Here is a 417,833-nt window from a genome sequence, read left to right as displayed (position 1 = left end):
CCAGCGCTTTGCCTGCGGCTTCCTTCAGATTCCACCTCGCGGTGGACACCCTTGCCGTCCGGCTAGTGGTTCCCCTTGCCGGGCCCACAGGGGACTTGCACCCCCAAGTCATCCGGCCAGCACCACCTAGACCGGAACAGCGCCCGTCAAGGCGCTACGCGCCATGCCTGGCGCACCAACTAAAAAGCCCGGGACGTTGCCCGGGCCTCTCATGGCAGTACAGCAAAAAAGGCACCCATTATCGGGTGCTTTTTTGTTACGGCCGCTCTATTTCGGCGCTCTCTCTCAGGAACTGCTGATACGCCTGGTACTCACGCTGCCCCTCAAGCGATGCCAGGAAACCGCGAAGCTGGCGGAATTCACCCCCATCACGGTTAACCTCACCCTCGTTAACCGCATCGAGAGCCACGATGGACGCGCTGCCATCGGACACCACCGAGCCGTAGACATTGTCACCATCGCCAGGGCGCTGAAGTGAAAACACCTGGGACATAACAGCACCACCGAGCGCCGGGTTGCTTCTGGACTGCTCCTCATAGGATTGCCACTCGCCGACCCCCAACTCTTCGATGTCCTTGCCGGATTTAAGGTCAGCGATGATTGAGTCAGCACGCTCGTTGAGTGCTTCGCGAGTCTTCTGGCGGGTCAATGCCGCCCGGATCTCGTCGGCCACCTCTTCAAGCGGCTGCTGTTGTGCCTCTTGGTACTCACCTACCCGCGCCACAACGGACATATTATCGCCCACGTCAATCAGCTCGGTGTTAAACCCTTCGGTCAACACATCCTCGGAAAACAATTGGCGGATCAGTCCCGCGTGGTCAAAAGGCGCTTCACCGCCATCTCGGGTGATGCCACTCTTTTCCCGTACTTCAAGACCCAGCTCCTCTGCCGGACCGGCCAGATTGTCAGCCGCATAGGCCAGGTCAGCAAGCTCTGAGCGAACTTCAGCAAAACGCTCAGTGGCCTCACGCTGGGCAAGCTCACGGCGGAGTTGGTCTTCCAGTTCCGCCAATGGAGGCGCTTCGGTTTTCTGCACGTCCTCAAGCTTGATGAGATGAACACCGAAGCTGGTGGACACCGGCTCGGAGACTTCCCCTTCTTCAAGCGCAAACAGAGCGTCTTCAAAGGCTGGGTCATAGACACCGCGATCCGCGAAGCCCAGATCGCCCCCCTGCTCTGCGGAAACCGTATCCACGGAGAATTCTTCAGCGAGGGCTGCAAACGACTCACCGGCTGCCAGACGCTCCTGAATCGTCGCCATGGTCTCGTCAGCGTTTTCTCCATCCTCAATCAGGATGTGTGAGGCACGGCGCTCTTCCCTCGCCAGCTCGGAGGCACGCTGCTCGTAATAATCACGGAGCTGGTCGTCACTGATCTCAATGGTTTCGGCAAGTGCGGCCAGTGACAGAACAATGTAACTGGCATCCACGCTCTCAGGCAGCTTGAAGGCGCCCTGGTTCTCATCGTAGTACGCTTCCACATCGGCTTCGGTCACTTCCACTTGATCGCTTACAGCGTCTGCAGAGAGCGTTGTCACGCGGAAGTCGCGGGTCTGGTTCTGAATGCGCAGCAACTGGGCGACGTTTTCATCCGTCACAACGCCGCTTTGAGAAATACCGGCACGAATCTGGTTAACCACATACTGCTTTCGCATGGTCTCGCGGAACTCGGCAACGCCCATTCCCATATTCCTGACTGCCGACACAAACCGATCACGGTTAAAGGTACCGTCTACCTGAAACTGCGGCATCTGGGTGATCAGGGAATCAATATCGGCATCGGAGAGCTCCAGCCCCTGATCTTCGGCGTTCAGGGTCATCACTTTTTGCTGGATCAGGGCATCGAGAACATCCTGGCGCACCTGATCTTCATCCAGCAACGACGGATCTGGATTCTCCATCTCTGACAGGCGACGTTGACTCTCGATCTGTACAACCCGGAGAAATTCCCTCTCGGTGATGTCTTCCCCATTGACCGTGGCCACTTCAGGCTCGCCGGAAAAACCACCGACAATCGCGTCCATTCCCCAGATAGAAAGTGAAACAATCAGAAGGCCAATAATGATTTTGGCAATGGTGCCCTGGGCATTTTCCCGAATATCTTGAAGCATGTCTCTCCCGGATCCCTGATCAAAGTCTGTGAGGGTCTCTTAACGTAAAAAGGCGCATTCTTTCAGGAATGCGCCTTGAATTCATCCGGAGCAGGCTGGCAGCGGTATCGCCACCGGGCCAACCGCTCCGACAATGACCGGGAACCCCGGACATTGCCAGATGAAAGAGTCCGTTACTTAACGGAGTCTTTCAGGGCCTTACCTGCCTTGAACCCAGGCACTTTGGAGGCCGGGATCTTGATCTCGGCACCCGTCTGCGGGTTACGGCCGGTACGAGCGGCACGCTCTTTAACAGAGAAAGTACCAAAACCAATCAGGGTTACCTGATCGCCTTTTTTAAGGGCACCGGTGATAGAGGTGGTCATGGCATCCAGAGCACGGCCAGCAGCGGCTTTGGAGATATCTGCGGATTCTGCAATTGCATCGATCAGTTCGGACTTGTTCACACTAAACCCCTTCGATTTCAGGTTGAAGATGTTATAGGTTGGTTTGTTGTTTCCTGGACGTTCCCGACTATCGCATAAGCGGTCAGAGAATTCCATTCTTCACTATTTTTATTCCTTTCGGTTACTAACCGGTGTTCGGAATAGGCACTAACTGCGCGGGAGCCCTTGATATTGGCTGCTTCACGGCGAAACAGTTATACCAATGGGCTCTCTCGCATGTCAACAATACAACGCGTGTTTAATGTGTATTTATGCGCTCTGCAGCGTCGCCGTCTTCGTCACGGGGCTTACCTGCCCCTGTTTCTGAGGACGAATCTTCGGTGCGCGGTTCCGGCGGATAGGCCAGTGCAATATCGAGCACCTCGTCAATCCATTTGACCGGTCGAATTTCCAGTGACTCCTTGATATTGTCCGGTATCTCTTTGAGATCACGAGCATTTTCATCAGGGATAATGACGGTCTTTATACCACCTCTATGGGCCGCCAGGAGCTTCTCCTTTAGCCCTCCGATGGGCAGAACCCGACCGCGAAGGGTGATCTCACCAGTCATCGCCACATCGGCCCGAACCGGAATCTGGGTCAATGAAGAAACCAGTGCCGTGCACATGCCGATACCGGCGCTCGGTCCATCTTTTGGCGTCGCACCCTCGGGAACGTGGACGTGCAGATCGTGCTTTTCATGGAAATCGTCACTGATACCCAATCCCAGCGCACGACTTCTGACCACTGTCAGGGCAGCCTGTATTGACTCCTGCATCACATCGCCCAGGGAGCCGGTCTTGACCACCCGCCCCTTGCCTTTGGTCAGCGCGCATTCGAGAGTCAGCAGCTCACCACCAACCTGGGTCCAGGCAAGGCCCGTCACCTGTCCGACCTGATTCTTCTCCTCGGCCAGGCCATACTTGAACTTCTTGACGCCAGAGAAGTCTTCAAGCATCTCCTGCGAGAGCGTCACAGAGGCCTTGTCACCGCTTTCAACATGATCGCGCACAACTTTACGGCAGATCTTGGCAATCTCACGCTCAAGGCCACGTACACCGGCCTCACGGGTATAGTAGCGAATCAGGTCACGAAGCGTTTGCTCCGGCATGTCCAATTCGTTTTTGCGCAGGCCATTGGCCTTTACCTGCTTGGGCAACAGATATTTCAGCGCAATATTAACCTTCTCGTCCTCGGTGTACCCCGGGATGCGGATAATTTCCATGCGGTCCAGCAGCGCCGGCGGAATATCCATGGAGTTCGACGTACACACGAACATCACGTCGGAGAGATCGTAGTCGACCTCCAGGTAATGGTCGTTGAAGGTGTGGTTCTGTTCCGGGTCGAGCACTTCCAGCAACGCTGACGCCGGATCGCCACGATGGTCCATGCCCATTTTGTCGATTTCATCGAACAGAAACAGCGGGTTCTTCACCCCCACCTTGGACAGCTTCTGCAGCAACTTGCCCGGCAAAGCCCCGATATAGGTTTTGCGATGGCCACGAATCTCCGCCTCATCACGGACGCCACCCAGCGCCATACGCGTGTACTTGCGATTTGTTGCGCGGGCGATCGATTGGCCAAGAGACGTCTTACCAACACCGGGAGGACCTACCAGACAGAGAACCGGACCCTTCACTTTCTTTACGCGGCTCTGAACAGCCAAATACTCCAAAATCCGCTTCTTGACTTCGTCCAGGCCGTAGTGGTCTTCATCCAGAATGTCGCGGGCCTTCTCGATGTCGTGGCGAACCCGGCTGCGCTTTTTCCAGGGAATGGCAAGCATCCAGTCGATGTAACCACGCACAACCGTTGCCTCCGCAGACATCGGTGACATCATTTTGAGTTTGTTCAGTTCCGCTTCGGTTTTCTTGCGAGCTTCTTCGGGCAGGCCGGCTTCTTCCAGCTTCTGCTCAAGCTCTTCAAAATCGTTGTTGCCCTCACCAAGGCTGCCCATCTCCTTCTGGATGGCTTTCATCTGCTCGTTGAGATAGTACTCCCGCTGACTGCGCTCCATCTGTTTCTTGACGCGGCCGCGGATGCGTTTTTCGACTTCGATCAGATCAATTTCGCCGTCCAGCTTGCCCAGCAGCAAGTCAACGCGCTGACGTATCTCGAGGGCTTCGAGGAGTTCCTGCTTCTCGGGAATCTTCAGTTCCAGATGAGCCGCCATGGTATCTGCGAGGCGCTCAAGCTCATTGATGCCGGTCAGCGCATTGGAGACTTCCGAGGGCACCTTCCTGGAGAGTTTGACGTACTTCTCGAACTCGTCCATCAGGGTTTTGACCAGTACATCCTCTTCCTTGGCCGGCAGCGAGTCCTCATCCATCAGCATGGCCGTACCGACAAGATACTCGTCATCAGCGATGCCGGTAATGGTTGCACGGGCGCTGCCCTCCACCAGGACCTTGACAGTGCCATCCGGCAATCTGAGCATTTGCAATACCGTGGCTACAGTACCCATGGCAAACACATCATCCGGGCCTGGTTCGTCCGTTGACGCATCTCTCTGGGCCACCAGCAGGATTTCCTTGTTGCCCTCCATGGCCGCTTCCAGTGCCTGTATGGACTTTTCTCGGCCCACAAACAGCGGCACCACCATGTGCGGGAACACCACCACATCTCTCAGCGGCAACAGCGGGTATTCTTGCACGGACTCTTCAGGTATCAGGGTCATAGAAAATCCTCTGACGATGTTTGATTCAGCATATCACCCTTCATTGGGGCGACAGCAAAAATTGCAACTTTTTACGCTCTCAGACATTGCTTCCCGGACCGGTGCGGGCATAAAAAAAGGGCGTTTCCGCCCTTTTTTAAACGCCGACTGACCGGAGCATCAATCCTCCGGCACCGCCTTGGCGTGGTCGCTGCTTGCATAAATCTTGAAAGGCTCGGATTGGCCACTGATGACGCTCTCGTCAATCACCACCTTGGAGACGTCATGCTCAGACGGTATCTGATACATGGTGTCCAGCAATGTCGCCTCCATGATGGAACGAAGACCACGGGCGCCGGTTTTCCGCTCCATCGCTTTGCGAGCGACAGCCCGCAGTGCGTCTTCTCGAAAGTCCAGTTCCACGCCTTCCATGTCAAACAGCTTCTGATACTGTTTGGTCAGAGCGTTCTTGGGCTCAGTCAATATCTGTACAAGCGCCTCTTCATCCAGTTCCGTCAGAGTCGCCACTACCGGCAGACGACCGACGAACTCCGGAATCAAGCCATACTTAACCAGGTCTTCGGTTTCGACATCCTTAATGATATCGCCCGCGTTCTTGGTGTCGTCCGGACTCTTCACCAGCGCAGAGAAGCCAATGCTGCTGCGCTCTGAGCGTTCCTGAATCACCTTATCCAGGCCAGCAAAGGCGCCGCCGCAGATAAACAGCATATTACCGGTGTCCACCTGCAGGAATTCCTGCTGCGGGTGTTTGCGGCCACCCTGCGGAGGAACGGACGCCACAGTGCCTTCAATCAGCTTGAGCAGCGCCTGCTGAACGCCTTCACCGGACACATCCCGGGTGATGGACGGGTTGTCAGACTTGCGGGAAATCTTGTCAATTTCGTCGATGTACACAATGCCTCGCTGGGCCTTGTCGACATCGTAATCGCATTTCTGCAGAAGCTTCTGGATGATGTTCTCGACGTCCTCACCGACGTAGCCGGCTTCGGTCAATGTGGTCGCATCGGCAATGGTGAAGGGAACATTCAGCATCCGAGCCAGCGTTTCGGCAAGCAGGGTCTTACCACTACCGGTCGGGCCGATCAGCAGGATATTACTCTTGCCAAGTTCCACTTCGGCCTTGCCCTCACCGTAGCGAAGGCGCTTGTAGTGGTTATAGACCGCCACGGATAGCACCACCTTGGCCCGGTCCTGGCCGATCACGTATTCGTTCAGCGTGTCGCGGATTTCAGCGGGTGTCGGAAGACGATCACTGGCCTCTTCCTGCGCATTTTCCTGGATTTCCTCCCGGATAATATCGTTGCACAGATCGACGCACTCGTCGCAGATGAACACCGAGGGCCCTGCAATGAGCTTACGGACTTCATGCTGGCTCTTTCCACAAAACGAGCAGTACAGCAACTTGCCGTTATCGTCGCCCCTGCCGTTTCTTTCATCTGCCATTGAAATACCTCTGAGCTTGGTTTGCTGGCGTACTCACCTCAATACGCCAGCAGGGAATGTTGCGATTACCTTCAGTATTATTTATTCGGTACACGCTTATCAAGTATAGAATCAATCAGCCCGTAGTCCTTCGCCTGCTGAGGATCCATGAAATTATCACGGTCCGTGTCCTTGGCGATGGTGTCCAGCTCCTGGCCGGTGTGATGGGCCAGGATGGAGTTCAGGGTGTGGCGAATCTTCAGGATCTCACGCGTGTGGATCTCGATATCCGTTGCCTGACCCTGGTAACCGCCTAACGGCTGATGAATCATAACCCGCGAATTCGGCAGGCAGGCACGCTTGCCCTCTGCACCGCCCGCCAGCAGAAACGCGCCCATGCTGGCAGCTTGCCCCACACACAGCGTGGCCACATCAGGCTTGATAAACTGCATGGTGTCGTAGATAGACATACCCGCAGTAACGGAGCCACCGGGGCTGTTGATGTACAGATGAATGTCCTTGTCCGGGTTCTCGGACTCCAGGAACAGCAACTGAGCCACAATCAGGTTGGCCATATGGTCTTCAACCGGCCCCACCAGGAAGATTACCCGCTCCTTTAACAGACGGGAGAAGATGTCAAAAGAACGTTCGCCTCGTGCGGTCTGCTCGATAACGATTGGTACCAGGCCGGAATTGGTAACCATTGCGGGACCATCAATTGGTGTCTGCGTCATGATGCGCGTGAACTCCTTCTGGACAATGAAGTGGCGTTTTTTCGCCACCGCTTATAAATCAGCTACGCCTCGTTTTTCTTATTGCTACGAATCAGCGTTATTGCTGTATTGGCTATTACTGTGCCAGCACCGGGCCAAGATGAAAACAGCCGGACATACCGGCTGCTCTACTCCCCAGGCATGCGGGGCCAATCTGCAATGGCCCTGCCGTCTTTAACGCTGCTGCTGACCGGCCTGGATAGCCTCTTCGTACTTGAGCTTCTTCTCCTTGACCTTAGCCTGGTCAAGAATCAGATCAACGACCGCATCTTCGAGAACAGACGACTCGATCTGCTGCTTCTGCTCCGGGCTGCTGTTGAAATGCGCCACAACCTCTTCAGGCTGTTCATACGTTGACGCAATTTCCTGGATCTTTTCATCCACTTTAGCAGGATCTGCCTTCAGGTCATTCTGCTTGACCACTTCCTGGAACAGAAGGCCTGTTTTCACACGACGACGGGCCTGCTCTTCGAAGATTTCCTTGGGCAACTGCTGGAAGTCTACCTGGCCGCCGAACCGCTGTACTGCATCCTGGCGCAAGCGATCGATTTCCTGATCCACCAGAGCCGTGGGCACTTCAAGCTCGGTGCTTTCAAGAAGCCCCTCAACCACGTCATTCTTGACCTTGTTGGAGACCGCCTGCTTGAGCTCACGCTCCATGTTCTTCTGCACTTCTTCACGGAACGTGGCTTCGTCTTCGGCGTCGATACCAAATTTCTTGAAGAATTCAGCATCCAGCTCCGGCAGCTGCGGCTCCTGAACGTCGTGAATCTTGATGTCGAATTTGGCCGGCTTGCCCGCCAGATCTTCGTTCTGGTAGTCCTCAGGGAAGGTCACTTCGATCTCAAGCTCTTCACCGGCTTTACCGCCAACAATGCCTTTCTCGAAACCGGGGATCATCTGGCCCGAACCGAGGGTCAGTTTGTGGTTTTCGGCAGCACCGCCTTCGAACTCTTCACCATCAACAGTGCCCTTGAAATCGATCAGTACAACATCCTTGTTCTTGGACTTGCGTTTGACCGACTTCATGGTGGCCTGCTGGCGACGCAGGTTGTCAATCATGGTGTCGACGTCTTTATCGGCGATCTCGGCCTTTGGCTTTTCCACGGAGATCTTGCTGAAATCACCCAGTTCCACTTCCGGCAATACTTCGAAAATGGCCACGAACTCGAGGTCCTTGCCCTCTTCCATGGTTTTCGGCTCGAACTTCGGCCAACCTGCCGGGTTGATGTCCTGCTCCTGCAACGCCTTGATGTAGTTGTCGCGCATTACCTCGCCGACAATCTCCTGCCGGACGCTGTCACCAAAACGACGCTTCACCACACGCATGGGCACCTTGCCCGGGCGGAAACCGTTCATTTTTACCGTGCGAGCGGTTTCCTGCAGGCGTTTCTGAACCGCCTGGTCGATTTCCTGGGCGGGCACACCGATTGTCATCCGACGTTCGATGTTGGAGGTCGTTTCAACAGACACTTGCATGGAAGATCCTCAAATTACAGGTTCGGTATGTGAATGAAAGTAAAAGCTAAATTCGATTTCAGGACAAATCCCCTGAAAAGGACGAAAATTTAAAAGCGGGTAGTTTATCACGGTTTGCCGTGCCGAGAGAATCCACCTGTTACAGGCAACTTCCGGGAATATGGGCGCCCCGCTCTTTTATCTGAAACGAGAGTTGGGGATTAAAACCAAAAAAGAAAGGGGGCTGTATACATCAATGTGACAGGAATCACTCTCCAGCCACTTCTGTAACCCATAAAAAAACCCCCTCAGAGTTTCTGAGAGGGTTTCTGATTTGGTACCTCGGGAGGGACTTGAACCCCCACGCCTTGCGGCAACAGGACCTAAACCTATCGTGTCTACCAATTCCACCACCGAGGCAAAAAAATCGGAATTCTGTCCCTAAATGAGCCATAGATCACTGCAAGCAGGAAAGTGGGGTGGACGAAGGGGTTCGAACCCTCGACCGCAGGAGTCACAATCCTGAGCTCTACCAACTGAGCTACGTCCACCACATCCAGACTACCGCCGGGCAGAGACCCCAACAGGCACTTCAGGTAAACTTTGCTGATTCGGTGTCTCCGGGACGGATCAAACCGTCTGCGGTATGGCGCGCCCGGCAGGACTCGAACCTGCGACCACCGGCTTAGAAGGCCGATGCTCTATCCAGCTGAGCTACGAGCGCATAAACCGTTCGCCCACCTGACTGTTCAATATCCTGGACTGACCAGAAAGTGGTCGGGGTAGAGAGATTCGAACTCCCGACATCCTGCTCCCAAAGCAGGCGCGCTACCAGACTGCGCTATACCCCGTCTCAACTGAACAACAGATACCTCAGCAAAGTTGGCGCGCATATTACCGGCGCCGAACCGGTCCGTCAACACGCATTTCGGGTTTTCGCCCTTCGATTGGCGACGGAGCCTAAGCATGAGACAATGCTGCGCCTTTATTCTCGCACAACCGACAAGACAAAGACATGAGCGCCAAACTGATCAACGGAAAAGACATCGCCGCCACTGTGCGACAACAGGTTGCGGCAGGAACTGAAGCCCGCAAGCAACAGGGGCTTCGCGCCCCCGGGCTGGCTGTGGTACTGGTGGGCAATGACCCGGCCTCGCACGTCTACGTAGGCAACAAGCGCAGAGCCTGTGACGAGGCGGGCATCATGTCGCTCTCCTACGACCTCCCGGAAGACACGTCACAGGAAGCCCTGGAGGCCCTGGTTGACGAACTCAACGAGAACCCCGACGTAGACGGCATCCTGGTACAGCTCCCCCTGCCTGACCATATGGACGCGGATCCCATTCTGGTAAAGATTCGCCCCGACAAGGACGTGGACGGTTTCCACCCCTACAACATCGGCCGCCTGATGCAGCGCAAACCGGCCCTGAGACCCTGCACGCCTGCAGGCGTCATTACCCTACTGGACAGCGTAGACACCCCTTACAAGGGCCAGCACGCCGTTATCGTGGGCGCATCCAACATCGTCGGCCGCCCCATGACCATGGAACTGTTACTCAAAGGCGCCACAGTAACGATATGCCACCGGTTTACCGACGATCTTGAGAAGTTTGTGCGGGAAGCGGACATCCTGATTGCCGCGGTCGGAAAGCCGGGACTGATCAAGGGCGAGTGGGTCAAGCCCGGAGCAACCGTGATTGATGTGGGCATCAACCGGATGGACGACGGTAAGCTGCGTGGCGATGTGGATTTCGCTGCGGCTTCGGAGCGGGCTGCGTACATCACCCCAGTGCCTGGCGGCGTAGGCCCCATGACGATTGCGACGCTGCTACAGAACACGCTCTATGCAGCGAACGAGTTACACAAGGATTAATCCGGCCCCACAAAAAAACCCCGCATTCGCGGGGTTTTTTGTTCGCCGGCCCTGATTACTGACCGTACTTCTCTTTCGCCTTCAGACGATAGGCGTGCAGAAGCGGCTCGGTATAGCCATTCGGCTGCTCGCGGCCCTTGAGAACCAGATCCATGGCAGCCTGGAAGGCAATACTGCCCTCGAATTCCGGCGCCATGTCACGGTAGGACGGGTCGTTCGCGTTCTGGCGATCAACCACTGCCGCCATGCGTTTCATGGTTTCGTTGATCTGCTCTTCGGTGCAGATACCGTGGTAGAGCCAGTTGGTCAGCAACTGCGAAGCGATACGCAAGGTAGCGCGGTCTTCCATCAGGCCCACATCGTTGATATCGGGAACCTTGGAGCAGCCGACACCGCTGTCGATCCAACGCACCACGTAACCGAGAATACCCTGGGCGTTGTTGTCCAGCTCCTGCTGGACCTCTTCCGCCGACAGGGATTCCGGATCATCCATAACCGGCACGGTCAGGATGTCATCCAGGTTGGCACGGGTGCGGCTTTCCAGCTCTTTCTGGATATCCGCTACGCTCACCTGATGGTAGTGGGTAGCGTGCAGCGTAGCCGCCGTTGGTGACGGAACCCATGCGGTATTGGCACCGGCTTTCGGGTGACCGATCTTCGCTTCCAGCATACCCGCCATCAGGTCCGGCATGGCCCACATACCTTTACCGATCTGGGCAACACCACGGAAACCGGTTTCCAGGCCGATATCCACGTTCCACTGTTCGTAGGCCTGAATCCAGGCAGCCTGCTTCATCGGCCCCTTGCGGATAAATGGCCCCAATTCCATGGAGGTATGGATCTCATCGCCCGTGCGATCCAGGAAGCCGGTATTGATGAAGACGGCACGCTCTCTGGCGGCATGGATGCAGGACTTGAGATTAACGGTGGTACGCCGCTCCTCATCCATGATGCCAACTTTCAGGGTGAACGCCGGCAGACCAAGCGCATCCTCAACGCGACCGAAAAACTCATTGGTAAACGCCACTTCTTCAGGCCCGTGCATCTTCGGCTTAACAATGTAAACCGAACCGGTGGTGCTGTTCTGCAGCTTGCCAGTGCCCTTGAGGTCGTGGATCGCAATCAGCGAGGTCATCAGGCCATCCATCAGCCCCTCAGGCACTTCACTGCCGTCTTTCAGCAGGATGGCCGGGTTGGTCATCAGGTGACCCACGTTGCGTACGAACATCAAGCTGCGGCCTTTCAGCACCAGCTCTCCGCCTTCCGGCTTGGTGTAGGCGCGATCACCATGCATCTTGCGGGTGGTTTGCTGGCCGCCTTTCTCGAAGGTTTCTTCCAGGTCGCCCTTCATCAGGCCCAACCAGTTGCGATAGGCCAGCGCCTTGTCATCAGCATCCACGGCAGCGACAGAATCCTCACAGTCCATGATGGTGGTCAGAGCCGACTCCATCAGCACATCTTTTACATGTGCCCCGTCATCCTTTCCGATCGGGTGGCTGGCATCGACCTGAATTTCGAAGTGCATGCCATTCTTGACCAACAGCACGCCAGTAGGTGCATCGGCGGCGCCGGTGTAACCCACAAAGCCGGATTCATCTTTCAGGCCAGTAGCCTCACCGTTCTGCAACTTGACCACCAGCTTGCCACCCTCAACCAGATACTGGGCTGCGTCTTTATGGCTGCCAGAAGCAAGCGGAGCGGAACTGTCCAGAAGGTTACGCGCAAATTCAATGACCTTGGCGCCACGAACCGGGTTGTAGCCACGGCCTTTTTCGGCGCCGTTTTCCTCGGAGATCGCATCGGTGCCGTACAGTGCGTCGTAAAGACTACCCCAACGGGCGTTGGCAGCATTCAGCGCAAAACGGGCGTTCATCACCGGAACCACAAGCTGCGGACCAGCCATGGTGGCCACTTCCGGATCCACGTTTGAGGTGGAGATCTTGAAGTCGCCGGGCTCATCAACCAGGTAGCCGATATCCTTCAGGAACGACTTGTACTCGGCCATGTCGAGCTTCTGGCCCTTGTGGTCACGATTCCAGGTGTCCATTTTCTCCTGGATGTCATCGCGCTTGGTGAGCAGCTCTTTATTACGGGGAGCCAATTCGTGAACAATCTTGTCGAACTCGGCCCAGAATTTGTCAGCGTCGACACCCGTACCCGGAATTGCTTCGTTATTAACGAAATCGAACAGGTTCTTTGCGACCTGAAGGTCGCCGACTTGTACGCGTTCTGTCATCGTTGTTTGCCTCAGTGGGTTACTGTATTCCCTGCCCTTTTACGGATTTACCTGCCAGGGCCGTTATAATTCGAGGGCGGTATTGTACGGGAATTTCCCTACAAGGTCATTCCCGCGCCAACAACACGACCTTTGGTTGACATCATCCTCTGCGCCAACTGGTGCCTTCGCGACTGTCATCCAGAATAATGCCTTTATCTGCCAACTCATCCCTTATACGGTCCGCCTCGGCGAAATCTTTCTGCTTACGCGCATCGGCACGGGCCTGGATCATCGCCTCGATGTCGTCGGCACTGAGTTCGCCCCCGGTGTCGGCCTGAAAGAAAGCTTCCGGGTCCTGCTGCAACAGCCCCAGAACACCACCGAGCCTTACAAGCACCGCAGCTTGCTCGTTAGCCTTTTCGTCGCACCCTTCCCTGCGGTGCAGGTTGATTTCATTAGCGACTGCATGAAGAACCGCAGTGGCTCCTGCAGTGTTGAAGTCGTCATCCATGGCCTCGGCAAAGCGCTGGTCGTGTTCTGTTTCCGCCACGTTCTTGGCGGGCACCAGACCACGCAGGGCATGGTAGAGCCGGGTGAGCGTGCGCCCAGCTTCCGCGAGATTGTCTTCCGAGTAATCCACCTGACTGCGGTAATGACTGGACACCAGGAAGTAACGCACCACCTCCGGCGCATACTTCTCAAAGATCTCACGAATGGTGAAGAAATTGCCCAGGGATTTCGACATTTTTTCTTTGTTCACCCGAATAGCGCCGGCGTGCATCCAGGTGTTCACAAAGGTATGGCCATTGGCACACTCGGACTGAGCAATTTCGTTCTCATGGTGCGGGAACAACAAATCAGGCCCACCGCCGTGCATATCAAAGGTCTCGCCGAGGCAGCGGTTAGACATGGCAGAGCATTCGATATGCCAACCCGGCCGACCGTCACCCCAAGGTGAAGGCCAACTTACCTCACCCTCTTTAGCGGCCTTCCAAAGCACAAAATCCGCCGGGCTGCGCTTGGCTTCCTGGACATCCACCCTTGCGCCAGCCACGAGATCCTCAAGCTTTTTCTTGCTGAGCTTGCCGTAATCGGAGTACGACTCGACGGAGAAGTAGACGTCGCCGTTGTCAGCGGCATAGGCATGACCGCCTGAAACAAGCTTGTGGATCATGGCCACGATTTCGTTAATGTATTCGGTAGCGCACGGCTCTTCTGTCGGCGACAGGACACCCAGCTTAGCTTCATCCTCGTGCATGGCCTTGATCATGCGCTTGGTGAGGTCGCTATAGACTTCGCCATTCTCGTCCGCGCGGCGCAGGATCTTGTCGTCGATGTCGGTGATGTTGCGAACGTAGTGGACATCGTAGCCGCTGTGACGCAAGTACCGCGTGATCACATCAAACGCCACCAACACCCGCGCATGCCCCAGATGACAGTAGTCATACACCGTCATGCCACAGACGTACATGCGAACCTTTCCTGGCTCTATCGGTTTGAACTCTTCCTTTTGCTGACTCAGGGTGTTGTAGATTCTAATCACGCTACGCTCGTTAAAAGATTGAATGAATGTACCACCGAACTCGACGGACCAGGCGGGCAGGGCCTTCCGGGACCGCGGCCCTAACTTACTTGCCCTTCCCCCACGAATCCCGGAGGGTCACTGTACGGTTAAACACCGGACGGCCTGCTGCCTCAGTCAGTTCCTGATCGCAGAAGAAATACCCCTCACGCTCGAACTGATACGGTAAATCAGTACGGGGCTGGGCCAAGCTTTTCTCTACCCTGGCACCTTTGAGGACAACCAGAGATTCCGGATTGATCGAGTCCACAAAGTCGGTTTCTTTATCACTGTCCGGCGATTCATGGTTAAACAACCGGTCGTACTGATTAATATCCGTTTCAACGCTGTCCGTCGCTGATACCCAGTGAACCACACCGTTCGGTTTATAGCCGTCAGGGTTCACGCCCAGCGTGTTGGGATCGTACTCACACTTCAATTCAACAACCTCACCGCTGTTGTCACGGATAACCTCACGACAGGTCATCACGTAACCACCGCGCAGGCGCACCGCCTGATCCGGAGCAAGGCGTTTCCATTTGCGGGGCGGCTCTTGTGCGAAGTCTTCGCGATCGATGTACAGAACCTGGCTCCAGGTGACTTCCCGCTCGCCCATGTCCGGGTTCTGGGGGTGAACCGGCAACACCAGGGTTTCGGTCTTGTCTTCCGGGTAATTGGTCAGTGTCACCTTCAGCGGGCGCATTACGCACATCGCGCGGGGCGAACGGGTGTTCAGGTCTTCGCGAATGGCGTGCTCCAGCATTCCCATATCCACGGTGCCGCCGGCCTTGTTGACACCGATCATGTCGCAGAAGGTACGGATGGACTCCGGGGTATAACCACGGCGGCGCATGCCGGAGATGGTGGGCATGCGCGGGTCATTCCAGCTATCCACAAAGCCTTCGTCCACCAAACGCTTGAGCTTGCGCTTGCTGGTGATGGTGTAATTGAGATTCAGCCGGGCAAACTCGATCTGCCTTGGCTGGCAGGGAGCTGAGATGTTGTCCAGCACCCAATCATAGAGCGGGCGATGATCCTCGAATTCCAGGGTGCACAGGGAGTGCGTAATCCCCTCCATGGCGTCGGAAATCGGGTGGGTGAAGTCGTACATCGGATAGATGCACCATTTATCGCCAGTCTGGTGATGGTCGGCGTAGCGAATCCGGTACAAAATCGGGTCCCGCAGATTGATGTTCGGGGAGGCCATATCGATTTTGGCGCGCAGCACCAGCTCACCGTTCTGATACTTACCGGCGCGCATATCGCGGAACAGCTGAAGGTTTTCTTCTACCGGACGGTCACGATAGGGGCTGTTCTGGCCCGGCTCTTTAAGCGTGCCCCGGTACTCAGCCATCTGATCCGCAGTCAGCGCACACACATAGGCTTTGCCCTTTTCGATCAACTCAACGGCGAAGTCGTAAATGGCGTCAAAATAGTCCGAAGCGTAGCGAACCTCCCCGCTCCATTCACAACCCAGCCAATGAACATCCTGCTTGATGGAGTCAATGTACTCCTGGGATTCCTTTTCCGGATTAGTATCATCAAACCGCAACGTGCATTCGCCGCCAAAGGTTTCAGCAATGCCGAAATTCAGGCAAATGGATTTGGCGTGGCCGATGTGCAGGTAACCGTTCGGCTCAGGCGGAAAACGGGTCACAACCTTACCCGCGTGCTCGCCTTTGGCAACGGCGTCTTCGATCATGCTCTGGATGAAGTTATGGGCTTTCTTGGACTCGGCGCTCATACAATCTCAATCGTAGGGTGTGTATCTGAAACCGCGTATTATACTCACAAATCATTGCCTAACTCATGCACGCGTACAAACTCTTCAGTACAATATCAGCCACGTTGCTTTTAATACCTACTTGAACAGGAAACCCTGATGATTCTGCTGAAAACCTCCCACGGTGACATCACTCTGGAACTGGATTACGACAAGGCCCCCGAGACCGCCAAAAACTTCGAACAGTACGTTCGCGACGGCTTCTACGACGGGCTGATTTTCCACCGTGTCATCAGCAACTTCATGGTTCAGGGTGGCGGCTTTGAACCGGGTATGACCCCGCGAAAGACCCGCGAGCCCATTCAAAACGAAGCCAACAACGGCCTCAGCAATATGCAGGGCACCGTTGCCATGGCCCGTACCATGGACCCGCACTCCGCCACGGCGCAGTTCTTCATCAACGTCGAGAACAACGGCTTCCTTGATCACACTGCGGAAAACGCCGAAGGCTGGGGCTACTGCGTTTTCGGTAAGGTTGTGGAAGGCATGGAAACAGTAAACGCAATTCGCGCCGTGCGTACCACCATGCGCTCAGGCCATCAGGATGTGCCAGCTGAGGACGTGGTGATCGAGAAAGCCGAGATCACAGGGGATGGAGGCGCAGCGTGACCACGCTGTTCATCTCAGATTTACACCTGGAAGAGTCCCGCCCGGACATCACCAATGCGTTTCTGGGGTTTCTTGAAGAGAAGGTCCGCGGTGTGGAGCAACTCTACATTCTCGGCGACTTTTTCGAAGCCTGGATTGGCGATGACGAGCGAACGCCCCTGCAGGAGCAGATTGCGTCGGCATTGCGCGCGGTCAGTGACTCGGGCACCAGGTTGTTCCTGATGCACGGAAACCGGGACTTTCTGATTGGCAAGGATTACTGCAACCGAGTCGGCGCCACCCTACTGGATGACCCGACGGTGGTGGACCTTTATGGCACGCCCACCCTGCTGATGCATGGTGACAGCCTGTGTACCGCGGATGTGGAGTATCAGAAGTTCCGCGCCAACATGCGCAACCCGCAATGGCAGCAGATGATTCTCCAACGCCCCCTGGCCGAACGTCAGCAGATGGCCCGTCAGTTACGGGAAATCAGCATGGCCAAGAACCAGGGCAAGGAAGAGTTCATTATGGATGTCACCCAGGATGAGGTGGTGAAGGAAATGGAAGCGCACGGGGTGCAGCGCCTGATCCACGGCCACACCCACCGTCCGGCGGTTCACGAGCTGGAGGCAGGCGGTAAGCCGGCAAAGCGGATTGTACTCGGAGACTGGGACGAAAACGTCTGGTGGCTGGAGGTGGAACCGGAAAAGGAACCCGTTCTAACCAAGCAACCACTATAAAAAGAGCCGGGCATCGCCCGGCTCTTTTCGTTCAGTGTTGCAGGATCTGCTTCAGGAACTTTTGGGTTCTGGGTTCCTGCGGGTTGGTGAAGAAATCGTGGGGCGGCGCCTCTTCAACGATTTCACCGCCGTCCATGAAAATCACCCGGTCGGCCACCGTCTTGGCGAAGCCCATTTCATGGGTGACGCACAACATGGTCATGCCGCTACCGGCCAGTTCAATCATGACGTCCAGCACCTCCTTGATCATCTCAGGGTCCAGCGCGGACGTCGGCTCGTCAAACAGCATGATTTTCGGCTTCATACACAGCGCCCTGGCGATAGCCACCCGCTGTTGCTGGCCGCCCGAAAGCTGGCCTGGAAACTTATTGGCCTGGTCCGGAATTTTCACCCGTTCCAGGTATTCCATCGCCGTGGCCTCGGCTTCCTTACGCGGCGTTTTCCGCACCCAGATAGGTGACAGGCAGCAGTTCTCGAGCACCGTCAAATGCGGGAACAGGTTGAAATGCTGAAACACCATGCCAACCTCGCGCCGGACGCTGTCGATCTGGCGCACATCGTCCGTCAGTTCCACGTCGTCGACAATGATCTTGCCCTGCTGATGCTCTTCCAATCGGTTGATGCAGCGAATGAACGTGGATTTACCCGAACCGGAAGGGCCACATATAACGATCCGCTCACCATGGCGGACTGTCAGGTTGAGGTCCTGCAACACGTGGAAATCGCCGTACCACTTGTGCATGCCCTCCACCCGAATAATGTCGGACTTGCCAACGTCTGAGGACGGTGACGATTGTGTTTCAGGAGTTTGCGTTTGTTCTGTCATTGGTTTACCCATCAGGTTCTGTGACCGGTATCAAGTTTGCGCTCAAGGTTCTGGCTGTATCGGGAGATGCCGAAGCAAAACACCCAGAAACAGAACGCCACAAAGACATACCCCTCCACGGCCACGTTCTGCCAGGCGGGATCCGTAACCGTCGATTGAACGGTGCCGAGAATATCGAACAGCCCGATAATCAGCACCAGCGTTGTGTCCTTGAACAACGAGATAAACGTGTTAACGATGCCGGGAATTACGAGCTTGAGCGCCTGGGGCAGGATGATCAGCCCCATTTTCTTCCAGTACCCGAGGCCCAGGGCACTGGCGGCTTCGTACTGTCCACGGGGAATGGCCTGCAGACCGCCACGAATGACCTCTGCCATATACGCGGACTGCCAGAGCGTGATGCCGATGAGCGCGCGCGCCAGCTTCTCGAAGTTCATGCCTTCCGGTAGGAACAACGGCAGCATCACCGAGGCCATGAACAGTACCGTGATTAACGGGACTGCTCGCCACACCTCGATGAAAACCACACAAAGCCCACGAATGATTGGCATCTCGGAGCGACGTCCCAGTGCCAGCAAGGTGCCAATCGGCAACGAGGCAATGATGCCGATATACGCCAGAATCAGCGTCAACATCAGCCCACCCCACTTCGAGCTCTGGACCTCCTCCAGGCCAAATACGCCACCCGGAACCAGGAAGTAGCCGACAATCGGCAGCCCGGTCAGCCCGAACAACCCCAGCCATTTACGACCCGGAAAGCGCTCAATGAACTGGGGCGCGAAAGACAGTGCCAGCAGGCCGAACATGATGTCCACGCGCCACTGGAGTTCCTCGGGGTAGAACCCGTAGATAAAGAAATTAAGCCGCTGATTGATAAACAGCCAGCAAGCCCCCGCTCCGGTACAGTCACTCGCGTCACTGCCCTGGAAGTTCGCATCCAGCAATACCCAATTGAGCAAGGGACCCACGCTGGTCACGATCAGATAGCCCACCAACAGGGTCAGAATCGTGTTGTGCCAGCTTGAAAACAGGTTCTCCCGTGCCCACCGGACCGGACCAATGCGCCGCTTTGGCGCCTTCATGGTTGACTCAGCCATCATCGCTCCTTAATCGCTACAGCCCGGTTGTAGATGTTCATAAACAGCGAGATCAACAGGCTGATGGTGAGATAGACGGCCATGGTAATGGCCACAACTTCCACGGCCTGACCAGTCTGGTTCAGCGTGGTTCCCATAAACACCGCGACCAGATCGGGGTAACCGATGGCCGTGGCAAGCGAGGAGTTCTTCACTAAGTTCAGGTACTGGCTCGTCAGCGGCGGAATAATGACCCGCATCGCCTGGGGAATAACCACCAACCTGAGCGTGAGGCCATTTGGGAGACCCAGTGCCTTCGATGCCTCAGTCTGCCCCTTGCTGACCGACAGGATGCCGGACCGCACGATTTCCGCGATGAAACTGGCAGTGTACAGGGACAAGGCAATCCATAGCGCCGCCAGTTCCGGAATGATGGAAATGCCACCTCCGAAATTGAATCCCTTAAGCGCTGGCAAATCCCACTCCAGGGGCTGACCGGCAAGGAGGTACGACATTACCGGAACCAGAACAAGAACTCCCACGCCCACCTTGAACGTCGGGAAAATCGCTCCGGTCGCCAGTTGGCGCCTCTTGGCCCATATACGAATGCCGATGACGGCTGCAATGGCCGCGAAAACGCCTCCCCACACCAGGCCAAAGCCATCCTGAGTCACCGGTTCCGGCACATACAGGCCACGGTTGTTGAGAAAAAAGGCGCCGCCGACGTCCACACTTTGTCGCGGTGAAGGCAGGCTACTGAGCACCGCGAAGTACCAGAAGAAAATCTGCAGCAGCAGGGGGATGTTGCGGATCACTTCGATATACGCCAGAGAGACTTTGGCAACCAGCCAGTTGCTTGAAAGCCTGGCGACACCGATGATGAAACCGAGGATGGTGGCGGTCACCACACCCATTGCCGACACCAGAAGAGTATTGGTGAGGCCGACCCAAAAGGTTCGACCGTACGACATGGTGGCGTCGTAGGGGACCAGGCTCATGATGATGCCGAATCCGGCAGATTCATCAAGAAACCCGAAACCGGTGCTTATGCCACGGCTCTCCATATTGGAAAGCGTATTGTCGATAAGAACCCAGCCACCCCAGAAGACAAGGGCAATGGCTACTACCTGGAAAAAAATAGCGCGAACCCGCGGGTCGTACCAGGGCTTTGGCCCCGCGGGTTTGGAATCAAAGGTTTGTTTTTTCATGCATGTTCCCGGAAAGCTAGCCCGCGACGAAACGAATCACAGATGTCAGCGAGCGGCTCCACCGGGAGCGCGCCCACTGGGTGCTTTCAGGTATTAACGTACCGGAGGCGCGTACATAACGCCGCCTTCGGTCCACAGGGCGTTGATTCCCCGCTCCAGACCAAGCGGAGTATCCGGGCCTACGTTACGATCGTACATCTCGCCGTAGTTACCGACCTGCTTGATGGTCTTGGCCCCAAAATCAGCCGGCAGGCCGAGCTTGGCTCCCATATCGCCGTCGGTGCCCAACAGACGCTGGATGTTCGGGTTGTCGGACTTCAGCATGTCATCAACGTTGGCGCTGGTAACGCCCAGCTCTTCAGCGTTGATCTGTACAGACAACACCCACTTCACGATGTTGAACCACTGGTCATCGCCCTGGCGCACGACCGGCCCAAGGGGCTCCTTGGAGATGGTGTTGGGAAGGATCTTGGCGGAATCGGGATCGGACAGTTTGGAGCGAAGTGCCGCAAGCTGCGAACGGTCTGAGGTCAGCACATCACACCGACCGGACGAAAAGCCCTGGACCGTCTGCTCAGAGGTGTCGAATACAATCGGTTTGTATTCCATGCCCTTGGCGCGGAAGTAGTCCGACAGGTTGAGCTCAGTGGTTGTACCGGCCTGGATACAGACAGTCGCACCGTCCAGTTGGGTGGCATCGTCCACGCCAATGCCCTTGTTCACCAGAAAGCCCTGACCGTCGTAGTAGTTAACACCGGCGAAGTTGAGACCCAGCGATGCATCGCGGGTAAGTGTCCAGGTGGTATTACGGGACAGCATGTCAATTTCACCCGACTGGAGTGCGGTGAAACGCTCTTTCGCGGTCAAAGGCGTGAACTCGACCGCCTTGGCATCCCCAAAAATCGCAGCGGCTACGGCACGGCAGGTGTCGACGTCTATACCGGTCCAGTTACCTTTGTCGTCTGGCTGTGAAAAGCCCGGAAGACCACTTGTTACACCGCACTGCAAATGTCCTTTTTCCTTGACGCTTTCAAGCGTCGTAGCCGCACTGGCAACCGAAGCGGTAAAAACTCCACACAGCATGGCTGTGCCGACGGCAATCGACTTGGCGTTCTTCATTATCGTATCTCCAAAATTCCGTTGGTTAGACCTGCACCGAATTATTAGCAATTTATGAGCCTGATATACCAACGTGTTGATTTATAGTATTTGTTTTGCATCCAAGCAGTGTCGAATACTACCCTCAACCGCTACTGGCCACAACCTTGTGCAGCGAACGCCTCAGATCAGTGCTCGCTGACAGACCATAGGGCAGGCAATTTCTCAACCACTCCCCAATAAAGTAGAAGGCGTTCGCGAATTGAACCAGTTTTCACAAATTATTTTGGTGCGACCAAAGTATGATCCGGCTCCCGATAGCTTTCCAAACGACTGAGCCAGCCCGTCAGCCAGCGCTCTCGTTCGATCGAAGCGTCGGCATTCACGGCCCGCCGGGTCAATACTTCAGCGGCAGCGCTTCGGAACCGGTCAAGGGTGGGCCGGTCATCCCCTTTCATGGCAAGAAGCACCTGTAACAACCCCCAACCTTCACCGTTGTATTGCTCTGTGGCGGACAACCCCTCGCCCTTGAAGTTCACATAGTCAATGACGGCATAAACCCCACCGGACGTGGCGACCAGCTCGTCAAGATGCCGCTTTACACGTAATCGTTGGGCGTCAGGAGCTGCCTGTATGACTCGAAACAGGGAGCTACTGGCCCGCTGGACAATAAAGCCGGCCTGGAGATCCCGGGTTGCCAGCAGAAACTCTCTCAGTTCGGCAACACGGGCAGAATCTGCCACCTCGAGAAAAGTGGCCCTATCGGGCCATGGCGCGTCAAATGGATCCAGCCGTGCAAGCCAGCGGGGCAACGGTGCGTCCCGCTTCGCCATGTACCGAATCAGTGCGGGAAAGCTTTCTACGAACCGCCCCTCCACTGCCGACGGATACCAGATAAAATGCCCGATACCGAGCGACGGAAAGGCTTCCCCTTTGTTCCAGTGCACAAGGCAGACTTTCTTCGCAGAACATTCATTTCGAAAAATCTGCTGCCCCACCCAGTCGAGTTCAGCTTCATTTAGCGTAATCGTAGGTACGCTTAGGTCCTGCACACCTGTTGATTCTGCTCCCGCAGGCGTGGGATCCATTTCATCGGAGCACCCTGACAGGGTAAAAATGATCAGCCATCCGATTACCAGTGATTCATAAACGTTGCGCGACATTGCCAGCCTCCAGCCGGTAGCGATAACCTGTTTGTTTGGCGCCCGGCCTTTCACGCCAATGCTGACGACCTCAATCGCCGCTCGATACCGGACCACACTATGACATTTTTCTCTGGGCTCATGGCCAGACATTTCCGCCAGACACTGGTTTTGGCTTTCTGCTGGCTGGTTGTTGTCAGGGCGAGCTATGTGTTGCAAAGCGGGGTCGTTCCCAATCCTCTGGCGATGATTGCCGGCGATCTGGCCGGTGCGTTTGTTCTCGCAGTTTTGCTATGCATCACCAGAGGCATTTCCAGGGTTATTCTGGTCGTGGTCCTGGGATGCGCAACGTTTGTTGCCGGCATGCACCTCACCGTTCACGGAACCCTGTTCCAGCTGTCACTGATCGGCAAGGGCGTTGATCCGACCTTTGTAACCGGCAGCCTGATCAACGTTCACGCGCTTTGGCTTCCCGTCTACCTTTCCCTTGCCGGGTTTCTTCATTGGCGGCACCGTCGGCTCGACCCCGAAGCAGTGCCGACAGGCAGGACCGGGCAGGTGTTGGTTGCGGTCCTCGTAGCCGCGATCTATGGCGTGTCGTTCCAGAGCCTTACAACGCCCGCAAACAATGTTGTCGCCAGCTTCTTCGCCCAGATACCAGGGGCGATCATCGGGCCACTCGCCCCGACACTGTCCACGGAAGACGAGGACCTCAACGGGTCTGAAAAGGCCCTGAAAACCCTGCAGACGGCAAGCTTTTTTCGTCACCAGGTTGCCGCGCCCATCGTGAAGAACCACCCGAATGTGCTGCTGGTCATGATTGAGGGCATGTCAGGCGGCTATTTCCCAAGCCTGAGCCGCTATCACGGTCTTGACCCAACCGTTACCCTGGCCAGCCTTGAAGAAAACCTGCGCCGTCATGGATTTCGTCTCTACCGGAATTCGCTGAGCATGGAACGTCAGACAGATCGCGGCACCTTTGCCATCCTGTGTGGCGCATACCCGGACTTCCGCCGGCAATCACGGAAAATGGTTGATGTGGCTGAGGGGCGCGTTGTGGTGGACTGCATGCCCAAACACCTGAAAGAACATGGCTACCGTACGGCCTACTGGCAGGCCGCGCCGCTGGATTATATGCAAAAGGGCGAGTTCATGCCGCAGGCCGGATTTATCGATGTCACCGGCGCAAAGATCTTCAACGGCCCCGGAGAAGAAGTGGAAGGTTGGGGGCCACCGGATCCGATCTATTTCAACAACGTTGCACAGCGGCTAAGACAGCTTGACGCCAAACCTGGCCCCTGGATGGTCACCTTGTTGAACGTGGGCACCCATCACCCGTTCAAAATCGGAAAAGAGGCGGAACAGCAACCACCGGACGATGAATTGAATGCCGAGGACATTACACCAGAGCCGCAGGAGGCTCGGAAAAAGGCCATGAAAACCATGGAAGATGCCTTGAATCAGTTTCTTGACGACCTGGCGTCCGACGGCATTCTTGACGACACTCTCGTCATTATCACGTCCGATGAGTCCGGCGGCTTCATTCGCAAAGATCATGAATCCATGCCCCTGAACAGCAACGTTGGCGTGCTGGCGATACGTCCTCCGGACAGCGATACGCTCGAGGACTATGCCAATCGCGACCAGATCGTGGCGCAAATCGATATTCCGCCCACCATCCTCGACGCAACGGGGCTCGGGACAAAGGCTGGCGACATGATTGGCCGGAGCCTGCTGGTCAAGCAACCAAAACAGCAACGCGACCTGCTGTTGGCGGACACCTACACGGGGCTCAAGTACTTCCTCAGGGAGTCTGGGCAACTCCTGAGCTGCAGCGAACTGATGACTGACTGCACCACCTGGCGCTTTAATCCGGAGCGACTGTTTGGCACGCTTGAAGCGACGAATGCAGAACCTTTTCTGACATTCGATGAACGCACGGCATTGTTCAACAGGGCAGCCCTCATGGAGCCTGCAGAGGACCCCTGAGCTTGAAACTTCGACATGGGAACGGCTACCTGAATGAAGATTCTTGCACTGCACACCCTGGCATTCCTGCACGTTCATCGCCGGGCGCTGTTGGTCTTTTACCTGTTTTTCACCGGCCTCGTTCTGGCCGCCATTGCACCGCTCTTTTCCAGCGCCCTGGCTGCGCTTCGGCCGATAACCGGTCACGCCGCCATCAGCACTGGTGGGCTGGTGCAGTTTGTGGTGTCCCCTGGCGGCTTACTATGGATTAGCGCAACGGCGACCCTGACCGCTCTCCTGGTCATCCTGCAACAGGCGGGCATGACCTGGATTGCCGCCTCCGGCGGAGGCCGCGAATACCGGATAGCCATTGCCACGCTGTGGGCTCTTGCGCAACGTTTCAAACAACTACTCACCCTCACCCTGCTGCAATTAGGCGGCCATGCACTGATCGCTGTGCCGTTCCTGCTGGCCATAGTGGTGAGTTACCAGTGGCTGATCTCACCCCACGACATCTACTACCTGAAGCTGGAACGGCCACCCGAAGTCTGGTGGTTCCTGGGCATCGCTGGTGTTGCAGCGCTGGGAATCGCCGTGTGTAACGGCTGGCTTTACCTGCGCTGGGTACTCTCTGTTCCGCTGGTTCTGCTGGATGGCCATGGCGCCAGGCTAGCGCTCAGGCTGAGCAACCACCACGTTCACGGCCAGCGTTTACCCGCCACCGGGGCCTTGCTCGCTGGCCTGGCAGGACTGGCGATACTCCCGATCCTGGTCACTCTGGCGTTTCAGGGCATTGGCAGCTATCTGTTGCCCAGGTTACCGGAACAGATGGACCTGCTCATGCCCGTCACTCTGACTTTTGTGGCGCTTTATATCCTCTTCACCATAACGCTGGCCTTCGCAGGTATCGCCGCTTACAGCATGCTCATTTACAGCGTTTACCGCCAAGCCACCGGCCATCGCTCGTACATGTCCTCAAAAGGTTTGCCGAAACAGGCAGGCCCTCTGGCCTGGACCGCTGAAGCGCTGGTCGTCGTGCTGGCCATGGGCCAGGCCTGGTTGGTACTCCAATCGTTCGAACAACAGGACAAAGTTTCCATAACGGCCCACCGGGGCAGCGCACTCAAAGCACCGGAAAACACCTTGAGTGCCATTCAACAGGCCATCGAAGACGGAGCAGACTACATTGAAGTTGACGTTCGGATGACAGCCGACGGCGTGCCAGTACTCTGGCACGATGCGGATATGAGGCGGGTATTCGGGCTGGATGGCAAAATCTCCGACATTACTCTGCAAGAGGCTCGCGAGCAGGATGCGGGGGCCTGGTTCGCCCCCCAATTCAGTAATGAACGCATAGCTACACTGGAAGAAGTGATCGAAAAGACCCGTGGTAGAGCCTATCTTTACGTTGATATAAAACCTGACCCGGACACCCCCGCGCTGACCAGAGAAGTGGTCAGTCTGCTGAACAGGATGGAGGCCACTGAAGGCGCCGTGATTGCGACGGCTGAATGGTCCGTGCTGGCCGAAGCACGGGAACTGGCACCCGAACTGAAAACCACACTGCTGGCCCAGTTCATTGTCGGCCCGCTTTGGGAACAGAGTTTCGACATTCTGGGCCTGCGGCAAAACAGGGTTACTCCCACCACCGTTGCGCGAGCCCACCGGTCCGGCAAGGAACTGCATGTATGGACTGTAAACAGTCCGGATGCCATGTCCCGCTTTATAGACATGGGGGTCGACAATATCATTACCGACCGACCGGATGTGCTGGCAGAGCTCCTTGAGCGCCGCAATAAACTGACCGACGCCGAAGTGCTGGTGGTCAAACTTCGCAACTGGCTTTTGTAACAGCTGATTACCTACGGGAACTGGTCTAATCTTGAACTTGACGTCACCACCCACTGCAAGGAGCGAGCCGACATGAACTGCCCAAGCCTATGCTCCTGCCGCTGGTTCCGGGCACTCTGTCTGATATGGGCAATAATTTTGTTGTGTTCCGCCGTGCTTGCCCACGCCGAGCAGCACAATAACGGAGGCGGTGAAAAGACTGAAGACGAAGGCACCGAAACGGCGATCGAAGAAAAAAAAGAAGAGCCCGAAGAGGCAAGACCCGCCGTCCAGCCCGAACTGGAAGCAGAAGCCGAGGCACCACCGCAGATCCAGCTTCCCGACACCGAAACTGCGGATATCCGTCAACAGATACAGGCCCTGAGGACTTCTCTGGACCAACGACTGGTTGCAGTGGAGTCTACCCGCAACCGGCTCACCTACGCAGAATCTCTCCTCAACCGGTTGAAGGACGAATACGAGAGTTTTGAACTCCGATTGGAAAAAGCCGGCCTCAACCTGACCGGTGACTACGCGAATCTCCTCAAGCAGCGGCTTGAACGTCTGAAGCGCCAAGGCATTGCCAACGACTTGATTCTGGATATCGAAGACCAGTTATCGACTGCTCGTGAGGAACAGTTGCGACTGGAGGAGTTCGAAGCCATCATCGACCCGGGCGACGATGCCCGCGACCAGCTAAGAAGCCAGAGGGCCAGTCTGATCCGCCAGTTGCACAAGGCGGTCACCGAACACATCCAGGTGCTGAACGAGTATTACAGTACGGTTTCGGCCCTGAAAGATCGCGTAGAAGCGTATCAGATTCTGTTGCAGCAGCGCCTGTTCTGGCTGCCCAGTGCGCCGGTCGTGGGAGCGGAAACCCTCACGGAACTGTTGAACGCAGCAGCTCGGTTTGCCGGTCATTTGCGGGTCGACCCGCTCAGCGACGCCGTTGGTAAATCGGTTAAGGAGCGCGGCGGCCGTATAGCGGTTCTGATCACCCTTCTGGCATTACTGCTGGTCAAGCGACGAGCCATCAAACATAACCTGGACTCCAACGGCCAGTACGTTGGTAACGTCGGCCAGGATCGTATCGACTTTACGCTGTATGCGTTTGCCAACAGTGTCTTGCTGGCGTTGCCCGGCGTACTGGTGCTTGCAGTCGGAGCGCTTTTGCTGATGGAAGGCAACAACTTTTATTCCGCCCTGTCCAAGGGCCTGGCCACGGCAGCCCTTGTCACACTCCTGTTGGCGTTTATCAAGAACGTTGCCCGCCGCGGCGGGTTGGGAGACGCCCATTTCCACTGGCACATCGACTCGCTGAGAGCCATTCGTCAGGAACTTCCGTTTCTTCTGGCGGTGATTATTCCTATCACCATTATTTTGCCGACCACCGCCACACCGGATGGCTCCGAATTTGAGGGCAGTCTTGGGCGCCTGCTTTTCACCACTGCGTCCATAGCCCTGTCCGTGTTCGCGCAGCGCATTATGCGTGCGGTCCGGGCCGACCGGCCGCAGAACAGGTTCCTCTTCGCCCTGCATATACTGGCGGTTGCAACGCCGCTGTTACTTGTGGTGGCCTCACTAATGGGATATCACTATACCGCCCTGGAACTGGAACGGAATCTGTTCATCAGCATCTGCTGGATAGCCTTTAACGCCATGCTGTTCTACGTCGGTCTCCGGGCACTTTCGGTAAGGGAGCGTCGCCTGACTCTTGAGCGGCTGCGGGAACACCGCGAGGCAGAACGCAAAGTCGCCGACAATAAGGAAGCGGCGGAATCCTCGGGCGAAGGGGTGCCACAAACTCTGGACATGCCGGAGATGGACCTCAAGGACATCAGCCAGCAAAGTACCGCTCTTTTGCGCATCCTGGTTTCAGCACTGGTTATTTCCGGCCTATGGCTACTCTGGGCCGGCCTGATTCCGGCGTTGGAGATGTTCGACAACATAACACTCTGGACCATCGTCACCGACCTTAAAGGTGGCGATCCATTGCCCATTACCCTTGGAGACCTGTTACTGGCGCTTCTGGTCGGTATCGGTACCGTACTCGCGGTCAAGAACCTGCCCGGCACTCTGGAAGTCATGGTGCTCAGCCGGATGAAGCTTGAGCCTGGAACTGGCTACGCCATTACCACCCTGACCACCTATACCCTGGTGTTGATCGGCGTGGTGGTTTTCCTCGGGGTGATCGGCGTGCAATGGTCCAAGCTGCAATGGCTGGTGGCCGCACTTGGGGTGGGCCTGGGGTTTGGTCTGCAGGAGATTGTCGCCAACTTTGTATCCGGCATCATTCTGCTGTTCGAGCGCCCGATCCGCGTCGGAGATACTGTTACCATCGGAAGCATCACGGGTACGGTGTCACGTATTCGCATTCGCGCAACCACACTGGTTGACTGGGATCGCAAGGAACAGATCATCCCCAACAAAACCTTCGTAACCCAGGATCTGACCAACTGGACCCTCTCTGACTCGATTACCCGCGTCATACTGCACGTCGGCGTTGCTTATGGATCCGATGTGGACCAGGTACAGGAGCTGCTTACAAAGGTGGCGCAGAACAATGAGAGTGTCGTGGAGGACCCGGCGCCAGCGGTCTTCTGTGTCGGTCTCGGTGACAGCCGCATTGATTTCGAGCTACGAGTGTTCGTTAAGGACCCCCTGGATATTATGCCGCTGTCCCACGAGATTCACGCCGAGACCACTCGTGCCCTGCATGAAGCAGGCATTGAGATACCCTACCCTCAGCACGATGTTCATGTGAAGACAATCGCGGGCACGTGAATCCGGGGCTAAAGCTGGCCGGAATTGTCGGGCCTTCTTCCGGCCAGCCGATAAAGAGTCGCCAGAAGACCCCGAAGCAACGCAATTGCGGGCCACAACAGCCAACTGAGCAGGTACATGGCCGGTACAAGAATGATCAACCAGCCTACGATCTGAATAGCCTCCGGAGGTACCCCAAGCACGCCTGCCACTTCGGCAAAAAAATCGTTGATCAGACTGGGATGGGTGACTACCAGATATCCGGCCCCAAGGATAACCGGCCATTTCGCATAACGGGCACTGCGGAGAATCAGTCGCCCACTACCGGTAATACGGGCGGCCAGAGCCGCAGAACGGGTTGAAAGCCTGGCTCCCTGGGTGGCTTTGACAGCCGTACGACCGGCACGAAGTACTTTCAGCGCACTGGCGAATACCAGCACATCCACCGAGGCCCAGCCGATATCGCTGGCAGAAATCTCCTCCCCGGTGCGGTAACTCGCTTCCAGTTTCCGCACACCGCTGGTAAAAAACTGGGTAATGCCTTCGGTCACCCGCTCAGTCTGGATCCACTGGGTCTGACCACTGTCATCCACCAAAAATTGCCCAAGAAAATCATGACCTTCGTTGTGTATAAAGTTCACCGCATACCAGCCACGTTCTTCCGGGGAGAGAGGATCAGCTTTCTCCAGTTGAGCCGGCTCCCTGCCTCGCAACTCAGAAATGTATGCCTTGGCACGCGCATACTGACGGGCAGCCTTGTTCATCCATTCAATGGAGCTGATGGGCTGGCGAAGGAAGTAGTGAATTGGCGGCAGGGCGTTTTCCCCATAGGTGCGCAACACCTCCTGGAATTCCGGCTCGGACGCATAAAGCGGAAAAACGGCGCGGGCCATGTCAGTGTGTGCCATCAATGCTGCCTGGGCCTTGAGGAGCAGAAGAGGATCGCCCCCCAGGTCCAGAATGGCGGCCTGGACGTCAACAGGCTCGTCCCCGATATCATCAAAACCGGGCAATGCCTCCCGGGCCTGGATCGAAATCAGTTTCTGCTCAATGGGTACCGGATCGGAGGCGACACTGGCGATTGCGGCAACCAGCAGCGCGATACCCAGAATCACCATGGCCTTCTTCAAACGTCCACCTCTGGCTCAATGCGTTGATCCTATACTGCCTGAGAATACGTTGATTACCATAACGCCGGCAACGATGAGGCCGATGCCGAGGATGGCGGGAAGGTCCAGCGTCTGCCCGAAGAACAGGTAACCCGCCAGCGCAATCAGGGCCACGCCAGCACCGGCCCATACCGCATAGGCCACTCCCACTGGCAAGGTTTTCAGGGTCAACGCCAGGAAGTAGAACGCCAGGATGTAGGACACCACCACAACCAGCGACGGCCCCAGGCGGGTGAAGCCCTCAGAGCTTTTTAAAAAGGAGGTTCCGATGACCTCCGCAACGATAGCCACCGACAAATATACCCACTGAATCATTCTACAGTTCACCTTTCTGACGGGCGCAAAATGCAAAAACCCCGAAGCTCTCACTTCGGGGTTTTGCGGACATTGGGATCAACCCTGGCGACGCAGAGAATTTACTGCTCCACGAAGGCCCTCTCGATCACATAGTGGCCAAGGTTACCATGGCGTGCTTCCTTGAACCCCATGTTATTAAGGATGGAGCAGGTGTCCTTCAGCATGCTGGGGCTGCCACACACCATGAAACGGTCATTCTCCAGGTCAAACTCCGGAAGGTCCAGATCCTTCGTCAGCTTGCCGTTTTCCATAGCGTCGGTCAGCCGCCCGGTGTTACGGAAATCCTCACGGGTGACCGTGGGATAGTAAAGCAGCTTGCCATCCACCATTTCACCGAAGAATTCGTTATTCGGCAGTTCCTCAATCTCGGACTGGTACGCCAGCTCGGACTTGTAGCGAACGCCATGGGTCACGATGACTTTATCAAAAGCCTCATAAACTTCCGGGTCCTTGATGATGCTGATAAACGGTGCCAGGCCGGTGCCCGTGCTGATCAGCCAGAGATTCTTACCCGGCAGCAGGTTGTCCATAATCAGGGTACCGGTGGGCTTGCGACTGACCATAATCTCGTCGCCAACCTCAATTTTTTGCAGACGTGATGTCAGCGGGCCGTCCTGAACCTTGATTGAGAAGAACTCCAGCTCTTCTTCATAGTTGGCACTGGCAATGCTGTAGGCACGCATCAGAGGCTTGCCGTCGGTTTCCAGGCCAATCATTGTGAAGTGGCCATTCTTGAACCGGAAGCCCGGATCACGGGTGGTGGTGAAGCTGAAGAGTGTGTCGTTCCAGTGACGAACACTTGTTACACGCTCTTTATTCAGGTTGCTCATGGTATCGCCCGTTCGTTAGCCGTTAGCAAATAAGTAAAAATCATTGTGTAAATAGTAACCCAGGGGTAACCTATCGACAAAATGGGATATTTTCATAACCTTATTCGGAATTATCGATTATGAAGTTTAGCTTCCGCCAACTTGAGGTCTTCCTGGCTGCGGCGCACTTCCAGAACATCACCCGTGCGGCGGATTCCCTGGCAATGTCTCAGTCCGCCGCCAGTAGCGCCCTGAAAGAACTGGAGAGCCAGTTCGATATCCAGCTCTTTGATCGGGTCGGGAAACGACTGCAACTCAACGAGCTCGGCCGTCTCTATCGGCCAAAGGTCGAGGCTTTGCTGGCCCAGGCCGGGGAGCTGGAACAGGCGTTCAGCAAGCATACCGAAGTCGGCGCCCTGAAAGTCGGGGCCACCCTCACTATTGGTAACTATCTGGCTGTCGGCGTCATGGCCCAATACATGAATACCCCTACCCACCCGATAGTCGCGCTCGAAGTGGCCAACACCCGCACCATTGCCCAGCGCGTCAAGGATTTTGAACTCGACATCGGGCTGATTGAAGGCGAACTGCAATCCTCTGAGCTGGAGGTTATACCCTGGCGAGGCGACGAGCTGGTGATCTTCTGTTCCCCGGACCACCCCTTTGCCCGGAAGGAAAGGCTTTCGGATGCAGACCTTCGCTCGGCAACCTGGGTGATGCGTGAGCAGGGTTCCGGCACACGACAGACCTTCGAACGCGGTATGCACGGCCTGCTTCCAGACCTGGACATACTGCTGGAACTCGAGCATACCGAGGCGATCAAACGAGCGGTGGAGGCCAACCTTGGGATCGGCTGCCTGTCACGGGTGTGCCTTGCTGATGCATTCAGGCGGGGCAGCCTTGTTCCGTTGAAGGTTCCGGAGGAACGGCAGTTCGACCGAACCTTCTATTTTATCCTGCACAAACAGAAATATCGAAGCGCCGGCATCGACCGCTGGATCGACCTGTGCGAGCAACTTCAGGATCCACCACTTCCGGAGGAGCGTGGCTTGTTGTACGACAGGACATCCTCCTGATCCCGCTTTACAGTCAGACTGGCCCGCTGTGAAACCGGAACTCGGTGTCCGGTGTCTCAATCAGTTGTTGCTCCAGCGCGAGGAAGGTCGCAACCCGATCCTCCACCCGGTTCCCTGCGGCCTGCTCGGCTAATGTCAGGTAGTCACGGTAGTGTCGGGCTTCGGACTTCAGCAGCCCGGTGTAGAAATCTGACAGTGTCGCATCCAGATGCGGCGCCAGAGCTGCGAACCGCTCGCAGGAACGGGCCTCGATAATGGCACCCACGATCAGCACGTCCACCAGCCGACCGGGATCTTCTGTGCGTACTTCCTGCCGTAACCCGGCTGCATATCGAGCCGGGCTCAGGTGACCATAACTCACTCCCCGCTTTTTCATGATAGCCAGCACCTGCTCGAAATGGCGCAACTCTTCCCGCGCAAGACGCGACATCCTGTTGAGCAGATCCGTGTTATCCACGTAGCGATACATCAAACTCAGGGCCGTGGAAGCTGCTTTTTTCTCACAGTGAGCATGGTCAATCAGCATCAGGTCCTGATTGGCCAGGGCGTTTTCAATCCATCGCTGTGGCGTTCTGCAGGGCAGGAAATCGTGAATCTGGTCCAGGGAATCGGTCATTGTTTACAGCAGGTCGGGTTCTCGGGCACGGCAGTATACCGCAACAAACCACAATATCCGACCACAGTCCAACTTAACTTTATAAGGGGTTTCCTATAGAATGCAGCGCCAACTTAGCGCCTTTTCGCCATAAAACTCCCGCCAGGCAACGACGCCCACGGCGCGGGACATTCCAACTGATGAGGGTCCATATCGTGTTAGAAGCCTATCGTGAACACGTTGCAGAACGCGAGGCTCTGGGCATTCCCCCGAAGCCTCTGAACGCTGAGCAAACCGCCGCTCTGGTCGATCTCCTTAAGAACCCGCCAGCGGGCGAAGAAGAGACGCTGGTCTATCTGCTTGAGAACCGCGTTCCGCCCGGTGTAGACGAAGCCGCTTATGTCAAAGCCGCTTTCCTGACCGCCATTGTTAAGGGTGAAGCAACGTCCCCTCTGCTGGACAAGCCGAAGGCCGTTGATCTGCTGGGCATGATGCAGGGCGGTTATAACATCGCGACCCTGGTCGACCTGCTGGACGATTCTGAACTGGCCGAACAGGCCGGTGAAAACCTCAAGCGTACCCTGCTGATGTTCGATGCCTTCAACGACGTGAAGGAAAAGATGGACGCTGGCAACGCCGTTGCCAAGGACGTCATTGAATCCTGGGCCAACGCCGAGTGGTTCACCAACAAGAAGAAGGTACCGGAAAGCACCAAAATGGTGGTATTCAAGGTGACCGGTGAAACCAACACCGACGATCTCTCTCCGGCCCCGGATGCCTGGTCCCGCCCGGATATCCCGCTGCACGCCCGCGCTGCCTACAAAATGGAGCGTGATGGCCTGAAGCCGGAAGAACCTGGCGTTACCGGCCCGATGAGCCAGATCGACGAGATCAAGTCCAAAGGCCTGCCCGTTGCCTTCGTTGGTGACGTAGTCGGTACCGGCTCCTCACGTAAGTCTGCCACCAACTCCGTGCTTTGGTTCTTTGGTGACGACGTTCCGGGTGTACCGAACAAGCGCGCCGGCGGCGTGTGCATCGGTAACAAGGTTGCTCCGATCTTCTTCAACACCATGGAAGACGCTGGCGCCCTGGTTTTCGAAGCACCGGTTGACGACCTGAACATGGGCGACGTTATCGACATCCGTCCCTACGAAGGCAAGATCCTGAACGAGGCGGGTGAAACCATCTCGGAATTCGGCTTCAAGTCAGAGGTTATTCTGGACGAAGTTCAGGCCGGTGGACGTATTCCGCTGATCATCGGCCGTGGCCTGACCGCCAAGGCGCGCGCAGCACTGGGTATGGGCGCAACGGACATCTTCCGTCTGCCGAATGATCCGGAAGAAGGCACCAAGGGCTTCACCCTGGGCCAGAAGATGGTCGGCAAGGCCTGCGGCCTGGAAGAAGACAAAGGCGTTCGCCCCGGTACCTACTGCGAACCGCACATGACTACCGTGGGCTCCCAGGATACCACTGGTCCGATGACCCGTGATGAACTGAAAGACCTGGCCTGTCTGGGCTTCCAGGCCGACCTGGTGATGCAGTCGTTCTGTCACACCGCTGCCTATCCGAAGCCGGTTGACGTTGAAATGCAGCACACCATGCCGGACTTCATCCGTACCCGCGGCGGCGTATCCCTACGCCCGGGCGATGGTATCATTCACTCCTGGTTGAACCGCATGCTGTTGCCGGACACTGTCGGTACCGGCGGCGACTCTCACACCCGCTTCCCGATGGGCATCTCCTTCCCGGCCGGTTCCGGTCTGGTGGCGTTTGCCGCAGCGACGGGCGTTATGCCCCTGGATATGCCGGAATCCGTTCTGGTTCGCTTCAAGGGCGAAATGCAGCCGGGCATCACGCTGCGCGATCTGGTACATGCGATCCCGCTGTACGGCATCAAGCAAGGCATGTTGACCGTTGAGAAGAAAGGCAAGATCAACGAGTTCTCCGGTCGCATCCTGGAAATCGAAGGTCTTGAGCACCTGACCGTTGAACAGGCGTTCGAGCTGTCTGACGCTTCCGCTGAGCGCTCCGCAGCCGGTTGTACGATCAACCTCTCTGAAGAGTCCGTGGCTGAGTACCTGCGTTCCAACATCACCATGCTGCGCTGGATGATCGCCGAAGGTTATGGCGACCCGCGTACCCTGGAGCGTCGCGCCCAGCAGATGGAAGAGTGGATTGCCGATCCCAAGCTGATGCGTGCCGACAAGGACGCAGAGTACTCTCATGTTGTGGAAATCGATCTGGCTGACATCAAAGAGCCGATCGTATGCTGCCCGAACGACCCGGACGACGCCAAGTTCCTGTCCGAAGTCGCCGGCGACAAGGTCGACGAAGTGTTCATCGGCTCCTGCATGACCAACATCGGCCACTTCCGCGCTGCTGGTAAGCTGCTGGAGATGAACAAGGAGCCGCTGAAGACCCGTCTGTGGATGTCTCCGCCTACCAAGATGGACCAGGCGCAGCTGATGGAAGAAGGCTACTTCAACACCTACGGCACCGCCGGTGTTCGCACCGAAATGCCGGGCTGCTCCCTGTGCATGGGCAACCAGGCACGCGTAAACGCCAAGTCTACAGTGCTGTCCACATCCACCCGTAACTTCCCGAACCGTCTGGGCGATGGTGCCAATGTGTACCTGACTTCTGCGGAACTGGCAGCGGTTGGTGCGGTACTGGGCAAACTCCCGTCTCCGGCGGAGTACATGGAGTACGCCAAGGACCTGAACAGCATGTCGAAAGAGATCTACAAGTATCTCAACTTCGACCAGATGGAGAACTACACCAAGAAGGCGTCTGAAGCGAACGTTGCTTAAGACCTGACCTTTACGGTTTAGCTCCATGAAAACGCCAGCCTCCGGGCTGGCGTTTTTTTTGGTCTTACATAAGTAGCCTGCTTGAGACGGGGGCTGGGCCCGTCGCGGGGTACCTTTTCCTCTGGGAAAAGAACTCGCTGCGCTCAGACACCTTTTTCCCGGCAGAAAAGGTACCCCACACCGTGCCCGAGCTGATGACTCGGATATTTCAGGAAGGGAGAAGCATAAAAAAGGGGCTCCCGAAAGAGCCCCTTTTCTAACTCGGAACGTTGAAAACGCGCCTTGTTACCTGGTGATGGCCTGGTATTCACCGGCATCTTCAGTGACAGAGCTCACCACCATAATGGCAATGAAAGCAGCAATGAAGCCAGGAATGATCTCGTACACGCCAGGACCACCCATGAACTCACCGTTCCAGCCCAGAGAGATCCAGATCATGACGGTGACAGCACCCACAACCATACCCGCAATGGCGCCAGCACCGTTCGTGCGGGACCACATCAGCGACAGGATAATCAGTGGACCAAATGCTGCACCAAAGCCTGCCCATGCGTTACTGACCAGTGCCAGAACCTGAGAATTCGGGTCGGATGCAATAACCGCCGCAACCAAGCCAACTAGCACGACACACACTCGACCTACACCCACACATTCCTTGTCGGTCGCTTCTTTACGCAGGAACAGGCGGTAGAAATCCTCAGTCAATGAAGAAGACGACACCAGCAGCTGGCTGGAAATAGTACTCATGACGGCAGCAAGCAGCGCTGCGTAGAGGAAGCCTGTGATCAGCGGATGGAACAGCAGGTCCGAGAGAAGGATAAAGATCGTTTCCGGATCCTGGATGTCCATACCGTTGCGGATCGCATAGGCACGACCGAACACGCCCAGCGAAACCGCACCAATCAAAGAGATAAGCATCCAGGACATGCCGATATTGCGGGCAGTCGGCACCTCTTCAAGCGTACGGATCGCCATGAAGCGCACGATGATGTGGGGCTGACCAAAGTAGCCCAGGCCCCAGGTAACCGCAGACAGCCAACCAATAAGCGTCAAGCCTTCTGTCCACGACAATAGCGTGGGGTCGACTTCGTTCAAGGTTTGTGACGCCTGGGCGAAACCACCGCCGCCCTCGCCAAAGAGCACAACCGCCGGCATAATGACCAGTGCCAGCATCATGATGCAGCCCTGCACGAAGTCCGTCATGCTTACTGCCAGGAACCCGCCAACCACGGTGTAGGCCAGTACCACACCCAGCGTGATGACAATACCAACGGCATAGTCACTCAAGCCACCAAAGTTAAAGATGCCGGAGAACGCACTTTCAAACAGCTTGCCGCCGGCAACCAGGCCGGATGCAGTGTAGACCGCGAAGAAGATGACGATGACGATGGCTGATACGGTACGCAGGGAAAGCGCCTGTGTCGGGAACCGGTTTGCCAGGAAGGACGGAATGGTGATCGCATTGCCGTAGTGAACCGTCTGTTCACGAAGACGCGGCGCTACCAGGGTCCAGTTAAAGAACGCGCCCACAAGCAGGCCGATACCGATCCAGGCCGAACCCAGGCCCGATGCAAACAGCGCCCCGGGCAACCCGAGAAGCAACCAGCCACTCATATCCGAAGCACCGGCAGACAGGGCCGCCACCTTTGGACTGAGGGCTCGCCCACCCAACATGTAATCTTCGGATGAAGACGTAGCTCTGCGCATGGCATAAACGCCGATGGCGATCATGAGCGCAAAGTAAGCAAATAGACTGATCCAAACACCAATAGCCATGAAACTCCTCCAGTTCAATTGGACGGAATCAACTCCGACCGTTTAGCGCGCTTACCATGGTGAACCCGGTAGTCGCACCCTTTGTTTTTTTAACTCCCTAAACTACTCACGTAATCAAGGCGCTACGGCTTACAACGCCAGCCTCCCCATCTTAATACTTACCTCCTATCGTTCAGGTTTTCGTTCCGCACTGCCTTGTAAGCAAAGCGCCCTATCAAACCTTTTCAATACCAAGCGACAACAGTGACGCGTTTCCACCCACCGCCGTGGTGTTGATCGTGCGGGTTCTCTCCGTGGCAAACCGTAGCAGGTAATGCGGTCCGCCAGCTTTCGGACCGGTACCGGAAAGTCCCCGCCCCCCGAAAGGCTGAACACCAACAACCGCGCCAATCTGGTTTCGGTTAACGTAGGTATTGCCCACTTTTACCCGCCGCTCAATATAGGCCGCTGTGGACTCACTTCTGCTGTGAATACCCAGGGTAAGCCCATAACCCGCCGCATTAATTTCATCAATCACATCATCCAGCTTCTCTGCAGTGTAGCGAACAATGTGAAGAACGGGGCCGAAGTGCTCGTCTTTCAACTCGTTGATACTTGAAATAGCGTAGGCGGACGGTGGAACAAAGTATCCCCCCCGGCAGTCCTCCGGTAATGGTGTCTGAGATACCAACCTGGCCCGTTTGCCCAGGTCGGTCAGGTGGGCTTTCAGAGCATCCCGCGCTGCTTGGTCAATCACCGGTCCCACATCGGTACTGTGACGCTCAGGGTTACCGACCGACAGTTCCTGCATGGCGCCCGCCAGCAGGCTTTCTGTGCGATCAGCGACCTCTTTCTGGATATAGAGCACACGCAGTGCCGAACAACGCTGCCCGGCACTGGCGAAAGCGGACTGGATAACATCCATGACCACCTGTTCCGGCAGTGCACTGCTGTCCACAATCATGGCATTCTGTCCGCCGGTCTCGGCGATGAGGGGCACAATCGCCCCTTCACGCTGCGCCAGAGTACGATTGAGCGTGTGCGCTACCTGTGTAGAGCCGGTGAAGGCGACGCCGGCAATTCTGGGGTCCGGGGTCAGTTTGCCGCCGATTGTTGCGCCATCACCGGGTAAAAATTGAATCACGTCGGGCGGGAAGCCCGCTTCCAGCATCAGCTCAAAAGCCCGTTGAGCAACCAGGCTTGTCTGTTCCGCAGGCTTGGCGATAACAGCATTCCCTGCCACCAACGCCGCCATCACCTGGCCGGTAAAAATAGCCAGGGGGAAGTTCCAGGGGCTGATACAGAGGAAAACGCCCCGCCCTTCCATGTATAGCTCATTGCTCTCTCCCGTGGGGCCAGGCAGAGCCATGGCCTTGCCAAAGCGGGATCGGCCTTGAAGGGCATAATAGCGACAGAAGTCGACGGCTTCGCGCACCTCGTCGATACCATCCTGCATGGTTTTCCCGGCTTCACGGCAGCAGATCGCCATGAGCTCCTGCATATTCACTTCCATCAGATCGGCGTATCGCTCGAGACAGCCGGCACGGTCCTCCACCGGGCGCTCCCGCCAGGAGACGAAGCCTTCCGTTGCAACGGCCATTGCTTCTTCCGCCATGGCCTCGGTCGCCCAGAACACCTGACCAACGTGCTGGGCACTGTCGTAGGGCGCGTGGATATCATTCCGCGCGCCATCCCGGCGCTTTTCACCACCAATGACGGGTGCAGCTTCCCAGCAGGTCGTTGCCCATTGCCCAAGATGATTCAGCAACGGGTCCAGATGGGCAGCTACATGGATATTTATTCCCTTGGAGTTGCGCCGCTCGTCGCCAAAGATGTCGATGGGCAGTGGAATACGGTCGTTGGGCAACGAGTCGTATCCCTGCAATTCCTGAACCGGATTCTGCACCAGGGCTTCAATGGGCGTCGCCGCATCCACCAATCGGTGAACAAACGAGGAGTTTGCGCCATTCTCCAGGAGCCGTCGTACCAGATACGGCAACAGATCCTTGTGTGCACCCACAGGGGCGTAGATACGAACCGGAAGATTGTTGTCCTCAAGGATGCTGTTGTATAGGGCGTCCCCCATACCGTGCAGGCGCTGGAACTCGATCTTGCGCCCTTTGTTCCTGGCCATGGTCAGAACCGAGGAAACCGTATGGGCGTTGTGGCTCGCAAGCTGCGGGTACAATGCTCCTTCAGTGTAGTCACTCAGCAAATAACGCAGACACGCCAGGTAGGACGTGTCGGTGGCTTCTTTGCGCGTGAATACAGGGTAGCCCTCCAGGCCCAACTGCTGGCAGATTTTGATCTCGGTGTCCCAGTAGGCCCCTTTGACCAGGCGAATGGGGACCTCGTCACCCTGTTGTTTCGCCAGCTTGGTCAACCAGCACAACACCGGCAAAGCACGCTTGGAATAGGCCTGGATAACCATGCCAAAACCACCCCACCCCTTTGCAACCGGTGACGTAAACAACTTCTCAAACAGCTTTAGCGAGATTTCCAGCCGATCCATTTCCTCGGCATCGATGGTAATGGACACCTTCTTTTCCCGCGCAAACGTCAGCAGGTCAATGATCGTTGCGTAGAGTTCTGCCAGAACCCGCTCTTCCTGGGACGCCTCGTATCGAGGATGCAGGGCTGACAGCTTGATGGAAATCGAAGGCGCCGGCGTCCGGCTGTCCGGGTAGGTGTCGTTCCCCACGGACTCAATGGCATCCATGTAGTCCTTCAGGTAACGGTCGGCATCGTCCTTGGTCATGGCCGCTTCGCCGAGCATGTCGAAGGAGTAGGTGTAGCCCAAATCCCGGTATTCGCGGGCGTTCCTTAATGCTTCGTCGATATCCCGACCCAGCACGAACTGTTTGCCCATAATGGCCATGGCCTGGTACATCGCGCTGCGGATGACCGGCTCGCCGCTACGCTTGATAAGACGCTTCCAGATACTGGACGGGGAACCATCCAGCCGTTTGTCCATCTTGACCACGCGACCGGTCAGGAGCAGCCCCCAAGTGGAGGCGTTAACCAGTGTCGACTCGCTGCGGCCCACGTGTTTCTTCCAGTCAGCGTCCGACAGCTTGTCCTGAATCAACGCATCGGCGGTGTATTTGTCGGGGATACGCATCAACGCCTCGGCCAGACACATCAGCAGGATGCCTTCTTCTGTATCAAGGCTGTATTCCTGCAGCAGTGCGTCAACCATATGGACCGAGTCATCCTGCTCGCGGACCTTTCTGATCAGGCTCGTTGCCGTTTCAGCGACGTCTCGATGCTCAGAAGCGTTGCTTTGGGCAAGGGGAATCAGTTCGTTGAGGTAACGTGTTTCGTCGACGGCGTAGTTGGCAGTAATCGCTTGCCAGAAGAACGACTTTGGTTGTTCCTGAAATGCAGGCTCGAGCACCTTGCTTGCATTGAACATCTGAGCGCCTCGCCGACGGTTCCCGTCAATGGCCGGGCCCCTCGAACTTTTTATGGTTGGGTCAAACAACGCGTACATACCGTACTGCGCTGTGACGTGATCAGCTACCCTGTTAAGTTAGTATTACTACGGACTGCAAGCTTACAAAATCCTACGATTCTTTTGTAAATTCGTCCGAAAATGAGGCTTTTTTAACACATCAGGCGACTTTTTCACCAAAACGCAATCTGGACGGAGTCGTACCCTTGTGTTTTCTGAGCGCGTTGGTAAGGGCACTTTGGGAGGAAAATCCAGTTCGGTAACTGACTTCGGAGACCGAAAGGGAGGTCATGGTCAGGAATTGCGCGGCCTGGTCAAGCCGGGTCTGGAGCAGGAACTGGTGGGGGGTAATACCCGTCACGTCACGGAACATTTCGTGGAAGCGGCTGACACTCAGGCAGGCCACACCGGCAAGGTCGCTTACCGTTATCTTGCGCTGAATATTCTCCATGATGTAACGGCGGATCGTGTCTGGGCTGATGGCATGGCGGTTCTGGCGAACCTCCCTGCCTTCGTTCAGGCGTTCTGCCATGCAGTGCAAGATGCTTGCCCCCATGTGCCGCTGCATATCCTGATTATCCGGCGAGCGATCGAACTCTCCCGCCACGAACTGAACCAGCCCTTGCAGCTTATTGTCCAGAACCAATGTCCGCGGCCGCTCAAACAGGGGCGCGAGCGTTTCATACTCACTGTGGCCTGGACTATTGATGGCCGGCATGTAGGGATCAAGATTGATAACCAGAACGTGGTTCTGCAGGTCGCCACAGTAATCATGGCGCGCTTCGGTGGGGACCAGGCAGGCCCGCCAGGTGTCCAGGTGCGAACCTGTTCCGTCCACACTCAGGTCAGCCTCTCCACGAACACCGACAACAATCTGGTGATGCTCGTGACGATGGTGGTGTGAAGCGGTGGGAAGCTTGAGCAAACGTGCGTCCAACATGCCCGCGATCCGAAGATTTCCTGAGAATGTAGCTCAATTAAAGCAGATCATCGGCAAACTTGCACGACTACGCCCGACTCACCAGATTTCGAAGCAGGCCCGCGACCTCGTCGCTGACCGTCTCAATCGGCTGGGAGGCGTCCACAATGTGATAACGGCCCGGCGCGTTGGCGGCGCGAGCGAGATAGGTCTCGCGTATTCGCTCGAAAAACGCGACCGCTTCCTGTTCGAACCTGTCCAGGTCACCCCGGTGGCGGGCACGGGTCATACCGGTTTCCACCGGTGCGTCCAGCAGGACAACGTGATCCGGGCGCACCGTGCCCTGCACCAGGTTTTCCAGCAGTGCTATGCGCTCGGCGGGCACGCCACGCCCTCCCCCCTGGTAGGCAAAGGTGGCGTCGGTGAACCGATCACACAGCACCCAGCGACCAGCCTCCAATTCAGGAAGAATACGCGTATGAAGGTGTTGTGCCCTGGCGGCGAACATCAGCAGTAGCTCGGTGGTTTCGTTCACCGGCTCATCACGCGGCGCCAGCAACAGCTCGCGAATGGACTCCGCCATCGGGGTGCCGCCAGGTTCCCGGGTCACAACGCAGTCAACACCAAGCGCGTCCAGTGTACTCGCGGCGTTCGCCAGTTGAGTGGACTTCCCAACCCCTTCCGTACCTTCAAAGGTGATGAACTGCCCTCTGCGGGTCATTGGCCACCCTCTTCCGCTGTTGTATCCGGAGACGGAGCTGGAGAGGAACGATAGTCTGAACGGCGGTTGAGCTGAAATGCCCTCACGGCCTTCTGGTGTTCTGCCAGGGTTTTCGAGAACTTGTGGGTGCCATCGCCGCGCGCCACAAAGTACAGTGTGTCGCCTTCAGCCGGATTCAGGGCGGCATGAATCGCTTCCCGGCCTGGCAACGCGATGGGCGTGGGCGGCAGCCCGTCGATCCGATAGGTATTGTAGTCGGTGTGGGTTCGCAGATCCTTGCGGGTGATTCGCCCCTGATAGTTCTCCCCCATCCCATAGATGACCGTAGGGTCGGTCTGCAACCTCATACCTTTCTCCAGGCGCCGGACAAAGACACCGGCGACTTGTTCTCGCTCATGAACCGCACCGGTCTCGCGCTCAACAATCGACGCCATAATCAGAGCTTCATAGGGGGAATCGTAAGGCAGGTTTTCCGCCCTCGCCTGCCACTCCGTCGCAAGCACCTCTTCCATTCGTTCAAAGGCCCTGCGCAGCAGGTCAAGGTCGGTTTCACTGCTGGTAAACAGGTAGGTATCCGGGAAAAAGCGGCCTTCAGGATGTGCCCCGCTGGCTCCGATCTCCTCCATAATCCGCTCGTCGGTCCAGTCGGCGGTCACCTGCCCAAGACGCTCACTGCTGGCTAGTGCGGCACGCATGTCACGGAAGGTCCAGCCTTCGATAAACTGAATCTGCCAGTGCTTGGTGTCACCGGAGACCATCGCATTGATCATGTCGAGACTGGTCATGCCATTGGTGAACTCATATTCGCCGGCCTTGAGCAACGCCTGCTCCGGGTACAGACGCCCATGAATCTTCAGCCACAGACTGTCGCCCACAAAACCTTCTGCTTCGAGTTTACGCGCAACCTGGCCGTAACCGCTCCCGGAGGGCACGCTGAACAGAACCGGCTCATCCAACGCCACCGGTTGCTCAAGGGTCTGAAGCCCCTGCCACAACCAGAGGCCGCCCCCGGCGAGCGCCAGGACGGAGAGACACAACACACAGATGAGTAACTTCTTGAACAAGCTTTTATTCCAAAGTTTTCAGAGGGTCGCAGATTGTCTCAAGCCCATCATCAACTGGCAAATCAACGCTGCCCAATCTGCGAACCGCGACGATACCGACAACGCTGTTGACGAGATACAGTCCACGCAGCCCGGGCGACGACAGCAACGCAGGTGGGATGATCTGCTCCCGGATGGTATGGCCGGATGCGCGCAAACACTCAAGGGCGTACTGCCGCATGACACCTGCCACCGCAAGGCTCTCAACCGGAGGGGTTACCCACTCGCCCTCCATTCTGACAACGAGGTTGGTTCGCGTCCCCTCAAGCAACTGTCCGTCGGCGTTCGCCATGATCAGTTCGAATTCCTCGCCACTGAATTCACGGCTTGCCATCACCTGCTCCAGCCGGTTCAGGGTCTTGATACCTGCGAGCCTCGGATTCACGGTGAGAGGAAACTGCGACAACGCTGCGACCACTCCTCCCGGCGGAGGGAGCATGGGCATAGGAGAAGAGGTGACAATCAGGCTTGGCTCACACTCGACAGGCCACCGATAACCTCGCCCGCCACCCCCTCGAGTGAGGACGAGCTTTAGCACCCAGTCGTCGTCGCCGTATTGGGAGGCCAAATCGCTACCCGAGCGGCCAATTTCAGCATCCAGGTCACTGCGCTCAACCGGAATGCCCAGGCGACCGGCATCGACCACCATACGATCCAGATGGTGTGAGCGCAGCAGGGCTTGCCGGCCACGCATGCGGATGGTTTCAAACAACCCATCACCGTAGGCCAACCCACGGTCTGTCGCGGAAACACCGTTGCCGTCGGGACGAATAACGTTCAACACAACCCGATCAACCCTCGTAACGACGGAAAATCAGGGTGCCGTTTGTACCACCAAAACCAAAAGAGTTGGATAACGCAACCCGGACATCTGCCTTGCGGCTCTTGCCGGCTACAAAATCCAGGTCACAACCATCATCGGGATCGTCAAGGTTGATCGTCGGTGGCAGCACGCCCTCCCGAATCGCCAATACCGAGAAAATGGCCTCAACGGCCCCGGCAGCGCCAAGCAGATGCCCGGTCATGGACTTGGTACTGCTGACAGCCAACGTATAAGCGTGGTCGGCAAATACCGACTTCACTGCAGACACCTCTGCCAAGTCTCCCACGAGCGTGGAAGTGCCATGGGCATTGATATAGTCGATGTCGTTGGCACCGAGCCCGGCGTCACGAATCGCATTCGTCATGGAGCGCGCGGCACCCTCTCCGCTTTCAGGGGGCGCGGTTATATGGAACGCATCGTCGCTCATACCGAAACCGATGACTTCGCCATGAATGGTGGCTCCACGGCGTTTCGCATGCTCGAGATCCTCCAGCACGAGCACGCCGGCGCCGTCGCTGAGCACAAAGCCATCCCGACCACGATCCCACGGCCGGCTGGCTTTTTCCGGTTCGTCATTGCGGGTGGACAACGCACGCGCTGCTGAAAAAGCGGCAATAGAGCTTCGGGTGGTGGCCATCTCCGAACCACCGGCCAACATCACATCGGCATCTCCGTAGGCAATGGTGCGCGCCGCATAGCCAATGTTATGGGTGCCGGTCGTACAGGCTGTCACGATCGCGATGTTTGGGCCCTTGTAGCCAAAGCGGATAGCCACGTTTCCTGAAATCATGTTGATTACGGAGGCTGGCACGAAGAAGGGAGACACCTTTCGCGGCCCGGACTTCTCCATCGTGATCACGTTCTTCTCGATGTATTCAAGGCCACCGATGCCTGAGCCGATGGCAACCCCAACCCTTTCACGATCGAGATCCGTGTATTCATCAAGGCCACTGGCGTCCACAGCCTGCTGCGCCGCTATCAGGCCGTAATGAATGAAGGCATCCAGTTTTCTGGCGTCCTTCGTGGACAGGTAAGGTTCCATATCCAGATTCTTGATGCCACCGCCGATCCGTGTGTTGTATCCGGTGGTGTCAAAGCGGTCGATCCCGGCAATGCCGCTGCGACCGGAACGAATACCGTCCCAGGACGAATCCACATCGTTACCCAGCGGCGAGAGCATTCCCATGCCTGTGATTACAACACGTCGTTTAGCCATACCCCTTCACCCGAGTTCCTTGCTGATCATGAACTGTCATTCCTGCCAATAAAAAAGCCGTCCGATGTCTAATCACATGGACGGCTTTTGCCTGGCGCATAAAGCGTGCAGAGTATCAGGTGTGCGCGACGATGTAGTCGATCGCGTCCTGGACACTCGCCAGCTTTTCTGCTTCCTCATCGGGAATTTCGGTCTCAAACTCTTCCTCGAGTGCCATGACCAGCTCAACGGTGTCCAGTGAGTCAGCGCCAAGGTCCTCTACAAAAGAAGATGTGTTCTGAACCTCGGACTCTTTAACGCCCAACTGCTCACAAACGATCTTCTTCACGCGCTCTTCAACTGTACTCATAATGTCCTCACTTTTGTGTCAACCAAGCAACTTAAGTGCTGCCAGTTTAGTTTAAACCATACCTGCAAACAAGCAGGGGTTCCATTCAAACATGTTGTGCGACAAGGGTTTGCGCACACGCCCCCCTCGGGGACTATCCCATGTACATACCACCGTTCACGTGGATCGTTTCACCCGTCACGTAACCAGCGGCTTCCGACGCCAGGAAGGCAACCACCGCAGCCACTTCTTCCGGCTCACCCAGACGACCGGCAGGTATGACTTCCATCATAGCCTCACGTTGCTTGTCGTCCAGTTTTCGGGTCATATCCGTATCGATAAATCCAGGCGCTACACAATTGGCGGTAATGCCCCGGTTCGACATTTCTTTCGCCAGGCTGCGGGTAAAACCCTCAACTCCGGCCTTGGCAGCGCAATAGTTGGCCTGTCCGGGGTTACCCATCCCAGCCACAACCGAACTGATATTGATCACCCGACCCCATCGCGCCTTGGCCATTCCCCGCAATACGGCCTTGCTGGTCCGGTAGACGCTGGACAAGTTGGTTTCCACCACCGACGCCCAGTCATCGTCCTTCAGCCGCATCAGCAGATTATCACGAGTAATCCCGGCATTGTTGACCAGGATCGCCGGCGCACCAGCTTTCTCGTTGATTTCCTTCAGGCCAGCCTCGATGCTGTCCGGGTCGGCAACATTCATTACGATACCGAAACCCTTCGCGCCTGCTGCTTTCAGGTCGGCGGAAATCGACTCGGCGCCATTCTCACTGGTTGCAGTACCAACCACCATGGCGCCCTGATCTGCCAACGCCTTTGCAATGGCCTTTCCGATCCCGCGAGTTGCACCCGTTACCAGCGCTGTTTTGCCTTCAAGAGACATGTGTTGCTCCTATTTATTACTGTCCAAATGCCTCTGACGCCTTTGCCAGCGCATCCGGCTCGTCAATGCCGTAAACCGACAATTCACGGTCAATGCGCTTCGCCAGCCCTGCAAGGACTTTACCGGCGCCGCACTCTACAGCGATCCGCACATCATTTGCCACCAGTTTACGAACTGTATCGGTCCACAACACCGGAGAGTATAGCTGCTTGACCAGATTAGCCTTGAGGGACTCACTGTCCTGGGCGACGGAAGCGGTAACATTCTGTATGACCGGGATGACAGCATCGTTAAACGTTACTTCGTCCAACGCGGTTGCGAGTTCCTCTGCGGCTCCCTTCATCAGGGCACAGTGGGAAGGTACACTCACCGGCAATGGCATGGCCTTGCGGGCGCCCCGGGCCTTGCAGGCTTCGATGGCGCGTTCAACCGCCTCAGCCGCACCAGCAATCACCACTTGCCCTGGGGCGTTGAAGTTGACGGCTGCCACCACATCACCATTCGCCGCCTCGGCACAGGCTGCGGTTACATCGTCGTCTTCGAGACCAAGAATGGCTGCCATCTTGCCTTCGCCGGCTGGCACAGCAGCCTGCATGAGCTCGCCACGCAGTCGCACCAGTTTAATGGCGTCAAAAAAGTTCAGGCTTTCCGCAGCAACCAGTGCGCTGTACTCACCCAGGCTGTGCCCGGCGACAAAGTCAGGCGCCTGACCTCCGGCTACAAACCACTGCCGCCAGAGTGCGACACTCGCCGCCAACAGCGCTGGCTGGGTAACCGTGGTCTGATTAAGCTCTTCCGCAGGGCCATGCTGGCACAGATGCCAGAGATCATAGCCCAGCACATCGGAGGCTTCGGAAAACGTTTTTTCTATGATCGGCCAGTTCTCGGCAGCTGCTCCCAGCATGCCGACAGACTGCGATCCTTGTCCGGGAAAAATAAAGGCTGATTTCATAGTGGGAATCTTACCGTCAATGAAGGGTTACGGGAGATTAGCCAATAGTACAACCTGGGGGGCGATCCGGCCAATCTAGCAAAAATGGGGAGAGACTTTAGTCTCAGGGAGAGGCCAAGGCCTGAGCGACTAGATCATCAGATCGTCAAGACGTTCGTTGATACGGCTGGGCACTTCCAGTTCAACTTCACGAACCGCCTGACGTATGGCAGCCAGCATGGCGCGCTCGTTGGCATTGCCATGGCTCTTTATCACCACACCCTGAAGCCCCAGGAGACTGGCGCCGTTGTGTCTTGACGGGTCCATAAGCCGAAGCAGCCGTCCAATGATCGGTCGCGCCAAAACGCCGACACACTTGCCGTAAAAGGTTCGCGTGAAGGCTTGCTCAAGCAGCTCAATCAGCAGACCGGCAACGCCCTCACCCGTCTTCAGGGCAATGTTCCCGACAAAACCGTCGCACACCACCACATCCGCCACGTCGCGGAACAGATCACTGCCCTCAATGTATCCGATATAGTTGATGGTATCGCACTGAGCCAGCATATGAGAGGCAAGCCGCACTTGCTCATTTCCCTTGATTTCCTCTTCGCCAACGTTAAGCAGAGCGACTCGAGGTTCCGGCTGACTGCAGATCGCCGATGCCATCAGTGAGCCCATAAGTGCGTACTGATAGAGGTTTTCCGCGGTGGAGTCCACGTTGGCGCCCAGATCGAGCACGTGGCAACGCCCCCGAAGCGACGGAATCAGTTTGGCGATGGCAGGGCGCTCAATACCCGGGTACATGCGGATAACAGAACGGCCGAACGCCATGAGCGCGCCGGTATTGCCAGCACTGACACAACCTTGAGCAACACCGTCGCGGACAAGCCCCAGCGCCACGGCCATGGACGAATTGCGTTTGTGGCGAAGCGCATGGGAGGGCCGCTCATTCATCCGCACGACATCGGCAGCTTCGACGATACGAATCCGCGAGTGCCCAGGATGCAACAAAGCCTCGAGCTCGCTCCGGATTCCCACCAGAACAAGACTCAAGGCTTCGTTTTCTTTCACCGCGGCCAGTGCAGCGGAGGCCACAACCTCGGCTCCGCGATCACCACTCATGGCGTCAATTGCGATGGTGACCGGTTTCACCGTTCCTCCATCTCGCACTGGCGGGTGGATTTGCTCGCGACGTTTTACTCGTCGCCAGCCTCAATTACCTGCTTGCCACGGTAAAAACCGTCCGGAGACACATGGTGGCGACGATGCACTTCACCGGTTGTCGTGTCAGTGGACAGAGCTGCCGTGCTCAGAGCATCGTGTGAACGGCGCATACCGCGCTTTGAGCGGGTTTTTCGATTTTTCTGTACAGCCATGATTATGCTCCTGACCTGATAAACGTGTGTTCGTTAAATTCGCGACGGTTTCCAGAGAAAACGACGCCTGATTAATGTTTCTTTGTCTTGAGATCCGCCAGCACGCTGAACGGGTTGTCTTCAGACTTCCTGACCGGCTCGTCCACGGACTCATCCTGTTCAAAGGCTTCCAGCTCTTTTCGGGCCGGACATTCGTCACGCTCGTGGAGCGGAAACGGAGGCAGAACCAGTAGCAGCTCATCCTCAACCAAGGACCACAAATCCGCGCTGAAATCGTCCGTCAGAAACGGTTCAAGTTCTTTTGGCAACTGTTGGGCCTGCTCGTCGCTGGTCACCAACCCCAGCGTAAAGCGGGAGACCAGTGTCTTTTGCATGGGCCCGATGCAGCGCTGACACTCCAAGGTAACCGGTGCTTCCAGTTCACCTGTCACCATGCGCCGGCGCTCGCCGTCCATGGAGAATGACAGGCTTACCCGGCACACTGCGCCATCCTCAAATCCAAATACAGAATCACCAAAACGAGACAATGCCTGCAGAGGAATTTCTCCCTCCAACACTATTTCTTGCTCTGCCAACCGGTAAGGATCGACAGTTTTGGGCAGCTCGGTGCTTGAGGCTTTTGACATAGGCGCGCAATTTTAGGGACCTGGCCGCCCGCTGTCAAAGACTTCATGCGCTTTTGGGCAGGGGTTACGCTGCTGATAGGTGTATTCTACGATATTAACGGTGCAACCGGGACCACTCGGTCAACTCCAAGCGCTGATAAAAGGAACCCCAATGAAACAACACCCGCTTCTGCTTGCCTCATCCTCACCTTATCGGCGACAACTGATGGAAAAGCTAAGACTGCCGTTCCATACCGCATCGCCGAACGTGGATGAATCGCAGCGTATGAATGAGAGTGCAGAGCAACTGGTCGTGCGGCTTGCGCTTAAAAAAGCGGAAGCCCTTTGTGGTGACTACCCGGAGCACTGGATCATCGGCTCTGACCAGATCGCATGCCTGGAGGACGGCACCATACTGAACAAACCGGGAACTCATGAGCGCGCAGCGCAACAGCTGGAACGCAGCAGTGGTCAGCGCGTCTCATTCCTGACCGGTCTGGTGCTGGTGGACTCAAGTACCGGGCAGCGACAGAGCCACTGCGAACACTTTCACGCCCACTTCCGCCAGCTCGACGCGGACGAAATCAACAACTACCTGCACACCGAGCAACCTTACGACTGTGCCGGCAGCTTTAAAATGGAAGGCCTGGGCATTGCCTTATTCAGCCGCCTCGACGGGCGCGATCCTAACAGCCTGATCGGCCTGCCATTGATCGCGCTCACCGACATGCTTCGAAACTGGGGGCTCAACCCGCTGCATCCGCTGCCCGCCTCTCACCGAAGCTCCAACCGCGATTCAGCGAAGTAGCGGGCAATACCACTGCCCACGGAAACGCCGAACTGGTCAACGATATTCTGGAACGGCGATTCACGGCGGCTATAGTCCACAAGATCCTCCTGGCCGATGACCTGCCGCGCCACATGGGAGGAGCTGCCAAGGCCATCGATCAGACCAAGCTCGAGTGCTTGCTCGCCGCTCCAGACCAGTCCTGAGAACAGTTGCTCGTCATCCGCAAGCCGATCACCCCGCCCCTTACGCACACTTTCGATAAACTGGCTGTGGGTGGTCTTCAAAACGTCTTGCCAGAACTGCACCTCTTTCTCTTCCTCCGGCGAGAAGGGGTCCAGGAAAGCCTTGTTCTCCCCTGCCGTGTACAGACGGCGGTCGACCCCCAGCTTGTCCATAATCCCGGTAAAACCGAAACCGCCAGCCACCACACCGATGGAACCCACCAGGCTCGCCTTATCGGCGTAAATTTCATCAGCAGCCGCAGCAATATAGTAGGCGCCAGAGGCACCAATATCGGAAATCACCGCGTACACCTTCTTCTCCGGATATTCGTCCCTCAACCTGACGATTTCGTCATAGACGTATCCAGACTGGACCGGACTGCCACCCGGACTATTGATCCGCAAAATCACACCCACTGAGTTTTCCGCCTCGAACGCTTCGCGCAGGGAACCCACGATGTTGTCGGCACTGGCGAGCTCATCCGCCGCAATCGTGCCCTCAATCTCTACGAGCGCCGTATGCTTTCCCTTGGCAGCGGATTCCAGCGCACCGCTTAACGGAAACTGGATCATCAACAGCAAGGCAAAGAGATACCCGAACGTCAGCAGCTTGAAAAATATCCCCCAGCGGCGGCTTTTTCTCTGCTCTGACTGCAGCGACATCACCAGCTTCTCGATCAGCTTCCAATCACGAGCTGACTCCGGTGGCATCGCCGGCTTGCGGCGACTTCCCGCGGATCTGCTCGCCCCGTTTTCTGGGTTTTCTGGTTCGCTCCCCCAGCCGGGATGCCTGTCTGATTCCCAATCGCTCATTGCTACTTCCTGTTGCTGTTACGGTTCAGAGGCCAAGTACGTCGCGCAGGTCTTTGACCGAATCGACGATCGCGTGTGGCGCATAGTGCCCCAGTACATCCCGTTTATGCACACCCCATTCCACACCAATAGACGGCATACCGATACGCTGAGCCATCTCCAGATCGTAACGGGTATCACCGATCATAACCGCTTCCGCCGGTTCAATGCCGTAGAAGCGGATGATATCTCCGAGCATCGCCGGATCGGGCTTGGAGCGGGTTTCATCCGCGCAACGGGTGATATCGAAATGCGGGCCAAGGCCGCTGGACACCAGCGCCCCCTCCAGGCCACGGCGGCTCTTGCCGGTGGCCACCGAACAGCCGCGCCCGCCCGTGCGCAGATCTGCCAATACGTCCGCCATGCCCGCGAATACATTCTGGGGCGTGGTCACCTTGGCGAAAAAGTAACGGGCATAACCCTCACGGATGGTAGTCATTTCCTCCCGCGTTATACCGGGATACAGCTTTTCCAGAGCTTCAATCATGCCCAAACCAATGATATCGCGATAGGCCTCGCGCTCCAGTTCCGGATACCCCAATTCGGTGGCCGCCTGGTGAAGGCTGTCTGCAATATGATCAACGGAATCCACCAGCGTTCCGTCCCAGTCAAAAATCACGACCTTTACGTCCATTGATACTACCTTGGTGCGGTTGTCCTGTTTGCCTGCCACAGAACAACGGATTATTCGGATGCCTTCCGGCGTGCAGCCAGTTTGGCCATAAGCTCGCTGAAGGCCTCGTCGTACACAGCCTCAAGATGAACAGGCTCTCCTGTAGAGGGCAGCGTGAAGTCCAGGGCACGGGCGTGGAGCATTAAACGCTGACCGCCGGCGGAACGAAACGCCCGCAGGCTTACATCATCCATATACTTGTCATCCCCGGCAATCGGATGACCGGCCCAGGCACTGTGAACGCGAATCTGATGGGTACGACCGGTTACAGGTGAAGCCTCAACCAGCGTATACCCTGAATAGGTCGCCAGCACCCGAAATCGGGTGAGAGAGTCCTTTCCCGCCTCATCCACACGAACACGGCGCTCACCGGAACCCAGTTCAAACCGCAACAGCGGCTGGCTGACCTTCTTGACAGACCCAGGCCAGTCACCCGCCACCAGGGCATGGTAACGCTTGCGAATTCGCTTGTGACGCAATTCGTCCTGCAAATAACGCAATGCGGAACGCTTTTTCGCGACCATCACCAACCCCGAGGTATCCCGGTCAAGCCGATGTACGAGTTCCAGAAACCGGGCTTCCGGCCGCGCCGCCCGCAAGACTTCGATCAACCCGAAATCCAAACCACTGCCGCCGTGTACCGCTATACCGGATGGTTTGTTGACCACCAGCATCTGATCATTCTCAAACACCACTGCGTCCTGCATGACACCCTGAACACGGGACCCCGGAACAACCTGTACCGGCTTTTCCTTGCGGGTGACCGGTGGAATGCGCACCTCATCCCCCGTGTTCAAACGGGTGTCGGGCTTAACCCTTCCCTTGTTCACGCGCACCTCACCCTTGCGGATAATGCGATAAATGATGCTGCGCGGCACGTCTCGGATCTGCGCCATCAAGTAGTTGTCCACGCGCTGGCCGTGATTATCCTCATCAACAACCACCTTTCGCACACCCTGCCTGATCTCACCGCCTCTGGAGCCGGGCACAGGGCTACTCTTGCCATCACCGACAGACCGTGGTGAGGAAGGGGAACGTTTTTGCCTGGTCGATCTGGACATGGATACCTTACCGCTGGAAACCCTGCGGGATTGAAGGAGCCGGCGAATACTGTTATATTCCGGCGTGCTCTGCCGTTTGTCTACGGCCTGGCCAGTATGCCAGAAGCCGGAGCGGCAGGAGTATACCGACACTATTTGAGAGTTTGAACGCCGGAAGCCCAATCATTACCGGGCTCGGCGATTGAAATCCTCCCGGATCGAAACGGAAGACGCTGATTACAGCGACTGCCCGAAAGCCGGGGGAACAAGAAACCGTACGGAAAACCGTCGGGCGACATCGCGAAGAATCATTACCAGCACGCAGGGCCGGGCCGTCCAGCATACGAATACGACGTGAGACCCAGGCACCCGCGTGAACCAGAAAACGGATAACATGCGCCAACAGACTCTGACCCTAAGCGACTCTTTCCTGCCCTCAGGCAGGCGAGCCGTCGGCGGTGGCCTCGGAACCCCGGGAAAACTCCCCGCAGGGATCTGATTCGTCTGGCCGTCGGATTGTCCCTGTTACAAGGGGCCCGCGGCACGCAAGTTCTGCTTCGCCGATGCCATTCCCCAGGTTTTCTGTCCAAACCAAACGACAGGAACCATTTCTTTCCATGAAAAGAATGCTAATCAATGCGACTCATCCCGAAGAGTTGCGCGTAGCCCTGGTTGACGGCCAGCGTCTGTTTGACCTCGACATCGAGTCCAGCTCCCGCGAGCAGAAAAAAGCCAATATCTACAAGGGTCGCATAACCCGTGTAGAGCCCAGCCTGGAAGCCGCTTTTGTGGACTTCGGCGCGGAACGCCACGGATTCCTTCCTCTCAAAGAAATCTCCAAGGAATATTTCAAGAAATCCCCCGGCCAGATCGAAGGCAAGATCAACATCAAGGATGTGGTTGCTGAAGGCCAGGAAGTCATCATTCAGGTGGATAAGGAAGAACGTGGCAACAAGGGTGCAGCCCTCACCACCTTCATCTCCCTGGCCGGTCGCTATCTCGTGCTGATGCCGAACAACCCCCGGGCTGGTGGCATCTCCCGCCGCATTGAGGGTGAGGAGCGGGCGCAGCTGAAAGAGGCCATGAACGACGTACAGGTGCCCAAATCCATGGGCATTATTGTGCGCACCGCCGGCATCGGCCGCACCACCGAAGAGCTGCAATGGGATCTGGACTACCTCGTCCAGTTCTGGGAAGCCATTTCCCAGGCCGCCGGAGAGCGCAAAGCGCCGTTCCTGATCCACCAGGAAAGCAACGTCATTATCCGCGCTGTACGCGACTATCTTCGCCAGGACATTGGTGAGGTGCTGATTGACGCCGGAACGGTTTACGAAGACGTCTTGAACTTCGTTCGTGCCGTCATGCCCTCGTTCGAAAACAAGATCAAGCTGTACAAGGACGAAATCCCCCTGTTCAGCCGCTACCAGATCGAAGGCCAGATCGAGACCGCCTTCCAGCGTGAAGTGAAGCTGCCCTCCGGTGGCTCCATCGTAATTGATCCCACCGAAGCACTGGTATCTATCGACATCAACTCCTCCCGTGCCACCAAAGGCCACGACATTGAGGAAACCGCGCTCCAGACTAACCTGGAAGCGGCGGAAGAGATTGCCCGCCAACTGCGCCTCAGGGACATGGGCGGCTTGATCGTGATCGACTTCATCGACATGACCCCGGCCAAGCACCAGCGCGAAGTCGAGCAGAAGATGCGCGAAGCACTGGAAATCGACCGTGCCCGGGTCCAGGTGGGCAAGATTTCCCGCTTTGGCCTGCTCGAGATGTCGCGCCAGCGTTTGCGCCCATCCCTTGGCGAAACCCGCAGCGAAGTCTGTCCCCGCTGTGAAGGCCAGGGCACCATTCGGGGCATCGAGTCTCTTGCCCTGAGCATCATGCGCCTGATCTACGAGGAATCTTCCAAGGAAAAGACCGGTCAGGTTCGCGCCGTGGTGCCTGTCGCCGTCGCCACTTTCCTGCTGAACGAGAAGCGCAAACAGTTGGCCGATATCGAGGCGCGGCAGGAAGTGGAAGTGGTGGTCGTACCCGCCCCTCACATGGAAACACCACACTTCGAAATCCTGCGCATGCGTGACGATGAGACCGGCGTGGAGCATGTATCGAGCTATCAGGTGGCTCAGGAGTACAGTGAAAGGGAAGAAGAAATCTTCGAAGCCCCCGCTGCCCAGCCTCCGGTTCGCGAACAGGCTGCGGTGAAAGCCATTCGACCGGTTGCGCCCGCACCGGCTCCGGAAAAGGCAGCACAAGAGACTCCGGCCGAACAGAGTGGTGGCCTGTTCAGCAAACTTGGCCGCAAGATTGCGGATTTCTTCAGCGGCGAGGAGGTCATCGGTGAACCACCGGTAAAACGGGAGCAGCCCGCCGGCTCCAACCGTGACGACCGCCGCACCCAGGACCGCCAGGACCGTCGCAAATCCAGGGTAGCCCGTGACGACAACCGTTCCGGCAATCGTAGCGGTGCTGATCGCCGTCAGGCCGGCGCTAATCGCGGCGACAGCAGCCGCAGCGATGACAACCGGGGACGTAACCGAGGTGCAAACCGCAATCGCGGAGACGACCAGGGCCGTAGTGGCCAAGGCCAGCAGGGAGGTACCGACAAGACAGCCGATAGCCGCAGGGATGGCAACCGCAAAGACGGCCAACCCCAGGGCCAGGGGCGCGGACAGGGGCGCAACAAGTCTCAGGCCAAGGACCAGAAGGACCAGAAGGAACAACAGGACACCGGCACCCAGAAAAGTGCTGCCGCCGAAAAGTCCGGCTCCGACGAAAAACGTCGTAAACCAAGACGTAATCGTAATCGCGACGGCTCCCCCGCTGAGAACCCGGCGTCCACACCGGCAGATCGGAAGTCCGCCCGCAGCGAAAAGCATCAGAAGGATACTCAGCCAGAAGAGCAGACCGATAAGCAACCTGCAACTCAACCAGCAGGAAAACCGGACGTAGCGGCGGCCAATACGGCAGAGCCGAAGCCGGCGGAAAGCGTGGCTGAAAAACCTGTCGAAGCGAAGTCAGCGGAAAGCGCGACGGAAACACCGATGGAAAAATCGGCGGAGAAAGCCGCTGAACCAGCGGCCGATAACGCGGAGCCCAGGGAAGCGCCTGAAAAGCAGCCGCGGCCGGCAACTTCTGGCACCGCGAAGACCGATCAGCCAGACACCGCTGGCAATGAAGCGGCGAACTCTGAAGCCAACACCAGTGTTGAGGAAAAGCCGAAACGCCCTGCCCGACCACGCCGGTCGCCCAGAAAGCCAGCTGAAAAGAAGGCCGAAACCGCCCAAGCAGATGCGACGGTCGACAAGGCTGAAAACGCGGCTCCTGAAAGCGAAGGCTCAAAGCCCGTAGCTGAAGCCGAGGCTGAGGCACCCAAGCAGAAAGCGGAAACCAAGCCACAACCAACAGAAGCCGACACCAAACCCAAGGCCAACAGTACTGCTGACGCTGAGCTGCCTACGCCCAAAGCCGAGAAAGCGGAACAACCCGAAACCGCTACCCCGGCTAGCGAGCCGGTAGCAGCGGGTAAGGCTGAAGAAGCGCAGGAAGCCATCAGCAAACCAGCTGCGGAACCGAAGGCTGAGACCTCCCCAGCAGAGGGCAAGCAAAAGCTCGACGAAAAGGCAATTGAGCCCGCTGCCGAGCAAGAAAAGCCGAGTGAGCAGGTGGATGTACCGGTTACACCGGGCCGCGCCTATAATGACCCGAGGGAAGTCCGCAAGCGTCAGCGGGCAGCCGAGGAGGCCAAAAAGGCCGGGAGTAACTGACGAATGCTATCAGATTCGGACATCGAAGCGCTGGAAGACATCCTTTTCGCCGAACCCTGGGGTGACGAAGCCCTGGATTTCTTCGGTTTGCACGGGGTTGTCTGCGCCAGCGTGGTGGGCCCGGCATCCTTGAGCACTGAGGACATCTTCAGACTGGCCACGGGCGCTGAACAGGCGTCCAGCGGCCAGGTTCCGGATGTGTTCCGACAAGCCGTTGAACAGCTCGGCAGGGATATGGCACACGCACTGGACATGGGCCAGCCCCTTGAGTTGCCGGAACCTGAAGATGGCGACCCGATGAATGCGCTGGAGAACTGGTGTGCCGGGTTCGTGGACACCTTCCTTGAGAATGAGGAAGCCTGGCTGAAGGCCGGCGAGGAAGAAACCGCGGACCTGCTGGTGCCGATGCTCACGCTGTCCGGGCTGTTCGAGGATGAAGACTTCCAGAATGTCCGCAACAGCGAGAAACTGTCCCGGCAAATGGCGGACGCGATCCCCGACTCGCTGACCGACCTGTACCTGCTGTTCCACGCACCGGATTAAACCGCTGCAGGAACCCCGGCCGGTTGTTTGAAATGATGCCAGACAGGCTCAAGTCCGTCTGGCATTTTCATAATGACCCCAAGCTCACACCAGGGTGCACCCGGAAAATGGAAATCGCTGCCCTGAGAGGCAAGCAGGTTTTCCCGGCGACACAACTCTGCCAAAAAGCCCAGATCGCCACTGGACTGCCCCGACGTTGAGACTTCAATACTCCGGCCACCCGCCTGACGGAAGTCAGCAACGAGTGCTCGCAGTTTTGTCGCCGTAAGTTTGTACTTCCTTGGATGGGCCAGCACGGCCACACCTCCAGCCTCGGTAATCCACCGGACAACCTCCGGCAATTCAGGCCAGAAACCCTTTACATCCCCCGCCTTGCCGGCACCAAGGTAGCGCTTGAACGCCTGCGCGATATCCTTTACCACCCCCTCTTCCACCAGCACCCTGGCAAAATGAGGGCGGCCAGGCACATCCCCGCCCGCTCTGTCGGTTGCCTTCTCAAGCAGGTTTTCAATTTTCAGCTTCGAAAGCTTGTCGGTAATGGTGCGGGCCCGGGACCAACGATTCGTATTCTGCCGCTCCAATGCCTGCTTCAGACAGTCGTCGTCAATGTCAAAATCAAGCCCGACTATGTGTATGGTGTTGCTTTTCCAGAGGCAGGACAACTCGGTGCCAGAAATCAGAGTAACGCCCGTTTCCCTTGCAGCCTCGGATGCTTCTTCAAGTCCGGCAATGGTGTCGTGATCTGTCACGGCGAGGTGAGTGACGCCTCTCGCGTGTGCGCGTGCGACCAATTCCCTTGGCGGCAACGCGCCGTCGGACGCCGTCGTGTGGCAATGCAGATCAATGCAGAAGTCAGCTTCTTGAGTTATAGTCACATCATTTCCGAATTCAGAGTAAATACCATTCATGCCAGTGTACCAGCCAGCTATTACACTGTGTCAGTAAATATCCGGAGGTTATCATGTACTACGCCATCATCAGCGAGGATGTCGAAGGCAGCTTGCCACTCAGAGCCGCGTCCCGTCCTGCCCACATTGAACGACTGAAACAGCTCAAAGACGAGGGTCGCCTTCTTGTCGCAGGCCCCCACCCGGCCCTGGATACACCGGAACCCGGTGATGCGGGATTCACCGGCAGTCTGGTTGTGGCCGAGTTCGATTCACTGGCATCGGCCCAGGACTGGGCCGATGCTGACCCCTATGTGGATGCTGGCGTGTACCAGAAAGTCACCGTCAAACCCTTCAAGGCAGTGCTGCCTTGAAGCCACGCGGTGGTTTGCGCCTGGCACCATGAGTTTTTTGTAATGAACTCCACCTTGTATGGCCCGGCATCTATGACAAAATTGCGCCTTAAATCGCTGTTCCAGGGAATAAAACCAGTGACGCCATTACGTCTGATTACCTGCATTATCGTTTTGATGGTGGCTGCAACGTCAGCATACGCCAGAACCGTTTATGTCGATGATACGCTCTACGCTCCGATCCGAAGTGGCGAAGGAACGCAATACCGCATCCTTCACTCTGGGGTCCGAAGCGGGACCTCACTTGAGCTGCTGGAAACATCGGAATCAGGGTACAGCCGGGTACGCACACCGGACGGAATCGAAGGCTGGATGGTGTCACGCTATCTCACCGACACCCCTATTGCACGCCAACGTCTGGAAGCCACCAACCGGCAACTGGAACAGGCCCGCAATGAACTAAGCAATCTCAGAACGCAGCTTGAGGAAGTCACCGCTGAGCGGAACGAACTCAGGAGCTCGGAAGAGTCCCTGGAGGCTCGCTCAGGAAGGCTCAGTGAAGAGCTTCGTAATATCAAGGAAGTCGCCTCGGACTCCATTAACCTGAACCGGCGGAATAGTGAGCTTCGCGAAGAAAACCAGAAGCTGCGCAACGACCTGGAAGTGCTCACCGCTGAGAAGGAACGCCTGGAAGCCAAGAAGGAATCCGATTTCATGCTATTGGGTGCAGCCCTTGTGCTGCTCGGCGTGATTCTGGCCCTTGTTATCCCGCTTCTCAAGCCTTCAAGGAAAACGGACAACTGGGCGTAAAATACCTCCCCACACCGGGGGGGGGGCCGGACAGGGTTTTCCGCTAAAAAACTATATGTAGTGTCTTTTTTAGGGCTTAACTACTAAATATAAGAGTTTCTCAAATTTTTATTCCCATGAATTCTTTGACGCTTCCACCCTCAACATTTATAACTAACAAAACAACAACCGCGAGGTGCCGGGATGTCTGAAACCATGAAGGACTATTCAGAAAAACGCGATTTCCACCGCATGACGATGAATTCGGAAATCGAACTCACAGACAGCAACGGCGTCGCGATTCCTGGCATTTGCCGGGATCTCAGCGGCACTGGCATGCAACTCTATACGGAAAAGGCGTTCGCCGAAGGGGATGAAATCCACACCCTTCTTCCCTCCACCAGCGAGCAGTTTCCGCCATTCGAAACGGTTTGCCGAGTGCTGCGCTGTGTTCCGGACGGGGATGGATTTCTGCTGGGCATGGAGATTGTAAAGGTAAAACGCTGACCGGAACGGTCAGGCGGAATGTAGCCCGGCAGTGCTCTGAGAGACTACCGGGCAAGCGGCTGCATCAGTCAGTCTTCAATGGCTTTTCGGAAACCACGATACCGTTGTTATCTGCATAGATGTAATGGCCAGGATGAAAGGTCACACCGCCGAACGTGATCGGTACGTCCAGGTCACCCACTCCACGCTTCTCGGTTTTACGTGGATGCGTTCCCAGCGCCTGCACCCCCAAAGCCGTCGTTCCAATGACATCCACATCGCGAATGCAGCCATAGATCACCAGGCCTGCCCAGCCATTATCCGCTGCTTTCTCGGCCAGCATGTCACCCAGCAGAGCAGCCCGCTTTGATCCTCCTCCATCGACAACCATCACACGACCGTTACCCGGCAGGGCAACCTGTTCCTTAACGATGGAATTATCCTCAAAGCATTTCACCGTCACGATCTCGCCCCCGAAGGCGTCCACGCCACCAAAGTTGCGGAAACCCGGCTCTACCACCAGGATTTCGGGGTAATCGTCACACAGATCAGGGGTTACGATAGGCACGCGTACGCTCCTTTTGTCGAAATGGTCAGTCGATTTTCTCGTCAGCAAGGAAGAACCAGGTATCCAGTACCGAGTCGGGGTTCAGCGACACCGAATCAATGCCCTGATCCATCAGCCACTTGGCCAGATCCGGATGATCCGATGGCCCCTGGCCGCAGATACCAATGTATTTATTGGCCTTTTTGCAGGCCTGGATGGCGCTGGCCAATAACGCCTTGACGGCGTCGTTCCGCTCGTCGAACAGGTGGGCGATGATGCCGGAGTCTCTATCCAGGCCCAGGGTTAGCTGAGTCAGGTCATTAGAACCAATCGAGAAGCCATCAAAGTGCTCCAGGAACTGTTCGGCCAACAGGGCGTTCGCGGGGAGCTCGCACATCATGATCACACGCAATCCGTTATCACCACGCTTGAGACCATTCTCCGCCAACAGATTCACTACCTGCTCAGCTTCCCCCACAGTGCGGACAAACGGCACCATGATCTCAACGTTGGTCAGCCCCATTTCATTTCGGACTTTCTTCAGAGCCCGGCATTCAAGCTCAAAACAGTCGCGGAAGGTTTCGGAGATATACCGGGAAGCACCGCGGAAGCCAAGCATCGGGTTTTCTTCGTCAGGCTCGTATAGGGTACCGCCGATCAGGTTGGCGTATTCATTGGACTTGAAGTCGGACAACCGCACAATCACCTTCTTGGGCGCAAAGGCGGCAGCAAGGGTGGATATTCCTTCCACCAGTTTGTCGACATAAAAATCCACTGGCGAGCTGTATCCGGAAATCCGCTTCTCCACCGTCTGGCGGATATCCCTCGGCAAGCCGTCAAAGTTCAGCAGCGCCTTCGGGTGAACGCCAATCATGCGGTTGATAATGAACTCGAGCCTCGCCAGGCCGACACCTTCATTGGGCAAGGCCTGAAAGTCGAAGGCCCGGTCCGGGTTACCCACGTTCATCATGATTTTGAACGGAATGGCGGGCATGGAGTCGACCGTGTTTTCTTTAAGCTCGAAATCCAGGCTGCCCTCGTAGATCATTCCGGTGTCGCCTTCGGCGCAGGACACCGTCACTTCCTGCCCGTCTTTCAGTATTTCCGTAGCATCACCACAACCCACCACGGCTGGAATACCGAGCTCCCGCGCAATAATCGCCGCGTGGCAGGTGCGCCCACCTCGATCAGTGACAATGGCGGACGCCCGCTTCATCACCGGTTCCCAGTCCGGGTCGGTCATGTCCGTAACGAGAACGTCGCCCGCCTGAACGCGGTCCATCTCCTTGATACTGGTGATAATCTTGACCGGGCCACTGCCAATCTTGTGGCCGATACTGCGGCCTTCCACCAGAATGGTGCCGGTTTCGTTGAGCAGGTAGCGTTCCATGACATTGGCGGAGGCACGGCTCTTAACGGTTTCCGGACGGGCCTGCACAATGTAGATACGGCCATCGTCACCGTCTTTCGCCCACTCGATGTCCATCGGGCGCTGGTAATGCTTTTCGATGATCATGGCCTGCTTGGCCAATTCTTCCACTTCCGCGTCGGTGATACAGAACCGATTACGATCGTCCTGTTCAACCTTGACCGTTTCCACAAACTGCTCTGCGGCAGGGTCAGTGTGATAAACCATCTTGATGGCCTTGCTGCCCAGGTTGCGGCGCAGAACGGCAGGTTTACCCGCCGTGAGGGTGGGCTTGTGAACGTAAAATTCATCGGGGTTCACAGCACCCTGCACCACCGTTTCGCCCAGACCATAGGAGCCGGTGATAAACACGACGTCCCGGAAACCGGATTCCGTGTCCAGGGTAAACATAACCCCACTGGCAGCGGTTTCACTGCGCACCATCTTTTGAATACCCGCAGATAACGCGACCTGTTTATGATCAAAACCGTGATGGACGCGATAGGAAATGGCGCGGTCATTGAAGAGAGAGGCGAAGACCTCCTTTACTGACGTCCGTACCTGCTCCAGACCCACAACGTTCAGGAACGTCTCCTGCTGACCAGCGAAGGACGCATCCGGAAGATCTTCCGCAGTTGCTGAAGAACGCACCGCCACCGCGAGGTTGTCGTTGCCATCGCGTAGCTTTGCATAGGCGTCTGCAAGCGGCTTTTCCAGCGCGTCCGGAAATGGCGTATCGAGAATCCACTGGCGAATTTCGGAGCCGACTCGCGCCAGCTCGTTCACATCATTGATGTCCAGGGCGTCCAGGGCGTTGTCGATCTTCTCACGAAGACCGTCCTTGGCCAGGAATTCTCGGTAGGCGTGGGCAGTTGTGGCAAAGCCACCGGGAACGGTAACACCTGCGTTGGCAAGATTACTGATCATTTCACCGAGGGAGGCGTTCTTTCCCCCGACCCGGTCAACGTCTGACATTCCCAGGTGATCAAACCAGATAATGTAATCTTCCAAAGCGTGTCTCCCTTGATTCATTGTAGCAAAGAGCCAAACCGGACAGGTGGAGCTGATTCCAACCCTGCAATTACTGCATTCTCCACTGCGGGCCCTCGAACTTGGCGTGTATGATACTGTAACCTGTGGAAATTACCTAGGGTAGCCGCCAAATACGGAGCCGGACCGCACACCATGAAACGAACCGCATTCTTTATATCCGATGGCACCGGCCTGACCGCCGAAGCCTTGGGGCACAGCCTTCTGGCACAGTTTGAAAAAATCGAATTCGAACGCATTACGGTGCCATATATTGATGACGCTGACAAAGCCCGGGAGATGGTCAAGCGTATCAATAAAGCGGAGGAGATCGATGGCATGCGGCCGCTGGTTTTCGACACCATCGTTAATAGCGATATCCGTCATGTGATCGCCGGCGCGAACGGTTTCATGGTCGATATCTTTGGTACTTTTCTGAACCCACTGGAACAGGAGCTGCAGTCATCGTCCTCCTATACCGTTGGCAAGTCACACGCCATCAACAACGGGGGCAGTTACGAGCGGCGCATCCATGCCGTCAATTTCGCGCTGGATAACGATGACGGCGCCCGCACCCGTCATTACGACGAGGCGGACCTGATTCTCGTCGGTGCCTCCCGCAGCGGCAAGACACCTACCTGCCTGTATCTGGCCTTGCAATATGGTGTGAAGGCGGCCAACTACCCCATCACCGAGGAAGACCTGGACGACCAGCAGATGCCTGCAGCTCTGCGCCCTCACAAGGAAAAAATCTTTGGGCTGACCATCGAGCCGGAACGGCTGGCCACCATTCGTAACGAACGCAGACCGAACTCACGTTATTCGTCTATGAAGCAGTGCATGCATGAAATTGAGGAAATTGAGCTGATGTATCGCCGGGAACGAATCCCTTACCTCAACACGACCGCGTATTCCGTGGAGGAAATCTCCACACGCATTATGGTGAGTACCGGACTCAAGCGAAACCGATAGAGCAGATAGTAAAAAGGCCGGCGCCCTCTCCCATAAAGAGCGCCGGCCTTCCGTTTTGAGGTGCTTTCAGGCGCTTTATAGCTCCTGGATTTCCAGCCCCAGTTTTTCAGCGGTATCACGATTTTCGAAGCTGGTGACAACCGCGACACTGGCACTGTCCGGCTTCAGCCACTCGCGGGCGACCCGCTTCATATCATCCAGAGTCACCGCCAGCACTCGCTCCCGGAAACGCGCACGTTGCTCCGGTGTGCGCCCGAACAGGCGGTTGTGGAAGGCATGGCGGGCTGCACCGGCCGGCGACCGGGGGCGATCCAGTTGCCCGATCACGCCGAGAATAGACTCTTCCAGTTCCTGAGGATCGTGCTGCTCCGTCTGAAGCCAGTCCAGGGCGTTGTCAAAATCCTCCAGCGTGTCGCCCAACCGGGGATCGCGGTAGGAAAAGAAACGGAACGTGCCGTTCACGCTGTCCTGGCCGGCACCACCACCATAGGCGCCGCCCTTTTCACGAATGGCCCGGTGCAGGTAGCCGTTGCGCAGGAAACCGCCCAACACTGTCAGTGCCGCTGCGTCCGGGTGGTCGATAGCAACCGTGCTGAAGGCTTTGGCACAGAAATTCACCTGGGTTGACGTTAGCCACGCCTGGCGCGTTTGGTAACTCACGGGTTCAAGCTTCCAAGCTGCGCCCTCTCCCGCTCCAGAGTCACCCCAAACAGCCTTCAGTTCCGTCAACATTGGATCCAGTTGCTCTTCCTCACCGATCAGCAGGAATTGACGGGACTGGTTCCGAATACGTTCGTGCAGTGCTGCAAGCCGTTCACATAAGCTGTCGAGCTCAACAGGATCGCTCAGGGACTTGTCGAGCGACTTAACGCCACGGATAGCTTCCAGACCACCAAGACGGAACGACAGCCACGCACCCGCACTGATTCCCTGCGATGCCGCCCCCATGGCCAGTGCATGGCCACTGCCTGTAACCGCCTGTTCGCGGCGGGAACGAATCTGGGCAATCAGCTCGCGCACCCGCTCCTTCTCATCAAACCGGGCGCCATTAAAGACGTCATTCAGCAGGCGAGTCAACGCCTCGCGATTTCGAGCCAGCGCCTTGCCATTAAAGACGATATAACCCTCAAGATCCTGGACATCGTCAATTTGTCCCTTGGCGGAGAAAGACGCACTGATACCACCGGATTCCGCCGAGATACGGTCCTGCATCTGCAGGTAATCCAGTTCGCCGCACCCCACTTCCGGAATCAGGGTGGTGTAGTACGGCAGTAGCAACAGCTCTTCCTCGGTCAGGTTCGGTACCGGTAGGATCACCTGCTCGTACACCAGACCATTGGTGCCACGGGCATAAATGGTCGCAGGCATGTCTCCGGCAAACCGTGCCTCGGGTTCCGGAAGCTGCAGGGGAACATCGGTCAGGTCAACCTTCGGCAGGATGGAATCGTCGTCCTTCCGTGTCTGTCGCTCTTCCAGGGCTTGGGCGCGCTCGATAATCTGGCGAACCTCTTCGTCAGTTAACGAAGCCTTGCGACGGGCAAGGGCATCGCGAATGGTCGCCTGACGACGGCTTTCCAGCTTGTCATCCGGGCGCAGCGTCAGGGTGACGCGGTGCGGATTTTCCAGCAGCTTGCGGCGGATCAGGCCGGGCACATACTGGGGATCACGGATTTTTTCCCGCATATCCGCCAGCACCGGCTCCAGATCAAGGAGCTCAACCGGATCGCCGCCATGGACCATCGGCGAAATCGCGGTCATGATCAGTTGCAGGCCATACGGGAAGCTGTCGCCGGCAATCTCGCGCTGGTGCAACTCCAACTGGTGCAGAATGGCTTCAAGGCGCTCCTGGCTGACGCCCTCTTCCACCACCTTGGTCAACGTCTGTTCCAGCAGCGCTTCAAGGTCGCCCTGCTTGTCCGGGTCACTGCCCTCAATGCCACACACAAAGGTCATTTCACGGTTGGAGTCCTCAAGGCCGCACATGGGGGATGGCGACTGCCCGATGTCGGTCGTTTCCAGCGCCCGCATCAAGGGCGACGCACTGTTTTCCAGTAACACGCTGGCCAACAACTGACCTTCAAGATTCTCCTGCAGGTCAAAGCTGTGGCCCAGCAGCCAGCCCATCACGATGTGAGTCTTCTGGCCGGTATCCTCACCTTCACTGACGGCGTAGCTCTGATCCACCCGGACCGGTGAGAACATCCGCTTCTCATCCCGCACCGGCAACTCTACGTCCAGCTGATCAAATCGCTTCAGGGCCAGCTCTTCAAAGCGTTCATGATGTTCGTGGGCCGGAATATCCCCATAGGTTGCAAAGATCGCATTGCTGGGATGGTAGTGATGGCGGTAGAAGCGCAGCAAATCGTCGTAGCTCAGGTCCACAATATGGTCCGGCTCACCGCCGCTGTTGTAGTGATAGGTGGTGGTCGGGAACAGGTGGCTGGAAAGGTTCTGCCACAACTGTGAGGTGGGTGCGCTCATGGCGCCCTTCATTTCGTTGTAAACCACACCGCGGTAGACCAGGTCGGTGGACGGATCGTCTGGCGTATCGAATTCGAGGCGGTGACCTTCCTGCGCGAAATCCAGCGGATCCAGGGATGAGAAGAACACCGAGTCCAGGTAAACCGTCAACAGATTGTCGAAATCCTTGCGGTTCATACTGGCGAAGGGGTATGCCGTCCAGTCACTGCTGGTAAAGGCATTCATAAAGGTATTCAGGGACCGGCGAATCATCATGAAAAACGGATCGCGCACCGGAAAACGCTCGCTGCCACACAACGCCGTATGCTCCAGGATATGAGCAACACCGGTGGAGTCCATAGGGAAGGTTCGCAGGGCCACAAAAAACACGTTCTCGTCGTTGTCTGCCGCCAGGTGCAAGTGGCGGGCACCGGTTTTTCGGTGACGGTATTCCTCAACCGTTACATTCAGCGTACTGATCCGGTGACTGCGAAGCTTTTCAAAGGCCGGATGGACGGTGTTTTCGATCACTGCAGCCATTCAAACTGTCCTGTCTTTAACTAAATGGGGATTGTAGGGTAACACGTACTTTCTATTATCATGCACTAACCCGAAGCCACAAGGCAGCATCCGACTCCATGACCAATGACCCCCATGGCATCCCGACACCCGACACCGCGCCCAAGGCGGCCAGATCCGCCCACCAGCCCGCCGGCAATCGCCGCGCCATCCACGCTCCGGAAGTGGCCGCCTATTGGGCCGAACGTCGACGCTACCTGGAACGCATACGCCGCGTTCCGGAAATAAGGCAGCGTTACTGGCGCGCCATCGGCATGTATATGATTCGCCGGGTGCTCTGGTCCTTCGGTTTCTTTCCGGTTTTCATCGCTTTCTGGGTGCCGTTTGTACTTTCCAGCTTCAACCCGGTGGTCATGGCATCCGACCTGATCCCCTTACTTGAAGGGTTCGTTGACGCCAACCCGGAAATTCAGGCCAATACCCTGAGCACGCTGGTGATCGCCTGGGCATCGATCGGATTCTTTTTTTTGGTGTTCGATTTTGTGTTGACGCCGTTCAAATCCCCTTACGACTACGAAGCAGACGTCTACATGCGCTCCTGGGAACAGCTCAACCATGACCAGCTTCCGGACAAAGTGTGATTTGTCCTGCATTCTCGTGAACTTCCGTGACTTTGTGTTACATAACATTGCCCCGACTGGGTAAGATGAGGCGGTGTCAGTCCTGAATCCCGCTGAACAACGACAATGAGACGGGCGGGACACTGGCAGTCACACGAATGCAGAATTGAGAGGTTGTCCATGGTCGATTTCAGGCCCCTCCTGTTTGTCAACGCTCTGGCACTGATGCTTCTGGTGACCGCAGGCTTTGCGTCTGTCGGCGATGACCTCTCCGAGGGGACGGAACCGCTAGCAGGAGAACCGGAAACGAAAGAGACCGTTACCCGCGTTTCCAGCGACAACCCAGCGGACGCACGGCGCTCGGACGAACTGTACCTACGGAATACCAGGGAAGACGACCTCGAACTGCCTTTGGAGACCGATGCCCTGGCGGCATCCGGAGAACCATCAGGCGAAGGCTCCGGGACCACCTCCGCTACCAGCCGTGTTAACGCAGAACCTTTTTCCATTCCCGATCTGCCGGAAGACCCCACGATGCTGGCGATGGCGGAACCTGTGTCTCCCATACCGGAAACCAAGACTCGAAGCGATTCTCCGGAGCCTCCTACCACCGGGCGGCTGATACTGCGCTCCAATGTCGTCGGCGATAACGTCACCATTAATGGCAAGGACCATGGCGCCACACGGCTGGACCTGGAGCTGAACCCGGGCAAATATGACGTCACCATCAGCAAGGAAGGCTACAAGCCCTGGCAACAGACCGTGGCAATCGCCGCCGGCAATGAAAAAACCCTGATGGGCAAGCTGGAGGCCTATACGAGGGTGAAGTTCCGGAACGGCACCTGGGTTGGCGGTGTTAAAACCGGCGATGGCACTTATGAAGACGCCGAAGGCCTCAGGTATGAGGGGCATTTCGTGGACGGCAAATTTGATGGCAAGGGCACACTCACCATGGCCAATGGCGACATTCTCACCGGACAATGGTCAGGGGGCAGGCTCAACGGGCATGGCTCGCTAACCACATCGGACGGCATGCTCTACGTCGGCGGCTTTAAGGATGACGAATTCCATGGTGAAGGCACTCTTACCTACCCCGACGGGCGCCACTACGAAGGGGAATTCTCCAATGGCGAGTTCCATGGGAGCGGTAACGAAGTCTTCGCCGATGGAAAAAAATACGAAGGTCAGTATATTGAAGGCTCCTTTCACGGCAAGGGGCTGCTGCTGAACCCCAATGGCAGTTCGATTGAAGCGACCTTCCGGTATGGCGAACCCTACGGACAGGTACGCCTGACAACGGCGGCCGGGGAGGTCTTTACCGCCCGTACCAAGGAGCCCGGTGTTTGTTATCGGGAGAAAAGCTACCGGGCCACCCAATGCCCGACACTTGAAGGCTGGTAAACGCCCGCCCGATAATGAACACACATGCTGTAAAGGTTGAGGTTGTGACATGGCGATCAAGAATGCACTCCTGGTAGACGACTCTAAAGTGGCTCGATTTGCCCTGAGCAAACTGCTGGAAGGCCGGGACATGGAAGTGAACATGGCTGGCTCGGCGGAGGAGGCATTGGACTTTTTGAGCTCCCACCAGCGTCCCGATGTGATATTTATGGATCACCTTATGCCGGGCATGAACGGTGTGGAGGCCACCAAGGCCATTAAGGGCAACCCGGACACCGCAGCCATCCCCATCATCATGTGCACCTCCAAGAAATCATCGTCGTTCATGGAAGAAGCCCGCAACTTTGGTGTATACAACGTTCTGACCAAACCACCACACACCGAAGGGCTTAGCCTCGTTCTCGAGCAGCTCAGCAGTGATGTAACCGAAGGCAACCTGCCCGAACCGCCGGAACTGGATGCTGAGTCAAATGAATTGGACGACGACATCCTGGATCTTCCCTCAGATGCTTCCCTGGAAATGTCACCAGAACCCGACGATGGGCTAAAGGCAGGTAACAACGGCGACCCTCAGGTTGTGCCCCTGACCAGCGACCTGATCGAACAGATCGCCCGCTCTGCGGTAAAAACCCACATTAACAACCGCTTGCACGAATTGCTCAGCTCTCTGTTCGACGAGCAATTCGACCATCTAAAGCGCGTGTTGGACGAGTCCGGCAAAAAACAGGAAGCCGCGATTGAGGAACGCCTGAACGCGGTGACAGAGATGATCGAAGAGCGCACTCGCAACCTGCGTGACGACGTCGCCGCGGAAGTCAACCTGAACCTGGGCCGGGAACTGGCGGATCTGCGTAAAGACCTTTCTCGCAATACCGGCTTCACCAGTAACCACATGGCGGAGCTCAAGGATCACATTACCAGCGTACAAACCATCGATACCGAGTTCTGGCAGACCCTCCAGTCTGAGGCTATCCAACAGGCCCATGAAATCTCCCGGGAAACCGCTGAAGATATCGCCCAGCGCACCATTGACCTGTTCGTGGCCCAACAGCGCTCCGCCACCTCCCGCATTTACACTGTCGGCCTGGCCGCCAGCCTTGGCATTTTTGCGGTGGGCATAGCCTGGCTATCAGGACTGTTCGGCTAACTCGCCGTTGATGCGACGCCAGTCCTCGGGCACATCCACGTCCGACCCGGCGCCGGGCATGGCCAACCGGGTCGCGCCATGTCTTGCTAGCACGGCCGCTGCTCCCCTATCCCCTTCGAGGGCCATGATTTCGGGCCATAAACGTCGGGGAATGTAAGCCGGCGCCCCCGGTTTTCCCTGTAGGTCGGCAGCGACGGGCTGGGTCGGGGTCATTCGTGCCACTTTGGCGAGCGCAAGCATCGCATTCGACGGGATTAGTGGTTGGTCCAACAGCACCACAAACACACCTTTCACTCGCGGCCCAAGGCTTGCCACACCGGTTTTCAGCGAGGCAGACATCCCTTCCTGCCAATCCCGGGCAACCACCCAGGCCGATGGTTGGCTCCGGCAACGATAGCGAACCAGGGGATACCAGCCACCAGCGACCACCGTGACAGGTCCGCCAAGCAGCTTGGCCTGAACGATGGCGTGGCCCAACAGCGTGTCTGAACCCACCGGCAACAGGGCCTTTGCACAGCCCATTCGGCGCGAAGCGCCCGCAGCCAGAACCAACACAGCAAACGCATTATGGTTATCCGAGTTGCCCTGCCCCACTCACCTGCTCCTTGTTTTAGCCCTGCACCACACGCAAGACTGCTAGCGTTAGCGAATTTTTGCTAGAATCCGCCCATCTATCAACCTCATCTTGCCGGACACCTCCGATGAATCACCTTTTCGTAGACAATCTGACGGTTATCGATTTCGCCTACCTGGATGCTTCCAGAGGACTCGTCGGTGAAAGCTGGATTGTAGATGTGGTGCTCGGTGGTGAGCTGGATGATCAAGGTATGGTGTTTGATTTCAGCAACGTCAAACGCACCATCAAACGAGTCATCGACGAGCGCGTGGACCACCGACTGGTGATCCCAAGAGCCTACAAAGGGCTTGAGTGGAATGAGGATGAGCCAGACAGCTTCACCTGGCGTCTGACCGATGGCACCCAGATTCTTCACCGGTCCCCGGACGAAGCGGTGGTGTGGCTATCGTCTGATCGTGTAGTGCCTTCTGCCGTTGCCCGGCTGTTGGAGCAGGAATTACGGGCAGTGTTGCCGGCAAACGTGACGAATGTGGACATTGCGTTACGTGAAGATGTGATTGAAGGGGCCTACTACCATTATGTCCACGGCCTGAAAAAACACATGGGCAATTGCCAACGGATTGCGCACGGGCATCGCTCGCCTATCCGGATTGACCGTAATGAGCACAGAGACCGGGACCTTGAGAACCAATGGGCCAAGCGGTGGCAGGATATCTATGTGGGCTCCGAGGAGGATGTAACCCAACGCCGGGTCGCCGAGGATGGCACGGCGTACGTCACCTTTGAATACGAGGCCAATCAGGGTGAATTTGCGCTGACATTGCCGGAAAGCCGGGTTTATATGCTGGATTCGGATACCACAGTGGAGCTTATCGCGGCGCACATTGCCGGGCAGTTGAAATCCGAGTTTCCGGAGGACGCCATTCGTGTCAAGGCCTATGAAGGCGTCGGAAAAGGAGCAATTGCGTCCCGCTGACATATTATTCAGACACAAAAAAACCGCCCGAAGGCGGTTTTTTTGATGGCTCACCGGTGGACTAAACCGGTTGAGCCGTATTGGCGTCCCCTAGGGGGTTCGAACCCCTGTTGCCGCCGTGAAAGGGCGGAGTCCTAGGCCACTAGACGAAGGGGACTAGAAATTGGTGGAGCCAAGCGGGATCGAACCGCTGACCTCAACACTGCCAGTGTTGCGCTCTCCCAGCTGAGCTATGGCCCCTCAACGGCTGCGTATATTAAGGATCGACCCTTGGGGCGTCAACCTTTTTTCCAACGTTTTTTCAGTTTCTTGAACATCCCTGTGCTGGCCGTTTACTAATTCAACAGATTGGTTATTCCGCCAGCAATGCCGCGTATTCTTTTTCCACTCGCTTGGTTTCCTTCTTTGAGAATCCACCCATCACCTCAAGAGCATGGCGCAGACGTGACCGGGTCATGTCCGGGCCAAGGATGGCCATGGAGTCCATGACTGACCAGGAGTTAGGGTTACCAGCGATAGCGACGAAGATGGAGAACATGAAATCGCCCATTTTCAGTTCCATGGCCTTGGCCAGGGCCTTGATGTCGGCAAAGATATTCTCTTTGCTCCAATGACGCTGGGCTTCCAGTTTCCACAGGGTGAACTGGAGCACCCGTTTGACCTGACCTTCATCGAGCTTGTTGTGGTCAAAATCTTCCGGCTTGAGATTGAGCATCCCAGAGAACATGAAGGAAGCCATCGGCGCCACGTCGCTGAAGATTTCCGCCCTGCCCTTGATGTGGGGCACCAGGTCACGCAGGGCCTGTTCATTGAACCACCAGTTGCGCATGCGCTCGACGAACTGCTCTTCGCTGAGCTCGTCACGAATCCATTGGCCATTAAGCCAGCGCAGCTTTTCCACGTCGAAAACCGGGCCGCCCAGGGAAACGCGCTGGATGTCGAAGTTCTCGACCATTTCATCCAGGGTGAACTTCTCCCGCTCATCCGGCATGGACCAGCCCATACGGCCCAGGTAGTTGGTGACCGCTTCCGGCAGGAACCCCATGCGTTCGTAAAAGTTAATGCTGGTGGGGTTCTTGCGCTTGGACAGCTTGCTCTTATCCGGGTTGCGCAGCAGCGGCAGGTGACACAGTACCGGCATGTCCCAGCCAAAGTATTCATACAGCAATTTGTGCTTGGGCGCGGAGTTGATCCACTCTTCCCCACGCAACACGTGGGTGATTTCCATCAGATGATCATCAACCACATTGGCCAGGTGGTAGGTGGGCATGCCGTCGGATTTCAGCAGGATTTGACTGTCCACCTGGGACCAGTCGATTTCGATGGTACCGCGCAGCATATCGTCGATTTCACAAACGCCGTCTTCCGGTACTTTCATCCGGATAACATAGGGGTCACCAGCATCCAGGCGACGCTTGACCTCTTCCTCCGTTAGCTCCAGATCGCCCTTGATACCTGGATTCAGGCCCTGAGCCTTACGCTCTTCGCGAATGGCATCCAGTTCTTCCGGTGTGCGGAAGCAATAAAACGCATGGCCCTGGGTGACCAGGTCCAGCGCGTATTGACGATACGAGTCCTTCCGCTCTGATTGCCTGTAGGGGCCATGGGGGCCACCTACATCAGGGCCTTCGTCCCACTCCAACCCAAGCCAACGCAAGGCATTCAGAATGTCCTGTTCGGACTCCTGCGTACTGCGAACCTGATCCGTGTCTTCAATCCGCAGGATGAACTGGCCACCGTGCTGACGGGCAAAGCACAGGTTAAACAGCGCCACAAAGGCGGTGCCAACGTGGGGATCACCGGTGGGAGACGGTGCGATTCGGGTACGTACGGTCATGAAAACATCCTGATGGTGTAGCCTGAAAAAGGCTATGCATTAAAAGCCACGCATTATACCGGCCACAGCCGGATTTCGCATGGTCAGGCGATCGCCCTCTTCATTCATCGCCTTTATTGTTATATTATAACGTATCATTAATTTTACAGAGTCTTGGTAACATGATTATTAGCCGTTTTACTGGCGTCATCGCATTGGGCGCAGCCACACTCCTGGCATCCGCCAGCACCCTGGCAGGCGCCCAGGTTGTCACCTCCCTCAAGCCCATCGAACTGCTGGTGAGAGCCATAGCCGCTGACGATGTGGAAATCACCACGCTGGTCCAGCCTGGCGCCAGCCCGCACAACTACTCAATGAAACCCTCACAACGCAGAGCACTGGAAGCTGCTGACGCCATTTTTTGGGTGGGGCCGGAGATGGAAACCTTCCTGACACGGCTGCTCGGCGGAAACGAGTTCCGGGATCGCACCTATTCACTCATGCACGGCGAAAACGTGCCGGAAGTGCAGTCGGGCAGCGATCACGGTGACCATGACGAACATGGGCATCACAACCACCATGACGGCCATGAGGAATCGGGCGCTCACGACAATCATCACGACCACGGCTCCGGAGAGGATCCGCACATTTGGCTGGATCCGGCCCTGGCGGTTGAGATGGGCCGGGATATTCACCGGGTACTCGCAACCCTGGAAGGTGCAGACATCCATGTACTTGACGACAATCTGGCGCGTTTCGAGCAGGCTATGGCCAAGGCCGAAGCAGCGATCGATCAACGCCTGACGCCCGTTCGCGACATCGACCTTTTCACCTACCACAACGCATTCACCCGCTTCGTGGGACACTACAACCTGAACCTGGAAGGGATTCTGACGCTGAACCCGGAACTGTCTCCAGGTGCCGGCCACATCGCAGAAGTCCAGGAAAAACTGCGCAACGCCAATCAACCCTGCCTGCTGACCGAGCCTCAGTTCAACCGTCAATGGTGGCGCTCAATCACCGAAGGCCTGGACATTACGTTCAGTACCTGGGACCCACTCGCCACCGATATTGAAACCGATCAAGACGGCTACATTGCCTTTCAACAGAGCCTTGCAGACGCTGTGCTCAAGTGCTTACCAGAGGATGCCCAGTAGCAGGGGAATAGTCACCATGGCCAGCAAGGTCTGGCCACTGATGATGCCCGCCATCAAGGGCGCGTCACCACCAAGCTGGCGCGCCAGGATGTATGAAGAGGTGGCTGTTGGCAGCGCAGCCAGCAGTATGGCCACCTGAACCATCATCCCTTCCAGGCCCAGTAGCAGGGCCAACCCTGCCGTAAGCAGCGGAAAACCTACCAGCTTTACCACCGAGGACACCAGGAATGGCATGGAGGCGCCGCGCAACGCCTTTAGCTGCAGGCCAGCACCTACAGTCATCAGACCCAGCGGCAACGCCAGGTCACTTAATGGCTCGAGAATACCGGCCACCAGTGGATGGAAGCCAATCTGGAAATAACTCCAGAACATCCCAACCACCGACCCAATAATCAGTGGATTGGAGACGACAGCCTTGAACACAGGCTTCAGTTTTACCGTACTCTGTCCGGCACCCCGTCCCGCACTCCACCCCGCAACCACAGAGAACATCAGGATGCAAAGCAGGTTCAGCAACGGTACTTTCACTGCCACGGCAATGGCAATCAACGACAGCCCGTCATCCCCAAGCAACATACCTGCTGTTGCCAGGGCAACGTAGGAATTGAAACGGATACCGCCCTGAAATACCGAGGAGAATACCGGCCCCGGCCAACGCCAGATCCATTGCAGCGCAATGAGCAACACCGTCATCGCCGCAAGCATGGCAACGATCAAGATGAGGATATCGCCGTAGGCTGACGCTGGCACCTGAGCCTGGCCCAGCTTGAAGATCAACATCGCCGGGAAAAGTACGTAATAGGTAAACCGCTCGGCCTGGGGCCAGAAGTCGCCCCCGGGGAAATGCCAGCGCCGGAAAAAATAACCCAACAGGATCAACACAAACACCGGCAACAGAGCCTGAATCATGACCGGCATTACACAGTTCTCCTGAATACTCCATGGACAAGGTATGAAAGAGTATCAAAGATAGCCGTCTATCGCCTTGCTCGGAAGGCAACTACCGACGCCAGAGTTTGCTCAACACTCGTCGGGTCACTGAGGTCGGCGCGGATTTGGCGATGGGCCACAATGCCCGAAACTGCATGGAAATTGGTCGATGCAGGCGCGGCTGCTCGACCTGAGCCCATACCTGCGCTGCAACAACGTCCGGAGTCAGGTTTACGCCCAGGCGTTCAAATAAACGGGATCCCTGCTCGTTCTGCTGCACCATGCCGGTATTCACGAACGGAGGCATCAGATCACACACGCGAATATCGTGTGGTTCCCACTCAATATCCAGGGCCTCGGTCATCGCACGTACCGCGTGTTTGCTGGCGGAGTAGGACGCGAAATCGGGAATCCCATAGGCGGCAGATGCTGAACTCATATTCACCACCTGGGCGCCTGGCGTTGCCTTCAGATAGGGAAACGCGGCGTGCAAAACCGTCATCAGCCCAATCACGTTAACCTCAACCACGGCCCGATGCGCAGCCAAGCTGATCTCCTGGAACGGCCCAACCTTCAGAATGCCAGCATTATTGTGAAGCAGCCTTAACTGGCCTTCCGTACGACTGGCAAACTCTGCGAGCCCCTGCCTGACCGAGGTCTCGTCCGCCACGTCCATGACGTGGGTACTGCACTGCTCATCCCCCAACTCACTCCTAAGCGATATCAGGGCCGTCTCATCCCGGTCCGCAGCACCGACAAACCATCCCCTGGAGGCAAAAAGACGGGCGGTCTCCCGGCCAATACCGGCGCCAGCGCCAGTGATAAAAATGCAGTCGTTCATGGGGCAACCCTGTCCTTGTTATTGATCAAATGTGGATGATCTCAGGAAGTTGATGACAACGATTGGCCAACAGGGCCATCTTCAGCATGCTCACGATAAAGTGCTCCACCCAGTGCCACAAAGTAGCACTCAAACGCATCGTTGATTCGCTGGCGTTGATGGCCTTCCGGATAAAGGCCTGCCCTGGCCTCGTCGGAGTATACTGTGCCCCTGACCAGAAAGCTGTTCTGAGGCTGGCTGTCTTCAACAAACGCTTCAAATGCCCGAGCACAGAGTTCTTCAGGCCTCGCGTAATAAAGCACCTTCATCTGCGTATCCGCCCGCTTCGAGCACTGAAACAACGGGCCGGGGCTGGAGCCATCCTCATTCAGCAAAATGGCCTGAAAACAGGCCCCCAATCGTTTGTTGAGGGGATGCTCCTTCTGGTCAGCGCTCTCCAGCCAACCAGTGGACGCAAAGCCGCCACTCGCCAGGCCGCGGAACGCCTTATGCCCCATGTAATGATCGAAAGCGTGAAACCATTCATGGGCCAGGCTCCCGGCGCCGGCATTCTTTGCCAGCGCCAATTGTCGGGTTGCTGGGACGTAGTGCGCTGCAACACCCGGCCGGCCACCGATCCCGTACTGCAACCCCAGTGATCCACGCAACGAAATCAGATGTTCCGGGCCCTGGAGGATAACCATAAGATCGCACAAAGCCTCATAGAACCTGCCCGCCGCCCGGTCCCGTTCAGGCGGTGTAACCCAGCGACCCACTTCAATGCTGCGGAATTCGAACCGGCGCCTAACGTCGACAAAGGATACCGGGCTTTGTCCTGTCATGACGGCTCCACGTGTTTGGTTGAAATTTGAAAGGTCGAATTTAGCATGCTCTCAACCCGATACTGATTATTTATACAGTATTCTGGCGCGCATTAATCGCCGCGTCAACGACTCGTGAACCCAGCCAAGGCATCCGTGTTTACACTACCTTTCGCACATCCCCTGACGTCAAAAGGTGCGTTTTCCTGATAAACTATGGCCCCTCGGATCACTTGTGAACGGTATAGCTGAGCAGTCAATGAACATGAACGCGCCCCAGGAAGCCCCCACTCTGAAGCCCTCCCGCCGCTTCTGCGTGGCTCCGATGATGGATTGGACCACCAGCCACTATCGTTATCTGGCGCGCCAGCTCAGCCGCCACACCCTGCTCTACACCGAAATGGTCACGACCGGCGCACTGATCCACGGCGATACCGCTCGATTTCTGAGACACGACCCGACGGAATACCCGCTGGCGCTGCAGCTGGGCGGCAGCAATCCGCAGGAACTGGCTCATTGCGCCAATCTGGCTGAACAGTACGGGTTTGATGAAGTCAACCTGAACGTGGGCTGCCCCAGCGACCGGGTACAGAACAACATGATCGGCGCCTGCCTGATGGCACACCCCGATAAAGTGGCCGAGGGCGTGCAAGCGATGATCGCCGCCACCAGTCTGCCAGTAACCGTCAAACACCGTATCGGGATCGACGGCCGCGAATCCTGGGACGATCTTTGTGAGTTCATCGAGAAGGTCTCCGAGGCCGGATGTCGTACCTTTATCGTGCATGCCCGCATTGCGGTTCTCGAAGGCCTGAGCCCGAAAGAGAACCGGGACATACCACCGCTGAAATACGACTGGGTCTATCGCCTTAAGGCTCGCTACCCACATCTTGAGATCATCATTAACGGTGGTATCAAGACCTTTGCCGAATGCCGGGAGCACCTGAAGCACACAGACGGCGTAATGCTCGGGCGCGAGGCCTACCACAACCCCTGGCTGCTGGCTGGCGTGGATACCGAGTTTTTCGGGCAGCCCATGCCGATTTCCTCGCGGCACGACGCGTTACGTACCGTATTACCATTCATTCAGAGTGAACTGGACCGTGGCGTTTATCTGAGCCATATCTCCCGCCACCTGATGGGTCTGTTCCACGGCCAGCCCGGGGGCCGCCAGTTCCGGCGCTATATCAGTGAGAACGCCCACAAGCCCGGGTCCGGCATTGAAGTCATCGAACGGGCAATGGCGAAAGTTCCCGAGCCTGCCGATGCCACGATAGTGTCTGCCTGAACACCCTGATACCTTTTACTGTCTTGTTCCTGTCAGGGCAGCCCGTTATTGTAGGCGTATGACCCAAAGCGCCCGCCAAACGGGCGATCAATAACAAATCGATCAGGACGACAGGACGAATGACCAGCAAGCTCGAACAACTGAAAGCCATGACCACGGTGGTGGCCGATACCGGCGATCTGGACGCCATTGCCCAGTGGCAACCGGAAGACGCCACCACCAACCCATCGCTTCTCCTCAAGGCCGCGGCATCCGAGGCCTACCGCCCGATGCTGGACGAAGCCGTGGCAGCCGCTCGCAAACAGGGTGGCTCCGATGCAGAGCAACTGACCTACGCGACTGACATGCTGGCCGTACTGGCAGGCAAGCAGATTCTCGGTCGCATACCAGGCGTGGTTTCAACCGAAGTGGATGCCCGGCTGTCCTTCGATACCAGTGCCACCCTCACCCGCGCACGTCGCCTGGTCGAGCTGTACGACCACCTCGGCATGGATACCAGCCGGGTACTGATCAAGATCGCGTCCACCTGGGAAGGCATTCGCGCCGCCGAGCAGCTGGAGAAAGAGGGCATACACTGTAACCTCACCCTGCTGTTCTCCTTCATCCAGGCCGCCGCCTGTGCTGATGCCGGCGCCTTCCTGATCTCGCCGTTCGTGGGCCGTATCCTCGACTGGCACCTGGCCGCGACGGGCCGTGATGCCTTCCCGGCGGCAGAGGATCCCGGTGTCCAGTCGGTTACCCGCATCTACAATTACTACAAGGCCAACGGCTACAAGACGGTGGTGATGGGCGCCAGTTTCCGCAACACTGGCGAAATTGAAATGCTGGCCGGTTGTGACCGCCTGACCATCAGTCCGGCCCTGCTTCAGGAACTGGAGAACGATCCCGGCTCGCTGACACGCCAGCTGTCCGCTGAGGGAGCTAAGAGCTCGGACCGGCCGGGCGACATTGATGAGCGCCTGTTCCGCTGGGAGTCCAACGAAGATGCCATGGCCACGGAAAAACTCGCCGATGGCATACGTCGCTTTACCAACGACCAGATAGAACTTGAGAACCGCGTCCGCCGCCTGTCCCAGGCCGCCTGACGCCAGCAATCCCATGGAGGAGAGCCCTGACACCATGATTGAGCGCCTGAAGAGCCTGTTTGGCTCGCCCGAAGATGAACCGACGCAGCCTGACAGCCACCAGCTAGCGGTGGCCGCCACTGCCCTGATGGTGCAGTTGGCCCGGGTCGACAACAATCAGGACGACGAGGAGCTCAAGACCATTATCAGCTTCGCTGTCGAAGCCCATCAGGTAACCCGTGAGGAGGCGGAAGAGATCCTTCAGGATGCGCTCAGCCAAGCGGATGACGCCACTTCTCTTTACGAATTTACCGGCATGATCAATGAACAGCTGGACCAGTCGGAGAAACAGCGGCTACTCGAGAGCATTTGGCGGGTGGCCTTCGCCGACGGACGCATCGACAAATACGAAGAACACCTTATTCGCCGCATGGCGGATCTGCTGCATCTCAATCACAGGGAATTCATGCAGGCCCGTCATCGCGCTGAAGGCACTGACTGAGCCTCAAGGAGCAAGTATGTTAGCCATTCTCCACCCGGATACCGCTCTGGACAGTGAAGCTTATCGACAAACCATGCATTTTCTGGAGAACCTGCCAGGGGTATCGGTCAGGGTGCATGAAGTCCAGGGGGCCAAGCAGCGCCTGACAGAGGTGTACCTGTTGGGTGACACCAAATCCCTGGACAAGGACGAGATTGAGGCCCTGCCTGCCGTGGAGCGTGCCATACGCATCTCCGACGACTATCGGATTCTGGGGCGGCACAAGGACGATAGGCGCCAGAGTGGCTTCACCTACAACGACGTAACCTTCGACCAGTCCAACCTGAACATTTTTGCAGGCCTGTGCGCCGTTGACGTGCCAGAGCATGTGGAGCAGATGATGCAGGCCCTTGAGGACAACGGCCAGGTTTGCACCCGCATGGGTGCCTACAAACCCCGGACCAACCCGTACTCCTTCCAGGGCCACGGCAAGGGCTGCCTGCCTTGGGTATTTGAAAAAGCCGGCAAACATGGCATCAAGGTGATTGCCATGGAGATCACCCACGAGAGCCACATTGAAGAGATCGACCGCTGCCTTGAGCAACTGGGCCGCCCCACCGGGGTTATGCTGCAGGTGGGCACGCGCAACACGCAGAACTTTGAGTTGCTCAAAGCCATTGGCCGTCAGAGTACTTACCCTGTGCTGCTTAAGCGTGGCTTCGGTATCACCCTGAATGAATCCCTGAACGCAGCCGAATACCTGGCCAGCGAAGGCAACGCCAATGTGATTTTCTGCCTGCGCGGCATGAAGACCGAAGCCGGGCAACCCCACCGCAACATGGTGGACTTCGCCCATGTCCCGGCGGTAAAGCGCCTTACCCGCATGCCGGTATGCGTTGACCCATCCCACTCAGTCGGCAGCCGCGAACGCGCACCCGACGGCGTCCTGGATGTCATGCACGCAACCGCACAGGGCGTGATAGCGGGCGCCAACATGGTACTGGTGGACTTCCATCCGAAGCCGGAGAAAGCCTTGGTGGATGGCCCTCAGGCCCTGCTGATGCGGGAACTACCAGCGTATCTGGAAGATATTCAGCTGTGCCACGACACCTGGAAGCAACGCCAGCAAATCTATAACCGTCTGAAGGAATCTTCCCCAGAATGATCGTGTATGGACACAGGGGCGCAAAGGGGGAAGCCCCCGAAAATACCCTGGCCGGTTTTACCCACGCATACCGCCACGGGGTTCGGCACTTTGAGCTTGACCTGGTGTTGTCAAAAGACGGTACGCCAATGGTCATTCACGACTTAACCGTTGACCGCACCACCGGACAGGAAGGCAATGTTGCAAATTACACGGCATCCGAGCTGACAGACATGGACGCCCGGCGCAACACCACAGCCTGGCCGCGGAAAGCAGGTATTCCCACTCTGGAGGCGTTACTCAACGAATTTCCGGATTTCGAGCATCTGCAACTGGAGGTGAAGAAAGACAACCGTCACCGACTGAACATTCTGTGTAATCGCCTGACAGAAATCATTCAACGTCGCGATCTTTACAACCGAGTGGTCATTACCTCCTCCGACAGCTGGTTCCTGCAGGAAGCCCGCCGTCGTGACCGCAAGGTGCGGATTGGGCTGGTAACGGACCGGAAGTTTCCGAGACCGGTCAATACCGCAGCCCGTTTGCACTGCGATTTTCTCTGTATCGGTTGGCGTATCTGCACCAGATCCATCGTTGACGATGCCCACAGGCGCGGCATGCACGTGTCTACCTGGACAGTAAACCGCATTCATGACATGGTTCAGCTTGAAGCCAAGGGCGTCGATAGCATCATCACCGACTACCCTACAAGCACACGGATGTTCTTCGACAATCGAGCCAAAGCAGCCCTGCACCTTCCCACGCCCCAGGAGAGCGCGGAAAGCACGGACAGCACTCGGCCGGCAATCAGCAGCTAGAAAATCCGATTGAGACCGTTGAGCGCCGCTACCCGATAAGCCTCAGCCATGGTCGGGTAGTTAAAGGTCGTATTGATGAAATAGTTCAGGGAGTTGGCCTCGCCTTCCTGATTCATTATGGCCTGGCCGATGTGAACGATTTCTGCGGCCTGGTCGCCAAAACAGTGAATCCCCAGTAGTTGGCGGGATTCGCGGTGAAACAGAATCTTGAGCATGCCCACCGGGTCCCCGGTGATCTGGGCCCGCGCCAGGTCCTTGAAGAACGCCTGCCCCACCTCGTAGGGAACCTTGGCTTCGGTAAGTTCCCGCTCGGTTTTACCCACCGAGCTGATCTCCGGCAGGGTATAGATACCCGTCGGCACATCCGATACCAACCGGAAATAGTCGTCCTTCACGATGTCGGAGGATGCCGAGCGGCCCTGGTCATAGGCGGCGCTGGCGAGGCTTGGCCAGCCAATCACATCACCGGCTGCGTAGACATTCTCCACCTCGGTTCGATAATGATCGTCAACCGCCAACTGACCACGACCGTTCGGAGTCAGACCGATGTTTTCCAGGCCCAGTTTTTCGGTATTGCCGCTACGACCATTGCACCAGAGGAACGCATCTGCCCGGATTTTCTTGCCGGACTTCAGTGACAGTACGACCCCGTGGTCATCACCATCGACCGATTCATACTCTTCGTTATGTCGAACCAGCACACCGTTATTGCGCAGGTGATAACTCAGGGCGTCCGAAATCTCGTCATCCAGGAACGTGAGCAAGCGAGTTCCGGGGTTGATCAGGTCCACTTTCACACCCAGACCGGCGAAAATCGAGGCGTATTCGGAACCAATCACGCCCGCGCCATAAATGATCAGGGTGCGGGGCGTGTGGGACAGATTCAGAATGGTATCCGAGTTGTAGATACGGTGGTGACGGAAGTCCACATCCGGCGGTAGATACGGACGAGAGCCGGTTGCAATGATCGCCTGCTTGAAATGCAGGATTTCATGGGATTTATTACCTCGTATCTCAAGCCGGTTGTTATCGATAAAACTGGCACGGCCGTTAATCAGATCAACGCGATTCCGTGCATAGAACTGGGTTCTCAACTTGACCTGCTTGCCGATCACCTTCTGCGCATTCTGCAAAACGCGGGGAAAAGAAAACCAGCGCGGCTCGCCGATATCCCGGAACATCTGGTTGGTGTTAAAGGTGATGATCTGCTTGACCGAGTGACGCAACGCTTTGGAAGGAATGGTGCCCCAGTGAGTGCAGTTACCGCCAACCGTGGGTTTATCTTCGATGATTGCGACACGCTTGCCGTGTTTCGTCGCATTCATCGCTGCACCTTCTCCCGAAGGGCCCGCGCCGATAACGACGACGTCGTAATGATGTTCTGCCATTCTGCAGTGACTCCTTATCTACGTCGTGAGGGAGCCTCTGAAAAGACCCTGCAGGCACACTGACAGGGCGCAGGCGCTTTTCAGAAGCTCCCGGAATTTTTATAGGTTGGTGGACGCCGGATCAGCGGTCGTCTGAACGGGAGGCGTCATACGTCAGCGCCTCGGCGGACTTGCCGTCGTTGGCAAGGCGTTCGTTTTCTTCTTCACATTTCTGGGTGTTGCCACCACAGATATCGCAGGACTTACTGATACCCATGGCACCAATGCCACCGCAGGTGCCACTGATCGGCTTGCGGCCGAAGATTACCCCGACGGACATCGCTGCAACCAGCAGTACGACGATCATCAGGACCAGCAGAAAAATACCCATACGGACTCTCCGTCAGTGTGTCAGGAACGAGGAAAACGCAGGCGTGTAGTCCGTTTCAAACCCGTTGTCACCCCGCACAATAAAATACGCGGCTATGTTCTCACGCGTGGCAAGCGCCTTTGCCCGATCATGCCCCATCACATTAAAGGCCGTGGCGAGGGCATCTGCCGTCATGCAGTCATCCGAAATGACCGTTACCGATGCCAATGTATGGCTGATCGGTCGGCCGTCCTCCGGATCTATTGTATGCGAAAACCGTCGGCCATCCGATTCGTAGTAGTTACGATAGTCACCCGAGGTTGCCATTGCATGTCGGTCAAGGGCAACCACACGGTTGATTTCACGCATCTCCGAAACCGGCTGCTCAATGGCCAGGCGCCATGCTTCACCATCCGGCTTATGCCCATGAGCCTGAACTTCGCCACCTATTTCGACAAGATACGCGGAGATACCTTTATCTTTCAGGTAACGAGCCACCGCGTCCACACCGTAGCCCTTGGCAATGGCTGACAGATCGATGTATTGATTGGGGCTCGCTCTCAGTGCCGGAGGATCAGCCTGGAGGTCCAGTTTACCATAACCGGTGGCTGCCATCCTGGCCGCGAGCTCTTCGTCGCTGGGGATCGTCTCCGGACGGGCATCCGGCCCAAAGCCCCACAGATTGACCACCGGGCCGATGGTGACATCGAAAGCGCCACCGGTGAGTTCAGAAACCTGATCAGCTGTTGTAAGCACTTCGTACAGCGGCGTTGAAATCTTCACCCACTCAGACTGATCGTCCAGACGGTTAAAGCGCGAAAGCTCGGAATCTGCACGCCATGTGGACATCGACGCGTCCACGCCTTCCAGAACCTTTTCAATGCCTTGCGCCAGATTCTCCAGCCGCTCCGGATTGTCCGTCAATACGACGTTGATATGATAACGCGTACCAAACACCGGCCCGGCGATCTCCCAGACCTTTTCCTCTTCCTCAAACGAACAACCCGCCAGCGCGGCGAGGGCCAGCACCAGTATGGCGCCGGCCGCAACCACCCTGACGGGTCGGAACATGCTGAATGTCATGTGAGCTAATTACCCCCCGAAGTCATCCAGCATGATGTTTTCGTCCTCAACACCCAGATCCTTAAGCATCTTGATGCACGAGGCGTTCATGATTGGGGGCCCACACATATAGTACTCACAGTCCTCCGGAGCCGGATGCTCCTTCAGGTACTTTTCATAGAGCACGTTATGGATGAATCCGGTCTCGCCTTCCCAATTATCGGTTGGCTGCGGGTCTGACAGAGCCACATGCCACTCGAAGTTGTCGTTTTCTTCCGACAGCTGATCGAAATCCTCTACGTAGAACATCTCGCGGACGCTTCGTGCGCCGTACCAGAAGCTGATCTTACGCTTGGACTCCAGACGCTTGAGCTGGTCGAAGATATGAGAGCGCATGGGCGCCATACCGGCACCGCCGCCAATGAACACCATCTCCGCTTCGGTTTTCTTGGCGAAGAACTCGCCGAATGGTCCCATAACCGTCACCTTGTCACCAGCCTTCAGGTTGAAGACGTAGGACGACATGATGCCAGGGTTATGGTCGGTTCCGGGAGGCGGCGTGGCAATACGGATATTGAACTTGAGAACGCCCTTCTCTTCCGGGTAATTGGCCATGGAGTAGGCGCGGATGGTCTCCTCCTTGTTAATGGCCTTGTAACGCCAGATATCGTGCTTGTCCCAATCCTCATGGAACTCCTCCTCAATTTTGAAATCCTTGAACGGGATTTCGTAGGGAGGGCACTCAAGCTGCACGTAACCACCGGCACGGAAATCGACTTCTTCGCCTTCGGGAAGCTTCAATACCAGTTCCTTGATGAACGTCGCCACGTTGTGGTTGGAGACAACCTCACATTCCCACTTCTTGACGCCAAAGAACTCCTCTGGCACTTCCACCTTCATGTCCTGCTTCACCGGAACCTGACAGGACAGGCGCCAACCTTCCTTTTCCTCGCGATTGGTGAAGTGAGTCTTTTCGGTGGGCAACATGGCACCGCCACCCTCCAGGACCTTGCACTTGCACTGGGCACAAGTACCGCCGCCGCCACAGGCAGAGGACAGGAAGATGCCACTTCCGGCCAGGGTTCCGAGCAACTTGCCGCCGGCTTCCGTTGTCAGCGTATGCTCTGGGTCGTCGTTGACTTCAATGGTCACATCACCGGTGCTTACGAGTCTGGACCGTGCCGCGAGAATGACCGCGACAAGGGCCAGCACGATAACGGTGAACATGACCACGCCGAGAATAATTTCTGTATTCATGGTCTCGCCTTTTCGTTAAACCGAATCACCGGGTTGATTACAGTGAAATACCTGAGAACGACATAAAGCCGAGGGACATCAAACCAACAGTAATGAAGGTGATACCCAGGCCACGCAGCCCTTCGGGAACATCGCTGTACTTAAGCTTTTCGCGGATACCGGCCAATGCGAGTATGGCCAACGCCCAGCCGACACCGGCACCAAATCCGTAAACCACACTTTCACTGAAGGTGTAGTCCCGCTCGACCATGAACAGCGATGCACCCAGGATGGCGCAGTTCACGGTAATCAGCGGCAGAAACACGCCAAGGGCGGCATACAAAGCCGGCATGTACTTATCCAGAACCATCTCCATGATCTGGATAAGCGCCGCAATGACACCAATGTACGTAATAAGGCCCAAAAAGCTCAGGTCAACATTTGGCAGACCCGCCCAGCCCAGCGCACCTTCCCTGAGGATGGTGTTGTAGAGCAGGTTGTTCACCGGCACCGTGATCGTCAGTACCACGACAACGGCGATACCGAGGCCAGCGGCCGCTTCAATCTTCTTGGAGATTGCCAGAAAGGTACACATCCCCAGGAAGAAGGCCAACGCCATATTTTCAACAAAGATGGCCTTCAGGATCAGACTGATATAATGCTCCATCAGAAGGCCTCCTTAACGGTGTGGCGGGACATTTTGAAGTCCGCTTCTTCTACCTGCTCAGGCTTCCAGGTACGCAGACCCCAGATCGCCAGGCCGATGATAAAGAACGCACTCGGCGGCAGCAGCAACAGGCCGTTGGGAATGTACCAACCACCCTCGTTGACGACCGGCATCAGAGACACGCCGAACAGCGATCCCGCGCCGAGCAGCTCCCGGAAGAACGCCACGAAGATAAGCAGAACGGAATAGCCCATGCCGTTACCAACGCCATCCAGGAAGCTCAGCCAGGGGCCGTTCTTCATGGCGAAACCTTCAGCACGGCCCATGACGATACAGTTGGTGATGATCAGACCAACGAATACCGACAGCTGCTTACTGATTTCGTAGGCATACGCCTTGAGCACCTGATCAACAACGATAACCAGGGAGGCGATAATGGTCATTTGCACGATGATCCGGATACTGCCGGGAATCTGCGTGCGAACCAGCGACACGGCCAGGTTAGAGAAGGCCGTTACCGCGATAACCGCCATGCACATAACCAGAGTTACGTTCATGCTGGTGGTCACCGCCAGTGCCGAGCAGATACCGAGGATCTGCAGGGCAATGGGGTTGTTACTGAATATCGGCTCGAAGAGAACCTGTTTGGCTGAAGCGTCTGCCATGATCAGACCTCCCCTTCACGAAGTTTTTTCAGGTACGGTGCGAAGCCCCGGTCACCCATCCAGTAGTTGACCAGCTGCTCAACACCGCGGCTTGTCAGGGTCGCACCGGACAGGGCATCCACCTTGTGCTCCTTGTCGGATGCACCAGCGCCCACGCCACCCTTGACCAGGCGAATCTGCGGCTCTTTCAACTCATCGCCGTACACTTCCTTACCGACCCATTGGCTTTTCCAGCGAGGGTTATCAACCTCGCCACCAAGCCCCGGAGTTTCAGCGTGGTCATAGAAGCCGAGGCCCTCAATGGTGTTGGCATCGCCCTCGAGCGATACAAACCCGTAAAGGGTGGACCACAGACCATAGCCATGAATCGGAAGCACTACCCTGACCAACTCACCGTTTTCACTCAGCGTGTAGATCTTGGCAACGTTCGGGCGACGCTTGATGCCGGCCTTGTCTTCCGATGCAGGAATATCGATAGACATGGACGGATCAGAAGCGGCCTTGTACATGTCGTACTTCATCGGCTCTTTCACACCAACGGCCCCGGGATCAACGTAATCACCGGAATCGAGGTCAACCAACCGAACGTCGAAGCGGGAGAAGGTTTCCTCAATCTCTTCCGCCGTTGCGCCCTCTTCCAGCATGCCGGCCGCCGCCAGGATGTTGGAACGAATGTCCAGATTCTGGTTCTGGACCTGCGCCGGTCGAAGCATTACCGCCGCTGTCGACACCACGACAGAGAACGCAACGCTCAGCACCAGTGCAACCATCAGCGTTCTGGAGACAGTTTCTTTAGCTTTAGCCACGGGCAAGCCTCCGTTTGATGTTGGCCTGAACCACATAGTGGTCCATCAGCGGTGCAAAGAGGTTGGCAAACAGGATTGCCAGCATGATGCCTTCCGGGAACGCCGGGTTGATCACGCGAATCAGTACGGTCATCACGCCAACCAGGATACCGAAGCACCAGCGGCCCGTGTTGGTCATCGCCGCCGACACCGGATCGGTCGCCATGAACATCATGCCAAAAGCAAAGCCACCCATAACCAGGTGCCAGTGTGCCGGCACGTCAAACATTGGGTTGGTATCCGAGCCAATCACGTTCAGCAGCAGCGACATGGCAATCATGCCGATCAACACCCCACCGACGATACGATAGGACGCGATTTTCATCCCCAGCAGGATAATGCCGCCGATCAACACGGCCAGCGTTGAGGTCTCACCCATGGAACCCTGGATCGAACCCATAAAGGCTGACATCCAGCCAATCTGGGTTTCCAGCGCTTCCAGGCCACCGCTTGCAGCCCAACTCAGCGCCGTTGCGCCACTGAAACCGTCGACGGCCGTCCAGACCGTGTCACCGGAAATCTGGGCCGGATAGGCAAAGTACAGGAACGCACGACCGGTGAGGGCCGGGTTCAGGAAGTTCTTGCCGGTGCCGCCAAACACTTCCTTGCCAATGACCACACCGAAGGTGATACCAAGGGCAACCTGCCACAGCGGAATGGTCGGAGGACAAATCAACGCGAACAACACGGAAGTCACGAAGAAGCCTTCGTTCACTTCGTGACGACGCACCGTGGCAAACAGCACTTCCCAGAAACCGCCCACCACGAAGGTGACGAAGTAAATGGGTACGAAGTACGCCATGCCGTAGACAAAGTTGTCCCAGATACTAGCGGCATTATTGCCAGCCAGGGCTGTGATAAAGGCAGTACGGAGGCCGCCGTCCCCCATCAGCGCGTCTGGATTCTCAGCCAGGAAGCTGTTGGCCTGGAAGCCAATGTTCCACATACCGAAGAACATCGCCGGGAAGGTACACAGCCATACCGTAATCATGATGCGCTTAAGATCAATACCATCACGCACATGAGAGGTCGTGGATGTCACGCTAGCCGGTGAATAGAAAATCGTATCCACCGCTTCGTAAAGCGCATACCAGCGCTCGTACTTGCCACCTTTTTCGAAATGATGCTCGATACCATCGAGAAACTGTCGGATTGCCATCGTTTTAGCCCTCGATCTCGATTCTGGTCAGGTTCTCACGGAGAATCGGACCATACTCGTATTTACCCGGGCACACGAAGGTACACAGCGCCAGATCTTCTTCATCCAGCTCCAACGCACCCAGTTTTTGTGCCATTTCAGTGTCGCCCACGATCAAAGACCGCAACAACTGGGTCGGCAGGATGTCCAGCGGCATGACCTTTTCGTACACACCCACTGGCACCATCGCCCGCTCACTGCCGTTGGTCGTGGTCGTCATATCGAACCGCTTTCCGCCGACCAGTTTGGACAGATAGATGTTCATGACCGAGAACTTGTTGGCTCCCGGTGACAGCCAGCCCATAAACTCTCGTTTGTTGCCCTCTTCCAGAACCGAGATCTGGTTGGCAAAGCGACCCAGGTAGTTACATGGCCCGTCGCCACGACGACCACCGAACACAGAACCGGAAATTTTGCGAACCTCGCAGTCCGTGGCGACTTCACCATCCAGAAGGTCATCCAGGTTCGCGCCGACACGAGTGCGAATCAGCCGCGGCTTGAGGGCCTTCGGACCACCGACGGCAACAATACGGCTCACCGACAGCTCTCCTGTCTCGAACAGCTTTGCGATGTCAATGACGTCCTGGTAGCCGATGCTCCAAACCACTTTGTCCCCGGCAATGGGATCGAGATAGTGGATATGAGTACCCACGTTACCTGCCGGATGAACACCCTCAAATTGCTGAACTTCCACGCTGTCGTCAGACGGAACCGGCACATCAGAGCCAGGCTTGCCCGTCACAAACACCTTACCGGTGGTCAGCTTGGAGAGAATCTTCAGTCCCTGCTCGAAGGCCGCACCGTTTTCACCAATGATCACAGTGGGGTCCGCTGCCAGCGGGTTAGTGTCCATGACGGACACGAAGATGGAATGCGGTGCCGTATCAATGGCAGGCACCTTGCTGTAGGGGCGAGTCTTGAACGTTGTCCATAACCCGGATTCCACCAGATTGTCGACAACCTGCTGGCGCTCCAGTGCGGCAATGTCGGAAGCGCTGTAGCGGGCGAAGGTTTCAGCGTCATCGCCTTCAACTTCAATGACAACCGACTGAAACACACGGCGCTCGCCGCGGTTGATTTCCTTGACCACACCGGCTGCCGGTGAAGTATAACGAACGCCTTCGGTCTTCTTGTCCGTAAACAGCAGCGTGCCGCGCTTTACACGGTCACCTTCTTTCACAGCCATCGTTGGCTTCATGCCTACGTAGTCAAAACCGATCAACGCCACATGGCGAACGGGTTTGCCGTCTGTAATGGTCTGTTCAGGAGCGCCGCTGATGGGAAGATCCAGGCCTTTTTTGATCTTGATCATTAGCCTCATCCAATCATCAGAAACTATTCGATGGATTTGTAACGCCCGACGCGTGCCGCCCAGTTGTGCCAATCCGGCCTGAACCGAATGATGGCGCCAGGGCAACGGATCCACCGGCGTAAATCACAGCCAGGCATCCGGTTAAGGAAAAGCGATGGGAAGCGGGTGTCAGACGTACCCAAAATCGCGCCAATTATAGAGATTAAGGAATACTATTTCCACCAGAAACCCTACGGAGTTTGTGCCTTAACGTAATCAGAGAGTGGTTTACATGAGCCCAAAAAGAAACCCCGGTCGCGAAAACGACCGGGGTTTCTTAACCGCCTCGGAGCACTTTTGGGCCCGTCAACCTCTAACCCGCTTCGGGAAGATCGGATAGGTAACACCCGCCATCTGATTAACCACGCGAATCACCTGGGCGCTATAGCCGGCCTCATTGTCATACCAAACGTAGAGGATCAGGCGCTTGCCGTTAGCAATGGTGGCTTGCGCATCTACAATGCCGGCGTGGCGGGAGCCGACGAAATCGGTGGAAACAACCTCCGGCGAATTGACGAAGTCGATCTGCTTCTGCAACTCGGAGTGCAGCGCCATATCGCGAAGGTATTCGTTAACGCCTTCCACCGTTACCTCTTTTTCCAGGTTAAGGTTGAGGATTGCCATGGACACGTTCGGAGTGGGAACGCGGATGGCATTACCGGAAAGCTTGCCCTTCAATTCCGGAAGCGCCTTGGCGACTGCCTTTGCGGCGCCTGTTTCAGTGATAACCATGTTTAACGGAGCACTGCGACCACGACGACTACCTTTGTGATAGTTGTCGATCAGGTTCTGGTCGTTGGTGTAGGAGTGAACCGTCTCGACATGACCGTCCTCGACACCGTACTCATCGTAAATGGCCTTGAGCACCGGCGTGATGGCGTTGGTGGTACAGGAAGCAGCAGACAGAATCCGATCTTCACTGGTGATCCAGTCGTTATTAATGCCGTGCACAATATTCTTGATGTCACCTTTACCCGGCGCTGTCAGCAGAACCCGGCTGACCCCCTTGGATTTCAGGTGCAGACCAAGCCCGGCCTCGTCGCGCCAGATACCTGTGTTGTCAATAATAATCGCATTGTTAATGCCGTATTGGGTGTAATCCACCTGATCAGGGCCCGGCGAGTAGATCACCTTGATAAAGTTGCCATTGGCGATCAGCGCAGAGTTTTTTTCGTCCACAGTGATCGTACCGTTGAAGGGGCCGTGAACCGAATCGCGGCGCAGCAGGCTGGCACGCTTTTCGAGGTCATTGTTTGCCCCACCCTGACGAACCACGATGGCACGCAGACGCAGGTTGTTACCGCCACCGGCCTTCTCGATCATGATCCGGGCCAGCAGCCGGCCGATCCGCCCGAAACCGTACAGCACCACGTCCTTGGTATCGTTTTCGGCATCTTCCTGGGACTGGGTCTGATATTGGCCGATAATCGGGCCAATCTCGCGCTTGAGAAAGTCATCAAGAGACCCGCCCTCTTCCTTGAATTTCACCGCGAGTTTGCCAATATCGACGTGCCCGCGCCCCAGCTCCATCTTGTCCATCGCCTGCAGAATAGGCAGGGTGTTGTGAACAGACAGCTCGCTGTCTTCAACCTGACGCACAAAGCGGTGTGCGCGAATGATGTCAATGACCGACTGGTTGATGATGGACCGGCCATACACGGACGTGACCACATTGTTTTTACGGTAGAGGCGGCCGATCAGCGGAATCATGGCTTCCGCAGTGGATTCTCTTTCCGTCCAGTTAGACAGGTGCTGATTGATCTGTTCGTGACTCACGCTTGAACCTCTGCAGTTGGAACCTGAAAATTGGGGCAGTATTATCCAACGTTATTTCTCAGACAGCAAATACACTCCGTTAATCCTTTCGTAACTGTCGATCGGCTGTCATGACAGCGAGACATCGGGCCGGTAGAATACGCGCCTCACCGCTCCCAGGCCCCACACTGTATTCAGGAGAAAGAACCAGCCCATGACGCACGCCGCCGCCCATCCCGACAGACATTCCGCCCTGGTCGCGCCGGTCGCTCCTGTCAAGGCTGCGGATCATCGCATCTGGGGGCAACTGCATGGCAGCAGTGACGCCCTGGCCATCTGCGAGAGCGCCAGGGCCCACCAGGGTCTGACACTGGTAATAACCCGCAGCACCGAGGAATCCATCCGCCTCGAGCAGTCCATGCGATTCTACCTGGGCCTGCCCACCGATGAAGATCAGCCGGCCATCACAACGGATGGTCTCGAGCTGCTGTCGCTGCCGGATTGGGAAACCCTGCCCTACGACCTGTTTTCGCCACACCAGGACATTACCTCCCGTCGAATCCGGGCCCTGCACCGGTTGCCAACGACAAACCACGGCGTCCTGGTGGTGCCGGCCCGCACCCTGATGCACCGGTTGCCGCCGGTCAGTTACCTGCAGGGCAACACCCTGCTTCTTGAGGTTGGCCAGTCACTGGATATCGACAACTGGCGCATGCAGCTGGAATCAGCCGGATACCGGCACGCCGATAATGTCTATGAACACGGCGAGTACGCGGTGCGCGGGGCTATCCTGGACATCTTCCCCATGGGCGCCACCCGCCCCTACCGCATCGACCTGTTCGATGACGAAATTGAAACACTGCGAACCTTTGACCCGGAAACCCAGCGCTCAATCGACCGGATTGAACGCATTGAGCTGTTGCCCGCCAACGAGTTTCCCTGGCATAAAGAAGCCCGATCAGGGTTCCGCAACCGGTGGTTTGAGCAATTTCCCCATGTCGATAAAGACGCCCCGATCTACCAGGACGTCACCCACAGCATTACACCGCCGGGGATCGAGTACTACCTGCCCCTGTTCTTCGAACAGACAGCAACGCTGTTTGACTACCTGCCTGGCGAAACCCTGGTATTCACAGCGTCCGGGCTCAACGAAGCGGCCAGCGCCTTCGACGCCGACACCCGTGCACGCTACGAGGACCGTCGCCACGACCGGATGCGCCCTATCCTGCCGCCAGCGGAACTTTTCCTCCAGAAGGACGAGCTTTTCGGCCTGCTCAAAGGGTTTCCCCGGGTAACAATGACCACGGAAGCCACTGAGTCCACCGGCGGCAGCAATTGCCAGACCGACATTATGCCGGATGTCGCGATGGATGGTCGTGCCGCGGACCCGGCCGGCCGGCTCAAGCGTTTTATCAGTGAGTTCCACGGTCGGGTCCTGATCTGTGCGGAGTCCTCTGGCCGACGTGAGGCGCTGATTGAGAACCTGGCCGACCATGGCCTCAAGCTGTCGACTCTGGAAAACTGGCAGGCCTTTGTCAGCGACCCGTCCGCCACCCTCGGCATCACCGTCGCACCCATGGAATATGGGTTGCTATTGCCTGACCATCACCTTGCTCTGATCACAGAAACAGCCCTCTTCGGTGAACGGGTGCTGCAGCGTCGACGCCGGGAGAAGCCAACCGAGGCTGACGACGCCGGCTACCGGGACCTGTCCGAGCTGCGCATCGGCGCACCGGTGGTTCACATCGATCATGGCGTTGGCCGCTATCAGGGCCTGGAAACCATTACGGTTGAAGGCGAAGCCAGCGAATTCCTGATGCTGGAATACGCTGGCGGCTCGAAACTCTATGTACCGGTCTCCAGCCTGCATCTGATTTCCCGCTACACCGGTTCGGATACAGATCACGCGCCTCTACACAAGCTGGGCACGGACCGCTGGAGCAACGCCAAACAGAAGGCTCTGGAAAAAATCCGCGATACCGCTGCGGAATTACTGGATGTCTATGCTCGCCGGGAAGCCCGCAAGGGCTTTGCCTTTGAAGACCCCAAGGAGGCCTACCGCGCCTTTGCCGCCGGTTTTCCCTTTGAGGAAACCCCGGACCAGCAGGCCGCCATTGAGGCCGTGTTCGAGGATATGGTGAGCGAAAAACCCATGGACCGCCTGGTCTGTGGCGATGTTGGCTTCGGCAAAACAGAAGTCGCCATGCGCGCCGCCTTCATGGCGACATACTCCGGCAAGCAGGTCGCTGTGCTCGTACCTACCACCCTGCTGGCACAGCAGCATTACGAATCCTTCCGCGACCGCTTCTCGGATACCGCCGTTCATGTCGAACTGCTCAGCCGTTTCCGCAGCGGCGGGCAAACCACCAAGGCGATGGCCGCCATCGAAGCCGGCAAAGCCGATATCGTTATCGGCACCCACAAGCTGCTCCAGGGTGACATCAAGTTCAAGAACCTGGGGCTGGTGATCATCGATGAAGAACACCGGTTCGGTGTCCAGCAGAAGGAACGCCTGAAAGCCCTGCGTGCCGAGGTGGACATGCTGAACCTGACCGCCACGCCGATCCCCCGCACCCTCAACATGGCCATGGGGCACCTGCGGGATCTGTCGATTATCGCCACGCCCCCCGCGCGACGCCTGTCGGTAAAAACCTTTGTGCGGCAGCGGGACGAGGCGATGGTCAAGGAAGCGATCCTGCGGGAGGTACTGCGTGGCGGTCAGGTGTACTTCCTACACAACGATGTAGCCACCATTGAGAAAACCGCCGAGGACCTGCGCCAACTGATTCCGGAAGCACGTGTGGGCGTTGCCCATGGCCAGATGCGCGAGCGCGAGCTGGAACAGATCATGTCAGACTTCTATCACAAGCGCTTCAACGTGCTGGTGTGCACCACCATTATTGAAACCGGCATCGACATTCCCAGCGCCAACACCATTATCATTGAACGCGCGGACAAGTTCGGACTCGCGCAGCTGCATCAGCTCCGTGGCCGTGTCGGGCGCTCTCACCATCAGGCCTACGCCTATCTGCTGACACCACCACCCCGATCCATCACCACAGACGCGAAGAAGCGCCTTGAAGCCATCTCGGAAGCACAGGATCTGGGTGCCGGCTTCATGCTGGCCACTCATGATCTCGAAATTCGTGGCGCCGGGGAGTTATTGGGGGAAGAGCAGAGCGGCCAGATCGAAAGCATTGGGTTTACGCTTTACATGCAGTTACTGGACGAAGCCGTGGAGGCTATACGCGAAGGCAGAACCCCCAACGCTGAGTTGCCGCTGAGCCACGGCACGGAAATGAATCTTCGCATACCGGCACTGATTCCCGAGGATTACCTACCCGATGTCCACAACCGGCTCATGCTCTACAAGCGTATCGCCAGCGTGAACGACAAAGACGGATTAAAAGAACTTCAGGTTGAAATGATTGATCGCTTCGGACTATTACCGGAACCGGCAAAAAACCTGATCCGACAGTCCGAACTCCGGATCCACGCAGAAGCCCTGGGAATCGTGAAAGTGGACGCCGGAAAGGAATGGGCCAGGCTGGAATTCGGCAGTTCTACGCCGGTGGACCCGCTGGTTCTGGTTAAAAAAGTGCAATCCTCTCCAGACCAGTATCGGCTGGAAGGCGCCAACAGTTTCCGTTTCCGGCTGAAGGATGCCTCAACCAGTGGTAAACTCGACGGCATTTCCGACATGCTGGGGCAGCTGGCCTCCTGACACAGCCGGTTCAGCGCCCCCTGATGATCAACAGGAACATTGGAGCAATGCCCTTGCGAACGCCCGGTAAACCGTTGTACGGAACATCCGCCCTATTTCTGGCGGCCCTGCTGGCCCTGTCACCCTGGGTGTCAGCCCAGGAATCATCCGGGCCCGCCGCAGGAGCAACATCTGAAGAGCAGAGGCGCGATAACGCTGCGTCGCAGGCCCAGCCTCCTCGTGAAGACTACTACCGGGCTGAGTTCGTGATCCTCGAAAGGATCGTCGACCCGGCCGATGTCAACGAGAAAATGGCCAGCCGAATTCCTGAACCGTCCACGCCGGACATCAACGAAATACTTCGTGCTGTGGACCGCAACGGAACCGTGGAAACCACCCGACAGTTGGTCCCGCGAAACGAACTTCACCTGCAAACAGCCGCCAACCGGTTGGAGAACAGCGGTCGCTTCCGGATACTCCTGGCCACAGGGTGGTACCAGTCTTTCCCTCCCGATTTTGAGGGAGAACCCCTGAGGATCGCCATCGGTGATTGGCTGGCCGATGCCGGGCACCGCGAGGTGGAGGGCCATATCACAATTGATCGACAACGCTATCTCCATGTGGATGTTCACCTCAACCATTGGCAGCCTCTGTCATTACAACAGGCCACGCTGAGCCAGGGTTCAGACGCAGCGGACACTGCAAGCAGTAGCAATCAGCCGATGGACGACGGCGCAGGGCAGGAAGCTCCGGACGAGGACCAGTCAGCCCCCGGAAAGGACACGGCCGCGGACTCGCTGGCTTCAATGGCAACGGGAGGTGACATGGCAGGAGCAGATCAGATGCAGGTTACCAGCGCCAGCCAGCCAAAGGCGGAACTGGTAACCTGGATAAGGGAAACACGCCGCATGCGCAGCGAGGAGGTCCATTTCCTCGACTCCCCCACCATTGGCGTGCTGGTGTTCTTCAAGAAGATTGAGGAGTAAGGGCGCCCAGGCCGCTGATGGAAAGTTCGAGGATCCGCTTGACGCCGGACATGCCCTGGTCGATGGCGGCCTCGATCTCTTCCATTGTAATGATGTGGTCGGACTTACCCGCCGCGCGATTGACCACCAGCGCCAGGCAGACATAATTCATCTTCAGTTCCGCCGCCAGCGCCGCTTCCGGCATTCCCGTCATCCCCACAAGGTCGCAGCCATCCCGCTCAAGGCGACGTACTTCCGCCGCGGTCTCCAGCCTGGGCCCTTGTGTTGCACCGTAAACACCGAAGTCCGAAAACGGACACCCCGCAGTACGGGCCGCATCGATCAGCAACGCCCGGGCCAGCTCTGAATATGGGAAAGTGAAGTCAATGTGCGTGGTTTCCTCCAAGTCGCCCTCGAAGAATGTACTCGCCCTGCCCCAGGTGTAGTCAATGATCTGATCGGGAATCACGATATGGGCAGGCCCCATATCGGCATGAATCCCACCGACGGCATTAACACCAACCACCGTACGCACCCCCGCCTGATGGAGCGCATGGAGATTGGCGCGGTAGTTCACCTGATGCGGAGGAATACGGTGAGTGTTCCCGTGACGTGACAGGAACACCACCGGCTGCTCCCCCAGCAGTCCGTCCACCAGAACCGACGACGGCTCGCCCCAGGGTGTATCAACAACCCGCTCACCGGTGATCTGCAGCCCTGACAACGTCGTGAGCCCGGTTCCCCCGATAATCCCCACGGGGGCGATTTGGTTATTCGCGTCCATGATCAGTCCCCGTCCGCCTGGTTGCTGTCACCACGTGTTTCCGAGGAGTGTTCGCTCCCCGAGACCGGAGCACGCCCCTGTTCAACCTCTTCGTCAACGGCTTCATCTGACGAATCCGAATCACCGCGACCTTTTGTCTGTTTGCCGTTCGCCGCGACACGCACACCATCAGGCAGATGAAGCGTGCGGGTCGGGAAGGCAACCTCAGCACCATGGCTTTCAATGATCTCGCTGATCCTCAACAACACGTCCTGCTTGACCTCATGAAACCTCACCCATTCAATCGTCTTGGTGAAGGTGTACACCATGATATCCAGCGACGAGTCGTTAAAGGCCAGGAAGTTCACGATCAGGGTCTGATCCTGATCAATGTCCTCGTGGTTCTCCAGCATGGATCGGATGTCCGCCACGACCTCAGCCATGCCGCTGACATCAACGTAGCGGATACCGATGGTTTCAGAGATACGGCGGTTGTGCATTCGCGAGGGGTTTTCAACTGCGATGGTCGTAAAGGCGGCATTCGGTACATAGAGCGGGCGTTTGTCAAAGGTACGAAGTGTGGTCAGCCGCCAGCCGATGTGTTCAACCACGCCCTCAATGTTCCTGTCCGGAGAGCGAACCCAGTCACCCACCTTGAATGGCCGGTCCAGGTGGATAATGAACCCGCCAAAAAAATTGGCCAGCAAATCCTTGGCGGCAAAACCCACAGCGATACCACCAACACCACCAAAAGCCAGTACCCCCGATATGCTGTAGCCAAGGGATTGCATGGCAATCAGTACCGCAGTGATGATAACAACGGTTCGGGAAAGCTTACTCACTGCATTGACCGTGGTGTAATCCATCGGCTTTTTCATTTTCAGGGGCGAGGCGAGAATTTGCTCCCCCTGTTTGATCAGCCGAAGCAGCGTCCACACCAGCAGAAAGACGAAGCCGATCTGCAAGATGGTTTTATTGACCGAGAAGATTTCGGCTTCCGAGTAGTGGTGAGCGACCTCCGCCGCCCAATACACGCCCTGCAGCCAGACAAATGCCACCACCGGCTTCCTCGCGGCGTGAAGCAAGGCGTCATCCCAGAGGTTGTCGGTTTTCTGAAAACGCCGCTCAACAGCGCCGACGATGAAACTTGCAATGTAGGCAACCACCGCGGTGCCGGCCACCAGGGCGAAAACCACGAGGCCCACTCGCCAGTTCTCTGATAGCAGATTCCAGTCCTGAATCCAGGTATTGAGTATGGAAGGTGCTTCTTCGATCATCGTTTCCCTCGGTTTATTAACAACCGCCGGCCCTATCGTATCGTGACGGGTATGCCCGGCCAGACACGGTCGTAAAGCTCAGCAACGTCGGTATTCCTCATGCGTATACAACCATGGGAGCGCGGAACACCCATGGGTTCGGTATCCGGTGTGCCGTGAATGTATATGAACCGACGGAAACTATCGACCCCAGCGCCACGATTTTTCCCGGACTCAAGCCCGCATAACCAGATGATCCTGGACAGAATCCAGTCACGCTCGGGAAACTGACGCGCCAGTCTTTCGGAATAGACCTCTCCGGTGGGGCGGCGGGCAATGAATACCGAATTCAATGGAAGGCCACCACCCACCATCGCGCGCACGTAATGCCTCCCTCTGGGTGTGCATCCAGTGCTCTGGCCTTCACCGGGACCTTTCAGGGCTGTCGAAACGGGATAGGATAGAGGCGTTGACGAGTCGCCCGGAAACAATGTCAGCGTTTGCGCACTGAGACTGATCTCGATTCCGGGAACAGGCGAGAAAACAGGATTACTTGGCATGCTGTGTCAGGCTCCCGGCGAACAAACGAACCGGAAGCCTAACCGAGAGCGAGCGACTCAGGCAACCGAGGTTTTATGGGCCGGCGGTACCAGCATGGCGTCATCGGCCTGCATGCCCGCCGCCAGGAAGGGTACGAGTCGCGCAGCAATCTCCTGGACCGTGGTTTCCACGCCAAGCTTGTTCTGCAGAATATCCCGCAGGGCATCACTGCTCGACATGGTAAACGCTGTGGCGCCAAGCATGAACTGGATGCGCCAGTAACGGTCCACCGCCGATAATTGTGGCGTCGCCTCCTTGAGCAGGCGCATAAAGCGACTGAACGGTTGGCTGTATTCCTGCTCAAGAAATTTCCGAAGATGACCTTGGGACTGCGTATAGGCCAGCCCTAGCAGGCGCATGAATATGGAAATGCCTTTCTCATTGCGTTGCGGCATGCGTACTGCGCTTTCAGTCAGCGCCCAGAGGGTCTGATTAAGCGTCGGCGGCTCGCCAGCGCACCTCGCCTCCAGATCGTCGAAGGCGTCTTCCAGCGTGGCGGAGAATGGAGTCAGGAAGCGGGCGAATACCGCGTGTATCAGAGCGTTTTTAGAACCAAAGTGGTAATTGACAGCAGCGAGATTTACTTTAGCCTTACTGGTGATCATGCGAAGGGAGGTTTCGGAGAACCCTCTCTCGGCGAAGAGCTCTTCCGCTGCATCAAGAATCCGGTCGACCGTATCAGACTGAGCCATTTTATTATCAGTGCCTCTGAGCAAACGTCTGTTTTAAACATACGTTTGACCGGACGCTATGTCAAGTTCTGTCCTCCGGCTCTACAGCTACCGAAGACCAACCCTGGTCAATGGCCTGCTGGTGGCCCTCGAAGAAAGCCTGCTGCGCTCTGGTGTAAGCTTTCTCGGCCTCCAGAAGATAGATCAGATAGAGGCGGATATGTTCCCGCCGGGTCAGATTTCGAGCCAATACCCGCCGCTCCGACAACGCCAGCAATTCACTGAAGCGGGTTGCCTTGAGCGTAGAGTTGAATTCGGCCATCCGCGCACACTGCCACACCAGCCCCTCTTTCCCTTCCAGATGTTCGACATGCTTGCGCGCATCCCGAAGCAGCCTCTTACGGCGGATGACGAGGTCCAGATAGGAGGACCGTGACGTGTAAAGACGGCGAATACCCGGCACCCCCAATAGCAGGATAATCACAAAGGCACCGAAGCCACCACCAGCAATCCACGCTGGGACAAAGCCGGTCAGACCGCTGAGAAAAACCACCGCGGCGAGCAACGCGCCAAACAGCCAGATGTCACGATTGCGCCGGGCCGCTGCAACGGTGTAATTGTCAGGCCAGTCAGGCAACGCCAACAGGTCGAAATCCAGCAACACCACGCGGTCACACTGACGCAACATCAACCGGAGCTTGCGTTGACGCGACTCTGCCAGGGTTTTTTCGATATTCTGGGAATCCTCGCCTGTCGACGATTCCGCGACGGACTGATCACTCGCTGGGATATCGTCGGTCTCAAGTCGATCGACAGAAGACGTCGCCCCCCGCTCGGGTCGGTTGTCAGGAAGTTCAGTGCCAGTGGCAGCATCGGCCGACCACCCCCCATCCCCCGCTTCCGGGGGCGGGTCAGCAGGCCGCCCTCTGCGTAGCAAGGGCTCTCCCCCCCGCACGGTATCGCTGGTTTTCTGGCGTACGCTTTCGTTCTCTGCCATGGTTGATCGTCCGTCAAAAATCACCGGGCCGGTAGCTGTCGTCTGCATCTGCCCTCAATAGCCTATCGGCCACCAGCACGCATCCTTGAGTCTTGGCATTATAACCTGGACGCTCATGATGGCTTGGCACCGGCTCGTAGGATCGCTATCCTTGCCTCCACTGAGTGTGGCCCTATACGGCTGCAGACACTAGCCGAGGTTGAAACATGTTTACAGGCATTGTTCAGGGTGTTGCCATCGTTGACGAAATTTCCGCCGTGCCCGGTCTGAGCAGCTTTAGCATTCGCTTTCCGGAGGATCAGGCTCACAACGTGACTATTGGCGCATCAGTGTCCATCGACGGCACTTGCCTGACGGTGACGCGGCAGGATGGCCAGAATCTTTATTTCGATGCCATGCAGGAAACGCTGCGCCTGACCACCCTGGGAAAATTGAAGCCAGGGGATCGCATCAATTTCGAACGTGCAGCCCGGATAGGCGACGAAATTGGCGGGCACCTTCTCTCCGGTCATGTGCACACCACGGCCGATATCGTCGCGATCGACCGCCCCGAGAACAATTGCACCATTGAATTCGAGGTGCCGCAGGCATGGGCGCGCTATATCTTTCCCAAAGGCTACATTGCCATCAACGGGGCCAGCCTGACCATTGGCGACGTCACAGAAAATCGCTTCAACGTTCACCTGATTCCCGAGACTCTGCGTGCAACCACCTTTGCCGATTTGACTGTTGGCGACCGGGTTAACATCGAGATCGACAGTCAGACCCAGACCATCGTCGACACGCTGGCACGCATGGGTTACGACCGGCCACCCTCCTGAACAGAGGCTTCGAACACTACAAACTTCGGGTCTGCATCGAGTTGTCGCACCTGGCCAAAGTAGTGATGGAGACTGCGGTGGTAACCCAGGTGCCGATTCCCCACCAACAACATGCATCCGCCGGGGGACAAGTGCCGGGCCACCTGACTGAAGAGTCGAAGGGCAACATGGTCACCGACGACTCCACCTTCGTGAAATGGCGGGTTTAACAGCACCAGATCATAACGGCCGGCCGCCTCCGTGATACCATCACTGTGGTAAAAACTCGCGACAGCGTCCGGGAAAGCCGTCAGGACATTGTGACGTGCGCTGGCAACCGCCTGACTGGAAACGTCCGCGAACGCAATCTCAAGCGCCGGATTACGGGCCAGGGCCGTCAGCCCGAGCACACCGTTTCCGCAAGCCAGATCCATTACCCGTGTTCCTGGGGGGAGATCCGCAATCTTCCGCTCAATGACCGGCAGCAGCAGCCGTGAACCGATATCCAGCTTCCCTCTGGAGAACACCGCTGGCATACCCGATAGCTCGTACCGGGACGACAACCTGTATCCCCGCCAGAAATCCGGCCAGTCCAGCAACGTATTCTCACCCCGGACGGCAACCACCACCCTCGCTTTTTTGCGCGCGGGGCAGACTTCCCGGGTGTTGACCAGTTCCCCGAACACATCAGCACTGTGTGACGGCAGATGCTTGATCATGCCACCGGCAATCAGCTTGCCTTCGGGTGCCAGAACGCTGTTGACCCACCGCAACAGGCACGCCAGGTAGTCCAGTTGCCGGGGAATCCTCATAACGACAAGATCGAAGCGCCCTTCCGGCAGTTCCAGCCAGCTCTTTGGTGCCGGAATAGACAGATCGGCCGGAGCATTAATAACCAGGGACTCAGAGAGGAGACAGCTATCCGCAAAGGAAACAGGGGAGAAAGGCGCCAGACCGAGGGTCAAAGCCCCAAACTGGTCGTCAATGACCAACACCCGTGGGTGGCTCTGCGGCGTGCAACGCTCCAGAACCTGTTCCAGCAACTGCTCGTCAGCGGCGTCCCAGGCCCGCAGGGTGCGGCCTCCACCGGGGCGCTTCAGAGGCAAGCGCCCACCACTGAATGTTAGAACCTCACTTGTCATTTTAGGCATCCGCATCGTCGTTAAGAAAACTGCGGACATTCTAGGCTGATTACTCTAGAAATTAACCCTACTCTGACAGAACGATTTCAGGTTGCACCGTTTGTTGTGGTAGCAAACCTTCTTGCCCCTCACCCCAGGGGCTTTTTTATGCCCTGAGAAAACCTCTATTTTGGCGTCGCATTGATGCTTTCGATAAACGCAGGCGACAGAACGTCGATAACAGGGCGCTGGCCGCCGCTGAATTCAGGGGCAGGCTGTGCTGGCTCCGACGCCAGTATGCCCGGCTGTTCGGACCAGTGCAGGATGTCCAGCTTACCATCGTGGCGCTCCACCAGCGCCGTGCAGTGCTCTACCCAATCACCGTCGTTACAGTAGAGTCCTTCCTGACTGCGCAGAAAGCCGGCGGAGTGGATGTGACCACAGATAAAACCATCGTAGTGCCCGCGCTCTGCCGCCGTCAGAGCAGCCAGCTCGAAACGTCGAATGAACGACCGCGCCTTGCCGATACGGCTTTTGACCCAGGCCGCCAGAGACCAGTATGGCTTACGGCGCAAGCGCCGCCAGGCATTGAACCAGCGGTTCAGGCGCAGCAGAAGGCCGTGAGCCCTATCACCTACCAGCAGCATCAAGGGGCTGCAGCGCACCACCTGATCAAACTGGTCGCCATGGCAGACCACGAATCGGCGACCGTCCGCCGTAATGTGGATGGCCTTCTGCTTCAACTCGATACCTGCCAGCGTCTGGCCGCAGAAGTGCCGCAGAAACTCATCGTGATTACCGGGCACATACACCACCCGCGTGCCGGCAGCGGCAATGGCCATAAACCGCCTCACGACCGCCTGGTGGCTTTCCGGGAAGTGCACCCGCCGTTGCATGGCGATCAGATCAACGATATCCCCAACCAGGTAGAGGGTCTCACAGCTGACGTTGTCCAGAAAATCCAGAAGATAGTCCGCCTGGCAATCGGCGGACCCCAGGTGAACATCGGAAATGAAAACGCTCCTGTACTGATGCATCGGTTTCCCCCACCGGCCTGTTCAAGGATTATTCCTACCTTGTCCGATGGCAATGACGACCGTATGACAGCCAGACGACAGTTCAGTGACGGCGGGCGCACCACACCGTGAAGCGTCGATCACCGGCGATTGCCCTGACCGGCCCGACATGACGACGGATCAGCGCCTCATAGGGAAGAAACGCGTTCGCCACCAGGCGCAACTCACCGCCAGGCTCCAGGTGCTTTGCCACGCCCATCAGGAACTGCTCAGTCATGGACGTATCGGTGCGAATACCGGTATGGAATGGCGGATTGGTAACAACTGTGGCGTAGCGGCCGTCGACGCCGGACAACCCGTCGGAGGCGTGGATCACGCCATCGACGCCCGCCTCCTGATAGGTCGCGCGAGCGCAAGCAACGGCCTGAAATTGCACGTCTACGCCGTCGACTGGAAAAACATCCTGCCCCGTGACTCGTTGGTGCAACTGCAACCAGGTGCCGATAACACCTGCGCCGCAGGCAAAATCCAGCACGGGTCCTTTCTCCAGTGGTGAGTCAGCGAGGGTTTGCAACAGCATGGAGGTACCATCATCCAGCTCACCGTCACTGAATATACCGGGCAAGCCGGCCACCCTGAAGCCAATTCCCTCGCATTCAACCGGATGCCACTGAAGCCAACGTTGAAGGTCAAACGCTGGGCGCCTGGGCAGGCTATCGGCTTGCCAGACCTGGCAGTGACGGGCACTGTCTGCTTTCGATGCTTGAGGTGCAAGCCCCTTCAGCTGTTTCACGGCGCCCGCAATACCTTCTTTCTTTTCGCCCACCAGAACCAGTCGAGCCCCCTCGGCCGCCAGCCAAAGCGCCAACTCAAGCCTTACCGACAACTCAGCTCTGGCCTTGGGGAGAAACACCACCAGGGTATCGGCCGCGCCCGGCGACAACTCCGGAGCGTCATAACCAAAGGCCGCCATCCAGTCGTTGACGGCCAGCAACTGTTGGTAATTGCCAAAATGTTCGGAAATCGTCAGTCCCCGATCCGGCAACAGGGGAAGTAACGCGGGATCAACCACGCCAATAATGGCCAGGCGACCACGCAACAGGTTCTGGTTTTTAAGCAAGGCTTCGTGGAAATTAGGCAGTGCAGACATTGATCAGCGTATCCCGGCGTTCATATCAGGCGGGATACTCTAACCGGAATTGAGCCCTGAGTCTTGGCCCGGGCGATCAGAAACCGGTAGATTCCAGCTCCGGCCTCCTACTTGTAGCGGGCAACCGTATTGGCTCGCAAAGCGTCTTCTGGCGACATGCCCCAATCTTCCACTGATTCCTGCTGCGGCGTCGTCTCACTGTTGCGGCGACGAGCCTGGCTGGACTGCGTCGTTTTACGCTGACTCATGACACTGAGCGCTTTTTGAACGATCTCTCGCATGGTTAACCTCCTGATATGTTACCGACTCAGTGTAACAATCAATCAGGAGGTTAACTGTGATGACGCGCCGGGTCAGAAAGTGACGACTGTCACGAATAATTGACACAATTTGACATTTTTCATGTCAGTTTTTATGGCGCCCCGCCCGGACCGGCCTCAACACCAGCTCATCAATACTGTTTTGTTTGACGGCCTCGTGATCGGCCTCGGAGCTGATGGACAACCCCATATCCCGAAGGATGCCGTCGGCCACATCGTAGACAAAGCCGTGCACGGTCAACGCCTGCCCACGACGCCAAGCCTCCTGCACAATGTTGTTTTGACAGACGTGGCCAACCTGCTCCACCACGTTCAATTCGCACAGGCGGTCCACGCGGTCCTGATCGGTCGCCAGGCCATCGAGGATGCCCTGGTGTTTGTCGCGAACGTCCTGGACGTGCCGAAGCCAGTTCGAAATCACGCCAAAGCCCTCGTTGTTCAGGGCCGCCTTAACCCCCCCGCAGCCATAATGGCCGACGACAAGAATGTGCTTGACCTTGAGCACGTCAATGGCGAACTGAAGCACCGACAGGCAGTTAAAGTCTGTATGCACCACCACATTGGCCACGTTTCGGTGCACAAACAGCTCACCGGGCATCAGGTCAACGATCTGGTTGGCCGGAACCCGACTGTCCGCGCAGCCAATCCAGAGGTACTCCGGCGCCTGCTGGTTGGACAAGCGGTTAAAAAACTGAGGGTCCTGGCTCTTGATGCCATCAGCCCAGGCCTTGTTTTTGTCCAGCAAATGATCAAGCTGCCCCATCAAACCTCCTCCTAATGATCAACATTGCCCAGAATTGAACGGCAATCCGCAACATAAATCAATCATCAACTGGTCTGAGTCAGGTGGGTATCGTGATGTTCATGCATAGTGGTCTGAGCCAGGTCCAGCAGCTCCCGCAACGCAACAGAAAACATCGCATACTCTGGTTCACGTACCCCTTTGAGTTCCGTCAGCATGGATTTCCAACGGCTGATCATGGTGCTGTGCCGCGCCATCCAGTTGTCTACAGCGATGCTGACATCTCCAGGTTTCGTAGCCAGCTTGAGCACACCAGTGGTCAGAGCCCTCTGTTGCCAATCCAGGTCCTCACGGAAACTTTCCCTCGCCAGGGCCTGCCAGTGAGACGCAGGCACCAGGGCTGCAATGGCTTTGGCAAACCAGTTCAGATCCAGCTTGTCACCGAGATCATAGTAGAGGTTGGCGACGGTTTTCAGAGGCATTCCTGTTGCTTCGCGGGCCTCAATGATACCGAGAGAGGAATACAGGTAGCTGGTCCCGGAAGCCACCGACGCCAGATCTTCCGGCAAACCTGACTCAATGAGTTCGTCATGGCGCTTCTTCCAATCAGCACAGGCCTGTTCACCGAGGTAATCCGGCAGGTCGGATGTGATCTTCCAGACGCTGTCGGCGAAACGCTCCATATGGCTCTGAATACCGAGTTCCGCCCGGCGGTTGCGCAACAACCAGCGAACAGCGCGGCGAATCAGTCGCATCAGGTCGCCCATCAGATCCATTTGAATTTTGGCCGGGATAAAGTAATCCATGTACTCCACCTTGTCCCACCAGGTGTCCAGCCGGAAGACATCACGAGCGATGATCCAGGCCAGCGCAATCGATGCCGCATCGGCACCAGTTGACTGCTTCAACCGCTCCACAAAGGTGATCCCCATGTGGTTGACCATGTCGTTGGCAATCTGCGTCGCAATGATCTCACGGCGCAATTGATGCTCCCCCAGCTCTTTGGAAAACTTGCGGGTCAGGTCCTGAGGAAACACTTTGTACATTTCCCCAGCCAACAAGGGCTCATCCGGCAGGCTGCTGTCGATCAGGGTTTGCTTCAGGTCACCCTTGACGTAGGAAATCAGCACGGACAGTTCGGGACGGGTTAACCCTTTTTTGTCCAGCTTGCGCTCGGACAGGGTTTCGTCGTCAGGCAGGAATTCCAGGCTGCGATTCAGCTTACCCTCGCTTTCCATGGTGTTCATCAGCCGGCGGTATTCTTCGAGCCGGGTGATGGCCCCCACACTGGCAATACTGATGGCCTGGGTCTGCCGATAATTGTTCTTGAGCACCAGGGAGGCCACATCATCCGTCATTTCCTCCAGCATGATGTTGCGCTGCTTATCAGTCAGATCCCCCATCGCAACCGCTTGGTTCAGGAGGATTTTCATGTTCACTTCGTGGTCGGAGCAATCCACACCGCCGGAGTTGTCGATGAAGTCGGTATTGAGCCGACCGCCGCGTAACGCAAACTCGATACGCCCGAACTGCGTCAGGCCCAGGTTCCCACCCTCGCCCACAATCTTGCAGCGAAGCTCTGAACCGTTAATACGAACCGCATCGTTGGCCTTGTCCCCAACATCCCCGTGGGACTCGCCCTGCCCCTTGATGTAGGTCCCGATGCCACCCACCCAAAGCAGGTCGGCCTGGGCCTTCAGGATGTGGGTAATCAACATGTTGGGCGGCACCCGGTCGGATTTGATACCCAACAATTTTTTCATTTCCGGGCTGACCGGAATGGACTTGGCGCTGCGATTGAAGATGCCACCGCCTTTGGAAATCAGGCTGGTGTCGTAATCAGTCCAGGATGAGCGTGGTAATTCAAACAAACGCTTGCGCTCTTTGTAACTTTTTGCCGCGTCCGGCGCCGGGTCGATAAAAATGTGCACATGGTTGAAGGCGGCGACCAACTTTGTCTTTTCCGAGGAAAGCAGGCCGTTACCGAATACGTCTCCCGCCATATCGCCGATACCGATGGCGGTGAACTCGTCCAGCGCCGGGTTGATACCCAGTTCGCGGAAATGGCGCTCCACGGACACCCAGGCACCACGGGCAGTTATACCCATTTTCTTGTGGTCATACCCGTTGCTTCCGCCGGAGGCAAAGGCATCACCCATCCAGAAGCCGTACTCCGCCGCCAGACCATTGGCAATGTCCGAGAAGGTCGCTGTCCCCTTGTCCGCAGCCACGACAAGGTAATGGTCATCCTCGTCGTGACGGATCACCGAGGCCGGAGGCTGAATACCTGCGTCCACCAGGTTGTCGGTAATGTCCAGCAGGCCACGGATGAAGGTCTTATAGGCTTCGATGCCCTCCGCCTGGAAGGCCTCGCGATCCGACATATCCGGAAGGCGCTTGGCCACGAAACCGCCCTTGGCACCGACTGGCACGATGACCGCGTTCTTGACCTGCTGGGCTTTGACCAGCCCGAGAATCTCGGTGCGATAATCCTCGAAACGATCGGACCAGCGCAAGCCACCGCGGGCCACCTTGCCACCGCGTAGATGCACACCCTCAACCCGAGGTGAGTAGACGAAAATCTCGAACATGGGCATGGGCAGCGGCATATCCGGAATGCGGGAAGGGTCAAATTTCACACTGATATACGGCTTTGTATGACCTTCACCGTCGGGCTGATAATAGTTGGTTCGCAGGGTAGCCTGCATCAGCTCCAGGAACAGGCGCAGGACCCTGTCCTCACTCAGGTTTTCTACCTCATCGAGCCAGGCATTGAACTCGATCTCAAGCTTCTGCTGCGCGGCCGCACTTTTGCCCACGCTCTGATAACGCTCCGGATTAAAGCGCACTTCAAAGAATTCCAGCAACAACCTTGTCAGGTCCACATGGTTGACCAGGGTATTGGAGATAAAGGTCTGGCTGTTGGAAAAGCGGATCTGACGCATGTAGCGGGCGTAGGTCCGCAGCAGGGCAATCTCCCGCCAGCTCATGTAGGAGGACAGCAGCAGCCGGTTGAAAGCGTCATTCTCGGCATCGCCGTACCACACGCGACGGAACAGGTCCTCGAAAATGGGACGGATACGGTGAATATCCACCACTTTCCCGCTGTGAGCCTGCAGGGTGAAGTCGTGTATCCATACCGTCGTCCCTTTCCGGTCGCTGACTTCGAAGGGATGCTCGCCGATCACCCGGAACCCGAGATTGTCGAAAATCGGCATGACATCGGACAATGGCAACGGCTCATCCGGATAGAAGAGTTTAAAGTGGAGCGTACTTTCGTCCTCTTCCAGAGCCCGATAGAAGCTCATGGTGAGATGTTTTTCCTCGGCCGCGCCGGATATATGCTCGAGATCAATGGCAGCCCGCCGGGGCGAAAACATTTCCTTGTAACTGGCAGGGAAACCGCCGGAGTAAACGCGGAACATCTCGTTGCCCTGCTCTTCGCCATAGGCCTCGGTCAGCGCCTCCAGCAGGCCATCACGCCAGGACTGGGCCAGCCCGATCACCTTGTCGCGAATCTCCGAAATCGGCAGTTGCCGGTTTTCCACCTGGGGCACCCGTATGGTGAACTGAACCCGCGCCAGAACCGACTCGGAAAAATGCGTTACGAACTCGATATCTTCGGCACCCAGAGTCTCCAGCAACTCCTGCTCCACCTTCAGGCGCAACTCGGTGTTGTAAATATCCCTGGGGAAGAACGCCAGGCAGGTCACGAACTGGCCATACACGTCTTCCCGCATGAACAGTTCGATACGACGACGTTCCTGGATGTAGAGAATGCTCTTGGCGACGGACAGCAGTTCTCCGGGCTCTATCTGAAACAGTTCATCCCGGGGGTACACCGTGAGGATCTGATCCAGCTCCTTGCCCGCGTAATCATCACGCAGGAACCCCGACCGCCGCATGACCATCTGAAACTTGCGGCGCAGCAGGGGAATCTCATCCGGGCGTTCGTTATAGACCCGTGAGGTATACAGCCCCAGGAAACGACGCTCGCCAACCACTTCGCCCTTGCTGTTGAACTTCTTGACGGCGATGTAGTCCGGATAGGCCGGACGGTGGACCCGCGAACGTTGGGCGGACTTCGCGAAAATGAAGATATCGTCGGTGCGGGTCATTTCATGCCGGGTGCGCTGTGGCAGTTCATTGAGCCGAACGCGATCCGGGCGCTCATTATTCACCCGCAGGATACCCAGTTCGGAGTTCTCCACACGGCGGACCACCAGCCCACTCTTGTCCTTGGCGAAATCGTATTCGTCGTAGCCGAGAAAGGTGAAGTGGTCTTTGACCAGCCACGCCAGGAACGCCTTCGCCTCCTCCTTTTCCTCTTCGTCGATACCGGCCGTGGTATTATCCAGCTCCCGGCTGATTTCGTTGACTTTTTCAGTCACAATCGGAAAGTCACTGACCGCTATGCGAACTTCGTGAAGAATGGTTTGCAGCACCTCTTCAAGCGACCTCAGGTCTTCCGGGCTGCTGTGCCGGTCAATCTCCAGCACAATGAACGCCTCGTAGCTGGCATTGGCGGACTTCTTCTTCGGAGGATGCAGTTTTTTCAGTTTGCCCTGAGTGTCCCTCTCCACCTGAAGTATGGAGTGCTGAATGGAGTGGGTACCGATTTCCCGCTGGTTAATGGCAATTCGCAGGGAATCGATCAAGAACGGCATGTTTGGATGAAGAATGAAAATGACGGTGTGGGTGGACTGCCAGCCATCGCTTTCGAGGTCCGGATTGAACACGGACACAGGGGTTTCCTCGGCGGACCGTTTCTGAAGAAACTGCCAAGCCGCGAGGATAGCCCCATAGGTATCTGAAAATCGTCGACTTATAAGTTCTTCAAGAGGAATGTGAGCATAATGCTGCTTCGCGAATTCACTGATCTTTTTCGCTTCGGTTTTCGCTATTTTTTCAGCGAAAGCTTCGTCCAGCTGCTGGAAAAACTGTTCCTTGCTGGCGATCGTCAGCGCATTCATAGTCGACCTCTGAGAGTGTGAAATAAACGTAATCGGTGTACCGTCACATAAGCATAGTCAAAGCCTTGATTTTTGCCCCACAGATGCGAAAACTGCGGCATCTACTTACGCGAACCGTCTCTGCAGTAGGAGTGGACACCCCCCATGGCACTACAGCATACGTTTGGAGAGCTCAGGTCTCAGTTAGCAAAAAGGATCATTGGCCAGGAAAAACTGGTGGACCGTTTGCTGATTGCCTTGTTGGCTGATGGCCACCTGCTGGTAGAGGGCGCTCCCGGCCTGGCCAAAACCACCGCCATCAAGGCTCTCGCCGACCACCTCGAAGGCGACTTCCACCGTATCCAGTTCACCCCGGATCTGCTGCCATCCGATGTGACCGGCAGTGAGATTTACCGAGCTGAAACCGGACAGTTCGAGTTTCAGCATGGCCCGATCTTCCATAACCTCGTGCTGGCGGATGAAATTAACCGGGCGCCGGCCAAGGTACAGTCAGCGTTACTCGAAGCCATGGGCGAACGCCAGGTCAGTGTCGGTATGCGCACCTTCCCGCTGGATCGCCTGTTCATGGTAATGGCCACCCAGAACCCCATCGAACAGGAAGGCACCTACCCCCTGCCTGAAGCCCAGCTCGACCGATTCCTGATGCATGTAGTGATTGACTATCCGTCAGCTGTGGCTGAAAAAGAGATTCTCCACCTGGCTCGCAACGATTACCGCCGTGGGCAGGTGGCCGCTGAAGTCCGCCTGACGGCCGAACAGGTTTTCGAGGCCCGGCATGCGGTTTCCGATATCTACATGTCAGAGCCCGTCGAGCAATACCTGCTGGCACTGGTGCTTGCCACCCGTGACCCGGTGTCACTCGACCCGGAACTGGCCCGCTGGACGGCCTTTGGTGCCAGCCCACGCGGCACCATCGCACTGGATCGCTGCGCCAGGGCCATGGCCTGGCTGGAAGGACGGGACTACGTCAGCCCGGACGATGTTCGTAACATTGCCTTCGACGTCCTTCGCCATCGTATTTTGCTGACGTTCGAAGCCGAAGCCGAAGGCCTGACCGCAGATGCCATTATCCAGCGCCTGATAGACCGAGTTCCGGTAACAGCCTGACAACGTGACCATGACGCCCGAAGAGCCAGCGACCCATATTCCCCTTTCCGGTCTCATTCGCCTGCAGGCAGATGCCCGCGCCTTGAAGTTGCCGGCTGCGCGCCCGGTAAGATCCCGGCAGGCCGGCTTACAACGCTCTCCCCGTCGCGGGCGGGGCATGGCCTTTGCTGAAGTACGCCAGTATCAGCCTGGGGACGATATCCGCAGCATCGACTGGCGGGTGACTGCCCGACGGCAATCGCCACACACAAAGCTCTACGAGGAAGAGCGCGAGCGCCCTGTGCTCCTGCTTTGCGACCTGGGACCTTCCCTGTTTTTCGCCAGCACCGGCGCTTACAAACAGGTTCGCGGGGCCCAGATTGCCGGCATCCTGGCTTGGCTTGCCCTCTGGTCTGGCGACCAGGTTGGGGGAATTGTTTTCAATGGCAACGAACTCACCGTACAGCGCCCGGCGCGGCGCAAGAAGTCAGTACTGCAATTTCTCGATACCGTGGCAAGACAGCAAAGAAGCACGCGCGACTCGAATGCCACCGCAGCCCCTGGCGCGGAAAACGCCACCCTGGATACGGCCCTGCGAGAAGCGCGTCGGGTGGCCCACACCGGTAGCCGCATTTTCGTCGTCAGTGACTTCCTGACCATTACCACGGAAACGTCGCGGCTACTCGGTTCGCTGGCACGTCACAACACGGTCAGTGCACTGAGAGTCGTTGACCCATTGGAACTGAAGTTACCTGAAAGCGGCCGTTTCGCCATTGCCGGCGAGGACGGACCGGTGTGGTTTGATAGCAGCAACCCCCGCTTCCAGAGAGCCTATGCGGACAAGGTTCGCCAGCATACAGAGGCCCTTGCGGAGTGTTTTCGCACGGCGGGGGTACAGCCCGCCAGCGTCATGACCGGCGATCAGCCAGCGTTGGCGTTGCAGGCACTGCTTGGCCCCCGAGGTCAAATCGGATGACAGGAACCGCAAAAAACCCATGACGGAACAGGACCCACTGAGCCAGCTCAGAGACATTCACCTGCCCCAATCCGGAGGCTTCTGGCCACCGGCGCCCGGCTGGTGGCTGTTAATGGCCATTGCGATTGCCCTGGGCATTCTGGCGTTCGTGCTGATCCAACGAAAACGGCGCAAAAACCGTTGGCTGAAAACCGCCAACACTGAATTGAACAGACTGGAGCAGGCAGCAACACCCAACAGCCAATGGTTCGGTGCGGTGAACGCTTTACTGAAACAAGCAGCGCGTATCCGTTACCCCGAACGCCTCCCGGAATCCCTGTCCGGCGAACCCTGGGTTCGCTTTCTTCTGGAAACCAGCCCGAAGGATCGCATAGCCTCACGCCCGGTGGTGGAAGCCATGGTGAACAGCAGTTGGCAACCGATACCCGAGTGCCATACCAGCGATGCTGTCGCGTTTGCCCGTGTTTGGCTGGGAGGCCAAAAATGCTGAGCCTTGCATTGCCATGGGCCCTGTTGCTGGCTCTGGTTCCCCTGATTATCCGTTTACGCAAGCGCAGTGCTCAGGCTGTGGAGGCACCGGTTTTCCCGGTCGGGCATTGGTTGTCGGACCTGCCGGGCGTCAGCCGTAGCGGTAGCCACGCCCCCCTTTGGCAGCAATTGGCACTGTTATTGATCTGGCTGTTGTTGGTCGTGGCCCTGGCACGCCCCCAACACGTCGGCGAACAGGTACAGTTGCCAGTCAGCGGCCGTGACCTGCTTCTGGCAGTGGATATTTCCCCGTCAATGGACGAACAGGACATGGTCATACAGGGCCGCAGTATCAACCGACTACAGGCGGTGAAACGCGTGCTGGATGACTTTATCCAACGCCGCGAAGGTGACCGCCTGGGGCTGCTGTTGTTCGGTACAGAGCCCTATATCCAGGCGCCGCTGACCTTTGACCTCGCCACCGTTCGCACGCTGCTGCACGAGGCAGGTATCGGCATGGCCGGGCGGGCCACGGCGATCGGCGACGCCCTTGGCCTGGCGGTCAAGCGCCTTCGTGATCGTCCCCAGGAACAACGCGTGGTGATCCTGCTCACCGATGGCGCCAACACCGCTGGTGAGATCGCGCCAGACAAGGCGGCGGAGATAGCAAAAGCCGCCGGCGTACGCATCTACACCATTGGAATCGGCGCCGAAACCATGGTCCAGCGTGGGCTGCTCGGCTCCCGCCGGGTCAACCCATCCCGCGACCTCGATGAGGGTTTGCTGACGCGAATTGCCCAGCAGACGGGCGGTGAGTACTTTCGGGCCCGCAGCCTGCCTGAGCTGGAACTGATCTATGAAAGTATCAACCAGCTTGAACCCATCGAACTGGAAGGCAAGCACTATCGTCCGGTGACTGAACTGTACGTCTGGCCTGCCGGGATTGCAGTCTTGATCTGGCTGCTACTTCAGGGCGCCAGAGTCGCCAGCAACCGGCTTGAAACCAGAAACAACGCACGGGGAGGAAACCATGGCTGATTTTCACTTCCTGCGCCCACTTTGGCTGCTGTTACTTCTTGTCGCCCTTTTACTGCCGCTGGTATTTAAACGTGTCCGCCAGAGCGACAGTGGCTGGAGCCGCGTGATACCGCCGCAACTGCTGCGCCCACTGATCAGTCAGTCTGGTGTCGCTGGCGGTCAAAAACGCTCGCCCGTGTTGCCGGTCGTTGCCGCCATCGTGGTGCTTGCCGTTGCCCTTGCCGGCCCGTCGTGGCGCAAGGCGCCCACGCCATTGCAACAACAGAACGACAGCCTCGTCATCGTGCTGGACCTGTCGCTGTCAATGCTTGCCACCGATGTAACACCCGACCGCCTGACCGTCGCCAAGCGCAAGATACGCGATATTCTGAAGGCACGGGAGGGCAGCCTGACGGCCCTGGTGGTCTACGCCGCAGACGCGCATGCAGTCACACCGCTGACGGACGACCGCAATACCATCGAGGGCATGCTGGAGGTACTCGAACCGGTGATCATGCCCGCTGCAGGAAACCGAACCGATCTTGGCATACAACGTGGCCTTGACCTGCTGGAACAGGGCGCCCCGGGAACAGGACGACTGTTACTGATTGCAGACAATGTGGACGAACGTTACCTTCCCCGCATCAACGATACCCTCACGGGCAGCCGGTTCGCGCTCAGCACCCTGACCGTTGGTACTTCAGAGGGGGGGCCAATACCGCTGGCACGCCAGGGATTCATTCGCGACGGCGGCGACATCGTAATTTCCCGTGCAGATCCCAAAGGCATGACGGAACTGGCGGAAAGTAACGGTGGAGACAGTCATAGCCTGACCATTACGGACGAGGACATCCGCACCCTGGAACTGCGCCCTATCGACTCGGACAACTGGGAAGACAGCGAGCGCGGCCTGACAGTCAACCGCTGGCAGGATGATGGCTACTGGCTATTGTGGCTGGCTGCGCCACTGGCCTTGCTCGGCTGGCGTCGCGGCGCCATGGTTGCGGTACTGGTAACGCTTTTGCCGCTCACGCCACGCCCCGCAACGGCCATGGACTGGGAGGCTCTTTGGTCCCGGGAGGATCAGCGCGCGCCTGCGTTGATCGAAGAAAGCCCGGAACGGGCTGCCCGAATTCTCGACGACCCGCAATGGCGTGGCAGCGCACTGTATCGCTCGGGGGAGTATGAGTCCGCAGCGGGCGCGTTCGCCAGCGAAGACACACCCGGGGCAAGCTACAACCGCGGCAACGCCCTGGCCCGTGCAGGCAAGTTGGAAGAAGCCCTCGAGGCCTACGAGAACGTGCTGGCGAAGCAACCCGAGCACGAAGATGCCTTGTTCAACCGGGACCTGGTGAAACAGCTGCTGGAGCAGCAACAGAACCAATCCAGCGGAGACGGCAGCGAATCGTCAGACCAGGAGGGCGATCAACAGCAACAGGGTAACCAGCAGAACTCACAGAATGGGTCGGATACCCGGAATCAGGATGGTGACCCGTCGGATCAGGCGGGGCAGAACCAGCCTGACAACCAACAGAATGGACAGCAGGACAACGAGCCACAGGATAGTCAGCAGAACGGCCAAAGCGATGAACAGGAAAAGCAGGCGGAGGGTGAACAACAACGCCAGCGTGATGCCGACTCTGCTGAGAGCAACGGACAGGCATCCAGGGCACCGGCGGAGCTGGATACGTCTCCACTGACCCAGGGGCAGGAACAATGGCTCCGGCGCGTGCCCGATAATCCGGGCGGCCTGTTGAGGCGCAAATTCCTGCAACAATACCAGGAACGAGAAACACCATCTGACGAGGGCGATACACCATGGTAAGCCGGCTGACCGGTCCGTTTATTCTGATACTGCTGCTTATCACCATGGCGGGGCCGGCCATGGCAGCCAACGATCTGACCGTTGAACCCGACAGAACCCGCCTTTACGAGGGCGAAGTGCTTACCCTGAGCGTCAAGGGCAGTACCAAAATCGATATCAATCTCGGAAACCTGTTCGATTTCGACTTGTCGAGCCTGCCAAAACCGGACATCGAAAAGGTAGAAGACGACTTCGAGATTCTCACCCGCAACCAGCAATACTCCATCCGCACCGTCAATAATGAGATGGTGGGGGAGATCACATGGACTTACCAGCTCGCGCCCCAAAAGACCGGTAAGTTGACCATTCCGCCCCTTAGCTTCCGCGACTCCCGTTCAACCCCCGTCACCATCGAGGTTATCAGCGGCACCCCACCCAATCAGGAGGGCGACGCCCAGAGAGACAGCTTTATCGAGTTGGCCGCAGACAAGGACGAAGTGTACGTTCAGGAACAGCTGGTGCTCTCCATCAAGCTGTTTTTCACCGGCAACCTCATTCGCGGTGAGCTCTCCGAACCGGAGCACCCGAATGCCATTGTAGAATCGCTGGGCAAGCAGAATGAGTACACTCGCTACCGGGACGGTGTTCGCTATCGTGTGGTTGAGCGCCGCTACGCACTGTTTCCCCAGAAAGAGGGACAACTCAGCCTGCAGCCCATCCGTTTTGAGGGCCAGGCCCGCAATGAACAGGGCCAATTGAAGTTTCTCCGCGACAGCGCCAACCTGTTTGATATCACCGTCAAAGGTGTGCCAGCTGGATTCAGTGGAGACACCTGGTTGCCCGCCCGCAAGCTGGAGCTGGATCAGTCAGGACTGCCACGGAACCAGAATCTGACAGCGGGCCAGAACCTTACCAGGAGCCTCACCATGAGGGCGGAGGGTCTGCCTGCCGAATCCCTGCCTCCGTTCCCGGAACAGACGCCCGATAGCATACGGGCCTACCCGGAAAAGCCCGAGCGCACAACCACACCTGGCACAGAAGGGCTGACCTCGACACTGACCCAGACCACCGCACTGGTGCCGGTGCAGCCTGGACAGTTAACACTGCCCGAAATCCGGATCCCCTGGTGGGATACTGAAAGCGACAGCGAAAAAGTAGCGGTTATTCCTGCTCATACGATGGTCGTTGAGGGAATTCCTGGCCAGATCGACTCGGGGCCCAACAACCCGGAAGGCGCCTCGGAAGCGGTTACGGAGACCAACAATGACCCGGCATCAGGTGAGCCTGACGGGGAGTCCGGTGCCGTATTCTGGCCATTGGCCACTCTAGCCGTTCTGGTGGGATGGCTGCTCACACTGACGGCCTGGTGGTACAGCAGGCGCCGCACCAATGCTGGCAAGGTCGTGGCGAGTCAGGGAGATAACCGGGAAAAAGTGCTATTCCGCGACCTGTGCGAGGCAGCGCAGGCGGGATCACCCAAGACGACCGATCTGCTTGTGCGCTGGATGTCTCAACGGCATCCGGAGCGCACCTTCCAAAGCCTAACGGACGTGAATCGGTTTCTGGGCGACACGGAGCTGGCCGCCGAGATCGAACAGCTTCAACAGCGTTTATTCGGTACACCCGGTGAATCGGCCACGTCAGAGCCCTGGCAAGGAGAACGACTTGTCGCTGCGCTGATCCGCGTGCGCGGGGCCGCCAGTGAATCAGCCCCCGGGGATCAGCTGCCGCCGCTCTACCCGCAGGGCCTGAGCACCAGCCGGTGAAAGATTACGGCGCCAGTTGGGTATCAATCACCAGGGTGACAGGCTCGTTTTCGCCCTCACCCACTGGCACCGGCTGATCCACCTCGCCCTGCCAGTCACCTGCTTGTGGCCTGGCGTTGCCAGAGCGCGACAGTCGCGCTTGCAGGCGCACTTCGCCCGCCTCCGACAGTTTTGCACCCGCGGACATATTGAAGCGGTCGTCCAACCGGATCTCCATCGGCAACTGGCCCGCACTCAGCCGTGCCACCGCCAGCGGTGGACCGCCCTGAACGTCCGCCCGACGTGCCAGAACAAACAGGATGGTGTCGTCAGGAATCTCACCCCGGAATGCTTCCTCTATTTCCACCCGGACGGTCACGCCAGCCGCGGATACCTCTAACGGTTGCTCCTGTGGCACCTGCCGACCCAGGCGCTGATAGGCCTGCTCAATGCCCTGGCGGATGGACGCAATCTGGGGGTGATTGGGCGCCACCGAGACGATGCGCTCCCAATACCGGATCGCCTCCTCAAAGTTCTGCTGGCTGAATGCATGGATACCGAGCAAGCCAAGGGAATTGACCTCGTCGGGATTGAGCGACCTGGCCTTTTCAATGGCGTTCGACACTCCTCGGTTGAGGTCACCCTCACTCAGGAAAAACGCAGCCTGGGCTGATAATCCCCAGGCGACGGCTTTGCCGTTCTCATCATCCTCAATACTCTCTGCCAGCCGTTCGAAGGCCCAAGCCGCATCCTCATACTGCTCAATGCGCATATAGCTACGCCCCAGCATGGCCCAGCCCTCCGTGTTCTCCGGATTGGCCTCCAGCCGCTCGCGAAGCTGGGTGGTCAGTTCCTGCATCTGGCCCAGGCGATCGCCGTCGGCTGCCATCATCTCCTGCATGGCACGGAACTGCTCGACGTCGTCCATGGCGCCCCACTGTCCGTACAGAAATACCGCAGCGGCGGGAATAACGGCGAGGCAGGCAATCGCAATAACTACGGCACTTTTCCCACCCCTGGCCCGGTCCGGTGAATCAATGACGCCACGTTCGGCATCCGGGACATCATCAAGCATGCTGCCAGCCAGTTCTTCCCGGAGTTGTTGATAGCTTTCCTCGTCCAGCGCGCCGGCATCGAACTCACGATCCAGTTCCGCCATTCGGCTTCGATATGCCAGCAGGTTCTGGTTGCGCAGGTCCATCTCTGCCCGCCGGCTGGAACGATGCAGGAACAACGGCGCCACCACAAACGCCAGGGCAAGTACAATTAATACAGCGGCCGTCAGCCAGAAGGTCTGTGTCATAGAACAGTCATTAATCCGGTTGAGAAAGAGTGTTGTTTGAAGTCAGGTGCGGCTGGAGTCATCGCCATCAAGCATCCGGGATGCCCGCGCACGCTCTTCGTCAGTTAGGGGCGACTCGTCCTGACCGGCCCTGCGGGAGCGGATCACAATCCCCGCCACCACCATCAGCCCCCCCAGAACCACAATGGCCGGCGTTGCCCACAGCAGGATGGTGCGGCTATCCACTTCGGGCTTGTAGCGCACGAACTCACCAAAGCGGTCGACCAGCGCTCCAACAATTTCCTCGTTGCTGGCGCCGTCAGACATCATCCGGTACACCTCGTCGCGCATGTCCTTGGAAATCGGCGCATTGGAATCGGCAATGTTCTGATTCTGGCATTTCGGGCAACGCAACTCCGAAATCAGGGTCTGGAACCTCTGCTCCTGCGCCTGTGTATCGAACCCGTATACGTCCCGGGCGTCCGCTGCGGACATCGGCGCAATCGTAACCAGCAACAGCCATGCAAACACCGAACGCCACATCAGTTTTTCTCCCTGAACCGGTCGACGATGGGCTTGATGTCCTGCTCCCATACTTTTTCGTTGATCACGCCAACGTGGCGGTAACGCACAATTCCTTCGGCATCAATGACATAAGTTTCCGGTGCGCCATAGACCCCCAGGTCAAACCCGAGGCTGCCACGGGGATCGTAGACCGACACCTGATACGGATCGCCCAACCTGTCCAGCCAGACCAGGGCATCATCCCGGTTGTCCTTATAGTTAAGGCCAACGATGCGAACACCTTTCTCTTCCGCCAGCCAGACCAGATCACCATGCTCATCTCGGCATGCCGGGCACCAGGTACCCCAGACGTTCAGCAGAGACATCTGACCTTCAAAAACCTCACGGGTCAGTTCGCGGCTCTCGTCGTGGAGATCCGTCAACAAAAACTCGGGCACCGGTTTTCCGATCAGCGCCGACTCCAGTTTGTTGGGGTCCTTGCCGATACCGGCGAACAGGACCACGCCGAGTACCACGGCGAGGATCAACGGCGTGAACAGAAGGAGCCGCTTCATGACGCCACTCCTGCCGCGTCTGCGCCGCGATCACCACCTGCATTCGGTGCCTTGGCCTTGCCGTTTTCCGCAACCTTGTCGCGAATGCGATAGCGACGATCTGAAATGGCCAGGAAGCCACCGGCAGCCATAAACAGCGATCCGAGCCACAACCAGCGAACCAACGGCTTGTATTGAAGCCGGATCGCCCAGGCGTCGTCAGACACCCGCTCACCTATGGCGACAAAAATATCCCGGAACAGGCCGCCGTCAATACCGGCCTCGGTCATGGTGTTGCGCTGAACCATGTACTGGCGCTTCTCGGGATAAAGCGTGGATACTAGGCCACCATCCGAATCGTAAACCTCAAAACGCCCGTATTCCGCGGTGAAATTCTGTCCCCGTCGGTTGCCAATCTCCGCAAATGCCACCTGATAATCCCCCACCATCGCGGTGTCGCCGGGCGACATACGAACATCCCGCTCGATACCGTAATTGGAAGCAACCGTCGCACCGGCCATCGTGATGGCCAGTCCCAGGTGCCCGAACACCATGCCGTAGTAACTGCGGGATTGGCGCTTCAGGCCGTGCAGACGGCCCTTCCGTGACCCGGACTTTTCCCAGAGATCCCAAAAGGTCGCCACCGTAATCCACATTGCTGAGAACAGCCCCCCAAACGCCCAAGGCTCGAACGTGCCGTACCCGACCAGCACAGCCGAAGTGCCAACGATACTGACTGCCAACGGCCACAACAGTTTGCGGCCCAGCCAGCCGCCGTCGGTTTTCTTCCAGCGGGAGAATATACCTGCCCCCAAAAGCAAGCCTGCGGCAATTCCAAGAGGGCTGAAGGTCAGGTTGAAGAAGGGCTCACCAATGGACAGCCGCCCCATGTCCAGATAGTCCAGAACCAACGGATAAAGGGTACCCACCAACACCAACAGGGTTGCTGCAACCAGCAACACATTGTTCATCAGCAGAAAGATTTCACGGGACAGGCTGCCGTAACGGGAGCGCACATGCACCACCGGCGCCCTGAACGCATACAGGGTCAGGCTCGAAACAATAGTGATCGCCAGCAGCGCCAGCAGAAATGTACCCCGGTCAGGGTCAGAGGCGAAGGCGTGGACAGAGGTCAGCACCCCGGAGCGCACCAGGAAGGTTCCCAGCAGGCTCAGGGCGAAGGTCACAATGGCCAACAGCACGGTCCAACTCTTGAAGACGCCGCGTTTCTCAGTGACGGCCAGACTGTGCATCAATGCCGTTCCTGACAACCAGGGCAGCAGCGAGGCGTTCTCGACCGGGTCCCAGAACCACCAGCCGCCCCAACCCAGTTCGTAATAGGCCCACCAGCTACCCAGAGCAATACCCAGGGAAAGGAAAGCCCAGGCCACGGTAGTCCAGGGGCGGGACCAACGAGCCCATGCCGCATCCAGTTTGCCATTGATCAGCGCGGCAATGGCAAAGGCAAAAGCCACGGAAAAGCCCACATACCCCATGTACAGCATAGGCGGGTGCACAATCAGCCCGAAATCCTGCAACAGCGGGTTCAGGTCGGCGCCATCGGCCGGCACATTAGGGAGCGTACGATCGAAAGGATTGGAGGTCACGATAGTAAACAACAGGAAACCCACCGTGACCATACCAAGTATCGACAAGACCTGGGACACCATCACCGACGGCAGGCGACGGCTAAACACGGCGACGGCCAGTGTCCAGCCAACGAGCATCAGCACCCAAAGCAACAGAGAGCCTTCATGCCCGCCCCAAACCGCACTGAACTTGTAGTACCAGGGCAGCATGCTATTGCTGTTGTTGGCGACATAGGCCACAGAAAAGTCATCGGTCACAAACGCGTGGGTCAGAAGACCAAAGGCCATGGCAACGAAGACAAACAGGCCCGCTGACAGCGGCCGGGCGAAGGCCAGCAGCTGATCACGCCCCGTCACCGAGCCCACCAGGGGGACCACGGAAAGGAGCACTGCCAGCAACAGCGCGAGTATCAGTGTGATCTGTCCGAGTTCCGGAAACATCAGAATTCTCCAACTCTCTTAAACGTGGGCCAGCAACGCTAGTAACCGGCGCTGGATTCACCGGTTGCCCCAGGCATGGCAGCTCGCTTGCCGGCGGCCTTTTCCAGGGCTTCGTTCACTTCCGGTGGCATATAGTTCTCATCGTGCTTTGCCAGCACCTGGTCCGCGACAAAACGACCATTTCCGTCCATGCGCCCCATGGCGACAACGCCCTGCCCTTCCGCAAACAGGTCCGGCAGGATGCCGGTGTACTCCACCAACACCGACGAGGTAAAGTCTGTCACCTTGAACTCCACTTTCAGGCTTTCCGGATCACGTTGCACTGACCCTTCTTCCACCATGCCACCGGCACGGATGCGGACGTCCACTGGCGCTTCACCAGCGGCAATTTGGCTTGGGTCGTAAAACAGGTTGATGTTCTGCCGCAGCGCGTAGGTCGTCAGGGCCACAGCCACCGACACCCCGACAAGGAGAAAAAGGACAATGGTGAGCCGTTTTTTTCGGATCGGGTGCATGTTTGATATACCAGTCAGTCTTGTGAAGATTCAATTCGGGTAAAGCTGGCCGTCGGGCGCTCGTCGGCCGACGGCATGGGGGCGGCGCGGCGTTGCTGTTGAGCGATCACGACCCGCCGCTGACGCAGCGACCACCAGATCACGACACCCATCAGCAGGAAAAACATCGCATAGCAGGCCCACACATACGGGCCGTGGCCGCCCATCGCCAGAAAAGCGCCAAATGAGTCGAATGCCATTGCGTCAGTTCCCCCGTGCCTGAACCAGTTCTTTTACCCAGCGTGTGCGCCCTTCACGCGCCAGTATGTGGGTCTGCATACGCAGACAGGCGAGCCAGCCAAATATCAGATAAAGCCCCAATACCGAGAGCAACAGGGGCACCCACATTTCCGCGGGCATACTGGGCTTTTCCGTGAGCTTGAACGTCGCGGGCTGGTGCAGGGTATTCCACCACTCCACGGAATACTTGATGATTGGTATATTGACCACCCCTACCAGTACCAGCACGGCAACGGCGCGTGCCGAGGATTTCTCATCGGAGATGGCCGCTCCCAGCGCCATCACCCCAAAATAAAGAAACAGCAGGATCAACATCGAAGTAAGCCGGGCATCCCAGATCCACCAGGTTCCCCAGGTGGGTTTACCCCACACCGCCCCGGTAAACAGGGCCAGGAAGGTCAGCACCGCACCAACCGGTGCCACAGCCGTGACGAAGACATCGGCCAGTTTCATACGCCAAACCAGCGTAACCAGCGCCGCAACGGCCATCATGATGTACACCGACTGGGCCAGAAACGCAGACGGTACGTGAATGAAAATAATGCGGTAGCTGTTACCCTGCAGGTAATCCTGTGGCGCAAACACCAACCCCCAGACAATACCGGTCATCAACAGGGCTGCCCCCGCCACGAGCAGCCAGGGCATCAGCGTTGAGGCAATGCCGAAGAACCATTTTGGCGACCCCAGCTTGTGAAAGATTTGCCACATCAGGTTGTTACCTTTTTATCTTTAACTGTTGGACAGACTGATCCTCAGGGCCGCCGCCGATGCGAACGGCGCCAGTGTCAGCGCCAACACCAGAAATGCCCCCATCAACGCGAGCTGTCCACCCACCGACGCGCTCTCAGACGCAGCCATTACCGTGCCTGTGCCAAAAATCAGCACCGGAATGTACAGCGGAATGATCAGCAGGGACAAGAGCACGCCTGCCGATCTCAATCCGAGGGTCAAGGCCGCACCAATGGAACCGATCAAGCTGAGGACCGGTGTGCCGATCAGCAGCGTTAGACACAGAATGGCGACAGAGTTCCCCTCAAGGTGCACCATCACCCCCAGAACAGGCGCCAGCATCACCAATGGCAGGCCAGTGAGCACCCAATGGGCCAATGACTTCGCCAGTACCAGCAAAAACAGCGGCTGGGGTTGCAGTACCAGTTGTTCAAGCGTGCCGTCATCGAAATCATGACGGTAAAGATGATCCAGCGACAATAACACGGACAGCAAGGCCGCAACCCACAGGATACCGCTACCCGCCTCTCTCAGGAATGCGACTTCGGGGCTAACTCCAAGGGGAAAAAGCGTTACGACCATGACAAAAAACAGTAACGGATTGAGCAGATCCTGGGGCTGACGAAAGGCGGTTTTCAGATCCCGCAAGAATACGGCTTTCATGGCCGACAACGCACTTACCGACTCCTCCGGCGTACGAACAGGAAGCTTGGCTTCAGAGGCCATGGTCATGACGTCCCCCCAGGGTAACTCGGTGCATCGAGGGCAGATTAAAATCGTGGTGCGTGGTCACCACAATCGCACCACCACTTGCGACACGCTCCACCAGCAATCGCTCCAGGGCAGCCACACCGTGGATATCAATGGCAGTGAATATCTCATCCAGAATCCACAGGGGTTCATCCGCAACCAGCAACCTGGCGAGCGCCACCCGACGCTGCTGCCCGGCGGACAGATTACGACTGGGTACATTCTGAAAGCCACCCAGGCCAGTGCCTTCCAATGCCTGCCAGAGCACCTTATCGGTAACATAGCGACGCCCGGCCATCAGGGTGCGGAGATTTTCCATGGGGGTGAGCAACGGTTTGATACCCGGGCGATGGCCAAGGTAGAGCATATTGCGGAGGAATTCCTCCCGGTAGGCATGACGAGGCCTGCCGCGCCAGAGCAAGTCACCACTGTAACTGTCGTTCAATCCGGCAAGAATTCTAAGCAACGTGGTCTTGCCAGAGCCGTTAGGCCCCTCGACACGGGTCAGAGTACCGGGCAGTATGGAGACAGAGAGGTCCCGGAACAGTATCCGGTCATCACGCTCACACTGCAGATTGACAGCCTGTAGTAACGGCTCAGACATCGGGGCCCCAGAGCTGGTGTACACATTACTGACCCGGTGGGTTCAGACGTTCGGAAAGGCAATACTTACCGGCGGGGCGTATTATAGCGAAAGCGCCTCTGGAATACTCTTGTCTGACATCAAATCAGTGGCAATGAAATTACCAAACGGTAACCCTACACCACCGCCTAAAACCGAGTCACCGGCGCCGATCCTTCAGCGGCCAGCCGGAGGACAACCTTCGGCAGCGCTGGATGCGGCCTCCGCCCGTGTGCAGCTTGACCAGCTCAAGCTTGCCAATCGCGAGGCAACACTGGCTCGGGTGGCAGAAGTGATCAACCGACAGTCCTCTGCCGGCGCGCAATTGTTGCTGGAGATTCGTGGCCAGTCGCTGACCGTTCATGCGGCCATTGGAGACACGTCCCTTGAAACCGGTGACTGGGTCAAAGTCATGCGTGCGGGTAATGAACTGCAACTGATGGGTAAGCTGGCCCAGACGCCGGAAACCACTATCTCCCGGGCGCTGGCGCAGCGCCTGCCCTGGCAACAGTCCATTGATGCCGGCCTTGCCAGAATTCTGACAACGCTCACCGGCGGTACGAGACCCGACAGCGTTGTGCCCACTGGGGCACCCATCAACAATCCACCACTGCCACTTCCCCAACCGGTGAGGCAGGCTATTGAACAACTGGTATCACGGCTGCCCTCCAGCCAGTCACTGACGCCAGGCGCCGGAACTCAACCCGGTACGGCCAGCCAGTTACGACAGTGGGTCGAGGAAAGCGGGCTGTTCGCCGAATCGCGGCTGGCGAGGGCACCTCAGGCCGCCCTACCCGATCTCAAGCTGGCTATCGGCCGGGTCATTACCACCTTGCTCGCACAACAGGGGAACGGCCCCGACGCCTTCAACCGCTTTACACCGCTGGCAAGTCCGGAACTGGTGCAGGCACCGCTTCAGTTTCCCAATACGATTCCACCTCCGCCACCACAGGGGGCTGCGGAGCCAACGGTTGGTCAAATGCTCAGGCTGCTGGCTGGCATGCTCAATCGTATTACCGTGAATCAGTTACACAGCCAGATACTCTCCACGCGGACCACCGCAGAGGCGCCAACGCCGGTATCGACCATGCTACTGGAGCTCCCCTGGCTGAACCCCAACAACGAACCACGAATCGCCCAGTTGCGAATCGAACAGGACCCGGCAGACAGCGGCCAGAAAACCTCCGGCAATCCCCAGGCAACGGAGTGGCGCCTGTCTCTGGCCATGGACCTGGACGAAGCCGGGCCTTTGCATTTTGATGTATCACTGCGGCAGGATCAGGTGTCTGCACAGGTGTGGGCGGAGAAACAGTCTACGCTGCGTCAGGTGCGGGAAGATCTGCCGCAATTACGAAAGGGCCTTTCGGATATCGGCCTGGATGTGGTGGACCTGGAGTGCCGGCGGGGGACACCAAGGGGTGCCAACACCCGTCTTGAGCACCGGCTGGTGGACACGCGGGTATGAGCAAAGATCACCGGAAAACCGATTCACCGGCGGCGGTGGCACTGAAATACGATGGCGAGCGAGCCCCGGTCATTGCGGCGAGCGGCACCCACGAACTGGCAGAGGAAATCATCCGCATTGCCCGTGAGCATAATGTGCCGCTGTACGAAAATCCGGAGCTGGCCAGCATACTGGCGCGACTGGAGTTGAACGATGAAATCCCGGAGACACTCTACCGGGTGGTGGCTGAAATTCTTGCCTTTGCCTTCAACCTTCAGGGCCGTACGCCAGAGGACGCCGGACGGCCCAGTGAAGATTAGGCGGATGGGCCCTTAGGTCAGGCCGCCTGGCGCTTACGGAGCGCTGATACCAGTTCGGCTTCCGGCCGCGAAATGCCGCAGGTGTTCATCAGGTCGTCGATATCCGCCCCCAGGTCCACTAACCTTGAGGCCTCATCGTAGGAAATCCTCAACGGATCGTTCTGACGCATTTCGTCAAGCATACCGCGCAGTTCATGAAGCTGGCGCTCGCACGTGACCACTCGCTGCCCAACCCCCATACTGCCACTGGCTGTTGCGTGGAGCTCGCGGCCAAGGGTTTCGCAGCGCTCTTTCATTTGCTCCCGAAGTTTTCGGTTTTCACGGCGTAGCATCAGACCCTGTGCGAACAGTAAGCACAGGGCAGCGGCTGTCAGGAGCCACGGGGCCAGGGAAGAGATTTCTGCAAACATGATGGACGTCCTCGGTTCGTTGAAACCACGGGGCGTCCATCCAGCCTGCTGTCCGGCCAAAGCCGGCGTTACAGTGAGGAGATTTCAGCCCATTCGTGGTCTGACAACATCTTGTCGAACTCGACCAATATGATCAGTTCGCCGTTCTTGTTACACACACCCTGGATGAACTTGGCGCTTTCCTCGTTCCCCACATTGGGCGCGGTCTCGATTTCACTGGCTTTCAGGTACACCACCTCGGCAACCGAATCCACCAGGATACCCATCACCTGGTTGGACGACTCCATTACCACAATGCGTGTCGCGTCAGTGACTTCCGCATCCGCCAGGCCAAAACGACGGCGGGTGTCGATAACGGTGACCACATTGCCCCGCAGGTTGATGATGCCCAGAACGTAATCCGGGGCACCTGGAACCGGCGCAATCTCGGTGTATCGCAACACTTCCTGGATCTGCATGACATCAATGCCATAGGTTTCGTCATCCAGCCTGAAGGTCACGTACTGCAGTACCTGATCATCCTGGGCCTGATTTTGCTGTCCGCTCGGGGATGCCATTGCCTTGTATCTCCTGTTCGGCTGCCCGGCGGGCAGCCTGATCGTCAAAAATTCATCATCAGTGCCCAATACTATAGTTCAGGGCACAAACCGTGCCAGCAGAGCACGGTTTCATTCGGTAACTGGAAATTGCTAGCTCAGGTCGAGGTGGTGTTCCCGCTCAGCCCGGACCAACAAGTCCGCCATGGTTTTTACATCAACCAATGCGCACATGTGATCGATGACCGTGCCCGCCAGCCAAGGCCGCTTGCTGCGGGCCGTGCGCCAACGTACTTCCTCCGGCTTCAGGGTAAACGACTGCGCAACATCGTCACAGGCCACCCCCCACTCACTGCTGTCCAGCCGGATCACGAAGCGATAGTTGTCCCGTGCGTCTGCCGGTGCCCGGCCCGCCATGATCCACTCCGCCGTGTCCACCACTCTGAGGTTACAGTCCCGGTCCGGGCGCATGCCCATGTACCAGCGGGGGCTACCGGGGATCGGCTTCACCGGCTCTTCTATTCGGTGAATGGCACCAAGCAGGATCAACGGCACCGCCAGTTGCAACCCCGCCACCGTGAAGATCAGGCATTCGAACGGTTTGTCCGACCATTCCGGCCGCCCCGGGGGTTCCACCTCAGGGGGCGACGGAACATCGACGGCCTGCTTGTGCTCAACCGGGGGTGGCTCCACCTCCGGTGCTTTTTCAGCCACCGGGGCCGGTGTTACCGGCTTTCGCAACTCAGCCTTGGCCTCCGCGATCGGGCGGGCCACAACGGACGCGGGCTTCGGCGCGATACGAGTGCGTTCACGAGCCACCGGTTTTGGCGGTTCCGGTTCCTCACGCAGGGCACTATCCGTCGCCGTATGCAGCAGTTCGTCCAGATAGCTGGCGATGGCAGAGCCAGGGTCCGCCACCTGTGTCATTTTTTTGTCAGCCATGCCGACGCTCCGCCACCGAGCGTGTTATTTCCTGTAGATCGCTCAGCAGGCGGGCATATCCCCGGACACCATGGGTTCCAGCATCCATGGACGACGGGGTAGTCCCAGCCTGGCTGGCATCGCGGAACTTGGTGTCCACTGGGATGGCAAAACGCCAGAGCGTATCGCTGTGGGTCTTTCGCAACTGGTTAAGACTCTTCACCGATGCTTGCGTACGCCGGTCAAACAGCGTCGGTACGATGGTGTAGGAAAGCTGATTCTTCTGGGAGCGCATGATCATGGTGAGCGTATGCAACATCCGTTCAAGGCCCTTGATGGCCAGGAATTCGGTTTGTACCGGAATAATGAGGTGCTGGGCAGCGGCAAGCGCGTTCACCATCAGCACGCCCAGCGAGGGCGTATTGTCCAGCAGGACGTAGTCGAAATCGTCCCACAACTGGGTCAGGGCCCGGGATACAATCAGCCCCATGCCCTCAACACCGACCATTCTCCGCTCAAGGGTTGCCAGCGCTGTGCTGGCCGGCAACAGGGATAGCCCCGGACAACTGGTTTCGGTAATCAACTGGGCCGGCAGACCATCCGGTACTTTGCCCTGGTGCTGGAACAGGTCGAACACACTGTGGGCGATGGTATCCGGGTCGTACCCAAACCAACTGGTCAATGAACCATGGGGGTCCAGGTCGACCACCAGCACACGCTTGCCACTCTCGGCCAGCAGGCCACCCAAGGTGACAACCGACGTGGTTTTCCCCACACCGCCCTTTTGATTGGCTACTGCCCAGATGCGCACGCTATGCACTCCATATCCATTACCACATTCATCGCCAACCTCGTCACCACACGAATTCTCCAGAAATACCTGTTCCGGAAACATCGCACGCATACCGTGTTATCGGCCACGATCCGTTCAACTTGAAAACAATCCGGCAAGAGCTTGCCGGGGTCTAAAGATGTACAGACGTTAATACAGATATTGTGCCAACTCGCCTATAGGCACCTTCCGCCATGACTCTGCAACGTGATGATCGGAAAGGTGTTATCGCATCGCGCCACGTATACTGGCGTCGCGGGAGATCAGCAGGACCACGCGTCGATTGCGGCGACGGCCTTCCTCGGTGTCGTTGCGGGCCACCGGTTGGTGCTCACCGTAACCCACGGCGGCCAGCCGTTCGGCTTCAACACCCTCCATCGACAACATGCGTACCACCGCCGCTGATCGCGCAGCGGACAGTTCCCAGTTGGAGGGGAAGGCACCGGTGTTTATCGGGCGGTTATCTGTGAAGCCCTCCACCCGGATGGCGTTATCCCGGTTGCGGAGTACACCGGCGATTTTCTCCACCACGTCGAAGGCATCGTAATGGGGCTCGGCATCGCCGCTGCTGAAAAGCAGGCTGTTGCGGAGACTCAGCTCCAACCACTCGTCGCTGGTTTCCAGGGTAACCACCCCCTGATTGATCAGTTCGTCAAACTCCAGAGCCAACTGGTCCGCCATGGCACGCAGCGCCTCGGTGCGCCCTTCTGCATTCATGGAGGGGTTTTGCGGAGCTTCGGTCACCGGCGGGTTAATCACATCCTCGGCGGCCTGCGGCGTCGAGCGCCGGGGCTGGTCGCCCACTTCGATAGGCTGGAAGGAGCGCTGGGGGGCATTGAAGACGCCTGTCAGAGTTTCAGACAATACCTTGTACTTGCCCTCGTTCACCGACGACACGGAATACATCACGACGAAGAACGCGAACAACAGGGTGATAAAGTCGGCGTAGGAGATCAGCCAGCGTTCCTTGTTGTGAAGGTCGTCGTCCTGCTGCCTGCGTCGTCTCATCAGCTTACCCCTGGCTCCGGTGCCGACACTACAGGAAGCCCCGTAGGCGCAGTTCAATGGATTTGGGGTTCTCGCCATCGGCAATGGCGATGATGCCGTCGATCATCATGTCTTCATAACGGGTGCGTTCCCGCAAAATGCCGCGCAACTTATTGGCAACCGGGAAGAACAGCAGGTTGGCAAGAGCCACTCCGTAGATGGTAGCCACGAATGCAGTGGCGATACCGCTGCCGAGTGACTGGGGGTCTTCGAGGTTGGTCATCACCTGAATCAGCCCCATCACCGCGCCAATGATGCCAATGGTGGGCGAATAACCACCCATGGCCTCGAACACCCGGGCGGATTCCAGATCCCGCTGTTCGCGGGATTCCAGGTCTACCTCCATGATGCTGCGGATGGTTTCTGTCTCAGCGCCGTCCACCAGCAATTGCAGCCCCTTACGTGCAAAGCGTTCAGATTCTTTCTCAGCCAACCCTTCCAGCCCCAGCAAACCCTGCTTACGGGCCTTGACGCTCCAGTCAATGACCTTGCCGATTCCATCTTCCAGGCTGATGTAGGGTGGAAAGAACACCCAGCGCACCTGGGAAAAGGCCCGCTTTAACAGCGGCCACGAGGTCTGGAGGATGGTGGCTGCGAGCGTACCACCAATGACGATCAGCGCAGCCGGGCCATTGAACAGCGAGCTGATGGCGCCGCCTTCCAACAGGTTTCCACCGAGAATCGCCACAAAGGCCAGAATGACGCCGAGCAGGCTGAGAATATCCATCAGCTCACCCCATCTGCCAGGCGGGGGCCAATGTCATCAAGTGCCAGAATTTCGTCGGACAACCCCGCCTTGGCCACGGCCATGGGCATGCCGTAGATCACCGACGTTTTTTCGTCCTGGGACCAGATATCGGAGCCCGACTGTTTCATCAGTCGACAGCCTTCCTTGCCATCCGAACCCATGCCCGTGAGGATTAACCCCAGGGTCTTGCCGGGAAAACTCCTGGCCAGCGAGCCGAACGTCACATCCACACAGGGCTTGTAGTTAAGCCGGTCATCTCCTGGAAGAATCCTGACTCTGCCCTGCCCTCCCCGATTTTCAATCATCATCTGTTTGCCGCCTGGGGCAAGCAGCGCGACGCCCGGCTTCAGCATTTCGCCGTCTTCGGCCTGGCGCACCTCAATCCGACATAACTTGTTCAGCCGTTCGGCAAACGCCGGGGTAAAACTGGCTGGCATATGCTGAACGAGAACCACAGGCGCGGGGAACCCGGCCGGTAACGCCATCAGTACACGTTGCAAGGCCACCGGGCCGCCGGTCGACGTGCCGATGGCGACCACACTGTAGTGCTTCGCCGGCCCACGACGAATCGAACGACGGGCCGGTGTTTCAGGCTCAGGGGCGCTGCTGCGAGAAGGCCTGTCCGGTGCCGCCGGCCTTTCGGGTGCGCTGCGCCTTGCAGGTGCGGGGCCACGGTAAGAAGGCGTCGGGGGCGCAGCAGGAGGCGGCGCCGACAGTTTCGCACCAGGACGACTGCCAGCGACATCCAGTACACGCTCAATGAGTATTTTCTGAAGTTGGCTGGAATCCCGGGCGATTTCCTCAAAATTCTTGGGCAGGAAATCAACGGCACCCGCCTCAAGGGCATCCAGGGTCACCCGGGCACCCTCGTAAGTCAGGGATGAGAACATCAACACCGGCGCCGGGTGTCGCTTCATGATCTCACGGACGGCGCTGATACCGTCCATAACGGGCATTTCATAGTCCATGGTAATGACGTCTGGCCTCAGCTTTTCAGCCAGCTCGACACCTTCACGCCCGTTGGTGGCGACTCCCACCACCTTGATCTGACCGGAAGCGGTCAGGATTTCCGTCAGTCGCTTGCGGAAAAAACCTGAATCATCAACGACCAGGACAGAAACCGTCATCCATTTCTCCTAAACCTGGGCCTGCCGCAATGTTATTTGCCGTAGTTCTGCAGCAGGCTTGGAACATCAATTATGAGTGCAATACGGCCGTCGCCAGTGATGGTTGCACCCGCCATACCCGGCGTTCCCTGCAGGGCCCGGCCCAGGGGCTTGATCACCACCTCTTCCTGCCCGATCAGTTGATCCACCACAAAGCCGACGCGCCGTGTTCCCATCGCCACAATAACCACATGAGCGTTCTCTGGTTCCGGCTGCCCAGCGGCGCCTTTGACCAGCCATCGCTTGATGTGGAATAGCGGGAAGACTTTGTCTCGAACCACAATGCATTCGCGGCCATCCACTATGTTCTTCTTGCTGAGGTCCAGATGGAAAATCTCGACCACGTTCACCAGTGGCAGCGCGAAGGACTGGTCGCCAAGCATGATCATCAAGGTAGGCATGATGGCCAGAGTCAGCGGCACCTTGATGACGATGCGAGATCCTTTGCCCAGCTCCGACTCCACACTCAGTTGCCCATTGAGCTGACTGATCTTGGTTTTCACCACGTCCATGCCGACACCACGACCGGAGACATCGGATATCTGGTCCTTGGTGGAGAATCCGGCGGAGAAAATCAGGTTGTAGCACTCGCTGTTGGTCAGTCGATCGGCAGCATCCTGTTCGTAAATGCCCTTTTCCACCGCTTTTCGGCGCAGCACATCCGGATCCATGCCGGCACCGTCGTCTTCGATGGACAATAGAATGTGGTCCCCGTCCTGCTCGGCAGACAGAGTTACACGGCCCTGGCGAGGCTTGCCCGCCTTTTCACGAACATCAGGCGCCTCTATACCGTGATCAACCGAGTTGCGCACAAGATGGACCAGAGGATCGGACAGCGCCTCCACCAGGTTTTTGTCCAGGTCGGTCTCTTCTCCGTGCATCTCAAGGTTGATTTCTTTCTTCAGGCTGCGGGCCAGGTCGCGAACCACCCGAGGGAAGCGGCCAAACACTTTCTTGATGGGCTGCATCCGCGTTGCCATCACCGCGGACTGGAGATCGGTGGTCACCACGTCCAGGTTGGAGACGGCCTTGTGCATATGCTCGTCTTCACTCTGGGCGCCCAGACGCTGCAACCGGTTACGCACCAGCACCAGTTCACCCACCATGTTCATGATGTCGTCCAGGCGCTTGGTGTCCACCCGTACCGAGGTTTCGGCCACAGGCGCGTTGGCGTCCCGCGCAGGCATCGCAGGTGCTGCACTTGCCTTGCCGTTTTCCGGAGGCACTTTTTCAGGTTTACCCGCCGGCTGGGCGGGCTTGTCAGCCTTGACACTGGCGGGCGTGGCCGCTGGCTGCTTCGCATCAGGCGCCGGGGCTGATCTGGCAGTTTCCGCCGTAGGGCTACCCCCCTTGCCGTGCAGGTCATCCAGCAACTTTTCGAACTCGTCATCCGAAATCAGGTCGTCGCCACCCTTGCTGTCACTTATCTCATCGCTGGAACCTTTGCCAACGGAAGCATTCTGGGCGTCAGGGGCTGCCTTGCTGGATTCAGGCGGACCTGAAAACTGACCCTTGCCATGCAATTGGTCCAGCAGAGCCTCGAATTCATCATCGGAGATGTCGTCTCCGCTGCCTCCGTCACCGCCGGAAGATTCATTGCTGTCGCCACTGGAAACCGGGGCGCTGTCTTTGTCCTCTTCCAGGGCATCCAGCAATCGCTCAAATTCGTCGTCGGTAATATCACCGCCATCGTCTCCATAACTGGCGTCGCCCACCTCGTTCTGTTCATCAGCAGCAGTGGCGTTAACTTCAGAGACGCTCCCTGCCGGTTGCGCCAACGCGTCCAGAGCGGCGATCAGTTCCTGGGGAGCAGGAGTCAGTTCTTCGTGATGGCGTACCTGTTCAAACATGGCATTGACGTGATCCAGGGCTTCCAGCACCACGTCCATCAATTCGGAATCCACCTTGCGCTTGTGGTTGCGCAGGATATCAAAGACATTTTCCGCGGAGTGGCAGCAATTCACCAGGGCATCGAGTTGCAGAAACCCAGCGCCGCCCTTTACGGTGTGGAAACCACGAAAGATGGCGTTGAGCAGATCGCTGTCGTCCGGGTTTTGTTCCAGGTCGACCAGTTGCTCCGACAGCTTTTCGAGTATCTCGCCTGCCTCAACAAGGAAGTCCTGCAGGATCTCTTCATCGGCATCAAGCGCCATGCGTTACCCTCTCTTACTCAGAAACCGAGACTGGACAGAAGATCATCAACATCGTCCTGTCCCGATACTACGTCTTCGCGTTCTTCGGCCTTGATCTGTGGACCAACACCCTGTTCCGCCGATATCTTTTCCCGTTCTTCCAGCTCGTGCACGGTGCCGGTCATCTGGTCCACATGGCTCGCCATCACTACCAGGCTCAACAGATGCTCTTCCACCTCTTTAACCAGAGTGGTGACCTTTTGGATCACCTGCCCAGTGAGGTCCTGGAAATCCTGGGCCAGGAGAATTTCCGACAGATTGTCGTACATCGCCCCGGCATCGGTATTCAGCGTCACGAAAAACGTGTCGATACGGGCATAGAGCTCACGAAATTCAGCCGGCGCCATCTCACGGCGGCGCAATTTCTGCCACTGGTCCCTCAGCTCCGCGGCCTCGTCGCGGAGGGCACTGGCCTTGGGCATAGCCTCCTCAACCAGGTCCATGGTCCGGTTGGCCGCCTTACCGGTCATCTGAACCACGTACTCCAGACGATCCGACGCATCGGTCATCTTCGAAAGGGCTTCGGACTGTTCAGCATTACGGGGGTCAATCTGGAAGTTGCGGATCGCCTCATGGAGGCTGCGAGTCAATCGCCCTACTTCCCGATACAGGCTCTGGTCCCTCACCTCGCTCAGCTCATTGATCAGGGTCATCGCGCGGCCGTATTCCCCAGCGTTGACCTGTTCGACCAACTCGGCCGCCTGGCTGCGGAGCTTCTCCGTAACCTCAGGGTCAAGCCCCTGTGGGTCTTTATTGCTATTGCTCATGGGAGCCGTCCGACTTCTGATTACTGGATGCGTTCGAAGATCTTCTCAATCTTCTCCTTGAGTACGGCTGCCGTGAAGGGCTTAACCACATAGCCGTTCACGCCGGCCTGCGCAGCGGCGACGATCTGGTCCCGCTTCGCCTCGGCGGTCACCATAAGCACAGGCAGGGTCTTCAGGTTATCGTCGGCACGGACTTCCTTCAGCAGATCGAGCCCGGACATCCCTGGCATATTCCAATCGGTTACCAGAAAATCGTACTTTCCGCTCTTGAGCATCGGCAGTGCGGTATTGCCATCGTCCGCTTCGTCAGTATTGGTAAAACCAAGATCACGAAGCAGGTTCTTAATGATCCGTCGCATTGTGGAGAAGTCATCCACAATCAGGATTTTCATATTCTTGTCCAATGGGACCTCCAGTTAAAAACGCCCGGAATTCGTTTTGGCTCCCGGCTCACAGTCTAGCAGGCCAGGTAGTTTAACCGCTTATTGTGTGGCCTTTGGGCCGGTTGTAAAGCGCCGGTTACCAAAAGGCTACAGTAAAGAATGCCTGGTAACGCCGTTCAACGGGGCGACGGCCTGTTCAGTGCCGCCAACCAGAGAGACGTCCCCGCAGACGGAGCGCGGCCTGGCTATGAATCTGGCTGACCCGACTTTCACTAACACCCAGCACGGCACCGATTTCCTTCAGATTCAGCTCTTCCTGGTAATAAAGGCTGAGCACCAGCTTTTCTCGCTCGGGCAGATCACTAATCGCAGTGGCCAGGTTCTTGCGGAAGTTGTCAGACGCCAGGCCGTCCAGTGGGTTATCGCTGCCCTCTGTTTCTTCTATCGGCAGCTCGCCGGATTCATTGAGCTCATCCAGACTAAAAAGTCGACCACTGTTGGCATCGCTCAGAGAGGAATAGTATTCGTCGAGGTCCAGCCCGAGCTCTTCGGCTACTTCCGAGTCTTGGGCCTCCCGGCCCAGGCGATCCTCGACAGCCTTGATGGCTTTGGCAATGCGGCGGGAATTCCTGTGGACGGATCGGGGGACCCAGTCACCCTTGCGAATTTCATCCACCATGGCTCCGCGGATCCGGATGCCGGCGTAAGTCTCAAATGTAGCCCCCTTGTCGGAACTGTATCGCTGTGCAGCTTCCAACAAGCCGATCATGCCTGCCTGCATAAGATCATCCAGTTGGACAGATGCCGGCAGCCGCGCCATGAGGTGAAGCGCTATTTTTTTGACCAGCGGGGCCTGCTCCTCAACGAGCTGGGAAGGTCCGCGTGTACCCGTCCGGTTGTAGATTCCAAGTTCTTTCGCCAATGTCATGTATCCGGCTATTCAGTGACAGGATCAAAATCAGACTTCGACGAGCCGCTCCACAAAGAACTCCAGATGCCCCCGGGGCGACGATGGCAGCGGCCAGCTATCCACTTTCTCCGCAAGGCTCTTGATCGCCAACGATGCTTTTGCCCGTGGGTAGGCGTCCAACACGGCACGCTGCCGCTGTACTGCCTTTTTTACGGCCTCATCATACGGGACGATACCCACATATTGTAGCGCCACATCAAGAAAGCGCTCGGTAACCCGGGTCAGTTTTTCAAACAGGTGGCGACCTTCCTGCTCATTCCTGACCTGGTTGGCCAGTATACGAAAGCGGTTGGTGCCGTAATCCCGGTTCATGAGCTTTATAAGAGCGTAGGCGTCGGTAATAGACGTAGGTTCATCACAGACGACCAGCAATAGTTCCTGTGAGGCTCGGAGGAAACTTACCACCGATTCGGAAATACCCGCAGCGGTATCAACAATCAGCACATCGATCTGGTCACCCAGTTCACTGAAAGCGTTGATCAGGCCAGCATGCTCCAGCGTGGAAAGCTGAGTCATACGCTGAGTCCCCGAGGAGGCAGGCACGATTTTAATGCCACCGGGTCCATTGACCAGCACATCCCGCAAGTCACAATCCCCGGCTATCACATCCTGTATGTTGCGGTTGGCGGTAATACCCAGAAGCACGTCGATGTTGGCAAGACCAAGATCAGCGTCTAGCAGTACCACCCGACGCCCCATTTGCGCGAGGGCGATGCCAAGGTTTACTGATACGTTGCTCTTGCCAACGCCCCCTTTCCCGCCGGAAACGGCAATAACCTGTACCGGATGTGGTTTGCTCATACTGACTCTGATCTCTTGCCGCGTTTAACCGCAGGCTGTGTTGTTATTAAACAGCGACTGCCTGTTGCTGCTGGAGTTTCTTCAGCCTCTCCACGGCTAAACGCACCAGCGGGATGGACTCAGCGTGGTGCAGGTCTTCCGGGATTTTCTGCCCGTCGGTGTAATACGCCACCGGCAATCCCGTTTCCATGACGAATCCCAGCGATTCACCCAGGGTCAATGCTTCATCGATTTTGGTCATCACACAACCCGTAAGATTTGCCATCTTATAGCAATGCCAGACGGATTTCATGATGCGCGGCTGACTGGTTGCCGAAACCACCAGGTGGGTTCGAATCCGATGATGACTGCGAGCCAACTCCATGAGTTGTTCCTCGTAGCCCTTGTCGGTGCTGGTCAGCCCAGCAGTGTCAATCAGCACCAAATGCCGGTCCGACAGCTCGTCCAGTATGTCATCCAGGGAATGGGTTTCGTCCACAACCCGAACCGGAACGTTCAGTATGCGCCCGAACACGAATAATTGCTCGTGTGCCGCAACCCGATAGCGATCGGTTGTGACCAGTGCCAGAGAGTCGGGACCGTGGCGCAGAACGTAGTGTGCTGCCAACTTGCCGATGGTCGTCGTCTTGCCGGACCCGGTTGGTCCCACCAGGGCATAGACACCACCTTCTTCCGACCACTCGGTGCGCGTCGTCTTTACACCGGCGGCCAGCATTTTCAGAGACTGTTTCCAACCGTCTTCAAGCCGGCCTGCCCGGTGACGCCGGGACAGAGAATTGGCAAGTTCCAGTCCGAGACCGAATTCCTGCAACTTTTCAGACAACCTCTGCTGTACTGCGTTCACCGCTGTTTGTTCGGGTTCACCGCCGTTGCGGGCACTGACCAGGTCACGAAGAGAACTGATTTCCGCGCGCATTTGCGCAAGCTCGCCGGAATAGGCAGCACGTGCGGTCGACGGCTCTTCAACCACAGTATCGTCGTTGGCGAGTGTTTCCTCAGAAAGACCAGCGTCGCCAAACTCACCACCCACACTCGCGCTACCAAACGCCGCACGCTTTTCACGCACTTCACGAATGCGATCGCGGGAGCGGCCGAGTTCGTCCTCCAGGCGGCGATGCTGTTCCGCCTGCAACTCGGCTAGCCGTGAGCCATTCGTGGCTTCCCGTGCGGCATCTCCGAGACGCTGACGCGCCATGTTTTCGTCGTAATCGAGCGCTGTCACAATTTCGACGCCGCCATCAACACGACGATTGGAAAGGATCACGGCATCGGGCCCCATCTGATCCCGCACCTGACGCAGTGCCTCTGCCATGCTTTGGGCAAAAAACCGCTTTACTTTCATAATGATGCCTCCTTCGGGTCAACGCTTCCCAGCGCCTTCCGCCTTTCCAGCCGCGGCCTTTACTGACCGACGGATGCGACAATAGTGATCTGTTTGTTATCCGGAATTTCCTGATACGACAGTACATGCAGGCGCTCGACTCCGTAGCTGGCAAACTTCGCCAGTACCGGGCGCAAGGGCCCGGAAACCAGGAGGATCGCCGGCTTGCCCAGCATCTCCTGGCGCTGGACGCTGTCCTGGAGCGAACGCTGGAGCTTCTCAACCATATTTGGCTCCAGCACCAGCCCGATGTCTTCCTGACCGCCGGATTGTTGACTCTGCTGCATAGACTTTAGCAATAACTGTTCCAAGTCCGGATCCAGAGTAATCACCGGGATCTCCGCGTCGTTGCCACAGATACTCTGGACAATCATCCGGCGCAGTGACTGGCGAGCAACCGTGGTCAGCAGTTTCGGGTCCTGGCTCTTCGGATGGACGTTCACAATGGCCTCCGCAATAGAGCGCATGTCACGGATCGGCACTTCCTCTTTCAGCAGGTTCTGTAGCACCTTCAGCAGCAGGCTGATGGAAATGGTGGTGGGTACCAGTTCTTCCGCCAGCTTTGGTGACACTTTTTCGAGCTGGTCCTGCCATTTCTGGGCTTCCTCATGGCCAAGCAGTTCGTGGGCGTGTCTCTGAAGGATCTGGTTGAGATGTGTCGCCACCACGGTACTGGCGTCCACGACGGTATAACCAAGGGTCTGTGCCTGGTCTTTCTTGTCAGGCTCGATCCAGCTGGCGTCCAGGCCAAAGGCCGGATCTTTGCCCTCTATCCCCTCGATCTTGCCGAATACCTGACCCGGATCAATAGCCAGTTCACGGTCCGGATGGATTTCGGCCTCAGCAATGGTGACGCCCATCAGGGTGATGCGATAAACGTTGGGCATCAGGTCGAGGTTGTCGCGGATATGGACCGAAGGCATCAGGAAGCCGAGGTCCTGTGAAAGCTTTTTGCGAACCCCTTTGATACGGCTAAGCAGCTGACCACCCTGGGATTTATCCACCAGGGGAATCAGGCGATAGCCTACCTCCAGGCCGACGATATCCACGGTGGCCACGTCGTCCCAGCCCAGTTCCCGGGTTTCTCCCGGCGGCGGCAGCTGGGCACTCTGTTCACCACCCTCACCGCCAGGCGGCAAGTCGCGTCCTGCGCCGGCAGGACGAGCACCACCGCCCCTGACCGGGAACACACCATCCTCCTCGACGGTCTGGCGTTCCTGTTGCCATATGTACCAGGCAATACCACCCGCGATCGCGCCCAGACCGAGGAATGCTACGTGCGGCATGCCAGGAATCAGGCCCAGAATGATGAGGATAACGGCCGCGATACCCAGCGCCTTGGGGGCGTTGAACATTTGTTGCAGTATCTGCCCGCCCATGTCCTGGCTGGACGTTACCCGGGTAACCATGATCGCTGCAGACGTCGACAGCAGCAGTGACGGGATCTGAGCCACCAGGCCGTCACCAATGGTCAGCAGCGCATAGTTCTGCGTAGCCGTACCAAAATCGAGGCCGTGCTGGAGCATACCGATGGCAATGCCACCGATCAGGTTGATGGCCAGGATCAACAGACCGGCGATGGCGTCGCCCTTGACGAACTTACTGGCGCCGTCCATCGAACCGTAGAAGTCTGCTTCCTGGGCAATTTCAGAGCGACGGTGCTTGGCCTCTTCCTGGTTGATAAGACCGGCATTGAGATCGGCATCGATGGCCATCTGCTTACCCGGCATGGCATCCAGGGTAAAACGCGCGCTGACTTCCGACACCCGGCCAGCACCTTTGGTGACCACCAGGAAGTTGATGATCATGAGGATGGCGAAGACCACCAGGCCAACCGCGTAGTTGCCGCCGATAAGGACCGCCCCGAACGACTCGATCACCTTACCGGCCGCATCACCGCCCTCATGGCCGTTGAGCAGAACAATCCTCGTGGATGCGACGTTGAGCGCGAGCCTCAGCAGCGTCGCCACCAGCAGAACCGTGGGGAAGGAAGCAAACTCCATCGGCCGTAAGGCGTAGACACACACCAGCAGGATTACGATTGACAGAGTGATGTTGAAGGTGAAGAACACATCCAGCATGAACGCCGGCATGGGCAGAATCATCATGCCCAGCAATCCCATCAACATCACGGGAATGCCGATATTACCCCGCGTCAGGGATTTGACATTATTAAGGACTAGCGCTCGGTCCATGCCGGGAAACTCTCCGATTAGCGGTTAACCGCAGGGGTGTGCGGGTCGTTTTTTTGACGCAGACGCATCGTTTGACTGGGTATTCGCAAGATCCGTACCACCCCTTACGGCTTTTCTTCTCACCGCGCCTGACGGACTCGGCAAGATACGGTATCCTTGCGCCATTTGCTGGCGTCTTTACTACGCCCAATCACATCATCGACCCAGACGCAAAGGTGAGCCCATGCCAATTCACGAGGTCAAGCACCCCCTTATCCGCCATAAACTCGGCCTGATGCGCCGCTCAGACATCAGCACCAAGAATTTCCGGGAGCTGGCTCAGGAAGTCGGTGCTCTGTTGACGTACGAGGCCACCAAAGATTTTTCACTACAAAAGAAAACCATTGAAGGCTGGGCCGGCCCGGTGGAGATTGAACAGATCCAGGGCAAGAAAATCACCATCGTGCCAATCCTTCGGGCCGGCCTGGGTATGCTGGACGGCGTACTCACCCTGATTCCCGGTGCCCGGGTCAGCGTTGTCGGCCAGGTGCGCAACGAAGAAACCCTGGAAGCCAGCACCTATCTTGAAAAGCTTGTAGGCGAACTGGATGAGCGCATGGCCATGATCGTCGACCCCATGCTCGCCACCGGTGGTTCCATGATCTCCACCATCGACGTGTTGAAGAAAGCCGGTAGTACCGAAATTCGTGCACTCGTCCTGGTTGCTGCACCAGAGGGCGTGGAAAAAGTGTTGGAGAAACATCCAGATGTGTCGATCTACACCGCATCAATCGATGACAGGCTGAACGAGAAAGGTTACATCCTCCCTGGGCTTGGCGACGCCGGCGACAAAATCTTCGGCACCAAGCAGAAGGACGTCTAACCATGCAGGACCATAGCACCGACCCGGTCTGGAAACAGGCCATCGCCGGCTCACAAATGCTGCTGGTGGCTTTTGGCGCATTGGTACTGATGCCCCTGATTACCGGCCTTGATCCCAACGTTGCGCTGTTCACCGCCGGTATTGGCACGCTGATTTTCCACATCGTCACCGGCGGCCAGATTCCCATTTTCCTGGCCTCATCCTTCGCCTTTATCGCTCCGATCATTGCCGCCAAGGGGCGCTTCGGCCTTGAGGAAACACTCGGTGGCCTGATGGCCGCGGGCATCCTTTATATCATCCTGAGTGGCGCTGTACGCCTGCGCGGTACCGGTTTCATCACCCGTCTGTTGCCCCCGGTAGTTATCGGTCCGGTGATCATGGTGATCGGCCTTGGCCTGGCACCGGTTGCCGTCCACATGGCCTCCGGCCGCACCGGTGACGGCGCGCAACAACTGGTGCCCTACGACACCGCCATCTGGATTGCGATGATCTCCCTGGCCGTGACCGTAATCATGGCAGTCTGGTCCAGCGGCATCTTCCGCCTGATCCCGATCATGTTCGGCATTATTGTCGGATACATACTGTCAGCCTTTGCCGGTATCGTGGATCTGTCCCCCATCACCAACGCGCCCTGGTTCGCCATCCCCAATTTTGTGGCGCCGGAGTTCAGCTGGGCAGCCATCCTGTTCATGATTCCTGTGGCCATCGCACCAGCCATTGAGCACATTGGCGACATCCTCGCCATCGGTACCGTTACACGCAAAAACTACCTTGAGAAACCCGGCCTGCACCGCACCCTGCTGGGCGACGGCCTTGCCACCAGCGCTGCCTCAGCCCTTGGTGGCCCGCCCAACACCACCTACTCCGAAGTCACTGGCGCAGTGGTGCTGACCAAGAATTTTAATCCAAAAGTCATGATCTGGGCGGCGTGCATTGCCATCGTGCTGGCGTTCATCGGCAAATTCGGCGCAGCGCTCCAAACCATCCCAGCGCCGGTCATGGGCGGTATCCTGTGCCTGTTGTTCGGCTCTATTGCCGTTGTCGGCCTGAATACCCTGATCCGTCACCAGGTCGACCTGTCACAGGCACGCAACCTGGTGATCGTTGCTATCACCCTGGTCTTCGGGATCGGCGGCATGGCGATTGGTAATCTGGAAGGTATTGCCCTTTGCGCGGTGGTTGCCATAGCCCTGAACCTGATCCTGCCAGGCAAGGGCGAAGCCTGGGGCGCAAGAATTCATGAGAAAGACACCCACTGACCATCGGCCAATGAAGGCGGCTGACAGCTCCGGCATCAGCTTTACTGCCCTCTATACCGGTGCCGTATGGCACCGGTACGGCCTCTCCGACGAAGCGCTTGCGACGGAGCAGGGGCGCTGGCTGTATCACCTGATGACGCCCTTCGAGGTGGGCAGCAAAACGCTCATTGGCGGCAACATCCGCACCTTCCTGCTGCAACGCCACCTGATCATCGATCACCTGATCGAACGGGCCCTCGAACGTGGCGTCACCCAGGTTCTGGAAATTGCCTGCGGCATGTCTCCAAGGGGCATTCGCTTGCGGGAAAAGCACCCACACCTCCATATGGTGGAAGCCGATCTCCCCGACATGGCCACCCAAAAAACCGCAAGACTCCTGACCTCCGGCCGCCTGGGCGATCACCATCAGGTAATGCCCATCGATATCCTGGCGGAATCCGGTGAACAGACGCTGGAAGCGGTTTTCGCGAGAGCGTTCGACAGCAAAGAACCGGTGGTTGTCGTCACCGAAGGACTGACCAGTTATTTTTCCTTGCCCGTTATTTCCGAATTCTGGAAACGCCTGGCGGCACTGCTGCAACAGCGCCCGGGTTCAGTCTACCTGTCTGAAAGCTACCTGATGCCGAACCAGCCGCTGTTACGCGGTGCCCTGAAATGCCTCGGCGGACTGCTAAGCACGGTTACCCGCAGTGATGTCAGCTTCCACTTCCTGGACGATCAGCAAGCTGCTGAGCACTTCCGGGGCTGCGGCTTTCCCTCGGTTGCCGTCCATAACCCTGTTGAGTTCTATGGCCGACTTCCGATTCCTGAGAGCCGTCACGATCCAATGGTTCGGGTTATTGAGGCCCGGATCTAGACCTCTTGTAGCCTGTTAGTTCTATGGTGACGGGTATGGAGAAGGGCCTCCCAAAAAACGCCCGTGAATACGTCCCTGTAGGGCTCGGTCGCGCCATCCATGGCGCTCCACGTTTTTGGGAGTCCCTTCCCCACACCCTCTCGATCAACGGCGTTATCGCAAGCAGGCAAGGTCGAATAATAGGAAACCCGAGAAAGGTTTTGACGATTTTGGCGATATCTATGATGAAAGAAGTGGCTCTGCGGGTGGGCTGCCCAAAACTGTACGGAGCCATGGATGGCGGAGTCCAAGCGTCACATGGATGTGCCGAAGGAGCGTGTTTTGGGCAGCCCGCCCGCAGAACCACCTCCCCCAAACCAACAGGCTAGGTACCAACAGGCCAGCACCCAACTCAAACGTCGCGCCGCAAATCCGAAGGAATCGGAAACTTCGGCATCTGAGGCTTCTCGCCCCGTCCCTTGCGGAACTGGCGGAGCTGGAACACATAGGCAAGCACCTGAGCGATCGCCATGTACAGGCCATCCGGGATTTCACCACCGATGTCAGTGTTGTGGTAAACCGCCCGCGCCAAAGGTGGCGTGCGGAGAATCTCCACCTTGTTCTCGCGGGCAATTTCCATAATCTTGAAGGCCGTTTCGTCCGACCCCTTCGCCACCACAATCGGCGCCGCCATCTTCTTTTGATCGTACTTCAACGCCACCGCATAATGCGTCGGGTTAGTGATCACCACATCCGCGCCCGGTACATCTTGCATCATCCGACGCTGAGCCATCTCACGCTGCAACTGACGGATCTTGCCCTTCACTTCCGGCTTGCCTTCCGAGTCCTTGTATTCGTCTTTCACCTCCTGCTTGGTCATGCGCAGTTTTTTCTGGTGATCAAAGATCTGGAACGGCACGTCGATCGCGGCAATGACAATGGTGGCGCAGGCAAGGATGAAAAAGCTCCAGGCCATGGTCCACACAACATGCTCCATGGCCGATCTCGCAGGCTCTTCTGCGATGCTAAGCAGATCATCAGTTCGGAGGTTCAATATCAGGATTGCTACGGCCATTACCAGGCCTACTTTCAGGATGGCTTTGACCAGTTCAATCAGCGAACGCATGGAGAACATGCGCTTGAGACCTTTGAGGGGGTCCATCCGATTGAGCTTGGGAGCGATGGCTTTGCCGCTGACCAGCAGGCCACCAATCCCGATTGAGCCTGCGACTGCAGCGACGAGCAAGAGAATCATCAAGGGCGCCAGAGACAGGGCAGCCTCTTTGGCGGAGGCCATCAACTGAACGCTCATATGCCGGGTGTCGAAGATGGCGGAACGCTCCAACACAAAGCTGTCCCGCATGATACTTTCCAGGGAGGCACCCATCGACGCGCCAAACATCAGCAGGCCGCCAGCACCAGCCAACAGAACAGCCATGGTCGCCAGCTCCTTGGAACGCGCAGTCTGGCCGTCCTCCCTGGCTTTCTCAAGCCTTCGGGGGGTGGCCTCTTCGGTTTTTTCCTGGCTGTTGTCGTTTTCTTCGGCCATGGTTTCCCGTCGTTACTAAGGCTGCCCTTGCAGGTTCCGCATGAACTCAAACGTCTCCCGGGTGTACTGCTCGAAATGTGGCAGAAAATTGGCGTGCAGTACCCATATGGCAAACAATCCAAAAATCAGGCCAATCGGAAAGCCCAGGGCAAAAATGTTCATCTGGGGAGCAGCGCGAGTCATGACACCGAAGGAAATATTCACGATAAACACGGCGGTGACAGCAGGTAGGGCCAGCAAGACAGCGGACACAAATATCCAGCTTATGCGATGGGCGAGCTGCCACACACCAGCCTGTCCCAGACCTTCCAGGCCAATGGGCATAGTACGGAAGCTCTCAATAAACACTTCGAACGCCACCAAGTGCCCGTTCATGGCCAGATACAGCAAAGTAATGGTGATGGTGTAGATCTGCGCCAATACCGGCACACTCACGCCGTTGGCCGGATCGACCATGGAGGCAAAACCAAGGCCCATTTGCATGGCGATCATCTGGCCGGCAACCACAAACAGCTGGAACAGGGCCGTCAGGGCAAATCCCATCCCTACACCAATGAGGATCTGCTGCAAGGTGATCACAACCCCGTCAGCACTGAATGCGTCCACCTGAGGCACCGGCGGGATCATGGGTACTACCAGGATGGTGATAATAAGAGCGAGCCCCAGGCGAACCCGTGCCGGGACAAGCTGGGTGCCGATAAAGGGAATGACCATCATGAAACTGGCCAGCCGGAACAGCGGCCACAGGTGCTGACCTACCCACTGGTTGATCAGGTCGGCAGATATTTCCGTGGGCATGCGCGGTCAGCCGATCAAATAAGGAATATTGGTGATCAGTCGGTTCGCATGATCAAGAAGCTGGGTCAACATCCACGGGCCAGCTACGATGATGGTGATCAGGGTGACCAGCAAGCGAGGCAGAAAACTCAAAGTCTGTTCGTTGATTTGCGTGGCCGCCTGGAAAGTACTGACCACAAGACCGATCACCAGGCCGGGCCCAATAATCAGACTCGCTAACAGTACGATCATCCACAGAGCTTCACGCAGAATATCGATAACGGTTTCGGGTGTCATGGCGTTGCTTTCCCTATATCCCGTAACTTGCAGCCAGGGTACCCATGATCAGGGCCCAGCCGTCCACCAGCACAAAGAGCATGATTTTAAACGGTAGCGAAATAATGATTGGCGACAGCATCATCATACCCATGGCCATGAGAACGCTGGCAACCACCATGTCGATGATGAGAAACGGAATAAACAGGATGAAACCGATCTGGAACGCGGTTTTGAGCTCACTGGTCACAAACGCCGGTAAGAGTACCCAGAAGGAGACATCCTCAGCAGTCTCGTATTGTTCGTCCGCGATGCGCATAAACAATCCCAGGTCACTCTCCCGTGTCTGCGCCAGCATAAAATTCCGGAACGGCTGACTGGCCTGCTCCACCGCCTCCAAAGAGCTGAGCTCTTCCTGCATATAGGGCTGAAGCGCCACTTCGTTCACCTCTTCCAGTACCGGCTTCATGATGAAGATGGTCAGGAACAGGGTCAGACCAAGAAGAATCTGGTTGGAAGGCGTGGACTGCAAACCAAGAGCCTGACGCAGAATCGCAAACACCACGATGATGCGGGTGAACGATGTCATCATCATCAACATGGCAGGCAGGAAGGTCAGCGCCGTCATCAGCGCCAGGATCTGCAGGGAAACGGAGTATTCCTGAACGCCCTCTTCCTCGCCCGGGGTTACGGTGAAGGCCGGAATACCGGGGATATCCGCCAGTGCAGCGGGAGCCCAGGCCGTAAGCGTAAAAAGGGTCAGCAAAGCCAGAATGCGCCCGGACACATGCACTCCCATGTCAGGAACCTTCCTTCGATGAAGAACCGGAACCCCAGGATTTTCCGATCATTCCCTGGAGTTTACGGGCGAAATCACTGGGCACAGGCTCACCGGCACTGACTACCGGTTCATCAAACACATGCAACGTTCGAATGGCCGATGGCGTAACACCAATCAGAATCTGTTTGCCGCCGACCTCAATCAGGGAAATCCGCTCACGCGTTCCCATGGGCATCACCGAGACCACCTTGATGGCCCGGGTATTGCCGCCCGTCATGCCGCTCATGCGCCTTACAATCCAGGCGCAACCAAAGATAATGGCGATCACCGCCAGCAGGCCTACTCCCAGCGTCAGCATGGTGACCAGAGTATCCGGTGCGGTGGCGGCTTCCCGAGACGGCCCTTCCTGTTCCTGGGCGAACGTCAGGACGGGCATAACCGGCGTCAATAAAACGCCGGCAAGGCCATAGTGGACAGCTGACCGATGCATCCGCGCCATACTATTTCTGCAACCGCTTGATGCGTTCGCCGGGGCTGATGACATCCGTCAGGCGGATACCGAACTTTTCGTTCACCATGACCACTTCACCGTGGGCAATCAGGGTGCCATTGACCAGCACGTCCAGCGGTTCACCCGCCAACCGGTCCAGTTCGATGACCGAGCCCTGATTCAGCTGCAACAGGTTGCGAATCGGAATCTGGGTGTTACCCACTTCCATGGAAATGGTCACGGGAATATCGAGGATGACATCCAGATCCGGTGCGGGGCCAGTGCCCTGGCTGAAGTTCGATCCCTCCGGAAACTCTTCCATGGGTGCCGCACGGACATTATCTTTGACGTCATCGCTGCCGTCATCGTCGTCGGTTTCTCCAGCCTCTGCCATGGCCGCAGCCCACTCGTCCTCGCGGCCATCTTCGTCGGCATCCCCCGACTCTTCCATGGCGGATTCCCACTCCGCGGCGAGCTTCTCGTCTTCGCTGAGTTCCTGCTCGTCTTTCTTATCGTCGTCAGCCATTGCGTCCCACCTTCAGTTGTTTTTTCACTTTGGGCACCGTCGCCCGGTCATGAATCCTTAGCGCCAGCTTGCCATCACGGGTTCCCATCGTGGCTTTGTAGACCGGAATACCATTGGCAGTCAGGGTCAGTAACTCGGGGATTTCCACGGGGATGATGTCGCCTTCCTTCAGTTTGGCAATGTCGCGAAGAGAAATGCGCCGGCGGCAAACCGTGGTATTAATGGGAACATTCACGTCCTTGATGTCTTCCTGAAGCGCACTGACCCAGCGTTCATCCACGTCGTCAATGTCGCTCTGGACGCCGGCGTCCAGTACATCCCTTATGGGTTCAATCATGGAGTACGGCAGCGCCATATGCAGCTCGCCACCACCGCCATCAAGCTCAATGTGGAAGGTGCTCACAACCACCACCTCACTGGGGCTGACGATGTTGGCCATGGCCGGGTTGACTTCGGAACTGAGGTACTCGAAATCCACCTTTAACACCGCATGCCAGGCTTCCCGCATGTCATGAAACACCTGGTCAAGCACCATCTGTACGATACGGGTTTCCGTCGGGGTAAATTCGCGGCCCTCGATTTTGGCGTGTCGGCCTTCCCCACCGAAGAAGTTGTCCACCAACTTAAAGACCAGCTTGGCGTCCAAAACAAACAGCGAGGTACCCCGAAGCGGGCGGACCTTGCAGAGGTTGAGGCTGGTGGGCACGTAAAGGGTATGGATGTACTCGCCGAACTTCATGATCTGAACACCACCGGTGGACACATCAGCGTTGCGGCGCAAAAGATTGAACAGGCTGATCCGGGTGTAGCGGGCGAAACGCTCGTTGATCATTTCGAGTGTGGGCATCCGGCCACGGACAATGCGGTCCTGGCTGGCAAGGTCGTAGGACTTGATACCGGCTTCGTCGGTTTCATCATAGGTATCAATGTCGCCGTCGTCCACACCATGGAGGAGCGCGTCAATTTCGTCCTGTGACAGTAAATCCTGCATACGTTTCTCTGCCTGTGATGTCCGCCCTAGCCGGGCACTGTTGCACTCTCTATTAAGTCTCTATACATCTCTAATGCATTTCTAACGCATTCTCTACTGCACGACAAAGTTCCTGAACAGCACGGCCAGCAAGGGCGGCTCCCCTTCCTGCTCAAGCGCACTGTTGACGGTTGTCAGCATATCATTGGCCAGCGACTTCCGGCCTTCCGGCGTCTGTAACGCATTAAAGTCCCGGCCACCGAGTACGCCAATCAGTTGGCTGCGAAGCAGCGGCATGTGCTGGTTGGCTGCAGCCAGTGCTGCCGGGTCCTGAGCCTCGAAAGCGAGGTACACCTGAGCGTAGCGCTGCCGCCCTTCGGCCTGTACTGTCGTGACCAGGGCCTTTTCCAGCACCGTGTAGGTGCTGGGCACAAACACTTCATCCTGCTCCGCGCTGTCTTCCTGTTCTGCATCGCCCATGCCTGGGATGCCGCCGCCCAAGAACCACATCGTACCTAATACCGACAATCCGACCGCCAGAACAAGCACCACGATCAGCATCAGAATCAGCTTGAGCTTACCTTTTTTTGCCGGCGCCTCAGGGGGCGCATTGTTTTCAGCCATAACGTAGATCTGCCAGAAATCCGTCAACCGGAACGGTTATAAAGAGGTTTAAGCAAAGGACGGGCCAGATAGCCCAATCCTCCCTATCGGAACAGCAGTTTAGCGTTGCTGGGGAGGATGGGCAAAGGGAGAGTCATGGCAATCATCAGGTGACCGGCCACCAAGGTCAGGCAAAGATATCAACTTCGCCTTTCCAGGTCAGATCAAGGGATTCAGGCGGCAGATCCTGATCGTCCAAACCGACATCGGCGAGTGCCGGTCCGTCACCCCTGTTGCCCTCCCTGGCATCATCCTCACCGGCTTGCTGTTGCGATGAATCACTGACGTCAAACTGGTCCAGTGAGAGCCCCTGCTCACTCAGCATGTCCCTGAGGCGGTGGCTATGCTGTTCAAGCTGGTCTCGCACGGCCGGGTTGGCGGAATGGACGGTAATGTGTGCCTGTTCCTGCTGAACCTGAACCCTGACTTCCATAGGCCCCATATCAGGCGGAGTGAGATGTATTTCAGCGACCGACATATTCCTCGCCGTCAGCCAGGTCAGTTTGCCAACGAGCTTGTCGCCCCATTCCGCATGATTGACCGGCACATCAATAGAGGTGGCGTATCCCCGTAAGGCAGTGGCCTCGGCGGGCAGCTTTGCGGTGTTGGGGTTGGCCATCTGCTGATTAGCCAGCTCCACTGCAGACTGGAAGCGTATAGCCCCTTGCAGCGACGGTGTTTCCTGTGGACGGGATCCCTCGCCCCCCACGCCCGACAGCAAAGCCTCAGTCAATGCCAGCCCCTGAGAGGCACTTGCTCCCGCTCCCTGACCCGTCGACAAGCTGTGTTTGCCTGCGGTATTCCCGGGCAAACCGGCAATCATTCCGGCAAAGGCCTGCACTCCCGGCATCGCGCCGTTGCCCGTGCCTGGGTTAGCGATTGCCGCGGACGTCGTATTGCCTCCTGCCGGCATCAGCAGGGCCTGCAAATCGGAGAACGTCAGGGGAACGACCTCCTCCGGAAGCTCCTGAACCGTTAACAGTGGAGAGAGCGCTTCCGGGGCCTGACCAGATTCCTCTCCGTCGGCGGATGGGTTCGATGGCGCACCTTTATCCTGGGGATCCACGTTACCTTGGGCATCCACGTTGCGAGCCTGTGTATCGGCTGACGATTCCTCAAGGTCACCAGAACCCGCGCTTTCAGGGTTATTCAGACCGGCTTTTTCGCTGCGGGCATCGTCTTCGACGCGCGCCTGGTCACGCTTTTCAGCCTGTTTCCGGTCGATCCGCTGCTGCTCCGCCCGGGAGACCGAGTCAAACGGACTCTCGCCGTTTTTCTCCCGGCTGCCTGAGACGCTTTTCGAACCGCTATCGGCCTGTGGGCCCTGTGAAGAAGCCTGGGGAAGAACCATTTGAGACATGGCAACCTCTTGCCGCTTTTACTGAATGACGGTGGTATCTGAACACTGCAGACCCCTTTTCAGTACGCTTATTCTGCTTTTCAACGTACCTGTACGATGTCAAAGCAAAAGCGATGCCATTCATTCGCGTCACGCAATAAAACGTCTTAGCGTGCCCTCAACCTGTCGGAATTCATTCTCGATATCGTCGAGCATTGCTCCGGCCTGTGACAATTGGTTGTCACGGCCCGCCTTTTCCGCCTCGAAACAAAGTTCGCCCAGTCGGGGAGCTCCAATATTGATGCAACTGCCTTTAAAGCTGTGAGCGGATTTTGCGAACGCGTCGGCGTCCGATTTTTCGAGTGCCGCCCGCAAATGTGCAATACGGTCAGTGGAATCATGGAGGTAGGTGTTGATCAGAATGTCGAACTCATTCTCCATAACTTCCTGCAGCTCGGCCAACGCTTCTTCATCAAGGTGTGGTTTGTCCGTCATGACCAACCCCCTGGTTGTTGGGTGGTACTGCCCTCACGGCCAGCAACCTCAGAAAAATACCAATCATATACAATTTCAGCCTTGGTGCCATGTTCCCGATAGTTCAGGGAACGCCCAATCTTCTGTATCAACAGCAACCCTCGGCCTGAATAACGGCGTTCATCGCCGGCCTCCGGAGGTGCCCTGCTGAAATCAAAGCCACTGCCGCTGTCTTCGCAGACAATGGCCAACCGCCCGCCCTTACCTGTCATGGTATGGGTCAACGTAAAGCGTATAAAGTGACCCGCCACATCAGCCAGCCTTCGCTCACGTTCGGCGTAGTATTGTCCGAATCCATCGGGTGTCGCCTTCCAGTCGGAGCACAGGCCAAGTACACCGTGCTCCAGTGCGTTGCTGTACAGCTCAGCCAAGAGCGTATATATCTCACCACTCTTCCGGCGTAACCCCGGCACCTCCATGCAGATGTGCAGCAGCAAAGGCAGGGGGCTGAACTGGCCCAGGGTTCGATCCTGAACCTCGTAGACACAGCGCCACTCCGCCGGCCCCTCCAGCGCCGACTGAGGCAGTCGATCGGAGATACCGGCCAGCTCTGCGTCTTCCGCCATTCGCAGGGTGATCAACGTCAGGTCGTCCTGTTCGGGCTGATTTCCCGTGAAGGTACGAACACCGGCCATAATGGTTTCAAAGGGTGAGCCCTGCCGGCTCATCTCATCGAGCGAGCGGATAAGGCGTTGTTCTCCATACATCTCACCCTGCCGGTTCTCAGCCTCCATCACGCCGTCTGTCATCATCAGCAAGGTATCACCCGGTTCGGTATGGAACACTTCCATCCCCGCGTCAAAACGTGCATTACCGAGTACGCCCAAGGGCAGGTGCCGCGAAACAACGGTTTCACGCATGCCGTCCTTTCTCAGTAGCACTCCGTCAGGGAGCCCTCCATTCCAGATCTGCAACTGGTTCAGGTGGAAATCCGCCTGGATCATGGCCGCACAACAGAACATGCCGGTGGGTAGTATCCGACCCAGCTTCTGGTTGATCTCCCTGAGTACATCGCTACCACTAAACCCCTTGCTGGTCATGCCATAGAATATTTCCGCCACAGGCATGGCCCCGATGGCGGCAGGCAGACCATGACCGGTGAAATCCCCAATCAGTATTTGCATGCCGCCAGCCGGGCGCGGACAGGCAAACAGCACGTCGCCGTTGAAAATTGACATCGGCGACGCGTGGAAGCGGATATTGGGCGCATCCAGGCAGCCGGTATGGGCAACGTTGTCAAACACTCGCTTGGCAATCTCCTGCTCTTCCAGTAGCTTGCTATTGCGTTCCCGGATCAGATCCCGGTGATGGCTGAGGGTACGGTGCATCAGCCGCATGCGATTGAAAGCGTTGATCTTGGCTTCAATGATGATGCGATTGTAGGGTTTGGTCAGAAAATCGTCACCGCCAGCCTCCAGACAACGAGCCAACGCGCCGGCGTCCGACAGTGATGTGAGGAAAATCAGGGGGACCAACTGCTCTCCCGCCAGCACCTTGATCTGGCGGGCGGCCTCCATCCCGTCCATGACCGGCATCAGTGCATCCAGCAGAACGATGTCTGGCGCAGACTTGCGGAAAATATTGACCGCTTCCAGTCCGTTTTCGGCGTCTTCAACCTTGTGGCCAAGGCGACGTAACAGGGTTTTGAGAATCAGGCGATCACTGTCGCTGTCATCGGCAATGAGAATCCGGAGTGGCCGGTTTTCTGGGAGTGGATCGTCCACATCGGGCCTCCGTGACGTCTTCCTCAGGTGATTCAGCGAATCGCGAACAATTGTTCAAAATTGGAAATTGACAAAATACGACGCACATCGCTGTTGCAGTTATCGATGCGTATCCGTGCACGATCCCCCCCCGCGTAGTCACGCAGCAACAGCAGCATGCCAAGGGCGGAACTGTCGAGGTAGGTGGTGTCCGAGAGATCGACGATAAAGCTGTCCACGTTTTCGTCGCCGTGCTCGTACGCATCGCGAAACGCCTGATGGGTGCTGAAATCGAAACGCCCTTCAATTTTTATAGTCAGGGTCTGGCCATCGTCACTGCGATGCGTATGAATCGGCATTCCGGAACCTCCATGGTATGCGTGCCGTATAACGGGAAATGACAGGCGTGCCCAAGACACCCTGAAGTAAAGGATAGCTCACGACACCGAATTTGCACCCGCGGTTTGCTTTCCCATGACATTCTCAACGCCGCCTCGCCAGTATCCGCCCGGCGGCTTCGTCCATCTGTTTCTGCTCACTGAGGTCCTGCTCACGCTGTTCGTGCCGGCGGCAGGTTTCTATGTACTTCTCCATGCCCCGGCGCCGCTCCCAGGCATTCTGCCATTCTTCCCGGCACACCTGAAGCCGTTCCTCCGCCTGCGTCAGCAGTTTCTGTTGCTGTACGATAACCTGATCCAGTTGGGCGATAAACGCCTGCCAACCCTGAAGCCGGGCAACGGAGACCACACCGTGCTGGCTGCGGCGGATCTGTTCCCGGTATTCCTGCTGATACTGCTCAAGGTTTTCGATCTGCTGGCGCTGGGCTTCATGATGCTGCTGGGCCTCCGCCATTTTTTCCAGCGCGGCCTTTTCTTTCCGTTCCTCAAGTGAAAGCACAACCGCAAGGCGTTGTGACCGCAACATCACCTACCACCTCCGTCGGCCACAGGCGGGATCTTGGAGCGATCAGGCGAGCGTCTTTCTGGCACCACCGCCAACAACTGCTGGATGCTGTCCGCCAGAGGAGCGCTTTCACTCAAACCCTGTTGCAGGAACTGACCCATGTTACCGATATGGGTGATCGCAAAATCAGTCTCCGGGTCCGAGCCCTTTACGTAGGCCCCGACACTGATCAGGTCTCTGGCCTGTTGATAACGGGAGTAAACCTGCTTGAAGCGCTGGGCACGGGAAAAATGATCAGACTCGGTCACCTGCGGCATCACTCGGCTGATGGATGCCTCAACGTCAATGGCGGGGTAGTGTCCTTCTTCGGCTAATCGTCGTGACAGCACAATATGGCCATCCAGAATCGCCCGCGCAGCATCCGCAATAGGATCCTGCTGGTCATCGCCCTCCGTTAATACGGTATAGAACGCAGTAATGGAGCCACCACCGGGCCTGCCATTGCCGGTACGCTCCACCAGTTGCGGCAATTTGGCAAAGACCGAGGGCGGGTAGCCTTTGGTGGCCGGTGGTTCACCCACGGCCAGGGCAATTTCCCTCTGAGCCTGGGCGTAACGGGTGAGGGAATCCATCAACAACAATACCCGTTTGCCCTGGTCACGGAAATACTCTGCTATACGGGTGGTCAGCATGGCAGCGCGCAGGCGCATCAGCGGTGAATCATCTGCGGGAGATGCAACGACGACAGAACGGGCGAGCCCCTCGTCGCCGAGGATATCCTCAATGAACTCCTTCACCTCACGGCCCCGCTCGCCGATCAAGCCAACCACCGTGATATCCGCGTTGGTGAAGCGGGTCATCATGCCCAGCAACACACTTTTGCCGACGCCGCTGCCGGCAAACAATCCCAGACGCTGGCCCTGACCAACGGTCATCAGTGAATTGATGGCCCGGATACCCACATCCATGGACTGGCGCACCGGCGCACGGTCCAGCGGGTTGATGATATCGCCACTGAGAGACACCCGGGCTTCCGCCTGCAGCGGCCCCTTGCCATCCAGCGGCTCACCGTTGCCGTTCACCACCCGCCCCAGCAGTTCCGGCCCAACAGGCACCCGGCTGGCCGCCGACAACGGCACCACCCTGGCGCCAGGACGCAGCCCCTCTATGGCTGTGAGCGGCATAAGATAGACACGGTCATCTTCGAAGCCCACCACTTCCGCTTCCACAGTGCCTGCGCCCTGCCCGGTAATAACGCAGCGATCACCGACCACCATGGGACAGCCTACACACTCCAGGGTCAGGCCTACCATGCGGGTCAGCCGCCCAGACAGTTCCGGCTGGGGGTCTTCGGTAAAATAATCCTGCAGTCGTGCCAGGCGTTCAGCCAGGTGTGCCGTCATCGCCTTCATCCTCGTCGGAGTCAAGCACATCGTGCCGGAAGTCGGTAAGGTCGCCCATCATGGCGCCCAGTTCTTCTCCTTCGCCGGCGACTTCGGTATCCAGCTGTCGGTCCAGCATGCCCTGAACGGCCTTCTGGAAGCGTTTTTCCACTGTGAAGTCGACCAGGCTGTGGCGGGTTTCCAGCTTGCAGCCTCCCCTGAGAACAGAGGCATCCTCAACAATGGATGTCGCCGCCTCGAACCTGTCGGCAACCTCGCTGACCCATTGATAGTCATCCGGGTGAATATGTAGGCGCACGTTTTCCGTCGTGGATGGCAGCGCAGCCATCGCCTTCCGGACCACATCGGTAATGTGGGAAGAGTTCAGTGACAGCTCCCTGAATACCACTGAGCGCGCCAGAACCGTGGTCAAGTTGACCAACGCGGTTTCCACCTCGTCTTCATGACGCTTGACAGGTTCCAGTAATTCGCCAAGCAAATGCTCCAGCCGGTCCAGTTTGGCATCCACCTCCTTGCGGGTGTCCATCAGGCCTTTCTCGGCACCCTGCTCGCGGCCCTCCGCAAGCCCTGCTTCCAAACCTTCCCGGTGCCCCTGCTCACGACCTTCACGCAGCCCCGCCTGATACCCTGCGTCACGGCCTTCTGCATGACCGTCTTCACGGGCCGCCTGGCGGATTTCCTCTATATCAGCGGCGGTCAGCGGCTTGACCTCGCGGTCTTCCACCTGCGCCACTTCATTGCCACGCGCATCCAATAACGGAAGCTCCCAACGTTCGTAGGCCGTCAGGTTTTCCTTGGGAATGCGATCGAGGTTGCGACGGGGATCTTTCATCACATCATTTCTTCGCCAGCACCGCCAAGGGTGATCTCGCCGGCTTCAGCCATACGGCGGGCAATGGTAATGATGTCCTTCTGGGCGGACTCCACCTCACTGACCCGCACCGGCCCCTTGGCCTCCAGGTCATCTTGCAGAAGTTCTGCGGCCCGCTTGGACATGTTCTTGAAGATCTTCTCCTGAACGGCGTCATCGGCGCCCTTCAGCGCAACAACCAATACCTCGGATGACACTTCCCGCAGCAACGCCTGGATACCGCGGTCGTCAATGTCCTTGAGGTTATCGAAGACAAACATCAAATCCTCGATTGTCGAGGCCAGGTCCGGGTCCATGTCCTTGATGGAATCCATCAGGCCGCCTTCAACGCTGCGGTCCATGAAGTTCATGATGTCAGCAGCCCGCTTGACCCCGCCGATGCGGCTGGTCTGGGCCGCTGAGCCGCCGGAGAACTGCTTCTCGAGGATATCGTTGAGTTCCTGGAGTGCCTGCGGCTGAATACTTTCCAGCGAAGCCACCCGCATCATTACATCCAGGCGCACCTTGTCGTCCAGCGTGCCGAGGATCTCCGCGGCCTGATCCGGATCAAGGTAGGAAATAACGATGGCCTGAATCTGGGGATGCTCGTAGCGGATAATATCGCCCACCGCACGGGGCTCCATCCACTTCAGGGTATCCAGGCCGGTGGTGTTGCCACCAATAAGGATACGGTCGATCAGGCTGGAGGCCTTGTCGTCCCCCAGAGCCTGGGTGAGCATGGTACGAATGTAATCATCGTTGCCAACCCCCAGACCGGTCTGACCGCCAACGGCCTCGACAAACTGGTTCAGGACATAGGTAACGTCGTCCTTGCTGACATCTTTCATCTGGGCCATGGCCACGCCAACCCGCTGGACCTCTTTCGGCCCCATATGCTTGAGCACCTCGGCGGCGTCGTTTTCGCCCAGTGACATCAACAGGATCGCAGCCTGCTCCACCCGCGGAATCTTGCGCTGGGGCTTCTGCGGCGACTCAGGCTGGCGGTTGTTCTCATCAGTCATCGACATTCACCCACTGGCGCATCACCTGGGAGACCCGCGCGGGGTCTTCCGCAATCAGGCCTTTCAGTGCATTCAATTGCCTATCATAGCTGTCTGTCGCGCCTGGCAAAAGCAGATCGTCCTGTGAATGCATGGCCTCCCGCAGGGCGTCTCCGCCCTCAATTCCATCAAGCCCGTCATAGCCGTCATTACCGGACTCACCCCTGCGTTCGCTGCGGCCGCCGCCAGACAGGCTTTTCAGGGTCGGTCGCAACAGACCCAGAACCAGAACCAGAATGACCAGGCCTGCAAGCACCTGCTTCATCAGATCCCAGAACCACGGCTGCTCCCAGAATGCCGGTGCTTCAAATTCAATCTGCTCTTCGGCGGCAAACGCGGTATTCATAACCGTAACACTGTCACCCCGGGCAGCCGAATACCCCACGGCATCACGCACCAGCATGGTCAGGCGTTGCAATTCCTGTTCGGGCCAGGGTTCATAGCTGACTTCGCCGGTCTGGGGATCCACCACTTTCATGTCATCAACCGCCAGGGCCACCGACAGACGTTTTATGCGGCCAAGCTCCTGACGGATATAGCTGACAGTCCGGTCCATTTCATAGTTTCGGGTCGACTCTTCACGCACATTCACTGGCGGTGCCTGGACGTTACCCTCGTCGTCGGCCGTCGCCTGCTCAGGAACAGTCGCCTGAGCTGGTGGCTGGTTGGACAGGGCGCCGGGAATACCGCTGGCGCCGCCACCGGCCCGCCGCTCGGACATCTGGCGCTCGCTGCGCACGGCCTGCTGTTCAGGATTGAACAGCTCTTCAGCCTGCTCCACCGAGGAGAAATCGAGATCCGCCGTTACCTCCGCGCGGAAACGACCATCGCCCACCACCGGCCTGACCATCGAGGCAACCCGGCGGGCCAGGCGATCCTCAACGCGGGAGGTGTAGTCGTACTGGTCTTCAATCTGCTGGCTGTCGCCGCCGTCCTCACGACCGGTGAGCAGGTTTCCACTCTGGTCGACCACGGTCACATTGTCCTTGCTCATTTCCGGTATGCTGCCGGCAACCAGGTTAACAATCGAGGCAATCTGCTCCTGCTCCAGCCGACGGCCCGCAATCACTTCTAGGAACACCGACGCTGTCGGCGTGCGTGCATCGCGGACAAACACCGAGCGCTCCGGAATCGCCAGATGAACCCGAGCGGCACGAACCGTGCGCATGCTGCCAATCGTTCGTGCCAGCTCGCCTTCCAGGCCCCGACGAAAACTGATGGTTTCCATAAATTGGGAGGTTCCAAGGCCCCGGTCCTGGTCTAGCAGTTCGTAGCCCATGGTCTGTTCGTCGGTAACGCCTTCCGCCGCCAGTTTCAGGCGAGCGTTGTAAACGTCTTCGGAGGGCACCAACAATGCCCCCGTGCGCGGGTCCATACGGTAGTCGATGCTGTTGGCGTCAAGAATGGTCGTGACGTCCTGCGGGTTATAGCCGGACATATTACCCACCACTGGCTGGTAATTGGGCTCCTGCGCCCATAAAACCACGGCAACGCCAAGAGCAACGCTGGCGGCAAGCCCCACCATCAAGCCCACCTGCCGCAGCATGTTCAACCGGTTGAAGCCGAAAATCAGGTCACTACGGCTCTCGCCAGTATCGTCGCCCCGCGCTGTAGGCATGTTCGAGGATGAGGTTTCAGCAGGTACGCTGGCCATGGGTCCGCTCCGCTATCAAACCGGCATATTCATGATGTCTTCATAGGCCTTCACCACCCGGTTACGAACCTGGGTCAATGCCTCGAAGGAGATGGATGCTTTTTCAGACGCAATCATGACGCGGGAGATATCCATATTGGGATCGCCCATTTCATACGCGGTCTTCATAGCACCTGACGTCTGCTGGAGTTCGTTCACCGAACCCACTGCCTGGCTGAGCATGTCGCTGAATTTGGGAGTGTCCGAGGTTTCCTGGACCTTGGAAGGTCCGTCCATCCGTCCGCGGATGTTGTTGTCCTGTTCAACCCGCTGATTCTCCATCATCTGCGAGCGCATGTTGCGGATTTCTGAAAGGACACTGTTGATGTCAGCACGCTGAACCATGATTCACTCTCCCGGCCCGCCGTATAAATGGGCAAGCCATTGACCTGGACATATCTGAAAGGGTCAAAGCAAACTACAGGCCAATATATATTATTTCTTAATTTTCATAATGTTAATGAACAGACGGAGAGAAAAGCGAAAGGCAGTGACGGTCTTTTGACGAGGGCACAAAAAACGGCACCCTTGGGTGCCGAACGAAGGAGCCTGTTGGCTGTGGTCAGGCGGCTGCCAGTTCTGCATCCAGGTCGATGCCGGCATCGCGCATCTGCGCCAGTTTGTATCTGAGCGTGCGCGGGCTGATACCCAACTGTTCCGCCGCCCGGTTGCGTCGACCACGCTCTTTTTTCAACGTTTGGATGATAATCCGGAATTCACGCTGTCGGACTTCATCACCCAATGACGTGGAAGAGAGCGCTCCGAGACCTGACAGGCTTTCCACGGCATCGGCATCCTGAGCGTCCCGACCAGGTGGTTCAGCCGCGGATTCGGATAAGGCCGGGTGTGGCGAGGCCGGAGATATGGTGCCGGCGGGGCCGCTTTCCATACGCCCGGTAATGCCGAGTTCCAGGCAAAGGTCAACAGCATGGATGACGTTTGCCTGATGCAACACCAGAGCCCGCTGTATCGCGTTGTCCAACTCGCGAACGTTGCCCGGCCATCGATGGGCCATCAACGCATCCCTGGCGTCGGGTCCGAAGGTTACGCCGGTCAGCTTCATCTTGCGGCAATGGTTTTTTAGCAGGGTATTGGCCAGCGGCATGATATCCAACGGGCGGTCGCGCAGGGGCTGCCAGTGCATGGGGAAGACTGTCAGCCGGTAGTACAGATCTTCACGGAATTTACTTTCCCGCACGTAATCGGATAAGTCTCGGTTGGTGGTGGCGATAACCCGCACATCCAGGGCAATGGTCTTGCGACCACCGACCCGCTCAACCTCACGCTCCTGCAACACTCGCAACAGCTTGGATTGCAGGCCGAGATCCATTTCCGAAATCTCATCCAGCAGGATGGTGCCACCGTTGGCCTGCTCGAACTTACCCGGGGAGGATGCAACTGCACCGGTAAAGGCGCCCTTCTCGTGACCGAACAGGATGGCCTCCAGCATATTCTCGGGAATGGCCGCACAGTTGATCGCCACGAACGCCTGGTCGGACCTGGGAGACTGCTGGTGAATATAGCGCGCCAGCACTTCTTTACCGGTTCCACTTTCGCCGGAAATCATCACCGTTGAGTCACTAGCCGCCACCTTACCCGCCAGTTGGAACATCCGCTTGCTGATTGGATCTTCCGCAACAGGTTGATCGACATTTTTCTGGCGTCCGCCGCCGACCACTCTGGTCACCGCATCCACAAGCACAGAGGATTCGAACGGCTTGACCAGGTAATCGATAGCACCGGACTGCATCGCGGACACGGCGTGGCTGATCTGGCCATAGGCGGTGATCAGCATAGTTGGCAGGCCGGGATACCGTCTTTGCACTTCATGCAGCAAATCATGGCCGGACATTCCAGGCATGTTCACATCACTGACAACCATATCCACCGGTGACTCGGCAAGTTGTGCCAGGGCCTGCTCCGCATTAGCCGCTTCACGCACGCGAAACTTTGCCAGCTCAAGGGTGGTAACCAGTGCTTCTCGAAGGTCCTGGTCATCCTCAACAATCAGAATTTGGGCTTTGGCCATGGTAGCCTCCGATCAGTCAGTTTTTGGTGGCTGCTGCCGACGGTCACCTGTCGACAACGAACGCACCAATGGCAGGGAAATAATGGCGACAGCGCCTCCGGTGACAGGTGCATCAATCGCAAACCGACCCTGGTGCGCTTTCACCACCGCCTGGACCACGGCAAGGCCCAACCCGGTGCCATGAGATTTGGTGGTATAGAATGCTTCCAGCAATTGACCTGCCTCCTCCCTGGTAAACCCGGGGCCGTTATCGCTCACGCGCACCACAAGCTCGTCTTCGACGGACACAACGGCAACCTCAATCTCTGTTGCCCCTGCCTCCACACTGTTATTCACAAGGTTGGTACAGGCGCCAACCAAAGCATCGCGATTGCACATCAGCGCCGCGCTGCTCACGTGGTTACTCAACTCCACCGACACACCGGCAGGAAGTTTCAATCCTTCCAGCGCGGAAGCCAGCGCCTGGACCAGGGTGTCGACCGACAACTCCTCTGCTAACCGCGTCTCACCTCGGGCGAAAATAAGCATGTCACGCACCTGTTGCTCCAGGTGCGTCAAACGGGACATCAACCGGGAGGCACAACGCTGACGCATTTCCTCGTCGAGGTCTTCCTGGCTGAGGTGTCCACCATAGAGAATCGCAGCTGAGAGCGGTGTACGAATTTGATGAGCCAGGGAGGCCACCATCTTGCCCATGGCGGAAAGACGCTGGGCATGGGCGAGCTGGGCTTGTAGGTGGCGGGTTTCTGTAAGGTCCGTCAGCAGAATCAACTGTCCAGGCTGGTTTTCCATGGTACGAATTTCGATACTGACGCGACGACCATCCTTAAGCGACACTTCATGGCCATCATCACGTCGGGGCGCGAAACAGCGACGAATGACATCCACCCACCGCTCTCCATCAAGGGGCTCCCCCAGTAGCATGATCGCTGCCGGATTGGTCTGCGTCACCACACCCTGGCTGTCAAGTACCACAACCCCTGCCGGGAGCGCGTGCAGCAACGTCGACAGCCGGTCCGCCAGCTCCTCTTTCTGCTCCAGCTCCGCCTGACGCTGCTGCGACTCCGCCGACAACTCACCGGACAGCTGGTTCACGCGGGACTCGAGCGTGCGGTAGGAGTCAGTTATCTGCCGCGACATCTGATTAAAGAGCTCGAGCGCCGTACCCACGGCTTCATCATTCTGGTCGGGAAACAGCGCCGTCACCTTGTCATTGACATCGGCCGCCGCATTGGCCGAAGACTCCTTACTGGTTGAGGATGCCTTTGCCGACGACAAACCAACAAATTGCAACTGACTCATACACTCGCCCTCTGACCGGGCCTTGAACCCGGCCCGTACCAATCGGATGGATCGTTTGGACGAAATTAAGCCAGCGTCGTGCCAACTTTAATTTTTGTTTATTTTTCAACAAGAAAGATATAACAGAAAATGGAAAATGACGAGTTTCCGTCACCCAGAAACAACGATGGCGCCGAAGGTTACAAACCTTTGACGCCATCAGAAACCTAATTTTGGGAGGGGTCGATCAGCTTTCCTCGGACTCCTCATCCCGAAGTCCATACTTCCGAACCTTCTCTACCAGTGTCGTCCGACGAATCCGAAGCTTCTCAGCCGCCCGAGCCACCACGCCCCCGGCTTCATCCAGCGCTTGCTGAATCAACTGCTTCTCGAGGTTGGACAGGTAATCCTTCAAATCGATGCCGTTTACCGGCAGCAGAGCTGGCGCATCCAGCCCCACTAGCCCAAGGATACTGGATGGCATTCCGGAGTCTTCCACTGGCCGGTTCTCATCGTAATCGTCCACGTAGCGAAACTTCTTGGGCAACTCCTGAACCCCGATCACACCGTAAGGGTGCATAATCGCCAACCGCTCCACCAGATTCGCCAGTTCGCGGACGTTCCCCGGCCAGTTGTGACGGCAAAGGCTCATGATCGCCGCCGAGTTCAGCCTGACAGAGCCGCGCTTTTCCTTTTCCATGCGCGAAATCAACTCGTTGATCAGCAGCGGAATGTCTTCCACCCGATCACGTAAAGCAGGCATCTCGATGGGGAAAACATTCAGACGGTAATAGAGATCTTCACGGAAATCGCCCGTTTCAATCATGTCTTCGAGGTGCTTATGGGTTGCCGCAATGACCCTGACATTGGCTGACTGAGTTCGATTGCTGCCAACACGCTCATAGGTTCGTTCCTGCAGAACACGCAGAATCTTGACTTGCATGTTCAACGGCATGTCCCCGATCTCGTCCAGAAACAGGGTGCCACCCTCGGCCATTTCAAACCGACCGATCCGTGAGGTGATCGCACCGGTAAACGCGCCCTTCTCGTGCCCGAACAATTCACTCTCCAGCAGTTCTGCCGGAATGGCACCACAGTTGACCGGTACGAAGGGCTTGCCGCGACGGGGGGAATGATAATGGAGATTTCGCGCCACCACCTCTTTACCGGTCCCCGACTCCCCCGTAATCAGTACACTTACATCCTTGTCGGCCACCTGCTCCATCAGTTGGCGCACCGATTGTACCGTTCGACTCGTGCCGACAAGGCTGCGGAAAAGCTGAAGACCACGTTGCTGGCCCCGTTCACGAGAACGTGCAAACTGATCCCGGTAGATCTGGGCACGGTAGAGAGAGTCCACAAATTTGGTATAGTTGAGCGGCCATTCCATGCGGGCGATCACCCGGCTGATCTCGTCGTCGGACAGGCCGGCCAGATCGGGGTCACCAACCAACAGCAGGGGCACGCCCTTCGCAGCCGCACACACCTTGGAAATAGCGGTGGCCACGCCGTCATCCTCGCCGTTGACGACGGCAACGGAAATGGATTCCATATCGTCGGCGTCACCGCCGCTCAGCAGTGAATGAGCATCGGCCCCAACCACAATGCCCTCCTCGCCGATAAACTCAAGGATGGTGGAAATATCACGCCGTTTCGCATCGTCCTCGCTGAGCACCAGCACCTTATTATTCTTCGACATCCAAACGAATCTCTTGCGGGGATTTGTGCGGTATTTAAGACTGTAAGTGCGCTCGAGTCAATTTTATGACGCTATTTCGGGCGATTTAACGAGACGTTTTGATAGGCTTTTGCAGCGCTGCGGTTCTGATTCACCCCTTTGAGCGCTTTCTGAGCTTCCGCCTTGGCTTCATTTGCCGAAATATTGGCACGATCACAGAATGTCTGCAGAGCTGCCAACCGCTCCCTGACCGGCTCAGGGCTCAGCTCACCGGCCTCAAGGGCCGCCATCACCGGCTCGATCGTTGGTTTGACCAGGTCATTCAGACGGGACAGCTCGTCCCAGTTCTTCTCCGCAAGCGCGGTCTTCAGGTGTTCAACCAGGGTATCCACTGCCTCAAGCTGTTCCGGTACCGACATAGTTGCCTCTCCTTGAAAACGGGCCGATAGCGCCCCGTGCCTCAACCGGCCCGGGGCTGCCGGTCATCAGCGGCGGGCTGCTCTGCGAGCCGCCGAGGCAGAGAACTGATTGCCACGGAAGCCAGGCTCGAAGTCATAGGCTGGGAAGTCGTTATCCAGACCATCAATGTAGTAGCGCTGAGCGCTCAGATCGTAAGTCATCTCCATGGTAGTCCAGAATACCGGCTCACTGTAATAGCTGATATTGTGAGCTTCAGACACTCGCCAGAGCTGATCGTTGCCGTCGTACTCCTCCGTCGCAAGAATCTGCCAGCTATCTTCGTCGACGTAGAACACCCGACGGGAATAGATATGGCTGATACCAGTCCGCAGCTTCGCTTCGACAACCCATACCCGATGCAGCTCATATCGGGCCAACTCCTGGTTGATGTGCTGGGGCCGAATGACATCATCCGGCTGGACATCAGCGCCGTGAAGTTTGTAGGCATTGTAGGGGACGAAGATTTCCCGCTTGCCTTTTAACTCCCAGTCATACTGGTTCGGGGCGCCGTTGTACATGTCTTTCTGGTCCACTGAGCGCAGCGATGACGAGTTCGGAAGATCGGTTTCATAGGCCAGGTTCGGTGACCGGCGCAGTCGCCTTGAGCCGGCATCGTATCGCCAAGCCAGCCGGGGCGAGCGAATCTGGTCCAGGGTCTCATGAACCAGAGTGATGGTGCCCGCGAGACTGGATGGCGCGATAGTGTCTGTTTTCAGATAGAAAATCTTGTTATCAATATCGGCGAGATTTGTGCCACGGCGGCTGTAGGCGAAGAAATAATCGTACTGGTTAACAACCTGGTTATAGGAACCATTCACCTGGGGCGTCGCTGAAGAGCTACGGAACGAAAGCTCCTCGCCGCGATAGCGCAGGATGTGATTCCAGATCACCTCGAGGCCATTCTTCGGAATCGGGAAGGGGCTGGTCATAATGGTGTTACGTACACCGTTACCGTTGGCCAGAAGTTCCGCGCCGCGGGCATTTTCCCGGGACTTTTCGTACACATCTTCCGGGAAAGCCGCGCTTCGACGGGTCTGATACACCGGCATCACAAAGCCCGGGCCGTACTGCTCAAGCATGCGAACGTGTCCGTCGGTAAGCTTGTCACGGTACAGATCCACATTGTCGCCGGTGATAACAAACAAGGGCTCGTCGTCGGGGAACGGGTTAATTTCCACCTCTCCCTGCTCCCAATCAGCGGGCGGTTTGGTGAGTCCGCCCGTCCAAGCCGGAATGCTACCAGACGTATTGCCCTCTCGTTCGGCTCCAACCGGCGTCAGATCGCTGCCCAACCGCTCAACTTCGGATTCACTGACCTTTGCCAATGCAATTCCCGACAACCCAAACAATGCCACTGCACAACCTGCGATCCATTCCCATTGATTCCGCATTCCCTTCTACCTCCAAGGTAACCGATCAACCCATGTGTCATCCACGGTTTGGCATGTCCACGCAGGAAACAACAGGCGATCATATGTTATTCAATCGGGGCGCCTTTTTGCCAAATTCAAACAACCGTTTCAAGTGAATCTTTGTAGTTTCTTGTCAAAACCGCCAAACCAACGGGGGAGGAGAAATTCACAATGAAAAATGTTATAGTTGGCGATTAATTCATCGCACAGCAGTGGAACTGCCCTCAGGTACTACCATGGCGTCACAGTGGCACTCATTGGTTTCCCAGAAAATATTCCTGGCTCGCAACCTGTTGGGGCAACTGGAAAACAGCAACAGCGTTCCAGCGAAAGAAGCGCTGTTACAAGGCACCATTGAGCTGGGACTCAGAGCTCGAAAACTGGTGTTGGTAATGATCGCCAGGATGTATCAGCACCAACATAGCCAGCCTGATAGCCTTGAGGCACTGGGTGAGCTGATCGGAACCCACAGCCCGGAAATAGCCGAACTGAATCAGTTGGCCAGTGACGGGCGAAGTTGGTGGAATCACCTCGAACAACTTGAGCGGCATCAGGGCAATCCGCCGATGGCGCGAAAAACGGTCAGCAGTGAAAACGTGATTGCCGTTGCAGCTGACACCGGCCCGGATCGCTCAAAACAGGCCCTGGAAACCACTCTGGGCGCGATGAAACACTTTATCGATATCCTCGAGGATCGGCACAGCGAGTGGTAAAGAACCTCGTCGTTGTCGAAGCCAACGGGAATGAACTGAAAGGCTAGCTTAATGTCACCATCGTTTTTCGAAATCGTACAACTGAGCAACGGAGACTATGCGCTTCGTCGTATCGACGACGACAGTGCGCCGCTGGTGCAGATATCATTTTCGACGGAAGCCAGGGAGATGATGGAAGACCGGGACATGAACGTTGCCAAGGCTATGATTGCAGCCGGCATTGAAGCGGTCGGTAACGTTGCCCATGATATTGACTGGGAAGACGAAGAGCCGGACGCCCAGGACATCCGGCCCTCCTACACACTTCACTGACGATCAACGCTGGCGCAGCACCACACCATGGCTGTTACCCCGGGCCGAAGCTTGTTCCAGTGACGCGAGCGCTTCACGTCCGAGTTTGTGGGTCCACAAGACTACTGCGTGACAGGTGCCAGCGCTCAGCGCCCGCTCGGCAAGCTCCCCGGCCGGATAGTCTGGAGTGGACCTCAACACCAACAATTCGCCCGCAACGATGCCGCGCATGGTCTGCCACTTACTGACAAGGCTTTGGGGCGGATCAATCCAGGCTAACCAACGCTTTTCCTGATTCAACTGCGTGAGCATAGGCAGCAATAGCTGGAAGTTTTCAACCTGCCCTTCGGGCAGAATGATCTCTGTGACATTGCCTGCCGGTTTGGCTGGGCGGCTCCTGACAGCAGGCGCCCTGACAGTATCACGGCCGCTTATACCGGCAACCTCTGAAGCGACAAACCTGCCGCCTCCGTGAGCATAGGCCAGATTCTGATTAAAGCTGAGTTGTTCCATGATAAGCCTCACCTGCCGTTAAGCTGCGCCCGTGGTGTTCAACACCCAACGAAACACAGCCGGAATATGTCCTGACACCCTGGGGTATCAGTGAAGATCCGAGCGCCGTATGACACCGACCCCGAGCCCCTCAATGAAGAGTTCCTGTTCAGTCAGATCCACTTCTATGGGTTCGAATTCCTCGTTCTCGGCGATCAAGTACACTTTCGAGCCTTCCTTGCGGAACCGTTTGACCGTGACTTCCTCACCTACCCTCGCCACAACCACCTGGCCGTTGTGCACGTCGTGGGTGCGGTGCACCGCCAACAGGTCGCCGTCAAGGATGCCAATGTCCTTCATGCTCATGCCGCGTACCCTGAGCAAATAATCCGCCGAGGGCGAGAAAAATTCAGGCTGCAGGGTGCAATGGTCTTCGATATGCTCCTGGGCCAGTATGGGGCTACCGGCCGCCACCTGACCGATCACCGGCAAACCAAGATCAGCCTCTACATCGGGAAGACGTATTCCCCGGCTGGCTCCCGGCACCATCTCGATCGCGCCTTTTCGGGCCAGCGCCCGCAGATGTTCTTCTGCGGCATTGGCAGAACGGAATCCAAGTTCTGCGGCAATTTCCGCTCGGGTCGGCGGATACCCGGTCTCGTCAAGGTAGCGACGAATAATATCCAGTACCTGTGTCTGCCGTGCTGTCAGCTTCATTTAGGTTGCCCCGGTTAGTCCTGTTTTTATATACAGTGATTTGACTATATACAGTGTTTTATCCAGTGTAAACCCTGTAAACGCAATTTTCCTTAAGCTGGAGTGGGTGGCCGTCCACCGCGCCCTGGCGCAGGACTGTGTTAAAGTGATCACAACCAAATTAGGGGGCGCCTGAATGAGCAACAGATGTAGATTACCGGACATCCTCAAAACGGATGACGGCAAGGAACGCAGAGTTGGCGTTGAAATTGAGTTGTCCGGCCTCGGTTACGAAGATCTCGTATCCCTGTCCGCGAAACTGCTGGGAGGCACCGGAAAGTCTGTTGCGCGCTATGTTTCCGAAGTTGAAACAGAACTCGGCGACTTCACTATCGAACTGGACTCAGACCCGATAAAAGACCTTGATCTGGCAGACGAGCGTCTTCCCGAGTCCTTCAGGGAACTTGGCGGTCAGGCCATGAGTGTGATCGACGCTGCCGCCGAGAAGATCGTGCCCCTGGAGATAGTCAGCCCTCCGCTGGCTTTCAGCAACCTGGAACGCATAGAAACACTTTGCGATGAGCTGCGCAGAGCGGGTGCACTGGGCAGCCGGGAGGCGCTCTATTACGCCTTTGGTTTGCAATTGAACCCGGAGCTACCGGACCTCAGTGCCACAACGCTGGTTCGCTACCTACAGGCCTTCGCTGCTCTCTATGAATGGCTGAAGGCTCGCCACCAGATTGATTTCAGCCGTAAGCTGACCAGCTACATTGAGCCCTGGAGCAGCACCTACATTGACCTTCTGATTTCCGAGGATTATGCGCCGGACATGGAGCAATTGATGCGGGACTACCTGCATTACAACCCTACCCGGAACAAGGCTCTGGACCTTCTCCCGCTGTTCGCACACCTGAACAGCGATTTACTGGCAGAATACGTTGAGGATGAACGCATCAAAAGCCGACCAACACTGCATTACCGGCTGCCCGACTGCGACATTGACAACCCTGGCTGGCATTTTTCCACGGTGTGGAACGACTGGATTGTGCTGGAACAACTGGTAGCCAACGTTGACGATCTATCGATACTGGTTGCGGAGTTTCGCAACAGTCGCAAACTGAGTCTCCATAACCTGACCCACAGCTGGATAGACACGTCTGAACAGTGGCTTCGGTCCGGAAACTATGTCTGAAAGTCCGGTAGAAAAGCCAGAACATCCGGGCCTTACGATTGGCATCAGCGGCCCGGCACGCCGCAGTCTCGCCCACCGGCTAATCACCTTTGCACTGCGCTTCCATGGCGCGCGTACCCATTTTATCCGCCCGGGGTCAAAGGTCGACGTCTCGCTGCTCGATGGCCTGGTGCTCTCCGGTGGCACCCACGTGCATCCTTCACGGTACGGTCAGACACCCCAGGTGACCGCTCGGTATGACCTGCGCCGTGACGAAACCGATGTCCGCCTGCTGTCCCGTGCTGAAGAGCTGAACATCCCGGTACTGGGTATCTGCCGTGGTGCACAGTTCATCAATATTTTCCGCGGCGGGTCTCTATGCCAGAACGTGACGCCCCTGCGAGTAAACACCCGCCATCGCCCGTTACTGTTACCGCTGCAGACTGTACGGGTCGTCAGTGACAGCCGCCTGGGACAGGTGATGCGCAGCCCGGTCATTGGCGCGAACCGCATCCACAGCCAGAGCATCAAAAAACTGGGCACGGATCTACGCGTTGTCGCCGTGGACAACGACTCGTTTGTGCAAGCGATCGAGAATACACGTGGGCAATGGTTGATGGGCATCCAGTGGCACCCGGAATATCTGCTTTATCACGGCGGCCATCGGCGGATTTTCAGCCATTTCGTACAGGCTGCGGAGGACAGGAAACTGGTTCGGCTGGATGAACCTGTCGAAGCCGGGGAAGACGATGGGTATGTGGCTCAAAACGGCAGGTAACGCTGCAACACGGCCTTGATCTCACGAATTTCCCGAGCGTCGTCGGGCAGCGCCGTCAAATAACGGGCCGCCCACTCTTTCAGTTGCTCGCGGGTGGTCACATAATGGGGGTCGCTCCCGGTCAGCCTGAACAGGATATCGCGCTCCCGGGGCGTCAACCTGACCTGATTCTCGTGCAATAACATGGAGATCCAACTATGTTCCACAACGTCCATCGATACCTGCTGGCCTCCACGGCCCTGATCGTGTTTCCCCTGGGCGCATCAGCAGCAGAAGTCAGCCTGAGCGGTCAGGCCTCAGTCAAGTATACGCCAGACAGCGCACGGCTGCAGTTCACCGCCCGCGCCGAACACAAGCTTCCCGAGACGGCCACTGAGGAAGTCAACGAGCAAATGGAGAAGTGGCGGGAGAGCATCGAAGACTTCCGCGACCGGCTCAAATCCTACAGCGACGCCTCGTTGAACCTTTACAGCCGTTCGATTCCATCGCCAGAGCGTCACGACGAACCACGACGAGTGGCCGTTGCCTCGCAAACAGTCAGCTTCACCATCGACGACCTCTCGCTGCTCAACCCGATTCTTGCGCAGGCGCAATCGCTGGGTATGGACTACAACGTCGGCCCCCACCAGTTTTTTCATTCCGATGAAGTCGGTTTGCGTAAACAGGCCCTGGCGGGCGCCATTGCGGATGCAAAATCACGCTGCGAATTTGTTGCCCGAGAATTGGACAAACAGTGCGGCGAGGTAATGACCATTAACGTCGATGGTGGTCATCAACCCCCGATGCCAATGATGGCAGAAATGCGAGGCGCCTCGGACGCTGTCTCAGCGGTCGGTTCCCGTGAACTGGAGGCCCGGGTAAGCGCGACCTTTGAGCTGGAGTAACCCCCCCCCCCCCCCCCCGCTTAAAAATCTCGGGTGTAGAAAATATCCAGGGAGGCTGCCAGGCCACTGGCAGCCTCAAGATAGAAATACCGACCGATGTCGTAGCGCAACGCTACGGTGGTAATCGGCTGGAAGATCCCGACCCCATAGCGAATGCTCAACTCGTCCGTCAGATAGCCGCTTGCCACCACAGCCGATTCATCGCCGGAACCCTCCGCTTCAAGCGTCAGGTTACGAATCCCGAATTCCTCGCCAATGCCCTGGGTTACCTTATTGGCTTGGGTTAGCCCCAGAGAGATGGCCGCCCGACTCATCTGGCCCTCGTCACCCCGACTTTGGGGGGCACGGCCCAGAATCACATAAGAAAGCGCATCGGTCTGGGGCATCTCGGGCTCAGAGAAGACTTCCGTCTGAGGCGAACTGACCGGGCCACTGAGCCGGATGCCTGCCACGACATTATCCACGGTCCGCACCGCCTCAATGTCCAGATACGGTTCTGACAGGGGGCCCACAAACACCAGCCTCGCGCGACGCAGATCAAGTTCCTGCCCATAGGCTTCGTAGCGTCCTTCAACCAGTTGCAGGGCGCCCCTGGTATCCAGATTGTTGCCGATACGCAGCGTACCCTCAAGGTTGCCTGTCAGACCAAAGCCGCTGAAACTCACTTCATCTTCACCCACCACCACGGTGACGTCCATATTCAGGGCGCGTAGGCCACCCTCCTCTTCTTCTGCGCCGACGACGACCTCATCCTCGGATACGGAAACCGCCTGGGCGGGCAGCTCGCGGATTTCGATCGTCCCCCGGGGTACGTTCAGGTTACCGGAAATCGACAGGTTCCCACCTTCATAGGCAATAGTGATATCCGGTACCAACTCCACTTGGGCGTACGGCTCATAGCTAAAGGGCAACCGGTCACCGGTCAGCCGAACCTCCACCGAGGGTTCCTCCTCCCAGGCCAACGCCCCTTCTATGTTGCCGGTTCCACGTTCGTTACTACGCCAGCGCCCGGACAAATCCGCACTATAACCCCTCAGTTCAAGGCTAATCACCAGATCCTCTAGTGGAATCGGTAACCGTGGGTCGGCAATGTGGCCGCCTGAAAGTGCTAGCTCGCCATTCACCGCTGGCTTCATTAGTGGCCCAGACAACCTCCCATCGCCGTTGAGCTCCCCTTCAACAACTTCCAACCCGGCAAATATACCGGCCATGGCAATATCCAGCCCTTCGATGCTGAATTGCCCATCGACTTCACGGGCATCGCTATTCGGGTCAACCGACATGCCGACAGAGAGGTTACCAATATCGGGGCCCTCTAACTGCAGGTCCAAGTCCGCCACGTTCGGCTTCAAGCTCAGGCGGGTGGTGAACGTGTTGTAGCTCAGGCTCTCCCATTCGTCCCTCACCAACACTTCAAACTCGCCGGAACCGGCGTCGATGGATACTTGGCCGTCTGGCCCGTCTTCCGTCATGACCATTTGCAGGTCAGCGTTCAATGTTGCGTCCCAACGCAGGGCTGCCGGCAACAGGGGGGCTAGCGCCGTGGTCGGAAAATTTTCAATGCGGTAGGCGATGTCTTGAGTCGGTAGCAGAGTCTGGTTCTCGGCACAGACAGAGGCCTGCTGCCATTGCCAGCAGTGCTGCCCCAGCGTGAGCCTACCGGCTTCGGTATACTCAAGGGCTGCGGGCTCTGACAGGGTCCACTGCTGACTATGCGCTGGCACACTGATCTGCCCCTGCTCAAGCGCGCCTGCCCAGGCGTTCCAGCTTTCCGAGGCGTCCCCGGCCAGCAACAGCGACAATTCCGCCTCTTTGTGGCGGGCGTTGAGCCTGAGTCGGTGATCATCCCGGGTTCCCGTCAGCGCCAGCGACAATTCTTCCAATAACTGTTCGCCATAACGCGCTTCCGTTCCCCGAAGATCCGCCTGGATGTTGAATCCTTCGCGCAGCGTGGCGGTCAGGTCCAGGCTGGCAAGGCTCAACTGGTCCTGCCATGCCAGGTCGGTGCCGGTTAATGCTACCTTGCCCTGGGGTTGATCCACGGTGCCAGAAACCGATGCAGTACCATTGACCGAACCCGCCAGCCCCGGCAGGAAGGTTTCCGGCGCCGGTAGGTTCAACTCCAGGTTGCCGTCAAGCTGTTGCCCCCAGCGGCCCTGGCCTGTCACTCGGTTGTCCCCGACCTCAAGCTCCAGGTCCGACAATGTCCATTCGCCGGCGTCACTGTTCAGCGCGCCCCGTATCAGCGCCTCATTGGCCTGCCAATTTCCGGAAACGTCCCATTGGGCCTGTAGCGTGGGCGCCCCCTGTTCCTGAAGACGACCGCTGGTATCCACGTCGCCACTGAGGCTCGCCTCAAGGGCGGGGAACCAAAAGCCAGGGTTAAAGCTGTCCAGCGTCAGGCTTGCATCCCAGGACAACTGATCAGCGAACGCCACGTCCGCACGGCCGCCAAGGAAACCCGCGCCGGTATTGACTCGCAGGTTGGTCAGCGTGACGGACTCCAGGTCACTTTCAAGATCCCCCGCCATATCAGCGTCACCCATGGGGCCGCTGACACTGGCGTCAATGCTCGCCTGATAGGCGCCTCCCTGGTATCGAACGTCGCCATTGAATTGGCGCAAGGTGACCGGCGGCTGTTCAAAATCCGGAATCAGGCTGTACCAGGGAAAAGCGTCGAGACTTACCTTGGCATCTGCCTGAAGCGCTTGCTCCCAGCTTACGTTACCGGTGACCAGGAGACGGCCCGTCTCGACCTCCGTGGTACCGGGACCGGTCAGCGCGAGTTCCAACCCATTGAGGCCCTCGGTGGTCACCAATCCCTTCAGTGACACGGGGATATCACCTGTGGATCCGGGCAGCACGGTGCGGGAGTCCGAGCGGAAACCGTTCTCAAGGCTGCCCTTCAGGGCAACCACGGTGTCTGTCAGCACCAGGGTTTTCGGTAACCCCTCCGCCGGGACGAACCGGCTGGAACGGACGGTCAGTTCCGCCGGCAGGGCGCTGTCCAGCGGCGCCACCCGGCCAGCCAGCGTGGCATCAAGATAACCGCTGCTCTGGCCCTTTATTCTCAGGTCAGCAGCGCTCCCGGTCAGATTGAGTGCGAATTGCCAACCTGCGCCATACGGGGGAGGAAGCACCAGGCCAACCTCCAGATCCAGCGGCCAGTCGCCCCGGGTCTGGACTCTGCCGGAGGCATTGAGGTTAATATCATCCCGGACAAAGGCCAGGTTCTGCAGGTGCCAGTCCGAACCGGAACCCTGAGCCTTGACCCGGAGTCGGTCCCAGACCTTGGCATCGTTTAGCGTAAACGGGCCAAGATTCACGTCCCGAACCACCAACCCCAATGGAAGATCAACGCTGGGTAGACTGATATCGCCGCTGTCTTGTTTGGGTTCACCGGATGACTGCAGCGTCAGATCAATGCTCTCTGCCAGAAGCCGCTCAAGGCAGAGTTGCTTGTTGAACAGGCAGGTGGGCGACCAGTCAACAACCGGCGACGCTACCTCTAGCCCAACACCGTAGCCTTGCCATGTCAGGGAGGCTGCCTGCCACTGCCCCAGTAACGAGCCATGCCCCTGCTCGACCTCAAGGCCGGGAACCTGGTCAATCACCCAGGCGGTGCCGGTTTCCGAGCGCAACGCCAGCACCAACAGCCCCACGATCAACAGCGGTAGCAGGACGATAACGGCCAGTGCCACCAACAACCCGTTTCTCAGGCGTTTTGACCGTTTTGGCGTTGGAGTTTTCGCTTCGTCATTCATAACTCCGGCCCCATGGAAAAGTGAATGCGCCATTCACCGCCAAACTCAGGATCCAGGCCTTTGGCGACGTCCAGGCGCAGCGGCCCGACCGGGCTGATCCAGCGAATGCCCAGGCCGGCACCCGTCGCCAGAGGGTCCGACAGGTCATCCATGGCGTTGCCTTCGTCAACAAACGCCGCGACCCGCCAGTTTTCGGCAAACTCGTACTGATACTCGACACTGCCCACCATCAGGTAACGACCACCAATGGCCACATCCTCGCTGTTCCGGGGTGACAGCGTCTCATAGCCATACCCCCGCACCGTCTGATCGCCACCGGCAAAAAATCGTAATGACGGCGGCACATCCGAGAAGCGATTGGTGGCCACGCCACCAAACTGGAACCGGGACAGGAAGCGGTGGTTGTCCGCCAGGGTGTAGAGCCCCTTTACCAGAACATTGGCATGGAGAATATCCACGTCGGAGATGACGGCACGGTGGGAGCCGGTTACATCGAACTGAATACGGTATCCCCGGGACGGATCCAACGGGGAGTCAGCCTGTAGTTTCGAATACCCCAGTCCGGGCAGCAACAGGCTGCTCTGCTCGGGGTCGTCGTTGCCGATGCGAAAACGCTCACCTTCCCAGCGGATCGAGGCAACCTGCAACCAGCCGTTATCGAGCTGGTGTTTCCACTGCTGGCCAAAGGTAAGCAGCTCCGACTCCACGTCCTCAATATCCTCCCGCTGATAACCGGCGGAGAGGCGAATGGAGTCTGTCATGGGAGGATCAAGGGGCAGTTCGTACCAGGCGCCCACGTTTTGTCGCGGCACCGAAAGCTCAGTCTGCGCGCCTCGGCGATGGCCCATGGGGTTGATCCAGTGCTCCCGCCAGTTGCCACTGAAACGCGGCCCCACATCCGTGGAGAAGCCAACACCGGTGGCGACGGAGCGTGGAGGACGAGTGGTCAGGTCTACCGATAGGGGTATCACGCCCTCCTCGGCTTTACCAGGCGAAGCGTCGATGTCGACACCGGAAAAGTAGCCGCTGTTGGAGAGATCGCCGCTTAGCCTCGCCACCTTGTCGGCGTGATAAATCTCACCGGGCTCAAAGCGCACGAACTGTTCAAGCAACTGTTCCTCGAAGCCATGCCCTTCCTTGAAACTCACCTCCCCCAGGCGATATCTCACGCCACTGCGAAAGACCAGGGAGATATCTGCAGTGCGCTGTTCCGGGTTGACTTCCAGCCGGCGGGTGGTGAACTCGCCATCAAAATACCCCAATCGCGAGGCTCGGTTCTGGATGGTCTGGCGCAAAGTGCTGTACTGGCCGTGATTCAGCACATCCCCCTCTGCGGGCTTTTCTGGCAGAGTTCCCACGAAATCGGGGTCCCGACTGGCTGGGCCTTCGATGGACACCTGTCGGGAACGAACGCGAATGGGTTCACCGGGCTGCACAGTCAATACCAGGCGAGCGGGTGTTTCGCCATCGCCGGGCTGCTCAACCACTTCCCACTGAATCATCGGGCTGTAGTAGCCCAGCGCACGGAGTGCCTCTTCGACTTGCGCTTCGGCGGTGCTGGCGTATCGCCTCAGGCTTCCAGCGCTACGCCCCTCGACCTCACCCAGAAAGGCTTCCGCATTATTCTGAAGCTGTGGATAGTCGCCCTCCACGTTCACCTCCACCTGTTGCGCCCAGACCAATCCCGGCGTTGCCAGTATCGCCAGGCAAACCATCCCGACAGTGCGGAGAAACAGGAGTCTAATGTGGGAACACATCAAGCAGCGTTACTTCAGTAAAAGTGGGTGAAAAGGCGCGTTAACCGTATATGAGTGTACCGGGTAGCGGTCCGTTTAATCCATGGCAATTGACCATCTTGTCTGTCTGTCATGCGCTCCATGCGAATGGCGAGGATGCCCGATTCCGCCGCCCCATCGTCGCCGGCAGAGCTGAAATAAGCTAACCTGTGTGAAAGCGTCGAAAAATCAGGCAGGTGCAAGAAGTCCTCGCGGTCGAAGCGGCGAGAAAGCATAGAGCCTGATCGCAGCGGCTGCAGACTCCAAACTCGAAGTCCTGGATTGATGAATGCTAAAGATAAACCGAGAAAACCTGAAAACCAGCCACCAACTCATCTGGTTCATCATAGACTTCCTGATGCTCGGCCTGCTCATTATCAACCTGGCCTTCATCATCTTTGATTCCATCTACAACCTCACCAGCGTCCAGAATCTGCTGGCCGAAAACGCCCCGGTTATCAAAGAACTCTACCACCCCATCCACGAAAACTTCCTGTTCTACGACCTCATCTTCGTCAGCATATTCCTGACCGAATTCGTCGTGCGCTGGGGCTACGCCATCAAGGCGAAAGTCTATGACCGCTGGTACTTCTATCCGTTCATCCACTGGTACGACATCATCGGCTGCATCCCCGTTGGCAGCTTCCGCTTCCTGCGGATACTGCGGGTTATCTCCATCATCTATCGCCTCCACCAGTACAAGGTGATTGATGTTACCCAGACCCGAGCCTTCCAGTTCTTCAACTTTTACTACGAAGCCTTCATGGAAGAACTCTCAGACCGCATCGTGATCAAAGTGCTCACCGGTGCTCAAGACGAGATTCGTCGCGGATCACCACTGTTTGAACGCATCCAGAACGACATCCTCTACCCGAGACGGGAAATGCTGTCCGACTGGGTATCACAACGAGTCGCTGAAGCAGCGCGGGAAGGTTACATCCCGAATCGCGGCGCCCTGAGAAGCTACCTGGAAACCCGTGTCGACAACGCACTCAAGCAGAACCTTGAGTTGTCGCGACTGAAATACCTGCCCGTTGTCGGGCCCACCATCCAGGAAACCCTGGAAGAAGCCGTGGGAGACATTGTCGCCAACGTGATTCACCAGATTCTTGAAGACCTCGCCTCTGCTTCCAATCACGCGTTCATAGAAGACATTGTGAACGTGTTCCTGCCATCCCCCGAGAGCGAAGACGGTAGCGACGAACACAACGAAGCCCTGATCAACCTGATTGTCGAAGTGCTGGATGCGGTCAAGAGCCAGGTCAGGGTCAAACACTGGCGTAGCGAACTGACCTGAACCTTACCAGCCAACAACACCGAGGATTCCATGGACCCAATGTACTATCGACCAGCTGCGGAACTTGTTAGCGACCTCAAAAACGGGAAGCTAACCAGTGTTGATGTCACTCAAGCATTCGTGGACAGGATTCGACAGTGTAATGGCGACATAAACGCGGTTGTAACACTGGACGAAACAAGCGCTCTCGGGAAAGCCAGGGAGGCTGACGAGGCTCTGGCGCGTGGCGATTCCGTTGGATCACTTCACGGCCTGCCACTCACCCTGAAGGATACCTGGGAGGTTGCCGGCATGGCCTGTACAGCCGGCGCACCCGCATTGAAAGACCATATTCCGACCAAACACGCCGATGTGGTCCAGCGCCTGGAAGACGCAGGCGCGATTATCCTGGGAAAAACCAACATCCCCATCTATGCCACCGACCTCCAGAGTTACAACAAGCTCTTCGGTGTCACCAACAACCCCCACAACCTGGCCCACACCCCCGGTGGCTCATCCGGGGGCGCGGCCGCAGCACTCGCGGCAGGCATGACCCCTCTTGAGGTTGGCAGCGACCTGGCTGGCTCCATCCGTACACCGGCGCATTTCTGCGGCGTTTTCGGGCACAAGCCTTCCCGCGCCCTGGTCTCCTTCCGTGGTCACATTCCAGGACCACCGGGCACAGAGTCACGGCCGGACCTGGCCGAAGGCGGACCATTGGCGCGCTCAGCAAAGGATCTGGAACTGCTATTGGGCGTGATAGCCGGTCCCGGTGAACGGGAACGCAACAGCTGGCAACTGGCCATGGCACCGGCCACCATCCATTCTCTGGAACAGGCCCGTGTGGGCCTTTGGCTGAAAGACCCGTTGTGCCCCATCGACGACGAATTACTGAACGGCTACCAACAACTCGGGCGGACACTGGAAAGCAAGGGAGCGCTGGTGGCCGAAACCAGACATCAATTGCTCAATCTGGAGCATATCCTGCCTGCCTACTTTAACCTGCTGGGTAGCCTGCTCAGCACATCCATGAAGCCGGCCCAACGCCGGCAAATGATGTGGATTTCCAGGCTTGAACGCTGGCTTCACCTGTTTGGCCCGGTCACGGCTTTCATCGGAGAATACGGCCGCGGTGTGAACCAGCCGGTACACCAGTGGATGGCCTTGAGCGAAACGCGGGAAAAGATGCGGGCCGAAATCACCACTCTGTTTGACGAATTCGATGTGCTGTTAACGCCGATCACTCCAACCACGGCCATTCGCCACGATCACAGCAATCCGGTGTTCAAGCGGCAGATCACCGTTGCAGGTCAGCCCAGGGCGTATATGGACCAGTTCTGCTGGATTGCCCTGGCTACCCTGCTCGGGCTGCCCGCCACCTCCGTACCAATTGGAAAAACGGCAGATGGGTTGCCGTTCAATGTGCAGGTCATCGGTGCGCCAGGGATGGACCTGACGACGATCCGATTTGCGGAGCTGCTGGAAGCCAGCGGACTTGCCGGCTTCCAGCAGCCGCCAGACCTCAGCCATTGACCAGGAAATGCACCCAGATACTGGCCCCGTAACCCAATGCAATCGCGGGTGTCCATTTCAGGTGACTGAGGAACGTGTACTGCCCCCTGGCCTGCCCCATCAGTGCGACGCCTGCAGCAGAGCCTATGGACAGGAGGCTACCACCAACACCGGCCGTTAGCGTAACCAGCAACCACTGATAGTCCGGCATGGCCGGATTCATCGTCAGCACCGCAAACATCACCGGAATGTTGTCGACCAGCGCAGAGATCACGCCGATCATGACATTGGCAACGGTGGGCCCCAGATCGCCGTACAGAGTGGCCGATATCATGCCAAGATAACCAATGAAGCCCAGGCCGCCGACCGCCATAATCACCCCGTAGAAGAAGAACAGAGTGTCCCACTCCGACCGGGCGATATGGGAGAACACGTCAAAAGCGCGACGCCCCTGGGTGCGGTCACCCGAACTATCGCCAGGCGGGGATTCAGAGCCCTCATTCCAGTGATACTCCTCGTGGCGTTTGAGATAAAACCCAAAGATCTTCAGGTAACCGAGCCCCGTCATCATGCCGAACACCGGGGGAATGTGCAGGAATTGGTGAAGACTGATGGCGGTGGCAATGGTCAGCAGGAATAGAGCACAGATTACCAGCCCGCCCGGTCGAATAACGTTCCCGAATGACTCCGGTGATGACGGCTGGCCCTTTGGCAGAGCCAGATGCATCAGCGCCGCCGGTACCAGGAAGTTGACGATGGAAGGCAGCAACAACTGGAAGAAGTCCTGGAACGGGAGTATGCCTTTCTGCCAGACCATCAGTGTGGTGATGTCTCCAAACGGGCTGAACGCCCCACCAGCGTTGGCGCCCACCACAATATTGATACAGGACAGCGACACGAATCTGGCGCTGTCGCGACCCACAGACATCACCACCGCACACATGATCAGTGCCGTAGTCAGGTTGTCCGCGACCGGTGACAGGGAGAATGCCAGGATTCCTGTGATCCAGAACAGACGCCGGTAGCCAAACCCCTTGCCAAGCAGCCATATCCGTAACTGATCGAAGACACCCCGTTCCAGCATGGCGTTGATGTAGGTCATCGCCACCAGGAGGAAGAAGAACAGCTCCGCGTATTCCAGAAAGTTATGCCGTATGGCCTCTTCGACTTCGCCATTGGCACCCGTCACGCGGTAGGCCAGGGCCACGAGTATCCAGATCAAACCTGCCGCAATCAACATGGGCTTGGATTTCGCCAGGTGAATCCGTTCTTCCAGCATGACCAACAGGTAAGCGATGACAAAAATCGCTACTGCAATGTAGCCCACTGGGTGGGCTATAAGATCCACGGCCCGGTCGGCGTTTGCCCACACCAGTCCGGGCGCCAACGACAGCACAGCCGCTAACGACAGCAAGATCGACTTCATTCGAGGGGGTGCTCCCAACTGCGATGGAATGCCCGGGACGAGCGTCCCGGGGGATTTGGTTATTCGATTTCGATCAGGCTCTCACCAGGCGCTACCCGGTCGCCTTTCGAGATATTCACCGCCTTGACGATACCAGACTTGGTGGCTTTAACCTCGGTTTCCATTTTCATGGCTTCAATGATCAGCACCGCGTCACCGGCGGATACCTCATCACCCTCGCTCACCAGCACATCCACAATATTGCCCGGCATTGTGGTTGTCACCTGGCCTTCTCCGGTAGCTCTGGCGCGACCGCCCTTGCGGGTAGTTTCAGAGGCTTCGCCCTGGGATTCCAACTGAATTTCCTCGGGCACGCCGTCCACTGTCATGTAGAACCGGCGTTCGGTCTCGCTCACCGGATTGGCACCGGTTACATGGATATCGTAACTTTCACCGTGCACCGTGATCCGGAACTCAGTGGACACATTGCCCCCGGTTTTACCGTTGGCGATGGGTTCCAGGGCTTCCGGCTGCAAGGTGCCGTCGCGGCGTTGTTCCAGGTACGTGCGGGCCTGGTCGGGGAACATGGCGTAGGTCAGTACGTCTTCCTCGCTCTCCGCGAGATCACCCAACTCCTTGCGCAGTTCGGAAAACTCCCTGGGAATCAGGTTGGCCGGGCGCTCTTCAATCAACTCTTCCTCGCCCACAGCACGGCGTTGCAGCTGTGCGTCCACCTCTGCAGGCGCCTTGCCATACCAGCCCTGCATGTACTTCTTCACTTCATTGGTAATGGTGTCGTAACGCTTGCCGCCCAAAACATTGATCACTGCCTGGGTGCCAACGATCTGCGAGGTGGGCGTTACCAACGGAGGGTATCCCAGGTCTTTACGCACCCGGGGAATTTCCTCGAATACGTCCTGAATCCGGTCGAGGGCGCCCTGTTCTTTGAGTTGGTTGGCCAGGTTGGACATCATGCCACCAGGAACCTGAGACAGGAGTACCGAGGTATCCACCCCGTTGTAGTCACTCTCGAACTGATGGTATTTCTTGCGAACCTCGCGGAAATGCCGGGTGGCTTTGTCCAGCAACTCGAGGTTAAGGCCAGTTTCGCAGCCGGCATCGTGCAACGCCGCCACCAACGATTCGGTCGGCGGATGGCTGGTACCACCCGCGAACGCCGACAGCGCGGTATCGATATGATCCACGCCAGCCTCCAACGCCGCCCACTGGCACATGGGCGCCATGCCCGAGGTGGCATGGGAGTGCAGGAATACCGGCAGTTTGAGGTTCTTCTTCAGGCCGCTGACCAGCTCGGCGGTCACCGCCGGCGTCAGCAGGCCCGCCATATCCTTGATGGCGATGCTGTCAGCGCCCATGTCTGCCATGGTCTCGGCCTGGGCCAGGAAGGTTTTCACATCGTGCACCGGGCTGACTGTATAGCACAACGTACCCTGGGCATGTTTGCCGGCCTTCTTCACCGCTTTAATACTGGTTTCCAGATTACGAACGTCGTTCAACGCATCAAAAATCCGGAACACGTCGATGCCGTTTTCCGCGGCCTTTTCAACAAACGCCTCCACCACATCGTCGCCATAATGGCGGTACCCGAGCAGATTCTGGCCGCGCAACAGCATTTGCAAGCGGGTGTTGGGCAGAGCCTTACGCAGGGTACGCAGGCGCTCCCACGGATCTTCCTTCAGAAACCGCACACAGGCATCAAACGTGGCGCCGCCCCAGCATTCCAGTGACCAGTAGCCGGCCTGGTCCAGCCATTCACAGGCCGGCAGCATGTCTTCGGTGCGCATACGCGTTGCGATCAGGGACTGATGGGCATCCCGCAGGATGACGTCGGTGATGTGAATTTTTCTCTTACTCATGGTGCTCTCCAATATTCGTGTTACAGGCCAGCCTGGGCTGCGATGGCGGCGGCAACGGCCGTGGCAATGGATTCCGGTCGGGACTTGTCGCTGTACTCCAGCAACTGCGGATTACGCTCCACAAAACCGGTATTAAACGTGCCGGCCTGGAAATCCGGGTGGTTCAGGATCTGCTGGTAGTACGGAATCGTGGTGTGTACCCCGTAGATAGCCATGTCGCTGAGCGCTCTGCGGGACCGGGCCACCAGTTCCGGCCATTCCCGCGCCCACACAATCAGTTTCGCGCACATGGAATCGTAGTAAGGGGGAATCTCGTAGCCGGTGTACATGGCGGCATCCGTGCGAACACCTGGCCCGCCGGCGGAATAGTAGCGACTGATACGCCCGAAACTTGGCAGGAAACCATTTTTTGGGTCTTCCGCGTTAATACGAAATTGGGCAGCAAAGCCACGATAACTGATGTCGGCCTGGGAAAACTCCAGCGGCTCGCCTGACGCGATGCGAATCTGCGCTTTGATGATATCGATGCCGGTGATTTCCTCGGTGATGGTGTGCTCCACCTGCACGCGCGTGTTCATCTCCATGAAATAAAAGCTGTCGTCGTGATCCAGCAGGAACTCCACCGTACCGGCATTCACGTAACCGCATTGACGGGTAACCTGAATAGCCAGTTCACCAATGGTTTCCCGCTGTTCCTCGCTCAACTGGGGAGACGGTGCCACCTCAATCAGCTTCTGGTTACGGCGCTGGATGGAACAGTCACGCTCGTATAGATGCACCACATTGCCGTGGTGGTCGGCCAATACCTGTACTTCGATATGACGGGGCTCAATGATGCATTTCTCCAGGAAAACCTCGGCACTGCCAAAGGCTTTGGTGGCCTCCGAAATCACCCGCTCGTAGTTCTGTCGCAACTCTTTCTCATTATCGCAGCGACGAATGCCCCGGCCACCGCCACCAGATGTGGCCTTGAGCATAACCGGGTAACCAACCTCCGCCGCCTGGCGTACGGCATCTTCGACGTCATCCAGGTTGCCTTCGGAGCCCGGTGTAACAGGCACCCCTGCGGCAATGGCGGTCTGGCGGGCCCGGGTCTTGTCGCCCATGGCACTGATCGCGTCGGAAGACGGGCCGACAAAGGTTACCCCCCTCTGCTGACAGACGGCTGCCAGCTCGGCATTCTCGGAGAGAAAACCGTAACCCGGGTGCAGAGCATCACAGCCGGTCTCGACCGCCAGGTTCACGAGATGATGGGGATTCAGGTAACCGCTGAGCGGGTCCTTACTGATCTGATAAGACTCATCCGCTTTCTTGACATGCAGGGAGTACTGGTCGGCCTCTGAATAAACAGCGACAGACCGAATGCCCAACTCCTTGCAGGCCCGCGCAATGCGAACGGCGATTTCGCCGCGATTGGCGATGAGCACTTTTTTAATGGCCATGGAAGCTTCCTTTAAGTACTGGTCATTAACGGAAGAAAGCTGCAACCCGCAACGGCGGGCTGCAGCGTTGCGACGTTTTATCCAGGGCTTTTCCGGACCGCGTGAACGATATCGGAGAAAGACCCCGGGCCTGGGTCAGGGTTCACTCGAATACCAAGGCGCCGGCTGAGATCATCAGCGGACAGCAGCCCGCAAATGACCTGCTCTTCTGCCCCAACAGCGGCAGCGTCCATTACCAAAAGATAGTCCGAATGAAGGCCCTTGAAAATGGTGATCAATTCATCAATTTTCAGGTCCTGGAGTTTACCGATCTCTATCGTTGGCATGCTCCAGACCGGCCGCATGACGTCCCGCGCAACAATGTCGGCGACGGTACTTCCGCGCTGGTTGGCAAGGCTCATGGGCCAGGAACCGATAAGGTCCTTCAGGGTCAGTATCCCGACCACCTCATCATTTCGATTGATAACCACACAAAAGGTTTCTCCGGAAACATCCAGCGTCTTTTTGACCTCCTGGATCTCCCGCGATGACCGGGCTATCACCGGGGCCTGCCTGGTGAAGTCCTTCAACAGTTCCGACGCAGCGGCGTCATTGGTGAGAGTGTCCTCTTCTTCCTGTAAAACAAGCCGATATCGGGCTCCGGCAGACAGGGACGCTTGAACGCTTGGTTGATTGCCCATGGCAATTCTCCTGGCTAAAGACCATTTCTTCAGGCACGGGGGACCCACGCAGGGGTAGCAGCGCCTGAATCTGTTCGAATGTCTATAGCTGGGAGGGAGGTGCCTGTGACTGGCCTGGGTAACTGAGAATTCTTCTGGGGGGGCCATCAAAGGCCAACTGGTGACGGGCGCGGGACGTCAACGCCAACGGTGGGTAAACGAATGTGGGCGACAGCGACGACACATCGCCGGGTGAAGAGGCTCCTTCTGAGGATTCGGAACTGCCTTGCCAATCGCTCAGCGCGACAGCGGTGGCAACGTGGTCATCCTGGGTGGGAACCGCAACGGTAACCGATGTCCAGACAACAAATATCAGTGCCAGCAACGCAACGAGGTTGCCAGACAGACTGAATGTGTGTTCGGAACGACGGGGCATCATTTCACCGTGTTAGTAGTTGCCTAACTATGCAGAGGCGACGGCTAATGATAACCCCAGGGGATGGTGGCAATGCAAGCTTTCGTGGCCAATACGGGAAAAGCTTGTCCTGAAACGAATAAGGGCCGGTCAAAGACCGGCCCTTATCGATATGGTAGCGGGGGCAGGATTCGAACCTACGACCTTCGGGTTATGAGCCCGACGAGCTACCAGACTGCTCCACCCCGCATCAAACTGGTGGTTAACCGGGTAAGGCCCCGATCACCGAGGTGCGCATAGTACGGGGCGTTGTGGCATCTGTCAAAGGGAAAATTTAAATTTTTCGCCAACTTACCGCTCGAGTATGGCAGTTACCCCCTGTCCGCCTGCGGCGCAGATGGAGATCAGGCCACGGCCGCTGCCCTTCTGTTCCAGCAACTTCGCCAAAGTGGCCACGATACGCCCACCGGTCGCCGCGAACGGATGGCCTGTTGCAAGGCTGCTGCCCTTCACGTTCAGCTTGTCGCGATCAATGCTTCCCAGCGGCTTGTCGAGGCCAAGGCGCTCCTTGCAAAAACCGGGATCCTCCCATGCCTTGAGGGTGGACAGTACCTGCGCGGCAAAAGCTTCGTGGATTTCGTAGAAATCGAAGTCCTGCAGGCTTAGCCCGGCCTTCTCCAGCATCCGGGGTACCGCATAGGTTGGCGCCATCAGCAGGCCCTCTTTCTTGTCGACAAAGTCAACGGCCGCCACCTCAGAAAACGTCAGGTAGGCCTTTACCTCCATGTTGTTGGCCTTTGCCCAGTCTTCACTGGCCAGCAGCACACAGGAGGCACCATCCGTCAGCGCAGTGCTGTTGGCGGCGGTCATGGTGCCCTTCTCACGATCAAACACCGGCTTGAGTGTCGCCAGTTTTTCGAGGGCCGTGTCCGGGCGCAGTATATTGTCTTTCTCCAGGCCGGCCAGAGGGGTCATCAGGTCCTTGAAGAACCCTTCATCATACGCGGACGCCAGTTTCTGATGGCTTTCATAGGCCAGCTTGTCCTGCTCGTCGCGGGGAATGGACCACTCGTGGGCGGTGATCTGGCAGTGCCCCCCCATGGACAACCCCGTTCTGGGTTCACCGTTTTGCGGAATTTCCGGCTTCAGATGGCTCGGACGGAAACGACTGAGCACTTTCAGGCGCTCACCAGCCGTCTTGGCCCGATTCAGGTCCAGGAGAATTTCCCGCAGCCCCTCGCTTACACCGATCGGCGCATCCGAGGTGGTATCGGTGCCGCCTGCGATGCCGCACTCGATCTGCCCCAACGCAATCTTGTTGGCCACCAGAATGGCCGCTTCCAGACCGGTGCCGCAGGCCTGCTGGATATCGTAGGCGGGCGTTTCCGGCGCCAGGCCGCTGCTCAGCGCGGATTCCCGGGTCAGGTTAAAGTCCCTGGAGTGTTTGATAACCGCACCAGCAACGACCTCTCCAAGACGCTGCCCCTGCAGTCCGAAGCGATCAACCAGCCCCCGCAGGGCACTGGTCAGCAATTCCTGGTTGCTGACCTTGCTGTACGCGGTATTGGAGCGGGCAAAAGGAACCCGGTTGCCACCAATAATGGCAACCCGGCGGATATCGCTTTTAGCGGCCGTGGTCTTCTTTGCCGTCGACGTTTTCTTTTGGGTGCTTTTCGGTGCCTGTGCCATGATGATGTCCTGTTTAAACGAGTGTATCCGTTGCGTTGCAGTCTAGCGCCAACCGGGCCCGGCTCATTGGCATCCCTGACAACCGTAACAGGGCATTGAGTCAATTCAAAAGCGGCCGGATTCTTTAACCTGTACGCCGATATTCGTTTCGCAAAAGGAAAATGCCATGTCTGATCGCTATCTCAAGTTCGTCAATACTCCGTTTGGCAAGACCGCCGCCCAGTCCCTGGGGCTGCCCGCCCCGGTTCCCCTGAAACGCTGGAAGCGCGCGGACCAGCCGTTTATTGAGGGCGACGTGCTGATCGGCGCTGCCAACAGCAGCAAAGCTATCTCGACGATTGGAAAGGTGCTGGGCGCCAGCGCCGCAAAACTCTTTCATGCCAGCGCCATGGATACTCTGAACGATTCTGCCAAAAGCGGCAACAAGGCCGAAGCCTTGCCCCTGAACGCGGACATTGATCGCAAATTCTCCGCCCTGGTGTTTGATGCCACGGGTATGAAAGACACCACCGATCTGAAAGCGGTTTACGAGTTCTTTCACCCCACCATCCGCAAGCTGGCGGGCAACGGCAGAGTACTGGTGATAGGCCAGGACCCGGGCACCTGCCGCCAACCCGCCAAGGCCGCCGCTCACCAGGCTCTGGAAGGCTTCGTGCGCAGTGTCGGCAAGGAAGTCGGCAAGAAAGGGGCTACCGCGAACCTGCTTTGGATGGCCCCCGGCGCCGAACAGCAACTGGAGTCCAGCATCCGGTTCTTTTTATCGCCCCGATCGGCCTATGTCTCTGGCCAGGTAACCCGCATCAGTAAGGGAGCGACCGCTCACGCCAGCAACCCTGTCGCGCCGCTGGCCGGAAAGATTGCACTGGTAACCGGTGCGTCCCGCGGCATTGGCGCGTCTATTGCCGAAACCCTGTCGCGGGATGGCGCCACGGTCATTGGCCTGGATATCCCACCGGCCCTTGAGGACCTGCAGAAAGTTATGGCCCCCATCAAGGGTAAGGCGATGGCGTGTGATATTACGGATGAGAAAGCGCCAAAACAGATTGCAGACTTTGTGAAGGAACATTTCGAAGGCATTGATCTGGTCATCCACAACGCCGGCATCACCCGTGACAAAACCCTGGGCAACATGCCCGAGCATTTCTGGGATATGACCATTGCCGTGAACCTGACCGCCGAGGAACTGATCGACGAAGAGCTGATGCACCAGGAGCTGCTGCGTGAAAACGGACGCATTGTCTGCATTTCCTCCATCAGCGGCATTGCTGGCAACTTTGGCCAGACCAATTACTCCACCGCCAAGTGCGGCGTGATCGGCTATGTGGAGGCGATGGCAAAGCAGGTGAAGAACGGTGTGACCATCAACGCCATAGCGCCCGGGTTCATCGAAACCCAGATGACGGCCGCCATGCCGATTACCATACGCGAGGCTGGCCGGCGTATGAACAGCTTGTCCCAGGGCGGCTTGCCAGTCGACGTGGCCGAAGCTATTGCGTGGTACTGCAATCCTGCATCGAACGGGGTGAACGGGAACGTTGTTCGGGTTTGCGGACAGTCGCTGATTGGGAAGTAACAGGGAAAATGGTGGGTGGTACTGGGATCGAACCAGTGACCCTCGCCTTGTAAGGGCGATGCTCTCCCAGCTGAGCTAACCACCCGGGATCTGGAAAAAAATGGCGGAGCGGACGGGACTCGAACCCGCGACCCCCGGCGTGACAGGCCGGTATTCTAACCAGCTGAACTACCGCTCCGCATCAATCCCGGCCTGGACGGCCTTAGGGACCTGAAACCGGGCGGGGTGGCCCGGTGATGCTGAAAAGTGGTGGGCGGTACTGGGATCGAACCAGTGACCCTCGCCTTGTAAGGGCGATGCTCTCCCAGCTGAGCTAACCGCCCACTTTCACAGCACACTGGTGAGTCAGCGTTGCTGTCTCAACCAAGTGAGACGCGCATTTTAAGCATTTGTCTGGCGGTGTCAAATTTTTTCCAGAGTTTTTATCAAAAAACCCGCAACTTGTTAAAAAGCGTATACTTTTCAATCAGACCTGTTTGTCACCCCCGGTTTTCTTTGCCGTCTTCACAGCCTTCAGCCGTGTGGCTTTCTGCCCTGCCTGCTTCGCCTTGTGATCGAGTGACAGTTCACTGACACGCGACTTACGATCCGCCGGCAATGCCCGTTCCGCCAGCGAGCAATTGAGGTGATCAAGGCGTTTTCTGAGGCCGGCTATCCGATGGCCTGCGCTCTCCAGTGCCTCGGGAAGCAATTCCCCGGAAAGCCGGCGAAACGTTTGTTGTAATGAATCTTTCAGCGACATGATCCGGCCACCCTCTGAATACGGATACCCCACAGTCTAGTAACCGAAACCGGAAACAACAATTCACTGTGCGCCAGATCCGCAACGTCAGAATATCCACCAACCGCCACCGGATTCCGCCTCTTCCCGGCGCTCGCGCTCCTGCTCCAACGCCGCGTACTCGCGCTCCAGCTCTTGCAATCGACGATCGCTTTCAAGAGGTACCGCAGGACCACCGCCAAAGGGCCAATACCAAGGCGTTTCGTCGTACTTACCCTGCTCTCTCAAACGCTCAATTTCAGCCGCTCGCTCCTCTTCCAGAAGAACCAGATTGCGCTCGTAGTCTGCGTCCTCGTTCACCTCCACAATGGAGGTCGCAGCATGATTGGGAGCGAGCAAATCGCTATTCAGAAAACGCGTGGAAACAATTTCTTTGGCCTGCATGGCGTAGTCACGGGTCACCAGCTGCAAGTCGTCAGACCTCAGGGGGTGGTCCTCGGCGAGTTCCGGATGGTTACTCTCAGGCTCTTGCAACTCGTTGTAGCGCAGGTAATACACACTTCCGGGTTCGACCTTGAGCGTGGCGTCTGCAATCAGGCTCAGGCTGAACGAGTTCAGCCCCTCAAGCCCCAGCAACGGCCGTCGGATGGCAATGTGCCGCTCCCCAGGGGCAACTTCAAGCCAGGTAAAACTGTCGTTTCGAATATTGAAATAGTGGTGGTCGTCTATGTAAACGCTTGGCGCCTCGATCTCGTCCGCAGCCCACTGGGAATGGGTGCGGTAGAAATAGAGAACCGCATTGCTGCGATCCCACTCATCATTGCCGATATGAACGAAATCGTGCCCGGATACCGGGTGCAAAAACGAGCCAACGCTTTTACCGATGGACTGGTACACCGTGCAGCCGGCACCAGAAACCAACAGCAAAGCCACAAATACGGCCGCCAGTGGCCGGGGAAAACCGGGAAAAAGAAATCGGGTTGTCATTGTTGTGCACTCTTCATCCTTTCGCGAGTTGTCCCGATCATAACAACTGCAATCTCGCGGAACTGAGAGCTACCGCAAGGGATGAATACAAACTGTTACAAAGCACAGCAGGCCCTGCCTGCCCTGCTGTGCCTGCTTACCCGTTCGCAGCCGCCTTCTATTGGCCGGACATCCGCGAGCGCAGATCATTGACCTCTTCCGACAGGCGAACCAGCCTTGAGGTTAATTGCGCCCGCGAAGAGTCAATCGAAGACACGGTTTCCCTCAGCCCCGCCAGATCTTTGCGAACGGCATCCAGCTGGCTGCCGCTGGACAGGTTATTGGTGGCCTTTTCCAGCGCTGCAATACGGCTTTCCAGGCCATCAATGGTGAGGTTTTGCTCTCGCTCGAAACGCAACAGCTGGCGCTCTACCAGCTTGTCCACTCCGGCCAGGGATTCATCCAGCTTCGTCAATTGTGAGGTATTCTCCTGGCCAGTTTCGCGAACGGCGGTAAGCTGCCGCTCAAAGTCCGATTGAACCTTGTCCAGCCTGGAGGACACCGTTGCCTCCAGCTCCTTGACCGAGGCAGACAATGCTTCCCGCTGGCTGTTGCCGCTATCCACATCTGACCTCAAAGATTCCAACCTCGCCTGGTGGTCGTCGAGACGCTTGCGGTTGCGGTCATTAGCCACCCCCCACAGCTTGGCGATTTCACTGTCAGCCGTGCTCAGGCGCTCCTTGTGGGACGCCAGCGTTTCTTCAATGGATTGCCCTTTCTCCTGCAGGTTCTCGCCGGTCTCGGAAAGTTCCCCCTCAAACCGGGCCAGCGCCAGTTTGCTTTGGCGCGCCCAGTAATCCGCTTCTTCCAGCTGACCTTCCAGTGCCTGTATACGCTGCTCTTGCTGATACCAGCCAGCGCCCGCCGCTCCGGCAACAATCAACAGCGCGATCAACAACACTGCACTGCGGCCCGAACCACCACCGCCAGATGTTTTCCGGCGTTTTCCAGCAGGTTTGCCCGGGCCGCCATTACCGGCCGACTCTGGCACGGGTGCTTGGCGTTTTTTGCGCTCTTCCACTTTATTGCCGGGCACGCCGGTACGTACTTCATCATCATCTGGACGGATTGGTTCCATAACAGCTCCGGTATATGGACGGTAACGTTAATAAAGCACGATAATACCCGTACCTTGCGACTCAGCAAAATGACGGCCAGGAGAGCTGACAGTATGCGCTCCTTGGCCATCGACTGTTTGCATGGCCACGGGGCCTTACATACAATGTCCGGCTTTCTCACATATCAGGACTGTTGCATATGCAGCCGCTTGTAGGACTCATCATGGGCTCGAAGTCTGACTGGCCCACCATGGAACACGCCGCCGAGATGCTGGACAAGCTGGGCGTGCCTTACGAGACGAAGGTTGTCTCTGCCCACCGTACGCCGGATTTGCTGTTTGATTATGCCAAGACTGCCTCTGATCGGGGCCTGAAGGTGATCATTGCAGGCGCGGGCGGTGCTGCTCACCTGCCTGGCATGGTCGCGTCACAAACGTCACTGCCGGTCCTTGGTGTTCCCGTCCAGTCCAAAGCACTCAACGGTCTTGATTCGCTGCTGTCCATCGTACAAATGCCCGGCGGCATTGCGGTTGGCACCCTGGCAATTGGTAAAGCCGGTGCCACTAACGCTGGCCTGCTGGCGGCTCAGATTATCGGTACATTCAAGGACGATGTCCGTATAGCGGTCGATGAGTTTCGCGCTACACAGACACAGACAATCCTGGATAATCCTGATCCCAGCGATCAATAATCAGGAATCGGACTTTGGTGTACGAGCGGGTGGGGGATGCTTTCCAAAACACGCTCCTTGCGGCACATCCATGTGGCGCTTGGGCTCCGCCATCCATGGCTCCGCACAGTTTTGGAAAGCATCCCCCACCCACTCCCCGAACTAATGCAGATGCCTACTAATTAAAGGCAGGAGACAACGAATGAGAATTGGTGTTTTAGGGGCCGGTCAGCTTGGCCGGATGTTGGCTCTGGCTGGCTACCCGTTGGCCAAGACGTTTGTTTTCTATGATATGTCAGGTAATCCCAGTGCCGGGCTGGGTGAAGTGATTATTGATCGAGACGGTCAATACCTGGACGACCTCATTTCCCGGGTAGATCGGGTCACCTATGAGTTCGAACACTTGCCGGTGGACGTAGCAGAGCGAATTGCCAAAGAAAAGCCGGTTCACCCCTGCCCCCGAGCGCTGCAGGTTTGCCAGAATCGAGAAGCTGAAAAGACGCTCTTTGGCGAGCTTGGCATTCCCACACCAGAATGGAGAATTGCAGACACCGCAGAGTCATTGCAGGCCGCTGCCGAAGAACTCGGTTGCCCGGTGGTTGCCAAATCCAACACCGAAGGTTATGACGGCAAGGGACAGGCAGTTCTTCGTTCACCGGAAGACGCAGCAGAGGCCTGGAAATCCATTGGTCATCCGCGTCTGATCGTCGAGAAATTCGTCGAGTTTCGCCGCGAAGTCTCCATTATTGCCGTGCGTGCCGAGGATGGCGAACTGGCCTTCTATCCGATGGCGGAAAACGCTCATCACGAAGGCATCCTGCGTTATTCCATTGCTCCGGCACCAAAGCTGGAAAAACATGTCCAGGAAGACGCAGAACGTTACATCAAGGCGCTGCTGAACGAACTGAATTACGTCGGCGTACTAACGCTTGAACTCTTTGAAACCGCCGAAGGTCTGGTCGCCAACGAAATGGCACCGCGGGTCCACAACTCTGGGCACTGGACCATCGAGGGTGCCATGACCAGCCAGTTCGAGAACCACATCCGCGCCGTGAGCGGCCACCCCTTGGGAAGCACCGACGCTCGCGGTGTCAGCTGCATGATCAACATTATTGCCGAGCATGGCGACATTGAACGAATCCTTGAACTGCCTTACGCTCATGTACACCTCTACAATAAAGGCGAGCGCCCGGGCCGGAAACTTGGCCATGTGACCGTTCTGGCGGACAGCTACGAAGAATTGGTCTGGCGGGTAAAGAACTGCGCCCAGTTTTTACCCGGTTGTCCAGAGTTTAAAAGCACCCTGTCTGAGCAGTAGGCAGGGTGCACACAAGGGGTTGATATAACTCAAAGCGCCCCTATATTTAATAATGGCTTACATACACATAAACAGAGAGAATCAGGGAGAACGACCTCATGGCATTTGAACTTCCCGCACTGCCCTATGAAAAGAACGCACTGGAACCACACATCTCTCAGGAGACTCTTGAGTACCATTACGGCAAGCACCACAACACTTACGTAACCAAGCTCAACGGTCTGGTCGAAGGCACCGACAACGCCAACAAATCGCTCGAAGACATTATCAAGAGCGCCAGCGGCCCACTGTTCAACAACGCTGCCCAGGTCTGGAACCACACCTTTTACTGGCATTGCCTGAGCCCGAACGGTGGTGGTGAGCCTACGGGAGCGGCCAAGGACGCGATCGAAAAAGCCTTTGGTTCTTTCGAAGACTTCAAGAAAGAATTTAACGACAAGGCCGCCAACAACTTCGGTTCAGGCTGGACCTGGCTGGTGAAGAAGGCCGACGGCAGCGTTGCCATTGTTAATACCAGCAATGCCGAAACGCCGCTGACAACCGCCGACAAGCCGGTACTGACGGTCGACGTCTGGGAACACGCGTACTACATCGACTATCGCAATTCCCGTCCGAATTATCTGGAAGCGTTCTGGAAACTGGTTAACTGGGATTTCGTCAACGAAAACCTGGCGTAACAGCGCTTCGGATACCTTGCAGGCCACAACCTGCACGCAAAAACGCCCGCACTTCGCGGGCGTTTTCGTATCTGTGATACAAACGATCTTACAAATTGATACACCCGTAGCCTGAATTATCTGGAAGAATTGCCGATACTGGGTACAGAAGGTAAAAACTGAACCATACTTGAAAAAGAATATGTCAGCCGAGAGCCCCTTTGCCCCAGGTGAGCGATACCGGGTCTCATTCAGTTGGAACGAATCAAACAGGCCTCCATGCAAAATTCTTATGAGGTAGAACATCGCCTGGGGTACCGGGTGCTGCGATGGGTACTCGCCGTGGCGTTAATTAGTGGGGTCATCGTCAGCACCGTGCAGGTCATCCTTGATGCCGGACGGGTATCGCAGTCTCTCGATGATCAGGCGCGGCAAACCATGGCACTGGTCAAGGACGCATCAACCCAGGCCGTTTTCAGTATCGATGCTGACCTTGCCCAACAGGTGGTCGACGGCCTGTTTGCTCAGGAAGCCATGCGTGTCGCACGCATTACCCACCCCGACGGCGAACCTCTCGGCAGCCGTGACCGCCCTTTGAAAGAAAGCGCCTCCCGCCGGATTACGGACCCGATTTTTGAATCTGAACGTTACTATCGCAAAGAGCTTTCCCGGGACACTGGCACCGGCAATGTTTACGGTTACCTTGAGCTAAAGTACGACACCGGTCCGGCTGCCCGAACCTGGCTTGAGCGCGCTTCCATCACCTTCGCCTCCGGCATCGCGATTGCCGTCATTCTCGGAATGGTGCTATTTGTGGTTTTCCATCTACTGCTGACGCGCCCACTGCTACGAATTGTACGCTCTGTTAAACAGGTCAACCCGGATCACCCCGATGACAATCTGATCCACCTGCCTCACGGCCATCAGAAAGATGAATTGGGCCTTTGGGTCAACGCCACCAACAACCTCCTGGTTGCGATTGGCGACAGCCAGACCCGCCACCGGGAAGCAGAAGATCGTGTTACCCGGCTCTCAAGGTACGATCAGCTAACCGGCCTGCCCAGCCGAGACACCTTCATGGAGTTGCTCCAGGCCGATATTGCAGACGCCAGTGATGACAACTTGGTCCTGTCACTGATCTGTTGTGGCATCGATGACTTCAAGTCCATCAACGAGCAGTGCGGTTTCCGCACCGGCGACATGATCCTGCAAACCGTGGCCGATCGCCTTACGCAGAAGCTCGGCGGTACGCGCTTTACCATCGCCCGACTGGGCAGCGACCAGTTTGTTGTGGTGGAGAAGGGATTGAGAGACGGATTTCAGGCCGCCGACACTGCCGACCGTATACTGGCCTCTCTAAGCAGCCCGATGATCTTCGATGAGCAGACCATCACCATGACCGCCACCCTCGGCATCGCCCTGTTTCCAGGAGACGCGAGTCAAGCCGACAGGTTGCTGCAAAACGCCGAACAAACCATGGCCCTGGCCAAGGAAGGCGGACACAATTATTTCCAGTTCTACGTTGCCAGCGTTGACCAGGAAATTCGTGAACGCAAACAGCTTGAGAAAGATCTCTCCATCGCGCTCCACAATAAGCAGTTCCACTTGGTTTACCAACCACAGATCAACCTGGAAACCCACCGGATTATCGGGGCGGAAGCGCTGATTCGCTGGGAACATCCAGAGAAGGGCCTTGTGCCACCGGATCACTTCATACCGGTAGCCGAGATGAACGGCAGTATCGTGGAAATCGGCCAGTGGGTTCTGGATCAGGCCTGCTGGCAGGCGGCGCGCTGGGCCAGCGACGGCATGCCCCTGCGCATTGCGATCAACCTTTCAGCGGTACAATTACGTCAGAACCACATCGTGGACGAGATTCTGGATACCCTGAAACGCCACAACATCCCCGCCGGACGTCTTGAACTGGAAGTGACCGAAACCAGTTTCATGACTAATCTGGAAGACGCCGTGAAGAAGCTGAAACGCCTGCATAAAGCGGGCATCAGCATAGCGGTGGATGATTTCGGTACCGGTTACTCTTCCCTGACCTACCTCAAGCGCATGCCGGTCCAGCATCTGAAAATCGACAAGCAGTTCATTCATGACCTGCTTGTCAACGAGGAAGACACCCGCATTGCCAACACCATCATCGACCTTGGCAAGAGCCTGAATCTGACGGTGGTGGCTGAAGGCGTTGAGACCGCGGAACAGGAATACTACCTCGCGCAGCGTGGCTGCAAACTGGCCCAGGGCTACTACTTCAGCAAGCCGCTCAAACCCCACGATTTCGAGGTATTTGTTGCTGGCTTTCACAACAAAATTGTCGAAAATAATGTCTGACCACTGAGTCACCCCACCAGGAACGCAAGGAGCCGCCCATGGGAACCACACTGATCGGCCTGATTGTTATTGCAGTCGTTGTTGTCTACATCGTGTTTATCTACAACCGCCTGGTATCACTGAGAAACCAGTTCAAAAACGGATTTGCCCAGATTGATGTTCAACTCCAGCGCCGCCATGACCTGATTCCCAACCTGGTGGAATCGGCCAAGGCCTACCTTTCCCACGAGCGCAACACCCTTACCGAAGTGATGGAAGCCCGGAATAACGCGGTCAGCGCTCAGAAGGACGCTGCGGGCGACCCAGCAGATGGAGGCAAAATCCAGCGCCTGGGAAGCGCCGAGAACATGCTCTCTAAAGCGCTCGCCAACTTTTACGCCGTGGCGGAAAACTACCCAGAGCTTAAAGCCAACGAAACCATCCAGCAGTTGATGGAAGAGCTTTCCAGCACAGAGAACCGGGTTTCCTTTGCCCGCCAGGCCTACAACGATGGCGTCATGGGCTACAACATCTTCCGTGAACAGTTCCCCAACAACATCGTGGCCGGACTGTTCGCTTTCAAACCTTCCTCCCAGCTGGAGCTGGAATCTCCTGAGGCCCGTCAGGCGCCGAAAGTCGCCTTCTGAGGCCCGTTGCCATGGCACATCCCGGTTTTTTCCAGCGCCAGGCCAGCGCCCGTCGCAACACGGGCTTGCTGGTGGCTCTGTTTCTGGCCGCGGTCGTGATCATCACGCTCCTGGTTTGTCTGGTGGGTTATCTGGTAACCCGCAGCGAATACACCGGGCTGGCGTTTGCCGACTGGCTACTGAGCCGCCATGGGCTGTATACAGCGATAGCGGTCGTTGCCCTGATCGGTATTGGCTCTCTGATCCGCTGGGCGGACCTGTCGGGCGGTGGCGAGCGTGTTGCAAAAATGGTCGGCGCCCGTGCGATTGACCCCGCCACCAGGGACACCGACGAGCGTAGGCTTCGCAATATCGTGGAAGAAATGTCCATCGCCAGCGGCATCAGTGTGCCCGAGCTTTACGTGATGGACCACGAGACCGGCATCAACGCCTTTGTGGCCGGCTATACGCCCGGCGAGGCGGTCATGGTGGTGACCCATGGGGCCCTGACACAACTCACCCGTGATGAGCTCCAGGGCGTCGTTGGTCACGAGTTCAGCCATGTTCTCAACGGCGATATGCGTCTGAACGTCCGTTTGATCGCCATCCTGGCCGGCATCCTGATGATCGGACAGATCGGTGCCTTCCTGCTCAGGGCATCCTTCCACCGCTCCCATGTATCCAGCCACTCATCCCGTGACCGTCGGGGCCAGGCTGTTTTCGGGCTGGTAGGTTTGGCGCTGCTGGTAATCGGCTATGTGGGCGTATTCTTCGGAAGACTGATTCAGTCCGCGGTATCACGGCAACGGGAAATGCTGGCGGATGCCTCCTCGGTACAATTCACCCGTAACCCCGAAGGCATTGCCGGCGCGCTGTTCAAGATTGGCCTCAAAGGGGGCTATCTGGACACCACCAGCCATGCCAGTGACATGAACCACATGTGTTTTGGCGAAAGCGCACGCATGAAATTTGCAGCATTGCTGGCGTCCCACCCTCCGGTTCAGGAGCGTATCGAAGCCATCCAGCCGGGTATGTTTGCCCGCCTTCGCAGCAGGCTTAGAGACAGCGAACCGGGAAGTGCCCTTCGATCCATGGGCTCGCACCAAACCTCCGAAACCAGTGCAGATACGGCCCATGGAGCGGTTTCCGGCTTCAGCGCAGCCAGCCCTCGCGCCTCCACATCGCCCCTGAACACCCGGCCATCGGCAGATATCTCAACGACGGTAGGCACCGTCAACAAACGCAGCGAAGACTACGCCGTGGACCTTCTCAACCGACTGCCATCAACATTTCGCAACCTGCTTTACACCCGGGCCGGCGCCATTCAGCTGTGCTATGCGCTACTGATCTACCAGCTTCCTGAGTCATCGCAACAGAAACGGCTGGCGCTGGTCACCGCCAACGCCCTCTTTGCGCCTAACGCCGACCTGTTGAACAAACTGCTGCCCGCCCTCATCTCACTGGGCGAGGCAGTACGATTCCCGGCACTGGAACTGGCCATGCCGGCCCTGAGAAAGCTCGATCCGGATGAGCGCAACCAGTTAATGTCGTGTACGGAGGTGTTGATCAGGGCAGACAACCGTCTGAGCCTCTACGAACTCGCCATGCATTCCTTTCTTCGCCGCCACCTTGCGGGAGACTCAGCTCGCGTGGTTCCGGTACGCCACCGCAGCTACCGCACAGTAACCGGCCAACTGCAAGTGTTGTTCAGCCTGATGGCTCGGGCCGGTGCTCGACAGGGCATCGACAGCGAGGATCTGTACGCTGAGGCGATGGCAGGTTTTACCGCCGGGCGGGAGAAATCAGAGCTTCTGGAGACGGTATCCATCAAGCACCTGCGCAATGCGCTTTTGGTGCTGAACACCCTGTCGCCACTGCTAAAGCCCGCCATTCTCGATGCCTGCGGTCATTGCGTGGTTGCAGATGGTAGGATCAAGACCACTGAATACGAGTTGATCCGCCTGGTGGCGGATCAACTGGACTGCCCGATGCCGCCACTGGCGGCCTGAGATCAGCCCCTTGATTGATCAGTTAGACTGGGGCCGGAACAGGGAGTCTTTCGTGGGCGGTCTTTCCGGGTCCGGTAGCCCCAGCTTCTTGCGCACACCGAGATTGATCTCCCACAGGCTCTGGAACTTCTCATCCGTGGCGGCTACAGCATCGGCCTTGCCAAGCATGATCGTCGGGCGCAGGAATACCAGCAGGTTGCGTTTCACCCGGCGCTCGGATTCGGAGGAAAACAGACGCCCCAACACCGGGATGTCGCCCAGCAGGGGAACCTTACTCTTATTCACCTGCAAATCATCGGTCGTCAAACCACCCAGAACGATGGTTTCGCCATCATCTGCCAGGACCGTGGTCTTGATTTCACGCTTGTTGGTAATGATATCGGAGGCGGACTCCACGCTGTCACCAATATTCTCGGTGGTCTGCTCCACCACCAACCGTACAAGACCATCGGCGCTGATAGTGGGTGTCACCTTCAGGGTGAGACCGATATCGCGACGCTCAATCGTGGTAAATGGGTTGGTTGTACCGTCACCTGTGACAGTGGACTGACCGGTACGGAAAGGTACGTTCTGGCCAACGATGATTTCGGATTCCTGGTTATCCAGGGTAATGATACTGGGAGTAGACAGCAGATTTGCCGCCGCCGAGGTCGACAGAGCCTGCAGCAGCACGCCCCAGGAAACGCCGTTTTCATTCCGCTGGCCTGCGCCAATGGTAATACCGCCGGTGGCCGGTGCAATCACCGAATCAGAAAGGATCGCACCCAATACGTCGCCCAGGCTTCGGCCGACGTTGTTGAAGTTGGTGCCGGCTATTGGCGTAGACTCGCCGGATTCATCACCCAGTGCCAACTGGACGCCCAGATCCTGCCCCAGCTCGTCGCTGATTTCGACGATGGCCGCCTCAATCATTACCTGGGCACGGCGAACATCCAGGGCCTTAACGATCATTTCAGCTTCCTGCATCATCGACGGTTCACCGCGTACCACAAGCGCGTTCAGCCCCTCGTCGGCGAAAACGGAAAAGTTGGTGTTACGTCCGCTTCCGGCACTGCCGCCAGCACCACCAGCCCCCCCGGAAGATTCCTTGGCCACCTCACCCATCACGCCCTTGAGAATCTCAGTAAGATTCTCCGCGTCCGCGTGGCTCAGGCGAATGACCTTGGTCGTACCGCCGGTGGCTGAGGGCTGGTCCAGCTTCCTGATCAGCTCCCTCATCTTGTCACGGAAGGTTTCATCACCCCTGAGAATAAGCCGGTTGCTGCGCTCATCGGCCGTTACGCTGTACTTGCGGGCAGCGTTATCGCCACCACCCTGGCCCAATTCCGCCGGAGCCAGTTCCTGCAGCAACTCGACCATATCGCCCACCCAGGCCTCTTCGAGCTGGATCACCTCCACCTCGTATTTGGACGGACTGTCGAGCTCTCTCACAATCTGTTCGATGCGCTGGATATTGGAAGAGTGGTCGCTGACGATCAGGGCGTTGGCGGCCGCCACCCCCGCCAGGTGGCCATACTTGGCCACGAGCGGGCGCAGGATGGGTACCAGTTCGAGGGCATTGGCGTTATCGATCTGAATAACACGGGTAATCAGCTGCTCTGAGGGTACCTCCGTAAACCGCTCCAGCGACTCAGCGGATTGTTTGGCGTCCACCTGCTGAACCACCTTGATCACTTCCTCGCCGGGAATGGCGGTGAAACCATGCACCTGCAACACGGCCAGGAACAGGTCGTAAATCTCGTCCTTGTTCATGGGGGCGCTGGACAGGACGGTCACCTTTCCCTTTACCCGTGGATCCACAACAAAGCTGTAGCCGGTGATATCGGCCACCTGGGTCACAAAGGCGCGAATGTCGGCGTCCTTCAGGTTCAGTCGCCAGGTCTCCGTTTCCTGCCCGTAAGCAACAGACATCAGGGGCATCAGCAGGACCAGAACAAAGGCCCGGAATAATTTGGATCTGTGGTTAAGCATCTGGCGTTATTGTCCTGTATCGTTAAATCCGTTCATCGCCACTGTTCAGGTATGGCATAGCTCACGGTCAGAATGGATCCGTCCCGTTCAATTTCTATTTCCAATTGCGGCTCAGACCGCCAATTCTCAAAAAGCATCATATCCTGCTCAAGATCCCCCAGCCGCTGACCATTGACGGCAGTGATGACGTCACCGGCCCTGAGGTTGACAGCATTGAGCATGGCATTGGAACCATCGTACACATAACCGGACGTACCTCCCTCCCCGGTCGGGCTCAGCCCGTATGGTGCAAGCGCCGCAACTCCCTGGGAATCAAGCTGTTCCCGTGCTTCACTCAGGAACTGCTCCGGCGAAGACGCCGGTTCCGCCAAATCTTCTTCCACGCCCTCAACCAGGCCAGTGGAAAGCTGTTCTTCAAACGTCAGGGTTTCGTATTGCCCATTCCTGCGAATCAGCACCCGGCCTGGTTCCACTTCCGCCAGTTCGGCGTTACCGGGCAAGACCTCACCCACACGATAGTGCTCAGTTACTCCATTGCTTCCCGCAACTATAGCACCGGAGTCCTCCGGGCGCTCTGCCACCAGCACACCTTCAAGCCTGAGGTTGAGCCTGGTTTCCGGTGCCGACCGGCGTACCACTTCTGCGACACGGGTTTGTTCTTCCGCCCTGCCAAACACCTGATGGGCCGCCAGTGGCTGTAATCGGCCGCCACCTGAAGCGCTCGCGCGGCTGTCAGAGGCGGGTGCCATGGCCACCGGGCGGTCATCCCAGGCGATGAGCCAGGTTGTCTGCGCCAGTACCAGGGCAACATAAACCACGAGGCCCGCCAGTAACAAATTGGCCAGCAACCGGGGCAGTCGCCGGCTACCGATAACAGCCGCCATTGCTGTCACAGAGCACCTCCCGGAATCAAGGGCTGCTTGACCCTGAAGACGACATCACTGGGGTTAGCAGAATCTGGCCAGGGTTGGTCGGCCAGGTCGATCATGCGCTTATAGACTCGCAACTCCATCATACCGTTCCAGCGAATCTCGGCATCCGCCGCGGGGACATCGCCGCCCTGCTCCGAGATGACCAGCGCAACGCCATCGGCCGTACTGTCCATCGTCGCCAGCATGGGCGGGAAATCTGCCTGGCCAATATTATTCCCCATGGGCCAGGTAACCTGGCCTCCTGCCCAGCGGCCAACGCCGTCGGCCTGGGTCACGCGGTTGTCCTGCCACGACAACACCAATCGATCAATGGTGACGTCACCTTCGATGACGGCTCCACCGCTGCGTCGGATCAGGTCCTCAAATTCAGCGACTGCCAGATGGCCACTGGCGTTGAGGGTGCCTGCCCCCTGCCATCCGAGACTAACATTGCCATCCACGGAAGACTGTGACGACGACACTGAAAAATCGACGGGTAACGATAATCCAGAAACGGACGGCATGCCCAGCCGCCACTCAAGCCTCACAGGATAACCGGCGACCACCACGCCGGCAGCGCCTGACCAGACCCTGCCAGACACCTGACTGACCTGGACTTCCGGCGGAAGCGCAACATAGGCAGACGCCTGATGCCAAAGCCATCCGGCCGGTACGAGAACCACCAGCGCCACCAGATAAACCAGCACACCGGCCAAGGTCAGTAGGAACACTTTGCCGGGTCTGAGAAAGGCTTTTGCTGGGGTTTCGCTCATACAGTGTCACAAAGATAAATGGCCGGTTGCCGAGTCTAGCAAAGCCATTTCGCAAGTTCATGACAAAAAAACAAAAAACCCCGCATCGGTGTGAACCAATGCGGGGTTTTCCGGGTTTATGGGGCCATTTCTCAACAACTGAGAATTGGTCCGGGTCCGGTCGGCATTACATCATGCCGCCCATGCCTCCCATTCCGCCCATGCCACCCATGTCCGGCATACCGCCGCCGGCGCCTTCTTCTTCCGGCTCGTCCGCAATCATCGCCTCAGTGGTGATGATCAGGGAAGCCACGGAAGCGGCTGCCTGCAGCGCGGAACGGGTCACTTTGGCCGGGTCAAGGATACCCATTTCCAGCATGTCACCGAACGCTTCGGTAGAGGCGTTATAGCCATAGGCACCTTCGCCTTCCATGATCTTGTTCACAACAACGGAGGCTTCACCACCGGCGTTGGTCACGATCTGGCGCAGCGGAGCTTCCATGGCACGGCGCAGGATGTTAACGCCCGCCTTTTGCTCTTCGTTGATGGCGTCAACCTTGTCCAGGGCCGCGATGGCGCGAATCAGGGTGACACCGCCGCCCGGCACAATGCCCTCTTCAACCGCAGCGCGGGTGGAGTGCAGAGCGTCTTCAACGCGGGCCTTCTTCTCTTTCATTTCCACTTCAGAACCGGCGCCAACCTTGATGACGGCTACACCGCCAGCCAGCTTGGCCACGCGCTCCTGGAGCTTTTCCTTGTCGTAGTCGGAAGAGCTGTCTTCAATCTGCTTACGGATCTGCTCAACGCGGGCTTCGATATCACCCTGAGCACCAGCACCGCCAATAATGGTGGTGTTTTCCTTGGTGACGTTGACACGCTTGGCAGTACCCAGGTCATCAATGGTGGTGTTTTCCAGAGACAGGCCGACTTCTTCGGAAATAACAGTGCCGCCAGTCAGAATAGCGATGTCCTGCAGCATTTCCTTGCGGCGGTCACCGAAGCCGGGTGCTTTTACAGCATTTACTTTCACAATGCCGCGCATATTGTTCACGACCAGGGTCGCCAACGCTTCACCTTCGATGTCTTCAGCAATAATCTGCAAAGGCTTACCAGCCTTGGCCACAGATTCCAGAACGGGCAGAAGCTCACGGATGTTGGAGATCTTCTTGTCAACCAGCAGGATGTACGGGTCATCCAGTTCGGTGGACATGTTTTCCTGGTTGTTGATGAAGTACGGAGACAGGAAGCCACGGTCAAACTGCATGCCTTCCACTACGTCCAGCTCGTCTTCCAGGCCACGGCCTTCCTCAACGGTGATTACGCCTTCCTTACCCACTTTCTCCATCGCGTCTGCGATGAGCTGGCCGATGGTCTCGTCGCCGTTGGCGGAGATCGTGCCTACCTGGGCAATGTTGCGGCTGTCGTCACAGGGCTTGGACAGGTCACGGATGGCCTGTACTGCTGCGATTGTCGCCTTGTCGATGCCACGTTTGAGGTCCATCGGGTTCATGCCGGCAGTAACGGCCTTGATGCCCTCACGAACAATGGCCTGTGCCAGAACGGTCGCAGTGGTGGTGCCGTCACCGGCGGTATCGTTGGCCTGGGAAGCAACTTCCTTGACCATCTGGGCACCCATGTTCTCGAACTTGTCTTTCAGCTCGATTTCCTTGGCGACGGATACGCCGTCCTTGGTAACGGTCGGTGCGCCAAAGGACTTGTCCAGAACCACGTTACGGCCTTTCGGGCCCAAGGTTACCTTAACTGCGTCCGCCAGGATGTTGACACCCTGAACCATGCGTTTACGGGCGCTGTCACCGAATCTAACGTCTTTTGCTGCCATGTCATCTATTCCTGTTCGTTAAACCCAATTCAATCGTTCAATCGGATTGCTGCGTAACCGAGCGCTTACTCGAGAACGCCGAAAATGTCGTTTTCGCTCATGATGAGCAGGTCTTCACCGTCAACCTTAACGGTGTTACCGGCGTACTGGCCAAAGACCACGGTGTCACCCACCTTTACCGCCAGCGCACGGGTTTCGCCATTGTCGAGAATACGGCCATTTCCTACGGCGATAACTTCGCCCTGGGACGGCTTCTCTTTGGCATTACCCGGCAGCACGATGCCACCAGCTGTTTTCTCTTCTTCTTCCTTACGGCGCACGACAACACGATCGTGTAGCGGACGAATGTTCATTGCTCGATATCTCCAATGTCAGGTTAGGTTTGGCAATGATGGTTGCGTTAAAAGCCGGAGCCTTTAACCAACTGTTTTACAGCGGTTATTAGCCCGCAGCGAACTTGTGAATCCTATGTGGGGGTGGCCGATGCGTTTTCAACACTTCGCCGAAAAAATTTTTCAGTTTTTTTTCGGTCGATCATCCTTCTGATCACTACCCGCTCGGCCATCGGTGTTCCGGTTCAGGCGATCGTAGTCCCGCTCGGTTTCGTCGCGGTATTCCCCTTCAATAATGTCATCGTTCCTGTCGAAAGGATTTTGACGCCCGAACGGCCCTTCGCTCCCCCCAAAGGGTCCCTGCCCCTGGAAAGGCCTCTGCTGGCCTGCGGTAAATGTGAAACCGCCGGATTGGCCGGCCACCACCATCCGTTTCAGGGCCTGGGCAGCGAACCAGTGGCGGGTACCCGGAATCAGACAAAGGAAACCGACGGTGTCAGTGACGAACCCCGGTGTCAGTAGCAGGGCACCGCCTACGGCCAGGATCAGGCCTTCCGCCACTTCCTTGGCCGGCAGCTCCCCACTATTGAGGCGCTGATTGGCCTTCAGCAGGATTGCCAACCCCTGTTGCCGCAGCAGGGCGGCACCAATGATGGCCGTCAAGAGAACGAGGCCTATGGTGTTCAGGGCGCCAATCATGGTGCCGACTTTGATCAGAATCGTCATTTCGACGATGGGCATAACAATGAATAGAAACAGAAAAATGCCCAAATGAGCCTCCCGGAGTGAACAGTAGTCTGGTTGCTGCGACCGTAAAAACCTCTGATATACTCGCCGCTTCCGCTAATGATTTACTTTAGGGCAAAACATGAAACTTCAAGATTCCGTGATTGCGATTACCGGTGGCGGCCAGGGATTGGGCCGAGCCATGGCTGAGTACCTGGCCGCAAAAGGCGCGCGCCTGGCGCTGATTGACCTGATGCCAGAGAAACTGGAGGAAGCCGCAGTTGCCTGTAAAAAAGCCGGTGGAGACGCCAGGATCTATGTTTGCAACGTTGCCAAGGAAGAAGATGTCGAGAGGACGTTTGAGGCCATCGTGTCCGATTTCGGCCAGCTTAACGGGTTGATTAATAACGCCGGTATTTTGCGTGATGGGCTGATGGTGAAGGTGAAGGACGGCCAGGTGGAGAAGCGGATGGAGCTGTCTCAGTGGCAGTCGGTGATCGATGTGAACCTGACCGGGGTTTTCCTGTGTGGCCGCGAGGCGTCAACACAGATGATCAGGAACGGCGATCAGGGTGTGATCATTAACATTGCGTCGATTTCCCGCGCTGGAAATATGGGCCAGAGTAACTATTCCGCTGCCAAGGCCGGTGTTTCCGCCCTGGTGCCGGTTTGGGCCAAGGAGCTTGCTCGCTATGGTATTCGGTGCATGGGGATTGCGCCTGGCTTTATCGAGACTGAGATGACGGCCTCGATGAAACCGGAAGCCCTTGAGAAGATGACGGCGGGTATTCCGCTGAAGCGTATGGGTAAGCCAGAGGAGATTGCGTCTGCGGCGGCGTTTATTTTTGAGAATGATTATATGTCGGGGCGGATGATTGAGGTTGATGGGGCTTTGCGGCTCTAGGGTTTGAGCTTTGCCTCCCCCCTGTTCCCTAGCCTGAGGGGGTTGGGGGCTGGCTAGGGGGTGGTGCTGAATTTTTCTTTGAAAAAGAACTCGCTTTGCTCGGACATCTTTTTCTGGCAGAAAAATTCAGCACCACCCCCTGCCCGACTTAACTCCGATGTGTATCCACACAAAAAATCTACGGACGCCAGCCGAACTGCTTCATTGATATTCGTCCATCTACCACAACGACTCCTTCCTCCCGCAAGCTTTGGGCTTGCGTTTCAAACGCCTCGCTGCCGATGGGAAACGCAATTTGTCCGTTGCTTCTGATCACTCGATACCAAGGGATGGAGTGCCCCTCTGGAAGCTTCCCCAAAGCTTTACCGATATACCTGGCCTGCCGGCCCAGGCCGGCCATATCTGCGATCTGGCCGTAGCTGGCTACTTGGCCAGCAGGGATAGCGGCGACAACCTGCCAGATTTTCTGGTCTTTGGTGGGTTCGGTCATGACGACTCAGCAGCTTCGTTTCGCGGTGCCAGGGCGTCCAGACGCTCGCCTTTGCGCATCAGGTATATGGCCAGCAGTATGGCGGGAACCCCCATTATGCCGGCGACCAGGAAAAATTCCGCGTAACCGAATCCGGCAACGACGATGCCGGAGAAGCCACCGATGAATTTTCCGGGCAGTGTCATCAGGGAGCTGAACAGGGCGTATTGGGTGGCGGTGAAGGCCGCGCTGGTCATGCTGGACAGCCAGGCAATGAGGGCAACGTTCGCGATACCGCCACTGAGGTTGTCGGCGCTGACCACCAGCGCCAATGTGACAATATTGGGCGGATATTGCGCCAGCACTACGAATAGCAGGTTGGTGGCTGCGGTCATGATGGCGCCGGCCAGCAGGATGCGACGCACGCCGTACCTTACTACGAGAACGCCGCCCACCAGCGAACCGGCGATGGTCATGAAGAAGCCGAAGATTTTGGTGACGTCGGCCACCTGGGTTTTGGAGAAGCCCATGAAATCCAGGTAGAAAGGGTTGGCCATTACCCCCATGGCGATGTCGGAGATGCGATACACTGCGACCATCACCAGGATCATGATGGCGAGCTCTTTATAGCGTCGGAAGAAATCCAGGAAAGGCCCTGCAATTGCGGCGTAGAACCATCCGATGAACCGAGCCAGGCGAGGGTTTAGGTGGGTTCGTTTGCTCGCTTCGTGCTCAATTTTGTCGGCGATGTCCTGTGCGGCTGCATAATGATTGACGCTGGGCTCCCGCACGATGAGCACCGTCGCCATGCCTACGCCAACAAGTAGCGCCATGACTTCGTAAGACACCTGCCAGGACCAGAATTCCGCAAGATACAAGGCCCCGGCCCCGGCGACCAGCAAAGCCAGCCGGTAGCCGAAGATATAGGTAGCCGCCAGCGCGGCCTGCAGGCGCTCTTCTGCGATTTCGATCCGGTAGGCATCAATCGCCACGTCCTGGGTGGCCGACGAAAAAGCCACCAGTAAACCGCAGAATGCCATCATTTCCGGTGCCACTGTGGCGTCCACGTGGGCCATAAGGTACAGGCCCGTTGCGATGCCCGCCTGGGCCAATAATATCCAACTCCGGCGCTTGCCCAGCAGCCTGTCGAGAAGCGGCAATTTCAACCGGTCCACCACCGGTGCCCAGAACACCTTGATGGAATAGGTTATGCCCAACCAACTGAAAAAACCGATGGTGGCCGTTTCCACTCCTACGTCCGCCAACCTTGCGTTCAGCGTGGAAAACACCAGCAGAAATGGCAGGCCGGCTGAAAAACCGAGAAACAACAGCGCGACAACCTGCCAGCGCGTGTAGGTGTGGAGGGTTTCCTTGAGCAGTGCCAGGGTGTTGCCGGATAAGATGGTATTGCTCCCGGTTCAGTCGCGGAAATTGTTGAACTGCAATGGGATATCCAGTTCCGCTTCCTTCAGCAGGGCGATGGCTGTCTGCAGGTCGTCACGCTTTTTCCCTTTTACCCGAACCTTGTCACCTTCAATGCTGGCCTGTACTTTGAGCTTGCCGTCCTTGATCATTTTGACGATTTTCTTGGCCATGTCGGTTTCGATCCCCTGCTTCAATTGCAGGTGCTGTTTGACCAGCTTGCCGGCTTTGCTCTCGCCGTCTTCAGACAGCGCCCGGGAATCGATATTGCGCTTGGCGAAGGCCATTCGCAGCATGTCCATTAACTGCTCCAACTGGAATTCCTGCTCAGCACTGACGGTGATGCCTTTGTCGTCCAGTTCGATGTCCGCGTCCACGTTCTTGAAGTCCCAGCGATTGCCCAGCTCGCGCTTGGCCTGGTCCACGGCGTTGGTCACTTCGTGCATGTCGATTTCAGAAACAATGTCAAAAGAGGGCATGATGTGTTCTCACTTTTTACAATTATCCACGTCAGGGCACGCACAAAACGCTATACTGGTGCCCTTCTGATTGCGCAAGGTGCCAAAGCATACCAAGACCGGGCCGGCACCGCATCTGACAATGGACTGGTGAGTAGTAGATAACAATGCCGAATCTTGATCTTCCCATCCTCGTAGTAGACGATGCCAAATTCAGCAGCATGGTCGTGGGCCGAACCCTCCGTAATGCAGGATACCGCGACGTACGAATCGCCAACAATGCCCCTGCCGCGCTTGAATTTATCGACCAGCGCCCGGTCAGTGTGTTGATTGCCGACTGGCTGATGCCGGAGATGGACGGGCTGGAACTGACCGATCAGGTTCGCCAGCAGGATGAGCAGAACAACCACTATACCTACGTGATCCTGCTCACCGCCCGGGAGAGTGTGGAGGCGCTGTCAGAAGCATTCGACCGGGGCGTCGACGACTTCATCTATAAGTCGGACATGACCAAACAGCTGATTCCACGGATTTTCGCAGCCGACCGCATGGCGGATCGCCAGAACACCCTCCTGCGTGCTAATTCCCTGTTGATCGAGAACAACCGCGAACTGGAAAGCAGCAACATCATTGACCTTGAAACAGGTCTCTGCAATAACCGCTATGCCCGGAACAAGCTGGGTAAATGCCTGCGGCAGGCAGAGTCCCGTGGTGGCGCCTCTTCCTATGTGCTGTGTGGCATCCGTAACTGGCAGGAACTCAAGCGCAAGCATGCGCCCTCGGTGATGAGTGATTTGGCCGTTGGCATCGCCCGACGCCTGAGCAATCTGATCCGGCCCATGGATTCCCTGTGCCGCGTGGGCGACAACCAGTACGCAATCATTGCCCACTTCCCAAACAGCGACCATTGCTCCACAACAGCCTTTCGCCGCGTATTTGACGGCATCAACCATAAAGCCCTGAAGACCACTGCCGGTTATATTTCCGTTGAAGCGGGGATGGTGCTTTGCAGTGCGGATGCCCAAAACGGCACCCCCTCGGTCCAGGAGATGGAGCGTGCGGCGGTTCAGGGCCTGGTGGATGCGTATGAGACCCGGCGGTTTACCGAGACGAGACCGGAGCTGGAGAAAACCTGACGTGGAGTGTCGGATTACGCTACGTAACACTGCGACACACATCACAAACAGACTTCCATCAGCGAAAGCCCTATTCTGCAATTGTGGATTTAAGCAGTATCCCCCATGGCGGAGGAGCCGTGTAGTACCTCCGCCGCCAAATGGGGAAAGTCCACAGAAGTAACGAATTTTTCAGGCACTTTCGTTCTTTCCTTGTTTTTAAGCCAGCTTCTTAGCTGGCTTTTTTCTTTTCAGCTTCCGTTATACTGATGGCAACAATAACCCCAAGACGTTGCCGTAACCATGAAAACCCTCGGAACCGCCTCCGTAGCAGCCCTCAGACAATACGTTCGCGCCGCTGATGCACAGGGCCTGGATACCTCTGCACTGTTCACCAAAGCAGGGCTTGATTCATCGGTTCTTCAAACCGACGACGAGCGCATAAACGGCGAACAGTTCCAGGCGTTCATACGGCTTGTTTGCGAGGAAAGCCGCAACCCCATCCTCGGCCTGGAAACAGGCGACTTCGTACAACCGGGGTCCTACAGTGTTCTTGGATATATCACCATGAGCTCCGCCACGTTGGGTGAGGCCGTGGCACGCATTGCCCCGTTCGAGAAACTGGTCGGCGACATGGGCACCACGCAGATTGCAGGTAGCGGCGATCACATCAAACTGATCTGGTCCTGCAACTACACCGACCCGGTCGCCCGCCCCCATATGGTGGACAACGTCTTCGCCTCCTGGATCAACTACGCCCGCTGGTTGGCTGACAACAACACCGCCTCACCGGTGGAAGTCCACCTGGAACACCCTTCACCCGGCCCCGACCTGGAAAGCGCCTACACTGAACGCTGGGGCTGCCCGGTCCGTTTTCGTTCCGTAGAAGACGCCATTGTTCTGCACAAGGACCTACTGAGCATCCCCTTACGCCAGCCTGACCCCCTATTGCGCAAAACCCTGGAAGCCCACGCCCTCAGCCAACTGGCCACCCTGGACACCGACACAGCCCTCACCAACCGGGTAAAACACAGCATCCGCAAGCAATTGATGCACGGCATCACGCGCCAGGACATGGTCGCGGACCATCTGGGCATGACCAGCCGAACGTTGCAGCGAAAACTTAGCCAGGAAGGTGTTTCGTATCAGCAGTTGCTGGACGAAGTGAGACAGGCAATGGCCGAGGATTTTCTGACCAACAGCGACTTGGGGATTCCCGAAATTGCGCTCAGACTGGGATACAGCGAAACAACGTCATTTCACAGAAAGTTCAAAGCAGAAACGGGGAAGACGCCCGGAGAGTTCCGGGCGTCACGGGAGGCCAGTTAAAGCTTGCGGCCCTTGCCAGCCGCAATCCGCAACCGAAGCGCATTCAGCTTGATAAAGCCTTCTGCATCCTTCTGATCGTAGGCGCCCTGGTCTTCCTCAAAGGTCGCAATCTTCTCATCAAACAGAGAATCGTCCGACTTGCGGCCAACCACATCCACATTGCCTTTGTAGAGCTTCAGGCGCACGGTACCGTTTACATAGGTCTGGGTCTGGTCGATCAACGCCTGCAGGGCTTCCCGCTCCGGCGACCACCAGTAACCGTTGTAAATCACCTCCGCGTAACGCGGCATGATGCTGTCCTTCAGGTGCGCCACTTCGCGGTCCAGGGTGATGGACTCAATCGCACGGTGGGCGCGCAGCATGATGGTGCCGCCCGGGGTTTCGTAACAACCGCGAGACTTCATGCCCACATATCGATTCTCAACAATGTCGAGGCGGCCAATACCGTTCTCGCCCGCTACCCTGTTCAGGTGCTCGAGCACCTCGTGAGGCTTCATGGCCTGGCCATCAATCGCAACGATATCGCCTTTCTGATAAGTCACTTCGATGTAGGAAGGCGTGTCAGGAGCCGCTTCCGGAGACACACTCCAACGCCACATATCTTCCTCGGCTTCCGCCCAGGGATCTTCCAGGTTGATGCCTTCGTAAGAGATATGCAGCAAGTTGGCGTCCATGGAGTACGGGCTCTTGCCCTTCTTCTTTTCCACCGGAATGTTGCGCTCATCGCAGTAGGCCAACAACTTCTCACGGGAATTCAGATCCCACTCTCGCCAGGGTGCAATCACCTTCACACCCGGCTTCAGCGCATAAGCGCCCAGCTCAAAACGGACCTGATCGTTGCCCTTGCCGGTAGCACCGTGGGAAATGGCATCCGCGCCGGTCTCGTTGGCAATCTCGATCAAACGACGAGAAATCAGCGGACGTGCGATGGAGGTACCCAGCAGATACTCCCCTTCGTAGATAGTGTTGGCGCGGAACATCGGGAACACGTAGTCACGAACGAATTCCTCGCGCAGGTCCTCGATGTAGATTTCCTTTACGCCCAGCGCTTTCGCTTTCTCGCGCGCCGGTTCCACTTCCTCGCCCTGGCCGATGTCAGCGGTGAACGTCACCACCTCACACTCATAGGTATCCTGCAACCAGCGAACGATTACCGAGGTATCCAGGCCACCGGAATAGGCCAGAACCACCTTTTTAATATCAGACATGCCCTTGCTCCAGACTGAACAGAATGGATGTATCAAAAATAAGGGGCGTATTGTACGGGACAGCGGGGGGAATGGCTATTGGGTGGGGCGGGCAAGGTCGTTCTGCGAAGCACTGCGAGCTTCGCCATAGAAAATTCTGTTGAGCTCTCCGTCCGCGTTCATTGTCGCAATGGCGGCCTTAAACTTAAGGGCCACGTCCGGCAAGCTTGAAACCCGGGACATATAGAGCGCGCCCACTTGTTCGGGAACATGCACCGTGTACCTCAACATACTCGGGCTCAGCCCCTCCTCTGACAAGGTTTGCCGGAGGTTGTGTTCGCTGGCCAGTATGGCAGAAATTCTTCCCATCGAAAGCAGCTCAACCGCCTGGCGGATCGCGTTCACCGGCACTTTTGCAACGTTCGTGTCTCGCTCAAACGCATCGCCAAGATACGTGCCCCGAATATAGGCCACTTTCATGCCTTTCAAATCCGCAAGCGTGAGTGGGTAGGCCGTATCCGCCATCGCGGCCAGCAATATATTGACACGTGTGATTGTGGCCACATTGATGGCTTCGTTGTCCAGTTCGGGACTCTGAAACAAGATGGTGAAATTCGCATGGCCTGAGCGAAGTTCAACAATCGCACGACGCAGAGGTCTTAGCTGGGGTGAGACTGGCACTCCGGAGATTTCGGAAAGCCGGTGGGCGACTTCAAAGAGGCCGCCTCTGAACTTTCCATCATCGTCTTCGTAGGCCCAGGGCCAAACATCCGGTAAGGAAAAGATAACTGCTTCGCCAGGCGACAGAGAGTGCCCACTCTCAGCCGCAGATGCCGCTGACAAGGGCATCGATGACACAGCAATCAGCAACCATCCTATGATTCTCAATAGAAGATCTCGTGTTCACACCGCCTTTTGCTGCAGAGAGGTCGCTTCTTCGCGAATACCGTCCCAGCCGTCTTTAATCGAACGCAGTAGGTCAGCTACTTCATCGAGCTTGGCTATGTTGTTTTGGGCGTTGGCCTCAAATAACGTGCGCTCCATGTAATCATAGATTGATTCCAGGCGCGCCGCCAGATCACCACCCTTCTCGAAATCCAGGAAGCCACGGAGACCACCGATGATTTCAATCGCTTTGGAAATCAGCCGGCCTTTGCCCTCAAAATCCTTCACCTGCATTCTGGCCTTGGCCATGTTAATGCGTTCCAGGGCTCCGTTATAGAGCAACTGGATCAGCTTGTGTGGGTCCGCGTCGGTGATGCTGGTTTGGGTGTTTACGCGCTGATATGCCTGTAAACCGTTCATAGTTTGCCTCTTGCTTCAGGTTTCGGTCTTACCGGATCAGTTATCACGGTTGTTCTGAGGAGCGAGCGCAGCGAGCTGCTGGCTTACATACTCCCGAGTACTGTTGAGCTGGGAGATCAGAGAATCAGCAGCGCTGAATTGGGACACCAAACGCTCGCGATAAGAAGCGATACGCTCATTCAGCTTTACCTGCTCAGCCTGAATTCGCTCAAGCTCCTTATTCAAACCTTCAGTCCGGGATTCTAGCGCACCATCCGCACCAACAATGTTGGTTACCAGCTCAACAGTCCGCTCTGCGATACCCTCAATAAACTGTATGTTACCCCGACTACCGATCTGGTCGCCGGTAATTTTCACCTGGAGGCCGGAAGCATTTCCGTTCCCACTACCAAGGAACAAAATCTGTCCGTCACCTTCGGCGACACGACCATCAATGGTCCCTTCTATATCCACCCCAGCGGTTCCCGTAGCTACCGCCAAACCGAGGGCAGCACCATTTTCAACTGAAGTGACATTTACGTTCGATTCACTACCGTACTTGCTGGAGGTAAATGTAAGCTGCCCGCTTCCGTTCAGTGACACCTGAACAGAACCACCCGCCGCACTCAGAGCAGAGCTTGCGTTGATCTGGCTCTGAACCTGATCCACCAAATCTTGCGCGGTCGCATAAGTACCGGCAGCTAGCTTCAATGACACGCTGGTCTCTTCGTCAACCAACAACGTGAGTTCATCATTTGTGTCATCGATGGTGACATTGTCCGCCAGCGCCGCGTTGCCCGAAACTGAACCCCTGGTGGCCGCCTGGGTAACGTTAATGCCGTACGTGCCGGGCTCTGTGCTAATCCCGCTTCGAACAAACTCAACCTGAGCGTCTGAAGCCCGCCCCTGTTCAGCAAAAAGGGCGGTCACATCATCTGGATTGTTCTTAAGCTGCTCTTCAAGCTTGGTACGATCAAGCTCCAGATTGCCGGTTTCAAAATTTGTGGTAATGCCAGCATCGGCCAAACTACGGACTGAAGCGTTTTCAAGACCAGGTACAACCCGGGTGAGGACATTCCGGAGCTGATTCTGGATGCCACGAACGGTACTGTCGCCAGTTAACAATGCGCCCTGGCCAGTCTCGGCATTGAACCCTGAAAGTCCCTTGATCACCGACTGCAGGCCATTGAATTTATCAACAAAACCTTGCACCCGGTCGGCAACGGCCCCGAAATCCTGCTCGACCTTGACGCTTGAAGTCACGCCTTCGGTCTTCAGCTCGAAGCTCAGACCATCAATGACATTTTCAATGTTGTTGGTCGCGCGGGTAATCTGAATGCCATTGACTTGTACCACCGCATCCTTCGCCGCGATGGTCTCCGTCAAATTATTGGTTGTTCCGTCGAATACAAATTGTGACAGTCCAACGGCATCGGTATTATTGCCATCATCGTCGGTTGCGATAATCGACACTGCATTAGCGATACCGGTTTCCTCAGCAGACATCACCAGGCGAAAGCCGGAGCCGGTGTCGATAACACCTGCCGTTACACCTATGCTGGCATCGTTAATCTCATTGGCCAGACCTTGAAGGGTGTTGTTGGTTCCATCAATGGTCAGAACTTTGGATTCGTCACCAACTTGCAACGTAAGAGACCCCGTACCAATTCCAGTGGTGTCTTTATCTGCAAAGGTGCCGGAAGCCAGCGACTGTGCCTGGGCGAGGCTATCTACCTGGACCGTGTAAGAGCCACGGCTGGCCTTACTATCATCCAGTGTTACTGCAACGTCTTCATTGGAAGAACTTGCGGAGAACGCCGTCATGTTATCGGGAGCGCTCAGCTGCCGCATTGGCAACCGTAATTCAGTGATAGCACTGCGCAATGTGCCGTAGGCGGACAAGAGCGCTTCGGTACGCTGAGTCTTAAATTCCAGCCGGCTTTCCGTGGGCTTGCGCTCGGCAGACACGAGCTGATCGACGAGGTCTGAACTCAGAACTCCTGACCCAATACCTAGCGATGATATAGCCATAACATTGCCTCCTCAGGAAGGCGCTCTCTTCATTTAAGAGCTTAACGGCCGAAAGCGGCAAAACTTTGCCTCAAACTTGGCCATTTTTGTAACAGAGTGTGCGTCCAACTTAACGCAAAACACCTCCGAACCATCAGGTAAGGCGGTGCCGAATACACGCTTTCAACTCTAGCGCTTAAGCCTGGGCTTTTACACTTCGATGTTGAGGAGCGTCAGCGGTTCATCCTGCTGCAATTTTTCTGCCAACCTCAAAGCTAGTTCATCGGGAATCTGCCGAATCACTTCCTGGGTCTGCTGATCCACCACGCGGACAATCGTTGCACCGCGCTCGTTATCAACTTCAAACTGCAGATCTCTCTGCACGTTCTGTACGAAGTCATTCAGTTGCGACACCGCAGCATCCAGCTCCCCTCTTGGGCTCTCGCTCCGGTTTTGAAGCCTTTCAGCTTTGGAAACCTCCTGAGCCTGAGAAACAGCGAGACTGTCAGTACCCTTTCCTTTTGATGGAGCAGCTAGGTCGGAGTCATTCCTGGCCTCGGCCTGAGATGACGAAATTGCCCGTGCAGGCGCTTGCTCACTGATTCGAACCTGCTTCAGATCCGGGCCATTCAGGTTAACGTCATTCATAGCTCACCTCACTATCCTTAAACGGCGTAAAACCGGAGCCCGAAGGCTCCGGATGTTACCGCTCCCCCTTTACTGCAGGAGGGACAGAACCTGCTGAGGGCGGGCGTTAGCCTGTGCCAGAACTGAAATACCAGCCTGCTGCAATACCTGAGACTTGGACAGCTTGGCAGTTTCTGCCGCGAAGTCCGCGTCCAAAATCCGACCACGAGCAGCCGAAAGATTTTCAGAAGTAGTCTGAATGTTTGAGATGGTAGACTCGAAGCGGTTCTGCACAGCACCTAGTTGGGCGCGATTGTCGTTGATGGTGTTCAGTGCTGCATCGACTCGACTAATTGCGGAACTTGCGCCATCAACCGTCTCAATCGTCAAACCTTCCAGGCTGCCACTCGCCGCAATGTTGGATTGGCTTGTAGAGTCAAAACCGAGATCAGCGACTGTGCCAGCAAGCGTAACACTATCGTTTGATGAAAGAGTGACATTGCCGCGGAATGTGTCCGTTGCATTAATCGCTGTTGCACCCGCGTCAACTGTATCGCTGGTAGTTGAAAAAACTGTTTCCATAGATGTTGCAGCAGCACCATCGAACGACGCAGTTTCATTGATTTCAATGTTCCGCCCATCCTGTGCCTGCAGCACCAACTGGTCACCTTCTTTCCGAGCGGTAACGCCTGTTTTATCTGAGGAAGCATTGATTGAAGCAATGGCATCATTCAGAGAAATGTTAGCATCTGCGGTATTCGACCCATTGGCGAACGTTTGAGACAAAACAGTTTCACCGTTGATCTGCAGCGCGTAAGAGCCCGCAGCGTCAAATGTAGTACCTGCGGAAAAGTTCAGGAAATCATCAACCCCTGCCACTCCGGCATTGTTACCGAAAGTAATCGTGTTGTCAGCTTGGGCAGAAACGCCAGTTTGGCCAGAGGCAGCATTAATTGCGGCAGCCTTTGCAGTAGCGCTGTCGCCGCCACGATATGAGTCACCAGCAATTGCAAATGCTGTTGAGGAATCGATGGAAACATCGTTGATTGAAATGTCTGATGCGGCGTTAGCAGTTACTGCCCCAGTTAAGCTCCGGGTAGCAGCAAAAGCATCTGCACCATCACTGATTGTTCTGGTTGCGTTAGTTGCACCAGTGGTGTCCCCCGTTACCGTCTCAGCCCTAGCACCAGAATCATTAACAGACGCGCCGAGCTGGCTAGTTTTTACTCCCGCAACGGAGACACTAATAGTCTGATTTGCGTTGGCACCAACCTGGAAATTCTGAGCTGAGAATGTACCGTCAAGAAGGTTCAAACCGTTAAATTGGGTGGTTGAAGCAACACGATCTACTTCGTTGAGCAACTGGCTGACTTCCTGCTGCAAAGCCTCACGATCTGACGCAGAGTTGGTGGCATTCGAAGATTGAACTGCCAGCTCACGAATACGCTGAAGAATATTACTGGTCTCCTCAAGCGCACCCTCGGCGGTCTGGGCCAATGAAATACCGTCGTTGGCGTTTCGGGCAGCCTGATTCAGGCCGTTGATCTGACTTGTAAAGCGCTCGGAGATTGCCAGGCCAGCCGCATCGTCCTTCGCAGAATTGATCCGCAGACCAGAGGAGAGGCGTTCAAGAGCCTGATCGTTCAGTTTTTGGGAATTGCTCAGCTGGTTTTGAGCAGACAGTGATGCAACGTTGGTGTTAATTCCGAGAGCCATAATGCTTCCCCTTTTCGACTAATGTCGTTTCTTTGTGAAAAAGGTCCGGCGCCTAATCGTTTGTTGGCAGCACCGCCCTGTTGCAATGCTTAACGGCACCTCGATTCCTTCCTTGAGAAAAAACCAAAAAAACTTTGTAAAAGATTGTAAGAGCGGCAATGACTTTCCGTTATGGCCGCCATTTTCATGGCAAAAAGCTACCAAAGCATATTTACAGTAATGACTATATAGCAATAATTATCAGCACCTTAACGGAACTTTCAGAAAACTGGCACAGTGTTCGCTTTAATCCCTCCAAACGGTAATCAAACGATATTTTGCCGACCACGCGTTCAAGCATCATGGCGTCTGGCCACCGGCACCTGGGAGCAGGGAGAAAAGAAATGCCACAAGTAATCAATACCAACGTAGCTTCACTGAACGCCCAACGTAACTTGAACACCTCACAGCGTTCGGCTGACACCACACTTCAAAGACTGTCTTCTGGTCTACGGATCAATTCTGCGAAAGACGATGCGGCTGGCCTGGCAATCTCCGAGCGCTTTACAAGTCAGATCAAAGGGCTCAATCAGGCGATCCGAAACGCCAACGACGGTATTTCCCTGTCCCAGGTCGCAGAAGGTGCTTTGGGTGAAGCCGCCAACGCACTGCAACGAATTCGTGAGCTTGCGGTTCAGTCTGCCAACGCCACGAACTCTGGCTCGGACAGGAAGGCACTCCAAGCGGAGGTGTCTCAGCTGATTGAAGAGATTGACCGTATTGCCTCGGAAACCGAGTTCAACGGATTGCGCATTCTGGATGGCAGCTATACCACTCAGCAGTTCCAGGTAGGCGCTAACGCTAACCAGACGATAGGCGTATCCATTGATGGCACCAAGGCCAACCAGATTGGTTCAGTTGTCGATGTGGCCGGTCAGATCGCTCGCACCGGCGCAGAGACACTGGGTACGGCCACAGGCGGAACTAATGGTGCCGCCCAAACCGGTATTACTGACTTCAGCGGCGTGAGCAGCGCAGCCACGGGAACATCTGTCATCATTAACGGAACAGTGGTAGCCGATTCAACCCGCTTTGCGGGCACCCTTGCAGGACAGGAGGCTGACAGCGCCTACGCAAAGGCAGCTTCCATTAACGGCAGCGCTCTTGATGGTGTGAGCGCTCTTGCCGAAACGGAAAAGAGTTTCGCAGGCATTGGCACTGGCAACAACTCTCTCGCGACCTTCACCGACCCAGCAGCGGAGGGCGACACGGCTACTTACAGCCTCGACATCAATGGCGTAAAAGTTCTCGAGACCACGTTGGACACAGGCGATTCAATCTCTCTTGCAGATGCTGAAGCGGCCATCAATGAATTCAGCAGCAAGACTGGTATACGCGCAGAGATCGACACATCTGGCGAGTTGGTACTTCGCGCTGACGATGGCAGGAACATCGACATTGACGAAACCATGTCGATTACCGAGGGGGATGCGGCAAACAATGAAGCCGCAGGCGCTGCCTCAAGCATTACCTCAATATTCCAGGATGGTTTCACTCAGACACCTGACACTGACGCAACTGCATCCAACGATTTTCTCTATCGTGGCGAGGTCACGCTACAGTCCTTGGATAACGTCACCATCAGTGGCGGTGGCGACATCATCGGCTTCAACCAGGCACTGCTAAATGTCGATGACACACAAAATGTGGCCACAGTGGATATCTCAACCATCTCGGGTGCAAACAAAGCCTTGCTCGCCATGGATTCCGCGCTGCAATCTATTAACAGCGTGCGAGCGGATTTGGGTGCCATCCAGAATCGCTTCGAGACCACGATCGCAAACCTTGGCACAACTGCCGAAAACCTGACCGCAGCGCGCTCCAGAATCCAGGACGCCGATTTCGCGGCAGAGTCTGCAAATCTCGCCCGCACCCAGGTGCTCCAGCAGGCTGGCTTGTCGGTATTGGCCCAGGCCAACGCAAGGCCGCAGCAGGTTCTTCAGTTGCTGCAGGGTTAATCGGGTTTCGTAACAGATTCAAAGAGGTAGCCCCATGCAAGCACAACACAACATCCATGCCACAGACGCACAAAAAGCCCACATTGCGCGGCTACTGTTGCAGGCAAACCTGGCTTATGCGGAGTCCAACAGCCCGACATCGCTGGTTCAGCGTTTCAAGGCGCGGCAGGAATGCCGTGACTACCTGAATGAGGTTCTGGCACAGGAACCCGGCAACGCAGGCGCGCTGGGCTTGCTGGGGCGCGTGGAAATGGATGACGGCGCGCTTGATAAGGCACACACCCTGTTCACCGATAGCCTGAGCCATGACCCGGCACAGTCCCAACAATTCACCAACCTGGGCTACTGGGCAATCAAGTCCGAGCGCCCGGCCCTGGCGGAGCAGTATTTCATTCAAGCGCTGGAGATAGACCGGCAATCTGCCGCCGCCTTTGGCGGGGTTGCCCATGCCAAGCGGCTGCAGGGTCAGTTCGATGTGGCTTACCTGCACTACCGCAAACTGCTGGAGACGGGCCTGGAATGGCCGTCTATCTACAGCGGCATGCTGACCTGCGCCGAGCACCTGGATGTAAACCGGGCCGATACCAAACTGGCCCGCGATGCCATTCTCCTGCTACGTCATGACGGCCTGCCCCACCAGGAAATCGGCCGGTTCGTAGGCGCCATCATCCGCCAGCAGTACGATCTGGAAAACCCGAATGCCCAGGTCGATCTGGGCGCCGCCAGCGAAGACGAACTGCTGATCCTGGCACTGGAAAAAACCCTGATGCCGGACCCCGCCGTGGAAGAGCTGGTCACGTTGCTGCGCCGGGCGGTCATCGCTGAAGTCGCGCAGACCGTTGAACTGCGGGACGAACTCCAGCCACTGGCGCTGGCTCTGGCGGTTTACGCTGATCGCACCGGTTACGCCCTGACTGCGGAAGACGACGAAGAGCGGCTGGCCTCTGCCATCAATGACAGCATCTGCGCGCAACTTGCCATGGGCGAGCAACAGGACGGTATGATCGGTTCGCTGATCGTCAGTGCCATGTACGGTGCTCTGTTCCATCAGAAGTATGCAGTGCAGCTTGGCCGCTGGAACCTGGTGGACTGGCCAGTTGCCATGCAGGGGATGATCGCCGCCAGCTACTACAACCGCGCCTCGGAAGAGGCCATCAAACAGAGTTTCGACGAGAAATCAGCCGAGCTTTGCCTGGAGAAAACCGACGTTCCCCAGGCCTGGCCCAACTGGTCGAAACTCGCCTACCGTTCCGAGACCAGCCTGAAAACCATGATGGCGACAGAGCTAGGCATGAATACCGAACAACTGCCGGAAACGCTCCGGATCATGGTGTGTGGCGCACAGTCCGGCCAGCGCGCCATGGAACTGGCGCACTACCTGAAAGACGTGGAAGTAATCGCCGTGGACGAATCCCTGGCCAACGTCGCCAAGGCAACGCGACTCTCGGGCGAGATGGGCATCAGCAACATCGTGTTCTGGCCCTGGTCCATCGCGCAGCAATTTGTCGCCGACGAGCACAAGGTGCACTGGATCGAAATCGGGCGCCTGCCCTCGACCCACATGACTGACGTGTCTCTGGCGGCCCTGGTCAGTTCAGCGACCGGCAACGGTGCTGTCGTCCATATGAACACCGCTGTCAACGAACAGACCGACGGCGACAAACAGATCCGACGCCTGATCGCCCAACACGGCCTGCAGCCCACACGTACCGCCCTGCGCCAGCTCCGGCGCATGGTACTGACGAACCAACGGGATCCCGTATGGCAGTCCTTGATCGCCGAAAACGACTTCTACGGACTGGGCGGCTGCCGCGACCGTTGGTTCAGTGAACAGGACACCGGGCAGTTGAAAGAACTGATGGCACTGCTCAGCAACGAAGTGGACTGGAAATTGGTGAAAGCCCGGGATACCGACGGCCACAGCCTGGCCACCAAGCCTGTGCAGCAACAAATCCAGGCAGAGGCGCTGGGTAGCGAAGTGCAGAGTTTGATGGGCCAAGGGTTATCGGTGTACTTTCAGCGCCGCCGTTAGACGTAAGGAATCAGGGACTCACCGTAAAGGTGAAGCTCCTCCAGAACGTGCCGCCGATCCGGCGTGAGCTCCGGATCGGCGGCCAGGCGTTGCAGTTCATGCCCAAACGCCTCCAGAGATCGCCAACCTTTCTTCGGGTTCATCAAGCGCTGGCTGCGGAATTCTTCCCAGCGCTCCATTTCTTCACCGATCAGCGTATTGGGGTAATTCCTGGCTCGATAACGGAATAGCATTTCGTCCAGGCGACTATCCTCAAACCGTACTTCCTGCTCGCCCAGTGTTTCCACCGGCTGTTGCAATAGCCAGTTGAGCTTCTCGCGGTCGGTTTTGCCAATAAAGCCACCGGCATAGAGCTGTTCGTCCGGGTCCGTCAGATCTCCTTCATGGGGCTGATCGAAAGCCTGGGCAATTCGGGCTGACAGATCCGGCGCCTTGCGCAAAATGGCCAGGTGCTCCCGCAGCTTGTCACCGTCCAGTTCCAGCTCGGCCAGCCGCTCTTCGGACAGGGATTTCAGCATAGTGGCCGGGGCCAGTACCGGGCACTTGTTCAGCTGCACGCCTTTGAGTGGAAAACGGCTCATGCCCTCCCCTAACTCTGCCTGGGAAGTAAATACCCGCTCACGGATCTGCGCAGGCGTGGCGTGGATCAGCTCGCTGGGGTCTTCGCGCAGGTCGTACGCGATCACCAGGTTTTTGTTGGTGGGGTGATCCGCAACGGGAGCCACCATTGCGCAGCAGCCACGGGTGGCCGGGTACTTGGCGGAAATATGGAACACCGGTTTCATGCTGGCGGTATCCAGCATGGCGCGGGCAGAGTGCTTGTCCTTGTTTTGCAGTACAAATTCAAACAGCTTGGGCTGCTTCTCCTTGATCAGCTTCGCCACCGCGATGGTGGCCTCCACATCAGACAGGGCATCGTGAGCGGCTTCATGGGCGATGCCGTTGGCGACCGTGAGCTCTTCCAGCTTGAAACTGGGGCTACCGTCTTCCTTCTTTGGCCAGTGGATGCCCTCAGGCCTCAGCGCGTAGGTCAGGCGCACCATATCGATGATATCCCAGCGCGAATTGCCGTTCTGCCATTCCCGGGCATAGGGATCGCGAAGATTGCGGTACAGGGTGTGGCGAGATACTTCGTCATCGAAACGCAGGCTGTTGTAGCCCACAGCGCAAGTGCCAGGCTGGCTGAAAGCCTCATTGATCTGAGCGATAAACTCCGCCTCGGGAAAGCCGTTTTCCAGCGCCTTTTGCGGAGTAATACCGGTTATCAGGCAGGCCTCCGGCGACGGTACGTAGTCGTCCGCAGGCGCGCAGTAGATGATCAGAGGGTCCTCGATGATGTTCAGGTCCGCATCGGTACGCACACCGGCAAACTGGGACGGACGATCGTGTATGGGGTCGACACCAAAGGTTTCGTAGTCGTGCCAGTAGAAAGAGCGGATCACCGAGAGAACTCCTGCATTACGTGAATCGATTGAATGCAGGGTAGTGTAATCAAAACATCCCGGTACCGCGATCCACGTAATGCGTGCGCTCCCGCTGAACGCCGTTTTGCAGGGTCTGCATGTCCAGCGTCATGCTGGTGGGCAGGTTCAGGAACACGCCTTCCGGCCCCTGGATAGCGCCTGCACCGCCCAGGTTCTGCCAGTCCACGGATTCGCGCTGGAACGCCAGGAACAGATCCTCCGTAAAGCCAACCGTGTCATCGCCATTGTCCACGCCAATATCCATGGACAACAGATTGGTCAGTGGCACACATTGGCTGCAGGTTCCGTCCTCACCCGCCAGGCCTATCTGGGTTGCCCGGTAGTTCGTGGCCACTCCGGCGTCATCGAAGAGCATGGCGTCCACCGGGTTGCCGTCGGCATCGTTGATTTTCAGGTTCAGGTTGCCGCTGAAGCTGGCAATCTCGCCAGACAGCGTGCCCCGCGCCTGGTTCAGGCCAAAGCGGAAACCGGAGAGTTGCCCCTCCCGTTCAGCCAGTTCGAGGTAGGGCTCAACACCTTCAAACGGGACCACGTCGTCCACGTTGTAGGTATTGCCGTCAATCTGGACACGGGTGTCGTCGCGCACATAATGGCCGAGCGCGAAATTCTTGATGTCGAGATCGGCGCCGGAATCATCCCCGCCCATCACCACACCGTCGGCGTTCAACCGGGTTTCTGCATCCACTCCCAGTGTCACGCGGGTAAACCGGTGGTTCACTCCATCCACATGATCCACCGTCATCATTGCCTGCCCTTGCACCTGGCTCATTTCCCGATCGGAAATAGGCTCCAACTCTGCCAGGGCAACAGGCGACATACCCAGGCAAATGGTGAGAGGAACAGCATACCAACAAGCATCCTGTCTCATAGTGTTGTGTCTCTGAATCAATTCTTATTATGACCGCAGAAGCACTATATCCCAGGCAACCGGGCCAATAGAGTGAGATAGTTCACAGGGCATAGAATTCGGATCAGGCACTGCTATACTGAGGCGAAATAATAAACGGAGCCCCCATGACCACTCGCGTTCTCATCTGCGATGACTCCTCACTTGCCCGAAAACAGATGGCCCGCGCTCTACCCAAAAACTGGAACGCTGAAGTTACCTTCGCATTCGATGGCCGCAACGCCCTGGAAAAGCTCCGTGCCGGTGCCGGCGAATTGATGTTTCTGGACCTCAACATGCCGGAGATGGATGGCTACCAGGTGTTGGACGCCATTCTGAAAGAGGATCTCCCGGTGTTGACGATCGTCGTTTCCGGCGATATTCAACCGGAAGCTCGCGCTCGAGTCCGCAAACTCGGCGCCATCGAATTTATAAAAAAACCCACGGACACCGACCTGGTTTCACAGCTACTTCGGGACTATGGTTTTCTGCGCGCTGAAGATCTGGCGAAAAACCAAGAGCACGCCACCACCGACATCCCTGCAGCAGACACCCCGATTAGCCTGAACGACTATCTCCAGGAAATCGCCAATGTTGCCATGGGCCGCTCGTCCGATCTGCTGGCAAGATTGCTGCGCGTTTTTGTCAAACAGCCCATACCCAGGGTGGAAATGATTGCCCGCTCGGAACTCAGCATGGCGATCTCCGCTGCTCAGGCCGACAGCAGTTACTCCGCCGTCTGCCAGGGATTCACCGGCGCGGGCATTGCGGGCGAAGCTCTTCTCTTGTTTGCCGACGCCAGCTTCAATGACATGGCCGAACTGCTCCATTACGACGACCTGGATACCGGGAGCATCCAGGTGGAAGTGCTGATGGATATGTCCAGCATCCTGTTTGGCGCCTTCCTTAAGGGCATTGGCGACCAGTTAGACCTCAAGCTCGGCCTTGGTCATCCCACCGTCCTGGGCCAACATCGACAGATCGGAGATCTTCTGGAACACCACAGCACACGCCAGGAAAAGCTGCTGTGTATTGAGATCAGTTATGAACTGGAAGACCGGGACATCCGTTGCGACGTGCTGGTACTGCTGACGGAAGACTCAGTCCCTTTCCTGGAACAACGACTACAGTACCTGGTGGATTAACCATGGCCATGAAAGAGATACAAGCAAGCACCTTCCATTGGCTGGTGGACATGCTGGAATCGGTGGAAGTCGGCCTGGTGGTGCTGGACCTGGATTTCCGGGTGCAGGCCTGGAACGGCTTTATGGAACATCACAGCGGCATCACCGCCAGCAAGGTTCGCGAGCAGGTTCTGTTTGACGTGTTCCCGGACATCCCCAAAGCCTGGCTAACCCGCAAGGTGGACTCGGTCGCCATGCTCAACACCCGGGCATTCACCTCCTGGGAACAGCGGCCCTACCTGTTCCGCTTTCGCAATACACGGCCGATCACCGGCACCGAAGACTTCATGTTCCAGAACCTGACCATCAGCCCTCTCTCAGGGCCGGATGGGCAGGTCGAGAAAATCTGCCTGATGATCTACGACGTCACCGACATCGCCACCAGCAAGCGGGCACTGGAAACCGCCAACGAGCAACTGGCCAAGCTGAGCATGACTGACCGCCTGACCGGCCTGCTCAACCGAGGAACCTGGGAAAACCTGCTCGACGCCGAATACGAACGCTACCGCCGTTACGGCCACAACACCTGCCTGATCATGTTCGACATAGACCACTTCAAAGCTGTGAACGACACATACGGACACCTGGCCGGGGATGAAGTCATCAAGTACACCGCCAAAGTCATGAAAGAAAGCCTTCGGCAATCAGACAGTCCCGGTCGCTACGGCGGCGAAGAATTCGGCATCATCCTGCCGGAAACCGATGTTGAAGGTGCCAGGGTGATTTGCGAGCGCATAAGAGAAGCCATCCAGAATAGCATAGTTCAAACCACCGTGGCGCCAATCCAGTACACCGTCAGCATTGGTATCGCCCCCTTAACAGATGGGCCGGAGAATCATATGCAATGGTTACAGCAGGCAGATGAGGCATTGTATGCGGCAAAGGAAGGAGGGAGGAATCGCGTGATGGTATTTGATGAGAGGGGCTAAGGCAGCTGCCCGCTTACCTCGCCCCCTTAAGCCCCCTCTCCCCTCGCGGGAAAGGGAGCGGAGAACTTAATCCTGCTGCCAGCTCTGCACAGTTTCCTTGCCATGCTTCTGGCGCCACTCGTTCAATACCTTGTGGTTGCCACCACGTGTCTTGACCACTTCACCCGTGTTCGGGTTCTTGTAGGTCTTCATCGGGCGCTTGGGACGGCTGCCGGTGGACGTGTCAGCTTTGGCTCCGGAAATGGACGGATCAATGGCGCCCAGAATCTGGAGAACATCTTTCGGCGACTTGTCATACTTTTTCATCAGGTCACGAACCTTGTTTTCAAACTCAAGCTCGCTTTTCAGTGCCTGATCCTGCTCCAATTTCGCCAGTTCTTCAGAGAGCTTTTCCATAAGCTGTTTTTTCTGGTAGTAATCGTTAATCTTTGCCATGGATATAAACCCCTATTAGTTTTATTACAATTGATATGACCGAAAAGTCAAAATCGATAATAAGCTATAAATGGAAACTTGGCAAAGTAATTCATTTACAAAACAGTAATCCATAAAAAAACCAGCCCGAAAGCTGGTTTTATTTAAATAGAGAGCACAATCATAACCGCAAATCGGCCTCACCCAATGGCAATACACCTTTCAGATCAAACAACACTCCATTATCTTTCATGTATTCGCGCAGATCATGGGAAGAACGCCCGACATATTCCCGGTGCGGAACCGCCAGAAGAACCGCATCGTACTGTGATTTTTCCGGGTTCTGGCTCAATGTAATGCCGTACTCATGCTCAGCTTCTTCATTGTTTGCCCAGCAATCTGTCACGTCTACCCGACAACCAAACTCGGATAGCTCTTTAACGACATCAATGACGCGGGTATTACGTAAATCCGGGCAATTCTCTTTAAATGTAAAGCCCATGATCAACACGCGAGCGTTCGCGACGGTATGCCCTGCCTTAATCATGGCCTTCACCAATTCAGACGCTGCATACGGGCCCATATTATCGTTCACGCGGCGTCCAGACAGGATAATTTCCGGATGATAACCAATCGCCTGGGCCTTGTGGGTCAGGTAGTACGGGTCCACACCAATGCAGTGTCCGCCAACCAGCCCCGGTTTAAACGGAAGGAAGTTCCACTTGGTCGATGCGGCGGCGATTACTTCGTGAGTATCAATTTTAAGCTTGGAAAAAATCATTGATAACTCATTCATCAACGCAATGTTCAAATCGCGCTGGGTGTTCTCAATCACCTTGGCCGCTTCGGCCACCTTGATGGAACTGGCCTTATGAGTGCCGGCGGTAATAATACCCGCATAAAGCGCATCCACTTCATCAGCGATGGCTGGAGTAGAGCCTGAAGTCACCTTTTTGATTGTGGTAATACGATGCTCTTTATCACCGGGGTTAATTCGCTCCGGGCTGTAACCGGCGTGAAAGTCCCGATTGAAGACAAGGCCGGATACTTTTTCCAGAATGGGGACACAGACTTCTTCCGTAGCACCCGGGTAAACCGTAGACTCATAAATAACAATATCGCCGCGTTTGAGCACGCTACCAACGCTCTCACTGGCTTTAACCAAAGGCGTTAAATCCGGGGATTTGAATTCATCGATAGGTGTCGGCACTGTTACAATGAAAATCTGGCAATCGCGGATGCCGTCCAAGGAATCCGAAAACGACAATCCTTTGGAAGCGGCCAACTCTTCGCGAGACACCTCACGTGTAAAATCCACGCCGTCTTTTAGCTCAGCAATTCGCTTCACATTAATATCAAAACCAACAACCTCGCGCTTTTCCCCAAACGCTGCGGCCAAAGGCAGGCCAACATATCCAAGGCCGACGACGGCGATCTTTTTCATGATTCCAACAATCCTTTAATAGCAAATAACTGGTTTACGCCAAACCAGGGATCATTATCCCCGTTAGTCCAGCGGAATGAAATTGGCTTTTCAGTGATTCTTTAGCTCGCATATCCCCATGCACAATCCGGATTTCCGAAGGTGGTGATTCTATACCACTCACAAACCGTACCAAATCCGACTGGCCTGCATGAGCCGAGTAGCCACCCACCTGATGAACCCGGGCGTGGATCTCATAACGCGCACCATCCAGTTCCACCCAGCCACCTCGTGGCCCATAGGTGAGAATATCCCGGCCCGGAGTGCCCTTGGCCTGGTAGCCAACAAACAACACGTCATTGCGCTTGTCCGCCAGCATGGCCTTCAGGTAATTCACCACCCTGCCCCCGGCACACATACCTGAGCCAGCCAGTACCACACAGGGGCGATGGGATTTAGCCAGGTAGTCGACGGCATTGAGGTGGTCTTCATGGCCGTTGATCACCGTGAGTTGTTCGAACGACAACGGGTGCCGACCCTGGCTGACCAATTCGGTGGCTTCGGCGTAACATCATCACTACCGAACTCATGGATCAGGCTTTCAATCTCGTACAGCAACTCCTGCGTTCGCCCAATGCTAAACGCGGGCACCAGCACCGTGCCACCATCTTCAAGGGCATGCTCCAGCACTGCCTTCAGCCGATAGCGACGCTCTTCCCGGCTCTCATGATCCTTGTCACCGTAGGTACTCTCAATCACCACCCGGTCCCGGGTAAAACCAATCTTCAGGGCATCCTCGAGAATTTCCGGCAACATAATGGCCGTAGGTTCCGAACAGATAATCGGCCCCTCAAATCCGGCGGCAAGAAGATAGGGAATGCGACCGACATGGTCGATGTGTACGTGGGTGACCACCAACGCACGAATGTGGTCGACGGGAAAATCAATGGACAGATTCGAGGCACTGGCGCCGTTACTCGAATCTTCGCCCTGGAACAGGCCACAATCAATCAGAATGCCAGAATCGCCAACAAGCAGTTCATGGCAGGATCCTGTTACGCCGGTCACAGCTCCGTGGTGTTTTATCTCGATCATCAAACACGTCCTTGTTGTTCATAATCCGCTTTTGTCAGTATATTCCCAATCCGATCAAAACCCCCAGACAAAAGGGATTAAACCGATTGCGGTCGACCCTACGAGCAGGCTCAACGGAAAGCCCAAACGCACATAATCCATGAACTGATATCGGCCAGGACCATAAACCATCAGATTGGTCTGGTATCCCAGCGGCGTAATAAACGAGGCAGACGCGGCGAACATCACGGCCACCGCAAACGGCAGGAAATCAACGCCCAATTGCTCAGACACCGCCAGCGCGATGGGAAACATCAGCACTGCCGCCGCGTTATTGGTGATGGCTTCGGTAAACGCCGCCGTAAGGATATAAACCAACGCCAGCGCCAGCCAGGGCGTCAGGGGGCCGAACAGGCCAAGCAGGCTGGTGGCCACCCATTCGGCTCCGCCGGTTTCCGTCATCGCATTGCCCAGCGCAAAGGAGGCCGCAATCACCACCAGTACCGGCAAATCCACACTGCGGCGGGCGCGGCTTGCCGTAATGCAGCCCGTCACAATCATCGCGCCCGCGGCCAGGAACGCCGCCTCGATGATCTGCAACAATCCGGTGGCACTGGCCACAACCATCAGCAACAGAATTCCGAGGGCGCGAGGCGCTTTGTGGAAATCCGGTGGAGTGGAATCATTCAGGGCACTAACCAACAGGAAGTCCCGCCGGAAACGATACTGCTCCACAAACTGGTGGCTGGCTTCCAGCAACAGGGTGTCGCCCATCCGGAAGGTGATATCGCCCAGTTTGCCCGGCACCCGATTACCCTCACGGGAAATCGAAAGAATCGCGGCGTTAAAACGAGTACGGAAACGGCTCTCCCGCACTGTCTTCCCCAGTCCCGTGAACTCCTGCCCCAACACCACCTCCACCAAACAGCGCTGATGATTGGCCAAGTCCAGTTTCTGGATACTGGCATGGGCAGGCTTCAGACCTTGAATCCGTCGAAGCTCACTGGCGCACTCCGGCGCCCCTACGAAATACAACTTATCCTCTGGTTGCAGCATCCGGTCCGGTTCTACCGCCGTAATCAGCCGGCCTCCCCGGTCAATCTCCGTCAGGTAGCCATAGTTGAGCGCCCGTAAACCAGCCTGTGCCACGGTTTTGCCCACCAATGGGCCATTGCCGTCCACTTCCACCTCTACACCGTATTCCCGAACCTGCTCCAGCTCCTCCCGCATGCCACCCCGATCCGGCAGTATCCGGGAGGCCACCAACACCAGGTAGCAACCGCCCACCAACAACAGAGGCACACCAACCCACGCCAACTCAAACAACCCCAGATTTATCCCCAGGCGCGCTTGCAACATACCGTCCACCACCAGATTGGTACTGGTACCAATCAACGTGCAAGTACCGCCCAGAATCGCGGCATAGCTCAAGGGTAAGAGAAGGCGGGAGGATGGAATACCCAAGCGCTGGGCCCAGTCCTGGATGGCGGGGATAAACATGGCTACAACAGCGGTGTTGTTCATAAATCCGCTAAGAATGCCCGTGGGCGCCAACATTCGCAGCTGGGCAGTTTTTTCGGTCTTGGGATGCCCCAGAAGTAAACGGGCAATCCATTGCACAGCCCCAGTTTCCTTCAGGCCGGCAGCCACCACGTACAACGTGGCAATGGTAATCACCCCAGGGTTGGCAAACCCGGCCAACGCATCAACCGGCCCAAGAATGCCGGTAATCAGAAGAAACGCCAGGGCCGCCATCAACACCAGGTCGGCCGATACCCGTGTAATCACCAGAGCTGCAAGAACCGAGAACAGGGTCAGCAGGGTAACAATGGCTTCCCACGCCATAGGCCCTTATGCTCCGGTAGCTTGCGACGGCGTGAAAATCAGTTGTCGATCAAGCAGGTAGCTGATCAGCCGGTTTACACAATCCTCCACCGACATCTGCGATGTATCCAGGCGCACCTCTGGCCGCTCCGGTGCTTCATAGGGGGAGTCAATGCCCGTAAAGTTCTTGATCTTGCCTGCCCGGGCCTTCTCATAAAGGCCTTTTGGGTCCCTCTCTTCACAGGTCTGGAGAGGTGTATCCATAAAGACTTCGATGAACTCACCCGCCGGGAACAGGTTACGTACCAAACGTCTGTCCGTGGTGAACGGGGAAATAAACGCACTGAGCACGATCACTCCGGCGTCCGTAAACAGTTTACTGACCTCGCCAATACGGCGGATGTTCTCAACACGACCCTCATCGGAAAATCCGAGGTCCTTGTTCAGGCCGTGGCGCACATTGTCGCCATCCAACAGGAAGGTGTGATAGCCACGCTCAAACAGCGCTACATCCAGTGCGTTCGCGATCGTAGACTTGCCGGAACCACTCAGCCCGGTAAACCATAGCAGGCAGGGGCTCTGGCTCTTGATAGAGGCCCGATCCGCCCGGGTGACTTTCTGGTGGTGCCAGACGATATTTTCAGACATGAGACAGCAACCTTGCTTTTAACGCCACTTATTGGTGGCTCGCCAGCTATTGAGGAACGATGCAGCCAGGAATCGATTCATTCCAAGAGATCGGAAGTTTGCCGTTCCAGCTTGTCAGCAAAGTCCTTCAAGAAATCCGTATTATCGTAGGCTGTAGTCAAAGCATCAAACAACGTTTGGGCGTTTTCGATGTATTCATGAATCATCTGATTTCGCAACTGCCTTAAAGCAAGCCAATGTTCAGATGACTCCAGCCAACCGTATTTCTCTGCTTTTTCCAGGTTAATCAGCAGTGCCCGTTCTGGCTCGCCCAAAGCTTTCAACAATACAGGTAGCAATTTATCGCCGAGCGTATCCTGCAATCGACAAAATCGGCTCGTGAAAGCCTCTATCCGCATCGCCAATTCGGGATTCGCATCTAGCTTTTCGACAGCTGCTAAAACCAATGGAACGCCAAAAGTCTGGTCAGCTGCATATTCCAGATGCTTTATTTCCTTATCAACCACTCGAGTTAAAAATCTTAACCGCTCTTTTACCTCTGGCGCCAATTTCACAAAGCCACCCCCTGCGACTGAGCGATATGGTGGATGGGAGCTCTCGGCATATTCGGTGCGTCCAGAAGTACGTCTACTTTCCTTTCCCCCAGTTGCCTGATGATTTTAGCCTGCAGTCTTGCAACATCCCAAGCGGGATGCTCAATGACGATATCCACCTTTACAAGCAGGTCAATATCTCCACCTCTGGCAGTGTCATCAGTGCGTGAACCAAATAAGGAAACACGGGCTTCAGACCCGAAAATCGCTTCCACTGAGGCTTTAATGATCTGAATCTCTTTGAGAGCTAATCTCATGTCGCACTTACCCTACTACGGAGAGTGATGATTTGCCCTTTGGCAGCCAAGCTTAATACTTCAAGCATAAGCTTTCGAGGCTCTGTTAGCCATTTCAGTTGTCCCCCACCTCCGGGCGAGCCCCACACCCATCAGGCTACGGCTCTTGTAAGATTACGGCTTCGCCTAATCCGACCTACACGGATAAACGGCGAACCTTCTCACCCTGGCTCTCTGTTGTCGCCACCAAGCTTGACTGTCCGTTGCACCAAACCAGATCTTCCAGGTTGCCATTGGGCGCATACCCCGTTTTCGCATTCTTCAGCACATCAATAACGGCTCCGCAATCGAAGGTCTGGCTGGCGCGCTGCAATTGACTGAGAAAGTCTTCAACCTGATCCCAAGGCAAGGAGACTTCCCGCGCCATCATGATCCGCGGGTGCGACGTACCCTGTGGGTCATCACCAATCAGCAGCTCCTCATAGAGCTTCTCTCCCGGACGAAGGCCGGTAAACGTTACCTCAATATCGCCGCCAGGGTGACTGTCCGTTTTCTCGTCCAGGCCCATCAAGTGAATCATCTTCCGGGCCAGGTCGGCAATTTTCACCGGCTCGCCCATATCCAGCACAAACACCTCGCCGCCCAGGCCAATGCTACCAGCCTGCAACACCAACTGGCCGGCTTCCGGAATGGTCATGAAATAACGGATGATATCCGGGTGGGTTACCGTAATGGGCCCACCATCGCGAATCTGGTCCCGGAAAAGGGGCACCACCGAGCCGGAAGACCCCAGCACGTTGCCGAACCGCACCATGGAAAACACCGTCTTCTGCTGCCGCTGCGCCAATGCCTGCAACACCAGCTCCGCCAACCGCTTGCTGGCGCCCATCACATTGGTGGGGCGAACGGCCTTATCCGTGGAAATCAACACAAACCGTTCAACACCGGCAGCGATTGCGGCTTCGGCGGCATGCCAGGTGCCGAACACATTGTTCTGCACACCCTCAATCACATTATGTTCCACCAGCGGCACATGCTTATAGGCGGCGGCATGGTATACCGTCTGTACACCAAACGCCCGCATGGCAGATTCGCAGCGGCGCCGGTGGCTCACGTTACCGAGCAGCGGATGCAGCTCCACCTCAAGGCCCTCGACCTGATTGATGGAACTTAGCTCCCGCTCAATGGCGTAAAGGGAAAATTCGGATTGCTCAAACAGCACCAGCGTACGAGGGCGATGCCGGATAATCTGGCGACATAGCTCAGAGCCAATCGAACCACCCGCGCCGGTCACCATCACGGACTTCTGATACAGGCTTTTGGCGACAACGGCCGAATCCGGCCGCACAGGATCCCGCCCCAGCAGGTCCTCGATTTCCAGATCCCGGATATCGTTGATCCGCGCCTGGCCTGCTACCAACTCCGACATTGAAGGAACGGTCTGGACCGGAATCGAGAGTGGCTCCAACTGTTTTAGCAGCTTCTTGCGATCGATCTGTGTGTCTTCATCCAGCGCCAGCAATATCCGCTGCACCCGATGCCTGGGCATGTGCTTGGCGATGTGATGAATGCTGACCACCGGCAAACCATTGACCATGGATTTGTGGTTGGCCCGGTCAAACGTGACGAAAACGACCGGCCGGTATTCCGTGCCCTGCTCCAGGGCAGACGCCAGCTGCATGCCGGTTTCGCCTGAACCAACGATGGCAACCGCTTCCTTGGCCATCTGCTTGGGGTGGTTAACGATCATCCGTACACCCAACCTTGACCCGCTGACAAAGATAAAAGCCAGTGCCCCATAGATAATAGGCACGGAGCGGGGAACAAATACCTGAAGAAGATAACCAAGAACAATGAGCGACAAGGCCGACAGAGCAACACCATAGATAATGGTAATAAACGCCCTATCCCCCAGATAACGAATCACCGCCCTGTACAGGCCAAGGCGGATAAAAACAGCAATGGTAAAGACCACGGTGATGGCCGCCACCACCAACTGATCACGATTAGGCACCCACAGTTGCTGCTCAAGCCGTAAAGCGTATGCCGCCCATATGGCAAAGAATAAAACGACCATATCCGAGGCAACGGATATGATTCGTTTCTGTATTCGTGGCAGGTTTAAAAATGTATTGATCACGATCAGCCCTTTATGCGATCACCAGCACCCTTCCCAAGTACCGTGTAAACAATATAACGAAAGTAATTTTTCAAGCTCAGAGCCTCTAACATCCTAGCATCCGTTTCAGCCAATAAACGTGGCGTGGACATGTCGATATCGTTAATCTGAGCCAGTCCGGTGATACCTGGACGGGCCTGAAGCACACCTCTGGACTTCCTCTCTTCAATCAACTCTTCCTGGTTGAACAGACACGGCCGCGGCCCCACAAGACTCATCTCCCCTTTTAACACGTTCCAGAGCTGAGGAAGTTCATCCAGTTTGGTGCGGCGCAGGAAACGCCCAAAGCGAGTGATGGACGCCGTATTCGCCAGATGGCTGGCTACCGAGGCCGTCTCCACTTTCATGGTGCGAAATTTCACCAGCGTAAACGGCTGCCTACCCCGACCTACCCGCTCCTGGCGGAATAAGGGGGAGCCAGTATCAAACAGCCCCAGCACATAAAGCATCACCAGTACCGGAAGCCCGAAAACCAGCCCAGCCAATGAAAACACCACATCCAAAAAACGAATCACATTACCCATCCAGGTCTTTTTTGAAACAGCGCCTCAGCCCTTCGTCCACCGATACCGGCGGCTCCCAATCCAACATACGCCGGGTTTTGGAAATATCCACTTGTAGCGACCCCAACAATCGCTGCGCCATGGCTTTCTTGCCCAAAACGGCGGCTCCAAACTGCAACAACGCGGCGGGTACTGGCAACAATCGTGCGGGCTTGCCCATAGCGATGCCCACACGCCGCAACAGCTCCGACGTGGAAAGATCTTCCCCGTCGCCGGCCAGAAACACCTGATTCGCAGCGGAGGGGTGATCAATGCAGGTGATGATTAGGTCTACCAGATTATCCAGCGCGACCAGAGAACGTTTGTTGTGGATAGCCCCCAATGGCAAAGGCAGGCCTTTCGCAACCAGCCTCGCCATAATGGCGAAGTTACCTTTCACACCGGGGCCGTAGACCAACGGCGGGCGGATAATTACCACTTCCATGCCCGTTTCTTGGGCGATCTGCTGAAGGCCCTGTTCGGCTTCCAATTTTGAGGTTCCGTAAGGGTCTTCTGGAGCCGGAGTATCACTAGCAGTAAAACACTTGCCCGATACAGTCTGTTCCCCATTAACTTTTATTGAGCTGATAAATACAAAGCGCCGAATGCCGGCCACGGCCGCCTGGCGAGCAAGGTTGAGCGTGCCACCTACATTCACACGCCGAAACTCGGTAAGCGGATCCGCAGCCGAATCATCCATAATATGTGCGCGAGCGGCGGCATGAACTACGACTCGTTGGCCCTGTAGTGCCTCAGACCAATCTGTATCACCATCAATCTCACCTACCGCAATAAACGCGAATGGACTATCCCCGCGCTTCGCGCGAGCAGCCCCCCAAATCTCAAAACCTGGCTCAGCGGCCAACCGCGTTATTAATGGGCCGCCGACAAAACCAGTCGCGCCCGTGACCAATATCCGTTCAGACATCCTCTAACAACTCTTTGTAAATCGCCAAGTGCTGTTCCACAATACGATCTATAGAAAAGGCTCTCTCTGCCAGTTCTCGACCGGCCTTGCCCATGCGTAACCGGCGCTCAGGTGTTTCAATAAGCGCCTGAATGGCATCAGCCAGTGCCGGCGCGTTTTTCACTGGCACCAGAACGCCGGTCACATCTGGCTCTATAGCATCGCGGCAACCAGGGTGATTTGTTGTTATTACTGCTCGACCGCAAGCGGCCGCTTCAACAAGAGTTTTCGGTAGCCCTTCTCCATAATAGGAAGGTAAACATACGACATTAGCTGCTGCGTACTGCTTAGCGATATCAGAGCGGTAGCCAAGCAGTTCGACAACACCTTCGGCATGCCAGGTGTCCAGTTCCCCCGGCCCTACGCTGGTGGGGTTTCCCGGGTCCGGCGCACCAATGAGGCGCATCGCCACTTCAATACCCCGAGACCTTAACAGCCGGGCTGCTTCAACGAACTCATACACGCCCTTGTCCAACAATAACCGGGCGGCCATCACAACCACCGGAGTGCCTTCAGGTTCTGGTAAAAACGAATAATCGGCGAGACTCACACCGGAGCCACGAATCATGCGCACCTGATCTTTGCGTAGTGCGTTCATCGCCAATAATCCATCACGATCATCCGGGTTCTGAAAAATCACGGCAAGGCGTCGCTGGCTGAATGCCAATCGATAAAGCCCCGAAACCAATATACGGCGAGCACGAGCACCCACTGACTGCGCAACAAAAATGGTTCCCAAACCGGAAATGGCGGCAACTACGGCAGGCTCCCCTGCCAGACGGGCGGCAATGCCGCCGTACAAGACCGGTTTGATAGTAATCAGATGCACCAAGTCCGGCTTTAATTCCCGAAATAACCGATACAAACTGATAATAGACCCCACCTCTGCAAGCGGGTTTTGACCGCTCCTGGCAATGGCAACGGTGTGGTGTGCCAGGCCCAGGTGCCGAATTTCCCTGACGGCGCCCCCGTCCGCAGATGCAACATGCACGTCATATCCTGCCTCGCGTGCGGCGAGAGCGATCGGCAACCGATGCGACAAAAAGAATTCGGGGGCATTTACAACAAAAAGAAGTTTTTTCACGAATGATTGACTTCCAGCCACGCTTGAAACATCAACACACTCCAAAGATGATACTGCCAGTTCTGTTTACCACTCAGGTGTTCCGCCCACATAGTACGGATCGGTGCCGGATGGAAATAGCCTTCCCGACTCAGGCGGTTTTCATCCAGCAGTGCTTCAACCCACTCTCTGAGCGGTCCGCGCAGCCAGGCATCCAACGGAATACCAAACCCCATTTTCGGCCTCTCAATCAATCCCCTGGGTACGTGCTTATACAAAACCTGCCGCAGCAGCCATTTCCCCTGCCCTTCACGGATTTTGAGATCCAATGGCATACGCCAGGCGAGTTCGACCACGCGGTGGTCCAGCATCGGCACCCGAGTTTCCAGACCGTTGGCCATGGCGGCACGGTCTACCTTAGTGAGGATGTCGTCGGCCATGTAGGTTTGCGCATCCATCGCCATCATGGCGTGCTCAAGGCTGTCGGTTTTCGGCCAAGCGGCCGGATCTGTGATCAGCGTTTGCGGTTCCGCACCGCCAATCACCAAGCTGGCGGGGTCGGTCCAGTGGCTGGTGAGTTGGCGATAAAAGTCATGACCACCTGACAGCGCCAGTACATCCGCCAGCTTGCGCGCCTTCTCTCCGGGAATCGAAAGCTGCAAGCGTTTGGGCAACACCGGCCTTGCCCAGTCGAACAATCTGTCCCAGGTGGTTGGAGGTAGCCCGCGCAATAGTCCGACCGCAGCGCGCCGGGCAAACAGCGGCAAGCGCTGCACCGGGCCCCAGACTTTTCGGGCCGCCATATAACGGTTATATCCACTGAACAATTCATCGCCGCCATCTCCGCTCAGTGCCACGGTGACCTGCTGCCGAGCCATCTGGCTGACCAGGAATGTCGGGATCTGCGAGCTGTCACTGAACGGCTCGCAATAGATATCCGGCAACTTTGGAATCACCACCTGGGCTTCGTGCGGGCATACATAAAGTTCCGTGTGGTCCGTGCCGAGATGCCCGGCAACGGCTTTCGCATGGGTGGCTTCGTTATAACCGGCCTGCTCGAACCCGATGGTAAAGGTACGAACCGGACGTGCGGACTGCGCCTGCATCAAGGCCACAATCGAACTGCTGTCGATACCGCCGCTGAGAAAAGCACCCAGGGGCACATCCGCCAGCATCTGGTCGGAAATGCTAGCTGAAAGCTGGTGCTCCAATTGGTTGACAGCATCTTCAGGCGTGCCGCTGAAAGGGTCCGCCAGGCCTTGCTCGACAACGTCATTCACACGCCAGAAGGCTCTCGGCTCAGCCGTTTTAGCATTCCGCGCTGCGCTCCCGAGCGCAATATGGACATAATGCCCGGGCATGAGCTTCTGGATGCCCTTGTAAATACTGTACGGGGCGGGAATATAGCAATGGCGCAACAACAAGGTCAGCGCATCGCGATCCACCTCCGCTTCAAACGCCGGGTGAGCCTTGAGTGCCTTCAACTCGGAGCCAAACATCAGAACGTCGTTACACCACCCCCAGTACAGAGGCTTTTCGCCCATGCGGTCCCTTGCGAGCGTCAAGACCTGCTCTTGCTGATCCCAGAGGGCGATAGCGAACATGCCGACCGTTGCTTTCAGGGTTGCCTCAATGCCCCAAGCCGAAAAACAGGCTAACAGGGTCTCGGTATCCGAATGGCCGCGCCAGGCAGGCGCTTTTTGCTCGGCTTCTAACCGGGCCCGCAACGTTAAATGATTGTAGATTTCGCCGTTGAAGGCGATAACGTACCGCTCACACTCCGACACCATGGGCTGGTGGCCAGCGGGAGAAAGGTCGAGGATTGAAAGCCGGCGATGCCCCAGCACCACGGGCGAGGATTCATCCCACCAGACACCCTCGCTGTCGGGGCCGCGGTGGGTGATGGTGGCACTCATGGCCTTGGCTGTTGCAATATTATTAATCGAGGGCGACGGCGTGAACCCAATGAGCCCGCACATATCAGGCCTCCACGCCGGTTGCAGCGTGAACAACAACCCGCTCGAAAACTGCTTTCTGCGCATCAAGCGAGTATGTACGCTCAACGGCTTGCCGGCCGGCTCTTCCGTAATCCTGCCGCACCTCCCGATCGCTCAAAAGCCGGCCGAGTGCCGTTTCCCATTCGTCGGCCGTTGCGGCCAATAGCCCGCACTGGCTATTCGACACAATATCGACGTTAACCCCAACCGGCGAAGCCACGACCGGCACCCTGGTGGCCATGTACTGAATCAATTTGTACCCGCACTTGCCCCGCTCCCAAGGGGAGTCCTCCAGCGGCATGATGCCGATATCAAACTGCTGTACGGATTTCACCTCCGAATCTTCCGACCACGGCCAGGCTTCCACCGCCGAACCCTCGAAACCACTCTGGTTGGCGCCAACCGCTACGAAACGCACCGGCATCTTTTGCTTCAATGACTCAAATACCGGTAATAACGGCACCAGATAGCGGCTTGTTTGCGGTGTGCCTATCCAGCCGACAATAAGCTCACCGATTTCAGGCTTTTGCACGGGCTGGTAGCGGCTCGCATCGACGACCGTGGGAATCACCTCAACTCGCCTGGCACCGGCCTGACGGCCCCGTGCAGCCAGGTACTCATTACCCGCAACCACACAGCTGGCCAATCGCATAACGACATCAATCTTCTTGCCCAATAACCGCCGGACCCACGGATTAGTGTGGCAATCATACCGATGGAATAGCGCGTCGTCGTAATCCACCACATAGGGCACGCCAAGAAACCCTAGAAAACGCTCGGCAAAGGCGGGCAAAAAGGGAAACAGCTCTTTTTCGATGATGACAACGTCATAACGCCTGGCGCCGAGCAATGCCCAAACTCTGGCAATTAAACCTTTCAACACCTCGCGCCAGCGGGAACCGCCATCGTACAGCGCCTGCAAATAGGAATCGGACAACAGCGGTTGCACCCTTACCTCCAGCCCCTGGGAGCGGAAGTGGGGCAAATACTGCAAAAACCGGAGGCGGGAGCTGGCTCCCAGGGGGCCGTAACGGGAGAGCAACAACACCTTCATGGGTTATACCGCCCATCACCCCGAAGAATGTGCCCCATAGCCCGCCAGAGCATGCGGTATGCTGCCCAGGTATGTTTAACGCCCTCAAGATCGCCACGGACCAGACACCAGGCTGAGCGGGTAAATGGCTCCACTACATTGGTAACCGCCACTAATAGACCCGCCTGCCAGCGGGGAAAGTGTTTGAAGCCATACAACAGGCGGCTACGGAGTGAGTAAAACAAGCGATGGACCTTTACCTGACTGGATGTGCCGCCACCGGCATGGAAGGCTTGTGCTTCGATAAGGTAATGGGTGTGCCAACTGGCATCGCTTACTACTTTGGAAAGGTCAACGTCTTCCAAGTACACAAAGAACCGTTCGTCAAATCCTCCAACCTGCTCAAAGATCTCTCGTCGAATGAGATAAAAAGCGCCCATCACATGATCAACATTACTTGAGCTCAGGTGATCCCAGTCCTGCATGTGAATGCCCGAGCCTTTCAGCCCGGGAAGTTTATCCAGCCCCAACGCGGACGAGACCAACCGGCTCAGAGTCGGAAACCGCGCACAGGTGCGGCTAATCTGCCCATGCTCGTCCATCAGTTGAATACCGCAAATGCCAACCGATACGTTCTCAGGTTCTTCCATGAAAGCAAGAGGTACTGACAATGAATCCGCTTCTAATTTTGTATCCGGGTTCAGAAAAAGAATGTAAGGGGAGTTTGCAGCGGCTGCGCCTATATTGCATGCAGCACCGAAGCCCAGGTTTTTCCCGGTGCGGATGGCCTTAACGCCCGGCAAACTCTCGACCGCATCGGCAGAGCCGTCGGTGGAGCCGTTGTCGACTACGATGATGCGCGAAACCTGGTTTTTATCGTGTTCAATGATGGACTCGAGGCATTCTTTTAGCTGGTTGCCTGCGTTCCAGTTTACCGTGACTATTGAAATCATCGATTAACGCCAAATAGAGGTTCAATATAAAGCATGCGAAACACCAAATAAACTGAAAAAATAAAAAGAAGAGACAGCGCAGAAAAACGACTATATTTTGGCAAACTGTTAATCCAAAAAAAACAGGAAAACAGCGTCATCTCAAAGATTCGATGCGCGAATACTGGAACACTCATCAAGCCATACCAAAGAGTCAACCCCGCCACACTCAAATAGAACCATGGCATCGAAGATTCGGGAATTTTCCTCAAATTCACAACCCCCAAAAGCATGATAATTATAAATGTAATATTTCTGGACGAGAATGGATTTGCATCCATTTCACTGGCCACTTTCAGCATGTGGGAAACTTGAGGATTCAGATAGTCCAGAAGAGATAGCGAGGAATGAATTACGATAGGTGGTATGAGAGAAACCAACAATATCAAAAAAAAATTCTTGGACTTTATTATATTTGAAAATATGACAAATGGAAAAAACAACAAGGATGACCAATGAAAAAGCACCGATAGAACCAATAAGCCAAGGACGCGAAATGAAAGACGTTCCCGGATTGAAAAAAACAATGAGAGATAAGCAAAACCAAGTGAGATTGAAATCCTCAGTTGCGTCATCTCATGAATTGGAAACAAAAGGATAAAATAAACTAGCAAGAAAAATAAGGAATTTTTCTGCCTGGAAATTAAATAAAACTTTGCAGACAAAGAAATAAATGCCGAAAAAAAAAGAACCCAAAAGAAGGATAAACTAGCACTTTTTACTAACAAGTTCAGCCAAACAAAACCAATTTCAAATCTGCCATCATACGCCCTCCCTGCTGACTCAAAAAATTGCAGATACTGAAGGTAATCTTTATCCAAACCGAAAAATCTTTCTGCTGAAAGCCACGCCGATAAAGGAATAAGCAAAAGAATAAAATAATTAACTAGCACTTTCTTTTCGAAAACAAAATCATTCAACGCAGTCTACTCAAATGTATTTAAAAAAGAATTATTTAGAACTCAAACTCTCATATATGATTAAATAGGAAGACGCAATAACATTGTTGCTGAACATATCTTCACACATCTTTCTCAACCTCTCCCGATCACCCAAAAATCCCGAAACCTGAACCAATTTAGGTGGATTAGTAGTAACATCCAAGTCGCCAAGAGAAATGTCAAAGACACCACCCGCGCCCGGGTTTTCCTCAAGAAACCTTTTTGTACCCAAACAATTAGAATTGCAAAATATAGGCAAACCGACGGCTAAATACTCTCCAATTTTCGTTCCAACGGCAATTTTTCTCTTGTGCATGTACATTAGCCCAACATCAGCAATGGATAACCAAGAGGGAACCTCATCATATTTAGGGTTCCTTACAACCACACCTGAAACACCAGCAAAACAGGTCTTAGTTATGTTATTAGCGTGGGCGGGAATTAACAAAAGTAGCTTTGCACTTGGAACCTCAGCTCGCACAACCTCAAGAAACCGTTTATAAAATTCCGGCCTATGCCAGCCGTCGGAAGACATGCCGCCAAGAAACACGAAAACAGGGTCGTCCTCGGACCATCCTAGTTCTTGCCGATGTTGCTTACGAAAATTATTACTATAAGCGAATATTTTTGTATCGACATTATTCGGCGCCAAAACGAAAGGGAAATCACGTACTGAATCTTGAAAATGATCTACATATTCTCTACTAATGCAAGCCGTAATCTGAGCACTTCTTAATATTTGACGTTCAGCTTCTTTCCAAAACTTAAAGTCGTTTGACTCGGAAGCCCATCTTCCTGCTGTCACATTTTCTTCTGGAAAGTCAGAACGGGGATCAAAAACGTGCCTCACTTTCCAAAACACTTTTTGAAATTGCATAACTGCATACGCAGGCGGGTAGGATCGCGAATGGAAAACATTCACCATATTGACGATGTATTGGTATGCAAGAAACGGAAACATATAGAATGCAAAGAACTTAGCGGAAATTCTATTCCAAGTACCGTTCGGTCTGTACCCATTATCAGTCTTGGTCAAAGTGAAATTTGGTATTGGCCATGGTACTGGACTTGGAATAATAACAAGTAAAATCCCACTACTCTTTAATTTTTTTCTTAAATAGAGTAAATTTTTTATCCGTCGAATCAAATAAGCAATAGATTGAAAAAATAAAATTTTTATTTCTATCGATCCATTAGCCAACTCATTTTCTTTGACTAGCAACTCAATAACTTGGCGGGTCAAGAGAGGAGTTAATATATCTTCGTTAGCAATTAAATAGAGAATTTTAATTTTTCTTTCACGGAATTCTTCTTTTGACGACAAAAAATACCTTCCTTCAGTTTCTACGGATATGAGGTGAAGAGCCCGACACTAGCAACTTTCAAATACTATGTAAAAAAACATTGTCCGTTCTTTGTTTAATATAAAGGCCTGCTCAAATTTTTGTTTAATTATAAACATCTTAACATCACTTGAATATAAAAAATCGGTGGTACGAGTGCTCGTGCACACGGAACATCTTGCTTACTCGCATCTTGCTTGCCTTCTCCAAATCTTTCTGAACGCGATCTAAGGAATATCCGGCCTTATTAATCTCCCAATAATGCTCACCATCAAATTCATGCTGTGGTGGGCGTACCCTTGGCCGAGGGATGAGTATATTCAATTTCCCTACCGTGGGAATATGGAAAGAATAAGGCCAACAAGCAGCCGCATCCGGTAGAGAGATCACAATACCTTTATGGGCCACCCGGGCCATTTCCGAAAAAATTGCCATGCTGGTGTCATAAGGAACATGCTCCAGCATCTGAAAGGCGCAAACCACATCAAATGCATTGTCGGGAAACGGCATGGCGTCCGCCGAGGAGATATGATCGGGGTTCAGGTCCGGGTCCAGGTCCAGAGTTTCGACTCGTGGGCCGAACTTGTTGGCCAAGGCCTGGAAGACTCCCGGTCCTGGCCCGATTTCAAGCACGGTTTCCGGCTGAAACGCCAAGACTTCATCTAACTGATGCCACATACTGGCCCAGCGGCGTTTCTCGATATATCTGCCGAACTCATAATGTTCTTTATTAACCTGTTTTTTCATGCCACTTCCTATTCTTAGCAGCTTTAAGAATCCATAAAATCATCGCCGAGTACGCGAACACGCCGATTAGCGAGAACGCCGCAACAGCCCATACGTCGTCGCCCACTATATAGACGCCGAACGCAAAACCAGCGACCTTGGCAGAAGTACTAAGAACCTCATAAACCAGAAGCCCACGCTGGATACCTATCACAGGCACGGCTGCAACACTCGGCTTGTTAATGAAATTGAAAAAGAAAAACAATGCGAGCCAGCGCGCATATTCACCGGCCGGCATCCAGTCCGGGCCAAACACAAATGCAAATAACCAGGGACCAAAGGCAATGATAATTCCGAATGGGAGAATTCCGATCACCAACAGCCCTGCCGTAGCTTTCACGATCAACAACACTACATCTTCACCCTGCCGAGCGGCTGCAGTAATGCGAGGGTAAAAGACATCATAAACCGACTTTCCAATGAGCGCGCTGGGCATCCCCATGACGCTCTTGGTGAGCGTGTAATATCCCGCGGCGGCTGGCCCGAAGAAGCCGGCTAGCATAAATATGGGCAGGCTTTGTGAGCCTGCATTAATAAGGTCTTGTGGCATTCTATACAATGGAAAATCCCGATGGCGAATAGCAAGCTCCCTGACCGTTGGCGCTTGGCCATCTTCGGGTTTCCACTTTTCAAAGACCGTTTTCCTCCGAATGCCAATCAGCATTAACATCGCATGAAATGCATTACCTAAAGTCGCCAATGTGATGAGCACCGCACCTACGGGGTGAACCAGCCCTCCCACAGCTTTCGCAATGTTCAGAATCAGGGAATGAGCGACTGCCGATCTGGCCACTACACCAAACGCCTTTTTCCTGATCAGCCATTGTTGGGCCATCTGCATCCAGGCAGCGAACAGCATGGCCAACGGTAACAAATAGATAAAGTTTCCAATTGCTTCGGCGCCCAAAAGCACCATTGCACTCTCACCAACGAACCAGGCGCCAATCATCAATATGCTGGTCAGACCAAGTGAGATGCCCGCACTAAGCTTCAACACCCCCAAGGCATCTTCGTCTCGTCGCTGAAGAACGCTTGCGATAGGATAGTTCAAAGCAGCAATAGGCGTCATCACGGCTAAAATAGCCATGAAAGTACCCAGAATGCCGAAAGCTTCTGGCCCGTACAGCCGTGTAATAACCGGAGCACTCGCCATGGTAATGGCCTGAGCACCGGCGGTCCCTGATGCCATGACAGCGACATTCCGAGCAAAACGACTATTCCATAGCCGAGCGAATGCGCCTCGCGACACCAATGAGAGAGGCATTAGAGAGGGCCCTCACAGTTTCCTCGGATAAGAGCATTAGCTTTGATAAAAAATAGCATTCAGTAATGCTCTCTCAGCTCAACCTTCGCCTCTTCAAGGCTTGGTCCGCCGAGATCTTTATCTGACAGCAACAGAGTGCCCGGATTATCCACACCCCAGTCGATTTGAAGAGCCGGATCATCCCACCGAATCGACCGCTCATACTCCGGCGCGTAGAAATCCGTGCACTTATACTGAAAATCCGCCGTGTCACTGGTCACCAGAAAACCATGCGCAAACCCCGGTGGCACCCAGAACATGCGGTTGTTGTCTTCCGACAGATATTCCCCTACCCATTGGCCGAAGGTGGGTGAGTTGGTGCGCAGGTCTACGGCTACGTCGAATACCTCTCCCCGGGTAACCCGCACCAGTTTGCCCTGGGGCTGTTTTATCTGATAGTGCAGGCCCCGCAAGGTGTTTTTTACCGAACGGCTGTGGTTATCCTGTACGAAGGTGGCATTTATGCCTGCTTCACGGAAGGCTTTTTCATTCCAGGTTTCCATAAAGAAGCCGCGTTCGTCGCCGAACACTTTGGGCTCGATGAGTTTTACGTCAGGAATTCTGGTTTCTCTGATCTTCATTACGTCCGCCTATGTTTATCGGGCTTTGGTGACGAGTTTTTTGAGGTAGGCGCCGTAGCTGTTCTTGTTCAGGTTTTCCGCCTCGGCCAACAGCTGTTCTTCGCCAATAAAGCCCATGCGGTAGGCGATTTCTTCCAGGCAGGCGATTTTCAGGCCCTGGCGTTTTTCCAGGGTTTCGATAAAGCCGCTGGCCTCGTGCAGGGAGTCGAAGGTTCCGGTGTCCAGCCAGGCGAAGCCGCGGCCCAGCAATTCTACGTTCAAGTCGCCCCGTTCCAGGTAGGCCTGGTTGACGCTGGTGATTTCCAGTTCGCCACGGTGGCTGGGTTTGACCTGTTTGGCGATTTCTACCACATCGTTATCGTAGAAGTACAGGCCGGTGACAGCATAGTCGGATTTCGGGCTGGCCGGCTTTTCCTCGATGGAGATGGCGCGCTGGTTGTCGTCAAACTCTACCACACCGAAGCGTTCCGGGTCGGTGACCTGGTAGCCGAAGACGGTGGCACCTTTGTCTCTTTGGGCGGCGGTTTGCAGCATCTTGCTCAGGCCCTGGCCGTAATAAATATTGTCGCCCAGTACCAGGCACACGCTGTCCTTGCCGATGAAATCCTCGCCGATAATACAAGCCTGCGCCAGTCCGTCCGGGCTGGGTTGGGTAGCGTAACTCAGGCGTACCCCCCATTGGTTACCATCATTGAGTAGGCGTTTGAAGCTATCCTGATCTTCCGGCGTGGTGATGACAAGGATATCCCGTATGCCCGCCAGCATAAGGACGGACAAGGGATAGTAGATCATGGGTTTGTCGTAAACCGGGAGGAGCTGTTTGGAGATGCCCCTCGTGATGGGATATAGACGGGTGCCGGAGCCGCCTGCCAGGATGATGCCTTTCACATTTTCTCCTTACAGATTGAAGACTTTTTTGCCACGGAATCCACCGAAGGACACGGAAAAGAAGACAAATAGTTGGTTTTCAGACTGCTTGTTGGAATGCTTCGAGTTCGGACCGGGGGATGTGGCCGTGGTTTACCATGACGGTATTGATCATCAGTGGTGATACTTCAAAGTGTTCTGCAGCGGCTTCCATGAGTTCTTCATCCGGAGATGTAGTGTTCATCCATTCAATCAGGTCGCTGTAGGGGCACAGGAACTCTTGTGCGAAGGCTCTCTGGAATTTTTGCCGCACGGTGGTTGCATCGGTACAGGGTAGCCAGTTTCCTGTTTCTCCGGCGTAGATGCCATCGGCAATCAGTCGTGCGGTCATGAAGCGCCGGGCGTCTTTGCGCTTTTTACCCAGGGCAATTTTGGCCCTGCCGCTATCCCCTACTTCTCCAATACCAATGGGTAGCCTTTCTGCTGCCTGCTGACTTTCCAGAAGCCGCGCTGGTGTTTCTAGAAGGTCAGCAAGATTTCTGTTGTCCAACGGCCCCTTGTTTAACCCGAGGTGACTACGCGCTTTATTAGCTGCGTCCTGCCCCAACGCCCACGGTTGGCCGGGTTTACCGCTTGAAATCAACTCCACCACCTTTCGAACACTTTTCATTGGTAACTTGATGGAGTCTGTTGTATCTGCAAGGCATTGCTGAGCATTTTTAATGGTTTTCTCAGTCTTGTCCCGGCCAAGACAGGCCAGCTCCTGAATTGCACCCTTGCCGTGGGCCGTGATGAGTTCAGTCATCATACCTAAAAGAAGTTCCGGGGCTTCTTCCGGGTCGTAACCAAGCCTGGCTTCGAGCTGGCGCTGCTGTGCGATGACCGGGTTAGCCCTTTCTTCACACACAGTTTGCCAGAGTTCGTGAAGCGCCGTTTGCTTGGCGCTGCCGTTCAGTTTCTCCAGCGTTTGGGTAATAAACCGGTCAACACTCGCTTCGTATTCTTCCGCTGCAAGCCAGTCTTCAAACCGTTCAATGTAGCGCAACGGCCCTGCGCCTTCTCGGCCGGGCTTCAAGTTGACCAGTATACTCTCACCATCAGAACTGAATATGAGGTCGGGCCATGCGTAACCGTCGCCAGCCGCTGAGAGCATGTGGCTCATTTTCCAGTCGTGTAGTGCTGATGCATCGTCAGCGTAGCGGTTCGGCTCCCATCTCAGCCGCCACCAGTTTGCCGCAAACCAGAGTGCCAGCGGGTACGCTGACATAGCGATTGAATCCCTTACCTGGTGTTCACCAAGCAGATTCTCGTGGCGGAAGAGTTGCTGATCGCGCAACTTCAATCCCATGTGGCACCGGGTCAGCATTTCTTCGGAAGCTGATTGCTGATTTTCAACCCACTCAATGTCAAATCGCATGATCTGGGTCTCCATCAGCGACCGACTGAAACCAGCGAGTGAGGATTTCATCCCTCATCGGGTCTGTCTCCGGCATGGGATAGCCATGATAAGTGCCTTGAACCCGGTTTTCGAGCTGTGCTTCAACCGGATATCCATCGCTTGTCACAGCCCAAATGTTTTGAGGTAGTTTACCCTTCATCTGCACACTCACCATTCCCTTTTTCGCGCCCTCTGACAAAAGCGATTCCGCAATCTTTTGATCAAAGATACCACAATCGTCGCAAAGCGTTTTATGGGGCCTTGGATCTGCGGGTGGCGTGAGGCCAAAATTCCCGGGATTACGCTTATGTTCGGGATTGCCACCGTATTTTACTGTTTCGACGAGCGCTAAACGCTCCTTTGCTGATAGCCTCTCTTTCAATTTTCGCTTGGGGTTAAAGCGGTTACGGCGGGGCTTCATTCCTTTGAGAACTCCTTTGATCAGTTTTCCAAATACTCGTCTAAGGTTAATGCCAGCTGCGACTGCCAAGTTGGCAGTTGGATACTCAGAGCTTTTTCGAGTTTGGCGACATCCATCCGCGAGTTCAACGGCCGGGTTGCGGGGGTTGGGTAGTCGCTGGTCGCTATGGAATGGGCGTTTTCGGAACCCATGGTCAGCTGTTCACCGCTTTGTTTGGCCAGGGTAAAGATTTCCCGTGCGAAGCCGTGCCAGCTGGTTTCGCCTCTGGGGGCCAAGTGGTACAGGCCGTTTGCCAATTTGTTGTGGATAGCCAGCGTAGTGACCTGGGCTATCAGCCTGGCAGGCGTTGGCGCACCGATCTGGTCTGCCACAATGTTGAGTTCGGTTTTGCTTTTGGCAAGGCGCAACATGGTTTTCATGAAATTGTTGCCCCGGGCGCTGTAGACCCAACTGGTGCGAAAGATAAGGTAGTCGGCGCCGCTTTGTTCGATGGTCCGATCGCCTTCTAGCTTGGTTTTCCCATAGTGGCTCAGGGGGCCAGTGGGGCTTGTTTCCTGCCAGGGTTGGTCGCCATCGCCTGGATAAACGTAATCGCTGCTAAAGTGAACCAGGCGAATATTTTTTGCGGCTGAGTATTCGGCCAACTGTCCGGGAAGACCAGCGTTCAGGCGCTCGGCTTCGGCTTTCTGCTGTTCTGCCGCGTCTACAGTGGTCCAGGCGGCGGCGTTTACGATGAGGTCTGGCTGAATGCCGGTTAAGTAATTCTGCACCGCTTCTTCGCTCAACAAATCCAGCTCTGCCCTGCCTGGAGCGCTAATAGTGCCCAGGGGTGCGATAGTGCGGTGGAGTTCGAAGCCGACCTGGCCGGTTTTTCCTAGGAGTAAGATTTTCATAAAGACCTTTTTTTGCCACGGAATCCACGGAAGGGAAAACGAAAATAAAAGTCTGGTTTCCGTGGGTTCTGTGGATTCCGTGGCTAAATCACTGAATCAGTTTCCTGCGCCCAGGCGCTCACGTTGGTAACTACCGTCCTGTACCCTCTTGCACCAGTCCAGGTTATCCAGGTACCACTGCACGGTTTTGCGGATTCCGGTCTCGAAGGTTTCTTCTGGTACCCAGCCCAGTTCATTCTCGATTTTGCTGGCGTCGATGGCGTAGCGCATGTCGTGGCCGGGGCGGTCTTTTACGTAGGTGATCAGGTCCCGGTAGTGTGTTGATCGCGGGCGCAGATCTTGGAGGATCTCGCAAAGGGTGAGTACTACCTCTATATTCTGCTTCTCGTTGTGGCCGCCGATGTTGTAGGTTTCGCCCGGTTTCCCGTCGGTGACTACCTTGTAGAGGGCGCGGGCGTGATCTTCTACGTAGAGCCAGTCGCGGATCTGGTCGCCTTTGCCGTAAACCGGGAGGGGCTTGTTCTCCAGGGCATTGAGGATAACCAGAGGGATGAGCTTTTCCGGGAAGTGGTACGGGCCGTAGTTATTGGAGCAGTTGGTGACCAGTACCGGGAGCCCGTAGGTGCGTTGCCAGGCTCGTGCGAGGTGGTCGGAGCTGGCTTTGCTTGCGCTGTAGGGGCTGCTTGGGGCGTAAGGGGTTTGTTCCGTAAACAATGGGAGTTCTTGGTCTCCCCCCCTCTCCCCTGGCCCCTCTCCCGCTGGGGGAGAGGGGGAAGAAGGTGTAGCCTGGGTAGAGGGTAGCTCACCTAGGTCGCCGTAGACTTCGTCGGTGCTTATGTGGTGGAAGCGGAAGTTGGTGCGGCGGTTTTCTTCCATGCCCTGCCAGTAATGGCGGGCGGCTTCCAGTAGTGTGGAGGTGCCGACTATGTTGGTTTCGATGAAGGCTGCGGGGCCGTCTATGGAGCGGTCTACGTGGCTTTCGGCGGCCAGGTGCATGATGGCGTCTGGCTGGTGTTGGGCCAGTACGCGGTCTACTTCGGCGCGGTTGCAGATGTCTATCTGTTCGAAGGCGTAGCGTTCGCTGTCGCTCACCTCTGACAGGCTTTCCAGGTTGCCTGCATAGGTGAGCTTGTCGAGATTGACCACTTTATCTTTGGTGTTGTTGATAATGTGGCGGATGACTGCGGAGCCAATGAAGCCGGCGCCGCCGGTTATCAGTAGTTTCATAATTGGGTCGTTATTCGCTAATGGTACTTGGAGAACGGATGAAGGCTCGGACGAAGACAGTGAATACGCCTAGCATCCCGCCCAGCAATGTAGCGATGATGGCGATCAACGCCCTTTTAGGTTCACTTTTTTCCTGGGGGACTACGGCCGGGTCGACGGTTTTGAACACGTATTCCCGCTGCGCGTTGGCCAACATAACCGTTCGTGTTTCACTTTCTATCAGCTGATAAAAAACCTGTTGCATACCTGCGATATTGGTTTCATTCAGTTTGGCTTCCAGGTAGTTGATGCTGGCCTCTGCCTCTTCAACATCTTGGGCGCGCATGTGCTCGTTGATGTCTTTTACCAGCCATTCTGTCCACTGCCGGGCAGCGATGGGCGATAGGCTTTTCACACTGACAGTAACCATGCCGTTGTCTTTGTTTTCACTGACCTTCAGGTGGTTTTCCCTGAAGGTTTTCACAAGGTCCCAGTCGGTTGGCCGTAAACTTTCGCCGTCTTCGTCCGTACCCCATTCCCCTGTTTCGGGGTTGTAGATCTTGCGGTCGTACACCCACTCTTTCTGCCGATTATTCCATGCTTCTGTGGCCATAAGCGGTGCTTCAAGCTGGTGTCGGCGAATGAAGTCTGCCAGAAAGGCCCGTGACTGAAGCACTTCTTTGGCGATGACCGTATTGTTGGAACTGTCCTCGCCAATAGTAACTCCTGCCAAGCTGGCCAGGCTGCCAAGCTGACCACCCAGGCGCCCCCCGCTCTCCCCGTCCGCAGGCGCCAATAACGCGTTGGCCTGGTAAATATCCGGTTTGTAGAGGGCATAGGCGACACCGCATACAGCAAAAAGCAGGGTGCTCAGGATGATGATCCATTTACCCGCACACACGATCGCAAAAAGCTCGCGGAGATCAATCTCGTCATCCGGATAGTTCCTTGTCTCGGGCGGTTCCGGTATACGTTCGTATCGGGTCATTACAGGTTCCCCACAGCCGCCGCACCCAGTGCCATCTGGTAGACAATCTGGCTCACGTTACTCCAAAGCTCTAACTGATTCAGCCTGTCCACATCAATAGGTACGATAATAGTGTCGCCTGGTGCCAGTTGCTGGCTGCGCCCACCAAACCAGCGGCTTTTCTCTGGCAATATTACGGAACCGTCTGCCTTCACTACGTACACCCTTTCTTCATCCGCCTGTCGTGTGGGGCCGCCACTGCGTTCCAGGTAGTCATCCACGGTTAGGCCTTCGGTGTGCAGGTGGCTGGTGGGGAACTGGACTTCGCCAAACACACTGACGGCTTGCGGAATGGTAGGGACAGTGAGGGTGTCCCCATCCTGCAAGCGGATGGGCTGGTAGTCTCTGTTTTCCACGACCGCGGCGAGATTGATGACCATTCGGCCGAGAGGCTTGGAATCCTGCACTTCCTCCAGAAGCTCCTGTACCTGCTCGGTACGCTCTGCATTCTGGCCACCGAAGTCATTGCCTTCCAGTTGCACACCCACCAGGTCACTCTGTAGCCGCTCTTCGGCTTCACGAAGACGCTGGGCTTCCAATTGGCGGAGTTTTTCGCGTGTGAAGATGGCCCCTTTCGGGAACGCATTGGCTGTGAGGCCTCCCGCCCGTTGGAGCACTTCGCGAAGGGCTTCACCGTCGCGGATGGTGTACTCGCCTGGGTAGCGTACTTCTCCGTCCAGTTCGATGGTCCTAGCCTGGGCGAATTCAGGTATGGATTTGATCAGCAGGCGGTCCCTGCTTTGTAGCGTTACGGACGCCTCGCCTTTCATAACGGACTTCAGGTCAAGATTCTGGACGTTGGTTTCGCCGGTACCCTCTTCGTCAACGCTGAAGCGGGCCAGTTCGGCGGTGTAGAGTGACGCTGAGTCTTTTAGACCACCTGCCACGTATATCGCATCCGCCACTCGACCGGACGCGGGCAATGGATATTCCCCCGGATAACGTACCGGACCCGTCACCTGGATAGTTTGTTGGGGCGCACCCGGTTTAGCCTGGGCTTTCAGCCTTTGCAGCACCGGTGCAAATAAAGCCTCGCGGCTGAACCGGCTATAGTCCATTTCGTTATCTTCTTTGTTATCGGTGCCACTAACGTTATTTGTGTCTTTGTTTGAAGCAGAACGCTCGGCCATCGTGTCGTTCCGGTCCTGGCTTTTCGCGCTTACCTTGCCTTCATCCGCAAAAATCAGGAACTGGTCTTTCTCCTGTAGAAGAATGTCGTTCTCACCAATGGGGTTGTCCAGGGCTTGCCGCAGACGCAGGTTGATGACCGAGACGGTGTCGGTTTCCGGGTCGGTTCGTACGATGGCCGCGTAACGTTTATCGGCTTCCTGAAGCAGGTCGCTATCCAGCGAACGAATAACGGAGCTGACTCTCATGCCTGGCACCCAGGCGTAGCGGCCGGGGCGCGTTGCCGCACCTTTTACTTCGACGTACTGGCCGGTGATGTCTGAGATGGAGGCGACTTCTATGCGGTCACCGGGTTTAACGCGCGCCTGCTTCCCTTTTTGCGTAGTGAGGTTGGCTTCGGCGATGATGCGCAGGAAGTCGTCATTGTTGCGTTCAATGCGAACCAGTTGCGGGTATGCTTGAGGGGTAAGGCCACCGGCCAGGTTTACCAGTTCCTGAAGGTTTGTGTTGTTTTTCAGTTCGTAGAGTGCTGGCCGGTAGACTTCGCCATCGATACCTACACGGTCTCCTACGGGGGGAATAAAGATGACGTCGCCGGGTTGCAGGCGGCTGTCATCGGAGGTGTCGCCTGCCAGCAACAGGTCGTACAGATCCAGCTCACCAATCAGCTTTCCATCCCGCTTGTGTTGAATTTTGCGCAGGGAACCGGTGCGTTGGATGCCGCCAGACACATAGAGGGCGTTGGTCATGGTGGAGAGAGAACTGACGGTGTAAGAACCTGCGTTTCTTGCTTCCCCCAGCACAAACACCCGCATACTGCGCAGTTCTCCCAGGGAAACGCTGGCCTGCACACCGATGTACTGCTCGGAGACCCGCTTCTTAATCTGTTGCCTGGCTTGGTCGAACGTCAGGCCCGCAACGGTTTGGGGGCCGGATTGCGGAAAGCTGACGGTACCGTCCCGGGAAATGGGCAGCTCCAGTTGCTGGTTTTCCTTGCCCCAGAGCTGCACCCGCAGTACGTCACCCGGGCCCAAGGTGTAGTCGTTGGGGATGGGGATTTCCGTCACGGGCGCAAAGGTGGTCGGGCTTCCAACAAACAGATCGTACCCGAAAGGCTTCAGGCCGCCATTCTTACGATCCTGTTCTTTTTCGTTGTCCTGCTCTTGCCGGACAAGCTCCCTTTCTTCATCAGAGATGGCATCAACCGGCTCTACCACATTCACATTTTGCGGCCGTTGGCTTTGCTGGCCCGCTGAGCCGGCAATTGAATCCAGATCCACACCATATTGGCGCGCCAAGGCTTCCTGCTGGGCACGGGGCATGCTCTTGAACTGTTCAATCTGTGACTGGCTGATGGATTGGGCAGCAGCGGCAACTGGCAATACAAGCGCCAGTGACATCAGTAATTGCTTGGTCAGGTTCACTTAGTCATATCCGTTATTAGAAGCGATAGCGCCAGGCGGCACCGACAGACCATTGCTCTTTCTCGCCGCTGATGAATGCTATCTTTTTGTCGGTGGCCTGTGCTGTGAGGTCCAGCCAACCGTTGAGAAATTGTGTGCCATAACTCAGAGATACCACAGCGGCTTTCTGATCGCCGCTCGGCACATTAAAGAAAATATCGTTGTCCGTGATGACAGTCCGATTGTCGCCGTCTTTATTCAGATCAAGGTAACCTAAAGAGGCGGAGAGGTTACGGCCATCCGGGAAGAAATTGAACACGCCCAAAGTCAGGGTTTCCGCGTCGCCGTCAAACGTTGAGGCCACATTGCGGCCTTTGTAACGATACCCACTGCGGTAACGTGAATGGTCGTATGTGATATTAGGCATGGCGTTGCCGAGGAAGTCGTCGGCCAGGGTATTGTTGTATTCGACAAACCATTGCTGGTCACTACTCAGCAGTTGTGTCGTCCAGTCCGTACCCAACAGCCAGGATTTGCGGGCCGGGAAGGCACCGGCCTCGTCTTCACCCATCATCTGGCCATAAACACCCATGGCCTGATCGCCCATGGAAAAACCGTAACGGGCATCAATACTGGCCAGTTGGTTTCCGGGGTCGTTCTCTTCCAGTTGGCCATTGTCGCGGCCGATCAAGGCATTCCAGATAGTGGATGCGCCTTCCGGGCGGCCTTCACCGCCGAACATGATGGCCCTGGAAAAGCCGATGTCCAGGCCTTCAATGGGCCTTACGGTCAGGCGCATGCCAATCATCTTGGCGTCAGAAACCGCACGTTCGCTTTCCAGTTGGCCAGCGAAGGCAGTGAACTGCCAGGGGCCTATCCATGTTAGCCAACTGGTTTCCGGCTCGCTGGCGTCTTTACGGTTCAGCCATACCGCAGGCATGGGGCGGGCGTTATTAGAAAGAATCAAGCTGCTTTGCCAGCCCGGCCCCCACCAACGGTCTATGGCCCCGGCGCCAAACACCCAGTTGCCGGCGGTTGCAGCCAGGTAGGAGCCATCCAGGCGCAACGTATCGTCATCTTCGGGATTGGCGGCCAGGCCGGGCTTTAAGCCAACGGCCCAGGACTCGCCTTGCCATTGCACATTGAGGCTGGTTTCCGCCGTTTCGCGAGGGCCTGCCTGAAAACCTCTCACAAACGTCGGTTCACTGGTGGCGCCCAGCTCATATTCCGCGCGCCAACCCTCTTGGCCCTGTTCGTCCATCTCGAACTTCAAATAGGCCAGGGAGCTGCCAATGGCCGGTGCATCGCTGCCGGTTTCCCGGCTAAGGCCATTATGGACAGTGCCCATCATCACCGGCCAGGTGGACACTGTGCGGTTCAGGTGGCCTCGGTCCGCCAGTTTTTGCAGGGCGAAGCGGGCTCGGTTGTCACCGGGTTCCAGCCACGGGGCTGAGAAAGCAAAAGAGGAGAATAAAGAGGCGATTAGGCACGCTACCGCCCCACCGACCAGTGTCCAGTGTTTTGAGGTCATATACCGACAACTGCCTGAAAATCAATACAGGGAGAAACAGAACGAAGGGAACAGCCGAATCCCCGCCGGTTGATAAAGCTTCTATGTCAAAAGCGTGACGATTCTACGGCATCCCATATGACACGCAAGTGACTATAGTCCTGATATGCCCGTTGTCGGGCGTACAGGAGGTGAAGAATTGTCAAACGCTGATTCTTTGATCACTCACCAGCGACCTGACTCCTTACCAGACCAATAAACTCGGCAAAAAACGCCAAAAAAACACCTGCCATCAAACCTAACAAACTGGCCAACACAATAATAAGGCTTCCTGCCGGGCCTGTGCTTTCACCACTTTGTCGACTTATGACCAGCGCTTCGAAAGGCGCGAGCGCTTCCAAATCTGCTTCCAGGGAGAGCTGCGTTTCCACGGCCGAGGCGATGGCTTCACCGGTGTTCTGCCCTCCCTCCAAAATTTCGATGGTTGAATCCAGGGATACAATCTGCCTCTCCAGGCTGTTACGCAACGTCGACACTGCCCGCGCCTGCTGGGATTCCAGCCGCTCGACCAGTTCACGATGAGCTTCCTCCACAATCGCACCTGCGGATTCCGACGCCTCCGAAACGATGCGCACAAGGCCTGTATTTTCGGGGTTTTTTGCGGTTATACCAAACGGCAGGCTTCTGCCGTTCTCTGCATGATAGTTTGCCTGTAAGTCCGGCAACCAGAGGCTGTCCAGCTCAGCAATAATAGTGGAGGGCTCTTCGATGTACTCTCCGCTGGATTTCTCGGCCAGCTTCCCGAGAGTCACGTATTCGTATTTTTCTGGCGCAAAGATAGCGTAGGCTGCGCCAACAAACGTAACCAAAATGAACACGACGTAGAACACTCGCCGGCGCTTTAAAAACGTGGCAGCAAGGTCGACCAAGCTGATTTCATCATCGTGTTGGGGGCGTGACGCCTCCTGAAGTGGCTCTACCATTACGCAACCTTTGTTGAGAGTTTGTGACATTATGACCGTTTGCAGGACGAAAAAAAGTGAACAAACATTTCTTTCGAACTAGGGACCTACGCTGTCTAACTAGGCTTTGCTAATCCGACTTACGGGGATGAAGGATGGCTAGGGGGACTTTCACGGTCTGCTGCTTCTGCATGAAGCTGATCAGAACAACAGCCCGCTCTTCCCCGTCGTAGGCCTGAAATATGGCGCTGATGCCTTTGAAAGGGCCGTCTTCCAACTCCACAGCCTGTCCAGGTTTAATGCCGCCGAGCTCTGCGACTGCATGCAGGCTGTCGTTGATGTGCCGGATGACTTCGTCCGGGATTGTGGCCGGCTTGTTGGCAAAGCTGACGATACGCAGAATGCCACGCGTGGAACGCAGCTTGGCCCAGACGGGGTCTGCCTGTTCCAGGTTCACAAACAGGTAGCCCGGGAACAGTGGTTCCAGCTTTTTGGTGCGCTTGCCCCCCTTGATCTTTTCCACCGTGATCTTCGGATAGAAGCAGGCGATGTCCTGGTTTTGCAGATGAGTCAGGGCGCGATCGCCCTGACTGGGCTTGTGTTGTAGGGCGTACCAGGTCATTGATACCTCGTGATTGGGATACGTGGGGTCAGCCCCCAATGCATTTTGCGAGTTGAAATGGCTTGGGGTCTGACCCTCTGGTTTCCAGCCATGTTATAGTTTCCGTCAAAGCAAATCACTGGGTAACACTCCATGTCAGAGCATGATGTCCGCTGGATTCAGCGTTTCAATAACTTCAGGAAGGCCTTTCAGCAACTGGACGAAGCTGTGGCGCTGGGGCGCTCCAGAGAGCTGTCGAAACTTGAAAAGCAGGGCGTTATCCAGGCGTTTGAATATACCTATGAACTAGCCTGGAATTTGCTCAGGGACTACCTGCGCTGGCAGGGCAATGCGCAGCTTGCTGGCTCTAGGGACACCATTCGAGAAGCTTTTTCAGCGGGACTGATCGAGAAGGGCGAGACCTGGATGCAAATGCTCCTGGACCGGAATCGCACTTCCCATACTTACAACGAGGAAACCGCCGAGCAGATACTGGCAGCCATAAACGAACATTACCATCCAATGTTTGTCGCCCTGCAACAACGCATGGAGGCTGAGGTAGACAAACATGGCCGCTACTGAGCAGAGGATGGATTTTGGGCTACCTCCCCACGCGATGGCAGGCCTGCAAAGCGTGTTCCGCAACCATCCACCGATTCGTTCTGTCACACTGTACGGCTCACGAGCCAAAGGCAACTTCAGACACAACTCCGACATCGACCTGATGCTCACCGCTCCTGACATGACATGGAGCGAGTTTAACCGTGTTGAACAGGAAATAGATGATTTGCTATTACCGTGGAAGGTAGATTTGGCCCTGCTTCATCATGTTGAGAATCAGGATTTGCTGAATCATGTTGAGCGCGTGGGCATTGATATTTTTCAGAATCAGATCTGACCCCCTGCCTTAATGGCCTTTAACAGGGGCAGACTCCACGGTTCTCAATACCAATCGCCGGCGGCTACGAAGAACGGGTTCAGCACATTCTCCTTACCATACTTCAGTGGCTCTCCGTCCAGTGTTTCCACTTTGCCACCTGCCGCCGACAACACCGCGTGAGCCGCCCCGGTATCCCACTCGCAAGTCGGGCCGAGCCGGGGGTAGATATCCGCATGGCCTTCCGCGATCTTGCAGAATTTAAGGGAACTACCAGCCTGCACCAGCTCGTGGGCGCCAAGCTTTTCAATGAACGCTTTTGTTTCATCGTTCAGGTGGTTCTTGCTGGCAACAACGCGCTTGGCTTCCCCGGGCACCGCCACATTGATCCGCCGGGTACGGCCGGTGCGATCCCGCTTGAAGGCGCCCTCGCCTTTCAGGCCCCAGTAGGCTTCCTTCAGGGCTGGCGCTGTGACTACACCAAGAATGGGTTCCCCATTTTCAATGAGCGCAATGTTAACGGTGAATTCACCGGTGCGCTGGGTGAAGTCCCTGGTGCCATCAATGGGGTCAATCAACCAGAAGCGCCGCCAATGCTTGCGGTCACTCCAGGGGATTTCGGCGCCCTCTTCCGAAAGCACGGGAATATCGTGACTGAGGTTGCGCAGGCCCTCCACAATCAAGCGGTGGCTGGCGATGTCTGCCGCGGTAATCGGCGACTCATCAGCCTTAAAGTCTACTTTGAAGTCGGTCATGTAAATGCTGAGGACTTTTTCGCTGGCGGCATCTGCGATTTTTAGGACATCGGGGAGGATGGAGCTGTAGTGCATGAGGGGTAGGCTTCCTGCGTCAGGTCAATCACGTTTGGTTATTATGGGCGATAGTGGTGTAACACTTCAAAACTATTGCGGGGATGTCCTATTTGAAACTACTGGCAAGGTAACCGGGTCACACTCTCTCCTTTCGGACGCTGGTCAACTTCATGCGGAAGACGCCAAAGACGCTCTGAATCGCTACCAGCCCTTGCAGTGTCACGGGCGGGTCAAACTTGGGTGCTGTTGACAATATGCGCAGACTGCCTCCCACCCAATGCAAAATAACTGACGACAACATTGAGTTTGTCCTTGCGCTTGATTAGTCCATTCAATTTAACATCGATAGATCTTCATGCGCGAATACCTTCCAGCGTTGGGGGTTACCAATCCACGGGAATGCGTTGATGAGCCACTCACTAAGGCCTTGGCCAACGACACTATACTGAGGCGGGTGAGGAATCGGTTTGAGTGGCAGAGGGCGAAGGAGCGGGATGACTGAGCGCTCAAGGAGGTTGAAACTTGAACGCTATAAAACGCGACACCAAGTTGGCCCGTAGGCATCCCGCCAACTACTTGCTGCGCTTATATCGATTTCGCAAACCCACCTCCCAACCGGCTCCCTTACGTATCTGATGACAACTCCTGTCAAATGAGAATGAGCACTGCCCCCTAGGGTCACCTCAATACGACCAGATCCGTCAGGATTGACCGCTGCAATGTCTTTGGCCATTGCACCATCGGTTAAATTCGAGGGTACATAACCGAGATCCAAATTTTTGACCGTGCCACCACTGGCGACCTGGATCTCGAAGACCGACTTGTAGGTGCCAAGCTCACTTACGGCACGATTTACCTGTGATTTTAACAAATTACCCTGATACAACGGAATCGCAACAGCAGCTAGAAGACCTATGATTGCAACGACGATCATAGCTTCTATCAGCGTAAAGCCTGAGTTAAGTCTTCGCATCATTGGGGCGGCACCGGCGTCTACACATCATTCAACAAAAAACAGGCAAATACCCGACCAATTGTTCTCAAAAATCAGATTCGAATCGGTCCGTGAACCAAGTCTGACTTTAAGCAAGGGATTATGTTCAGCTTCGAGAATTACCTAACTGCAGACCTTCATCGGAGGCGCCAACCCAATCGACAGGCAGGGACCATCGAAACACGGAGCACTATTAACTCCGGAAAACTGTTTAGGTTTCCGCTCTCGAACGAAACCCGCCCTGTTTTTTGCTGATTCATACAGTCGCTTGAATCCTGATGATTTCGAATAATCACTGAAACATCACACCGAACTCATCATATCCCGAAGTTGCCGCAGCCTTAAACGCCAAAAGCCCGTGGCTCAAAAAACCGACGGGCTTTTGGAAATCAGGTCAGGATAAAATCTTCCCTTCACTCAAAGTGCTTTAACAGCCATTCGGCGTGTACTCAGCTGGCACGGTAGTCGTGCACGCCCAGCTTCCATTAGCCGAACGAGTCCAAGTCAATGTTGCAGGACCAGTTTGTAAAACCGCAGCCGCGTTGTTACCGAATGTCGCCGTTATGGTAGAAACATCTGTCAATGGAGCCGTAACCGTTGGTACACCCGCACCTACAAGGTCAGCAGCGGCAAGATCAGGCCCGGTATTGCCCCCATCAGCCATGAGATTTGAGGCAGTTGCACCGGGATCACACTCACCGGCGGCATTACCGACAGCCAACCGGCCGTTCAAAATACAGTCTTCAACTGCAGTTTTAAGTGAGCCAGCTTCGCCCATAACCCGATTAACCTGGGACCGCGCAATGTAATCCTGATATTGCGGAATAGCAATCGCAGCCAGAATACCAATGATCGCAATAACGATCATCAATTCGATCAGCGTGAAACCCTTCTGGGCGTGATTCATTTGAATGTTTTTCATTAGTCGACCTCTGTATTTGTCGTTAATCCACTCGATACGGCCCGGGCCCGGCGGAGTTGCACCCCGTGACCGGTATCTAGAGCCTGGATTTCTATAAGCATTGCTCATGCCAACTAGAAAGAACTAACTTAAAATCTATTGGCATCAGCATTTTATAAAAAATTGTGAAATGAATCACACTGATATGAGCCACCGAATTCTTGCCCCCGTGCGTCACTGGGTGACAATTATTGTCAGATGACGCATTCCTACGCGTCGGGCTTTCAAGGTATGGAGACCACTTCATTGAGCGCACACCTTTCCAAACCGTTGCCAGCCATCTAAACTCACCTCATCAGACCAACATCCGTTTCAGACACTTAGGCTGCGTTTTTTACACAATTTATGTCTACCAACAAAAGCAATGTGACGCTTACTGGCCTGGCGAGACGCTTCGTCGATGACGGGCTTATTGATGAATCCACCGCAAAAGATGCCTTTCTTCAAGCATCCCACAACCGCATTCCACTCATTACCTACCTGGTGCAGAACAACCTGGCGAACAGCGGGGGGCTCGCCTTTTCCGCCGCGATGGAATTTGGTGTTTCGGTTCTGGATCTTAGTGCCTTCCTGCCGGAGATGATGCCGGAGAAGGTGGTCGACGAGAAGCTGATACGCAAGCACAACGCCCTGCCCCTCTATAAGCGTGGGAACCGGCTTTTTATTGCAGTCTCCGATCCGACAAATATTCAGGCTCTGGACGAAATAAAGTTCAATACCGGTCTAAGCACCGACGCCATTCTGGTCGATGACGCCAAACTTAGAGAAGCCATTGACAAATATCTAGAGTCGCATGATACCTCAATGGGGGATCTTGACGACGCAGATCTTGAAGGCGTCGAAACCGAGGGCGGCGAGCAGGAAGAGGATGCCGTGGCCGCGACAAGCGATGTCGACGATGCCCCCATCGTAAAGTACGTGAACAAGATGCTTCTTGACGCTATTCGCGGGGGTGCTTCGGACGTTCACTTTGAACCCTATGAGAAAACCTATCGGGTTCGATACCGCACCGACGGCATATTGAAGGAAATGTCGCGCCCCTCCATCAAGCTGGCACCTAAGATATCCGCCCGGGTAAAAATCATGGCGCAGTTGGATATCTCGGAGCGCCGGGTCCCCCAGGACGGCCGGATCAAGATGAAGCTGTCGAAGACCAAGGCCATCGACTTCCGGGTCAACACTCTCCCAACACTTTGGGGAGAAAAGATCGTTCTGCGGATTCTGGACCCAAGTCAGGCCAAGCTCGGTATCGATGTTCTGGGTTATGAGGAGGAACAGAAACAACTGTACCTGGACGCCCTTGAACAGCCACAGGGGATGATACTGGTGACAGGGCCCACCGGCTCGGGCAAGACGGTTTCCCTTTATACCGGACTGAACATACTGAACACGCCCGAAAGGAACATTTCCACCGCAGAAGACCCTGCGGAAATCAACCTGGAAGGCATCAACCAGGTGAACGTCAACACCAGGGTTGGTCTCGGCTTTGCGGAAGCACTGAGGGCCTTTCTGCGCCAAGATCCGGATATCATCATGGTGGGTGAGATTCGTGACCTGGAAACGGCGAACATTGCCATCAAGGCAGCGCAAACCGGGCACCTGGTGCTTTCAACCCTGCACACCAACAGCGCTGCGGAAACGCTTACCCGCATGATGAACATGGGCGTTCCCTCGTTCAACATCGCCACGTCGGTGAGCCTGATTATCGCGCAGCGCCTGGGCCGCCGGCTTTGTAATTCGTGCAGACAACCCGCCGACATCCCCAAAGACGTGCTTTTAGCGGAGGGGTTCACACAGGTACAAATTGATACAGGGTTCACGTTGTACCGCCCCAAGGGCTGTGATAAATGCAATGGAGGATATAAAGGCCGCGTCGGGATTTACGAAGTGGTCAAGATCACCGACGAGCTGGCGAACATGATTATGGAAGAGGCCAGCTCGATTAAAATTGCAAAGCAGGCACAGGCCGAAGGCTTCCCGAATCTGCGGCAGTCTGCCCTTAAAAAAGTGATTGAGGGTGTGACCAGCCTCGAGGAAGCCAACCGCGTGACGAAGGATTAAGCATGGCAGAAAAAGCAGAGAAACTTCAGGCATTTGTCTGGGAAGGTAAAGACCGCAAGGGCAACAAAACCAAGGGCGAGGTATCTGGCACCAACCTTGCGCTGGTGAAGGCACAGTTGCGCAAGCAGGGCATTATCCCAGACAGGGTCAAGAAGAAACCCAAGCCTCTGTTTGGTGGCAGCAAGAAGATAGCAGCCTTTGATATTGCCATGCTTACCCGACAGCTCGCCACTATGATGAAGGCTGGTGTGCCACTGGTTCAGAGCTTCGATATTGTGGCTGACGGCCTTGAAAATAAGGGCCTGCAAGAATTGGTTACCAACATCCGCAATGATATTTCTTCCGGTACCAGCTTTGCAGGCGCATTGAGAAAACACCCGAAGCATTTTGACAATCTTTATTGCAACCTAGTCGACTCTGGTGAAAAAGCGGGTGCGCTGGAGCAAATGCTCGACCGCATTGCCACTTACCTTGAAAAAACAGAACTTCTCAAGAAAAAAGTTAAAAAAGCAATGACTTACCCGATTGCCGTTATCGTTGTAGCTCTCATCGTAACAGCGATTTTGTTGGTGAAAGTTGTACCCCAATTCGAGAGCCTTTTCCAAGGTTTTGGTGCAGAGCTGCCGGTGTTTACTCAGATGGTTGTCAGATTGTCTGAATGGATGCAGAGCTGGTGGTTTGTGGTGCTGCTTTCAATTGTTGGAACTATATTTACGTTTAAAGAAGCTGTTCGGCGATCGCAAAAGTTCTCTGACCTAGTTGACCGCCTAGTGCTAAAACTGCCGGTCGTTGGCGAAATACTCGATAAATCAGCCGTTGCGAAATTTGGGCGTGTTCTCTCCACTACTTTTGCAGCAGGTGTGCCACTTGTTGATGCGCTTGATTCCGTAGCGGGGGCAACCGGTAACGCGGTTTACCGTGATGCGATCCAACTTATCAAGAACGACGTTTCAAGTGGTACGCAGTTGCAAGCCTCGATGCGACAGCAAGATGTTTTCCCGGTTATGGCCGTTCAGTTGACAGCCATTGGCGAGGAATCTGGCAACCTGGATGAAATGCTGGCAAAAGTGGCTGAGCATTATGAGGCAGTGGTTGACGATATGGTGGACAACCTCACTGCTTTGATGGAGCCGATGATCATGTCTGTTCTGGGTGTACTTGTAGGCGGCTTGATCATCGCTATGTACCTGCCGATCTTCCAGATGGGCCAGGTTGTCGGCTGATACGGCCTTTCCCCTCTCCCCAAACCCTCTCCCGCACGGGGAGAGGGTTTTTGATGGCGCTAATTGAGAGTTTTAATGGTTTCCCTTGATACGTTTTTGGCCACTCCCTGGCTTCTCTATACCGCAGTTATTTTCTTTTCCCTCTGCATCGGCAGCTTCCTGAATGTGGTCATCCTTCGCCTTCCAAAGATGATGCAGCAGGACTGGCGCTGCCAGTGCGAAGAGTTCCTGGAGCTATCGGACGATCAGCGCAAGAAAGACGAGGCGATCACACTCTCCAAGCCCGCCTCCACCTGCCCTTCCTGCGGCCACAAGATCCGCGCCTGGGAAAACATCCCCGTGATCAGCTACCTGGTTCTGGGTGGCAAATGCGCTTCCTGCAAGACGGGTATTTCACCGCGATACCCGATGATCGAGGCGGTTACCGCGCTGTTTTCGGTGGTGACCATTCTGGTAATGGGGTCTTCTGAGGCTGCGTTATGGTCTTTGTTACTGGTATGGGTGTTGATCGCGCTGACGGTGATTGATTTCGACACCCAGTTATTGCCAGACAGCATGACTCTGCCCCTGATGTGGCTCGGGCTGATCCTCAACTATTTCGGCATACTGACGGAATTCAGCAGTGCGTTCTGGGGCGCGGTGGCAGGCTACCTGTCCCTGTGGTCGGTGTACTGGCTGTTCAAACTGGTCACCGGCAAGGAAGGCATGGGCCATGGCGACTTCAAGTTGTTGGCCGCGCTGGGTGCCTGGCTGGGCTGGGAATTGCTGCCGGCGGTGATTTTGTTGTCGTCTTTGGTCGGTGCCGTTGTGGGGATTAGTTTGATGGTGTTTCGCAAACACGGGCGCGAGGTGCCGATCCCGTTCGGGCCTTATCTGGCGGCGGCGGGGTTGCTGTGCCTCTGGTTTGGTGTGGAGATTCAGGCAGCCTGGTATGCCTATCTGGGGGTTTAAATGGCAGTCGTAGGCCTTACCGGCGGGATCGGCTCCGGTAAATCCACAGTGGTGCGATTGTTCGGAGCACTGGGTGTGCACTGGGTGGACGCGGACGACGTTGCCCGAGAAGTGGTCGAACCCGGCACACCGGCGCTTGAGAGGATTTCGGAACATTTTGGTCAGAAAATCCTTCTGCCAGACGGTGGCCTGGACCGTGCGGCGTTACGGCGGATCGTATTCGATGCGCCAGAGGAGCGTGCCTGGCTGGAGTCATTGTTGCACCCGGTCATCCGTGAGGAGCTGATGCGACAGCTGCACCCGGATAACTACGCCCTGCCCTATGTACTTCTGGTGTCGCCTTTGTTGCTGGAAACCGACCAGCACGAGCTGGTCGACAAAGTCGTCGTGGTGGATGTGCCAGTCGATGTGCAGATCCAGAGAACCATGGCCAGGGACACCAACGACAGAGAGCAGGTCGAGCGCATCATCGCCGCTCAGATGCCGCGCGAACAACGACTCCAGAAAGCCGATGACGTGGTGGACAACAATCTGGCTATGATTGATGTTGAGCGTCAGGTTGAACAGTTACACCAGACGTTCCTGGCAGCCTTTGGGCACTAGTGTCTGTGAGCCGACATCCTTCCCGCCCCGCCGTGGATGCCTTGACGCTGACGCCCATCGCCATTACCCGTTCCTGCTTCCGGGACAAGTTTGGTGTGCCCCGACAACCGGGGCTGACCCGTTTCGCCCATGCAGATCTGATCATCCAGTCGCCGTTTGATCGCGAGGATGCCTTCCGGGGGCTGGAGACCGCCAGCCACCTGTGGCTGACGTTCCAGTTCCATGAGGCGGTGCGGGCGGAATGGCGGCCAGTGGTTCGGCCACCCCGGCTGGGAGGCAACAAAAAGATAGGGGTGTTTGCCAGCCGGTCACCCTTCCGGCCCAACAGCCTGGGATTGTCAGTCGTGCGAAATGAAGGACTGAAACGGGATCCGGACGGTCGCCTGATTTTGCGGATTGGGGACCACGATCTTATCAACGGCACTCCGATACTGGATATCAAACCCTATCTGCCATTTGCGGATTCGGTGTCAGAAGCCACTCTGGGATGGGCGGAGTCCGCACCGACGGATCGTTTACCCGTCGTGTTCCTGGATGAGGCTGACCAACAGCTTGCGGCCTTGCCAGCGGAACAGTATCCGGATTTCCGCAGTTTGATAGAGGATGTGGTGAGCTACGACCCTCGCCCGTCGTTCCGGCGAGGCCGGGATGAAGAGCGGATTTACGGAGCGCATTTGTACGATCTGAACGTGCGCTTCCGCTTTGTCCATGATGAATCACAGGAACGTGTCGAAGTGCTAACGGTCTGTTAAACTGCAGGTCGGTTGTTTTTTCGACACAGGGAATCCGTGCCTTGCCTCCGATCCGGTTATTCAGACGAATAGGTGTACGGCCACTGGCAGCCAGGCTGCTGGTCTATGTTCTGTTGTTCAGTCTGATTCTGTCGCTGGCGGCGACCGGCGTGCAGATGATTGGCGAGCTCGAACGCAGAACAGAAGAGCTGCGCAGCACCCAGGAGCGCGCTGCGGAACTGGTCGCCGGCAGCATGAGTAACAACCTCTGGCTGATGAACTACAGTGAGGTCGTCAACAGCCTGGATGATATGCGCGCCATACCCGTCATCCAGCACGCCCGCGTGATTACTGCTGCCGGCGAGGAGTTCAATACCGGCACCTATCCGGATGGCCGGGTAATCAGTCAATCCTTTCCTCTCGTTTTTAATCGAGCGGCCTTTGATAATCCGGAAGCGATGGGCACACTCACGGTGACCTCCTCCGTTGAAACAGTCTATAACGAATTAAGGGACAGGGCACTGCTCACACTTCTGTTCCAGTCAATGATTGTGATGCTGGGCACCCTCGGGCTTCTGGTCATTGTTCGGCTCACCCTTTCCCGCCATCTGGAGGCAATTGCAGACTACGCCGCCCGGCTAAATCTGGACGCGCTGATTGAGCCGTTAAAGCTTCGGCGCAAGGGCCCAAAGCGGGGCGACGAACTGAGCGAACTGGAACAGGCGCTGAACACCATGCGCCTGCAATTGCTGGAAGACACCCGTTCCCTGCGCCAGACCTCCATCCAGTCCCAGGATGAACGGGATCAAGCGGTGCGGGCAAACCATGCAAAGAACCAGTTCCTCGCCAACGTCAGCCATGAGTTGCGAATTCCCCTGCAATCGGTACTGGGCTACGCCAATCTCCTGTCAGACACCCCTATGGATCAGGAGCAGCGGGAATATGTCCATACCCTGCTCAACGCTTCTGAGGGCTTGTCAGCCATTATCAATGACCTGCTGGACATCTCCAGCATGGAAGCCGGCAAGCTGGTGCTGGATGACCTTCCCTTTGACCTTCGCGACACCTTGAACGATCTGGTGCATATGTTGGGCGCACGGGCTCGTGAAAAGGGTCTGGCACTGGAGCTGCGAGTTGACGAAAACCTGCCCTGGGCCCTGAAAGGGGATCCGGTGCGGCTGAGGCAGATTCTGCTCAATATGACGTCCAACGCCATCAAGTTCACCGACTCCGGGCATGTGCTGATCAGCATCGAGGTATTGGGTCGGCGGGATAATAATGTGCGCCTGCGCATCGCGGTTGAAGACACCGGCGTGGGGATCAACCCGGAGGACATCCCGCTGGTGTATGAACCCTATGTTCAGCTGGGGCAACGCTTCCAGCGCCAATTGCCGGGCGCGGGGCTGGGGCTGACCATCTGCCGGCAACTGGTGCAGCTTATGGATGGCTCGCTGGATCTTGAGAGCAAGCCCGGCGAGGGCTCTACCTTCTGGATGGAGCTCAGCCTGCAGGTTGCACCGGAGAGCGCCGCCCGCGGCCGACCAAATACCAGCATGATCCGCGGGCGGCACATTCTGGTGGTGGACTCTTATGAACTGTCCCGAAAAATCACCCTGGAAATGCTTTCACGCCATGAGCTGGATATCGAAGCGGTGAAATCCGCCGGCGAGGCACTGACCTCATTGCGGCTGGCCTCGGACAACCGCGAGCCCTTTGATGCCCTGGTGCTGGACGGGTTTGTACCGGATATGGACAGTGACCTGTTGTGCCGGCAGATCCGCAGCAACCCGGAGTGGAGACACACACGGCTACTGATTCTGTCGTCCAATCCTCAGCGGGGGGACGCAGAGCATTTCCGGCAGGCCGGCGCCGATGCCTTCCTGAGCAAGTCTCTGCGGGAATCGTGCCTGACACCCATCCTGCACCAACTGTTTTCGGATTCCGTCCGTCACGAACGCCACTTCCTGACCCGGTTTTCCCTGCAAGCCGTCAGCGATAACATCCGCCGCCAGGAGCTACCCTGTGGCCGCATGAAAGTTCTGTTGGTGGAAGATAACCCGGTCAACCGCACACTTACCCGCCGACTGCTGGAAAAACTGGGCTGTGATGTGATGACGGCGAACGACGGTGAAGCCGCCTCCACCCTCTGGCAATGGCACCCCTTTGACTTGATCTTTATGGATTGTGTGATGCCCCGGCTAGATGGTTTCGAGGCCACTCGCCGCCTGCGCCAATGGGAGAAGGACCACAACCGCAACCGGATACCAGTGGTGGCGTTGACCGCAAGCGCCATGGAAAAGGATGAGGAGCGTTGCCGCGAGGCTGGTATGGATTCGTTCGTTGCCAAGCCGGTCAATATTGAAATGCTGCGGGCGGTTCTGGAACAATACTGTCAAGCCTCCGCATCCACCTGAATACCCGACACAAGGCCACCATGAACGTAGAATGCCCAACCTGTAAGAAGTCCGTGGAATGGAATGAGAACAACCCTTTTCGCCCTTTCTGTTCTGAACGCTGTAAACTGATCGATCTGGGCGCCTGGGCCAATGAGGAATACCGCGTTCCCGCAGAAAATGCATCCCCTGACGATCTGGACCAGGGCGGCGACACAACCACCCATTGATCGACCGCATTAACCCGCCCTTAACCCGTTTTAAGTTGAGCCATCGGAGCCGGACCGTTAACATTCCGGCGGTTACATTCAAACATTAAGAAGGTCGAAGAATGAAAGCGTCCCGAATTTCCTTTATCGTTCTGTCACTTGCGGCAGCACCTGTATACGCCTCCGATGTGGACCTGAGCCTGACCAACGACTCGGTCAAGGGCCAGGTCAACTTCTTCGGCACCAATTCCGACATCCAGGTAGGCACCGGCTATACCTATCACGAAGGCAGCCGCCACATCGGCAACGTGGATTTCCACGCCCAGGGCCGCACGGCCATTGGCAACCTGCCGACCACAGCGGGCATTGGTGTTCGCGCCTTTGGCTGGGACGATGATCGGCTGAACGGCGGCGCCGTGGCTCTTGGCGGCTTTGCCACCGTGAACGTGCCCAACGTACCCGGGTTGTCGTTCACCGGCGGGCTTCATTACGCGCCCAGCATCCTTTCCTTTGGCGATTCCGATGACCTCACCAGCCTTGAGCTTCGCGGCAGCTACCGCGTTATCCGCAACGCCGAGTTGTTTGCCGGTTACCGCTACCTGAATACTGACTTTGACGGTCGCGGTGACCTGAACCTGGATGAGGGCGTCATGGCCGGTATGAAGATCTTCTTCTGATCGGGCCCTGACCCTCGCGACATTACCCCGCCCGCTCCTACCAGGGCGGGGTTACTACTCCCCATTTTCGTGCCCTTCCTCACTCTTTGTGCCTTGCCAACTTGATAGACTTCTGGCTCACGCTCCGGGAACGTTTATCAGGCATGGACAACCCTATGTTTCACATAGCTGCACGGGCATTCACCGCTGTTTTCACTCTCTCCACTGTCGCACTGGTGGCCGGCTGCGACGGTAGTGGCGACGCGAACGACGACGTGGCGGGCCGGGAGAACAGCTTCCCGCCGACAAAGAATGCGATCGACGACTTCACGCCCGGCTCAACTGGTGACTCCAACAACGCGTCCGGCCTGGCAGAAGATGAAGTGCGAATCACCATGGAGGTACCGGAATCGGTTGCACCGGGCGGAGAGTTGACCCGCCGCAACCTGCGAATAGTGGAACCGGAGACCATCCGGGTTTACCAGACCGACCAGACCCTCCGCGAGCTCGCCTCTGTAGACACCCGGTCCCGCCGGGAAGACAGAGGGCGAACTGTCATCCGCTTTGAAAACGGACGACCGATAGGGCCGAATGTCGTGATCGAAGCAACTTATGGCAACAGCCGTATGCGGTCGCTGGCAGCCGATGAGGACCGGGACGTGAAAGTGAACCCGTTCTCGGAATACCTCGTGGCAAACTCGCTGGACAGCTACAGCTCCGGCGAGTTCTCCCAGATCATGGACTGCGTGAACGACGTCAATGGCTCACTGTGTTTGAACAAATACGTCTGGCCCACGCTCGCCGATCAGGTCCATGATTTTGAGATCAACATCCCCGGCAACCTGGATGTCGACGGCGCACTCGCCCTGCTTGAGGGGCGAGGAGACTTCGCCCGGTATGTCGACGCCATGGCTGACTATGCGCTTCTGGGAGAAAGCTCGTCCGGCAAGATAGAGGCAAGCTCTGCGAATTACCATTCGGTGTTCTGGGGTGTGGAACTGGGGCAGACATTCCTAGAATCCAGTATTGCCGGCTCCGGCCAATGGGGCGTGCGTATCGCCCGCGAGGAAACCACTACCGACCAGAATGGTACCGGCTATGTTTACCCGGGCATGACGTTAACCTCCCTCGACGCCTTCAATATTCGGGTTACGTCCCTGGCCAGCGATATCCCCTATGACCGTCGGGCGTTGATTCACGCCGATGGTAATGAATTCTTCGACCGCCCTGCCTGGGACCTCAATACCCATTCATCCTCTCCCGGTGCCGCGACTGTGGAGGACGACATCCGCCTGCTAGCCGGTCGGGCCCTTTACCAGAGCATCACCGGCCGTAGTAGCTCCCGGATCATCGGCTGGACCCGTAATCCGTATTTCCTGGATGCATATGTCGGCGGTGGCACCGAGCAGCCCGATCGTGTCCTTAGTGGGTATTTCAGTGCGGGGAAAGCCATTGAATTGCGTTCCGAAAACGGCGAACTGAAAAGAGAACGCACACTGGAAGATCACTACCTGTCTGTGTTTGAACTGAACTTGCTAAGGAATGAAGGATTCGAGCGGCAGAAACTGGATGGCCGCAACTACAACGTCGCGTACCTGTCCACCCGCATGGGCGATGAGAGCGAGCCTTTTGTGGTGGAATCCGGTATTGGGAACTGGCACATCAGTGGCCCAGACGTCACCCAGACCATGGCGACCACCACTCTGCGCAGGGACAATACGGGCACCGTTACCGTTTCCGTACCGGCGGACAACCCCGGCCAGCGGGACGCCAACTGGGTCATCAGTGAGCGTCAGTCGCGGGTGTATGACCCAAACAGTGGAAACCGTATCGTCAGTAACGGGCGCCTGAATCTGGACCGCGACAGTGCCTCCGGCCTGGATGAGAAACCGGACATCGCCGTCGGTGCATCAACGCCGAACGGTTCCCTGATGGCCTTCAACCTGGACACCAATGCTATTGGTGATGGAGTTCTGGTGGCCGCCGAGCAGGCCAATACCTCACCGCCCAGCCAAGGACGCTACCGCCTTCAGGGCGTGGGGCTGGGAATGGAGCAGGCCAGTAACCGGCTGATGCATTTCGATAACGCCCTGCTGGTGATTGAATCTTCTGGCAGCGCCCGTCTGGAGGGCCGAACACTCGACATTATCCATCAAGTCGATGCCGAATCCGTTTCCACTCCACAGGCACAGTCACCCGGAACGGTATCCCTGGCATACACGGCCAGCAACACCGGAACTGCAACGTTTAGTGCGGACAGCATGACGCTGGATGGCTTATTCACCCGCGATCAGGATCAGATGTTCCTGCAACTCAGGCAGACAGACGGTCAGGAAGAGGTACTCGGGTTGCTCCTGGCGACACGCCTGCCAGAATAGCCAGCAGCAAACCACCCGGGCGACGTCGGCGTATAACCTGTTATAATTGCTGTCATATCGATTGTAACGAGAGGTTTTATGTCTTCTGGTATCCGAGCTCTGTGGTTGATAGTTCCGCTGGTGGTTTTTGGTTTGTGGGGCATACTGCACACCCCTGACCCAGACCACGACCGCGACAACGAAGACTCGGATGTCGCCTTGGCCAAACTGCCGTCACTCCCCGGCTGGTCACGAGCTGACTTGCCGGATTTCTCTGCATACCGTGATACCACCGAAAAGAAGGCCGCATTTTTCTCGTTTCTGTACCCACGTATTGTGCTGGCAAACTCCCGCATTCTGATCGAGCGTGATTACCTCGACAGCCTGGCCGGCAAGGACGAGCTCAGTAAATCGGAATTGACCTGGTTGAAAAACCAGGCCGAGCGGCTGAGGGTGGATGAAGAGCCCGCCAGCGAAAGCATGTTCCGGCGCCTGCGGAACCGCCTTGATGTAATCCCGCCTTCACTGGTACTCGCTCAGGCCGCGAACGAATCCGCCTGGGGTACTTCCCGCTTTGCCCGCAGAGGCAACAATCTGTTCGGCCAATGGTGTTTCTCGCAGGGCTGCGGCCTGGTACCACGGGGGCGCGTTGAGGGTGCCAGCCATGAAGTGGCAAGCTTCTCCTCGCCTTATCTGTCTGTGCGCTCTTACATCCAGAACCTGAATCGCCATCCGACCTACCAGCTGCTCAGGGACATTCGCCTGAAAGCTCGTAACCGTGATGATATCGCTAGTGGGTCGAGGCTTGCCGCCGGTTTGCTGGGCTACTCCGAACGTGGCGAAGACTATGTGGAGGAAATTCGCAGCATGATCCGCCACAACAACCTGGATGATTACGATGAGGACTTCCAGGTTATTGTTCAGGAATCCGATTCCCGGAAACTGTCCGAACTGGCTGCGGCGAGCAAAGAAGAGGTGCTCTTGCCCGGTGCCACTACCGATGACGAAACCAGCGGGGAAGGCTAACCCCACCATCACACAACCAAGCTAATTCGTATTCCGGAGACATCGGTCAATGTCCAGGTTCTTGCCCACACCCGTCAAAGGTGTGCTTGCAGTGCTTTGTATTGTTCTTAACACCCTTTGGTTATTCCCGATCCTGATGGTGTTTGCCGTGATCAAGCTATTGATCCCGACCCCTTCGGTTCGCAAAGGTTGCACCAATGTGCTCAACCGCATTGCATGGGTCTGGATTGGCTTCAATAATGTGCTGGCTGACGTGCTTCACAACATCGAATGGGATATCCGCGGCGCTGACGGTCTGAGCCGGGAACACTGGTATTTCGTCACCTGCAACCATCAGAGCTGGGCCGACATTCCGGCTATCCAACACGTATTGAACAGCCGCATCCCGTTACTGAAATTTTTCCTCAAACAGCAGTTAATCTGGGTACCCTTACTGGGTGTGGCCTGGTGGGCGTTGGATTTCCCCTTCATGCAGCGCCACACCAAGGAACAGATTGCCCGCCGACCAGAGTTGAAAGGCAAGGATGTGGAAGCCACCCGGGCTGCTTGTGAGAAGTTCCGCTACACACCTGTGACCATTTTCAACTTCATGGAAGGTACGCGACTCACACCGGCCAAGCATCAGAGCCAGAACTCGCCCCACAAACATCTACTCAGGCCCCGCGCCGGCGGCACGGCCTTCGTGCTGGAAGCCATGGGCGAGTCCCTGCACACCATGCTGGATGTGACCATCGTATATCCGGACGGCAAATCTGGCATTTGGGATTACCTGTGTGGGCGGATCCAACGGATTGTGGTTGATATTCGAGTACGGGAGATTCCCCAGCGGTTTCTGGGCATGGATTACGAAAACAACCGTGAGACAAGGGCAGACTTCCAGCGCTGGGTGAGTCAAATCTGGGAAGAGAAGGACGCCCTTATAGACGAACTGAAGCGTTCACCCCGAGCGCTATAGCGTGTCCGCTATAGCAGCCCCAGTTCGCGGGCCCGAACGATGGCCTGCGTGCGTGACTTCACCTCGAGCTTGGCGTTAATGCGCCGGGCATGGGTTTTCACTGTATGCAGAGATATGTGCAGGCGGTCGGCAATGTCCTGATTAGACAGCCCCTGCGCAATCAGCTCAAGCACCCCCTGCTCCCGATCACTGATGGGCTCGGCCAGAGGCGCCTGCTCCTTCATATCCGTGAGCCCGTACAGCGCGCCCACGGCTTCAACAAACGGCGTGTCCGGCAACTGGGGCCAGGTTTTCTCGAGCAGTTCCTGGAGCTCTCCTCTGAGCTCCGCAAAGGGGCTGATGTAATGCTCCTCTCCGGCCATGGCCATGGTACCAGCCAATATTTTCTGGGCAGCGGCCGGGCCTTTCTGCCGCCAGTTAAGGACACTTTCCAGAAGCCTGGAGTATAAATCCAGACCGAACGGTAATGTCTCGCCGCCGTTGTCTCGAATGTTCCTGACGGTTTCAGCGGCCTTGATGTCATCACCCCGTGCCAGCTCAATTCTCGCCTGCAGGCATTGCAGCATGCCGGGCATCATCGGGAACATCTCCGGGACACAATTCACTTCCCGCCAGGGCTTTAGCCGCTCCATGGCTTGTGCCGCCGAATCCACCTGCCCCAGCGTCAGCCAGCCGCTGATTTTCAGAGACTCGAGCACAGGCACATAGACGGACTCGTCTACCTGCCACGACTGCATGGTGCGCTCGGCGCGTCCAATCCAGGCAAACGCATCGTCCATCCGATTCTGGGTGCGACAGATCAATACGCGTAGCGCCATAGCCAGTAGCAACCCAAGATCCCTGGTCTGCTCCGCATGGCGGATACAGGTCACCAACAGGCGATCGGCTTCTGCTTGTCGTCCCTGATGCCAAAGTACCATCACCAGGTTCAACTGGAGGCGCGTTTCGCCAACACGTGCAGGGCGCGATGACTCGTTCATGGCGGTATCCAGACCGGTGCGCAGCAGTTGCTCTGCGTGTTTCAACGATCCCTTGCCAAGCTCAATCCGCGCGTGAGCATAGACTGCCAGAACTTCCGAACCAGCGTCTCCAGCCTCCCGGGCCAGCCTCGCGGCAATGCGATTAGCTTCCCGAGCGTCGCCAAATTTGCCGGCGGCACATAACGCACTGGAGCGAACCAACTGCGTCACCAATTGGCCCTGCGTGGACAGTTCCTCCGCTTGAAGAGCCCTGTCCGCTACCGACAGGGCCTCATCAACACTGCCCTCGCCACGGAGAATAAAGGCCCTGAGTGCGTCAACCCGGCCAGCAAGTTCGGGACGTTCGCCATTATCAAGATTGTTAATCAGCGTTCTTGCCTGCCTGAACTGACCACCGATGGCATGAACCCAACCGTAGACGATTTTCAGACGAGCGCTTTTCTCCAGCAGCCCCGACGGCAATGACCGGCGGAGTCGAAGCAGTGACGCGGTATCCTGGCCAATCAGTAAGGCTTCAGAGCCTTCAGAGGCTATCCGGACAGATTCCTCAAGACTACCGCTGACCAGCGCATAACGCAGTGCCTCGGGAAACTGATGACGGTCACTAAACCAGCGACTGGCTTTCAGTGCACGCTCCCCTGCCCCGTCGAGGGCAGGTGTCTGTAACCAGTCGTGGAGCAAAGGGTTTAAGCGGAACCAACGCCCACGGCCCGGTAATGGTCGCAGTGGGATACCACTTTCCGACGCTGCCGAGGGCCGAAAGGCGTGGTCACAGCCGGCATCGGCCAATGCCAGAAACAGTTCGTCCGAGACGATCTCCATTTCCGCAATAATTCGAAGCGAACGCTGCTGGCCAGGTGTTAGGTGAATTAGCACGGCATCCCTGAGAAACCGCTCAACACTGAAGGTCTCCTGGATCGGCAATCGGGATTCCGGCGTAGAGTCCAATTCCCTATGATACAGCCCCAAAGGCGTAATCCACCCCTCAGTCAACGAATAAAGGTGCTCCACTGCAACCGTGGTCAGTTGATTACGGTTGACCACGGCGTGAAAGAACTCGAAGGTTTCCAATCGTGTCAGCTCAAGCGAATCAGCACCGATTCTGTGGAATCGACCTTCCAGTTCGAACGTGTGGGTCTCAAATGGCAGCGGCCTTCTGGACACCATAACCAGGGCCAGACCAGAAGGAATGTTTTCAATGAGCTGCTGAAGCAGAGCTATGGCAGCTGGGTTGGCGACCGTGCCTACGTTATCAACCACGAGCACGCTATCGCCATTAGGGGCGTTCCAGTGAGGATCAGACAATAGCAGGGCAAGCGCATCCATATTACTGGAGGCTTTCTGATGTCCAGACTGACGGGAAGTGGCGCCGGGTGGTATCAGCGCAATTTCAAGCAAGGCCAACAGACGCCCGGCATCGTTTTCCTGTCCGGTCAGTCCCAACCACCGGAGGGTGTCAGGGCTACGGGAGGTTTCACGGAACGCCGCACTCAGGGCGTGGGTTTTTCCATAGCCGGACGGTGCCTCCAGCAATAAGGCAGAGCCCGGTGCTATTGCAGCGGTCAGTTTCTCGGTCAACGCCGGCCTTCTGAGGTAATTCGGAACGGGCTCCGGCATCCGTATCCGTTGGCGCAACAAATCCCTGATCAACTCGCCACGATGCGTGCCGCCTAATGTTGACTGGAACTCATCGTTGGCCGCACAGCCATCATCGAATGGTTTCACTCTTTGCCCCGTTGAAAGCCCGGAATCTATGAGCCTGGTGGGCCCTTACTCCGGCAAATGTGATCTCTGCTTTGTTGTTGCTACGGCGCCCTGCATCGGGTACGCCTTTAGTATTAGTAGGGAGAGGTTAAACCAAATCGGGGGTAGGCTGCAAAAATTTGACGGGAAGGTAACGAAACACCGGCAAATTTCCAACATTCGAGGAAATTCAAGGACCTTAATAAAAAAGCGGCGGACCCATTGGGCCCGCCGCTTTCCTGTCAGCCGGGATTACTCCCGGACAGCGATTACTTATCGTGTACCAGCACGACGCAAAGCAGCAGGCGTGTAGTCACGTGACATGCGCTCAACACCAAACTCATACGGGTTGGACTCTTCGTTGGTCAAACCCAGGACCAGATACCGGCCAGACAACAGGTCGTAAAGAGTTTCAATGGCGTACCAGGGCACGATCTGATCGTAGAACTGCATGCTGTGCGCTTCTGCCACACGCCATAGTTCGCCGCGGCCATCGTAGTGATCGATTACCGCTGCCTGCCATGAGTCTTCGTCAATGAAGAAGTCACGCTGGGCGTAGATATGACGCTCACCATCCTTCAGTGTGGCACGAACGTGCCAGACACGGTGCAGTTCATAGCGGGTCAGGTTCTGGTTGATATGGCCAGCCTCAATGATATCGTCATAATCCAGTTCACGGTCGACCAGCTTGTAGGAGTTATACGGGATGTACATTTCCTTCTTACCTACCAGCTCCCAGTTGTAACGATCAGGCGCGCCGTTGAACATATCGAAGTTGTCCGACGTACGCATGCCGTCCGAAGCGGTACCCGGGCCGTCATAAGCAACCTGCGGGGCGCGGCGTACACGCCGCTGACCAGCGTTGTATACCCACGCGCGACGCGGTTCCTCAACCTGGTCGATGGTTTCGTGAACCAGCAGTACGTTACCGGCCAGTCGCGCTGGCGCAGTAATAGCCTGCTTGAAGTAGAACAGAACGTTAGGATCCTGTCCCGCCTCATAGTCCTCCAGATAGGTTTTCCACGTCAGTTCATCCTGGAATTTCACAACGCTGAAGGCACCGTCTTCCGTCGGAGTCACTTGCCCCACGTTGCGCTGGACGGAACCACCGCGATAGCGGGTGATATGATTCCAGATAACTTCCAGGCCGTTCTGCGGAATCGGGAATGGCGTAGCCGTCTGGTAATTACCCAGGCCGTTACCACTCTTGATCAGTTCCACACTCGTGGCATTGTCAACGGTATCCTTCATGACCTGTTCCGGGTATGCGGCGGAACGGTGAGTCTCGTATACCGGCATGACGTAATCGTCATAACGCTTGATCATTGCGACCTGTCCGGGAGACAGATTTTCCGCATACTCGTCAACGTTGCTCTGGTTGATCGTGAACTTCGGCTGTTCATTCGGGAACGGGTTCACGTAGATACCATCGTCTTTGTACCCGGCAGGAGGCGTCGTCAGACCGCCATCCCAGGCTGGAATTGCGCCCCCGTTACCCGCTTTCTCAGCGCCCATTGGCGTAAGCGAGTCACCGAGCTTGGCCGCCTCCTGTGCGGAAACCGCGCCAAAGGCGTTACCCGCAATCAACGTGGCGGACAGGATGCCAGTGGCCAGTAGCTTCTTGTTCAGTTTCATTTAAATTACCTCGTTAAACGAATTCAGGCCGAATCAGAATGAGTAGGAAATGCTCGCACTCACGAAATCACGGTCGGTCAACTCGTTATACGGCTTGCCACCGAAAAAGTTTGTGTAACCGATATTACCGGTTATACGGTTCTGGTAAACCCCTTGCAGCGACAGGCCAATGGCCTTGTTACCTTCGCTAAAGTTACCACCCGGGGATGGTGCATAACCCTGTACATCGTGACTCCAGGCCAACTGCGGAAACAGGTTGATACCGGCAATTGCGTCCAGATAATCCCAGACCAGACGGGTACGATAGCCCCAAGAGAAGGCCGTAGTAAAACCTTCGTTGTTACAGTAGTTGGTATTAATGTTGGCACCGGCCTCACAAAAATCCCCCGTGAAGTTGGAGCCGTCCACCGGCAACGTACCGATACCAAAGGTTCCTGAGCGACCGTAACGGGCTTCATCTTCGTCCGGAAGATCGTGAACGTAGGTGGCACCAAATTCAGTGATCAGGGACAGACGGCTCGCACCCATGACCTGGTCGAAGAACTTGATCAGCGTGAACTGCGCCTGGGAAACGTTGAATCGGTCGTAGCCGTCAACAGGCTTTCCAGCCAGGTTGGCTCCACCGGATTCCTCGAGCCGCTGCTTTTCCAGCTTGCCTAGAATTTCCCCGTTCGGACCACGCTGCTGTAAACCACCAAAGATCAGCTCAAATGCGTTCCACTGCAGCGGAACGTTATCACGGAAACTGTATTCAGCACCCAGAGACCAACCGCCCGGGGTCGTGGTGTTGATACTGATGCCATAGAGATTGATGTTTTCGGGATACTCAATAAAGTAGCTCGGAAACCGGGAGTTCGGTTTGCTCGGGTCATTTTGCTGACTGCCGCTGGGTGAAGACGGGTTGTTCACCAAGCCACTTACATACGGCAGACGGCTGTTGTACTTGATGTAGTAGAAGCCAAGCTCTGAATCGTTCAGGGCTGGCACATACCAGCGAAGCGCGACACCAAACTGGTCTTTGGAATCCGCCTCACGGTCCGCAAGACGAGGAGCGATGAACCCCTGCGCCGCCGCCTGAGAATCAGGCAGCTGACCTGCTAGCAAAACGGGACCACAACCATCAGCAGCGAAGTCGTTTGTGGAAAAGAACGTGCCGCAATCGTCTGGGCGAACCGGTTCCCAGTCAGCTTGCACAAACGCTTCAACAGTCACGTTTTCCGTGATACCCGCCGAGGCGTAGAACATTTCAACAGGCAAAAGCGCATCCTTCAGTTCGGAGCCTGGTGCCCGGAAGGCAGGTACGTTAACCGGGTTAATGGTATTGATGCCGCCCTGAATGAAGGTACTTTCACCCCAGCTCAACACCTGCTTGCCGTAGCGCAGGCTGACCGGGACATTACCAAAATACCAGTCGGAAAATACGTAGGCATCAAGGATTTCGCCGCCGGAGGCGTATTCTTTGGCCTCTTCGTTCAGTTCGCGACGCTGACCTACAGGATCAACCGCTCTGCTCTCATCTTTCAATTCGAAGTCATACCAGTACCGACCACGAACAAAACCACCAACCCGAGTCAGTGTGTCACTGTTTACATCGTAGCTCAGGAACAGTTCGCTGTTGCCTTTGACAATCTTGGAATAGGTATCCCCTTTCTCGAAATTGAGATTACCGTCATCGTAGTTGTTAGTAGAGGCACCGATGTTGGCCAAGGGCTGGCCAGGAGTGTATTCAGGCCCCAGGTTACCCTGGGCAATCAACCGTCGGTCCTGTGACTCGGTACGCCAGCCAATGCCCGCCGACAGCGTGGTGTTGAAAGAGGCTTCCATGTCCCCCACATAAAATGAATAGGCAGCTGCCTGCCCGGATACCCCGGCGGCAACTGCTACGGCCAGCGGCAATTTGGTCCACTGCTGCCATTGATGTGTTTTTCTTGTCATTGGAAGGCTACTCCATTGTTGTTCTGAGTCGCTGCTCTGATTATTGGTGTTCACGATGTTTGGAGGCTTCATGCACAGTGCTCGTGATGTTGGCACTATAGCTAACGCCATCGAACGCTTTGATCAGTCAAAAGTATGATTTTACGATTACGCCCCTCTCTGCGGCAGACTTCCCTCGCACTGAGTCACTATAGTCAACAAATTTGGATGCAACCAGCCGGCACAAATCACAGCATTTCAATGGCCATTGCCGTCGCCTCGCCACCACCGATACACAGCGCTGCAACCCCCTTTTTCTTGCCGTAATGCTTCAGGGAGTGCATCAGCGTCACCAGCAGACGGGAGCCGGTGGAACCGACAGGATGGCCCTGGGCGCAGGCGCCACCATGGACGTTGACCTTTTCCGGGTCCAGGCCCAGTTCGCGGATCGGCATCATCGCTACCATCGCAAACGCTTCGTTGATCTCAAACAGATCCACGTCATCTTTGGTCCAGCCGGTTTTGGCAAACAGGGTCTCGATGGCACCTACCGGCGCACAGGTAAACTCCGACGGATGCTGGGATTGGGTACTATGGGCGACAATCCGTGCCAGCGGCTTGAGACCGCGCTTCTCAGCTTCCGATTCACGCATCAGCACCAGCGCTGAGGCGCCGTCGGATATAGAAGAGGCGTTAGCAGCGGTGACTGTACCGTCCTTGGCGAACGCCGGACGAAGGCTCGGGATCTTTTCGATGTTGGCGTTGTGGGGCTGCTCGTCGTCCTCAACCACAACGTCGCCTTTGCGGGTCTTGACGGTGACCGGGATGATTTCATCCTTCAGAAAACCGTCCTCGATGGCTTTCTTCGCCCGAGTCAGGGAGGTAATCGCGTATTCGTCCATCTCTTCCCGGGTATAGCTTTTCTTGTCCGCCATTTCCTGAGCGAAAGCCCCCATCAGCCGACCGGTTTCCGCGTCTTCAAGGCCGTCCAGGAACATGTGGTCCTGAGGCGCCTGACCAGGCCCCATACGGTAGCCACTGCGAACACCTTGAAGAATATACGGAGCATTCGACATGCTCTCCATACCACCGGCAACCATAATGTCGTTCGTACCGGCCTTGATCACATCATGGGCAAGCATGGCGGCTTTCATACCAGAGCCGCAAAGCTTATTGATCGTAGTAGCACCGGTGCTGTCAGGCAGCCCGGCCTGGCGCATGGCCTGACGGGCCGGCCCTTGTTTGAGACCTGCGGGCAGAACGTTACCCATGATGACTTCCTGCACGTCCGCTGGCTGCAAGCCGGCACGACGAATGGCTTCTGCGATGCTGACGGCGCCCAGTTCCGGCGCGGAAACCGCAGCCAAACTGCCCTGGAATCCGCCCATGGGGGTGCGCACACCGCTGACGATGACGACGTTGTCTGTGCTCATTGCTTGATCTCTCTATCGTTGGGGTAGTTCGTTATCGGATTGGAATTCGTTCAGTCCGACGCCTATCAGGCCTTGTGGGGTGCCTCGAGGTATTCTCTCGACTGCATTTCGAGCAACCGGGACTCCGTGCGCTCAAACTCAAACCCAAGCCGCCCGCCGGCATACAGGTCCGTAATCGAAGCCTCTGCGGAAATGATAACCTTGACGTTGCGATCGTAAAATTCGTCGATCATATTTATGAATCGTCGGGCCTGATCGTCCTTGTCTTTTCCCAACACCGGCACATTGCTGATGATCACAGCGTGGAACTCCCTAGCCAGCTCGATGTAGTCGTTCTGGCTACGAGGGCCGTCGCACAGGGTTTTAAAATCAAACCAGACAACGTCATCCGCATGGCTGAGTGCTGTCAGCTTACGGCCGTTGATATCCAGCTCCAGGCTGTGACTGCCAGCCTCAAGCGCAAGCCCGTCGTAACTTTTCTGAAGGCTTTTGTCGGCATCCTCATCCAGAGGAAAGTGATACAGCTCAGCCTGCTCCAGGGTTCTCAAACGATAATCCACACCGCCATCCACATTTACCACTTCGGTGTGTTTCTTGACCAGCGCGATCGCAGGCAGGAAACGGGCGCGCTGCAAGCCATCCTTGTAAAGTCCGTCAGGCACAATATTAGAGGTACAGACCAGGGTCACACCACGGCTGAACAGACCGTCCATCAATGTTGCCAGTATCATGGCATCGCCGATATCGGAGACAAAAAATTCGTCAAAACAGATCACCCGGGTTTCGTCCGCAAACATCTTCGCGACGATATCCAGGGGGTTTTTCTCGCCCTTCAGACTTTTCAGTTCTTTGTGAACCCGTTGCATAAAACGGTGGAAGTGCACTCGCATCTTGCGATCAAACGGCAGAGCTTCGTAGAACGTATCCATCAGGTAGGTCTTTCCACGACCCACTCCGCCCCAGAAGTACAATCCCTTCACCGGATCTTCTTTGCCCTTCCTGAACTTGAGGCGAAGTTTGACCATCGGTTTGTCACGCTCCCTTTCCGCCGCCACCAGTTTGTCGTAAAGTGACTGCAAACGGCGGACCGCATCTTCCTGGGCCGGGTCTTTGTGAAACTCGGGCCGCTCGAGGTCCTGCTGGTATCGTTCCCATGGGGTCATATGGGTAGTGGTCATACGGATTCGCTTTTGGGGTGTCATTAAGGCGTTTCCCGAAGTATGGTCATTCATAACGGCGGCGTATTGTGGCCGATTTTGGCTTTTTTCGCCACGTTCAACACCCTGAGAAACCGCTGCAACAGCGGGAGCGAGCCAGACATACGACGCAATACGACGATTGGCGCACGAGGCAATCGTGCGTGAATGGGACTTGGGACGGTATACTTTGGGAAAGAATTCCTATTCATCAAAAGGATCACACAGCTTATGACAAACCTGATTCTGGCAGCCATCGCCGCATTGATTGTTGGCATTGTCATCGGAGTACTGGTTGGCCGGTCTGGTCAGGGCTCTACTCTGCGGCAGCGCCGGGCTGAACAGCAGATCGAGGAACTTAGAAACGAGTACACACGCTATCAAGCACAGGTAAATGAGCACTTTATGGAATCTGCGCATCTGCTGCGCCGCTTCAACGACACCTACCGGGACGTAAATCAGCACATGGCCCGGGGCGCCAACCGACTGTGCAACGATGAAGACTGGCTGTTGGAGCTTGAGAAAGAGAACGCCAAGGCGCGCCTGGAAGGTGCCGCCGCCAGCAAGGACGATGCAGAGCCACCCCGGGATTACGCCCCGAAGAGCGATCCCCAGGAGAAAGGCACCCTCGCCGAAGACTTTGGTCTGGCCGAAAAACAGCAGAAAGCCTGACGCTCACACCGGATTATCGCAGTCGATAAACCGGTGGCTTACCCCAAATGTTTGCTCCACGGCCCGACCCAGGGCCTGAACACCATACCGCTCAGTGGCATGGTGGCCAGCCGCGTAGTAATGAATACCGCATTCGCGGGCAGTATGGGTGGTGGGTTCTGAAATCTCACCACTGATGTAGGCATCCAGTCCCGCGTTCAAGGCGCTGTCAATGAACCCCTGAGCTGCGCCGGTACACCAGCCAACCCTGGCAATCTCTGCGGAGCCGTCCCCAACCCAAAGCGGAGCACGATCCAGACGCTCCCCGATCAGATCCGCGAACGCCTGGGGGCCCATAGGCACGCCCAGTTCACCTTGCCACACAAGCCCGCCCAGCGGCCGGGGATTGAGAATGCCCAACACGTCGGCCAACTGCCGGTTGTTGCCATACTCGGGGTGATCGTCCAACGGCAGGTGGTAGGCAACCAGATTGATATCGTGGTCCAGCAGGCGCTTGATCCTGTCCCGCTTCATGCCGCGGATGGCCTGATCCTCACCTTTCCAGAAATACCCATGATGCACCAGGATCATGTCGGCATCGGCTTCGATCGCCGCATCCACGAGCGCCCGGGACGCCGTGACACCACTTATTACGGTTCTAACCTCTTCGGCGCCCTCGACCTGCAGACCGTTAGGGCAATAGTCTTTGAAGTCTTCCGGGGCCAGCCAGTCATTCAGTGTGCGGAGTATCTCATTGCGTGAAGCCATGCTGCCTCCATGTGGTTGCCTTGTGTTACACCAACGGTTTAAGACACTCAATCAGTCGCTTGTTCTGGTCTGCGGTGCCTATGGTGATGCGCAGGAAGTTCGAGATTCGGGGCTTATTGAAGTGGCGTACGATAACGCCCTGCTCCCGAAGCCCCTTCGCCAGTGCCTCACCGGCGTGCTCCGGATGGCGCGCAAGGATAAAATTGGCCTTCGAGGGCAATACATCAAAACCCAAGGCTTCCAGTTTCGAGGTCACCCAGCCCCGCTCGCCAATGACGCCTTCACAAGTGGCTTTAAACCAGTCTTCATCTTCAAATGCCGCAATGGCGCCCGCCTGAGCCAGGCGGTCAAGAGGATAGGAGTTGAAGCTGTTCTTGACGCGGTTCAGGGCTTCGATGACCTCCGAGCTGCCGATGGCGAAACCGACGCGCAACCCGGCCAGGGAGCGGGCCTTGGACAGCGTTTGACAGACCAGAAGATTGGAATACTTCCCCACCAACTTGATCGCACTCTCGCCGCCGAAATCCACGTAGGCTTCATCCACAACCACAACCCGGTCAGGATTGGCGGCAACGATAGCCTCAACCTTGTCCAACGCCAGGTAGCACCCAGTGGGCGCATTGGGATTGGGAAAGATGATTCCGCCGTTCGGCTGCTTATAGTCTTTCGGATCGATTTCAAAGCTGTCGGTCAGCGGTACCGTTTTGCCCTCGATGTTGTAGAGGCCGCAATACACCGGATAAAAGCTGTAGGTGATATCTGGGTACAACACTGGCTCGCCATGCTGAAACAGACCGTAGAAGATGTGTGCCAGCACTTCGTCGGAGCCGTTACCGAGGAAAACCTGCTCACCCTGCACGCCATAGTAATTCGCGATGGTGCTTTTCAGGGCCTCACTCTCGGGGTCCGGATATAGCCGAAGGTTGTCATTCAGCTCAGTGTTGATCGCCTCGATCACCTTCGGAGACGGACCGAACGGGTTTTCGTTGGTATTCAGTTTCACGAGGTTGGCCATTTTCGGCTGCTCCCCCGGTACATAGGGGACCAAGTCTTTGACCCGAGAACTCCAGAACTTACTCATCTGACTGACCCTCCCGAACCCGATACTCTGCAGAACGGGCGTGAGCCGTTAACCCCTCTCCACGTGCCAGAACAGAGGCAACTCGCCCCATCCTGTCGGCACCGGCTGCAGAAAAACCGATCAGCGACGACCGTTTCTGGAAGTCATAAACCCCCAACGGAGAGGAGAAACGCGCCGTCCCGGACGTCGGCAACACATGATTTGGCCCGGCACAGTAATCACCCAACGCTTCGGCCGTAAAGCGGCCCATAAAGATGGCACCGGCATGGCGAATCTCGTCCACCAGGCTTTCCGGGTCTTCCACCGAAAGCTCCAGGTGCTCCGGCGCGATACGGTTGGAAACGCCAGCCGCTTCGGACAAGTCGGCCACGTGAATCAATGCAGCCCGATCCGTCATTGAGGTCGCGATGATGTCCGCCCTTTCCATGGTCGGTAGCAGTTTGTTGATGCTGGCTTCCACGGCATCCAGGAAATCGGCGTCCGGGCTGATGAGAATAGACTGAGCCTGCTCATCGTGCTCGGCCTGAGAGAACAAATCCATGGCAATCCAGTCCGGATCGGTCTTGCCGTCGCAGATCACCAGAATCTCCGACGGACCGGCAATCATATCGATGCCGACAGTACCGAAAACTTCGCGCTTGGCAGTGGCCACAAAAATATTGCCGGGGCCAACGATCTTGTCGACAGCCGGAATGGTTTCCGTGCCATACGCCAGCGCCCCTACCGCCTGGGCACCGCCCACGCAAAACACCCGATCCACACCCGCAATCGCCGCAGCGGCCAGGACCATATCGTTCACCACACCGTCCGGTGTGGGAACCACCATAATCACCTCGCCCACGCCCGCGACCTTTGCCGGGATAGCGTTCATCAACACGGAAGACGGATAAGCGGCCTTACCACCGGGCACATACAGCCCTGCACGATCCAGCGGAGTCACTTTCTGCCCGAGAACCGTGCCGTCATCGTCTTCATACTGCCAGGACGTCTGATTCTGACGCTCGTGATAGTCACGCACCCGCTCAGCGGCTTTCTCCAGGGCAACACGCTGATCCTGGGGAATGGCCTCCAATGCCCGCCGCAAGCGATCCTGCCCCATCTCCAGTTCGGCAACGGTGCCAACCTTCAAGCGATCAAACTTCTCAGTAAACTCCAGAACCGCGGCATCCCCACGAGTTTTCACCTCGTGCAGGATATGACGAACCGACTCATTCACCTGATGATCCACACTGTCTTCCCAAGCCAAAAGCTTGGCCAGCGCACTGTCAAAGTCACTGTCGGAAGCGTTCAATCGTCTGATGCTGATATCAGTCATTTCGTCTTTCCTGATTTGCGAATTTACTCCGCGGTTTGAAAAGTGTCATTGCTCTGAGGATGCTGAAATGGCCCGGGAGCGGGTCAGGAAGGGCTTTCCAAAACTGTACGGAGCCATGGATGGCGGAGTCCAAGCGTCACATGGATGTGCCGAAGGAGCGTGTTTTGGAAAGCCGTTCCTGAGCCGTTCTTACTCCGAAACCTGCCGGCGTTTTTCTACTGCAACCGCCATCTTCTCAATTATGGGATTGATGCCCGCATGTTTCATCTTCATGGACGCGCGGTTCACAACCAGTCGGCTGCTGATATGCTCAATCAGATCCCTGGCTTCAAGCCCATTGGCCTTCAACGTATTGCCAGTATCCACAATATCGACAATTTCGTCTGCCAGATTCAGAATCGGCGCCAGCTCCATGGCTCCATATAGCTTGATAATATCCGCCTGGCGCCCCTGGGCCGCATAATAACGACGCGCCAGATTCACAAACTTTGTTGCAACCTTGATACGCCCAGACGGTGGCGCCTGATCCTTCAAGCCGGCCGTCATCAACCGACACCGGGAAATATTCAGGTCCAGCGGCTCATACAACCCCTCGCCGCCATGCTCCATCAGCACATCCTTACCGGTTACTCCCAGATCCGCCCCACCGTATTGCACATAGGTGGGCACATCGGTAGCCCGAAGGATCAAAACCCGCACATTCGGATCCGTGGTGGGGAATACCAGTTTCCGGGACTTTTTTACATCGTCGACCAGCTCAATGCCCGCTTCTTTTAACAGCGGCAGAGTCTCGTCCAGAATTCGCCCCTTCGACAGCGCGATGGTGATGGAGTCGGTCATGCGTCCTTCCGGTTCAATGAATTCAGGCTGGCAGGCGGCGGATACTCGCGCCCAACAGTTGCAATTTCTCTTCGATACACTCGTAACCGCGGTCGATGTGGTAAATCCGATCCACGATGGTATCCCCGTCCGAAACCAACCCGGCAATGACCAGACTGGCAGACGCACGCAGATCCGTTGCCATAACCGGAGCGCCCGTCAGATGGTCGACACCCTTGATAATGGCAGCGTTGCCCTCGAGGGTGATGTCTGCGCCCATGCGGATCAGCTCCTGCAGGTGCATGAAACGGTTTTCGAAGACCGTTTCCACTATGGTTCCAGTGCCTTCTGATACAGCGTTCATCGCCGCAAACTGCGCCTGCATATCGGTCGGAAACGCAGGGTATGGTGCGGTGCGCAGGCTAACCGCTTTCGGTTGGTTGCCTTTCATATCCAGGGAGATCCAGTCCTTGCCCGTATCTATGTGGGCGCCAGCCTCTTCCAGCTTCAGCAGGACAGCTTCCAGCAAGTCCTCGCGGGTATCCTTTAGCTTGACCCGGCCACGGGTGGCCGCGGCGGCAACCAGGTAGGTACCGGTTTCAACCCGGTCCGGCAGCACATCATAGTGGCAGCCGTGCAACCGTTCGACGCCATTGATCTCAATGGTTGCTGAACCATGGCCTCTGATGTCGGCGCCCATGGCAATCAGGCACTCGGCCAGATCCACCACTTCCGGCTCCCGGGCGGCGTTTTCAAGGATGGTTTTGCCATCGGCCAAGGCGGCGGCCATCATCAGGTTTTCCGTACCCGTGACGGTCACCGTATCCAGGAATATATGAGCGCCTTTCAAGCGACCATTGGTCTTTGCCTTGATATAGCCATTTTCGACCTTGATATCGGCACCCATCTGTTCCAGCCCCTGAATGTGCAGGTTTACCGGCCGGCTACCGATGGCGCAGCCGCCCGGCAGGGACACTTCCGCCTCACCGAAGTGAGCCACCAGAGGCCCCAATACCAGGATCGAAGCCCGCATTGTCTTGACCAGCTCATAGGGCGCGTGGAATTGCCTGATGGTATTGGCATGGACTTCGACGCTCATTTTCTCGTCGATCATCAGTTCCACGCCCATGCGACCCAGCAACTCGATCATCGTAGTTATGTCGTTCAGGTGCGGCAGGTTGCCCACGGTCACCGGCTCGTCCGCCAACAGGGTGGCGGCCAGAATCGGTAGTGCGGCGTTTTTGGCGCCGGAAATCCGGATTTCGCCGTCGAGAGGCTTGCGACCTCTGATCAGAAGTTTGTCCACAATGGTGTCCTGTAGTTTGCGGGCATGTCAGCCCTGGCGCGCGGCCCATTCAGCGGGTGTAAAGGCCTTGGGGTGCAGGGCGTGAATGGTGCCATCAAGAATGTGCTGAAAAAGCGCCTTGTTGATCAGTTGCTGCCGTTTGATGGTTGGCAGCCCCTCGAATACATCGCCCACGACAACAACAAGGTAGTGATTGCCATCGACCTGCACTTCGACCTCACAGTCAGGCAGCGCCTCTTTAACCAACTCGGCAACTTCGGTGGCTTCCATAAATAAATCCTCGGGCGTTATTAAATCAGGGGCGAGATTGTAACCAATTATGGCATTCGGGTCAGCTTTGGTGCAGGTTTTCAGGCCAAGGACGGAGAGGAAAAGCCTGGCAACTGGCGCTCAAGGCCGCTCAGGGCCGCCAACGAGTTCAGCCGCTCACTAACACCGGTAAACCGGAGGGCCTGACTGCGGGCGCCTGCGAGGCGGTGCCAACACAGCAGAAGAGACAGCACCACGCTGTGCGCGGTGTGCATGGCGGACAGATCCACCTGTAGATCAGCCTTGCTGGCCAGTATCCTCTTCTCCCCCTCCCGCCTGATCGCAACCACGTTGAGCGGATCAATCGTTCCGCTCAACGTAAGCGTATCACCAACAAGCGTCACTGAAGGCCAATCCGTGCTCATGATTTGTCGACTTCACCTTCAAGGTTCAGGGATTCCACCGCATCCCCCCAGTCGTTGATAACGGCCTGGACCTTGCCGCCGTTCTTCTCCATCTCCTGACTGAAACGATCACGGAAAGCCAACCCGATATTCACACCTTCGACGATCACGTTTTCCATCATCCAGCGCCCTTCTTCCGCCTCATACATGGAGTACGTCACCGGATAGCGGTTGCCGGAGGCACTGATCACTTCCATACGCACGGACGCCCGTGCGTCGTCGTTCGGGTTGATCGTGGCTTCCTTTACCTCGATGGTAAAATCGTCAGCGCTAACCAGAGCCTGAGCGTAACTGTCGAAAAGGCTGCGTTTGAACTTTTCAACGAATTCGTCGCGCTGTTCCGGTGATGTCTGCCGTGCATAGCGGCCCATGACCCGAGCGGCGATTCGGCGAAAGTCGACGAAGTTTTTCAGTTCCTGATCCATGCTCCGGTAAAACGCCTGAGGGTCTTTTTCATACAGGCCCTTTTCCTCATGCAGCTTGTCGACCAGGCGCTGGGTGTTCTTGTCAACGTACTCGCGGAGATCCTCCTCCGGACCGGCGTGGGCCGGTGCTGCCAGCGCTACCATCAGCAACGCAACTATCATCAGGCTTTGTCTGATCAGAACCATGGTTTTCTCCCGTGAACCACTTTCTTTCATTGTGACTGCCCTGAGGCAAAGTTGGATATGAGCCGCTCAAGATTCATGGCGGATTGCGTGGAATAGAACGTATCTCCGTCGCCCAGCGACTCCAGGTCGCCACCCACCGAAATATCAATGTACTGTTCGCCAAGCAGCCCGGATGTACGTATTACTGCTGAGCTATCCGCTGGAATATTATCCACACTGGCGTTCACATCAATAGTCACGCGGGCCTGATAGGTCTCCCGATTCAGGGTTATCTCCCGGATCTTGCCAACGGTGACACCAGCCATGGATACCTTTGCCCGGGGCGTCAGCCCGCCGGCGTCGTTGAAATTGGCGTAGAGTGTGTACGAGCTTTCCGGCGCTTTCGGCGTAAGCCCGCTGACCTGCAACGCCAGAAACATTATGGCGGCGATGCCCGCGATCATGAACAGCCCCACAATCACTTCTGTTGTTCTCTGTGCCATTCCGGCCCCCTGTTTCCTGACGTTCCAGTATACCGCGGTCAGAAGTCACCAAACATGACGGCGGTAAGCACAAAATCCAGCCCGAGTACGGCCAGCGACGAATACACCACGGTTTTGGTCGTTGCGGCACTGATACCGGCCGAGGTGGGCACACAGTCATACCCCTGATAGACCGCAATCCAGGTGCAGACGAACCCGAACACAATGCTCTTTACGACACCATTAAGGACATCGGAGGTGAAGCTTACGGAAGACTGCATATTGCCCCAGAACGACCCTTCAAAAACGCCCAGCCATTCAACGCCCACAAGCATGCCACCCCATATACCAACCACCGAGAACACCGCAGCCAGCACGGGCACAGAGATAAAGCCCGCCCATAAACGAGGGGCAATCACCCGGCGCAGCGGATCAACGCCCATCATTTCCATACTCGAAAGCTGTTCGGTGGTTTTCATCAACCCGATTTCCGCCGTCAGTGCGGAACCCGCACGGCCGGCAAACAACAGCGCGGTCACCACGGGGCCCAACTCCCGCACCAGGGTCAGGGCAATCATCTGACCGATCGCAGCTTCAGAGCCGTAGTCGCTGAGGATGGTGTACCCCTGCAACCCCAGAACCATCCCGATAAACAGGCCGGACACCACGATGATGGCCAGGGACAGAACGCCGACGGAGTACAGCTGCTTCAGCAGCAGCGGAAAACCGACCGAGGGCCGCGGGACGCCCCCCAGGGCACCGGCAAGAAAACGCCCGGAGCGGCCGAGCGATGCAATCACGCTCAATCCCAATCGGCCGAAAGCTGCCAGCCTGTCCATCAATCCCCCCTCCCGGCCATACTCCAGTCCTGAGCCGCATCGGCAGCCGGATAGTGGAACGGCACCGGGCCATCCGGATGACCACGCAGGAACTGCTGAACCTGCTCCGATGGATGCACCCTCAACTCCTCAGGTGTGCCGTCGCCTATGATACGACCATCCGCGACGATACAGGCGTAGTGGCAGATACTCAGGGACTCCGGCACATCATGGGACACCAGCACACTGGTCAGGCCCATGGAACTGTTGAGATCCCGGATCAGTTTTACCAGCACACCCATGGCAATCGGGTCCTGGCCGGTAAAGGGCTCGTCGTACATGATCAGCTCCGGGTCCAGCGCGATGCTGCGGGCCAGCGCCACACGTCGGGTCATACCACCTGACAGTTCTGCCGGCATCAGATCCCGGGCTCCGCGAAGCCCCACAGCTTCGAGCTTCATCAGAACGATGTCGCGAATCATGTCCTCCGGCAAGGTGGTATGAACCCTGAGCGGGAACGCCACGTTTTCAAAGACACTGAGATCCGTAAACAACGCTCCACTCTGGAACAGCATCCCCATCTTTTCCCGCAAACGGTAAAGTGCCTTGCGTTTGAGCTCAGGAACGTTTTCCCCTGCTACGGATATGCTGCCGGAGTCCGGTTTCAGCTGGCCGCCGATCAGCCGCAACAATGTGGTCTTGCCGGTGCCACTCGGCCCCATGATGGCGGTAATCTTGCCGCGGGGAATGTCCAGGCTGACGCCATCAAAGATACGGCGATTTCCGCGAGTGAAAACCACGTCTCTCAATTCAATGTAGGGGGATGTGTCCATACCTGCTTCCAAAACCGCCCGGGTGTCGGGGAGCCCGCATTCCCAGCCTTTAATGAGTGCGCTACATTATGTCAACCTGCCGTGAACCTCAATCCATCCTTCACAAAATGAACTGATGTCAATGATCAGTTTTTACTGAACGTCTTGTCAGGAAGGGCAGTCACAGCTATTGAAGTGATATACTTTTGCCACGATGAAAAGCATCAACATTTCGAACCCGGAAGCCAGATGAACACCGAGACCAGCCAGACCTTCAGAGAATCCGCCCTGCGAGCCATCGAGATCGAGCGTGAAGCCATCCACGCCCTGACCGACCGGATTGATGACCATTTCGTTCGCGCCTGCGAAGCTATCATGGCGTGTAAGGGGCGTGTTGTCGTGACCGGCATGGGAAAATCCGGCCATATCGGTAACAAAATCGCCGCCACCCTCGCCAGCACTGGTACGCCATCGTTCTTCGTACACCCCGGCGAAGCCAGTCACGGTGACCTGGGTATGATCACCAGCCAGGACGTGGTGCTGGGCATCTCCAACAGCGGTAACACCAGCGAAGTGTTGACTATTTTGCCGTTAATCAAGCGTATGGGAGCTCCGCTGATCAGCATGACCGGCAACGGGAACTCCATCCTGGCACGGGAGGCCGTTGCCAACCTGGACATCAGCGTTGCCCAGGAAGCCTGTCCCCTTGGACTGGCCCCCACCTCAAGCACCACTGCCACTCTGGTGATGGGCGATGCCCTGGCCGTGGCGCTGCTTGAAGCCCGTGGATTCAGCACCGAAGACTTTGCGCTTTCACACCCCGGCGGCAGCCTGGGCCGCAGGTTACTACTGCGTGTCACCGATATTATGCACACCGGGGACCGTATCCCCCGCGTGCAGGAAGGTACCACCCTCAGTGGCGCGCTGCTGGAGATTTCCCGCAAGGGCCTGGGTATGACGACGGTCATCAATGCCGGGGGCGACCTGGTCGGCGTGTTCACGGACGGTGACCTGCGCCGCACCCTGGACCGTTCAGTGGACATTCACAACACGCCGATTGCCGAGGTCATGACCCGCAACGGGCGTGTGATCCACGATGACCAACTGGCCGCCGAGGCACTGAACATGATGGAAGAGCTGAAGATCAACGCCCTGCCCGTCATCAATCGCGACGGCAAACTGACCGGCGCTATCAACATGCACGACCTGTTGCGGGCGGGAGTGATCTGATGGCCGACACTCTGCGCCCTCAATGGCCAGCGGAGCTGATCGAAAAAGCCGCTGCCATTCGCCTGCTGGCCCTGGATGTGGACGGCATCATGACCGACGGCACTCTGCTGTTCAGCGCTTCAGGCGATGAGATGAAAGGGTTCAACATTCTTGACGGCCTGGGCATCAAACAGGTCATGGCTGCTGGCATCAACGTTGCTGTCATTACCGGACGGCGATCGCCACTGACAGAAAAACGCATGAATGACCTCGGCATCCCGCACCTGATGCAAGGCCGCGAAGACAAGAAAGTCGCCCTGCGGGAACTGGCTGCACAGCTGGAGATCGCGCCACACCAGATTGCCTACATGGGCGACGACCTGCCGGACCTGCCCGCGATCCGTTACGCCGGGCTGGGTATAACAGTACCCAACGGCTACTGGCTGGTGCGCCAGCACGCGGATTTTTGCACGTCGGTCGCGGGGGGTAGCGGCGCAGTCCGTGAAGCCTGTGAACTGCTGCTCTGCGCCTGCGGGCAGCTCAATGCCAGCCTGCAACCCTATCTGGAGCAGGACTGAATGGCCGCCGAAGCCCTCTATGCAAGATCCTGGGTACGAACCCTGGGACTGGCTGTCACGATAGTGGCGCTGTTTTTCCTGCTCTGGCAAAGTGACGAGTCATCAGAGCCTGTGGACGCCGCCGCGCTGAGAGGAAAATCGGAGCCGGACGGTTTCGTGGTCAATGGTCGCTACCTGTCTTTCGATGAGACCGGGCAGCTTACCGCACAGTTCGAAAGCCCGCGTATTGAGCAATTCGAGGCCCGCAACGAGACCATCATGGAATCGCCGAATGCGACGCTCTACGGCGAACCCGGCAACGCACCCTGGCAAGTCCAGGCCAACAAAGGCCAATTCATGGAAGCTGACGACCTGGTCCACCTGACCGGGGATGTCCGGGTGTCCCAGCAAGCCGAGGGGGGGCGCCCACTGACATTAACCACGTCGACGCTGACACTGGATAACGCAGAGCGTACTGTGTACACAGACGCCCCGGTGGAACTGACCGACTCGTTCAGCCTGACCCGCGCAACCGGCATGAAGGCCTGGATTGATGACCGAATCCTCGAACTCGACTCTCAAGTGGAAGGACGCTATGAGCCTGGCAAGTAAATTCATGCCCCATCCTCACCGCAAGGGACACCAATCGGTTGCTTCGCGCCCGTTGCTCTCAGCGATTGTTCTGGCACTGACACTCACCGCTGGCATGCCATACGCCGCGGCCTTTGACCTGGAGTCCGATCAACCCATCACGGTCAACGCCGACAACGCGCGGCTCGACGAAGGCCAGGGCATTGCAACCTATACCGGTTCCGTTGAAATGAGTCAGGGCGATGCCAACCTCATGGCGGACAAGGTTGTACTCCACCGGGACGGAAATGGCGTCAGTCGCATTGAAGCCACCGGTACCCCGGCACGCTACCGCCAGCCCGCCATGGAAGGCCAGGGCGAAACCGACGCGCGCGCCCTGACGATCACCTGGTCCGCCTCGGACAATCGGGTCACTTTTAAACACGAAGCCGTCATCGAACAGGGTGGCAACCTGTTCCGCGGCAATATCATTCACTATGATAGCGCCGAACGTGTTGTGACGGCGGAAGGCTCCGCCGATCAGGGCGATGGCAGCGGTCGGGTCGAGATGGTGATACAGCCACGCGGCAATCCCGACAACAATCCAGACAACAACTCCGGCGAACAGGATACCGATGGCAGTTCTCAGGGCCAGTAACCTGGCAAAAAGCTACAAGCAGAAGAAGGTCGTCATCGACGTTTCCCTGGAAATTCGCAGCGGCGAGATAGTCGGCCTGCTTGGACCCAATGGCGCCGGCAAAACGACGTGTTTCTACATGATTGTTGGTCTGGTTCCCTCCGACAACGGTCGCATCACCATCGACAATCAGGACATAACGCCCCTGCCCATGCACGGCCGCGCCCGGAAGGGAATCGGGTACCTGCCCCAGGAAGCATCGGTGTTCCGCAAGCTCACCGTGCGCGACAACATACTGGCCATCCTGGAAACCCGTCGCGAACTCAAGCGCACTGACCGGGAGACCAAGCTGGAGGAATTGCTTGAAGAGTTTCACATCACCCACATCCGCGATAGCGTCGGCATGGCCCTGTCAGGGGGCGAGCGACGACGGGTGGAAATTGCCCGCGCACTGGCGATGGAGCCGGCATTCATCCTGCTGGACGAGCCCTTCGCTGGGGTCGATCCCATCTCAGTGAGCGACATCAAGCAGATCATCCGGCACCTGCGGGACAAGGGCATCGGCGTACTGATCACCGACCACAATGTGCGGGAAACCCTCGATATCTGCGAGAATGCCTACATTGTCAGTGGCGGCCACATTATTGCCTCTGGCAACTCGGACGATATACTGGCCAACCAGCAGGTCAAGGAAGTGTATCTGGGCAACGAGTTTCGCCTGTAGTACACTCGGCAAAGAACTTGCTTGGTGCGGCAAGTAGCCAGCATACAAAGAGTTTTTGTGCAACCCCGGCTCCAGAGCGCGCCCGAGTGACATAAAGAGAGAGCCTGAGTGACGGAAGAGAGAGACCGAGTGACGGATCCTGAACCATGGTTATGAAAGCCTCATTACAGTTAAAGCTGGGCCAAAGCCTGACCATGACGCCCCAGCTGCAACAGGCTATCAGGCTTCTGCAGCTCTCCACCCTGGACCTCCAGCAGGAAATCCAGCAGGCGTTGGAATCCAACCCGATGCTGGAAACCTCGGAAGACGACGATAATCAGAATCCGGAATCCACGGACAGTGACAACGAGTCCTCTGAAACAGCGTCAACCGAGGAATCCAACACTACCTCCGACACCGCAACGGATTGGGACGAATCCGAAAACGGACCTGACTGGTCATCAGAAACAGACAGCCCCGACACCATTCCTGACGACCTTCCCGTCGACACCGCCTGGGATGACATTTATCAGTCCGCTCCAGCTTCAGCAGCCCGTAACGACGACGAAAACGACAACGACTTCGAAACCCGCAATTCCCCCACTGAAACGCTTCAGGACCACCTGGAATGGCAGTTGAACCTGACGCCCATGAGCGAGCGGGATCAGGCCATTGCCCACGCGCTGATGGATGCGGTTGATAACCACGGCTACCTGACGTCCCCGCTTGAGGAAATTCACTCAGGTATGGTGGACGAATCCGATGAAGACCCGCTGGAACTGGACGAAGTGCAAGCCGTTCTTCACCGTCTGCAGCACTTCGACCCACCGGGTGTGTTCGCCCGCGATCTGCAGGAATGTCTGCTGATCCAACTGAACCAACTGCCCCCGGAGACGCCCTGGCTGGCTCAGGCCCGACTGGTGATTACCCACTACATAAACCTGCTGGGTAACCGTGATTACGCCCAACTGTTACGTCGCAGCCGCCTGAAGGAAGAACAGCTACGGGATGTGCTGGCCCTTATTACCGGACTGAATCCGCGCCCTGGCGACACTCTGGACCAGGCCGAGCCGGACTACGTCATTCCCGATGTGATCGTGCGCAAACACAATGAGCGCTGGCGCGTGGAACTGAATCCTGAAATTGCACCACGCATTCGTGTGAATGCAAGCTATGCTTCTCTTATAAAGCGGGCGGACAGCAGTGCCGACAACACCTACCTGCGGGACCAGTTGCAGGAGGCAAAGTGGTTCATCAAGAGCCTGCAAAGCCGTAACGAAACCCTGCTCAAGGTGGCCACACGTATTGTCGAGCACCAGCAGGGGTTCCTGGATCATGGCGAGGAAGCCATGAAACCATTGATTCTTTCTGATATTGCCCAGGCGGTGGAAATGCATGAGTCGACCATTTCGCGGGTCACCACCCAAAAATACATGCACACACCGCGGGGCATATTTGAGCTTAAGTATTTTTTCTCAAGCCATGTCAGTACCGACGAGGGTGGAGAGTGCTCATCCACAGCAATCCGCGCAATGATCAAAAAGCTGATTGCAACGGAAACTCCGAAAAAGCCATTGAGCGATAGCAAAATTGCAGCCATGCTAGGAGACCAGGGTATCAAAGTGGCTCGCCGAACCGTGGCCAAGTATCGCGAGGCAATGCACATTCCTCCATCCAACGAGCGAAAGCGACTGGTGTAGAAAGCGTCTGCTCCCGGCCTCACGGGGAGAGCCCTTTCCTGAAAGTATACCGCCTGCAGCATAACGCTGTGGCACACAGCCGGCATCCTGACGGGTGCCGGTAAGCTGAAAACAGGAGAAGCCTATGCAACTCAATATTTCAGGCCATCACGTAGAACTGACTCCCGCACTGAAAGATTACGTATCAGGCAAATTTGAAAAGCTTGAGCGGCACTTCGACCACATCAGCAATTGCCAGGTTACCCTTGAGGTGGAAAAAGTGCGCCAGATGGCGGAAGCTACGCTTCACGTGATAGGTGGTGAGATTCACGCAAAGGCCGAAAACAGCGATATGTACGCTGCCATTGATGGATTGGTAGATAAGCTGGACAGGCAGATCCTGAAGCACAAGGAAAAGAACGTAGACCGGATGCATGGGAACGGCGCCCGCTAGGACGAAGCCCCCTGCATGACAGTTAATCGAGCTGCGGCACTGGCTAACCAGGCAACACGTGCCGCAGCCTTTTTTTACGGAACTGCAGTCGATTCATGACCGACACATCCTTGACTATCGAGAACATTCTCGCGCCGGAGCTGACCCTTTGCAGGGTGCCTGCCTCCAGCAAAAAGCGGGTTATGGAAACCATTGCCGAGCAGATCCAGAAGCACGACTCTCTGCTCAGCGACACCCAGATATTCACCAACCTGGTCGCGCGGGAGCGGCTGGGGAGCACCGGTATCGGACAGGGCATCGCGATCCCCCACTGTCGACTGGAAGGGTTGGATCACGTGGTCGGCGTCTTGCTGACGCTGGACGAAGGCGTTGCGTTCGACGCCATCGACAACCAGCCGGTGGACCTCGTCTTCACCTTGATTGTCCCCAAGGAAGCCACCAGCGAGCATCTTGAGCTTTTGAGTCAACTTGCCGAAAAGTTCAACGAGCGCGCATTCTGCGACCAGCTGCGTCAGTGCACCGACGCAGACTCTCTCTATCGCCGGATGACAGCCGAGACAAGCTGAACAATTCCACATCCGAGGTGAACGGGCTATGAAACTAATCATCGTCAGTGGTCGATCGGGTTCCGGGAAAAGTACCGCGTTACACGTTCTGGAAGACCTGGGCTATTACTGCATCGACAACCTGCCTATCGGCCTGTTGTTCCCTCTGACACAGGAGGCCACCAACCAGAACTCTCCTGGCCGGCTGGGAAAGATGGCTGTCAGCATCGACGCCCGCAACCTCTCCGGGGAGCTGAGCAACTTCGAGGATATCTACCGCAGCCTTCAGGATACCGGCGTAACCATCGAGATCATCTATCTCGACGCCGATGAACAGTCTCTGTTGCAGCGCTTCCATGCCACGCGCCGGAAGCACCCACTGAGTGATGACAAAACCTCCCTTCGGGAGGCCATTGGCAACGAAAAAAAACTTCTGGAGCCCCTGTCAAAGCTGGCCGATCTTTACATCGACACCACGGGACTGTCCATGTACGAGCTCCGGGATATGGTGAAGCAACGGGTCGCGGGAAGGCGCCATCAGGAACTGGCGCTGCTATTCCAGTCGTTCGGGTTCAAGCACGGCGTGCCACTGGATTCGGACTATGTGTTCGATGTGCGCTGCCTGCCCAATCCCTACTGGGACACCAGCCTTCGGCAGTTCGTGGGCACCGATCAGCCGGTCATCGATTTCCTGGAAAAGGAGCCGTTGAGCCGCAAGATGGTCGAAGACCTGACCCAATTCCTGGAAAACTGGCTACCATCGTTTGCAGACAGCAACCGCAGCTATATGACCATATCCATCGGCTGCACCGGTGGCCAGCATCGCTCGGTTTATATCTGCGATCAGCTCGGCCGCTATTTCTCGGGCAAATACAGCAACGTGCAGGTTCGCCACACCGAGCTGCCCCACCTGCAAAGCAGGGACAGCTGAACCGCCTATGATCCGCCGCCCCATTACCATTATCAACAAACTCGGGCTCCATGCCCGAGCGGCGGCCAAACTGGTTGCCAAGGCATCTGAGTTCGACAGCAGTATTCAAATCAGCCGCAAAGGGAGACAGGTGGACGCCAAAAGCATCATGCCGGTAATGATGCTCGCCGCCAGCCAGGGGACAGAGGTAGAGCTGATTGTGGACGGTCCGGATGAATCCGACGCTGTCGACGCATTGGTTACGCTGATCAATGATTACTTCGGGGAAGGCGAATAACCAGCTCCACACTGGACATACGTGCCGGTCTACGGCATTCACCTACAACTCTTCCTCACCTATGTTGCCTAACTCCGCTATAATACGAGGGTTTTCTGACTGTGGGTGATCCATGACCGATATTCTGGAGAAAAGCCAGGCGCGCCAACGTCTTCGCTCCCTGAGCGAAGCACTGGACAGTGGCGCCCTGAAACAGGTCGCCCGCATCCTGAATGGCGGCCTTAGCCCCAGTGACATCGCCCACCTGCTGGAATCATCGCCACCCCGCCAGCGCGCCCTGCTCTGGAACCTGGTCGACAAGCAGCTTGAAGGCGAAGTCCTCCAGTATCTGAACGACGATATCCGAGGTTACTTCCTGAGCCAGCTAAACGCTCAGGAACTCGCTGACATCATCGAGGATTTCGAGTCGGACGATCTTGCCGACTTACTGCAACAATTGCCCGACACGGTGATCCAGGAAGTCCTGGACACCATGGACGAGCAGGACCGTCAACGCGTCGAAGAAGTCCTCTCCTACCCGGAAGACACCGCCGGCGGCCTGATGAACACGGACACCATTACGGTGCGACCGGACATCAGCATCGACGTGGTTCTGCGCTACCTGCGTCGTCATCGCAATCTGCCGCCGATGACGGACAGCCTTATCGTGGTCAGCCGACGCGACGAGTTCATCGGCATGCTGCCGATCACCAAAATGCTGGTATCCAATCCAGCGGCAACGGTGCGGGAAGTGATGGACACGGACATTGAAGCGATACCGGTCACGCTGTCCGACACCAAGGTGGCGACCCTGTTCGAACGTTACGACTTGATCTCAGCACCCGTGGTCAGTGAGGAAGGCCGACTCTTGGGCCGAATCACCATCGATGACGTGGTTGACGTAATCCGTGAGGATGCCGATCACTCACTGATGAGCATGGCCGGTCTCGATGAGGACGAAGACACCTTCGCTCCCATCCTGAAGACCACCCGACGTCGGGCGGTATGGCTAGGCATCAATCTGCTCACGGCCTTTACCGCCTCCGCCGTGATCGGCCTGTTTGAGGCAACCATCGAGAAAGTGGTGGCTCTGGCAGTATTGATGCCCATCGTGGCTTCCATGGGCGGCATTGCCGGCAGCCAGACCCTGACCCTGGTGATCCGTGGCATGGCCGTGGGACAGATCAGCGGCGCCAACGTGGGTTGGCTGCTCAACCGCGAATTTATTGCGGGAGCTCTGAACGGATTGCTCTGGGCTGTGGTGGTTGCATCAGCGGCAACCCTCTGGTTCAGGGATATCATGATTGGCGCCATCATCGCCGCTGCTCTGATCATCAACCTGATCGCCGCGGCCCTCGTGGGCACCGTGCTGCCTCTGTTCCTGAAGTCCCGCAACATTGATCCGGCCTTGGCCGGTAGCGTTATACTGACAACGGTCACGGATGTGGTCGGCTTTATGGCCTTCCTTGGTCTGGCGACGATATTCTACGGATAACCGTTATCCGACAACACGGACTCAAAATGAACGACTCCCAAGACGACGCCCCGGAATACCTCGGCCCGAGCAAATCCCAACTCAAGCGGGAAATGCACCAGTTGCAGGATCTCGGCAGGCGCATGCTCGATCTGAGTAACGACCAGCTCAATACCCTTCCCATCAGCGAGACCTTACGGGCGGCCATTGAGGAATCCCGTCGCATTCGACAGAACGAAGCCCGTCGCCGCCATCTGCAATACATTGGCAAGATTATCCGCCAGGAAGACGATCCGGAAGGACTCACTCGGGCCATCGACGCATTTGATGCCGGAAGCGAAGAGCACACCCGCCGACACCACCTTGCGGAGCGCTGGCGTGATCGGATGATTGAGGAAGGCGACCCGGCCATCGGAGAATTCCTGAACTACTGCACGACAGCCGACATCCAGCACCTGCGCAACCTCGCGCGCAATGCTCGCCGGGACGTGCAGAAAGAAAAGAACACCGGTCAACCACGAAAGCTGTTTCGCTACCTCAGGGAGTGCATCGACGACGCGGAAGCCGCCGGAAACTAAAGTCTCCGGTGCTCCCAGACGGGCATCCGCGTGCGGATATCCTTGAGTGTTTCGCGGTCAAGCTCGCCAACGACGACACCCGGCCCCTCGTCGAGTTCGGACAGTATTCGGCCCCAGGGATCCACGATCGCGCTGTGTCCGTAGGTGCGCCGACGCTCACTATTCTGCCCCCCCTGGGCCCCTGCCACCAGCCAAACCTGATTTTCAACGGCACGGGCACGTATCAGTGCATGCCAGTGGGCGTCACCGGTATGCCAGGTAAAGGCACTGGGTAGGGATATCCATTCGGCGTCCTTCTCCCTGAGTTGCCGGAACAGTTCGGGGAAGCGCAGGTCGTAGCAGATGGCCATGCCGAGTCGCCCTGCCGGCGTATCAACCACAACTACGTCATCGCCCGGCTCGAAGGTGTCTGACTCACGATACTGCCCCTGAGCGTCTTCCACGGTGGCATCAAAAAGATGGATCTTGTCGTAGCGGGCAACCTCACGGCCACGGTCGTCGTAGACATAACAGCACGCGCGAACCCGGTCGGCCACGGTGGAACCGTCCGGCCTGGCGGCAATGGGCAGAGAGCCTCCCACCACCCAGATACCCAGTTCGGCCGCTTGCTGCTCCAGGAATTGCCGAATCACATTATCCGGTTCTGCTTCCCGTCGGCCGCAGCCAATCATCTGCTTTGTGGCCAGTACCGCAAAGTTCTCGGGCAGTACCGCAATACTGGCGCCTGCGTCAGCCGCCTCCTTCAGCAGCCTTGCTGCCTCGTTGAGGTTGGCGGCGATATCGTGGGTACTGACCATCTGTACCGCCGCGACCCGACTTGCCTGCCATTTGACGGGGTTGTCTCTTTGCGTTGACATCGTGGCCCTCCTGCCAAAACCATCAATTACCGGTATCGAATACCCGCCTCAGTCGAACGTCTGGTTCGTCCCAGTTTCCACTTACACTATAGGTCGCACTGGTGAGTTTGCTCAATGGGTCCCCCAACACTTTGTCGAGTACAAACAACGCACCGCCAATTGGAGCGCCTGCCCCCATCAACAAGGCGGCCAATGGCAGGTTCTGAGTCAGCGGCAACACCACCACCATGCTCATGTCGAGGGTTTCCTCAACCATGTTGGAGGTGCCTGTCAGCTTGAAAGCGCCGGACGGTCCCACCACTTGCAACTCCGGATCCAACGTCAGTAAGCCATTGATCATGCTGGCCTTGCCAGAGATGGCATCGAAGGCGACGCCAGCTTCGTACAGATCGGAAAAATCGAGCTTCAGACGGCGCCAGAGCGTATCGGCATTGAGAAGATTGAACACCCGGAACAGCTGAGCCGTATTGTTGCCCTCGAGGATGACACCGTCGTCAAAACGCACACTGATCGAGCCACTAAGGCCAGAGACATCGAACTGATCGGGCCGGCCTGGCCAGTCGATATCAAGCTTGACTGCTGTATTCTTGCTGCGGAAAGGAATCTCAGCGCCAACCAACGTGCCCAGGTCTGCCAGCGAGTTACCGTTGATATCGCCGGTAAAACGGGTGATCTCACGCCCGGTCGCAATGCTCCAGTCCAGCTCTCCCTTCAGGGTCAGGGATTTGAGAGTGCCAACAATGTCCCGTACTCGCAGTTGTACATCGTCGGGCCTCAGTTGAAACGACCAGCTACCGGCGTTTTCACCATCCATGTTGAGAGCGGCAATACGGACATCCACGTCCGGCCAGTTGCTGATCTCCAAATCACGAAACGCCCGTGCCTGTGGCTCTGACTCCTGCCCCTTGTCTGCCTCACTATCGCTTCGATAGAGCGTCAGGCGCTCCAGATCAACACTGACCGGTCGGTCGTCCCGGGGCCAGACGACACGGCCCGAGGCCCATTCCGAATCGGCTGTGACCAGCCACTCACTGTCACTCTGCCGTGCGGACACCGTCATATTGGTCAGTTGGCGGTCGCCCAGAACCAATTCGTTCAGGGCAATGTCTACCATCCCTGCCTGCCAGGTCATATTCAGGTCAGCACGGTCCTGCCAGTCGACTGACAGATCGACACCGGACTCTTGCCGGGGCGAGACCGTTACCTTCAGGGGCGTTTCATCATCGATGTCTTTCGCCAGCGGAGCTGGCCAGTCGACCGAAAGCCCGACCAGGTCCGAATACAGCGTAACGGCGGAAGCCGTGTCCGATGAAACCTCCAGTGTTGCCTGATAGCCAATGTCGCCGCTGAGCCCCATGTTCATGCCATCCGGCAATTCGGTTTGATCCAGAAGCTGGCGAATGTCCAGGCGGCCATACTGACGGATAGTGAGCGATTGACCGTTATCACCCCGCCGCATCAGCACCGAGACCGGAGAGCCCATAAAATGGGCTTGCAGGGGGTTCTCGGAAAACCCCTCATCGCTGCTGAACCTCAAGTTCCCGTTCAACTGGGTCCACTGCAGGTCGGCCTCAGGATAAGTCAGAGTGCCAGAATTGGCTCTGACGCTGGCGCTGATGGTGGGCGGCGCGTCGGATACCAGAGGCAAACCAAGCCCCAGATCCAGGTGAAAATCGCCATCCAGGGTGATACTTCGTCCTGCTTCTCCCGCCAACTCACCCAGGGGGCTGTTGTCCATCCAGTAAGCCAACGCCGATCCGGGAACCGGGGCTGACGCATCGACATACACCTGAATGTCCTCGCCCTCCGGGACAACCCGCACCTCGCCGGGCTCCAGTTCCAGCCCTCCCGTTCGTCCGGAGCGGATGTCGACCCGGGTGTGACCATCCTGAATAAAGACTTCACCACTGGCACCCGCAACCTCGGGCCAGCGCTCGTCATAGCGGATACTGGCTTCTTCGAAACGATAAACCATTGAGGACGAGAAGGAGTTTTCCGGGGCGTCACGATCAATCTGGCCATGACCGTAAAACTCACCGCTGGAAATATCGGCCTTGGTAATTGCCGTTGTCAGCCATTGGTAGAGCTCAGGGTCGACAACTTCCACTGGCACGAAGTCGGCAAGCATATCGGCGGTGCCATCGCGCACACCGACCTTCAGCCCCAGATTGTCCTCCCCACCCTGATCGATCCGCAGGTCAAACGCACCCGTCAACCGGGTATTGGAACCATAAACCATACGGATATCATCCGCGTATACGCGGGTTACCCCCCCCTCAAAGCGCCAGGCCACGCCGGCCCTGACGTCACGGAGGTTCCAGCCCCCCCGAAACAGGTCCGGGAAACCGAGCGACAGCTCATCGTTATTCACCCTCACGAACCCGCCGTTCCGGTCAACAAACAGGGTACCATCAAGACCAGACGCACCCGGCGCGCCATCATGAGCTCTGACACCAACATTGTTCAACGCGGCCGTCAGCTCAAAGCCACGGCTATCGTCCGTGGGCAGTTTAAGCATCATCCGGTCCAGGCGGCCAGTGGGACGATAATTCTCCAGGGCTCTTTCAGCCCTGTCTGGCAACAGGTTCATTCCGACAACCAAACGCCGGAGCGGTTGTAGTGGAAGCGCATCAGCGATCAGTCTTCGGCCACCGTCGCGATGGCTGAACCGGAGACTGAACGGAGAAACCCGATAGCCGTTCCACTCCCACGTAAGTTCCTTTAGGTGAAATTCACCGGTGGTGTACCAGGGTTTGGACGTTGTTTCCGGCTCATGCTCAGCCAACGAATCGTGTCTGCGCCAACCAAATGTCGCCCTGATATCTTCAAGCGGGGCCAGGGATTGGCGACCGACACCAAGCTGCAGATACGGTGTTTCCAGGTTACCGCTGACCCGCTCAATGCGGCCATCCCGAAACGTCATCCAGACCTGGCCTCCGAGATCAAACCCTTCTGCCCGTATATTCCGCCAGGCGTACTCCTCTGCGAGTCCATCAAACAACCGGCCGGAGTTGATGTCGGCATATATCTGACCAGTGAAGTCACCACGAAAGAAGTGCCGGCCGACCAGCCCGAAACTGGCCAGTTGTTCGGTCGTTCCTGGCCGCATGGCACGACCGGATGCGTGGAACAGCCCGCGCCGATAGATCAGGTCCAGTTGGGGCACCTCTACATGCCGCAAGGTGCCATTGGCGTCGCGAACACCAAGGTCCAGACGTGTAATTTTGACGGAAGGATCGGACAGCCATTTGCCGGCGATATCCAGCCAGAGCTCCAGGTCGTTTGCCACCGGATCGGGAATATCGACACCTTCGATGGTCACCGCCCCCCTTGGAGTCTGGTTGATCGTCAGTTCCAACCCATCGGCGTCAAAATCAGCGAACACAACGCGCAGGCGCATGAGCGAGGCGAGAAAGTCGAGGCCAATGCGGACGCTCTTCAATGAACCGGCAACGTCACTACGGTCGTTTTCGGAAACGACCACAATATCGCGGGCGACAATGGTTGGGTCCAGCCAGTTCCAACTGGAGGAGAGAGCGCCAATACTGACCGGCTGACCAAGCTCCGACGACAACCGCTGCTCAATCGAAGAGCGATACTCGTTGATATTCTGTGTAACCTGGCGCCCTATTCCGGCATAGAGCGCAAGCAGAACGACAACCGCCAGCAACAGCCACCAGATCAGACTCGCGGCGCCCGAGGCCATTCGAAGCAACAGATGTTTCAGAGTTTTATCAGCCACACTGGATGCCATCAGGGGTAATCGCCCAGCCTAACCAATGCCTGCCGGGCGAGCGTTACAGCAGTACCACATCATACTGCTCCTGACTGTAGAATGGCTCAACCTGAAAACGGATGGTTTTGCTGATAAACGTCTCGAGGTCGGCGACGTTGTCGGACTCTTCATCCAGCAGCCGATCCACCACGCTCTGGGACGCCATCACCAGATAGCTTTCCGCATCGTAGGCACGATTGACCCTGAGGATTTCACGGAACACTTCATAACAGACGGTTTCGCTGGTCTTCAGGAAGCCGCGACCATCACAGATTGGACACGGTTCACACAGAATCTGACCGAGGCTTTCGGTGGTGCGTTTGCGGGTCATCTCCACCAGTCCCAGCTCGGAAACCCCGGTAATCTTGGTTTTGGCGTGATCCCGCTCCAGCATTTTCTCCAGCATTCGGTGGACCTGGCGCTGGTGCTCGGAATCCTCCATATCGATGAAATCGATAATGATAATACCACCGAGATTCCGCAACCTGAGCTGACGACTGATGGCACGGGCCGCCTCGAGGTTGGTCTTGAAAATAGTTTCTTCCAGGTTACGGTGCCCCACAAACGCGCCGGTGTTGATATCGATCGTGGTCATCGCTTCGGTCTGGTCGATGATCACGTAACCACCGGATTTGAGCTGAACCTTGCGGCTGAGAGCTTTCTGAATTTCATCCTCAACGGAATACAGGTCAAAAATGGGACGCTCGCCCGGGTAGTACTCAACCTTATCGGAAAACTCGGTCACGAATTCTTCTACAAATTCCATCACCCGCTGGTGGCTTTCCCGGCTATCGATACGCACCTTCTCGGTCTGTGGGCGAATCAGGTCGCGAATGGTGCGGATAAACAGGGGAAGATCCTGATACACCACCGAGGGCGCCTGGCTTCGGGTAATGCGCTCCTCAATGGCCTGGTTCAGACGGTGCAGGTAGGTCATATCACCAATCAGGTCTTCTTCCGAGGCAGCCTCTGCAGCGGTGCGAATAATGTAGCCGCCGGAAATGTCCGGTTCGGCGGCAGCCCCCTCTTCCACCAGTGACTTCAACCGAGAACGTTCAGCCTCATCTTCAATTCGCTGGGAAATACCAACATGGCTAACGCCAGGCATGAATACCAGATAGCGCGATGGGATGGATAGCTGGGTGGTCAGTCGCGCCCCCTTGGTTCCAATGGGGTCCTTGGTGACCTGGACCACAAGAGACTGCCCTTCGCGGAGCAGGGTGCGGATATCAGGCACGGTTTTCGGCGTCTCGGGGGCTTCGTTGGCTGGCTGCTGACTAATAACGACATCGGAGGCATGAATAAACGCCGCACGCTCCAGACCGATATCAACAAATGCCGCTTCCATGCCGGGCAATACGCGAACCACCTTGCCCTTATATATGTTGCCCACGATGCCCTTGCGGCTGGTGCGCTCAATGTAGGCCTCCTGGAGCATACCGTTCTCCACGAGCGCCACCCGGGTTTCCACCGGGGTCACATTGATCAGTATTTCTTCACTCATTGCGGCTCTCCTGCCTGCTGTTCCAGGTTTCCCATACCGGGTATCCGGCACCGGCCAGTAATGCTGCGGTTTCCTGCAGGGGCAGTCCCACTATGGCGCTGTAACTGCCTCGGAGTTCCTCTACAAAAATACCACCTCGCCCCTGAATGCCATAGCCGCCCGCTTTGTCCATGGGCTCGCCAGTTGCCACATAGGCTTCGATTTCTGCCGTCAGCAGTTCGCGGAAACGAACATCCGCCACCACCAGACGCGACTCACAAACGCCCTCGTGAACCACAGCAACACCGGTCATGACCTGATGGGTGGTTCCCGAAAGCGCCTGTAACATAACGATCGCATCGCCGGCAGTGGTCGGCTTGCCCAGAATCCGGCCACCCAGCACGACTGAAGTGTCCGAACCAATCACCAGGCTGCCAGGCTTGAAAGCGCTTCCCGCCAGAGCCTTTTCCCGGGCAAGGCGTTCCACATAATGTTCTGCTGATTCATTGCTCTCCGGCGTTTCGTCAATATCCGCCGGTTGAACCAGGAACGACAGACCGATCTGCCTTAACAGTTCGGCTCTTCGAGGAGAAGCTGAGGCAAGAACAACAGACTGCATAGCGCCCTCCAATCCTAGCCAAGCTTGCGATTCAGGTTATCCAGCAACACACACAACACCGGCCAGACCACGGCACTGGTCAGTGCCGGCCACAGATAGCTGAAGCCCGAATTGTCAGCTCCCAGGGTCTGCTGGATAAAATGCACCAGCATCTGGTTGATACCCAGCAACAGGAACACCATCAGGCACTGCTGCGGCAAAGGGTACATGCGCAGCCGCTGGTGAATGGTCAGCACCAGGAACGCGATGACCCCCATGGCCAGGGCATTCACGCCCAATGGCGTGGCTTCCAGGACATCCAACAACAGTCCGAGACACCAGGCCAACAGGATACCGAACTGGGCCGGCGCCCGGAATGTCCAGTAGAACACAATCAGGCCCAGCCATTCCGGCCGGAACTCAAACCAGCCTACCGGAAACAGCGAACTGCTGAGCACCAGGGCAAACACAACGCTCAGAGCAAAAACGGGATAACTGATCACCGACAGCATTAGCGCACCCCATCCTGTGCCGATGATCCAGCGTTAGGGCCTTCGGGCGAGCTTCCAGCGTCACCCGTGGTGTCCTGTTCCGGTGAAAACACAACCAGCACCAGGCGACTCCGATTCAGTTCTGCCATTGGCGTAGCAAGGATTTTCACAAACGGTTCGCCCGGCTCCTTGGTTATCTGGCCCACTTCCGCTACCGGGTAGCCCTTGGGAAAGCGTCCCCCAAGCCCGGAGCTGACCAACAGATCCCCTTCGCGAATATCCGCGGTATCCGGCACATGCACCAATTCAAGCGCACTGGTGTCCCCGTTTCCGAGCAGGATAGCCCGCAAGCCGTTGCGAACCACCTCCACAGGCACCGCATGACTGCTGTCTGACACCAATAGAACCCGTGAGGTAAAACTGCTGGCTTGCTGGACCTGCCCCATCAGGCCATTGGCATCGAGGATGGCCTGTCCGACCACGACACCGTCACGACTGCCCTTATTGATGACCACTTCGTGGGAGAACGGGTCCGGTGAAACAGCCACTATTTCGCCAACAATCACCCGGTCATCAAGAACCTCTGAGGAGTTCATCAGTTTGCGCAGTTCGTTATTTTCCGATGCCAGAGCGGCGTATTTGAGCGCCCGGCGTTCCAGTATCAGCAAGCGCGCCTGCAACGCTTCATTCTCTTCCTGGAGGTCTTCACGGGTGGTAAACAGGCTTGCGACCCAGTCACCGAATTCGGAGGGCGCATTGCCAAGCCAGTGAACCGGGGCGAGGCCTGTGCCAATGGCGCTGCGTACTGGCGTCACCTGATCGAAGCGGACATCCGCCACGATCAGTATCGCTGAGAGCACAATAACGAGTAGCAGCCTGAAACCGGGAACGGGGCCTTGGACGAAGATGGTTTTAATAGCTCACCCTCCCGCACTCCATGCAGGCGTCCATACGACAACCGCCGCCGTGATCATTCACGAGCGGCGGCCGGGTAAAGGCAATGTCGGGGCGTAAAGCCGGAGTCAAGGTCAGCCCTCCTGGGAGAACATTCCGATTCCGCCACGGTCAATCACTTCCAGCGCCTTGCCGCCACCACGGGCGACACAGGTCAGCGGGTCTTCCGCGATAATCACCGGCAAGCCGGTTTCCTCGCTGATCAGCTTATCCAAACCGCGCAGCAACGCACCACCACCAGTAAGCACAATGCCCCGTTCTGCGATATCAGACGCCAGCTCCGGCGGCGACTGCTCCAGGGCACTTTTCACGGTCTGGACGATCTGCGCCAGGGATTCCTGGAGGGCGTCGAGGATTTCCTCACTGTTCAGGGTAAAGGCCCGGGGCACGCCTTCGGCCAGGTTGCGGCCGCGAACGTCGATTTCACGGATATCCAGGCCCTCGTACGCGCAACCGATTTCATGCTTGATGCGCTCCGCAGTGGAGTCACCGATCAGGCTGCCGTAGTTGCGGCGAACGTAGGTAACGATGGCTTCGTCGAACTTGTCGCCCCCGGTACGAACCGACTCGGCGTACACGATGCCGTTCAGGGAGATGATGGCGATTTCGGTGGTGCCACCGCCAATGTCCACAATCATGGAACCGCTGGCTTCCTCCACCGGCAGGCCAGCGCCGATGGCGGCCGCCATCGGCTCTTCAATCAGGAACACTTCCCTTGCACCTGCGCCGAGAGCGGATTCACGGATGGCCTTGCGCTCTACCTGGGTGGACTTGCTGGGAACGCAAACCAATACGCGGGGGCTTGGGGTGATAAAGCTGTTCTCGTGCACTTTGTGGATGAAGTGCTGGAGCATTTTCTCGGTAACCACGAAATCTGCGATCACACCGTCTTTCATCGGGCGGATGGCGGTGATGTTTCCCGGTGTGCGACCAAGCATGCGTTTGGCCTCGGCGCCGACGGCTGCGACCATTTTCTGTGAGCCAGAGGTGCGGATGGCTACAACGGAGGGCTCGTTGAGTACGATACCGCGTTCGCGCACGTATATAAGAGTGTTGGCGGTGCCCAGGTCGATGGACAGGTCGCTGGAAAATAAACCTCGGAGTCTTTTGATCAACATTCGTGTAGTTTCAACCTGAGAGTTGCAGTCGCAAAATGATGCGGCAACTTTAGCAGTGAGCACCCCCGCAGGCAAGGCACCATCGGGGCTCCCGAGGCGCCTTTCGCGCTTTTCTCCTTTGTTTTGGCCTCTCCCGCGATTGTTCGAATCTGTTACCATAGCGCTTTCTTTTTTTAACTTGGGCGCATGGGCGCTTTAGAGACGGCCTTCCAAAACACGCTCAAGCACGTCCGTATGGCGCTTGGGCTCCGCCATCCATGGCTCCGCACAGTTTTGGAAGGCCGTCTCTAAAGCGCCCTCGCAATCCGCGCAATAGTCAGTGCTAAATCAGGCATTTAAGTTACTGAAACTTCATACTAGTAGGGAGGCAATGTGACCATTTCCCGTACGGACATTGAGAAAGTCGCTGTGCTCGCCCGCATTCGGGTGGACGAGGAGCAGGTTTCAGCCCTGGAAAAGGATCTGGGCAATATTCTGGATCTGGTGGACCAGTTAAGCGCGGCGGATACCGATTCGGTGGCGCCCATGGCCCACCCCTTGGATGCCGTCCAGCGCCTGCGCGCGGACGAGGTGACGGAAAACAATGAACGGGAGGCTTTCCAGGCGATAGCACCGGCTACCGAGAATGGCCTCTATCTGGTTCCCCGCGTAATTGAATAAAGGGCATCGAGTGACCCGACGAACAGCGACGTAAACAGGACGTATCATGCATAACAAATCCGTAGCAGAGCTTTCCAGAGAGTTGGAAAGCGGCAAGATTTCCAGCGTGGAGCTGACCCGGCAGTTCCTGGGCCGCCTTAAAAAGGAAGACGAGCAGCTCAATAGCTTTATCACCATTACGGAGGAGCAGGCCCTGGCCGATGCCCATGCGGCAGACGAGCAACGGGCGGCGGGTAAGGCCACCCCCTGGACGGGCGTGCCCTTCGCCCACAAGGACATATTCTGCACCAATGGCGTGGCGACCACCTGTGGCTCGAAGATGCTGGCTAATTTTGTGCCGCCCTACGATGCAACGGTCACGGAGAATTTCCGCAAGGCGGGCGCGGTGTGCCTGGGCAAGACCAACATGGACGAGTTCGCCATGGGGTCATCCACCGAATCCAGTTTTTTTGGCGCAACGACCAACCCCTGGGGCCTGAGCCAAGGTGAAAAGCGCGTTCCTGGCGGCTCCTCCGGAGGCTCCGCAGCAGCGGTTGCGGCGCGACTGGTGCCGGCGGCAACAGCGACGGATACCGGCGGCTCCATTCGCCAGCCCGCTGCACTGTGTGGCGTAACCGGGCTCAAGCCGACTTACGGCCGGGTATCCCGCTACGGAATGATCGCGTTTGCCTCCAGCCTGGACCAGGGCGGCACCATGGCCCGCACAGCCGAAGACAATGCGCTGATGCTGAACGTAATGGCTGGCTTCGATCCCAAGGATTCCACCTCCATTGATCGAGACGTTCCGGACTATACCGCAACACTGAACGAGCCGCTGGAAGGGTTGCGCATCGGGCTGCCGAAAGAATACTTCACCGGCAATCTCAGTGCCGCCATGGAAGAACAGGTTCGGGGCGCCATCCGGGAATACGAGAAGCTGGGCGCGACGATAAAGGAAGTCTCTCTACCCCACGCAGATCTTGCCATTGCAGCCTACTACGTTATTGCACCGGCTGAAGCCTCGGCCAACCTGTCGCGGTTTGACGGTGCGCGCTATGGCTATCGCTGTGAGGACCCGAAAGACCTGCTGGACATGTACACACGCACCCGAGCCGAAGGTTTCGGCACCGAGGTCAAGCGGCGGATCTTGGTCGGCACCTATGCGCTATCCGCCGGCTATTTCGATGCGTACTACCTCAAGGCTCAGAAAGTTCGACGGCTAATCCAGCAGGACTTTATCAACGCCTTCAAGGACGTGGATGTGTTGATGAGCCCCACCACGCCCTCCCCGGCCTTTATCCAGGGCGAGAAGACCAGCGACCCGGTGACCATGTACCTGGAGGACGTGTTTACCATTGCCATCAACCTGGCGGGCATTCCCGCCATGTCAGTTCCGGCCGGGTTTGTGGATGGGCTTCCAGTGGGCCTTCAGATTATTGGAGATTACTTCTCCGAAGCCCGCCTGCTGAACGCCGCCCATCAATTTCAGCAGGTGACCGACTGGCACCAGCGCGAACCGCAATAAGCCCGATACAGGAGAACGACTATGCAGTGGGACATTGTAATCGGGCTGGAGATTCACGTTCAGCTCGCCACCAAAACCAAGATTTTTTCCGGCTCCAGCACCGCCTACGGCGCTGAACCCAACACCCAGGCCAATGCCGTTGACCTGGCCATGCCGGGCACACTGCCAGTGCCGAACGAGCAGGCCTTCCGCTACGCGGTGATGTTTGGCCTGGCGGTCAACGCTGAGATTGAACGTCGCTCGGTCTTCGAACGGAAGAACTACTTCTACCCGGACCTGCCCAAGGGCTATCAGACAACACAACTGGAGCGCCCGATTGTCGGCCCCGGCTATGTGGATATCGACCTGGCCAACGGCGAAACCAAGCGGGTGCGCATTCACCATGCTCACCTGGAAGAAGATGCCGGCAAATCTCTCCATGAGGATTTCCACGGTATGACTGGCATCGACCTGAACCGCGCGGGCACGCCACTGATTGAGGTGGTCACCGAACCGGACATGACCAATGCTGATGAGGCAGTCGCCTTTGCCAAGAAGCTCCATGGCATTGTGACCTCACTGGGTATTTGCGACGGCGACATGTCCCAGGGGTCCATGCGCTTTGACGTGAACATCTCACTCAAGGCCAAGGGCTCCGATACCCTGGGCACCCGCACCGAAACCAAGAACCTGAACTCATTCCGCTTCATGGAGCAGGCCATTGCTCATGAAGTTGAGAGACAGATGGACATTCTGGAAGACGGCGGCGCCATCGTGCAGGAAACCCGCCTGTACAATGGCGACCGTGACGAGTCCCGCTCCATGCGCACCAAGGAAGAAGCCAATGACTACCGCTACTTTCCTTGTCCGGACCTGCTGCCGGTGGAAATCGACGATGCCTTCATCGACGAGGCTCATAATAGCCTCCCGGAACTGCCGGACGCCCGCAAGGTCCGATTCAAGGAGCAGTACGGCCTGAACGACTACGATGCCGGGCTACTGGCTGGTGACTCACAGCTGGCTGCGTTCTTTGAAGCCGCCGCTGATCGCGGGAAAGACGCCAAGCTGGCTTCGAACTGGGTTCAGGGCGAATTCTCCGCACGCCTGAATGCGGAGGAAAAACCTGTGGCCGACTCACCGATTTCCGGCGAGCAGCTTGGGGATCTGGTGGTGCGTATCGCGGATAACACGATTTCCTCGGCCGGCGCCAAAAAGGTGTTCGAGGCGCTCTGGACCGGCGAAAATGACAGTGTGGATGCGATCATCGATGCCAAGGGTCTGAAGCAGGTGTCAGACACTGGCGAGCTCGAGAAGATGGTGGACGAGGTTCTGGCTTCCATGCCGGATCAGGTTGCCCAGTATCAGCAGGAATCCGACCCCAAGAAGCAGAAGAAGATGCTCGGCGGGTTTATGGGGCCGCTGATGAAGGCCTCCAAGGGCCAGGGCAATCCGAAGCTGTTTAATGAGATTCTTGTTAAGAAACTTGGGGGCTGATGACTAGCCTTCGCAACGCTCACATTCAGTTCACAAATCTGACAGTTTTGGCGACAGGCAACTTGCTGATCACTAAACAAACAACTAGACTTTCAGAGAGTTAAGATCGAAACAACAAATGCTTGCTGTTTTTCGTGCTCGCCATGTTACATCTTCATGACAATTGGCGCGGCTTTCTCGCGTTCATAGCACGTGTATATAAAGAAGGCAGCGAGTAAAAAAACAATAAAGGATTGAACAATGGGTAAGGCTGCCTGCTTTAAAACCAGAGACGCAAGAAGAGTGACCATGAAACCAGTTGCCGCCAAGCCAAACCTTCGCAACCAACAACGCGTTGATGTTGCTACCGAGGCCCGGATTGAGACAGTTGACGGCAGCTTCCTGACCTGTAAAGTTTCGAATATTTCCCGAACCGGCCTGATGGTTCTGTGTGATCAGGATTCCGTGAGAAAACTGGTTCCCGGACAGAAGACACCCGCACCCGGCAACTGGATTTCCGTAACCACGACCTTTTCCGTACCGGTTGTTGCCAAACAACCAGTTTCGGTGATCGCTGGAGGCAACATCGTCCACATGCGGCGAATTGCCCGCGACCAGTTCCAGCTCGGCATCCAATTCGCGGAATTCGAAGGCAATGGTTTCGATTACGTGAACAACTACGTCAGTAAACTGCTCTCCACCCCGTAGCTCTAACCTTCCCGTTATAGCTGCCAGCCTACCCTGCCGCTATATTGTTATAGCGGCAAACTCTAGTTACCCGGCTTCTTATGCCATGGCCTGATCTGGTATCATTGCGGCATTCACACGCCCAGCCTCAATCGAATCTTGAGGCACGCAAAGCGGTAACAGGACACGATGACCACTTACAATCTGACGCATCTCAAACAGCTGGAAGCTGAAAGCATCCACATCATCCGGGAAGTTGCGGCCGAGTTCGATAACCCGGTCATGCTCTATTCCATCGGCAAGGACTCCGCGGTGATGCTTCATCTGGCCCGCAAGGCATTCTATCCAGGGAAGCCCCCTTTTCCGCTGATGCACGTGGATACCACGTGGAAGTTCAAGGATATGATCGATTTCCGGGACCGCAAGGTTAAGGAATACGGCCTGGACCTGATCGTTCACAAGAACGAAGACGGCATCAAGCAGGGCATCGGCCCATTTACCCACGGCAGTGCCAAGCACACCGACGTGATGAAAACCCAGGCTCTCAAACAGGCCCTGGACAAGTACAAGTTTGATGCTGCCTTTGGCGGCGCCCGCCGGGACGAGGAAAAATCCCGTGCCAAGGAGCGTGTCTATTCCTTCCGTGACGAGTACCACCGCTGGGACCCCAAGAACCAACGCCCCGAGCTCTGGAACATCTACAACGGCAAGATCAACAAAGGCGAGAGCATCCGGGTATTCCCGCTGTCCAACTGGACCGAGCTGGATATCTGGCAGTATATCTATCTGGAAAACATTGAAATCGTGCCATTGTACTACTCCGCCAAGCGGCCCGTAGTGGAGCGCGATGGCACGTTGATCATGGTGGACGACGACCGCATGCCTTTGAAAGAAGGCGAAAAGCCGATGATGAAATCCATCCGTTTCCGCACCCTGGGCTGTTACCCACTGACCGGCGCCATTGAATCCGAGGCAGACACCCTGCCGGAGATCATCCAGGAAATGCTGCTGGCGACCAGCTCCGAACGTCAGGGCCGCGTGATCGACCACGACTCGGCCGGCTCCATGGAACAGAAAAAGCGGGAAGGGTATTTCTAAGATGTCACACCAGTCTGATCTGATTGCGGAAGATATTCAGGCCTACCTGAAGCAACACGAAAATAAGGAACTGCTGCGCCTACTCACCTGTGGCAGTGTGGACGACGGCAAGAGCACCCTGATTGGTCGCCTGCTGCACGACACCAAGATGATCTATGAAGATCATATGGCAAGCCTGAAAAGTGACAGTGCCAAGATGGGCACGACTGGCGAAAAGCTGGACCTTGCCCTTCTGGTCGATGGCCTGCAGGCCGAGCGGGAACAAGGCATCACTATTGATGTTGCCTATCGCTTCTTCTCCACTGATAAACGCAAGTTTATCATCGCAGACACTCCGGGCCACGAGCAGTACACTCGCAACATGGCAACAGGGGCATCGACGGCTCAAGTTGCGATTCTGATGATTGATGCGCGCCATGGGGTTCTGACCCAGACCCGGAGGCATTCCTACATTGCATCCTTGCTTGGCATTCGCCACATTGTGGTCGCAGTGAACAAAATGGATCTGGTTGATTTCAGCGAAGAACGCTTCAATGAAATCAAGGACGACTACCTGGCATTTGCCAACCAGCTTGGCCTGAAAGATATCCGCTTTGTGCCGCTGTCGGCCCTCGAAGGCGACAACGTTGTCAATAAGAGCGAAAAAACGCCTTGGTTCGACGGCCAGCCACTGATGGACATTCTGGAGACCGTGGAAGTATCCCACGACAAGAACCTGGAACATTTCCGCTTCCCCGTACAGTACGTCACGCGCCCGAACCTGAACTTCCGTGGATTCTGCGGAACGATTGCATCCGGCGTGATCCGCCCGGGTGACAAGGTAATGGCCCTGCCCTCACGGCGCACCAGCACCATCAAGGATGTGGTGACGTTTGATGGCAACCTGGAAGAGGCCTACATTGACCAGGCAGTCACACTGACACTGACCGACGAGATCGATGTCAGCCGCGGCGATATGCTGGTCAAGGCTGAGGACGAGCCGGAAGTGGGTAACCGTTTTACGGCCAACATCGTGTGGATGACCGATGGGCCGCTGGAAACCGGTCGCCTTTACGATATCAAGCTCGGCCCGACGTTTACCTCTGCCACCGTCAAAAAGATTCATCACCAGACCGACGTCAACACGCTGGAAAAGAACGACAATCCGTCTGCGCTTCAGTTAAACGAAATCGGTCTGTGTGAGTTGACCCTGAGCCAACCCATTGCGTTTGATGCCTATCCGCGCAACCACGCAACGGGCAGCTTCATTGTGATCGACCGGCTGACCAACGTGACGGTTGGCGCGGGTATGATTGCCGGCACGGCTGGCACGGTTGAATCGCTGGACCCGGTGACCAGCGAGGAACGCGAGCGCCGTCTGGCCCAAAAACCCGCCATCATTGCTTGTAATGGCAAGCAGGCAGCGGCGCTGGCCCTGGCGGTTGAACGGGCGCTGTTCGACCAGGGCAAGACGTCCGTTGTGCTCAGCGAGGACAATGCCGGCAATGCCGAAGACCGTCGTCGCGCTGCGCAGGTGGTCAGTGCCCATGGCCTGATTGCCATTGCGGTGAACCTGGGTGCAGATGTGGCGTCGGCGTCTGTCTCTGCAGACGATGATCAGCAGATCACTGAAGCGGTGACTTCGCTGATTCAGGACCTCATGCGGCATAAGCGGGTTTAACCCGTATTACCGGACTTCATGCAGCCCCCTTGGCCTTAAACCTTGGGGGCTTTTTCTTTTGGGGGCTGGTCCCGCGACCCTACAAAATCCACTACAATGCCTCCCCCTGAAGGTTTACCCTCAGCCCCTACACGCTCTATCAACCAAGGGACTCTCGACTCCATGGCCATCAAACAGCTTCGAACTCTCTTCGCCAGCCAGTATCAGCCCGGACAGCCAGCGCGTGTTCGTCCCGGCGAGGCATTGGCCGAGCCGGGTGGTGACTATGAGGCGCTTCATAAACAGATGAAGCGCCTGTTCAACAGCAAGCCGGGAAAAAAGTACGGTCGTTTTTCCGAGGATATCGGAGACAGTCCGTTCAGCAGCTGGCTGAAGGACTACCGGGAGGATAAGCAGAGCTTTGCGTCGATGACTGACCGTCTGTTTGGGCAGTGGCAGGAACTGCTTAACAGCGCCCAGGAGGAGTTTGAGGGACATCTGATGATTGTCCACGAAGCCCTCGCGGATGCGGAGGTGGTTTATCTGTTTATCCTGGAAAACGACAGTGCCATGCGTTTTGATGCCCAGCAAACGTTGGACGCCACAGACATCCTGAGCCTGTCGCGGCTGAATTTGGCGGTGCGCGTGGAATTGGACGACTGGCTGGGTGACAACGCCGGCGAAAATTACCTTACGCTGGTCCACGCCCGTGGTTCCGGCGAGGGTGGTGATCTGTTCATCAGGTTGTGCGGCTTCACCAATCAGGTGGATGTGGAGAAGGAAACGCTGACGTTCATGGATGCGGTGGAAGCCTTCGCCAAGTCTTCCGAGCCGGAGGAAGCGGGTAAGATTCGGGCGCGGGCTTATGAGTTTTCAAAGGAGCAACATGCGTTGGGCGAGCCTGTGGCCATTGAAGCTCTGTCGGGCTATCTGGACGAGAACGAGCCCCAGCGTTTCAAGGAGTTTGCCAGTGAAACCGCTGAGCTGCCGGAAAGCGGGGTGTTGCATCCGGATCATCGGAAGGTGAAGAAGCTTGTGCGGATTGCGGGTTCCGGTGGTGGTATGAGTGTGTCGTTCTCGTCGGATCTGGTAAATCAGGCGGTTTATTATGACCGTGATAACGACGCACTGACGATTACACGGTTGCCTAAGGCGTTGCGGGAGCAGTTGCAGCGTTATCTTGAAGGTCGCGAAGAATAGCATTCCCCTAGCCTGACGGGGTTGGGGGCTGGTCCCGCCATGGGGTAGCCTTTTCTTCTGGAAAAAGAACTCGCTGCGCTCGGACACCTTTTTCCGGCAGAAAAGGCTACCCCACACCGTGACCGATCAAACGACTGTGGTTAATCCCTTTATTGAGGTTCGTTGGTGGCGGGTTCTGAGTTATCAGTCCACCTCCGACGGTTTGCGCGCAGCTTCCGGACTTCCTGCATCCAGCCTACGCCGTCAACCAGTTCACCGGTTTCCGGGTCGATGGGTGGGTATGGCAGGTTGCGGTCGTCGCAGTAGCGTTTAACCACCGGCTGGCACCAGCAGAACAACAAACGGTTGTATTCATCATCCGGCAACCTCTGTTGGTCATACAGGCCCGCCAGTTTCCGCTGTCGCTGAGCTTCGGACAGAATAATCGCACAGGCTGAGGATACGTTCAGGGACTCCACCATGCCCATCATGGGGATCACAATATGCTCGTCGGCCTGTTCGGCGGCGCCGTCGCTGACACCATCCACTTCATTACCCATGATCACCGTGCAGGGCACGGTGAAATCTGCTTCCCGATAATCAATTGCCCGATCTGAAAGCTGCGCTGCGTAGAGTTTGTGGCCCTGCCCTTTCAGCTCCGAAACCGCATCGTCCATGGTGGGGTGCGTATGGGTGGTCACCCAGTTGTAGCTGCCTCCAGCGGTTTTGCGGAAGGCCCGGAAACCTTCCCGCGGCCAGACCACATGCATGTTGGCAAGACCAAAGGCATCGCAGGAGCGGATGATGGCAGACAGATTGCGAGGCTTGTGGACCTGGTCGGTGAGGACGCTGAGATCGGGCTGGCGAGTATCCAGGGTTTGTTTGATTCGGGCTAGGCGTTCAGGGGTCATGGTTATACGGGATCAGCTCTGGCACATCGGTACGGGAAGCGGTTGGGGGATGCTTTTTGAAAACCGTGGAGGGCCATGGATGGCCCGACCGAGCCTACATGGACGTATTTACGGCGTGTTTTCAAAAAGCATCCCCCAGCCGCTTCGTGCTCCAAAAAGCCAATACTACCACAAGCGATTTAGAGGATTGCCGAGACAAAGGTGGTTGCCGATTGATCACCCCGTTATAATGTGCAGCTAACTTTTTTAAGCGCCACTCCCAACCTTCCGGCGCAAATCACACACCAAGCACGTTGAGACTCATGGCCAAGAAGCTGTACATCAAGACCCATGGCTGCCAGATGAACGAGTACGACTCATCACGCATGGCAGACCTGCTGCGTACCGGCGAAACCGTCGAAATGACCGACACCCCGGATGACGCGGACATCCTGTTGCTGAACACCTGCTCCATCCGCGAAAAAGCGCAGGAAAAAGTGTTCCACCAACTGGGTCGCTGGAAGAAACTGAAAAACAGCAAACCGGACCTGATCATCGGCGTCGGCGGTTGCGTCGCCAGCCAGGAAGGCCAGGCTATCATCGACCGGGCACCCTACGTGGACATGGTATTTGGCCCACAAACCCTGCACCGTCTGCCGGACATGATCACCGAAGTCCGCGCCAAGGGTAATGGTGTTGGCGTGGTAGACGTCAGCTTCCCGGAAATCGAGAAGTTCGACAACCTGCCTGATCCCGGCGCCGACGGCCCGTCCGCGTTCGTCTCCATCATGGAAGGCTGCAGCAAATACTGCACTTTCTGCGTGGTGCCCTACACCCGTGGCGAGGAAGTCAGTCGGCCGGTGGACGACGTGGTCGCGGAAGTCGCCCACCTGGCCAGCCAGGGCGTGCGTGAGGTGAACCTGTTGGGCCAGAACGTCAATGCCTACCGTGGCGAAACCCACGATGGCGACGTGATGGACATGGCGGAGCTGGTGACCCTGATCGCCACCATCGACGGTATTGACCGTATCCGGTATACCACCTCACACCCGGTGGAGTTTTCGGACTCGCTGATCGAAGCCTATGAGCAGGTACCAGAATTGGTCAGCCACCTGCACTTGCCGGTGCAAAGTGGCTCGGACCGTGTCCTGGCGGCCATGAAGCGCGGTCACACGGCGCTGGAGTACAAATCCAAACTCCGCCGCCTGCGCAAGATCCGCCCGGACATCAGCTTCTCCTCGGATTTCATCATCGGCTTCCCCGGTGAAACCGAGAAAGACTTTGAGGACACCATGAAGCTGATCAACGATATCGGCTTTGATATGTCCTTCAGCTTCATATACAGCGCCCGGCCCGGCACTCCGGCGGCGGACCTGCCGGATGACACGCCACTGGAGGTGAAGAAACAGCGCCTGAGCATTCTTCAGGACCGACTGAACCAGAATGTGATGGACATCAGTCGCAAGATGGTGGGCACGACGCAGCGTATTCTGGTGACAGGCTTGTCCAAGAAGGACCCCGGTGAATACGCGGGCCGTACCGAGAACAACCGTATTGTGAATTTCCGGCATGAGAATCCGGAGGTGGTTGGGCACTTTATTGATGTCGAGATTCGGGAGGCACTGCCTAACTCTCTGCGTGGTGTGCCTGTTGGTTCCGAGATGTTTTAAGCCTTGGCCCAAGTCGTCTGGGGCTTGGTAATTGGCGAGTGGTGGGTACATCCTCCCAAAAAACGCTACAAGCACATCCCTGTGCGCTTGGGCTCCGCCATCCATGGCTCCGCACATTTTTGGGAGGATGTACCCACCACTCTCCGCGAACTCTTCTCGTGTCTGCAGTGTGCAAATGGTCTTGTATTTAAAGAAGCGGGCCTACACATAGTTGAATAAGGGCGCGGGTCGGAGGACTGTTCCAAAAACGTGGAGCGCCAGGGATGGCGCGACCGAGCCCTACAGGGACGTATTCACGGGCGTTTTTTGGAACAGTCCTCCGACCCGCGCCCGCTAGCACAAATCGTGATATACCCACTCCCTGAAGGCAAAGGGAGTAAACAAACGGAGCACTTTTGAACGCCAACGATCACAGACAATTCGACCTGCACCCGGTAGATCAGCGCCGGCTGACCACCCTTTGCGGCCAGTTTGATGAGCACCTGAAGCACATTGAGCGGCGCATGAACGTCAAGATTGGCCGCCGCGGCCATCATTTCCGGGTGGAAGGTGAAACTGAACACGTGGCAGCCGCTACTGAAGTTGTCCGGCACCTGTATCGGGAAACCGAAGCCAACGATGATATCTCGCCGGACATGGTTCACCTGTTTATCCGCGAGACCGGATTCGAACGGCTGCCGGATGACGTGCCTTACAAGGGCGCCGTAACCGTCATCAAAACCCCGAAACTGCAGGCCAAGCCCAGAGGCGAGAACCAGCAGAAATACGTGCACAACATCCGTACCCACGATGTGAATTTTGGCATTGGTCCCGCCGGTACCGGCAAAACCTGGCTGGCGGTGGCGTGCGCGGTTGAAGCACTGAAAGACGAACAGGTGAAGCGCATCCTGCTGGTCCGGCCGGCCGTGGAAGCCGGCGAAAAGCTCGGCTTTCTACCGGGCGATCTGGCCCAGAAGGTGGACCCTTACCTACGCCCACTTTATGACGCCCTTTACGAAATGCTGGGCTTTGATCATGTGACGCGGCTGATCGAAAAAAGCGTGATTGAGATAGCCCCACTGGCCTTCATGCGCGGCCGCACGCTCAACAATTCGTTTATCATCCTGGATGAAAGCCAGAACACCACCCGCGAACAGATGAAAATGTTCCTCACGCGGATAGGGTTTGGCTCCACCGCCGTGATCACCGGCGACACCACTCAGGTCGATCTTCCCCGCGGGCAGAATTCCGGACTGATTCACGCGGCCGGTGTGCTGAGCAAAGTATCCGGTATTGGTTTCACACGGTTCGAGGCCCGGGATGTGGTGCGTCACCCGTTGGTGCAGCGGATTGTCGAAGCTTATGATTCCTTTGACGACGGGAGCGCCACAGGCCAGTGAGTGAACTGACAGTGGACGTGCAGCGGGCCATCGAAACGCCCGGGGTGCCAGAAGACGTCGAGTTTGAGCGCTGGGCAGGGGCCGCGTGGTTGGGCGAGAGTCCATCCGAGGTGACGATCCGTATCGTTGCCAGCGATGAGAGCGCCGACCTGAACAGCCAGTATCGCGGAAAATCAGGGCCAACCAATGTACTGTCCTTCCCATTTGAGGCGCCAGCCGGTATAACGGTTCCGTTGGCCGGTGATCTGATCATCTGCGCTCCGGTTGTCGAGAAAGAGGCCGTCGAGCAGCGGAAAACGCTGATAGAACACTGGGCCCATATGGTGGTGCACGGTATGCTGCACCTTCAGGGCTACGACCATATTGAAGACAATGATGCCGAGGTCATGGAAGCCCTCGAGATCCGGTTGCTCGCGCAACTCGGGTTCAGCAATCCTTACGAGACAGAGGAAACGGAAAAAGACTCATGAACGACGATCAGTCGAGTCGCAGTCAGGGCAGCAACAAGTCCTGGCTGGAGCGTATATCACAGGCCTTCTCCAGCGGGCCTGAGTCCGTTGAGGACGTGCTGGAAATCCTGCGGGACGCCGAGTCCCAGGAAATCATCGATACCGATGCCATGAGCATCATCGAAGGTGCCATGCAGGTGATCGACATGCGGGTGGATGAAATCATGATTCCCCGCTCCCAAATGGTCACCGTCAAGGCATCCCAGGATCCAAAAGAGTTCCTGGGCGAAATCATTTCATCTGCCCACAGCCGCTTCCCGGTCATTGGCGACAGCCAGGACGATGTCATTGGCGTGCTGCTCGCCAAGGATCTGCTCCCCTTGGCCCTGAATAGCGACGTCAACTGGACCCGAATCCGCGAGATTCTTCGCCCTCCCACGTTCGTACCCGAGAGCAAGCGCCTGAACCAGCTATTAAAAGAGTTCAAGGAAACCCGCAACCACATGGCCATTGTGGTTGACGAATACGGCGGTACTGCCGGCCTGATCACCATTGAGGATGTGTTGGAACAGATCGTGGGCGAAATCGAAGACGAACATGACTTCGACGAGGAAACCCACATCAAGGCCCGCGGCGATGGCACTTACGCCGTGAAGGCAGTCACCCCCGTCGACGACTTTAACGAATTCTTTGAAACCGAGCTGGACGAAGAGGAGTTCGACACCATTGGCGGTGTTGTGCTCAAGGAATTCGGTCACCTGCCCAGGCGGGGCGAGTCGGTGGAGTTTGGCGGGCTGCAGTTCACCATCGCCAACGCCGATAACCGTGTTATCCGTCTGCTGCAGGTAACGCGTGGTGATGACCAGTAATACAACAACCCGAACCTCCGTACTGACATCCGCCCTTTCTGAACATGCCTGGCTGCGAGCGGCCGTCCTGCTCGTCGCCGGTGCGCTGCAAACACTCACCTTTTCGCCCTTTAACTGGTGGTGGCTGGGGCCGTTGTCGGTCGCGCTGATACTGTTTTGCTGCCTGCCGCTCGCCCCGCAAAAGCTGTTTCGGGCGGGCTGGCTGGTCGGACTGGGGCTGTTCGGTACGGGCGCAAGCTGGGTCTACATCAGTATCAGTGAACACGGCAACACGTCTGTTCCGCTGGCTTTCGTCCTGACGGTTATTTTTGTGGCGGGGCTTGCCCTTTTCCATGGCCTGGCATTCTGGGCCTGGGGCAAACTCGGCAAGAGCAACGCGATCAGGCGGCTGATCCTGTTTCCGGCGGTATGGATACTCTGTGACTGGGTTAGGAGCTGGCTACTAACGGGTTTTCCCTGGCTGTACCTGGGCACCGCCCACGTTGATGGGCCTCTGGGCGGCTTCGCACCCTTAACCGGCGTCCACGGCATTACGTTTTGGGTGACCGTCACCGGTTGCGCAATTCCAGGCTGTTGGTGGCTGGCCCGGAAAGCCCGCTATGCCAGCACGGCTTTCGTCGCCGGCGTGGTGCTGCTGCCCTGGGTAACCGGCCCGGCTTTTTCTCAGGCTCAATGGACGACCCTGCAGACGGAACCAACCACGTTTGTCGCGATGCAGGGCAACATTCCTCAGCAAATCAAGTGGGACCCGGACTTCCTCCGGGACCAGATCGTGGCATACCTGGAGCTGACAGAAGACCACTGGGATACCGACCTGATTCTGTGGCCGGAAACCGCTATTCCGATTCCCCAGGACCAGGCTGGCAAGATCATCGACCACATCGGTGCAGAGTTGGGAGAGAACAGCACACTGATTACCGGCATCCCCTGGTATGGCTTCAGTGACCGCATTGAAGACTTTACCTATCACAACAGCATCATGGCGATTGGTAATGGCGGCGGCATCTACCACAAGCAGAAGCTGGTGCCGTTTGGGGAATATGTGCCGCTGCAGCAGTGGCTTCGCGGCCTGATCGGTTTTTTCGACCTTCCTATGTCCAGCTTCAGCCGGGGGCCAGCCAATCAGTCGCCACTTGAGGCCAGTGGCACGAACATCATGCCGTTTATCTGCTACGAAGTGGCCTATCCGGATTTTGTCGCCACCAACGCCCGCAACAGTGACATACTGCTGACCATCAGCAACGATGGCTGGTTTGGCGATTCCATTGGCCCGCTGCAACACCTACAGATCGCCCGTATGCGAGCTCTGGAAACCGGTCGTTATATGCTGCGGGGCACGAATAATGGTGTAACCGCTATTATTGACGAGAAGGGCCAGATCACCGAAACCATACCGCAGTTTGAACGCGCGGTGATGACTGGCGAGGTCTATGCGGCGGAGGGCAATACGCCCTACATGCAATCCGGTTCCTGGCCCGTGCTGACGCTGGCGGCGATTCTTATCGTGTTTGTTCGGGAGCGGGTGATTCCGCGGAACTGAGTAGCCTGCATTTTGGTGTCTGGCCACGGGGTGGGGGTACCTTTTCTTTGGAAAAAGAACTCGCTGCGCTCGGACACCTTTCTCTGACAGAAAAGGCACCCCCACCCCTTGGCCGTTCTGGCTCTGTGCTGGACTCCCCTAGTCTTCCTATGCCTATTCGGACTTCCGTGGCCAGCGGCTGGTAACGCGTTTGTAGTAGTGGGAGCCGCAGGCGTCGCAGGGTTCCAGGTGGCTGGTTGCGGTCAGGCAGCGCATGTGGCTGCAGTTGAGGCATTTGAACATGCCGGCGGTGGCCACTTCGCCGCTGATATACTGGCTGGGCTCATGGTTTTCCAGTTTCTGGTTCAGCTCGAGCGTATCCAGTCGGGTCTTGTCCGCCACCGAGAACAGCATATCCGCCAACTGGTGCTCCAGCAGGGAGATGTCCAGTTGCAACCACTCCTTCAGGCCTTCTCCGGTTTCTTCCACGAAATGCAGCAGGTGTTCAAGGTCGCGCTGCAGATACGCGCCAAGCAGGTCCGCTTCTTCGCGGGTCATCTCTGCCAGTTCATACTCAAACTCCACCGCCCGCTCGATTTCCTCTTTCAGGGTATCGCGAGTGGTGTTCTCCATATCACTGAGCCGGGCCTGGACCCGCTCCAACATGCGGTCGTAGGCCTCGAGAGCCCTGCCTGAGAGATGATTGCGTTCTGGTTCGGTCATGACAGCTCCTTATACCGGGTTACAGGTGCCGTGTCGGGCTGCCGGTGGCCTTTGCGGGACACGCAGTAAATACGTCCATGTAAGCTTGACTGCAGCATCCATGCTGCAGACAGTCCCGCAAAGGCCACCGCCATCCCGACACCAGACATTGGCAGTTGCCTTGTAAGCCTGACTCCCAGGGTCCGGGGCAGAGCGGGTATGGCTGTCCAGGGATGTCAAAAACATGGATGTTTTTGTCAAGCGTACAGGGATGTATTTACAGCGTGCCCTGGACAGCCATACCCGTTCTGCCCTCCACCATAACCCCAAGCATGGCACAGTATCGGCAAATTGGCAGACTACCTGTTAAGCCTTGTGTGCGTTAGAATGTCCGGCCGCTTCGCACATCTTTTTTGATACGGTCTGATAAAGGGTAACTTTGGTAATGGCAGGAATGGACCAGCAATACAATCCGCGCGATGTTGAACAACAAGCCCGTACCTATTGGGAAGAGAACAACACGTTCACGGTGAAGGAAGAACCGGGCAAACCCAAATACTACTGCCTGTCCATGTTCCCCTACCCCAGCGGCAAACTGCACATGGGGCACGTGCGCAACTACACCATCGGCGACGTCATTTCCCGCTACCAGCGTATGCAGGGCAAGAATGTCATGCAGCCCATGGGCTGGGATGCGTTCGGCCTGCCCGCTGAAAACGCCGCCATCGCCAACAAGACCGCACCCGCGAAGTGGACCCACGCCAATATTGCCTACATGAAAAACCAGCTCAAGCAATTGGGCTTCGGTTACGACTGGAACCGCGAGCTGGCCACCTGTAAACCGGACTACTATCGCTGGGAGCAATGGTTCTTCGCCCGTCTTTACGAGAAAGGCCTGGTGTACAAGAAGATGTCCACCGTCAACTGGGACCCGATTGACCAGACGGTACTGGCCAATGAACAGGTGGTTGATGGCCGTGGCTGGCGCTCCGGCGCATTGGTCGAGCAGAAAAAGATTCCCCAATGGTTTATCCGCATTACCGACTATGCCGAAGAATTGCTGAATGACCTGGACGAGTTGGAAGACTGGCCCGAGCAGGTCAAGACCATGCAGCGGAACTGGATTGGCAAATCGGTGGGCACCGAGCTGACCTTTCCCCTCAAAGGCCGCGAGGACGCACTGGACGTCTACACCACCCGCCCGGACACACTCATGGGCGTGACATACATGGCCGTGGCCGCCGAACACCCCATTGCCAAGGCCGCTTCCGAGCGCTATCGCGAAGTCGCTGAGTTTGTCGAGCAATGCCGCAACAGCAAGGTTGCCGAAGCGGATATGGCAACCATGGAAAAGAAAGGCATTGATACCGGCTACAAGGCCATTCATCCGCTGACGCAGGAAGAAATTCCTGTTTACGTCGCCAACTTCGTGCTGATGGAGTATGGCACCGGCGCACTGATGGCCGTGCCCGGCCATGACGATCGTGACCACGAGTTCGCGCTCAAGTATCGCCTGCCCATCAAACAGGTTATCGCTGCCACGGACAGCCGCGAAATCGACGTTCAGGAGCATGCCTTCATCGAAAAAGGCGTTCTGGTTTCTTCCGGAAAATACAACGGCCTGACCAGTGCGGAAGCGTTTGACGCAATCGCCGATCACCTGGAAGAAAGCGGCATTGGCAAGCGCACAGTCAACTATCGCCTTCGGGACTGGGGCGTGTCGCGCCAACGCTACTGGGGCGCACCGATTCCGATGATGACACTGGAAGACGGTACGGAACGTCCGGTGCCAGACAACCAGTTGCCGATCACACTTCCCGAGGACGTGGAGATGGACGGCGTACAGTCGCCCATCAAGGCCGACCCGGAGTGGGCCAAGACCAGCTACGAAGGCCAGCCTGCAACACTGGAGACCGACACCTTCGACACCTTTATGGAATCGTCCTGGTACTACGCCCGCTTCTGCAGCCCCAACTACGACAAGGGCATGCTGGACCCGGCTGCGGCCAACTACTGGCTGCCGGTGGATCAGTACATCGGTGGTATCGAGCATGCGATCCTGCACCTGCTGTACGCACGATTCTTTCATAAACTGCTGCGGGATGTGGGGCTGGTCAACAGTTCCGAACCCTTCAACCGCCTGCTGTGTCAGGGCATGGTGCTTGCGGAAACCTACTACCGCGAGGACGACAACGGCGGCAAGATCTGGATCTCGCCGGCCGATGTGGTCACCGAGAAGGACGATAAGGGCCAGGTAATTCGTGCTGTTCATAAAGACGACGGCAAGCCGGTTGTTGCTGGTGGCGTGACCAAAATGTCCAAGTCCAAGAACAACGGCATTGATCCCCAGGCGATTATCGATGAACACGGCGCCGATACCGTGCGCCTGTTCATGATGTTTGCGGCGCCTCCGGAGCAATCCCTGGAATGGTCCGACAGCGGCGTTGAGGGTGCCCACCGTTTCCTCAAACGCCTGTGGCGCATGGTCAGCGAACACACTGAAAGCGGAACGGTTCCTGCTCTGGATACCACCAACCTCAGTGAAGGCCAGCGCAACCTTCGTCGCAAGACCCATGAAACCATTGCCAAGGTGAGCGATGACGTCAGCCGACGGTTGACGTTCAACACCTCCATCGCAGCGGTAATGGAACTGCTCAACGATGTCAGCAAACTGACAGACGAGGAGCCCCAGAGCCTGGCGGTGCGCCAGGAAGCACTGGATACCGCGGTACTTGTCCTGTCTCCAATCGTTCCCCATATTTGTCATCAGTTGTGGCACGCACTGGGTCACGACGAGCCTGTGGTCGACGCGCCCTGGCCCGAGGCAGACAAGGACGCGATGGTTCGCAGCGAGATTCAGGTTGTCCTGCAGGTGAATGGCAAAGTCAGGGCAAAGGCCGACGTTCCAGCAAACATTGAGAAAAGCGCGCTGGAGGCTCTGGCACTCGAAAATGAGAACGTTGTCCGTTTCACTGAGGGTAAAACCGTGCGAAAGGTCATCGTTGTGCCAGGCAAACTCGTGAACGTGGTAGCGAACTGATATGAACCTCCTGGCCAGCTCCCCCAAGACACTTCTGGCTGGCCTCACCCTTTCACTTCTGGTGTCAGGGTGCGGGTTTCAGTTGCGAGGTGCTCCACCGGTGTCATCCGCATTACAGCCGCTTGCAGTTGATTGTTCCCGCAATGTACCTGAACAACTGTGTAGCTCAGTGAAGACACAACTGGAGTTGGGCAATATCAACCTTCAGCCGGCCGAGAACGCCGATTATGTGCTTAACATCAGCAACTTCCGCCGGGAACGCCGGGCCAGCGCCATTACAGTAACCGCTGCCGCAGCTGAGTATACACTTCGGCAGACGGTTGATATTGAAGTGCTGACGTCCGACAAGGTTCCGCTGATAGCGCCAGCTGACCTCAGCAGCAGCGAAACCTACCGCTACGACGAAACCAATGTACTGGCCAAGCAACGGGAAGAGGAAGCCCTTCGGGAGCAACTCTACGACCGTCTCGCCCAGCAGATCATCTTTCGTCTGGCGCCCCTTGACCGTGCACGCATAGAACAGATAAAGAAGGACGCGGAACAGACACGTCATCAAGACAGTGGTCAGCCATGAAGACCCAGGCCCACCAGCTCCCCCAGCTTCTCCAAAAAGGTCTGTCGCCAGTCTACCTGGTGTCGGGCGATGAACCCCTGCTGGTTCAGGAATGCTGCGACCAGATCCGGAAGACCGCGCGAGAAGCCGGTTATCAGGACCGGGTAACCTTCCACGCTGACCAGCAACTGGACTGGAACCGCGTAGGCGAAGAATTTGGTGCGCTATCGCTGTTTGCCGAGAAGCGCCGTATCGAAATACACCTGCCCTCCGGCAAATTGGGGGATGGCCGTGCGATTCTTGAAAGCGTTTTAAAGAACCCTCCCGACGACATTGTACTGCTACTGATCAGCGCACGTCTGGACGCCGCCGAAACCCGACGGAAGTGGTACAAGGAGTTGCAAGACAAAGGCGTGCACGTGCCGGTTTGGCCCATTGATACTGATAAATTCCCCGGCTGGCTGCAACAGCGGGCTCGTAACCATGGCCTCAGCCTCACCCGCGGTGCACTGGACATCCTGGCAGAACGACTCGAGGGTAACCTCCTGGCAGCGAGCCAGGAACTGGATCGCCTGGCGTTGCTGGATTCCGGCGCCACCATCGACGAAGACGCCGTGGAACAGGCTGTTCAGGACAGCTCCCGCTTCAACGGTTTTGAACTGGTGACAGAACTCCTCGCCGGCCGGGCCGCCCACGCCCGCAAAATCGTCGGTGTTCTTCAGCAGGAAGGCGAGAACCCGCTGGGATTGCTGGCGGTGCTGACACGGGACCTGAACCTTACCATGGAGCTGAATATCGCTGCTGCCCAACGAGAGAATACCGCCGGCTTCCTGAAGAAACGCGGCGTATTCCAACCCCAGCGCGCCAAGGCCGTCGAACAAGCTGCACGCCGCCTGAACCGCCACCAACTCAACAGCGCACTGGAGCTATGCAGCACCACAGACAGAGCCGCCAAAGGCTTTGATACTCTCTCACCCTGGCACTACCTACATGACCTGATCACCTTGCTTGCAAGGCGCGCATGACGCTATGAAATAGCCGTCAATCCAGCTTGACAGTTTTCGACATTCGGTAGCATCGTATAGTCGTTAACTGTTAAAGGAGGTGCATGATATGAGCTTCCAGGACGAACTGAAAAAACTGTCTGAAAAAATTAAACAGTACCGTGACGAAGCGCGGGTTCAGATGCATCTGGCCCATGAAGACGTGAAAGACGAGTGGGACGATCTGGAGAAGGACTGGGAACGGTTTCGCAGCAAACTCGATTACATTCTTCACGATGCCGAAGACGCGTCAAAAGAGGCTCGCCAGACCGCCCATAAGTTGGGCGAAGATTTGAGAACGGGCTACCGGAATATACGTAACCGAAAGAAGTAAAATGTTAACCGGTTAACATAATGCCACAAATAGCCACACAGAGGCTCTTTCCCGGCGGGGCCTCTGTGTCATACTTCTCAATATAAATGAATGAACCGTCATTTTTCTGACTGGCCAGGTTTAATTACTGCCCTTCATGGCCCGATTAGCAAAGGCGCTCTCACGCGCTGAGAGGTATAAATGGCCTATGAAAACTAAAAACGTTGTTTTGGTCGCACTGGCAGCCTTGCTTATCCCGTCTCTCGTCATTAGCCAGAACACCCGCTTCAGTGATCCGGATACCGTTGTGAACAACGAATTCTGGGGCAAACTGTATGCCCAGGGCGGCAATTCCTTCTTCTGCGGCACCCCATTCAAAAGCAAAGGCTTTGTCCTCACGGAAGGCTATGTATACCCTCTGGCAAAAGTTCGCAATGCGCTTGGGTGTGGCACCAGCAGTCAATGCGACGATGATGACAGATACCGGCAGATTGCATCGGATCTTCACAACATGGTTCCCGTTCGCAGTCGTATTGAAATGTCCAGAAGAAACGCGATCTACGAGGAACTGGGCGATGCAAGCAAGCCCGACGAGTGCGGAATTCGCGAGAGCGCGCAGTTTTTTGAACCACCGCAAAAGGTGAAAGGCGATATTGCCCGCACGGTGGCCTATATGGTGAACACCTATGACCTGCCCTGGGCGGGCGCTTTCCGGGTGTTCAAGAGCTGGAACCGGATCGACCCGCCAGATGATAGGGAGCTTGTCCGCCATCGACAGATTGCCGACATCCAGGGTAACGAAAACCCTTTTGTTCTTGATCCTGGCCGGGTAGAAAACCTGTAAGCGAGTACATAGAGCAGCATTAAAAAGGCAGGCCCGCGGGCAAGCCGTTCACCTAAAGTGGATCTGGTTTGGCCAGGCCGGGCGACAAAGAGGGTCGGTGGATTTATCCACTGGCCCTTTTTTATGCGCTGGTCTTCGCGTATTTGTCGAGATAGATGATCTTTTCTAGGTCTACCGGGCCTTTTGCGAGTCCCAATCGCATCGCCGGAGTCTTACCTTTATCATTGGTTTTGCAGAAGTTGTAATAAACCCGGTAGATGTCTCCAAGTTGGCTGTACCTGTCCGGATTATATGGTGAGTAACCGTACCAGATGCGTCTTCCACTGGTGCCGGATCCAAATGGTCGTTCAAAACAACTTATGGCTCGCCGGATTTGCATAAAGAATCGATCTACCGCATGCAGTGACCCCATCTGAAGAAGGCTCGCTTGATGGTCGAGTGAGTAACGGTCGATCCCAGTGATGGCCGCGATCATTTTTTCCGATTCCACCATTGTGGCTTCCGGATGTTGAACCCATTTCTCGGGGGAATTCGGAAACGACAGTGGTTTTTGAATTCGGTCGATCAACATTTGATTGATAACTGCCTTTCGCTCCTTCCGGGACATTTTCAGGAAGGCAACGCCAGCATACTCGCCGATCAATTCTTGAGCATCTCGAACTAATTGCCGCTTGGCATCGACGGTTTTTTCTTTGCTTGCCCTGATCAGGAATCCATCCGATTCCCCATTCAGTATTTTGTCGCGGAACGCTGCGATATAGGCACCTCGCATTCCGGTGTCCTGGTCCATATAAAAACGAGTTCGCTCTACAGAACCCAGTAGATGCCTCAACAAAAAGAAATGGGCTGCCATGGTGTATTCGTTGTGAATCAAAACGCCTTTAGCCGGAAGACGCGTTGTGGAATCAAAATCCTCAGATGATCCACTCACATTAACGCTGCTATCGAAGGCGGCCTTGCGTTGCACCTCTTCCACCAAGGACCCTGCTGCCAGGCGCTCTAAACGGCTTGAGGAGCGTTTGGTGGCATCTGCAAACTCCTGCTTCAGCCACACCCTTGCGTAATTGCGATGGTACTTGGGACGGTCATAATCACCAATCTCGATAGCGTGTTTTTCTATCTGATCTTGATCGACGCTCGCATCAAAATTGAAATTGAAGGCGAACACGTAACCGGTTCGGAGGCAGGCCGTAGCGATTCCATAAACCTCACAGTTCCGCTTATCTTTCCGCTGCGTCCAGTTGCTGATCTGCACCTGACGATCTGTCGCAAGATACAGTCGATCACGGCCCATTTTTTTCAGCTCAACTTCTCGCCGACTTGCAAAGTCCAGGCACTGACGGTGCAGGAAATCTATTTTTCCGTAGAGTGTTTTTGGATGGATAGACAGGATTTCAGCGATTCGGCGCAAAGGAACGCGATTAACGAGAAGCTTGAAGAATTGTTTGTTCGTTTCGGGTCTTCGATGGACGCGGTTTCTTTTCTTGGGTGTAAATGTCTTCCGGCAGGAGAGGCATTGATAGCGTTGAGAGCCTGAGGCCGTTTTCCCACGTCGCTTTATTTCGCCGCCCTCGTTCGTGCAGCCGTTGGGACAACTTAAGTCAGGACCCGAAAGATATCGGCTGATGCGGTGAAGTTCCTCAGCGACCGCCTGGTTACTTTTAAGTGCAGAGGTGATGCTGCCGGAATAATTACCGAATTGTTTTCTGGTTTCACAGGATTTGCAGGCTAGCGCGGCAGAATTGAGACCCGTTCCCTGAATTCTGAAAGGTTCCGGCATCTCCGGAATTTGACGATCATCCGTTTCTCTATTAGATTCCTTGCATATCCTTTCTTCGGGGACAGGCGAGAGACCAAAATTCTCGCAATCCGGTGCCCCACAGCCGTTAACTTGAATTCCCTCGAACCTTTCCGGAACTCGCGGCCAATCCTTCTGGCAAGATTTCTTTCTCATGAAAAAAGGCACCATACTGTCTGGATGTCCAGTAGTATAGCGCCTTTTCGGGCTAGGCCAAGCCGTTCAGATCCACTTTAGGTGAACGGCTTGGCCCGCGGGCCTGCCTTTTTGTTGACTGCCGACGGTTCAGAACTCCTCAGCCGTCAGCGCCATCATCGAGTCGCTACCGCTGCGAATGCCTTCGGCCAGTGCGACGGTCTTTGGCAGCAATCGGTCGAAGTAGAAGCGTGCGCTCTTCACCTTGCCGGTGTAGAAGCCGGAGGTGTCACCATCGGCCTTCGGTGCCGCGACTTTAACCATTTTGACCCACATATAGCCGAGGGCCGTCAGGCCAAACAGGTCGAGGTAGTCCACGGAAGCCGCGCCAACAGCGTCCGGATTGTCACCGGCCTGCTTGATCACATGCTCGGTCACATCCGACAGGCGCTCAAATGCTGCCGCCAATGGTTCCAGGTAGGGGCGCAAGTTCTCGTCGCTGCTGTTTTCCTCGATGAAGGTAGCCACGTCCTCGGCAAATAGCTCATAAAGCTTGCCTTGGCTGCCAACCACTTTCCGCCCCATCAGGTCCAGCGCCTGGATACCGTTCGTACCTTCGTAGATCTGGGTTATCCGGCAGTCGCGAACCAGTTGTTCCTGGCCCCACTCCCGGATAAAGCCGTGGCCACCAAAGACCTGCTGGCCCATGATGCAGGCGTCCAGGCCGCGATCGGTCAGGAAAGCCTTCGCCACCGGTGTCAGCAGCGCCACCATACCCTCGGCATGCTTGCGGCGTTCGTCATCGTCGGAATACTTGGCAATATCCAGCCACTGGGCAACATAGGTGGAGAACGCACGCCCCCCTTCCACATAACCTTTCATGGTCAGCAGCATGCGGCGCACATCAGGGTGAACCAGAATCGGGTCAGCGGCCTTCTCCGGCTGCTGGGCACCTGTGGGCGCTCGGCTCTGGATGCGCTCAAGGGCGTATTCACGAGCGCTCTGCAGCGAGGCTTCCGCAGCGCCAATGCCCTGAATGCCAACGCCCAGGCGCTCATAGTTCATCATGGTAAACATGGCGGCCAGCCCCTTGTTTTCTTCGCCAACCAGCCAGCCCCTGGCACCGTCGAAGTTCATTACGCAAGTAGCGGACCCTTTGATGCCCATCTTCTTCTCCAGGGAACCACAGCTCAGGCTGTTGCGCTCGCCAAGGGAACCGTCTTCGTTTACGTCAAACTTGGGCACCAAAAACAGGGAAATACCCTTGGGCCCTTTGGGAGCATCCGGCAGCTTCGCCAGCACAAGGTGGATGATGTTCTCCGCCATGTCGTGCTCGCCCCAGGTAATGAAAATCTTGGTGCCCGTCACACTGAAGGAGCCATCGCCATTGGGCTCAGCTTTGGTGCGGATAATACCCAGATCCGTACCCGCATGAGGCTCGGTGAGATCCATGGCGCCAGACCAGGTACCTGCGTACATGTTGGGCAAGTACTTTTCCTTGAGCTCCTGACTGCCGTGGGCATCCAGGGCAAGGCACGCACCCGCCGTCAGCATCGGAGCAAGACCGAAGGCCATGTTGGCGGCTTGCATCATTTCCTCGAACTGGGCCACCAGGGTTTTCGGCATGCCCATACCGCCAAACTCCGGGTTGCCGCCCAGACCGTTCCAGCCGCCCTCAACGATGGTCTGATAGGCCTCGCGAAACCCCTCTGGCGTGGACACGTCGCCGTCATTCCATTTGCAGCCCTGCTCATCACCCTCGCGGTTCAGAGGAGCCAGCACACCACTGGTAATCTTACCGGCTTCTTCCAGAATGGCGTCGGCGGTATCCGGGTCAACGTTCTCCGCCACTTTGGGCAGCGATGCCCAAAGGGCCGGCGCATCAAATACTTCATTCAGGACAAAGCGCATGTCACGTAAAGGTGCCTGATAATCAGCCATCTCAAAACTCTCCAAAATTCAGTCAGTCTGCGAAGTGAACAACAATGGACCTTTGGCCCTGATCACTTCCTCGGCTATGTGTCCGCACAGGTTATTTTTATCGGACCCATTCTACCCTATCGGCGGCCCCAACTCATGAGCCCCGGCGGCTATGGCAACAAAAAAGCCCGCCTCCTGAGAGAGCGGGCTTTTTCTGGTTCCCTGAAGCCCGCCTTATAAGGCGAAGGCTTCTTCGGGCATGTCCATCAGGCTGTCGGAGCCAGCCAGCATGCTTTCGGCATGCCCTTTGGTGCGCGGCAACATGCGCTTGAAATAGAAGCGCGCTGTCTGGATCTTGGCGTTATAGAACATTTCTTCGGTTGTGCCTTCCACCATCTTGTCCAGCGCGACCTTGGCCATACGGGCCCACAGATAGGCGAACACAGCGTAACCGGAGTACATCAGGTAATCCACAGACGCGGCTCCCACTTCCTCGCGGTTCTTCATGGCTGTCATGCCAACCTTCATGGTCAGATCGCCCCACTCCTTGTTCAGGGCCGCCAGCGGCTCAACGAATTCCTTGAGTTGCTCGTTGTCAGCGTTTTCCTTGCAGAATACATGAACCTGCTTGGTAAAGCCTTTCAGCGACTCACCCTGGGTCATAAGAACTTTGCGGCCCAACAGATCAAGCGCCTGAATACCCGTCGTCCCCTCGTAGATCATACCAATACGGGAATCACGAACATTCTGCTCCATGCCCCACTCGGAGATAAAGCCGTGGCCACCAAACACCTGCATACCCAGGTTGGCAGCTTCGTAGCCAATCTCAGTCAGGAAGGCCTTGGCAATCGGAGTCAGGAAGCCCAGAGCCTCGTCAGCAGCCTTACGCTCTTCCTCGGTCTTGCCACTGTGAACGATATCGGCCTGCTGCGCGGTAAGGTAGATCAGTGCACGGGCGCCTTCGGCGACGGTTTTTTGAGTCAGCAGCATACGGCGTACGTCGGGATGCACGATGATCGGATCAGCAATACCTTCCGGATTCTTCGGACCGCTAAGAGAGCGCATGGCCAGACGATCCTTGGCGTAGGCCAGCGAGCCCTGAAAGCCAAGCTCAGCGGCACCCAGACCCTGGATGGCGGTACCGATACGGGCAGTGTTCATAAAGGTGAACATACAGTTCAGGCCCTTGTTCTCGGGACCAATCAGCCAGCCTTTAGCGCCGTCGAAGTTCATTACGCAGGTGGAGTTGCCGTGGATACCCATTTTGTGCTCGATGGAGCCACAGGAAACCGCGTTGCGCTCACCGGATGAGCCATCGTCGTTAGGCAACTGCTTGGGCACGATAAACAGGGAGATACCCTTGGTGCCTTCCGGTGCTCCCGGAAGTCGCGCCAGTACGATATGGACGATGTTCTCGGCCATGTCGTGCTCACCGGCAGAAATGAATATCTTGGTGCCGGTGATGGCGTAAGTGCCATCGGCATTCGGCTCTGCTTTGGTGCGCAAGGTGCCCAAATCAGAGCCACAGTGCGGCTCGGTCAGACACATTGTGCCGGTCCACTCGCCACTGATCAGTTTGGTCAGGTAGGTCTGCTTCTGCTCTTCTGTGCCGTGGGCCTCAATGGTATTGGTGGCGCCATGGCTGAGGCCAGGGTACATGCCAAAAGACCAGTTAGCGGTACCGACCATCTCACTCATCACCAAGCCAAGTGAGTGTGGCAGGCCCTGACCGCCATAATTGGGATCAGCGGTCATGGATGGCCAGCCGCCTTCCACGTACTGCTGATAGGCCTCTTTGAAGCCGGTTGGCGTTTTCACGCCGTCTTCGCTCCAGGTACAGCCTTCCTTATCGCCCACCTGGTTCAGCGGAGACAGAACCTGCTCACAGAACTTGGCACCTTCCCCGATGATGGCATCGACCATATCCGGAGTTGCATCTTCGGCGCCTTCCAGATTGGCGTAGTGCTGCTCGCTGTCCAGCAGCTCATTCATTACAAATTTAATGTCACGTAGGGGCGCTTTGTAGTCAGGCATGGAATCCACCTCAGGTTTTCGGTCTCAGCTGCGACACGGTCACAACAATCAGCCTCGGGATTTACTCATACGCTCAGCAAGGGAAGCCGAACGCCAATAAAACACTTGTTTGAAACATACGTTTAGAGGCACGGAATTGTCAATAGCCGCAATCAAAATTTGTGTTGTGTTTTGTCGCGAATGTTTACCGATGGTTTAGGCAAACGGGGAGGCTTGAGACTAAAAAGCAGCTTTTTCAGGCGGTTGCCCGAAAGGATGAAGAGGTATAGGCGCTTACACCGTTGCTCCCGATGCCGGAGATGACCTGATAGGCATTCGTCGCTTCCCGCGACTGCTTTGCACTGGTTTCGTCACCAGCCTCGTCCTCGGACACTCCAGATTGCCCGGACTCGTCGGTGCGGCCCAACTCTGAGGAGAGTTCAGCTTGTGCCTGTAGCATCAACTGCATGGCCTCTGCCGCCACCGCCCGGTCCTGCGAGGAAGGCTCTGCCGGTGCCAACGCTGCAGCCCTGACCACACGCATTTTATCGATTGTCGCCTGGGGATCTCCCCGCACGGGCGAGGTGCTGATCGAGACCTCGCCTCCGACGGCGTACTGAGCACCATCGGCGCCTCGCTCATAGACGTAGGAAATGGAGCCAGCGTACTGGCCACCAACCGCCTGATGGGCCGCCTCATGGGCACGAACCTCACGGTCGCGGGCTTTCAGTTCCGTAAGCTGTTTCAGTTCCGCCTCATCCAGGCCCTGAGCATTCTCAGCTCTGGAACCCTGCGGGCGGGTAGGATCTTCCGCGGCATTACCGTCAGCGACGCGGCCAGACCCGGAGGTTTCAGGAGATGTTCGAGGTTGAGGTGATGCGTCCGAAGACGGCTGGAGGGGGGCACCCGAAACCGTATCCCCTGCGCCACCGGAAGGTGGAGGAAAGACAGGAGCCATTGACGGAAGATAGCCCGAAATCATCATGTCAGCAGACAGGTCGTCACATCATAAGGGCCTGAACAGGACCTGAATCGCCCTGAGAGGGTTCAGGCAGTAATATCCAGAAGCGTGCCCAGGGTTTCGTCGGCGGTTTTCACTACCTGGGCCGAGGCTTCAACACTGCGCTCGTACAGCTTTAGATCAATAATCGGTTCCACGAGACCACCGACACCTTCTGCCGTGCCCTGGGGGCCATCAACCCCACCCCGGGCAATCCTGCGGGCGGCGTTTTCCATGCCTTGCATGCCGTCCTGGATGCCCTGAATACCAATGCCTAATGTATTGCTGATCATAACTGCGCAGCCCAATGACCATATATTGACACCAGTAGGCCACACATTTGGTCAATTTTCAAACAAAACGGCAAGATCCAGGACCTTGGCCAGCTCCCGCGGATCGGCACGCTCCTGCCATGGCAACACACCCAGGCATGGCGCAGGCAGGTTCCGAATCAGATAGTCGAGGGTTTCCTGCTCACAGGTCATGGCCGCTGGGTCCGGTCGATTGGCCACCCAACCTGCGATAGACAAGCCATCGCGGTGGATAGCTTCAGCAGTTAACAATGCATGGTTGATACAGCCCAGCTTCAGGGGTACCACCATAATGACAGGCATGCCCAGAGCGACGGGCATGGCGGCGTAGGTTTCACGGTCATTGAGCGGTACCCGCCAACCCCCAGCGCCCTCCACCAACAGCAAATCCGCGGGACGCATCTGCAGCCCGCGGCAGAATCCAACCAAACGTTCCGCGGTGAGGTGCCGCCCCGCTTGGGCAGCTGCCACATGGGGCGCGATGGCGGGCAGCAAGGCTACCGGGTTCACCTGATCGTAAGGCAACGGTTCCGACATGGATTCCATCAGTATCAACGCATCTTCATTGCGCAGACCTTCCGGTGTTTCGTCGCAACCAGACGCCACCGGTTTCATCGCAAGCGTTTTCTTCCCCAGGGTTGCGGCTGCCTCAAGAATCGCAGCAGACACCAGTGTTTTTCCCACACCGGTGTCGGTACCCGTCACAAAGTAATTCTTTCTGGCCATAGATCAATTAACCCCATGTCAGTCCGGCAGACAGCAACTCAGCCATGCCGATGTGTAAGTTGCCTGTATTCGGCCTTCCCCGTTTTGAGGATAATAACCGCACATGGCCCGCAAACGGCCAGGCGCGGTTGCGCTTTGACGCCGCGATACGCCTTTGTACCCGGCACCGATAGCCTTGAGCTCCGCCAGTAGGGCCAGCGGTGAGGGATAATCCAGTGAAATCGTCTCGATCGCCAGTTGCGGGGCCGGGAGCGTTTCGAATGCCAGTTCCCGAAAACGCGCTTCCGGTTCAAAACGATTCACATGCTGATGCCCGGGGTCTGCCCTGTACCAGGCTTCCCTAAGTTCGTCGAGGGTACCCTCCAGCAATGTCGACACCAGTAGCCGACCGCCTGGGCGCAGAACCCGACGGCATTCGGCAAGCACGCCGGCCGGGTCACGGCACCACTGAATCATCAAATTACTGAAGACCACGTCCACACTGTTGTCCGGCAACGGCAACGCCTCGGCATCAGCCTCGATCCAACGAATGCCGCTCGGGTTGACCGATCGGGCGTAACGAAGCATTCCCGCGGCAATATCAACACCGGTCACCTGGCTCCCCGGAATCGACGCCAACTGCCCCGTAAACCACCCGGTGCCGCTGCCCAGATCGAGTATCTGGGGTCCATCCGCGCATTGGGCCTGACGAAGCCCTTCTTTCAACTGGTCCAGCAGGACTTGCCCCATATAGCGCTGCAGCCGGGCAGCGGGATTGTAGGTATGGGAAGCGGAGCCGAAGTCGCGAGCAATTGTGGATTTCGGAGGCACCCAGTCGTGGGCGTTGGCTGTTACAGGGTCCATTGAACCTCCTTGCCGAAAACAAACCGAAGGATTTCGTCATGGCAACGCGAAAGCGCCTGCCCTCGAGGCCAATGGGTCATACCGGGGACCGAAACGACCTTGGCGATTTGAGACGGATGAAACGTGTGCTCCCAGCACTGGACGACCACATCCTCGCTTGCCTGGAGATGAAGTGTCGGCACGGGTAGAGCACTCCACAGAGACCGCTGGTCTTCGCTACCCAACCAATCCAGCCCCCGCGCCAGGTTCAAGTCGCTCACTAAAGGCCCTCTTGCGAGCCAGGGGCGCAGTTCCTGCCGGGCTTGCGAGCCATCGGGGCAGCCGTGAATCAAAAGTTGCTGAAAGCGCCGCCAGGCAAAGCCGGCATTTTGAGACACCTGTTCCCGGAACGCTTCAAAGGTATCCGCTGTCATTCCGGCAGGCCACTGCGGCCCAGCTACAAAGCGGGGGAACCCGGCCAAAGTGATTGCCTTGCTGACCTGAGCAAAACCGCGCGAGGCAGCCGCCATAACCACCTGTGCCCCCTGGGACCAACCCGCCCAAACTGACGGACACGGATAACGCTCCAGCAGATAATCCGCCACCTCTGTGACCGAATCGCATCGGGACATGAGGGCATCGTTCAGCGATATCAGATGAATCTCCCCTGGCCAGCGATCGAACAACGGAAGCAGCATGGCGGCATCGACACCCCAACCACCCACTACCACCAGCGGGATTCGTGTTTCCACAGCGTTCATACCACCTCTGCAGAAGGCCTGCTCAGCAGTGAACGGCAGTCCGCCAACGCGGACAGCAACGTTGCCAGGTCTTCCGACGAATGTGCAGCGCTGAAGGTGACCCGCAAACGAGCCTGGCCTTCCGGCACAGTCGGTGGCCTGATCGCTGTAACCATCAGCCCCCTCTCCTCCAGGGCCTGACTCAATGCGAGGGCCGCCCAGTTGTCGCCCACCATGATTGGCTGTATTGGTGTGCGGGATGGCATCAACTCATAGCCCAATGCCAATGCTTCCTTGCGGAACTCTGAGGCCAGCATCTGCAGGTGACTGCGACGGCTGTCTTCCCGTTCAATCAGGTCAAGGCTGGCACAGGTGGCCAGTGCAATGGCCGGAGGCATGGCGGTGGTGTAGATATACGTGCGGGCTTTCTGTACCAGGTAATCCATCAACAGCTGCGGGCCGGCCACAAAGGCGCCACTGGTACCCACAGCTTTGCCCAGGGTGCCGATCAGTAAGGGAACGTCCTCCTCGGACAGTCCCAGCTCCATCAGACAGCCCCTTCCCTGCGGCCCCAATACGCCCAGCCCATGGGCGTCATCCACCACCAGAAGGGCATCGTGCGCTCGACACAATGCCGCCAACTCCCTCAATGGCGCGATATCCCCGTCCATGCTGAATACGCCGTCTGTCACCACCAACTTGTGGCCATCGGTAGCGGCAAGCATGTCGGCCAGGGCATTCATATCACCATGGCGATAACGACGCAGCCTGGCGCGGCTGAGGATACAACCATCGACGATGGAGGCATGGTTCAGGCGATCCGAGAAGATGGTATCGCCGCGACCCGCCAGCGCCGAGATCACGCCCATGTTGGCCATATAGCCGGTTGAGAAGAACAGTGCCGAACTGCGTCGGGTAAAATCTGCTAGCCGCAGTTCCAGTTGGTGATGGGCATCGTGATGACCGCAAATCAGGTGTGACGCAGCGCCGCCAAAACCGATGCCAGGCATGGCGTTGGTGGCGGCCCGAATGATCTCGGGGTGATTTGCCAGCCCCAGGTAATCGTTGCTGCAGAACGACAACAGCGGCACGCCATCGGAAACCAATGCAGGCTGTTGGGGACCGCTGATCTGGCGGCGGGTGCGGTAAAGCCCCGCCTGTTTTCGCTCTTCCAGCTCTGCCGCGAAGTCACGCATGGTCAGTTCTCACAGGCACATTGCCTGCCTATGCAGACTCACGGGTAGCATCGTAGAACATGTGACGGGTCTGTTCGTATTCGACCGCCTCAACGATGGCCTCTTCCGCTTCCTGTTCGGTGCAGGACTGCTCACGCTCCTCGGGCCTAATGCCCAGACGCTTGAACAGTTCGCGGTCCGCGTCCGCCTCGGGGTTGGCGGTCGTCAGCAGCTTCTCGCCATAGAAAATCGAGTTGGCACCGGCCAGGAAACACAGGGACTGCATCTGCTCATTCATATTTTCTCGGCCCGCAGACAGTCGCACGTGTGACGCTGGCATCATAATGCGAGCGACAGCGATAGTGCGGATAAAGTCGAACGGGTCCAGGTCTTCTACATCTTCCATCGGTGTGCCCGCCACCTTTACCAGCATGTTTACCGGCACACTCTCCGGATGATGGGGCAGGTTCGCCAACTGAACCAGCAAGCCAACACGATCGTCAGGATCCTCGCCCATCCCCACGATGCCGCCGCAGCATACTTTCATACCTGCAGTACGGACATTCTCCAGGGTGTCCAGCCGATCCTGATAGGTACGGGTGGTAATGATATGGCTGTAGTACTTTTCGGACGTATCCAGATTGTGGTTGTAGTAATCCAGCCCGGCCTCGGCCAGTTCGTCCGCCTGCTCCTGCTTGAGCATGCCCAGGGTCATACAGGTCTCCAGACCCAGGGATTTCACCTGGCGCACCATGTCCACCACATATTCCATATTCTTCTTCGAGGGGCTGCGCCAGGCGGCGCCCATGCAGAATCGGGACGCACCCTTTGCCTTGGCCGCTTTGGCCTCCGCAACCACTTTTTCAATTTCCAGCAGTTTTTCCTTTTCCAGGCCGGTATTGTAATGACCGCTCTGGGGGCAATACTTGCAGTCCTCTGGGCACGCACCGGTCTTGATGGACAGCAGCGTGCTGATCTGCACCTCATTGGGGTCAAAATTCCCACGATGGACGCTCTGGGCCCGGAACAGAAGATCGTTGAACGGCAGGTCGAACAACGCACGGACTTCCTGCATGCTCCAATCGTGGCGCGGTAGGGTAGAAGGTGCGGCAGAAGGCGCTATAGAGGGTGCATCGTCGTGTGCGGTGGCAGTCATGATTCAGTCCTGTTAACTTTACCGAGATTCTGGTTTACGGATTGAACAGATGATAAAGGGACTGAGATCGCTGTCAACCTTGTTAACACCAAAGGTTAACAGCACGAAATGGATTCCGCGCTCTCAAATCAGCACCAAAGGCCTATTTCCGCTACGCGGTGGGCAATGCGTGGCCTGCCTGGAACCGCACGCTCATTTCGGGCTCTGTACTCCCTGCCGGCAGGATTTGCCAGCCAACCGCTCGCACTGCCGTCGCTGCGCGCTGCCTATCGCCTACGCTGGCGATGAGCTCATCTGCGGTCAATGCCTGAAAGCCCCACCTCCCTTCAGCCGTATCGTCGCGCCCTGGCGCTACCGCTTTCCCGTTGACGGTATGATCCAGCGCTACAAATACAATGGCCAACGCGCCTATGCTCGGCCCCTGATCCATGATCTGGGCGCCCATCTGACATTCATGCTGGAGACTCACCCTAAACGCAGACCGGACCTGCTGCTGGCCAGCCCAATGCATCCGGCCCGTCGACGAAAACGAGGATTCAATCAGGCGGCGGATATTGCAGAGCACATCAGCCGTCAATCGGGCATTCCCTGGAGCACCGACCTGATCGTCAGGAACCGGCGCACCCGACCACAAAGGGGCCTTAACCGCGAAGAGCGCCTGGCCAACCTGCGGGGAATCTATCAGGTTACCCGTTCACCACCGGCCAGTATTGCCATCGTGGACGACGTGGTTACCACCGGCGCCACTGCGCGAAGCCTGACCGAAGCGCTGCTTGAAGCCGGCGCCAGGGAGGTTCAGATCTGGGCACTGGCGAGAACCCCCGGATAACGGCATGCAAACGCATTAATCCGTCAATAGTTTCGCCACTTCATCCGCTATGGCCAAGGACGCTGTTAATCCCGGTGACTCAATACCGAACAGGTGCACCAGTCCGGGAACTCCGTGCTGACGCTCCCCAGCGATACAGAAATCCGCAAACCCGCCATCCGGGCCAGCAAGTTTGGGTCGAATACCGGCATAGGCGGGCTGAAGGCGCGAGTCGTCCAATGCTGGCCACCACCGACGAATACTATTGGCGAACGACCTTGCCCGGCCGGGGTCAACCGAGAAGTCCACCCGCTTTATCCATTCAACATCCGGCCCGAATCGCGCCTGGCCCGCTAAATCGAGAGTCAGGTGAACACCGAGACCACCCGGCTCGGGAACCGGGTATACCAGTGAATGGAAGGGATGGCGGCCGGAATAGCTGAAATAGACACCCCGGGCCAGCCACTGGCGGGGGGCGATATCCGCTGGCACACCCTTCCAGCTCGTCGCCAGAGGCACTGCTCCCAGTCCGGCTGCGTTCACCACCCGATGCGCCCGTAGCTCGCAGGGTGCCTGCCCACCAACCGACAATCGATGTTCTTCGTCATAGGTCGCCGCACGTTCTACAGGCGCCCGGCGGACCAGCTGACCACCGTAGTCCTCCAGCTCTCCCAGCAACGACAGCATCACACCATGACTGTCTACAATGCCCGTTTCCGGCGAGTACAACGCCTCCTGGGCGGTAACGTCCGGCAGAGACACCTGCAAGGCCCTGCGAGTCATCCTCTGGAGCGGGACACCATTTCGAAGGGCCTGGCTGGCGATAGTGTCGAGCCTCTCCACCTGTGACGCGCCATTGGCAACAATCCATTTACCGGTTCGACGGTGATTGATGCCACGTGCCTGACAATAGTCGTACAACATCCGACGACCACGAACACACAGCCTTGCCTTTAGCGAGTCCTCAGGATAATAGATGCCAGCATGGATAACCTCGCTATTGCGGGACGACACCCCTTCGCCAAAGTGAGCGCCGAATTCCAGCACCAGCACGTCCCTGCCCTGCATGGCCAGCTTCCTGGCCACCGCGAGACCAATAATGCCGGCGCCGATTACCACGGTATCCGCCTGTAATATGTCTCGTTTCGTCATCTGCTTTGCATTCATCCCCGTTGTCTTTCGATCGTTTGTCAGCACCACCAACACTCAGGGTGTTAAAAAGCCCGAATCACATTACGGTGTCGCCCCCGAAACGTTATACTTGGCCGTGAATTGAGTGCACGGAGCAGGGAACCGATGTCTGACAGGAAGCAGTTTATTATTGTAATGCTGGTGGCGGCCATATTTGTTGGCTGGCTTGGCTGGCGCGGCTTTGAAGTCATCAACCTCAACCAGGCGCTCAAGGCCGACGAAATGGTGGCCAACTACCCTTATCAACATCGGGTTCTCAGGGTTGAAGGAGGCACCGCCATCATGAGTTCATTGCGTTCCCATGAAACCTCGACGCACGAAGCACTCACCACCATTTTTCCAAGCATGCGTAACTTGGGGGACAACGATCGTGACTGGCAGCGGGCCGAGCGTGAATTGGCCCAGGTCCAGGCCAAGGCTGGCAACATCGTCCTCAGCGCGTCTGGCATTGATCGGGTGCGATGGGAACTGGACGAAAACTGGTATCACCTCGCCAGCATGAAGTCCCAACAGAATTCGAGATACTAAACCTTATTTATGACCGAAACCTCCAGCCATCCCTACGACGCTCTTACACCTGATACCATTCTTGATGCCTTGGAAGACGCCGGATTTGTTGTCAGCGGACGTCTATTTGCCCTCAACAGCTACGAGAACCGTGTTTACCAGATTGGCATTGAAGACCAGCCACCGGTCATTGCCAAGTTTTACCGCCCGGGGCGCTGGAGCGAAGCCCAGATCCGGGAAGAACATCAGTTTACCGGCCAGTTGCTCAACGCGGATATTCCGGTCGTGGCGCCCTTGGCTATGCCCTCCGGCGATACGCTGGGCCGCCGTGAGGATTTTCTGTTTGCCGTGTTTCAGCAGCGAGGTGGGCAGGCACCCGACACCAGCGTAACAGATACCCTGTACCGTCTTGGCCAATGGCTGGGCCAGCTTCACAATATCGGTGACACTGCGCCTTTCAACCATCGCCCGACCATGTCGATTCTTTCGGGCATTGAGGACAACAATCGATTCCTTACGGAAAACCGCTGGATTCCAGACGACCTTCGACCGGCATGGGACTCGCTGATTCCCGATCTTGTAGACCACTGCGCCCGTCGGATCGACGATGCTGGCGAGGTGCACTCCCTGAGGATTCATGGTGACTGTCACGCCGGCAACATCCTCTGCCGGGAGGAGCAGATGCTGTTTGTCGACCTGGACGATTGCCGCACCGGACCAGCGATTCAGGACCTCTGGCTACTGCTGAACGGCGACGACGTTGAGCGCGGCCAGCAATTTGGCGAACTGCTGGAAGGCTACGAGATGTTCCGCGATTTCAACCGACGCGAGCGACACCTGATAGAGCCCATGCGCTGCTTCCGGCAGATTTCCCACTGCACCTGGCTGGCCAAGCGCTGGGACGATCCGGCCTTCCCACGTTTTTTCCCCTGGTTTGCCCAGCCGCGCTTCTGGTCCGACCAGATCCTGTCGCTGCGGGAACAACTGGCGGCTTTGCAGGCCCCTTCCATTAACGTGCCCGGCCAGTATTGAGGCCGTGACTACCGACAAACCGGAGAACAGCTGATGAGCCAGAGTGAGGCCCGATTTACCATCCGCAGCCTGATTGTGACTGCCATTGTCACCATCATCGTCACCATTGTGGTTTTGGAGGCCAGCGGAAGGATTGATCATGCCGACAACAAGGATCATGTACCGGTAGGGGAGTTTGAGGCCATTCACATCAAACCTGGCGAAGAATTCCGCATGTCGCCCAAGTCATCGGAACTTCACGCTGTCTGCGAACAGGGGTATCTGGCCATCGCCGCCGATGTGGACCCCGATTTCCGGGGCATCCTCGTTGATTACAAGAACCGGGGCGTGCGCTGCAGCCGAGGCCCGACACCCGCACACGACAGGCCTGTCCATGAGGGCCAGGAGCCAGCAGTCAATGGGTGACAGAAACAAAAAACCGGGACAGGCGCTGGACCGCCTTTTCGCCAATGAGCGGGAAACCGGGGAGTTCCGGTTTGATACTTCGGTGGCGCGGGTATTTCCGGACATGATCCGGCGCTCAGTACCAGGTTACACCACGATTATTCCGATGATTGAAGTGATCACCGAACAGTACGCCCGCCCGGGCAGTCACTGCTATGATCTCGGATGCTCACTCGGTGCCTCCACGCTGGCCATGCGTCACGGTATTGGGGACCGCGACTGCACCCTTACGGGCGTGGACAATTCCGCTGCCATGATTGAGCGTTGCGAGCACTACATTGCTCTGGACGACCACCCTTTGCCAGTTTCGTTGCGGTGCGAGGACATCCTCGACATCGCGATTGAGAACGCTTCCGTAACCACCCTGAACTTCACTTTGCAGTTCGTGGACCCGGACAGGCGTGCGGAGCTGATGGCGCGCATCGCCAACGCCACACTGCCCGGCGGAGTACTGATCCTCTCCGAGAAAATTCGCTTTGAATCCGATACCGAGCAATCAACACAGACGCAACTCCATCACGAGTTCAAGCGGGCCAACGGCTATTCCGACCTGGAAATCAGCCAGAAGCGCTCAGCCCTGGAACAGGTACTGATCCCGGAAACCCTGACAGAACACCGTGAGAGACTGATAAACGCGGGATTCAGTGAGGTTATGGTGTGGTACCAGTGTTTCAATTTTGTCTCCATGCTCGCCATTAAATAGCACTGAACGGAGCCTTCATGACGACCTTCGACTGGCAGGGATGCTTTGCCCCGCTGCTTGACGATCTTGATAGCCGTGGCCTTGAACGCTGGCGGAAGCAGCTGCAGCAACAGCTACAAAAGCGCTTTGACGACAACCCCCATGGGGATGTTGCCCGATGGAAGCGGGCTCTGGACACCCTGCCCCACATCGGTGATGTCAATGCGAGCCTGAACCAGTCGGCCATTACCCTCAACACCGGCCAGTCCCTAAGCACCGAAAACCGTGCAAAGCTTGAAGACGGGCTACGAGGACTGATGCCCTGGCGTAAGGGGCCGTTCGAGTTCTTTGGCACCTATATCGATACCGAATGGCGTTCCGACTGGAAATGGGACCGCGTGGCCCCCTACCTGTCAGATCTCGACGGTCGGCAGATACTGGATGTCGGTTGCGGCTCTGGCTATCACTGTTGGCGCATGCTGGGTGAGGGGGCCGGCCGGGTGATTGGCATCGACCCGGGACTGTTGTTCCTGTTCCAGTTTCTCAGCGTCAAACAGTATGTAGGCCAGGAGCAGCGCATTGATCTGCTTCCGGTGCGCGTGGAGGATTTGCCGCCGAAGCTGCAAGCGTTCGACACCACTTTCTCAATGGGTGTGCTCTACCACCGCCGCTCACCACTGGATCACTTGCTGGAATTGAAAGACACACTCCGCCCGGGTGGCGAACTGGTGCTGGAAACGCTAATAGCGGATGGGCCGGAAGGCTACAGTCTGATGCCGGAGGACCGCTACGGCCGGATGCGCAACGTCTGGTTCCTTCCGAGCTGTGACACTCTGCTACGCTGGCTGGACCGCACCGGTTTCCGCAACGCCCGCGTGGTGGATGTGACAGAAACCACAATTGAGGAGCAACGCAGCACCGACTGGATGCGATTCCAGTCGCTGCAGGACTTTCTCGACCCGGACGACCCGACGAGGACCGTGGAAGGCTATCCAGGCCCGAAAAGGGCAACGGTTATCGCGGACAAGCCCTGAAGCGGCCCGCGACAACCCAGGAAGGTTACTCGCCGAAGGGGTGGCGCAGAATCACCGTCTCAACGCGGTCGGGGCCAGTGGAAATGATATCGATCGGTGCTTCGATCTGCTCTTCCAGGAAACGGATATAGGCCCTGGCGTTCTCCGGCAACTGGTCCAGGCCGGTCAGGCCCACTGTGCTCTCCTGCCAACCCGGAAGTTCCGCGTACACCGGCTCGATGTCCTTGTAGGTATCGCAACCGATCGGCGGGCGGGTAATCTCGCCGTTTGGCGTTTTGTAGCCAATGCACACCTTCACCGTGTCCATACCATCAAGCACGTCCAGCTTGGTCAGGCAAATACCGGATACGCTGTTAATCTGGATGGCATGACGCAGTGCGACCGCATCAAACCAGCCACAACGGCGCGAGCGCCCGGTGGTGGTACCAATCTCGTTACCCTTAACCGCAAGGTGATGGCCCATATCATCAAACAGCTCGGTCGGGAACGGACCTGAACCCACACGGGTGGTGTAAGCCTTGGTGATCCCCAGCACATAATCCAGGAACAGCGGCCCAAAACCAGACCCGGTAGCGGTACCGCCAGCCGTGGTGTTCGAGGAGGTGACGTACGGATAGGTACCCAGATCAATGTCCAGCAACGAACCCTGTGCACCTTCAAAGAGGATGTGTTCGCCGCGCTTGCGAAGGTCATGGAGAATATCCGTGACGTCGGCAGACATCGGAAGAATTTCCTCGCCCATGGACATCAGTTCGGAAAATGCCTGGTCAATGTCTTCGGGCTCTTCCTTGAAGTACTCGGTCAACACGAAATTATGGTATGACATGATTTCCCGGAGCTTCTCTTCGAAGCTTTTCGGATCACACAGGTCCCCAACGCGGACCCCGCGACGGGAAACCTTGTCTTCGTAGGCCGGTCCGATACCGCGACCGGTGGTGCCAATCTTGTCGACACCTCGCGCACGCTCGCGCGCCTGGTCAATACGGACGTGGGTCTTGAGGATAACCGGGCACGCCAGACTGATCTTCAGACGCTCCCGCACAGCAACTCCATTGCCTTCGAGTTCGCGGACTTCCTTCAGCAACGCTTCCGGAGAGAGTACGACGCCGTTGCCGATCAGGCACTGGACATCCTGGCGAAGAATGCCAGACGGAATCAGATGAAGGGCGGTTTTCTTGCCTTCTATAACCAGAGTATGGCCGGCATTATGGCCGCCCTGAAAGCGTACCACAGCCGCAACCTTATCGGTCAGCAGGTCAACAATCTTGCCTTTTCCTTCATCACCCCACTGGGTGCCCAGCACTACAACGTTTTTACCCATGACTCTCTCTCAATGCGGCCTCGCCAAACGACGGGGCACCCGCAGGTTTACCTGTAAATGAGTGGTCCGATCCCTAAGGCAATCAGTCCAGCTGCTCCACGACCCACTGGCCGTCACGTTTCACCAGGGCGCGATCGCAATTGCGCGATCCCGGATCAACGCCTTCGTCTTCCGGCAGGGCACGGATAACCGTCTCCGTCATCCGCAAGCCGGAAATCACACCATCCAGCGCAGGGTCTTCGGTGACTGGCGCCCATATTGCCTTTCTGGCGCGGCCGGCCCGCTGGCCAAGTGAGACCAGCGCACGGATATCAAGACTGAAGCCCGTCGCCGGACGTGCACGACCGAAATCACTGCCAATAGCATCGTAGCGACCGCCCTTTGCTACCGCGTCGCCATGCCCAGGCACGTAGGCCGCGAACACCAGCCCGGTGTGGTAGTTGTACCCTCGAAGCTCACAAAAATCGAACCCGAAGCTTACCTCTGGATAGCTCCCGGCCAGCATCTCCGCCACTCGATCCAGTTGATCCAGTGCCTGACGAAGGGGTTCCGGCGCCCCTTCAAGAATGCGCTTTGCCTCACGCAGGGCATCCTTTCCACCACTGACCCTGGCCAGCTCCCTGAGCATGCCACCCGCGGAACCCTGTGGGCACTCGCCAAGCAGTTCGTCCAGTTCCGGCACCGACTTACGGGCCATGGCATCAAATATCGCCACTCCGGTATCACGATCAAACCCGGCCTCTCCCACCAACGTCTCGTAGATCGCGACATGGGCAAGATCCAGGTGGATCCGGGGCAAACCCGATACCCGCAGGGTTTCAAGCATCAGGCTGATCACTTCCAGATCCGCCGATTCGGAGGCGCTGCCAAACAGCTCACAACCGGCCTGGATGGGAGTGCGCCCCGTCAGCATATGGCGTGGCCGGGTATGCAGCACGTGCCCGGCGTAACACAACCTCGTAATGCCTTCCTGGCCGAGGGTATGGGCATCAATGCGCGCCGCCTGCGGCGTCATGTCTGCACGCAGCCCCATCATTCTGCCTGTCAGCTGATCGGTCAGCTTGAAGGTCTGAAGCTCCAGGTCGTGGCCGGTACCCGTGAAAAGTGATTCGAGGTATTCGATCAACGGTGGGATAACCAGCTGGTAACCCCAACGCTGGCAGGTATCCATTACATCCCGGCGCAGGGATTCAATCTGTCCAGCCAGCGGCGGAAGAATGTCTTCCACACCATCCGGCAGTAGCCAGCGATCAGATACTGTCATGAGATTCGGTTGTCCGTTCTGTCCCGGGGCGGAAGCTTCTTGCCACGAGAGTGCACAGGATTTAGGGCGATGCTCGGGAAAAGAGAAAACCCGAACCAAAACCGGCAGAATTTTACACTGTTGGCAGGCACAAAAAAACCGGAATACCGAGGTATTCCGGTTTTGTCGTTGCCACCGTCGTGGTTAGCGGTTGCCCTGGGGGTCCTTCAGGAACTTCAGGAAGTCGCTATCGGTGTCGATGACCATGATGTCGTCTTCGTTGGCGAAGGTATTCTGATAGGCTTCCAGACTGCGATAGAAGCTATAGAACTCGCTATTTGAACCGTATGCATCGGCATAGATCTGAGCAGCCTGCCCATCGCCTTCACCGCGCATTTCCTCTGCCTTGGCAAAGGCTTCCGCCAGGATAACGGTGCGTTGGCGATCAGCATCCGCACGAATACCCTCGGCCAACTCGCGACCGCGAGAGCGGAATTCCTGCGCCAGCTTTTCACGTTCAGTAGCCATGCGACGATAAACGTTCTGACTTACCTGCCCCGGGAACTCGATGGCTCTAACGCGGATATCCACCACTTCAATGCCAAATTCCTTGAGCGAGGTTTCGTTCACACGGTCCCGCAGAGTCTGCATCAGCTCGTCACGCTGACCGGAAACAACCTCAACCATGGTCCGAACACCGAACTCATCCCGTAAGCCGTTGTCCACCCGGGACAGCAGCAGCTCGGAGGCGCGGTACTCGTCACCCCCGGTGGCACGGTAGAACTGGTCCACGTCGCGAATCTTCCAGGCGATGTAGGAGTCCACATCAAGGGGCTTCTTCTCGATGGTCAGATACTGACGCGACGGAAGGTCGGTAGTCAGCAGGCGGATATCGAACTCGCGCACCTGATCAATCACCGGCACCTTGAAATGAATACCCGCTTTGATGTCTGTTTCGATCAGTTCACCAAACCGAAGCAGCACACCCCGGTGGGTTTCCGGGATAATGTAAACACTGGAGAGCGTAACCAGTACGACAATCAGGGCGCCTGCAAGGCCTACAATACTTTTGGGTCCCAACATTATCTGCTCCTCCGAACGCCACTATCCTGTCTGCCTCGCAGCTCCTGAATCACCTGGTCTGACAGGGTCTTGATGTCGACATCACCACTACCGGAGCCGCCGGAACGGTTCTGGTTACCGGTATTGCCACCAGAGCGGTTGGTCAGCCTGTCCAGAGGCAGATACATCATGTTGTCACTGCTCTGGGTGTCCACCAGCACTTTGCTGGTATTTGACAGAACCCCTTCAAGCGCCTGGATATACATACGCTCGCGAGTAACTTCCGGTGCGGTCTGGTACACATCAAGAACCGCCAGAAAACGCGAGGTCTCACCACGGGCACGCTCAATAACCTCTTCCTTGTAGGCTGCCGCTTCCTCAGTCAGGCGCTGTGCCCGGCCACGGGCTTCAGGGACCACTTTATTGCGGTAGGTTTCCGCTTCTTCCTTGACCTGCTGCTCGTCCTCACGGGCGCGCTGCACTTCACGGAAGGCATCCTGCACTGCATCGGGTGGCTGAGTGCTCTCGACGTTTACACGAACAATGGTCAGGCCAGTGCCGTATTCTTCCAGGAAGCTCTGCAGACGCTGTTCCACACGAACAGCCAACTCCGCACGACCTTCCGTCAACACGTCGTCGAGTGTTGAACTGCCAACTTCATGGCGCAAGGCACTGTCAGTAGCGAAAGCCAATGCCTGGTTGGAATCACGGACGTTCAGCACGTAAGACTTGGCATCACCAACACGATACTGGACCTGAAGGTCGACAGAGACGAGGTTCTCGTCCTGTGTCAGCATCTGCCCGGTGGATTCCGCATTCCGCACATTGGTTACCCTGACCAGATAAACGCTATCGATCAACGGAACCTTGAAACGCAGGCCCGGCGTCTCGGTACGACTGAACTCACCAAAGCGAAGCACAACCGCGCGTTCCTGCTCGTTCACGGTGTAGAACGATTGAAAGATCACGTATCCGGCAAAAATGATGGCCGCCAGCGCAAGGATGGCACCAAAACCGCCAGCGCCGCCTCCTGAAGACGAACTGCCGCCGTTACCTCCGGACTTGTTGCCCTTGCCACCCAGCAAGCGGTTGAGCTTGTCGAGGCCCTTTTTCAGCGCCTCGTCCAGGTCCGGTGGACCCTGATCATTTCCGCCACGACCGCCACCGGTCCCCCAGGGGTCATTGTCGTTGCGATTTCCACCCGGTTCATTCCAGGCCATAGTGTTCTCCGTTCCAAACTAATCGAATGGCTGCAAATACTAGGGATTTATAAGCGCCCCGGCAATAGCACAGCCGGCCTATGTATGTTGTTCTTCAAGCCTTACATCATTTTCGCGCACGCCAGCGCGGCTCAAAAGCTGTAACCAGTCACGATGCTGCAAACGAACTTCCAGTACCGAATCCCCGCTATCGCGGTGACGCTCTGTTACGACAGAGCCCGCTTCATGCAAAAGCGCCCGCAACTTGCCGTCTGTCGGGCCCAGCAGCACGAATTGGTGGATAACGTCTTCCGCCAATCGCTCAACAATCGTATCGAACAGGTCTTCAAGCCCTTCCCCGGTGACCGCTGAGACCCAGACACGTACGGGAACGCCGTCCTCATTGCGATCAACCCGCGGCAGGAAATTATCCAGCAGGTCGATCTTGTTGAAAACCTGCAGCACCGGAATCTCATCGGCACCAATTTCTGCCAGCACTTCTTCTACCTGCTCCATATTCTCGTCGCGCCGGTGATCATGGCAATCGATTATGTGAAGCAAAATAGAAGCTTCTGTGGTTTCTTCCAGGGTGGCACGGAAAGCTTCGACCAGCTTGTGAGGGAGGTGGCGGATAAAGCCGACCGTGTCGGCCATTACGACCGGACCAATGTCCGGAAGTTCCAGACGCCTGAGAGTCGGGTCCAGGGTTGCAAACAACTGATCCGCCGCGTAAACGGTTGATGTCGTTATTCGGTTAAACAACGTGGACTTGCCCGCGTTGGTGTAACCCACCAGTGAGACGGTTGGAATATCTGCACGCATCCGGGCCCGGCGCCCCTGGTTACGCTGTTTGCGGACCTTTTCCAGACGGCGATGAATGGACTTGATACGTTCCCGCAGCAACCGCCGGTCGGTCTCCAGCTGGGTTTCACCCGGACCACGCAGACCGATACCGCCCTTCTGGCGCTCAAGGTGCGTCCAACCCCGAATGAGGCGGGTCGACATATGCTCAAGTTGAGCCAGTTCCACCTGGAGCTTACCTTCATGGGTACGGGCCCGCTGAGCAAAAATATCCAGGATAACGCCCGTTCGGTCGAGCACACGGCATCTCAATTCGCGCTCGATGTTTCGTTCCTGGCTGGGGCTGAGTGCGTGATTGAACAGCACCACATCCGCTTCGTTGGCTGTCACCGCATCGCGGATTTCTTCCAGCTTCCCCTCTCCAACGAACAATCTCGGACTGGGCTGCTTACGTGAACCGCTAACAACACCGACAGGCTCAACGCCGGCGGACCAGACCAGTTCACGGAACTCTCCGAGATCCTCGGCTTCTTCATGTGAGGAAAACTCAATATGAACGAGAATCGCCCGTTCACCAACGTCGGGACGCTCAAACAAGTAGTAACAACTCCAAATCAGTCAGGCTGCACCTGCTCCCAAAACAAACACCCGCGGCCCTCGGAGCCTGTTCAGGCTCTTCGGGAGCGCGGGTGGCAACACCGATTTTACCGGATAAATCAGTCTTCAGATTCTTCTCCACCCGGGGCCTGTGGCGGAATACGAACATTCCGTGCAGGCACCACAGTGGAAATGGCATGCTTGTAGACCATCTGGCTGACAGTGTTTTTCAGCAAAATCACGAACTGGTCAAAAGACTCTATCTGGCCTTGAAGCTTGATACCATTGACCAGAAAGATGGAAACCGGAATGCGTTCCTTGCGTAATGCATTGAGGTAAGGGTCTTGTAGAGAGTGCCCTTTTGACATGTGTATTCTCCTATTTATGAGTAAAGGCAGATCGTCAACTTCAATTGTTAAATGTGGTGCGACACTCGATAATTTTCAAGGCAGTGTCTGACATAAGTTTGTCGTTACTGTCCAGCCAGTCCACGCCGGACCACTTTCGCAACCAGGTCAACTGTCGCTTGGCAAGCTGCCGGGTAGCGGCAACGCCCTTGTCCACCATGGTGTCATAATCATAATCACCGGCCAGATGGGCCCAGCCCTGACGATACCCGACACAACGCATGGAAGGCAGGCCAGCGTTCAGATCACCCCTGGCCATTAGCGCCCTGACCTCATCAAGAAAACCCGCTTTCAGCATGGCCTGAAAACGCAGGGCTATTCTTTCATGGAGTATCCGCCTCTCGGCGGGAGCCATCGCAAGCTGCACTACAGTATACGGAAGAGACGGCGATTCGTCTGCCTGCCATTGAGTGAAATAGGTGTAATCCTCAATGCCGTCACTGTTCTGGCTGCCTTCTGCCTGTCCTCTGCTCGCCTTGTCTTGCCATATTGAGGAAATCGGCCGTCCCGTCAGACGAATCACCTCAAGTGCCCGAATGAGTCGCTGCCGGTTATTTTGATGAATGAGCCTGGCGGCCACCGGGTCCTGTCGTTCCAGCTCCTGATGGAGGGCACCCCAGCCTCGCTCCCTGGCTTCATGCTCTAGGGCCTCTCGGACGCCCGGGTCAGCGGACGGCAGGTCAGACATACCATGCAGCAACGCTTTGAAGTACATCATGGTGCCACCCACCAATAATGGAATTCGACCGGCCGCCGCAATGTCGTTCATTTCACGCAGGGCATCGCGACGGAAGTCCGCCGCCGAGTAAACTTCCGCCGGGTCACAGATGTCAATTAGCCGGTGTGGTGCCTGAGCCAGCTCCTCTCGCGAGGGCTTGGCGGTTCCAATATCCATACCCCGGTAAATCATCGCCGAATCAACGCTGATGATGTCGCAGGGAAGTCGCTGGCAGAGCTCGATGGCCAGATCGGTCTTGCCCGAGGCAGTCGGCCCCATCAGGCATATGGCAAGGGGCTTGGCGCCTTTAGCGGTTGATACCGTCATACCGGCGCTAACGCCCGCGCAGGAACAGTTTGTCCAGCTCGGACAGGGTGACCACAGTCCAGGTGGGCCGGCCATGGTTGCACTGACCACTGCGCTCGGTGGCTTCCATGTCCCGCAACAGGGTATTCATTTCCGGGATAGTCAGTTGCCGATTGGCTCGCACAGAGCCGTGACATGCCATGGTACCAAGCAATTCGTGGGTCACCGCCTCCACACGGTCGCTTTCACCGTTCTCAATCAGATCAGACAGCACGTCCCGCACCAGTTGCTCGGTGTCCGCACCCCGCAAGAGAGCAGGCACCTGTCGCACGGCGAGGGTTTCAGGACCAATGCGCTCGACCCGCAGCCCCAACTGCAAAAGCTCATCACCGCGAGTTTCTGCCAATGCCGCCTCTTTCTGACTGACAGCCAGCGAGACCGGCACCAACAGTGGCTGACTCTTCAGGTCCTGCGCGTCCAGCGCACGCTTCATGCGTTCATAGGTAATGCGCTCATGAGCGGCGTGCATATCCACCACAATCATCCCCTGACGACTCTGGGCAAGGATGTAAATTCCGTGCAGTTGGGCGATGGCATACCCAAGGGGCGGCTCATCACTGCTGTCCTGCGGCGGCGTCGGCGCAGCAACGGCCAAATCGCCGGATTCGGCCATCGCGGCCTGAGCGCTGGTTCCACCTCCCTCGTTCAGAGACTGGTAGAACGCCATCTGATCGCGGGCCTGCCATTCATGCTGCGGAGGCCTCGGATTTCCGGAGAACCCAGCATTCTGCGGGCTGTCGACGGAATCTGCAAACGGATGGGAGGCGGGCTGTTGATTAACGCCAGGCATGGCAGCCTGAACACCAAAACCACCGGTCGCTGTACCGGCTTCCCGACCGTGGGACTGGGCTACCGCTCCCTTGAGATGATCATCCGGGCGCACATCTGCCAGCGCCTTGTGAAGCGTCCGGAAAATAAAATCGTGAACCAGTCGCCCATCGCGAAAACGTACTTCGTGCTTGGTGGGGTGAACATTCACGTCCACGTTCGCGGGATCTACTTCCAGGTACAACACGAACGCCGGATGACGGTTGTTGTAAAGCACATCCCGGTAGGCCTGACGTACGGCATGCGCCACCAGCCGATCCCGTATCACCCGCCCGTTGACAAAAAAGTACTGCAGATCTGCCTGACTGCGGGAAAAGGTCGGCAACGCGACCCACCCCCACAGTTTAAGCCCCGTGGCCTCAGCGTCGATCATGACGGCATTGTCGATAAACTGCTGACCACACAGAGAGCCAATCCGCCTCTCCCGATCCAGCGGATTCTCCGCTGGCCTCAGGCTCTGGACGACGCGCTGGTTATGTCGAAGCGTGAACCCGGTATCGAATCGGCTCAGGGCCTGGCGGCGAATACATTCTTCAACATGGTTGAACTCGGTCTTTTCAGTACGGAGAAACTTGCGCCGGGCCGGGGTATTAAAGAACAGGTCCCGGACTTCCACCGTTGTACCTACTGGGTGGGCGGCCGGGGAAATGCTGGCATCCATATCGCGCCCTTCCACTTCCACCCTCGAGGCCGCTTCCTGACGCTCTGTGCGTGATGTCAGCGCCAGCCTGGAAACCGAACTGATACTGGCCAGGGCCTCACCCCGAAACCCCAGGGAAGCCACCGCCTCCAGGTCTTCAAGGTTTTCAATCTTGCTGGTGGCATGACGACTGAGCGCAAGGGGCAGGTCCGTCTCATCAATGCCGACGCCGTCATCACGCACCCGAATCAGTTTTACACCCCCCTGCTCCACCTCGATATCGACCCGGTGAGCACCGGCATCAAGCGCATTTTCTACCAGTTCTTTTACGACCGAAGCCGGGCGCTCAACGACCTCGCCGGCAGCGATCTGGTTTGCCAGGCGGGGCGTCAGTAATCGAATGGAGGGCATGTTACCAGGGGACCTCGTGTCAGGATGCAGGAATACGAATGGTTTGCCCTACCATAACACGGTCATCATTGAGGCCGTTATACTGCATCAGTTCGCTGACAGTAGTCTGATTCTCCCGAGCGACGCCGGAGAGCGTATCACCACGGCGAATTCGGTACTGGCTGACACTGCCATCACCGCGACCGCTCTGCTTCTGCCACGCCAACAACGTGCCTGGCGGGGGCGTCTTCTGGAAATAGTCATCGATACCCCGAAACACCGCCTGGGACAGTTTTTCGCGATACCAGGCGCTGGAAAGGTTCTGCTCTTCCTTCGGGTTCGAGATGAATCCCGCCTCGACGAGAACGGAGGGAATATCCGGTGACTTCAACACCGCAAACGCAGCCTGCTCAACGCCCTTCTTGTGGAGCTTGGCAACACTGCCAAGCCTACCGAGGATGGAATCCCCGACCCCCAGGCTGGAATTGATACTGGCGGTCATGGAGAGATCCAGCAGCACACCGGCCAGCATGTCATCTCGACCGTCGAGGGACACCCCGCCGGCACCTCCGATCAGGTCAGATCGGTTCTCGGTCTTGGCCAACCAACGGGCGGTTTCACTGGTGGCGCCCCGCTGCGACAACGCAAACACCGAAGCGCCACGGGGTTGTGGCGTGCGAAAGGCGTCGGCATGGACCGACACGAACAGGTCAGCGTTGTGTTTTCTGGCCAGTAACGTGCGGCTACGCAGATCAATGTAGTAGTCGCCGGTACGGGTGAGCTTGGCGGTATACCCCGGCTTGGCGTCAATCAGGTCCGCCAGGGTTTTTGACATTCTCAGCACCACGTCTTTTTCGCGGGTGCCACGGGGGCCGATTGCTCCCGGGTCCTCGCCGCCGTGGCCGGCATCAACCACCACGATAATATCCCGCTTGCCATTCGTGTTCTCGGTGACGGTTGGCTCCGATGGCTTTCGGGACTTCAGGCCACCTTCATCGATCAGGTCTACGACCAGCCGGTGACCATACTGCTGATTAGGTTCGAGCTGGAAGCTGCGCGGCTTGATGTCACTCTTCAGGTCGAGCACCACCCGAAGGTCATTACCATTGCGAGGGGCGCTTCGAATACGCTGCACGGGACTGCCGGAGAGATCGAGTTTGTCAAAATCGGCCTTGAGCGCCGTATTCTCAAGGTCAATTACCAGACGCGAAGGCCCGGACAAGGCAAACACTTTGTGATCAACCTTGTCAGCAACATCCAGCACCAGCCGGGTATGGTCCGGCGCAGGCCAGATCCTCACGCCTTCCACGTTGACGTCTGCCATGGTTGCCATAGGAGACAACAGCGTCAGCATTACACTACCGGCCAGGCACCATCTGAAGAACATTCTTGTCATCATTTTCCTGCCCACCTGCACTGATCACACATAATTAACCTCGATGACTCGACAACGGCATTGCGGCAAGCCTGGCCTGTAGCCCGGCACCCACTGTCGTTGCCGCCGAGACAAGCGCTCTACGCCCATCTCCACTGACACTCAAGCGTATCCAAAGGTCGGGATCCGGAAGGATTCCCTGACCCCGTTCGGGCCACTCAATCAAACAAAGACTCTGGCCCTGAAAGTAATCACGTATACCCATGTATTCCAACTCTTCCGGATCACCTAACCTGTAAAGGTCGAAGTGGTAAGCCGGAGGGCTCAGGTGCTCGTACGGCTCCACAATGGTGTAGGTCGGACTTTTAACAGCCCCTTCATGGCCAAGGCCACGCATGACTCCACGGCTCAGCGTCGTCTTTCCCGTACCCAGGTTGCCGTCGAGAAACACCGTGGCTCTCTGTCCGGCCTGAACCACAACCGCAGCGAGCCCCCTTCCAAGGTTTTCCGTTGCCACCTCATCCTCAAGAAACAGTGAGAGATTCTGCTCTGCAACGTCCATCATTCATCTCCACCGACGCCAACCGAACGACGATCCGGCCGACGCTCAGAATCCACCAATACCTGTGACAGGGCCTCAATAACGTCCATCGGCAGTAGCCCCATATAACCGCGGGTTTCCGACGCCAGGTCCGCAGCCGCCAGATGCAATGCGGCGCCTGCCGACGCCGCAGCACGGGCATCCTTCAGTTGAGCGTACAAACTACCCAGCACGCCCGAAAGAACATCCCCCATGCCACCAGTCGCCATGCCAGGGTTACTGCCGCTGACAACGTCCGGCACTGCGCCTCCGCCTGCCACCACCGTGCCGGCACCCTTGAGCAACACCACTCCACCATACAGCTGAGACATTCGCCCGGCAGCGCCCACACGATCCTCTTCAATCTCCGCCACATCGCACGCCAGGAGCCGTGCCGCCTCTCCGGGATGCGGGGTGAGGATATGATTGTCTGCTGGCTGCGCCACCCTTGAGGCCATCAGGTTGAGCGCATCTGCGTCGAGCACCCTTGGCTTACCGCTCGCAACGACCTGCTGGAGCATCTGCTGCCCCCAGGCGCCCTGGCCGATGCCAGGACCACAGACAATAACATCCGCCGCCGCAATCAGCGGTGGCAGTTCAGAACCATGAATCAACCCCTGCACCATGACCGATGGGCAACGAGAGAGAGCAGGTGAGACGTATTCCGGGCGCGTGGCCAGGGTAACCAATCCAGCCCCGGTTCTTGCCGCTGCTTCGGCTGCCAATAGGCCGGCACCACCAAAACCCCGGTCCCCGGCCACCACGAGCACATGCCCGAAACGCCCCTTGTGCGCGGTTCTTGGTCGCCTGGGGATAACTGAACGGATCGACCGCCAGTCAACCCGGCGAGCCAAAGACTGCTGACCACTCTCGGAGGCCCAGTCATCGGTATCCAGAGACTCGAACAGGATATCCCCCCCACACTCGACCCCCTGCCCCGTAAACAGGCCAGCCTTGAGGCCAATAAAAGTTACCGTTGCATCAGCCCGTATCGCCTGTCTGGCCACCGCTCCGGTGGTTGCGTTCAGCCCGGACGGCAAATCAATCGCCATAACGGGCGCGGGCGCTTCGTTACACGCGTCGATAATAGTCGCAAAGGGCTCCCTCGGAGCGCCCGTTACGCCAGTTCCCAGCATGGCATCCACGATTAACCCGGCGCTGGCAATTGACCGCTGCGCATTGCCGCTACCAAGATCCGCAAGTTCCCGCACTTTTACCCCGTCGGCTAAGGACTTTTGCCAGGCCCTGCGGGCATCACCAGACAACTTTCCCGTAGGCGCAACGGCAATACAGTCCACGGCCAAACCATGGCGTGCGGCGTTAGCCGCCACCAGATAGCCGTCACCGCCATTGTTGCCAGCACCACACAGCACCAGAACCCTACCTGGCTCCGGCCAGTTGCGCACCAGCCTGCGAAACGCACCGGCGGCCGCGGCCTGCATAAGGTCAAACCCGTCTACCCCTTGCTGATCAATCACATAGCGATCAATCTCCCTCACCGCATCGGCGGCGTAGAGGTCTTCTGGTAAACTATGATCACCAGACAGGGGCATGAAAGTCGGCTCCCGCTAAAGAATTCGGATTAAGAAAATCGGCCAGATACCTGTAAAGAGTAGCAAAACAGTGGAAAAGGTCATAACTTAATCAAATTAAACTTCGTTACCGTTCGGGCCACCGGGTAAACCCGGTGGCCACTCGACTGGCATTCCATGACCGAATCGACCGACCACAACCTCAAAAATCTGCCAGAACGGATCCAATCCTGGGCCCGGGAGCTGGGCTTCAGTGATGCCGGCATCACCCTCCCGGACACCGGCGCTCATGGAGCACGCCTGAAGGACTGGCTCCGAAAGGGGTTTCACGGCGAGATGTCGTACATGGAAGATCATGGTGACAAACGCTATACCCCCATCTCACTGGTGGAAGGGACACAAAGGGTCATTTCCGTGCGGCTGGACTACCTGCCCGCGCCCGACAACCCAGGGCGAATACTCACTGACCCCGAGAAGGCCTACGTTACCCGTTATGCCACTGGACGTGACTATCACAAGCTAATGCGCAAACGACTGGCAACCCTGGCAAAACGCATTGACGAGGCGGTATCGGGATACGACTACAGAGCTTTCGTAGACAGTGCCCCTGTGCTCGAAAGAGCCCTTGCCCAGCGCGCGGGCCTGGGCTGGATTGGCAAGAACAACATGCTGATTCATCCGAAAGCGGGTTCGTTTTTCTTCCTTGGAGAGATCTTTACCAGCGCGCCATTACCGCTGGTTGAACCTTTTGAAAAGGAACATTGTGGCAGCTGCGCCGCGTGCCTGGACGTCTGCCCCACAGATGCCTTTGAAGGCCCTCACAAACTCGATGCCCGTAAATGCATCAGCTACCTCACCATAGAGCTGAAGGGCAGCATTCCGGAAGAACTGCGCCCCAAAATGGGCAACCGCGTGTTCGGTTGTGACGACTGCCAACTGGTCTGCCCCTGGAATAAATTCAGCAAACCAACGGCGGAAAAAGACTTCCAGCCCCGCCATGGCCTCGACAACAGCGAGTTGGCCACCCTGTTCCTATGGACCGAAGAACAATTTCTCAAACGCACCGAAGGCTCCGCCATCCGCCGCACCGGTTACGAGGGATGGCTGAGAAACCTGGCGGTGGGCCTTGGCAATGCGCCATCGACCATTCCGGTGATCGAGGCCCTAAAACAACGGGCTGACTTTCCGTCAGAGATGGTTCGGGAGCATGTGCACTGGGCCCTGCGCAGACACGGCTTATAGCTTGAAAGCGCCGCGGCCTACAGTTGGAAAAAGTGTTCCCGGTAATGCCGCAACTCTTCAATGGAGTCGCGGATGTCGTCCAGAGCCAGATGGCTGCCCTTCTTTTTCACCCCGTCCAGCACATCCGGCCGCCAGCGCCGAGCCAGTTCCTTGATGGTGCTCACATCCAGGTTGCGGTAGTGGAAGAAGGCTTCCAGTTCCGGCATGTATTTCACCAGGAAGCGCCGGTCCTGGCCGATGCTATTGCCACACAATGGGGACTGCCCCGGCTCCAGATACCGCTGCAGAAATTCCAGTGTTTTCTGCTCGGCATCGATTTCGCTGTATTTGCTGTCTTTCACCCGCTGGGTCAGTCCGCTCTCGCCGTGAGTACGGGTACACCACTCATCCATTTCACTGAGCAGTTTATCGGACTGGTGCACCGCGATCACCGGCCCTTCTTCGATCGTATTCAGATCAGAATCGGTGACGATAGTCGCGATTTCAATGATCCGTTCTTTTTCCGGATCCAGGCCCGTCATTTCCAGGTCAATCCAGACGAGATAGTTGGCTTCTGGCATTCATTGGTCTCCAGCGGTTAACTCGTGATTCGGGCAACGGCCGGGCAGGGCTTCCCGGGAGTGTCTGAAGCCATGGATGGCTTCAGTCAAGCGCACAGGGATGTGCTCGTAGCGTCTCCCGGGAAGCCCTGCCCGGCCGTTGCTGCACATAGTCTGCCTATTGTGGATGAATCACGTATGATGTTACAGCAATCACCATTTCCCAGCAGGAATTAACCGACCCACGATATGGCAAAACGTCGACTCAACAAGCAGCAGCAGTGGCGCATCAAGAAAATTCAGCAGGAGCGGGCTGCACGGGCGGCGAAGAAAGAGGAATCCATCAGTGAAAAACTGGATGCTGGCGACCTCGGCCCGGAGCAACAGGGACTTGTTATCGCTCACTACGGTCAGCAACTCGACGTGGAAGTCCTGGAGGGGGAAGACACCGGCAAGGTACTGCGCTGCTTTGTAAGAGCGAATATCGACAGCCTGGTGACCGGCGACAAGGTGATCTGGCGCCCTGGCAGTGACAGCACCGGCGTCATCGTGGCGCGGTGCGACCGCCATACCCTGCTACAGCGACCCGACAACTTCGGCGCACTCAAACCCGTCGCTGCCAATATCGACTACATCATCCTGGTGATAGCACCCGAGCCGGAGCCCCATGACAACCTGATTGACCGCTATCTGGTGGCGGCAGAGAGCACGGATATTCCGGTCATCATCCTGCTTAACAAGACCGATCTGGTAACCGACCAGAATCGCGACGCGATCGACCGTCTGCTGGCTCGTTACGAAAAGCTCGGATATCGAATAGAACGCACCTCCGCCAAAACCCTGGAGGGTGAGCAGGCGGTGCGGGTTGAAGACCTTGTAAAAGGCCAGACCAGCGTATTCGTAGGTCAATCGGGAGTTGGCAAGTCGTCTATCATCCAGACGTTACTGCCGGAAGCGTCAATCCGGGTAGGCGCGGTCTCGGAAAGCACCGGAAAAGGGGTTCACACCACCACGACCGCCAAGCTTTTTCACCTCAACTGCGGAGGTGATCTCATCGATTCACCCGGTATCCGGGAGTTCGGGCTGTGGCACATGACACCGCAAGAGATCGAGTATGGTTTCCGCGAAATTCGCGACCTGATCGGTCACTGCAAGTTCCGCAACTGCAGCCATATGGGGGATCCTGGCTGCGCTATTGCGCAGGCTGCCGAGGATGGCCGCATCAGCACGGAGCGGCTGAAAAGCTTCAACCGCATTCTGCAGGATATGGCGGAACAGCAGTCACGGGGACTGAAAGTCGATTGAGCCGGCTTACCAGTTCAACTCCCCGGGCTTGGGCTCCTCTTTTTCTTCAGTCCAGCTTCCTTCCTCCAACCGCTGCATCGCTTCCTGCTGCTGCTCTTCGGTGGGGACCGTCAGGTCGATCAATGGCACGTTCAACTGGCCAGCATTGTTTTGTATGCCTTGTGCCGTTTTCTTGTTCATCACAATGATCGAAATACGGCGATTCACCGGAGCCTGCGGGTCATTCTGGTCAAACAACACTGAATCGCTCAATCCGACCACACGACCAATCTGCTGCTGCCCCACACCACCGGCAACCAGCGCCCTGCGGGCCGTATTGGCTCTATCCGCCGACAACTCCCAGTTGGTATAACCGGGACGACCGCTAAACGGAGTGGAATCGGTATGGCCGGTAATGCTCAGTTTGTTGCTGACGGTACTGAGCGTCTTGGCAAGTTCAAACAGGATATCCTGAGAATAGTACTTTAGCTCGGCCCGACCGCTGTCGAACATTGGGCGCTGGGAACGGTCGACAATCTGGATACGTAGCCCTTCGCTGGTAATATCAATCAGCAACTGGTCCTTGAACTCCTGAAGCGTTTCGTTCTGCTCGATGCGCTCCTTCAGATCCTGAAACAGCTCTTCCATCTGCTGCTGCTCCAGAGTCTGCGCCAGCTCCTCGACCACCTGGTCTTCGATCTGGATATCGCTACGCTCAATATCTTCACTGCTTTCGTTAATGACAGAAGCGCTACCCTCAAGGTCCACAGGATTCGGCGACCCACCCTCGGTAAATCCCACGGGGTCCCGAAAATAACCCTCAACGGCGCGGATCTGTTCCGGAGAGGCCGTAGCGGTCAGCCAGAGCACGAGAAAAAACGCCATCATGGCGGTGGCAAAATCGGCGAAGGCCACTTTCCATGACCCACCATGGTGCCCGGCCGCAACCTTCTTTTTTCTCTTTACGATGATCGGCTGTTCTTCCAAGAAACTGCTCCCGACGGTTCTGGTTCAGACTATTTCGAACGCACGTGATCGTTCAGTTCCTGAAATTCCGGACGCTTGTCGGAGGGCAGGGCCTTGCGACCGAATTCGATAGCCATCTGCGGCGCCTGGCCCGACACGGTGGCAACGATCGCGGATTTGGCGCACTCGTAGGCCTTGATCTCGTATTTGGCGGTGTGCTCCATGGCAATGGAGGTGGGACCAACGAAGCCATACCCCATCCATATACCGAGGAACGTTCCCACCAAAGCCGTCGCCACGCTGAGACCAATTCTTTCAGGCCCCTCACTCAGGAAATTCATCGTGACAACAATACCGAGCACCGCCGCAACAATCCCCAGGCCCGGAAGTGCGTCCGCAATTTTGTTCACGGCATGGGCTGGCTCTTCAAGTTCATGCTGACGGCTCTCGATCTCGTTTTCCATCATGCCTTCGAGTTCATGGGTAGCCATGTTTCCAGAACTGATGATCCTCAGGTAGTCGGTGATAAAGGCCAACAGGTATTTCGACTTCATGATGGCCGGATACCGGCTGAAGATCTGGCTTGATTCCGGGTTGTCGATGTCTTCCTCGATGGCCATCACACCCTGCTTTCTGGATTTGTCGAAAATCTCGTACATCAGGCTGAGCAGATCCATGTAAAAGGACTTGTTGTAGGGAGACCCCGTCAACTGGCTGAGAACGCCTTTGCCCACCTCCTTGATGGTATGCAGCGGGTTGGCAATCACAAAAGACCCTACCGCAGCGCCGCCAATAATGAGGATTTCCGTGGGCTGCCACAACACCATGAGATTACCGCCGTGGAGGACATAACCCCCAAGGACGCTGGCAATGACAATGACTGCACCGATTATGAGTAGCATGGACTGAGAAAATACCTTCTGTGGTTTCTGTCAGACTAGGCGCCTGGAGAGGAGCTGCCTGGCCGGTCTGCACAGATAATAGCAAGCAGCGGTCCGAACCGCGAAGATATGAAACAATTTCTATACATGCCCCGCGATTTGGTAAACTTCGCGCCTTTGAGCGCCAAGGACCACTTTCCAATGTTCGACAAGCTGTTTGTAATGAGCCAGTACGTTCTGCCGCAACTATCGGTTTCGCGCCTTGCTGGCCGACTGGCGGACAATAAAAGCCTACCGGGGCTCAAGAATCGCGTGGTGAAGTGGTTCATCGGCCGCTATGGCGTCGATATGAACGAAGCACTGGAACCGGACCCAGCGGCCTATCCGAGCTTCAACGCCTTTTTTACTCGTGCCCTGAAGCCCGGCCTTCGGCCCGTGGATGAGCGCAAAACCGCTCTGGTCAGCCCGGTTGACGGCTCTATCAGCCAACTCGGCCAAGTCAGTAATGACCGAATTTTTCAAGCCAAGGGCCAGTCCTTTAGCCTGAACGAGCTGCTCGGTGGCGATGCGGATCGGGCAGCAAACTTTACCGATGGCGAATTTGCCACCATCTACCTATCCCCCAAGGACTACCACCGCATTCATATGCCGCTCGCGGGCACGCTCCGGGAAATGGTGTACGTTCCCGGCAAGTTGTTTTCCGTCAACCCGACCACCGCGGAGAACGTGCCCAACCTGTTCGCCCGGAATGAACGGGTTGCCTGCGTTTTCGACACTCCGGCGGGCCCTATGGCCCTGGTGCTGGTCGGCGCAATGATCGTCGGCAGTGTCGAGACCACCTGGGCCGGCATCGTGGCACCGGGCGGCGGTGAGGTTTCCGAGAGTCGCTATGACAGCCTCAAAACACCCATCCAGTTTGAAAAAGGCGAGGAAATGGGACGGTTCCGCCTGGGCTCAACCGTGATCATGGTTATGCCCAAGGGCGCCGTGAGATGGAACGCCAATCAGGTAGCAGGCGGTACGGTGCGCATGGGTGAAGCTTTCGGCGACATCAGCACCGATCGGCCGGAAACGCAATAACGCCGGCCAGCTCGTCCAGTCCCAACTTCAGCATCAACAGGCGATCCAGGCCCAACGCCACCCCGGAACAATCGGGCACACCCGAATCCAGCGCAGCCAGGAACGCTTGGTCGATGGGCATCTCAGGCTTACCCGCTCTGCGACGAGCCTGGTTGTCCGCTTCAAACCGACACCTCTGCTCGTCGGGATCGGTCAGTTCCCAGTAGCCGTTGCACAACTCCACACCGTCCACGTACAGCTCGAAACGGTGAGCCTGACGCAGCCCTGACTGCTCGGACACACGGGCCAGTGCCGCCTGTGACTCAGGGTAACCCGTCACGAACACCGGTCCAATGCCCGCCAGCGCAGGCTCGACCTGACAGCTCATCAGCAGATCCAGATAATCGTCACGAGTGAGCCCATCCAGTTGGGACGGCTCCATCCATTGTTCACAACGTTCTGATAACGCCCCATTACCGGCCAGAAACGGATCAATGCCCGCGAACCGGAGAAACGCCTCACGATAAGTCATGGTGCACGGCGGTTTACAACCCAGCCAGCCACAGACCAGCTCGGACACCTCTTCCATCAGATCGACATCCGTAAAACCGGGCCGATACCATTCAAGCAGGGAAAACTCAGGGTTGTGCCGTCTACCGAACTCGCCATCGCGAAACACCCGGGCGATCTGATAAATCGGGCCAGAGCCAGCCGCCAGCATCCGTTTCATGTGATATTCGGGGGACGTCTGCAGCCACCCATCCGCCGGGTGCACTCCAATCGAGACAGGATTCGCGGAGATGCTGTCGATATTGATATCAGTAACACCGTGCTGGCCAAGCACGGGCGTCTCGACTTCCATCACATCACGTTGTGCAAAAAAGCCGCGCACCCAGGCAAGCTGTTGCGCGCGGCTTTTAAGGGCCGCCGGTGAAGCCGAGGGCCGCCACTGCAGAGAGTCAGTCACTGCGGTACCGATCAGCTGTTTTTGACCCGATTGACGTACTCACCGGAGCGAGTGTCCACTTTGAGCACTTCACCAATGGTAATAAACAGCGGCACGTTGACAACAGCGCCAGTCGAGAGGGTCGCCGGTTTGGAGCCGCCCTGGGCGGTATCGCCTTTCATACCGGGATCTGTGTCTACCACTTCCAATTCGACGAAGTTGGGCGGGGAGACTGTCAGGGGCGCGCCGTTATAGAGAGTCACCGTGTATACATCCTGCTCCTTCAGCCACTTCAGAGCATCACCGACCGCCTTGGCATCCGCCGGGAATTGCTCGAAGGACCCGTCGGTTTTCATGAAGTGCCAGAATTCGCCATCGGTATACAGGTACTCCATTTCCAGATCGATCACGTCGGCAGCTTCCAGGCTCTCTCCGGACTTGAAGGTGCGCTCCCACTGGCGATTGGTCATCAGGTTGCGCAGTTTTACCCGGTTGAACGCCTGCCCCTTTCCGGGCTTTACGAATTCGTTCTCGAGAATGATGCAGGGGTCGCCATCCAGCAAAACCTTAAGACCGCCACGGAATTCGTTGGTAGAATATGAAGCCATGAAATTATCACCTGAAACGATGCTTTTGGAAATTCGAAGGTGGCTATGATACAGCGAACCGCCACCCGTATAGAAGCCCGCCCCGTCGATCACACGGATCACAGCTGGCAGCGACTGCTCTCGGAGTCCGTCACTACGCCGGATGCCCTCCTGCGCCGGCTTGACCTTGCCCCGGCAGCTTGGCTCCATGGCGCTGAGGAAGGCCACCGATTGTTCCCCATACGCGTGCCCGAACCCTATCTTAATCGAATCACGAGGGGCGATCCCGACGATCCCCTGTTACGTCAGGTACTGCCTTTAACGTCCGAAGCAGACACCTATCCTGGGTTCGTCTCCGACCCACTCCAGGAAAGCGGCTCCATGCCAGCGACCGGTCTGATTCGCAAGTACGATAGCCGAGCCCTGTTAATGGTGACGGGGCAATGCGCCATTAACTGTCGCTACTGCTTCCGCCGACACTTCCCCTACGAGGACCACCGACTGTCGCCGGAGGACAGGGCACAGGCCCTCAAGGCCCTCTCCGACGATACTCGCATAAACGAAGTGATTTTCAGCGGGGGCGACCCGCTGGTGGCGAACGACCGGCTGCTGTCGGCCTGGGCCGAGGCATTGGCAGCCATCCCACACATCCGCAGGTTGAGAGTCCATACCCGATTGCCCGTTGTCATCCCTCAAAGAGTGACTGACCCTCTGATCAAGTGGCTCTCTGGCTCACGCCTGCAGGCTGTCGTCGTCATCCATGTCAATCACCCGGCCGAACTGGATGCTGACACGCAACAGGCGCTCGGGCGCCTGAAAGCCGCAGGCGTCACGTTGCTGAACCAGAGCGTGATATTAAAAGGAGTGAATGACGACGCCAGCGTGCTGGCGGAACTCAGCGAGCGATTGTTCGAGTGTGGAGTGCTGCCTTACTATCTCCACGCTTTCGACCCAGTGGCCGGCGCCCATCACTTCGAAGTCAGTGACAACAAAGCCAGGGAACTGGTCCGGCAACTGATTACCTCGCTGCCAGGTTTTCTGGTACCACGGCTCGTCAGGGAGATTCCAGGCCGGCCCGGAAAAACGCCACTGGATCTATTTGCGTGACGTATTTGGCAAAGTTGGCCCAAATTTACTTGTTAAACATTGTCAACTCGTGCTTTTCTCGCTTTCTGTTGTGCGTTTGCTATTTTACAGTGCAATAAACGATAACAGTAAAAAGCTGTATTGGCGGCGTTTTCCGATTAAAACACGCAGGCGTTAGTATAAGGTACGCCTGCAGTTCGTGATGCAACCCGGAGTACCTACCGTGGTCCAGACAATTGGCGTGAAAGCATGGAAGGCATGATATTGAAGCCCGATCTCCGTGTTCCTGAACAGAAGACGGCAAGCCTCTCATTTTGCCAGACTTCCCCAAAAGCCTTCAGGGACTGGGTAAACCAATTGCCAATGGCGAACATTGGCGAGGCTTCGCGACAGCTCTATCATGCCATTATTGAACTCAACCACCTGTTCATTGCGCCACAACAGCGATTACAACTGTTGGAACTGATTCGCCCAAAGATACACTTCGTCTGTTCCGAACTGTCCCGGCATTACCTCGGCCTGGCCGTTGCACTACCGGAAAAACAGCGCAAGGTTGCCAACCTGTCCCAAGCTCTTCAGCTTCATGCCGCCAGTGGCTATAAACTGTGCGTGCATGAATTCCTGGACAACGGCGGCCTGGACAAGAACCGAAAAGCGGTCGCGACGGCCATTCATCGCGCCACCTCGGAACTGGCTGCCACCATCGTGCGAGCCCACCAACTCTACTGCCCCAGCCCCGCACAAAGCTGGCTGGAGTGTCATCGCCTGTTCCGATTCGCCCATCGCAACAAGATTCACGGACTGTCCGTCGACGACGACACCCTGACCGAGCGCCGTGGCAGCACTGTGGAGGAAAGCTACAAACGCATATTGCTGCTAGGTTGCGCCCGCCCCAACCAGCTGCGGCAAGCAGAACTGGCACAGGTTTACGAGTTGTTCGGGAACTGGACCCACCTGGTTTCCTGCGGGCCGGAAACAGACAACGACAGCCTGTTTGTAGTGAACATGGAGCGGGACACCTCACCGGTCTACCGCAGCCTTCTGGAACAAAAGCCTGGTAACGACTGCTACAATTTCGACACCAGAGAATTGTCTGAGCAGATCACCAACGCACTGCACGCTCGCAACAAACGCGATGGCGGGGAGAGCGAGCTTGAACTTCCCTCCCGCATTGGCAACACCTTGCTGACCCATCTGAGCCAGGCTCTGGGCATCCTTGCCAAGCGCAATTTCAACCGCATTGTCAGCCAGGGTACACTTGAGATCTGTATAGGCCTGACAGCAACTCATTATTACGTAGCCGGCGCTAAATCATTCAACGAGTTCGTCAGCGGCAACGACAGCCTGGGTGGCGACGACAACCTGTTCCTGCGTTCTTCCCGCCAAAAACAGGATGCCTGGGCGGGAGCCCACGATGCCGGGCCGAATGATGAGCCGTTGCAAGCGGCAGACACGCCCATCAACTTCCGCAACAGTATTGGCGCAACGCCGGACAGCGAAAGCGACCGAAGAAAACCCAAGTCTCACCACGCGCTGCTGGTGAACACCAGCCCCGGTGGTTACTGTGTCGCCTGGGAGAGCAACGTGCCCTCTTCTCTGCAGGCGGGCGAGATTCTCGGCGTTCGAGAGCAGTCAAACCACCCCTGGAGCGTGGCGGTGGTGCGATGGATAAGGCAGGTTCGCAATCGGTACACGCAGGTTGGCATTGAGCTTTTGGCCCCCAGAGCCGCACCCTGCGGCATCAGACTGATCCAGAAGATCGGCAACAGCAGCGAGTATCTCCGAGGCCTCTTGCTGCCGGAAATAAGCGTGATCAACCAGGCAGCAACCCTCATCACACCGCGACTCCCGTTCCAGTCCGGCAGCCGGATTTTGTTGCTTCATGACGGCCGCGAAGATCAGGGCACCCTATCCCGAAAGGTTTCAGCAACCGGCAGCGTCAGTCAGTTTGAGCTCAAGCTTCAGAACGCCGATTTAGCGTCGGCGAGCAACAACCTGCCGGAGGCAGGCACAAGCGAAGACGAGTTCGACTCACTTTGGCCCTCGCTATAGTGCTCCGTTAATGTGAACGGACGCTGATCAACCCGCCCGAAGGGTTGTTATTAACCGGTAACCCCTGCATCATTCAGCGTTAGTGAAAGCCGGCCCCGCGCTCTGAGTTGAACAAAAGGTGTCGGCACAGCCAACGCGTATCACGAGACATCTGACGAAATGCAGAAAAAGAACGCAACCGTACACCTGCTCATCCTCGACCCTTCTCAGAACGACGCAGAGACCCTGGTCAGCCTTCTCCGAAACTCGGGCAAAGCCACGCGGGCCCATCGCATCACGTCCGAAGAAGATCTCGAAGAAACCTTGAAAACGGGTAATTGGGACCTGTTGCTGGCTCGCGAAGACGTAGAACAGGAATTCAGTGCTGATGGCGCCCTGGCAATGATTCGGCGCCTGGACAAGGACATTCCCTTCATTCTCCTCACCAACGAATTCAATCGTGAACGCTCAGTCGCCGTTATGAAATCGGGTGGACAGGACACGGTTCCGTTCGAGAACACGGATCAGCTGGTGCTGGTGGTGAATCGGGAACTGGCCGCCCTGGAGGAACGACGTCGACGCAGGGTTCTCGAATCCCACCTGCGGGAAGCCGAACAACGCTGTCAGCTCCTGCTGGAAAGTTCCAAGGATGCCATTGCTTACATTAACGATGGCATGCACATCTACGCCAACCAATCGTACATGGAGTTCCTGGGGTACGACGACATCGACGACCTGATCTGCATCCCGGTGCTCGATACCCTGACGCCGGAAAGCCAGGAAAAGTACAAGGAATTCATGAAATCGTTCGCTGACAATGGCGAAGATGGCATGACCATGAACTGTGTGGCCCGACGTAGTGACGATCAGGAACTCAGCGTCACCATGTCGGTCTCCGCCGCGACGTATGACGGCGAAACCTGCACCCAGATTGTGATCCAGCCAGAGCACAGTGACGCCGAGCTGGAAGAGAAGATTCGTCAGATCAGCAGCCAGGACCTGCTAACCGGCCTGTTCAACCGTCAATATCTGATGGATGCCCTTGGTCAGGTGATCGCTACGGCTGGCAAGGACAACAAGACCGGGGCACTGGCCTATATCGCTCTGGACAACTTCATGGGGCTGAAAGGCCAAGTGGGCATTGCCGGTGCCGACCTGATGCTCGGCGACCTGGCCACCCTGCTGAAGGAACAGGCGCCGGATGATATGGTCCTCGCCCGCCTCAGCGACGACGCCTTCTGCCTGCTGTGCCAGCCGTGTGAAGAGAAAGTCATGGCGGAGCAGTGTGAGGCCATTTGCAAGAAGGTCGAAGACCATCTGTTCGACATCAACGGTCGCACGGTACAACTGACCCTCAGCATCGGCGTTGCCGCGATTACCGAAAACGCACCCAAGGCACCGGACCTGATGGGGCGGGCCCACACCGCTTCATCGGAACTACGGAAAAAGCCGGGCCATGAGCAGGGCAACGGCGTTCTGGTATACAACCCGGCGGATTACGAGGCCATGGATGAAAGCAACTCGGTCGATGCCATCCAGAAAGCCCTGGATGACAACCGCTTCAAGCTGCTCTTCCAGCCCATCATCAATCTACGCGGCGAGGGTGAAGAGCACTACGAGGCTTTCGTCAGGATGCTGAATAAGGACAACGAGGAAGTCTCACCGTACGACTTCCTGCCGCCTGTCGGCCCCTCTGAAATGGCCATCAAGATTGACCGCTGGGTGATCCTGCAAACCATCAAACAGCTTTCCAGCCATCGCTCACGAGGCCACGACAGCCGCCTGTTCCTGAATGTGACGGCGGAGACTCTGGAGGACAAAACCTTCACTCCCTGGCTGAGCGTGGCCCTGAAGGCGGCCCGCCTCCCGGGTGACTCACTGATCTTCCAGATTCGCGAGGGCGATGCCAACAACTATATGAAGCAGGCCAAGGAGTTTGCCAGGACGGTTCACGAACTGCACTGCAAGGTTTCGATCTGCCAGTTCGGATGTGCCCTGAATCCGTTCAACACCCTGAAGCATATCGACGTGGATTATGTGAAGATCGACGGTTCGTTTACCGAAGAACTGCAGAAGAAAGACGACGCCAAGGAAGAGGTCAAGGAAATGATCAAGAGCCTGCAAAGTGCCGGCAAGCTGACGATCGTGCCTCTGGTAGAGAACGCTGGCGTGCTGGCAACTCTATGGCAGGCCGGGGTGAACTACATCCAGGGTTATTACCTGCAGGCGCCGGTTCCGGAAATGAACTACGACTTCGGCGACCACTGAAGAATCGCACGGCATAACCCTCCATGCCGTGCGCCTCACCTACCGCCCTCCAGCCTGAAGGCTATCGCTCTCCCTGAACCCGATCAGATAGAGAATCGCATCCAGCCCCAGGGTGGAAATGGAATGGCGAGCAGATTCCTTGACCAGAGGCTTGGCCCGGAAAGCCACGCCCAGCCCCGCCTGGCTAAGCATGGGAAGGTCGTTGGCACCATCACCCACCGCAATGACCTGCTCCCGGGAAATGTGTTCGCGTTCCGCGATTTCCTGAAGCAATTCCGCCTTGCGCTTGCCATCAACAATTTGCCCCGACACCCGGCCCGTTACCTTGCCGTTCTCAATTTCCAGCTCGTTGGCGTACACGTAGTCAATTCCCAGCTTTTCCTGCAGATGACGGGCAAAGTAGGTAAAGCCACCCGACAGTATCGCCGTACGGTAGCCCAGGGATTTCAGGCTGAGTATCAGATGTTCCGCACCTTCCGTCATATTCAGGCGGGCGGCGATGCCCTCAAGCACCGATTCATCCAGCCCCTTTAGCAGCGCCAGGCGCTCTGCAAAGCTCTGCCCGAAATCCAGCTCTCCCTGCATGGCTCGCTCGGTAATCTCCGCCACCTGCGCCCCCACGCCCGCTTCCAATGCCAACTCGTCGATCACTTCGGCGTCGATCAGGGTGGAATCCATATCGAACACTACCAGACGTCGATTCCGACGGAAGATGGAGTCCTCCTGGAAGGCAATATCCACGTTCATCTCTCCGGCGATATGCAGGAAGTCGGAACGCAGTTGTTCCAGGTCGGATGGTGTGCCACGGACGGAAAATTCCACGCAGGCAATGCGGTTCTCGGAGGAATTCAGCGACGGGCGGGCAGAAAGCCGGCTGATGTTATCGATGTTCAGGCCATGGCGGGCGGTAATGGCGGATACCCGCGCTATCTGTTCGGCCTTGATATCCCGCGACAGCAGCGTAACGATGTAGCAGGCACGGTTACGCCCCTCCGCCCACTGCTGATACTCCTCTATCGTAATCGGCGCAAAACGCACCTGCAGATCCAGCGCATGCAGCCGGAACAGAAGGTCGCGAATCACCGGCGAGGATTTGGACTCATCGGGAATCTCAATCAGGATACCCCAGGTCAGGTGGTCGTGGATCACCGCCTGGCCGATGTCGAGAATACGCACGTCGTACTGCCCCATGATGCCGGTTATCTCCGACGTCAGGCCTGGCTTGTCGCGCCCTGAAACGTTAATCAGAACCAGCTCACTCACTGTCGGGCTGCTCCTCTGCATTGGCAACGTTGTCGGCATCGGAGACGTCTGCCGCATTGCTGGCTGACTGGATCACATCTATGGCGTCCACTCTCTGAAGCCCGCGAGGCAGCTTGTGGCCACGGCGGCCACGTTCACCCAGATAGTGCTCGAGATCACTGAACTGAAGTCCCATCTTGCGCTTACCAGCGCGGATCTCCAGTTGGTCGTCCTCAGCGAAAACGGCGACAGCAACCACATACTCTTCCCGGTTCTGAACCCGCGCCGAGGGAATGCTGATAATCTTGTTGCCCTTGCCTTTGGCCAGCTCTGGCAGCTCGCTCAGCGGGAACACCAGCATCCGGCCTTCATTGGAGATGGCGCCCAGATAAAGCGGTTTGTCAGAATCAGGCACCTCCACCGGAGACATGATTTTCGCCCCTTTCGGTACCGACACCACAGCCTTGCCGTTGCGGTTTTTGCTGATCATGTCGTTGAGGGAGGTCACGAACCCGTAGCCACCATCGGTGACCAACAATACTTTCCGCGCAGGGTCGCCCATCAACAGCCCGGAGAAGGTCGCCCCCGACGGCGGATTGATGCGGCCACTCAGTGGCTCGCCCTGGCCCCGGGCAGACGGAAACGTATGGGCAACCAGAGAATAGGCGCGACCTGTGGAATCCAGAAATATCGCCTGCTGGTTGTTGCGCCCCTTCGCGGCCATGGCAAACGCATCGCCCGCTTTATAGCTAAGACCTTCGGGCTCAATATCATGGCCCTTGGCCGCCCTGACCCAGCCTTTCTCCGACAGCACAACCGTTACCGGGTCGTTGGAAACCAGTTCGGTTTCGCTAAAGGCCCTGGCTTCCCGGCGCTCGACGATGGGTGAACGACGGTCATCCCCATAGGTTTCCGCATCCGCCAGCAATTCGTCCTTGATCAGCTCCCGCAGGCGGTCCTCGGAGCCAAGAATCGCCTGCAGCTCATCCCGCTCAGCCGACAGCTCGTCCTGCTCGCCACGGATCTTCATTTCCTCAAGCTTGGCCAGGTGGCGCAACTTCAACTCTAGAATGGCTTCAGCCTGCTCCCCGGACAGCCCGAAGCGGGACATCAACTCAGCCTTGGGTTTATCTTCGTAGCGAATTATCGCGATGACTTCATCGATATTCAGATAGGCCACCAGCAGGCCTTCGAGGATATGCAGGCGCGCGAGCACCTTGTCCAGACGGTGCTGCAGGCGCCGGGTGACGGTAGTACGACGGAAGCTGAGCCATTCCGTCAGCATTTCGCGTAGACCTTTGACGCCCGGGCGGCCGTCATTGCCAATGACGTTAATATTCACCCGGTAGGTTTTCTCCAGATCGGTGCTGGCAAACAGGTGGGCCATCAGCCCTTCCTGATCCACACGATTGGAGCGCGGAACAATCACCAGCCGGGTCGGGTTCTCATGGTCGGATTCGTCGCGCAGGTCCGCAACCATGGGCAGTTTCTTGGTCTGCATCTGCTGGGCGATCTGCTCCAGCACCCGGTTTCCCGAGACCTGATGAGGCAGGTCGGTTACCACGATTTCCCCGCTCTCGTTGATCCAGCGGGCGCGCATCCTCAGCGAACCCCGGCCGGTCTCGTACATCTGGCGGATATCCTTGCGAGGCGTAATAATCTCTGCGTAGGTGGGAAAATCCGGCCCCAGAACGTGCTCACACAGATCATCGGTGGTGGCTTCCGGCTGGTCGAGTAGCCTTACACAGGCTGCCGCCACCTCCCGGACATTGTGGGGCGGGATGTCTGTTGCCATACCCACGGCAATACCGGTGGTGCCGTTCAAAAGCACATGAGGCAACCTTGCAGGCAACACGGAAGGCTCGTCCATGGTGCCATCAAAGTTCGGGACCCAGTCCACGGTGCCCTGCCCCAACTCACTGAGAAGCACATCTGCAAATTTGGCTAGGCGTGACTCCGTATAGCGCATGGCGGCAAAGGACTTGGGGTCGTCAGGCGCGCCCCAGTTGCCCTGGCCATCCACCAGAGGGTAGCGATAGGAGAACGGCTGGGCCATCAACACCATGGCTTCGTAACAGGCACTGTCGCCGTGGGGGTGGAATTTACCCAGAACATCACCCACGGTACGGGCGGACTTCTTGTACTTTGACGTGGATTTCAGGCCAAGCTCGGACATGGCGTAGATAATTCGCCGCTGCACCGGCTTCAGTCCGTCTCCGACATTGGGCAACGCCCTGTCCAGGATGACGTACATGGAATAGTCGAGGTAGGCCTTTTCGGTGTAGTCCCGCAGTGAGACCCGCTCAAAGCCTTCATCCGTGGTCTGAAACTCTGGCATGGATGCCCCTTTATTATTGCCTGATATGAATTCCGCTGATTATCCCGGCCAGCGGCCGGGACTGCACATTATATGGAGGCGAGGGCAGATACACCAACACCCCGTCGAATTTCCAATAGCGGAATTCCCGCATGGAGAGAGTGTAACCCTCACCGTATGCTCGCCATCAGTAAAACGATGATCCGTTTCACGACACCCACGAGTGGAGAACTATGAGACCCAACCTGAAAGCCTGCGGGCAGGCCCTGATTACGGCCATGGTGAACGCTGTTCTTGCTCTTACCCTGATGCTATTGGTGGAGTTTGCCATAACCGGCACTTTCCAATTGGCGGGTCCTTATCTGTGGGCGGGAGTACTCATCGGACTGGTTATATTCTTCGCCCAGTTCTGGCGTCAGCGCCACCTTTGCCGGAACGGACAATCAATCCAGGAATCCCCGGATACGCTTTGAAGGTATTTCTGCCCACCACGACGCCGGGCAGCTTCAGATGGAAAGATACGCGCCACCTCTGGTCAAACGCCAAAGGTGGCTATACGTAATCGTTACTGGCGAATGCCTTCGACAGAAATAATCATCTCAACGGTTTCAGATACCTTGCCCAGATCCATCGGGATGCCGAAGTCCGTCAACTTGAATTCGGTTTCAGCTTCAAACCCCATGCGATAGCCACCCCACGGATCGTCACCGTGCCCGAGCATTTCCACGTCCAGGGTGATTTCTTTCGTCACACCACGCAGGGTCAGGTCACCGACGATATCGGCCTCGCCGTCATCATCTACAACCACTCTTTTGCTCTTGAAGGTAGCTTCCGGGAACTCGCTAACATACAGGAAGTCTTCGGAGCGAAGATGCTTGTCACGCTCCGCATGATTGGAGTCAACGCTGGATGTGTCCACGACAACCTCAACCGAGCTGTTGGCCGGGCTTTCAGCGTCGTACACAAACTCACCATCGAATTCGTTGAACCGACCATAGAGCCAGCTGTACCCCAGGTGGGAAATCTTGAAGGTAATAAACTGGTGGGCCCCCTTGGTATCAAAAGCATAGGTTCCACTATGCTCGGACGCCTGGGCTCCGCCAGACACCGTGAGTGCAACCGCAGATGCAAGCAGCAGTTTTTTCATGTTCATCTCCTTGTTGAAACAGCCCGTAGGCACGATTTAATCGATAGTCTGAATTACGATTGGCGGCGACCTGCACCCAACATGCGCCGAAGGGTGTCGTCCCGGTCAATCAGGTGATGCTTGACCGCAGCCAGACCGTGTACCCCGGCAAGCACGACAAGTGCCCATGTAGACCAGTAATGAACAAGCCCGGCGGTATCCTCCATCCCCTTAATCTGGCCGGTCACCGAAGGTACATCAAACCAGTTGAATACACTGATTGAGGACCCATCCGCCGTCGAAATGAGATACCCACTGGCCGTGGCAACAAAAATCAGCGCATAGAGAAGCATATGTGCGCCATGAGCGGCCAGCACTTCCAGTCGGCTATGACTTGGAAGTGCGCGCGGCAGCGGGGTGAAAAATCGCCACCCCAGACGAAACAACATGACCATCAGCAGCAGAATACCAATGCTTCGATGAATGTCCGGGCCGGTGCGATACCAGTCATCGTAGTAGGACAAATCAACCATCCAGTAGCCCAACCCGAAAAGACTAAAAACGGCACCAGCGACGAGCCAGTGGACGGCTATGGATACCACTCCAAATTTACTGCTCGAATTGCGTACCTGCATGACGTTTGACGTCCCACTCCCTAAAACCTGCCAAGTTTAATTACACCAGTTTAGAAGCGCCCAAAGCAAAACCAATCAAAATGTTTTGGATATAAAGATCAGAATATCTGACCAAGAAGCCCATACGCATGATCCCTTATACCTTTGGTCTGATACGGGTTTTACGGATTGTGGAAAGCAATGGACACGATAGACTTTTCACATACTTTATCTACCCGGTTCGGGTTACTCAGTGAACGAGAGGAACAGACATGGAACTTGAATTCGACGAATCCGTCGCCGTACCCAGCAACAACTGATTTCCTGCGGCTCCCTTCGGAGCTGCCGGACATCGCTCCTGCCACGCCTCCTGAGCATCGTCACCCGACGCCACTTGTTTTTACATGAAATAGTGGTAATAACCTGCTGTTTTTGGCAATCTTCTGTCTAACTAAACTATCCTGCTCGTTCTGACTGACTTTATTTACTGACAATCAGTGGAGTACGACGAGGATCAACAGATCGGGCTGCTACAGGGCTTTCCGATGTTTTCGTTTATCCGGACCAGAAAAGGCCTATGTCGCGAACCCTCCCAGAGCAGATGACCGCACCGGAAGTTGATGTGCTGTCGCCGATGTTAACCAGGGAAGGCGAATCATGGACGGCCGACTACCAGGGCCTGACTTTACGAACGGCGCTGCAGCCAATTTTCAGTATTTCCCACAAACGCGTTGTCGGCTACGAAGCGCTGATTCGTGCCTTTGATACCGATAATGCCGCGGTATTGCCCCTCCACCTGTTCGAGCTACCGAGCTCTGATGCCGAGAACCTGTTGCTTGATCGCCTGTGCCGATACCTGCATATCAGCAACTATTCCGGTTTTCAGGACCAATTGAACTGGCTGTTCCTGAACGTATCTCCCCGCGTGGTGTCGGCCGGCAACCGTGCAGACAGCTTTTTCGGGGAACTGTTGAAGAAAACGGGCCTTCCCCCCCATCGCATCGTCATGGAGATCGTGGAGCAGCCAACGGACGACGCAGAACGGCTGCGTGAAACCGTTGCCTACTACCAACAGTTGGGCTGCCTGACTGCTATCGATGACTTTGGTGCTGGCCATTCAAACTTTGAGCGCATCTGGAACCTGTCACCGGATATTGTGAAGCTGGACCGTAAGCTTCTGACCCGGGCCACCGACGACCACAAGGCCAGACAGATACTCAACGGCATTGTCTCTTTGCTGCATCAGTCCGGCTGCCTGGTGCTCCTTGAAGGCGTGGAAACTCACGACCAGGCAATGATCGCTATCGATGCAGGTGTTGATTTTGTCCAGGGGTTCTACTTCAGTAGGCCAAGCACCTCCCTGGCGGACATTCCGCACAAAGTGACGGATCTGGATGGGTTACTGCAGGATTACAAGAGCAAAAACCGGGTAACGAGAGACCCAACCCGGCAGCTGGTCTCCTACTTTGAGGATTTCTTTCGCGGTGCCGCGGACACACTCACACAAGGCACTCCCGTGAATGAGGCATGCAGTGACCTGTTGAATCACCCAGCGGTGTCGCGGTGTTACCTGGTCGATGCCAACGGCGTGCAAATCGATGACACCATGGTGTCGGACGCCATGGCCCGCAGTCTGGACCCTCGGTTCCGGCCCCTGGAAAGCACCACCAGTGCCGACTGGTATCGTCAGCAGTATCTGCGCCAGGCCATCGCCCAGCCCGGCCAGGTTCATATAACCTCGCCCTACCTCTGTATTACGGGTGCCTATATGTGCGTCACCCTGTCCCTCGGTTACTACCACAAGGGCGAGCTGAGGGTCCTTTGCTGCGACATTCTCGCCAACCCCACCGAAACCACTCTCAAGAGAGGCTGATCCCGTAGACCAGGGAAATCACACCAACAGTCACCAGCCCGATAAACAGATTCATCGGTAAGCCGACCTTCACGAAGTCCATAAACCGATACCCTCCAGGGCCAAACACCATCATATTGGTCTGGTAGCCCAGTGGCGTGGCAAAACTGGCGGAAGCCGCCATCATCACTGCGATAACATAGGGCTCTGACGCGATACCCAGAGCCGTTGTCATCGACAGCACAATAGGCAGCACCAACACGGCGGCCGCGTTGTTGGTTATGACCTCGGTCAGCACCGACACCGCGAAGTACACCAGCAGGATGGTCAGCAACGGGTGGCCGCTGCTGACGTTCAGAATCCCTTCCGCGACATAGCCGGCAGCACCGGTTTCCTGAAGCGCAGCCCCTAAGGCAAATGACGCCGCAATCGTGAGCATCACGGGCACGTCCACGGCTTTCTGCGCCTGACCTACGGAACAGCAACCGCTAAGGACCATCAGAGCCGCTCCCATCAGCGCCGCGTTCAGCATGCTCAGCACCCCAAACGCGGCAGCCCCCACGAGCACCAGCAGGATTCCCCAGGACAGGTAAGCACGGTCATGGCGGGGTGTTTCTGTTTCCAGATCGTTGATTAGCAGGAAGTCCTTGGCGTATCGCTGACGGCTGACAAAGGCGGGACGTGCCTCCAGCAACAAGACGTCGCCGGTTTTCAGGCGAATGTTGCCCAGATTGCCGGATACCCTCTCGCCACCCCGTGCGACCGCCAACACGACGGCCCCGTAGCGATCCCGGAAACGGGCATCCCGAATCGTCAGGCCCAGCACTTCCGACTGCGGGGACAACGCGGCCTCAACCAGCCGGCGCTCTGCCCGGTCTTTACTCAGGCTGGGTTCATCATCGTGTACCGAAGGGACAATACCGTTGATCCGCAGCAGATCGGAAATCGCCTGGGTGTCGCCGGCGAAGACCAACCGGTCGCCTCCTCGCAGCCGCTCTTCCGAGGGCACCGCTGTCACCACGCTGCCATCCCGCTCAATCTCGACGAGGTACAGCCTCTCCAACTCACGCAGCCCGGCCTCTCCCACACTCTTGCCCACCAACGGCCCATCGAAGGCAACCGCCACCTCCAGTGTGAACTCCCGCATGGAACCGAATTTCTGCTGGTCCTTACGGTCCGGCAACGCCCTTGGCAGGACCAGAAGCATGACGGCGAGGCCAATAACAGCAACCGGCAACCCGACAGCAGTGATGGAAAAGATCGAGAAACCGCCCTCCCCGGTCAATTGCTGATATTGGCCGTTGACCACCAGGTTGGTGCTGGTGCCAATCAGCGTCAAAGTACCACCCAGAATGGCGGAGTAACTCAGGGGAATCATCAGCTTTGAGGGCGATATGCCGATCTTGCGGGACCAGGCATGGACCGCCGGAATCATGGTGGCCACCACCGGAGTATTGTTGAGGAAGCCGCTCAACAACGCGACAGGGAACGCGATACGGGCCTGCGCCGAGCGCACCGTGCGAGGCGATCTGAGGAGATGGTGAACAACCAGGTCTACCCCACCGGAATGATGGATGCCCGCCGCCACCACGAACATGGCAACCACCGTAATCAGTCCGCTGTTACTGAATCCGGCAAGGGCCTGATCGGCGCTGATAATACCGCTGGCACTGAGAACGATGAGTACGCCCAGCATGACAAGATGCGGGCCGAAACGCCCGACACTCATCAGTAACAACGCCACACCCGTAAGGCTTAATGCAAACCAGCCCTGCCAATCCATCTGGTGGTCCCTTGGATAAAAGGGGCAGGATAACGAGTTTGCAGAAGACTTAGAAAGAATAAAGGATGCTGCTTAAAGCACCAGAAAGAATATAGAGCAATTCAGACTTCAATATCCGCCATATTCCCGTAGGTCTCCAGCCAGGTACGGCGGTCAGACGCCCGCTTTTTGCCCAGCAGCATGTCCATACGACTGTCGGTGTCGTCGCCGTCTTCGATGGTCAGCATCACCAGCCGACGGGTATCCGGCGCCATCGTGGTCTCGCGCAGCTGGAGCGGATTCATCTCGCCCAGGCCTTTGAACCGGGTGACGGAAATCTTGCCACGGCGGTTTTCCGCGGCCAGCCGGTCGATAATGCCCTGCTTTTCGTGTTCATCCAGAGCGTAGAAGGTTTCCTTGCCCAGATCGACACGATACAGAGGGGGCATGGCAACAAATACATGGCCGGCAGCCACCACCGGCCGGAAATGCTTGACGAACAGCGCGCATAACAGGGTGGCGATGTGCAGGCCATCGGAGTCGGCGTCAGCCAGGATACAAATCTTGTTGTAACGCAGACCATCCAGTTTATCGGAGCCCGGGTCCACCCCAATAGCAACCGCAATATCGTGGACCTCCTGGGAGGCAAGGATCTCACTGGAGTCCACTTCCCAAGTGTTGAGGATTTTGCCCCGCAGGGGCATTACTGCCTGGAATTCACGGTCACGGGCCTGCTTTGCAGAGCCACCCGCGGAGTCACCTTCCACCAGGAAGAGTTCGGATCGGTTACTGTCACTGCCTGAGCAATCTGCCAGCTTGCCGGGCAGCGCCGGGCCAGAGGTAACCTTCTTCCGGGCCACTTTCTTGCTTGCCCGCAGGCGACGCTGCGCATTGCTGATGAACAGTTCGGCAAGTGCTTCAGCAATATCAGTATGCTGGTTTAGCCACAGACTGAAGGCATCCTTGACGACACCAGAAATAAACGCAGCCGCTTCACGGGAGGACAACCGTTCCTTGGTCTGGCCGGAAAACTGGGGTTCCTGCATCTTGAAAGACAACACATAGGCACAACGTTCCCAGATGTCTTCCGGTGACAGTTTGACGCCCCGCGGCAGCAGGTTGCGGAACTCACAGAATTCTCTCATCGCCTCAAGCAGGCCGGTGCGAAGGCCGTTCACATGAGTGCCGCCCTGTGCGGTTGGAATCAGGTTTACATAGCTCTCCATGACCGCTTCGCCACCTTCCGGCAGCCATTGGAACGCCCAATCCACCGCTTCCTTGTTGCCAGAGAAGCTGCCCGTAAACGGCTCCAGCGGAACGGCCTCGATGTCGGCAAGCTCGGTGCGCAGGTAATCCCGTAAACCGCCCTCGTAGCACCATTCATCTTTATCGCCGGTGTGCTCCTGCAGGAAAGTCACGTTCAGACCGGGACAGAGAACCGCCTTGGCGCGGAGGTTATGACGTAAACGGCTGATGGAAAATTTGGGACTGTCGAAATAACTTGGGTCCGGTGTGAACTTCAGTCGGGTACCGGTGTTGCGCTTGCCAACGGTGTCAACAACGCTGAGTTCCGTCTCCTTGTGGCCGTTGGCGAAGGTCATCCGGTGCAGTTGCCCGTCACGCTTGATGGAGACTTCAAGGTGAGTCGACAGGGCGTTGACCACCGAGACCCCCACCCCGTGCAAACCACCGGAAAAGTTGTAGTTGCCCTGGGAGAATTTACCGCCGGCGTGGAGGCGGGTAAGAATCAGCTCAACACCCGGAACACCATGGTCCTTGTGCATGTCGACCGGCATCCCACGACCGTCATCCTCCACACTCAGGGAACCGTCGCTGTGCAGGATGATATCAATTCGGCGAGCGTGCCCCGCCAGGGCTTCGTCAACACTGTTATCAATAACTTCCTGGGCCAGATGGTTGGGCCGACTGGTGTCGGTGTACATGCCCGGGCGTTTGCGGACAGGGTCCAGACCACTCAGAACTTCAATGGCATCGGCGTTGTACTGTTTCTGGATCATGGGAAGGAAGCGACTCCACGGGTTTGTTGTAAAACTGGCCCATAGCTTAGGGATTCGCGGGGAAAGATCAACGGTTGTTTTGTGCCGGTGTGGACCAGCACGCCCCTGACACGGTTACCGCTGGCGCGAGAAACCCTCGAGGCCCTTGCCAGACACCCGCAACTGTTCCCAATCGTCGGGGCTGATGGCAATAACGGCGCAAGGCGTGGTCAATGCCTGGGTCACCATGGCGCCTGCGGCTGGCCGTCGCACCTCGACCATCAACTCCAGAACGTCGTCGACGATCTCGGACGACTGCAGTGTCAGGCCGTAGCCGCCGGTGGTCTTCTGTCCCAGGCTCACCAGCAACAAATGCTCCCGCTCGAAGGCAATGGCCCTGAGCTGTTTCAGGGCCAGCTTGCCGGAAGGCAACTTAGAAAGTTGGCTCAGTTCCTCGGCATTGGACACGTAGACCAGCCCTGGCGCCGCCAACCCACAATGGTCAGACTCTGTGACCTGACGCGCTAACGGTGCGCCTTCGGCGGTTGCCGAGCGGTTAATCGCACAGCCTGTGATCAGGCTGAATACGAGTACACAGAGTGATAGCAGCGTAAAACGATAGGTCAACGGGTACTCTCCACGTTGCGGATCGGCTCACCACCAGCTTCTGACTTCGGGCCTGATTTCAGGCGATACCCTTCAAAGCCCACTCTGGGCAGACCCAGGGAGGTAATGGTCGGCCGACGAAAACTGGTACTCAACCTTACCCCGCCCACCGGTTCTTCGCCAATAACGATTTTTTCAGGTAACCCATTGACCGGATATTCGGCACAGGCCTCACCGTTTTCACAAATCAGCCCGTTGTTGTCCATGTCGCTGCCGGCAACCAGGAAGTATTCACCAGCCTCAACCTGGTCAAACGCAAATTCGTACCGGCCCTGGGAGGCAGAGACGACGGCCTGCTCGAGGGTGTCACGCTCTTCGTCGGTACTGACTAGCAATACATAGTGCCGCCCAGCATTCCGTTCGTCCGGCGAGCTGCCCAGACGGAGGGTTACAGGAATCGTGAGCGTTGCGGCGGAAGCGCCGTCAGCTTGATAGGTAATCACCAGGTCTGCCGTATAGCGACCATCTCCTTCGAGTTTCGAAGGGTACGCAGTCGCTGTCAGTGACAGCGGTAACTCGTTACTGGGTTCACTCACGTCAAGCCATGGTGCACCTGAGTCTACGTCGGTGATGGTGACGCTCTCCCCTTCTGGGTAGGTCGAAAATACCAGTTGTTCGCTGAGCACCGCCGCATTGAACTGTATGGCTGTGGGTGATGAGCTAAGGGTGATCGGGAAGTTGCCGTCCAGCGCCGCGTCCATCGATGCCAGCGCATTGATCTGCCCCGCCCCGTATTCAAACGCAGGACCCACATCGTCGGTAAGATCACCGTTTACCAGGAAACTCTGGAACCCGGCAGGAGTAAGTGTCGGCACTTCAGCTTTCATGAGAGCGTACACACCCGCCACATGGGGTGCGGCCATCGACGTTCCCTGCAGGCCGGCGTATCCGGGCTCAAAGGTGCCTGTATCGTCACGCCCCCAGGTACTGACAATAACATCGGCCGCACCATCCTGATTGGCATCCCGGCTTGCATCGCCACCCGGCGCAACAACGTCGACAGACTGTCCTACGTTGGAATAAGAGGCGCGCACGCTCCCGCCGTCGACAGCCCCAACTCCGATGACGTTGGGATAGGCAGCTGGGTAAGTTGGCTCGTCCGTACCCTGGTTGCCGGCAGCAGCGACGATCAATTTACCCTTTCCGCCGTTCCAGGCGGCATCAATCGCCTGTTTCAGTGCGGTGCTCGGGCCGAGCCCGCCGAGACTGAGGTTAATCACGTCTATTTCATTACGGCCAGCGGCCCAGTTCAAAGCTTCGATCAGGTCTGCGGATGACCCCACACCGTCACGCCCAAGCACCCGTACCGGGTAGATAGTGGCCCCCGGCGAAACGCCGACGACACCCAGGGTGTTGTCGGCTGCGGCGGCAATTCCTGCCACATGAGTCCCATGAAAATTACTGCTGCGAGCCTTACCGTCGCCTGGGTCAGCCGGGTTTGTATCGCGTTGGCCACTGTCCTCCCGATCAATATCCAGGTCACCTGAAACGTAATCCATAATCTGTCCTGGAACCAGCTGCACATTGGCGGCCAAGTCCGGATGCCAATCTCCAGCTGCCGTCGGTGGCGACCTGAATACGCCGGTATCCATCACCGCGATACCAATACCGGCACCCGCATTCGGAGCAGCCTGCCAGGCCAGCGGCATTTGAATCAGCGGCAGACTCCATTGGCGACTGTAGAGTGGATCATTGTCCGGAGACACTTGCTGGGAGGAATAGAGATAGTTCGGCTCCGCCGATGTCACACCAGGCTGTTGCTGCAACTCCCTGACCCAGCTCAGGGTTTCCTGACGCGCTCTTTCTCGCTGTCCGGACGACATGGTTGCTAGGTTTCGTAGCCGATCACGGCGTAACAGCCAGGCACCTCGCCCCAGTTCCCTGCGCTGTGACGTCGCCATGGCGGCGACCACTGGCGAGTTCCCTGTGGTTGGTGCGAGGGTGACTACGGCTTCATCAATCATGAATGGTGGTGTTGAGTAGCTGGTGTTCATCACGCTGGCTGACGCATCACTTGCTAACGACAGCACGTATCGAAAAGGAATACCATTGGTGGTACTGACTTCCACTAGATAAGAGCCAGGCTCGAAAGTGGCGTCGAGCACCTCAACCAGTGGTTTCAGATCGCCGGCAGCTGACTGAGACGCCACTTCCACAACGCTTCCCGCCTGCTGTCTCAGTATCCGAAGAGAGCGCGCCGGCGCCGCAGCACCAGAGAAAAGAAGCTCCTCTGGAGAACCGAATACCTGAAAAGCGATGCGGTCACCGGGCGACAGAACCACGGCGTAGACATCAACGGCATCTTCGAAGTATTGGAAAACGTTTGTATAGGTACCTGAAGCGGAGCTCAGGTAGCCACCCACGGTTGCACCTGGCGGCAGCGTCTGGGCAGACATTGCCGTGTCATTGGATGAAGCAAGATCAACGCGACGATCGTCTGCGGTATCGGAATCCACCCGAGTACCACTCTCGATTTCAACCACCCCACTCAGATCGGGTTGTGCTTCACTGCTGTCGCCAGATCCTCCACCGCCACAGCCTGAAAACAGCAATACAAACGAAATCAAACCAGCGCTAACAGGGACAATCCGAATCATAATGGGCTCACTAGAACGACAGCTTTGAAGCGCGAGTACCACGCCATTTGCTTTCAGTATGGTGTTCAATATACGGCTATGGAACCACTTACGTTCCAAACTAACGAGCGGATGCAAAAAAACCGCCTTTGGACAAAGCCATAGGCGGTTTCACGGTGGTCGAAAATTTTCCGTTACAAAGCGTAAAACAGCAGTGGCACGAAAGCCGCCGTCAGCAATGTCGGCCCCATCACCACCAGCGGCAACAACAGCCTCTCGTAGCGATGCCAGAACGAACCCGTGCGCTCTGCCGCCAGCACTTCGGTTTCACCCACCACCTGCCGTGTCAGCAGGTGGTTCAGTGCCACCGGCGGGCTCAGGTACCCTAACTCAAACGCCACCAGGCACACGATCCAGAAGTGCAGCGGGTCGATGCCCAACTGGATGGCCGGCTGAGCAATCGTGGCTGACACCAGGATCACCGCGCCGAATGGGTCCATCACCATGCCGATAACGGTGAGCATCACGACGATCACCAACATGGCGATCCAGGGACTGGTCAGATTCTCGGGGAACAAAGCGTGCACCACATCGGAACGTTCCAGAATGCCGCCCAGGCAGATGGAAAAGCCGATCAGCGCCAGCAGTGCGCCGATGTGTACCGCAGAGTCACTGGCGGCCGCCGTTGTGCGCTTACAAAAAGCACGAAGCCGGGATTGGCCCTGTTCGCTGGGGTCTTTGCCGGAGTCAAGATAGACCAGCGCCAGCATCACCAGCGGCAGGATCATCGGAGCGCTGTACTCGTTGAATCCCAAACCGAGAATGATCCAGATCGCCAGGATAACCAACGCGGTAACCGCAGCATAAGGCGCCAGGGGCCGAAGCTGTGCCAGCGATTTGCGGAAGGCCCCCGGAGCCGGACGAGGCTTCCAGTTGCCCTGGGTTTTGCAGACAACCACGGAGAACAGGGTGGCCGACATAATAAACACCCAGAAACCCCAGCCGTACATTTCGGAGGTGGTCACTTCCTTGTTCAGCGCCGCCACAACCACGATCAGCAAACAGGGATTAAGAACCACCCCCAAACTGCCGGACATGGCCGTGGTAGCCAGCGATAGCTGTCGCCCTGCCCCACTCTTGCGCATTTCATCGTAGACGACACCACCCACGGCCAGGATGAAAATCCCCGAGGCGCCAGTGAAGGCGGTTGGGAAGGCCGTCGCGAATATCATCACCGAGGCCAGCATGGGGGCAGGCAGATGGTATGGTTTGATGACGTTCAGCAGCAGGTCCGGAATGCGAGTCTGCTTCAACGCCATGCCCACAAGCACATAGAGCCCGATGTTGATAAACATCGAGGACAGGTTCGTCATCATACCGAAATAGATGGCCAGGCCAGACGAGTATCCATCCACGAAGAAGAAATAACTCATCGCGATCAGGCCCATTGCGCAATACAGCGGCAGTACCAGGCCGGAGGACGCCGCCAGGGACCCCGGCCTCATTCGAGCCGGCACCGACACAAACCGCGTCAGGTTGATCACCATGAACAAACCGAAGACGGCCGCCCAGGCGTATTGCAGCAATGCGGTCCCTTCCGAACCCGGCGAAGAGGCTAACCTGCCCACGTAGGAAAACAGGGAATACACCATCAGGCCGTTAACCACTAACTGCATGCCCTGGCTTAACCGCCATTCTGATCGATTGCGCGGCAATCGCAGGGCTATGTGATCGGCATCAAAGGCCGAAATCGCCGCAGCCATGGCAAACATGGCGATAAACAGGAACTTGGTGAGCTCGATGTTATCCAGCAGGAAATCCGCAAAGCCCTGCTCAACCGCCTTGTAAACAGCCAGCGCCTCGGTGGCGTGCTTCTGGTTTTCTTCGTAGAGGCGATGCTTCTGCTGGCAAAGTGCCAGATTCTTTTCCAGGGATTTGCGGATGGCATCTGGATCCGGCGGCGAGCTGAACAGATCGTCCGGATCTGGCTCGTAGGCCTCGACGCGTTTTCTGACCTCGGCGTCCACATCCATGGACAGCGTGCAGGTCGGTTCCGTGGCATCCGGGTCCAGCAGATAGTAGTTCGGCCAGGTCTGCTCCCCCACCCACAGCATGCGCGAGTGGAGTGAGTTGCCCATACCCAGAAGAAGCGTAAAGATAAGGAGCAGCAGGAGAATAACCCCGTGCAACCGATGCACGGGGTACAGCGTTTTCGGGCCTGCCGCTGATAATGCTCGCCAGTTCATGGAGGGTCAGCCTTTATTATTCGCGGTCAGACGCTGTGCACTCGGAGGCTCCGGGATTACTGGAGCAACGGATTTTGCTGAGCAGGCTCATCATCTTCGGGTGGTACACCTTTTTGGCGCCATCGGTGCCATCCCTTAATTGCAGGCGATTTTCACGAAACATTTCCTGATAGCCTTCGATGTCAGCCTCGGGGATGCGGATCCACTTTTCCTCCGGAATGGCCGACTCCTGGCGCTGAATCAAGTCCATGGCCTGGCCATACATACCCCAGGCGACATCACGGGACTTCTGGGCCGTGGTATCGTCAAACACGTTGTCACGGGCAATGATCTGGATGGTCAGTTGAGCAAGTGGATAATCGACAATGCCGCCGTCTTCGCCAATGCCCTTGTAGAGTTCGAGTGCTTCGTAGGCAAACGCCGGTGCGTAAGCCGTATCCACCGAGCCATTGTTGAACTTGCCTGCAAAGTTGGTGATGTCGGAGGGTACAACCGTCGCCTTCACGTGGTTAACCATGTGAATGGCGTCCTTCTGGTAGTCCAGCGTGGCCATACGCTTACCCGCTAGTTCTCCCGCAGTATCAATGCTCCGATCATTGACGAAGAGATAACCCGCACCCGCGGGCACAATACCGAGGACCTCATAATCGCCTTGCTTCATCAATGGCGCTGCCTTGGCCTGAGCAAGCGTGGCGAGGGTTGTTTTCAGGTCATCGTAGGTAGGAATCGCGCCGACAGCGCTGATGCTGCCGGTAAACCGGTTGAACGGACGCGTCCGAAGATCCGTGGCGGCGACGGCGTCGCATTGTCCGGAGTTGAAGTCGCCCACAGCGACACCTTCGTCGGTGTAAGGGCGTAGTTCGAAATCAACACCGTGCGCTTTCATCTCCAGCGCATAATCTTTAACCATGTTGTACATGTCACCGTTGGCGCCGATCACATCGAATACGCACATGGTCACGGACTGTGCGGCTGCCATCGGGGCAACAGCAGCAAAAGACAAGGCAGCAAGGGATTTACGGATCATGAATGACCTCCGGGTCTTTCTTGTGTTTGTAGGTTGTTACAACGAGTCGGACGCCTGCTTACAGCAGGTCGTCCAGATCCATGGTCTCAGGCTCTTCCAGTCGTTCCGGGCTCAGCCTGCCAAAGTAGGTGCGAGGCGTGCGGTAGCCATAATTGGCTGTCCAGTACTTGTCTGAGGAAAACTGGATAACATCTCGGGCAATTTCGTCCACCAGACGATATTCGTCCCAGACCTTGATCGTGCCATCCGCCTCGGCAAATCGTGCAATGACATCTTTGAGCACTTCTGGGCGACCAAAGGTCTCGGCAGCCACCGCCTCCAGTGCCATCGATGCTCGAATACCCGACTCAACACCCAGCCGGGAACTATCCTCAAGCACTACCCACGGGTCCGGCGACAAGCTGGGCCGAGTGTCCGGCAACAACAGCCACACCATGGCGCGGATGGCATTCGGCAAACCGCCCCACTTTTCGTTATCCAGGCATTCAGCGGCACGCTCCGCCCGTGGCGCAATGTTACGGGGAACTCCTGCCATGGCGCCGGAATTGGCGTCGTTCACGATGGCCTGCATGCCGGTCAGCAAACCCAGCAGGAAGGTCAGTTCCTCCTGGTCATCGAACAGGAACGGACACTCGAATTCCTTTGCGGCAGGGTCAAAGTCATAGGCCGCCATGGCGCGCTGATAGGCGACATAGCGCCGCTTGGCGGTTCGTGCATTCAGCCGCTTTGCCTGCTCACGCGCGTCTTTTGCGGCGGGTACGTCACTGGCGAAATCAGCGCGCAGGTATTCGAGTTCCGCCTCCCACGCCTTGTATTCAGAGCAATTCGCGGCCAGCAGCATCAACAGGGAACCGGTGCTTTCAGGTGCCTCGGTCACGCGGGAAAACGAGTACAACAGCGGGTCAACGCCCTCACCCAACGCACAGGCCATTTTCGGATCGGACATCTGCATGACGTAGGGGGTTGCTTCTCCTTCGGAGTAATTGGAGAGCACCACACCCGTTGTGGTGTAGATGGGATTGGCCGAGCAACCGGCCAGAAACGTCACCACAATAAAAAGCAGGTAACTGCTGCGAACGTTGAGGGCATGCCCAAAGGAATTCACCAGTGAGGAGTTCATAGTTCGTCCTGTTTACATTGTTTTTATAGGTCGGGGTGATCCGCAATCACCTTCCCGTTCATCTTTGACGAGGGCAAGAATGCGTTGAATCTTGTCAGACAAAAATGGCTGGATTGCCGATTTGGTCATGCCGATCAGGCCAATGGCCTACATAGACGGGTGAAAAAGAATCTTTTTATTGTTTTAAAACAAACAGTTCTGAAAACAATTACAATTGAGACATTCGTACCACCACCGGCACTTAGCGCCAGGTTATCCGGTTCAGAGCGACGTTAAACCCATCATTGCGACCACCTGCGCCGTCAAATCATCCAGGGTCAGTCCACCGTCAGGCCGGTACCAGGTCACTGTCCAACTCAGGGCTCCTGTGAGCATTCGGCGAACCACAAAAGGGTCTGCCGCAAGCACGCCGTCCTGACGCAAGGTCTCCAGCACCTCCAACCACAACTGCTCATAGATATCCCGGAGCTCAAGGACGTGAACCTGGGATTCCTCGGATAGGCTACGCCACTCGAAAACCAGCACCGCCATGGCCTCCCCTGTCTGCCCGTTAATGGACTCCAGTTCAGCGCGAATCAGCGCCTGCAACTTGTCGCGATGGGTGTTGGCCGCATCCACCGCAGCCTGCATCAGGGCCGTGTTGAGACGAATGGTCTCCACCATGACGGCTTTGAGGATTTCTTCCTTGGTGCGGAAGTGGTGGAACAGGCTACCGGACTGAATGCCAACAGCGGCGGCGAGATCCCTGACGGTGGTCCGCTCATAACCCTTGTCACGAAACAGCTTTGCGGCCTCGTGAAGAAGCCGGCCACGGGCTCCGGCAGGATCGGAAACCAGATTGTCGGCAACCAGTGAGCGGAGGATAGAGTCTTGATTCACAGTGTTTTCCAGCCAGAGAACAGAAGAGCTCCCATTCTATCCCGAATTTGCCTGTTTACAAACCAAGCGCTTGCTTGGTATCGTCAGCTGCATGATAGACAATATCCGCTATAAGCGGCCCATAAAGGGTCTTTGAAAGCAGTTTGCAGCTTCCGTCAACAAGGTGAAGACATGCCAGATTCCGACATCTCCAGGCCACAAAACGTCCGTATTGGCTGCTCTGCCGCCTTCTGGGGCGACACCGAAACCGCCGCCGCCCAGTTGGTCCGCAAGGGCAATATTGACTACCTGGTAGCGGACTACCTGGCGGAAATCACCATGTCCATCATGGCGGGGCAGAAGATGAAGGACCCCAGCCAGGGTTACGCCCGCGACTTCGTGCAAACGGTGATGGGCCCCTTGCTGGGTGAGATCAAACAGAAAGGCATTCGGGTATTGGCGAACGCCGGTGGCGTCAATCCCGTCGCCTGCCGCGATGCTCTGCTGGCTTTGTGCCAAAAAGCCGGTTTGGATATGAAGATCGCCCTGGTGCTGGGCGATGACCTTCTACCAAAAAAGAAGCAGTTGGCCGATGCGGGCATTACCGAGATGACCACCGCACAGCCAATGCCGCCGATGCTGGTCAGCCTGAACGCCTACCTGGGCGCTCCGGGATTGGTCGCAGCGCTTGAACAGGGTGCGGACATTGTCATAACCGGTCGGGTTGCCGACAGCGCTCTGGTGCTGGCGCCTTTGGTGCATGAATTTGGCTGGAGTTGGAGCGATTACGACAGACTTGCCCAGGGCAGCCTGGCCGGGCACCTGTTGGAATGCGGGGCACAGACCACCGGCGGCAACTTTACCGACTGGGAAGACGTAGCCGAGGGCTATGCCGATATGGGCTTTCCGATTGCAGAAGTCTCTGCCACCGGGGATTTCATCATCACCAAGCCGCAAGGTACCGGGGGCAAAGTGTCCCGGGGCACGGTGGCTGAACAGTTGGTCTACGAAATCGGTGACCCGAGGGCTTACCTGCTGCCGGATGTGACCTGTGATTTTACCGGGGTCTCCCTTGAGGAAGTGGCAACGGACGAGGTTCGGGTTTCTGGCGCCAAAGGGCTTTCCCCCACGGACAGCTATAAGGTGTCCGGCACCTGGCCGGACGGTTTCAAGTGCACGGTAACCTTCCTGTTGGCCGGTATGGATGCGAAGACCAAGGCGCAGAAAGTCGCCGAGGCGATCCTGGCAAAAACCTCTCGCATGTTCAGCGAGCGTGGGCTTCCGGATTACACGGAAACCAGCATTGAACTGCTGGGCACCGAGGCCACATACGGCGCTCAGGGACGCATGGGAGAGTGTCGGGAGGTGGTGGTGAAGATCAGCACGGCCCATCTCAAGAAGGAAGCGCTGGTGCTGTTTTCGCGGGAAATCGCCCAGGCGGCGACGGGGATGGCACCAGGGCTCACCGGCATTGTTGGGGGGCGGCCGACGGTGTGGCCGAAGATTCGGTTGTATTCATGCCTGGTTCCGAAAACGGAGGTGTCCGTTGCCGTGGATCTTGGTGGCGACAAGCAGGCGATAGATGTGGCTACCGACGGCGGGTTCGAGCCGGGCCAATTGGTTGAGCAGTCTGCCAGTTCAGCATCGCCTGCCACGGATACCACGGTGCCTTTGATTCAACTGGCCTGGGCACGCAGTGGTGACAAGGGGGATCACACCAATATCGGGGTCATTGCCCGCAAGGCGGAGTTTGTGCCGTTTATTGAGGCGGCGTTGACTGAACTGGCGGTGGCGGAATGGATGGCCCATACGCTGCATCCGGAGCATGGTCGGGTAACCCGTTGGGCGTTGCCAGGGTTTCAGGCCTTTAATTTCCTGTTGGAGCACAGTCTTGGTGGCGGGGGTGTTGCCAGCTTGCGGATTGATCCGCAGGGGAAGGCGTTTGCTCAGCAATTGCTTGAGTTTCCTGTGCCGGTTCGTGCTGGCCTGCTTGATTGATTTGGTTTTGGTGCATGCGCTCCGGTGGGAAGGCTTGGCCGGGACACGCTATGAATACGTCCCTGTACGCTCGACAAAAACATCCATGTTTCTGACGGTCCCGGACATATCTTCCCACCAGAGCGCCCGAACATTTGAAAAGGTCCTCTTGTTATGAGCTATCAGTCTGTTTTTCACCCGAATCTCTTTCGGGATCAGGTTTTTATCGTTACCGGGGGTGGTTCCGGAATTGGGCGATGTACCGCCCATGAACTCGCTGCACTCGGAGCACGGGTGGCTCTGATTGGCCGAAAGGCTGAGAAGGTTGAAGCCGTAAAAGCCGAGATTACCGAGGATGGAGGTATCGCTTCCGCTCACGTGTGTGACATTCGTGAGGAAGAGTCAGTGAAGGCGACCGTCGCGGCCATCATTGAGGAACATGGTGGGCTGAACGGGGTGGTAAACAACGCCGGCGGGCAGTTTCCGTCGCCGTTGGCGAACATCAACCAGAAAGGTTGGGAGACGGTGGTTCGCACCAATCTCACCGGCGGCTTTCTCATTGCCCGTGAAGCCTACAATCAGGTGTTGTCGAAAACCGGTGGAGCCATCGTGAACATTGTGGCGGACATGTGGGGTGGCATGCCCGGCATGGGACATTCCGGGGCAGCCCGGGCGGGGATGGTGAATTTTACCCAGACCGCTGCGGTTGAGTGGGGTTGCTCCGGGGTTCGGGTGAACGCTGTGGCACCGGGCTGGATTGCCTCCAGTGGGATGGATAATTATCCCGAGCATATGAAACAGTGGATTCGTAGCCTCGGGGATAACGTGCCTCTTAAGCGTATGGGAACAGAGTCCGAGGTCAGTGCGGCAATCTGTTTCCTGTTGAGCCCCGCGGCGGCGTTTATCAGTGGGGATTGTCTCCGAATTGACGGGGCGGCGTCTCAGGGTGGCCGGGTTTGGCCATTCCAGAAGGCGAAGAATAACGAGCCTTTTAACGGTTTCCACCGGGCCGTCACGCCAAAAGTGTTGAGCGACTGAGGAGAATTCGATGCAGGTATTGGAGTCCACCGTTAATCCCCAGTCGGATGACTTTCGCGCGAACGCGGAGGTGATGAAAACGCATATTGCCACTTTCCGCGATGTCGAGCAGAAGGTGCTGGATCTGGCGGAGTCGGCGCGGGAGAAGTTCACCAAACGCGGGAAACTGCTACCCCGTGACCGCATCAACCGCCTGCTGGATCGCGGTACGCCGTTCCTGGAGCTGTGCTCTCTGGCCGGCTACAAAATGCATGACGACAAGGACGGTAGCCTGTCCGGCGGCGGTATCATTGCCGGCATTGGCACGGTGAGCGGCATTCGCTGCCTGGTGGTTGCCAGCAACAGCGCCATCAAGGGCGGCACCATCACGCCGGCGGGGCTGGACAAGACCCTGCGGCTGCAGCAGATCGCCATGGAGAACAAGCTACCGGTGGTGTCGCTGTCCGAAAGTGGCGGCGCTAACCTGAACTACGCCACGGACATCTTTGTGCTGGGCGCACGCGGATTCGCAAACCAGGCTCGAATGTCAGCCGCCGGCATCCCGCAGGTTACCGTGGTTCATGGCAACGCCACTGCCGGAGGAGCCTATCAACCGGGGCTATCGGATTACGTGATTGTGGTGCGTGAGCAAGCCAAGATGTTCCTGGCTGGCCCTCCCCTGCTGAAAGCCGCCACCGGCGAAGTCGCCACCGATGAAGAACTGGGCGGCGCGCAGATGCACGCGGAAGTGGCCGGCACGGCAGAATACCTGGCCGAAGACGATGGTGATGGCATCCGCCACGCCCGCAATGTGCTCGAAGCCTTGCCCTGGAATGAGCAACTGCCTCCCGCCAGGGAGCCGGAGTGGGAAGAGCCGCTGTACCCTGCCGAAGAATTATTGGGCGTGATCCCCAGCGATGCAAAAAAACCCTACGACGTTCGCGACATCCTCGCCCGAATTGCCGACGGCTCGAAGTTCATGGATTTCAAGAACGGTTACGACGACCAGACCGTGTGCGGCACTATCCGCGTTGAAGGCCACTCGGTGGGCATCATCGGCAACAACGGCCCGATCACGCCTGCCGGCGCCACCAAGGCAGCGCAGTTTATCCAGCTCTGTGACCAGGCCGGCACGCCATTGCTGTTCCTGCATAACACCACTGGTTTCATGGTGGGCACCCATTCGGAACAGAACGGCATCATCAAACACGGGTCAAAGATGATCCAGGCTGTGGCGAACTGCCAGGTGCCGAAGGTCGCCATTGTTATCGGCGGTTCCTATGGTGCCGGCAACTACGCCATGTGTGGCCGAGGCCTGGACCCACGATTCATCTTCGCCTGGCCCAATAGCCGCACGGCGGTCATGGGGCCTGCGCAGGCGGGCAAGGTGATGCGTATCGTGGCCGAGGACAAGCAACGCCGGGGCGGTCTGGAGCCGGACCCGAAAACGCTGGATTTTCTGGAACAGGCCACTGCCAAGAAACTGGAAGACGGCTCTACGGCTCTGTTCGGTACGGCTCGATTGTGGGACGACGGGCTGATAGATCCGCGGGATACCCGGCGTGTTCTGGCGTTGGTGCTTTCGGTTTGTCGGGAGGCTGAGGCTCGGCAATTGCGGCCTAATTCTTTTGGCGTTGCCCGCCTCTAGGGGAGCTTAGTCATGGTGGTTGACCCCGGAGCGGCAGGCTAACCATCAGTTGCCGCCCACACAGCCGCCACCCAAGCTAGAGAACGTGCACCAACACAATAAGGCACGGACTAACTATCACCCAGGAGAACAAAAAGTGAAATTCACAGCCGAACACGAAGCTCTCAGAAAAACCGTCCGCGATTTCGTGGAGAAGGAAATCAATCCCCACTGCGACGAATGGGAAGAAGCCGGCGAGTTTCCGATTCACGATATCTTCAAGAAGCTCGGCAACCTGGGCCTGCTCGGAATCCAGAAGCCGGAAGAGTACGGCGGTATGGGGCTGGATTACAGCTACAACCTGGTAGCCGCCGAAGAACTCGGCACTGCTCATTGTGGTGGCGTGCCACTGGCCATAGGTGTGCAGACTGATATGTGCACCCCTGCCATTTCACGCTTTGGCTCCGACGAACTCAAACGGACCTTCCTCGCCCCGGCCATTGCCGGCGATATGGTGGGCTGTATCGGCGTCAGCGAAGTCGCCGCCGGTTCCGATGTGGCGGGGATGAAGACTACCGCGAAGCAGGATGGCGATGACTATGTCATCAACGGCTCCAAGATGTGGATCACCAACAGCCCCAGGGCCGACTTTATCTGCCTGCTGGCCAACACCTCCGACGACAAACCTCACAAGAACAAGTCGCTGATTGTCGTGCCCATGAACACGCCGGGCATTTCCTTCAGCCCGCACTTGAACAAGCTGGGCATGCGCTCTTCCGAAACTGCGCAGATTTTCTTTGACGATGTGCGGGTGCCCCAGCGTTATCGCATCGGTGCGGAAGGCACCGGGTTCATGATGCAGATGTTGCAGTTCCAGGAGGAGCGGATGTGGGGCGCGGCCAACGTGATCAAGGCGCTGGAACTCTGTATCAACAAAACCATTGAATACTGCCGCGAGCGCAAGACCTTTGGGCAGCCATTGATCAACAACCAGGTGATTCATTTCCGTCTGGCGGAGCTGCAAACTGAGGTCGAAGCCCTGCGAGCCCTCACCCATCAGGCCTGTGAGCTGCATGTGGAAGGCAAGGATGTGACCAAGCTGGCTTCGATGGCCAAGCTCAAGGCTGGCCGGCTTGGGCGTGAGGTGACGGACAGTTGCCTCCAGTATTGGGGGGGCAACGGTTACATGTGGGAGAACCCCCTGTCCCGTGCGTTCCGGGATGTGCGGCTGGTGTCGATTGGCGGTGGTGCTGACGAAATCATGTTGGGGATTATCTGCAAGATGATGGGAACTCTTCCTGGCAAGCAACGCGACTAGGTTCTGAACCTTCCAAGATTGGGAGAAAGGGCTGGCACATGGTCAGACAGACTTTCCGGGACACGCGGTGAATACGTCCCTGTACGCTCGACAAAAACATCCATGTTTTTGACGGTCCCGGAAAGTCTGTCTGACCACGCACCATCCCCCGGACACATTTAGTGGAGTCAGATATGGATCAGTTTCCGCAGTGCGAAACGCTTCTTCTTGAAAAACAGGGGCCTGCCCTTTTCGTCACGATCAACCGGCCGGACGTTCGGAACGCCATGAGCCTGCAGATGGTGGCGGAGCTATCGACGGTGTTCAGTCAGGTTGAGAACGACGCCAGCATTCGTGCCGTGGTGATTCGCGGAGCCGATGGCCATTTTTGCGCCGGCGGGGATATCAAGGACATGGCCGGTGCCCGAGGGCAGAAATCCGCCGAAGGCGAAGAAGACCCGTTTTATCGGCTGAATCGGGCGTTCGGGCAGATGATTCAGCAGGTGAATGAGTCGTCGAAGGTCGTGATCGCGGTAACCGAAGGCGCCGTGATGGGCGGCGGTTTTGGGCTGGCCTGTGTGTCGGATGTGGCGATTGCCGGGCCGACAGCCAGGTTTGGTATGCCGGAGACAACCCTGGGGGTGATTCCTGCGCAGATTGCGCCGTTTGTGGTGGAACGCATCGGGCTGACACAGGCGCGTCGGTTGGCTCTGCTGGGGCTGCGGGTGGATGCGGATGAGGCGTGCCGGCTGGGGATTGTTCATCAGGTCGCGGAATCGGAAGTTGAGATTGATGAGTTGCTCGGTCATGCAGTTGAGAGTGTTCGGCAGTGTGCGCCGAATGCAACGGCCCAGACCAAGGCGTTGTTGCACCGCGTTGGTCATGAGTCGATGAGTGGGCTTCTGGACAGTGCGGCCGAGAAGTTTGCCGAGGCGATTCGCAGTGACGAAGGTTCCGAGGGGACTCTTGCGTTTATGCAGAAGCGTTCTGCTTCGTGGGCCTCTTCTGAGTGACGGTTTCTGGCTGATGGTGGAAGACTGAGGTGGGTATGGCTTTTCGGGACACGCGGTGAATACGTCCCTGTACGCTCGACAAAAACATCCATGTTTTTGACGGTCCCGAAAAGCCATACCCACCTCAGCCCCAGACCATGTGCAAAACGCCGAATAAACCGATGAGCATGCAATTACAAAAGTTGGAAGGAGCGTAGGTGCGAAGGGTGCTTGAATTCAGGACCGTAAAAAACAGGGATGTTTTTTACGAGCCTACATGGACGTATTCACGGCGTGTCCTGAATTCAAGCACCCTTCGCACCTACGCGACCAGCCACCCAAGCAAGAGAGCATACCCATGCTAAAAAAGCTCCTAATAGCAAACCGCGGCGAAATCGCCGTAAGGGTGATCAAAACCGCCAAGTCCCTGGGTTACCGGACGGTAGCCGTATATTCAGAGGCGGACGCTAAAGCACTCCATGTGGAGATGGCGGACGAGGCGGTGTGTATAGGCCCGGCTCAGGTGTCGGCTTCCTATTTGAACGCAGAGGCGATTATTCAGGCGGCGGTTCAGACCGGCGCGGATTGTGTGCATCCGGGGTATGGGTTCCTGTCGGAGAATTCCGGTTTTGCCAGGGCCTGCAAAGACGCCGGGCTGGTATTTGTGGGGCCGCCGGAGGCAGCTATTGAGCTGATGGGCAGTAAGCGGCGGTCGAAGATTGCTATGCAGGAAGCCGGTGTACCGGTGGTGCCAGGGTTCGAGGGCGACAATGCCAGCGACGATGAACTCATCGACGCCGCCCAGAATATCGGTTACCCATTGATGATCAAGGCTTCAGCCGGCGGTGGCGGCAGAGGCATGCGGTTGGTCGAAAAGGCTGATGAACTGGCGGATAACCTCCAGCGCGCCCGCTCTGAGGCCAAGCAGGCCTTTGGGGACGACGAGCTGATTTTAGAGAAGGCGGTTATTGAACCCCGCCATATCGAAATCCAGGTATTTGCAGACCAACACGGCAATGCCGTTTACCTGGGTGAGCGGGATTGTTCGGTTCAGCGGCGGCACCAGAAAGTCGTCGAAGAAGCGCCCTCGCCGTTTGTTACCCCGCAATTGCGGGAGGCCATGGGTGAAGCCGCTGTCAAAGCAGCACTGGCCTGTGGCTACGAAGGTGCGGGCACCGTCGAATTCCTCGTGGATAAAGACCGCAACTTCTACTTCCTGGAAATGAACACCCGCCTGCAAGTAGAGCACCCGGTGACCGAACTGATTACCGGGCAGGATCTGGTGGCCTGGCAGCTTTCCGTGGCCGAGGGCCTGGCGCTGCCGCTGACACAGGACCAGATCCAGCTGAACGGCCATGCCATTGAAGTACGCCTTTACGCGGAAGACCCGGCCAACGGCTTCACGCCGCAAACCGGGCCGCTGCACCAGTTCCGGCCTGCTGAAGGCGAAGGGTTGCGGTTTGATACTGGAGTGCGCTCCGGGGACTCGATTACGCCTCATTATGATCCAATGCTGGCCAAGGTGATCGCTTGGGGGACCAACCGCAACGAAGCCCGTCGTCGGCTGCTAAGGGCACTCGAAGACACCACGGTGTTCGGCGTGACCACCAACCGTTACTTCCTCAGCCGCATCATCGCAGACGACACCTTCGGCGAAGGCAAAGCCACCACCGCCTTCCTGCAACAGGCATTCAAAGACGATCCATCCCTGGCACCAAAAGACATCAACATCCGCGAGCTCGCATTTGCGGCCTGCGTGTTCAGCCATGGTAAATCAGGCCGTCCTGACGTTCGGGGCGACCTCAGTAACGCCTGGAGTAACGCGCCGTCGACCGTCAGCCCGATGAAACTGGATACTGGTGATAAAACCCTGGAGCTTCTGGTTCGCCGCGCCGGCAATCACATAACCGTGACCCAGGGCGAAGAGCAGTACGAACTCGACCTTGAAAGCATGGACGATGGCCTGTTGTGCATTATCGACAAGGGCGTTCGTCAGCGATGCCAATATCACCGCCGGGGCGATCACCTATATTTGCAGGCGTTCGGGCAAGCGTTGGCAGTGCGTGACGTCACCCACCAGCCTGCCGGCAGCGCTACCACCGCTGGCAGCGGCCGCATCAAGGCCACCATGGACGGCGCTATTATCGATGTTCTGGTCGAGGCCGGTCAGGCGGTGAAACAGGGCGACACTCTGGTGATCCTGGAGGCTATGAAGATGGAGCATCCGGTGAAGGCAGACCGCAATGGCACAATCGGTGAAATACTGGCCGCCAAAGGCGACCAGGTAAAACGCAGCCAATTACTGGTAGATATCACTGCCACAGACGCCACCTCAGAGGAGGCCGGACAATGAGCACAATGAAGAACAGAACCGTTTTTATAACCGGAGGCAGCCGGGGCATCGGACGAGCCATTGCCCTTGCCTGCGCCCGACAAGGCGCCAATGTGGTGATCGGCGCAAAATCTGACGAACCGCACCCAAAGCTGCCAGGCACCATACACAGCGTCGCGGAGGAAATACGGCAAGCCGGCGGCCAGGCCCTGCCACTGGTGTTGGACGTGCGCGACGAAAAACTGGTGCGCCAGCGGATAGATGAAGCTGCGACCCATTTTGGCGGCATTGATGCGCTGGTAAACAACGCTGGGGCCATCAAACTGGCCGGCGTTGAGAACCTGAAGGTGAGCCGGTACGACCTGATGCATCAGGTAAACGCCCGCGCTGTATTTCTCTGCAGCCAGGCGGCCTTGCCCTGGCTGAAGGAGTCGGACCAGGCCCATATCCTGAGCCTGTCGCCGCCCCTGAACCTGGATACCCGGTGGTTCGCCCAGTATGGACCCTACACCACCACCAAGTACGCCATGACCATGCTGAGCATGGGCATGGCCGAGGAGTTCCGGCGCTATGGCATTGCCGTAAATACCCTCTGGCCGAAAACCCTGATTGCCACCGCCGCCATCGAGTTTGAAGTGGGCGGCCCGCAAATGATGGCCCAGGGCCGCAAGCCGGACATCATGGCGGATGCCGCACTGAGCATCCTCAGCCGTCCTGCCGGGGCAATGACCGGGCAGTCCCTGATTGATGAGGACGTGCTCAGGGCCGACGGCTTGACGGACTTTGAACACTATCGGTACCAGGCTGGCGACAAGCCCCTGCTGCCGGACCTGTTTCTGGATTAACCCCGAAGCCGCTCGCTGTCCGGGGCACAACAAACAACAACGTTTCACACTGACCGTGACGGATGACCCTATGACCCAGGACAACGTATCTCCACGTGACATTGCCCGCAGCCTGCCGGGCATACTCCGGCGGTTTCCCGCCATTGCCAAGGGCTATTACTACTACTCGGTCAAAAACGAGAACAAGAACCTGACCCTTGGCACTCTGGTGGCCCGCAACGCCGAGAAGTACGGACACCGGCCAGCCATCCTGTGTGAAGACCGCAGTATTACCTGGCAGGAATTCAACGGCTGGGCCAATCGGATTGCCGGTTTCCTGAAGACGGAGGGTCTCATCCGGGGCGATACCATCGCCGTATTCCTGGAAAACCGCCCGGAGCTGCTCGCCGTGGTCGCCGGCGCCGCCAAGGTGGGCGTGGCCTGTGCCATGCTCAACACCTCCCAGAAGGGACGTGTGCTGGAACACAGCATCAATCTGGTCAGTCCCAAAATGGTTGTTGTGGGCGAGGAACTGATGGAGACCTTTGACGGTGTTAAAGCCGATATCAGGACCAGCCACCCCAACCCCTTCCTGTTCCTGGCCGATACCAACACCATGAACATCTTCGGCGATGCGCCGGAGGGGTACGTGAACATGGCGGCAAAAATTGGCGCTCATCGGAATACGGCCCCGAAGCAGACCGACCCACCCACCATGGGTGATACCGCCATCTATCTGTTCACCTCCGGCACCACCGGCTTGCCCAAGGCGGCGCCGGGCAGCCACCGCAAGTTCATGAAAGCCTACGGTGGGTTCGGCATGATGTCCCTGGACATGAAACCGGACGACGTCCTTTATTGCACTCTCCCCCTTTACCACGGCACCGCCCTGCTGGTGTGCTGGGGATCCGTGATGGCCGGTGGCTCTGCCATTGCCCTGCGTCGAAAATTCTCCGCCAGCGCGTTCTGGGACGACGTGCGGTATTTCCAGGCAACCACCTTCGGCTACGTGGGCGAACTCTGCCGCTACCTGCTGAATCAGCCCCCCAGCGAACAGGACCGCAATCACAACCTCACCAAGATGGTTGGCAACGGCCTGCGCCCCTCCATCTGGAAGGAATTTAAGGATCGCTTTGGCGTCGCCACCGTGGCGGAACTCTACGCGTCCAGCGAGGGCAACATCGGCTTCAGTAATTTCTTCAATCTGGACAACACCGTCGGCTTTTCCACCGCCCCCTACAAACTGGTCAAATTCCACGACGGCACCCGCGATCCGGTTCGGGACGAGTACGGGTTCATGCAGGAGGTCGAAAAGGGCGAACCGGGGCTGCTGATCGGCGAGATTACCAAGAAGTGGTCCTTCGAGGGTTACACCCAAAAGGACGCCACGGAAAAATCCATCCTGCGAAATGCCTTCAAGAAAGGCGACCAGTGGTTCAACACCGGTGACGTGCTAAAGGAAATCGGCTGCGGCCACCTGCAGTTCGTGGACCGCATGGGCGACACCTTCCGCTGGAAGGGGGAGAACGTATCCACCACGGAGGTGGAGAACATCATCGACGGCTCCAATATGGTGGAGGAAGCCATTGTCTATGGGGTGGAGATTCCGGGCACCAACGGCAAGGCGGGCATGGTGACACTGGTTCCCCACTCCAATGGTCAGGAATTCGATGTGAACCGGCTGTTCCGGTACCTGAGCGACAACCTGCCGCCCTATGCGATTCCGGTGTTTGTGCGGGTAACCGGTGCCATCGAGAAAACGGGCACGTTCAAGTACCGCAAGGTGGATATCCAGAAAGCCGGCTATTCCATCGACAAGCCTGGGGAGGAAGTTTACGCCTGGTTACCCGGTTCGGATGGTTATACCCTGTTGACTCCTGAGCTGGTTGGCAAGATTGATTCGGGTGATGTCCGGTTTTGAGTATTCCTGATGGTTGTGGTGGTGCCTGTGTATCTTGGCCCCAGCCTGTTTGGCTTTGGGGGCTGCACCAGTGGGAACCCCCTCCCAAAAAACGCTTCAAGCACATCCATGTGCGCTTGGGCTCCGCCATCCATGGCTCCGCACATTTTTGGGAGGGGGTTCCCACCGGTGCCCGCAAAATAAAGGAGATATCGCCGCAGAAAGGTCCTCGTAGGTGAGGAATGTCGGTCGTTTCGAGACATATTACCGAGGTTAACAGGACGGGGCTGAGGGGCCCTCCACAAAATGTCTCCGGCCAGGGACGGCCGGAGTCAAGCGCACATGGATGTGCTCGTAGCGTTTTTGTGGAGGGCCCCTCAGCCCCGACCAAGAACCAAGCCAAACAGGCTAGGGCCAAACCTCAGGAACCAACCTTCAAAACAACCTTCCCGGTAGCAGTCCGACCGGTCAGCGCCCCGAGAGCCTTCTCATAGTCCTCGAAGTCATAGACTTCGCTGATCCTAGGATTAATCTTGCCCTCAGAGAACAGCTTCAGCAGTTCCATCATGTTCTGGGCACTGTTCTGCGGTTCACGCTGGGTGAAGCTGCCCCAGAAGACACCAACCACGGAACAGCCTTTCAGCAACGTCAGGTTTGCCGGAATCTTCGGAATATCGCCAGCCGCAAAGCCAATGATCAGATGACGGCCATTCCAGGCCATGGCGCGCAACGCCTGTTCCGTGAAGTCACCGCCGACCGGATCGTAGATCACATCCACGCCCTTGCTGTTGGTCAGGCGTTTAACCGCATCCTTCAACGGCTTTTCGGTGTAGTTGATCAGCTCGTCGGCACCGGCCTCTTTCGCCACCGCCAGCTTCTCTGCCGTGCTGGCCGCCGCAATCACATGGGCCCCCATGGCTTTACCCAGTTCCACCGTTGCCAGGCCAACACCACCGCTGGCACCCAACACCAACAGAGTTTCCCCCGGCTGGATGTTGGCGCGTTGCTTGAGTGCGTAATACGACGTGCCATAGACCATGGAAAAAGCAGCCGCTTTTTCATCGGACATGGATTCGGGAATGGGCAGGATGTTCTGTTCCGGGACAACCACCTCTTCAGCAAAGGCACCGTAGCCGGTAAGGCCCGCAACCCGGTCGCCCGGTTTGAAGCGAGTGACTTTCTCGCCGACTTCAATCACCTCACCAGACATTTCTCCACCGGGAGAAAACGGCATGGTGGGCTTGAGCTGATATTTGCCTTCAATGATCAGGGTATCCGGGAAGTTCAGGCCAGCGGCCTTAACCCGCACCTTGACCCCATGACCTTTCACGACGGGACTGGTGACGTCTTCAATCACCAGCGTCTCCGCCGGGCCGTACTCCTTGCAGAGGATCGCTCTCATGTTCGTGACTCCGTTTCAGGATAGTCGATAGTTGGACGGTCGATATAGGACAACGTCGTTGGATGGTTATCAACCTAAACAGAGTCGCGTCATGAAGCAAATAAAGAAATCTAATCTCGCCGGATTAGCAGGACTTATTCTGGTCGGGAAAGTGGCTCGCTGGCATGGGCCCGACAAATCAGAGACTTAGTCATTGCTCCATACGCGTAACAGCTTCAAAATAAGTCTCAAATACGCTTCAACAAGCGACAACGGATCACAGCGCTCGCAATACGCGGCTTAAGGCCTGAGATGTTTGACATAATTTACGTACTGGAAATGACCGGCGTGATTGCTTTTGCGATCTCCGGCATGTTGATCGCCCGATCCAAGAACATGGACCCGGTGGGCGTTTTCACCATCGGCTTCGTGACCGCGCTGGGTGGAGGAACTCTGCGGGATCTGATGATGGATAACCACCCGCTGTATTGGATCAAACATCAGGAACAACCCATCCTGATTCTTTGTATGGCTGTTGTGTTCAGCTACTGGCACCGAGTCGAACGTATCCGTCAATCCCGTATCCTGCTGCCTGACGCCCTTGGTCTTGGCGTTTTTTCCATTCTCGGCGCGCAATTGGCTCTGGACCTGGGCCATTCCTGGTTCATTGCTTCTTTGCTGGGGGTCATGACGGGCACTTTTGGGGGTGCCCTGCGCGACACCTTTTGCAATGAGGTACCGTTGATTTTCCGCAAGGACCAGATCTACGCCTCCATTTCCTTTGCAGGTTGCTGGCTGTACTTCGCATGCCAATGGTTATTGGAGAACGAATCCCTGTCGCTGAGCATCGGTGTGTTGTTCATTTTCATTATCCGACTGCTGGCGGTACGCTTTGACATTCGTCTTCAGCGGGATAGTCGCGCCGGATAATCGGCCCAACAATCCCCAATCGTCCCTTGGCGTACTCGCCTCCAGCCGGTAACATTGCCGTTTTTTCACCCAATTCCTGAAACCGGTTCATTCAATCCCCATTCAGCACCCTGTGAGGCAGGCATCCGTCATGCTAGAACGACTATTCAAGCTCCAGGCTCATGGCACCACCGTTCGCAAAGAAGTACTTGCGGGCTTTACCACCTTCCTGACCATGGCGTACATCATTGTGGTCAATCCCAGCATTCTCTCGGCGACCGGCATGGACTTCGGCGCGGTGTTCGTAGCAACCTGCCTGGCGGCCACCATTGGCACCCTGATCATGGGGCTCTGGGCCAACTACCCGATCGCGCTGGCGCCGGGCATGGGCCTGAACGCGTTCTTCTCGTTCACCGTTGTCGGCGGCATGGGCTATAGCTGGCAGGTGGCACTGGGTGCTGTCTTCATATCCGGTTTTATCTTCTTCCTGCTGAGCATTTTCAAAGTCCGTGAATGGATTATCAACAGCATTCCCATGTCCCTGCGTTTCGGCATCTCCGCCGGCATTGGCTTCTTTCTGGCGCTGATCGCGCTGAAAAATGCCGGCATCGTGGTGGATAACCCCGCCACCCTGGTTGGCCTGGGTGACGTGAAAGTGGCCGAAAGCCTGTTGTTCTTCGGCGGTTTCGTGCTGATCTGTGCCCTGTCCTTCCGCAAGATCACCGGTGCGGTGATGATCGGCATCATTGCCGTGACAGCAGCAGCCATGGGGCTGGGCATGGTGGAGTACGACGGTTTTGCGTCCGCGCCCCCAAGCCTGGCGCCGACCTTTATGCAGTTGGACCTCGCAGGCGCACTGAATATTGGCATGATCAGCGTGATTTTCGCCTTCCTGTTCGTGGACCTGTTTGACACCTCCGGCACCCTCATCGGCGCCGCCCAGCGCGGTGGCCTGCTCGACAAGGACGGCAAACTGCCGCGGTTGGGCCGTGCGTTGATGTCCGATTCCGTGGCCACCATGTCCGGCGCAGCCCTGGGCACTTCCACGACCACCAGCTACATTGAATCCACCGCCGGCATTTCCGCAGGGGGCCGGACCGGCCTGACCGCCGTTGTAGTGGCGGCCCTGTTCATGGCGTGCCTGCTGCTCTCGCCCATCGCCAGTATTATTCCGGCTTACGCCACCGCTCCGGCGCTTCTTTATGTCGCCGTGCTGATGGCCAGCGGCCTGAAACTGATTGAGTGGGACGACGTTACCGAAGCCGCACCGGCGGTGGTTACCGCCCTGATGATGCCGCTGACCTTCTCGATCGCCAACGGTATTGCCCTGGGCTTTGTCACCTATGCCATCCTGAAGGCATTAAGCGGCCGCTGGTCGGACCTGAACCCCAGCGTGGTTATCATCGCCATCGTTTTCATCCTGAAATTCATCTTTCTGGACGCAGCCTAAGCTGCGTTTTCAGCGCTTGGACACGCTATGGACTACTTTTCCGAAAGTATCAAGAAAGCCATCCGCACCGTGCCAGACTGGCCCAAGCCAGGCGTCGCCTTCCGCGACATCACCACCGTGCTCCAGGACCGCACCGCGTTCCGCAAGCTGATTGATGCCTTCGTTCACCGCTACCACGGCCACGATATTGATGCCGTAGCCGCCGTCGATGCCCGTGGTTTTATCATCGGCTCGGCCCTGGCCTATGAGCTGAACGCCTCGCTGGTACTGATCCGCAAGAAAGGCAAACTGCCGTTCGATACCCTGGTGGAAGACTACGAGCTGGAGTACGGCACCGCCTCGGTGGAACTTCACAAGGACGCCTTCAAGCCCGGCGACAACGTGGTGCTGGTGGACGACCTGATCGCCACAGGCGGTACCATGCTGGCCGCCTCGCGGCTCATCCGTCGAATCGGCGCCGACATTGTCGAAGTGGCTGCCATGATTGACCTCCCCGACCTGGGCGGCTCACGCAAGCTGCAGGAAGAAGGGCTGAAGGTTTATACTGTTTGCTCTTTTGAGGGTGATTAGGGAGTGTCTCGCTCCCTTCCATAACGCATTACGGGAGCGGCCATGCCTGACTATCAGCACCATTGGAAAGACGGAACACCAGTTCACCTGCCTTTGGGCAAAATTGTCTGCATCGGCCGCAACTACGCGGAACATGCCCGGGAGCTGAACAACCCGGTTCCGGATGAACCCCTGCTGTTCATAAAACCGGCAACATCAGCGGTGCACATCACCCGCCCCCTGGACTTCCCACGCAACCAGGGCGCGGTTCATTTTGAAACCGAGCTGGCCGTGCTGATCGGCCGCCCACTGACCAATGCATCGGCCAGCGACGCCGAAGCCGCTATCCTTGGCTACGGCCTGGCGCTGGACCTGACGCTGCGAGACGTGCAATCCCGGCTCAAGGAGAAAGGCCAGCCCTGGGAACGCGCCAAGGCCTTTGATGGTGCCTGCCCACTGTCGCCCTTCGTGTGTATCGACCGTCTCCGCCGAGACCATCTCACCTTTACCCTCGACATCAACCGCGAACGCCAGCAAACCGGTGATACCCGGGATATGCTGAACCCGATCGTGCCATTGATCGCCCACATGAGCACCCAATTCACCCTGATGCCCGGCGATGTGGTTCTTACCGGTACACCAAAAGGCGTTGGCCCCCTTGAATCCGGCCAGATATTGTCTCTGGAACTGGAAGACGCCTTGTTTGTGGAGACCACCGTGCTCTAGGCTGGGTAAGGGACATTGCGATCCTCCTCAGGTCCATCGGCTCTTCAGGACGTATAACAGGCATGGCAAAGAAACCGGTTACCACACGCAGCGGACGATTCTTCAGACTGGCAGGCATGACGGCGTCCGTGGCCGGACAGTACGCTGGCCAGCGCGCGCGCCGGATCTTCCGCAGTGAGGAAGACAACGAGGGCGCTCGCTCCGAGAGCTATACCCGCATGGCGGACCAGATTGTCGATACCCTGGGTGAGCTCAAGGGCGCGGTCATGAAAGTGGGGCAGATTGCCTCCCAGACCCAGGACTTTCTGCCCCGGGAATTCTCGGATGCCCTTGAGCGGCTTCAGAAAGAGGCTCCGCCCATGCCGTTCGAGGTGATTGTCGGTCAGGTGGAGAGCGAACTGGGCAAACCGGTGTCAGAACTGTTCGAATACCTGCAGGAAAAACCCTACGCAGCGGCGTCCATCGGCCAGGTTCACCGGGCCCGCCTGCACGACGGCACCGATGTCATCGTCAAGGTTCAGTACCCCGGCGTGGACGAATCCTGCGACAGCGACCTGAAACAGCTACGGATGGCCCTGAAACTGGGCGGCCTGCTGAAAATGCCGAAAGAGCACGTCGACCAGCTGTTCGGCGAAATCCGGGTGCGGCTCAAAGAGGAACTGGATTACGAGAACGAGGCCCGCAACCTGGAAGAATTCCAGGCGTTCCATGCCAATGACGGCTGGATCAAGATCCCGACCGTCTTTGCCAGCCACTCGTCCCGGCGGGTTCTGACCATGGAGCTGGTGGAAGGTGACCATATCAGCAAGATCACGCCGGCAAAGTACAGCCAGGACACCATCAACCTGATCGGCCATCGCATCTTCACCATGATGGCGGACCAGCTTTTCCGCTACCAGTGCATCCATGGTGACCCTCACGCCGGCAATTTCGCCTACCGGCCCGATGGCACCATCATCCTTTATGACTTTGGCTGCGTGAAAAAGCTGAAGCCGGAAATCGTCGAAGCCTATCGAAGAGCCCTGATCTCTGCGCTGGATGAGGATTACGCTGCGCTGGACAAACACCTGATAGACCTAGGCGCGCGGGTCGAATCACAGCCTGCGGTAGACCAAGCCTACTATGCCATGTGGCGGGACATCCTGATCCAGCCCTTTGACAGCGATATGCCCTACGATTTTGCCGAATCAGAGCTGCACAAGGACGTCGCCGCCAAGACCACCACCGTGTTCAAATATCTGGATTACTTCAAACCACCGGTAGAGAGCATCTTTATCGACCGCATGATCGCCGGTCATTACTGGATGATGAAGCGGTTGGGGGTGCAGGCGGCGTTCCGGGAGGAATTGGAGAAGTACCTTCGGCGATCGCCGGACTGAGCTTTTACCCGGCCAAGACTAACTACCGCGACGTCAGCAAGTCATCTGTTTCAACGAGGCCAGATTTTAGGGGAAGGTCGCAGAAGGAATAAAGCTAAAACTCAGCACCCTCGTATAGATTTTTCAAGAAATCAACGAAATCACCGCCCGCTCTTTTGACTTCTTCAAGACTCATACCAATAAATGGTACAGCAATAATGTTCATCATAGCTGTACGCTTGTCGAAGCCAAAAGCAATATCCCCACCGTCTGAGCCTATCAATAGCAAACCTTCAGCAAACTCATCGACACCATATGCTTCATTTAATTCTGCCAGCTCATCCACCTTCCATAGCATTAGATAAAAATTTTCCCCAATATCGCCCTCAGCACCATTAGAAGTTCTTAAAAATTCTTTATAAGATGAAGGGAGCGTCACCTCTAATGTTTTTTCAGCATTTTCTATCTCATCAATTGATGCAGGATCATTGAGCTCTAAACTAGAAAGATATTTATCGAACGCGTTTGCCATCAATTTTTTCCTATTTGTTTAAATCCCGCTGTAATCGATTCCAAAACTTCGTATATTCAGCATGATCTTTCGGCGAAAGTCTAACCTTGTTAGCCGGGTCTGTTGGACTACCCCCAAATTTCACGGGTTTCATTTCATGAAGTTGCAAACCTTTTAGTGATGGATCTGACCGGTGAAGCCTTCTATTAGCGGAGTTCGCTGCCTTCCTAGCTTCATCATATTCAGTACCCTGCAACATTCGGAACGGCCCTTCCGGTTTCGGACCGTTCGGATACCCATTCCAATCTATAATCGAAAATTCGCCGGTCGTTGGGCTATTCTTAAAAAGTGAATCGGCGTGCTGCCCAAACTCGTCAAACATTCTAACAGTCGGCACCTTCTTTGCAATGGCCCCAACTGCAGAGAGCGCACCCTCCTCTACAAATGCATCATACACATTTGTGAAATCAACTTGTTCCAAGAAAACATTACCAAGATCGGATCCGCTATTATTGTAAACATCCCTGTTTTAGTTGCACCGCTGGTTAGAGTTTTCCGCCTGTTGGTATTTCGCCAGATATTCCCATGGCGTCAGGTCTTCCAATGAATCGTGGGGACGTTCATCGTTGTATTCCGTCATCCAGGATTCCGTT

The 417,833-nt window shown here is 56.8% G+C and carries 370 protein-coding genes, 10 tRNA genes and 1 pseudogene; 130 read left to right on the top strand and 251 right to left on the bottom strand.

Annotation, left to right across the window (positions count from 1 at the left end; translation table 11 throughout):
* Positions 1 to 256: 256 nt before the first annotated feature.
* From AC13D2_RS13500 to AC13D2_RS13455, 10 genes are all read right to left on the bottom strand, one after another.
* Complete coding sequence (locus tag AC13D2_RS13500; RefSeq protein ID WP_278367617.1) at positions 257 to 2,110, bottom strand: SurA N-terminal domain-containing protein; 1,854 nt, start codon at positions 2,108 to 2,110, stop codon at positions 257 to 259.
* A gap of 173 nt (positions 2,111 to 2,283) precedes the next feature.
* The gene (locus tag AC13D2_RS13495; RefSeq protein WP_036205867.1) at positions 2,284 to 2,556 is read right to left on the bottom strand and encodes an HU family DNA-binding protein; all 273 of its coding nucleotides are present in this window, start codon (positions 2,554 to 2,556) and stop codon (positions 2,284 to 2,286) included.
* Between the two features lie 238 nt (positions 2,557 to 2,794).
* Positions 2,795 to 5,212 (bottom strand): endopeptidase La, encoded by a 2,418-nt coding sequence (lon, locus tag AC13D2_RS13490; protein WP_292048288.1) that lies wholly within the window; start codon positions 5,210 to 5,212, stop codon positions 2,795 to 2,797.
* 159 nt (positions 5,213 to 5,371) lie between these two features.
* Positions 5,372 to 6,655, bottom strand: coding sequence for an ATP-dependent Clp protease ATP-binding subunit ClpX (gene clpX, locus AC13D2_RS13485; RefSeq protein ID WP_482938752.1), 1,284 nt, complete (start codon positions 6,653 to 6,655; stop codon positions 5,372 to 5,374).
* Between the two features lie 77 nt (positions 6,656 to 6,732).
* Positions 6,733 to 7,368 carry an ATP-dependent Clp endopeptidase proteolytic subunit ClpP gene (clpP, locus tag AC13D2_RS13480; protein WP_300496351.1) on the bottom strand — a complete coding sequence of 212 codons (636 nt, stop codon included), beginning with the start codon at positions 7,366 to 7,368 and terminating at the stop codon, positions 6,733 to 6,735.
* Between the two features lie 213 nt (positions 7,369 to 7,581).
* Positions 7,582 to 8,886 (bottom strand): trigger factor, encoded by a 1,305-nt coding sequence (gene tig, locus AC13D2_RS13475; protein ID WP_300496354.1) that lies wholly within the window; start codon positions 8,884 to 8,886, stop codon positions 7,582 to 7,584.
* 314 nt (positions 8,887 to 9,200) lie between these two features.
* Positions 9,201 to 9,285 (bottom strand) — tRNA-Leu (locus tag AC13D2_RS13470).
* A gap of 55 nt (positions 9,286 to 9,340) precedes the next feature.
* Positions 9,341 to 9,416: transfer RNA gene (locus AC13D2_RS13465), tRNA-His, on the bottom strand.
* Between the two features lie 96 nt (positions 9,417 to 9,512).
* A tRNA-Arg gene (locus AC13D2_RS13460) sits at positions 9,513 to 9,589 on the bottom strand.
* 50 nt (positions 9,590 to 9,639) lie between these two features.
* Positions 9,640 to 9,716 (bottom strand) — tRNA-Pro (locus tag AC13D2_RS13455).
* Positions 9,717 to 9,880: 164 nt separating this feature from the next.
* Between AC13D2_RS13455 and folD the strand changes: the two genes are divergently transcribed.
* Positions 9,881 to 10,738, top strand: coding sequence for a bifunctional methylenetetrahydrofolate dehydrogenase/methenyltetrahydrofolate cyclohydrolase FolD (folD, locus tag AC13D2_RS13450; RefSeq protein WP_292049736.1), 858 nt, complete (start codon positions 9,881 to 9,883; stop codon positions 10,736 to 10,738).
* Positions 10,739 to 10,793: 55 nt separating this feature from the next.
* Here folD and AC13D2_RS13445 read toward each other — a convergent pair whose 3' ends face one another.
* The 3 genes from AC13D2_RS13445 to AC13D2_RS13435 form a co-directional block, all read right to left on the bottom strand.
* A complete protein-coding gene (locus AC13D2_RS13445; RefSeq protein ID WP_292049737.1) occupies positions 10,794 to 12,974 on the bottom strand; it encodes a malate synthase G in 2,181 nt (726 codons plus the stop codon).
* Between the two features lie 142 nt (positions 12,975 to 13,116).
* Entirely contained in the window at positions 13,117 to 14,499 is a 1,383-nt protein-coding gene (gene cysS / locus AC13D2_RS13440; RefSeq protein ID WP_482938751.1) for a cysteine--tRNA ligase, read from the bottom strand.
* 85 nt (positions 14,500 to 14,584) lie between these two features.
* Positions 14,585 to 16,261 carry a glutamine--tRNA ligase/YqeY domain fusion protein gene (locus tag AC13D2_RS13435; protein ID WP_292049740.1) on the bottom strand — a complete coding sequence of 559 codons (1,677 nt, stop codon included), beginning with the start codon at positions 16,259 to 16,261 and terminating at the stop codon, positions 14,585 to 14,587.
* 138 nt (positions 16,262 to 16,399) lie between these two features.
* Here AC13D2_RS13435 and AC13D2_RS13430 point away from each other — a divergent pair, with 138 nt between their 5' ends.
* Both AC13D2_RS13430 and lpxH read left to right on the top strand, forming a co-directional pair.
* The gene (locus AC13D2_RS13430; RefSeq protein WP_292049741.1) at positions 16,400 to 16,909 is read left to right on the top strand and encodes a peptidylprolyl isomerase; all 510 of its coding nucleotides are present in this window, start codon (positions 16,400 to 16,402) and stop codon (positions 16,907 to 16,909) included.
* A complete protein-coding gene (lpxH, locus tag AC13D2_RS13425; RefSeq protein WP_292049742.1) occupies positions 16,906 to 17,631 on the top strand; it encodes a UDP-2,3-diacylglucosamine diphosphatase in 726 nt (241 codons plus the stop codon). The genes AC13D2_RS13430 and lpxH overlap by 4 nt, the downstream gene beginning before the upstream one ends.
* 31 nt (positions 17,632 to 17,662) lie before the next feature.
* Here lpxH and AC13D2_RS13420 read toward each other — a convergent pair whose 3' ends face one another.
* The 5 genes from AC13D2_RS13420 to AC13D2_RS13400 form a co-directional block, all read right to left on the bottom strand.
* The gene (locus AC13D2_RS13420; RefSeq protein WP_199447520.1) at positions 17,663 to 18,373 is read right to left on the bottom strand and encodes an amino acid ABC transporter ATP-binding protein; all 711 of its coding nucleotides are present in this window, start codon (positions 18,371 to 18,373) and stop codon (positions 17,663 to 17,665) included.
* Positions 18,374 to 18,468: 95 nt separating this feature from the next.
* A complete protein-coding gene (locus AC13D2_RS13415; RefSeq protein ID WP_300496360.1) occupies positions 18,469 to 19,554 on the bottom strand; it encodes an amino acid ABC transporter permease in 1,086 nt (361 codons plus the stop codon).
* A complete protein-coding gene (locus tag AC13D2_RS13410; RefSeq protein ID WP_300496363.1) occupies positions 19,554 to 20,741 on the bottom strand; it encodes an amino acid ABC transporter permease in 1,188 nt (395 codons plus the stop codon). The genes AC13D2_RS13415 and AC13D2_RS13410 overlap by 1 nt, the downstream gene beginning before the upstream one ends.
* A 93-nt stretch (positions 20,742 to 20,834) precedes the next feature.
* Positions 20,835 to 21,860 carry an amino acid ABC transporter substrate-binding protein gene (locus AC13D2_RS13405; protein ID WP_300496366.1) on the bottom strand — a complete coding sequence of 342 codons (1,026 nt, stop codon included), beginning with the start codon at positions 21,858 to 21,860 and terminating at the stop codon, positions 20,835 to 20,837.
* Between the two features lie 260 nt (positions 21,861 to 22,120).
* Complete coding sequence (locus tag AC13D2_RS13400; protein ID WP_367187224.1) at positions 22,121 to 23,002, bottom strand: hypothetical protein; 882 nt, start codon at positions 23,000 to 23,002, stop codon at positions 22,121 to 22,123.
* 99 nt (positions 23,003 to 23,101) lie between these two features.
* Here AC13D2_RS13400 and AC13D2_RS13395 point away from each other — a divergent pair, with 99 nt between their 5' ends.
* The 3 genes from AC13D2_RS13395 to AC13D2_RS13385 all read left to right on the top strand — a co-directional run bounded on the left by AC13D2_RS13395 (position 23,102) and on the right by AC13D2_RS13385 (position 29,563).
* Positions 23,102 to 24,970, top strand: coding sequence for an LTA synthase family protein (locus AC13D2_RS13395; protein WP_292049746.1), 1,869 nt, complete (start codon positions 23,102 to 23,104; stop codon positions 24,968 to 24,970).
* A 33-nt stretch (positions 24,971 to 25,003) separates the two neighbouring features.
* The gene (locus AC13D2_RS13390; protein WP_292049747.1) at positions 25,004 to 26,800 is read left to right on the top strand and encodes a glycerophosphodiester phosphodiesterase family protein; all 1,797 of its coding nucleotides are present in this window, start codon (positions 25,004 to 25,006) and stop codon (positions 26,798 to 26,800) included.
* 138 nt (positions 26,801 to 26,938) lie between these two features.
* Positions 26,939 to 29,563 (top strand): mechanosensitive ion channel domain-containing protein, encoded by a 2,625-nt coding sequence (locus AC13D2_RS13385; RefSeq protein WP_482938750.1) that lies wholly within the window; start codon positions 26,939 to 26,941, stop codon positions 29,561 to 29,563.
* Between the two features lie 8 nt (positions 29,564 to 29,571).
* Here AC13D2_RS13385 and AC13D2_RS13380 read toward each other — a convergent pair whose 3' ends face one another.
* From AC13D2_RS13380 to AC13D2_RS13370, 3 genes are all read right to left on the bottom strand, one after another.
* Positions 29,572 to 30,672 carry a hypothetical protein gene (locus tag AC13D2_RS13380; protein ID WP_292049749.1) on the bottom strand — a complete coding sequence of 367 codons (1,101 nt, stop codon included), beginning with the start codon at positions 30,670 to 30,672 and terminating at the stop codon, positions 29,572 to 29,574.
* Between the two features lie 15 nt (positions 30,673 to 30,687).
* Positions 30,688 to 31,026 (bottom strand): DMT family transporter, encoded by a 339-nt coding sequence (locus AC13D2_RS13375; RefSeq protein ID WP_007154057.1) that lies wholly within the window; start codon positions 31,024 to 31,026, stop codon positions 30,688 to 30,690.
* A gap of 101 nt (positions 31,027 to 31,127) precedes the next feature.
* A complete protein-coding gene (locus tag AC13D2_RS13370; RefSeq protein WP_007154058.1) occupies positions 31,128 to 31,898 on the bottom strand; it encodes a ferredoxin--NADP reductase in 771 nt (256 codons plus the stop codon).
* Positions 31,899 to 32,017: 119 nt separating this feature from the next.
* Here AC13D2_RS13370 and AC13D2_RS13365 point away from each other — a divergent pair, with 119 nt between their 5' ends.
* Positions 32,018 to 32,953, top strand: a complete 936-nt coding sequence (locus AC13D2_RS13365) for a LysR family transcriptional regulator (RefSeq protein WP_300496377.1) — start codon at positions 32,018 to 32,020, stop codon at positions 32,951 to 32,953.
* 13 nt (positions 32,954 to 32,966) lie between these two features.
* On the opposite strand, the gene AC13D2_RS13360 is transcribed toward AC13D2_RS13365, so the two are convergent.
* The gene (locus AC13D2_RS13360) at positions 32,967 to 33,569 is read right to left on the bottom strand and encodes a MiaE family protein (RefSeq protein WP_300496380.1); all 603 of its coding nucleotides are present in this window, start codon (positions 33,567 to 33,569) and stop codon (positions 32,967 to 32,969) included.
* Positions 33,570 to 33,763: 194 nt separating this feature from the next.
* Here AC13D2_RS13360 and acnB point away from each other — a divergent pair, with 194 nt between their 5' ends.
* Positions 33,764 to 36,358 (top strand): bifunctional aconitate hydratase 2/2-methylisocitrate dehydratase, encoded by a 2,595-nt coding sequence (gene acnB, locus AC13D2_RS13355; RefSeq protein WP_292049753.1) that lies wholly within the window; start codon positions 33,764 to 33,766, stop codon positions 36,356 to 36,358.
* A gap of 285 nt (positions 36,359 to 36,643) precedes the next feature.
* On the opposite strand, the gene putP is transcribed toward acnB, so the two are convergent.
* The 13 genes from putP to AC13D2_RS13290 all read right to left on the bottom strand — a co-directional run bounded on the left by putP (position 36,644) and on the right by AC13D2_RS13290 (position 50,508).
* Complete coding sequence (gene putP, locus AC13D2_RS13350; protein WP_292049754.1) at positions 36,644 to 38,134, bottom strand: sodium/proline symporter PutP; 1,491 nt, start codon at positions 38,132 to 38,134, stop codon at positions 36,644 to 36,646.
* A 214-nt stretch (positions 38,135 to 38,348) separates the two neighbouring features.
* Positions 38,349 to 41,528 carry a bifunctional proline dehydrogenase/L-glutamate gamma-semialdehyde dehydrogenase PutA gene (gene putA / locus AC13D2_RS13345; RefSeq protein WP_300496384.1) on the bottom strand — a complete coding sequence of 1,060 codons (3,180 nt, stop codon included), beginning with the start codon at positions 41,526 to 41,528 and terminating at the stop codon, positions 38,349 to 38,351.
* A gap of 199 nt (positions 41,529 to 41,727) precedes the next feature.
* Entirely contained in the window at positions 41,728 to 42,507 is a 780-nt protein-coding gene (locus AC13D2_RS13340; protein ID WP_292049756.1) for an AraC family transcriptional regulator, read from the bottom strand.
* 67 nt (positions 42,508 to 42,574) lie between these two features.
* A complete protein-coding gene (gene tmk / locus AC13D2_RS13335; protein WP_292049757.1) occupies positions 42,575 to 43,207 on the bottom strand; it encodes a dTMP kinase in 633 nt (210 codons plus the stop codon).
* Complete coding sequence (gene mltG, locus AC13D2_RS13330; protein WP_292049758.1) at positions 43,204 to 44,271, bottom strand: endolytic transglycosylase MltG; 1,068 nt, start codon at positions 44,269 to 44,271, stop codon at positions 43,204 to 43,206. The genes tmk and mltG overlap by 4 nt, the downstream gene beginning before the upstream one ends.
* A 4-nt stretch (positions 44,272 to 44,275) precedes the next feature.
* Positions 44,276 to 45,094 carry an aminotransferase class IV gene (locus tag AC13D2_RS13325; protein ID WP_300496389.1) on the bottom strand — a complete coding sequence of 273 codons (819 nt, stop codon included), beginning with the start codon at positions 45,092 to 45,094 and terminating at the stop codon, positions 44,276 to 44,278.
* A gap of 7 nt (positions 45,095 to 45,101) precedes the next feature.
* Positions 45,102 to 46,349 (bottom strand): beta-ketoacyl-ACP synthase II, encoded by a 1,248-nt coding sequence (gene fabF, locus AC13D2_RS13320; protein ID WP_300496392.1) that lies wholly within the window; start codon positions 46,347 to 46,349, stop codon positions 45,102 to 45,104.
* 115 nt (positions 46,350 to 46,464) lie between these two features.
* Complete coding sequence (gene acpP / locus AC13D2_RS13315; RefSeq protein ID WP_007154069.1) at positions 46,465 to 46,698, bottom strand: acyl carrier protein; 234 nt, start codon at positions 46,696 to 46,698, stop codon at positions 46,465 to 46,467.
* A 133-nt stretch (positions 46,699 to 46,831) separates the two neighbouring features.
* The gene (gene fabG, locus AC13D2_RS13310) at positions 46,832 to 47,575 is read right to left on the bottom strand and encodes a 3-oxoacyl-ACP reductase FabG (protein WP_007154070.1); all 744 of its coding nucleotides are present in this window, start codon (positions 47,573 to 47,575) and stop codon (positions 46,832 to 46,834) included.
* A 16-nt stretch (positions 47,576 to 47,591) separates the two neighbouring features.
* On the bottom strand, positions 47,592 to 48,527 hold the full coding sequence (fabD, locus tag AC13D2_RS13305; RefSeq protein WP_292049762.1) for an ACP S-malonyltransferase: 936 nt from the start codon (positions 48,525 to 48,527) through the stop codon (positions 47,592 to 47,594).
* A gap of 129 nt (positions 48,528 to 48,656) precedes the next feature.
* Positions 48,657 to 49,658: a phosphate acyltransferase PlsX gene (plsX, locus tag AC13D2_RS13300; protein ID WP_292049764.1), complete on the bottom strand. Its 1,002-nt coding sequence runs from the start codon at positions 49,656 to 49,658 to the stop codon at positions 48,657 to 48,659.
* A gap of 44 nt (positions 49,659 to 49,702) precedes the next feature.
* Positions 49,703 to 49,882, bottom strand: coding sequence for a 50S ribosomal protein L32 (gene rpmF, locus AC13D2_RS13295; RefSeq protein ID WP_292049765.1), 180 nt, complete (start codon positions 49,880 to 49,882; stop codon positions 49,703 to 49,705).
* Between the two features lie 71 nt (positions 49,883 to 49,953).
* Positions 49,954 to 50,508: a YceD family protein gene (locus AC13D2_RS13290; protein ID WP_292049766.1), complete on the bottom strand. Its 555-nt coding sequence runs from the start codon at positions 50,506 to 50,508 to the stop codon at positions 49,954 to 49,956.
* Positions 50,509 to 50,659: 151 nt separating this feature from the next.
* Here AC13D2_RS13290 and AC13D2_RS13285 point away from each other — a divergent pair, with 151 nt between their 5' ends.
* Positions 50,660 to 51,295, top strand: coding sequence for a Maf family protein (locus tag AC13D2_RS13285; protein ID WP_292049767.1), 636 nt, complete (start codon positions 50,660 to 50,662; stop codon positions 51,293 to 51,295).
* Here AC13D2_RS13285 and AC13D2_RS13280 read toward each other — a convergent pair.
* The 3 genes from AC13D2_RS13280 to rluC are packed head-to-tail and all read right to left on the bottom strand — an operon-like array spanning position 51,262 to position 53,976.
* Complete coding sequence (locus tag AC13D2_RS13280; protein ID WP_292049768.1) at positions 51,262 to 52,311, bottom strand: S49 family peptidase; 1,050 nt, start codon at positions 52,309 to 52,311, stop codon at positions 51,262 to 51,264. The two genes, AC13D2_RS13285 and AC13D2_RS13280, sit on opposite strands and share 34 nt — an antisense overlap.
* Before the next feature lie 25 nt (positions 52,312 to 52,336).
* Complete coding sequence (locus AC13D2_RS13275; RefSeq protein WP_292049769.1) at positions 52,337 to 52,984, bottom strand: HAD family hydrolase; 648 nt, start codon at positions 52,982 to 52,984, stop codon at positions 52,337 to 52,339.
* A 50-nt stretch (positions 52,985 to 53,034) separates the two neighbouring features.
* Positions 53,035 to 53,976 (bottom strand): 23S rRNA pseudouridine(955/2504/2580) synthase RluC, encoded by a 942-nt coding sequence (rluC, locus tag AC13D2_RS13270; RefSeq protein ID WP_292049784.1) that lies wholly within the window; start codon positions 53,974 to 53,976, stop codon positions 53,035 to 53,037.
* Between the two features lie 704 nt (positions 53,977 to 54,680).
* Here rluC and rne point away from each other — a divergent pair.
* Both rne and AC13D2_RS13260 read left to right on the top strand, forming a co-directional pair.
* The gene (gene rne / locus AC13D2_RS13265; protein WP_482938749.1) at positions 54,681 to 57,833 is read left to right on the top strand and encodes a ribonuclease E; all 3,153 of its coding nucleotides are present in this window, start codon (positions 54,681 to 54,683) and stop codon (positions 57,831 to 57,833) included.
* Positions 57,834 to 57,836: 3 nt separating this feature from the next.
* A complete protein-coding gene (locus AC13D2_RS13260; protein WP_300496409.1) occupies positions 57,837 to 58,376 on the top strand; it encodes a YecA/YgfB family protein in 540 nt (179 codons plus the stop codon).
* Here AC13D2_RS13260 and AC13D2_RS13255 read toward each other — a convergent pair.
* Positions 58,373 to 59,251, bottom strand: a complete 879-nt coding sequence (locus AC13D2_RS13255) for a PHP domain-containing protein (RefSeq protein ID WP_300496411.1) — start codon at positions 59,249 to 59,251, stop codon at positions 58,373 to 58,375. The two genes, AC13D2_RS13260 and AC13D2_RS13255, sit on opposite strands and share 4 nt — an antisense overlap.
* A gap of 86 nt (positions 59,252 to 59,337) precedes the next feature.
* On the opposite strand from AC13D2_RS13255, the gene AC13D2_RS13250 reads away from it, so the two are divergent.
* The 3 genes from AC13D2_RS13250 (at position 59,338) to AC13D2_RS13240 (ending at position 60,912) form a co-directional block, all read left to right on the top strand.
* Positions 59,338 to 59,637 carry a YciI family protein gene (locus AC13D2_RS13250; RefSeq protein ID WP_420389053.1) on the top strand — a complete coding sequence of 100 codons (300 nt, stop codon included), beginning with the start codon at positions 59,338 to 59,340 and terminating at the stop codon, positions 59,635 to 59,637.
* 117 nt (positions 59,638 to 59,754) lie between these two features.
* A complete protein-coding gene (locus AC13D2_RS13245; protein ID WP_482938748.1) occupies positions 59,755 to 60,426 on the top strand; it encodes a TIGR04211 family SH3 domain-containing protein in 672 nt (223 codons plus the stop codon).
* Positions 60,427 to 60,609: 183 nt separating this feature from the next.
* Positions 60,610 to 60,912: a PilZ domain-containing protein gene (locus tag AC13D2_RS13240; protein ID WP_317305439.1), complete on the top strand. Its 303-nt coding sequence runs from the start codon at positions 60,610 to 60,612 to the stop codon at positions 60,910 to 60,912.
* Positions 60,913 to 60,976: 64 nt separating this feature from the next.
* Here the strand turns inward: AC13D2_RS13240 and rraA are convergent, their stop codons facing one another.
* Together rraA and ppsA are read right to left on the bottom strand one after the other, a co-directional pair.
* The gene (gene rraA, locus AC13D2_RS13235) at positions 60,977 to 61,459 is read right to left on the bottom strand and encodes a ribonuclease E activity regulator RraA (RefSeq protein WP_300496421.1); all 483 of its coding nucleotides are present in this window, start codon (positions 61,457 to 61,459) and stop codon (positions 60,977 to 60,979) included.
* 25 nt (positions 61,460 to 61,484) lie between these two features.
* Positions 61,485 to 63,878, bottom strand: coding sequence for a phosphoenolpyruvate synthase (gene ppsA, locus AC13D2_RS13230; RefSeq protein ID WP_482938747.1), 2,394 nt, complete (start codon positions 63,876 to 63,878; stop codon positions 61,485 to 61,487).
* 153 nt (positions 63,879 to 64,031) lie between these two features.
* Between ppsA and ppsR the strand changes: the two genes are divergently transcribed.
* Positions 64,032 to 64,847, top strand: coding sequence for a posphoenolpyruvate synthetase regulatory kinase/phosphorylase PpsR (gene ppsR / locus AC13D2_RS13225; RefSeq protein WP_300496425.1), 816 nt, complete (start codon positions 64,032 to 64,034; stop codon positions 64,845 to 64,847).
* 75 nt (positions 64,848 to 64,922) lie between these two features.
* Here the strand turns inward: ppsR and AC13D2_RS13220 are convergent, their stop codons facing one another.
* A complete protein-coding gene (locus AC13D2_RS13220; protein WP_300496428.1) occupies positions 64,923 to 67,847 on the bottom strand; it encodes an insulinase family protein in 2,925 nt (974 codons plus the stop codon).
* A gap of 98 nt (positions 67,848 to 67,945) precedes the next feature.
* Between AC13D2_RS13220 and AC13D2_RS13215 the strand changes: the two genes are divergently transcribed.
* The 3 genes from AC13D2_RS13215 (at position 67,946) to AC13D2_RS13205 (ending at position 70,994) form a co-directional block, all read left to right on the top strand.
* Positions 67,946 to 68,467, top strand: coding sequence for a hypothetical protein (locus AC13D2_RS13215; RefSeq protein ID WP_278367301.1), 522 nt, complete (start codon positions 67,946 to 67,948; stop codon positions 68,465 to 68,467).
* A gap of 159 nt (positions 68,468 to 68,626) precedes the next feature.
* On the top strand, positions 68,627 to 69,847 hold the full coding sequence (locus AC13D2_RS13210; protein WP_292049779.1) for an MORN repeat-containing protein: 1,221 nt from the start codon (positions 68,627 to 68,629) through the stop codon (positions 69,845 to 69,847).
* Positions 69,848 to 69,896: 49 nt separating this feature from the next.
* Positions 69,897 to 70,994, top strand: a complete 1,098-nt coding sequence (locus tag AC13D2_RS13205) for a response regulator (RefSeq protein ID WP_482938746.1) — start codon at positions 69,897 to 69,899, stop codon at positions 70,992 to 70,994.
* On the opposite strand, the gene AC13D2_RS13200 is transcribed toward AC13D2_RS13205, so the two are convergent.
* The gene (locus AC13D2_RS13200; protein WP_482938745.1) at positions 70,977 to 71,588 is read right to left on the bottom strand and encodes a nucleotidyltransferase family protein; all 612 of its coding nucleotides are present in this window, start codon (positions 71,586 to 71,588) and stop codon (positions 70,977 to 70,979) included. The genes AC13D2_RS13205 and AC13D2_RS13200 overlap by 18 nt on opposite strands.
* 107 nt (positions 71,589 to 71,695) lie before the next feature.
* Here AC13D2_RS13200 and AC13D2_RS13195 point away from each other — a divergent pair, with 107 nt between their 5' ends.
* The gene (locus tag AC13D2_RS13195; protein WP_292049782.1) at positions 71,696 to 72,547 is read left to right on the top strand and encodes a 6-pyruvoyl trahydropterin synthase family protein; all 852 of its coding nucleotides are present in this window, start codon (positions 71,696 to 71,698) and stop codon (positions 72,545 to 72,547) included.
* A gap of 81 nt (positions 72,548 to 72,628) precedes the next feature.
* Here the strand turns inward: AC13D2_RS13195 and AC13D2_RS13190 are convergent.
* The 3 genes from AC13D2_RS13190 to gltX all read right to left on the bottom strand — a co-directional run bounded on the left by AC13D2_RS13190 (position 72,629) and on the right by gltX (position 74,384).
* Positions 72,629 to 72,704, bottom strand: a tRNA-Glu gene (locus AC13D2_RS13190).
* 7 nt (positions 72,705 to 72,711) lie between these two features.
* Positions 72,712 to 72,787: transfer RNA gene (locus AC13D2_RS13185), tRNA-Ala, on the bottom strand.
* A 112-nt stretch (positions 72,788 to 72,899) separates the two neighbouring features.
* Positions 72,900 to 74,384 carry a glutamate--tRNA ligase gene (gltX, locus tag AC13D2_RS13180; protein ID WP_300499372.1) on the bottom strand — a complete coding sequence of 495 codons (1,485 nt, stop codon included), beginning with the start codon at positions 74,382 to 74,384 and terminating at the stop codon, positions 72,900 to 72,902.
* A 161-nt stretch (positions 74,385 to 74,545) separates the two neighbouring features.
* Between gltX and AC13D2_RS13175 the strand changes: the two genes are divergently transcribed.
* Positions 74,546 to 75,520, top strand: coding sequence for a zinc ABC transporter substrate-binding protein (locus tag AC13D2_RS13175; protein WP_300499370.1), 975 nt, complete (start codon positions 74,546 to 74,548; stop codon positions 75,518 to 75,520).
* Here the strand turns inward: AC13D2_RS13175 and AC13D2_RS13170 are convergent.
* The 3 genes from AC13D2_RS13170 to AC13D2_RS13160 form a co-directional block, all read right to left on the bottom strand.
* Positions 75,500 to 76,438, bottom strand: a complete 939-nt coding sequence (locus AC13D2_RS13170; protein WP_300499367.1) for an AEC family transporter — start codon at positions 76,436 to 76,438, stop codon at positions 75,500 to 75,502. The two genes, AC13D2_RS13175 and AC13D2_RS13170, sit on opposite strands and share 21 nt — an antisense overlap.
* A gap of 82 nt (positions 76,439 to 76,520) precedes the next feature.
* Positions 76,521 to 77,291, bottom strand: a complete 771-nt coding sequence (locus AC13D2_RS13165) for an SDR family oxidoreductase (RefSeq protein ID WP_292047664.1) — start codon at positions 77,289 to 77,291, stop codon at positions 76,521 to 76,523.
* 41 nt (positions 77,292 to 77,332) lie between these two features.
* The gene (locus tag AC13D2_RS13160; protein ID WP_482938744.1) at positions 77,333 to 78,112 is read right to left on the bottom strand and encodes a CLCA_X family protein; all 780 of its coding nucleotides are present in this window, start codon (positions 78,110 to 78,112) and stop codon (positions 77,333 to 77,335) included.
* A gap of 244 nt (positions 78,113 to 78,356) precedes the next feature.
* Between AC13D2_RS13160 and dusA the strand changes: the two genes are divergently transcribed.
* The 5 genes from dusA to AC13D2_RS13135 all read left to right on the top strand — a co-directional run bounded on the left by dusA (position 78,357) and on the right by AC13D2_RS13135 (position 82,886).
* On the top strand, positions 78,357 to 79,379 hold the full coding sequence (dusA, locus tag AC13D2_RS13155) for a tRNA dihydrouridine(20/20a) synthase DusA (protein WP_482938757.1): 1,023 nt from the start codon (positions 78,357 to 78,359) through the stop codon (positions 79,377 to 79,379).
* Between the two features lie 119 nt (positions 79,380 to 79,498).
* Entirely contained in the window at positions 79,499 to 80,464 is a 966-nt protein-coding gene (gene tal, locus AC13D2_RS13150) for a transaldolase (RefSeq protein WP_482938743.1), read from the top strand.
* A gap of 34 nt (positions 80,465 to 80,498) precedes the next feature.
* A complete protein-coding gene (locus AC13D2_RS13145; protein ID WP_482938742.1) occupies positions 80,499 to 80,945 on the top strand; it encodes a tellurite resistance TerB family protein in 447 nt (148 codons plus the stop codon).
* A gap of 16 nt (positions 80,946 to 80,961) precedes the next feature.
* Complete coding sequence (locus AC13D2_RS13140; protein WP_300499355.1) at positions 80,962 to 82,089, top strand: 3-deoxy-7-phosphoheptulonate synthase; 1,128 nt, start codon at positions 80,962 to 80,964, stop codon at positions 82,087 to 82,089.
* Entirely contained in the window at positions 82,086 to 82,886 is an 801-nt protein-coding gene (locus tag AC13D2_RS13135; RefSeq protein ID WP_482938741.1) for a glycerophosphodiester phosphodiesterase, read from the top strand. The genes AC13D2_RS13140 and AC13D2_RS13135 overlap by 4 nt, the downstream gene beginning before the upstream one ends.
* On the opposite strand, the gene sthA is transcribed toward AC13D2_RS13135, so the two are convergent.
* The 10 genes from sthA to AC13D2_RS13085 all read right to left on the bottom strand — a co-directional run bounded on the left by sthA (position 82,883) and on the right by AC13D2_RS13085 (position 93,357).
* The gene (sthA, locus tag AC13D2_RS13130; protein ID WP_300499349.1) at positions 82,883 to 84,274 is read right to left on the bottom strand and encodes a Si-specific NAD(P)(+) transhydrogenase; all 1,392 of its coding nucleotides are present in this window, start codon (positions 84,272 to 84,274) and stop codon (positions 82,883 to 82,885) included. The two genes, AC13D2_RS13135 and sthA, sit on opposite strands and share 4 nt — an antisense overlap.
* Before the next feature lie 121 nt (positions 84,275 to 84,395).
* Positions 84,396 to 84,644, bottom strand: a complete 249-nt coding sequence (gene nqrM, locus AC13D2_RS13125) for a (Na+)-NQR maturation NqrM (RefSeq protein ID WP_300499347.1) — start codon at positions 84,642 to 84,644, stop codon at positions 84,396 to 84,398.
* A 12-nt stretch (positions 84,645 to 84,656) separates the two neighbouring features.
* Positions 84,657 to 85,706: an FAD:protein FMN transferase gene (locus AC13D2_RS13120; protein WP_300499344.1), complete on the bottom strand. Its 1,050-nt coding sequence runs from the start codon at positions 85,704 to 85,706 to the stop codon at positions 84,657 to 84,659.
* A gap of 9 nt (positions 85,707 to 85,715) precedes the next feature.
* Complete coding sequence (nqrF, locus tag AC13D2_RS13115; protein WP_300499341.1) at positions 85,716 to 86,942, bottom strand: NADH:ubiquinone reductase (Na(+)-transporting) subunit F; 1,227 nt, start codon at positions 86,940 to 86,942, stop codon at positions 85,716 to 85,718.
* A 37-nt stretch (positions 86,943 to 86,979) separates the two neighbouring features.
* Positions 86,980 to 87,588: an NADH:ubiquinone reductase (Na(+)-transporting) subunit E gene (nqrE, locus tag AC13D2_RS13110; protein ID WP_292047655.1), complete on the bottom strand. Its 609-nt coding sequence runs from the start codon at positions 87,586 to 87,588 to the stop codon at positions 86,980 to 86,982.
* Positions 87,588 to 88,253: an NADH:ubiquinone reductase (Na(+)-transporting) subunit D gene (locus AC13D2_RS13105; RefSeq protein ID WP_007153910.1), complete on the bottom strand. Its 666-nt coding sequence runs from the start codon at positions 88,251 to 88,253 to the stop codon at positions 87,588 to 87,590. The genes nqrE and AC13D2_RS13105 overlap by 1 nt, the downstream gene beginning before the upstream one ends.
* A 2-nt stretch (positions 88,254 to 88,255) precedes the next feature.
* On the bottom strand, positions 88,256 to 89,059 hold the full coding sequence (locus tag AC13D2_RS13100; RefSeq protein WP_292047651.1) for a Na(+)-translocating NADH-quinone reductase subunit C: 804 nt from the start codon (positions 89,057 to 89,059) through the stop codon (positions 88,256 to 88,258).
* The gene (locus AC13D2_RS13095) at positions 89,052 to 90,257 is read right to left on the bottom strand and encodes an NADH:ubiquinone reductase (Na(+)-transporting) subunit B (protein ID WP_292047650.1); all 1,206 of its coding nucleotides are present in this window, start codon (positions 90,255 to 90,257) and stop codon (positions 89,052 to 89,054) included. Before AC13D2_RS13095 ends, AC13D2_RS13100 begins: the two co-directional genes overlap by 8 nt.
* A gap of 4 nt (positions 90,258 to 90,261) precedes the next feature.
* Positions 90,262 to 91,608 carry a Na(+)-translocating NADH-quinone reductase subunit A gene (locus AC13D2_RS13090; protein WP_292047649.1) on the bottom strand — a complete coding sequence of 449 codons (1,347 nt, stop codon included), beginning with the start codon at positions 91,606 to 91,608 and terminating at the stop codon, positions 90,262 to 90,264.
* Positions 91,609 to 91,953: 345 nt separating this feature from the next.
* Positions 91,954 to 93,357 carry a glyceraldehyde-3-phosphate dehydrogenase gene (locus AC13D2_RS13085; RefSeq protein ID WP_420391115.1) on the bottom strand — a complete coding sequence of 468 codons (1,404 nt, stop codon included), beginning with the start codon at positions 93,355 to 93,357 and terminating at the stop codon, positions 91,954 to 91,956.
* A 259-nt stretch (positions 93,358 to 93,616) separates the two neighbouring features.
* On the opposite strand from AC13D2_RS13085, the gene mfd reads away from it, so the two are divergent.
* Both mfd and AC13D2_RS13075 read left to right on the top strand, forming a co-directional pair.
* Positions 93,617 to 97,126: a transcription-repair coupling factor gene (gene mfd, locus AC13D2_RS13080; protein ID WP_292047645.1), complete on the top strand. Its 3,510-nt coding sequence runs from the start codon at positions 93,617 to 93,619 to the stop codon at positions 97,124 to 97,126.
* A 47-nt stretch (positions 97,127 to 97,173) separates the two neighbouring features.
* A complete protein-coding gene (locus tag AC13D2_RS13075; protein ID WP_421911020.1) occupies positions 97,174 to 98,091 on the top strand; it encodes a CsiV family protein in 918 nt (305 codons plus the stop codon).
* On the opposite strand, the gene AC13D2_RS13070 is transcribed toward AC13D2_RS13075, so the two are convergent.
* The 5 genes from AC13D2_RS13070 to AC13D2_RS13050 form a co-directional block, all read right to left on the bottom strand.
* Complete coding sequence (locus AC13D2_RS13070; protein WP_482938740.1) at positions 98,072 to 98,854, bottom strand: S-methyl-5'-thioinosine phosphorylase; 783 nt, start codon at positions 98,852 to 98,854, stop codon at positions 98,072 to 98,074. The two genes, AC13D2_RS13075 and AC13D2_RS13070, sit on opposite strands and share 20 nt — an antisense overlap.
* A 2-nt stretch (positions 98,855 to 98,856) precedes the next feature.
* Positions 98,857 to 100,110 (bottom strand): mechanosensitive ion channel family protein, encoded by a 1,254-nt coding sequence (locus AC13D2_RS13065; protein ID WP_300499774.1) that lies wholly within the window; start codon positions 100,108 to 100,110, stop codon positions 98,857 to 98,859.
* 32 nt (positions 100,111 to 100,142) lie between these two features.
* On the bottom strand, positions 100,143 to 100,649 hold the full coding sequence (locus tag AC13D2_RS13060) for a L,D-transpeptidase (protein WP_292047644.1): 507 nt from the start codon (positions 100,647 to 100,649) through the stop codon (positions 100,143 to 100,145).
* A 57-nt stretch (positions 100,650 to 100,706) separates the two neighbouring features.
* Entirely contained in the window at positions 100,707 to 101,381 is a 675-nt protein-coding gene (locus AC13D2_RS13055; protein WP_292047643.1) for a TetR/AcrR family transcriptional regulator, read from the bottom strand.
* A gap of 61 nt (positions 101,382 to 101,442) precedes the next feature.
* Positions 101,443 to 102,405 carry a hypothetical protein gene (locus AC13D2_RS13050; RefSeq protein ID WP_482938739.1) on the bottom strand — a complete coding sequence of 321 codons (963 nt, stop codon included), beginning with the start codon at positions 102,403 to 102,405 and terminating at the stop codon, positions 101,443 to 101,445.
* Positions 102,406 to 102,563: 158 nt separating this feature from the next.
* Between AC13D2_RS13050 and AC13D2_RS13045 the strand changes: the two genes are divergently transcribed.
* The gene (locus tag AC13D2_RS13045; protein WP_300499776.1) at positions 102,564 to 103,178 is read left to right on the top strand and encodes a riboflavin synthase subunit alpha; all 615 of its coding nucleotides are present in this window, start codon (positions 102,564 to 102,566) and stop codon (positions 103,176 to 103,178) included.
* Here the strand turns inward: AC13D2_RS13045 and AC13D2_RS13040 are convergent.
* The 6 genes from AC13D2_RS13040 to AC13D2_RS13015 all read right to left on the bottom strand — a co-directional run bounded on the left by AC13D2_RS13040 (position 103,157) and on the right by AC13D2_RS13015 (position 112,479).
* Positions 103,157 to 104,299, bottom strand: coding sequence for a class I SAM-dependent methyltransferase (locus tag AC13D2_RS13040; RefSeq protein ID WP_421911023.1), 1,143 nt, complete (start codon positions 104,297 to 104,299; stop codon positions 103,157 to 103,159). The two genes, AC13D2_RS13045 and AC13D2_RS13040, sit on opposite strands and share 22 nt — an antisense overlap.
* Before the next feature lie 164 nt (positions 104,300 to 104,463).
* Complete coding sequence (locus tag AC13D2_RS13035; protein ID WP_292047639.1) at positions 104,464 to 105,315, bottom strand: UDP-2,3-diacylglucosamine diphosphatase; 852 nt, start codon at positions 105,313 to 105,315, stop codon at positions 104,464 to 104,466.
* An 82-nt stretch (positions 105,316 to 105,397) separates the two neighbouring features.
* On the bottom strand, positions 105,398 to 106,444 hold the full coding sequence (locus AC13D2_RS13030; RefSeq protein ID WP_482938738.1) for a class I SAM-dependent methyltransferase: 1,047 nt from the start codon (positions 106,442 to 106,444) through the stop codon (positions 105,398 to 105,400).
* Between the two features lie 107 nt (positions 106,445 to 106,551).
* Positions 106,552 to 106,725 (bottom strand): hypothetical protein, encoded by a 174-nt coding sequence (locus AC13D2_RS13025; protein WP_292047637.1) that lies wholly within the window; start codon positions 106,723 to 106,725, stop codon positions 106,552 to 106,554.
* Positions 106,726 to 106,849: 124 nt separating this feature from the next.
* On the bottom strand, positions 106,850 to 107,527 hold the full coding sequence (gene can, locus AC13D2_RS13020; protein WP_292047636.1) for a carbonate dehydratase: 678 nt from the start codon (positions 107,525 to 107,527) through the stop codon (positions 106,850 to 106,852).
* Positions 107,528 to 107,592: 65 nt separating this feature from the next.
* The gene (locus tag AC13D2_RS13015; protein WP_300495301.1) at positions 107,593 to 112,479 is read right to left on the bottom strand and encodes an NAD-glutamate dehydrogenase; all 4,887 of its coding nucleotides are present in this window, start codon (positions 112,477 to 112,479) and stop codon (positions 107,593 to 107,595) included.
* Between the two features lie 144 nt (positions 112,480 to 112,623).
* On the opposite strand from AC13D2_RS13015, the gene AC13D2_RS13010 reads away from it, so the two are divergent.
* Genes AC13D2_RS13010 through AC13D2_RS12985 form a run of 6 tightly spaced genes read left to right on the top strand, consistent with a single transcriptional unit; the run spans position 112,624 to position 119,596 of the window.
* The gene (locus AC13D2_RS13010; RefSeq protein WP_292047633.1) at positions 112,624 to 113,586 is read left to right on the top strand and encodes an AAA family ATPase; all 963 of its coding nucleotides are present in this window, start codon (positions 112,624 to 112,626) and stop codon (positions 113,584 to 113,586) included.
* A 10-nt stretch (positions 113,587 to 113,596) separates the two neighbouring features.
* Positions 113,597 to 114,541, top strand: coding sequence for a DUF58 domain-containing protein (locus AC13D2_RS13005; protein ID WP_482938756.1), 945 nt, complete (start codon positions 113,597 to 113,599; stop codon positions 114,539 to 114,541).
* A 19-nt stretch (positions 114,542 to 114,560) separates the two neighbouring features.
* On the top strand, positions 114,561 to 115,031 hold the full coding sequence (locus AC13D2_RS13000; protein WP_300495306.1) for a DUF4381 domain-containing protein: 471 nt from the start codon (positions 114,561 to 114,563) through the stop codon (positions 115,029 to 115,031).
* A complete protein-coding gene (locus tag AC13D2_RS12995; protein WP_420389071.1) occupies positions 115,025 to 116,047 on the top strand; it encodes a vWA domain-containing protein in 1,023 nt (340 codons plus the stop codon). Before AC13D2_RS13000 ends, AC13D2_RS12995 begins: the two co-directional genes overlap by 7 nt.
* Positions 116,040 to 117,851 carry a vWA domain-containing protein gene (locus AC13D2_RS12990; protein WP_482938737.1) on the top strand — a complete coding sequence of 604 codons (1,812 nt, stop codon included), beginning with the start codon at positions 116,040 to 116,042 and terminating at the stop codon, positions 117,849 to 117,851. Before AC13D2_RS12995 ends, AC13D2_RS12990 begins: the two co-directional genes overlap by 8 nt.
* A complete protein-coding gene (locus AC13D2_RS12985; RefSeq protein ID WP_482938736.1) occupies positions 117,845 to 119,596 on the top strand; it encodes a BatD family protein in 1,752 nt (583 codons plus the stop codon). The genes AC13D2_RS12990 and AC13D2_RS12985 overlap by 7 nt, the downstream gene beginning before the upstream one ends.
* A 4-nt stretch (positions 119,597 to 119,600) precedes the next feature.
* On the opposite strand, the gene ccmI is transcribed toward AC13D2_RS12985, so the two are convergent.
* Genes ccmI through ccmA form a run of 9 tightly spaced genes read right to left on the bottom strand, consistent with a single transcriptional unit; the run spans position 119,601 to position 126,822 of the window.
* Complete coding sequence (gene ccmI / locus AC13D2_RS12980; protein ID WP_482938735.1) at positions 119,601 to 120,878, bottom strand: c-type cytochrome biogenesis protein CcmI; 1,278 nt, start codon at positions 120,876 to 120,878, stop codon at positions 119,601 to 119,603.
* Between the two features lie 42 nt (positions 120,879 to 120,920).
* Positions 120,921 to 121,400: a cytochrome c-type biogenesis protein gene (locus AC13D2_RS12975; protein ID WP_292047624.1), complete on the bottom strand. Its 480-nt coding sequence runs from the start codon at positions 121,398 to 121,400 to the stop codon at positions 120,921 to 120,923.
* The gene (locus tag AC13D2_RS12970; protein WP_420389075.1) at positions 121,400 to 121,936 is read right to left on the bottom strand and encodes a DsbE family thiol:disulfide interchange protein; all 537 of its coding nucleotides are present in this window, start codon (positions 121,934 to 121,936) and stop codon (positions 121,400 to 121,402) included. The genes AC13D2_RS12975 and AC13D2_RS12970 overlap by 1 nt, the downstream gene beginning before the upstream one ends.
* The gene (locus AC13D2_RS12965) at positions 121,933 to 123,945 is read right to left on the bottom strand and encodes a heme lyase CcmF/NrfE family subunit (protein ID WP_420389076.1); all 2,013 of its coding nucleotides are present in this window, start codon (positions 123,943 to 123,945) and stop codon (positions 121,933 to 121,935) included. Before AC13D2_RS12965 ends, AC13D2_RS12970 begins: the two co-directional genes overlap by 4 nt.
* A 38-nt stretch (positions 123,946 to 123,983) precedes the next feature.
* Positions 123,984 to 124,460: a cytochrome c maturation protein CcmE gene (gene ccmE, locus AC13D2_RS12960; protein WP_300495326.1), complete on the bottom strand. Its 477-nt coding sequence runs from the start codon at positions 124,458 to 124,460 to the stop codon at positions 123,984 to 123,986.
* A 14-nt stretch (positions 124,461 to 124,474) separates the two neighbouring features.
* The gene (ccmD, locus tag AC13D2_RS12955) at positions 124,475 to 124,699 is read right to left on the bottom strand and encodes a heme exporter protein CcmD (RefSeq protein ID WP_482938734.1); all 225 of its coding nucleotides are present in this window, start codon (positions 124,697 to 124,699) and stop codon (positions 124,475 to 124,477) included.
* 4 nt (positions 124,700 to 124,703) lie between these two features.
* Positions 124,704 to 125,447 carry a heme ABC transporter permease CcmC gene (gene ccmC, locus AC13D2_RS12950; RefSeq protein ID WP_482938733.1) on the bottom strand — a complete coding sequence of 248 codons (744 nt, stop codon included), beginning with the start codon at positions 125,445 to 125,447 and terminating at the stop codon, positions 124,704 to 124,706.
* A 21-nt stretch (positions 125,448 to 125,468) separates the two neighbouring features.
* Positions 125,469 to 126,200, bottom strand: a complete 732-nt coding sequence (gene ccmB, locus AC13D2_RS12945; RefSeq protein ID WP_482938732.1) for a heme exporter protein CcmB — start codon at positions 126,198 to 126,200, stop codon at positions 125,469 to 125,471.
* The gene (gene ccmA / locus AC13D2_RS12940; RefSeq protein WP_292047617.1) at positions 126,184 to 126,822 is read right to left on the bottom strand and encodes a cytochrome c biogenesis heme-transporting ATPase CcmA; all 639 of its coding nucleotides are present in this window, start codon (positions 126,820 to 126,822) and stop codon (positions 126,184 to 126,186) included. Before ccmA ends, ccmB begins: the two co-directional genes overlap by 17 nt.
* Before the next feature lie 109 nt (positions 126,823 to 126,931).
* Here ccmA and fliK point away from each other — a divergent pair, with 109 nt between their 5' ends.
* Both fliK and AC13D2_RS12930 read left to right on the top strand, forming a co-directional pair.
* On the top strand, positions 126,932 to 128,305 hold the full coding sequence (gene fliK, locus AC13D2_RS12935) for a flagellar hook-length control protein FliK (protein ID WP_300495330.1): 1,374 nt from the start codon (positions 126,932 to 126,934) through the stop codon (positions 128,303 to 128,305).
* Positions 128,302 to 128,604, top strand: a complete 303-nt coding sequence (locus AC13D2_RS12930) for an EscU/YscU/HrcU family type III secretion system export apparatus switch protein (protein ID WP_300495332.1) — start codon at positions 128,302 to 128,304, stop codon at positions 128,602 to 128,604. Before fliK ends, AC13D2_RS12930 begins: the two co-directional genes overlap by 4 nt.
* A 17-nt stretch (positions 128,605 to 128,621) precedes the next feature.
* On the opposite strand, the gene AC13D2_RS12925 is transcribed toward AC13D2_RS12930, so the two are convergent.
* From AC13D2_RS12925 to flhA, 14 genes are all read right to left on the bottom strand, one after another.
* Complete coding sequence (locus AC13D2_RS12925) at positions 128,622 to 129,014, bottom strand: DUF2802 domain-containing protein (RefSeq protein ID WP_300495335.1); 393 nt, start codon at positions 129,012 to 129,014, stop codon at positions 128,622 to 128,624.
* Positions 129,015 to 129,082: 68 nt separating this feature from the next.
* A complete protein-coding gene (locus AC13D2_RS12920; protein ID WP_007153948.1) occupies positions 129,083 to 129,571 on the bottom strand; it encodes a chemotaxis protein CheW in 489 nt (162 codons plus the stop codon).
* Positions 129,572 to 129,703: 132 nt separating this feature from the next.
* Positions 129,704 to 130,492, bottom strand: coding sequence for a chemotaxis protein CheW (locus AC13D2_RS12915; RefSeq protein WP_300495339.1), 789 nt, complete (start codon positions 130,490 to 130,492; stop codon positions 129,704 to 129,706).
* Complete coding sequence (locus tag AC13D2_RS12910; protein ID WP_300495446.1) at positions 130,485 to 131,282, bottom strand: ParA family protein; 798 nt, start codon at positions 131,280 to 131,282, stop codon at positions 130,485 to 130,487. Before AC13D2_RS12910 ends, AC13D2_RS12915 begins: the two co-directional genes overlap by 8 nt.
* Before the next feature lie 246 nt (positions 131,283 to 131,528).
* The gene (gene motD, locus AC13D2_RS12905; RefSeq protein ID WP_292047610.1) at positions 131,529 to 132,311 is read right to left on the bottom strand and encodes a flagellar motor protein MotD; all 783 of its coding nucleotides are present in this window, start codon (positions 132,309 to 132,311) and stop codon (positions 131,529 to 131,531) included.
* Between the two features lie 28 nt (positions 132,312 to 132,339).
* Positions 132,340 to 133,077: a flagellar motor protein gene (locus AC13D2_RS12900; protein ID WP_007153952.1), complete on the bottom strand. Its 738-nt coding sequence runs from the start codon at positions 133,075 to 133,077 to the stop codon at positions 132,340 to 132,342.
* The gene (locus AC13D2_RS12895) at positions 133,077 to 134,225 is read right to left on the bottom strand and encodes a protein-glutamate methylesterase/protein-glutamine glutaminase (RefSeq protein WP_300495344.1); all 1,149 of its coding nucleotides are present in this window, start codon (positions 134,223 to 134,225) and stop codon (positions 133,077 to 133,079) included. Before AC13D2_RS12895 ends, AC13D2_RS12900 begins: the two co-directional genes overlap by 1 nt.
* Before the next feature lie 32 nt (positions 134,226 to 134,257).
* Positions 134,258 to 136,417 carry a chemotaxis protein CheA gene (locus tag AC13D2_RS12890; protein WP_482938731.1) on the bottom strand — a complete coding sequence of 720 codons (2,160 nt, stop codon included), beginning with the start codon at positions 136,415 to 136,417 and terminating at the stop codon, positions 134,258 to 134,260.
* A 17-nt stretch (positions 136,418 to 136,434) separates the two neighbouring features.
* Entirely contained in the window at positions 136,435 to 137,223 is a 789-nt protein-coding gene (locus AC13D2_RS12885; protein ID WP_300495347.1) for a protein phosphatase CheZ, read from the bottom strand.
* A 20-nt stretch (positions 137,224 to 137,243) separates the two neighbouring features.
* On the bottom strand, positions 137,244 to 137,627 hold the full coding sequence (gene cheY, locus AC13D2_RS12880) for a chemotaxis response regulator CheY (RefSeq protein WP_300495349.1): 384 nt from the start codon (positions 137,625 to 137,627) through the stop codon (positions 137,244 to 137,246).
* 175 nt (positions 137,628 to 137,802) lie between these two features.
* Positions 137,803 to 138,534, bottom strand: a complete 732-nt coding sequence (locus AC13D2_RS12875) for an RNA polymerase sigma factor FliA (protein ID WP_300495351.1) — start codon at positions 138,532 to 138,534, stop codon at positions 137,803 to 137,805.
* A 30-nt stretch (positions 138,535 to 138,564) separates the two neighbouring features.
* The gene (locus tag AC13D2_RS12870) at positions 138,565 to 139,377 is read right to left on the bottom strand and encodes a MinD/ParA family protein (protein WP_300495354.1); all 813 of its coding nucleotides are present in this window, start codon (positions 139,375 to 139,377) and stop codon (positions 138,565 to 138,567) included.
* A 46-nt stretch (positions 139,378 to 139,423) separates the two neighbouring features.
* Positions 139,424 to 140,719, bottom strand: a complete 1,296-nt coding sequence (gene flhF, locus AC13D2_RS12865) for a flagellar biosynthesis GTPase FlhF (RefSeq protein ID WP_482938730.1) — start codon at positions 140,717 to 140,719, stop codon at positions 139,424 to 139,426.
* 59 nt (positions 140,720 to 140,778) lie between these two features.
* Positions 140,779 to 142,953 (bottom strand): flagellar biosynthesis protein FlhA, encoded by a 2,175-nt coding sequence (gene flhA / locus AC13D2_RS12860; RefSeq protein ID WP_482938729.1) that lies wholly within the window; start codon positions 142,951 to 142,953, stop codon positions 140,779 to 140,781.
* Between the two features lie 223 nt (positions 142,954 to 143,176).
* On the opposite strand from flhA, the gene upp reads away from it, so the two are divergent.
* The 3 genes from upp to AC13D2_RS12845 are packed head-to-tail and all read left to right on the top strand — an operon-like array spanning position 143,177 to position 145,930.
* A complete protein-coding gene (gene upp, locus AC13D2_RS12855; RefSeq protein ID WP_300495363.1) occupies positions 143,177 to 143,815 on the top strand; it encodes a uracil phosphoribosyltransferase in 639 nt (212 codons plus the stop codon).
* Between the two features lie 2 nt (positions 143,816 to 143,817).
* Positions 143,818 to 145,074 carry a uracil-xanthine permease family protein gene (locus AC13D2_RS12850; RefSeq protein WP_300495365.1) on the top strand — a complete coding sequence of 419 codons (1,257 nt, stop codon included), beginning with the start codon at positions 143,818 to 143,820 and terminating at the stop codon, positions 145,072 to 145,074.
* Positions 145,055 to 145,930: a class I SAM-dependent methyltransferase gene (locus tag AC13D2_RS12845; RefSeq protein ID WP_300495367.1), complete on the top strand. Its 876-nt coding sequence runs from the start codon at positions 145,055 to 145,057 to the stop codon at positions 145,928 to 145,930. Before AC13D2_RS12850 ends, AC13D2_RS12845 begins: the two co-directional genes overlap by 20 nt.
* A 391-nt stretch (positions 145,931 to 146,321) precedes the next feature.
* Here AC13D2_RS12845 and flhB read toward each other — a convergent pair whose 3' ends face one another.
* The 23 genes from flhB to AC13D2_RS12730 form a co-directional block, all read right to left on the bottom strand.
* Entirely contained in the window at positions 146,322 to 147,458 is a 1,137-nt protein-coding gene (gene flhB, locus AC13D2_RS12840; RefSeq protein ID WP_292047598.1) for a flagellar biosynthesis protein FlhB, read from the bottom strand.
* 15 nt (positions 147,459 to 147,473) lie between these two features.
* A complete protein-coding gene (fliR, locus tag AC13D2_RS12835; protein WP_292047597.1) occupies positions 147,474 to 148,256 on the bottom strand; it encodes a flagellar biosynthetic protein FliR in 783 nt (260 codons plus the stop codon).
* Between the two features lie 6 nt (positions 148,257 to 148,262).
* The gene (gene fliQ, locus AC13D2_RS12830) at positions 148,263 to 148,532 is read right to left on the bottom strand and encodes a flagellar biosynthesis protein FliQ (protein WP_292047596.1); all 270 of its coding nucleotides are present in this window, start codon (positions 148,530 to 148,532) and stop codon (positions 148,263 to 148,265) included.
* Positions 148,533 to 148,545: 13 nt separating this feature from the next.
* Positions 148,546 to 149,310, bottom strand: coding sequence for a flagellar type III secretion system pore protein FliP (fliP, locus tag AC13D2_RS12825; RefSeq protein WP_292047595.1), 765 nt, complete (start codon positions 149,308 to 149,310; stop codon positions 148,546 to 148,548).
* 1 nt (position 149,311) lies between these two features.
* Positions 149,312 to 149,728: a flagellar biosynthetic protein FliO gene (gene fliO, locus AC13D2_RS12820; protein ID WP_292047594.1), complete on the bottom strand. Its 417-nt coding sequence runs from the start codon at positions 149,726 to 149,728 to the stop codon at positions 149,312 to 149,314.
* 64 nt (positions 149,729 to 149,792) lie between these two features.
* A complete protein-coding gene (gene fliN, locus AC13D2_RS12815) occupies positions 149,793 to 150,308 on the bottom strand; it encodes a flagellar motor switch protein FliN (protein ID WP_292047593.1) in 516 nt (171 codons plus the stop codon).
* Positions 150,301 to 151,299 carry a flagellar motor switch protein FliM gene (gene fliM, locus AC13D2_RS12810; RefSeq protein ID WP_007155171.1) on the bottom strand — a complete coding sequence of 333 codons (999 nt, stop codon included), beginning with the start codon at positions 151,297 to 151,299 and terminating at the stop codon, positions 150,301 to 150,303. The genes fliN and fliM overlap by 8 nt, the downstream gene beginning before the upstream one ends.
* A 93-nt stretch (positions 151,300 to 151,392) precedes the next feature.
* The gene (locus tag AC13D2_RS12805) at positions 151,393 to 151,902 is read right to left on the bottom strand and encodes a flagellar basal body-associated FliL family protein (RefSeq protein WP_482938728.1); all 510 of its coding nucleotides are present in this window, start codon (positions 151,900 to 151,902) and stop codon (positions 151,393 to 151,395) included.
* 166 nt (positions 151,903 to 152,068) lie between these two features.
* Positions 152,069 to 153,301, bottom strand: a complete 1,233-nt coding sequence (locus tag AC13D2_RS12800; protein WP_482938727.1) for a flagellar hook-length control protein FliK — start codon at positions 153,299 to 153,301, stop codon at positions 152,069 to 152,071.
* A 129-nt stretch (positions 153,302 to 153,430) separates the two neighbouring features.
* The gene (locus tag AC13D2_RS12795; RefSeq protein ID WP_300495382.1) at positions 153,431 to 153,775 is read right to left on the bottom strand and encodes an Hpt domain-containing protein; all 345 of its coding nucleotides are present in this window, start codon (positions 153,773 to 153,775) and stop codon (positions 153,431 to 153,433) included.
* Entirely contained in the window at positions 153,772 to 155,538 is a 1,767-nt protein-coding gene (locus AC13D2_RS12790; RefSeq protein ID WP_273066066.1) for a fused response regulator/phosphatase, read from the bottom strand. Before AC13D2_RS12790 ends, AC13D2_RS12795 begins: the two co-directional genes overlap by 4 nt.
* Positions 155,539 to 155,570: 32 nt before the next feature.
* Entirely contained in the window at positions 155,571 to 155,876 is a 306-nt protein-coding gene (locus AC13D2_RS12785; protein ID WP_273066068.1) for an STAS domain-containing protein, read from the bottom strand.
* Positions 155,877 to 156,000: 124 nt separating this feature from the next.
* Positions 156,001 to 156,441, bottom strand: coding sequence for a flagellar export protein FliJ (gene fliJ / locus AC13D2_RS12780; RefSeq protein WP_273066070.1), 441 nt, complete (start codon positions 156,439 to 156,441; stop codon positions 156,001 to 156,003).
* On the bottom strand, positions 156,441 to 157,832 hold the full coding sequence (fliI, locus tag AC13D2_RS12775; RefSeq protein WP_420389092.1) for a flagellar protein export ATPase FliI: 1,392 nt from the start codon (positions 157,830 to 157,832) through the stop codon (positions 156,441 to 156,443). Before fliI ends, fliJ begins: the two co-directional genes overlap by 1 nt.
* Positions 157,804 to 158,655, bottom strand: a complete 852-nt coding sequence (locus AC13D2_RS12770) for a flagellar assembly protein FliH (RefSeq protein WP_420389093.1) — start codon at positions 158,653 to 158,655, stop codon at positions 157,804 to 157,806. The genes fliI and AC13D2_RS12770 overlap by 29 nt, the downstream gene beginning before the upstream one ends.
* A complete protein-coding gene (gene fliG / locus AC13D2_RS12765) occupies positions 158,655 to 159,695 on the bottom strand; it encodes a flagellar motor switch protein FliG (RefSeq protein ID WP_300495388.1) in 1,041 nt (346 codons plus the stop codon). The genes AC13D2_RS12770 and fliG overlap by 1 nt, the downstream gene beginning before the upstream one ends.
* Positions 159,688 to 161,388, bottom strand: a complete 1,701-nt coding sequence (gene fliF / locus AC13D2_RS12760; RefSeq protein WP_420389095.1) for a flagellar basal-body MS-ring/collar protein FliF — start codon at positions 161,386 to 161,388, stop codon at positions 159,688 to 159,690. Before fliF ends, fliG begins: the two co-directional genes overlap by 8 nt.
* Positions 161,389 to 161,403: 15 nt before the next feature.
* Positions 161,404 to 161,772, bottom strand: coding sequence for a flagellar hook-basal body complex protein FliE (gene fliE, locus AC13D2_RS12755; RefSeq protein WP_292047586.1), 369 nt, complete (start codon positions 161,770 to 161,772; stop codon positions 161,404 to 161,406).
* Positions 161,773 to 161,989: 217 nt separating this feature from the next.
* The gene (locus tag AC13D2_RS12750) at positions 161,990 to 163,456 is read right to left on the bottom strand and encodes a sigma-54-dependent transcriptional regulator (protein WP_292047585.1); all 1,467 of its coding nucleotides are present in this window, start codon (positions 163,454 to 163,456) and stop codon (positions 161,990 to 161,992) included.
* Between the two features lie 12 nt (positions 163,457 to 163,468).
* Complete coding sequence (locus AC13D2_RS12745) at positions 163,469 to 164,758, bottom strand: sensor histidine kinase (protein ID WP_292047584.1); 1,290 nt, start codon at positions 164,756 to 164,758, stop codon at positions 163,469 to 163,471.
* A gap of 226 nt (positions 164,759 to 164,984) precedes the next feature.
* Positions 164,985 to 166,436 carry a sigma-54 dependent transcriptional regulator gene (locus AC13D2_RS12740; RefSeq protein WP_292047583.1) on the bottom strand — a complete coding sequence of 484 codons (1,452 nt, stop codon included), beginning with the start codon at positions 166,434 to 166,436 and terminating at the stop codon, positions 164,985 to 164,987.
* Between the two features lie 71 nt (positions 166,437 to 166,507).
* Positions 166,508 to 166,834, bottom strand: coding sequence for an SOS cell division inhibitor (locus tag AC13D2_RS12735; RefSeq protein WP_288074816.1), 327 nt, complete (start codon positions 166,832 to 166,834; stop codon positions 166,508 to 166,510).
* 66 nt (positions 166,835 to 166,900) lie between these two features.
* On the bottom strand, positions 166,901 to 168,265 hold the full coding sequence (locus tag AC13D2_RS12730; protein ID WP_482938726.1) for a DUF1329 domain-containing protein: 1,365 nt from the start codon (positions 168,263 to 168,265) through the stop codon (positions 166,901 to 166,903).
* A 257-nt stretch (positions 168,266 to 168,522) separates the two neighbouring features.
* Here AC13D2_RS12730 and AC13D2_RS12725 point away from each other — a divergent pair, with 257 nt between their 5' ends.
* Positions 168,523 to 168,999 (top strand): DUF6586 family protein, encoded by a 477-nt coding sequence (locus tag AC13D2_RS12725; RefSeq protein ID WP_421911039.1) that lies wholly within the window; start codon positions 168,523 to 168,525, stop codon positions 168,997 to 168,999.
* Between the two features lie 51 nt (positions 169,000 to 169,050).
* A complete protein-coding gene (locus AC13D2_RS12720; RefSeq protein ID WP_292047576.1) occupies positions 169,051 to 169,311 on the top strand; it encodes a hypothetical protein in 261 nt (86 codons plus the stop codon).
* Between the two features lie 3 nt (positions 169,312 to 169,314).
* On the opposite strand, the gene AC13D2_RS12715 is transcribed toward AC13D2_RS12720, so the two are convergent.
* Both AC13D2_RS12715 and lexA read right to left on the bottom strand, forming a co-directional pair.
* Positions 169,315 to 169,803 carry a cell division inhibitor SulA gene (locus tag AC13D2_RS12715; RefSeq protein WP_482938725.1) on the bottom strand — a complete coding sequence of 163 codons (489 nt, stop codon included), beginning with the start codon at positions 169,801 to 169,803 and terminating at the stop codon, positions 169,315 to 169,317.
* Between the two features lie 87 nt (positions 169,804 to 169,890).
* The gene (lexA, locus tag AC13D2_RS12710; protein ID WP_036204787.1) at positions 169,891 to 170,499 is read right to left on the bottom strand and encodes a transcriptional repressor LexA; all 609 of its coding nucleotides are present in this window, start codon (positions 170,497 to 170,499) and stop codon (positions 169,891 to 169,893) included.
* Positions 170,500 to 170,674: 175 nt separating this feature from the next.
* On the opposite strand from lexA, the gene AC13D2_RS12705 reads away from it, so the two are divergent.
* Positions 170,675 to 171,670 (top strand): amidoligase family protein, encoded by a 996-nt coding sequence (locus AC13D2_RS12705; RefSeq protein WP_421911041.1) that lies wholly within the window; start codon positions 170,675 to 170,677, stop codon positions 171,668 to 171,670.
* A complete protein-coding gene (locus AC13D2_RS12700) occupies positions 171,663 to 172,427 on the top strand; it encodes a gamma-glutamyl-gamma-aminobutyrate hydrolase family protein (protein ID WP_300495412.1) in 765 nt (254 codons plus the stop codon). The genes AC13D2_RS12705 and AC13D2_RS12700 overlap by 8 nt, the downstream gene beginning before the upstream one ends.
* Here the strand turns inward: AC13D2_RS12700 and AC13D2_RS12695 are convergent.
* The gene (locus AC13D2_RS12695) at positions 172,412 to 172,612 is read right to left on the bottom strand and encodes a hypothetical protein (protein WP_007155194.1); all 201 of its coding nucleotides are present in this window, start codon (positions 172,610 to 172,612) and stop codon (positions 172,412 to 172,414) included. The genes AC13D2_RS12700 and AC13D2_RS12695 overlap by 16 nt on opposite strands.
* A 12-nt stretch (positions 172,613 to 172,624) precedes the next feature.
* On the opposite strand from AC13D2_RS12695, the gene AC13D2_RS12690 reads away from it, so the two are divergent.
* A complete protein-coding gene (locus tag AC13D2_RS12690) occupies positions 172,625 to 173,311 on the top strand; it encodes an SIMPL domain-containing protein (protein WP_292047567.1) in 687 nt (228 codons plus the stop codon).
* A 20-nt stretch (positions 173,312 to 173,331) separates the two neighbouring features.
* Here AC13D2_RS12690 and AC13D2_RS12685 read toward each other — a convergent pair whose 3' ends face one another.
* Entirely contained in the window at positions 173,332 to 177,075 is a 3,744-nt protein-coding gene (locus tag AC13D2_RS12685) for a translocation/assembly module TamB domain-containing protein (RefSeq protein WP_482938724.1), read from the bottom strand.
* Positions 177,072 to 178,832: an autotransporter assembly complex protein TamA gene (locus tag AC13D2_RS12680; RefSeq protein ID WP_482938723.1), complete on the bottom strand. Its 1,761-nt coding sequence runs from the start codon at positions 178,830 to 178,832 to the stop codon at positions 177,072 to 177,074. The genes AC13D2_RS12685 and AC13D2_RS12680 overlap by 4 nt, the downstream gene beginning before the upstream one ends.
* Before the next feature lie 307 nt (positions 178,833 to 179,139).
* Here AC13D2_RS12680 and AC13D2_RS12675 point away from each other — a divergent pair, with 307 nt between their 5' ends.
* On the top strand, positions 179,140 to 180,147 hold the full coding sequence (locus tag AC13D2_RS12675) for a hypothetical protein (RefSeq protein WP_292047563.1): 1,008 nt from the start codon (positions 179,140 to 179,142) through the stop codon (positions 180,145 to 180,147).
* Positions 180,148 to 180,186: 39 nt separating this feature from the next.
* A complete protein-coding gene (locus AC13D2_RS12670) occupies positions 180,187 to 181,659 on the top strand; it encodes an amidase (RefSeq protein ID WP_482938722.1) in 1,473 nt (490 codons plus the stop codon).
* On the opposite strand, the gene nhaD is transcribed toward AC13D2_RS12670, so the two are convergent.
* The 7 genes from nhaD to AC13D2_RS12635 form a co-directional block, all read right to left on the bottom strand.
* Complete coding sequence (nhaD, locus tag AC13D2_RS12665; RefSeq protein ID WP_482938721.1) at positions 181,649 to 183,064, bottom strand: sodium:proton antiporter NhaD; 1,416 nt, start codon at positions 183,062 to 183,064, stop codon at positions 181,649 to 181,651. The two genes, AC13D2_RS12670 and nhaD, sit on opposite strands and share 11 nt — an antisense overlap.
* Before the next feature lie 59 nt (positions 183,065 to 183,123).
* A complete protein-coding gene (gene oadA, locus AC13D2_RS12660; RefSeq protein WP_292047557.1) occupies positions 183,124 to 184,920 on the bottom strand; it encodes a sodium-extruding oxaloacetate decarboxylase subunit alpha in 1,797 nt (598 codons plus the stop codon).
* Positions 184,921 to 184,940: 20 nt separating this feature from the next.
* Positions 184,941 to 186,362, bottom strand: coding sequence for an acetyl-CoA carboxylase biotin carboxylase subunit (locus tag AC13D2_RS12655; RefSeq protein ID WP_292047556.1), 1,422 nt, complete (start codon positions 186,360 to 186,362; stop codon positions 184,941 to 184,943).
* Positions 186,363 to 186,439: 77 nt separating this feature from the next.
* Positions 186,440 to 187,042, bottom strand: coding sequence for a CBS domain-containing protein (locus tag AC13D2_RS12650; protein WP_482938720.1), 603 nt, complete (start codon positions 187,040 to 187,042; stop codon positions 186,440 to 186,442).
* Between the two features lie 82 nt (positions 187,043 to 187,124).
* Positions 187,125 to 187,457 carry a hypothetical protein gene (locus tag AC13D2_RS12645; protein WP_292047553.1) on the bottom strand — a complete coding sequence of 111 codons (333 nt, stop codon included), beginning with the start codon at positions 187,455 to 187,457 and terminating at the stop codon, positions 187,125 to 187,127.
* 152 nt (positions 187,458 to 187,609) lie between these two features.
* A tRNA-Met gene (locus tag AC13D2_RS12640) sits at positions 187,610 to 187,686 on the bottom strand.
* Between the two features lie 101 nt (positions 187,687 to 187,787).
* Positions 187,788 to 189,125, bottom strand: coding sequence for an acetyl-CoA C-acetyltransferase (locus tag AC13D2_RS12635; RefSeq protein ID WP_482938719.1), 1,338 nt, complete (start codon positions 189,123 to 189,125; stop codon positions 187,788 to 187,790).
* Between the two features lie 166 nt (positions 189,126 to 189,291).
* Between AC13D2_RS12635 and AC13D2_RS12630 the strand changes: the two genes are divergently transcribed.
* A complete protein-coding gene (locus AC13D2_RS12630; protein WP_482938718.1) occupies positions 189,292 to 190,698 on the top strand; it encodes a 3-oxoacyl-ACP reductase in 1,407 nt (468 codons plus the stop codon).
* Positions 190,699 to 190,707: 9 nt separating this feature from the next.
* Here the strand turns inward: AC13D2_RS12630 and AC13D2_RS12625 are convergent.
* The 6 genes from AC13D2_RS12625 to AC13D2_RS12600 all read right to left on the bottom strand — a co-directional run bounded on the left by AC13D2_RS12625 (position 190,708) and on the right by AC13D2_RS12600 (position 193,523).
* Positions 190,708 to 190,783, bottom strand: a tRNA-Val gene (locus AC13D2_RS12625).
* Between the two features lie 16 nt (positions 190,784 to 190,799).
* Positions 190,800 to 190,876 (bottom strand) — tRNA-Asp (locus tag AC13D2_RS12620).
* Between the two features lie 69 nt (positions 190,877 to 190,945).
* Positions 190,946 to 191,021 (bottom strand) — tRNA-Val (locus AC13D2_RS12615).
* 143 nt (positions 191,022 to 191,164) lie between these two features.
* A complete protein-coding gene (locus AC13D2_RS12610) occupies positions 191,165 to 191,440 on the bottom strand; it encodes a hypothetical protein (protein ID WP_292047550.1) in 276 nt (91 codons plus the stop codon).
* Between the two features lie 87 nt (positions 191,441 to 191,527).
* A complete protein-coding gene (locus AC13D2_RS12605; protein WP_482938717.1) occupies positions 191,528 to 192,406 on the bottom strand; it encodes a DUF2846 domain-containing protein in 879 nt (292 codons plus the stop codon).
* A 157-nt stretch (positions 192,407 to 192,563) separates the two neighbouring features.
* Positions 192,564 to 193,523 (bottom strand): hypothetical protein, encoded by a 960-nt coding sequence (locus AC13D2_RS12600; protein WP_482938716.1) that lies wholly within the window; start codon positions 193,521 to 193,523, stop codon positions 192,564 to 192,566.
* Between the two features lie 179 nt (positions 193,524 to 193,702).
* Here AC13D2_RS12600 and purE point away from each other — a divergent pair, with 179 nt between their 5' ends.
* From purE to AC13D2_RS12570, 6 genes are all read left to right on the top strand, one after another.
* Positions 193,703 to 194,194: a 5-(carboxyamino)imidazole ribonucleotide mutase gene (gene purE, locus AC13D2_RS12595; protein WP_036210119.1), complete on the top strand. Its 492-nt coding sequence runs from the start codon at positions 193,703 to 193,705 to the stop codon at positions 194,192 to 194,194.
* A gap of 181 nt (positions 194,195 to 194,375) precedes the next feature.
* Entirely contained in the window at positions 194,376 to 195,491 is a 1,116-nt protein-coding gene (locus AC13D2_RS12590; RefSeq protein ID WP_379865390.1) for a 5-(carboxyamino)imidazole ribonucleotide synthase, read from the top strand.
* 98 nt (positions 195,492 to 195,589) lie between these two features.
* Positions 195,590 to 196,168: a superoxide dismutase [Fe] gene (gene sodB / locus AC13D2_RS12585; protein ID WP_036210113.1), complete on the top strand. Its 579-nt coding sequence runs from the start codon at positions 195,590 to 195,592 to the stop codon at positions 196,166 to 196,168.
* A 258-nt stretch (positions 196,169 to 196,426) separates the two neighbouring features.
* On the top strand, positions 196,427 to 198,487 hold the full coding sequence (locus tag AC13D2_RS12580; RefSeq protein ID WP_482938715.1) for a putative bifunctional diguanylate cyclase/phosphodiesterase: 2,061 nt from the start codon (positions 196,427 to 196,429) through the stop codon (positions 198,485 to 198,487).
* A gap of 38 nt (positions 198,488 to 198,525) precedes the next feature.
* Positions 198,526 to 199,113 (top strand): LemA family protein, encoded by a 588-nt coding sequence (locus AC13D2_RS12575; protein WP_041332466.1) that lies wholly within the window; start codon positions 198,526 to 198,528, stop codon positions 199,111 to 199,113.
* Between the two features lie 11 nt (positions 199,114 to 199,124).
* Complete coding sequence (locus AC13D2_RS12570) at positions 199,125 to 201,101, top strand: M48 family metallopeptidase (RefSeq protein ID WP_482938714.1); 1,977 nt, start codon at positions 199,125 to 199,127, stop codon at positions 201,099 to 201,101.
* An 18-nt stretch (positions 201,102 to 201,119) separates the two neighbouring features.
* On the opposite strand, the gene gspD is transcribed toward AC13D2_RS12570, so the two are convergent.
* The 6 genes from gspD to AC13D2_RS12540 form a co-directional block, all read right to left on the bottom strand.
* Positions 201,120 to 203,072: a type II secretion system secretin GspD gene (gene gspD / locus AC13D2_RS12565; protein ID WP_482938713.1), complete on the bottom strand. Its 1,953-nt coding sequence runs from the start codon at positions 203,070 to 203,072 to the stop codon at positions 201,120 to 201,122.
* 32 nt (positions 203,073 to 203,104) lie between these two features.
* Positions 203,105 to 203,956 (bottom strand): type II secretion system protein N, encoded by an 852-nt coding sequence (locus tag AC13D2_RS12560; RefSeq protein ID WP_036210102.1) that lies wholly within the window; start codon positions 203,954 to 203,956, stop codon positions 203,105 to 203,107.
* Between the two features lie 5 nt (positions 203,957 to 203,961).
* A complete protein-coding gene (gene gspN, locus AC13D2_RS12555) occupies positions 203,962 to 204,756 on the bottom strand; it encodes a type II secretion system protein N (RefSeq protein ID WP_036210099.1) in 795 nt (264 codons plus the stop codon).
* 166 nt (positions 204,757 to 204,922) lie between these two features.
* Positions 204,923 to 206,575: a chaperonin GroEL gene (gene groL, locus AC13D2_RS12550; protein WP_036210097.1), complete on the bottom strand. Its 1,653-nt coding sequence runs from the start codon at positions 206,573 to 206,575 to the stop codon at positions 204,923 to 204,925.
* Between the two features lie 65 nt (positions 206,576 to 206,640).
* The gene (gene groES / locus AC13D2_RS12545; RefSeq protein WP_292047544.1) at positions 206,641 to 206,928 is read right to left on the bottom strand and encodes a co-chaperone GroES; all 288 of its coding nucleotides are present in this window, start codon (positions 206,926 to 206,928) and stop codon (positions 206,641 to 206,643) included.
* A gap of 162 nt (positions 206,929 to 207,090) precedes the next feature.
* On the bottom strand, positions 207,091 to 207,678 hold the full coding sequence (locus tag AC13D2_RS12540; RefSeq protein WP_482938712.1) for an FxsA family protein: 588 nt from the start codon (positions 207,676 to 207,678) through the stop codon (positions 207,091 to 207,093).
* Positions 207,679 to 207,775: 97 nt separating this feature from the next.
* Here AC13D2_RS12540 and AC13D2_RS12535 point away from each other — a divergent pair, with 97 nt between their 5' ends.
* The gene (locus AC13D2_RS12535; protein ID WP_292047542.1) at positions 207,776 to 208,537 is read left to right on the top strand and encodes an SDR family oxidoreductase; all 762 of its coding nucleotides are present in this window, start codon (positions 207,776 to 207,778) and stop codon (positions 208,535 to 208,537) included.
* Positions 208,538 to 208,715: 178 nt separating this feature from the next.
* Here the strand turns inward: AC13D2_RS12535 and AC13D2_RS12530 are convergent, their stop codons facing one another.
* Genes AC13D2_RS12530 through AC13D2_RS12520 form a run of 3 tightly spaced genes read right to left on the bottom strand, consistent with a single transcriptional unit; the run spans position 208,716 to position 210,907 of the window.
* Positions 208,716 to 209,027: an MGMT family protein gene (locus AC13D2_RS12530; RefSeq protein ID WP_482938711.1), complete on the bottom strand. Its 312-nt coding sequence runs from the start codon at positions 209,025 to 209,027 to the stop codon at positions 208,716 to 208,718.
* Complete coding sequence (locus tag AC13D2_RS12525) at positions 209,024 to 210,385, bottom strand: AmpG family muropeptide MFS transporter (RefSeq protein WP_482938755.1); 1,362 nt, start codon at positions 210,383 to 210,385, stop codon at positions 209,024 to 209,026. Before AC13D2_RS12525 ends, AC13D2_RS12530 begins: the two co-directional genes overlap by 4 nt.
* Before the next feature lie 39 nt (positions 210,386 to 210,424).
* Positions 210,425 to 210,907 (bottom strand): YajQ family cyclic di-GMP-binding protein, encoded by a 483-nt coding sequence (locus AC13D2_RS12520; protein WP_269400033.1) that lies wholly within the window; start codon positions 210,905 to 210,907, stop codon positions 210,425 to 210,427.
* Positions 210,908 to 211,053: 146 nt separating this feature from the next.
* Here AC13D2_RS12520 and AC13D2_RS12515 point away from each other — a divergent pair, with 146 nt between their 5' ends.
* Together AC13D2_RS12515 and AC13D2_RS12510 are read left to right on the top strand one after the other, a co-directional pair.
* Positions 211,054 to 212,022 carry a response regulator gene (locus tag AC13D2_RS12515; protein WP_482938710.1) on the top strand — a complete coding sequence of 323 codons (969 nt, stop codon included), beginning with the start codon at positions 211,054 to 211,056 and terminating at the stop codon, positions 212,020 to 212,022.
* Between the two features lie 282 nt (positions 212,023 to 212,304).
* Positions 212,305 to 213,330 carry an AraC family transcriptional regulator gene (locus AC13D2_RS12510; protein ID WP_420389111.1) on the top strand — a complete coding sequence of 342 codons (1,026 nt, stop codon included), beginning with the start codon at positions 212,305 to 212,307 and terminating at the stop codon, positions 213,328 to 213,330.
* On the opposite strand, the gene AC13D2_RS12505 is transcribed toward AC13D2_RS12510, so the two are convergent.
* The 6 genes from AC13D2_RS12505 to AC13D2_RS12480 all read right to left on the bottom strand — a co-directional run bounded on the left by AC13D2_RS12505 (position 213,327) and on the right by AC13D2_RS12480 (position 220,154).
* Positions 213,327 to 214,538, bottom strand: coding sequence for an argininosuccinate synthase (locus AC13D2_RS12505; protein ID WP_292047534.1), 1,212 nt, complete (start codon positions 214,536 to 214,538; stop codon positions 213,327 to 213,329). The two genes, AC13D2_RS12510 and AC13D2_RS12505, sit on opposite strands and share 4 nt — an antisense overlap.
* A 75-nt stretch (positions 214,539 to 214,613) precedes the next feature.
* Positions 214,614 to 215,405: a substrate-binding periplasmic protein gene (locus AC13D2_RS12500; RefSeq protein WP_482938709.1), complete on the bottom strand. Its 792-nt coding sequence runs from the start codon at positions 215,403 to 215,405 to the stop codon at positions 214,614 to 214,616.
* A 15-nt stretch (positions 215,406 to 215,420) separates the two neighbouring features.
* On the bottom strand, positions 215,421 to 215,822 hold the full coding sequence (fliS, locus tag AC13D2_RS12495; protein WP_482938708.1) for a flagellar export chaperone FliS: 402 nt from the start codon (positions 215,820 to 215,822) through the stop codon (positions 215,421 to 215,423).
* Between the two features lie 36 nt (positions 215,823 to 215,858).
* On the bottom strand, positions 215,859 to 217,832 hold the full coding sequence (fliD, locus tag AC13D2_RS12490; protein ID WP_482938707.1) for a flagellar filament capping protein FliD: 1,974 nt from the start codon (positions 217,830 to 217,832) through the stop codon (positions 215,859 to 215,861).
* Between the two features lie 189 nt (positions 217,833 to 218,021).
* Positions 218,022 to 218,459, bottom strand: coding sequence for a flagellar protein FlaG (locus tag AC13D2_RS12485; RefSeq protein WP_482938706.1), 438 nt, complete (start codon positions 218,457 to 218,459; stop codon positions 218,022 to 218,024).
* A gap of 69 nt (positions 218,460 to 218,528) precedes the next feature.
* Positions 218,529 to 220,154, bottom strand: coding sequence for a flagellin N-terminal helical domain-containing protein (locus tag AC13D2_RS12480; RefSeq protein WP_482938705.1), 1,626 nt, complete (start codon positions 220,152 to 220,154; stop codon positions 218,529 to 218,531).
* A 383-nt stretch (positions 220,155 to 220,537) separates the two neighbouring features.
* Here AC13D2_RS12480 and AC13D2_RS12475 point away from each other — a divergent pair, with 383 nt between their 5' ends.
* Positions 220,538 to 222,151 (top strand): flagellin N-terminal helical domain-containing protein, encoded by a 1,614-nt coding sequence (locus AC13D2_RS12475; protein ID WP_482938704.1) that lies wholly within the window; start codon positions 220,538 to 220,540, stop codon positions 222,149 to 222,151.
* A gap of 34 nt (positions 222,152 to 222,185) precedes the next feature.
* A complete protein-coding gene (locus AC13D2_RS12470; protein ID WP_482938703.1) occupies positions 222,186 to 224,183 on the top strand; it encodes a tetratricopeptide repeat protein in 1,998 nt (665 codons plus the stop codon).
* Here the strand turns inward: AC13D2_RS12470 and sbcB are convergent.
* Positions 224,180 to 225,625: an exodeoxyribonuclease I gene (gene sbcB, locus AC13D2_RS12465; protein ID WP_292047526.1), complete on the bottom strand. Its 1,446-nt coding sequence runs from the start codon at positions 225,623 to 225,625 to the stop codon at positions 224,180 to 224,182. The genes AC13D2_RS12470 and sbcB overlap by 4 nt on opposite strands.
* A gap of 49 nt (positions 225,626 to 225,674) precedes the next feature.
* Entirely contained in the window at positions 225,675 to 226,535 is an 861-nt protein-coding gene (locus AC13D2_RS12460) for a hypothetical protein (RefSeq protein WP_482938702.1), read from the bottom strand.
* Between the two features lie 146 nt (positions 226,536 to 226,681).
* Between AC13D2_RS12460 and AC13D2_RS12455 the strand changes: the two genes are divergently transcribed.
* Both AC13D2_RS12455 and AC13D2_RS12450 read left to right on the top strand, forming a co-directional pair.
* Positions 226,682 to 227,698, top strand: coding sequence for a response regulator (locus AC13D2_RS12455; RefSeq protein WP_482938701.1), 1,017 nt, complete (start codon positions 226,682 to 226,684; stop codon positions 227,696 to 227,698).
* A 2-nt stretch (positions 227,699 to 227,700) separates the two neighbouring features.
* The gene (locus AC13D2_RS12450) at positions 227,701 to 228,666 is read left to right on the top strand and encodes a GGDEF domain-containing protein (protein WP_292047522.1); all 966 of its coding nucleotides are present in this window, start codon (positions 227,701 to 227,703) and stop codon (positions 228,664 to 228,666) included.
* Between the two features lie 66 nt (positions 228,667 to 228,732).
* Here AC13D2_RS12450 and AC13D2_RS12445 read toward each other — a convergent pair whose 3' ends face one another.
* The 29 genes and pseudogenes from AC13D2_RS12445 to rfaH form a co-directional block, all read right to left on the bottom strand.
* Entirely contained in the window at positions 228,733 to 229,101 is a 369-nt protein-coding gene (locus AC13D2_RS12445) for a histone-like nucleoid-structuring protein, MvaT/MvaU family (RefSeq protein WP_286931499.1), read from the bottom strand.
* A gap of 160 nt (positions 229,102 to 229,261) precedes the next feature.
* Positions 229,262 to 230,524 (bottom strand): Vi polysaccharide biosynthesis UDP-N-acetylglucosamine C-6 dehydrogenase TviB, encoded by a 1,263-nt coding sequence (gene tviB / locus AC13D2_RS12440; RefSeq protein ID WP_482938700.1) that lies wholly within the window; start codon positions 230,522 to 230,524, stop codon positions 229,262 to 229,264.
* 34 nt (positions 230,525 to 230,558) lie between these two features.
* A pseudogene (locus AC13D2_RS12435) lies at positions 230,559 to 231,598 on the bottom strand (MBL fold metallo-hydrolase RNA specificity domain-containing protein).
* Between the two features lie 54 nt (positions 231,599 to 231,652).
* Complete coding sequence (locus AC13D2_RS12430) at positions 231,653 to 233,422, bottom strand: SLC13 family permease (RefSeq protein WP_292047517.1); 1,770 nt, start codon at positions 233,420 to 233,422, stop codon at positions 231,653 to 231,655.
* Between the two features lie 6 nt (positions 233,423 to 233,428).
* Positions 233,429 to 234,049 (bottom strand): adenylyl-sulfate kinase, encoded by a 621-nt coding sequence (gene cysC, locus AC13D2_RS12425; RefSeq protein ID WP_300494083.1) that lies wholly within the window; start codon positions 234,047 to 234,049, stop codon positions 233,429 to 233,431.
* Positions 234,050 to 234,126: 77 nt separating this feature from the next.
* Positions 234,127 to 234,603 (bottom strand): hypothetical protein, encoded by a 477-nt coding sequence (locus tag AC13D2_RS12420; protein WP_482938699.1) that lies wholly within the window; start codon positions 234,601 to 234,603, stop codon positions 234,127 to 234,129.
* Positions 234,600 to 234,899: a nucleotidyltransferase domain-containing protein gene (locus AC13D2_RS12415; protein ID WP_482938698.1), complete on the bottom strand. Its 300-nt coding sequence runs from the start codon at positions 234,897 to 234,899 to the stop codon at positions 234,600 to 234,602. The genes AC13D2_RS12420 and AC13D2_RS12415 overlap by 4 nt, the downstream gene beginning before the upstream one ends.
* A 175-nt stretch (positions 234,900 to 235,074) precedes the next feature.
* Positions 235,075 to 237,018, bottom strand: coding sequence for a polysaccharide biosynthesis protein (locus tag AC13D2_RS12410; RefSeq protein ID WP_482938697.1), 1,944 nt, complete (start codon positions 237,016 to 237,018; stop codon positions 235,075 to 235,077).
* Between the two features lie 2 nt (positions 237,019 to 237,020).
* Complete coding sequence (locus AC13D2_RS12405) at positions 237,021 to 237,572, bottom strand: sugar transferase (RefSeq protein ID WP_482938696.1); 552 nt, start codon at positions 237,570 to 237,572, stop codon at positions 237,021 to 237,023.
* A gap of 1 nt (position 237,573) precedes the next feature.
* On the bottom strand, positions 237,574 to 238,527 hold the full coding sequence (locus AC13D2_RS12400) for a UDP-glucose 4-epimerase family protein (RefSeq protein WP_482938695.1): 954 nt from the start codon (positions 238,525 to 238,527) through the stop codon (positions 237,574 to 237,576).
* A complete protein-coding gene (locus AC13D2_RS12395; RefSeq protein ID WP_482938694.1) occupies positions 238,520 to 239,650 on the bottom strand; it encodes a glycosyltransferase family 4 protein in 1,131 nt (376 codons plus the stop codon). The genes AC13D2_RS12400 and AC13D2_RS12395 overlap by 8 nt, the downstream gene beginning before the upstream one ends.
* Positions 239,647 to 241,608 carry an asparagine synthase (glutamine-hydrolyzing) gene (asnB, locus tag AC13D2_RS12390; RefSeq protein ID WP_482938693.1) on the bottom strand — a complete coding sequence of 654 codons (1,962 nt, stop codon included), beginning with the start codon at positions 241,606 to 241,608 and terminating at the stop codon, positions 239,647 to 239,649. Before asnB ends, AC13D2_RS12395 begins: the two co-directional genes overlap by 4 nt.
* Position 241,609: 1 nt before the next feature.
* Positions 241,610 to 242,680: a glycosyltransferase family 4 protein gene (locus tag AC13D2_RS12385; protein ID WP_482938692.1), complete on the bottom strand. Its 1,071-nt coding sequence runs from the start codon at positions 242,678 to 242,680 to the stop codon at positions 241,610 to 241,612.
* A complete protein-coding gene (locus AC13D2_RS12380; protein WP_482938691.1) occupies positions 242,677 to 243,612 on the bottom strand; it encodes a glycosyltransferase family 2 protein in 936 nt (311 codons plus the stop codon). Before AC13D2_RS12380 ends, AC13D2_RS12385 begins: the two co-directional genes overlap by 4 nt.
* On the bottom strand, positions 243,609 to 244,571 hold the full coding sequence (locus AC13D2_RS12375) for an EpsG family protein (RefSeq protein ID WP_482938690.1): 963 nt from the start codon (positions 244,569 to 244,571) through the stop codon (positions 243,609 to 243,611). The genes AC13D2_RS12380 and AC13D2_RS12375 overlap by 4 nt, the downstream gene beginning before the upstream one ends.
* 31 nt (positions 244,572 to 244,602) lie before the next feature.
* Positions 244,603 to 245,916, bottom strand: coding sequence for a glycosyltransferase family protein (locus tag AC13D2_RS12370; RefSeq protein WP_482938689.1), 1,314 nt, complete (start codon positions 245,914 to 245,916; stop codon positions 244,603 to 244,605).
* Between the two features lie 145 nt (positions 245,917 to 246,061).
* Positions 246,062 to 246,682 carry a class I SAM-dependent methyltransferase gene (locus AC13D2_RS12365; RefSeq protein WP_482938688.1) on the bottom strand — a complete coding sequence of 207 codons (621 nt, stop codon included), beginning with the start codon at positions 246,680 to 246,682 and terminating at the stop codon, positions 246,062 to 246,064.
* Positions 246,666 to 247,985 (bottom strand): lipopolysaccharide biosynthesis protein, encoded by a 1,320-nt coding sequence (locus tag AC13D2_RS12360; protein WP_482938687.1) that lies wholly within the window; start codon positions 247,983 to 247,985, stop codon positions 246,666 to 246,668. The genes AC13D2_RS12365 and AC13D2_RS12360 overlap by 17 nt, the downstream gene beginning before the upstream one ends.
* 59 nt (positions 247,986 to 248,044) lie before the next feature.
* Positions 248,045 to 248,605 carry a dTDP-4-dehydrorhamnose 3,5-epimerase gene (gene rfbC / locus AC13D2_RS12355; RefSeq protein ID WP_482938686.1) on the bottom strand — a complete coding sequence of 187 codons (561 nt, stop codon included), beginning with the start codon at positions 248,603 to 248,605 and terminating at the stop codon, positions 248,045 to 248,047.
* A 15-nt stretch (positions 248,606 to 248,620) separates the two neighbouring features.
* On the bottom strand, positions 248,621 to 249,493 hold the full coding sequence (gene rfbA, locus AC13D2_RS12350; protein ID WP_482938685.1) for a glucose-1-phosphate thymidylyltransferase RfbA: 873 nt from the start codon (positions 249,491 to 249,493) through the stop codon (positions 248,621 to 248,623).
* Positions 249,494 to 249,572: 79 nt separating this feature from the next.
* Positions 249,573 to 250,889, bottom strand: coding sequence for a hypothetical protein (locus AC13D2_RS12345; RefSeq protein WP_482938684.1), 1,317 nt, complete (start codon positions 250,887 to 250,889; stop codon positions 249,573 to 249,575).
* Entirely contained in the window at positions 250,879 to 251,331 is a 453-nt protein-coding gene (locus tag AC13D2_RS12340; protein ID WP_482938683.1) for a hypothetical protein, read from the bottom strand. The genes AC13D2_RS12345 and AC13D2_RS12340 overlap by 11 nt, the downstream gene beginning before the upstream one ends.
* A gap of 20 nt (positions 251,332 to 251,351) precedes the next feature.
* The gene (rfbD, locus tag AC13D2_RS12335) at positions 251,352 to 252,224 is read right to left on the bottom strand and encodes a dTDP-4-dehydrorhamnose reductase (RefSeq protein WP_482938682.1); all 873 of its coding nucleotides are present in this window, start codon (positions 252,222 to 252,224) and stop codon (positions 251,352 to 251,354) included.
* Positions 252,225 to 252,320: 96 nt separating this feature from the next.
* The gene (locus AC13D2_RS12330) at positions 252,321 to 253,451 is read right to left on the bottom strand and encodes a dTDP-glucose 4,6-dehydratase (RefSeq protein ID WP_482938681.1); all 1,131 of its coding nucleotides are present in this window, start codon (positions 253,449 to 253,451) and stop codon (positions 252,321 to 252,323) included.
* A gap of 10 nt (positions 253,452 to 253,461) precedes the next feature.
* Complete coding sequence (locus AC13D2_RS12325) at positions 253,462 to 254,418, bottom strand: Wzz/FepE/Etk N-terminal domain-containing protein (protein WP_482938680.1); 957 nt, start codon at positions 254,416 to 254,418, stop codon at positions 253,462 to 253,464.
* Entirely contained in the window at positions 254,418 to 257,009 is a 2,592-nt protein-coding gene (locus AC13D2_RS12320) for an SLBB domain-containing protein (RefSeq protein ID WP_482938679.1), read from the bottom strand. The genes AC13D2_RS12325 and AC13D2_RS12320 overlap by 1 nt, the downstream gene beginning before the upstream one ends.
* Before the next feature lie 16 nt (positions 257,010 to 257,025).
* Positions 257,026 to 258,519 (bottom strand): capsule assembly Wzi family protein, encoded by a 1,494-nt coding sequence (locus AC13D2_RS12315; protein WP_482938678.1) that lies wholly within the window; start codon positions 258,517 to 258,519, stop codon positions 257,026 to 257,028.
* Positions 258,520 to 258,719: 200 nt separating this feature from the next.
* Positions 258,720 to 259,427 (bottom strand): Wzz/FepE/Etk N-terminal domain-containing protein, encoded by a 708-nt coding sequence (locus AC13D2_RS12310; RefSeq protein WP_482938677.1) that lies wholly within the window; start codon positions 259,425 to 259,427, stop codon positions 258,720 to 258,722.
* 163 nt (positions 259,428 to 259,590) lie between these two features.
* Positions 259,591 to 260,082: a transcription/translation regulatory transformer protein RfaH gene (gene rfaH / locus AC13D2_RS12305; RefSeq protein ID WP_482938676.1), complete on the bottom strand. Its 492-nt coding sequence runs from the start codon at positions 260,080 to 260,082 to the stop codon at positions 259,591 to 259,593.
* A 132-nt stretch (positions 260,083 to 260,214) separates the two neighbouring features.
* On the opposite strand from rfaH, the gene AC13D2_RS12300 reads away from it, so the two are divergent.
* Positions 260,215 to 260,643, top strand: coding sequence for a nucleotidyltransferase substrate binding protein (locus AC13D2_RS12300; protein ID WP_292047490.1), 429 nt, complete (start codon positions 260,215 to 260,217; stop codon positions 260,641 to 260,643).
* Entirely contained in the window at positions 260,630 to 260,959 is a 330-nt protein-coding gene (locus AC13D2_RS12295) for a nucleotidyltransferase domain-containing protein (protein WP_482938675.1), read from the top strand. Before AC13D2_RS12300 ends, AC13D2_RS12295 begins: the two co-directional genes overlap by 14 nt.
* Before the next feature lie 44 nt (positions 260,960 to 261,003).
* Here the strand turns inward: AC13D2_RS12295 and cysQ are convergent, their stop codons facing one another.
* The 3 genes from cysQ to AC13D2_RS12280 form a co-directional block, all read right to left on the bottom strand.
* The gene (cysQ, locus tag AC13D2_RS12290) at positions 261,004 to 261,768 is read right to left on the bottom strand and encodes a 3'(2'),5'-bisphosphate nucleotidase CysQ (protein WP_292047486.1); all 765 of its coding nucleotides are present in this window, start codon (positions 261,766 to 261,768) and stop codon (positions 261,004 to 261,006) included.
* A 511-nt stretch (positions 261,769 to 262,279) separates the two neighbouring features.
* Positions 262,280 to 262,726, bottom strand: coding sequence for a pilin (locus AC13D2_RS12285; protein ID WP_482938674.1), 447 nt, complete (start codon positions 262,724 to 262,726; stop codon positions 262,280 to 262,282).
* A gap of 445 nt (positions 262,727 to 263,171) precedes the next feature.
* Positions 263,172 to 263,666: a pilin gene (locus tag AC13D2_RS12280; RefSeq protein ID WP_482938673.1), complete on the bottom strand. Its 495-nt coding sequence runs from the start codon at positions 263,664 to 263,666 to the stop codon at positions 263,172 to 263,174.
* A 384-nt stretch (positions 263,667 to 264,050) separates the two neighbouring features.
* Here AC13D2_RS12280 and pilB point away from each other — a divergent pair, with 384 nt between their 5' ends.
* From pilB to AC13D2_RS12225, 11 genes are all read left to right on the top strand, one after another.
* A complete protein-coding gene (gene pilB, locus AC13D2_RS12275) occupies positions 264,051 to 265,766 on the top strand; it encodes a type IV-A pilus assembly ATPase PilB (RefSeq protein WP_482938672.1) in 1,716 nt (571 codons plus the stop codon).
* 2 nt (positions 265,767 to 265,768) lie between these two features.
* Entirely contained in the window at positions 265,769 to 266,989 is a 1,221-nt protein-coding gene (locus AC13D2_RS12270) for a type II secretion system F family protein (protein ID WP_292047481.1), read from the top strand.
* A gap of 75 nt (positions 266,990 to 267,064) precedes the next feature.
* Complete coding sequence (locus AC13D2_RS12265; protein ID WP_482938671.1) at positions 267,065 to 267,940, top strand: prepilin peptidase; 876 nt, start codon at positions 267,065 to 267,067, stop codon at positions 267,938 to 267,940.
* On the top strand, positions 267,941 to 268,543 hold the full coding sequence (coaE, locus tag AC13D2_RS12260) for a dephospho-CoA kinase (protein ID WP_292047478.1): 603 nt from the start codon (positions 267,941 to 267,943) through the stop codon (positions 268,541 to 268,543).
* 5 nt (positions 268,544 to 268,548) lie between these two features.
* Positions 268,549 to 269,295, top strand: a complete 747-nt coding sequence (gene tsaA, locus AC13D2_RS12255) for a tRNA (N6-threonylcarbamoyladenosine(37)-N6)-methyltransferase TrmO (RefSeq protein ID WP_482938670.1) — start codon at positions 268,549 to 268,551, stop codon at positions 269,293 to 269,295.
* Between the two features lie 41 nt (positions 269,296 to 269,336).
* Positions 269,337 to 271,688 (top strand): hybrid sensor histidine kinase/response regulator, encoded by a 2,352-nt coding sequence (locus AC13D2_RS12250; protein WP_482938669.1) that lies wholly within the window; start codon positions 269,337 to 269,339, stop codon positions 271,686 to 271,688.
* A 20-nt stretch (positions 271,689 to 271,708) separates the two neighbouring features.
* Complete coding sequence (gene yacG / locus AC13D2_RS12245; protein WP_007154147.1) at positions 271,709 to 271,897, top strand: DNA gyrase inhibitor YacG; 189 nt, start codon at positions 271,709 to 271,711, stop codon at positions 271,895 to 271,897.
* Positions 271,898 to 271,998: 101 nt separating this feature from the next.
* Positions 271,999 to 272,553 (top strand): YfaZ family outer membrane protein, encoded by a 555-nt coding sequence (locus AC13D2_RS12240; RefSeq protein ID WP_482938668.1) that lies wholly within the window; start codon positions 271,999 to 272,001, stop codon positions 272,551 to 272,553.
* Positions 272,554 to 272,708: 155 nt separating this feature from the next.
* A complete protein-coding gene (locus AC13D2_RS12235) occupies positions 272,709 to 274,910 on the top strand; it encodes a hypothetical protein (protein WP_482938667.1) in 2,202 nt (733 codons plus the stop codon).
* A 78-nt stretch (positions 274,911 to 274,988) separates the two neighbouring features.
* Positions 274,989 to 275,915, top strand: a complete 927-nt coding sequence (locus tag AC13D2_RS12230) for a glucosaminidase domain-containing protein (protein ID WP_482938666.1) — start codon at positions 274,989 to 274,991, stop codon at positions 275,913 to 275,915.
* Positions 275,916 to 275,964: 49 nt separating this feature from the next.
* Complete coding sequence (locus AC13D2_RS12225) at positions 275,965 to 276,870, top strand: acyltransferase (RefSeq protein WP_482938665.1); 906 nt, start codon at positions 275,965 to 275,967, stop codon at positions 276,868 to 276,870.
* Positions 276,871 to 276,878: 8 nt separating this feature from the next.
* Here AC13D2_RS12225 and AC13D2_RS12220 read toward each other — a convergent pair whose 3' ends face one another.
* From AC13D2_RS12220 to zapE, 5 genes are all read right to left on the bottom strand, one after another.
* The gene (locus AC13D2_RS12220) at positions 276,879 to 279,575 is read right to left on the bottom strand and encodes a LuxR C-terminal-related transcriptional regulator (protein ID WP_482938664.1); all 2,697 of its coding nucleotides are present in this window, start codon (positions 279,573 to 279,575) and stop codon (positions 276,879 to 276,881) included.
* 291 nt (positions 279,576 to 279,866) lie between these two features.
* Positions 279,867 to 281,228: a DUF1329 domain-containing protein gene (locus AC13D2_RS12215; protein ID WP_482938663.1), complete on the bottom strand. Its 1,362-nt coding sequence runs from the start codon at positions 281,226 to 281,228 to the stop codon at positions 279,867 to 279,869.
* A 33-nt stretch (positions 281,229 to 281,261) separates the two neighbouring features.
* Positions 281,262 to 283,163, bottom strand: a complete 1,902-nt coding sequence (locus tag AC13D2_RS12210; protein ID WP_482938662.1) for a DUF1302 domain-containing protein — start codon at positions 283,161 to 283,163, stop codon at positions 281,262 to 281,264.
* Between the two features lie 227 nt (positions 283,164 to 283,390).
* The gene (locus tag AC13D2_RS12205; protein ID WP_482938661.1) at positions 283,391 to 284,575 is read right to left on the bottom strand and encodes a thiolase family protein; all 1,185 of its coding nucleotides are present in this window, start codon (positions 284,573 to 284,575) and stop codon (positions 283,391 to 283,393) included.
* A 65-nt stretch (positions 284,576 to 284,640) separates the two neighbouring features.
* Positions 284,641 to 285,738 carry a cell division protein ZapE gene (zapE, locus tag AC13D2_RS12200; RefSeq protein WP_420391119.1) on the bottom strand — a complete coding sequence of 366 codons (1,098 nt, stop codon included), beginning with the start codon at positions 285,736 to 285,738 and terminating at the stop codon, positions 284,641 to 284,643.
* A 264-nt stretch (positions 285,739 to 286,002) separates the two neighbouring features.
* Between zapE and AC13D2_RS12195 the strand changes: the two genes are divergently transcribed.
* On the top strand, positions 286,003 to 286,443 hold the full coding sequence (locus tag AC13D2_RS12195) for a Z-ring associated ZapG family protein (protein WP_288074071.1): 441 nt from the start codon (positions 286,003 to 286,005) through the stop codon (positions 286,441 to 286,443).
* A 3-nt stretch (positions 286,444 to 286,446) separates the two neighbouring features.
* Here AC13D2_RS12195 and AC13D2_RS12190 read toward each other — a convergent pair whose 3' ends face one another.
* The 11 genes from AC13D2_RS12190 to AC13D2_RS12140 form a co-directional block, all read right to left on the bottom strand.
* Complete coding sequence (locus AC13D2_RS12190) at positions 286,447 to 287,190, bottom strand: Nif3-like dinuclear metal center hexameric protein (protein WP_288074073.1); 744 nt, start codon at positions 287,188 to 287,190, stop codon at positions 286,447 to 286,449.
* A 25-nt stretch (positions 287,191 to 287,215) separates the two neighbouring features.
* Positions 287,216 to 288,271, bottom strand: coding sequence for a histidinol-phosphate transaminase (gene hisC / locus AC13D2_RS12185; protein WP_300494181.1), 1,056 nt, complete (start codon positions 288,269 to 288,271; stop codon positions 287,216 to 287,218).
* Complete coding sequence (gene hisD / locus AC13D2_RS12180) at positions 288,264 to 289,586, bottom strand: histidinol dehydrogenase (protein ID WP_292047456.1); 1,323 nt, start codon at positions 289,584 to 289,586, stop codon at positions 288,264 to 288,266. Before hisD ends, hisC begins: the two co-directional genes overlap by 8 nt.
* A 189-nt stretch (positions 289,587 to 289,775) precedes the next feature.
* Positions 289,776 to 290,426, bottom strand: coding sequence for an ATP phosphoribosyltransferase (hisG, locus tag AC13D2_RS12175; protein ID WP_288075196.1), 651 nt, complete (start codon positions 290,424 to 290,426; stop codon positions 289,776 to 289,778).
* A 22-nt stretch (positions 290,427 to 290,448) separates the two neighbouring features.
* A complete protein-coding gene (gene murA / locus AC13D2_RS12170) occupies positions 290,449 to 291,711 on the bottom strand; it encodes a UDP-N-acetylglucosamine 1-carboxyvinyltransferase (RefSeq protein ID WP_288075195.1) in 1,263 nt (420 codons plus the stop codon).
* Positions 291,712 to 291,738: 27 nt separating this feature from the next.
* Positions 291,739 to 291,981 carry a BolA family protein gene (locus tag AC13D2_RS12165; RefSeq protein ID WP_288075194.1) on the bottom strand — a complete coding sequence of 81 codons (243 nt, stop codon included), beginning with the start codon at positions 291,979 to 291,981 and terminating at the stop codon, positions 291,739 to 291,741.
* A gap of 80 nt (positions 291,982 to 292,061) precedes the next feature.
* Entirely contained in the window at positions 292,062 to 292,385 is a 324-nt protein-coding gene (locus AC13D2_RS12160; RefSeq protein ID WP_288075193.1) for an STAS domain-containing protein, read from the bottom strand.
* Positions 292,382 to 293,035 carry an MlaC/ttg2D family ABC transporter substrate-binding protein gene (locus AC13D2_RS12155; RefSeq protein ID WP_288075192.1) on the bottom strand — a complete coding sequence of 218 codons (654 nt, stop codon included), beginning with the start codon at positions 293,033 to 293,035 and terminating at the stop codon, positions 292,382 to 292,384. Before AC13D2_RS12155 ends, AC13D2_RS12160 begins: the two co-directional genes overlap by 4 nt.
* A 26-nt stretch (positions 293,036 to 293,061) precedes the next feature.
* Positions 293,062 to 293,517, bottom strand: coding sequence for an outer membrane lipid asymmetry maintenance protein MlaD (mlaD, locus tag AC13D2_RS12150; RefSeq protein ID WP_420389161.1), 456 nt, complete (start codon positions 293,515 to 293,517; stop codon positions 293,062 to 293,064).
* 38 nt (positions 293,518 to 293,555) lie between these two features.
* On the bottom strand, positions 293,556 to 294,335 hold the full coding sequence (gene mlaE, locus AC13D2_RS12145; protein WP_420389162.1) for a lipid asymmetry maintenance ABC transporter permease subunit MlaE: 780 nt from the start codon (positions 294,333 to 294,335) through the stop codon (positions 293,556 to 293,558).
* On the bottom strand, positions 294,335 to 295,147 hold the full coding sequence (locus AC13D2_RS12140; RefSeq protein ID WP_482938660.1) for an ATP-binding cassette domain-containing protein: 813 nt from the start codon (positions 295,145 to 295,147) through the stop codon (positions 294,335 to 294,337). Before AC13D2_RS12140 ends, mlaE begins: the two co-directional genes overlap by 1 nt.
* A gap of 228 nt (positions 295,148 to 295,375) precedes the next feature.
* On the opposite strand from AC13D2_RS12140, the gene AC13D2_RS12135 reads away from it, so the two are divergent.
* The 12 genes from AC13D2_RS12135 (at position 295,376) to yjgA (ending at position 304,719) form a co-directional block, all read left to right on the top strand.
* Positions 295,376 to 296,356: a KpsF/GutQ family sugar-phosphate isomerase gene (locus AC13D2_RS12135; RefSeq protein ID WP_288075337.1), complete on the top strand. Its 981-nt coding sequence runs from the start codon at positions 295,376 to 295,378 to the stop codon at positions 296,354 to 296,356.
* Positions 296,356 to 296,913: a KdsC family phosphatase gene (locus AC13D2_RS12130; RefSeq protein ID WP_420389164.1), complete on the top strand. Its 558-nt coding sequence runs from the start codon at positions 296,356 to 296,358 to the stop codon at positions 296,911 to 296,913. The genes AC13D2_RS12135 and AC13D2_RS12130 overlap by 1 nt, the downstream gene beginning before the upstream one ends.
* On the top strand, positions 296,914 to 297,504 hold the full coding sequence (gene lptC, locus AC13D2_RS12125) for an LPS export ABC transporter periplasmic protein LptC (protein WP_420389165.1): 591 nt from the start codon (positions 296,914 to 296,916) through the stop codon (positions 297,502 to 297,504).
* Between the two features lie 94 nt (positions 297,505 to 297,598).
* Entirely contained in the window at positions 297,599 to 298,120 is a 522-nt protein-coding gene (gene lptA, locus AC13D2_RS12120; protein ID WP_482938754.1) for a lipopolysaccharide transport periplasmic protein LptA, read from the top strand.
* Positions 298,098 to 298,823, top strand: coding sequence for an LPS export ABC transporter ATP-binding protein (gene lptB, locus AC13D2_RS12115; RefSeq protein ID WP_482938659.1), 726 nt, complete (start codon positions 298,098 to 298,100; stop codon positions 298,821 to 298,823). The genes lptA and lptB overlap by 23 nt, the downstream gene beginning before the upstream one ends.
* Before the next feature lie 152 nt (positions 298,824 to 298,975).
* Positions 298,976 to 300,502: an RNA polymerase factor sigma-54 gene (locus AC13D2_RS12110; protein ID WP_420391121.1), complete on the top strand. Its 1,527-nt coding sequence runs from the start codon at positions 298,976 to 298,978 to the stop codon at positions 300,500 to 300,502.
* Between the two features lie 124 nt (positions 300,503 to 300,626).
* On the top strand, positions 300,627 to 300,935 hold the full coding sequence (hpf, locus tag AC13D2_RS12105) for a ribosome hibernation promoting factor (RefSeq protein ID WP_126812032.1): 309 nt from the start codon (positions 300,627 to 300,629) through the stop codon (positions 300,933 to 300,935).
* 95 nt (positions 300,936 to 301,030) lie between these two features.
* Positions 301,031 to 301,501, top strand: a complete 471-nt coding sequence (ptsN, locus tag AC13D2_RS12100) for a PTS IIA-like nitrogen regulatory protein PtsN (RefSeq protein ID WP_292047443.1) — start codon at positions 301,031 to 301,033, stop codon at positions 301,499 to 301,501.
* Positions 301,502 to 301,529: 28 nt separating this feature from the next.
* Positions 301,530 to 302,411, top strand: a complete 882-nt coding sequence (rapZ, locus tag AC13D2_RS12095) for an RNase adapter RapZ (protein WP_292047442.1) — start codon at positions 301,530 to 301,532, stop codon at positions 302,409 to 302,411.
* 7 nt (positions 302,412 to 302,418) lie between these two features.
* The gene (locus AC13D2_RS12090) at positions 302,419 to 302,688 is read left to right on the top strand and encodes an HPr family phosphocarrier protein (RefSeq protein WP_292047441.1); all 270 of its coding nucleotides are present in this window, start codon (positions 302,419 to 302,421) and stop codon (positions 302,686 to 302,688) included.
* Positions 302,689 to 302,800: 112 nt separating this feature from the next.
* Positions 302,801 to 304,162, top strand: coding sequence for a magnesium transporter (mgtE, locus tag AC13D2_RS12085; RefSeq protein WP_292047439.1), 1,362 nt, complete (start codon positions 302,801 to 302,803; stop codon positions 304,160 to 304,162).
* Positions 304,163 to 304,188: 26 nt separating this feature from the next.
* Positions 304,189 to 304,719, top strand: coding sequence for a ribosome biogenesis factor YjgA (gene yjgA, locus AC13D2_RS12080; protein WP_292047438.1), 531 nt, complete (start codon positions 304,189 to 304,191; stop codon positions 304,717 to 304,719).
* On the opposite strand, the gene AC13D2_RS12075 is transcribed toward yjgA, so the two are convergent.
* The 7 genes from AC13D2_RS12075 to AC13D2_RS12045 form a co-directional block, all read right to left on the bottom strand.
* Positions 304,716 to 305,576 carry a carbon-nitrogen hydrolase family protein gene (locus AC13D2_RS12075; protein WP_292047437.1) on the bottom strand — a complete coding sequence of 287 codons (861 nt, stop codon included), beginning with the start codon at positions 305,574 to 305,576 and terminating at the stop codon, positions 304,716 to 304,718. The genes yjgA and AC13D2_RS12075 overlap by 4 nt on opposite strands.
* A gap of 22 nt (positions 305,577 to 305,598) precedes the next feature.
* Entirely contained in the window at positions 305,599 to 309,318 is a 3,720-nt protein-coding gene (locus AC13D2_RS12070; protein WP_300494225.1) for a YhdP family phospholipid transporter, read from the bottom strand.
* A gap of 55 nt (positions 309,319 to 309,373) precedes the next feature.
* A complete protein-coding gene (gene rng / locus AC13D2_RS12065) occupies positions 309,374 to 310,855 on the bottom strand; it encodes a ribonuclease G (protein ID WP_292047435.1) in 1,482 nt (493 codons plus the stop codon).
* Complete coding sequence (locus AC13D2_RS12060; RefSeq protein WP_300494229.1) at positions 310,848 to 311,453, bottom strand: Maf family protein; 606 nt, start codon at positions 311,451 to 311,453, stop codon at positions 310,848 to 310,850. Before AC13D2_RS12060 ends, rng begins: the two co-directional genes overlap by 8 nt.
* A gap of 14 nt (positions 311,454 to 311,467) precedes the next feature.
* On the bottom strand, positions 311,468 to 311,944 hold the full coding sequence (gene mreD / locus AC13D2_RS12055; RefSeq protein WP_300494231.1) for a rod shape-determining protein MreD: 477 nt from the start codon (positions 311,942 to 311,944) through the stop codon (positions 311,468 to 311,470).
* On the bottom strand, positions 311,944 to 312,783 hold the full coding sequence (mreC, locus tag AC13D2_RS12050) for a rod shape-determining protein MreC (RefSeq protein ID WP_482938658.1): 840 nt from the start codon (positions 312,781 to 312,783) through the stop codon (positions 311,944 to 311,946). Before mreC ends, mreD begins: the two co-directional genes overlap by 1 nt.
* Positions 312,784 to 312,951: 168 nt before the next feature.
* Complete coding sequence (locus AC13D2_RS12045) at positions 312,952 to 313,992, bottom strand: rod shape-determining protein (RefSeq protein WP_036210335.1); 1,041 nt, start codon at positions 313,990 to 313,992, stop codon at positions 312,952 to 312,954.
* A 375-nt stretch (positions 313,993 to 314,367) separates the two neighbouring features.
* Here AC13D2_RS12045 and gatC point away from each other — a divergent pair, with 375 nt between their 5' ends.
* The 7 genes from gatC to AC13D2_RS12010 all read left to right on the top strand — a co-directional run bounded on the left by gatC (position 314,368) and on the right by AC13D2_RS12010 (position 322,235).
* Positions 314,368 to 314,655 carry an Asp-tRNA(Asn)/Glu-tRNA(Gln) amidotransferase subunit GatC gene (gatC, locus tag AC13D2_RS12040; RefSeq protein WP_292047431.1) on the top strand — a complete coding sequence of 96 codons (288 nt, stop codon included), beginning with the start codon at positions 314,368 to 314,370 and terminating at the stop codon, positions 314,653 to 314,655.
* Between the two features lie 46 nt (positions 314,656 to 314,701).
* Positions 314,702 to 316,159, top strand: coding sequence for an Asp-tRNA(Asn)/Glu-tRNA(Gln) amidotransferase subunit GatA (gatA, locus tag AC13D2_RS12035; protein ID WP_482938657.1), 1,458 nt, complete (start codon positions 314,702 to 314,704; stop codon positions 316,157 to 316,159).
* A gap of 21 nt (positions 316,160 to 316,180) precedes the next feature.
* On the top strand, positions 316,181 to 317,632 hold the full coding sequence (gatB, locus tag AC13D2_RS12030; protein ID WP_482938656.1) for an Asp-tRNA(Asn)/Glu-tRNA(Gln) amidotransferase subunit GatB: 1,452 nt from the start codon (positions 316,181 to 316,183) through the stop codon (positions 317,630 to 317,632).
* A 288-nt stretch (positions 317,633 to 317,920) separates the two neighbouring features.
* Positions 317,921 to 318,319, top strand: coding sequence for a PilZ domain-containing protein (locus AC13D2_RS12025; RefSeq protein WP_292047428.1), 399 nt, complete (start codon positions 317,921 to 317,923; stop codon positions 318,317 to 318,319).
* A gap of 168 nt (positions 318,320 to 318,487) precedes the next feature.
* Positions 318,488 to 319,396 carry a sulfate adenylyltransferase subunit CysD gene (cysD, locus tag AC13D2_RS12020; protein ID WP_007155648.1) on the top strand — a complete coding sequence of 303 codons (909 nt, stop codon included), beginning with the start codon at positions 318,488 to 318,490 and terminating at the stop codon, positions 319,394 to 319,396.
* A 1-nt stretch (position 319,397) separates the two neighbouring features.
* A complete protein-coding gene (gene cysN / locus AC13D2_RS12015; RefSeq protein ID WP_482938655.1) occupies positions 319,398 to 321,056 on the top strand; it encodes a sulfate adenylyltransferase subunit CysN in 1,659 nt (552 codons plus the stop codon).
* 162 nt (positions 321,057 to 321,218) lie between these two features.
* Positions 321,219 to 322,235 (top strand): nucleoid-associated protein, encoded by a 1,017-nt coding sequence (locus tag AC13D2_RS12010; RefSeq protein WP_482938654.1) that lies wholly within the window; start codon positions 321,219 to 321,221, stop codon positions 322,233 to 322,235.
* A gap of 149 nt (positions 322,236 to 322,384) precedes the next feature.
* Here AC13D2_RS12010 and trmH read toward each other — a convergent pair whose 3' ends face one another.
* Entirely contained in the window at positions 322,385 to 323,125 is a 741-nt protein-coding gene (trmH, locus tag AC13D2_RS12005; RefSeq protein WP_288075862.1) for a tRNA (guanosine(18)-2'-O)-methyltransferase TrmH, read from the bottom strand.
* 302 nt (positions 323,126 to 323,427) lie between these two features.
* Here trmH and miaB point away from each other — a divergent pair, with 302 nt between their 5' ends.
* The 5 genes from miaB (at position 323,428) to lnt (ending at position 329,011) form a co-directional block, all read left to right on the top strand.
* Entirely contained in the window at positions 323,428 to 324,774 is a 1,347-nt protein-coding gene (gene miaB / locus AC13D2_RS12000) for a tRNA (N6-isopentenyl adenosine(37)-C2)-methylthiotransferase MiaB (RefSeq protein ID WP_300497425.1), read from the top strand.
* 395 nt (positions 324,775 to 325,169) lie between these two features.
* Entirely contained in the window at positions 325,170 to 326,153 is a 984-nt protein-coding gene (locus tag AC13D2_RS11995) for a PhoH family protein (RefSeq protein ID WP_007154798.1), read from the top strand.
* On the top strand, positions 326,150 to 326,623 hold the full coding sequence (gene ybeY / locus AC13D2_RS11990) for an rRNA maturation RNase YbeY (RefSeq protein WP_292047419.1): 474 nt from the start codon (positions 326,150 to 326,152) through the stop codon (positions 326,621 to 326,623). The genes AC13D2_RS11995 and ybeY overlap by 4 nt, the downstream gene beginning before the upstream one ends.
* Complete coding sequence (locus AC13D2_RS11985) at positions 326,620 to 327,471, top strand: HlyC/CorC family transporter (RefSeq protein ID WP_482938653.1); 852 nt, start codon at positions 326,620 to 326,622, stop codon at positions 327,469 to 327,471. The genes ybeY and AC13D2_RS11985 overlap by 4 nt, the downstream gene beginning before the upstream one ends.
* Positions 327,461 to 329,011 carry an apolipoprotein N-acyltransferase gene (lnt, locus tag AC13D2_RS11980; RefSeq protein WP_482938652.1) on the top strand — a complete coding sequence of 517 codons (1,551 nt, stop codon included), beginning with the start codon at positions 327,461 to 327,463 and terminating at the stop codon, positions 329,009 to 329,011. The genes AC13D2_RS11985 and lnt overlap by 11 nt, the downstream gene beginning before the upstream one ends.
* 153 nt (positions 329,012 to 329,164) lie before the next feature.
* On the opposite strand, the gene AC13D2_RS11975 is transcribed toward lnt, so the two are convergent.
* On the bottom strand, positions 329,165 to 329,713 hold the full coding sequence (locus AC13D2_RS11975) for a zinc ribbon-containing protein (RefSeq protein ID WP_292047417.1): 549 nt from the start codon (positions 329,711 to 329,713) through the stop codon (positions 329,165 to 329,167).
* Between the two features lie 433 nt (positions 329,714 to 330,146).
* On the opposite strand from AC13D2_RS11975, the gene leuS reads away from it, so the two are divergent.
* The 5 genes from leuS (at position 330,147) to AC13D2_RS11950 (ending at position 335,485) form a co-directional block, all read left to right on the top strand.
* Positions 330,147 to 332,732: a leucine--tRNA ligase gene (gene leuS, locus AC13D2_RS11970; RefSeq protein WP_300497496.1), complete on the top strand. Its 2,586-nt coding sequence runs from the start codon at positions 330,147 to 330,149 to the stop codon at positions 332,730 to 332,732.
* A gap of 1 nt (position 332,733) precedes the next feature.
* Positions 332,734 to 333,306: an LPS-assembly lipoprotein LptE gene (locus AC13D2_RS11965; RefSeq protein WP_300497435.1), complete on the top strand. Its 573-nt coding sequence runs from the start codon at positions 332,734 to 332,736 to the stop codon at positions 333,304 to 333,306.
* Positions 333,303 to 334,310: a DNA polymerase III subunit delta gene (holA, locus tag AC13D2_RS11960; RefSeq protein ID WP_292047415.1), complete on the top strand. Its 1,008-nt coding sequence runs from the start codon at positions 333,303 to 333,305 to the stop codon at positions 334,308 to 334,310. The genes AC13D2_RS11965 and holA overlap by 4 nt, the downstream gene beginning before the upstream one ends.
* Before the next feature lie 88 nt (positions 334,311 to 334,398).
* A complete protein-coding gene (locus AC13D2_RS11955; RefSeq protein ID WP_292047414.1) occupies positions 334,399 to 334,662 on the top strand; it encodes a hypothetical protein in 264 nt (87 codons plus the stop codon).
* A gap of 187 nt (positions 334,663 to 334,849) precedes the next feature.
* Positions 334,850 to 335,485: an endonuclease gene (locus AC13D2_RS11950; protein ID WP_300497438.1), complete on the top strand. Its 636-nt coding sequence runs from the start codon at positions 334,850 to 334,852 to the stop codon at positions 335,483 to 335,485.
* Between the two features lie 121 nt (positions 335,486 to 335,606).
* Here AC13D2_RS11950 and AC13D2_RS11945 read toward each other — a convergent pair whose 3' ends face one another.
* From AC13D2_RS11945 to bioB, 10 genes are all read right to left on the bottom strand, one after another.
* Complete coding sequence (locus AC13D2_RS11945; protein WP_482938651.1) at positions 335,607 to 337,439, bottom strand: transposase; 1,833 nt, start codon at positions 337,437 to 337,439, stop codon at positions 335,607 to 335,609.
* Positions 337,440 to 337,568: 129 nt separating this feature from the next.
* Entirely contained in the window at positions 337,569 to 339,359 is a 1,791-nt protein-coding gene (locus AC13D2_RS11940; RefSeq protein ID WP_482938650.1) for an acyl-CoA dehydrogenase C-terminal domain-containing protein, read from the bottom strand.
* 213 nt (positions 339,360 to 339,572) lie between these two features.
* Complete coding sequence (locus AC13D2_RS11935) at positions 339,573 to 341,372, bottom strand: acyl-CoA dehydrogenase C-terminal domain-containing protein (protein WP_300497441.1); 1,800 nt, start codon at positions 341,370 to 341,372, stop codon at positions 339,573 to 339,575.
* A 235-nt stretch (positions 341,373 to 341,607) separates the two neighbouring features.
* Entirely contained in the window at positions 341,608 to 342,309 is a 702-nt protein-coding gene (locus AC13D2_RS11930; RefSeq protein ID WP_482938649.1) for a putative metalloprotease CJM1_0395 family protein, read from the bottom strand.
* Positions 342,310 to 342,398: 89 nt separating this feature from the next.
* A complete protein-coding gene (locus AC13D2_RS11925) occupies positions 342,399 to 342,644 on the bottom strand; it encodes a hypothetical protein (RefSeq protein ID WP_007154811.1) in 246 nt (81 codons plus the stop codon).
* Positions 342,645 to 342,695: 51 nt separating this feature from the next.
* Entirely contained in the window at positions 342,696 to 343,388 is a 693-nt protein-coding gene (bioD, locus tag AC13D2_RS11920) for a dethiobiotin synthase (protein ID WP_292047409.1), read from the bottom strand.
* A gap of 18 nt (positions 343,389 to 343,406) precedes the next feature.
* Entirely contained in the window at positions 343,407 to 344,231 is an 825-nt protein-coding gene (gene bioC, locus AC13D2_RS11915; RefSeq protein ID WP_421911120.1) for a malonyl-ACP O-methyltransferase BioC, read from the bottom strand.
* Positions 344,219 to 344,971, bottom strand: coding sequence for an alpha/beta fold hydrolase (locus AC13D2_RS11910; RefSeq protein WP_482938648.1), 753 nt, complete (start codon positions 344,969 to 344,971; stop codon positions 344,219 to 344,221). Before AC13D2_RS11910 ends, bioC begins: the two co-directional genes overlap by 13 nt.
* Positions 344,968 to 346,146, bottom strand: a complete 1,179-nt coding sequence (gene bioF, locus AC13D2_RS11905) for an 8-amino-7-oxononanoate synthase (protein WP_300497453.1) — start codon at positions 346,144 to 346,146, stop codon at positions 344,968 to 344,970. Before bioF ends, AC13D2_RS11910 begins: the two co-directional genes overlap by 4 nt.
* A 28-nt stretch (positions 346,147 to 346,174) precedes the next feature.
* A complete protein-coding gene (gene bioB, locus AC13D2_RS11900; protein WP_482938647.1) occupies positions 346,175 to 347,281 on the bottom strand; it encodes a biotin synthase BioB in 1,107 nt (368 codons plus the stop codon).
* Positions 347,282 to 347,330: 49 nt separating this feature from the next.
* Here bioB and AC13D2_RS11895 point away from each other — a divergent pair, with 49 nt between their 5' ends.
* Entirely contained in the window at positions 347,331 to 348,110 is a 780-nt protein-coding gene (locus AC13D2_RS11895; RefSeq protein ID WP_482938646.1) for a double zinc ribbon domain-containing protein, read from the top strand.
* Between the two features lie 15 nt (positions 348,111 to 348,125).
* On the opposite strand, the gene AC13D2_RS11890 is transcribed toward AC13D2_RS11895, so the two are convergent.
* Positions 348,126 to 349,241 carry an NAD(P)/FAD-dependent oxidoreductase gene (locus AC13D2_RS11890; RefSeq protein ID WP_300497459.1) on the bottom strand — a complete coding sequence of 372 codons (1,116 nt, stop codon included), beginning with the start codon at positions 349,239 to 349,241 and terminating at the stop codon, positions 348,126 to 348,128.
* Between the two features lie 144 nt (positions 349,242 to 349,385).
* Between AC13D2_RS11890 and AC13D2_RS11885 the strand changes: the two genes are divergently transcribed.
* Genes AC13D2_RS11885 through cmoB form a run of 5 tightly spaced genes read left to right on the top strand, consistent with a single transcriptional unit; the run spans position 349,386 to position 352,979 of the window.
* Complete coding sequence (locus AC13D2_RS11885; protein ID WP_292047402.1) at positions 349,386 to 349,808, top strand: hypothetical protein; 423 nt, start codon at positions 349,386 to 349,388, stop codon at positions 349,806 to 349,808.
* 9 nt (positions 349,809 to 349,817) lie between these two features.
* On the top strand, positions 349,818 to 350,819 hold the full coding sequence (locus tag AC13D2_RS11880) for a serine/threonine protein kinase (RefSeq protein WP_420389188.1): 1,002 nt from the start codon (positions 349,818 to 349,820) through the stop codon (positions 350,817 to 350,819).
* A 33-nt stretch (positions 350,820 to 350,852) separates the two neighbouring features.
* On the top strand, positions 350,853 to 351,224 hold the full coding sequence (locus AC13D2_RS11875; RefSeq protein ID WP_292047398.1) for a PA3694 family proteiin: 372 nt from the start codon (positions 350,853 to 350,855) through the stop codon (positions 351,222 to 351,224).
* Positions 351,217 to 351,966, top strand: coding sequence for a carboxy-S-adenosyl-L-methionine synthase CmoA (gene cmoA, locus AC13D2_RS11870; RefSeq protein WP_482938645.1), 750 nt, complete (start codon positions 351,217 to 351,219; stop codon positions 351,964 to 351,966). The genes AC13D2_RS11875 and cmoA overlap by 8 nt, the downstream gene beginning before the upstream one ends.
* 17 nt (positions 351,967 to 351,983) lie before the next feature.
* Positions 351,984 to 352,979 (top strand): tRNA 5-methoxyuridine(34)/uridine 5-oxyacetic acid(34) synthase CmoB, encoded by a 996-nt coding sequence (gene cmoB / locus AC13D2_RS11865; protein ID WP_292047396.1) that lies wholly within the window; start codon positions 351,984 to 351,986, stop codon positions 352,977 to 352,979.
* A 25-nt stretch (positions 352,980 to 353,004) separates the two neighbouring features.
* Here cmoB and AC13D2_RS11860 read toward each other — a convergent pair whose 3' ends face one another.
* The 11 genes from AC13D2_RS11860 to AC13D2_RS11810 form a co-directional block, all read right to left on the bottom strand.
* Positions 353,005 to 354,300 (bottom strand): adenylosuccinate synthase, encoded by a 1,296-nt coding sequence (locus tag AC13D2_RS11860; RefSeq protein ID WP_292047395.1) that lies wholly within the window; start codon positions 354,298 to 354,300, stop codon positions 353,005 to 353,007.
* Between the two features lie 82 nt (positions 354,301 to 354,382).
* Entirely contained in the window at positions 354,383 to 355,564 is a 1,182-nt protein-coding gene (locus tag AC13D2_RS11855) for an ATP phosphoribosyltransferase regulatory subunit (protein ID WP_300497475.1), read from the bottom strand.
* 183 nt (positions 355,565 to 355,747) lie between these two features.
* Positions 355,748 to 356,623, bottom strand: a complete 876-nt coding sequence (gene hflC / locus AC13D2_RS11850; protein ID WP_482938753.1) for a protease modulator HflC — start codon at positions 356,621 to 356,623, stop codon at positions 355,748 to 355,750.
* A 2-nt stretch (positions 356,624 to 356,625) separates the two neighbouring features.
* Positions 356,626 to 357,825 (bottom strand): FtsH protease activity modulator HflK, encoded by a 1,200-nt coding sequence (gene hflK, locus AC13D2_RS11845; RefSeq protein ID WP_482938644.1) that lies wholly within the window; start codon positions 357,823 to 357,825, stop codon positions 356,626 to 356,628.
* A 78-nt stretch (positions 357,826 to 357,903) separates the two neighbouring features.
* Entirely contained in the window at positions 357,904 to 359,202 is a 1,299-nt protein-coding gene (hflX, locus tag AC13D2_RS11840; protein WP_292047393.1) for a ribosome rescue GTPase HflX, read from the bottom strand.
* Positions 359,203 to 359,321: 119 nt separating this feature from the next.
* Entirely contained in the window at positions 359,322 to 359,570 is a 249-nt protein-coding gene (gene hfq, locus AC13D2_RS11835) for an RNA chaperone Hfq (protein WP_007154829.1), read from the bottom strand.
* Positions 359,571 to 359,610: 40 nt separating this feature from the next.
* Positions 359,611 to 360,654 carry a tRNA (adenosine(37)-N6)-dimethylallyltransferase MiaA gene (miaA, locus tag AC13D2_RS11830; protein WP_300497487.1) on the bottom strand — a complete coding sequence of 348 codons (1,044 nt, stop codon included), beginning with the start codon at positions 360,652 to 360,654 and terminating at the stop codon, positions 359,611 to 359,613.
* Between the two features lie 7 nt (positions 360,655 to 360,661).
* Positions 360,662 to 362,572 carry a DNA mismatch repair endonuclease MutL gene (mutL, locus tag AC13D2_RS11825; RefSeq protein WP_300497489.1) on the bottom strand — a complete coding sequence of 637 codons (1,911 nt, stop codon included), beginning with the start codon at positions 362,570 to 362,572 and terminating at the stop codon, positions 360,662 to 360,664.
* Between the two features lie 19 nt (positions 362,573 to 362,591).
* A complete protein-coding gene (locus AC13D2_RS11820; protein WP_292047671.1) occupies positions 362,592 to 363,905 on the bottom strand; it encodes an N-acetylmuramoyl-L-alanine amidase in 1,314 nt (437 codons plus the stop codon).
* A gap of 76 nt (positions 363,906 to 363,981) precedes the next feature.
* Positions 363,982 to 364,488 carry a tRNA (adenosine(37)-N6)-threonylcarbamoyltransferase complex ATPase subunit type 1 TsaE gene (gene tsaE / locus AC13D2_RS11815; RefSeq protein WP_292047670.1) on the bottom strand — a complete coding sequence of 169 codons (507 nt, stop codon included), beginning with the start codon at positions 364,486 to 364,488 and terminating at the stop codon, positions 363,982 to 363,984.
* Complete coding sequence (locus AC13D2_RS11810; protein WP_482938643.1) at positions 364,488 to 366,059, bottom strand: NAD(P)H-hydrate dehydratase; 1,572 nt, start codon at positions 366,057 to 366,059, stop codon at positions 364,488 to 364,490. Before AC13D2_RS11810 ends, tsaE begins: the two co-directional genes overlap by 1 nt.
* A gap of 156 nt (positions 366,060 to 366,215) precedes the next feature.
* Here AC13D2_RS11810 and queG point away from each other — a divergent pair, with 156 nt between their 5' ends.
* Entirely contained in the window at positions 366,216 to 367,280 is a 1,065-nt protein-coding gene (gene queG, locus AC13D2_RS11805; RefSeq protein WP_482938642.1) for a tRNA epoxyqueuosine(34) reductase QueG, read from the top strand.
* A 17-nt stretch (positions 367,281 to 367,297) separates the two neighbouring features.
* Here the strand turns inward: queG and orn are convergent, their stop codons facing one another.
* Positions 367,298 to 367,840 (bottom strand): oligoribonuclease, encoded by a 543-nt coding sequence (gene orn / locus AC13D2_RS11800; protein ID WP_300497493.1) that lies wholly within the window; start codon positions 367,838 to 367,840, stop codon positions 367,298 to 367,300.
* A 228-nt stretch (positions 367,841 to 368,068) separates the two neighbouring features.
* On the opposite strand from orn, the gene rsgA reads away from it, so the two are divergent.
* Positions 368,069 to 369,124, top strand: a complete 1,056-nt coding sequence (gene rsgA, locus AC13D2_RS11795) for a small ribosomal subunit biogenesis GTPase RsgA (protein WP_420389195.1) — start codon at positions 368,069 to 368,071, stop codon at positions 369,122 to 369,124.
* 6 nt (positions 369,125 to 369,130) lie between these two features.
* Here the strand turns inward: rsgA and motB are convergent, their stop codons facing one another.
* Complete coding sequence (gene motB, locus AC13D2_RS11790; protein WP_300499009.1) at positions 369,131 to 370,090, bottom strand: flagellar motor protein MotB; 960 nt, start codon at positions 370,088 to 370,090, stop codon at positions 369,131 to 369,133.
* A 29-nt stretch (positions 370,091 to 370,119) separates the two neighbouring features.
* The gene (gene motA / locus AC13D2_RS11785) at positions 370,120 to 370,971 is read right to left on the bottom strand and encodes a flagellar motor stator protein MotA (RefSeq protein ID WP_292047384.1); all 852 of its coding nucleotides are present in this window, start codon (positions 370,969 to 370,971) and stop codon (positions 370,120 to 370,122) included.
* A 180-nt stretch (positions 370,972 to 371,151) separates the two neighbouring features.
* Between motA and asd the strand changes: the two genes are divergently transcribed.
* A complete protein-coding gene (asd, locus tag AC13D2_RS11780) occupies positions 371,152 to 372,030 on the top strand; it encodes an archaetidylserine decarboxylase (protein ID WP_300499013.1) in 879 nt (292 codons plus the stop codon).
* Here asd and epmA read toward each other — a convergent pair.
* Both epmA and efp read right to left on the bottom strand, forming a co-directional pair.
* On the bottom strand, positions 372,002 to 372,976 hold the full coding sequence (gene epmA / locus AC13D2_RS11775) for an EF-P lysine aminoacylase EpmA (RefSeq protein WP_300499007.1): 975 nt from the start codon (positions 372,974 to 372,976) through the stop codon (positions 372,002 to 372,004). The two genes, asd and epmA, sit on opposite strands and share 29 nt — an antisense overlap.
* A gap of 11 nt (positions 372,977 to 372,987) precedes the next feature.
* Entirely contained in the window at positions 372,988 to 373,563 is a 576-nt protein-coding gene (gene efp, locus AC13D2_RS11770; protein ID WP_288354259.1) for an elongation factor P, read from the bottom strand.
* Between the two features lie 45 nt (positions 373,564 to 373,608).
* Here efp and epmB point away from each other — a divergent pair, with 45 nt between their 5' ends.
* The 3 genes from epmB (at position 373,609) to AC13D2_RS11755 (ending at position 378,927) form a co-directional block, all read left to right on the top strand.
* Positions 373,609 to 374,649, top strand: coding sequence for an EF-P beta-lysylation protein EpmB (gene epmB / locus AC13D2_RS11765; protein ID WP_300499004.1), 1,041 nt, complete (start codon positions 373,609 to 373,611; stop codon positions 374,647 to 374,649).
* Between the two features lie 228 nt (positions 374,650 to 374,877).
* Positions 374,878 to 376,680 carry a GTPase gene (locus AC13D2_RS11760; protein ID WP_292047381.1) on the top strand — a complete coding sequence of 601 codons (1,803 nt, stop codon included), beginning with the start codon at positions 374,878 to 374,880 and terminating at the stop codon, positions 376,678 to 376,680.
* 159 nt (positions 376,681 to 376,839) lie between these two features.
* Positions 376,840 to 378,927 (top strand): EAL domain-containing response regulator, encoded by a 2,088-nt coding sequence (locus AC13D2_RS11755; RefSeq protein ID WP_292047379.1) that lies wholly within the window; start codon positions 376,840 to 376,842, stop codon positions 378,925 to 378,927.
* Between the two features lie 39 nt (positions 378,928 to 378,966).
* Here the strand turns inward: AC13D2_RS11755 and serB are convergent, their stop codons facing one another.
* Both serB and parC read right to left on the bottom strand, forming a co-directional pair.
* Positions 378,967 to 380,190 carry a phosphoserine phosphatase SerB gene (gene serB, locus AC13D2_RS11750; RefSeq protein WP_292047378.1) on the bottom strand — a complete coding sequence of 408 codons (1,224 nt, stop codon included), beginning with the start codon at positions 380,188 to 380,190 and terminating at the stop codon, positions 378,967 to 378,969.
* Complete coding sequence (gene parC, locus AC13D2_RS11745) at positions 380,183 to 382,507, bottom strand: DNA topoisomerase IV subunit A (RefSeq protein ID WP_292047377.1); 2,325 nt, start codon at positions 382,505 to 382,507, stop codon at positions 380,183 to 380,185. Before parC ends, serB begins: the two co-directional genes overlap by 8 nt.
* A gap of 212 nt (positions 382,508 to 382,719) precedes the next feature.
* On the opposite strand from parC, the gene AC13D2_RS11740 reads away from it, so the two are divergent.
* Positions 382,720 to 382,959 (top strand): hypothetical protein, encoded by a 240-nt coding sequence (locus tag AC13D2_RS11740; RefSeq protein WP_292047375.1) that lies wholly within the window; start codon positions 382,720 to 382,722, stop codon positions 382,957 to 382,959.
* 92 nt (positions 382,960 to 383,051) lie between these two features.
* Here the strand turns inward: AC13D2_RS11740 and AC13D2_RS11735 are convergent, their stop codons facing one another.
* Both AC13D2_RS11735 and AC13D2_RS11730 read right to left on the bottom strand, forming a co-directional pair.
* Entirely contained in the window at positions 383,052 to 383,633 is a 582-nt protein-coding gene (locus AC13D2_RS11735; protein ID WP_292047374.1) for a YceI family protein, read from the bottom strand.
* A 53-nt stretch (positions 383,634 to 383,686) separates the two neighbouring features.
* Positions 383,687 to 384,247: a cytochrome b gene (locus tag AC13D2_RS11730; protein WP_292047372.1), complete on the bottom strand. Its 561-nt coding sequence runs from the start codon at positions 384,245 to 384,247 to the stop codon at positions 383,687 to 383,689.
* A gap of 556 nt (positions 384,248 to 384,803) precedes the next feature.
* Between AC13D2_RS11730 and AC13D2_RS11725 the strand changes: the two genes are divergently transcribed.
* Positions 384,804 to 386,099 carry an EAL domain-containing protein gene (locus AC13D2_RS11725; RefSeq protein ID WP_292047370.1) on the top strand — a complete coding sequence of 432 codons (1,296 nt, stop codon included), beginning with the start codon at positions 384,804 to 384,806 and terminating at the stop codon, positions 386,097 to 386,099.
* Here AC13D2_RS11725 and AC13D2_RS11720 read toward each other — a convergent pair.
* The 8 genes from AC13D2_RS11720 to AC13D2_RS11685 form a co-directional block, all read right to left on the bottom strand.
* On the bottom strand, positions 386,086 to 387,861 hold the full coding sequence (locus tag AC13D2_RS11720) for an SLC13 family permease (RefSeq protein WP_292047369.1): 1,776 nt from the start codon (positions 387,859 to 387,861) through the stop codon (positions 386,086 to 386,088). The two genes, AC13D2_RS11725 and AC13D2_RS11720, sit on opposite strands and share 14 nt — an antisense overlap.
* A gap of 101 nt (positions 387,862 to 387,962) precedes the next feature.
* Positions 387,963 to 389,858 (bottom strand): DNA topoisomerase IV subunit B, encoded by a 1,896-nt coding sequence (gene parE, locus AC13D2_RS11715; RefSeq protein WP_482938641.1) that lies wholly within the window; start codon positions 389,856 to 389,858, stop codon positions 387,963 to 387,965.
* Between the two features lie 114 nt (positions 389,859 to 389,972).
* Positions 389,973 to 390,464 carry a protease complex subunit PrcB family protein gene (locus AC13D2_RS11710; protein ID WP_482938640.1) on the bottom strand — a complete coding sequence of 164 codons (492 nt, stop codon included), beginning with the start codon at positions 390,462 to 390,464 and terminating at the stop codon, positions 389,973 to 389,975.
* Positions 390,461 to 393,100, bottom strand: a complete 2,640-nt coding sequence (locus AC13D2_RS11705; RefSeq protein WP_482938639.1) for a S8 family serine peptidase — start codon at positions 393,098 to 393,100, stop codon at positions 390,461 to 390,463. The genes AC13D2_RS11710 and AC13D2_RS11705 overlap by 4 nt, the downstream gene beginning before the upstream one ends.
* Positions 393,101 to 393,273: 173 nt before the next feature.
* Positions 393,274 to 395,325 carry a TRAP transporter large permease subunit gene (locus AC13D2_RS11700; RefSeq protein WP_482938638.1) on the bottom strand — a complete coding sequence of 684 codons (2,052 nt, stop codon included), beginning with the start codon at positions 395,323 to 395,325 and terminating at the stop codon, positions 393,274 to 393,276.
* Positions 395,326 to 395,341: 16 nt separating this feature from the next.
* Positions 395,342 to 396,352 (bottom strand): putative solute-binding protein, encoded by a 1,011-nt coding sequence (locus tag AC13D2_RS11695; protein ID WP_292047361.1) that lies wholly within the window; start codon positions 396,350 to 396,352, stop codon positions 395,342 to 395,344.
* Between the two features lie 58 nt (positions 396,353 to 396,410).
* Positions 396,411 to 397,472 (bottom strand): hypothetical protein, encoded by a 1,062-nt coding sequence (locus AC13D2_RS11690; protein ID WP_300499787.1) that lies wholly within the window; start codon positions 397,470 to 397,472, stop codon positions 396,411 to 396,413.
* 261 nt (positions 397,473 to 397,733) lie between these two features.
* On the bottom strand, positions 397,734 to 398,351 hold the full coding sequence (locus AC13D2_RS11685) for a TetR/AcrR family transcriptional regulator (RefSeq protein ID WP_300499785.1): 618 nt from the start codon (positions 398,349 to 398,351) through the stop codon (positions 397,734 to 397,736).
* A 171-nt stretch (positions 398,352 to 398,522) separates the two neighbouring features.
* On the opposite strand from AC13D2_RS11685, the gene AC13D2_RS11680 reads away from it, so the two are divergent.
* The 8 genes from AC13D2_RS11680 (at position 398,523) to AC13D2_RS11645 (ending at position 410,317) form a co-directional block, all read left to right on the top strand.
* A complete protein-coding gene (locus AC13D2_RS11680; protein WP_300499783.1) occupies positions 398,523 to 400,328 on the top strand; it encodes an acyclic terpene utilization AtuA family protein in 1,806 nt (601 codons plus the stop codon).
* 153 nt (positions 400,329 to 400,481) lie between these two features.
* Positions 400,482 to 401,345 (top strand): SDR family oxidoreductase, encoded by an 864-nt coding sequence (locus AC13D2_RS11675; protein WP_300499781.1) that lies wholly within the window; start codon positions 400,482 to 400,484, stop codon positions 401,343 to 401,345.
* A gap of 10 nt (positions 401,346 to 401,355) precedes the next feature.
* Positions 401,356 to 402,972 (top strand): acyl-CoA carboxylase subunit beta, encoded by a 1,617-nt coding sequence (locus tag AC13D2_RS11670; protein ID WP_292047355.1) that lies wholly within the window; start codon positions 401,356 to 401,358, stop codon positions 402,970 to 402,972.
* 136 nt (positions 402,973 to 403,108) lie between these two features.
* Positions 403,109 to 404,269 carry an acyl-CoA dehydrogenase family protein gene (locus tag AC13D2_RS11665; RefSeq protein ID WP_300499779.1) on the top strand — a complete coding sequence of 387 codons (1,161 nt, stop codon included), beginning with the start codon at positions 403,109 to 403,111 and terminating at the stop codon, positions 404,267 to 404,269.
* A 173-nt stretch (positions 404,270 to 404,442) separates the two neighbouring features.
* Positions 404,443 to 405,261, top strand: coding sequence for an enoyl-CoA hydratase/isomerase family protein (locus AC13D2_RS11660; protein WP_300499778.1), 819 nt, complete (start codon positions 404,443 to 404,445; stop codon positions 405,259 to 405,261).
* Between the two features lie 337 nt (positions 405,262 to 405,598).
* Positions 405,599 to 407,593, top strand: a complete 1,995-nt coding sequence (locus AC13D2_RS11655; RefSeq protein ID WP_292047352.1) for an acetyl/propionyl/methylcrotonyl-CoA carboxylase subunit alpha — start codon at positions 405,599 to 405,601, stop codon at positions 407,591 to 407,593.
* Entirely contained in the window at positions 407,590 to 408,417 is an 828-nt protein-coding gene (locus tag AC13D2_RS11650) for an SDR family oxidoreductase (RefSeq protein ID WP_292047351.1), read from the top strand. Before AC13D2_RS11655 ends, AC13D2_RS11650 begins: the two co-directional genes overlap by 4 nt.
* A 70-nt stretch (positions 408,418 to 408,487) precedes the next feature.
* Positions 408,488 to 410,317, top strand: coding sequence for a long-chain-acyl-CoA synthetase (locus AC13D2_RS11645; protein ID WP_482938637.1), 1,830 nt, complete (start codon positions 408,488 to 408,490; stop codon positions 410,315 to 410,317).
* A gap of 400 nt (positions 410,318 to 410,717) precedes the next feature.
* Here the strand turns inward: AC13D2_RS11645 and AC13D2_RS11640 are convergent, their stop codons facing one another.
* Complete coding sequence (locus AC13D2_RS11640) at positions 410,718 to 411,698, bottom strand: NADPH:quinone oxidoreductase family protein (RefSeq protein WP_300499267.1); 981 nt, start codon at positions 411,696 to 411,698, stop codon at positions 410,718 to 410,720.
* 291 nt (positions 411,699 to 411,989) lie between these two features.
* Here AC13D2_RS11640 and AC13D2_RS11635 point away from each other — a divergent pair, with 291 nt between their 5' ends.
* The 5 genes from AC13D2_RS11635 (at position 411,990) to AC13D2_RS11615 (ending at position 416,690) form a co-directional block, all read left to right on the top strand.
* Entirely contained in the window at positions 411,990 to 412,607 is a 618-nt protein-coding gene (locus tag AC13D2_RS11635) for a trimeric intracellular cation channel family protein (protein WP_300499270.1), read from the top strand.
* 130 nt (positions 412,608 to 412,737) lie between these two features.
* Positions 412,738 to 414,036: an NCS2 family permease gene (locus AC13D2_RS11630; protein ID WP_300499272.1), complete on the top strand. Its 1,299-nt coding sequence runs from the start codon at positions 412,738 to 412,740 to the stop codon at positions 414,034 to 414,036.
* Between the two features lie 27 nt (positions 414,037 to 414,063).
* On the top strand, positions 414,064 to 414,606 hold the full coding sequence (locus tag AC13D2_RS11625; RefSeq protein ID WP_007154443.1) for an adenine phosphoribosyltransferase: 543 nt from the start codon (positions 414,064 to 414,066) through the stop codon (positions 414,604 to 414,606).
* Positions 414,607 to 414,648: 42 nt separating this feature from the next.
* Positions 414,649 to 415,311, top strand: a complete 663-nt coding sequence (locus tag AC13D2_RS11620; RefSeq protein WP_007154444.1) for a fumarylacetoacetate hydrolase family protein — start codon at positions 414,649 to 414,651, stop codon at positions 415,309 to 415,311.
* A 62-nt stretch (positions 415,312 to 415,373) separates the two neighbouring features.
* Entirely contained in the window at positions 415,374 to 416,690 is a 1,317-nt protein-coding gene (locus tag AC13D2_RS11615) for an ABC1 kinase family protein (protein WP_300499276.1), read from the top strand.
* Positions 416,691 to 416,784: 94 nt separating this feature from the next.
* Here AC13D2_RS11615 and AC13D2_RS11610 read toward each other — a convergent pair whose 3' ends face one another.
* From AC13D2_RS11610 to AC13D2_RS11600, 3 genes are all read right to left on the bottom strand, one after another.
* Positions 416,785 to 417,201, bottom strand: a complete 417-nt coding sequence (locus AC13D2_RS11610; RefSeq protein WP_292047342.1) for an SMI1/KNR4 family protein — start codon at positions 417,199 to 417,201, stop codon at positions 416,785 to 416,787.
* Between the two features lie 10 nt (positions 417,202 to 417,211).
* Positions 417,212 to 417,661: a hypothetical protein gene (locus AC13D2_RS11605; RefSeq protein ID WP_482938636.1), complete on the bottom strand. Its 450-nt coding sequence runs from the start codon at positions 417,659 to 417,661 to the stop codon at positions 417,212 to 417,214.
* Positions 417,662 to 417,709: 48 nt separating this feature from the next.
* On the bottom strand, positions 417,710 to 417,833 hold a 124-nt coding region (locus AC13D2_RS11600; RefSeq protein WP_482938512.1), incomplete at its 5' end, for an integrase core domain-containing protein.

Source organism: Marinobacter sp. B-12 (assembly GCF_056857915.1).
Note: the sequence above shows the minus strand (reverse complement) of the source record. Positions and strands in the feature narration are given on the sequence as shown.

Excerpts from the sequence above, each read along its gene's own strand:
- ccmE (WP_300495326.1), bottom strand. The coding sequence starts at position 124,460 with ATGCACCCGATCCGAAAAAAACGGCTCACCATTGTCCTTTTTCTCCTT.
- fabG (WP_007154070.1), bottom strand. The coding sequence starts at position 47,575 with ATGTCTCTTGAAGGCAAAACAGCGCTGGTAACGGGTGCAACTCGCGGG.
- AC13D2_RS11625 (WP_007154443.1), top strand. The coding sequence starts at position 414,064 with ATGGACTACTTTTCCGAAAGTATCAAGAAAGCCATCCGCACCGTGCCA.
- AC13D2_RS11945 (WP_482938651.1), bottom strand. The coding sequence starts at position 337,439 with ATGAGAAAGAAATCTTGCCAGAAGGATTGGCCGCGAGTTCCGGAAAGG.
- AC13D2_RS13360 (WP_300496380.1), bottom strand. The coding sequence starts at position 33,569 with ATGACCGATTCCCTGGACCAGATTCACGATTTCCTGCCCTGCAGAACG.
- AC13D2_RS13135 (WP_482938741.1), top strand. The coding sequence starts at position 82,086 with ATGATCGTGTATGGACACAGGGGCGCAAAGGGGGAAGCCCCCGAAAAT.
- AC13D2_RS13430 (WP_292049741.1), top strand. The coding sequence starts at position 16,400 with ATGATTCTGCTGAAAACCTCCCACGGTGACATCACTCTGGAACTGGAT.
- flhA (WP_482938729.1), bottom strand. The coding sequence starts at position 142,953 with ATGGACCGAGCGCTAGTCCTTAATAATGTCAAATCCCTGACGCGGGGT.
- AC13D2_RS11955 (WP_292047414.1), top strand. The coding sequence starts at position 334,399 with ATGAGCTTCCAGGACGAACTGAAAAAACTGTCTGAAAAAATTAAACAG.
- AC13D2_RS11675 (WP_300499781.1), top strand. The coding sequence starts at position 400,482 with ATGAGCTATCAGTCTGTTTTTCACCCGAATCTCTTTCGGGATCAGGTT.
- clpP (WP_300496351.1), bottom strand. The coding sequence starts at position 7,368 with ATGACGCAGACACCAATTGATGGTCCCGCAATGGTTACCAATTCCGGC.
- AC13D2_RS11620 (WP_007154444.1), top strand. The coding sequence starts at position 414,649 with ATGCCTGACTATCAGCACCATTGGAAAGACGGAACACCAGTTCACCTG.
- motD (WP_292047610.1), bottom strand. The coding sequence starts at position 132,311 with ATGAGACGACGCAGGCAGCAGGACGACGACCTTCACAACAAGGAACGC.
- AC13D2_RS13145 (WP_482938742.1), top strand. The coding sequence starts at position 80,499 with ATGATTGAGCGCCTGAAGAGCCTGTTTGGCTCGCCCGAAGATGAACCG.
- AC13D2_RS12580 (WP_482938715.1), top strand. The coding sequence starts at position 196,427 with ATGCAAAATTCTTATGAGGTAGAACATCGCCTGGGGTACCGGGTGCTG.
- AC13D2_RS13340 (WP_292049756.1), bottom strand. The coding sequence starts at position 42,507 with ATGTTGGACGCACGTTTGCTCAAGCTTCCCACCGCTTCACACCACCAT.
- AC13D2_RS13220 (WP_300496428.1), bottom strand. The coding sequence starts at position 67,847 with ATGGCTGCAGTGATCGAAAACACCGTCCATCCGGCCTTTGAAAAGCTT.
- AC13D2_RS11635 (WP_300499270.1), top strand. The coding sequence starts at position 411,990 with ATGTTTGACATAATTTACGTACTGGAAATGACCGGCGTGATTGCTTTT.
- lnt (WP_482938652.1), top strand. The coding sequence starts at position 327,461 with ATGACCAGTAATACAACAACCCGAACCTCCGTACTGACATCCGCCCTT.
- putP (WP_292049754.1), bottom strand. The coding sequence starts at position 38,134 with ATGGCTATTGGTGTTTGGATCAGTCTATTTGCTTACTTTGCGCTCATG.
- hfq (WP_007154829.1), bottom strand. The coding sequence starts at position 359,570 with ATGTCAAAAGGGCACTCTCTACAAGACCCTTACCTCAATGCATTACGC.
- AC13D2_RS12800 (WP_482938727.1), bottom strand. The coding sequence starts at position 153,301 with ATGTCTCAAATGGTTCTTCCCCAGGCTTCTTCACAGGGCCCACAGGCC.
- ccmI (WP_482938735.1), bottom strand. The coding sequence starts at position 120,878 with ATGACACAGACCTTCTGGCTGACGGCCGCTGTATTAATTGTACTTGCC.
- queG (WP_482938642.1), top strand. The coding sequence starts at position 366,216 with ATGACCGAATCGACCGACCACAACCTCAAAAATCTGCCAGAACGGATC.
- AC13D2_RS12575 (WP_041332466.1), top strand. The coding sequence starts at position 198,526 with ATGGGAACCACACTGATCGGCCTGATTGTTATTGCAGTCGTTGTTGTC.
- AC13D2_RS13215 (WP_278367301.1), top strand. The coding sequence starts at position 67,946 with ATGACCAATGACCCCCATGGCATCCCGACACCCGACACCGCGCCCAAG.
- rpmF (WP_292049765.1), bottom strand. The coding sequence starts at position 49,882 with ATGGCTGTACAGAAAAATCGAAAAACCCGCTCAAAGCGCGGTATGCGC.
- AC13D2_RS12600 (WP_482938716.1), bottom strand. The coding sequence starts at position 193,523 with ATGGAACCAATCCGTCCAGATGATGATGAAGTACGTACCGGCGTGCCC.
- AC13D2_RS11935 (WP_300497441.1), bottom strand. The coding sequence starts at position 341,372 with ATGCCTGACTACAAAGCGCCCCTACGTGACATTAAATTTGTAATGAAT.
- AC13D2_RS12195 (WP_288074071.1), top strand. The coding sequence starts at position 286,003 with ATGACAAACCTGATTCTGGCAGCCATCGCCGCATTGATTGTTGGCATT.
- AC13D2_RS11855 (WP_300497475.1), bottom strand. The coding sequence starts at position 355,564 with ATGACAGTATCTGATCGCTGGCTACTGCCGGATGGTGTGGAAGACATT.
- AC13D2_RS12635 (WP_482938719.1), bottom strand. The coding sequence starts at position 189,125 with ATGGCACAGGCACCGAAAAGCACCCAAAAGAAAACGTCGACGGCAAAG.
- AC13D2_RS12685 (WP_482938724.1), bottom strand. The coding sequence starts at position 177,075 with ATGAATGACGAAGCGAAAACTCCAACGCCAAAACGGTCAAAACGCCTG.
- AC13D2_RS12075 (WP_292047437.1), bottom strand. The coding sequence starts at position 305,576 with ATGTCAACGCAAAGAGACAACCCCGTCAAATGGCAGGCAAGTCGGGTC.
- fliF (WP_420389095.1), bottom strand. The coding sequence starts at position 161,388 with ATGGCCAGCGTACCTGCTGAAACCTCATCCTCGAACATGCCTACAGCG.
- AC13D2_RS12785 (WP_273066068.1), bottom strand. The coding sequence starts at position 155,876 with ATGCCGATTCATACGCATCGCAGTGACGATGGCCAGACCCTGACTATA.
- AC13D2_RS12745 (WP_292047584.1), bottom strand. The coding sequence starts at position 164,758 with ATGAGTCAGTTGCAATTTGTTGGTTTGTCGTCGGCAAAGGCATCCTCA.
- gltX (WP_300499372.1), bottom strand. The coding sequence starts at position 74,384 with ATGACCGTACGTACCCGAATCGCACCGTCTCCCACCGGTGATCCCCAC.
- nqrE (WP_292047655.1), bottom strand. The coding sequence starts at position 87,588 with ATGGAGCATTATATCAGTCTGATCCTGAAGGCCATCTTTGTTGAAAAT.
- mutL (WP_300497489.1), bottom strand. The coding sequence starts at position 362,572 with ATGCCCTCCATTCGATTACTGACGCCCCGCCTGGCAAACCAGATCGCT.
- AC13D2_RS12670 (WP_482938722.1), top strand. The coding sequence starts at position 180,187 with ATGTACTATCGACCAGCTGCGGAACTTGTTAGCGACCTCAAAAACGGG.
- AC13D2_RS13040 (WP_421911023.1), bottom strand. The coding sequence starts at position 104,299 with ATGACAAGTGAGGTTCTAACATTCAGTGGTGGGCGCTTGCCTCTGAAG.
- AC13D2_RS12515 (WP_482938710.1), top strand. The coding sequence starts at position 211,054 with ATGCCGAATCTTGATCTTCCCATCCTCGTAGTAGACGATGCCAAATTC.
- bioD (WP_292047409.1), bottom strand. The coding sequence starts at position 343,388 with ATGGCCAGAAAGAATTACTTTGTGACGGGTACCGACACCGGTGTGGGA.
- AC13D2_RS11630 (WP_300499272.1), top strand. The coding sequence starts at position 412,738 with ATGCTAGAACGACTATTCAAGCTCCAGGCTCATGGCACCACCGTTCGC.
- tal (WP_482938743.1), top strand. The coding sequence starts at position 79,499 with ATGACCAGCAAGCTCGAACAACTGAAAGCCATGACCACGGTGGTGGCC.
- can (WP_292047636.1), bottom strand. The coding sequence starts at position 107,527 with ATGGGGCAGCTTGATCATTTGCTGGACAAAAACAAGGCCTGGGCTGAT.
- asnB (WP_482938693.1), bottom strand. The coding sequence starts at position 241,608 with ATGTGCGGGCTCATTGGGTTCACGCCGTCGCCCTCGATTAATAATATT.
- cysQ (WP_292047486.1), bottom strand. The coding sequence starts at position 261,768 with ATGCACTACAGCTCCATCCTCCCCGATGTCCTAAAAATCGCAGATGCC.
- AC13D2_RS12795 (WP_300495382.1), bottom strand. The coding sequence starts at position 153,775 with ATGACGGACAAACCACACCTTGATGAAGAAGCGTTGGCCGAGCTGCAG.
- AC13D2_RS12280 (WP_482938673.1), bottom strand. The coding sequence starts at position 263,666 with ATGAAAAACATTCAAATGAATCACGCCCAGAAGGGTTTCACGCTGATC.
- AC13D2_RS12135 (WP_288075337.1), top strand. The coding sequence starts at position 295,376 with ATGAACACCGAGACCAGCCAGACCTTCAGAGAATCCGCCCTGCGAGCC.
- AC13D2_RS13010 (WP_292047633.1), top strand. The coding sequence starts at position 112,624 with ATGGCACTACAGCATACGTTTGGAGAGCTCAGGTCTCAGTTAGCAAAA.
- AC13D2_RS12895 (WP_300495344.1), bottom strand. The coding sequence starts at position 134,225 with ATGACGGTTTCTGTCCTGGTCGTTGATGATTCAGGTTTTTTCCGCAAG.
- hpf (WP_126812032.1), top strand. The coding sequence starts at position 300,627 with ATGCAACTCAATATTTCAGGCCATCACGTAGAACTGACTCCCGCACTG.
- zapE (WP_420391119.1), bottom strand. The coding sequence starts at position 285,738 with ATGACCCCATGGGAACGATACCAGCAGGACCTCGAGCGGCCCGAGTTT.
- epmB (WP_300499004.1), top strand. The coding sequence starts at position 373,609 with ATGATACAGCGAACCGCCACCCGTATAGAAGCCCGCCCCGTCGATCAC.
- AC13D2_RS13365 (WP_300496377.1), top strand. The coding sequence starts at position 32,018 with ATGAAGTTTAGCTTCCGCCAACTTGAGGTCTTCCTGGCTGCGGCGCAC.
- AC13D2_RS12725 (WP_421911039.1), top strand. The coding sequence starts at position 168,523 with ATGGCGTCACAGTGGCACTCATTGGTTTCCCAGAAAATATTCCTGGCT.
- groES (WP_292047544.1), bottom strand. The coding sequence starts at position 206,928 with ATGAACATTCGTCCGCTACACGATCGTGTTGTCGTGCGCCGTAAGGAA.
- AC13D2_RS12210 (WP_482938662.1), bottom strand. The coding sequence starts at position 283,163 with ATGACAAGAAAAACACATCAATGGCAGCAGTGGACCAAATTGCCGCTG.
- mlaE (WP_420389162.1), bottom strand. The coding sequence starts at position 294,335 with ATGGACAGGCTGGCAGCTTTCGGCCGATTGGGATTGAGCGTGATTGCA.
- AC13D2_RS11645 (WP_482938637.1), top strand. The coding sequence starts at position 408,488 with ATGACCCAGGACAACGTATCTCCACGTGACATTGCCCGCAGCCTGCCG.
- rne (WP_482938749.1), top strand. The coding sequence starts at position 54,681 with ATGAAAAGAATGCTAATCAATGCGACTCATCCCGAAGAGTTGCGCGTA.
- AC13D2_RS12630 (WP_482938718.1), top strand. The coding sequence starts at position 189,292 with ATGTCTGATCGCTATCTCAAGTTCGTCAATACTCCGTTTGGCAAGACC.
- AC13D2_RS12205 (WP_482938661.1), bottom strand. The coding sequence starts at position 284,575 with ATGAGCACAGACAACGTCGTCATCGTCAGCGGTGTGCGCACCCCCATG.
- AC13D2_RS11730 (WP_292047372.1), bottom strand. The coding sequence starts at position 384,247 with ATGCAGGTACGCAATTCGAGCAGTAAATTTGGAGTGGTATCCATAGCC.
- AC13D2_RS11655 (WP_292047352.1), top strand. The coding sequence starts at position 405,599 with ATGCTAAAAAAGCTCCTAATAGCAAACCGCGGCGAAATCGCCGTAAGG.
- AC13D2_RS11985 (WP_482938653.1), top strand. The coding sequence starts at position 326,620 with ATGAACGACGATCAGTCGAGTCGCAGTCAGGGCAGCAACAAGTCCTGG.
- AC13D2_RS12360 (WP_482938687.1), bottom strand. The coding sequence starts at position 247,985 with ATGCCTCTCTCATTGGTGTCGCGAGGCGCATTCGCTCGGCTATGGAAT.
- AC13D2_RS11965 (WP_300497435.1), top strand. The coding sequence starts at position 332,734 with ATGAACCTCCTGGCCAGCTCCCCCAAGACACTTCTGGCTGGCCTCACC.
- AC13D2_RS13395 (WP_292049746.1), top strand. The coding sequence starts at position 23,102 with ATGACATTTTTCTCTGGGCTCATGGCCAGACATTTCCGCCAGACACTG.
- AC13D2_RS13205 (WP_482938746.1), top strand. The coding sequence starts at position 69,897 with ATGGCGATCAAGAATGCACTCCTGGTAGACGACTCTAAAGTGGCTCGA.
- AC13D2_RS13120 (WP_300499344.1), bottom strand. The coding sequence starts at position 85,706 with ATGACATTCAGCATGTTCCGACCCGTCAGGGTGGTTGCGGCCGGCGCC.
- tviB (WP_482938700.1), bottom strand. The coding sequence starts at position 230,524 with ATGAAAAAGATCGCCGTCGTCGGCCTTGGATATGTTGGCCTGCCTTTG.
- AC13D2_RS12225 (WP_482938665.1), top strand. The coding sequence starts at position 275,965 with ATGTCCAGGTTCTTGCCCACACCCGTCAAAGGTGTGCTTGCAGTGCTT.
- groL (WP_036210097.1), bottom strand. The coding sequence starts at position 206,575 with ATGGCAGCAAAAGACGTTAGATTCGGTGACAGCGCCCGTAAACGCATG.
- orn (WP_300497493.1), bottom strand. The coding sequence starts at position 367,840 with ATGCCAGAAGCCAACTATCTCGTCTGGATTGACCTGGAAATGACGGGC.
- pilB (WP_482938672.1), top strand. The coding sequence starts at position 264,051 with ATGTCTACCAACAAAAGCAATGTGACGCTTACTGGCCTGGCGAGACGC.
- hisD (WP_292047456.1), bottom strand. The coding sequence starts at position 289,586 with ATGACTGATATCAGCATCAGACGATTGAACGCTTCCGACAGTGACTTT.
- AC13D2_RS11610 (WP_292047342.1), bottom strand. The coding sequence starts at position 417,201 with ATGGCAAACGCGTTCGATAAATATCTTTCTAGTTTAGAGCTCAATGAT.
- miaA (WP_300497487.1), bottom strand. The coding sequence starts at position 360,654 with ATGACGGTATCAACCGCTAAAGGCGCCAAGCCCCTTGCCATATGCCTG.
- AC13D2_RS12460 (WP_482938702.1), bottom strand. The coding sequence starts at position 226,535 with ATGAGACAGGATGCTTGTTGGTATGCTGTTCCTCTCACCATTTGCCTG.
- rfaH (WP_482938676.1), bottom strand. The coding sequence starts at position 260,082 with ATGACCTGGTACGCCCTACAACACAAGCCCAGTCAGGGCGATCGCGCC.
- AC13D2_RS13415 (WP_300496360.1), bottom strand. The coding sequence starts at position 19,554 with ATGGCTGAGTCAACCATGAAGGCGCCAAAGCGGCGCATTGGTCCGGTC.
- AC13D2_RS12445 (WP_286931499.1), bottom strand. The coding sequence starts at position 229,101 with ATGGCAAAGATTAACGATTACTACCAGAAAAAACAGCTTATGGAAAAG.
- coaE (WP_292047478.1), top strand. The coding sequence starts at position 267,941 with ATGGCAGTCGTAGGCCTTACCGGCGGGATCGGCTCCGGTAAATCCACA.
- AC13D2_RS13285 (WP_292049767.1), top strand. The coding sequence starts at position 50,660 with ATGAAACAACACCCGCTTCTGCTTGCCTCATCCTCACCTTATCGGCGA.
- AC13D2_RS12870 (WP_300495354.1), bottom strand. The coding sequence starts at position 139,377 with ATGAGCAAACCACATCCGGTACAGGTTATTGCCGTTTCCGGCGGGAAA.
- AC13D2_RS12655 (WP_292047556.1), bottom strand. The coding sequence starts at position 186,362 with ATGGCCATTAAAAAAGTGCTCATCGCCAATCGCGGCGAAATCGCCGTT.
- AC13D2_RS12705 (WP_421911041.1), top strand. The coding sequence starts at position 170,675 with ATGAGCAACAGATGTAGATTACCGGACATCCTCAAAACGGATGACGGC.
- AC13D2_RS12985 (WP_482938736.1), top strand. The coding sequence starts at position 117,845 with ATGGTAAGCCGGCTGACCGGTCCGTTTATTCTGATACTGCTGCTTATC.
- AC13D2_RS11640 (WP_300499267.1), bottom strand. The coding sequence starts at position 411,698 with ATGAGAGCGATCCTCTGCAAGGAGTACGGCCCGGCGGAGACGCTGGTG.
- AC13D2_RS12690 (WP_292047567.1), top strand. The coding sequence starts at position 172,625 with ATGTTCCACAACGTCCATCGATACCTGCTGGCCTCCACGGCCCTGATC.
- putA (WP_300496384.1), bottom strand. The coding sequence starts at position 41,528 with ATGTTCAATGCAAGCAAGGTGCTCGAGCCTGCATTTCAGGAACAACCA.
- AC13D2_RS11615 (WP_300499276.1), top strand. The coding sequence starts at position 415,374 with ATGGCAAAGAAACCGGTTACCACACGCAGCGGACGATTCTTCAGACTG.
- AC13D2_RS12240 (WP_482938668.1), top strand. The coding sequence starts at position 271,999 with ATGAAAGCGTCCCGAATTTCCTTTATCGTTCTGTCACTTGCGGCAGCA.
- AC13D2_RS11910 (WP_482938648.1), bottom strand. The coding sequence starts at position 344,971 with ATGAACGCTGTGGAAACACGAATCCCGCTGGTGGTAGTGGGTGGTTGG.
- asd (WP_300499013.1), top strand. The coding sequence starts at position 371,152 with ATGTTCGACAAGCTGTTTGTAATGAGCCAGTACGTTCTGCCGCAACTA.
- AC13D2_RS12770 (WP_420389093.1), bottom strand. The coding sequence starts at position 158,655 with ATGAAAGATCCCCGTCGCAACCTCGATCGCATTCCCAAGGAAAACCTG.
- AC13D2_RS12610 (WP_292047550.1), bottom strand. The coding sequence starts at position 191,440 with ATGTCGCTGAAAGATTCATTACAACAAACGTTTCGCCGGCTTTCCGGG.
- tig (WP_300496354.1), bottom strand. The coding sequence starts at position 8,886 with ATGCAAGTGTCTGTTGAAACGACCTCCAACATCGAACGTCGGATGACA.
- AC13D2_RS12400 (WP_482938695.1), bottom strand. The coding sequence starts at position 238,527 with ATGTCTGAACGGATATTGGTCACGGGCGCGACTGGTTTTGTCGGCGGC.
- AC13D2_RS12740 (WP_292047583.1), bottom strand. The coding sequence starts at position 166,436 with ATGTCGAAGAATAATAAGGTGCTGGTGCTCAGCGAGGACGATGCGAAA.
- hisG (WP_288075196.1), bottom strand. The coding sequence starts at position 290,426 with ATGACCGACTCCATCACCATCGCGCTGTCGAAGGGGCGAATTCTGGAC.
- AC13D2_RS12715 (WP_482938725.1), bottom strand. The coding sequence starts at position 169,803 with ATGGAACAACTCAGCTTTAATCAGAATCTGGCCTATGCTCACGGAGGC.
- sthA (WP_300499349.1), bottom strand. The coding sequence starts at position 84,274 with ATGGCAGAACATCATTACGACGTCGTCGTTATCGGCGCGGGCCCTTCG.
- fliN (WP_292047593.1), bottom strand. The coding sequence starts at position 150,308 with ATGGCTGACGACGATAAGAAAGACGAGCAGGAACTCAGCGAAGACGAG.
- fliD (WP_482938707.1), bottom strand. The coding sequence starts at position 217,832 with ATGGCTATATCATCGCTAGGTATTGGGTCAGGAGTTCTGAGTTCAGAC.
- AC13D2_RS12315 (WP_482938678.1), bottom strand. The coding sequence starts at position 258,519 with ATGACCTCAAAACACTGGACACTGGTCGGTGGGGCGGTAGCGTGCCTA.
- AC13D2_RS12155 (WP_288075192.1), bottom strand. The coding sequence starts at position 293,035 with ATGGTTCTGATCAGACAAAGCCTGATGATAGTTGCGTTGCTGATGGTA.
- AC13D2_RS13030 (WP_482938738.1), bottom strand. The coding sequence starts at position 106,444 with ATGTCTGCACTGCCTAATTTCCACGAAGCCTTGCTTAAAAACCAGAAC.
- AC13D2_RS12285 (WP_482938674.1), bottom strand. The coding sequence starts at position 262,726 with ATGATGCGAAGACTTAACTCAGGCTTTACGCTGATAGAAGCTATGATC.
- AC13D2_RS13445 (WP_292049737.1), bottom strand. The coding sequence starts at position 12,974 with ATGACAGAACGCGTACAAGTCGGCGACCTTCAGGTCGCAAAGAACCTG.
- AC13D2_RS11705 (WP_482938639.1), bottom strand. The coding sequence starts at position 393,100 with ATGATTCGGATTGTCCCTGTTAGCGCTGGTTTGATTTCGTTTGTATTG.
- oadA (WP_292047557.1), bottom strand. The coding sequence starts at position 184,920 with ATGAGTAAGAGAAAAATTCACATCACCGACGTCATCCTGCGGGATGCC.
- lptB (WP_482938659.1), top strand. The coding sequence starts at position 298,098 with ATGGCAGTTCTCAGGGCCAGTAACCTGGCAAAAAGCTACAAGCAGAAG.
- AC13D2_RS11975 (WP_292047417.1), bottom strand. The coding sequence starts at position 329,713 with ATGACCGAACCAGAACGCAATCATCTCTCAGGCAGGGCTCTCGAGGCC.
- hflK (WP_482938644.1), bottom strand. The coding sequence starts at position 357,825 with ATGGCCTGGAATGAACCGGGTGGAAATCGCAACGACAATGACCCCTGG.
- efp (WP_288354259.1), bottom strand. The coding sequence starts at position 373,563 with ATGGCTTCATATTCTACCAACGAATTCCGTGGCGGTCTTAAGGTTTTG.
- AC13D2_RS12415 (WP_482938698.1), bottom strand. The coding sequence starts at position 234,899 with ATGAGATTAGCTCTCAAAGAGATTCAGATCATTAAAGCCTCAGTGGAA.
- AC13D2_RS12025 (WP_292047428.1), top strand. The coding sequence starts at position 317,921 with ATGAAACCAGTTGCCGCCAAGCCAAACCTTCGCAACCAACAACGCGTT.
- AC13D2_RS11810 (WP_482938643.1), bottom strand. The coding sequence starts at position 366,059 with ATGCCCCTGTCTGGTGATCATAGTTTACCAGAAGACCTCTACGCCGCC.
- AC13D2_RS11670 (WP_292047355.1), top strand. The coding sequence starts at position 401,356 with ATGCAGGTATTGGAGTCCACCGTTAATCCCCAGTCGGATGACTTTCGC.
- fliS (WP_482938708.1), bottom strand. The coding sequence starts at position 215,822 with ATGAACGGTTTACAGGCATATCAGCGCGTAAACACCCAAACCAGCATC.
- lptC (WP_420389165.1), top strand. The coding sequence starts at position 296,914 with ATGGCCGCCGAAGCCCTCTATGCAAGATCCTGGGTACGAACCCTGGGA.
- yacG (WP_007154147.1), top strand. The coding sequence starts at position 271,709 with ATGAACGTAGAATGCCCAACCTGTAAGAAGTCCGTGGAATGGAATGAG.
- AC13D2_RS13250 (WP_420389053.1), top strand. The coding sequence starts at position 59,338 with ATGTACTACGCCATCATCAGCGAGGATGTCGAAGGCAGCTTGCCACTC.
- AC13D2_RS11760 (WP_292047381.1), top strand. The coding sequence starts at position 374,878 with ATGGAAGGCATGATATTGAAGCCCGATCTCCGTGTTCCTGAACAGAAG.
- yjgA (WP_292047438.1), top strand. The coding sequence starts at position 304,189 with ATGAACGACTCCCAAGACGACGCCCCGGAATACCTCGGCCCGAGCAAA.
- AC13D2_RS13160 (WP_482938744.1), bottom strand. The coding sequence starts at position 78,112 with ATGACAGGACAAAGCCCGGTATCCTTTGTCGACGTTAGGCGCCGGTTC.
- AC13D2_RS12560 (WP_036210102.1), bottom strand. The coding sequence starts at position 203,956 with ATGGCGGCTGTTATCGGTAGCCGGCGACTGCCCCGGTTGCTGGCCAAT.
- gatB (WP_482938656.1), top strand. The coding sequence starts at position 316,181 with ATGCAGTGGGACATTGTAATCGGGCTGGAGATTCACGTTCAGCTCGCC.
- AC13D2_RS12720 (WP_292047576.1), top strand. The coding sequence starts at position 169,051 with ATGTCACCATCGTTTTTCGAAATCGTACAACTGAGCAACGGAGACTAT.
- ccmA (WP_292047617.1), bottom strand. The coding sequence starts at position 126,822 with ATGTCTGAGCCGTTACTACAGGCTGTCAATCTGCAGTGTGAGCGTGAT.
- AC13D2_RS11660 (WP_300499778.1), top strand. The coding sequence starts at position 404,443 with ATGGATCAGTTTCCGCAGTGCGAAACGCTTCTTCTTGAAAAACAGGGG.
- nqrM (WP_300499347.1), bottom strand. The coding sequence starts at position 84,644 with ATGGGTATTTTTCTGCTGGTCCTGATGATCGTCGTACTGCTGGTTGCA.
- nqrF (WP_300499341.1), bottom strand. The coding sequence starts at position 86,942 with ATGAATACAGAAATTATTCTCGGCGTGGTCATGTTCACCGTTATCGTG.
- AC13D2_RS13370 (WP_007154058.1), bottom strand. The coding sequence starts at position 31,898 with ATGAGCAACCTGAATAAAGAGCGTGTAACAAGTGTTCGTCACTGGAAC.
- AC13D2_RS12295 (WP_482938675.1), top strand. The coding sequence starts at position 260,630 with ATGGCCGCTACTGAGCAGAGGATGGATTTTGGGCTACCTCCCCACGCG.
- AC13D2_RS12900 (WP_007153952.1), bottom strand. The coding sequence starts at position 133,077 with ATGGATATTCTCAGCCTGCTCGGCGTCATTCTGGCCTTTGTGGCGATT.
- clpX (WP_482938752.1), bottom strand. The coding sequence starts at position 6,655 with ATGGCAGATGAAAGAAACGGCAGGGGCGACGATAACGGCAAGTTGCTG.
- AC13D2_RS12300 (WP_292047490.1), top strand. The coding sequence starts at position 260,215 with ATGTCAGAGCATGATGTCCGCTGGATTCAGCGTTTCAATAACTTCAGG.
- AC13D2_RS12485 (WP_482938706.1), bottom strand. The coding sequence starts at position 218,459 with ATGAATGACGTTAACCTGAATGGCCCGGATCTGAAGCAGGTTCGAATC.
- miaB (WP_300497425.1), top strand. The coding sequence starts at position 323,428 with ATGGCCAAGAAGCTGTACATCAAGACCCATGGCTGCCAGATGAACGAG.
- hisC (WP_300494181.1), bottom strand. The coding sequence starts at position 288,271 with ATGAGTAAGTTCTGGAGTTCTCGGGTCAAAGACTTGGTCCCCTATGTA.
- AC13D2_RS12645 (WP_292047553.1), bottom strand. The coding sequence starts at position 187,457 with ATGCCCCGTCGTTCCGAACACACATTCAGTCTGTCTGGCAACCTCGTT.
- AC13D2_RS12345 (WP_482938684.1), bottom strand. The coding sequence starts at position 250,889 with ATGCGATTTGACATTGAGTGGGTTGAAAATCAGCAATCAGCTTCCGAA.
- AC13D2_RS13165 (WP_292047664.1), bottom strand. The coding sequence starts at position 77,291 with ATGAACGACTGCATTTTTATCACTGGCGCTGGCGCCGGTATTGGCCGG.
- AC13D2_RS13240 (WP_317305439.1), top strand. The coding sequence starts at position 60,610 with ATGTCTGAAACCATGAAGGACTATTCAGAAAAACGCGATTTCCACCGC.
- AC13D2_RS12330 (WP_482938681.1), bottom strand. The coding sequence starts at position 253,451 with ATGAAACTACTGATAACCGGCGGCGCCGGCTTCATTGGCTCCGCAGTC.
- fliM (WP_007155171.1), bottom strand. The coding sequence starts at position 151,299 with ATGCAGGATTTACTGTCACAGGACGAAATTGACGCGCTCCTCCATGGT.
- AC13D2_RS11735 (WP_292047374.1), bottom strand. The coding sequence starts at position 383,633 with ATGAAAAAACTGCTGCTTGCATCTGCGGTTGCACTCACGGTGTCTGGC.
- AC13D2_RS12845 (WP_300495367.1), top strand. The coding sequence starts at position 145,055 with ATGAGAAAGACACCCACTGACCATCGGCCAATGAAGGCGGCTGACAGC.
- AC13D2_RS11940 (WP_482938650.1), bottom strand. The coding sequence starts at position 339,359 with ATGGCTGATTATCAGGCACCTTTACGTGACATGCGCTTTGTCCTGAAT.
- AC13D2_RS12530 (WP_482938711.1), bottom strand. The coding sequence starts at position 209,027 with ATGACCGAACCCACCAAAGACCAGAAAATCTGGCAGGTTGTCGCCGCT.
- AC13D2_RS11950 (WP_300497438.1), top strand. The coding sequence starts at position 334,850 with ATGAAAACTAAAAACGTTGTTTTGGTCGCACTGGCAGCCTTGCTTATC.
- AC13D2_RS13275 (WP_292049769.1), bottom strand. The coding sequence starts at position 52,984 with ATGGACGTAAAGGTCGTGATTTTTGACTGGGACGGAACGCTGGTGGAT.
- AC13D2_RS12325 (WP_482938680.1), bottom strand. The coding sequence starts at position 254,418 with ATGACCCGATACGAACGTATACCGGAACCGCCCGAGACAAGGAACTAT.
- AC13D2_RS13055 (WP_292047643.1), bottom strand. The coding sequence starts at position 101,381 with ATGGCTCAGTCTGATACGGTCGACCGGATTCTTGATGCAGCGGAAGAG.
- AC13D2_RS12975 (WP_292047624.1), bottom strand. The coding sequence starts at position 121,400 with ATGTGGCGTTCGGTGTTTGCATGGCTGTTGCTGGTTACGATTGCGCCG.
- AC13D2_RS13175 (WP_300499370.1), top strand. The coding sequence starts at position 74,546 with ATGATTATTAGCCGTTTTACTGGCGTCATCGCATTGGGCGCAGCCACA.
- AC13D2_RS12265 (WP_482938671.1), top strand. The coding sequence starts at position 267,065 with ATGGTTTCCCTTGATACGTTTTTGGCCACTCCCTGGCTTCTCTATACC.
- mlaD (WP_420389161.1), bottom strand. The coding sequence starts at position 293,517 with ATGGCACAGAGAACAACAGAAGTGATTGTGGGGCTGTTCATGATCGCG.
- fliR (WP_292047597.1), bottom strand. The coding sequence starts at position 148,256 with ATGCCCACGGAAATATCTGCCGACCTGATCAACCAGTGGGTAGGTCAG.
- AC13D2_RS13260 (WP_300496409.1), top strand. The coding sequence starts at position 57,837 with ATGCTATCAGATTCGGACATCGAAGCGCTGGAAGACATCCTTTTCGCC.
- nhaD (WP_482938721.1), bottom strand. The coding sequence starts at position 183,064 with ATGAAGTCGATCTTGCTGTCGTTAGCGGCTGTGCTGTCGTTGGCGCCC.
- AC13D2_RS12970 (WP_420389075.1), bottom strand. The coding sequence starts at position 121,936 with ATGAAGCGGCTCCTTCTGTTCACGCCGTTGATCCTCGCCGTGGTACTC.
- AC13D2_RS13195 (WP_292049782.1), top strand. The coding sequence starts at position 71,696 with ATGAATCACCTTTTCGTAGACAATCTGACGGTTATCGATTTCGCCTAC.
- AC13D2_RS12130 (WP_420389164.1), top strand. The coding sequence starts at position 296,356 with ATGGCCGACACTCTGCGCCCTCAATGGCCAGCGGAGCTGATCGAAAAA.
- sodB (WP_036210113.1), top strand. The coding sequence starts at position 195,590 with ATGGCATTTGAACTTCCCGCACTGCCCTATGAAAAGAACGCACTGGAA.
- holA (WP_292047415.1), top strand. The coding sequence starts at position 333,303 with ATGAAGACCCAGGCCCACCAGCTCCCCCAGCTTCTCCAAAAAGGTCTG.
- AC13D2_RS13435 (WP_292049740.1), bottom strand. The coding sequence starts at position 16,261 with ATGAGCGCCGAGTCCAAGAAAGCCCATAACTTCATCCAGAGCATGATC.
- AC13D2_RS12090 (WP_292047441.1), top strand. The coding sequence starts at position 302,419 with ATGATCCGCCGCCCCATTACCATTATCAACAAACTCGGGCTCCATGCC.
- fabF (WP_300496392.1), bottom strand. The coding sequence starts at position 46,349 with ATGGCTAAACGACGTGTTGTAATCACAGGCATGGGAATGCTCTCGCCG.
- AC13D2_RS12475 (WP_482938704.1), top strand. The coding sequence starts at position 220,538 with ATGCCACAAGTAATCAATACCAACGTAGCTTCACTGAACGCCCAACGT.
- AC13D2_RS13210 (WP_292049779.1), top strand. The coding sequence starts at position 68,627 with ATGGTCGATTTCAGGCCCCTCCTGTTTGTCAACGCTCTGGCACTGATG.
- AC13D2_RS11860 (WP_292047395.1), bottom strand. The coding sequence starts at position 354,300 with ATGGGTAAAAACGTTGTAGTGCTGGGCACCCAGTGGGGTGATGAAGGA.
- AC13D2_RS12505 (WP_292047534.1), bottom strand. The coding sequence starts at position 214,538 with ATGTCTGATATTAAAAAGGTGGTTCTGGCCTATTCCGGTGGCCTGGAT.
- ppsR (WP_300496425.1), top strand. The coding sequence starts at position 64,032 with ATGAAACGAACCGCATTCTTTATATCCGATGGCACCGGCCTGACCGCC.
- AC13D2_RS13105 (WP_007153910.1), bottom strand. The coding sequence starts at position 88,253 with ATGGCAGACGCTTCAGCCAAACAGGTTCTCTTCGAGCCGATATTCAGT.
- rfbC (WP_482938686.1), bottom strand. The coding sequence starts at position 248,605 with ATGAAGATCAGAGAAACCAGAATTCCTGACGTAAAACTCATCGAGCCC.
- AC13D2_RS13085 (WP_420391115.1), bottom strand. The coding sequence starts at position 93,357 with ATGATTCCGCTGATCGGCCGCCTCTACCGTAAAAACAATGTGGTCACG.
- AC13D2_RS12890 (WP_482938731.1), bottom strand. The coding sequence starts at position 136,417 with ATGGCGCTTGATGCCGATGAAGAGATCCTGCAGGACTTCCTTGTTGAG.
- fliE (WP_292047586.1), bottom strand. The coding sequence starts at position 161,772 with ATGGTTCAGCGTGCTGACATCAACAGTGTCCTTTCAGAAATCCGCAAC.
- AC13D2_RS11725 (WP_292047370.1), top strand. The coding sequence starts at position 384,804 with ATGTCGCGAACCCTCCCAGAGCAGATGACCGCACCGGAAGTTGATGTG.
- AC13D2_RS11700 (WP_482938638.1), bottom strand. The coding sequence starts at position 395,325 with ATGAACTGGCGAGCATTATCAGCGGCAGGCCCGAAAACGCTGTACCCC.
- AC13D2_RS13400 (WP_367187224.1), bottom strand. The coding sequence starts at position 23,002 with ATGTCGCGCAACGTTTATGAATCACTGGTAATCGGATGGCTGATCATT.
- bioB (WP_482938647.1), bottom strand. The coding sequence starts at position 347,281 with ATGACTGCCACCGCACACGACGATGCACCCTCTATAGCGCCTTCTGCC.
- AC13D2_RS12165 (WP_288075194.1), bottom strand. The coding sequence starts at position 291,981 with ATGGAAGCCACCGAAGTTGCCGAGTTGGTTAAAGAGGCGCTGCCTGAC.
- AC13D2_RS11925 (WP_007154811.1), bottom strand. The coding sequence starts at position 342,644 with ATGATCAGCAATACATTAGGCATTGGTATTCAGGGCATCCAGGACGGC.
- AC13D2_RS13375 (WP_007154057.1), bottom strand. The coding sequence starts at position 31,026 with ATGATTCAGTGGGTATATTTGTCGGTGGCTATCGTTGCGGAGGTCATC.
- fabD (WP_292049762.1), bottom strand. The coding sequence starts at position 48,527 with ATGAAATCAGCCTTTATTTTTCCCGGACAAGGATCGCAGTCTGTCGGC.
- cmoA (WP_482938645.1), top strand. The coding sequence starts at position 351,217 with ATGGGTGACAGAAACAAAAAACCGGGACAGGCGCTGGACCGCCTTTTC.
- AC13D2_RS12270 (WP_292047481.1), top strand. The coding sequence starts at position 265,769 with ATGGCAGAAAAAGCAGAGAAACTTCAGGCATTTGTCTGGGAAGGTAAA.
- AC13D2_RS12110 (WP_420391121.1), top strand. The coding sequence starts at position 298,976 with ATGAAAGCCTCATTACAGTTAAAGCTGGGCCAAAGCCTGACCATGACG.
- AC13D2_RS12995 (WP_420389071.1), top strand. The coding sequence starts at position 115,025 with ATGCTGAGCCTTGCATTGCCATGGGCCCTGTTGCTGGCTCTGGTTCCC.
- AC13D2_RS13420 (WP_199447520.1), bottom strand. The coding sequence starts at position 18,373 with ATGCACAAGTGGTACGGCGATTTCCACGTGTTGCAGGACCTCAACCTG.
- ccmB (WP_482938732.1), bottom strand. The coding sequence starts at position 126,200 with ATGACCATGGCCTCTGAAGCCAAGCTTCCTGTTCGTACGCCGGAGGAG.
- AC13D2_RS12010 (WP_482938654.1), top strand. The coding sequence starts at position 321,219 with ATGGCCATCAAACAGCTTCGAACTCTCTTCGCCAGCCAGTATCAGCCC.
- tmk (WP_292049757.1), bottom strand. The coding sequence starts at position 43,207 with ATGACCCGCAGAGGGCAGTTCATCACCTTTGAAGGTACGGAAGGGGTT.
- lexA (WP_036204787.1), bottom strand. The coding sequence starts at position 170,499 with ATGAAGCTGACAGCACGGCAGACACAGGTACTGGATATTATTCGTCGC.
- motA (WP_292047384.1), bottom strand. The coding sequence starts at position 370,971 with ATGCTACTCATAATCGGTGCAGTCATTGTCATTGCCAGCGTCCTTGGG.
- AC13D2_RS12365 (WP_482938688.1), bottom strand. The coding sequence starts at position 246,682 with ATGAAAAAACAGGTTAATAAAGAACATTATGAGTTCGGCAGATATATC.
- AC13D2_RS13290 (WP_292049766.1), bottom strand. The coding sequence starts at position 50,508 with ATGTCAAAAGCCTCAAGCACCGAGCTGCCCAAAACTGTCGATCCTTAC.
- AC13D2_RS13095 (WP_292047650.1), bottom strand. The coding sequence starts at position 90,257 with ATGGCAATCCGACAGTTTCTCGATGGTATCGAGCATCATTTCGAAAAA.
- purE (WP_036210119.1), top strand. The coding sequence starts at position 193,703 with ATGCAGCCGCTTGTAGGACTCATCATGGGCTCGAAGTCTGACTGGCCC.
- ppsA (WP_482938747.1), bottom strand. The coding sequence starts at position 63,878 with ATGAATCAAGGGAGACACGCTTTGGAAGATTACATTATCTGGTTTGAT.
- AC13D2_RS13065 (WP_300499774.1), bottom strand. The coding sequence starts at position 100,110 with ATGATCGAAGAAGCACCTTCCATACTCAATACCTGGATTCAGGACTGG.
- AC13D2_RS11755 (WP_292047379.1), top strand. The coding sequence starts at position 376,840 with ATGCAGAAAAAGAACGCAACCGTACACCTGCTCATCCTCGACCCTTCT.
- AC13D2_RS12450 (WP_292047522.1), top strand. The coding sequence starts at position 227,701 with ATGGCCATGAAAGAGATACAAGCAAGCACCTTCCATTGGCTGGTGGAC.
- AC13D2_RS12060 (WP_300494229.1), bottom strand. The coding sequence starts at position 311,453 with ATGCAGTCTGTTGTTCTTGCCTCAGCTTCTCCTCGAAGAGCCGAACTG.
- AC13D2_RS12700 (WP_300495412.1), top strand. The coding sequence starts at position 171,663 with ATGTCTGAAAGTCCGGTAGAAAAGCCAGAACATCCGGGCCTTACGATT.
- AC13D2_RS13035 (WP_292047639.1), bottom strand. The coding sequence starts at position 105,315 with ATGCATCAGTACAGGAGCGTTTTCATTTCCGATGTTCACCTGGGGTCC.
- AC13D2_RS13140 (WP_300499355.1), top strand. The coding sequence starts at position 80,962 with ATGTTAGCCATTCTCCACCCGGATACCGCTCTGGACAGTGAAGCTTAT.
- AC13D2_RS12520 (WP_269400033.1), bottom strand. The coding sequence starts at position 210,907 with ATGCCCTCTTTTGACATTGTTTCTGAAATCGACATGCACGAAGTGACC.
- rng (WP_292047435.1), bottom strand. The coding sequence starts at position 310,855 with ATGAGTGAAGAAATACTGATCAATGTGACCCCGGTGGAAACCCGGGTG.
- AC13D2_RS11820 (WP_292047671.1), bottom strand. The coding sequence starts at position 363,905 with ATGCTGACGCTGTTGTCTCCTATGGCAACCATGGCAGACGTCAACGTG.
- AC13D2_RS13015 (WP_300495301.1), bottom strand. The coding sequence starts at position 112,479 with ATGAATGCGCTGACGATCGCCAGCAAGGAACAGTTTTTCCAGCAGCTG.
- AC13D2_RS12385 (WP_482938692.1), bottom strand. The coding sequence starts at position 242,680 with ATGAAGGTGTTGTTGCTCTCCCGTTACGGCCCCCTGGGAGCCAGCTCC.
- fliQ (WP_292047596.1), bottom strand. The coding sequence starts at position 148,532 with ATGACACCCGAAACCGTTATCGATATTCTGCGTGAAGCTCTGTGGATG.
- AC13D2_RS12215 (WP_482938663.1), bottom strand. The coding sequence starts at position 281,228 with ATGAAACTGAACAAGAAGCTACTGGCCACTGGCATCCTGTCCGCCACG.
- folD (WP_292049736.1), top strand. The coding sequence starts at position 9,881 with ATGAGCGCCAAACTGATCAACGGAAAAGACATCGCCGCCACTGTGCGA.
- mfd (WP_292047645.1), top strand. The coding sequence starts at position 93,617 with ATGACGCACGCCGCCGCCCATCCCGACAGACATTCCGCCCTGGTCGCG.
- AC13D2_RS12750 (WP_292047585.1), bottom strand. The coding sequence starts at position 163,456 with ATGGCCAAAGCCCAAATTCTGATTGTTGAGGATGACCAGGACCTTCGA.
- AC13D2_RS13045 (WP_300499776.1), top strand. The coding sequence starts at position 102,564 with ATGTTTACAGGCATTGTTCAGGGTGTTGCCATCGTTGACGAAATTTCC.
- fliO (WP_292047594.1), bottom strand. The coding sequence starts at position 149,728 with ATGCCCGTCCTGACGTTCGCCCAGGAACAGGAAGGGCCGTCTCGGGAA.
- cmoB (WP_292047396.1), top strand. The coding sequence starts at position 351,984 with ATGACGACCTTCGACTGGCAGGGATGCTTTGCCCCGCTGCTTGACGAT.
- AC13D2_RS13000 (WP_300495306.1), top strand. The coding sequence starts at position 114,561 with ATGACGGAACAGGACCCACTGAGCCAGCTCAGAGACATTCACCTGCCC.
- AC13D2_RS12590 (WP_379865390.1), top strand. The coding sequence starts at position 194,376 with ATGAGAATTGGTGTTTTAGGGGCCGGTCAGCTTGGCCGGATGTTGGCT.
- fliP (WP_292047595.1), bottom strand. The coding sequence starts at position 149,310 with ATGGGAGTGCATGTGTCCGGGCGCATTCTGGCTTTGCTGACCCTTTTT.
- AC13D2_RS13500 (WP_278367617.1), bottom strand. The coding sequence starts at position 2,110 with ATGCTTCAAGATATTCGGGAAAATGCCCAGGGCACCATTGCCAAAATC.
- cysN (WP_482938655.1), top strand. The coding sequence starts at position 319,398 with ATGTCACACCAGTCTGATCTGATTGCGGAAGATATTCAGGCCTACCTG.
- AC13D2_RS12380 (WP_482938691.1), bottom strand. The coding sequence starts at position 243,612 with ATGATTTCAATAGTCACGGTAAACTGGAACGCAGGCAACCAGCTAAAA.
- AC13D2_RS12885 (WP_300495347.1), bottom strand. The coding sequence starts at position 137,223 with ATGAGCAATAGCAATAAAGACCCACAGGGGCTTGACCCTGAGGTTACG.
- AC13D2_RS13070 (WP_482938740.1), bottom strand. The coding sequence starts at position 98,854 with ATGGACGCGAATAACCAAATCGCCCCCGTGGGGATTATCGGGGGAACC.
- AC13D2_RS13025 (WP_292047637.1), bottom strand. The coding sequence starts at position 106,725 with ATGCGAGAGATCGTTCAAAAAGCGCTCAGTGTCATGAGTCAGCGTAAA.
- AC13D2_RS12190 (WP_288074073.1), bottom strand. The coding sequence starts at position 287,190 with ATGGCTTCACGCAATGAGATACTCCGCACACTGAATGACTGGCTGGCC.
- AC13D2_RS12160 (WP_288075193.1), bottom strand. The coding sequence starts at position 292,385 with ATGAGCACGGATTGGCCTTCAGTGACGCTTGTTGGTGATACGCTTACG.
- rsgA (WP_420389195.1), top strand. The coding sequence starts at position 368,069 with ATGGCAAAACGTCGACTCAACAAGCAGCAGCAGTGGCGCATCAAGAAA.
- AC13D2_RS12480 (WP_482938705.1), bottom strand. The coding sequence starts at position 220,154 with ATGGCTCTCGGAATTAACACCAACGTTGCATCACTGTCTGCTCAAAAC.
- AC13D2_RS12990 (WP_482938737.1), top strand. The coding sequence starts at position 116,040 with ATGGCTGATTTTCACTTCCTGCGCCCACTTTGGCTGCTGTTACTTCTT.
- gatA (WP_482938657.1), top strand. The coding sequence starts at position 314,702 with ATGCATAACAAATCCGTAGCAGAGCTTTCCAGAGAGTTGGAAAGCGGC.
- AC13D2_RS13090 (WP_292047649.1), bottom strand. The coding sequence starts at position 91,608 with ATGATCAAGATCAAAAAAGGCCTGGATCTTCCCATCAGCGGCGCTCCT.
- AC13D2_RS13170 (WP_300499367.1), bottom strand. The coding sequence starts at position 76,438 with ATGCCGGTCATGATTCAGGCTCTGTTGCCGGTGTTTGTGTTGATCCTG.
- gspN (WP_036210099.1), bottom strand. The coding sequence starts at position 204,756 with ATGAGCGAAACCCCAGCAAAAGCCTTTCTCAGACCCGGCAAAGTGTTC.
- AC13D2_RS12805 (WP_482938728.1), bottom strand. The coding sequence starts at position 151,902 with ATGGCTGAAAACAATGCGCCCCCTGAGGCGCCGGCAAAAAAAGGTAAG.
- lptA (WP_482938754.1), top strand. The coding sequence starts at position 297,599 with ATGCCATACGCCGCGGCCTTTGACCTGGAGTCCGATCAACCCATCACG.
- AC13D2_RS11680 (WP_300499783.1), top strand. The coding sequence starts at position 398,523 with ATGCCAGATTCCGACATCTCCAGGCCACAAAACGTCCGTATTGGCTGC.
- AC13D2_RS12925 (WP_300495335.1), bottom strand. The coding sequence starts at position 129,014 with ATGTTTGCAGAAATCTCTTCCCTGGCCCCGTGGCTCCTGACAGCCGCT.
- AC13D2_RS11740 (WP_292047375.1), top strand. The coding sequence starts at position 382,720 with ATGAGACCCAACCTGAAAGCCTGCGGGCAGGCCCTGATTACGGCCATG.
- AC13D2_RS11690 (WP_300499787.1), bottom strand. The coding sequence starts at position 397,472 with ATGAACTCCTCACTGGTGAATTCCTTTGGGCATGCCCTCAACGTTCGC.
- AC13D2_RS11695 (WP_292047361.1), bottom strand. The coding sequence starts at position 396,352 with ATGATCCGTAAATCCCTTGCTGCCTTGTCTTTTGCTGCTGTTGCCCCG.
- AC13D2_RS12930 (WP_300495332.1), top strand. The coding sequence starts at position 128,302 with ATGAGCAAAGATCACCGGAAAACCGATTCACCGGCGGCGGTGGCACTG.
- AC13D2_RS11720 (WP_292047369.1), bottom strand. The coding sequence starts at position 387,861 with ATGGATTGGCAGGGCTGGTTTGCATTAAGCCTTACGGGTGTGGCGTTG.
- AC13D2_RS13280 (WP_292049768.1), bottom strand. The coding sequence starts at position 52,311 with ATGAGCGATTGGGAATCAGACAGGCATCCCGGCTGGGGGAGCGAACCA.
- upp (WP_300495363.1), top strand. The coding sequence starts at position 143,177 with ATGCCAATTCACGAGGTCAAGCACCCCCTTATCCGCCATAAACTCGGC.
- AC13D2_RS12470 (WP_482938703.1), top strand. The coding sequence starts at position 222,186 with ATGCAAGCACAACACAACATCCATGCCACAGACGCACAAAAAGCCCAC.
- ptsN (WP_292047443.1), top strand. The coding sequence starts at position 301,031 with ATGACCGACACATCCTTGACTATCGAGAACATTCTCGCGCCGGAGCTG.
- flhF (WP_482938730.1), bottom strand. The coding sequence starts at position 140,719 with ATGAAAGTAAAGCGGTTTTTTGCCCAAAGCATGGCAGAGGCACTGCGT.
- acpP (WP_007154069.1), bottom strand. The coding sequence starts at position 46,698 with ATGAGTACAGTTGAAGAGCGCGTGAAGAAGATCGTTTGTGAGCAGTTG.
- rapZ (WP_292047442.1), top strand. The coding sequence starts at position 301,530 with ATGAAACTAATCATCGTCAGTGGTCGATCGGGTTCCGGGAAAAGTACC.
- AC13D2_RS12430 (WP_292047517.1), bottom strand. The coding sequence starts at position 233,422 with ATGGCGTGGGAAGCCATTGTTACCCTGCTGACCCTGTTCTCGGTTCTT.
- fliJ (WP_273066070.1), bottom strand. The coding sequence starts at position 156,441 with ATGTTGCGGTCACAACGCCTTGCGGTTGTGCTTTCACTTGAGGAACGG.
- AC13D2_RS12675 (WP_292047563.1), top strand. The coding sequence starts at position 179,140 with ATGCTAAAGATAAACCGAGAAAACCTGAAAACCAGCCACCAACTCATC.
- AC13D2_RS12340 (WP_482938683.1), bottom strand. The coding sequence starts at position 251,331 with ATGAAGCCCCGCCGTAACCGCTTTAACCCCAAGCGAAAATTGAAAGAG.
- AC13D2_RS13410 (WP_300496363.1), bottom strand. The coding sequence starts at position 20,741 with ATGAAAAAACAAACCTTTGATTCCAAACCCGCGGGGCCAAAGCCCTGG.
- AC13D2_RS13075 (WP_421911020.1), top strand. The coding sequence starts at position 97,174 with ATGCCCTTGCGAACGCCCGGTAAACCGTTGTACGGAACATCCGCCCTA.
- bioF (WP_300497453.1), bottom strand. The coding sequence starts at position 346,146 with ATGCGTGACTTCGCGGCAGAGCTGGAAGAGCGAAAACAGGCGGGGCTT.
- cysD (WP_007155648.1), top strand. The coding sequence starts at position 318,488 with ATGACCACTTACAATCTGACGCATCTCAAACAGCTGGAAGCTGAAAGC.
- rfbD (WP_482938682.1), bottom strand. The coding sequence starts at position 252,224 with ATGAAAATCTTACTCCTAGGAAAAACCGGCCAGGTCGGCTTCGAACTC.
- parE (WP_482938641.1), bottom strand. The coding sequence starts at position 389,858 with ATGATCCAGAAACAGTACAACGCCGATGCCATTGAAGTTCTGAGTGGT.
- AC13D2_RS11880 (WP_420389188.1), top strand. The coding sequence starts at position 349,818 with ATGACCGAAACCTCCAGCCATCCCTACGACGCTCTTACACCTGATACC.
- AC13D2_RS13060 (WP_292047644.1), bottom strand. The coding sequence starts at position 100,649 with ATGCCAAGTAATCCTGTTTTCTCGCCTGTTCCCGGAATCGAGATCAGT.
- flhB (WP_292047598.1), bottom strand. The coding sequence starts at position 147,458 with ATGGCCGAAGAAAACGACAACAGCCAGGAAAAAACCGAAGAGGCCACC.
- cysC (WP_300494083.1), bottom strand. The coding sequence starts at position 234,049 with ATGTCTGAAAATATCGTCTGGCACCACCAGAAAGTCACCCGGGCGGAT.
- AC13D2_RS12915 (WP_300495339.1), bottom strand. The coding sequence starts at position 130,492 with ATGGCTGACAAAAAAATGACACAGGTGGCGGACCCTGGCTCTGCCATC.
- AC13D2_RS12650 (WP_482938720.1), bottom strand. The coding sequence starts at position 187,042 with ATGGGCAATCAACCAAGCGTTCAAGCGTCCCTGTCTGCCGGAGCCCGA.
- AC13D2_RS13050 (WP_482938739.1), bottom strand. The coding sequence starts at position 102,405 with ATGCAGACGACAGCTACCGGCCCGGTGATTTTTGACGGACGATCAACC.
- AC13D2_RS12230 (WP_482938666.1), top strand. The coding sequence starts at position 274,989 with ATGTCTTCTGGTATCCGAGCTCTGTGGTTGATAGTTCCGCTGGTGGTT.
- AC13D2_RS12455 (WP_482938701.1), top strand. The coding sequence starts at position 226,682 with ATGACCACTCGCGTTCTCATCTGCGATGACTCCTCACTTGCCCGAAAA.
- fliI (WP_420389092.1), bottom strand. The coding sequence starts at position 157,832 with ATGAAGGCGATGACGGCACACCTGGCTGAACGCCTGGCACGACTGCAG.
- AC13D2_RS13405 (WP_300496366.1), bottom strand. The coding sequence starts at position 21,860 with ATGAAGAACGCCAAGTCGATTGCCGTCGGCACAGCCATGCTGTGTGGA.
- AC13D2_RS12875 (WP_300495351.1), bottom strand. The coding sequence starts at position 138,534 with ATGACATTGGCGAAAGAACTTGGAATCTACAACCGGACGGGTACACGC.
- AC13D2_RS12535 (WP_292047542.1), top strand. The coding sequence starts at position 207,776 with ATGAAACTTCAAGATTCCGTGATTGCGATTACCGGTGGCGGCCAGGGA.
- AC13D2_RS12920 (WP_007153948.1), bottom strand. The coding sequence starts at position 129,571 with ATGGCATCCCCGAGCGGACAGCAAAATCAGGCCCAGGATGATCAGGTA.
- AC13D2_RS12695 (WP_007155194.1), bottom strand. The coding sequence starts at position 172,612 with ATGTTATTGCACGAGAATCAGGTCAGGTTGACGCCCCGGGAGCGCGAT.
- AC13D2_RS11650 (WP_292047351.1), top strand. The coding sequence starts at position 407,590 with ATGAGCACAATGAAGAACAGAACCGTTTTTATAACCGGAGGCAGCCGG.
- AC13D2_RS11885 (WP_292047402.1), top strand. The coding sequence starts at position 349,386 with ATGTCTGACAGGAAGCAGTTTATTATTGTAATGCTGGTGGCGGCCATA.
- dusA (WP_482938757.1), top strand. The coding sequence starts at position 78,357 with ATGAACGCGCCCCAGGAAGCCCCCACTCTGAAGCCCTCCCGCCGCTTC.
- ccmD (WP_482938734.1), bottom strand. The coding sequence starts at position 124,699 with ATGGCATTCGACTCATTTGGCGCTTTTCTGGCGATGGGCGGCCACGGC.
- AC13D2_RS13390 (WP_292049747.1), top strand. The coding sequence starts at position 25,004 with ATGAAGATTCTTGCACTGCACACCCTGGCATTCCTGCACGTTCATCGC.
- ccmC (WP_482938733.1), bottom strand. The coding sequence starts at position 125,447 with ATGTGGCAAATCTTTCACAAGCTGGGGTCGCCAAAATGGTTCTTCGGC.
- AC13D2_RS13005 (WP_482938756.1), top strand. The coding sequence starts at position 113,597 with ATGACGCCCGAAGAGCCAGCGACCCATATTCCCCTTTCCGGTCTCATT.
- leuS (WP_300497496.1), top strand. The coding sequence starts at position 330,147 with ATGGACCAGCAATACAATCCGCGCGATGTTGAACAACAAGCCCGTACC.
- bioC (WP_421911120.1), bottom strand. The coding sequence starts at position 344,231 with ATGGACCCTGTAACAGCCAACGCCCACGACTGGGTGCCTCCGAAATCC.
- AC13D2_RS12510 (WP_420389111.1), top strand. The coding sequence starts at position 212,305 with ATGAAAACCCTCGGAACCGCCTCCGTAGCAGCCCTCAGACAATACGTT.
- AC13D2_RS12140 (WP_482938660.1), bottom strand. The coding sequence starts at position 295,147 with ATGGACACATCCCCCTACATTGAATTGAGAGACGTGGTTTTCACTCGC.
- parC (WP_292047377.1), bottom strand. The coding sequence starts at position 382,507 with ATGCCAGAGTTTCAGACCACGGATGAAGGCTTTGAGCGGGTCTCACTG.
- fliG (WP_300495388.1), bottom strand. The coding sequence starts at position 159,695 with ATGACTGATGAGAACAACCGCCAGCCTGAGTCGCCGCAGAAGCCCCAG.
- mreD (WP_300494231.1), bottom strand. The coding sequence starts at position 311,944 with ATGCTGTCGGTGATCAGTTATCCCGTTTTTGCTCTGAGCGTTGTGTTT.
- AC13D2_RS11895 (WP_482938646.1), top strand. The coding sequence starts at position 347,331 with ATGATAAAGGGACTGAGATCGCTGTCAACCTTGTTAACACCAAAGGTT.
- AC13D2_RS11890 (WP_300497459.1), bottom strand. The coding sequence starts at position 349,241 with ATGACGAAACGAGACATATTACAGGCGGATACCGTGGTAATCGGCGCC.
- AC13D2_RS12730 (WP_482938726.1), bottom strand. The coding sequence starts at position 168,265 with ATGCGGAATCAATGGGAATGGATCGCAGGTTGTGCAGTGGCATTGTTT.
- AC13D2_RS11930 (WP_482938649.1), bottom strand. The coding sequence starts at position 342,309 with ATGGCTCCTGTCTTTCCTCCACCTTCCGGTGGCGCAGGGGATACGGTT.
- lon (WP_292048288.1), bottom strand. The coding sequence starts at position 5,212 with ATGACCCTGATACCTGAAGAGTCCGTGCAAGAATACCCGCTGTTGCCG.
- AC13D2_RS12570 (WP_482938714.1), top strand. The coding sequence starts at position 199,125 with ATGGCACATCCCGGTTTTTTCCAGCGCCAGGCCAGCGCCCGTCGCAAC.
- AC13D2_RS12965 (WP_420389076.1), bottom strand. The coding sequence starts at position 123,945 with ATGTTTCCGGAACTCGGACAGATCACACTGATACTCGCGCTGTTGCTG.
- AC13D2_RS12235 (WP_482938667.1), top strand. The coding sequence starts at position 272,709 with ATGTTTCACATAGCTGCACGGGCATTCACCGCTGTTTTCACTCTCTCC.
- trmH (WP_288075862.1), bottom strand. The coding sequence starts at position 323,125 with ATGACCCCTGAACGCCTAGCCCGAATCAAACAAACCCTGGATACTCGC.
- tsaE (WP_292047670.1), bottom strand. The coding sequence starts at position 364,488 with ATGGACGTTGCAGAGCAGAATCTCTCACTGTTTCTTGAGGATGAGGTG.
- AC13D2_RS12605 (WP_482938717.1), bottom strand. The coding sequence starts at position 192,406 with ATGACAACCCGATTTCTTTTTCCCGGTTTTCCCCGGCCACTGGCGGCC.
- mgtE (WP_292047439.1), top strand. The coding sequence starts at position 302,801 with ATGACCGATATTCTGGAGAAAAGCCAGGCGCGCCAACGTCTTCGCTCC.
- AC13D2_RS12680 (WP_482938723.1), bottom strand. The coding sequence starts at position 178,832 with ATGTGTTCCCACATTAGACTCCTGTTTCTCCGCACTGTCGGGATGGTT.
- AC13D2_RS12735 (WP_288074816.1), bottom strand. The coding sequence starts at position 166,834 with ATGTCGGTACCGGAACAGCTTGAGGCAGTGGATACCCTGGTTGAACAC.
- gspD (WP_482938713.1), bottom strand. The coding sequence starts at position 203,072 with ATGCTTAACCACAGATCCAAATTATTCCGGGCCTTTGTTCTGGTCCTG.
- AC13D2_RS11875 (WP_292047398.1), top strand. The coding sequence starts at position 350,853 with ATGAGCCAGAGTGAGGCCCGATTTACCATCCGCAGCCTGATTGTGACT.
- AC13D2_RS12850 (WP_300495365.1), top strand. The coding sequence starts at position 143,818 with ATGCAGGACCATAGCACCGACCCGGTCTGGAAACAGGCCATCGCCGGC.